Origin of the sequence: Klebsiella sp. LY (assembly GCF_004010915.1) — a bacterium.
GTDB lineage: Bacteria > Pseudomonadota > Gammaproteobacteria > Enterobacterales > Enterobacteriaceae > Klebsiella > Klebsiella quasipneumoniae.
The window spans coordinates 1,077,101-1,528,740 of record NZ_CP022444.1 but is presented as its reverse complement, the minus strand read 5'-3'; the positions used below and the strand labels follow the sequence as shown (position 1 = coordinate 1,528,740).

At 58.8% G+C, this 451,640-nt stretch carries 417 protein-coding genes, 17 tRNA genes, 3 rRNA genes, 2 other RNA genes, 3 pseudogenes, 1 riboswitch and 1 other annotated feature (2 of these 444 running past the window's edge); of the genes and pseudogenes, 259 read left to right on the top strand and 183 right to left on the bottom strand.

Annotated elements, in window-relative coordinates:
• The 4 genes in view from pduD to pduA are tightly spaced (at most 18 nt apart) and all read right to left on the bottom strand, a layout consistent with a single transcriptional unit that may run on beyond the window.
• Positions 1–611: the 5' portion of a propanediol dehydratase medium subunit PduD gene (gene pduD, locus CE636_RS10245; RefSeq protein WP_017899216.1), read on the bottom strand. The gene continues 64 nt to the left of window position 1, outside the view; only the first 611 of its 675 coding nucleotides appear in the window; it begins with the start codon at positions 609–611; the stop codon falls past the left edge of the window.
• Positions 612–621: 10 nt separating this feature from the next.
• Entirely contained in the window at positions 622–2,286 is a 1,665-nt protein-coding gene (gene pduC, locus CE636_RS10240) for a propanediol dehydratase large subunit PduC (protein WP_017899215.1), read from the bottom strand.
• 18 nt (positions 2,287–2,304) lie between these two features.
• Positions 2,305–3,117: a propanediol utilization microcompartment protein PduB gene (gene pduB, locus CE636_RS10235; RefSeq protein WP_004205485.1), complete on the bottom strand. Its 813-nt coding sequence runs from the start codon at positions 3,115–3,117 to the stop codon at positions 2,305–2,307.
• Positions 3,114–3,398, bottom strand: coding sequence for a propanediol utilization microcompartment protein PduA (gene pduA, locus CE636_RS10230; RefSeq protein ID WP_001183618.1), 285 nt, complete (start codon positions 3,396–3,398; stop codon positions 3,114–3,116). Before pduA ends, pduB begins: the two co-directional genes overlap by 4 nt.
• A gap of 525 nt (positions 3,399–3,923) precedes the next feature.
• On the opposite strand from pduA, the gene pduF reads away from it, so the two are divergent.
• From pduF to cobT, 21 genes are all read left to right on the top strand, one after another.
• Positions 3,924–4,724 carry a propanediol diffusion facilitator PduF gene (pduF, locus tag CE636_RS10225; RefSeq protein WP_017899214.1) on the top strand — a complete coding sequence of 267 codons (801 nt, stop codon included), beginning with the start codon at positions 3,924–3,926 and terminating at the stop codon, positions 4,722–4,724.
• Positions 4,725–4,912: 188 nt separating this feature from the next.
• The gene (gene pocR, locus CE636_RS10220) at positions 4,913–5,824 is read left to right on the top strand and encodes a transcriptional regulator PocR (RefSeq protein WP_004205486.1); all 912 of its coding nucleotides are present in this window, start codon (positions 4,913–4,915) and stop codon (positions 5,822–5,824) included.
• A gap of 280 nt (positions 5,825–6,104) precedes the next feature.
• Positions 6,105–6,283: riboswitch (cobalamin riboswitch) on the top strand.
• A gap of 92 nt (positions 6,284–6,375) precedes the next feature.
• Complete coding sequence (locus tag CE636_RS10215; RefSeq protein WP_017899213.1) at positions 6,376–7,752, top strand: cobyrinate a,c-diamide synthase; 1,377 nt, start codon at positions 6,376–6,378, stop codon at positions 7,750–7,752.
• On the top strand, positions 7,749–8,708 hold the full coding sequence (gene cbiB, locus CE636_RS10210) for an adenosylcobinamide-phosphate synthase CbiB (protein ID WP_017899212.1): 960 nt from the start codon (positions 7,749–7,751) through the stop codon (positions 8,706–8,708). Before CE636_RS10215 ends, cbiB begins: the two co-directional genes overlap by 4 nt.
• Positions 8,709–8,718: 10 nt before the next feature.
• The gene (locus CE636_RS10205) at positions 8,719–9,354 is read left to right on the top strand and encodes a cobalt-precorrin-8 methylmutase (RefSeq protein WP_004205491.1); all 636 of its coding nucleotides are present in this window, start codon (positions 8,719–8,721) and stop codon (positions 9,352–9,354) included.
• Complete coding sequence (cbiD, locus tag CE636_RS10200; protein ID WP_017899211.1) at positions 9,351–10,490, top strand: cobalt-precorrin-5B (C(1))-methyltransferase CbiD; 1,140 nt, start codon at positions 9,351–9,353, stop codon at positions 10,488–10,490. The genes CE636_RS10205 and cbiD overlap by 4 nt, the downstream gene beginning before the upstream one ends.
• Positions 10,484–11,089, top strand: a complete 606-nt coding sequence (locus tag CE636_RS10195; protein WP_017899210.1) for a cobalt-precorrin-7 (C(5))-methyltransferase — start codon at positions 10,484–10,486, stop codon at positions 11,087–11,089. The genes cbiD and CE636_RS10195 overlap by 7 nt, the downstream gene beginning before the upstream one ends.
• Entirely contained in the window at positions 11,079–11,648 is a 570-nt protein-coding gene (locus tag CE636_RS10190; protein WP_004105104.1) for a decarboxylating cobalt-precorrin-6B (C(15))-methyltransferase, read from the top strand. Before CE636_RS10195 ends, CE636_RS10190 begins: the two co-directional genes overlap by 11 nt.
• Positions 11,641–12,414 (top strand): cobalt-precorrin-4 methyltransferase, encoded by a 774-nt coding sequence (locus tag CE636_RS10185; RefSeq protein WP_017899209.1) that lies wholly within the window; start codon positions 11,641–11,643, stop codon positions 12,412–12,414. The genes CE636_RS10190 and CE636_RS10185 overlap by 8 nt, the downstream gene beginning before the upstream one ends.
• Positions 12,395–13,450 (top strand): cobalt-precorrin 5A hydrolase, encoded by a 1,056-nt coding sequence (cbiG, locus tag CE636_RS10180; RefSeq protein WP_017899208.1) that lies wholly within the window; start codon positions 12,395–12,397, stop codon positions 13,448–13,450. Before CE636_RS10185 ends, cbiG begins: the two co-directional genes overlap by 20 nt.
• Entirely contained in the window at positions 13,450–14,175 is a 726-nt protein-coding gene (locus CE636_RS10175; RefSeq protein WP_017899207.1) for a precorrin-3B C(17)-methyltransferase, read from the top strand. The genes cbiG and CE636_RS10175 overlap by 1 nt, the downstream gene beginning before the upstream one ends.
• A complete protein-coding gene (locus CE636_RS10170; RefSeq protein WP_017899206.1) occupies positions 14,172–14,957 on the top strand; it encodes a cobalt-precorrin-6A reductase in 786 nt (261 codons plus the stop codon). The genes CE636_RS10175 and CE636_RS10170 overlap by 4 nt, the downstream gene beginning before the upstream one ends.
• A 10-nt stretch (positions 14,958–14,967) precedes the next feature.
• Positions 14,968–15,762 (top strand): sirohydrochlorin cobaltochelatase, encoded by a 795-nt coding sequence (cbiK, locus tag CE636_RS10165; RefSeq protein ID WP_017899205.1) that lies wholly within the window; start codon positions 14,968–14,970, stop codon positions 15,760–15,762.
• Positions 15,759–16,469: a cobalt-factor II C(20)-methyltransferase gene (locus CE636_RS10160; RefSeq protein ID WP_004205505.1), complete on the top strand. Its 711-nt coding sequence runs from the start codon at positions 15,759–15,761 to the stop codon at positions 16,467–16,469. Before cbiK ends, CE636_RS10160 begins: the two co-directional genes overlap by 4 nt.
• The gene (gene cbiM / locus CE636_RS10155) at positions 16,469–17,206 is read left to right on the top strand and encodes a cobalt ECF transporter S component CbiM (protein ID WP_004205506.1); all 738 of its coding nucleotides are present in this window, start codon (positions 16,469–16,471) and stop codon (positions 17,204–17,206) included. The genes CE636_RS10160 and cbiM overlap by 1 nt, the downstream gene beginning before the upstream one ends.
• 1 nt (position 17,207) lies before the next feature.
• A complete protein-coding gene (locus tag CE636_RS10150) occupies positions 17,208–17,489 on the top strand; it encodes an energy-coupling factor ABC transporter substrate-binding protein (RefSeq protein WP_004205507.1) in 282 nt (93 codons plus the stop codon).
• A complete protein-coding gene (locus tag CE636_RS10145; RefSeq protein WP_017899204.1) occupies positions 17,476–18,153 on the top strand; it encodes an energy-coupling factor ABC transporter transmembrane protein in 678 nt (225 codons plus the stop codon). Before CE636_RS10150 ends, CE636_RS10145 begins: the two co-directional genes overlap by 14 nt.
• Before the next feature lie 8 nt (positions 18,154–18,161).
• A complete protein-coding gene (locus tag CE636_RS10140; protein ID WP_017899203.1) occupies positions 18,162–18,986 on the top strand; it encodes an energy-coupling factor ABC transporter ATP-binding protein in 825 nt (274 codons plus the stop codon).
• Positions 18,983–20,506, top strand: a complete 1,524-nt coding sequence (locus CE636_RS10135; RefSeq protein ID WP_017899202.1) for a cobyric acid synthase — start codon at positions 18,983–18,985, stop codon at positions 20,504–20,506. Before CE636_RS10140 ends, CE636_RS10135 begins: the two co-directional genes overlap by 4 nt.
• Complete coding sequence (gene cobU / locus CE636_RS10130) at positions 20,500–21,045, top strand: bifunctional adenosylcobinamide kinase/adenosylcobinamide-phosphate guanylyltransferase (protein ID WP_017899201.1); 546 nt, start codon at positions 20,500–20,502, stop codon at positions 21,043–21,045. Before CE636_RS10135 ends, cobU begins: the two co-directional genes overlap by 7 nt.
• A 43-nt stretch (positions 21,046–21,088) precedes the next feature.
• On the top strand, positions 21,089–22,144 hold the full coding sequence (gene cobT / locus CE636_RS10125; protein WP_017899200.1) for a nicotinate-nucleotide--dimethylbenzimidazole phosphoribosyltransferase: 1,056 nt from the start codon (positions 21,089–21,091) through the stop codon (positions 22,142–22,144).
• A gap of 95 nt (positions 22,145–22,239) precedes the next feature.
• On the opposite strand, the gene CE636_RS10120 is transcribed toward cobT, so the two are convergent.
• The 4 genes from CE636_RS10120 to CE636_RS10105 form a co-directional block, all read right to left on the bottom strand.
• Positions 22,240–22,316: transfer RNA gene (locus CE636_RS10120), tRNA-Met, on the bottom strand.
• A gap of 32 nt (positions 22,317–22,348) precedes the next feature.
• Positions 22,349–22,425: transfer RNA gene (locus tag CE636_RS10115), tRNA-Met, on the bottom strand.
• A gap of 33 nt (positions 22,426–22,458) precedes the next feature.
• Positions 22,459–22,535: transfer RNA gene (locus CE636_RS10110), tRNA-Met, on the bottom strand.
• Between the two features lie 33 nt (positions 22,536–22,568).
• Positions 22,569–22,645, bottom strand: a tRNA-Met gene (locus CE636_RS10105).
• A 210-nt stretch (positions 22,646–22,855) separates the two neighbouring features.
• On the opposite strand from CE636_RS10105, the gene mltA reads away from it, so the two are divergent.
• Entirely contained in the window at positions 22,856–23,953 is a 1,098-nt protein-coding gene (gene mltA, locus CE636_RS10100) for a murein transglycosylase A (protein ID WP_002915579.1), read from the top strand.
• A gap of 87 nt (positions 23,954–24,040) precedes the next feature.
• On the top strand, positions 24,041–24,850 hold the full coding sequence (gene tcdA, locus CE636_RS10095; protein ID WP_017899199.1) for a tRNA cyclic N6-threonylcarbamoyladenosine(37) synthase TcdA: 810 nt from the start codon (positions 24,041–24,043) through the stop codon (positions 24,848–24,850).
• Positions 24,851–24,991: 141 nt separating this feature from the next.
• On the opposite strand, the gene csdE is transcribed toward tcdA, so the two are convergent.
• A complete protein-coding gene (csdE, locus tag CE636_RS10090; protein ID WP_017899198.1) occupies positions 24,992–25,429 on the bottom strand; it encodes a cysteine desulfurase sulfur acceptor subunit CsdE in 438 nt (145 codons plus the stop codon).
• Positions 25,429–26,634 carry a cysteine desulfurase CsdA gene (csdA, locus tag CE636_RS10085; RefSeq protein ID WP_004205516.1) on the bottom strand — a complete coding sequence of 402 codons (1,206 nt, stop codon included), beginning with the start codon at positions 26,632–26,634 and terminating at the stop codon, positions 25,429–25,431. The genes csdE and csdA overlap by 1 nt, the downstream gene beginning before the upstream one ends.
• 197 nt (positions 26,635–26,831) lie before the next feature.
• On the opposite strand from csdA, the gene CE636_RS10080 reads away from it, so the two are divergent.
• The 4 genes from CE636_RS10080 (at position 26,832) to rlmM (ending at position 29,833) form a co-directional block, all read left to right on the top strand.
• A complete protein-coding gene (locus CE636_RS10080) occupies positions 26,832–27,056 on the top strand; it encodes a YgdI/YgdR family lipoprotein (protein WP_002915549.1) in 225 nt (74 codons plus the stop codon).
• A gap of 351 nt (positions 27,057–27,407) precedes the next feature.
• Complete coding sequence (gcvA, locus tag CE636_RS10075) at positions 27,408–28,325, top strand: glycine cleavage system transcriptional regulator GcvA (RefSeq protein ID WP_002915545.1); 918 nt, start codon at positions 27,408–27,410, stop codon at positions 28,323–28,325.
• A gap of 19 nt (positions 28,326–28,344) precedes the next feature.
• A complete protein-coding gene (locus CE636_RS10070; protein WP_002915543.1) occupies positions 28,345–28,740 on the top strand; it encodes a DUF423 domain-containing protein in 396 nt (131 codons plus the stop codon).
• Positions 28,733–29,833 (top strand): 23S rRNA (cytidine(2498)-2'-O)-methyltransferase RlmM, encoded by a 1,101-nt coding sequence (rlmM, locus tag CE636_RS10065; RefSeq protein ID WP_004205518.1) that lies wholly within the window; start codon positions 28,733–28,735, stop codon positions 29,831–29,833. The genes CE636_RS10070 and rlmM overlap by 8 nt, the downstream gene beginning before the upstream one ends.
• Positions 29,834–29,885: 52 nt before the next feature.
• On the opposite strand, the gene fucR is transcribed toward rlmM, so the two are convergent.
• The 5 genes from fucR to fucP form a co-directional block, all read right to left on the bottom strand.
• On the bottom strand, positions 29,886–30,596 hold the full coding sequence (gene fucR / locus CE636_RS10060; protein ID WP_004205519.1) for an L-fucose operon activator: 711 nt from the start codon (positions 30,594–30,596) through the stop codon (positions 29,886–29,888).
• 58 nt (positions 30,597–30,654) lie between these two features.
• Positions 30,655–31,077: an L-fucose mutarotase gene (gene fucU, locus CE636_RS10055; RefSeq protein ID WP_017899197.1), complete on the bottom strand. Its 423-nt coding sequence runs from the start codon at positions 31,075–31,077 to the stop codon at positions 30,655–30,657.
• A 1-nt stretch (position 31,078) separates the two neighbouring features.
• Positions 31,079–32,497, bottom strand: a complete 1,419-nt coding sequence (gene fucK, locus CE636_RS10050) for an L-fuculokinase (RefSeq protein ID WP_004205522.1) — start codon at positions 32,495–32,497, stop codon at positions 31,079–31,081.
• A gap of 107 nt (positions 32,498–32,604) precedes the next feature.
• The gene (gene fucI, locus CE636_RS10045) at positions 32,605–34,380 is read right to left on the bottom strand and encodes an L-fucose isomerase (protein WP_004205524.1); all 1,776 of its coding nucleotides are present in this window, start codon (positions 34,378–34,380) and stop codon (positions 32,605–32,607) included.
• Between the two features lie 32 nt (positions 34,381–34,412).
• Positions 34,413–35,723, bottom strand: coding sequence for an L-fucose:H+ symporter permease (fucP, locus tag CE636_RS10040; RefSeq protein ID WP_004205525.1), 1,311 nt, complete (start codon positions 35,721–35,723; stop codon positions 34,413–34,415).
• 566 nt (positions 35,724–36,289) lie between these two features.
• Here fucP and fucA point away from each other — a divergent pair.
• On the top strand, positions 36,290–36,937 hold the full coding sequence (gene fucA / locus CE636_RS10035; protein WP_002915470.1) for an L-fuculose-phosphate aldolase: 648 nt from the start codon (positions 36,290–36,292) through the stop codon (positions 36,935–36,937).
• A gap of 27 nt (positions 36,938–36,964) precedes the next feature.
• Positions 36,965–38,113 carry a lactaldehyde reductase gene (gene fucO / locus CE636_RS10030; RefSeq protein ID WP_004205528.1) on the top strand — a complete coding sequence of 383 codons (1,149 nt, stop codon included), beginning with the start codon at positions 36,965–36,967 and terminating at the stop codon, positions 38,111–38,113.
• Positions 38,114–38,171: 58 nt separating this feature from the next.
• Here the strand turns inward: fucO and xni are convergent, their stop codons facing one another.
• Both xni and CE636_RS10020 read right to left on the bottom strand, forming a co-directional pair.
• A complete protein-coding gene (gene xni, locus CE636_RS10025) occupies positions 38,172–38,927 on the bottom strand; it encodes a flap endonuclease Xni (RefSeq protein WP_017899196.1) in 756 nt (251 codons plus the stop codon).
• A gap of 96 nt (positions 38,928–39,023) precedes the next feature.
• Positions 39,024–40,967 (bottom strand): sigma-54-dependent Fis family transcriptional regulator, encoded by a 1,944-nt coding sequence (locus CE636_RS10020; RefSeq protein WP_004205531.1) that lies wholly within the window; start codon positions 40,965–40,967, stop codon positions 39,024–39,026.
• 77 nt (positions 40,968–41,044) lie between these two features.
• Here CE636_RS10020 and CE636_RS28665 point away from each other — a divergent pair, with 77 nt between their 5' ends.
• The 9 genes from CE636_RS28665 to CE636_RS09975 all read left to right on the top strand — a co-directional run bounded on the left by CE636_RS28665 (position 41,045) and on the right by CE636_RS09975 (position 50,773).
• Positions 41,045–41,161 carry a hypothetical protein gene (locus tag CE636_RS28665; RefSeq protein WP_032447001.1) on the top strand — a complete coding sequence of 39 codons (117 nt, stop codon included), beginning with the start codon at positions 41,045–41,047 and terminating at the stop codon, positions 41,159–41,161.
• A 77-nt stretch (positions 41,162–41,238) separates the two neighbouring features.
• Positions 41,239–42,411 carry an FMNH2-dependent alkanesulfonate monooxygenase gene (gene ssuD, locus CE636_RS10015; protein ID WP_004205532.1) on the top strand — a complete coding sequence of 391 codons (1,173 nt, stop codon included), beginning with the start codon at positions 41,239–41,241 and terminating at the stop codon, positions 42,409–42,411.
• A gap of 46 nt (positions 42,412–42,457) precedes the next feature.
• Positions 42,458–43,855, top strand: a complete 1,398-nt coding sequence (locus CE636_RS10010; RefSeq protein ID WP_017899195.1) for an FAD/NAD(P)-binding protein — start codon at positions 42,458–42,460, stop codon at positions 43,853–43,855.
• A gap of 73 nt (positions 43,856–43,928) precedes the next feature.
• Positions 43,929–45,335, top strand: a complete 1,407-nt coding sequence (locus CE636_RS10005) for an LLM class flavin-dependent oxidoreductase (RefSeq protein WP_017899194.1) — start codon at positions 43,929–43,931, stop codon at positions 45,333–45,335.
• On the top strand, positions 45,332–46,354 hold the full coding sequence (locus CE636_RS10000; RefSeq protein ID WP_017899193.1) for a methionine ABC transporter ATP-binding protein: 1,023 nt from the start codon (positions 45,332–45,334) through the stop codon (positions 46,352–46,354). The genes CE636_RS10005 and CE636_RS10000 overlap by 4 nt, the downstream gene beginning before the upstream one ends.
• Positions 46,351–47,049 carry a methionine ABC transporter permease gene (locus CE636_RS09995; RefSeq protein ID WP_017899192.1) on the top strand — a complete coding sequence of 233 codons (699 nt, stop codon included), beginning with the start codon at positions 46,351–46,353 and terminating at the stop codon, positions 47,047–47,049. The genes CE636_RS10000 and CE636_RS09995 overlap by 4 nt, the downstream gene beginning before the upstream one ends.
• Positions 47,046–47,924, top strand: a complete 879-nt coding sequence (locus CE636_RS09990; RefSeq protein WP_004205538.1) for a MetQ/NlpA family ABC transporter substrate-binding protein — start codon at positions 47,046–47,048, stop codon at positions 47,922–47,924. The genes CE636_RS09995 and CE636_RS09990 overlap by 4 nt, the downstream gene beginning before the upstream one ends.
• A gap of 193 nt (positions 47,925–48,117) precedes the next feature.
• Positions 48,118–49,539: an MFS transporter gene (locus CE636_RS09980; RefSeq protein WP_017899191.1), complete on the top strand. Its 1,422-nt coding sequence runs from the start codon at positions 48,118–48,120 to the stop codon at positions 49,537–49,539.
• Between the two features lie 10 nt (positions 49,540–49,549).
• Positions 49,550–50,773 carry an acyl-CoA dehydrogenase family protein gene (locus CE636_RS09975; protein ID WP_017899190.1) on the top strand — a complete coding sequence of 408 codons (1,224 nt, stop codon included), beginning with the start codon at positions 49,550–49,552 and terminating at the stop codon, positions 50,771–50,773.
• 45 nt (positions 50,774–50,818) lie between these two features.
• Here the strand turns inward: CE636_RS09975 and CE636_RS09970 are convergent, their stop codons facing one another.
• The 5 genes from CE636_RS09970 to queF form a co-directional block, all read right to left on the bottom strand.
• Positions 50,819–51,760: an aliphatic sulfonate ABC transporter substrate-binding protein gene (locus CE636_RS09970; protein WP_004205545.1), complete on the bottom strand. Its 942-nt coding sequence runs from the start codon at positions 51,758–51,760 to the stop codon at positions 50,819–50,821.
• A 131-nt stretch (positions 51,761–51,891) separates the two neighbouring features.
• On the bottom strand, positions 51,892–53,259 hold the full coding sequence (locus tag CE636_RS09965) for an L-serine ammonia-lyase (RefSeq protein WP_017899189.1): 1,368 nt from the start codon (positions 53,257–53,259) through the stop codon (positions 51,892–51,894).
• Between the two features lie 66 nt (positions 53,260–53,325).
• On the bottom strand, positions 53,326–54,615 hold the full coding sequence (locus CE636_RS09960; RefSeq protein WP_004205549.1) for an HAAAP family serine/threonine permease: 1,290 nt from the start codon (positions 54,613–54,615) through the stop codon (positions 53,326–53,328).
• A gap of 500 nt (positions 54,616–55,115) precedes the next feature.
• Positions 55,116–56,483: a nucleotide 5'-monophosphate nucleosidase PpnN gene (ppnN, locus tag CE636_RS09955; RefSeq protein ID WP_004205551.1), complete on the bottom strand. Its 1,368-nt coding sequence runs from the start codon at positions 56,481–56,483 to the stop codon at positions 55,116–55,118.
• A gap of 111 nt (positions 56,484–56,594) precedes the next feature.
• Positions 56,595–57,440 carry an NADPH-dependent 7-cyano-7-deazaguanine reductase QueF gene (gene queF, locus CE636_RS09950; RefSeq protein ID WP_017899188.1) on the bottom strand — a complete coding sequence of 282 codons (846 nt, stop codon included), beginning with the start codon at positions 57,438–57,440 and terminating at the stop codon, positions 56,595–56,597.
• Positions 57,441–57,508: 68 nt separating this feature from the next.
• On the opposite strand from queF, the gene syd reads away from it, so the two are divergent.
• The 8 genes from syd (at position 57,509) to CE636_RS09910 (ending at position 65,995) form a co-directional block, all read left to right on the top strand.
• Positions 57,509–58,054, top strand: coding sequence for a SecY-interacting protein (gene syd / locus CE636_RS09945; protein WP_004205553.1), 546 nt, complete (start codon positions 57,509–57,511; stop codon positions 58,052–58,054).
• 632 nt (positions 58,055–58,686) lie between these two features.
• Positions 58,687–59,016: a YqcC family protein gene (locus CE636_RS09940; protein ID WP_002915249.1), complete on the top strand. Its 330-nt coding sequence runs from the start codon at positions 58,687–58,689 to the stop codon at positions 59,014–59,016.
• Positions 59,016–59,810 (top strand): tRNA pseudouridine(65) synthase TruC, encoded by a 795-nt coding sequence (gene truC / locus CE636_RS09935; protein ID WP_004205557.1) that lies wholly within the window; start codon positions 59,016–59,018, stop codon positions 59,808–59,810. The genes CE636_RS09940 and truC overlap by 1 nt, the downstream gene beginning before the upstream one ends.
• Before the next feature lie 4 nt (positions 59,811–59,814).
• On the top strand, positions 59,815–60,258 hold the full coding sequence (locus tag CE636_RS09930) for a flavodoxin (protein ID WP_004205560.1): 444 nt from the start codon (positions 59,815–59,817) through the stop codon (positions 60,256–60,258).
• Positions 60,259–60,728: 470 nt separating this feature from the next.
• Complete coding sequence (locus tag CE636_RS09925; protein ID WP_004205562.1) at positions 60,729–62,081, top strand: MFS transporter; 1,353 nt, start codon at positions 60,729–60,731, stop codon at positions 62,079–62,081.
• Positions 62,082–62,083: 2 nt separating this feature from the next.
• A complete protein-coding gene (locus CE636_RS09920) occupies positions 62,084–63,424 on the top strand; it encodes an enolase C-terminal domain-like protein (protein WP_017899187.1) in 1,341 nt (446 codons plus the stop codon).
• An 18-nt stretch (positions 63,425–63,442) separates the two neighbouring features.
• Positions 63,443–64,783 carry a glucarate dehydratase gene (gene gudD, locus CE636_RS09915; protein WP_017899186.1) on the top strand — a complete coding sequence of 447 codons (1,341 nt, stop codon included), beginning with the start codon at positions 63,443–63,445 and terminating at the stop codon, positions 64,781–64,783.
• Between the two features lie 72 nt (positions 64,784–64,855).
• The gene (locus tag CE636_RS09910) at positions 64,856–65,995 is read left to right on the top strand and encodes a glycerate kinase (protein WP_004205570.1); all 1,140 of its coding nucleotides are present in this window, start codon (positions 64,856–64,858) and stop codon (positions 65,993–65,995) included.
• 166 nt (positions 65,996–66,161) lie between these two features.
• Here the strand turns inward: CE636_RS09910 and barA are convergent, their stop codons facing one another.
• Positions 66,162–68,912 carry a two-component sensor histidine kinase BarA gene (gene barA, locus CE636_RS09905; protein ID WP_017899185.1) on the bottom strand — a complete coding sequence of 917 codons (2,751 nt, stop codon included), beginning with the start codon at positions 68,910–68,912 and terminating at the stop codon, positions 66,162–66,164.
• A 132-nt stretch (positions 68,913–69,044) separates the two neighbouring features.
• Between barA and rlmD the strand changes: the two genes are divergently transcribed.
• The 5 genes from rlmD to eno all read left to right on the top strand — a co-directional run bounded on the left by rlmD (position 69,045) and on the right by eno (position 76,908).
• Entirely contained in the window at positions 69,045–70,349 is a 1,305-nt protein-coding gene (rlmD, locus tag CE636_RS09900; protein WP_004205574.1) for a 23S rRNA (uracil(1939)-C(5))-methyltransferase RlmD, read from the top strand.
• Between the two features lie 121 nt (positions 70,350–70,470).
• Entirely contained in the window at positions 70,471–72,708 is a 2,238-nt protein-coding gene (relA, locus tag CE636_RS09895) for a GTP diphosphokinase (RefSeq protein ID WP_004205575.1), read from the top strand.
• Between the two features lie 110 nt (positions 72,709–72,818).
• The gene (gene mazG, locus CE636_RS09890; protein WP_004205577.1) at positions 72,819–73,610 is read left to right on the top strand and encodes a nucleoside triphosphate pyrophosphohydrolase; all 792 of its coding nucleotides are present in this window, start codon (positions 72,819–72,821) and stop codon (positions 73,608–73,610) included.
• Between the two features lie 280 nt (positions 73,611–73,890).
• Complete coding sequence (pyrG, locus tag CE636_RS09885) at positions 73,891–75,528, top strand: glutamine hydrolyzing CTP synthase (protein ID WP_004205579.1); 1,638 nt, start codon at positions 73,891–73,893, stop codon at positions 75,526–75,528.
• Positions 75,529–75,609: 81 nt separating this feature from the next.
• Positions 75,610–76,908, top strand: a complete 1,299-nt coding sequence (eno, locus tag CE636_RS09880; RefSeq protein WP_002915213.1) for a phosphopyruvate hydratase — start codon at positions 75,610–75,612, stop codon at positions 76,906–76,908.
• 63 nt (positions 76,909–76,971) lie between these two features.
• On the opposite strand, the gene CE636_RS09875 is transcribed toward eno, so the two are convergent.
• On the bottom strand, positions 76,972–78,081 hold the full coding sequence (locus tag CE636_RS09875) for an SDR family oxidoreductase (protein WP_004205581.1): 1,110 nt from the start codon (positions 78,079–78,081) through the stop codon (positions 76,972–76,974).
• Between the two features lie 476 nt (positions 78,082–78,557).
• Here CE636_RS09875 and queE point away from each other — a divergent pair, with 476 nt between their 5' ends.
• Entirely contained in the window at positions 78,558–79,229 is a 672-nt protein-coding gene (gene queE, locus CE636_RS09870; protein WP_004205582.1) for a 7-carboxy-7-deazaguanine synthase QueE, read from the top strand.
• A 40-nt stretch (positions 79,230–79,269) separates the two neighbouring features.
• Here queE and queD read toward each other — a convergent pair whose 3' ends face one another.
• A complete protein-coding gene (gene queD, locus CE636_RS09865; RefSeq protein ID WP_004174641.1) occupies positions 79,270–79,635 on the bottom strand; it encodes a 6-carboxytetrahydropterin synthase QueD in 366 nt (121 codons plus the stop codon).
• Between the two features lie 316 nt (positions 79,636–79,951).
• On the opposite strand from queD, the gene cysJ reads away from it, so the two are divergent.
• The 3 genes from cysJ to cysH all read left to right on the top strand — a co-directional run bounded on the left by cysJ (position 79,952) and on the right by cysH (position 84,296).
• Positions 79,952–81,751, top strand: a complete 1,800-nt coding sequence (gene cysJ / locus CE636_RS09860; protein WP_004205584.1) for an NADPH-dependent assimilatory sulfite reductase flavoprotein subunit — start codon at positions 79,952–79,954, stop codon at positions 81,749–81,751.
• Positions 81,751–83,463, top strand: coding sequence for an assimilatory sulfite reductase (NADPH) hemoprotein subunit (cysI, locus tag CE636_RS09855; protein WP_017899184.1), 1,713 nt, complete (start codon positions 81,751–81,753; stop codon positions 83,461–83,463). The genes cysJ and cysI overlap by 1 nt, the downstream gene beginning before the upstream one ends.
• A gap of 98 nt (positions 83,464–83,561) precedes the next feature.
• Positions 83,562–84,296, top strand: a complete 735-nt coding sequence (gene cysH, locus CE636_RS09850; RefSeq protein WP_004205586.1) for a phosphoadenosine phosphosulfate reductase — start codon at positions 83,562–83,564, stop codon at positions 84,294–84,296.
• Between the two features lie 56 nt (positions 84,297–84,352).
• Here the strand turns inward: cysH and CE636_RS09845 are convergent, their stop codons facing one another.
• The gene (locus tag CE636_RS09845; protein ID WP_017899183.1) at positions 84,353–85,399 is read right to left on the bottom strand and encodes an aminopeptidase; all 1,047 of its coding nucleotides are present in this window, start codon (positions 85,397–85,399) and stop codon (positions 84,353–84,355) included.
• Between the two features lie 246 nt (positions 85,400–85,645).
• Here CE636_RS09845 and cysG point away from each other — a divergent pair, with 246 nt between their 5' ends.
• The 13 genes from cysG to rpoS all read left to right on the top strand — a co-directional run bounded on the left by cysG (position 85,646) and on the right by rpoS (position 96,871).
• Positions 85,646–87,052, top strand: a complete 1,407-nt coding sequence (gene cysG / locus CE636_RS09840; RefSeq protein ID WP_072096587.1) for a siroheme synthase CysG — start codon at positions 85,646–85,648, stop codon at positions 87,050–87,052.
• A 9-nt stretch (positions 87,053–87,061) separates the two neighbouring features.
• Positions 87,062–87,970 carry a sulfate adenylyltransferase subunit CysD gene (cysD, locus tag CE636_RS09835; RefSeq protein WP_002915160.1) on the top strand — a complete coding sequence of 303 codons (909 nt, stop codon included), beginning with the start codon at positions 87,062–87,064 and terminating at the stop codon, positions 87,968–87,970.
• A gap of 9 nt (positions 87,971–87,979) precedes the next feature.
• Complete coding sequence (gene cysN, locus CE636_RS09830; RefSeq protein ID WP_017899181.1) at positions 87,980–89,407, top strand: sulfate adenylyltransferase subunit CysN; 1,428 nt, start codon at positions 87,980–87,982, stop codon at positions 89,405–89,407.
• Positions 89,407–90,012: an adenylyl-sulfate kinase gene (gene cysC / locus CE636_RS09825; RefSeq protein WP_002915158.1), complete on the top strand. Its 606-nt coding sequence runs from the start codon at positions 89,407–89,409 to the stop codon at positions 90,010–90,012. The genes cysN and cysC overlap by 1 nt, the downstream gene beginning before the upstream one ends.
• A gap of 50 nt (positions 90,013–90,062) precedes the next feature.
• Complete coding sequence (locus tag CE636_RS09820) at positions 90,063–90,389, top strand: DUF3561 family protein (protein ID WP_004205590.1); 327 nt, start codon at positions 90,063–90,065, stop codon at positions 90,387–90,389.
• Between the two features lie 140 nt (positions 90,390–90,529).
• Positions 90,530–90,847, top strand: a complete 318-nt coding sequence (gene ftsB / locus CE636_RS09815; protein ID WP_002915156.1) for a cell division protein FtsB — start codon at positions 90,530–90,532, stop codon at positions 90,845–90,847.
• Between the two features lie 19 nt (positions 90,848–90,866).
• Positions 90,867–91,577: a 2-C-methyl-D-erythritol 4-phosphate cytidylyltransferase gene (ispD, locus tag CE636_RS09810; RefSeq protein WP_017899180.1), complete on the top strand. Its 711-nt coding sequence runs from the start codon at positions 90,867–90,869 to the stop codon at positions 91,575–91,577.
• Positions 91,577–92,056, top strand: coding sequence for a 2-C-methyl-D-erythritol 2,4-cyclodiphosphate synthase (ispF, locus tag CE636_RS09805; protein WP_004181093.1), 480 nt, complete (start codon positions 91,577–91,579; stop codon positions 92,054–92,056). Before ispD ends, ispF begins: the two co-directional genes overlap by 1 nt.
• Entirely contained in the window at positions 92,053–93,102 is a 1,050-nt protein-coding gene (truD, locus tag CE636_RS09800; protein WP_004205599.1) for a tRNA pseudouridine(13) synthase TruD, read from the top strand. The genes ispF and truD overlap by 4 nt, the downstream gene beginning before the upstream one ends.
• Positions 93,083–93,844, top strand: coding sequence for a 5'/3'-nucleotidase SurE (gene surE / locus CE636_RS09795; protein WP_004205600.1), 762 nt, complete (start codon positions 93,083–93,085; stop codon positions 93,842–93,844). Before truD ends, surE begins: the two co-directional genes overlap by 20 nt.
• The gene (locus tag CE636_RS09790) at positions 93,838–94,464 is read left to right on the top strand and encodes a protein-L-isoaspartate(D-aspartate) O-methyltransferase (RefSeq protein ID WP_017899179.1); all 627 of its coding nucleotides are present in this window, start codon (positions 93,838–93,840) and stop codon (positions 94,462–94,464) included. The genes surE and CE636_RS09790 overlap by 7 nt, the downstream gene beginning before the upstream one ends.
• A gap of 125 nt (positions 94,465–94,589) precedes the next feature.
• On the top strand, positions 94,590–95,720 hold the full coding sequence (gene nlpD, locus CE636_RS09785; protein ID WP_017899178.1) for a murein hydrolase activator NlpD: 1,131 nt from the start codon (positions 94,590–94,592) through the stop codon (positions 95,718–95,720).
• A 158-nt stretch (positions 95,721–95,878) separates the two neighbouring features.
• Positions 95,879–96,871 carry an RNA polymerase sigma factor RpoS gene (gene rpoS / locus CE636_RS09780; protein ID WP_002915106.1) on the top strand — a complete coding sequence of 331 codons (993 nt, stop codon included), beginning with the start codon at positions 95,879–95,881 and terminating at the stop codon, positions 96,869–96,871.
• 52 nt (positions 96,872–96,923) lie between these two features.
• Here rpoS and CE636_RS09775 read toward each other — a convergent pair whose 3' ends face one another.
• Positions 96,924–97,301 (bottom strand): hypothetical protein, encoded by a 378-nt coding sequence (locus CE636_RS09775; protein WP_017899177.1) that lies wholly within the window; start codon positions 97,299–97,301, stop codon positions 96,924–96,926.
• Complete coding sequence (locus CE636_RS09770) at positions 97,298–98,500, bottom strand: MFS transporter (protein ID WP_004205608.1); 1,203 nt, start codon at positions 98,498–98,500, stop codon at positions 97,298–97,300. The genes CE636_RS09775 and CE636_RS09770 overlap by 4 nt, the downstream gene beginning before the upstream one ends.
• Positions 98,501–98,608: 108 nt before the next feature.
• Between CE636_RS09770 and CE636_RS09765 the strand changes: the two genes are divergently transcribed.
• Complete coding sequence (locus CE636_RS09765) at positions 98,609–99,496, top strand: LysR family transcriptional regulator (RefSeq protein WP_017899176.1); 888 nt, start codon at positions 98,609–98,611, stop codon at positions 99,494–99,496.
• 8 nt (positions 99,497–99,504) lie between these two features.
• On the opposite strand, the gene CE636_RS09760 is transcribed toward CE636_RS09765, so the two are convergent.
• The gene (locus CE636_RS09760) at positions 99,505–99,912 is read right to left on the bottom strand and encodes a MarR family winged helix-turn-helix transcriptional regulator (protein WP_004205611.1); all 408 of its coding nucleotides are present in this window, start codon (positions 99,910–99,912) and stop codon (positions 99,505–99,507) included.
• 172 nt (positions 99,913–100,084) lie between these two features.
• Between CE636_RS09760 and CE636_RS09755 the strand changes: the two genes are divergently transcribed.
• The 4 genes from CE636_RS09755 (at position 100,085) to CE636_RS09735 (ending at position 102,937) form a co-directional block, all read left to right on the top strand.
• Positions 100,085–100,678 (top strand): non-oxidative hydroxyarylic acid decarboxylases subunit B, encoded by a 594-nt coding sequence (locus CE636_RS09755; RefSeq protein ID WP_002915099.1) that lies wholly within the window; start codon positions 100,085–100,087, stop codon positions 100,676–100,678.
• Entirely contained in the window at positions 100,678–102,105 is a 1,428-nt protein-coding gene (locus tag CE636_RS09750; protein ID WP_017899175.1) for a non-oxidative hydroxyarylic acid decarboxylases subunit C, read from the top strand. Before CE636_RS09755 ends, CE636_RS09750 begins: the two co-directional genes overlap by 1 nt.
• 10 nt (positions 102,106–102,115) lie before the next feature.
• Positions 102,116–102,352: a non-oxidative hydroxyarylic acid decarboxylases subunit D gene (locus CE636_RS09745; protein ID WP_017899174.1), complete on the top strand. Its 237-nt coding sequence runs from the start codon at positions 102,116–102,118 to the stop codon at positions 102,350–102,352.
• A gap of 432 nt (positions 102,353–102,784) precedes the next feature.
• A complete protein-coding gene (locus CE636_RS09735; RefSeq protein WP_025999150.1) occupies positions 102,785–102,937 on the top strand; it encodes a Hok/Gef family protein in 153 nt (50 codons plus the stop codon).
• Positions 102,938–103,064: 127 nt separating this feature from the next.
• On the opposite strand, the gene mutS is transcribed toward CE636_RS09735, so the two are convergent.
• Entirely contained in the window at positions 103,065–105,626 is a 2,562-nt protein-coding gene (gene mutS / locus CE636_RS09730) for a DNA mismatch repair protein MutS (protein ID WP_017899171.1), read from the bottom strand.
• Between the two features lie 296 nt (positions 105,627–105,922).
• Between mutS and CE636_RS28660 the strand changes: the two genes are divergently transcribed.
• Positions 105,923–106,090: a hypothetical protein gene (locus CE636_RS28660; protein ID WP_162838135.1), complete on the top strand. Its 168-nt coding sequence runs from the start codon at positions 105,923–105,925 to the stop codon at positions 106,088–106,090.
• Here the strand turns inward: CE636_RS28660 and CE636_RS09725 are convergent.
• The 6 genes from CE636_RS09725 to CE636_RS09700 all read right to left on the bottom strand — a co-directional run bounded on the left by CE636_RS09725 (position 106,087) and on the right by CE636_RS09700 (position 112,867).
• Entirely contained in the window at positions 106,087–106,704 is a 618-nt protein-coding gene (locus CE636_RS09725) for a Fic/DOC family protein (RefSeq protein WP_017899169.1), read from the bottom strand. The genes CE636_RS28660 and CE636_RS09725 overlap by 4 nt on opposite strands.
• 115 nt (positions 106,705–106,819) lie before the next feature.
• The gene (locus CE636_RS09720) at positions 106,820–107,599 is read right to left on the bottom strand and encodes a heme ABC transporter ATP-binding protein (RefSeq protein ID WP_017899168.1); all 780 of its coding nucleotides are present in this window, start codon (positions 107,597–107,599) and stop codon (positions 106,820–106,822) included.
• On the bottom strand, positions 107,592–108,587 hold the full coding sequence (locus CE636_RS09715) for a FecCD family ABC transporter permease (RefSeq protein WP_017899167.1): 996 nt from the start codon (positions 108,585–108,587) through the stop codon (positions 107,592–107,594). The genes CE636_RS09720 and CE636_RS09715 overlap by 8 nt, the downstream gene beginning before the upstream one ends.
• Positions 108,587–109,405 carry a heme/hemin ABC transporter substrate-binding protein gene (locus CE636_RS09710; RefSeq protein ID WP_017899166.1) on the bottom strand — a complete coding sequence of 273 codons (819 nt, stop codon included), beginning with the start codon at positions 109,403–109,405 and terminating at the stop codon, positions 108,587–108,589. The genes CE636_RS09715 and CE636_RS09710 overlap by 1 nt, the downstream gene beginning before the upstream one ends.
• Positions 109,402–110,433, bottom strand: coding sequence for a hemin-degrading factor (locus CE636_RS09705; protein WP_017899165.1), 1,032 nt, complete (start codon positions 110,431–110,433; stop codon positions 109,402–109,404). The genes CE636_RS09710 and CE636_RS09705 overlap by 4 nt, the downstream gene beginning before the upstream one ends.
• Before the next feature lie 70 nt (positions 110,434–110,503).
• Entirely contained in the window at positions 110,504–112,867 is a 2,364-nt protein-coding gene (locus tag CE636_RS09700; protein WP_017899164.1) for a TonB-dependent receptor domain-containing protein, read from the bottom strand.
• 215 nt (positions 112,868–113,082) lie between these two features.
• Here CE636_RS09700 and CE636_RS09695 point away from each other — a divergent pair, with 215 nt between their 5' ends.
• Together CE636_RS09695 and CE636_RS09690 are read left to right on the top strand one after the other, a co-directional pair.
• Positions 113,083–113,376 carry a SelT/SelW/SelH family protein gene (locus CE636_RS09695; RefSeq protein ID WP_025999149.1) on the top strand — a complete coding sequence of 98 codons (294 nt, stop codon included), beginning with the start codon at positions 113,083–113,085 and terminating at the stop codon, positions 113,374–113,376.
• Between the two features lie 77 nt (positions 113,377–113,453).
• Entirely contained in the window at positions 113,454–113,795 is a 342-nt protein-coding gene (locus CE636_RS09690; RefSeq protein ID WP_017899162.1) for a nitrous oxide-stimulated promoter family protein, read from the top strand.
• A 69-nt stretch (positions 113,796–113,864) separates the two neighbouring features.
• Here the strand turns inward: CE636_RS09690 and CE636_RS09685 are convergent, their stop codons facing one another.
• The 9 genes from CE636_RS09685 to CE636_RS09645 all read right to left on the bottom strand — a co-directional run bounded on the left by CE636_RS09685 (position 113,865) and on the right by CE636_RS09645 (position 121,440).
• Positions 113,865–114,719 (bottom strand): metal ABC transporter permease, encoded by an 855-nt coding sequence (locus CE636_RS09685; RefSeq protein ID WP_017899161.1) that lies wholly within the window; start codon positions 114,717–114,719, stop codon positions 113,865–113,867.
• Complete coding sequence (sitC, locus tag CE636_RS09680) at positions 114,713–115,561, bottom strand: iron/manganese ABC transporter permease subunit SitC (RefSeq protein WP_017899160.1); 849 nt, start codon at positions 115,559–115,561, stop codon at positions 114,713–114,715. Before sitC ends, CE636_RS09685 begins: the two co-directional genes overlap by 7 nt.
• The gene (locus CE636_RS09675) at positions 115,558–116,379 is read right to left on the bottom strand and encodes a manganese/iron ABC transporter ATP-binding protein (protein ID WP_017899159.1); all 822 of its coding nucleotides are present in this window, start codon (positions 116,377–116,379) and stop codon (positions 115,558–115,560) included. Before CE636_RS09675 ends, sitC begins: the two co-directional genes overlap by 4 nt.
• On the bottom strand, positions 116,376–117,293 hold the full coding sequence (locus CE636_RS09670; protein WP_017899158.1) for a metal ABC transporter substrate-binding protein: 918 nt from the start codon (positions 117,291–117,293) through the stop codon (positions 116,376–116,378). The genes CE636_RS09675 and CE636_RS09670 overlap by 4 nt, the downstream gene beginning before the upstream one ends.
• A gap of 178 nt (positions 117,294–117,471) precedes the next feature.
• Complete coding sequence (locus CE636_RS09665) at positions 117,472–118,434, bottom strand: LacI family DNA-binding transcriptional regulator (RefSeq protein WP_004205633.1); 963 nt, start codon at positions 118,432–118,434, stop codon at positions 117,472–117,474.
• A gap of 56 nt (positions 118,435–118,490) precedes the next feature.
• On the bottom strand, positions 118,491–119,405 hold the full coding sequence (locus CE636_RS09660) for an ROK family protein (RefSeq protein ID WP_017899157.1): 915 nt from the start codon (positions 119,403–119,405) through the stop codon (positions 118,491–118,493).
• 50 nt (positions 119,406–119,455) lie between these two features.
• On the bottom strand, positions 119,456–119,770 hold the full coding sequence (locus CE636_RS09655) for a PTS lactose/cellobiose transporter subunit IIA (RefSeq protein WP_002914983.1): 315 nt from the start codon (positions 119,768–119,770) through the stop codon (positions 119,456–119,458).
• Between the two features lie 23 nt (positions 119,771–119,793).
• Positions 119,794–121,116 carry a PTS cellobiose transporter subunit IIC gene (locus CE636_RS09650; RefSeq protein ID WP_017899156.1) on the bottom strand — a complete coding sequence of 441 codons (1,323 nt, stop codon included), beginning with the start codon at positions 121,114–121,116 and terminating at the stop codon, positions 119,794–119,796.
• 9 nt (positions 121,117–121,125) lie between these two features.
• Positions 121,126–121,440, bottom strand: coding sequence for a PTS sugar transporter subunit IIB (locus CE636_RS09645; RefSeq protein ID WP_017899155.1), 315 nt, complete (start codon positions 121,438–121,440; stop codon positions 121,126–121,128).
• Positions 121,441–121,617: 177 nt separating this feature from the next.
• Between CE636_RS09645 and CE636_RS09640 the strand changes: the two genes are divergently transcribed.
• The 4 genes from CE636_RS09640 to CE636_RS09620 all read left to right on the top strand — a co-directional run bounded on the left by CE636_RS09640 (position 121,618) and on the right by CE636_RS09620 (position 128,146).
• On the top strand, positions 121,618–122,889 hold the full coding sequence (locus tag CE636_RS09640) for a PTS sugar transporter subunit IIC (RefSeq protein WP_094354778.1): 1,272 nt from the start codon (positions 121,618–121,620) through the stop codon (positions 122,887–122,889).
• A gap of 262 nt (positions 122,890–123,151) precedes the next feature.
• Positions 123,152–124,489, top strand: a complete 1,338-nt coding sequence (locus CE636_RS09630) for a maltoporin (protein ID WP_017899629.1) — start codon at positions 123,152–123,154, stop codon at positions 124,487–124,489.
• Between the two features lie 12 nt (positions 124,490–124,501).
• Positions 124,502–126,694 carry a CBM35 domain-containing protein gene (locus CE636_RS09625; RefSeq protein ID WP_017899630.1) on the top strand — a complete coding sequence of 731 codons (2,193 nt, stop codon included), beginning with the start codon at positions 124,502–124,504 and terminating at the stop codon, positions 126,692–126,694.
• A 51-nt stretch (positions 126,695–126,745) separates the two neighbouring features.
• Positions 126,746–128,146, top strand: coding sequence for a glycoside hydrolase family 1 protein (locus CE636_RS09620; protein WP_017899631.1), 1,401 nt, complete (start codon positions 126,746–126,748; stop codon positions 128,144–128,146).
• Positions 128,147–128,199: 53 nt separating this feature from the next.
• Here CE636_RS09620 and flhA read toward each other — a convergent pair whose 3' ends face one another.
• The 6 genes from flhA to hypA form a co-directional block, all read right to left on the bottom strand.
• Positions 128,200–130,272, bottom strand: a complete 2,073-nt coding sequence (gene flhA / locus CE636_RS09615; protein ID WP_004205639.1) for a formate hydrogenlyase transcriptional activator FlhA — start codon at positions 130,270–130,272, stop codon at positions 128,200–128,202.
• Between the two features lie 235 nt (positions 130,273–130,507).
• On the bottom strand, positions 130,508–131,518 hold the full coding sequence (hypE, locus tag CE636_RS09610; RefSeq protein WP_017899632.1) for a hydrogenase expression/formation protein HypE: 1,011 nt from the start codon (positions 131,516–131,518) through the stop codon (positions 130,508–130,510).
• Positions 131,515–132,636: a hydrogenase formation protein HypD gene (gene hypD, locus CE636_RS09605; RefSeq protein ID WP_017899633.1), complete on the bottom strand. Its 1,122-nt coding sequence runs from the start codon at positions 132,634–132,636 to the stop codon at positions 131,515–131,517. Before hypD ends, hypE begins: the two co-directional genes overlap by 4 nt.
• The gene (locus tag CE636_RS09600) at positions 132,636–132,908 is read right to left on the bottom strand and encodes a HypC/HybG/HupF family hydrogenase formation chaperone (RefSeq protein ID WP_002914934.1); all 273 of its coding nucleotides are present in this window, start codon (positions 132,906–132,908) and stop codon (positions 132,636–132,638) included. Before CE636_RS09600 ends, hypD begins: the two co-directional genes overlap by 1 nt.
• Positions 132,899–133,771: a hydrogenase nickel incorporation protein HypB gene (hypB, locus tag CE636_RS09595; RefSeq protein WP_017899634.1), complete on the bottom strand. Its 873-nt coding sequence runs from the start codon at positions 133,769–133,771 to the stop codon at positions 132,899–132,901. Before hypB ends, CE636_RS09600 begins: the two co-directional genes overlap by 10 nt.
• 3 nt (positions 133,772–133,774) lie before the next feature.
• The gene (gene hypA / locus CE636_RS09590) at positions 133,775–134,119 is read right to left on the bottom strand and encodes a hydrogenase maturation nickel metallochaperone HypA (protein WP_004205644.1); all 345 of its coding nucleotides are present in this window, start codon (positions 134,117–134,119) and stop codon (positions 133,775–133,777) included.
• Between the two features lie 210 nt (positions 134,120–134,329).
• Between hypA and hycA the strand changes: the two genes are divergently transcribed.
• From hycA to hycI, 9 genes are all read left to right on the top strand, one after another.
• Positions 134,330–134,779 (top strand): formate hydrogenlyase regulator HycA, encoded by a 450-nt coding sequence (gene hycA / locus CE636_RS09585; RefSeq protein WP_004205645.1) that lies wholly within the window; start codon positions 134,330–134,332, stop codon positions 134,777–134,779.
• A gap of 82 nt (positions 134,780–134,861) precedes the next feature.
• Positions 134,862–135,470 carry a 4Fe-4S dicluster domain-containing protein gene (locus CE636_RS09575; protein WP_004205646.1) on the top strand — a complete coding sequence of 203 codons (609 nt, stop codon included), beginning with the start codon at positions 134,862–134,864 and terminating at the stop codon, positions 135,468–135,470.
• A complete protein-coding gene (gene hycC, locus CE636_RS09570; RefSeq protein WP_004205647.1) occupies positions 135,467–137,293 on the top strand; it encodes a formate hydrogenlyase subunit 3 in 1,827 nt (608 codons plus the stop codon). The genes CE636_RS09575 and hycC overlap by 4 nt, the downstream gene beginning before the upstream one ends.
• A gap of 2 nt (positions 137,294–137,295) precedes the next feature.
• Complete coding sequence (locus CE636_RS09565; protein WP_004205648.1) at positions 137,296–138,219, top strand: respiratory chain complex I subunit 1 family protein; 924 nt, start codon at positions 137,296–137,298, stop codon at positions 138,217–138,219.
• A 17-nt stretch (positions 138,220–138,236) separates the two neighbouring features.
• Positions 138,237–139,946, top strand: coding sequence for a formate hydrogenlyase subunit HycE (gene hycE / locus CE636_RS09560; protein WP_004205649.1), 1,710 nt, complete (start codon positions 138,237–138,239; stop codon positions 139,944–139,946).
• Between the two features lie 9 nt (positions 139,947–139,955).
• On the top strand, positions 139,956–140,498 hold the full coding sequence (locus CE636_RS09555) for a formate hydrogenlyase complex iron-sulfur subunit (RefSeq protein ID WP_004205650.1): 543 nt from the start codon (positions 139,956–139,958) through the stop codon (positions 140,496–140,498).
• The gene (locus tag CE636_RS09550) at positions 140,498–141,265 is read left to right on the top strand and encodes an NADH-quinone oxidoreductase subunit B family protein (RefSeq protein ID WP_017899635.1); all 768 of its coding nucleotides are present in this window, start codon (positions 140,498–140,500) and stop codon (positions 141,263–141,265) included. Before CE636_RS09555 ends, CE636_RS09550 begins: the two co-directional genes overlap by 1 nt.
• On the top strand, positions 141,262–141,672 hold the full coding sequence (locus CE636_RS09545; RefSeq protein ID WP_016161698.1) for a formate hydrogenlyase maturation HycH family protein: 411 nt from the start codon (positions 141,262–141,264) through the stop codon (positions 141,670–141,672). The genes CE636_RS09550 and CE636_RS09545 overlap by 4 nt, the downstream gene beginning before the upstream one ends.
• On the top strand, positions 141,665–142,135 hold the full coding sequence (gene hycI, locus CE636_RS09540) for a hydrogenase maturation peptidase HycI (RefSeq protein ID WP_017899636.1): 471 nt from the start codon (positions 141,665–141,667) through the stop codon (positions 142,133–142,135). The genes CE636_RS09545 and hycI overlap by 8 nt, the downstream gene beginning before the upstream one ends.
• An 11-nt stretch (positions 142,136–142,146) precedes the next feature.
• Here hycI and CE636_RS09535 read toward each other — a convergent pair whose 3' ends face one another.
• The 3 genes from CE636_RS09535 to ascF form a co-directional block, all read right to left on the bottom strand.
• Positions 142,147–142,440, bottom strand: coding sequence for a SymE family type I addiction module toxin (locus CE636_RS09535; protein ID WP_004205653.1), 294 nt, complete (start codon positions 142,438–142,440; stop codon positions 142,147–142,149).
• A gap of 181 nt (positions 142,441–142,621) precedes the next feature.
• On the bottom strand, positions 142,622–144,046 hold the full coding sequence (locus CE636_RS09530; RefSeq protein WP_017899637.1) for a 6-phospho-beta-glucosidase: 1,425 nt from the start codon (positions 144,044–144,046) through the stop codon (positions 142,622–142,624).
• Between the two features lie 26 nt (positions 144,047–144,072).
• A complete protein-coding gene (gene ascF / locus CE636_RS09525; protein WP_017899638.1) occupies positions 144,073–145,515 on the bottom strand; it encodes a PTS cellobiose/arbutin/salicin transporter subunit IIBC in 1,443 nt (480 codons plus the stop codon).
• A 248-nt stretch (positions 145,516–145,763) separates the two neighbouring features.
• Here ascF and CE636_RS09515 point away from each other — a divergent pair, with 248 nt between their 5' ends.
• From CE636_RS09515 to CE636_RS09495, 5 genes are all read left to right on the top strand, one after another.
• The gene (locus CE636_RS09515) at positions 145,764–146,777 is read left to right on the top strand and encodes a LacI family DNA-binding transcriptional regulator (RefSeq protein WP_017899639.1); all 1,014 of its coding nucleotides are present in this window, start codon (positions 145,764–145,766) and stop codon (positions 146,775–146,777) included.
• 135 nt (positions 146,778–146,912) lie between these two features.
• A complete protein-coding gene (gene hydN, locus CE636_RS09510) occupies positions 146,913–147,440 on the top strand; it encodes an electron transport protein HydN (RefSeq protein WP_004205658.1) in 528 nt (175 codons plus the stop codon).
• Positions 147,441–147,448: 8 nt separating this feature from the next.
• Positions 147,449–149,683 carry a carbamoyltransferase HypF gene (gene hypF / locus CE636_RS09505; protein ID WP_017899640.1) on the top strand — a complete coding sequence of 745 codons (2,235 nt, stop codon included), beginning with the start codon at positions 147,449–147,451 and terminating at the stop codon, positions 149,681–149,683.
• Positions 149,680–150,693 carry a HoxN/HupN/NixA family nickel/cobalt transporter gene (locus CE636_RS09500; RefSeq protein ID WP_017899641.1) on the top strand — a complete coding sequence of 338 codons (1,014 nt, stop codon included), beginning with the start codon at positions 149,680–149,682 and terminating at the stop codon, positions 150,691–150,693. Before hypF ends, CE636_RS09500 begins: the two co-directional genes overlap by 4 nt.
• A gap of 513 nt (positions 150,694–151,206) precedes the next feature.
• Positions 151,207–152,541, top strand: coding sequence for an MFS transporter (locus tag CE636_RS09495; RefSeq protein WP_017899642.1), 1,335 nt, complete (start codon positions 151,207–151,209; stop codon positions 152,539–152,541).
• A gap of 39 nt (positions 152,542–152,580) precedes the next feature.
• On the opposite strand, the gene CE636_RS09490 is transcribed toward CE636_RS09495, so the two are convergent.
• Entirely contained in the window at positions 152,581–153,297 is a 717-nt protein-coding gene (locus CE636_RS09490; protein WP_017899643.1) for an IclR family transcriptional regulator, read from the bottom strand.
• Between the two features lie 166 nt (positions 153,298–153,463).
• On the opposite strand from CE636_RS09490, the gene CE636_RS09485 reads away from it, so the two are divergent.
• Together CE636_RS09485 and CE636_RS09480 are read left to right on the top strand one after the other, a co-directional pair.
• Positions 153,464–154,159, top strand: coding sequence for a diguanylate cyclase (locus CE636_RS09485; protein ID WP_017899644.1), 696 nt, complete (start codon positions 153,464–153,466; stop codon positions 154,157–154,159).
• Positions 154,156–155,103 (top strand): hydroxyacid dehydrogenase, encoded by a 948-nt coding sequence (locus CE636_RS09480; RefSeq protein WP_004205666.1) that lies wholly within the window; start codon positions 154,156–154,158, stop codon positions 155,101–155,103. The genes CE636_RS09485 and CE636_RS09480 overlap by 4 nt, the downstream gene beginning before the upstream one ends.
• A gap of 842 nt (positions 155,104–155,945) precedes the next feature.
• Here CE636_RS09480 and norW read toward each other — a convergent pair.
• On the bottom strand, positions 155,946–157,079 hold the full coding sequence (gene norW, locus CE636_RS09475) for an NADH:flavorubredoxin reductase NorW (RefSeq protein ID WP_004205667.1): 1,134 nt from the start codon (positions 157,077–157,079) through the stop codon (positions 155,946–155,948).
• Complete coding sequence (norV, locus tag CE636_RS09470) at positions 157,076–158,524, bottom strand: anaerobic nitric oxide reductase flavorubredoxin (protein WP_017901376.1); 1,449 nt, start codon at positions 158,522–158,524, stop codon at positions 157,076–157,078. Before norV ends, norW begins: the two co-directional genes overlap by 4 nt.
• 187 nt (positions 158,525–158,711) lie before the next feature.
• Here norV and norR point away from each other — a divergent pair, with 187 nt between their 5' ends.
• Positions 158,712–160,262: a nitric oxide reductase transcriptional regulator NorR gene (gene norR, locus CE636_RS09460; RefSeq protein ID WP_004205669.1), complete on the top strand. Its 1,551-nt coding sequence runs from the start codon at positions 158,712–158,714 to the stop codon at positions 160,260–160,262.
• Here the strand turns inward: norR and gutQ are convergent.
• The 7 genes from gutQ to CE636_RS09425 all read right to left on the bottom strand — a co-directional run bounded on the left by gutQ (position 160,225) and on the right by CE636_RS09425 (position 165,245).
• Complete coding sequence (gene gutQ / locus CE636_RS09455; RefSeq protein WP_004205670.1) at positions 160,225–161,190, bottom strand: arabinose-5-phosphate isomerase GutQ; 966 nt, start codon at positions 161,188–161,190, stop codon at positions 160,225–160,227. The genes norR and gutQ overlap by 38 nt on opposite strands.
• Entirely contained in the window at positions 161,183–161,956 is a 774-nt protein-coding gene (gene srlR, locus CE636_RS09450; RefSeq protein ID WP_004205671.1) for a glucitol operon DNA-binding transcriptional repressor SrlR, read from the bottom strand. The genes gutQ and srlR overlap by 8 nt, the downstream gene beginning before the upstream one ends.
• Before the next feature lie 66 nt (positions 161,957–162,022).
• The gene (gutM, locus tag CE636_RS09445) at positions 162,023–162,382 is read right to left on the bottom strand and encodes a transcriptional regulator GutM (protein ID WP_004205673.1); all 360 of its coding nucleotides are present in this window, start codon (positions 162,380–162,382) and stop codon (positions 162,023–162,025) included.
• Positions 162,383–162,536: 154 nt separating this feature from the next.
• Positions 162,537–163,316, bottom strand: a complete 780-nt coding sequence (gene srlD / locus CE636_RS09440; RefSeq protein WP_002914815.1) for a sorbitol-6-phosphate dehydrogenase — start codon at positions 163,314–163,316, stop codon at positions 162,537–162,539.
• A gap of 12 nt (positions 163,317–163,328) precedes the next feature.
• On the bottom strand, positions 163,329–163,691 hold the full coding sequence (gene srlB, locus CE636_RS09435) for a PTS glucitol/sorbitol transporter subunit IIA (RefSeq protein WP_004205674.1): 363 nt from the start codon (positions 163,689–163,691) through the stop codon (positions 163,329–163,331).
• A gap of 13 nt (positions 163,692–163,704) precedes the next feature.
• Positions 163,705–164,685 (bottom strand): PTS glucitol/sorbitol transporter subunit IIB, encoded by a 981-nt coding sequence (locus tag CE636_RS09430; RefSeq protein WP_004205675.1) that lies wholly within the window; start codon positions 164,683–164,685, stop codon positions 163,705–163,707.
• Complete coding sequence (locus CE636_RS09425) at positions 164,682–165,245, bottom strand: PTS glucitol/sorbitol transporter subunit IIC (RefSeq protein WP_004205677.1); 564 nt, start codon at positions 165,243–165,245, stop codon at positions 164,682–164,684. Before CE636_RS09425 ends, CE636_RS09430 begins: the two co-directional genes overlap by 4 nt.
• Before the next feature lie 277 nt (positions 165,246–165,522).
• Between CE636_RS09425 and mltB the strand changes: the two genes are divergently transcribed.
• The 20 genes from mltB to CE636_RS09315 all read left to right on the top strand — a co-directional run bounded on the left by mltB (position 165,523) and on the right by CE636_RS09315 (position 181,125).
• Positions 165,523–166,602, top strand: a complete 1,080-nt coding sequence (gene mltB, locus CE636_RS09420; RefSeq protein ID WP_017901377.1) for a lytic murein transglycosylase B — start codon at positions 165,523–165,525, stop codon at positions 166,600–166,602.
• 338 nt (positions 166,603–166,940) lie between these two features.
• Complete coding sequence (locus CE636_RS09410) at positions 166,941–167,651, top strand: metal ABC transporter ATP-binding protein (RefSeq protein ID WP_017901378.1); 711 nt, start codon at positions 166,941–166,943, stop codon at positions 167,649–167,651.
• Entirely contained in the window at positions 167,648–168,511 is an 864-nt protein-coding gene (locus tag CE636_RS09405; protein WP_004205682.1) for a metal ABC transporter permease, read from the top strand. Before CE636_RS09410 ends, CE636_RS09405 begins: the two co-directional genes overlap by 4 nt.
• A 7-nt stretch (positions 168,512–168,518) precedes the next feature.
• Positions 168,519–169,397 (top strand): metal ABC transporter substrate-binding protein, encoded by an 879-nt coding sequence (locus tag CE636_RS09400; protein ID WP_004205683.1) that lies wholly within the window; start codon positions 168,519–168,521, stop codon positions 169,395–169,397.
• A 138-nt stretch (positions 169,398–169,535) separates the two neighbouring features.
• Positions 169,536–170,033, top strand: a complete 498-nt coding sequence (gene pncC / locus CE636_RS09395; protein WP_004205685.1) for a nicotinamide-nucleotide amidase — start codon at positions 169,536–169,538, stop codon at positions 170,031–170,033.
• 90 nt (positions 170,034–170,123) lie between these two features.
• Entirely contained in the window at positions 170,124–171,182 is a 1,059-nt protein-coding gene (gene recA, locus CE636_RS09390) for a recombinase RecA (protein WP_004205686.1), read from the top strand.
• 70 nt (positions 171,183–171,252) lie between these two features.
• On the top strand, positions 171,253–171,753 hold the full coding sequence (gene recX, locus CE636_RS09385) for a recombination regulator RecX (protein WP_004205687.1): 501 nt from the start codon (positions 171,253–171,255) through the stop codon (positions 171,751–171,753).
• A gap of 250 nt (positions 171,754–172,003) precedes the next feature.
• Positions 172,004–174,631 carry an alanine--tRNA ligase gene (alaS, locus tag CE636_RS09380; protein ID WP_017901380.1) on the top strand — a complete coding sequence of 876 codons (2,628 nt, stop codon included), beginning with the start codon at positions 172,004–172,006 and terminating at the stop codon, positions 174,629–174,631.
• Positions 174,632–174,994: 363 nt separating this feature from the next.
• Positions 174,995–175,180, top strand: a complete 186-nt coding sequence (gene csrA, locus CE636_RS09370; protein WP_000906486.1) for a carbon storage regulator CsrA — start codon at positions 174,995–174,997, stop codon at positions 175,178–175,180.
• Between the two features lie 322 nt (positions 175,181–175,502).
• Positions 175,503–175,595: transfer RNA gene (locus CE636_RS09365), tRNA-Ser, on the top strand.
• Between the two features lie 4 nt (positions 175,596–175,599).
• Positions 175,600–175,676 (top strand) — tRNA-Arg (locus CE636_RS09360).
• Between the two features lie 150 nt (positions 175,677–175,826).
• A tRNA-Arg gene (locus tag CE636_RS09355) sits at positions 175,827–175,903 on the top strand.
• A 61-nt stretch (positions 175,904–175,964) separates the two neighbouring features.
• A tRNA-Arg gene (locus tag CE636_RS09350) sits at positions 175,965–176,041 on the top strand.
• 96 nt (positions 176,042–176,137) lie between these two features.
• Positions 176,138–176,214 (top strand) — tRNA-Arg (locus tag CE636_RS09345).
• Between the two features lie 355 nt (positions 176,215–176,569).
• Positions 176,570–176,884, top strand: a complete 315-nt coding sequence (locus CE636_RS09340) for a BON domain-containing protein (RefSeq protein ID WP_004205689.1) — start codon at positions 176,570–176,572, stop codon at positions 176,882–176,884.
• A gap of 125 nt (positions 176,885–177,009) precedes the next feature.
• Positions 177,010–177,576, top strand: coding sequence for a fructose-1-phosphate/6-phosphogluconate phosphatase (gene yqaB / locus CE636_RS09335; RefSeq protein ID WP_017901449.1), 567 nt, complete (start codon positions 177,010–177,012; stop codon positions 177,574–177,576).
• The gene (locus tag CE636_RS09330; protein WP_004205691.1) at positions 177,573–178,001 is read left to right on the top strand and encodes a YqaA family protein; all 429 of its coding nucleotides are present in this window, start codon (positions 177,573–177,575) and stop codon (positions 177,999–178,001) included. The genes yqaB and CE636_RS09330 overlap by 4 nt, the downstream gene beginning before the upstream one ends.
• A 66-nt stretch (positions 178,002–178,067) precedes the next feature.
• Positions 178,068–179,624 carry a glutamate--cysteine ligase gene (gene gshA / locus CE636_RS09325; RefSeq protein WP_004205693.1) on the top strand — a complete coding sequence of 519 codons (1,557 nt, stop codon included), beginning with the start codon at positions 178,068–178,070 and terminating at the stop codon, positions 179,622–179,624.
• Between the two features lie 165 nt (positions 179,625–179,789).
• Positions 179,790–180,305 carry an S-ribosylhomocysteine lyase gene (gene luxS / locus CE636_RS09320; RefSeq protein ID WP_004205694.1) on the top strand — a complete coding sequence of 172 codons (516 nt, stop codon included), beginning with the start codon at positions 179,790–179,792 and terminating at the stop codon, positions 180,303–180,305.
• 52 nt (positions 180,306–180,357) lie between these two features.
• Positions 180,358–181,125, top strand: coding sequence for an AraC family transcriptional regulator (locus CE636_RS09315; protein WP_017901450.1), 768 nt, complete (start codon positions 180,358–180,360; stop codon positions 181,123–181,125).
• Here the strand turns inward: CE636_RS09315 and leuA are convergent.
• The 14 genes from leuA to CE636_RS09245 form a co-directional block, all read right to left on the bottom strand.
• Positions 181,104–182,780 carry a 2-isopropylmalate synthase gene (leuA, locus tag CE636_RS09310; protein WP_017901451.1) on the bottom strand — a complete coding sequence of 559 codons (1,677 nt, stop codon included), beginning with the start codon at positions 182,778–182,780 and terminating at the stop codon, positions 181,104–181,106. The two genes, CE636_RS09315 and leuA, sit on opposite strands and share 22 nt — an antisense overlap.
• Positions 182,781–182,916: 136 nt before the next feature.
• Positions 182,917–184,455, bottom strand: a complete 1,539-nt coding sequence (gene emrB, locus CE636_RS09305; RefSeq protein WP_002914342.1) for a multidrug efflux MFS transporter permease subunit EmrB — start codon at positions 184,453–184,455, stop codon at positions 182,917–182,919.
• A 15-nt stretch (positions 184,456–184,470) separates the two neighbouring features.
• A complete protein-coding gene (emrA, locus tag CE636_RS09300) occupies positions 184,471–185,643 on the bottom strand; it encodes a multidrug efflux MFS transporter periplasmic adaptor subunit EmrA (RefSeq protein ID WP_004205697.1) in 1,173 nt (390 codons plus the stop codon).
• Between the two features lie 125 nt (positions 185,644–185,768).
• Positions 185,769–186,299 (bottom strand): transcriptional repressor MprA, encoded by a 531-nt coding sequence (mprA, locus tag CE636_RS09295; RefSeq protein WP_002914337.1) that lies wholly within the window; start codon positions 186,297–186,299, stop codon positions 185,769–185,771.
• 90 nt (positions 186,300–186,389) lie between these two features.
• Positions 186,390–186,725 (bottom strand): L-valine transporter subunit YgaH, encoded by a 336-nt coding sequence (ygaH, locus tag CE636_RS09290; RefSeq protein ID WP_004205699.1) that lies wholly within the window; start codon positions 186,723–186,725, stop codon positions 186,390–186,392.
• Positions 186,715–187,461 (bottom strand): AzlC family ABC transporter permease, encoded by a 747-nt coding sequence (locus CE636_RS09285; RefSeq protein ID WP_017900616.1) that lies wholly within the window; start codon positions 187,459–187,461, stop codon positions 186,715–186,717. Before CE636_RS09285 ends, ygaH begins: the two co-directional genes overlap by 11 nt.
• Before the next feature lie 181 nt (positions 187,462–187,642).
• Positions 187,643–188,641 carry a glycine betaine/L-proline ABC transporter substrate-binding protein ProX gene (proX, locus tag CE636_RS09280; RefSeq protein WP_017900617.1) on the bottom strand — a complete coding sequence of 333 codons (999 nt, stop codon included), beginning with the start codon at positions 188,639–188,641 and terminating at the stop codon, positions 187,643–187,645.
• 78 nt (positions 188,642–188,719) lie between these two features.
• The gene (proW, locus tag CE636_RS09275; RefSeq protein WP_004205702.1) at positions 188,720–189,787 is read right to left on the bottom strand and encodes a glycine betaine/L-proline ABC transporter permease ProW; all 1,068 of its coding nucleotides are present in this window, start codon (positions 189,785–189,787) and stop codon (positions 188,720–188,722) included.
• Positions 189,780–190,982: a glycine betaine/L-proline ABC transporter ATP-binding protein ProV gene (gene proV / locus CE636_RS09270; protein ID WP_002914328.1), complete on the bottom strand. Its 1,203-nt coding sequence runs from the start codon at positions 190,980–190,982 to the stop codon at positions 189,780–189,782. The genes proW and proV overlap by 8 nt, the downstream gene beginning before the upstream one ends.
• A 357-nt stretch (positions 190,983–191,339) precedes the next feature.
• Positions 191,340–192,302, bottom strand: a complete 963-nt coding sequence (gene nrdF / locus CE636_RS09265; RefSeq protein WP_004205704.1) for a class 1b ribonucleoside-diphosphate reductase subunit beta — start codon at positions 192,300–192,302, stop codon at positions 191,340–191,342.
• Positions 192,303–192,312: 10 nt separating this feature from the next.
• The gene (nrdE, locus tag CE636_RS09260) at positions 192,313–194,454 is read right to left on the bottom strand and encodes a class 1b ribonucleoside-diphosphate reductase subunit alpha (protein ID WP_017900618.1); all 2,142 of its coding nucleotides are present in this window, start codon (positions 194,452–194,454) and stop codon (positions 192,313–192,315) included.
• Entirely contained in the window at positions 194,427–194,837 is a 411-nt protein-coding gene (gene nrdI, locus CE636_RS09255) for a class Ib ribonucleoside-diphosphate reductase assembly flavoprotein NrdI (protein ID WP_017900619.1), read from the bottom strand. Before nrdI ends, nrdE begins: the two co-directional genes overlap by 28 nt.
• Positions 194,834–195,079 (bottom strand): glutaredoxin-like protein NrdH, encoded by a 246-nt coding sequence (gene nrdH / locus CE636_RS09250; protein ID WP_004205709.1) that lies wholly within the window; start codon positions 195,077–195,079, stop codon positions 194,834–194,836. Before nrdH ends, nrdI begins: the two co-directional genes overlap by 4 nt.
• A 183-nt stretch (positions 195,080–195,262) precedes the next feature.
• Positions 195,263–195,694, bottom strand: a complete 432-nt coding sequence (locus CE636_RS09245) for a carboxymuconolactone decarboxylase family protein (protein ID WP_004205714.1) — start codon at positions 195,692–195,694, stop codon at positions 195,263–195,265.
• Positions 195,695–195,782: 88 nt separating this feature from the next.
• Between CE636_RS09245 and CE636_RS09240 the strand changes: the two genes are divergently transcribed.
• Positions 195,783–197,159, top strand: coding sequence for a PLP-dependent aminotransferase family protein (locus CE636_RS09240; RefSeq protein WP_017900620.1), 1,377 nt, complete (start codon positions 195,783–195,785; stop codon positions 197,157–197,159).
• Positions 197,160–197,278: 119 nt separating this feature from the next.
• On the opposite strand, the gene CE636_RS09235 is transcribed toward CE636_RS09240, so the two are convergent.
• Entirely contained in the window at positions 197,279–197,626 is a 348-nt protein-coding gene (locus CE636_RS09235) for a DUF883 family protein (RefSeq protein ID WP_004205716.1), read from the bottom strand.
• Between the two features lie 149 nt (positions 197,627–197,775).
• On the opposite strand from CE636_RS09235, the gene CE636_RS09230 reads away from it, so the two are divergent.
• Complete coding sequence (locus tag CE636_RS09230) at positions 197,776–198,138, top strand: DUF2002 family protein (RefSeq protein WP_004205718.1); 363 nt, start codon at positions 197,776–197,778, stop codon at positions 198,136–198,138.
• Between the two features lie 78 nt (positions 198,139–198,216).
• On the opposite strand, the gene alaE is transcribed toward CE636_RS09230, so the two are convergent.
• Complete coding sequence (gene alaE / locus CE636_RS09225) at positions 198,217–198,666, bottom strand: L-alanine exporter AlaE (RefSeq protein ID WP_004205719.1); 450 nt, start codon at positions 198,664–198,666, stop codon at positions 198,217–198,219.
• A 728-nt stretch (positions 198,667–199,394) separates the two neighbouring features.
• On the opposite strand from alaE, the gene stpA reads away from it, so the two are divergent.
• Entirely contained in the window at positions 199,395–199,796 is a 402-nt protein-coding gene (gene stpA / locus CE636_RS09215) for a DNA-binding protein StpA (protein WP_023290746.1), read from the top strand.
• Between the two features lie 77 nt (positions 199,797–199,873).
• Here stpA and CE636_RS09210 read toward each other — a convergent pair whose 3' ends face one another.
• Positions 199,874–200,053: a hypothetical protein gene (locus CE636_RS09210; RefSeq protein ID WP_004205721.1), complete on the bottom strand. Its 180-nt coding sequence runs from the start codon at positions 200,051–200,053 to the stop codon at positions 199,874–199,876.
• A 205-nt stretch (positions 200,054–200,258) separates the two neighbouring features.
• Here CE636_RS09210 and lpxO point away from each other — a divergent pair, with 205 nt between their 5' ends.
• On the top strand, positions 200,259–201,161 hold the full coding sequence (lpxO, locus tag CE636_RS09205; RefSeq protein WP_004205722.1) for a lipid A hydroxylase LpxO: 903 nt from the start codon (positions 200,259–200,261) through the stop codon (positions 201,159–201,161).
• On the opposite strand, the pseudogene CE636_RS09200 reads toward lpxO, so the two are convergent.
• From CE636_RS09200 to CE636_RS09190, 3 genes and pseudogenes are all read right to left on the bottom strand, one after another.
• Positions 201,142–201,688, bottom strand: a pseudogene (locus CE636_RS09200) (rhodanese family protein). The gene lpxO and the pseudogene CE636_RS09200 overlap by 20 nt on opposite strands.
• 7 nt (positions 201,689–201,695) lie before the next feature.
• Positions 201,696–201,995, bottom strand: coding sequence for an ArsR/SmtB family transcription factor (locus CE636_RS09195; RefSeq protein ID WP_002914277.1), 300 nt, complete (start codon positions 201,993–201,995; stop codon positions 201,696–201,698).
• Between the two features lie 74 nt (positions 201,996–202,069).
• On the bottom strand, positions 202,070–202,675 hold the full coding sequence (locus CE636_RS09190) for an FMN-dependent NADH-azoreductase (protein WP_004205724.1): 606 nt from the start codon (positions 202,673–202,675) through the stop codon (positions 202,070–202,072).
• 103 nt (positions 202,676–202,778) lie between these two features.
• Here CE636_RS09190 and CE636_RS09185 point away from each other — a divergent pair, with 103 nt between their 5' ends.
• Together CE636_RS09185 and CE636_RS09180 are read left to right on the top strand one after the other, a co-directional pair.
• Complete coding sequence (locus CE636_RS09185) at positions 202,779–203,696, top strand: LysR family transcriptional regulator (protein ID WP_017900622.1); 918 nt, start codon at positions 202,779–202,781, stop codon at positions 203,694–203,696.
• Between the two features lie 59 nt (positions 203,697–203,755).
• Complete coding sequence (locus CE636_RS09180) at positions 203,756–204,352, top strand: undecaprenyl-diphosphatase (RefSeq protein ID WP_004205726.1); 597 nt, start codon at positions 203,756–203,758, stop codon at positions 204,350–204,352.
• Between the two features lie 2 nt (positions 204,353–204,354).
• On the opposite strand, the gene CE636_RS09175 is transcribed toward CE636_RS09180, so the two are convergent.
• Positions 204,355–206,142 (bottom strand): sigma-54-dependent Fis family transcriptional regulator, encoded by a 1,788-nt coding sequence (locus tag CE636_RS09175; RefSeq protein ID WP_017900623.1) that lies wholly within the window; start codon positions 206,140–206,142, stop codon positions 204,355–204,357.
• 263 nt (positions 206,143–206,405) lie between these two features.
• Here CE636_RS09175 and CE636_RS09170 point away from each other — a divergent pair, with 263 nt between their 5' ends.
• The 5 genes from CE636_RS09170 to CE636_RS09150 all read left to right on the top strand — a co-directional run bounded on the left by CE636_RS09170 (position 206,406) and on the right by CE636_RS09150 (position 213,762).
• On the top strand, positions 206,406–207,926 hold the full coding sequence (locus tag CE636_RS09170; RefSeq protein WP_017900624.1) for an aldehyde dehydrogenase family protein: 1,521 nt from the start codon (positions 206,406–206,408) through the stop codon (positions 207,924–207,926).
• Between the two features lie 700 nt (positions 207,927–208,626).
• On the top strand, positions 208,627–209,211 hold the full coding sequence (locus tag CE636_RS09165; protein ID WP_017900625.1) for a fimbrial protein: 585 nt from the start codon (positions 208,627–208,629) through the stop codon (positions 209,209–209,211).
• A gap of 194 nt (positions 209,212–209,405) precedes the next feature.
• Positions 209,406–210,068 (top strand): molecular chaperone, encoded by a 663-nt coding sequence (locus CE636_RS09160; protein WP_017900626.1) that lies wholly within the window; start codon positions 209,406–209,408, stop codon positions 210,066–210,068.
• A gap of 36 nt (positions 210,069–210,104) precedes the next feature.
• On the top strand, positions 210,105–212,660 hold the full coding sequence (locus tag CE636_RS09155; RefSeq protein ID WP_050563326.1) for a fimbria/pilus outer membrane usher protein: 2,556 nt from the start codon (positions 210,105–210,107) through the stop codon (positions 212,658–212,660).
• 7 nt (positions 212,661–212,667) lie between these two features.
• A complete protein-coding gene (locus tag CE636_RS09150) occupies positions 212,668–213,762 on the top strand; it encodes a fimbrial protein (RefSeq protein ID WP_017900628.1) in 1,095 nt (364 codons plus the stop codon).
• On the opposite strand, the gene CE636_RS09145 is transcribed toward CE636_RS09150, so the two are convergent.
• Positions 213,759–214,448: a molecular chaperone gene (locus CE636_RS09145; protein WP_017900629.1), complete on the bottom strand. Its 690-nt coding sequence runs from the start codon at positions 214,446–214,448 to the stop codon at positions 213,759–213,761. The genes CE636_RS09150 and CE636_RS09145 overlap by 4 nt on opposite strands.
• Before the next feature lie 42 nt (positions 214,449–214,490).
• Complete coding sequence (locus tag CE636_RS09140; RefSeq protein WP_017900630.1) at positions 214,491–215,042, bottom strand: fimbrial protein; 552 nt, start codon at positions 215,040–215,042, stop codon at positions 214,491–214,493.
• A gap of 549 nt (positions 215,043–215,591) precedes the next feature.
• Here CE636_RS09140 and CE636_RS09135 point away from each other — a divergent pair.
• Positions 215,592–216,353, top strand: coding sequence for a transporter substrate-binding domain-containing protein (locus tag CE636_RS09135; RefSeq protein ID WP_025999278.1), 762 nt, complete (start codon positions 215,592–215,594; stop codon positions 216,351–216,353).
• A 54-nt stretch (positions 216,354–216,407) separates the two neighbouring features.
• Here the strand turns inward: CE636_RS09135 and CE636_RS09130 are convergent, their stop codons facing one another.
• From CE636_RS09130 to speB, 9 genes are all read right to left on the bottom strand, one after another.
• Positions 216,408–217,028 (bottom strand): hypothetical protein, encoded by a 621-nt coding sequence (locus CE636_RS09130; RefSeq protein ID WP_004205741.1) that lies wholly within the window; start codon positions 217,026–217,028, stop codon positions 216,408–216,410.
• 155 nt (positions 217,029–217,183) lie between these two features.
• Positions 217,184–217,978 carry an SDR family NAD(P)-dependent oxidoreductase gene (locus CE636_RS09125; RefSeq protein WP_004205744.1) on the bottom strand — a complete coding sequence of 265 codons (795 nt, stop codon included), beginning with the start codon at positions 217,976–217,978 and terminating at the stop codon, positions 217,184–217,186.
• Between the two features lie 60 nt (positions 217,979–218,038).
• Positions 218,039–218,971 carry a 2-hydroxyacid dehydrogenase gene (locus CE636_RS09120; RefSeq protein ID WP_004205747.1) on the bottom strand — a complete coding sequence of 311 codons (933 nt, stop codon included), beginning with the start codon at positions 218,969–218,971 and terminating at the stop codon, positions 218,039–218,041.
• A 5-nt stretch (positions 218,972–218,976) separates the two neighbouring features.
• The gene (locus tag CE636_RS09115; RefSeq protein WP_004205749.1) at positions 218,977–219,705 is read right to left on the bottom strand and encodes a class II aldolase/adducin family protein; all 729 of its coding nucleotides are present in this window, start codon (positions 219,703–219,705) and stop codon (positions 218,977–218,979) included.
• Entirely contained in the window at positions 219,706–221,226 is a 1,521-nt protein-coding gene (locus CE636_RS09110; RefSeq protein WP_004205751.1) for an amino acid ABC transporter permease/ATP-binding protein, read from the bottom strand. It lies immediately after the preceding gene.
• Positions 221,227–221,256: 30 nt separating this feature from the next.
• Positions 221,257–222,060 (bottom strand): ABC transporter substrate-binding protein, encoded by an 804-nt coding sequence (locus CE636_RS09105; protein ID WP_016161662.1) that lies wholly within the window; start codon positions 222,058–222,060, stop codon positions 221,257–221,259.
• Between the two features lie 19 nt (positions 222,061–222,079).
• On the bottom strand, positions 222,080–223,147 hold the full coding sequence (locus CE636_RS09100) for an isopenicillin N synthase family dioxygenase (protein WP_017900632.1): 1,068 nt from the start codon (positions 223,145–223,147) through the stop codon (positions 222,080–222,082).
• Positions 223,144–224,007 (bottom strand): sugar phosphate isomerase/epimerase family protein, encoded by an 864-nt coding sequence (locus tag CE636_RS09095; RefSeq protein ID WP_004205756.1) that lies wholly within the window; start codon positions 224,005–224,007, stop codon positions 223,144–223,146. The genes CE636_RS09100 and CE636_RS09095 overlap by 4 nt, the downstream gene beginning before the upstream one ends.
• 10 nt (positions 224,008–224,017) lie before the next feature.
• Positions 224,018–224,968: an agmatinase gene (speB, locus tag CE636_RS09090; protein WP_004205758.1), complete on the bottom strand. Its 951-nt coding sequence runs from the start codon at positions 224,966–224,968 to the stop codon at positions 224,018–224,020.
• Positions 224,969–225,083: 115 nt separating this feature from the next.
• Between speB and CE636_RS09085 the strand changes: the two genes are divergently transcribed.
• Positions 225,084–225,995, top strand: a complete 912-nt coding sequence (locus CE636_RS09085; protein ID WP_004205760.1) for a LysR family transcriptional regulator — start codon at positions 225,084–225,086, stop codon at positions 225,993–225,995.
• Positions 225,996–226,408: 413 nt separating this feature from the next.
• The gene (locus tag CE636_RS09080) at positions 226,409–226,888 is read left to right on the top strand and encodes an RrF2 family transcriptional regulator (protein ID WP_017900633.1); all 480 of its coding nucleotides are present in this window, start codon (positions 226,409–226,411) and stop codon (positions 226,886–226,888) included.
• A gap of 68 nt (positions 226,889–226,956) precedes the next feature.
• Here the strand turns inward: CE636_RS09080 and oqxB are convergent, their stop codons facing one another.
• Both oqxB and oqxA read right to left on the bottom strand, forming a co-directional pair.
• Complete coding sequence (oqxB, locus tag CE636_RS09075) at positions 226,957–230,109, bottom strand: multidrug efflux RND transporter permease subunit OqxB (RefSeq protein WP_017900634.1); 3,153 nt, start codon at positions 230,107–230,109, stop codon at positions 226,957–226,959.
• A gap of 23 nt (positions 230,110–230,132) precedes the next feature.
• Positions 230,133–231,308, bottom strand: coding sequence for a multidrug efflux RND transporter periplasmic adaptor subunit OqxA (gene oqxA / locus CE636_RS09070; protein ID WP_004205764.1), 1,176 nt, complete (start codon positions 231,306–231,308; stop codon positions 230,133–230,135).
• A 333-nt stretch (positions 231,309–231,641) separates the two neighbouring features.
• Between oqxA and CE636_RS09065 the strand changes: the two genes are divergently transcribed.
• Positions 231,642–231,995, top strand: coding sequence for a helix-turn-helix domain-containing protein (locus tag CE636_RS09065; RefSeq protein WP_004205765.1), 354 nt, complete (start codon positions 231,642–231,644; stop codon positions 231,993–231,995).
• Between the two features lie 19 nt (positions 231,996–232,014).
• Here CE636_RS09065 and CE636_RS09060 read toward each other — a convergent pair whose 3' ends face one another.
• Entirely contained in the window at positions 232,015–232,587 is a 573-nt protein-coding gene (locus tag CE636_RS09060; RefSeq protein WP_004205767.1) for a flavin reductase family protein, read from the bottom strand.
• Positions 232,588–232,798: 211 nt separating this feature from the next.
• On the opposite strand from CE636_RS09060, the gene CE636_RS09055 reads away from it, so the two are divergent.
• Positions 232,799–233,683: a LysR family transcriptional regulator gene (locus CE636_RS09055; RefSeq protein ID WP_017900637.1), complete on the top strand. Its 885-nt coding sequence runs from the start codon at positions 232,799–232,801 to the stop codon at positions 233,681–233,683.
• Positions 233,684–233,817: 134 nt separating this feature from the next.
• Positions 233,818–234,618 carry a hypothetical protein gene (locus CE636_RS09050; RefSeq protein WP_017900638.1) on the top strand — a complete coding sequence of 267 codons (801 nt, stop codon included), beginning with the start codon at positions 233,818–233,820 and terminating at the stop codon, positions 234,616–234,618.
• A 277-nt stretch (positions 234,619–234,895) separates the two neighbouring features.
• Here CE636_RS09050 and ssrA read toward each other — a convergent pair.
• Positions 234,896–235,258: a transfer-messenger RNA gene (ssrA, locus tag CE636_RS09045) on the bottom strand.
• Between the two features lie 144 nt (positions 235,259–235,402).
• Positions 235,403–235,885, bottom strand: a complete 483-nt coding sequence (smpB, locus tag CE636_RS09040) for an SsrA-binding protein SmpB (protein WP_002914164.1) — start codon at positions 235,883–235,885, stop codon at positions 235,403–235,405.
• Positions 235,886–236,034: 149 nt separating this feature from the next.
• Between smpB and CE636_RS09035 the strand changes: the two genes are divergently transcribed.
• Positions 236,035–236,472 (top strand): type II toxin-antitoxin system RatA family toxin, encoded by a 438-nt coding sequence (locus tag CE636_RS09035; protein WP_004174798.1) that lies wholly within the window; start codon positions 236,035–236,037, stop codon positions 236,470–236,472.
• On the top strand, positions 236,462–236,752 hold the full coding sequence (locus CE636_RS09030) for an RnfH family protein (protein WP_004206851.1): 291 nt from the start codon (positions 236,462–236,464) through the stop codon (positions 236,750–236,752). Before CE636_RS09035 ends, CE636_RS09030 begins: the two co-directional genes overlap by 11 nt.
• 69 nt (positions 236,753–236,821) lie before the next feature.
• Here the strand turns inward: CE636_RS09030 and bamE are convergent, their stop codons facing one another.
• The 3 genes from bamE to nadK all read right to left on the bottom strand — a co-directional run bounded on the left by bamE (position 236,822) and on the right by nadK (position 239,936).
• Positions 236,822–237,163, bottom strand: a complete 342-nt coding sequence (gene bamE / locus CE636_RS09025) for an outer membrane protein assembly factor BamE (protein ID WP_004206850.1) — start codon at positions 237,161–237,163, stop codon at positions 236,822–236,824.
• A gap of 146 nt (positions 237,164–237,309) precedes the next feature.
• Positions 237,310–238,971 (bottom strand): DNA repair protein RecN, encoded by a 1,662-nt coding sequence (gene recN / locus CE636_RS09020; RefSeq protein WP_004206849.1) that lies wholly within the window; start codon positions 238,969–238,971, stop codon positions 237,310–237,312.
• 86 nt (positions 238,972–239,057) lie between these two features.
• Positions 239,058–239,936, bottom strand: a complete 879-nt coding sequence (gene nadK / locus CE636_RS09015) for an NAD(+) kinase (RefSeq protein WP_002914158.1) — start codon at positions 239,934–239,936, stop codon at positions 239,058–239,060.
• A gap of 124 nt (positions 239,937–240,060) precedes the next feature.
• Here nadK and grpE point away from each other — a divergent pair, with 124 nt between their 5' ends.
• Positions 240,061–240,651, top strand: coding sequence for a nucleotide exchange factor GrpE (gene grpE, locus CE636_RS09005; RefSeq protein WP_017900639.1), 591 nt, complete (start codon positions 240,061–240,063; stop codon positions 240,649–240,651).
• A gap of 119 nt (positions 240,652–240,770) precedes the next feature.
• Here the strand turns inward: grpE and CE636_RS09000 are convergent, their stop codons facing one another.
• Both CE636_RS09000 and CE636_RS08995 read right to left on the bottom strand, forming a co-directional pair.
• A complete protein-coding gene (locus CE636_RS09000) occupies positions 240,771–242,057 on the bottom strand; it encodes an HlyC/CorC family transporter (RefSeq protein ID WP_017900640.1) in 1,287 nt (428 codons plus the stop codon).
• Between the two features lie 19 nt (positions 242,058–242,076).
• A complete protein-coding gene (locus tag CE636_RS08995) occupies positions 242,077–242,868 on the bottom strand; it encodes a cytochrome C assembly family protein (RefSeq protein WP_002914153.1) in 792 nt (263 codons plus the stop codon).
• A 163-nt stretch (positions 242,869–243,031) separates the two neighbouring features.
• Between CE636_RS08995 and ffh the strand changes: the two genes are divergently transcribed.
• From ffh to CE636_RS08955, 7 genes are all read left to right on the top strand, one after another.
• Positions 243,032–244,396 carry a signal recognition particle protein gene (gene ffh / locus CE636_RS08990; RefSeq protein WP_002914152.1) on the top strand — a complete coding sequence of 455 codons (1,365 nt, stop codon included), beginning with the start codon at positions 243,032–243,034 and terminating at the stop codon, positions 244,394–244,396.
• A gap of 306 nt (positions 244,397–244,702) precedes the next feature.
• Positions 244,703–244,951: a 30S ribosomal protein S16 gene (rpsP, locus tag CE636_RS08980; RefSeq protein WP_002914149.1), complete on the top strand. Its 249-nt coding sequence runs from the start codon at positions 244,703–244,705 to the stop codon at positions 244,949–244,951.
• 18 nt (positions 244,952–244,969) lie between these two features.
• The gene (gene rimM / locus CE636_RS08975) at positions 244,970–245,518 is read left to right on the top strand and encodes a ribosome maturation factor RimM (RefSeq protein ID WP_004150977.1); all 549 of its coding nucleotides are present in this window, start codon (positions 244,970–244,972) and stop codon (positions 245,516–245,518) included.
• A 31-nt stretch (positions 245,519–245,549) separates the two neighbouring features.
• Positions 245,550–246,317 (top strand): tRNA (guanosine(37)-N1)-methyltransferase TrmD, encoded by a 768-nt coding sequence (gene trmD / locus CE636_RS08970; RefSeq protein WP_002914147.1) that lies wholly within the window; start codon positions 245,550–245,552, stop codon positions 246,315–246,317.
• A gap of 39 nt (positions 246,318–246,356) precedes the next feature.
• Positions 246,357–246,704: a 50S ribosomal protein L19 gene (gene rplS, locus CE636_RS08965; protein WP_002914145.1), complete on the top strand. Its 348-nt coding sequence runs from the start codon at positions 246,357–246,359 to the stop codon at positions 246,702–246,704.
• A 119-nt stretch (positions 246,705–246,823) separates the two neighbouring features.
• Positions 246,824–247,285, top strand: coding sequence for a DUF2946 domain-containing protein (locus CE636_RS08960; RefSeq protein ID WP_017900641.1), 462 nt, complete (start codon positions 246,824–246,826; stop codon positions 247,283–247,285).
• A 54-nt stretch (positions 247,286–247,339) separates the two neighbouring features.
• Positions 247,340–248,698, top strand: a complete 1,359-nt coding sequence (locus tag CE636_RS08955) for a PepSY-associated TM helix domain-containing protein (protein WP_017900642.1) — start codon at positions 247,340–247,342, stop codon at positions 248,696–248,698.
• 8 nt (positions 248,699–248,706) lie between these two features.
• On the opposite strand, the gene CE636_RS08950 is transcribed toward CE636_RS08955, so the two are convergent.
• Genes CE636_RS08950 through CE636_RS08940 form a run of 3 tightly spaced genes read right to left on the bottom strand, consistent with a single transcriptional unit; the run spans position 248,707 to position 250,928 of the window.
• Positions 248,707–249,189, bottom strand: coding sequence for an OmpA family protein (locus tag CE636_RS08950; RefSeq protein ID WP_017900643.1), 483 nt, complete (start codon positions 249,187–249,189; stop codon positions 248,707–248,709).
• 13 nt (positions 249,190–249,202) lie between these two features.
• A complete protein-coding gene (gene dgcN, locus CE636_RS08945; RefSeq protein WP_004206845.1) occupies positions 249,203–250,426 on the bottom strand; it encodes a diguanylate cyclase DgcN in 1,224 nt (407 codons plus the stop codon).
• The gene (locus CE636_RS08940) at positions 250,419–250,928 is read right to left on the bottom strand and encodes a YfiR family protein (protein WP_017900644.1); all 510 of its coding nucleotides are present in this window, start codon (positions 250,926–250,928) and stop codon (positions 250,419–250,421) included. Before CE636_RS08940 ends, dgcN begins: the two co-directional genes overlap by 8 nt.
• 342 nt (positions 250,929–251,270) lie before the next feature.
• On the opposite strand from CE636_RS08940, the gene aroF reads away from it, so the two are divergent.
• From aroF to CE636_RS08925, 3 genes are all read left to right on the top strand, one after another.
• Positions 251,271–252,341, top strand: coding sequence for a 3-deoxy-7-phosphoheptulonate synthase AroF (gene aroF, locus CE636_RS08935; RefSeq protein ID WP_004206844.1), 1,071 nt, complete (start codon positions 251,271–251,273; stop codon positions 252,339–252,341).
• A gap of 9 nt (positions 252,342–252,350) precedes the next feature.
• Positions 252,351–253,472, top strand: a complete 1,122-nt coding sequence (gene tyrA / locus CE636_RS08930) for a bifunctional chorismate mutase/prephenate dehydrogenase (protein ID WP_004206843.1) — start codon at positions 252,351–252,353, stop codon at positions 253,470–253,472.
• Positions 253,473–253,534: 62 nt separating this feature from the next.
• Positions 253,535–254,407, top strand: coding sequence for an SMP-30/gluconolactonase/LRE family protein (locus CE636_RS08925; protein ID WP_004206842.1), 873 nt, complete (start codon positions 253,535–253,537; stop codon positions 254,405–254,407).
• Here the strand turns inward: CE636_RS08925 and pheA are convergent.
• The 4 genes from pheA to bamD form a co-directional block, all read right to left on the bottom strand.
• Positions 254,404–255,564 (bottom strand): bifunctional chorismate mutase/prephenate dehydratase, encoded by a 1,161-nt coding sequence (gene pheA / locus CE636_RS08920; RefSeq protein WP_004206841.1) that lies wholly within the window; start codon positions 255,562–255,564, stop codon positions 254,404–254,406. The genes CE636_RS08925 and pheA overlap by 4 nt on opposite strands.
• A 24-nt stretch (positions 255,565–255,588) precedes the next feature.
• Positions 255,589–255,713: a sequence feature (Phe leader region), on the bottom strand.
• On the bottom strand, positions 255,665–255,712 hold the full coding sequence (pheL, locus tag CE636_RS08915; protein WP_100250063.1) for a pheA operon leader peptide PheL: 48 nt from the start codon (positions 255,710–255,712) through the stop codon (positions 255,665–255,667). (Overlaps the previous feature by 48 nt.)
• 105 nt (positions 255,714–255,818) lie before the next feature.
• Complete coding sequence (raiA, locus tag CE636_RS08910; RefSeq protein ID WP_002914111.1) at positions 255,819–256,154, bottom strand: ribosome-associated translation inhibitor RaiA; 336 nt, start codon at positions 256,152–256,154, stop codon at positions 255,819–255,821.
• Between the two features lie 271 nt (positions 256,155–256,425).
• Positions 256,426–257,163: an outer membrane protein assembly factor BamD gene (gene bamD / locus CE636_RS08905; RefSeq protein WP_004145664.1), complete on the bottom strand. Its 738-nt coding sequence runs from the start codon at positions 257,161–257,163 to the stop codon at positions 256,426–256,428.
• Between the two features lie 131 nt (positions 257,164–257,294).
• On the opposite strand from bamD, the gene rluD reads away from it, so the two are divergent.
• The 8 genes from rluD (at position 257,295) to CE636_RS08860 (ending at position 268,934) form a co-directional block, all read left to right on the top strand.
• Positions 257,295–258,275 (top strand): 23S rRNA pseudouridine(1911/1915/1917) synthase RluD, encoded by a 981-nt coding sequence (rluD, locus tag CE636_RS08900; protein WP_004206840.1) that lies wholly within the window; start codon positions 257,295–257,297, stop codon positions 258,273–258,275.
• Positions 258,272–259,003, top strand: a complete 732-nt coding sequence (gene yfiH / locus CE636_RS08895; protein ID WP_017900645.1) for a purine nucleoside phosphorylase YfiH — start codon at positions 258,272–258,274, stop codon at positions 259,001–259,003. Before rluD ends, yfiH begins: the two co-directional genes overlap by 4 nt.
• Before the next feature lie 128 nt (positions 259,004–259,131).
• Positions 259,132–261,705 (top strand): ATP-dependent chaperone ClpB, encoded by a 2,574-nt coding sequence (clpB, locus tag CE636_RS08890; protein ID WP_004206837.1) that lies wholly within the window; start codon positions 259,132–259,134, stop codon positions 261,703–261,705.
• A 464-nt stretch (positions 261,706–262,169) separates the two neighbouring features.
• Positions 262,170–263,709: ribosomal RNA gene (locus CE636_RS08885) — 16S ribosomal RNA — on the top strand.
• Positions 263,710–263,794: 85 nt separating this feature from the next.
• Positions 263,795–263,870: transfer RNA gene (locus tag CE636_RS08880), tRNA-Glu, on the top strand.
• A 190-nt stretch (positions 263,871–264,060) separates the two neighbouring features.
• Positions 264,061–266,962, top strand: a 23S ribosomal RNA gene (locus CE636_RS08875).
• A gap of 95 nt (positions 266,963–267,057) precedes the next feature.
• Positions 267,058–267,173: ribosomal RNA gene (gene rrf, locus CE636_RS08870) — 5S ribosomal RNA — on the top strand.
• Together the 16S, 23S and 5S rRNA genes with 1 tRNA gene alongside form the textbook arrangement of a ribosomal RNA operon.
• A 462-nt stretch (positions 267,174–267,635) precedes the next feature.
• Positions 267,636–268,934: an MFS transporter gene (locus CE636_RS08860; protein WP_004201810.1), complete on the top strand. Its 1,299-nt coding sequence runs from the start codon at positions 267,636–267,638 to the stop codon at positions 268,932–268,934.
• Positions 268,935–268,937: 3 nt separating this feature from the next.
• Here the strand turns inward: CE636_RS08860 and CE636_RS08855 are convergent, their stop codons facing one another.
• The 5 genes from CE636_RS08855 to trxC form a co-directional block, all read right to left on the bottom strand.
• On the bottom strand, positions 268,938–269,261 hold the full coding sequence (locus tag CE636_RS08855; protein WP_004201811.1) for a YfiM family lipoprotein: 324 nt from the start codon (positions 269,259–269,261) through the stop codon (positions 268,938–268,940).
• 41 nt (positions 269,262–269,302) lie between these two features.
• Complete coding sequence (pssA, locus tag CE636_RS08850) at positions 269,303–270,658, bottom strand: CDP-diacylglycerol--serine O-phosphatidyltransferase (protein ID WP_004201812.1); 1,356 nt, start codon at positions 270,656–270,658, stop codon at positions 269,303–269,305.
• A gap of 120 nt (positions 270,659–270,778) precedes the next feature.
• The gene (locus tag CE636_RS08845; RefSeq protein WP_017900408.1) at positions 270,779–273,430 is read right to left on the bottom strand and encodes a bifunctional acetate--CoA ligase family protein/GNAT family N-acetyltransferase; all 2,652 of its coding nucleotides are present in this window, start codon (positions 273,428–273,430) and stop codon (positions 270,779–270,781) included.
• Between the two features lie 34 nt (positions 273,431–273,464).
• Complete coding sequence (gene tapT / locus CE636_RS08840; protein ID WP_017900409.1) at positions 273,465–274,163, bottom strand: tRNA-uridine aminocarboxypropyltransferase; 699 nt, start codon at positions 274,161–274,163, stop codon at positions 273,465–273,467.
• Positions 274,164–274,232: 69 nt separating this feature from the next.
• Positions 274,233–274,658: a thioredoxin TrxC gene (trxC, locus tag CE636_RS08835; protein ID WP_017900410.1), complete on the bottom strand. Its 426-nt coding sequence runs from the start codon at positions 274,656–274,658 to the stop codon at positions 274,233–274,235.
• Positions 274,659–274,861: 203 nt separating this feature from the next.
• On the opposite strand from trxC, the gene CE636_RS08830 reads away from it, so the two are divergent.
• The gene (locus CE636_RS08830) at positions 274,862–275,932 is read left to right on the top strand and encodes a tRNA/rRNA methyltransferase (protein WP_004201815.1); all 1,071 of its coding nucleotides are present in this window, start codon (positions 274,862–274,864) and stop codon (positions 275,930–275,932) included.
• Positions 275,933–275,987: 55 nt separating this feature from the next.
• Here CE636_RS08830 and ung read toward each other — a convergent pair whose 3' ends face one another.
• Entirely contained in the window at positions 275,988–276,677 is a 690-nt protein-coding gene (ung, locus tag CE636_RS08825) for a uracil-DNA glycosylase (RefSeq protein ID WP_004201816.1), read from the bottom strand.
• A 311-nt stretch (positions 276,678–276,988) separates the two neighbouring features.
• On the opposite strand from ung, the gene grcA reads away from it, so the two are divergent.
• Complete coding sequence (gene grcA, locus CE636_RS08820) at positions 276,989–277,372, top strand: autonomous glycyl radical cofactor GrcA (RefSeq protein ID WP_002914084.1); 384 nt, start codon at positions 276,989–276,991, stop codon at positions 277,370–277,372.
• A 46-nt stretch (positions 277,373–277,418) separates the two neighbouring features.
• Here grcA and srmB read toward each other — a convergent pair whose 3' ends face one another.
• Complete coding sequence (gene srmB / locus CE636_RS08815; protein ID WP_004201817.1) at positions 277,419–278,750, bottom strand: ATP-dependent RNA helicase SrmB; 1,332 nt, start codon at positions 278,748–278,750, stop codon at positions 277,419–277,421.
• 131 nt (positions 278,751–278,881) lie between these two features.
• On the opposite strand from srmB, the gene trmN reads away from it, so the two are divergent.
• Positions 278,882–279,619, top strand: coding sequence for a tRNA(1)(Val) (adenine(37)-N(6))-methyltransferase TrmN (gene trmN / locus CE636_RS08810; RefSeq protein WP_017900411.1), 738 nt, complete (start codon positions 278,882–278,884; stop codon positions 279,617–279,619).
• Here the strand turns inward: trmN and nadB are convergent.
• On the bottom strand, positions 279,604–281,223 hold the full coding sequence (gene nadB, locus CE636_RS08805; RefSeq protein ID WP_017900412.1) for an L-aspartate oxidase: 1,620 nt from the start codon (positions 281,221–281,223) through the stop codon (positions 279,604–279,606). The two genes, trmN and nadB, sit on opposite strands and share 16 nt — an antisense overlap.
• Positions 281,224–281,542: 319 nt before the next feature.
• On the opposite strand from nadB, the gene rseD reads away from it, so the two are divergent.
• From rseD to acpS, 12 genes are all read left to right on the top strand, one after another.
• The gene (gene rseD / locus CE636_RS29650) at positions 281,543–281,647 is read left to right on the top strand and encodes a rpoE leader peptide RseD (protein ID WP_122383554.1); all 105 of its coding nucleotides are present in this window, start codon (positions 281,543–281,545) and stop codon (positions 281,645–281,647) included.
• The gene (gene rpoE / locus CE636_RS08795; RefSeq protein WP_002914074.1) at positions 281,644–282,219 is read left to right on the top strand and encodes an RNA polymerase sigma factor RpoE; all 576 of its coding nucleotides are present in this window, start codon (positions 281,644–281,646) and stop codon (positions 282,217–282,219) included. The genes rseD and rpoE overlap by 4 nt, the downstream gene beginning before the upstream one ends.
• A gap of 32 nt (positions 282,220–282,251) precedes the next feature.
• Positions 282,252–282,902, top strand: a complete 651-nt coding sequence (gene rseA / locus CE636_RS08790) for an anti-sigma-E factor RseA (protein WP_004201820.1) — start codon at positions 282,252–282,254, stop codon at positions 282,900–282,902.
• A complete protein-coding gene (gene rseB, locus CE636_RS08785; protein WP_004201821.1) occupies positions 282,902–283,858 on the top strand; it encodes a sigma-E factor regulatory protein RseB in 957 nt (318 codons plus the stop codon). The genes rseA and rseB overlap by 1 nt, the downstream gene beginning before the upstream one ends.
• Entirely contained in the window at positions 283,855–284,334 is a 480-nt protein-coding gene (gene rseC, locus CE636_RS08780; protein ID WP_017900413.1) for a SoxR-reducing system protein RseC, read from the top strand. The genes rseB and rseC overlap by 4 nt, the downstream gene beginning before the upstream one ends.
• A 185-nt stretch (positions 284,335–284,519) precedes the next feature.
• Positions 284,520–286,319 (top strand): translation elongation factor 4, encoded by a 1,800-nt coding sequence (lepA, locus tag CE636_RS08775; protein WP_004201823.1) that lies wholly within the window; start codon positions 284,520–284,522, stop codon positions 286,317–286,319.
• Positions 286,320–286,334: 15 nt separating this feature from the next.
• A complete protein-coding gene (gene lepB, locus CE636_RS08770; protein ID WP_017900414.1) occupies positions 286,335–287,309 on the top strand; it encodes a signal peptidase I in 975 nt (324 codons plus the stop codon).
• Positions 287,310–287,558: 249 nt separating this feature from the next.
• Positions 287,559–288,239 (top strand): ribonuclease III, encoded by a 681-nt coding sequence (gene rnc / locus CE636_RS08765; RefSeq protein WP_002914065.1) that lies wholly within the window; start codon positions 287,559–287,561, stop codon positions 288,237–288,239.
• Positions 288,236–289,141, top strand: a complete 906-nt coding sequence (gene era, locus CE636_RS08760; protein WP_017900415.1) for a GTPase Era — start codon at positions 288,236–288,238, stop codon at positions 289,139–289,141. The genes rnc and era overlap by 4 nt, the downstream gene beginning before the upstream one ends.
• Positions 289,142–289,152: 11 nt before the next feature.
• Entirely contained in the window at positions 289,153–289,890 is a 738-nt protein-coding gene (gene recO / locus CE636_RS08755; protein ID WP_004201833.1) for a DNA repair protein RecO, read from the top strand.
• Between the two features lie 11 nt (positions 289,891–289,901).
• Positions 289,902–290,633, top strand: coding sequence for a pyridoxine 5'-phosphate synthase (pdxJ, locus tag CE636_RS08750; protein ID WP_017900416.1), 732 nt, complete (start codon positions 289,902–289,904; stop codon positions 290,631–290,633).
• Positions 290,633–291,013 (top strand): holo-ACP synthase, encoded by a 381-nt coding sequence (gene acpS / locus CE636_RS08745; RefSeq protein WP_004201835.1) that lies wholly within the window; start codon positions 290,633–290,635, stop codon positions 291,011–291,013. Before pdxJ ends, acpS begins: the two co-directional genes overlap by 1 nt.
• A 12-nt stretch (positions 291,014–291,025) precedes the next feature.
• Here the strand turns inward: acpS and CE636_RS08740 are convergent, their stop codons facing one another.
• Positions 291,026–291,286: a YfhL family 4Fe-4S dicluster ferredoxin gene (locus CE636_RS08740; protein WP_004144350.1), complete on the bottom strand. Its 261-nt coding sequence runs from the start codon at positions 291,284–291,286 to the stop codon at positions 291,026–291,028.
• Between the two features lie 56 nt (positions 291,287–291,342).
• Positions 291,343–292,191: a MurR/RpiR family transcriptional regulator gene (locus CE636_RS08735; RefSeq protein ID WP_017900417.1), complete on the bottom strand. Its 849-nt coding sequence runs from the start codon at positions 292,189–292,191 to the stop codon at positions 291,343–291,345.
• 211 nt (positions 292,192–292,402) lie between these two features.
• Here CE636_RS08735 and yfhb point away from each other — a divergent pair, with 211 nt between their 5' ends.
• Both yfhb and tadA read left to right on the top strand, forming a co-directional pair.
• Entirely contained in the window at positions 292,403–293,038 is a 636-nt protein-coding gene (yfhb, locus tag CE636_RS08730) for a phosphatidylglycerophosphatase C (protein ID WP_017900418.1), read from the top strand.
• A gap of 62 nt (positions 293,039–293,100) precedes the next feature.
• Entirely contained in the window at positions 293,101–293,610 is a 510-nt protein-coding gene (gene tadA, locus CE636_RS08725) for a tRNA adenosine(34) deaminase TadA (RefSeq protein ID WP_017900419.1), read from the top strand.
• On the opposite strand, the gene mltF is transcribed toward tadA, so the two are convergent.
• Positions 293,607–295,223 carry a membrane-bound lytic murein transglycosylase MltF gene (gene mltF, locus CE636_RS08720; RefSeq protein WP_017900420.1) on the bottom strand — a complete coding sequence of 539 codons (1,617 nt, stop codon included), beginning with the start codon at positions 295,221–295,223 and terminating at the stop codon, positions 293,607–293,609. The genes tadA and mltF overlap by 4 nt on opposite strands.
• A gap of 175 nt (positions 295,224–295,398) precedes the next feature.
• Between mltF and purL the strand changes: the two genes are divergently transcribed.
• The 5 genes from purL to glnB all read left to right on the top strand — a co-directional run bounded on the left by purL (position 295,399) and on the right by glnB (position 303,743).
• A complete protein-coding gene (purL, locus tag CE636_RS08715) occupies positions 295,399–299,286 on the top strand; it encodes a phosphoribosylformylglycinamidine synthase (RefSeq protein ID WP_017900421.1) in 3,888 nt (1,295 codons plus the stop codon).
• Between the two features lie 591 nt (positions 299,287–299,877).
• Entirely contained in the window at positions 299,878–301,299 is a 1,422-nt protein-coding gene (locus CE636_RS08710) for a sensor histidine kinase (RefSeq protein WP_004201845.1), read from the top strand.
• A 29-nt stretch (positions 301,300–301,328) separates the two neighbouring features.
• Positions 301,329–302,015 (top strand): two-component system QseEF-associated lipoprotein QseG, encoded by a 687-nt coding sequence (gene qseG, locus CE636_RS08705; protein ID WP_004201847.1) that lies wholly within the window; start codon positions 301,329–301,331, stop codon positions 302,013–302,015.
• Complete coding sequence (gene glrR / locus CE636_RS08700) at positions 302,002–303,339, top strand: two-component system response regulator GlrR (RefSeq protein WP_004201849.1); 1,338 nt, start codon at positions 302,002–302,004, stop codon at positions 303,337–303,339. The genes qseG and glrR overlap by 14 nt, the downstream gene beginning before the upstream one ends.
• A 65-nt stretch (positions 303,340–303,404) precedes the next feature.
• Positions 303,405–303,743 carry a nitrogen regulatory protein P-II gene (gene glnB, locus CE636_RS08695; protein WP_002914032.1) on the top strand — a complete coding sequence of 113 codons (339 nt, stop codon included), beginning with the start codon at positions 303,405–303,407 and terminating at the stop codon, positions 303,741–303,743.
• A gap of 74 nt (positions 303,744–303,817) precedes the next feature.
• Here the strand turns inward: glnB and hmpA are convergent, their stop codons facing one another.
• Positions 303,818–305,008 carry an NO-inducible flavohemoprotein gene (gene hmpA, locus CE636_RS08690; RefSeq protein ID WP_004201853.1) on the bottom strand — a complete coding sequence of 397 codons (1,191 nt, stop codon included), beginning with the start codon at positions 305,006–305,008 and terminating at the stop codon, positions 303,818–303,820.
• 325 nt (positions 305,009–305,333) lie between these two features.
• Here hmpA and glyA point away from each other — a divergent pair, with 325 nt between their 5' ends.
• Complete coding sequence (gene glyA, locus CE636_RS08680) at positions 305,334–306,587, top strand: serine hydroxymethyltransferase (RefSeq protein WP_002914027.1); 1,254 nt, start codon at positions 305,334–305,336, stop codon at positions 306,585–306,587.
• Between the two features lie 55 nt (positions 306,588–306,642).
• Here glyA and CE636_RS08675 read toward each other — a convergent pair whose 3' ends face one another.
• Positions 306,643–307,065 (bottom strand): DoxX family protein, encoded by a 423-nt coding sequence (locus CE636_RS08675; RefSeq protein WP_004201855.1) that lies wholly within the window; start codon positions 307,063–307,065, stop codon positions 306,643–306,645.
• Positions 307,066–307,365: 300 nt separating this feature from the next.
• On the opposite strand from CE636_RS08675, the gene CE636_RS08670 reads away from it, so the two are divergent.
• Positions 307,366–308,502: a 3-phenylpropionate MFS transporter gene (locus CE636_RS08670; protein WP_017900423.1), complete on the top strand. Its 1,137-nt coding sequence runs from the start codon at positions 307,366–307,368 to the stop codon at positions 308,500–308,502.
• Here the strand turns inward: CE636_RS08670 and csiE are convergent.
• Complete coding sequence (gene csiE / locus CE636_RS08665) at positions 308,499–309,776, bottom strand: stationary phase inducible protein CsiE (protein ID WP_017900424.1); 1,278 nt, start codon at positions 309,774–309,776, stop codon at positions 308,499–308,501. The two genes, CE636_RS08670 and csiE, sit on opposite strands and share 4 nt — an antisense overlap.
• A 124-nt stretch (positions 309,777–309,900) precedes the next feature.
• Between csiE and CE636_RS08660 the strand changes: the two genes are divergently transcribed.
• The 3 genes from CE636_RS08660 (at position 309,901) to CE636_RS08650 (ending at position 312,446) form a co-directional block, all read left to right on the top strand.
• A complete protein-coding gene (locus CE636_RS08660) occupies positions 309,901–310,539 on the top strand; it encodes a DUF1007 family protein (RefSeq protein WP_004201860.1) in 639 nt (212 codons plus the stop codon).
• On the top strand, positions 310,530–311,510 hold the full coding sequence (locus CE636_RS08655; protein ID WP_017900425.1) for a nickel/cobalt transporter: 981 nt from the start codon (positions 310,530–310,532) through the stop codon (positions 311,508–311,510). The genes CE636_RS08660 and CE636_RS08655 overlap by 10 nt, the downstream gene beginning before the upstream one ends.
• A 99-nt stretch (positions 311,511–311,609) precedes the next feature.
• A complete protein-coding gene (locus CE636_RS08650) occupies positions 311,610–312,446 on the top strand; it encodes a hypothetical protein (protein WP_017900426.1) in 837 nt (278 codons plus the stop codon).
• Between the two features lie 46 nt (positions 312,447–312,492).
• Here CE636_RS08650 and suhB read toward each other — a convergent pair whose 3' ends face one another.
• Positions 312,493–313,296: an inositol-1-monophosphatase gene (suhB, locus tag CE636_RS08645; RefSeq protein WP_002913995.1), complete on the bottom strand. Its 804-nt coding sequence runs from the start codon at positions 313,294–313,296 to the stop codon at positions 312,493–312,495.
• A 120-nt stretch (positions 313,297–313,416) separates the two neighbouring features.
• Here suhB and trmJ point away from each other — a divergent pair, with 120 nt between their 5' ends.
• The 11 genes from trmJ to sseB all read left to right on the top strand — a co-directional run bounded on the left by trmJ (position 313,417) and on the right by sseB (position 322,304).
• On the top strand, positions 313,417–314,151 hold the full coding sequence (gene trmJ / locus CE636_RS08640; protein ID WP_017900427.1) for a tRNA (cytosine(32)/uridine(32)-2'-O)-methyltransferase TrmJ: 735 nt from the start codon (positions 313,417–313,419) through the stop codon (positions 314,149–314,151).
• A gap of 252 nt (positions 314,152–314,403) precedes the next feature.
• Positions 314,404–314,895: a Fe-S cluster assembly transcriptional regulator IscR gene (gene iscR, locus CE636_RS08635; protein ID WP_002913993.1), complete on the top strand. Its 492-nt coding sequence runs from the start codon at positions 314,404–314,406 to the stop codon at positions 314,893–314,895.
• A gap of 178 nt (positions 314,896–315,073) precedes the next feature.
• On the top strand, positions 315,074–316,288 hold the full coding sequence (gene iscS, locus CE636_RS08630; RefSeq protein WP_017900428.1) for a cysteine desulfurase: 1,215 nt from the start codon (positions 315,074–315,076) through the stop codon (positions 316,286–316,288).
• Positions 316,289–316,314: 26 nt separating this feature from the next.
• Entirely contained in the window at positions 316,315–316,701 is a 387-nt protein-coding gene (gene iscU / locus CE636_RS08625) for a Fe-S cluster assembly scaffold IscU (RefSeq protein WP_002913991.1), read from the top strand.
• Between the two features lie 17 nt (positions 316,702–316,718).
• The gene (gene iscA, locus CE636_RS08620) at positions 316,719–317,042 is read left to right on the top strand and encodes an iron-sulfur cluster assembly protein IscA (protein WP_002913979.1); all 324 of its coding nucleotides are present in this window, start codon (positions 316,719–316,721) and stop codon (positions 317,040–317,042) included.
• Between the two features lie 74 nt (positions 317,043–317,116).
• Positions 317,117–317,632, top strand: a complete 516-nt coding sequence (gene hscB, locus CE636_RS08615; protein ID WP_004201868.1) for a co-chaperone HscB — start codon at positions 317,117–317,119, stop codon at positions 317,630–317,632.
• 15 nt (positions 317,633–317,647) lie between these two features.
• A complete protein-coding gene (gene hscA / locus CE636_RS08610) occupies positions 317,648–319,498 on the top strand; it encodes a Fe-S protein assembly chaperone HscA (protein WP_017900429.1) in 1,851 nt (616 codons plus the stop codon).
• Between the two features lies 1 nt (position 319,499).
• Positions 319,500–319,835: an ISC system 2Fe-2S type ferredoxin gene (fdx, locus tag CE636_RS08605; RefSeq protein WP_004201872.1), complete on the top strand. Its 336-nt coding sequence runs from the start codon at positions 319,500–319,502 to the stop codon at positions 319,833–319,835.
• 1 nt (position 319,836) lies between these two features.
• On the top strand, positions 319,837–320,037 hold the full coding sequence (gene iscX / locus CE636_RS08600) for a Fe-S cluster assembly protein IscX (protein ID WP_002913954.1): 201 nt from the start codon (positions 319,837–319,839) through the stop codon (positions 320,035–320,037).
• 107 nt (positions 320,038–320,144) lie between these two features.
• Positions 320,145–321,431 (top strand): aminopeptidase PepB, encoded by a 1,287-nt coding sequence (gene pepB / locus CE636_RS08595; RefSeq protein WP_004201874.1) that lies wholly within the window; start codon positions 320,145–320,147, stop codon positions 321,429–321,431.
• 96 nt (positions 321,432–321,527) lie between these two features.
• Positions 321,528–322,304: an enhanced serine sensitivity protein SseB gene (sseB, locus tag CE636_RS08590; RefSeq protein ID WP_004201877.1), complete on the top strand. Its 777-nt coding sequence runs from the start codon at positions 321,528–321,530 to the stop codon at positions 322,302–322,304.
• Positions 322,305–322,370: 66 nt separating this feature from the next.
• Here sseB and CE636_RS08585 read toward each other — a convergent pair whose 3' ends face one another.
• The 3 genes from CE636_RS08585 to sseA all read right to left on the bottom strand — a co-directional run bounded on the left by CE636_RS08585 (position 322,371) and on the right by sseA (position 324,987).
• On the bottom strand, positions 322,371–323,213 hold the full coding sequence (locus CE636_RS08585; protein WP_017900430.1) for a hypothetical protein: 843 nt from the start codon (positions 323,211–323,213) through the stop codon (positions 322,371–322,373).
• 101 nt (positions 323,214–323,314) lie between these two features.
• Positions 323,315–323,965 carry a DUF5066 family protein gene (locus CE636_RS08580; protein WP_025999262.1) on the bottom strand — a complete coding sequence of 217 codons (651 nt, stop codon included), beginning with the start codon at positions 323,963–323,965 and terminating at the stop codon, positions 323,315–323,317.
• 164 nt (positions 323,966–324,129) lie between these two features.
• The gene (sseA, locus tag CE636_RS08575) at positions 324,130–324,987 is read right to left on the bottom strand and encodes a 3-mercaptopyruvate sulfurtransferase (RefSeq protein WP_017900432.1); all 858 of its coding nucleotides are present in this window, start codon (positions 324,985–324,987) and stop codon (positions 324,130–324,132) included.
• Between the two features lie 206 nt (positions 324,988–325,193).
• On the opposite strand from sseA, the gene CE636_RS08570 reads away from it, so the two are divergent.
• From CE636_RS08570 to CE636_RS08510, 12 genes are all read left to right on the top strand, one after another.
• Complete coding sequence (locus tag CE636_RS08570) at positions 325,194–330,143, top strand: alpha-2-macroglobulin family protein (protein ID WP_017900433.1); 4,950 nt, start codon at positions 325,194–325,196, stop codon at positions 330,141–330,143.
• On the top strand, positions 330,144–332,468 hold the full coding sequence (gene pbpC, locus CE636_RS08565; protein WP_017900434.1) for a peptidoglycan glycosyltransferase PbpC: 2,325 nt from the start codon (positions 330,144–330,146) through the stop codon (positions 332,466–332,468).
• A 160-nt stretch (positions 332,469–332,628) separates the two neighbouring features.
• The gene (gene ndk, locus CE636_RS08560; protein WP_004144312.1) at positions 332,629–333,060 is read left to right on the top strand and encodes a nucleoside-diphosphate kinase; all 432 of its coding nucleotides are present in this window, start codon (positions 332,629–332,631) and stop codon (positions 333,058–333,060) included.
• Positions 333,061–333,418: 358 nt separating this feature from the next.
• On the top strand, positions 333,419–334,585 hold the full coding sequence (locus CE636_RS08550) for a bifunctional tRNA (adenosine(37)-C2)-methyltransferase TrmG/ribosomal RNA large subunit methyltransferase RlmN (protein WP_002913894.1): 1,167 nt from the start codon (positions 333,419–333,421) through the stop codon (positions 334,583–334,585).
• Between the two features lie 276 nt (positions 334,586–334,861).
• Complete coding sequence (gene rodZ, locus CE636_RS08545; protein ID WP_017900435.1) at positions 334,862–335,854, top strand: cytoskeleton protein RodZ; 993 nt, start codon at positions 334,862–334,864, stop codon at positions 335,852–335,854.
• A gap of 26 nt (positions 335,855–335,880) precedes the next feature.
• The gene (gene ispG / locus CE636_RS08540) at positions 335,881–337,002 is read left to right on the top strand and encodes a flavodoxin-dependent (E)-4-hydroxy-3-methylbut-2-enyl-diphosphate synthase (RefSeq protein ID WP_004201890.1); all 1,122 of its coding nucleotides are present in this window, start codon (positions 335,881–335,883) and stop codon (positions 337,000–337,002) included.
• Between the two features lie 91 nt (positions 337,003–337,093).
• On the top strand, positions 337,094–338,368 hold the full coding sequence (hisS, locus tag CE636_RS08535) for a histidine--tRNA ligase (RefSeq protein WP_004201891.1): 1,275 nt from the start codon (positions 337,094–337,096) through the stop codon (positions 338,366–338,368).
• Positions 338,369–338,402: 34 nt separating this feature from the next.
• Positions 338,403–339,023: a YfgM family protein gene (locus CE636_RS08530; RefSeq protein WP_004201892.1), complete on the top strand. Its 621-nt coding sequence runs from the start codon at positions 338,403–338,405 to the stop codon at positions 339,021–339,023.
• Between the two features lie 10 nt (positions 339,024–339,033).
• Complete coding sequence (bamB, locus tag CE636_RS08525; RefSeq protein ID WP_004201895.1) at positions 339,034–340,212, top strand: outer membrane protein assembly factor BamB; 1,179 nt, start codon at positions 339,034–339,036, stop codon at positions 340,210–340,212.
• Positions 340,213–340,325: 113 nt separating this feature from the next.
• Positions 340,326–341,804 carry a ribosome biogenesis GTPase Der gene (der, locus tag CE636_RS08520; protein ID WP_004144309.1) on the top strand — a complete coding sequence of 493 codons (1,479 nt, stop codon included), beginning with the start codon at positions 340,326–340,328 and terminating at the stop codon, positions 341,802–341,804.
• A 117-nt stretch (positions 341,805–341,921) separates the two neighbouring features.
• Entirely contained in the window at positions 341,922–343,001 is a 1,080-nt protein-coding gene (locus CE636_RS08515; RefSeq protein ID WP_017900436.1) for a Gfo/Idh/MocA family oxidoreductase, read from the top strand.
• Between the two features lie 49 nt (positions 343,002–343,050).
• Positions 343,051–343,269 (top strand): zinc ribbon domain-containing protein, encoded by a 219-nt coding sequence (locus tag CE636_RS08510; protein WP_004201901.1) that lies wholly within the window; start codon positions 343,051–343,053, stop codon positions 343,267–343,269.
• On the opposite strand, the gene xseA is transcribed toward CE636_RS08510, so the two are convergent.
• A complete protein-coding gene (xseA, locus tag CE636_RS08505) occupies positions 343,253–344,644 on the bottom strand; it encodes an exodeoxyribonuclease VII large subunit (RefSeq protein WP_017900437.1) in 1,392 nt (463 codons plus the stop codon). The genes CE636_RS08510 and xseA overlap by 17 nt on opposite strands.
• A 158-nt stretch (positions 344,645–344,802) precedes the next feature.
• Between xseA and guaB the strand changes: the two genes are divergently transcribed.
• Positions 344,803–346,269, top strand: a complete 1,467-nt coding sequence (gene guaB, locus CE636_RS08500) for an IMP dehydrogenase (protein WP_004151980.1) — start codon at positions 344,803–344,805, stop codon at positions 346,267–346,269.
• 67 nt (positions 346,270–346,336) lie between these two features.
• Entirely contained in the window at positions 346,337–347,914 is a 1,578-nt protein-coding gene (gene guaA, locus CE636_RS08495) for a glutamine-hydrolyzing GMP synthase (RefSeq protein WP_017900438.1), read from the top strand.
• Between the two features lie 138 nt (positions 347,915–348,052).
• Here guaA and CE636_RS08490 read toward each other — a convergent pair whose 3' ends face one another.
• Positions 348,053–349,273, bottom strand: coding sequence for an MFS transporter (locus CE636_RS08490; RefSeq protein ID WP_017900439.1), 1,221 nt, complete (start codon positions 349,271–349,273; stop codon positions 348,053–348,055).
• Positions 349,274–349,346: 73 nt separating this feature from the next.
• Here CE636_RS08490 and CE636_RS08485 point away from each other — a divergent pair.
• Positions 349,347–350,259, top strand: a pseudogene (locus CE636_RS08485) (LysR family transcriptional regulator).
• Between the two features lie 98 nt (positions 350,260–350,357).
• On the opposite strand, the gene CE636_RS08480 reads toward CE636_RS08485, so the two are convergent.
• On the bottom strand, positions 350,358–350,531 hold the full coding sequence (locus tag CE636_RS08480; protein ID WP_017900441.1) for a YfgG family protein: 174 nt from the start codon (positions 350,529–350,531) through the stop codon (positions 350,358–350,360).
• A 370-nt stretch (positions 350,532–350,901) separates the two neighbouring features.
• On the opposite strand from CE636_RS08480, the gene CE636_RS08475 reads away from it, so the two are divergent.
• Positions 350,902–353,130 carry an EAL domain-containing protein gene (locus CE636_RS08475; protein WP_017900442.1) on the top strand — a complete coding sequence of 743 codons (2,229 nt, stop codon included), beginning with the start codon at positions 350,902–350,904 and terminating at the stop codon, positions 353,128–353,130.
• A gap of 55 nt (positions 353,131–353,185) precedes the next feature.
• Here the strand turns inward: CE636_RS08475 and ppx are convergent, their stop codons facing one another.
• From ppx to purM, 4 genes are all read right to left on the bottom strand, one after another.
• Positions 353,186–354,718, bottom strand: coding sequence for an exopolyphosphatase (gene ppx / locus CE636_RS08470; protein ID WP_004201914.1), 1,533 nt, complete (start codon positions 354,716–354,718; stop codon positions 353,186–353,188).
• A gap of 3 nt (positions 354,719–354,721) precedes the next feature.
• Positions 354,722–356,782, bottom strand: coding sequence for a polyphosphate kinase 1 (ppk1, locus tag CE636_RS08465; protein WP_002913838.1), 2,061 nt, complete (start codon positions 356,780–356,782; stop codon positions 354,722–354,724).
• Between the two features lie 179 nt (positions 356,783–356,961).
• Complete coding sequence (purN, locus tag CE636_RS08460; protein ID WP_004201920.1) at positions 356,962–357,603, bottom strand: phosphoribosylglycinamide formyltransferase; 642 nt, start codon at positions 357,601–357,603, stop codon at positions 356,962–356,964.
• Positions 357,600–358,637, bottom strand: a complete 1,038-nt coding sequence (gene purM, locus CE636_RS08455; protein ID WP_004201922.1) for a phosphoribosylformylglycinamidine cyclo-ligase — start codon at positions 358,635–358,637, stop codon at positions 357,600–357,602. The genes purN and purM overlap by 4 nt, the downstream gene beginning before the upstream one ends.
• A 263-nt stretch (positions 358,638–358,900) precedes the next feature.
• Between purM and bglK the strand changes: the two genes are divergently transcribed.
• The 5 genes from bglK to CE636_RS08430 all read left to right on the top strand — a co-directional run bounded on the left by bglK (position 358,901) and on the right by CE636_RS08430 (position 364,260).
• Positions 358,901–359,794 (top strand): beta-glucoside kinase BglK, encoded by an 894-nt coding sequence (gene bglK, locus CE636_RS08450; protein WP_017900443.1) that lies wholly within the window; start codon positions 358,901–358,903, stop codon positions 359,792–359,794.
• Between the two features lie 9 nt (positions 359,795–359,803).
• On the top strand, positions 359,804–361,234 hold the full coding sequence (locus CE636_RS08445; protein ID WP_017900444.1) for a 6-phospho-beta-glucosidase: 1,431 nt from the start codon (positions 359,804–359,806) through the stop codon (positions 361,232–361,234).
• A gap of 226 nt (positions 361,235–361,460) precedes the next feature.
• Positions 361,461–362,087: a uracil phosphoribosyltransferase gene (gene upp, locus CE636_RS08440; RefSeq protein WP_004201927.1), complete on the top strand. Its 627-nt coding sequence runs from the start codon at positions 361,461–361,463 to the stop codon at positions 362,085–362,087.
• Between the two features lie 86 nt (positions 362,088–362,173).
• The gene (gene uraA / locus CE636_RS08435; RefSeq protein WP_017900445.1) at positions 362,174–363,460 is read left to right on the top strand and encodes a uracil permease; all 1,287 of its coding nucleotides are present in this window, start codon (positions 362,174–362,176) and stop codon (positions 363,458–363,460) included.
• A 98-nt stretch (positions 363,461–363,558) separates the two neighbouring features.
• The gene (locus tag CE636_RS08430) at positions 363,559–364,260 is read left to right on the top strand and encodes a DnaA inactivator Hda (RefSeq protein WP_020947395.1); all 702 of its coding nucleotides are present in this window, start codon (positions 363,559–363,561) and stop codon (positions 364,258–364,260) included.
• On the opposite strand, the gene CE636_RS08425 is transcribed toward CE636_RS08430, so the two are convergent.
• From CE636_RS08425 to bepA, 3 genes are all read right to left on the bottom strand, one after another.
• Positions 364,257–365,180, bottom strand: a complete 924-nt coding sequence (locus tag CE636_RS08425) for an Rpn family recombination-promoting nuclease/putative transposase (protein ID WP_017900446.1) — start codon at positions 365,178–365,180, stop codon at positions 364,257–364,259. The genes CE636_RS08430 and CE636_RS08425 overlap by 4 nt on opposite strands.
• 126 nt (positions 365,181–365,306) lie before the next feature.
• On the bottom strand, positions 365,307–365,666 hold the full coding sequence (gene arsC, locus CE636_RS08420) for an arsenate reductase (glutaredoxin) (protein ID WP_004201931.1): 360 nt from the start codon (positions 365,664–365,666) through the stop codon (positions 365,307–365,309).
• 9 nt (positions 365,667–365,675) lie between these two features.
• Positions 365,676–367,139, bottom strand: a complete 1,464-nt coding sequence (bepA, locus tag CE636_RS08415) for a beta-barrel assembly-enhancing protease (protein WP_004201932.1) — start codon at positions 367,137–367,139, stop codon at positions 365,676–365,678.
• Between the two features lie 51 nt (positions 367,140–367,190).
• On the opposite strand from bepA, the gene CE636_RS28625 reads away from it, so the two are divergent.
• Both CE636_RS28625 and CE636_RS08410 read left to right on the top strand, forming a co-directional pair.
• Positions 367,191–367,307, top strand: coding sequence for a hypothetical protein (locus CE636_RS28625; protein ID WP_032425793.1), 117 nt, complete (start codon positions 367,191–367,193; stop codon positions 367,305–367,307).
• 54 nt (positions 367,308–367,361) lie between these two features.
• On the top strand, positions 367,362–368,426 hold the full coding sequence (locus CE636_RS08410; RefSeq protein ID WP_004201933.1) for an AI-2E family transporter: 1,065 nt from the start codon (positions 367,362–367,364) through the stop codon (positions 368,424–368,426).
• A gap of 60 nt (positions 368,427–368,486) precedes the next feature.
• On the opposite strand, the gene bcp is transcribed toward CE636_RS08410, so the two are convergent.
• Together bcp and CE636_RS08400 are read right to left on the bottom strand one after the other, a co-directional pair.
• A complete protein-coding gene (gene bcp, locus CE636_RS08405) occupies positions 368,487–368,957 on the bottom strand; it encodes a thioredoxin-dependent thiol peroxidase (RefSeq protein ID WP_004201935.1) in 471 nt (156 codons plus the stop codon).
• A 3-nt stretch (positions 368,958–368,960) separates the two neighbouring features.
• Entirely contained in the window at positions 368,961–369,527 is a 567-nt protein-coding gene (locus tag CE636_RS08400) for a glycine cleavage system transcriptional repressor (protein WP_002913804.1), read from the bottom strand.
• Positions 369,528–369,680: 153 nt separating this feature from the next.
• Between CE636_RS08400 and dapA the strand changes: the two genes are divergently transcribed.
• From dapA to ypfH, 6 genes are all read left to right on the top strand, one after another.
• The gene (dapA, locus tag CE636_RS08395; RefSeq protein ID WP_017900447.1) at positions 369,681–370,559 is read left to right on the top strand and encodes a 4-hydroxy-tetrahydrodipicolinate synthase; all 879 of its coding nucleotides are present in this window, start codon (positions 369,681–369,683) and stop codon (positions 370,557–370,559) included.
• Between the two features lie 16 nt (positions 370,560–370,575).
• Positions 370,576–371,610 carry an outer membrane protein assembly factor BamC gene (bamC, locus tag CE636_RS08390; protein WP_004201942.1) on the top strand — a complete coding sequence of 345 codons (1,035 nt, stop codon included), beginning with the start codon at positions 370,576–370,578 and terminating at the stop codon, positions 371,608–371,610.
• Between the two features lie 229 nt (positions 371,611–371,839).
• Positions 371,840–372,553 carry a phosphoribosylaminoimidazolesuccinocarboxamide synthase gene (gene purC, locus CE636_RS08385; protein ID WP_002913801.1) on the top strand — a complete coding sequence of 238 codons (714 nt, stop codon included), beginning with the start codon at positions 371,840–371,842 and terminating at the stop codon, positions 372,551–372,553.
• Between the two features lie 119 nt (positions 372,554–372,672).
• Positions 372,673–373,548 carry a neutral zinc metallopeptidase gene (locus CE636_RS08380; RefSeq protein ID WP_004201945.1) on the top strand — a complete coding sequence of 292 codons (876 nt, stop codon included), beginning with the start codon at positions 372,673–372,675 and terminating at the stop codon, positions 373,546–373,548.
• 9 nt (positions 373,549–373,557) lie between these two features.
• Entirely contained in the window at positions 373,558–375,561 is a 2,004-nt protein-coding gene (locus CE636_RS08375; RefSeq protein ID WP_017900449.1) for a tRNA(Met) cytidine acetyltransferase TmcA, read from the top strand.
• A gap of 76 nt (positions 375,562–375,637) precedes the next feature.
• The gene (ypfH, locus tag CE636_RS08370; RefSeq protein WP_004201952.1) at positions 375,638–376,333 is read left to right on the top strand and encodes an esterase; all 696 of its coding nucleotides are present in this window, start codon (positions 375,638–375,640) and stop codon (positions 376,331–376,333) included.
• 48 nt (positions 376,334–376,381) lie between these two features.
• On the opposite strand, the gene CE636_RS08365 is transcribed toward ypfH, so the two are convergent.
• From CE636_RS08365 to CE636_RS08355, 3 genes are read right to left on the bottom strand one after another with little or no spacing between them, the layout of a single operon-like run.
• A complete protein-coding gene (locus CE636_RS08365; RefSeq protein ID WP_002913768.1) occupies positions 376,382–376,585 on the bottom strand; it encodes a YpfN family protein in 204 nt (67 codons plus the stop codon).
• 26 nt (positions 376,586–376,611) lie between these two features.
• Positions 376,612–377,739 (bottom strand): succinyl-diaminopimelate desuccinylase, encoded by a 1,128-nt coding sequence (gene dapE / locus CE636_RS08360; RefSeq protein ID WP_004201953.1) that lies wholly within the window; start codon positions 377,737–377,739, stop codon positions 376,612–376,614.
• A gap of 3 nt (positions 377,740–377,742) precedes the next feature.
• A complete protein-coding gene (locus tag CE636_RS08355) occupies positions 377,743–378,096 on the bottom strand; it encodes an ArsC family reductase (RefSeq protein ID WP_004201956.1) in 354 nt (117 codons plus the stop codon).
• A 366-nt stretch (positions 378,097–378,462) separates the two neighbouring features.
• On the opposite strand from CE636_RS08355, the gene ypfM reads away from it, so the two are divergent.
• Complete coding sequence (gene ypfM / locus CE636_RS08350; protein WP_100181659.1) at positions 378,463–378,522, top strand: protein YpfM; 60 nt, start codon at positions 378,463–378,465, stop codon at positions 378,520–378,522.
• A gap of 127 nt (positions 378,523–378,649) precedes the next feature.
• Here ypfM and acrD read toward each other — a convergent pair whose 3' ends face one another.
• Entirely contained in the window at positions 378,650–381,763 is a 3,114-nt protein-coding gene (acrD, locus tag CE636_RS08345) for a multidrug efflux RND transporter permease AcrD (protein WP_017900450.1), read from the bottom strand.
• A gap of 376 nt (positions 381,764–382,139) precedes the next feature.
• Here acrD and aegA point away from each other — a divergent pair, with 376 nt between their 5' ends.
• The 3 genes from aegA (at position 382,140) to CE636_RS08330 (ending at position 385,887) form a co-directional block, all read left to right on the top strand.
• Positions 382,140–384,122 (top strand): formate-dependent uric acid utilization protein AegA, encoded by a 1,983-nt coding sequence (aegA, locus tag CE636_RS08340; RefSeq protein ID WP_004201961.1) that lies wholly within the window; start codon positions 382,140–382,142, stop codon positions 384,120–384,122.
• Between the two features lie 58 nt (positions 384,123–384,180).
• Complete coding sequence (gene nudK / locus CE636_RS08335) at positions 384,181–384,777, top strand: GDP-mannose pyrophosphatase NudK (protein WP_002913754.1); 597 nt, start codon at positions 384,181–384,183, stop codon at positions 384,775–384,777.
• 63 nt (positions 384,778–384,840) lie between these two features.
• Positions 384,841–385,887: a DUF1176 domain-containing protein gene (locus CE636_RS08330; RefSeq protein ID WP_004201962.1), complete on the top strand. Its 1,047-nt coding sequence runs from the start codon at positions 384,841–384,843 to the stop codon at positions 385,885–385,887.
• Here the strand turns inward: CE636_RS08330 and tkt are convergent.
• The gene (gene tkt / locus CE636_RS08325) at positions 385,877–387,871 is read right to left on the bottom strand and encodes a transketolase (RefSeq protein WP_017900451.1); all 1,995 of its coding nucleotides are present in this window, start codon (positions 387,869–387,871) and stop codon (positions 385,877–385,879) included. The two genes, CE636_RS08330 and tkt, sit on opposite strands and share 11 nt — an antisense overlap.
• Positions 387,872–387,887: 16 nt before the next feature.
• Positions 387,888–388,844 (bottom strand): transaldolase, encoded by a 957-nt coding sequence (gene tal, locus CE636_RS08320; RefSeq protein ID WP_004201965.1) that lies wholly within the window; start codon positions 388,842–388,844, stop codon positions 387,888–387,890.
• 294 nt (positions 388,845–389,138) lie between these two features.
• On the opposite strand from tal, the gene maeB reads away from it, so the two are divergent.
• A complete protein-coding gene (maeB, locus tag CE636_RS08315; RefSeq protein WP_004201966.1) occupies positions 389,139–391,418 on the top strand; it encodes an NADP-dependent oxaloacetate-decarboxylating malate dehydrogenase in 2,280 nt (759 codons plus the stop codon).
• Positions 391,419–391,471: 53 nt separating this feature from the next.
• Here maeB and hemF read toward each other — a convergent pair whose 3' ends face one another.
• Together hemF and amiA are read right to left on the bottom strand one after the other, a co-directional pair.
• Complete coding sequence (hemF, locus tag CE636_RS08310) at positions 391,472–392,371, bottom strand: oxygen-dependent coproporphyrinogen oxidase (RefSeq protein WP_017900452.1); 900 nt, start codon at positions 392,369–392,371, stop codon at positions 391,472–391,474.
• Entirely contained in the window at positions 392,371–393,243 is an 873-nt protein-coding gene (amiA, locus tag CE636_RS08305) for an N-acetylmuramoyl-L-alanine amidase AmiA (RefSeq protein WP_004201984.1), read from the bottom strand. Before amiA ends, hemF begins: the two co-directional genes overlap by 1 nt.
• Before the next feature lie 211 nt (positions 393,244–393,454).
• On the opposite strand from amiA, the gene CE636_RS08300 reads away from it, so the two are divergent.
• From CE636_RS08300 to CE636_RS08285, 4 genes are all read left to right on the top strand, one after another.
• Positions 393,455–393,880, top strand: a complete 426-nt coding sequence (locus tag CE636_RS08300) for a GNAT family acetyltransferase (RefSeq protein WP_002913637.1) — start codon at positions 393,455–393,457, stop codon at positions 393,878–393,880.
• On the top strand, positions 393,867–394,316 hold the full coding sequence (locus CE636_RS08295; RefSeq protein ID WP_017900453.1) for a DUF2919 domain-containing protein: 450 nt from the start codon (positions 393,867–393,869) through the stop codon (positions 394,314–394,316). The genes CE636_RS08300 and CE636_RS08295 overlap by 14 nt, the downstream gene beginning before the upstream one ends.
• Positions 394,317–394,377: 61 nt before the next feature.
• On the top strand, positions 394,378–394,953 hold the full coding sequence (locus CE636_RS08290; protein WP_017900454.1) for an RpoE-regulated lipoprotein: 576 nt from the start codon (positions 394,378–394,380) through the stop codon (positions 394,951–394,953).
• 94 nt (positions 394,954–395,047) lie between these two features.
• Positions 395,048–395,947 carry a Dyp-type peroxidase gene (locus CE636_RS08285; RefSeq protein ID WP_017900455.1) on the top strand — a complete coding sequence of 300 codons (900 nt, stop codon included), beginning with the start codon at positions 395,048–395,050 and terminating at the stop codon, positions 395,945–395,947.
• A gap of 161 nt (positions 395,948–396,108) precedes the next feature.
• Here the strand turns inward: CE636_RS08285 and CE636_RS08280 are convergent.
• A pseudogene (locus CE636_RS08280) lies at positions 396,109–396,452 on the bottom strand (endonuclease domain-containing protein).
• A gap of 200 nt (positions 396,453–396,652) precedes the next feature.
• Between CE636_RS08280 and cysP the strand changes: the two are divergent.
• The 5 genes from cysP to cysM all read left to right on the top strand — a co-directional run bounded on the left by cysP (position 396,653) and on the right by cysM (position 401,491).
• Positions 396,653–397,669, top strand: a complete 1,017-nt coding sequence (gene cysP / locus CE636_RS08275) for a thiosulfate/sulfate ABC transporter substrate-binding protein CysP (RefSeq protein WP_017900457.1) — start codon at positions 396,653–396,655, stop codon at positions 397,667–397,669.
• A complete protein-coding gene (gene cysT / locus CE636_RS08270; RefSeq protein ID WP_002913626.1) occupies positions 397,669–398,502 on the top strand; it encodes a sulfate/thiosulfate ABC transporter permease CysT in 834 nt (277 codons plus the stop codon). The genes cysP and cysT overlap by 1 nt, the downstream gene beginning before the upstream one ends.
• Entirely contained in the window at positions 398,502–399,377 is an 876-nt protein-coding gene (gene cysW / locus CE636_RS08265; RefSeq protein WP_017900458.1) for a sulfate/thiosulfate ABC transporter permease CysW, read from the top strand. Before cysT ends, cysW begins: the two co-directional genes overlap by 1 nt.
• A complete protein-coding gene (gene cysA / locus CE636_RS08260) occupies positions 399,367–400,461 on the top strand; it encodes a sulfate/thiosulfate ABC transporter ATP-binding protein CysA (protein WP_004201991.1) in 1,095 nt (364 codons plus the stop codon). The genes cysW and cysA overlap by 11 nt, the downstream gene beginning before the upstream one ends.
• Positions 400,462–400,579: 118 nt before the next feature.
• A complete protein-coding gene (gene cysM / locus CE636_RS08255; protein WP_004201992.1) occupies positions 400,580–401,491 on the top strand; it encodes a cysteine synthase CysM in 912 nt (303 codons plus the stop codon).
• Here the strand turns inward: cysM and CE636_RS08250 are convergent.
• Positions 401,488–401,883, bottom strand: a complete 396-nt coding sequence (locus tag CE636_RS08250; protein WP_004201993.1) for a YybH family protein — start codon at positions 401,881–401,883, stop codon at positions 401,488–401,490. The two genes, cysM and CE636_RS08250, sit on opposite strands and share 4 nt — an antisense overlap.
• A 163-nt stretch (positions 401,884–402,046) precedes the next feature.
• Positions 402,047–403,345 (bottom strand): transcriptional regulator PtsJ, encoded by a 1,299-nt coding sequence (ptsJ, locus tag CE636_RS08245; RefSeq protein ID WP_004201994.1) that lies wholly within the window; start codon positions 403,343–403,345, stop codon positions 402,047–402,049.
• Positions 403,346–403,427: 82 nt separating this feature from the next.
• Between ptsJ and pdxK the strand changes: the two genes are divergently transcribed.
• A complete protein-coding gene (gene pdxK, locus CE636_RS08240) occupies positions 403,428–404,294 on the top strand; it encodes a pyridoxine/pyridoxal/pyridoxamine kinase (RefSeq protein ID WP_017900459.1) in 867 nt (288 codons plus the stop codon).
• A complete protein-coding gene (locus CE636_RS08235) occupies positions 404,291–404,530 on the top strand; it encodes a hypothetical protein (protein ID WP_017900460.1) in 240 nt (79 codons plus the stop codon). The genes pdxK and CE636_RS08235 overlap by 4 nt, the downstream gene beginning before the upstream one ends.
• A gap of 40 nt (positions 404,531–404,570) precedes the next feature.
• Here the strand turns inward: CE636_RS08235 and crr are convergent, their stop codons facing one another.
• The 5 genes from crr to cysZ form a co-directional block, all read right to left on the bottom strand.
• On the bottom strand, positions 404,571–405,080 hold the full coding sequence (gene crr, locus CE636_RS08230; RefSeq protein WP_000522253.1) for a PTS glucose transporter subunit IIA: 510 nt from the start codon (positions 405,078–405,080) through the stop codon (positions 404,571–404,573).
• A gap of 42 nt (positions 405,081–405,122) precedes the next feature.
• Entirely contained in the window at positions 405,123–406,850 is a 1,728-nt protein-coding gene (ptsI, locus tag CE636_RS08225) for a phosphoenolpyruvate-protein phosphotransferase PtsI (protein WP_004201998.1), read from the bottom strand.
• Between the two features lie 44 nt (positions 406,851–406,894).
• A complete protein-coding gene (gene ptsH, locus CE636_RS08220) occupies positions 406,895–407,152 on the bottom strand; it encodes a phosphocarrier protein Hpr (RefSeq protein ID WP_002913505.1) in 258 nt (85 codons plus the stop codon).
• A 380-nt stretch (positions 407,153–407,532) separates the two neighbouring features.
• On the bottom strand, positions 407,533–408,504 hold the full coding sequence (gene cysK, locus CE636_RS08215) for a cysteine synthase A (RefSeq protein WP_004202001.1): 972 nt from the start codon (positions 408,502–408,504) through the stop codon (positions 407,533–407,535).
• A gap of 176 nt (positions 408,505–408,680) precedes the next feature.
• The gene (cysZ, locus tag CE636_RS08210) at positions 408,681–409,442 is read right to left on the bottom strand and encodes a sulfate transporter CysZ (RefSeq protein WP_017900461.1); all 762 of its coding nucleotides are present in this window, start codon (positions 409,440–409,442) and stop codon (positions 408,681–408,683) included.
• Between the two features lie 230 nt (positions 409,443–409,672).
• Between cysZ and zipA the strand changes: the two genes are divergently transcribed.
• The 3 genes from zipA to CE636_RS08195 all read left to right on the top strand — a co-directional run bounded on the left by zipA (position 409,673) and on the right by CE636_RS08195 (position 413,039).
• Positions 409,673–410,734 carry a cell division protein ZipA gene (gene zipA, locus CE636_RS08205; RefSeq protein ID WP_004202003.1) on the top strand — a complete coding sequence of 354 codons (1,062 nt, stop codon included), beginning with the start codon at positions 409,673–409,675 and terminating at the stop codon, positions 410,732–410,734.
• Between the two features lie 69 nt (positions 410,735–410,803).
• The gene (gene ligA, locus CE636_RS08200; RefSeq protein WP_017900462.1) at positions 410,804–412,819 is read left to right on the top strand and encodes an NAD-dependent DNA ligase LigA; all 2,016 of its coding nucleotides are present in this window, start codon (positions 410,804–410,806) and stop codon (positions 412,817–412,819) included.
• Position 412,820: 1 nt separating this feature from the next.
• On the top strand, positions 412,821–413,039 hold the full coding sequence (locus CE636_RS08195) for a DUF3820 family protein (RefSeq protein ID WP_004202007.1): 219 nt from the start codon (positions 412,821–412,823) through the stop codon (positions 413,037–413,039).
• On the opposite strand, the gene CE636_RS08190 is transcribed toward CE636_RS08195, so the two are convergent.
• Positions 413,036–414,034, bottom strand: a complete 999-nt coding sequence (locus CE636_RS08190) for a bile acid:sodium symporter family protein (protein ID WP_004202009.1) — start codon at positions 414,032–414,034, stop codon at positions 413,036–413,038. The genes CE636_RS08195 and CE636_RS08190 overlap by 4 nt on opposite strands.
• An 88-nt stretch (positions 414,035–414,122) precedes the next feature.
• Here CE636_RS08190 and CE636_RS08185 point away from each other — a divergent pair, with 88 nt between their 5' ends.
• Positions 414,123–415,049, top strand: a complete 927-nt coding sequence (locus tag CE636_RS08185; protein WP_004202013.1) for a LysR family transcriptional regulator — start codon at positions 414,123–414,125, stop codon at positions 415,047–415,049.
• A gap of 86 nt (positions 415,050–415,135) precedes the next feature.
• On the opposite strand, the gene CE636_RS08180 is transcribed toward CE636_RS08185, so the two are convergent.
• The 5 genes from CE636_RS08180 to CE636_RS08160 all read right to left on the bottom strand — a co-directional run bounded on the left by CE636_RS08180 (position 415,136) and on the right by CE636_RS08160 (position 415,692).
• Positions 415,136–415,271, bottom strand: a non-coding RNA gene (locus tag CE636_RS08180) — RtT sRNA.
• 22 nt (positions 415,272–415,293) lie between these two features.
• A tRNA-Lys gene (locus CE636_RS08175) sits at positions 415,294–415,369 on the bottom strand.
• Between the two features lie 4 nt (positions 415,370–415,373).
• Positions 415,374–415,449 (bottom strand) — tRNA-Val (locus CE636_RS08170).
• Positions 415,450–415,495: 46 nt separating this feature from the next.
• A tRNA-Val gene (locus CE636_RS08165) sits at positions 415,496–415,571 on the bottom strand.
• Positions 415,572–415,616: 45 nt separating this feature from the next.
• Positions 415,617–415,692: transfer RNA gene (locus CE636_RS08160), tRNA-Val, on the bottom strand.
• A gap of 259 nt (positions 415,693–415,951) precedes the next feature.
• Here CE636_RS08160 and gltX point away from each other — a divergent pair.
• Positions 415,952–417,370, top strand: coding sequence for a glutamate--tRNA ligase (gene gltX, locus CE636_RS08150; protein ID WP_017899488.1), 1,419 nt, complete (start codon positions 415,952–415,954; stop codon positions 417,368–417,370).
• Positions 417,371–417,424: 54 nt separating this feature from the next.
• Here gltX and CE636_RS08145 read toward each other — a convergent pair whose 3' ends face one another.
• Together CE636_RS08145 and CE636_RS08140 are read right to left on the bottom strand one after the other, a co-directional pair.
• Complete coding sequence (locus tag CE636_RS08145) at positions 417,425–417,817, bottom strand: MerR family transcriptional regulator (RefSeq protein ID WP_004202015.1); 393 nt, start codon at positions 417,815–417,817, stop codon at positions 417,425–417,427.
• A 3-nt stretch (positions 417,818–417,820) separates the two neighbouring features.
• Positions 417,821–418,174, bottom strand: a complete 354-nt coding sequence (locus tag CE636_RS08140; RefSeq protein ID WP_004202017.1) for a YfeC-like transcriptional regulator — start codon at positions 418,172–418,174, stop codon at positions 417,821–417,823.
• Positions 418,175–418,393: 219 nt separating this feature from the next.
• Here CE636_RS08140 and CE636_RS08135 point away from each other — a divergent pair.
• The 3 genes from CE636_RS08135 to CE636_RS08125 all read left to right on the top strand — a co-directional run bounded on the left by CE636_RS08135 (position 418,394) and on the right by CE636_RS08125 (position 420,967).
• A tRNA-Ala gene (locus CE636_RS08135) sits at positions 418,394–418,469 on the top strand.
• Positions 418,470–418,510: 41 nt separating this feature from the next.
• Positions 418,511–418,586 (top strand) — tRNA-Ala (locus CE636_RS08130).
• A 209-nt stretch (positions 418,587–418,795) separates the two neighbouring features.
• Positions 418,796–420,967: an EAL domain-containing protein gene (locus CE636_RS08125; RefSeq protein ID WP_017899489.1), complete on the top strand. Its 2,172-nt coding sequence runs from the start codon at positions 418,796–418,798 to the stop codon at positions 420,965–420,967.
• A 48-nt stretch (positions 420,968–421,015) separates the two neighbouring features.
• Here the strand turns inward: CE636_RS08125 and nupC are convergent, their stop codons facing one another.
• Positions 421,016–422,218, bottom strand: coding sequence for a nucleoside permease NupC (gene nupC, locus CE636_RS08120; protein ID WP_017899490.1), 1,203 nt, complete (start codon positions 422,216–422,218; stop codon positions 421,016–421,018).
• 345 nt (positions 422,219–422,563) lie between these two features.
• On the opposite strand from nupC, the gene CE636_RS08115 reads away from it, so the two are divergent.
• The gene (locus CE636_RS08115; protein WP_004202021.1) at positions 422,564–423,805 is read left to right on the top strand and encodes an Nramp family divalent metal transporter; all 1,242 of its coding nucleotides are present in this window, start codon (positions 422,564–422,566) and stop codon (positions 423,803–423,805) included.
• Positions 423,806–423,862: 57 nt separating this feature from the next.
• On the opposite strand, the gene CE636_RS08110 is transcribed toward CE636_RS08115, so the two are convergent.
• Positions 423,863–424,222 carry a DUF2502 domain-containing protein gene (locus tag CE636_RS08110; RefSeq protein WP_017899491.1) on the bottom strand — a complete coding sequence of 120 codons (360 nt, stop codon included), beginning with the start codon at positions 424,220–424,222 and terminating at the stop codon, positions 423,863–423,865.
• Positions 424,223–424,352: 130 nt separating this feature from the next.
• On the bottom strand, positions 424,353–425,345 hold the full coding sequence (locus CE636_RS08105; RefSeq protein ID WP_017899492.1) for an aldo/keto reductase: 993 nt from the start codon (positions 425,343–425,345) through the stop codon (positions 424,353–424,355).
• A 180-nt stretch (positions 425,346–425,525) separates the two neighbouring features.
• On the opposite strand from CE636_RS08105, the gene CE636_RS08100 reads away from it, so the two are divergent.
• Positions 425,526–427,187, top strand: coding sequence for an alpha-keto acid decarboxylase family protein (locus tag CE636_RS08100; RefSeq protein WP_017899493.1), 1,662 nt, complete (start codon positions 425,526–425,528; stop codon positions 427,185–427,187).
• On the opposite strand, the gene CE636_RS08095 is transcribed toward CE636_RS08100, so the two are convergent.
• Positions 427,184–428,419, bottom strand: a complete 1,236-nt coding sequence (locus tag CE636_RS08095) for an ion channel protein (protein ID WP_025999166.1) — start codon at positions 428,417–428,419, stop codon at positions 427,184–427,186. The genes CE636_RS08100 and CE636_RS08095 overlap by 4 nt on opposite strands.
• Before the next feature lie 263 nt (positions 428,420–428,682).
• Between CE636_RS08095 and glk the strand changes: the two genes are divergently transcribed.
• Complete coding sequence (gene glk / locus CE636_RS08090) at positions 428,683–429,648, top strand: glucokinase (RefSeq protein ID WP_004202027.1); 966 nt, start codon at positions 428,683–428,685, stop codon at positions 429,646–429,648.
• A 54-nt stretch (positions 429,649–429,702) separates the two neighbouring features.
• Here glk and CE636_RS08085 read toward each other — a convergent pair whose 3' ends face one another.
• Both CE636_RS08085 and CE636_RS08080 read right to left on the bottom strand, forming a co-directional pair.
• Complete coding sequence (locus CE636_RS08085; protein ID WP_004202028.1) at positions 429,703–430,440, bottom strand: LytR/AlgR family response regulator transcription factor; 738 nt, start codon at positions 430,438–430,440, stop codon at positions 429,703–429,705.
• A gap of 11 nt (positions 430,441–430,451) precedes the next feature.
• Positions 430,452–432,149: a sensor histidine kinase gene (locus CE636_RS08080; protein ID WP_017899496.1), complete on the bottom strand. Its 1,698-nt coding sequence runs from the start codon at positions 432,147–432,149 to the stop codon at positions 430,452–430,454.
• Here CE636_RS08080 and CE636_RS28615 point away from each other — a divergent pair.
• Both CE636_RS28615 and alaC read left to right on the top strand, forming a co-directional pair.
• Positions 432,148–432,246 (top strand): hypothetical protein, encoded by a 99-nt coding sequence (locus CE636_RS28615; protein WP_032431109.1) that lies wholly within the window; start codon positions 432,148–432,150, stop codon positions 432,244–432,246. The two genes, CE636_RS08080 and CE636_RS28615, sit on opposite strands and share 2 nt — an antisense overlap.
• Positions 432,247–432,532: 286 nt before the next feature.
• The gene (gene alaC / locus CE636_RS08070) at positions 432,533–433,747 is read left to right on the top strand and encodes an alanine transaminase (protein ID WP_004202031.1); all 1,215 of its coding nucleotides are present in this window, start codon (positions 432,533–432,535) and stop codon (positions 433,745–433,747) included.
• 69 nt (positions 433,748–433,816) lie between these two features.
• On the opposite strand, the gene ypdK is transcribed toward alaC, so the two are convergent.
• The 3 genes from ypdK to CE636_RS08055 all read right to left on the bottom strand — a co-directional run bounded on the left by ypdK (position 433,817) and on the right by CE636_RS08055 (position 435,877).
• A complete protein-coding gene (gene ypdK / locus CE636_RS08065) occupies positions 433,817–433,888 on the bottom strand; it encodes a membrane protein YpdK (RefSeq protein WP_099119320.1) in 72 nt (23 codons plus the stop codon).
• 337 nt (positions 433,889–434,225) lie between these two features.
• Positions 434,226–435,422 (bottom strand): CynX/NimT family MFS transporter, encoded by a 1,197-nt coding sequence (locus CE636_RS08060; RefSeq protein ID WP_017899497.1) that lies wholly within the window; start codon positions 435,420–435,422, stop codon positions 434,226–434,228.
• Positions 435,419–435,877 carry a nucleoside deaminase gene (locus tag CE636_RS08055; protein WP_004202034.1) on the bottom strand — a complete coding sequence of 153 codons (459 nt, stop codon included), beginning with the start codon at positions 435,875–435,877 and terminating at the stop codon, positions 435,419–435,421. Before CE636_RS08055 ends, CE636_RS08060 begins: the two co-directional genes overlap by 4 nt.
• Positions 435,878–436,009: 132 nt before the next feature.
• On the opposite strand from CE636_RS08055, the gene cynR reads away from it, so the two are divergent.
• Positions 436,010–436,918: a transcriptional regulator CynR gene (gene cynR, locus CE636_RS08050; RefSeq protein WP_017899498.1), complete on the top strand. Its 909-nt coding sequence runs from the start codon at positions 436,010–436,012 to the stop codon at positions 436,916–436,918.
• Between the two features lie 30 nt (positions 436,919–436,948).
• Here cynR and CE636_RS08045 read toward each other — a convergent pair whose 3' ends face one another.
• From CE636_RS08045 to CE636_RS08025, 5 genes are all read right to left on the bottom strand, one after another.
• Positions 436,949–437,809 carry a hypothetical protein gene (locus tag CE636_RS08045; protein ID WP_025999167.1) on the bottom strand — a complete coding sequence of 287 codons (861 nt, stop codon included), beginning with the start codon at positions 437,807–437,809 and terminating at the stop codon, positions 436,949–436,951.
• Positions 437,810–438,172: 363 nt separating this feature from the next.
• A complete protein-coding gene (locus CE636_RS08040; protein WP_004202038.1) occupies positions 438,173–438,655 on the bottom strand; it encodes a WbuC family cupin fold metalloprotein in 483 nt (160 codons plus the stop codon).
• Between the two features lie 118 nt (positions 438,656–438,773).
• The gene (locus CE636_RS08035) at positions 438,774–440,111 is read right to left on the bottom strand and encodes a sensor domain-containing diguanylate cyclase (RefSeq protein WP_017899500.1); all 1,338 of its coding nucleotides are present in this window, start codon (positions 440,109–440,111) and stop codon (positions 438,774–438,776) included.
• A 363-nt stretch (positions 440,112–440,474) separates the two neighbouring features.
• Positions 440,475–440,549, bottom strand: a tRNA-Arg gene (locus CE636_RS08030).
• A gap of 89 nt (positions 440,550–440,638) precedes the next feature.
• Positions 440,639–441,568, bottom strand: coding sequence for a formate/nitrite transporter family protein (locus CE636_RS08025; protein WP_017899501.1), 930 nt, complete (start codon positions 441,566–441,568; stop codon positions 440,639–440,641).
• Positions 441,569–441,857: 289 nt separating this feature from the next.
• On the opposite strand from CE636_RS08025, the gene mlaA reads away from it, so the two are divergent.
• Complete coding sequence (gene mlaA / locus CE636_RS08020) at positions 441,858–442,619, top strand: phospholipid-binding lipoprotein MlaA (RefSeq protein WP_004201799.1); 762 nt, start codon at positions 441,858–441,860, stop codon at positions 442,617–442,619.
• A gap of 59 nt (positions 442,620–442,678) precedes the next feature.
• Here the strand turns inward: mlaA and fadL are convergent, their stop codons facing one another.
• A complete protein-coding gene (gene fadL / locus CE636_RS08015; protein WP_004201798.1) occupies positions 442,679–444,001 on the bottom strand; it encodes a long-chain fatty acid transporter FadL in 1,323 nt (440 codons plus the stop codon).
• Positions 444,002–444,374: 373 nt separating this feature from the next.
• Here fadL and CE636_RS08010 point away from each other — a divergent pair, with 373 nt between their 5' ends.
• From CE636_RS08010 to sixA, 4 genes are all read left to right on the top strand, one after another.
• On the top strand, positions 444,375–444,659 hold the full coding sequence (locus CE636_RS08010; protein WP_004201797.1) for a YfcZ/YiiS family protein: 285 nt from the start codon (positions 444,375–444,377) through the stop codon (positions 444,657–444,659).
• A 158-nt stretch (positions 444,660–444,817) separates the two neighbouring features.
• Positions 444,818–446,128, top strand: a complete 1,311-nt coding sequence (fadI, locus tag CE636_RS08005; RefSeq protein ID WP_017899503.1) for an acetyl-CoA C-acyltransferase FadI — start codon at positions 444,818–444,820, stop codon at positions 446,126–446,128.
• Positions 446,128–448,272 (top strand): fatty acid oxidation complex subunit alpha FadJ, encoded by a 2,145-nt coding sequence (gene fadJ / locus CE636_RS08000; protein WP_004201795.1) that lies wholly within the window; start codon positions 446,128–446,130, stop codon positions 448,270–448,272. Before fadI ends, fadJ begins: the two co-directional genes overlap by 1 nt.
• A gap of 209 nt (positions 448,273–448,481) precedes the next feature.
• Complete coding sequence (sixA, locus tag CE636_RS07995) at positions 448,482–448,967, top strand: phosphohistidine phosphatase SixA (protein WP_004201794.1); 486 nt, start codon at positions 448,482–448,484, stop codon at positions 448,965–448,967.
• Between the two features lie 18 nt (positions 448,968–448,985).
• On the opposite strand, the gene smrB is transcribed toward sixA, so the two are convergent.
• Positions 448,986–449,537, bottom strand: a complete 552-nt coding sequence (gene smrB / locus CE636_RS07990) for an endonuclease SmrB (RefSeq protein ID WP_017899504.1) — start codon at positions 449,535–449,537, stop codon at positions 448,986–448,988.
• Between the two features lie 167 nt (positions 449,538–449,704).
• On the opposite strand from smrB, the gene prmB reads away from it, so the two are divergent.
• Both prmB and aroC read left to right on the top strand, forming a co-directional pair.
• Entirely contained in the window at positions 449,705–450,637 is a 933-nt protein-coding gene (gene prmB, locus CE636_RS07985; RefSeq protein ID WP_025999168.1) for a 50S ribosomal protein L3 N(5)-glutamine methyltransferase, read from the top strand.
• Between the two features lie 42 nt (positions 450,638–450,679).
• Positions 450,680–451,640, top strand: the 5' portion of a protein-coding gene (gene aroC / locus CE636_RS07980) for a chorismate synthase (protein ID WP_017899506.1). It continues 125 nt past the right edge of the window; 961 of the gene's 1,086 nt are visible here — the first part of the coding sequence; the start codon lies at positions 450,680–450,682; its stop codon lies off the right edge, out of view.

Sequence of the window (451,640 nt, the reverse complement as noted above, 5' to 3'; positions counted from 1 at the left end):
TGCAAAATGGCCGATTTCGCCTGGTATTTTGGCCGCGCCATCTGGTCGTTCAGCGTCGGGACCGGCTGCGGCGATTCGCGTTTCGCATAGCGGGCGGCGTTTTTACCAATCTGGCGGTAGGTTTCCAGGGTCAGCAGCGGCGCCTGGGGGAACAGCTCCAGGTTAGAGAGCGGCGGCAGGCCCTGCTGGTGGATAACGGTGGTGCCTTTTGACTGGATGCCGATAGAGATGCCGGAACCGCTCAGGCGATTGCCTTCAACGGCGACGAAGGCCACGTCGGAGGATTTAAAGCAGCGAATTACGCGCGCCTTAATGCCTTCTTCTTCAATACCGGCAATCACTTCGCGCAGAATGCTCTTGTGCGGTATGCCGACGATATTGACGGTCTGCGCCAGGCCGAAAGCCGGGCCGACGGCGATAATCACTTCATCCTGCTGCGTGCCCTGACGCGCTTCGCCGACTTCTGTCAGGAAGCCGTCGCCAGCAGGCGCGGTTGCCTGCGGCGCAGCGGAGGCCGCCGGCGCATTAAACGAGACCGGTTTATCGCTGCTCTTCATTTCGCTAAGCACTTCTTCAATTATCAGGCGCAGCAATTTTTCATTAATTTCCATTTCTCACCCCTTAATCAATCTCGTTGGGATCAAGAGCGCCAGGGATGTTTTTAATCTCTTCCCAGCGTTCGCCCTGCAGGCGATAGCCCGTTGCCGGACCGGCATAATCGTTAACGTCGTTGACGGCTGATAGCACCTGTCCGTCGCCGACGATGATTGCGGAGGTATGCAGATAGTCCCCGGTCAGCTTGGCTTTCTGGATGTTGAGCATGTCCTGGGCCACGTCGGTGAAGCCGCCCTGCGCCAGCGCTTTCACCACCTCCAGGCCGTTGCGGTTATTATTGATGATCTCCTGGGCGAATTTGATGTCTTCGACGATGTTGCGCTCCGGCATATCTTTCGAACCGTGGGCGTAGGTCGCGGCTTCCACTTCTTCATCGGTAATCGGCGGCAGCCCCATTCCGGCAAACACGGTCTGCAGCGCGCGGGCGGCTTTGTTACGGATGGCGATAACATCTTCTTCGCGAACCGGACGCAGACCGCCGTCGACCTTCAGGTCGCGCTGGATAACGTTGTAGTCGTCAAAGTCTTCCGCATCTTCGTTGGAACCGGCGAACATGTTGTCGTAGTTCGGCACCGCGGAATAACCGGAGGAGATAAAGTCGGTTCCCGGCAGGAACTGCATCAGCAGGCGCGCGGTACGACGCATATCGGAGTGGGTGAAGGTCTGGTCGTTACTGGAGGCGCACTCCAGATCCAGCGACGAACAGATCAGGTTTTCCGCCAGCACCGCGCGAATGCCTGACGGCACCGCAGACGGTACGCCGATGCAGCTTACCGAGCCGTTTTGCAGCCCCTGAACGCCGGCGGCTTTGGTGATGTAGATGCAGCGCGCTTCCAGATAAAGCATGGATTTGCCTTCGGCGTAGCCCATCTGCACTTCGGAGCCGGAGCCGGAGGTGAAGCGCATTTTCAGGCCGCGAGAGGCGTAGGAGGAGGCGAGGAAGCCCTTCGACCACGGGGTGTCGTCGCCGTCGGTAAAGACCGGTTCGGTACCGTAGACGGAGATGGTTTCGGCGTAGCAGGTGTGGCCCAGCATGCCGAGCTTCAGTTCGGTGGCTTCTTCCAGCGAGCACTGAGTCAGTACGCCCGGGCGGCCTACCTGCGAGCCGACCAGCAGCGCGATGGCGTTAAACGGCGCATAGCGCGCGACTGCAACCGTGGTTTCCTGTTCGTCAAATCCGCGCCATGCCCCTTCGGCGGCGTCGGCGGCAATCTGTACCGGGTTATCTTTGACGTTGGTGACGTGCGCCTGCTGAGACGGGGTGCGGCGGGCGCGCATTTTCTGCATCGCCATCATCATCTCAACGACGTTCATATGCGAAACCACTTCGACAATTTTTGCCGGCGTCATCGCGGTGGTCAGCGGGACGATTTCGCTACGCTTGACGTTCGGATCGCAGAGCATATTGGCCAGTTTGACCGAATCCATCGCCATCACTTCTTCGGCGCGATTCAGGTTGATACCGTAGCGGGCGATAAAGTGGTCGATCAGGTCAAAATCGCTCACCGGTTTCCCGTCCAGCTCGGTCACCGCGCCGTTAACGATTTTTATCGACGGTTTCGGATCGTTCGGGCTTTCCATCGCGATAAAGCCTTCTTCGATCCACTCCTTAACGAAGCCGTCCTGATTCACAGGGCGTTTCGCCAGCGCTTCAAATCTTTTCGATCTCATGAATCAGCCTCGCGGGTATCAGATGTAGGAGGGGCGATCGTTTTTCGGTTCAGCACCGAGGGTCGCAAGGACGGTTTTACCGATTTCGCGCGCGGAGGTGACTGCCTGGCGGACCGCGCCGGAGTCGCCGGAAATCACCAGGATGGCTTCGTTACTGAAGCTGGTGCCGTGCGCCGGAGAGCTATACGCCACGACTTCTACGTTGGCTGACTTCAGGGCGGTATCGGCCATCAGCACGCCAACGGAGGCCGGTGCGCCGACGATAATGCCGCAGGCGCGGCCAATCGGCGCGCCGAAGGCTTTTTCCAGGGCGTAGCTGGCGCGGGCGGTGTACTGCAGCTCGATATGTCCGGCTTCATTGCCGTAAACATCGCCAAAGGTGCGATCGAGCTCTTTCAGGGCGACTTCGATACCGCGCTTAACATCGGAAACGTCGTTGCCGCCTAAAATAATCAGCGAACCGTGGCCCGCGCCGCCTTTGGTATCGCGTGGAAGCTCAATGCTGACCACTTCGGTGTTGGTGGCTTTCACCGCTTCGTCCGCCGCCATAATGTGCGGGCCTGCGCCGGTGCGGGCGCCGAGAATGCCGATGGAGCGATAGCGTTTTTCAAGCTTCATCGCGTCCAGCAGGGCGGTATCGACGTTGGCGATCACCAGGCCCAGGGTGTCGCCAATGGCGGTCCCGACAAATTCCGTTAAACTGCAGCTTTTTTCTGCCATAGCCGTCTCTCGTATTGGATGGTTTTCAGTAGGGATGGCCTGCTGTTCCGGCGTTGCCACACGGGCAATCACCTGAGCCATGATCTGTTCAACCAGCTCATTGCTGCTCATTGGCTAATTCCCTTCGGTAAGATTTTTTCTACATCGGTGTGAGGGCGTGGGATGACGTGTACGGCTTTCACTTCTCCCACGTTACGTGCGGCGGCGGCACCGGCATCGGTGGCCGCTTTCACCGCGCCAACGTCGCCGCGCACGATGACGGTGACCAGCCCGGAGCCAATCTTTTCATAGCCCACTAACATCACATTGGCTGACTTAACCATTGCATCAGCGGCCTCTATGGCTGCGGTTAAGCCTTTGGTTTCTACCATTCCTAGTGCTTCTTGTTGCATAAAGACCTCGCATGGAGTGTTCCGATAGTGGGGACTATAAGAAGATGCGAGGAAAAAGAATGGCTGACTTCAATGTGATGGTGAAAAAATAGTGGGTATTGGATAATATAATATTGTCTTTTATTTATTTAAGTGTTTGATGTTAATTAATATTTTTATTTGTGTTGATGTGATTATCTTGTTTTGTATATTCCATATTTACAAATTTGTTCATGACGATTTCAATTTTATCTGCTATGCGCGAGAAACTGATTTGTGATGTTTGTTGGAAAACGATGAGCTGGTTTTAGCAATATTTTTGCATGCCATGGTGGTGGCATAATGGCGAAAGCCGCGCGTGAGCAATGCAATTCTGCGTTATTTAATGACAATAATTTGTTATTGATGCCCGAATTTTCCGGAGGCTGCCGTCAGCAGGTTGCCAACAATTTGCGGACGGGAGTTCATATAGTGGTGCCCGTTGTACTCTACTGCCAGCAGGATGTTGGCTGGTCAGGACACGAACTCTGCTAAGAAGGTGTCATAATGAATGATTCGTTAAAAGCGCAATGTACCGCCGAGTTTTTGGGCACCGGGCTATTTTTGTTTTTCGGCATCGGCTGCCTGAGCGCGTTAAAGGTGGCGGGAGCCAGCCTCGGACTGTGGGAGATATGCATTATCTGGGGGCTGGGGATCTCGCTTGCCGTGTATCTGACTTCGGGGATCTCCGGCGGCCATCTCAACCCGGCGGTGACCGTCGCGTTATGGCTGTTTGCCTGCTTTCCCGGACGAAAAGTTTTCCTCTATATCGTTTCACAGGTTGCCGGCGCCTTTGGCGGCGCGGTGCTGGCCTATGTGCTGTACAGCACGATGTTTACCGAGTTTGAATCCGCCCACCATATCGCGCGCGGCAGCGTAGAGAGCCTGCAGCTGGCGAGTATTTTCAGCACCTACCCGGCGGCATCGCTGAGCATCTGGCATGCGGCGCTGGTTGAAGTGGTGATCACCTCCATGCTGATGGGGATGATTATGGCGCTGACCGACGACGGCAACGGCGTACCGAAAGGGCCGCTGGCCCCGCTGCTGATCGGCCTGCTGGTGGCGGTCATTGGCGCTTCAACCGGGCCGCTGACCGGTTTTGCGATGAATCCGGCGCGTGATTTTGGGCCGAAGCTGTTTACGTGGATGGCGGGTTGGGGCGATATCGCGATGACCGGCGGAAGGGATATACCGTACTTTATTGTGCCGATTATTGCGCCACTGATCGGCGCCTGTCTCGGCGCGGCCATCTATCGTTATCTGATTGGTAATAATCTACCGTGTAATACCTGTAAATTAGAGGATTAATGCATCCGCTGAAATAGCGAAAAATTTTCATGAACCGGTATCACGAACTGGCTAAAAACGTCTCCCACGGATGGGAGACTTTTGCTATCGTAATATTCTTTTATCGTTGGCGGTAAATGATGATGAAAGGAAGTGAATATTAAAGAAATGTTTTATTTATAACAAAAAATTAACTGAGAGGTTTTATCATGATTTCTGCGAGCACACTGAACTCAGAACTCATTAATAAAATCGCACAGGATTTTGCGCAGGCCACCAGTCTGGCGGTTGTGGTTGTCAATATTCACGGTGATGAAATATCTGAACTGTTTAACTTCACCCCTTTCTGCCAGCTGATGCGCCAGCACCCCCAGCACAGCTCCCGCTGTCGTATGAGCGACCGCTGCGGCGGCCTCGAGGCCTCGAAAACCGATGCGCTCTGTATCTACCGCTGCCACGCCGGGTTAACCGATTTTTCCATTCCGCTGGTTATCGCCGGGCACCTTGTGGGCTTTGTGCTCTGCGGCCAGGTTCGTCTGAGCAACGATATCGAACTGGTGGACATCCTTAACGTGGATGACCGCTGGCAGGACGATCCGGCGCTGGTTCAGGCGTTCCGCGATGTGCCTGAGATGGACTATTCGCGGGTTATCGCCTCTGCGGATCTGCTCAAGCTGATCGTCGAGAATTGCCTGAAAAAACAGCTTAACTTCGTGGTTATCAAGGATAACCCGCCGCAGAACGACCCGGCGCAGAGCAGCCGGGCGGCCTCGCCGCACGATGGCAAAATGAAGAAGGCGCTGCGCTATATCGACGCGCATCTCTCTGATGAACTGCGTCTGGAGGAGGTGGCGGCGCACGTCTATCTCAGCCCGTACTACTTCAGCAAATTGTTTAAAAAATATCAGGGGATCGGCTTTAACGCCTGGGTCAATCAGCAGCGGATGGCGAGCGCAAAAGAGCTGCTTTGCCACAGCGACTGGAGCATTGCCAGCATTGCGCGGAATTTAGGTTTTTCGCAAACCAGCTATTTTTGTAAAGTGTTTCGCCAGACCTATCAGGTAACGCCGCAGGCGTTTCGTCAGCAAATTAATGCCGGATCACAAACTGAGTCATTTTAAATGACAATATTTTGCTATTGCCGATTTTTGATATCCCGGAGTATCTTCATCATTATAAAATGAAAAAAACGACAGTAGAGCAATAAATTGTCATAGCGCAACAAAATAATGATATTCGAGGGATAAACTACACCAGTTTTTATTTTTGTGATGGGATAGAGTGTCCGTTAATACGAGACCGATGATTATTCAAAACCGCTTCACTCCGCAGGCGTCATTCTGGCGGGGGATAAGGCGGTAAAAGTAAGCTTGAAACATTAACCGCCGATGCAGGGCGCATCGGCGAATAAAACCGACAGGTTCGACACCAGTTTGGTGTCAGGGAAGGGGGTGGCAATCCCCCGCAGCCCCCGCTGCTGTGATGCTGACGACCCCGTAAAAACCACTGATCGTAAGATTGGGAAGGGCGGGCGAGAACGAAGCTAAGCCAGAAGACCTGCCTGCCGGTAACAGACCAACAACTTCGGTGGGAAGTGGGTGGCTTAGCGGTGCGTGGTCGCAGGACCAGGCATGCGCGCAGCTATACTCTGACCACCTGAACAGGACAGGGTATGGCAACCAGGCGTGCGTTCATTCTTGCGGGTACCGGTAGCGGTTGTGGCAAAACCACCGTGACGCTCGGCCTGCTCAGCTTGCTCCAACAGCGCGGTTTGCGGGTGCAACCCTGTAAAGTGGGGCCAGACTATTTAGACACCGCCTGGCACACCGCCATCAGCGGCGTCGCCTCCCGCAATCTCGACAGCTTTATGCTTCCCGCCCCGATACTCAACGCGCTGTTTGTCGACCAGCTCCAGCAGGCCGATATCGCAGTCATTGAAGGGGTGATGGGCCTCTATGACGGCTACGGCACCGACCCCAACTACTGCAGCAGCGCGGCGATGGCCAAACAGCTTGGCTGCCCGGTGATTTTGCTGGTGGATGGCAAAGCGGTCTCGACCTCCATCGCCGCCACGGTGATGGGCTTTCAACATTTTGATCCGGCCCTCAATATCGCCGGCGTGATCGTTAATCGCGTCAACAGCGACACCCACTTCCAGCTGCTGAAAAGCGCCATTGAGCGCTACTGCCAGGCGCCGGTGCTCGGTTATGTGCCGCGCGTGGAAGGCGTGGCGCTGCCCGAGCGGCATCTGGGGCTGGTGACCGCCCGCGAGTCGGTGGTTAATCAACAGGCATGGCGGGATTTTGCCAGCCTGCTGGGGCGCACCCTCGACATCGACCGGCTGCTGTCCCTCAGCGAACTGGCGAACCTGCCGGCCGGCGAGTGGGGGGAGCAGCTTGCCGCCGACGCCGGCGAAGGGCTGACGCTGGCCCTCGCCGACGACGAGGCCTTCAATTTTTATTATCCCGATAACCTGGCGCTGCTGGTCCGCTGCGGCGTGAAGATCGTGCGCTTTAGCCCGCTGCGCGATCGCCATCTGCCGGCCTGCCAGATGATCTGGCTTGGCGGCGGCTACCCGGAGCTGCACGCCGCCGGCCTGTCAGCCAACCAGGAGATGCTGGCGCAGCTCCGCGCGGCGCACCGGCGCGGGGTGGCGATCTACGCCGAGTGCGGCGGCCTGATGTATCTGGGCTCCGCCCTGGAGGTCACCGGCGGCGAGCGCTATGCGATGGCGGATATCATTCCCGGCTACAGCCGGATGGGGACGCGTCTGACCCGGTTCGGCTACTGCGAAGCGCAGGCGCAGCAGCAGACGCTGCTGGCCGCCCCCGGCGAGTGGCTGCGCGGCCATGAATTTCATTACTCCGATTTTACTCCCGCCACCGCCGCCGTGCTGGCCTGCCGTAAACAGCGGGACGGCAAGACGCTTCAGCAGTGGCAGGGAGGATGGCAGTCCGGCAGCGCCTTTGCCAGCTATCTCCATGTCCATTTTGCCCAGCGACCCACCATGCTCAACCACTGGCTGCAGGCGGCAAGGAGGACGCTATGACTCTTCTCGCCTGGTGTGTGGCCTGGATACTCGATGTCGTCATTGGCGATCCGCCGCATTGGCCGCATCCGGTGCGCTGGATAGGTCGTCTGATCAACATCAGCCAGCGCGTGGTGCGGCGGGTCTGCCATAGCGAGCGGGCGCTGCGCATTGGCGGCGGGGTGATGTGGCTGGTGGTGACCGGCCTGACGTGGGCTGTGGCCTGGGGCGTACTGGCGCTGGCGCGCGGGATCCACCCCTGGCTGGGATGGCTGGTGGAGGTATGGATGATCTTCACCGTGCTGGCGGGGCGCTGTCTGGCGCAGTCGGCGCGGGACGTCGAGCGACCGCTGCGCGCGGGGGATCTGGCGGAAAGCCGTAGCAAGCTGTCGTGGATTGTCGGGCGCGACACCACACAGCTCCAGCCGCAGCAGATTAACCGCGCGGTGGTGGAAACCGTGGCGGAAAACACCGTCGACGGCATTATCGCGCCGCTCTTCTTCCTGCTGCTCGGCGGCGCGCCGCTGGCCATGGCCTATAAGGCGGTCAACACCCTCGATTCCATGGTCGGCTATAAGCACGAAAAATACCGGGCGATCGGCATGGTCAGCGCCCGTCTTGACGATGTGGCCAACTTCCTTCCCGCCCGGCTGAGCTGGCTGCTGCTTAGCCTCGCCGCCGTGGTATGTCGGGAAGATGGCGCCCGGGCGCTGCGGACGGGCTGGCGCGATCGCTATCAGCACAGCAGTCCTAACTGCGCCTGGCCGGAAGCGACGGTCGCCGGCGCGCTGGGGATCCGCCTTGGCGGCCCGAACGACTACTTCGGCCAGCGCGTTGAAAAACCCTGGATAGGCGACGCCGTCCGCGACATTGCGGTGGACGATATTTCCCGAACCATTCGATTGATGTGGGTGGCGTCAACCCTGGCGCTGGCGCTGTTTATCGGCCTGCGCTACTGGCTGGTCGGCGCGGCCTGAGGAGAACCTGATGCAGTACATACAACAACCGCAGGCGATTGAGGCGAAAAGCTTCGACATCATCAGCGAGATCATCGCCGAAACGCGACCGGACTACCGTTTCGCCAGCCCGCTGCACGAGGCGATAATCAAGCGGGTGATCCACACCACCGCTGACTTCGAGTGGCTGGATATTCTGTGGTTTTCTCCGGATGCCCTGATCGCTCTGAGCGAGGCGCTGAGCCGGCCCTGCACCCTGTATACCGATACCACCATGGCGCTGTCCGGGATCAACAAAACCCTGTTAGCCCGCTTTGGCGGCGAATGCCGCTGCTATATCAGCGACCCGCGGGTGGTGCGCGAGGCGCAAAGCCGGGGGATGACCCGCTCGATGGCGGCGGTGGATATTGCGGTGCAGGAGCCCGGGGAGAAAGTGTTTGTCTTTGGCAATGCGCCAACTGCGTTGTTTCGCCTGCTGGAACACCGCGAAACGGCTATCGGCGGCGTGGTGGGGGTGCCGGTCGGGTTCGTCGGCGCCGCGGAGTCGAAAGCGGCGCTCAGCGAGAGCGGCCTGCCGGCTATCGCTGCGCTCGGCCGCAAAGGGGGAAGCAACGTGGCGGCAGCAATTGTGAACGCCCTGCTGTACCACCTGCGGGAGGCGCAATGAGCGATCAGGCCTTTGACGACCCGGTGTGGCATCACGGCAAAGCCCTGCGCAAGGGCTACACCACCGGCTCGTGCGCCACGGCGGCGGCAAAGGTGGCGGCGCTGATGGTGATGCGCCAGCACCTCATTCATCAGGTCTCCATTGTCACCCCTTCCGGCGTCACGCTGTGTCTTAACGTCGAATCGCCGCACGTCGAAGGGCAGCAGGCGATCGCCGCCATCCGTAAAGACGGCGGCGATGACGTTGACGCCACCCACGGGATGCTGATTTTCGCCCGCGTGACGCTCGACGACTCCGGCGAGATAACCCTGCGCGGCGGCGAAGGTATCGGCACAGTCACCCGCAAAGGGATCGGCCTGCCCATCGGCAGCCCGGCGATTAACCGCACCCCGCGGCACACCATCGAGTCGGCGGTGCGCGAGGCGATTGGCCCGTCGCGCGGGGCGACGGTAGAGATTTTCGCCCCGGAGGGCGAGGTGCGGGCGCAAAAAACCTATAACGCGCGGCTGGGGATCCTCGGCGGGATTTCGATTATCGGCACCACCGGGATCGTCACCCCGATGTCGGAAGAGAGCTGGAAGCGCTCGCTCTCCCTCGAGCTGGAGATCAAACGCGCCGCCGGACTGGAGCGCGTGGTGCTGGTGCCGGGGAACCACGGCGAGCGCTTCGTACGCGAGCAGATTGGCATCGACTCGCAGGTGGTGGTCACCATGAGCAACTTCGTCGGCTACATGATTGAAGAGGCCGTGCGCCTCGGGTTCCGTCAGATCGTGCTGATTGGCCATCCCGGCAAGTTGATTAAAGTCGCCGCCGGGATCTTCCATACCCACAGCCATATCGCCGATGCGCGCATGGAAACGCTGGTCGCGCATCTGGCGCTGCAGGGGGCACCGCTGGCGCTGCTGCAGCTGGTGAGCGAATGCGATACCACCGAAGCGGCGATGGAGCACATCGACGCGTACGGTTTTCAGCCTATCTATAACCATCTTGCTGAACGCATCTGTCTGCGGGTGATGCAGATGCTGCGCTTTACCAAAGCGCCGCCCGTCTGCGACGCCATCATGTTCTCCTTTGATAACAAGGTTCTCGGCAGCAATCGGCCGATCGCCGAGATTGCGCGGGAGATGTCATGTTAACGGTGGTCGGCATGGGGCCGTCAGGCCTGCATTTGATGACGCCGGCGGCGCAAGATGCGGTCGCCAGCGCGGATGCGCTGGTAGGCGGTAAGCGGCATTTAGAGCAGTTCCCCGGATTTCGCGGCGAACGGTTTGCGCTGGGCGCCAATATTGCCGAACTGCTGGTCTGGCTCGGCGAACGCGCAGCGCAGAAGGTGGTGGTGCTGGCCTCAGGCGACCCGCTCTTTTACGGCATCGGCACGCGGCTGATCGCCCACTTTGGCATCGAGCGCGTGCGCATTATCCCCGGCATCAGCGCGGTGCAGTATCTCTGCGCGAAGGCCGGTATCGATATGAACGATATCTGGCTGACCAGCAGCCACGGACGGGACGTCTGTTTTGATGAGCTGGCGCGCCAGCGCAAGGTGGCGATGGTGACCGACGGGCGCTGCGGGCCGCGGGAAATCGCCGCCCAGCTGGCGGCGCGGGGTAAAGGGTATCGCTGGATGGTGATTGGCGAAAATCTGGCGATGGATAACGAGCGGATCCACTGGCTACCGGTCAGTGAGGTCGATGCCGAATATGAGATGAACGCGGTGGTGATCCTCGATGAAAGATGAGCTTTTTCTGCGCGGCGAGAAGGTGCCGATGACCAAAGAGGCGGTTCGCGCGCTGGCGCTGGCCAAACTTGAACTGCACCGGGCAAGCCACCTGATTGATATCGGCGCCGGTACCGGCAGCGTGTCGATTGAGGCGGCGCTGCAGTATCCCTCTTTGCAGGTAACCGCCATCGAACGCAACCCCGCGGCTCTCCGGCTGCTGGACGAAAATCGCCAGCATTTCACCTGCGGCAATATTGAGATCCTGCCCGGTGAAGCGCCGATGGTGATTACCGAGCGGGCCGACGCCATTTTTATGGGCGGCAGCGGCGGCCGTCTCGACGAACTGATTGACTGGTCGTGGCAGCAGCTCTATCCCGGCGGCCGTCTGGTGATGACTTTTATCCTGCAGGAGAACCTGAACGCGGCTCTCGACTATCTGCAGCAGCGGGGGATTACACAGATTGATTGCCTGCTGCTGAACGTTTCATCGCTGACCGCGCTGGGCAGCGGCCACTATTTCAAACCGAATAATCCCGTTTTTGTTATCGCCTGTCAGAAGGAAGAAAACCATGGCTGAGACATTTGACCCCCGTAGTGTGTGGTTCGTTGGCGCAGGGCCGGGCGACCGTGAGCTAATTACCCTCAAGGGCTACCGCTTGCTGCAGCAGGCCCAGGTGGTGATCTACGCCGGGTCGCTGATAAACACCGAGCTGCTGGAGTATTGTCCGCCCGGCGCCGAGTGTCACGACAGCGCCGAACTGCATCTGGAGCAAATTCTCGACCTTATGGAAGCCGGCGTTAAAGCCGGGAAAACGGTAGTGCGTTTACAGACCGGGGACGTGTCGCTGTATGGCTCGGTCCGCGAGCAGGGTGAAGAGCTGACCAAACGCGGGATCCGCTGGCAGGTGGTGCCGGGCGTCAGCGCGTTTCTGGGCGCGGCGGCGGAGCTGGGCGTCGAGTACACCGTGCCGGAAGTCTCCCAGAGCCTGATCATCACCCGCCTTGAAGGGCGCACGCCGGTGCCGGCGCGCGAGCAGCTTGAATCATTTGCCAGCCACCAGACTTCAATGGCGATTTACCTTTCCGTGCAGCGCATTCACCGGGTAGCGGAGCGCCTGATTGAAGGCGGCTATCCAGCAACCACGCCGGTGGCAGTGATCTATAAAGCGACCTGGCCGGAAAGCCAGACCGTACGCGGTACGCTGGCGGATATCGGCGACAAGGTACGCGAGGCGGGGATCCGCAAAACGGCGCTCATTCTGGTCGGGAATTTCCTGGGCTCTGAGTATCACTACTCAAAACTCTACGCGGCGGACTTTAGCCATGAATACCGTAAAGCCTGAATCAATCGCACTTTTCTGCCTGACGCCAGGGGGCGTTCGGCTGGCGAAACGGCTGGCGGCGATGCTGCCGTTAACCTGCTTTACCAGCGAGAAGCTGCTGGAAGAGGGTTTTCTCCCCTTTGAAAACGGTTTTGCCAGCGCTGCCCGCGAGGCCTTCAGCAGCTATTCGGCGCTGATTTTTATCGGCGCCACCGGGATTGCCGTGCGGGTGCTGGCCCCGCTGGTGAATGACAAGCTCAGCGACCCGGCGGTGGTGGTGATTGATGAGCGCGCCCGGCACGTCATCAGCCTGCTCTCCGGCCATGCCGGGGGGGCCAATGCCCTGACCCGCTATCTCGCCGGGATGCTCGGCGCCGACCCGGTGATCACCACCGCAACCGACGTCAACGAGTTGGCCGCCCTCGACACACTGGCTGTTGAGCTGAATGCCCGGATGACCGATTTTCGCGCGACGGTGAAAACCGTCAATCAGATGCTGGTGAGCGGTAAGCGGGTGGGACTGTGGTGCGACGCTGAATTTACCGAGGCGCTAAGCCGCTGCGACCAGCGCGGCTTTATTCCGGTGAGGAACCTTACACGCTTGCCGTCGCTCGACGCGCTGATCTGCATCACCCTGCGCCGGTCGCTGCCGCCGCTGCCGATACCTCACTGGAAGCTGGTGCCCCAGCGGGTGGTGGCGGGGATCGGCTGCCGGCGCGACACCCCCTGCGCGCTGCTCAGTACGCTGCTGGAGCGCCAGCTTGCTGCCCAGCGCCTTGACCCACTGGCGTTGAAAGCGATCGGCAGCGTGAGCCTGAAGGCAAACGAGCCGGGGCTCCGCCAGCTGGCTCATCGCTGCCGGGTGCCGTTCGAAACCTTCAGCGCCGAGGCGCTGCGCGAGCACGAGCACCGCTTTCCGGCCTCGTCTTTTGTCCGGGAGACGGTCGGCGTCGGCAGCGTCTCCGGCCCGGTGGCCTGGCTGCTGAGTCAGGGAAACCTGTCCGGCGAAACCCTGCGCGAGCAGGGCGTCACTATTACTTTGGGAGTTTCACACTGATGTTAAGCGTAATCGGAATTGGCCCTGGCTCGCAGGCGATGATGACCATGGAAGCCGTGGAGGCCCTGCAGGCGGCGGAGATTGTGGTGGGCTACAAGACCTACACCCACCTGGTAAAAGCCTTTACCGGTGACAAGCAGGTGATCAAAACCGGGATGTGCAAAGAGATTGAGCGCTGCCAGGCGGCGATTGAGCTGGCGCAGGCCGGGCATAACGTGGCGCTGATCAGCAGCGGCGATGCCGGTATTTACGGCATGGCCGGACTGGTGCTTGAACTGGTCAGCAAGCAGAAGCTGGATGTGGAAGTCCGCCTGATCCCGGGGATGACCGCCAGCATTGCCGCCGCCTCGCTGCTGGGCGCGCCGCTGATGCACGACTTCTGCCATATCAGCCTCAGCGACCTGCTGACCCCGTGGCCGGTGATTGAAAAACGCATTGTCGCCGCCGGGGAAGCCGACTTCGTCATCTGTTTTTATAATCCGCGCAGCCGCGGCCGCGAGGGCCATCTGGCGCGCGCCTTTGAGCTGCTGTCGGCCAGTAAAAGCGCGCAGACCCCGGTGGGAGTCGTGAAATCCGCCGGACGTAAAAAACAGGAGAAATGGCTGACCACCCTGGGGGAGATGGATTTTGCACCGGTCGATATGACCAGCCTGGTGATCGTCGGCAACAAAGCGACATACATCGATAACGGTCTGATGATTACCCCGCGAGGCTACGCGCTGTGAACCACGGCGACGTGCTGGTTATCGGAGGCACCAGCGATGCGCGGGCGATCTGCCAGCAGCTGGACGCCGCCGGCGTGCGCTACACCCTGTCGGTGGCGACGCTCACCGGTCAGCAGCTGGCGGGGGATATTCGCGGCCAGGTGCGCTGCGGGCGCATGGAGTGGCAGCAGATGGCGGAGTGGCTGAAGGCGCAACGCACCCGCTGGGTAATCGACGTCTCTCACCCCTACGCCGAGGTGGTCAGCGAGAATATTGTACGCGCCTGCGCCAGCGTCGGAGTCTTGCTCAGCCGCTATCAAAGGCCGGAGCAGCTGAGCGATCTGCGCCATCCGCTTCTTCACGTCGTCGGCGATCTGAACGAGGCCTGCGCGGTAGCCCATCGCCTCGGCGAGCGGATCCTGCTGACCACCGGCAGCAAAGATCTGGCGGCCTGGCGGGCGGGGCTGGCGGATAAAACGCTGCTTGCCCGGGTGCTGCCGGTGCCGGAGGTAGTTCAGCACTGCAGCGAACTGGGATTTGGCGTGGGGGAGATCTTTGCCCTCTGCGGGCCGTTCAGCGCTGAATTTAACGCCGCCTTTTATCGCCAGTGCCGGGCCGACGTCGTGGTGACGAAAGCCTCGGGGGCGGAAGGGGGCTATCAGGAAAAAGTACAACCCTGTCTCGATGCGGGGATCCCCTGCATCGTCATTACCCGTCCGGCGCCGCTGGTGACGGGCGATGAATTACTGCAAAGCCAGGCCGATTTCGCTGCGCGGCTGACGCGCTGGCTGTCGGCGACTTGAGGAACAGGATATGAAAAAAGCACTTCTGGTGGTGAGCTTTGGCACCAGCTATCACGACACCCGCGAGAAGAACATCGCTGCCTGCGAGCGCGATCTGGCCGCCAGCTGCCCGGACCGCACGCTGTTTCGCGCCTTCACCTCGGGGATGATTATTCGCAAACTGCAGCAGCGCGATGGCATCCATATCGATACCCCGCTGCAGGCCCTGCAAAAGCTGGCCGAGCAGGGGTACCAGGATGTGGCGATCCAGTCCCTGCACATTATCAACGGCGACGAGTACGAGAAGATCGTTCGCGAAGTGCAGAGCATGCGCCCGCGCTTTCAGCGTCTGACGCTGGGCGCGCCGCTGTTGAGCGGTCATGGCGATTACGTGCAGCTAATGCAGGCCCTGCGCCAGCAGATGCCGCCGCTGGCGGCGACGGAGCGAGTGGTATTTATGGGGCATGGCGCCAGCCACCACGCCTTCGCGGCCTACGCCTGTCTGGATCATATGATGGCGGTGCAGGGTTTTCCGGCGCGGGTGGGGGCGGTGGAAAGCTATCCCGAAGTGGACATCGTGATTAACGAACTCGCTCGCCAGGGCGTGACCGGCGTGCACCTGATGCCGCTGATGCTGGTGGCCGGCGATCACGCCATTAACGATATGGCCTCGGACGAAGAGGACTCCTGGAAAACGCTGTTCAACGCCGCCGGTATCACGGCCACGCCGTGGCTGAGCGGGTTAGGGGAAAATCCGGCGGTGCGGGCGATGTTCGTCGCCCATCTGCAGCAGGCGCTGAATAACGCGATGGAGAAAGCAGCATGAGCGGCAAACTGTACGCCCTGAGCACCGGGCCGGGGGCGGCCGATCTGATCACTGTGCGTGCGGCGCGGATCCTCGGCCAGCTGGATGTGCTGTATGCGCCAGCCGGTCGCAAAGGCGGCGACAGCCTGGCCCTCTCCATCGTGCGTGAGTACCTTGGCGCACACACGGAGGTCCGCTGCCGCCATTTTCCGATGAGCGCCGACAGCGCGGAAAAAGAGGCGGTGTGGAACGATGTCGCCGCGGCGCTGGCCCAGGAAGTGGCGGCGGGCAGGCAGGTCGGATTTATCACCCTCGGCGATGCCATGCTGTTCAGCACCTGGGTCTTTCTGCTGCAGCGGATTGGCTGCCCGGACTGGCTGGAGATTGTCCCTGGCGTTACCTCCTTCGCCGCCATTGCTGCGCGGGCGAAAACCCCGCTGGCCATGGAGCAGCAGTCGCTGGCGGTGATCTCCTGCACCGCGCCGGAGGCGGACATTGCCGCGGCGCTGCGCCAGCATGACAGTCTGGTTCTGATGAAAGTCTACGGCCGCTTCGCCCGCATTAAGGCGCTGCTGGCGCAGGCGGGGCTGCTGGATGCGGCGCTGATGATGTCAGAGGCCACCCTGCCGGGTGAGCAGTGCTGGCGCAGCCTGCGCGAGGTCAGCGATGATCAGCCGCTGCCCTATTTCTCGACCATCCTGGTTAACAAACAGTGGGAGGAGGCGTAATGAATCAGGTGCAATCGCTGAAGCAGCTTTCGTATGGGGGGCTGGCGGCTGCTGTTCTGCTGATCATCGTCCCGCAGGAGGCGTTCGCCATGCATATCATGGAGGGCTTTTTGCCGCCGATGTGGGCGCTGGCGTGGTGGCTGCTGTTTTTACCCTGCCTGTGGTACGGCCTGGTGCGCCTGCGGCGTATCGTCCAGGAAGAGAGCAATCAGAAGGTGCTGCTGGCTCTCTGCGGGGCGTTTATTTTTGTTCTTTCGGCGCTGAAGATCCCGTCGGTGACCGGCAGCTGCTCGCATCCCACCGGCGTTGGTCTGGCGGTGATCCTCTTCGGGCCGGGCGTAGTGGCGGTGTTGGGGGCGATCGTTCTGCTGTTCCAGGCGCTGCTGCTGGCGCATGGCGGCCTGACCACCCTTGGCGCCAACGGGATGTCGATGGCGGTGATCGGTCCGATGGTCGGCTATCTGGTGTGGAAGCTGGCCTGTCGGGCGGGGATCCGTCGCGATGTCGGGGTCTTTCTCTGCGCCATGCTGGCGGATCTGATGACCTACTTTGTCACCTCCGTCCAGCTCGGGGTGGCCTTTCCCGATCCGGCAACCGGAGCAGGTGGATCGATCGCCAAGTTTATGGGCATCTTCTGCCTGACGCAGATCCCGATCGCCATCGCGGAAGGGTTGCTCACCGTGATGATCTACGATCAGCTAACCAAACGGCGACTGATCGCCGCGGAGGGACATTAATATGAAAAAGACCCTGATCCTGTTGGCGATGGTGGTCGCCCTGATGATCCTGCCATTTTTTATTAACCACGGCGGCGAGTTTGGCGGCTCGGACGGCGAAGCGGAGAGCCAGATCCAGGCGGTGGCGCCGGATTATCAACCCTGGTTCCAGCCGCTATATGAACCGGCGAGCGGAGAGATTGAGAGCCTGCTGTTTACCCTGCAGGGCTCGCTGGGCGCGGCGGTGATTTTTTACATTCTCGGATATGCGAGGGGCAGACAGCGCCGTGATGACCGGGTTTGACCGACTCAGCTACCAGAGCCGCTGGCTGCAGGTGGCGCCAGAGCGGAAGTTTCTGCTCTGGCTGCTGCTGATGGCGCTGGCCTTTACGCTTCCGGCATGGGGCCAGGCGCTGACGCTGGCGTTAACCGCCGCGCTGACCTGCTGGCTGCTACGGGTCTCATTCTTGCGCTGGTGCCGCTGGATGGCGCTGCCCTTTGGCTTTTTGCTGGTCGGCGTGCTGACCATTCTGTTCAGCGTCAGCCGCGACCCGCAGATGCTGTTAGCGAGCTTTCGGCTGGGCGCTTTCTCGATAGGGATTTCCGCCCAGGGGCTGGCCGTGGCCGGGGAGACTTTCTGGCGCAGCCTGGCGGCGATGGCGGCGACGCTCTGGCTGGTGCTCAATCTGCCTTTCCCGCAGTTGATTATTTTACTCAAGCGCGGTCGTGTACCGCGACTGCTGACGGAGCAGATCCTGCTGACCTGGCGCTTCATTTTTATTCTGTTGGACGAGGCGATGGCGATTCACCGCGCGCAAACCCTGCGTTTTGGCTATGGTAGCGTGCCGCAGGGCTATCGCTCGCTGGCGATGCTGGTGGGACTGCTGTTCACCCGCGTCCTCCTGCGCTATCAACAGATGAGCACGGCGCTGGATATCAAATTGTACCAGGGTGATTTTCACCTCTAAGGATAAGTATGCTTGCCACAACCGATCTCTGGTTTCGCTATCAGGATGAGCCGGTGCTTAAAGGGCTGACGCTGGATTTTTCCCGCCATGCGGTGACCGGCCTGGTGGGGGCCAACGGCTGCGGAAAGTCGACGCTGTTTATGAACCTGAGCGGCCTGCTGCGCCCGCAGAGCGGGGCGGTGCTATGGCAGGGAAAACCGCTGGACTACAGCAAGCGCGGCCTGCTGGCGTTGCGCCAGCAGGTGGCGACGGTGTTTCAGGATCCGGACCAGCAAATCTTCTATACCGATATCGACAGCGATATCGCTTTTAGTCTGCGTAACCTCGGGGTGGCGGAAGAGGAGATCGCCCGCCGGGTGGATGAGGCGCTGACCCTCGTCGATGCCCAGGGATTTCGCCAGCAGCCGATCCAGTGCCTCAGTCATGGGCAGAAAAAACGGGTGGCGATCGCCGGGGCGCTGGTGCTGCAGGCGCGCTACCTGCTGCTTGACGAGCCCACCGCGGGCCTCGATCCCCGCGGGCGCGCGCAGATGATCGCCATCATCCGGCGCATTGTCGGGCAGGGGCGGCGCGTAGTGATCTCCAGCCACGATATCGATCTGATCTATGAGGTGAGCGACGCCGTTTACGTTCTGCGGCACGGCGAAGTGCTGGCCGAAGGGGAGCCCGGCGAGGTGTTTGCCTGCGCGGAGACCATGGCCCGGGCGGGATTGACCCAGCCGTGGCTGGTGAAACTTCATAGCGAACTGGGGCTGCCGCTGTGTAAAACCGAAGCGGAGTTTTTTCAGCGGATGCGCAACGATGCGATAGGCGCGATTAAGGAGGCGTCATGACGCTGGCGATTATGTTACAGGGCACCGCTTCCGACGTCGGGAAAAGCGTGCTGGTGGCGGGACTGTGCCGCATTTTTTATCAGGATGGACTGCGCACCGCGCCGTTTAAATCACAGAATATGGCGCTGAACTCCGGCATTACGCCGGATGGCAAAGAGATGGGCCGGGCGCAGATTTTCCAGGCCGAAGCAGCCGGGATCGCCCCGGATGTCCGCATGAATCCGATTTTGCTCAAGCCCACCAGCGACCGTCAGGCGCAGGTGGTGCTGATGGGGGAGGTGGCGACCAGCATGGACGCGGTGAGCTATCACCAGTACAAGCCACGCCTGCGCGAGCAGATCCTCGCGGTCTACCAGAGCCTGGTCGGGGAGTATGAGGCGCTGGTGCTGGAAGGGGCCGGCAGCCCGGCGGAAATTAACCTGCGCGACCGCGATATCGTCAATATGGGCATGGCCGAAATGGCGCAGTGCCCGGTGATCCTGGTGGCCGACATCGACCGCGGCGGGGTATTTGCCGCGATTTACGGCACGCTGGCGCTGCTGCAGCCCGAGGAGCGAGCGCGGGTGAAAGGCGTGATTATCAATAAATTCCGCGGCGATGTGGCGCTCCTGCGCTCGGGGATCGAGCAGATCGAGGCGTTGACCGGCGTGCCGGTGCTGGGCGTTATGCCGTGGCTTGAAGTTGACCTTGAGGATGAGGACGGCGTCGCGCTGCAGGCCGGGAAATACCACCGCACCGACCGGCGCGATATCGACATCGCCGTCGTTCACCTGCCGCATATCGCCAATTTTACCGACTTTAACGCCCTGGCGGCGCAGCCTGACGTCCGGGTGCGCTATGTCCGCGACCCGCAGGCGCTGGCCGACGTCGACCTGGTCATTCTCCCGGGCAGTAAAAATACCCTCGGCGATCTGTGCTGGCTGCGTGAAAGCGGCATGGCGCACGCGGTCGAGCAGGCCCGGCTGCGCAAGGTGCCGCTGCTGGGGATCTGCGGCGGCTATCAGATGCTCGGCGATACCATTATCGATGAGGTGGAGTCTGGCCTTGGCACCCAGCCCGGACTGGGGGTGCTGAAGACCGTGACCCACTTCGCCCAGCGCAAAACCACCACTCAGGTGCAGGCGACCCTGGAGGCTAACCTCCCGGATTGGTTAGCCGACGCGGCGGGGCTGCGGGTCAGTGGCTACGAAATTCATATGGGCGAGACGCGCCGTGAGGCAGGCTGCGCGCCGCTGCTGCAGCTGCATAAAGCGGGACAGTCAGTGGCAGACGGCGCGGTCAGCGACGACGGCCTGGCGTTTGGCACCTATCTGCACGGCCTGTTCGACAACGATGCCTTTACCCGGGCGCTGCTCAACGGCCTGCGTCAGCGCAAAGGGCTGGCGCCGCTGGACAGCGCCCTTGAGTATGCCCGCTATAAAACCCGCCAGTTTGACCTGCTGGCCGATGCCATGCGCGAACATATCGCCATCGATAAAATTTACGCCATCATGCGCCAACATCAGGAGCCCCTATGCTGACTTTAGTGACCGGCGGCGCGCGCAGCGGCAAAAGCCGCCATGCCGAGGCGCTGATTGCCGATGCGCCGCAGGTTTTATATATCGCCACCTCGCAAATATTTGACGACGAGATGGCCGCAAGGATCCAGCATCATCGCGACGGCAGGCCCGCCCACTGGCGCACCGCCGAGCGCTGGCAGCAGCTTGATGAACTGATCACCCCGGATACCGCCCCAGAGGAGGCGATTTTGCTGGAATGCATTACCACCATGGTCACCAACCTGCTGTTCGCGCTCGGCGGCGACAGCGACCCCGACGTCTGGGATTACGCCGCCATGGAGCGGGCTATTGATGACGAAATTGGCGTGCTGATTGCCGCCTGTCAGCGCTGCCCGGCGCACGTCGTGCTGGTGACCAACGAGGTGGGGATGGGCATTGTGCCGGAGAACCGCCTGGCGCGGCATTTTCGTGATATCGCCGGGCGGGTCAATCAGCGCCTGGCGGCTGCGGCGGATGCGGTCTGGCTGGTGGTCTCCGGCATCGGCGTCAAAATCAAATAACTCAATCGCTGGCCGACCGGGCCAGCCCTGGCAGGGATTCTGTATGCAAAGCGTAAACGAGGTACTGCGGGCGATCCCCGCGCCGGACGCCGACGCCATGGCGCGGGCACAGCAACACATTGACGGCTTACTCAAGCCCCCCGGCAGCCTCGGGCGTCTGGAGGCGCTGGCGGTGCAGCTGGCGGGAATGCCCGGCCTGGGCGGCCAGCCGCAGGTGGCGAAAAAGGCCCTGTTGGTGATGTGCGCCGACCATGGGGTGTGGGACGAAGGGGTGGCGATTTCGCCGAAGGCGGTCACGGCCATCCAGGCCGCCAATATGACCCGCGGCACCACCGGCGTCTGCGTGCTCGCCGCCCAGGCCGGGGCGCAAGTGCACGTGATTGATGTCGGGATCGATAGCGAACCGCTGCCCGGCGTGGTGAATATGCGGATGGCGCGGGGCTGCGGCAATATTGCCCGCGGCCCGGCCATGCGCCGCGAGCAGGGGCAGGAGCTGCTGCTGGAGGTGATGCGCTACACCCGCGCGCTGGCGCAGGAGGGCGTGACTCTGTTTGGCGTCGGCGAACTGGGGATGGCCAATACCACGCCGGCGGCGGCGATGGTCAGCGTCCTGACCGGCAGCGATGCGCAGGAGGTGGTCGGGATTGGCGCCAATTTGCCGCTGGCGAAGGTTGGCAACAAGGTGGAGGTCGTGCGGCGGGCTATCGCCCTTAATCAGCCCGACCCGAAGGATGGCCTCGACGTGCTGAGCAAAGTCGGTGGATTTGATCTGCTGGGGATGACCGGCGTCATGCTGGGGGCGGCGTCCTGCGGGCTGCCGGTGGTGCTGGATGGCTTTCTTTCTTACGCGGCGGCGCTGGCGGCGTGCCGGATAGCGCCGGCGGTAAAACCGTATCTGATCCCGTCCCACTATTCGGCGGAGAAGGGGGCGCGTATCGCGCTGGCGCACCTCGGACTCGAACCGTATCTCAATATGGGTATGCGGCTGGGGGAAGGCAGCGGCGCGGCGCTGGCGATGCCGATCGTCGAGGCGGCCTGTGCGATGTACCATCGCATGGGCATGCTGGCGGCCAGCAATATTGTGTTACCTAAGGGGTAAGCAGGAGATGGGGGTGGCAATGGCCGTTCCCGTTTTCGGCAGAGGTGTTGCCGGCGGCAGAAACAAAAAAACACCCTTGAGGGTGTTTATGATGTTGGTTGCGGGGGCCGGATTTGAACCGACGACCTTCGGGTTATGAGCCCGACGAGCTACCAGGCTGCTCCACCCCGCGTCACCGTACTGCTTCACGTTGTCAAATTTGATTGGTTGCGGGGGCCGGATTTGAACCGACGACCTTCGGGTTATGAGCCCGACGAGCTACCAGGCTGCTCCACCCCGCGTCACCGTACTGCTTTACTTCATCAAATTTTAATTGGTTGCGGGGGCCGGATTTGAACCGACGACCTTCGGGTTATGAGCCCGACGAGCTACCAGGCTGCTCCACCCCGCGTCACCGTACTGCTTTACTTCATCAAATTTTAATTGGTTGCGGGGGCCGGATTTGAACCGACGACCTTCGGGTTATGAGCCCGACGAGCTACCAGGCTGCTCCACCCCGCGTCCGTGGAAGCGCACTATACTCCGCTAGCGAGATGATGCAACCTTTTTTCGACCAAATCGACATTTTTGTAAGAATTGGCTTATAAAACGCCACGTTGTGGCGTTTTTTTACACAAATCTGTGCCATCGATGAGATCGCGCATTTCAATAGCTCTGGCGCTTTGTTATCTTCAACACGCACTAAGGCTTCGCAGCAAAAGATGAGACACCATGAAAGGACGTTGGGCAAAATACGTAGCGACGGGGGCAATGCTGGCTATGCTCGCCGCCTGTTCCTCAAAACCGACCGACCGCGGTCAGCAATATAGCGATGGCAAGTTCACCCAGCCGTTTTCACTGGTAAACCAGCCGGATGCCGTCGGGGCGCCGATCAACGCCGGCGACTTCTCCGAGCAGGTTAATCAAATTCGTAACGCCTCTCCGCGCCTCTATAACAGCCAGAGCAACGTCTATAACGCGCTGCAGGAGTGGCTGCGCGCCGGCGGCGACACCCGCACGCTGCGCCAGTTTGGCATCGACGCCTGGCAGATGCAGGGCGTCGACAACTATGGCAACGTCCAGTTTACCGGCTACTACACGCCGGTGGTGCAGGCGCGCCACACCCGTCAGGGTGAATTCCAGTACCCCATTTACCGGATGCCGCCGAAGCGCGGCAAGCTGCCGTCCCGCGCCAGCATTTATGCCGGCGCGCTGAGCGACAACTATGTGCTGGCGTACAGCAATTCGCTGATGGATAACTTCATCATGGACGTGCAGGGCAGCGGCTATATCGATTTTGGCGACGGTTCGCCGCTCAACTTCTTTAGCTATGCCGGGAAAAACGGCTGGCCCTATCGCAGCATCGGCAAAGTGCTGATCGACCGCGGGGAAGTGAAGAAAGAAGATATGTCGATGCAGGCGATCCGCGAGTGGGGTGAAAAGCACAGCGAAGCGGAAGTGCGCGAGCTGCTGGAGCAGAACCCGTCGTTCGTGTTCTTTAAACCACAGTCTTTCGCGCCGGTGAAAGGCGCCAGCGCCGTGCCGCTGATCGGCCGCGCCTCGGTGGCCTCCGACCGGTCGATTATTCCGCCGGGAACCACCTTGCTGGCCGAGGTACCTCTGCTGGATAATAACGGCAAGTTTAACGGCCAGTACGAACTGCGTCTGATGGTCGCCCTCGACGTTGGCGGGGCCATCAAAGGCCAGCATTTCGACATCTATCAGGGCATTGGGCCTGACGCTGGCCACCGTGCCGGCTGGTATAACCACTACGGCCGCGTATGGGTGCTGAAAAACGCGCCAGGCGCGGGAAATGTTTTTAGCGGCTAACACCCCTGGCCGTGCCTGTTGACCAGGGCGCCCGGATGACGCCGTTTGCGGCGGCCTCCGGGCGCTGTCATTTTGTTCTGAGGTTCTATGTCTGTTGTAATCAGCGATGCCTGGCGCCAGCGTTTTGGCGGTACGGCACGTTTATATGGTGAAAAAGCGCTGCAATGTTTTGCCGACGCCCACGTCTGCGTGGTCGGGATCGGCGGGGTCGGCTCGTGGGCGGCGGAAGCGCTGGCGCGGACCGGCATCGGGGCGATCACCCTTATCGATATGGACGATGTCTGCGTTACCAATACCAACCGCCAGATCCACGCCCTCAGCGGCAACGTCGGGCTGGCGAAAGCGGAGGTGATGGCGGAACGTATTCGCCTGATCAACCCGGAGTGTCGGGTGACGGTGGTGGATGATTTCGTAACCCCGGAAAACGTGGCCGAATACCTGGGCACCGGCTTCAGCTATGTCATCGACGCCATCGATAGCGTCCGGCCAAAAGCGGCGCTTATTGCCTGGTGCCGCCGCTACAAAGTGCCGCTGGTCACCACCGGCGGGGCAGGCGGCCAGATTGACCCAACGCAGATCCAGGTCGCTGACCTGGCGAAGACCATCCAGGATCCGCTGGCGGCTAAACTGCGCGAGCGTCTGAAAAGCCAGTTTGGGGTGGTGAAAAACAGTAAAGGCAAGCTCGGCGTGGACTGCGTATTCTCTACGGAAGCGCTGGTCTACCCGCAGGCGGACGGCAGTGTCTGCGCGATGAAGAGTACGGCGGAAGGGCCGAAGCGGATGGACTGCGCATCCGGCTTTGGCGCCGCGACGATGGTGACCGCGACCTTTGGTTTTGTCGCCGTCTCCCATGCGCTGAAGAAAATGCTGGCGAAGGCGGAGCGGCAGACGACGTAAACTCCCGGGTCGCGGCGCAGGCGCCTTACCCGGTCTACAGGACAATTCCCCGGAGGCGGCGCTGCGCACCTGTCCGGGCGACAAAACTGCACGAGCCCGTAGCCCGGGCAAGGCGCGTCAAACGCCGCCCCCGGGATGAGCTTAAACCCCAACCTCGCGGGCGGCGGCGAGCACCGCCTCGCTCAGGGCGCTGAGGCCCTGGCTGCGTGAGGCGCTGAGCTGGCCGCGCAGCCCCAGCTCGTCGAACAGCGCCAGCGGATCCTGTGCCAGCAGCTCAGCGGCGCTTTTGCCTTCCACGGCGGTTAAAAGTACCGCCAGCAGACCGCGCACAATCCTTCCTTCGCTGTCGCCAAAGAAGTGCAGCCTGCCCTCGGCGTCCTCCTCATAGCCCAGCCAGACGCGGTTCTCACACCCGGCAATCTCATGGGCCTGCGCTTTGTGCTCGTCGGTCAGCGTCGGCAGCTTTTTGCCTAACAAAATCAGCTGCCGATATTTATCCTCCCACTGGTTCAGCGGGGCGAAGGTCTGGCGCAGCGTGGCGTCGGTAATGGTCGTGCCGAAGGGGTGCAGGGTCGTCATTAATCCACCAAAATTTCCAGGGCGCGATCCACCGCGTGGACCAGCGCTGCAACATCGTCTTGGGTATTGTAGGGGGCGAAAGAGGCCCGCAGCGTGCCGCTGACTCCTAAAGCCGCCAGCAGCGGCTGGGCGCAGTGCTGCCCGGCGCGCAGGGCAATGCCGGACTCGGCCAGCAGCGTCACCAGATCGCTGTGATGAATACCGTCGAACTCAAAGGCGAGCAGGCTTGACTGCTGGCAGCGGAAAGAGCGGAAGCCCGGCCGTTTCGCCAGCGCCTCTTCCGCCAGGCTCGCCAGGCTGCGGCTCCAGTTTTCCGCCTGGCCGATATCGCTCTGTGCCAGCCACTCCAGCGCGGCGCTGAGGCCGATAACCCCGGCGACATTGGGCGTACCGGCCTCAAGGCCATAGGGCGCCGGCTGTGGCGTAAAGCCGTCAAAGCTGACCTCGGCGATCATCTTCCCGCCGCCGAGCCAGGGCGACATCGCCGCCAGCAGTTCGCTTTTGCCGTACAGGGCGCCGATCCCGGTCGGGCCATACAGCTTATGGCCGGAAAAGGCGTAAAAATCGATATCCAGCGCCTGCACGTCCGCGGGGAAATGCACCGCCCCCTGCGCGCCGTCGACCATCACCACCATCCCGGCGGCGTGAGCAAGGCGGATGGCCTGAGCCAGGTCCGGGCAGCCGCCGGTGACGTTGGACATCTGGCCGATGGCCAGCACCCGGCTGCGCGGGGTGATGAGCGCGCTGAGGCTGGCGATATCCGGCAGGCGGTCGGCGCCGAGCGGCAGCTTGACCACTCTGGCGCCGGTTTGCCCGGCCACCATAAGCCAGGGCACGAGGTTGGCATGATGCTCGGCTTCGCTAACGAGAATTTCATCGCCAGGCTGCAGGCGCGGCCGGACGTAGCTCTGCGCCACCATATTGATGGCCTCGGTGGTCCCCCGCGTCCAGACGATATCTTTGCCGGAGGGGGCGTTCAGCCACGCCGCCACGCGCTCGCGGGCCGCCTCATAGCGCTCGGTCAGCCGCTGGGCGGCGGCGAATTGACTGCGGTGGACGTTGCCGGCGCTCAGGCGATAAAACTGGTCGCTGGCGTCGATCACCGCCTGCGGTTTGAGCGCCGTCGCCGCGCTGTCGAGATAGACGCCGGCATCGGCCAGAGCCGGAAACTGCGCGCGAAAGTGCGCAGGGTTGAATGCGTTCATGGAATTCCTCGTATCAATACCGCGATCGTCGCGCAATTTGTCGGGCGTGACAAGGCCTCTGCGCTCTGTGGAATTGTCCGAATGTGACTCCACGTGGGTCAAAGAGGGTTATGCTGAAAAGTGTTGGGTTTGTGTTTTAACCTATTACTTAACGAGTCACGAATAGTATAAATAGCCGTAAGGAGAGAAAAATGAAAATGACTAAGGCCGCTGCGATTATCTCTGCCTGTATGCTGACTTTAGGCCTGAGCGCCTGTTCCTCTAACTATGTGATGCATACCAATGATGGGCGGACCATCGTTACCGACGGGAAACCGCAAACCGATAATGATACTGGCATGATCTCGTATAAGGACGCGTGGGGCAACAAACAGCAGATCAATCGCTCTGACGTGAAACAGCTGGGTGAGCTGGACGAGTAAGGCAGTAAAAAGGCAAAAAAAAGCACCGCGCGTTGCGGTGCTACATTAAATCACTATGGACAGACAGGGTAAATGTACAGGAAGTGAAAAGGGGTAGCCTTGCTACCGGGGTCTGCAAAGACAGACCAATTGCAAACACAACAACACAACATCACAACCGTAAGCCAAAAGCTTGTTGGAACACGCATTCCAAAAAAAGCTTTTCGTTCCGGCTCAGGAAGTGCCGCCACTATAGGTATTTGCTGGTAGAACCTCAACGGACAATTTATAATGGCTCAGATAAAAAAAACTAATAGGTTAACCATTGTTTCCTATTTGTTAAATTGAGTTAACATCTAAGCCAGAATAACCATGTCGAAGCGATTACCTCCTCTGAATGCATTACGTGTTTTTGATGCAGCCGCACGCCATCTCAGCTTCACTCGGGCAGCCGATGAGCTTTTTGTGACGCAGGCCGCAGTCAGCCACCAAATCAAGTCTCTCGAGGATTTTCTGGGCCTTAAGCTGTTCCGTCGGCGCAATCGTTCGCTGCTGTTAACGGAAGAAGGGCAGAGCTATTTTCAGGATATTAAAGAGATTTTTTCGCAACTGACGGAAGCGACGCGTAAACTGCAGGCGCGCAGCGCCAAAGGGGCATTAACGGTCAGTTTATTGCCAAGTTTCGCCATCCAGTGGCTGGTGCCGAGACTGACAAGCTTTAACTCAGCTTATCCGGGAATCGACGTCAGGATCCAGGCGGTGGACCGTCAGGAGGATAAGCTGGCGGACGATGTCGATGTGGCGATTTTTTACGGTCGCGGCAACTGGCCGGGCCTGCGTGTGGAAAAACTGTACGCCGAATATCTGCTGCCGGTCTGTTCCCCGCTGCTGCTCACCGGCGATAAAGCATTGAAAACGCCTGCCGATCTGGCGCAACATACGCTGCTTCACGATGCGTCCCGCCGCGACTGGCAAACTTATACCCGCCAGCTTGGTCTAAGCCATATTAATGTGCAGCAGGGGCCGATTTTCAGCCACAGCGCGATGGTGCTGCAGGCGGCCATTCACGGGCAGGGCGTGGCGCTGGCCAACAATGTCATGGCGCAGTCCGAAATTGAAGCCGGTCGCCTGGTGTGTCCATTTAATGATGTTCTGGTCAGTAAGAATGCGTTTTACCTTGTTTGCCATGACAGTCAGGCAGAACTGGGTAAAATAGCCGCTTTCCGGCAGTGGATTCTGGCGAAAGCGGCAAGTGAACAAGAAAAATTCCGCTTTCGTTATGAACAATAATTACTTGTAGGGTAACAACATGACCAGCCGTTTTATGCTGATATTCGCCGCGATTAGCGGCTTTATCTTTGTGGCTCTGGGTGCCTTCGGCGCGCATGTCTTAAGTCAATCGCTCGGCGCGGCGGAGATGGCCTGGATCCATACCGGCCTGGAGTATCAGGCCTTCCATACCCTGGCGATTTTTGGTCTGGCGGTGGCGATGCAGCGTCGGATCAGTATCTGGTTCTACTGGAGCAGCGTTTTTCTGGCGTTAGGGACCGTGCTGTTCAGCGGCAGCCTCTACTGCCTGGCGCTCTCTCATTTACGCCTGTGGGCGTTCGTGACCCCGGTGGGCGGCGTGAGCTTCCTCGCCGGCTGGGTGTTAATGTTAATTGGTGCAATTCGTCTGAAACGTAAGGGCGTTGTTCATGAATAAGGTTGTCCTCTATTGTCGCCCTGGGTTTGAGAAAGAGTGCGCAGCAGAAATTACCGATAAGGCAGCCCGCCTCGAGGTGTTTGGTTTTGCCCGGGTCAAAGAAGACTCTGGCTATGTGATTTTTGAAGGCTATCAGCAGGATGATGGCGAGAAGCTGGTGCGCGATCTGCCGTTCAGCTCGCTGATCTTCGCCCGCCAGATGTTTGTGGTGGGCGAACTGCTGCGCGACCTGCCGCCGGAGGATCGCATTACGCCGATCGTCGGCATGCTGCAGGGCGTGGTGGAGAAGGGCGGCGATCTGCGCGTCGAGGTGGCGGACACCAACGAAAGCAAAGAGCTGATGAAGTTCTGCCGCAAGTTTACCGTGCCGCTGCGCGCGGCGCTGCGCGAAGCGGGCGTCCTGACCAGCTATGAAACGCCGAAGCGTCCGGTGGTGCATGTGTTCTTTATCGCCCCGGGCTGCTGCTATACCGGCTACTCGTACAGTAACAATAACTCGCCGTTCTATATGGGCATTCCGCGGCTGAAGTTTCCGTCCGACGCGCCGAGCCGCTCCACCCTCAAGCTGGAAGAGGCGTTCCACGTCTTTATTCCGGCGGACGAGTGGGACGAGCGCCTGGCAAACGGCATGTATGCCGTTGACCTCGGCGCCTGCCCGGGCGGCTGGACCTATCAGCTGGTGAAACGCAACATGTGGGTCTCTTCGGTCGATAACGGCCCGATGGCCCAGAGCCTGATGGATACCGGCCAGGTGACCTGGCTGCGTGAAGACGGTTTCCGCTATCGTCCTAACCGCAATAACATCTCGTGGATGGTCTGCGATATGGTGGAAAAGCCAGCGAAAGTGGCGGCGCTGATGGCGCAGTGGCTGGTCAACGGCTGGTGCCGGGAGACCATCTTCAACCTCAAGCTGCCGATGAAAAAGCGCTATGAAGAGGTGTCGCAGAATCTGGCCTACATTCAGGCCCAACTGGACGAGCACGGCGTTAACGCCCAGATCCAGGCGCGTCAGCTGTATCACGATCGTGAAGAGGTGACCGTTCACGTGCGTCGCCTGTGGGCCGCCGTTGGCGGACGTCGCGACGAGCGTTAATCACTCACCCTGAGGCCAGAGACGCGCATGTCCTCTGGCCTTCGCCGCATGCTTAAGGCTGCGGCGCATCCGACACAATATGCGTCACCTCATCCAGATGACCAATCCTCGCTTCGCCGGAGCGGTTGAACTTGCTTTTGTCGATCAGCAGCAGCGACTGCGCCGCCCGCTTAAGCAGGATCGATTTGAAGTCGGCATTGAAGGCATTGGAGTCCCACAGCGCGCCCTGCGGGTCGATGCCTTCGCAGGAAAAAATAAACAGATCGATCTCCAGCGATTTCAGCTGGGAAATCAGCGCCGGGTTAACGTAGCAGCCATATTTCCGCTGCAGAGTACCGCCGGAGCAGGTGAGCATGATCTGGTCGCGTTTAGCCAGCTCCTGACAGATGGGCTGGCTGTTGGTAAAGACGTGCAGCGGGCGGTCCGGCAGCTGGCGGGCGAGATACCAGCAGGTGGAGCTGGCATCGAGGGCGATGACCATCCCTTCGTCAATCCAGGCCAGCGCTTCGCGGGCGATATCGGCTTTATGCGCGTAATGGCTTTTCAGCCGCATGTGAAAAGGGTCGCCGCTGTCCTGGCTGCGCTGGTGGATCACTTTAGCCCGGCCGTGGTTGCGCAGCACTTTGCCCTGCGCCTGCAGCTCGCTGAGATCGCGGCGAATGGTTTCCCTGCTGACGTTGAGCTGTTTTGACAACGTTTCGGTGGTCAGGCTGCTGTGGTTGATCAGGAGATCGACGATCGCCTGCTGGCGGGCCGCTTTCATTTATTCTCACCCCATCATTGATTGAGCGTCTGCATCAGGCAGACGCTCCGGCATGAGATTACGGCGTGACTCCTTTTTTTAAAAGGATATTTCCGTACTTAGCGCACTCTCCTGTGATAACGATCGCAAAGGCTTTTTGCGCCCGGTCGTAGAAGGCAAAGCGGTCAATCCGCACGATATCCGGGCAGGGGGCCTGCGCCGAAAGCGCCTGCCGATAGCGCTGTTCCACCGTCGGGTCGAGCGCATCGCCTTCGACGGCGGCCATCATCACCAGCGGCGGCGCATAGCTGTCTAACTCGAACAACGGGATAATCGCCTGCAGCAGATCGCTGACCCGCAGGCCGTCGGCCCGAATCACCTGCGGACCCATGCTGTGCGCCGGGAAGTGGGCATCGGAAAAAATAATTTCATCCCCATGGCCCATTTCGGCCAGCACTTTCAGCAGTTCCGGCGATATCAGCGGGGAAATGGTTTTGAGCATCTCAGGCTTCCTCTGTTAATTCAGGTTCAGTTTGCGGCCAAAAATAGCGGTAGCGGTACGCGACCTGCGCTCTGGCCTGTTCCGGGGAAGAGAACTCGCCCACGCCATACCAGCCAAACATCGCCGCGCCGGCCACCGTGGTTTCGGCATCGTCGAGAACTTTGATCGGTATTCCCAGCCGGTCAGCCTTGATCTGGTTCCACAGCGCGTTGCGGCTGCCGCCGCCGACCAGCAGCAGCTCTTGCGCCCGGAAGCGGCCGATGTTTTCCAGGGTTTGCAGATGCTTCGCCAGCTGGTCGCTTAACCCCTCCAGCGCGGCGCGGTAAAAATGGCCGCGGGTGGTGTTGAGCGTGACGCCCTGCCAGCCGGCGTGCTGGCTGGCGAGCAGGTCGCACTGCATTCTGACGCCCTGGGCACCGGGCGGGATCGCCTGCGCTTCGTCAATCAGCGTTTGCCACGGCGTGTCAGTGTTCCACAGTAGCTTGCGCACCCACTCGAGCACGCCGGAGGCCAGCCACTGCATCCCCGGGTTATAGCGTCCCGGCTGGCTGTCCAGCTCGCAGGTGGAGCCGCTGTAGTCGCAGAGCAGCGAGGTGTCGACCTGCGCGCTGCGCACCATCAGGATCTCCCAGGTCCCTGAGGAGAGCACCGGCTCATCCTGCCCGGCGCCGGCGCCAAACAGGGCGAACTGGGTGTCGTGCCCGGCCGAGATAACCGGGACCCCGACGGGAAGGCCCAGCAGCGCAGCGGCCTCCGGCAGCAGGGCGCCGATCGGCTGGCCTGCTTCAACCAGCTGCGGGAACAGGCGGCGCGGCAGGCCGGTCGCCTGCAGGATCGGCGCGCTGAAATCGCGCTGCCGGAGATCGAGCATCTGGCTGGTGCCCGCCATGGTGAGGTCGGTGGTGAACTCCCCGGTCAGCCGATGGTTGATCAGCGACGAAATAAACAGCCAGGCATGGGCCTGCGCCAGCAGCTGCGGGTGGTTCTCTTTCAGCCAGATCAGCTTATACAGGGTGTTGAATGCAAAGGCGCCGACGCCGGCGATTTGCTGCAGCTGGCGCGCGGACATATACCGGCTGATGGTGTCCATTACCGCCGCGGTGCGCGGGCATTTCCAGCTGATTATCGGATACAGCAGCGCACCCTGCTCATCCACCAGCGCGCCATCGACGCCAAAGGTCGTGACGGTGATGCCGCGCACCGTGCAGGAGGCCAGCTGTTCATGGATCTGCCGACAGCAGTCGGCAAAGCGCTGCATAATGGCCTCCAGCGACCACTGGTGCCAGTCGCTTTTTTCCGCCGCAATGTCGCTGGCGTTCGCCGTTGCGGCGCGGGCGATAATGTTCCCCTGTCGGTCAACGGCCATCGCCCGCACGTTCGTGGCGCCGCAGTCGAGGACCAGGATTACGTCTTGCTTCATAGTGACTCCCGAAACAACATCGCCGGATGGCGCGGCGCTTATCCGGCCTACAAACAGCGCGCGTCTGTAGGCCCGGTAAGCCTGCGCCTCCGGGCGAAACCAACCTGTTAACGCTTATACAGCGGCCCGTAGTTCTGGCAGGCGCGGTAGTCCTGGCCTTCGATGTCCATACCGTGCGCGGCCCAGGCGGAGGGGCGGTAGATTTTCGCCGCTTCCACGTTGTGCATGCAGACCGGAATACGCAGCATGGCGGCGAGGGTAATGAAATCCGCGCCGACATGGCCGATGGTCAGCACGCCGTGGTTGGCGCCCCAGTTAGCCATGACCGAGTACACATCGCTGAACGGGCCTTTGCCGGTCAGGCGCGGGGCAAACCAGGTGGTGGGCCAGGTGGAGTTGGTGCGGGCGTCGAGCTGGTCGTGCATCGCTTTGGGCAGCGCCACGCTCCAGCCTTCGGCGATTTGCAGTACCGGTCCCAGGCCTTTGATGATGTTCACCCGGGTCATGGTGAACGGCACGCCGCCTTCGGTCAGGAAGCGGGAAGAGAAGCCGCCGCCGCGGAAGTATTCATGGATCGCCGGGCACCATTCGGTGGCCGCGAGGCAGGCATCCGCCTCGTTCTGCTCAATCTCCCAGTGAGGTTTCATCGTTGGGTTGCCCTGCGCGTCGCGCTGCTGGCAGGAGCCGTCCAGCGCCGCGGAGCCGGAGTTAATCAGGTGAATGATGCCGTGCTCCGCCCGGCCGGTGAGCGGCTGCCCGGTGACGCGCTCTACGGCCTCCGGCGACCAGTAGGTGCGCACGTCGGCAAACACCTGGGCGGTGCCGGTGAGCTGGTGGCCCATCAGCATGGCCACGCCGTTGAGGCTGTCGTTTTCGGTGGCGACGACGAACGGCTCGCGCACGCCGTTCCAGTCAAAGGAGCTATTGAGCAGCGCTTCGGCGGTATCGCCATTGGGGTATTGATCGGTCCAGTGACGCTGGCCCTGGAAGCCGGCGGCGATGGCGTTGTAGCCCAGCGACTCCTCCACCAGCCCTTTTTCCGCCAGCTTCGCGTTGCCCTGCATCATGTCGCGGATGCACATCGCCATCAGCAGGCTCTCTTTCAGCACCGCGCGGCTCTGCGCCTCATTGCGCTTATACTGCTCGGCGTTCTGATCTTCGCCGTAGCGGAAATGTTTATCCGCCCACGCCAGCGCCATCTCCAGCTCGATTTCATCATAGATTTTCTGATCGATTCGCCGGCGCAGCTCCGTCATGTCGACAGCCTGAACCTTCATCCCGAGCCAGGATTCAAAGAAGTTGTGGTCGACGATGGAGCCGGCGATGCCCATTGAGACGCCGCCCAGCGACAGATAACTTTTCCCTTTCATACTGGCGACCGCCAGGCCAGCGCGAGCGAAGCGCAACAATTTTTCTTCGACATCCGCCGGGATCGAGGTGTCATCGGCATCCTGCACATCATGCCCGTAGATGGAGAACGCCGGGATCCCTTTCTGGCTGTGGGCCGCCAGCGCCGCGGCCAGATAGACCGCTCCCGGACGCTCGGTGCCGTTGAAGCCCCAGATGGCCTTCGGGCGCAGCGGATCCATATCGATGGTTTCGCTGCCGTAGCACCAGCAGGGGGTGACGGTGATGGTGACGCCAACGTTCTGGCTGCTGAATTTCTCTTCACAGGCGGCCGACTCGGCCATGCCGGCGATGCAGGTATCGGCGATCACGCACTCCACCCGGGCGCCGCAGGCATGGCGCAGCTTCTCACTGATAAGCGCGGCGGTGGCTTTCGCCATGTTCATGGTTTGCGCTTCCAGCGATTCGCGAACCCCCATGCGACGACCATCGATTACCGGGCGGATACCGATCTTCGGTAAGCTGATTTTTTTCATTACAGATCCCTCAGGTTATGCGGATAACAGGTTTAGTTCGTCGCCGCTTGCGAGCGGAAACGGGCAAAAATAAAGATGATGGCGAAGCACAGCGCCGGAACCAGTTCGGCGGTCGGGATATTGCCGGCGGCGTCGCTGACAAAGCCCATTACCGGGGTGACGATCCCGCCGCCGATGATGGTCATGACGATAAATGACGAGCCATATTTGGTGTCCTGGCCCAGGTGCTTAATCCCCAACGAGAAGATGGTCGGGTACTGAATGGACATAAAGGCGCTGCACAGGGTCAGGGCCAGCAGACCGACGTGGCCGCCGCTGAAGGCGGAGAGCAGACAGAGCAGCATGGCGATAAGCGCATAGATAGCGAGCACGTTATGCGGCGCGAAGCGGCGGATCAGCCAGGTGCCGGTGAAACGGCCAATAAAGAAACAGACCATGGTGCCGGTCAGGTAGTTGGCGGCGAAACCGGCCGTCATGCCCGGGATCTCTTCGACAGCGTAGCGAATCAGATAGCTCCAGCAGGCGGTTTGCGCACCGACATAGCAGAACTGAGCCAGTACCGCCCAGCGCCAGTGGCGGATGCGCATCAGGCGCGACAGCGAGGCGAGAAACGTGCTCTGCGCGCTGTCGCTGTGGTCATCGCTTTGCAGCGACGGGAAACGGGTACAGACGATCAGCAGGGCGACCAGCAGCACGATGGCCACGATAATCATATAGGGGGTTTGTACCGACAGGACCAGGCTGTGCTTCCAGGCGCCGAGCTGCTCTGGCGTCATTTTATCCAGCACCTCCTGCGGCTGATGCGGGACGTTGGACAAAATAAGGCTCTGGCCAAATACCACGGCAATAATGGCGCCAAATGAGTTAAAGGTCTGGGCCAGATTCAGGCGGAAGTGACCGCCGCTTTCCGGACCGAGGACGGTGACAAATGGGTTGGCCGCAGTTTCCAGACAGCCAAGCCCGGCGGCGATAATAAATAACCCAATCAGGAATAAGGTGTAATTCATTACTTCGGCGGCAGGCCAGAACAGCGCGGCGCCACAAGCATATAAAAACAGACCCGTAAGAATGCCGGCTTTATAGCTGAGTTTTTTCATCAGCATCCCGGCGGGGATGGGAATAATAAAATAGCCAAAATAAAAAGCCGACTGGATTAATCCGGCCTGAAAATTAGTCAGGGTAAAGGCCTGTTGAAACTGCGGTAATAAAATATCATTGAGATTATTGGCCACGGCCCACAGAAAAAAGAGGGAGCACAGCAGAGCAAAAGGAATAATGTAGCTCTTACTTTGCCCGCTCTCCATGGCGCGGTAACTTTGCGTTGGTATCGTTGTGTTTCCCATAGCGTCCTCATCAGTTCAGAAGCATTTACAACAGCATTCAGGGCGCAGTCTGGTGCTGCAGCAGACCGCAAAATTAAGTGAGCTCAGGTGACGCGCCGGTGAGTGAAATGAAAGTCACGGCGGAACTCATGGCTTCATTTTCAAATAAAAACCGCCTGTTAATATGATGAGGGTCACACTTAACGCTCTGTGGACCATTTTATGTGATAATTGTCACTTTAATTTTTCAAAATGACTGACCGTTTGAGGAAATAAATTCACAAAACCACAACGCCAATGACCGATTGAATATATATCGTGGAAAACGGGCAAATGTTACAGAAAAATAAAATGCCCGCTTGAAGAAATATTTTTAAGAACGGGCATTTTCAACATCCGCTTAACCAGTTACATCCCTTTTTTTATGATGGAATAATTGACGTGGTTCACAAAATATAGCGATGGAAATTCCCCTGCGATTATTCAGGCTGAAGATGGAGATCATTATTCAACCTATCCCACGGTCGCCAACAATAATTATGTTGCCCTGCCGTTGACGGATGATGAGTCGCTAAAAGAGGAAAACAATGGAAAGAAACAGACTGGCCCGGCAGATTATCGATACCTGCCTGGAAATGACCCGCCTGGGGTTAAATCAGGGGACCGCCGGCAATGTCAGCGTACGCTATCAGGGGGGGATGCTGATCACGCCCACCGGCATCCCGTATGAAAAACTGACGGAAGACAAGATCGTCTTTATTGATGCCGACGGTCAGCATGAGCAGGGAAAACTGCCTTCCAGCGAATGGCGTTTCCATCAGGCGGCCTACCAGACGCGGCCCGATGCCCAGGCGGTAGTTCACAATCACGCAGTCCATTGTACGGCGGTGTCGATCCTCAACCGACCCATTCCGGCCATCCACTATATGATCGCCGCCGCCGGCGGGAATTCGATCCCCTGCGCGCCCTATGCCACCTTCGGCACCCGCGAACTGTCTGAGCATGTCGCGGTGGCGCTGAAGCACCGCAAAGCCACGCTGCTGCAGCATCATGGCCTGATCGCCTGCGAGGCCAGCCTGGAGAAAGCGCTCTGGCTGGCGCATGAAGTGGAAGTCCTGGCCCAGCTCTATCTCAGCACCCTGGCGATTACCGACCCGGTCCCCGTGCTGGATGACGAGGCGATCGCCATCGTGCTGGAGAAGTTTAAAACCTACGGATTACGCATTGAAGAGTGATGCCGCAACCCTAACAGGAGAGACGCGATGGCAAACCGAATGATCCTCAACGAAACGGCGTGGTTTGGCCGGGGGGCGATAAACGCATTAACCGATGAAGTGATGCGGCGCGGTTATCGCAAGGCATTGATCGTGACCGACAGGACCCTCGCGAAGTGCGGCGTGGCGGCAAAAGTCACTGACAAACTGGACGCCGCCGGGCTGGCATGGGACATGTTCAGCGACGTGATCCCGAACCCCACCATCGCCGTGGTTCAGCAGGGGTTGCAGGCCTTTCAGCGCAGCGGGGCGGATTACCTGATCGCCATCGGCGGCGGTTCGCCGCAGGATACCTGTAAGGCGATCGGTATTATTCAGCGTAACCCGGCGTTCGCCGATGTTCGCAGCCTGGAGGGGCTGTCGCCCACCCGTCAGCCCAGCGTGCCGATCTTCGCGGTGCCGACCACCGCGGGTACCGCGGCGGAGGTGACGATTAACTATGTCATCACCGATGAAGAACAGCGGCGCAAATTCGTCTGCGTCGACCCGCACGATATTCCGCAGGTGGCCTTTATCGATGCCGATATGATGGACGCCATGCCGCCGGCGCTGAAGGCGGCCACCGGCGTGGACGCCCTGACGCACGCTATCGAAGGGTACCTCACTCGCGGCGCCTGGGCGTTGACCGATGCGCTGCACCTCAAGGCCATCGAGATCATCGCCGGCGCGCTACGCGGCTCGGTTGCCGGCGACGCCGGAGCGGGGGAAGCTATGGCGCTCGGCCAGTATGTGGCGGGAATGGGATTTTCCAACGTCGGGCTTGGCCTGGTGCACGGCATGGCGCATCCGCTCGGCGCTTTTTACAACACGCCGCACGGCGTGGCGAATGCCATCCTGCTGCCGCACGTGATGCGCTTTAATGCTGAGGCGACCGGGGAAAAATATCGCGATATCGCCAGGGCGATGGGCGTCAAAGGGGAAGCGTTAAGCCTGAGCGCCGCGCGTCTGGCGGCGGTGGAGGCGGTGTGCCAGCTAAACCGCGATGTCGGTATTCCCGGCCATCTGCGCGAGGTGGACGTCAGGAAAGAGGATATTCCGGCGCTGGCCCAGGCGGCGCTGGCGGATGTGTGTACCGGCGGCAACCCGCGCGAGGCGAGCCTGGCCGATATCGTCGAGTTATATCAGGCGGCCTGGTGAGGGGCCGACCCGGGGGAAGCAGGCGGTGCCGCCGCGCCGGCACCACGCTCGGGTAGGGTCAGCGGGTCAGCCGCAGCTGCTGCAGATTGCCATCCAGCTGTAGGTCGGTCTGCAGGCGGGCCACTTCCCGGCAGGTGAAGGCCATCTCCTGATGCGCTGCCAGCTTTTTGCGCCACTTTTCCGGGACCTCTGCCAGGCGGGCATACAGCCCCTCCAGGTCCTGAAACTCGTTCAGCAGCTGGGCGGCGCTTTTCGGGCCAATGCCCGCCACGCCCGGCACCTTCGAGCTGCTGATCCCCGCCAGCCCCCAGTAATCCGCCAGCTGCTCCGGGGTGACGCCGAACTCACTGGCGATGAAGGGGGCGTCCAGCCAGCGCTTCTGAAAGTAGTCGCGGATGCGGATGGTGGGCGACAGCAGCTGGCAGTAGCCTTTGTCGGTGGAGACAATGGTGGCCTGATGGCCCGCCTGGGCCACCTTCACCGCCAGGGTGGCGGCGAGATCGTCCGCTTCGCTGCCCGGCGAGGCCCAGCAGCGGATCCCCCGCTGTTCGAAGGCGGCCCGCAGCGCCGGCATCTCGGCGACCAGCGTATCCGGCATCGGCGCGCGGCCGGCTTTGTACTCCGGCAGGCGCTGGTGGCGCCAGCCGTGGGCGCGATCCTCATCATCAAACACCGCCACCGCGTGGGTGGGCTGACTGTGGACAATCAGCTGCTCCAGCGCATGCAGGCAGGTATCGACGCAGGGCGAACCCTGCACCGCGTTGATGCGGCGGATCAGATTTAACGCGTCGACGATTAACAGATGAACAGCCACAGATACCCCCTTATTCTCAGCGTCTTTAGGGTAACACCGCCATCGGATCGAGGCTATCTGCGCCTGAACAATCAGGAAGATAACGCGCAATTTTCGCTAACCGACCGCCATCAGCGAGCTGGCGACGCCGGGCGCGGGCTCGCCGTACCACACCGCTTCCCGCACCGGAACCGGTTTGGTGATAAGCCCGAGGGCGTAAAAGCGATCGGCGATGGTCTGCTGGGCGCGGATCACCGACAGATCCATCGGCCTTGGGCGATGGCTACGGCGGGCGAGGGCGATGCGCAGCGACCGGGCGTCAATCCCCAGCTCTGCTGAGAGTAAGCGGGCCGCTTCGCCACGATGCGAGTCGATAAACTGCCCGGTGTGGGTCAGCTCCGTCAGCAGGCGGCGCATGATATCGCCGTGCTGAGCGAGATAGTCCCGTCGCGAGAGATAAAACTGATGGTTGTTAACCCGTCCTTCGCCGCTGGCGACCACCCGCAGCTCGCCGGTGTGTTCGGCGTCGCTGAGCAGCGGATCCCACATCATCCAGGCGTCCACCGCCAGATAGTCGCTGGCGGTCAGCGGGTATTTCGGCGGGGTATAGACCACCCGCACGTCGTTCAGCCCCAGCCCGGCGTCCTCGAGGATCTGCAGCAGCAGCCAGTGGACATTCGACCCTTTATTGAGGGCGATGCGTTTTCCGCGCAGATCGCTGAGCTGGCGAATGTCGCTCTCCTGCGGGACGACCATCGCCACGCTGCGCGGCGCCGGCGGCTCCCACGCCACGTACATTAGTTCGCTGTTGCTGGCCTGGGCGAACACCGGCGGCGCTTCTCCGGTGGTGCCAAAGTCGATCTCGTTGCAGGCGAGGGCGTGAAGGAGCTGCGGTCCGGCGGGAAACTCGCTCCACAGCACGTTGACGCCGAGGCTGGCGAAGGCGGTCTCCAGACTCTGGCGGGCTTTCAGGATCCCGAGGCTGCCGAAGCGCTGGTAGCCAATGCGCAGCTCGCGATCGGCCCCGGTCGCGCTGGCGAATGCCCGCGGCGGCGCAGGCGGACGGCGGCGGCTTTTGATCAGCCCGAGGTTAGCGAGCTGGGTGCGTAAGGTATGCCGACTGATCCCTAACAGCGCGGCCGCCTGGCTCTGATTATCGTCGCAATGCGCCATGGCGTGGCGGATCAGCGCGCTGGTCACCCGCTGCCACAGCGGCTCGCCGGGAAGCGCCAGCTGGTGGCGAATAAAGTCGTCCAGTTCATGATCGCTCGCCGGCGACGGGGCGTCGTTGAGCGTCGCCAGGCGCAGCTGGGCGGGGCTAATCTCCTCTTCTTTACTGAGCAGCACCGCGTTGTGCAGGGTGTTTTCCAGCTCACGAATATTACCCGGCCACGCATAGTCCATCAGCCGGGCCAGCGACTCCGGCGCCAGACGCAGGGTTGGCCGGCCGAGGCGGCGGGCATAGAGCGATAAAAAGTGGTGAGCCAGCTGCGGGATATCCTGCCGACGCTGGCGCAGCGGCGGCAGCGGCACCACCGCGATATTCAGCCGATAGTAGAGATCTTCGCGAAAGCGGCGCTCGCGGATTGCCTGGGCCAGGTCGACGTGAGTGGCGGCAATCACCCGGACATTCACTTTAATCGCTTTGCGCGAGCCGACGCGGGTAATTTCGCGCTCCTGCAGCACCCGTAACAGCTTGACCTGCAGGGGCAGGCTTAATTCGCCGATCTCGTCCAGCAGCAGCGTCCCCCCTTCCGCGGCTTCAAACCAGCCGGGCTGTCCCTGCTGCGCGCCGGTGAAGGCGCCTTTCTCATGGCCGAACAGTTCGGCTTCGGCAAGGCTCTCGGTTAGCGCGCCGCAGTTAACGGCCAGAAACGGCTGCTGGCGGCGGGGACTGTGGTGATGGAGATAGCGCGCCACCACCTCCTTGCCGGTGCCGGTTTCGCCCACGATCAGCACGGTAGCCTCCGTCGGCGCGAGCTTGTCCAGCAGGCTCTGGAAAGCCTTCGATGCCGGGTCGATCAGCGCAGGAGCGGTGGAAGGGGATTCTGGGTTCAGCATAGCGGGCCTCCGGTCGTTGACCTCCTGAACTTATCCTGCGGCGGCGGCGGAAACCAGAGGGGGAAGGCCAGCGGCTGTTGCAAATGCGCCAGCGGATGCGCGGCGGCTGCGGGATTTGCAACAGCACGACGCGCGTGGGATGTTTTCAATTCCTTGATTTTAAAAGATTAATTTTTCATTCACCATTGGCATGATTATCGCTAACACTCATATAACTAAATTAAAACATCTCTTCGATAAATATCGGATATGGTTATATAGGAAATAGATAATGACGCAGCAAGTTCCCGACAAGATCAATGTCTTCTGGTTCTTACCTACCCATGGCGATGGCCGCTATCTGGGCACCACCGAGGGTGGACGTCCGGTCGATTTACCTTATCTGCAGCAGGTGGCGCTGGCGGCCGACAGCCTGGGTTATTACGGCGTGCTGATCCCCACCGGTAAAAGCTGTGAAGATTCGTGGCTGGTGGCCTCGGCGCTGGCGCCGTTGACCCGCCGTCTGCGCTATCTGGTGGCGGTCAGACCGGGTCTGCAGCCGCCCACTCTGGCGGCGCGGATGGCGGCCACCCTCGACCGTTTATCGGAAGGACGGCTGCTGATCAATGTCGTCACCGGTGGCGACCCGGTGGAAAACAAAGGCGATGGCATCTTTCTCAGTCACAGCGAACGCTACCAGGTGACTCGCGAATTTCTCGACGTTTACTCCCGCCTGCTGCGCGGGGAGAAAGTGGACTATCACGGGGAGCATATTCATGTCGAGGGGGCGGAAGTGCTGTTTCCGCCGGTTCAGGAGAATGGCCCGCCGCTGTACTTCGGCGGCTCTTCTGAGGCGGCTATCGATGTGGCGGCCGAACAGATCGACAGTTATCTAACGTGGGGCGAACCGCCGGAACTGGTGGCGGAGAAGCTGGCGGTGGTGCGCGAGCGCGCCGCGGCCCGCGGACGCACCCTGCAATATGGCATCCGTCTGCACGTCATCGTGCGCGAAACGGAAGAGGAGGCGTGGGCCGCCGCCGACCGGCTGATCGCCCATCTTGACGACGACACCATCGCTCAGGCGCAAAAGATCTTCGCCCGCATGGACTCGGCTGGCCAGGCGCGGATGAGCGCCCTGCATCAGGGATCGCGCGACAATCTGCGTATTGCCCCTAATCTGTGGGCCGGCGTCGGGCTGGTGCGCGGCGGCGCGGGTACCGCGCTGGTGGGTAACCCTCAGCAGGTGGCGGAGCGCATCCGCGAATATCAGGCGCTCGGCATCAGCAATTTTATCTTTTCCGGCTACCCGCATCTGGAAGAGGCACACCGCTTCGCTGAGCTGGTGATGCCTCTGCTGCCGCTGGAAAACGCGGCCTCGTCGAAGGCGCGCAGCGTGAACACCGGTCCGTTTGGCGAAACCATCGGCGGCGATAAGCGCCCGGTGCGCCAGGCCAGCGCCAGCTGATGGCCAGGAGCGCGACCATGAGACAGCATACCGGAGGAGGGCAGCGATGAGTGCAGAACCGCATATCGTGATTATCGGCGGTGGCTTCAGCGGCGCGGCGGTGGCGATTGAGCTGCTGCGCCTGGCGCCGAACGGGGTGCGCGTGACGCTGCTGGAGCCGCGTCAGACTCCCGGCGCCGGGGTGGCCTACTCCACCGCGGAGCCGACGCACCGGATTAACGTCCCGGCCGCCCGTATGCAACTGACCGGTGATGAAGAGGGCGCCTTCGATCGCTGGTACCGCCGTCAGCCTGCCTTTGCCGCCGATGCGCAGGCGCTGCGCCCGGACGGTTCCGTCTACCCTCAGCGCGGCCAGTTTGGTCGCTATGTGGCACAGCGTTTTTCCGACGCCGCGGCCGCCAGCGGCGGACGGCTGCGCCACCTGCGCGATCGGGCGTTCGCTTTTGATCAGGGGACGGTTAGCACTGAGGGCGGACTGCAGCTTAAGGCCGACCTGCTGGTGCTGGCGATCAGCCATCCACCGCCTTCGCTGCCGGCGCAGGCCGAAGCCTGGCGTCACCATCCGGCGCTGATTGCCAACCCGTGGCAGCCTGGCGCGCTCGACGCCATCGCCCCGCACGCCCGGGTGGCGGTGATGGGCACCGGATTAACCATGGCCGATACGGTCGCGACGCTGGACCGGTTGGGCCACCGCGGCAGTATCATCGCCTTTTCGCGCCACGGCCTGCTGTCGCGCGGTAACCTCAGCGGCGCGGGGGCAGCATGGCCCGGCGACTATCAGCAGGGCAACTTGCGCCAGCGCCTGCGCCAGATCCGCCTCGATGTGGCGTATGCGGCGCAGCAGGGCCTGAGCTGGCAGGTGGTGCTGGATGCGGTCCGCCAGCAGGGGCAGCGGATCTGGCAGGCGCTCAGCGTCGCCGATCGCCAGCGTTTTCTGCGCCATCTGCGCCATTACTGGGATGTCCACCGCTACCGCGTGGCGCCGCAGGTCGCCGAGGTGCTGGAGGCGCGCCAGCGCACGGGCAGTCTGCAGGTGCAGGCGGCCAGGCTACTGTCGATGAGCGCTGAAGGCGAGACGCTGCGTCTGACGCTGGCGCGGCGCGGCGGCGGCGTGCAAACCCTGAGCGTCGATCATCTGATCCTGACGACCGGACCCGCGCACCGTGCCCTAACCGACAGCCAGCCATTTTTACAGGACCTCGCCCGCTGCGGCCTGATTCGCGCCGATGCCTTCGGCATGGGCCTGGAGGTGGACAGCCGTTCCCGGGCAGTGGCTGATCCGCAGGTTGAGGCGCTGCCGGTGCTGGTGGCCGGTCCGGCCGCCCGCGGGCGTTTTGGCGAACTGATGGGCCTGCCGCAGGTAGCCGACCATGCCGCTGAGGTGGCGGCGCAAGCGTTACTCACGCTCGGGATCCCGCAGGACTCCCGATGTCCAGCGTACTGAATACCTCCCTTTACCTTCCCTGATTCATTTTGCCGCGTGCGCCCCGGCGACGGGCCGCGCTATGGAGATTGCTATGTCATCACAACGTGAAATTCGTCTTAACGCTTTCGATATGAACTGCGTCGGCCATCAGTCGCCGGGCCTGTGGGCGCATCCCCGGGATCGCTCCTGGCAGTATAAAGATCTGGAGTACTGGGTGAATCTGGCGCGACTGCTGGAGCGCGGCAAGTTCGACGGGCTGTTTATCGCCGACGTGCTTGGCGTCTACGACGTGCTGAACGGCAGCGGCGACGCGGCGATCCGCCAGGCGACGCAGGTGCCGGTCAACGATCCGCTGGCCCTGATCACTCCGATGGCGCTGGTGACGGAGCATCTGGGCTTCGGTCTGACCGCCTCGCTGTCGTTTGAGCATCCTTACCCCTTCGCCCGTCGTCTGTCGACGCTCGACCATCTGACCAAAGGGCGGGTGGGCTGGAACATCGTCACCTCCTATCTGGAGAGCGGGGCGCGCAATATCGGCCAGCAAACTCAGACCGACCACGACACCCGCTATGACTATGCCGATGAGTATTTGCAGGTGATCTACAAACTGCTGGAGGGAAGCTGGGAGGACGGGGCGGTGCTGCGCGACAGAGAGCGCAAGATCTTCAGCGATCCGCGGAAAATCCATCCCATTAACCATCAGGGACAGTTCTTTTCCGTGCCGGGGATCCACCTCTGCGAGCCATCCCCGCAGCGCACACCGGTACTGTATCAGGCGGGAGCGTCCAGCCGCGGCAAACAGTTCGCCGCCGGCCATGCCGAATGCGTCTTCGTCGCTGCGCCGTCGAAAGTGCTGCTGAAGAAGACGGTGGCGGATATTCGCCGCCGGGCGGCTGAGGCCGGGCGCGATCCGCACAGCATTCTGATCTTCAATCTGCAGACGGTAATTGTTGGCGACACCGACCGCGAGGCGCAGGCGAAATGGCAGGAATATAAGCAGTACGTCAGTTATGAAGGCGCGCTGGCGCTGCTCTCCGGCTGGACGGGGATTGATTTCGGCCAGTATCAGCCGGATCAGGTGCTGAAGTATCTGCACACCAACGCCATTCAGTCGGCGGTGGAGGCCTTCTCCACTGCGGACCCGAACCGGCAGTGGACGGTGCAGGCCCTGGCCGACTGGGCCGGTATCGGCGGCTTCGGCCCGCTGGTGGTCGGCAGCGCGCAAACCGTGGCGGACGAACTGCAGTCCTGGGTCGAAGAGACGGATGTCGATGGCTTTAACCTTGCCTATGCCGTCACCCACGAAACCTTCCGCGACGTCGTTGAGCTGCTGGTGCCAGAGCTGCAAAAGCGCGGCGTCTTTAAGCAAGAATACCGTGAGGGGACCCTGCGCGAAAAACTGTTCGGCGCCGGTCCGCGTCTGGCCGCGCCTCACCCGGGCGCCAGCTACCGACGCGATGCGCGCACGGCGGCATCGGTAGAGGAGAAGGTGACATGATCGCTATCGATGATCTGCATAAAAGCTACCGCACGGTGGATGGCCGGCTCAGCGCGGTGCTGAAAGGGCTATCGCTGCAGGTGCCTGAGCGCTCCATCACCGCGGTGGTGGGGCCGAGCGGCGCCGGTAAATCAACTCTCGCGCGCTGCATCAGCCTGCTGGAGCGCCCGGACAGCGGCAGCATTCGTATCAATGGCCTGGATCTGTCGGTGCTGTCCGGCGAGGCGCTGCGCCGGGAGAGGCGGGCGATTGGCACCGTTTTCCAGTCTTCGGCGCTGCTGAGCCGCAGGACCGCCTGGGAGAATGTCGCCCTGCCGCTGGCGTGGCTTGGCGTGGTGGAGCGCGATATCAAGGCGCGGGTCGGTGAGCTGCTGGAGAGCGTCGGCCTGAGCCACAAAGCGGATGCCTGGCCGGCCCAGCTCTCCGGCGGCCAGCGCCAGCGGATCGCCATTGCCCGCGCGCTGGCGCTGCGCCCGTCCGTTCTGCTGGCGGATGAAGCCACCTCCGGCCTCGATCCTCAGGCCACGGCCTCGGTGCTGACTCTGCTCAAGCGGCTGCGTGATGAGTACCAGTTGGCGATCGTCCTGATCACCCATGAAATGGACGCCGTGCGCTCGGCGGCGGATGCGGTGGCGGAGATCCGCGACGGGACGATCGTCCAGTACGGGCGGCTCGAAGATCTGCTGGCGCGTCCCGATTCCCTGCTCGGCCAGCAGCTGTTGCCGCTGACGCCGGCGGCAGCGGCCCACAGCGATTTGCTGCTGCGTCTGAGCTACCGCTGGGATGTGCCGGTGGCCACCGACTGGATCAGCCGCCTGAGCCAGCAGTGGGCGCTGCAGATCGATCTCCTTGGCGGCCACGTCGAGGTGATTAACGGTCGACTGGCCGGTCGTCTGCAGGTTGGAGTGCGCTTTCAGGGCGAACGCCTGTCGCCCGCGCGGCTGCAGGGCCTGCTGGCGCAGCTCGGCATGACGGCGGAGATCCTCGACAGCGCGCCGTTGCTCAGGGAGGCGGTATGAAACCGACAGTGATCAGCCAGGACACCCCCTGGAGCGAAATCCCTTCGCTGCTGCTTCCCGCCTATGGCGAAACCTGGCTAATGGTGGCCATTGTGATGCTGTTTGTCGTCACGCTGGGAGGGCTGGTGGGGGTGGTGCTATTTAACGCCTCGCCGCGGGGATTATTTCCGCACGCACTGCTGTACCGGCTGCTGAACTGGGTGGTCAACATGGGACGTTCGCTGCCGTTTCTGGTGCTGATGGCCGCTATTATCCCGTTCACTTACTGGCTGACCGGCACCACGATTGGCATCCCCGCCGCGGTGGTGCCCATGATCGCCGCCGGCGTCCCGTTCTTTGGCCGTCTGGTGGAGAACGCGCTGCGCGAGCTGCCGGCGGAGGTCACCGCGGTGGGCGTCGTCTGCGGTGGATCGCGCTGGCAAATCATTGCCAGCGCGCAGCTCAGTGAAGCATTGCCGGCGCTGGTGGCGGCGGTGACGCTAAACCTGGTCTCGATGATCGAGTATTCGGCCATCGCCGGGACCATCGGCGCCGGGGGCATCGGCTACCTGGCCGTGGTGTACGGCTATCAGCGCTTCGACAACCATATCATGATCGCGACGATCGTGGCCCTGATCGCCACGATCCAGGTGATTCAATTTTTGGGTGACCGCCTGGTCAACCGTTTACGCCACACGCAGGGGAACCTTGTATGACAACAGAGCAATTTGAGTTACGTAAAGCGCGGCGCTGGCCCTGGCTGGCGGCGCTGGCGGTGATTATCCTGCTCGCCATCGCTTTCTGGTGGTGGCGGGGACATACCCAAAGCCAGCAGGTGGTCTTCGGCAGCACGTTAAAAATTCACTACGAGCCGGCGATGGCCGGCGAGCAGCGGATTATTGAGTATATTAATCAGCATATTGCGCCCGATTACGGCCTGAAGCTGGAGGCGGTGGGGGTGCAGGATCCGGTTCAGGCTGACCGCGCGGTAGCGGAAGGACAGTATGCCGGGACGATCTATCAGCATCAGTGGTGGCTTAAACAGGTGGTGGACGCCAACGGCTTTGCGCTGTCGACTACGGTGCCGGTGTTCCAGTGGGCGTTCGGCATCTATTCCGACCGCTACTCGTCGGTACAGGCGTTGCCCAACGGCGCGACCATCGTGGTGCCTGACGACGGCGCCAATCAGGGACAGGCTCTGTGGCTGCTGCAGCGCATTGGTTTGATCTCGCTTGACCCGGCGGTAGAGCCGCGCACGGCGAAGCTGAAAAATATTGTCGACAACCCGCATCAGTTTGTCTTTAAAGAGCTGGATCTGCTGACCATGCCGCGGGCGTTAAATTCGGTGGATGCCGCCATCGGCTATGTCTCGCAATTTGACGCCGGGAAAGTGCCGCGTGAGAAAGGCATTTTATTCCCGCCGGCGCCGCGCACCTTTGCTTCGCAATTAGTGATTGGTACGCCGTATTTATCGCAGGAAAATATCGTCAAATTAAAACAGGCCTTTTCTGACCCACGGATCCAGACGTGGTTAAAAACCACCAACGATCCGCTGGTAAAAGACGTATTAGTTCCGGTATCGGCGGAATAAGCGTCCTGCACGACGTCTCTTTTCGTTGTTATTTACTTCCTTTTAGGATGCGCGAAAGCGCGTCCTTTTTGTGCTGGTGATTTTAATTAACTTATTGATTATATTGATTTTTATAGTATGAATTGTTGTTTTGATTCTCGCCGCTCGAGGTTTATAACCGCTGATGACCTGCACAAAATAATAAGGTGAAAAAATGAGTACATTACCAGTGGATAATCCCGGTATCGCTTCGGTACCGGTCAGTAGCGTCGGGGATGTGGCGCGGCTAATTAATTCCGGCAGGGAACAGGCGAAATATGCGCGGATGATTGTCTTCCTCGCGCTGGGCGGCGTTTTTCTCGACGCGTATGACTTAACCACGCTCTCTTACGGTATTGATGACGTCGTGCGTGAATTTCAGCTCTCGCCGCTGCTGACCGGCCTGGTGACCTCCTCCATTATGGTCGGGACCATTGTCGGCAATATTATTGGCGGCTGGCTGACCGATAAATATGGTCGCTATTCGGTGTTTATGGCCGATATGTTCTTTTTCGTTATTTCGGCTATCGCCGCCGGGCTGGCGCCAAACGTCTGGGTGTTGATTGGCGCTCGCTTCCTGATGGGCATCGGCGTCGGCATCGACCTGCCGGTGGCGATGTCCTATCTGGCCGAGTTTTCCCGCTTTGCCGGCAAAGGCAACAAAGCGGCTCGCCTCGCGGCGTGGTGCCCGATGTGGTACGCCGCCTCAACCGTCTGCTTTCTTATTATCTTCGGTCTCTATTTCCTGTTGCCGCAGGAGCATCTTGACTGGCTGTGGCGCGCCTCCCTGCTGTTCGGCGCCGTGCCGGCGCTGCTGATTATCGCCGTCCGCAGCCGGTTCATGAACGAATCCCCGCTGTGGGCGGCAAACCAGGGCGATCTGACCTCTGCGGTGCGCATCTTACGCGACTCCTGGGGGATCCATGCCCATGAGGTCCCGACGGCGAAGCCGGCGCCGGCGCCGAAAGTGAGCTTTCGCGTGCTGTTCGAAAAACCCTACCGTGAGCGGACTATCGTCGCCGGGGTGATGAATATCTGTATCTCCTTCGAGTACACGGCGATTGCCTTTTTCCTGCCGTCAATTCTTGCCCAGTTTCTCGGGGCTGGCGTCTTCGAAACTATTTCGGCATCACTGGGGCTGAACGCCCTGTTTGCCTTTACCGGCGGGCTGCTTGGTATGCATCTGGCGTGGAAATATCCTTCGCGTCATGTGGCGATAGCCGGCTTTGCCCTGCAGTTTGTGGCGCTGATTGTGCTGGCGCTGGTGGGGCAACCGCACGCGACGGCAGGCATCGTACTGGCCATCGCGATGCTGGGACTGTGGCTGTTCGCCGAAGGATTTGGCCCGGGGGCGCAGCTGATGATCTACCCGGCGCTCTCCTATCCCACCGCCATTCGCGCCACCGGGGTCGGTTTCAGCCGGGCGCTTTCCGGGATCGGCAGCGCGCTGGCGCTGTTTATTCTGCCGCTGCTGCAGGCCTCGCTCGGCACGCAGATGTTCTGGGTGGTCTCGCTTGCCGCCATTATTCCCATTTTCTTCCTGCTGGCGGTCCGTCATGAACCGACACGAGAAGATATTGACGCAATTCATGAATAAGGAACCGACTATGACCTTGCTCTCCACTGGCACCGATTATGACGCGCTGGCGGCCGCCTTCCGCCCGATATTCACCCGCATCGCCCAGGGCGCCGCGGAGCGCGAACAGCAGCGCGTTCTGCCCGAGGAGCCGATCCGCTGGCTGAAAGAAGCGGGCTTCGGCACGCTGCGTATCCCGCGCGAGAAGGGCGGCTGGGGCGCTTCGCTGCCGCAGCTCAGCGCGCTGCTGATTGAGCTGGCGCAAGCGGATTCTAACCTGCCGCAGGCCCTGCGCGCGCACTTTGCTTTTGTGGAAGATCAGCTGAATCAGCCGGATTCCGCCGGGCGCGACCGCTGGTTTCGTCGCTTCCTTGACGGCGAGCTGGTGGGCAGCGGCTGGACGGAGATCGGCGCGGTTAAGCTGGGGGAGGTGAACACTCGGGTGACGCCGGCAGAGGGCGGCTGGCGACTCGACGGCGAGAAGTTCTACAGCACCGGCGCGCTGTACGCCGACTGGATCGATGTGTTTGCCCGGCGCAGCGATACCGGTGGCGATGTGATTGCCCTGGTCAGCACCCAACAGCCCGGCGTGGCGCGGGAAGATGACTGGGATGGCTTTGGCCAGCGGCTGACCGGCAGCGGGACCACCCGCTTCACCGACGCCCGGGTGGAAACCGACCACGTCTACGACTTTGCCCAGCGCTTTCGCTATCAGACCGCCTTCTATCAGCATGTGCTGCTGGCGACCCTCGCGGGCATCGGCCTGGCGGTTGAGCGGGATGCCGCGCAGGGCGTCAAACACCGGTCCCGGATGTACAGCCACGGCAACGCCGCCGTACCGCGCGATGATGCCCAGGTTCTGCAGGTCGTTGGGCAGATTAGCAGCTGGGCATGGGCGACCCGGACCGCGGTCCTGCAGGCCGCGGAATCGCTGCAGCAGGCCTATGTGGCGCACGTCAGCGACGACGAAGCGCTGATCGCCCGGCGCAACCAGCTGGCGGAAGTGGAAGCGGCGCAGGCGCAGGTGATCGCCAGCGACTGGATCCCGCGGGCGGCGACGGAGCTGTTCAATGCCCTCGGGGCGTCGGATACGCGTACCCGTCTGGCGCTGGACCGTCACTGGCGCAATGCGCGGACGGTCGCCTCGCATAATCCGGTGATTTACAAGGCGCGCAATATCGGAAACTGGCTGGTGAACGGTGAGGCGCCGACCTTCATCTGGCAGATTGGCAATGGTGAGAAAACGGCGGGATAAGTCCGTCGGCGACGGGGGGCGCAATGCCTCCCGCCGCCGGGAAAACTAAGGTTTATCCAGCGACCAGGTGGCGCTGCGTACGTCGACTTTCACCGGCAGCAGGCCGATGCGCGTAAAGGTATCCGCCAGCGCCTGCTGTTCGTTATACACCGCCGGCGTCATGCGTTCAGCGCCGTAGGGCAGGCGGGCCAGGGTCTTCAGCCAGATGGCTTTATCCAGCCCGGTTGAGGTCGACAGGAGGCCGGCGGCCTCGTCCTGATGGCTGTTCGCCCACACACTGAGTTTACCCAGCTCATCCACCACCTGTTTTGCCGTCTCCGGGTAGGTATCCGCAAACTTACGGCTGGCGAGATAGAAGGTGTAGTGCGGCACCAGCCCCTCGGCGTTGCTTATTTGTCGGGCTTTCGCGTTGGTTTCCACTTCCGCGAGGAACGGATCCCAGATCACCCACGCATCAATCGCCCCGCGCTGGAAAGCGGCGCGGGCGTCCGCCGGCGGCAGATAGACCGGGGTGATGTCTTTATAGCTGAGGCCCGCTTTTTCCAGCGCGGCGACCAGCAGGTAGTTGACGTCGGACCCCTTGTTCAGCCCCACGCGCTTGCCCTTCAGATCGGCTACGCTGCGGATCGTCGACTGCTCCGGGACCACAATCGCTTCCGTTTTTGGGTTAGCGGGGGAGTGGGCAAGGTAGACCAGATCGGCTTGTGCCGCCTGGGCAAAGGCCGGCGGCGCATCGCCGGTGGCGGCCAGATCGATACTGCCGACGTTGAGCCCCTCCAGCATTTGCGGACCGGCGGGGAATTCGACCCAGCGGACGGCAATGCCCTGTTTTTTCAGGCTCTCATCCAGGGTGCCGCGATATTTCAGCAGTGCGAAGATGTTCGCCTTTTGATAGCCGATGTTGACGGTCTCCGGCGCTTTGGCCAGCGCGGAGGCGGAAAGGGCGGCGAGGACCAGCAGCCAGGCGGGGCGGAATCGGTTGGACATTGTCTGTTCTCCTTAGCGTTTTGCGTAAGGTAACAAACAGCGCTTATAACCATTAAATAACTAAATTTTAATTGATATAACAAAAGGTGGGTGAGAGGGCCCGCCGCGGCGACGCGTGGCGGGCCAGCAGGTTAATCGCAGGCGACAATCTTCATCGCCAGACCACCGCGGGAGGTTTCCCGGTACTTGGCGTTCATGTCTTTGCCGGTTTCGTACATGGTCTCAATGACTTTATCGAGGCAGACGCGCGGCTCGCTGGTCCGGCGCAGCGCCATTCGCGCGGCGTTGACCGCTTTCACGGCGGCGATAGCGTTGCGTTCGATGCAAGGCACCTGCACCTGGCCGGCGACCGGGTCGCAGGTCAGACCGAGGTTATGCTCCATGGCGATCTCTGCCGCGATGCACACCTGGCCCGGGCTACCGCCCAGCAGTTCCGCCAGACCGGCCGCCGCCATTGAGCAGGCGACGCCCACTTCACCCTGGCAACCCACTTCGGCGCCGGAGATCGAGGCGTTCATCTTATACAGCGAACCAATCGCGCTGGCCACCAGCATATAGCGGGCCAGGGAGTTGCTGTTCACCTTGCGGATAAACTTGTCGTAATAGGCCAGCACTGCCGGCACGATACCGCAGGCGCCGTTGGTCGGCGCGGTTACCACCCGGCCGCCGGCGGCGTTCTCTTCGTTCACCGCGAGAGCGAACATATTGATCCAGTCGACCACCGCCATCGGGTCGCTGTTGGTGGTGTCCTGGCTCACCAGCATGCGGCGCAGCGCGGCGGCCCGGCGCGGAACGCGCAGTTTGCCCGGCAGGACGCCTTCGGTGGTAATGCCGCGCTCAATCCCGGCGCTCATCACTTCCCACACCGCGGCGAAGTGTTGCTCCAGTGCCTCTTTACTGTGTAGCGCCAGTTCGTTCTGCATCATCAGGCCGGAGAGCGACAGCCCGGTTTCGCGGCAGTGACGCTGCAGGTCGGCGGCGTTTTTATAGGGGTAAGGGACGGCCACCGGCGCGTCAGTGGTCTGGCCGAAGTGCGCTTCATCGACGATAAAGCCGCCGCCGATGGAGTAGTACGTCTGGCTGTAGAGCACCTGGTCGCCGGCCAGGGCGGTGATGCGCATGCCGTTCTCATGCAGCGAAAGGTTGTCGGCATGGAAATTCATGCACTGATCGACCGGGAAGTCCACTTCGTGCTGGCCGTTGGCCAGCATCAGGCGACCGTGGGTGTTAACGTCCTGAATAAATCCCGGAATGGCGTCAATGTCGACGGTGTCCGGCAGGTTGCCGGCGAGCCCCATGATAATCGCGATATCGGTATGGTGGCCTTTACCGGTCAGGGAGAGGGAGCCGTAGACGTCGACGACGACTTTGCTCACCTCGGCCAGCAGGCCGCGCGCGATCAGGTCGTCAGTAAATTGTTTGCCCGCTTTCATCGGTCCAACGGTATGGGAGCTGGAAGGGCCAATGCCGATTTTAAAGATATCGAATACGCTGATCATATGTATTCCCGTGCTGTCGGAAAGCGCGCCGCCGTTCAGCGGCGCGGGGGGGAGGTGTTGACTGAATTAGCTGAACAGCGAGTAGAAGATCGCGGAGATGGCAATCAGACCCATAATCACCACGAAGACGTTGCTAACGTGGCCGCTGTATTTACGCATCGCCGGCACTTTCTGAATCGCGTACATCGGCATCAGGAACAGGATCATCGCGATAATCGGGCCGCCGAGGGTCTCGATCATGCCGAGGATGCTCGGGTTCAGCGTCGCTACAATCCAGGTAGTAACCAGCATGAACAGCGCGGTCAGCTTGTTCAGTTTGTTGATTTCGATCGATTTGCCTTTACCGCGCAGGGACTTAATCACCATGCCATTAAAGCCTTCGCGGGCGCCCAGGTAGTGGCCGAGGAAGGATTTGGTGATGGCGATCATCGCGATGATCGGCGCCATCCAGGCAATGATTGGCGCGTTAAAGTGGTTCGCCAGGTAAGACAGAATCGAGATGTTCTGCTCTTTCGCCGCTGCCAGGTCTGCCGGAGAGAGGCTCAGAACGCAGCTGAAGACGAAGAACATCACGGTCAGCACCATCATGATGTGGGCGCGAGCCAGGATGCTGGAGCATTTTTTCTCGGCGCCTTCGCCGTACTCTTCACGCTTGGCAACCGCGAAGGAGGAGATGATCGGCGAGTGGTTGAAAGAGAAGACCATTACCGGGATCGCCAGCCACAGGGTCATCAGCAGGCCGTTGCCGGTGACGGAGGCGCCGCTCAGGGAGAGGGTCTCCAGCGCCGCGCCGTTCCACTGCGGGATCAGGTACAGCGCCAACACCATCAGGGCGATAACGAACGGGAACACCAGCACGCTCATCGCTTTTACAATCATCTGCTCACCGAAACGCACGATAGTCATCATGCCGACGATCAGGATCAGCGACAGAATAGCGCGCGGCGGCGGCGTCATGTGCAGCTGGTGCGCCATGAAGCTTTCGACGGTATTGGTGATCGCCACGCTGTAGACCAACAGGATTGGATAGATAGCGAAGAAGTAGAGCAGGGTAATCAGCTTACCTGCGCCTACGCCGAAGTGTTCTTCAACCACTTCAGTAATGTCTTCGCCCGGGTTTTTGCCGGAGAGCACGAAGCGGGTCATACCGCGGTGGGCGAAGAAGGTCATCGGGAAGGCCAGAATCGCCATGATAATCAGGGGGATCATGCCGCCGACGCCGGCGTTGATCGGCAGGAACAAGACGCCCGCGCCGATCGCTGTACCGTACAGGCCCAGCATCCACATGGTGTCGGTTTTACGCCATCCGCTGCGGGTTTCGCCCGAAACGATGGTGCTGGTTTGAGTGGTTTCCATCTGTATCTCCTGGAGGAATCAACAAAATCTAATGAACAAATACAATTGCGTAACACGAAATTCGTTTAATTACGGTTTTTTTAGAAATTTTCTCCGTAATAATTGGGCCGGAAAGATACATTTATATGGTTTATGCATCAGTGATCGCGATCTCAAATGCAATAATCCACTTTCAATGTGCGTATTTTTAGTCCAACAGCCTGTTTCTGGTGATCAGCCAGCGATTTGTGGCGCGCAGGCTACCATTTGCAGCATATGAGATAAAAGCGGGGCGGCGTAATAACGAGGGATTTACTGTAAAAAAGAGAAGTGGTCGACGTTTTTGCGCTTAAAACCATTTTTTGCAGTGATAATTGTCGCAGTTTTTACTAACGCAAACGATTGGCTATGTAAAAACAATTCAGGTGTTTGATTAGTCACAGAAAGGTTTTTGGCGCGTTTTGGAAGTCAGAGAAAGCGTGCCCGCCGGGGCAACAGGCGCTGCCCCGGCGGGACGGAAATCAGGCGATGATTTCGTAGCAGGGAATATAGGCGGTACCGCCAGGAAGCTTCATGCGGTGCTGGGCGACGAAGCCCTGCAGCAGATCGTCCATGCGGCGCATCATCTCCGGGTCGCCGTGCAGCTTGTATGGACCGTACTGCTCGATGGCCTGGATGCCCACCTCTTTGACGTTACCTGCGACAATGCCGGAGAAGGCGCGGCGCAGGTCGGCGGCCAGCACTTCCACCGGCTGGTCCGGGGAGAGTTTGAGGTTGGCCATGTTTTCATGGGTCGGATCAAACGGCATCTGCAGGTCCGGCGAGATACGAATTGACCAGTTGAAGCTGTAGGCGTCGTCGGTCTCGCGACGGCTCTCTTTCACCAGCGGCATCGCTTTTTTCATCTGCCGCGCCACTTCCGCCGGGTCGTCGATGATGATCCGGTAGTGGCGACGGGCGGATTCGCCCAGGGTATGGGTGATAAATTCGTCCAGCACGCGGAAGTAGTCAGCGCTCTCTTTCGGTCCGGTGAGGATCAGCGGCAGCACCTGCGCTTTGTTATCCGGATGCATCAGAATACCCAGCAGGTAGAGCAGTTCTTCGGCGGTGCCGACGCCGCCCGGGAAGATGATGATCCCGTGGGCGATGCGCACGAAGGCCTCCAGACGCTTTTCGATGTCCGGCATGATGATCAGTTCATTGACCAGCGGGTTTGGCGGTTCTGCGGCGATAATGGACGGTTCGGTCATGCCGATAAAGCGGCTGTCTTTGTAGCGCTGCTGCGCGTGGCCGACGGCGGCGCCTTTCATCGGCGCTTCCATCGCGCCAGGCCCGCAGCCGGTGCAGATATTCAGTTCCCGCAGTCCCAGCTGCGTACCGACGCGGCGGGCGTAGAGATATTCGTTTTCGTTGATCGAGTGGCCGCCCCAGCAGACGATCATGTTCGGCGCTTCGCCGACGTGTAGCGCGCGGGCGTTGCGCAGGATCGAGAACACCAGGTTGGTGATATGGACCGAACTTTCGAGATCGAGGTTCGGGAAGCGAACGGTATTGTGGATCTGGCCGTACACGAAGAGGATGTCGCGCAGTACGGCGAACAGGTTGGCCTGCAGGGAACGAATAATGCGCCCGTCAACGAAGGCGTCTTCCGGCGGGTTGATCAGTTCCAGCTTCACGCCGCGTTCGCGACGCAGCACGTTAATATCGAAATTTTCAAAACGGGACAGGAGCTCCTTGCTGTTATCGGTCAGGCTCCCCGAGTTGAGCACAGCAAGCGAGCAGTTGCGAAACAGTTGATACAGGTCGCTGCTGGCGGTGCGCTTAAGCATATCCACTTCCAGCTGCGACAGCATATCCATTGAACCAAGCGGGCTAACATGTGTAATCAAGTGAACTCCTTACAGGACGCTTATGGTCTTCCTGTGATTACAATAGCCCTGCGAGCGGCGTTTCCACAACCTTGCGCGCGCCTAAACGCACGCATATTGTGAAATTATTTATTATTGTCGGGCGAGGCGGCCAGTGGCGGGGGAAAAGTCGCCGTTGCTGCGCCAGGGGTTGATATCCAGACCGCCGCGTCGCGTATAGCGGGCGTAAACGGAAAGCGATTCCGGCTGGCAGAAACGGAGAATATCGTTAAAGATGCGCTCGACGCACTGCTCATGGAATTCGTTATGGTGGCGGAAAGAAACCAGATAGCGCAGGAGCTGCTCGCGGTTGATTTTCGCCCCACGATACTGGATCTGCACCGAGCCCCAGTCCGGCTGGTGGGTGATCAGGCAGTTGGACTTCAGCAGATGGCTGACCAGCGTCTCTTCCACGATTTTGCCGCTGGCGGCGCCCTGCAGGTAGTCGGCGCTGAACTGATAGTTATCGATCTCGATATCCTGATCGTCGATGCAGGCGCCGTGCAGGTGGGCAATCGGCTGGCCTTCCAGTTCATCCAGCCGATACAGCGACACCTTGACCTCGCCCTGCGCGCAGACGCTCAGATCGCGGGTTAGCGTCTCTTCAACCTCCTGCCAGCTGGCGAAACGCGTCTGGTTGAAGCTGTTGAGATAGAGCTTAAAGCTTTTTGATTCCACCAGATTGACGGTGGTGTCGGGCAGTTCGACGTGGCCGACGGCCACCTGCGGCAGGCCTTTGCCGTTCAGCCAGGAGAGTTCGTAGAGCGTCCAGATATCGGCGCCGTGAAACGGCAGGTTGTCGGCATGCAGGCCAAGCGGGTCGCGGTTAAGGCTGCGCGGAACGCCCTGCAGCAGCGAGGCGTCATAGGTATCGCGGTAATCGGTTGATTTACCGAGCGTCAGGCCGGCCAGCGCCTGATGATTATCGTAAGAAGACATGTTTCACCATAGTAAAGCGGGTACACTATTACCCCAGTGTATCCTGTCTAACGTGAAGAGAGAAACCGGTGGACCATCAGACCGCAGAAGCGCTGCATGCTTTTACCCAACGTTATTGCGCCGCCTGGCAGCAGCAGCGCCACAGCCTGCCGCGCAGTGAAGAGCTTTACGGCGTTCCGTCGCCTTGCGTCGTCGACACCCAGGACGAGGCCGTTTTCTGGCAGCCGCAGCCGTTTTCGCTGGCGCAAAATATCAGTGCGGTTGAACGCGCCCTGGATATTGTGGTACAACAGCCGCTTCATTCTTATTATACCACTCAGTTTGCCGGCGATATGACCGGCCGGTTCGCCGGCGAAACGCTAACGCTGCTGCAGACCTGGAGTGAAGAGGATTTCCAGCGGGTGCAGGAAAACCTCATCGGGCACCTGGTGGTGCAGAAGCGGCTGAAGCTGGCGCCGACGCTGTTCATCGCTACCCTCGAGAGTGAACTGGATGTCATTTCCGTCTGTAATCTCAGCGGTGAAGTCGTCAAAGAGACCCTCGGCACCGCCAAACGCCTCACCCTTTCCCCCTCGCTTGCGGGTTTCCTCAACCAGCTTGAGCCGGTGCTGTAATCCAGTCTGCCTGGTCATTTGTGAGAGATCTCTTACAAAACCTGTAAGAGATCATCATCATTTAAGGCAAATTTAATCCAATCTTTTTTTGTTAAGTTATTGGTATTAAATTAGATCTTAATTTTTTCGTCCTTTTGAGTGGGGACTAATCTTAAGAGATTGTCTCAAGAAGGGTTGTAAGAAGAGGCAGAATCAGTGATCCTATGTCTGTCGACAGGAAGTCGCGAAATGAAGCGAACATCAGGATGATGGCGCTTCTGCAGGACCCGCCAGGATGGCGTTGCAAGGACAGGCTTCAGGATGAAGCAAGGATAACGCAGGATCGCGTAATGGACACCTCCAGGATGGAGAATGAGAGCCGCTCAGGATGAACGGTGGATCAGGAAGATCGGGACAAACTTAAGGATAAGTCATTTCACATCGGGGTGGTGTGAAAGCAGGATGCACGAGTTTATGGATGAACATGGTCAGGAGACCTCAGGAAAAGTTTTCAAGGACGAGCAGGGAGCACCAATGTAGCGGGAATGCTGCAAAACGAACCGGGAGCACTGTTTATACAGTGCTCCCTTTTTTTATTTCTCCTGCGGATTTGCTATCCTGCGCCCGGTTTTTAACTCATCGAGGTTTCCCCCATGACTCTTCACGATAGCGTGCGCGATCGCCTGCGCGCCATTGAAGCCCTGCTGCGCGAAACAGAACACTGGCAGGAGACGGCGCCGGACAGCAGCGCCTTCGCCAGCGATAAGCCGTTTTGCCTGGATACCCTGGAGCCGCTGGAGTGGCTGCAGTGGGTCCTGATCCCGCGTATGCATCAGCTGCTGGAGAGCGGCCAGCCGCTGCCGCAAAATTTCGCCGTTGCGCCGTATTACGAAATGGCGCTGGATCAAGCCCACCCGGTTCGCGAATCCATGCTGGCGGAGCTGCTGCTGCTGGACGCGCTGTTTGCCGGTGAGCAGGCCTGATGCTGGAGATAATCTACCAGGACGACTGGCTGGTGGCGGTCAACAAACCGTCGGGCTGGCTGGTGCACCGCAGCTGGCTCGATCGCGATGAGAAAGTGGTGGTGATGCAGACCGTGCGCGACCAGATCGGTCAGCACGTTTTTACCGCCCATCGCCTCGACCGGCCCACCTCCGGCGTCCTGCTCATGGGGCTGTCAAGCGAGGCGGGTCGGCTGCTGGCGCAGCAGTTCGAGCAGCATCAGATCCAGAAGCGCTACCATGCGATCGTCCGCGGCTGGCTGATGGAAGAGGCGCTGCTCGATTATCCGCTGGTGGAAGAGCTGGATAAAATCGCCGATAAGTTCGCCCGCGAAGATAAAGGCCCGCAGCCGGCGGTGACCCATTATCGTGGTCTGGCGACGGTAGAGATGCCGGTCGCTACCGGGCGTTATCCCACCACGCGCTACGGGCTGGTGGAACTGGAGCCGAAAACCGGCCGCAAGCACCAGCTGCGCCGCCATCTGGCCCACCTGCGTCATCCGATCCTCGGCGACAGCAAGCACGGCGATCTGCGGCAAAACCGCAGCGCCGCGGAGCATTTCGGCTGCCACCGCCTGATGCTGCACGCCAGCGAACTGTCGTTAACTCATCCCTTTACCGGTGAGCCGCTGACCCTGCGCGCCGGTTTTGACGACGTCTGGATGCGTGCGCTGTCGCAGTTTGGCTGGCGCGGGCTTCTCCCGCTAAATGAAAGGGTTGAGTTTGCCGACGACTGCGGTCAGGATGAAGAGAATAAGGACAATCCTGGGAGATAATAGCATGGCGGAAGTCGGAATTTTTGTCGGCACCATGTACGGCAACTCGCTGCTGGTTGCGGAAGAAGCAGAAGCGATCCTCAGCGGACTGGGACACAAGGCTACCGTGTATGAGGATCCGCAGGTCAACGACTGGGAATCCTATACGGGGAAGTATGTGCTGGTGGTCACCTCCACCACCGGGCAGGGCGATCTGCCGGACAGCATCGTCCCGCTGTATGAGGGCATCAAAGATATGTATCAACCTCACCTGCGTTACGGCATTATCGCGCTGGGCGACAGCACCTACGCCAACTTTTGCGGCGGCGGCCTGAAGTTCGATCAGCTACTGCAGGAGCAGGGCGCGAAGCGCATCGGCGAGATGCTGAAGATTGACGCCAGCGAAGATCCGGAGCCGGAGAGCGTCTCTAATCCATGGGTTGAGCAGTGGGCTACCCTGCTAGAATAAAAGCGCTGCCCTCTCCCTACGCAGAGGGCGCCCTTTCAAGCTGTCGCGGCCAGATACGCGGACAGCAAAAGTGTAGCCCTTTTCGGGCCGCACGCCTTCAGGCAAATGCACAATATCCTTAGCAATATCATGGGTTAAGCTAGCCAGTTTCACCGCGTCAAGAGAGGTATTTCACACTCCGGCTCTTTTTGCTGCCCTTTTGACCACCCGCGGCGCTGGTTTTTCATTTCCGTGAACTTCCCCCCATTCTTTCAGGCATACGCCATAAACCACCTGCAATAGCGGCGTAAAAGCTGTGTAGATGCACGGTGAGCCGCGGTGTGCCTCTTCATATACTGCTCCAGCCAGTGACAAATGCAGTGCCAGATATAACGACAACTATCAAAACACGACCACGTCATTCTGATTACCCTACAGGTTGTGCTGTTCAGAATGAACGTAGCTAAACGCTATGATTCAGGAGTACAACAATGAGTTCATTAAGTCAGGCGGCGACGGCGGCTGAAAAGCGCACCAATGCCCGCTACTGGATAGTGGTGATGCTGTTTATCGTCACCTCTTTTAACTATGGCGACCGGGCGACGCTGTCGATCGCCGGTTCGGAAATGGCCAAAGATATCGGCCTGGATCCGGTGGGGATGGGGTATGTCTTCTCCGCGTTCTCATGGGCTTATGTCATCGGCCAGATCCCGGGCGGCTGGCTGCTCGACCGCTTCGGTTCGAAGCGCGTCTATTTCTGGTCGATCTTCATCTGGTCGATGTTTACCCTGCTGCAGGGCTTCGTCGACATCTTCAGCGGCTTTGGCATTATCGTCGCGCTGTTTACCCTGCGTTTCCTCGTTGGCCTGGCCGAATCGCCGTCGTTCCCGGGTAACAGCCGTATCGTGGCCGCCTGGTTCCCGGCGCAGGAGCGCGGCACGGCGGTGGCGATCTTCAACTCCGCTCAGTACTTTGCCACCGTTATCTTCGCGCCGATCATGGGCTGGCTGACGCATGAGGTGGGCTGGTCGCACGTCTTCTTCTTTATGGGCGGCCTGGGGATTGTGATTAGCTTTGTCTGGCTGAAAGTGATCCACGATCCGAACAACCATCCGGGAGTAAACAAGAAGGAACTGGAATATATCGCCGAAGGCGGCGCCCTGATCAACATGGATCAAAAGAGCAGCGCGCAGAAGGTGCCGTTCAGCGTCAAAATGGGCCAAATCAAGCAGCTGATCGGATCGCGGATGATGATCGGCATCTATATCGGTCAGTACTGCATTAACGCCCTGACCTATTTCTTTATTACCTGGTTCCCGGTTTACCTGGTGCAGGCGCGCGGCATGTCGATCCTCAAAGCGGGGTTTGTCGCCTCCGTTCCGGCGGTGTGCGGGTTCGTCGGCGGGGTGCTGGGCGGGGTGATCTCTGACTGGTTAATGCGTCGCACCGGCTCGCTGAACATTGCCCGCAAAACGCCGATAGTACTGGGGATGCTGCTCTCCATGACCATGCTGATGTGTAACTATGTCAACGTGGAGTGGATGGTGATTGGCTTTATGGCGATGGCCTTCTTCGGCAAAGGGATCGGCGCGCTTGGCTGGGCGGTGATGGCGGATACCGCGCCGAAAGAGATTAGCGGTCTTTCCGGCGGCCTGTTCAACATGTTCGGCAATATCTCCGGTATCGTCACCCCGATCGCTATCGGCTATATCGTCGGCACCACCGGCTCGTTCAACGGGGCGCTGGTTTACGTCGGCATCCATGCCCTGGTGGCAGTGCTGAGCTACCTGGTGCTGGTGGGCGACATCAAACGTATTGAACTGAAACCTGTAGCGGGACGTTAATCATGACTACCCAATCCAGCCCGATTATTACAGAGATGAAGGTCATTCCGGTGGCCGGACACGACAGCATGCTGCTGAACATCGGTGGGGCGCATAACGCCTGGTTTACCCGCAATATCGTGGTGTTGACCGATAACGCCGGCAACACCGGCGTGGGCGAAGCCCCTGGCGGTGAGGTTATCTACCAGACGCTGCTGGCGGCGATCCCGCAGGTGGTAGGTCAGGAGGTCGCCAGGCTGAATCGCGTGGTGCAGCAGGTACACAAAGGCAATCAGGCGGCGGATTTCGACACCTTTGGCAAAGGGGCGTGGACCTTTGAACTGAAAGTCAACGCGGTAGCGGCGCTGGAGGCCGCGCTGCTCGATCTGCTCGGCAAAGTGCTCAATGTGCCGGTCTGCGAGCTGCTGGGGCCGGGCAAGCAGCGTGATGCCGTCACCGTGCTGGGCTACCTGTTCTATATCGGCGATCGGCAGAAAACCGACCTTGGTTATCTGGACCATACGCCGGGCGATCACGAATGGTATCGCCTGCGCCACCAGCAGGCGTTGAGCAGCGAAGCGGTGGTGCGCCTGGCGGAAGCCGCTCAGGATCGCTACGGTTTCAAAGACTTTAAGCTGAAGGGCGGCGTGCTGCCCGGCGAGCAGGAAATTGACACCGCCCGGGCGCTGAAAAAGCGCTTTCCGGACGCGCGCATCACCGTCGATCCTAACGGCGCCTGGCTGCTGGATGAGGCGATCGCCCTGTGCAAAGGGCTGCAGGATGTTCTGACCTACGCCGAAGATCCGTGCGGCGCCGAGCAGGGTTTTTCCGGCCGGGAGGTGATGGCCGAGTTCCGCCGCGTCACCGGGCTACCGGTCGCCACCAATATGATCGCCACTAACTGGCGCGAGATGGGTCATGCGGTGATGCTCAACGCCGTCGATATTCCGCTGGCGGACCCGCACTTCTGGACGCTCTCCGGCGCGGTACGAGTGGCGCAGCTGTGCGACGAATGGGGGCTGACCTGGGGCTGCCATTCCAACAACCATTTTGATATTTCCCTTGCGATGTTTACCCACGTCGGCGCCGCGGCGCCGGGTCAGCCCACCGCCATCGACACCCACTGGATCTGGCAGGAAGGCGAGGCGCGCCTGACCAAAAATCCGTTGCAGATTATTAACGGCAAGATTGCCGTGCCAGACGCGCCGGGACTCGGCGTGGAACTTGACTGGGAGCAGGTGCGCAAAGCCCATGAGGCCTATAAATCGCTGCCGGGCGGCGCGCGCAACGACGCGGGCCCGATGCAGTACCTGATCCCCGGCTGGACATTCGACCGCAAACGTCCCGTTTTCGGCCGCCACTAATTACAAAAGGATGATGCTATGACGACTTTCTCTTCCACGCCCGTTGTCACCACCATGCAGGTGATCCCGGTTGCCGGCCATGACAGTATGCTGATGAATCTGAGCGGGGCCCACGCTCCGTACTTCACCCGCAATATCGTGATTATCAAAGATAACGCCGGCCATACCGGCGTCGGTGAAATTCCGGGGGGCGAAAAAATTCGCCAGACTCTGGAGGATGCCATTCCGCTGGTGGTGGGCAAAACGCTGGGCGAGTATAAAAACGTGCTCGGCGCGGTGCGCAATCAGTTCGCCGACCGTGACGCCGGCGGCCGCGGCCTGCAGACCTTTGACCTGCGTACCACCATTCACGTGGTGACCGGAATCGAAGCGGCGCTGCTGGACCTGCTGGGCCAGCATCTTGGGGTCAACGTCGCCTCGCTGCTCGGCGATGGACAACAGCGCAGCGAAGTTGAAATGCTGGGCTACCTGTTCTTTATCGGTAACCGCCACGCCACGCCGCTGGCCTATCAGAGCCAGCCTGATGAACAATGCGAGTGGTATCGCCTGCGCCATGAAGAGGCGATGACGCCGGATGCGGTGGTCCGCCTCGCGGAAGCGGCGTATGAAAAATATGGCTTCAACGACTTTAAGCTGAAGGGCGGCGTGCTGGCCGGTTTTGAAGAAGCCGAAGCGATCGGCGCCCTGGCGAAGCGCTTCCCGAATGCCCGCGTGACCCTCGATCCGAACGGCGCCTGGCTGCTTGAAGAAGCCATTCAGATTGGCAAGCAGCTGAAGGGAGTACTGGCCTATGCGGAGGATCCGTGCGGCGCTGAGCAGGGCTTCTCCGGCCGCGAAGTGATGGCGGAGTTCCGTCGCGCGACGGGCCTGCCGACCGCCACCAATATGATCGCCACCGACTGGCGGCAGATGGGCCATACGCTCTCCCTGCAGTCGGTGGATATCCCGCTGGCGGACCCGCACTTCTGGACCATGCAGGGATCGGTTCGCGTGGCGCAGATGTGCCATGAGTTTGGCCTGATCTGGGGTTCGCACTCTAATAACCACTTCGACGTGTCGCTGGCGATGTTCACCCACGTTGCGGCTGCGGCGCCGGGCAAGATCACCGCTATCGATACCCACTGGATCTGGCAGGAGGGCAATCAGCGTCTGACCAAACAACCGTTTGAAATTAAAGGCGGAATGGTGCAGGTGCCGAGCACGCCGGGTCTGGGGGTTGAGCTGGATATGGACCGCGTAATGCAGGCAAATGAGCTATATAAGAAACATGGCCTTGGCGCCCGCGACGATGCGATGGCGATGCAGTACCTGATCCCGGGCTGGACCTTTGACAACAAGCGTCCATGCATGGTGCGCTAAAAGGCCGCCGGCCTCTGCGGGGGCCGGCATTGCGCGATAGCCACAAGGGTTAGCTCAGAGTAAGGACTGCAGATGAAAATAGTGATCGCACCGGATTCCTGGAAGGAGAGCCTGAGCGCGCTGGAAGTAGCCAGTGCGATAGAGCAAGGCTTTCGCGAGATTTATCCTGACGCGGAATATGTCAGGCTGCCGGTTGCCGACGGCGGGGAAGGGACGGTGGAAGCCATGGTGGCGGCGACCGGCGGGCATCAGGTTCCGCTGACGGTGACCGGGCCGCTGGGGGAGCCGGTAGAGGCATTTTATGGGCTGTCCGGCGATCGCCAGTGCGCCTTTATCGAAATGGCGGCGGCCAGCGGGCTGGAAAGCGTTCCCCCGGCGCAGCGTAACCCGCTGCTGACCACCTCCTGGGGCACCGGGGAGCTCATACGCCATGCGCTGGACGCAGGTGTGCGGCAGATCATTATTGGCATTGGCGGCAGCGCGACCAATGACGGCGGCGCCGGCATGGCGCAGGCGCTGGGGGCGAAACTGCTGACCGCCGACGGTCAGCAGATCGCGCCAGGGGGCGGTGCGCTGGAGACGCTGGCGCGCATCGATCTTAGCGAGCTGGATCCACGGCTGGCAGATTGTCGGATTGAAGTGGCCTGCGACGTTACCAACCCGTTGACCGGCCCGCAGGGCGCCAGCGCGGTATTCGGCCCGCAAAAAGGGGCGACGGCGCAGATGATTGACCGGCTTGACGGCGGCCTGCGGCACTATGCCCGGATCATCGCCCGTGATTTAGATTGCGACGTGCTGAGCCTGGAAGGCGGCGGCGCGGCGGGTGGGATGGGCGCGGCGCTGTATGCGTTTTGCGGCGCTCAGCTGCGCCCGGGCATTGAGATTGTCACCGATGCGCTGCAGCTGGCGGAGCGGGTGGCGGATGCTGATTTAGTGATCACCGGGGAAGGGCGTATCGACAGTCAGACTATCCACGGTAAGGTGCCGGTGGGGGTGGCCCGGGTGGCGAAGCGATTTAACGTACCGGTGATCGGGATTGCCGGCAGCCTGACCGCCGATGTCGGCGTCGTGCATCAGCACGGGCTGGATGCGGTATTCAGCGTGTTGTACACCATCTGCACTCTGGATGAAGCGCTGGCCAATGCCGCCGCCAATCTGCGGATGACGGCGCGAAACGTCGCCGCGGTTTTGCAGATGGGCGGTAAGCTGTAATTGAGGTATCCCGGCTGGCGCAGTGGTATTTGTAGCCCGGATAAGGTGCGTAGCACCGCGATCCGGGAACCATCCCCGGTGGCGCTTACGCTTACCGGGGCTACCAACCGAATACCGGACCGTAGGGCGTAGCCCGGATGAGGCGCATAGCGCCGCTATCCGGGGTTTACACCCCCATCCGGCACGATTCACGCGCCACATTGTCCATCTCATCTAACAGCTCAAGCAGCTCCGGCTCCAGATCCTCGGCGGCGGTGCCTGCGCGCAGCTGGCTCTCCAGGGTGTGGCACAGCTTTTTCAGCCGCGGCACGCCGCTGTAGCTGCAGCTGCCATGCAGTTTGTGGATCAGATCCACCAGCCCTTCCGGCTGCTCGCCAACCAGTTGCTCTTCCACTTTGTTACGTACCTCCGGCATAAAAGCGATCAGCATCTGCAGCATCTCCCTCGCCAGATCTGGCTTCATCGCCGCCTGGCGCAGCGCCAGCTGCCAGTCGAGCGTCTGGTTATGGTCGATGACCGGCTCTGTGGGCGGTATCGCCGCCGGGGCGATGCTGTGTACTCCGGGCTGATAGCGCAGCAGCAGGGCGTGCAGTTTCTCTTCTTCGATCGGCTTCGCCAGATAGTCGTTCATGCCGGCGCTCAGGAGCTTCTCGCGCTGGCCCTCCAGGGCGTGTGCGGTGACGGCGATAACCGGCGTTAGCTGGTGATGCGGCAGATGATGGATAAGCTCACAAGCGCGGATGCCGTCCATATCCGGCATCTGAATATCCATCAGGATCAGATCCATCTGCAGTTGCTTGGCCTTGTCCACCGCCTGCTGGCCGCTGTCGCAGAGGATCACCTGCTGCACAAGGTCATCCAGCAGGGCGCCAATGAGCTTCAGGTTTGCCGGGTTGTCGTCGACGGCCATCACGGTCATCGGCAGCTTATGGCTGCCGGCCTGCGTCAACGGCGCGGAGGCTGTCGCATGATTGGTGGCCACCAGCGCTGGCAGTAAACGGGTGGTGGTGAGTGGTTTCAACAGGCAGGCGGCGACGCCATCGCGTTTCAGGGCTTCGGCGCTAACCTGGGCATGACACGGCAGAGCCAGCAGTACGTTGTCTGACATCGCGCAGGCTTTGGCCAATTTTTCCCGGTGCGGTGACAAATCGCGCATTGAGACCGGGATACCGACCAGCAGAATGTCGTACTGGGCTTCCGCCAGCGAGGAGAAGGTGGGGCTGTAGATCACCTCCAGCGGCGTGGCGGCCAGCATCTCCAGCGTGCACTGCGCCGCCGTCGCGTTGGCTTCCACATAGGCCAGACGCTTGCCCGCCAGCCCGTCGGTATTCAGCATATCCGGGATGGCGTTCGGGTTGAGATCGAGGTTGATATGGAACCAGAAGGTGGAGCCGCGGTTCGGCTGACTGTGAAACGAGATATCGCCGCCCATCTCCTTGACCAGACGCTGGGTGATCACCAGCCCGAGCCCGGTGCCGCCGTGGCGGCGTGAAATACTGGCATCGGCCTGACGGAAGGCCTGGAACAGCCGGGACTGATCGCGCTCGGGGATGCCGATGCCGGTATCGTGGATCTGAATTTCGATCTGCACCCGCGAATTACTGATGGCCCGCTGCTCCACCAGCACGTCGATATTACCGTGCTCGGTAAATTTGATGGCGTTGCCCACGAGGTTGGTCACAATCTGCTGCAGACGCAGCGGGTCGCCGATGACGTTATCCGGCACGTTGTTCTTAATGTTCAGCGTCAGCTCCAGCCCCTTATCATGCGCGGAATGCGCCAGCAGGGTGACCACCTCATCAAGCGAGGTGCGCAGCAGGAACGGAATGCTCTCCAGGATGAGTTTCCCCGCCTCCAGCTTGGAAAAGTCGAGCACGTCGTTGATGATCGCCAGCAGATTATTGGCCGAGCGTTCGATGGTGGTCAGGTGGTCGCGCTGCGTGGCGTTGAGATCGGTTTTCAGCGTCAGGCGGGTAAAGCCGATCACCCCATTGAGCGGGGTGCGCAGTTCGTGGGACATATTGGCCAGGAATTCAGACTTAATGCGCGCCGCCTCCTGGGCGCGCTTTTTCGCCAGGTCCAGTTCGACGTTCTGAATCTCCATCTGCTCAAGGGTTTCCCGCAGATCGGAGGTGGCCTGGTCGACGTTGTGCTGCATCTCCTCATGGTACGCCGCCAGCGACATGGCCATCGAGTTGATGCCGTTTTTCAGCATATCCAGCTCGCCGAGCATAAAGCCCTCGACCCGACTGTCCAGCTGCCCACGGCGGATGCGGTCGACGGTATTGACCATATTGCGGATAGGGCCGGTGACGTCGCGCATCAGGCGCCAGCCGAAGATCAGCGCAATGCCGATGCAGAACAGCATCATCACGCTGGAGATGAAAATCTCTTTGTACTGCTGCAGGCGGACCGATTTCAGATCCAGCTCCAGCGCGACGTAGCCCAGCATATTGCCCGGCATTTTGGCATCGGATTCGGGGGATTCATCCGGCGAATAACTTTCCGAGACGATCGGCGTGCGCAGGATCATCATGTCGCCGTCGCGGATGACGCTGAGACGACGGGGAAACGCCTCGCCTTTTGGGATCTGCAGGTCGCTGGGGTTGAGCTGGTAATTGGAGGTGACAAACAGGCGGTTATGCGAATCGTACACCGAGATGGCCCGCACGATCTCCGAGTGGCGACGATGCAGAACGCTGATCAACTGGCTGATGGATTCGCGGTTTTGCAGATTCATGCCATATTCGCTGGAGACCGCCAGCGGCTCAATAATGCTGGTGCCGGCGTCCTCCAGCTGACGTTGCAGGTCGTTATAACGGTGAGCGACAAAGAAAACACTGAGCAACAGCCCTATCAGGACGGTTGGCGCCAGAATCAGAATCATCATGCGAGCACGCAGGCTGTAGTTGGTCATGCGGTTCCATTATGGGACAATATAGACATCATCGTTCGGTGCGCGTCGGTGCGCGTCGGTGCGCGTCGGTGCGCTTCGCGGCGCTGCCGCTCTGAACGAGCTCGTTTTATTTGATTGAGACAACTCTCTACGATGGCGCAATTCTACTCTGCAAAACGGCGTGTGACGACGCGCCAGATCATAACCGTTACAGTCAACGACCTCGATCCCTTTGGCCAGGGCGTGGCCCGCCACCAGGGGAAAGCGCTGTTCGTCGGCGGCGTGCTGCCGCAGGAGCAGGCTGAGGTGGTGCTGGTGGAAGACAAAAAGCAGTACGCCCGCGCTCAGGTAAAACGCCGTCTGACCGACAGCCCGCAGCGCCAGGCGCCGCGCTGCCCCCATTTTGGCGTTTGCGGCGGTTGCCAACAGCAGCATGCCAGCATCACGCTTCAGCAGCAAAGTAAACGCGCCGCGCTGGCGCGCCTGATGAAGCGCGAGGTGGATGAGATCATCGCCGGCGAGCCGTGGGGCTATCGCCGTCGCGCGCGCTTAAGCTTGAATTATCAGCCAAAGACCCAACAATTGCAGATGGGTTTTCGTCAGGCCAGCGACAAAGCGATCGTCGATGTGGTGCAGTGCCCTGTTTTGGTGCCCCAACTTGAGGCGCTGCTGCCCGCCGTGCGCGAGTGCTTAAGCGCGCTGAGCGCATTACGCTGCCTTGGCCACGTCGAGCTGGTGCTGGCGGACAACGGCCCACTAATGGTGCTGCGCCATACCGCTGCGCTGCCGGCCGCTGACAGGGAAAAACTGGAACGTTTTTCGCAAACTCACGGTCTTTCCCTGTACCTCGCGCCGCAAAGCGAGATACTGGAACATATTCACGGCGAAGCGCCATGGTATACCTCAGACGGACTACGCTTAGTGTTCAGTCCGCGGGATTTTATCCAGGTCAACGACGGCGTGAATCAGCAGATGGTGCGTACCGCGCTGGCGTGGCTGGATCTGCAGCCCGAAGACCGGGTGCTGGATCTGTTCTGCGGGATGGGCAATTTTACCCTGCCGCTGGCGACTCGCGCCGCCCACGTGGTCGGGGTGGAAGGGGTGCCGGCGCTGGTGGAGAAGGGGCGGGAAAATGCCGCCCTCAATGGTTTATCCAATGTCACCTTCTTCCATGAAAATCTGGAAGAGGATGTCACCCGCCAGGCCTGGGCGAAGCACGGCTTTGATAAAGTGCTGCTGGACCCGGCCCGCGCCGGCGCGCCGGGCGTGATGCCGCATATTATAAAACTGGCGCCGCGGCGGGTGGTGTATGTTTCCTGCAACCCGGCGACGCTGGCGCGAGACAGCGAAACCCTGTTGCAGGCTGGATATCAGATTCAACGCCTGGCGATGCTGGATATGTTCCCGCATACCGGTCATCTGGAATCAATGGTGTTGTTTGAGCGCAGGCTTACATAAGGTCATTCACAACGTCGCAGAAGTGCCGCCCCGGCCATCAATGCTGACGCGACCTGCAGGATGACATGTAGAAAGTTGAGGCTTGCCGACTTCGGCAGGCCGGTCCCTTAAGGAGAGGACAATGGTTGCGGTAAGAAGTGCACATCTTAATAAAGCTGGTGAATTTGACCCGAAGAAATGGATCGCGAGTCTGGGGATTTCCAGCCAGCAGTCGTGTGAGCGCTTAGCCGAAACCTGGGATTATTGTCGCGAAAAAACGCAAGGACACCCGCTGGCGGACCTGCTGCTGTGGCGGGGCGTCGAAATGGTGGAGATCCTCTCCACCCTAAGTATGGATATCGATACCCTGCGCGCGGCGCTGCTGTTCCCGCTGGCCGACAGCGAAGTCGTCAGCGAAGCGGTTATGCAGGAGAGCGTGGGTAAATCGGTCGTGACCCTGATTCACGGGGTACGGGACATGGCCGCCATCCGTCAGCTGAAAGCTACTCATACTGACTCAGTATCTTCCGAGCAGGTGGATAACATTCGCCGCATGCTGCTGGCGATGGTGGACGATTTCCGCTGCGTGGTTATCAAGCTTGCCGAACGTATCGCGCATCTGCGCGAGGTCAAGGACGCGCCGGAAGATGAGCGCGTGCTGGCGGCGAAAGAGTGCACCAATATCTATGCTCCCCTGGCGAACCGCTTAGGTATCGGCCAGCTGAAGTGGGAGCTGGAAGATTACTGCTTCCGCTACCTGCACCCGGCAGAGTACAAGCGTATTGCCAAACTGCTCCACGAACGCCGTATCGACCGCGAGCATTATATCGACGAGTTCGTCGGCCACCTGCGGGCAGAAATGAAAGCCGAAGGGGTCAAGGCCGAGGTCTATGGTCGGCCGAAGCATATCTACAGCATCTGGCGCAAAATGCAGAAAAAACACCTCGCCTTTGACGAGCTGTTTGACGTTCGCGCGGTGCGCATCGTGGCCGAGCGGTTGCAGGATTGTTATGCCGCGCTGGGGATCGTTCATACTCACTACCGTCATCTGCCGGATGAGTTCGATGATTACGTGGCCAACCCGAAACCCAACGGCTACCAGTCTATCCACACCGTGGTGCTGGGGCCGAGCGGCAAGACGGTGGAGATTCAAATCCGCACCCGACAGATGCATGAAGACGCCGAGCTGGGCGTGGCCGCGCACTGGAAGTACAAAGAGGGCGCGGGAGCGGGTACCAGCGGCGGTCGCGGCTATGAGGACCGTATCGCCTGGCTGCGCAAGCTGATTGCCTGGCAGGAAGAGATGGCCGACTCCGGCGAAATGCTCGACGAAGTGCGCAGCCAGGTCTTTGACGACCGGGTGTATGTCTTTACGCCGAAAGGCGACGTGGTGGACCTGCCGGCGGGGTCGACGCCGCTCGATTTTGCCTACCATATCCACAGCGACGTCGGTCATCGCTGCATCGGCGCTAAAATTGGCGGCCGCATCGTGCCGTTTACCTATCAGCTGCAGATGGGCGATCAGATCGAAATTATTACCCAGAAGCAGCCGAACCCGAGCCGCGACTGGCTCAACCCTAACCTCGGCTACGTTACCACCAGCCGCGGACGCTCCAAAATTCACGCCTGGTTCCGTAAGCAGGATCGCGACAAAAACATTCTTGCCGGCCGGCAGATCCTTGACGACGAGCTGGAGCATCTGGGCATCAGCCTGAAGGATGCGGAAAAGCACCTGCTGCCGCGCTACAATTTCAATGAGCTCGATGAACTGCTGGCGGCCATCGGCGGCGGCGATATCCGCCTCAACCAGATGGTCAACTTCCTGCAGGCGCAGTTCAATAAACCGAGCGCCGCCGAGCAGGATGCGGCAGCGCTGAAGCAGCTGCAGCAGAAAACCTATGCTCCGCAGAACCGCACCAAGGATAATGGCCGGGTGGTGGTGGAAGGGGTTGGCAATCTGATGCACCATATTGCCCGCTGCTGCCAGCCGATCCCGGGCGATGAGATCGTCGGCTTTATCACTCAAGGGCGCGGGATTTCCGTGCATCGCGCCGACTGCGATCAGCTCGCTGAACTGCAGTCGCATGCCCCGGAGCGCATCGTCGATGCGGTATGGGGCGAAAGCTACTCGGCGGGATATTCGCTGGTGGTCAGGGTGGAGGCGAACGATCGCAGCGGGTTACTGCGAGATATCACCACCATCCTCGCCAATGAGAAGGTGAACGTGCTGGGCGTTGCCAGCCGCAGCGATACCCGTCAGCAGCTGGCCACCATCGATATGACCATCGAGATTTACAACCTGCAGGTGCTGGGCCGGGTGCTCGGTAAGCTGAACCAGGTGCCCGATGTGATCGACGCGCGTCGTCTGCACGGCGGTTAATTCGTCTCCAGGCCGGATAAGGCGAAGCCGCCATCCGGCAATTTCGCAACGTCGGATAAGGTCGAAACGCCTTATCCGGCCGACTTTTTTTGAATTTCCAGGATTGTCACATGACTCAAATTGACCGCTTGCTCGGCATCATGCGCCGCCTGCGCGACCCGGAAAACGGCTGCCCGTGGGATAAAGAGCAGACCTTTGCCACCATCGCCCCCTATACCCTCGAAGAAACCTATGAAGTGCTGGACGCTATTTCGCGAGAGGATTTTGACGACCTGCGCGGTGAGCTGGGCGATCTGCTGTTCCAGGTCGTGTTCTATGCGCAGATGGCGCAGGAAGAGGGACGTTTTAACTTTGACGATATCTGCGCCGCCATCAGCGACAAGCTGGAGCGCCGCCATCCCCATATTTTCGCTGATGCCACCGCGGGAAACAGCAGCGAAGTCCTGGCCCGCTGGGAGCAGATCAAAAGCGCGGAGCGGGCGGAAAAAGCCCAGCACTCGGCGCTGGACGACATTCCGCATAGCCTGCCGGCGCTGATGCGCGCGCATAAAATCCAGCGTCGCTGCTCGGCGGTCGGTTTTGACTGGACCTCGCTGGGCCCGGTGCTCGACAAAGTGCATGAAGAAATTGATGAAGTGATGCATGAAGCGCAGCAGGCGGTGGTGGATGAAGCGAAACTGGAAGAGGAAGTGGGCGATCTGCTGTTCGCCACGGTGAATTTATCCCGCCATTTAGGGGTCAAAGCCGAGGTGGCGCTGCAAAAAGCGAACCGCAAATTCGAGCGGCGCTTTCGCGAAGTCGAGCGCATTGTCGCCGCCCGCGGCCTGGAAATGACCGGCGTCGACCTCGATACCATGGAAGAAGTATGGCAACAGGTAAAACGCCAGGAAACTGATCTCTAACGAGTTTTCGTGATCAAGCGCGATTTGTGTGATTTTATAAATAACAAGCGCTTGATTTACGTCAAAAACATTTCGCCAAAAGCGTCTATTTTCTCTTTCCGTTATGTCGTTGAAACACCATGTAGCCTGCCTCTTCGAGTTGTTCGGGTCGCAACACAGGTGCAACTTGAAGAACGAAGGGGAGGGGAAGAATGAAAGTTTGTGGCGTCACGCATGTTCGGGTATACTACTTTCCCGTCCTGGTTATTCCATCGTTTTACCCTAACTTCTCAGGTTCAGCATGACAACGAACTATATTTTTGTGACCGGCGGGGTCGTATCCTCTCTGGGTAAAGGCATTGCCGCAGCCTCCCTGGCAGCCATTCTTGAAGCCCGTGGTCTCAACGTGACCATCATGAAACTGGATCCGTATATCAACGTCGATCCGGGCACCATGAGCCCAATCCAGCATGGGGAAGTGTTCGTTACTGAAGACGGCGCAGAAACCGATCTGGACCTGGGCCACTACGAGCGTTTCATCCGCACCAAGATGACTCGTCGTAACAACTTCACCACCGGTCGAATCTACTCCGACGTGCTGCGTAAAGAGCGCCGTGGCGACTATCTGGGCGCAACCGTACAGGTTATTCCGCACATCACCAACGCCATTAAAGAGCGCGTACTGGCTGGCGGCGAAGGCCATGACGTGGTGCTGGTGGAAATCGGCGGTACCGTAGGCGATATCGAATCCCTGCCGTTCCTCGAAGCTATTCGTCAGATGGCGGTAGAGATCGGCCGCGAGCATACCCTGTTTATGCACCTGACTTTAGTGCCGTACATGGCCGCCGCCGGTGAAGTCAAAACCAAACCGACTCAGCACTCCGTGAAAGAGCTGCTCTCCATCGGTATTCAGCCTGACATCCTGATTTGCCGCTCCGATCGCGCGGTTCCGGCCAACGAACGGGCGAAAATTGCTTTGTTCTGTAACGTTCCGGAAAAGGCTGTTATTTCTCTGAAAGACGTCGATTCCATTTATAAAATTCCAGGCCTGTTGAAATCTCAGGGGCTGGACGATTATATTTGTAAACGATTCAGCTTAACTTGTCCGGAAGCAAACCTGGCCGAATGGGAACAGGTAATCTATGAAGAAGCCAATCCGGCAGGCGAAGTCACCATCGGCATGGTTGGTAAGTACATTGAACTGCCGGACGCCTACAAGTCGGTGATTGAAGCGCTGAAACACGGTGGTCTGAAAAACCGCGTTACCGTCAACATCAAGCTGATCGATTCGCAGGATGTGGAAACGCGCGGCGTCGAAATCCTCAAGGATTTAGATGCTATCCTTATCCCGGGCGGCTTCGGCTACCGCGGTGTGGAAGGTAAGATCGCCACCGCGCGCTATGCGCGTGAGAACAATATTCCTTATCTGGGCATTTGCCTGGGTATGCAGGTTGCGCTGATTGAATTCGCGCGCAATGTAGCGGGTATGGAAAACGCCAACTCGACGGAATTTGTGCCAGACTGTAAATACCCGGTTGTGGCCCTGATTACCGAATGGCGTGACGAAGATGGCAACGTTGAAGTCCGCTCTGAGAAGAGCGATCTGGGCGGCACCATGCGCCTGGGCGCGCAGCAGTGCCAGCTGGATGAGGATTCTCTGGTGCGCCAGCTGTACGGCGAGCCGACCATCACCGAGCGCCATCGTCACCGCTACGAAGTCAACAACATGTTGTTGAAACCGATTGAAGCTGCCGGTCTGCGCGTTGCGGGCCGTTCCGGGGATGATCAGTTGGTCGAGATCATCGAAGTGCCGAACCATCCGTGGTTTGTGGCCTGCCAGTTCCACCCGGAGTTTACTTCGACGCCGCGTGATGGACACCCGCTGTTTGCCGGCTTTGTGAAAGCCGCCAGCGAGTACCAGAAACGCCAGGCGAAGTAAAAAGAGTTAGAACGGCAATGCACCCATCCGGGTGCATTGTTTGTCTGGAGTTTTAGTTTAACTTGTACTGAGGAAAACCTAATGTCCAAAATCGTTAAAGTCATCGGTCGTGAAATCATCGACTCCCGTGGTAACCCGACTGTTGAAGCCGAAGTACACCTGGAAGGTGGTTTCGTCGGTATGGCAGCTGCTCCGTCAGGTGCTTCTACTGGTTCCCGCGAAGCGCTGGAACTGCGCGATGGCGACAAATCCCGTTTCCTGGGTAAAGGCGTAACCAAAGCTGTTGCTGCGGTAAACGGCCCGATCGCTCAGGCAATCCTGGGCAAAGATGCCAAAGATCAGGCTGGCATCGACAAGATCATGATCGACCTGGACGGTACTGAAAACAAATCTAACTTCGGTGCGAACGCAATCCTGGCCGTTTCTCTGGCGAACGCCAAAGCAGCTGCTGCCTCCAAAGGCCTGCCGCTGTACGCGCACATCGCTGAACTGAACGGCACTCCGGGCAAATACTCCATGCCGGTTCCGATGATGAACATCATCAACGGCGGTGAGCACGCTGACAACAACGTCGACATCCAGGAATTCATGATTCAGCCGGTTGGCGCGCCGACCCTGAAAGAAGCAGTACGCATGGGTTCTGAAGTGTTCCATCACCTGGCGAAAGTGCTGAAGTCCAAAGGCATGAACACTGCCGTTGGTGACGAAGGCGGCTACGCGCCGAACCTGGGTTCCAACGCCGAAGCGCTGGCTGTTATCGCTGAAGCGGTTAAAGCAGCAGGCTACGAGCTGGGCAAAGACATCACCCTGGCGATGGACTGCGCAGCGTCTGAATTCTACAAAGACGGTAAATACGTTCTGGCCGGCGAAGGCAACAAAGCGTTCACCTCTGAAGAGTTCACTCACTTCCTGGAAGAGCTGACCAAACAGTACCCGATCGTCTCCATCGAAGATGGCCTGGACGAATCTGACTGGGAAGGTTTCGCTTACCAGACCAAAGTACTGGGCGACAAAATCCAGCTGGTTGGTGACGACCTGTTCGTAACCAACACCAAGATCCTGAAAGAAGGCATCGAAAAAGGCATCGCTAACTCCATCCTGATCAAATTCAACCAGATCGGTTCTCTGACCGAAACTCTGGCTGCTATCAAGATGGCGAAAGACGCTGGCTACACCGCTGTCATCTCTCACCGTTCTGGCGAAACTGAAGACGCGACCATCGCCGACCTGGCTGTGGGTACCGCTGCAGGCCAGATCAAAACCGGTTCTATGAGCCGTTCTGACCGCGTTGCTAAATACAACCAGCTGATTCGTATCGAAGAAGCGCTGGGTGAGCAAGCGCCGTTCAATGGTCGTAAAGAGATCAAAGGCCAGGCTTAATCCTGTCCTGATGAAATAACCATGCCAGCCTTCGGGCTGGCATTTTTTTTATACCTGCGGCCATTATTTAAAGTCGACGGCCATTTGCTGAGGAATCGACAGCCCGCGGGTGGTTTCCACGCAGCGGTCGATGTAATCGGTAAAGCGCGGCGGTTTTGGCATCCCCATGCTCAGCAGCTTGTCGTTGCTAAAGCGCACGTTCAGCGTGGCGAACGCGCCATATAAGCGCATCGCTTTCAGCATCAGTCGCTCATTGCACGGCCCAAAAATTCCTTTCAGTTCGCGACGCATTTTGACCAGCGTTTCATAACTCACCTGGGCGTACTTATCTCCCACCGGCGCCTGCTCCAGCGCCAGGGCCATCGCCCGGTCGATGTCGGCAAACTTCACGCTGTTCTCCTCACCGGCAGAGATATGCACTACCTCGCCGTGGGCCAGCGGCTGGTTAAGCAGCATCAGCAGGGCGTCGGCGCAGTAGTCCACCGGGATAACATCGATTCGGTCCTCCATCGCGCACATAAATTTCTGCAGCATCAGCCCCATGCTGAACACCCAGAAGATACTGCTGGAAGGCCGGCAGCCGTGATGAGTATGGCCCACCACAATAGAAGGGCGGGCAATGACCAGCGGTAGCGTAGGGCAGTGCTGCTGCATCAGTTGCTCGATGGCCGATTTCGAGTGGGTATATTCCACCAGATGCTCGGCGCGCTGCCGAAACTCCGCGCTCTCGGCGACCAGCGAATCCGGCTCCGGTGAGCAGGACATTGCGGTGCCGACGTGGAGAAAACGCTGCAGACCCGCCACCTGCGCCATCCGTTGCGCCAGACGCAGCGTACCCGTAACGTTAACCTTCCAGATGAGCGGGTTGCTGCCAAACGAGGCGACAGCGGCGCAGTTGAGAACATGGGTGACTTGCTCAAGCCGCGGATCGTTAAGAAAATGCTCCGGAGAGGCGAGATCGCCCAGCAGGATCTGCTGCGGTCGCAGCATCGCCAGTTTCTCCTCGGCGATGTTGAACTTACGCATGTTTTCCTTGACCCGTTCCAGGCCTGCCTCGGGGCTGTTGGCACGCACCAGTAGCAGCAGATCTAATTGGCTATCCTGATGGAGTATTTTCTCTAACGCCGCGCCGCCCAGAAAACCGGTGACGCCGGTAATGAATAATGTGGTCATAAACGCTATCTCATTATGGTTGGTCTGCGGGATTCTAGGAGGGCCAAAGTAAACGACGATTAAATAAAAAATGGCGGGCAGCAGGACTTTATTAAGAGGGGCTTAAGCTTATTTTCGGCGGCGGATTGGATTCGACTCTCAGACCAGGTAAATAATTCACTCTTTCATGTATCAATTTGTACATGCATGTATTTAAACATGTTTTTATTTTTCCGCTGACGTTTTTATGCTCTGGTATATAACACGAAAAACATCTTCTGTTACATCTTTCTTCGCTGCAGTACGCTCCGCTGTTTATTTAAATCCTTACCACACTAATGAAATAAACGAAAACAGATGCATACTTTTAATTAACAATGAATAACGTCCGGGGTGAGAAAGCGACCCCGTGAGGGAAAAACGATCGCAGCGCAGGACAAGACCTGGACAGTGAAATCTGCGATAATAAGCGTTTATCACCCTAAACAGAGATGACTATGCAGTACCCGATTAACGAGATGTTCCAGACCCTGCAAGGCGAGGGTTACTTCACCGGCGTGCCTGCCATTTTTATTCGTCTGCAGGGATGCCCGGTAGGATGCGCGTGGTGTGACACCAAGCATACCTGGGACAAACTGGCCGATCGGGAAGTGTCGTTGTTCAGCATCCTGGCGAAAACCAAAGAGAGCGATAAGTGGGGGCCGGCAAGCAGTGAAGATCTGCTGGCGATTATCGGTCGTCAGGGGTGGACTGCCCGCCACGTGGTCATCACCGGCGGTGAGCCCTGCATTCACGACTTAACGCCGTTAACCTCGCTTCTGGAACAAAACGGCTTTAGCTGTCAGATTGAAACCAGCGGCACCCATGAAGTGCTTTGCAGCCACAACACCTGGGTGACGGTTTCCCCGAAGGTCAACATGCGCGGCGGGTATGACGTGCTGTCTCAGGCCCTGCAGCGGGCGGATGAGATCAAGCATCCGGTAGGGCGCGTCCGCGACATCGAAGCGCTGGACGAACTGCTGGAAACGCTGAGCGATGACAAACCGCGGATCATCGCCCTGCAGCCGATCAGCCAGAAAGAAGACGCGACGCGCCTGTGTATCGACACCTGCATCGCCCGCAACTGGCGCCTGTCCATGCAGACGCACAAATATCTGAATATCGCCTGATAAAAAAGCCCGGTAGCATACTGACCGGGCTTTTTTTCGCTTACTCGCCGCGATAGACGCAGCCGGCGGTGCAGGTCTCTTTCACCATCACGGCGCTCAGCAGCGGCACCCGCGGTTTCATCTCATCCCAGATCCATTTGGCCAGCACTTCGCTGGTAGGGTTTTCCAGACCGGGGATATCGTTCAGATAATAGTGGTCCAGGCGATCGTAGGTCGGCTTGAAGGCGGCCTTCAGCTCGGCGAAATCCATGATCCACCCGGTATGGGGATCGACTTCACCGGTTATCTCCAGACGCACCATAAAGGAGTGGCCATGCAGGCGACCGCATTTGTGTCCTTCCGGGACGTGCGGCAGGTGGTGGGCGGCTTCGAAGGTGAAATCTTTAAACAGCGTGGTGGACATCATTGACTCTCAACAGGACGAAAAAAACCGCCGTAGGGTACCGGAAAGTACATTTTTTCGCATTAACTAAAACGGCCCTGAACAGAAAATCGACACATTTATCTGGGTTAAGTCCATAAAGTTTCGATATTTCAGATGGTTATTTAATCGATTTTGTTGTTAATAACTACAACTAAAACCGGTTAGTCCATTTGGTTATTTATTATTTCCATCCCTTCTTTAATTGTTACTATGCCCGCCGTTAACCTTCTATTCTCTTCTGTTTTTGTCGCGCTGACAGGGTGCGAATAACAGCTTTGCTTACTGGAACAAACGACGCATGACGACACAGGCCCCACCTTCCAACTTGCTGCCGCTCAACCCGGAGCAACTGGCGCGCCTTCAGGCGGCCACCACTGACTTCACGCCCACTCAGCTCGCCTGGGTGTCTGGCTATTTCTGGGGCGTGCTGAATCAGCACTCTGGCGCAGCGGCAGCCGCTCCCGCCCCGGCCGCCGAGGTCCCGACGATCACGCTGATTTCCGCCTCGCAAACCGGCAACGCTCGCCGCGTCGCCGAAGCGCTACGTGACGATCTGCTGGCGGCGAAGCTGAACGTGAAGCTGGTGAATGCAGGTGATTATAAATTCAAACAAATTGCTGCTGAAAAACTGCTGGTGGTCGTGACCTCCACCCAGGGGGAAGGTGAGCCGCCGGAAGAAGCGGTCGCATTGCATAAGTTTCTGTTCTCTAAAAAAGCGCCGAAGCTGGACGGAACCGCATTCGCCGTCTTTGGCCTCGGCGATACCTCTTATGAATTCTTCTGCCAGTCCGGCAAAGATTTCGACAGCAAGCTGGCCGAACTTGGCGCGGAACGCCTGCTCGATCGCGTCGACGCCGACGTTGAATATCAGGCTGCGGCCGCTGAATGGCGCGCGCGCGTCGTTGAGGTGCTGAAGGCTCGTGCGCCGGTCGCCGCGCCCGCTCAGCTGGCCGCCAGCGGCGCAGTGAACGACATTCATACCAGCCCATACACCAAAGAGGCTCCGCTAACGGCGACCCTGTCGGTCAACCAGAAAATCACCGGCCGCGATTCAGAAAAAGATGTACGCCATATCGAAATTGACCTCGGTGATTCCGGTCTGCGCTATCAGCCGGGTGACGCGCTGGGCGTCTGGTATCAAAACGATCCTCAGCTGGTGAAAGAGCTGGTGGAGCTGCTGTGGCTGAAAGGCGACGAGCCGGTAACCGTCGAGGGCAAAACCCTGCCGCTGGCGGAAGCCCTGCAGTGGCATTTTGAGCTGACGGTCAACACCGCCGCTATCGTTGAGAACTACGCCACCCTGACCCGCAGCGAATCGCTGCTGCCGCTGGTGGGCGATAAAGCTCAGCTGCAGCAGTATGCCGCCGCGACGCCGATCGTCGATATGGTCCGTTTCTCACCCGCGCAGCTGGACGCTGAGGCGTTAATCGGTCTGCTGCGCCCGCTGACGCCGCGTCTGTACTCCATTGCCTCCTCGCAGGCGGAAGTGGAGAGCGAAGTGCATGTCACCGTGGGCGTGGTGCGCTATGACATTGAAGGCCGCGCCCGGGCTGGCGGCGCCTCCAGCTTCCTCGCCGACCGCGTGGAAGAGGATGGCGAAGTCCGCGTCTTCATCGAGCACAATGACAACTTCCGTCTGCCGGCTAACCCGGAGACGCCGGTGATCATGATTGGCCCGGGCACCGGTATTGCGCCGTTCCGCGCCTTCATGCAGCAGCGCGCAGCGGACGGGGCGCCAGGTAAGAACTGGCTGTTCTTCGGCAACCCGCACTTCACTGAAGATTTCCTCTATCAGGTGGAGTGGCAGAGCTATGTAAAAGAGGGGCTGCTGACCCGTATCGATCTGGCCTGGTCCCGCGATCAACAACAAAAAATCTATGTGCAGGACAAACTGCGTGAGCAGGGGGCCGAGCTGTGGCGCTGGATCAATGATGGCGCCCACATTTATGTCTGCGGCGACGCCAATCGTATGGCGAAAGACGTGGAACAGACTTTACTGGAAGTGATTGCCGAATACGGCGCGATGGACGCCGAAGCGGCGGACGAATTTTTAAGTGAGCTGCGCGTTGAGCGCCGTTATCAGCGAGATGTCTACTAATGAGCGAAAAACATCCGGGGCCTTTAGTGGTCGAAGGTAAACTGACCGATGCCGAGCGTATGAAGCTCGAGAGCAACTACCTGCGCGGCACCATTGCGGAAGATTTAAACGACGGTCTGACCGGCGGTTTTAAAGGCGATAACTTCCTGCTGATCCGTTTCCACGGTATGTACCAGCAGGACGATCGCGATATCCGCGCGGAACGCGCCGCTCAGAAGCTGGAGCCGCGCCATGCAATGCTCCTGCGCTGCCGTCTGCCGGGCGGGGTGATCACCACCACCCAGTGGAAGGCGATCGATAAGTTTGCCTCCGAGAACACCATTTACGGCAGTATTCGCCTGACCAACCGGCAGACTTTCCAGTTCCACGGCATTTTGAAAAAGAACGTCAAGCCGGTGCATCAGATGCTGCACTCGGTGGGGCTGGACGCGCTGGCCACCGCCAACGATATGAACCGTAACGTGCTGTGCACCTCCAACCCGTACGAGTCGCAGCTGCACGCCGAGGCCTACGAGTGGGCGAAAAAGATCTCCGAGCATCTGCTGCCGCGCACCCGCGCCTATGCCGAAATCTGGCTGGATCAGAAAAAGGTCGCCACCACTGACGAAGAACCGATCCTCGGTCAGACCTATCTGCCGCGTAAGTTTAAAACCACGGTGGTGATCCCGCCGCAGAACGATATCGATCTGCACGCCAACGACATGAACTTCGTAGCGATCGCCGAAAACGGCAAGCTGGTGGGCTTTAACCTGTTGGTGGGCGGCGGTCTGTCTATCGAACACGGTAACAAAAAAACCTACGCCCGCACGGCGAGCGAATTCGGTTATCTGCCGCTGGAGCATACTCTGGCGGTGGCGGAAGCGGTCGTGACCACCCAGCGCGACTGGGGTAACCGTACCGACCGTAAGAATGCGAAAACCAAGTACACCCTTGAGCGCGTTGGCGTCGAAACCTTCAAGGCGGAAGTGGAGCGCCGGGCAGGTATTAAGTTTGAGCCGATCCGCCCGTACGAATTCACCGGCCGCGGCGACCGCATCGGCTGGGTGAAGGGGATTGATGATAAATGGCACCTGACGCTGTTTATTGAAAACGGCCGCATTCTGGATTATCCGGGGCGCCCGCTGAAAACCGGTCTGCTGGAGATTGCTAAGATCCATCAAGGTGAATTCCGCATCACCGCCAACCAGAACCTGATCGTCGCCAGCGTACCGGAAGATCAGAAGGCGCGGATCGAGAAGCTGGCGCGGGATCATGGCCTGATGAATGCCGTCACCCCGCAGCGCGAAAACTCAATGGCCTGCGTCTCCTTCCCGACCTGCCCGCTGGCGATGGCGGAAGCCGAGCGTTTCCTGCCGTCGTTTATCGACAAGGTGGAAGGGGTGATGAGCAAGCATGGCGTGAGCGATGAGCATATCGTCACCCGCGTCACCGGCTGTCCGAACGGCTGCGGCCGCGCGATGCTGGCGGAAGTGGGGCTGGTGGGGAAAGCGCCAGGCCGCTATAACCTGCACATCGGCGGTAACCGCAGCGGCACCCGCATCCCGCGGATATACCGGGAGAACATTACCGAGTCGGAAATTCTCGACTCGCTAGACCAACTGGTAGGGCGCTGGGCGAAAGAGCGCGAAGCGGGTGAAGGCTTCGGCGACTTTACGGTGCGTGCGGGCATCATTCGCCCGGTGCTCGATCCAGCCCGCGATTTCTGGGAGTAACATCCTGGTGCCCGGTGGCGCGTAGCGATCCGGGCCTGTAAAACCCGTAGGCCGGGCAATCGCAGTGCCGCCCGGCAAAACAGGCAAACGAGGTTCTTATGTCCGTACTCGATCTAAACGCGCTTAATGCATTGCCGAAAGTGGAACGCATTCTGGCACTCGCGGAAACCAACGCCCAGCTGGAAAAGCTCGACGCCGAAGGGCGTGTGGCCTGGGCGCTGGAAAACCTGCCGGGAGACTATGTGCTGTCGTCAAGCTTTGGTATTCAGGCGGCGGTGAGTTTGCACCTGGTGAACCAGATCCGCCCGGACATTCCGGTGATCCTTACCGATACCGGTTACCTGTTCCCGGAAACCTACCAGTTTATTGATGAGCTGACGGATAAACTCAAGCTGAACCTGAAGGTCTACCGCGCGGCTGAAAGCGCGGCCTGGCAGGAGGCGCGCTACGGCAAGCTGTGGGAGCAGGGCGTTGAGGGCATTGAGAAATACAATGAGATCAACAAGGTTGAACCGATGAACCGGGCGCTGAAAGAGCTCAACGCGCAGACGTGGTTTGCCGGTCTGCGCCGCGAGCAGTCGGGCAGCCGGGCTACGCTTCCGGTGCTGGCGGTCCAGCGCGGGGTGTTCAAGGTGTTGCCGATTATCGACTGGGATAACCGGACGGTGTATCAGTACCTGCAAAAGCACGGGCTGAAATACCATCCGCTGTGGGATCAGGGCTATCTGTCGGTAGGCGATACCCACACCACCCGCAAATGGGAGCCGGGCATGGCAGAAGAAGAGACCCGGTTCTTCGGGCTTAAACGCGAGTGCGGATTGCACGAGGGTTAATAGCGCCTCCTGAGGGAGAGAACACGCGGGTGATGCCGCGTGTTCATTTGCAGCCGTCAGCTTTTCTTCTCCACCTTCGCCAGCTCTTTCACCAGCGGCAGCATCACTTTCACGACATCGCGCCCGCGATGCTCGATCCGTCCCGGCAGCGCGTGGTCGATATACTGCTGATTATCCAGCTGCACGTCATGCCAGCTGATGCCCTGCGGGAAGCTGCGCGATTTGCTCCGCTGCTGATAGCCATCTTTCTTGCCTAATGACCAGTTGGTCGCTTCCACCGACAGCACCGGGATCCCCGCGTTGTCGAAGACGCTGGCGTCATTACAGCAGCTGGTGCCTTTCGGGTAAGCCGGATTGAGTCCCGGATTGGTGTAGGCGGCAATGCCTTTGCTGCGGGCGATAGCCAACGCGCGATCGCGGGTCAGCTTGCGTACCGAGGCCGGCGTGCGACGGCCGCTGTTGAAGTAAAGCTTATCGCCCACCACCAGGTTATCGAGATTGATCACCAGCAGGGTATTTTTCTTTTCCGCCTCGCTCATCCGCTGCAGCAGGTTTTGCGCGCCGAGACGACCTTCCTCTTCGCCGCTGGTGGCGATAAAGCGAATGCCATAGCGGGTGGGGACGTTCTTTAAATGCTCCGCCAGCTCCAGCATCACCCCGAGCCCCATCGCGTTGTCGTCAATTCCCTGCAGCGTCAGGCCGCCGAGGTTGTTTTCGACGTCTTTATCGCTCTGCGGCGCGTAGGTATCAAGGTGGGCCATGATGATGATTTGCTGGCGAGACTGGCCTTCATGGGCGGCGATCACCGTACTGCCGGTGGCGTTATGCCAGTTTTTACGCTGGTTGCTGTCGGTATAGATGTAGCGGGTATTGAAGCTCCGCACGTCGCTCTGATAGCCCATCCGGGCGAACTGCTGGCGCAGATAGTCAGCTGAGAGCATTTCCGGGGGCGTTCCGGTCATTCGTCCCGGGAAGACGGTGGCGATATGGCGAGCCTGACTACTGGCGGTGTCGCCCAGCGCGCAGAAGGCGGGGGCGGCGGCGAAAACAAAACCGGTGCCGAGCGCCAGCGGAAGCAGACGGCGGCACAACGCGGAAAACATAAGGGGTCCTTACACGAACGAGACAATTTGACGCGTACAGTATGAAACTGTGACCGCGGTTAAACAATTTCAATTGCTCTTAAATAGCGGAAAAATAGCGTGTTAAGCACTTTTTGATATTTGGATTTCCATCGCGTTATTCCTTTGCGTCACAACTCATTCCATTTCGTAATTTCATTTGCTCTAAGGGGCACCCTATAGTCGCAGTATCGCTGATTGTAAGAGAGTTGTTACCCCGTGGATTACTTGCCCCTTTTTGCCGAACTGAAACAAAGGCCCGTACTGGTGATCGGCGGCGGTGAGATTGCCGAACGCAAGATCAAGTTCCTGCTGCGAGCCCAGGCGCAGGTGCAGGTGGTCGCCGGGACGTTGTCTCCGGCGCTGGCCGATCTGGCGGCGCGCCAGGCGCTTAGCTGGCGGGCGACGGAATTTAGCGACGCTCTGGTGGACGATGTCTTTCTGGTGATTGCCGCCACGGAGGACGAGGCGCTTAACCAGCGGGTGTTTGCGGCGGCTAACGCGCGCTACCGACTGGTCAACGTAGTGGATAACCAGGCGCTGTGCTCGTTTGTTTTCCCTTCTATCGTCGACCGTTCGCCGCTGCTGGTGGCGATCTCCTCCAGCGGGAAAGCGCCGGTGCTGTCGCGCATTCTGCGCGAAAAAATCGAAGCGCTGCTGCCGACGAACCTCGGGCGTCTGGCGGAATCGGCGAGCTACTGGCGCAACCATCTGAAAACCCGTCTGACGACCACCGAAGCGCGTCGCCGCTTTTGGGAGCGGGTCTTTACCGGTCGCTTCGCCAGCCTGATGGTGGCGGGCAACGCTGCGGAGGCGGAAAAGGCGCTGCAGGATGAGCTGGATAAGCCCGAACGCGAAACGGGTGAAATTATTCTGGTAGGGGCTGGACCGGGCGATGCCGGGCTGCTGACCCTGCGTGGCTTGCAGGCGATCCAGCAGGCGGACGTGGTTTTCCACGATCATCTGGTGACCCAGCCGGTTCTCGAGCTGGTGCGCCGCGATGCCGAGCTGGTTTGCGTCGGCAAACGCGCCGGCGAGCACTCGGTGCCGCAGCATGAAACCAATCAGCTGCTGGTGGAGGCGGCGAAGGCGGGGAAAACCGTCGTGCGCCTGAAAGGCGGCGATCCGTTTATTTTTGGCCGCGGCGCTGAAGAGCTGCAGGCCGCCGCCGCTGCGGGCATCCCGTTCCAGGTGGTGCCAGGCGTCACTGCCGCCGCCGGCGCGACGGCCTACGCCGGTATTCCGCTGACCCATCGCGATTATGCGCAAAGCGCCGTCTTTGTCACCGGGCACTATAAGCCGGACAGCGCCCCCTTCGACTGGGCGCTGTTGGCGAAGAGCCAACAGACGCTGGCGATTTACATGGGCACCATGAAGGCGGCGGAAATCAGCGCCCAGCTGATTGCCCACGGTCGCGACAGCAATACGCCGGTAGCGGTGATATCCCGCGGTACCCGCGACGATCAGCAGACGATAACCGGCACATTGCAACAACTCGAACACCTGGCGAAAGACGCCCCGATGCCCGCCTTGCTGGTGGTCGGCGAAGTGGTGCAGCTGCATCAGCAGCTCGCCTGGTTTCAACATACATCATCCGCCGAGGGGTTTAACTCTTCGGTGGTCAATCTGGCTTAAGGAACGGTTATGGACCAAAAACGACTCACTCACCTGCGGCAACTGGAGGCGGAAAGCATCCATATTATTCGTGAGGTGGCCGCCGAATTTTCTAACCCGGTGATGATGTACTCCATCGGGAAAGATTCCAGCGTAATGCTGCATCTGGCGCGCAAAGCGTTTTATCCGGGAACCCTGCCGTTCCCGCTGCTGCACGTCGATACCGGCTGGAAATTCCGTGAGATGTATGAGTTCCGCGACCGTACCGCCAAAGCCTATGGCTGCGAGCTGCTGGTGCATAAAAACCCGGAAGGGGTGGCGATGGGCATTAACCCGTTCGTCCACGGCAGCGCCAAGCATACCGATATCATGAAAACCGAAGGGCTGAAGCAGGCGCTGAACAAATACGGCTTTGACGCCGCATTCGGCGGCGCGCGCCGTGATGAGGAGAAATCCCGCGCCAAAGAGCGCATCTACTCCTTCCGCGACCGCTTCCACCGCTGGGACCCGAAAAACCAGCGTCCGGAGCTGTGGCACAACTACAACGGCCAGATTAACAAAGGCGAAAGCATCCGCGTCTTCCCGCTCTCCAACTGGACCGAGCTGGATATCTGGCAGTACATCTATCTGGAAAACATCGAAATCGTGCCGCTGTATCTGGCCGCTGAGCGCCCGGTGCTGGAGCGCGACGGCATGCTGATGATGATCGATGACGACCGTATCGATCTGCAGCCGGGCGAAGTGATTGAAAAGCGGATGGTGCGTTTCCGTACCCTCGGCTGCTGGCCGCTGACCGGCGCAGTGGAGTCTGAAGCGCAAACGCTGCCGGAAATTATTGAAGAGATGCTGGTATCCACCACCAGCGAACGTCAGGGGCGCGTCATTGACCGCGACCAGGCCGGCTCGATGGAGCTGAAGAAACGTCAGGGGTATTTCTAAGGAGCCGCCATGAACACGACCATTGCCCAACAAATTGCTAATGAAGGCGGCGTAGAAGCTTATCTGCACGCGCAACAGCACAAGAGCCTGCTGCGTTTTCTGACCTGCGGCAGCGTCGATGACGGTAAAAGCACCCTGATTGGCCGTCTGCTGCACGATACCCGCCAGATCTATGAAGATCAGCTCTCTTCGCTGCATAACGACAGCAAGCGCCACGGCACCCAGGGCGAAAAACTGGACCTGGCGCTGCTGGTGGATGGCCTGCAGGCCGAGCGCGAGCAGGGCATCACCATCGACGTGGCCTATCGCTATTTCTCCACCGAGAAGCGCAAATTTATCATCGCTGACACCCCGGGGCACGAGCAGTACACCCGCAATATGGCCACCGGCGCGTCCACCTGCGATCTGGCGATCCTGCTGATCGACGCGCGCAAAGGCGTGCTGGATCAGACCCGCCGTCACAGCTTTATCTCCACCCTGCTGGGCATTAAACACCTGGTGGTGGCGGTCAACAAAATGGATCTCGTCGAGTTTAGCGAAGCGCTCTTCAACGAGATCCGTGAAGCTTACCTGACCTTTGCCGAGCAGCTGCCGGGCAACCTCGATATCCGCTTTGTACCGCTGTCGGCGCTGGAGGGCGATAACGTCGCCAGTCAGAGCGCGAACATGCCGTGGTACAGCGGCCCGACCCTGCTGGAAGTCCTCGAAACCGTGGAGATCCAACGGGTAGTAGAGAGCCAGCCGCTGCGCTTCCCGGTGCAGTATGTTAACCGTCCGAACCTCGATTTCCGCGGCTTCTCCGGTACGGTCGCCTCCGGCACCGTGCAGGTCGGCCAGCGCCTGAAGGTGCTGCCGTCGGGCGTCGAATCGAGCGTAGCGCGGATCGTCACCTTCGACGGCGATCTGCAGGAAGCCGCCGCCGGGGAAGCCATTACCATTGTGCTGAAAGATGAAATCGACATCAGCCGCGGCGACCTGCTGGTTGACGCGCAAGCCACGCTGCCGGCGGTGCAAAGCGCCAGCATCGACGTAGTATGGATGGCCGAGCAGGCGTTGACCCCGGGGCAGAGCTACGACATCAAAATCGCCGGTAAGAAGACCCGCGCCCGCGTGGACGCTATCCGTTACCAGGTGGATATTAACAACCTGACCCAGCGTGAAGTTGAGTCTCTGCCGCTGAACGGCATCGGGCTGGTGGAGCTGACCTTTGACGAACCTTTAGTGCTGGATCCGTATCAGCAAAACCCGGTGACCGGCGGGCTTATCTTTATCGATCGTCTGACCAACGTCACCGTCGGCGCCGGGATGGTCAACGAGCCGCACCTGCAGGCGTCGACGTCAGCATCGCAGTACAGCGCTTTCGAGCTGGAACTGAACCAGCTGATCCGCAAACACTTCCCGCACTGGGACGCCCGCGACCTGCTGGGAGGCAAATAATGGCCCAGCATGACGAAAACGTCGTCTGGCATGCCCACCCTGTGACCCAGCAGCAGCGGGAACAGCATCACGGCCATCGCGGCGTGGTGCTGTGGTTTACCGGCCTTTCGGGGTCGGGTAAATCCACCGTCGCCGGGGCGCTGGAGGAAGCCTTGCATGAGCGCGGCGTCAGCACCTATCTGCTGGACGGCGATAACGTGCGTCATGGCCTGTGCAGCGACCTGGGATTCAGCGATGAGGATCGCAAAGAGAACATTCGCCGCGTCGGTGAAGTGGCCAGGCTGATGGTTGATGCCGGGCTGGTTGTATTGACGGCATTTATATCTCCGCACCGCGCGGAGCGGCAGATGGTGCGCGAGCGCCTGGGGGAGGGACGCTTTATCGAAGTGTTCGTCGATACCCCGCTGGCCATTTGCGAGGCGCGGGATCCGAAAGGATTGTATAAGAAGGCGCGGGCAGGGGAATTACGCAATTTCACCGGCATAGACTCGGTCTATGAGGCACCGGAAAAGGCGGAAATTCATCTGGATGGTGAACAATTGGTAACAAATTTGGTGCACCAACTATTAGACCTGCTGCAACAGAGCGATATTATCAGATCCTGAAACGGCAGCGGCATCGAGGGGTGCCGGTTGCCCGGTCTACAGGATTCGATATGCGCAATACCCAGAACCTCAGTATTATTCGTTCAGAACCGCCTCCGGCGACCGGCGACGAGACCACCTGGTCTTTGTCGGGCGCTGCCGTGGGCTTTATTTCATGGCTGCTGGCGCTGGGTATTCCCTTCCTTCTCTATGGCAGTAATACACTTTTCTTCCTCCTCTACACCTGGCCATTCTTCCTTGCGTTGATGCCAGTGGCGGTGGTGGTCGGTATTGCGCTGCACTCTCTGCTCAATGGCAAACTGCTCTATAGCGCCAGCGCGACCATCCTGACCGTCGGGCTGATGTTTGCGCTACTCTTCCTCTGGCTGTTGGGATAACCCGTTTCTGGTATGAATCAAGCATGGGTATCAGCGGCAAAAATATGGTACAGTCCCCGCGTTACGCGGCATCGTCCGCGCGCCCCGGTAGCGTACCCGGGCGAGTTTTGGGATGATGATGCCGTTTTTCAGGGGGCAGGATGGGTAAACTAACGCTGCTATTATTAGCTTTGCTGGTCTGGCTACAGTATTCGCTGTGGTTCGGTAAAAACGGCCTGCATGACTACACGCGGGTTAACGACGACGTCACCGCCCAGCAGGCGACTAACGCCAAATTAAAAGCGCGCAACGATCAGCTGTTTGCCGAAATTGACGACCTCAACGGCGGTCAGGAAGCGATCGAGGAGCGTGCGCGCAATGAACTCAGCATGACCCGCCCGGGCGAAACCTTCTATCGTCTGGTACCGGATGCGTCTAAACGCAACCAGGCATCGGGGCAACAGCAGAACAATCGATAACCAGGCCCAGGATTACGACATGGCAGCCACTTTTCCGGGCATTTGCGCCGTGGTGCCGGCAGCCGGTTTCGGCCGCCGCATGCAAACGGAATGCCCGAAACAATATCTCTCAATCGGTAACAAAACGATTCTCGAACACGCGGTCGCCGCGCTGCTGGCGGATCCGCGCGTCCAGCGCGTGGTGATTGCCGTCAGCCCCGGCGATCGGCGCTTCAGCCAGCTGCCGCTGGCCCAGCACCCGCAAATTACCGTCGTGGATGGCGGCGCCGAGCGCGCCGATTCGGTACTCGCCGGCCTGCAGGCGTTACCGGAAGCGCAGTGGGTGCTGGTGCATGACGCCGCGCGCCCCTGCCTGCATCAGGATGACCTCAGCCGCCTGCTGGCACTCTGTGAAACCAGCCGCGTCGGCGGGATCCTCGCGGCCCCGGTGCGCGACACCATGAAGCGCGCCGAGCCGGGCAAAACCGCCGTCGCCCATACCGTCGATCGTAATGACCTGTGGCACGCGCTCACCCCGCAATTTTTCCCTCGCGAGCTGCTGGTGGATTGCCTCACCCGGGCGCTGAACGAGGGGGCCACCATCACCGATGAAGCCTCGGCGCTGGAGTATTGCGGCTTCCATCCGCAGCTGGTCGCCGGACGCGCTGATAATATTAAAGTGACGCGCCCGGAAGATCTGGCGCTGGCGGAATTTTACCTCACCCGTTCCCGACACCAGGAGAAAGCTTAATGCGAATTGGACATGGTTTTGACGTACACGCTTTTGGCGGTGAAGGCCCAATCATCATTGGCGGGGTACGCATTCCTTATGAAAAAGGGCTGCTGGCCCATTCCGACGGCGACGTCGCGCTGCATGCGCTGACCGACGCGCTGCTGGGCGCCGCGGCGCTCGGCGATATTGGCAAGCTGTTCCCGGATACCGATCCGGCGTTTAAAGGCGCCGACAGCCGCGAACTGCTGCGCGAAGCGTGGCGCCGCATTCAGGCCAAAGGCTATACGCTCGGCAACGTCGACGTCACCATTATCGCCCAGGCACCGAAAATGCTGCCGCATATCCCGCAAATGCGTGTCTTTATCGCTGAAGATCTCGGCTGCCATATGGACGACGTCAACGTGAAAGCGACCACCACCGAGAAGCTGGGCTTCACCGGCCGCGGGGAAGGGATCGCCTGCGAAGCGGTCGCGCTGCTGCGTAAGGCCGACAAATGATCGCCTTTGACCAACTGACCTGGCTGCACGGCAAGCCGCAGAGCAGCGGGCTGCTGAAAGCCAATCCGGAAGATTTTCTGGTAGTGGAAGACCTGGGCTTTGCCCCGGACGGCGAAGGCGAGCACGTGCTGGTGCGGATCCTTAAAAACGGCTGCAATACGCGCTTTGTCGCCGACGCGCTGGCGAAATTCCTCAAAATCCATGCCCGTGAAGTGAGCTTCGCCGGGCAAAAAGATAAGCACGCCGTCACCGAGCAGTGGCTGTGCGCTCGGGTGCCTGGCAAAGAGATGCCGGATCTGAGCAAATTTCAGCTTGAGGGCTGCCAGGTACTGGAATATGCCCGCCATAAGCGTAAGCTGCGATTAGGCGCGCTGAAGGGCAACCAGTTTACCCTGATTCTGCGCGAGATTAGCGATCGCCAGGAAGTGGAGACGCGTCTGCAGGCCATCGCTGAACGGGGCGTGCCGAACTATTTCGGCGCTCAGCGCTTCGGCATTGGCGGCAGTAACCTGCAGGGCGCGCTGCGCTGGGCGGAGAGCGGTGCGCCGGTGCGCGATCGCAATAAGCGCAGTTTTTGGTTGTCGGCGGCCCGCAGCGCGTTGTTTAATCAGCAAGTCAGTATTAGATTAAAAAAAACGGAATTTAATCAGGTTGTTGATGGCGATGCGCTACAATTAGCGGGGCGTGGGAGCTGGTTTGTCGTCACACCGGAAGAACTCGAGGTTTCGCAGGCGCGGGTGCACAACCGCGAACTGATGATCACGGCTGCGCTACCGGGCAGCGGCGACTGGGGAAGCCAGCGCGACGCCCTGGCCGCCGAGCAGGCCGCCATCGCCGAGGAAACCTCGCTGCAGACACTGTTGGTGCGGGAGAAAGTCGAGGCGGCGCGCCGGGCGATGCTCCTCTATCCGCAGCAGTTGAGCTGGAACTGGTGGGATGATGTAACCGTTGAACTGCGTTTCTGGCTGCCGGCGGGCAGCTTCGCCACCAGCGTGGTCAGGGAGCTTATCAATACAACGGGTGACTATGCGAATATTGCTGAGTAACGATGACGGGATCCATGCGCCGGGGATACAGACCCTGGCGAAGGCCTTAAGGGAGTTTGCCGAGGTCCAGGTGGTTGCACCCGATCGTAACCGCAGCGGGGCTTCGAATTCGCTGACGCTGGAATCGTCATTGCGCACCTTTACCTATGAAAATGGCGATATCGCCGTCCAGATGGGGACGCCGACGGACTGCGTCTACCTTGGTGTGAACGCGCTGATGCGCCCGCGTCCGGACATCGTCGTTTCCGGAATCAACGCCGGGCCCAACCTGGGCGATGACGTCATTTACTCCGGCACCGTGGCGGCGGCGATGGAAGGCCGCCATCTGGGGTTCCCCGCGCTGGCCGTGTCGCTCAATGGCTATCAACACTACGACACCGCCGCGGCGGTGACCTGTACTCTCCTGCGCGGACTCAGCCGTGAACCGCTGCGCACCGGGCGGATCCTCAACGTCAATGTCCCGGACCTGCCCCTTGACCAGATCAAAGGCATCCGCGTGACCCGCTGCGGCAACCGCCATCCTGCCGATCAGGTGATCCCGCAAAAGGATCCGCGCGGCAATACCCTGTACTGGATAGGCCCGCCGGGCGATAAGCGCGACGCCGGGCCGGGCACCGATTTTGCGGCAGTGGATGAAGGCTATGTTTCCGTTACGCCATTGCACGTCGATTTAACCGCCCATCAGGCGCATGAGGTGGTCACCGATTGGCTGGAACGTGTCGGGGTTGACAGGCAATGGTAAGTAAACGTGTTGAAAGTTTGTTGAATCAACTGCGCACGCAGGGCATCGTCGATGAACGTGTCCTCGAGGCGCTCGCGCGCGTCCCGCGCGAAAAGTTTGTTGATGAAGCCTTTGAACATAAAGCGTGGGAAAACACCGCGCTGCCGATTGGCCAGGGGCAAACCATCTCCCAGCCGTACATGGTGGCGCGGATGACCGAGCTGCTGACGTTGACGCCGGAGTCGCGGGTGCTGGAGATCGGCACCGGTTCCGGTTACCAGACGGCCATCCTGGCGCATCTGGTGCATCACGTTTGCTCGGTAGAGCGAATTAAGAGTTTACAGTGGCAGGCGCGTCGTCGCCTGAAACAACTTGATTTACATAATGTTTCAACCCGTCATGGCGATGGGTGGCAAGGTTGGCAGGCGCGGGCGCCGTTTGATGCCATTATTGTGACGGCGGCGCCGCCGGAAATACCGACCGCGCTGCTGGCGCAGCTGGATGACGACGGCGTGCTGGTACTGCCGGTTGGCGAGGAGCATCAGTTTCTCAAACGGATCCGTCGCCGGGGCAACGAATTTATCATTGATACCGTCGAGGCCGTTCGCTTTGTTCCCCTGGTGAAAGGGGAGCTGGCCTGAGACCCGGATTATTCCAGGTTTTTTTTGCCTGACTTTAGGCGTAGGGTGGACACATTTTTCAGTGTCCTGGCCGGGCGTCGCCCGGTAAGCAAGATATTGGCAGTTAACATATTCCTGGGGGATAAATGAGCGCGGGAAGCACCAAATTTACCGTCAGCCGTATTGCGGCTCTTTCACTGGTTTCATTCTGGCTGGCCGGATGTACCAACACCAATAATCCGCCTGCGCCGGTCAGCTCTGCCGGCGGTGCCGCCTCTTCCAGCACCAACTCCGGCATGTTGATTACGCCGCCATCCTCCGGCGTCAAGTCTGCTCCTCAGGCGCAGCCGATCCAGCCGGTACAGACCCAGACCATTCAGCCGCAGCCAATGGCGCAGGAGCCGGTGCAGACGGTGAATGGCAAGATCGTTTATAACCGCAAATATGGCGATATTCCGAAAGGTAGCTATACCGGCGGCAGTACCTATACGGTCAAACGCGGCGACACGCTGTTCTATATCGCCTGGGTCACCGGCAACGATTTCCGTGACCTGGCGCAACGCAACAATGTCCCGGCCCCGTACGCCCTGAACGTCGGCCAGGTGCTGCAGGTCGGCAACGCTTCAGGCCAGCCGATCACCGGTGAAAATGCCGTTTCTCAGGCCAGCGCAAGGGCGAGCGGCGGTGCGACGGCCACCACAACTTCTGCACAAAAATCGACCGCGGTGGTTGCTTCACAACCGACTATTACGTATTCTGAATCCTCAGGTGAACAAAGTGCTACCAAGATGTTGCCTAATAATAAACCAGCGACCACGACCTCGACGGTCGTCGCGCCGGTGACGGCACCAACAACGGTGAGCACAACCCAGCCGACTGCAAGCAGTACGTCAACCAGTTCGCCGATCTCATCATGGCGCTGGCCGACTGATGGCAAAGTTATCGAGAACTTTAGTGGCGCGGAAGGCGGCAATAAAGGTATCGACATTGCAGGCAGTAAGGGACAGGCTATTGTCGCGACCGCCGATGGGCGCGTCGTCTATGCCGGTAACGCACTGCGCGGCTACGGTAATCTTATTATCATCAAACACAACGATGATTACCTGAGTGCCTACGCTCATAACGATACCATGCTGGTTCGGGAGCAACAGGAAGTCAAAGCGGGGCAGAAAATTGCTACCATGGGTAGCACCGGAACCAGCTCAACAAGATTACATTTTGAAATTCGTTACAAGGGGAAATCCGTCAACCCGCTGCAGTACTTACCGCAGCGATAATTTGGCAAAGTACGGATAAGCGAAGCATTAGCTAACAGGCGCCAGGGCGGTGTCTATGCGCCTCTCGCAGAGAGGAGTAGGGGAAATCGTCCTGGCGTCTTTTGTTGATGCACCGTGGAAGGTGCTTTGCTCAGGGATCACGGGTAGGAGCCACCTTTATGAGTCAGAATACGCTGAAAGTTCATGATTTAAATGAAGACGCGGAATTTGATGAGAACGGAATTGAGGTTTTCGACGAGAAGGCCTTAGTAGAAGAGGAACCCAGTGATAGCGATCTGGCTGAGGAAGAGCTGCTGTCGCAAGGCGCAACGCAACGCGTGCTTGACGCCACTCAGCTTTATCTTGGAGAGATTGGTTATTCCCCACTGCTGACCGCGGAAGAGGAAGTCTATTTCGCGCGTCGCGCACTGCGTGGTGATGTCGCTTCACGCCGTCGCATGATTGAAAGCAACCTGCGTCTGGTGGTGAAGATTGCCCGTCGTTACAGCAATCGTGGTCTGGCGCTGCTGGATCTGATTGAAGAAGGTAACCTCGGCCTGATCCGCGCCGTTGAGAAGTTTGACCCGGAACGTGGGTTCCGTTTTTCGACCTATGCGACCTGGTGGATCCGCCAGACCATTGAACGGGCGATCATGAACCAAACCCGTACGATCCGTTTGCCGATCCACATTGTCAAAGAGCTGAACGTCTATCTGCGTACCGCGCGCGAGTTGTCCCATAAGCTGGATCACGAGCCGAGCGCGGAAGAGATTGCCGAACAGCTGGACAAACCGGTCGATGACGTCAGCCGTATGCTGCGTCTGAACGAGCGCATCACCTCGGTGGATACCCCGCTGGGTGGCGATTCAGAAAAAGCGCTGCTGGATATTCTGGCCGATGAGAAAGAGAACGGCCCGGAAGACACCACGCAGGACGATGATATGAAACAAAGCATCGTTAAATGGCTGTTCGAACTGAACGCCAAGCAGCGTGAGGTTCTGGCGCGTCGTTTCGGTCTGCTGGGTTATGAAGCCGCCACCCTGGAAGATGTGGGCCGTGAAATTGGCCTCACCCGCGAGCGTGTGCGTCAGATCCAGGTGGAAGGTCTGCGTCGTCTGCGGGAAATTCTGCAGGGGCAAGGACTGAATATCGAAGCGCTCTTCCGCGAATAAGATCTTTTCTCTCAAAAAGGCCCCCTCGAAAGTCGGGGCCTTTTTCTTTGCGCTAGCCGCGGCGGGTTTCCTGCAGATGGCGCCAGACAATTTTCCCTTCCGCTTGCTGAAAAATCGCCGTCGACCAGCGTACGTTCTCACTGCCATCCGCCAGCGTTTGGCGTTCACGGTATAGCACGGCGGCGCCGTCGTGCCACTCGCTGATGATTTTCGTCTGATCCACCACGATGTGTAATCCCGGACGGCTTGCGCCCGCCTGGTGGAAAAAACGGCTCACCGTCGGGTAGTCCATCTTCTCGCCGCTCAGAGGGATCATAGTGAATTCGGCGGCAAAACGGCTCATCAGCGCCTCAGCGCTCCCTTCCCCCTGGCTTAACCAGCGTTCGATAAGGACATGGGCGTCGAGGACTTCCTGCAGATACGGGTTCATGACTTCTCCAGAGTGGTGTGCAGGCGATGGATAATCGCCCGATTATTCAGCCGCAGGCAACACAGCAGCGGCAACAGGGTTATGGCGGCGGCGCAGCTAAACGCGCCTTGCCAGGCGTAGGCCGGCGGGAATATCCTCAGTAGCAGAGCGAGCAGCGCGCTGCCGGCAAAGAAGCTGAGCTGGCGGTTAAGGTTCCACAGCGCGCTGGCGTCAGGCATCTCTTCGCCAGGCGTATGCAGGAAAGCGCTGCTTTGCGCGGTGCTGCTGCATAAGCTGCCTCCGCCGCCCATCAGCGTAAAGGCCAGAATCAACAGCGCCAGCGGGCTGTGCGCATCGACCTGCAGCAGCAGCAGGATCCCTGCCGCCTGAAGCAGGCAGCCGACTATCACCAGAGGCCGCGGTCCGAAGCGGTTGAAATACCTGCCGGTAAAGGTGATGGCGACAAACGAGGCCAGCGACCAGGGCACCATCAGGGCGCCAATGGCCCCCGGCGCCATCCCGGTGACGCGTTGCAGGTAGAACATTCCCACGACGTTGACGCCAATAAACATTCCCGGTACGCAGAGATAAATAAGCATGGCGAAGCGCAGGAGAGGATCGGCCAGCAACGACAGCGGGAGCAAGCGGGCCGGCCGGACAGGGGCGGAGGTGTCGTTCAGCCATCGCGCCGCCAGCATAAAGGTAAGCAGGGCGACAGGCAGGCTGGCGAAAAAGACCCAGCGCCAGCTGAAGGCCTGGACTAGCAGACCGCCGATCGCCGGCGAGCAGGCGGGCGCCAGCAGGCCGACCAGCATCACCGCCGCCGATAGCTTCGCCCGCTCCTGCGGCTGAAACAGCGGCCAGGTCAGCGCCTGACCGAGGGGGATTAGCAACCCGCCGCCCATCCCCTGCAACGTCCGCCAGAAAATCAGCGCACCCAGGCTGTGGGCCAGCCCTGATGCCAGCGCGCCGAGGCTGAACAGCCCCAGCGAGAGTAAAAACAGCCGTTTTGGTCCACAGCGCTGGCTGAGCCAGGCGCTGAACGGCACGACGACCGTCAGGCCAAGAATATAGGCATTGCTGACCCACGCCAGCTGCGAGACGGATACCGCCAGCGCGTGGCTGATAGCCGGGAAGGCGATGCTGGCGATAAACATATTGATTAAGTCGAGAAAAAAGCCGAACAGAAAAACGGTGGCAACGCGGTGGCGATAGGTCATGATTCACTCCCTCAGACAGGCGGCTACTGTAAACCCGGCGCCACGGGGGATAAACGGGGTGAATCGGGATATACTGTCTGAATATTTTTGACAATCATCCGGACGACGATGCTAAACCTTCAGCGCGTGACCATGTTTATCGCCGTGGTGGACGCCGGCAGCTTCACCCAGGCCGCCGCGGCGCTGGGGCAGACCAAAGCGGTGGTCAGCTTTAACGTAAGGCAACTGGAAAATGAGCTGGGGGTGACCCTGCTGCTGCGTTCGACGCGCCGTCTGCGGCTCACTGACGCCGGGGCGCTGTTCTATCAGCGTGGGGTGGCGCTGCTGAAAGCGGCGGAAAATCTGCAGGATGAGGTTCGGGCCAGCCATAGCGGTTTAAGCGGAGAGCTGCGGATCACCACCACGCCGGAGTATGGCGCACAGGTTATCATCCCGGCGCTGGCGGCGTTTTCCCGTCATCATCCGGCGTTACGGGTGCGGCACGTCTCGTCCTCCCATCATGCGGATCTTATCTCCGAACGATTTGACGTGGCGATACGCCTCGGCACGTTGGCCGATTCCCGCTACCGGGCGACGCGGATTGCCAGTTTTGCGATCCTGCCCGTCGCCTCACCGGCCTGGCTGGCAAGCCATCCGCTGCAGACGCTGTCCGATCTGGCGCAAGCTGACTGGATTATTCACGAGCGTCTGCCGGCGCCGCTGCGCTGGCAGCTGCGAACGGATGAACAGGCAGAGGTGGATTTTACGATAGTCAACGCGCCACGGTTTTCAGCCGACAGCGCCACGGCGCTGATGAGCTTTGCTCTGGCCGGATGCGGCGTCGCTTTGCTGCCTGCCTGGCTGGTGGCCGGGAAACTGGCGCAGCGGGAGCTGGTGGCTGTCCTGCCGGAATACCATTTCCCGCCGCAGGGCGTGTATGCCCTTTATCCCGATGCGCAGCATATGCCGACCCGGGTGCGGGCGTTTATCGACTTTCTGCGTGAGCAGCTCGACTAGGCGCTTGCTCAGGGAACCATCATCTTACGCACCAGCCGGGAGAACTGCTCGCGTTCATCATCGCTCAGGCGGCCGAGAAACTCGTCATCGACCTCATTGCCTTGCGGAATGGAACGGTTAAGCAGCGCCTCGCCTTCGTCGGTCAGAAAGACAAAACGGCGGCGTTTATCGGCCGGATCGTGCTCCCGGCGCACCAGGCCGCGCGCTTCCATCCGGCTGAGCATCTCCGCCAGCGTGGCCTTAGTACTGACCGCCGCTTCAATCAGCACCACCTGTTCGATCCCCGGCTGCTCGGCAACCGAGCGCATCACCGCATACTGAGGCTTAGTCAGGTCCGGTAACGCCTGCTGCCAGCGGGCGGTATGTTGTTGAAAAAGCTGGCGCAGCAGGTGGAATGCTTCGTTTCGTAACTCCATGAATACTCCGTAACAAAACTGTCACCTCTATGATAGCCGTTTGTACGCCTTTTTATACCTTTTCCCTGTTTGATTAAAAATGCGCACGTATGCGAACGATCTTGTCATTTGGCTCAGGAGGGGGTAATTTAAGTACAAAGTTCGTATACGAACAAAATGAATGAGGTGTGGAATGAAACTGATTATTGGGATGACGGGGGCCACCGGGGCTCCGCTTGGGGTGGCATTGCTGCAGGCGCTGCGCGATATGCCGGAGGTGGAAACCCATCTGGTGATGTCGAAATGGGCCAAAACCACCATCGAGCTGGAAACGCCGTGGACGGCACGGGAAGTGGCCGCGTTGGCGGACTTTTCCCACAGCCCGGCCGACCAGGCCGCCACCATCTCATCAGGTTCATTTCGCACCGACGGCATGATCGTTATTCCCTGCAGTATGAAGACGCTGGCGGGCATTCGCGCGGGCTATGCCGAAGGGCTGGTGGGCCGCGCGGCGGACGTGGTGCTTAAAGAGGGGCGCAAGCTGGTGCTGGTCCCGCGGGAAATGCCGCTCAGCACGATCCATCTGGAGAACATGCTGGCGCTGTCCCGGATGGGCGTGGCGATGGTGCCGCCGATGCCGGCTTACTACAACCACCCGGAAACGGTTGACGATATCACCAACCATATTGTGACCCGGGTGTTGGATCAGTTTGGCCTCGACTACCACAAGGCGCGCCGCTGGAACGGCTTGCGTACGGCAGAACAATTTGCACAGGAGATCGAATAATGGCTTTTGATGATTTGCGCAGCTTTTTGCAGGCGCTGGATGACCAGGGACAACTGCTGAAAATCAGTGAGGAGGTGAACGCTGAGCCAGACCTGGCGGCGGCAGCCAATGCCACCGGACGCATCGGCGACGGCGCCCCGGCGCTGTGGTTCGATAATATTCGCGGCTTTACCGACGCCCGGGTGACGATGAACACCATCGGCTCGTGGCAGAACCATGCCATCTCGCTGGGCCTGCCGCCCAACACGCCGGTGAAAAAGCAGATTGATGAATTCATCCGCCGTTGGGATAACTTCCCGGTGACGCCAGAGCGCCGCGCCAACCCGGCATGGGCGGAAAACACCGTGGATGGCGACGATATCAACCTGTTCGATATTCTGCCGCTGTTCCGCCTCAACGATGGCGATGGCGGGTTCTACCTCGACAAAGCCTGTGTCGTTTCGCGCGATCCGCTTGACCCTGACAACTTCGGTAAGCAAAACGTCGGTATCTACCGTATGGAAGTGAAAGGCAAGCGCAAGCTCGGCCTGCAGCCGGTGCCGATGCACGATATCGCCCTGCATCTGCATAAGGCGGAAGAGCGCGGGAAAGACCTGCCGATCGCCATTACCCTCGGTAACGACCCGATTATCACCCTGATGGGCGCCACGCCGCTGAAATACGATCAGTCAGAATATGAAATGGCCGGCGCGCTGCGCGAGAGCCCATATCCCATCGCCACCGCGCCGCTGACCGGCTTTGACGTGCCCTGGGGTTCGGAAGTGATCCTCGAAGGGGTGATTGAAGGCCGCAAGCGTGAGATAGAGGGGCCGTTCGGTGAGTTTACCGGCCACTACTCCGGCGGTCGTAACATGACGGTAGTGCGCATCGACAAAGTCTCGTATCGCAGCAAACCGATTTTTGAATCGCTCTATCTCGGTATGCCATGGACCGAAATCGACTATCTGATGGGCCCGGCCACCTGCGTGCCGCTGTATCAGCAGCTGAAGGCAGAGTTTCCGGAAGTGCAGGCGGTCAACGCCATGTACACCCACGGTCTGCTGGCGATCATCTCCACCAAAAAACGCTACGGCGGCTTTGCCCGCGCGGTGGGACTGCGGGCGATGACCACTCCCCACGGCCTCGGCTATGTGAAGATGGTGATTATGGTTGATGAAGACGTCGACCCGTTCAATCTGCCGCAGGTGATGTGGGCGCTCTCCTCTAAGGTTAACCCGGCGGGAGACCTGGTGCAGTTGCCGAACATGTCGGTCCTTGAACTTGACCCAGGCTCCAGCCCAGCGGGCATCACCGACAAACTCATTATCGACGCCACCACCCCGGTTGCGCCGGACCTACGCGGCCACTACAGCCAGCCGGTGCAGGATCTGCCGGAAACCAAAGCCTGGGCTGAAAAACTGACCGCCATGCTGGCCAACCGTAAATAAGGAGAAGAAGATGATTTGTCCACGTTGCGCCGATGAAAAGATTGACGTCATGGCAAAATCACCGGTGAAAGGGGTCTGGACTGTGTATCAGTGCCAGCACTGCCTTTATACCTGGCGGGATACCGAGCCGCTGCGCCGCACCAGCCGCGAGCACTATCCTGAAGCGTTCAGGATGACGCAGAAAGATATTGATGAGGCGCCGCAGGTGCCGCACGTACCGCCGCTATTGCCGGAAGATAAGCGTTAATGAAAAGGGCCCGCTAAGGGCCTATTTCATTTGGGCTATTTTACCGGCCATATTAAAACTGGGCAGTGCGCAAACTGCCTGCGACAAATACGCCGACTGGGATAATCTCTCAGTCGGTTTTTTTATATTTCGCAGAATGATAAAAGTTATTTTATTCATTAAATCCAGAAATGGTGTAAAGGGATAATAGCGTGGGATGACTTTGCGAGCCTGCTTCCAGATTATTATAAAATCCGTCTGATTAATTCCTTGCAGATAAATTTCACGCCCTGACGAGTATAGAATAGCGGCGGGTGCTTGAGGCTGTCTGGCCTTGAGCAAGACCAGGACCCCAGACAGACGAAAGCCCCAGGAGATATTTCTATCAACTGAGGCTAGCGAATGAACATAGACAATTCAGATGTTAGTCTCTTCTTTGCAGGGAGGCAAGATATGCTGACAAAATATGCCCTTGTGGCAATCATCGTACTGTGTATTACGGTACTGGGATTTACGCTGTTGGTGCACAGCTCGCTATGCGAGCTGAGTATTAAAGAGCGTAGTATTGAGTTTAAAGCTGTTCTCGCTTACGAATCGAAGAAGTAGCATCCGCGCGGGGGCAACCCCGCGTATTGGTTGTCAGGACGCATCCTCTTGCACCCATTTTTAGTTTGTTAAAACGGCAGCGCGGAGCGGCGCTGCCGTTTTTGACCTTAAAAGGGCGATTGGGGTGCTAGACCAGACTTTTCAGACGATAAATCCACTCCAGCGCCTGACGCGGGGTCAGGGAGTCCGGATCAAGATTCTCCAGCGCCTCAACCGCAGGCGAGGTCTCTTCCGGAGCGGCGAGCAGCGACATCTGCGTGCCGTCGACCTGGGTCGCCGCCGCGTTGGGCGAGATACTCTCCAGCTCGCGCAGTTTCTGCCGCGCGCGCTTGATCACCTCTTTCGGCACCCCGGCCAGCGCGGCGACCGCCAGGCCGTAGCTCTTGCTGGCCGCGCCATCCTGCACGCTGTGCATAAAGGCGATGGTGTCGCCATGCTCCAGCGCGTCGAGATGGACGTTGGCGACGCCTTCCATTTTCTCCGGCAGCTGAGTGAGCTCGAAGTAGTGGGTGGCGAACAGCGTCAGCGCCTTGATTTTGTTGGCGAGATTTTCCGCACAGGCCCATGCCAGCGACAGACCGTCGTAGGTGGACGTGCCGCGGCCAATCTCATCCATCAGCACCAGGCTGTGTTCGGTGGCGTTGTGCAGGATATTGGCGGTTTCAGTCATCTCCACCATAAAGGTCGAGCGGCCGCTGGCCAGGTCATCCGCCGCGCCGACGCGGGTAAAGATGCGATCGATGGGGCCTATCTCCACCTTCTGCGCCGGGACGTAGCTGCCGATATAGGCCAGCAGCGCAATCAGCGCGGTCTGGCGCATATAGGTACTTTTACCGCCCATGTTCGGCCCGGTGATGATCAGCATCCGCCGCTGCGGCGCCAGCTGCAGCGGGTTGGCGATAAACGGCTCTTTCAGCACCTGCTCGACCACCGGATGGCGGCCTTCGCTGATGCGAATGCCCGGCTTATCGCTAAAGGTCGGGCAGCAGTAGTTCAGGGTTTCCGCGCGTTCCGCCAGGTTGACCAGCACGTCCAGCTCGGCCAGCGCGCTGGCGCTGGTTTGCAGGTCGGCAAGGTGCGGCAGCAGCAGGTCGAACAGTTCGTCATAAAGCTGTTTTTCCAGCGCCAGCGCCTTGCCCTTGGAGGTCAGCACCTTATCTTCGTATTCCTTCAGCTCAGGAATAATATAGCGTTCGGCGTTTTTCAGCGTCTGGCGTCGCACGTAGTGGATCGGCGCGAGGTGGCTCTGGCCGCGGCTGATCTGGATGTAGTAGCCGTGGACGGCGTTGTAGCCGACCTTCAGGGTGTCGAGGCCCAGCCGCTCGCGCTCGCGGATCTCCAGCTTATCGAGATAATCGGTGGCGCCATCGGCCAGCGCCCGCCACTCGTCCAGCTCTTCGCTATAGCCTGGAGCGATGACCCCGCCGTCGCGGACCAGCACCGGCGGGGCGTCGATCACCGCGCGCTCCAGCAGTTCGCGCAGTTCGCTAAACTCGCCCATTTTTTCGCGCAATTTTTGCACCGGCTGACTGTCAACGTCAGCCAGCTGCTCGCGCAGCAGGGGCAACTGCTGCAGGGCATGACGCATGCGGGCTAAATCGCGTGGACGGGCGGTACGCAGCGCCAGACGCGCCAGAATACGTTCCAGATCGCCAACCTGGCGCAGCACCGGCTGCAGCTCGGTATAGCGCTCCTGCAGCGCGCCGATGGTCTGCTGGCGCTCCACCAGCACGGCGGTATCGCGGACCGGCATATGCAGCCAGCGCTTGAGCATCCGGCTTCCCATCGGCGTCACCGTACAGTCGAGTACCGAGGCCAGAGTGTTATCGGTGCCGCCGGCGAGATTCTGGGTGATCTCGAGGTTACGGCGGGTGGCGGCATCCATAATGATGCTGTCCTGCTGGCGCTCCATGGTGATGGAGCGAATATGCGGCAGCGAGGTGCGCTGGGTGTCTTTGACATACTGCAGCAGGCAGCCGGCGGCGCACAGGCCGCGGGGGGCGTTTTCCACGCCGAAGCCGACCAGATCGCGGGTGCCGAACTGCAGGTTAAGCTGCTGGCGCGCGGTGTCGATTTCAAATTCCCACAGCGGGCGACGGCGCAGGCCGCGGCGGCCTTCGATCAGCGACGATTCGGCAAAATCTTCCGCATACAGCAGCTCCGCCGGATTAGTGCGCTGCAGTTCTGCCGCCATGGTTTCGCGGTCGGCCGGTTCGCTCAGGCGGAAGCGGCCGGAGCTGATGTCCAGCGTCGCGTAGCCAAAGCCTTTGCTGTCCTGCCAGATGGCGGCCAGCAGGTTGTCCTGACGCTCCTGCAGCAGCGCTTCATCGCTGATGGTGCCCGGCGTGACGATACGCACCACTTTACGCTCGACCGGCCCTTTGGTGGTGGCCGGGTCGCCTATCTGCTCGCAAATAGCTACCGACTCGCCCTGATTAACCAGTTTCGCAAGATAGTTTTCCACCGCGTGGTGGGGGATGCCGGCCATGGGAATGGGTTCGCCCGCGGAGGCGCCGCGTTTGGTCAGCGAGATATCGAGCAGCTGCGACGCGCGTTTCGCATCGTCATAAAACAGCTCGTAAAAATCCCCCATCCGGTAAAACAGCAGAATGTCAGGATGTTGCGCCTTCAGCTTGAAATACTGCTGCATCATCGGCGTGTGGGCGTCGAGATTGTCAATTGTGCTCATGGGGTGTTATCCAGATCCCTGATTTGAAATGGCTGCGATTTTGTTGTTTTCGTCGTTATCACATGGATGAGACATGATAACGGAGATGGGCAGGCGAGGGAAACTGATGAAGGCGCGCGGCGCGATCCGGATTCCAGTTGCAGAGGGGGATGAGTCATCACAAGCCAGCATCAGGATGTGCAGTTACCGGTTCAAAAAAGCCCTATCCGATATTTCCCTGGATAAGCCTTAACGGCAGCAGTTAGCAACGATCCTTGATATACTGAAACCATCAGGTGAATGAAAAGGGAGATGCCATGAGTCACAACAAAAAAGATCAGGCCACATACGCCAGACCTTCCCGCGCTGACATCGTTCGTTCTGTTGCGACATCAACCGCGGTCGAGACAGGGCAACCCTCAGCCAGAGTTGAAGAGAGTCTTGAAGCCGCGCGCAAAAAATATGCGCATCTTCGTCTTGCCTAATCCCTTCTTAAGGCCATACTGACCCAGTGTTTCATCGGTCGATAGTCCAGAGTCAAACCTGCATGGATAGCCGATATATACTGGGTTTTGTTTTGTTCCCAGCTTTGATAATTCAGCGGTTTATAGCCAGCCTGCACCGCCATCACATCAGCTAATAATCGTGATAAACGCCCGTTACCCTCTCTGAATGGATGGATGAGGATCAATTCAACATGTGTGACTGCGATAGCTTCTGTGAGCTGCAATTCACTCATGCCTGAACAAGGCGTATAATGAGCAAGGTATTTCTTATCAAAATCGTTTAGCAGTTTAGCCAGCTGTGCTGAAGGGGCGAACATAAAATCGCCTTTGCTGATATTGACCGTTCTTTCCTGGCCTGCCCATGCATAGATATTGCCTAACCAGCGATAATGCCACTTTTTCAGGATATTGACGCTGAGCAATCCGGTTGGAAAGTGTTCCTCAAAAACCGAGCGATAAAGTTGTTCCAGCAGTACCAGTTCTACGCTATCCATCTCATTTGCGTCAGCAATCCCGAGTTTATTAGCCAAAACCCGTTCACCTGAATTTTTCTCATACTGGCCTTCGCTGCCAGCAACTGTGTATCGGCTCATGGGGACCCTCAAAAGGGAACGCTGATAGATATGAAAGTATAATGCTCATCAGCTTTTGCGGTGTAATACCGAACGCGCGCGGCGCGATCCGGATTCCAGTTGCGCCGCGCGGGGGTTACGGCGCCAGATAGACCTGGGGGGCCGCGTTGTCCGGATGCTGGCCGAGACGAACATCCGCCCCGTACCAGCGATGGATAACCGACTGCTGGATCACCTCCTGCGGCGTCCCCTGGGCGACCAGGCGGCCCTGGTGAAGCAGCAGGATGCGGTCGGCCCACAGGGCGGCGAGGTTAAGGTCATGCAGCACCACGCACACGTGCAGTTGCCCGCCGGCGGTGAGCCGTTTGAGCAAGCGCAGCAGATGCTGTTGATAGTAAAGGTCCAGCGCCGAGGTGGGCTCATCGAGAAACAGCCAGCCCTGCGGCGCGCCGTCGCGCCACAGCTGCGCCAGACAGCGGGCGAGCTGCACCCGCTGCTGCTCGCCGCCGGAAAGGGCGGGATAGCGGCGGCCGGCAAGGTCATCGCAGCCGGTGACGGCCATTACCGCCGCCAGCTCCGCCGGGTCCGCGGTCGGGCCCCACGGCGAGCGCCCCATGGCGATGACCGTTTCCACCGTCCAGTCGGCCTGCAGGGCCGTGCGCTGTAGCATGACCGCCCGCCGGCGCGCCAGCGCCTCGGGTGACAACGCCTCCAGCGGCGTGCCCGCCAGACGGCGGGTACCGCTATCCGGGGTCAGGTACCCGGTCAGCAGCCGCAGCAGGGTGGATTTGCCCGCGCCGTTCGGCCCGATAAGCGCCGTCATCTCGCCGCCGCGCAGCGCGACGGAGATGTTGTCGATAATCTGCCGCTGGCCGAGGCGAAGCGCCAGCCCCTGCGCGCAATATGCATTAGCCATGTCTGGAGTTCTCCCGACGAAAGACCAGCCACAGAAACCAGGGGGCGCCCAGCAGGCTGGTGAGCAGACCGACCGGCATCTCCGCCGGCGCCGCCATGGTGCGGGCCAGGGTGTCGGCCAGCAGAAGCAGGATCGCGCCGGCCAGCAGCGAGCCGGGGATCAGCCCGCGATGGTCCGGCCCCAGCCACAGGCGCATCAGGTGCGGCACCACCAGGCCAATAAAGCCGATGACGCCGCTGATGGCCACCGCCGCGGCCACCAGCACCGCGCTGCACAGCAGCAGCCAGCGCTGCAGCGCCCGCACGTTGACCCCGAGATAGTGCGCTTCTTCATCGCCGAGCTGCAGCAAATTCAGGCGGGAGGCCATCCACCACACCGCCAGCGCCGCCGGGATGATCAGGGTCGCAGCCACCAGCAGGGTCGGCCACTCGGCCTGGCCCAGGCTGCCCATGCCCCACAGCGACAGCTGGCGCAGCTGGGCGTCGTTGCTCAGCCAGGCCAGCACGCCGACCAGCGCCCCGCACAGCGCGTTGATGGCGATCCCTACCAGCAGCAGGCGCGACAGCGAACCCTCCTCCGCCCGGCTGAGGATAAAAATCACCACCATCACTGCCAGGCTACCAATAAACGCCGCCAGCATCGGCATATACAGGGCGATCAGCCCCGATGCGGAAAGCGGGAGCACCAGCCAGCAGGCCACCGCCAGCGCGGCGCCGCTGCTGATGCCCAGCAGGCCCGGGTCGGCTAGCGGGTTGCGAAACAGCCCCTGCATCACGCAGCCGGAGAGGGCCAGCGCCGCGCCTACCAGCAGGGCCAGCAGCACCCGTGGCAGACGGATGGTCAGCCAGATATGGCGCAGCATCTCATCCCCGGCGGGCAGCAGGCTGGCCAGCGGCAAACGCATCGCGCCAAGGGTGGTGGCGAACAGCGTCAGCGAAACCAGCAGTAGCGTCATCATCAGCAAACGGCGGGCGAGGGCAGGGCGCATCAGGGCAGTTGCTCCGCTTTTTCACGCAGCGCGATAATTGCCTGCGGGGTGCGCGGCCCAAAGCCGAGCAGGGCCATGTCGTCGATCGTCAGCAGCTGTTTATGACGCCCCGCCGGGGTCTGCGCCAGGCCGGGCAGGCTCCACAGCCCGGCTTCGCCGCCCATCCCTTTGAGACCATCGGCGGAGATCACCACCAGATCCGCCTGGCTGGCGGCCACTCCCTCCTGCGACATCGCCCGATAGTGGTCGAAGCCCTGCATCGCGTTCTGCAGACCGGCGGTGCGAATGGCGCCATCGGCCGCGGTGTGTTGCCCGGCCACCAGGGTATTCATTCCGCCGTGGCTGAGAATAAACAGCACCCGCCTGGCAATCGGCTGCGTTGGAATGGCGGCGATCTGCTGCTGAAGCTGCTGGCGCAGCGCGTCGCCTGCCGGGGTTTTGCCTAATGCTTCGGCAATGACGGCCACTTTTTTATCGATCGCGGCCAGGTTTTCGCCGCCAGGCACGTTAACCACCTTCACGCCGCTCGCCTGCACCTTGTGTAAGACCAGCGAGGGCTGCGCCTGGGCGCTCGCTAACACCAGCTGCGGACGTAATGCGAGGATCCCCTCAGCGTTCAGCTGCCGCAGGTAGCCGACATCCGGCAGTTTTTGCGCCGTCGGGGGCCAGCTGCTGGTGCTGTCCCGGGCGACCAGGCTCTGTTGCGCGCCAAGGGCATAGACGATCTCAGTGACATCTCCGCCGAGGGTGACGAGCCGCTCCACAGCGGCGTGGCTCAGCAGCGGGAAGGCGATGAGAAGCAGTAACCAGCGCATCATGCGGGCAGTCCTTCGCGGGTCAGACGATCCACCTGCTGGCGCCATTGCGCCTGCTCGGGGTGGCCCTCGCTGCGCTGGCCATAGAGCTGGGCAATCTGGGTGCCGTCTTTGGCGAACAGCTCGACGCTGGTGACGTGTCCGTCTGAGGTCGGCTTACGGGTCACCCACACTTCATCGATGCTCTCTTCGCGCAGATGGAGGGTAAAGGTGGGATTGAAGATATTCAGCCAGCCGCGCATCGGCGCCAGCTTTTCCAGGGCGCCGGTGAAAATCTGCACGCAGCCGCGATTGCCGACGAAGATCATGATTTCATTGCCCTCCTGGCGCACCGTCTCCAGTAACGCTGGCAGCGCATGGCGATCAACGCGGCAGGCGAGGTCGTCGCTCACCAGACGGAAGGCCTGCTGGCGGGAAAGCTGATATTTACGCAGCAGACCGAAGAACTGGTGTACGTCGGTCATCTCGCGCCAGTCGTTCTCCAGCGCGGCTCCATCGGCGCTCTCGGCATATTTCACCGGCTCCAGCGGGCGCAGGGTCAGCGGTGCCGGGGCCGCCACCCGATACTCCGCGATCAGGGTGTCCCAGGCCGCCATGTCGGTCTGCGTGGTCGCATAGACTTTCAGCAGGGCGTCACCGTGGTGGTCGAAAAACTGAATGCTCTGGCGACCGTTATCGTTCAGATGGAAGGCGCTGGCCCACTGGCTGAGGAACAGACGCAGGTCGAGCGCGCGCGGGTTGAGCACCAGCCCGGCGTGGCCGCTGAGGTGCTGGTGCGTGAACTGGCCGACCTGCTCATGCACGGCATACTCGTTGCGGCAGATGCATTTGGTTTCACCGACGCGCTCCAGGCCGGCAATCAGCGCCCGGGCGTCATCGCTCAGGCGCACGGCATCATGGCCGAGGCGGGCGGCGGTCAGTTCGGCTTCGCTGATCCCCATTTCCGCGGCGATATCGCGGGCATATTTCGCGGCGCTGGCCGCTTTGGTGGCCTGGTAGCGCTGCCACAAATCGGGGTGGGCATTGGGCATAATTATATCCTTCTCGATGATCAATATCCCCGGCCGGTGGGCCGGGGCAGGTGAGTGGTTATTCGGACAATCAGAAGTCGACGTTGACTCCGAGCTGCCAGGTGCGGCCCGGCATCACCGCCAGCGCTTTATCGTTGGCGTCCTGGTTGGTGCCGGTCTCGATATTGCGGCTGCTCAGGTAATCCCAGTATTTACGATCGGTGAGGTTGTAGACCCCGCCATTGAGGCGCACGTTTTTCGCTACCTGCCAGTACGCGGTCCAGTCCAGCATGCCGTAGCCCGGCACGCGCATATAGTCGCTGCTGGCATCGGTGATGGCGGATCCGCTGTTGCTGTAGCTTTCGCGATTGGTGGCGGTCGCCTGTTTCCCTTTGACGAAGGTCGCCGTCAGGGCGGTGCCGTAGCGTTTCGCCGGATCGTCCCACGCCACGCCGACGATGGCTTTCATCGGCGCTACGCTGTCGAGGTCGACGTATTTATCGCCGCTGTAGCTGGATTTCGATTTCCCTTCGCTATAGCCGAGGGCGAGGGTGGCGCTCAGGCCGTCCACCTGCTCATACCAGGTGCCAAAGTTAAATTTAGTGCTGATTTCACCGCCGTAGATATAGGCTTTATCGCGGTTTTCCGCCTGATAAATGGTGTAGATATTCGACGGCACGTTGGTGAACTGGCCCGGATTATTCGCCCGGGTATAGCGGGTATAGGCGATAAAGTTCTTATAGCTGTTGTAGAACAGCGCCGTGCGCAGAGTGATGCCTTCGGTAACTTCCCCCTTCAGTCCCCACTCAAGATTGTCGCTGGTTTCCGTCTTCAGATCGGTATTGCCGATCAGGGCATACTGCTGGCTGCCGGCGTAGCTGGAGCCAAGGTTCCAGGAGCCATACAGCTGGCTGGCGTTGGGGAACTGCGCCCCGCGCTGGTACTGCAGGTAGGTCATCAGACGCGGGGTGAGGTCGTACTGGAAGGTCAACGACGGCAGAACCTGGGTATCGCTGTTTTTACCATACAGCCTGGCCACTGACGATTCGGTCAGCGCGCTGCTGTTGGCGGCGAGGTCGGACAGATTTTCCGGCTTCGTCGATTGATGTACCACACGCACGCCGGGAATAATGGCGAAATTGTGGCTATCGAGATCGAAGTTGATCTTATCCTGAACAAAACCGCCGAGGGTGTAGCTGCGGCTATCCGCCTCCGGCTGCATGATCTCGCTGTAAACGCTGGGGATTGGCGACTGGCTGAACGGCCGCTGGGTTTTGCTGGTGCTGGCGTTAAAGCCGGCGCTCAGATCGTGGCGGCCCAGGGTTTTCGCCAGTGCGGTCTGCAGGCCCCAGGTGTCGGTGTCGTAGTTGGAGTTCACCGTCTGCATTCTGCGGGTGACGCTGTCCGGCATATACGTCCAGTCATGGGCTTCGGTATGCTGGTAATAGATTTTACTGGAGACGCTGTCGAGGTAGTCATTCATCGGCGTCCAGTCATCCTTCAGGCTCAGGCCCCAGCGCCGGGTCTGGCTGGTCTGGTTGGCGGTGCCGATGGTGCTGTTGCCGCTGGAGTCCCAGGTATCGTAGTGGGTGTGGTTGGTTTTATGGTAATAGTCGAAGGTGCTGGTTAGCTTGTGCTCGTCGTTGGGCTGCCAGATCCCGGAGGCCAGAAAGGCATCGGAGTGCCAGTTCGCCGGGTAGGCATCGACGGTGCCGCTGTTATTTTCGGTTTCCTGACCATCGCGGCGGCTGTAGACCAAAATGCCGCGCAGGAACTCATCGCCGCCGGCGACGGTCACCCCGTTGTGCCAGCTGCGATCCGCGGAGTCGTAGCCGCTGCGATAGCCGAAGGCGCTGGTTTTGCCCGGGCGCAGGTAATCATCCGCCGATTTCGGGCGGAAGGAGACATTCCCCCCGATGGCGCTGTTGGCCGTTTCCGTCGAGGTGGCGCCGGACTGGATATCCACGCTGCCGTACATATAGGGGTCGATATAATCGCGGCCGATGCCGAAGGTGTTGAGCCCGGCGCGACCGACGTAGCCGCGGCCGGTGGCGTTGGGCTGGGCGATACCGTCCACGTCGATGCCGACGCGGTTGCTCTCCATACCGCGAATGTTGTAGCCGGTGTAGCCCCCGCGGTCGAAGCCGCTTTTGCCGTTGCCGGAGCCGCCGCTGGCCCCGGTGGCGCTGATGAGCGGCTCATAGCGCATGATTGAGCCGAAATCGTTAGCGCCTTTATCCTCCAGCTCCCGGGCGCTGATGCTGTGCTCGTTACCGGCTTTTTGCGCCGGCGCGGGAGCGGTGACGGTCATTTGTTCCGAGGTGTCATCCACCGCCTCGCCGCCGATGGCGGAAGTGCCTGCTGCGACGGCAGAAGTTTGATAAATTGCTGCAAGCAAAGAGGTCACCAGCAGGCGTTTTTTACACCCTGCTGCTGACGGAGTCGATTTGTACATAGTCGCCACGCCTTGATCGTTATTAGTATCGGCTCACGCGTTACTTCCAGAGTTGCAGGTTGCTCCGTCTTTTCCGTTGCGGATAGGGTCTAACTCCATTTGTTGATTGCGAATGGTAATGATAGGTATTATCGTTTGCAACAAAATATTGATGTATTCCTCATTTAAACTGCACATTGTTTACACTGTGCCCTTTCAGCCTGAGCGAGATGACGATGAATTCAAAAGCGGCTATCACCATCACCTATTGTTCCCAGTGCAACTGGATGCTGCGCGCCAGCTGGATGGCGCAGGAGCTGTTACACACCTTCAGCACCGATATCGCCTCGGTGACGCTGGTGCCGGGCACCGGCGGGATCTTCACTATCGATATCGACGGCCAGCAGATCTGGGAGCGCAAGCAGGATGGCGGCTTTCCGGATGCGGCAGAGCTGAAACGCCGGGTGCGCGATGTCTGCTTCCCGGAAAAAGCATTGGGGCATGTTGATAAACCCGCTCACCCGACCTGATCGTTAGGAAAGCGGCTGCGTGGCCGGCTTAAAAGGTGTATTATTGATGCATCTTTTTGTGGGGAGGGAAATTGACGGTGGGCAAACGCATCGAACGTGAAAAGCAGACGATCGGTCGGATGATTGGGCTTTATCAGCGCCGCTGTCCGGAGGCCCGCGACGACGCCGAACACTATCAGGCGCTGAACGCCTACGCCGATAAGCGCCTTGATAAGTGCGTGTTTGGCGACAATAAACCGGCCTGCAAGCAGTGTCCGGTGCATTGCTACCAGCCGGCGAAGCGCGAAGAGATGAAGCAGATTATGCGCTGGGCCGGGCCGCGAATGCTCTGGCGCCACCCGATCCTGACCCTTCGCCATCTGCTGGATGACAGGCGGCCGGTGCCGCCGCTGCCGGAAAAATACCGACCGAAAAAATAGCGGCCTTCCCCGACCTGCGCGGCGCGCAGCCGGCGGACAACTCGCGTTTTTTGTAGCCCCGGTAAGGCGTTAGCCGCCGCCGGAGATGGTTGCTGAAGTTTTCTGTTTCCGGCTATCCCGGATCGTGCTTGCCACAAAGGCGACCACAAACAGCGCGGTGAACAGCACCACGATAGTCGGCGCCGGCGCGCTATCGAGATAAAACGCCAGCCACACCCCTCCCGCCGAGCAGCAGACCGCCACTGCCACCGCCAGCAGCAGGGCGTGGATAAAGCGCCGTACCAGCAGGAGCGCGATCGCCCCGGGGGCAATCAGCAGCGAAATCGACAGAATAATCCCTACCGACTGCAGCGTCGCGACGATGGTCAGGGCGATCATGCACAGCAGGCCGTAGTGCAGCAGCCCGCCGCGCAGGCCGCTGGCTTTGGCCTGCGTCGGATCGAAGGCGTGCAGCAAAAAATCCCGCCATTTCAGCCCGATAATCAGCGCTATCACCAGCGCGATAGCCGCCGTTTGTCCAATATCGCTGAGGGAGATCCCCAGCATGTCGCCGAACAGAATATGGTCGAGATGGACGTCGGACTGGATCGCTACGTACAGCACCAGCCCGGCGCCAAACATGCCGGAGAAGACAATTCCCATAATGGTATCGCGTTTGAGGCGGCTGTTATCGTCAAGAAAACCGGTCGTTACGGCGCACAGCAGCCCGGCGATAAACGCGCCGATGGCAAAGGGGATGCCGATAATGTAGGCCAGCACCACGCCGGGAAAGACCGCGTGGCTCATGGCGTCGCCCATCAGCGCCCAGCCTTTAAGCACCAGAAAGACCGACAGCAGCGCGCAGGGCACGGCGACGACCATCGATACCGTTATCGCGTTGACCATAAATGGAAACTGAAACGGAGCCAGGAACAGATTCAGCATGCGGCCTCCCTGGCGCGGCGGCGGTTGGCCAGCAGGCCATGCTTCGGCGCAAAGATAAAGGTGATGAGGAACAGCAGCATTTGCGCCACCACGATAATGCCGCCGGTGGCGCCGTCGAGATAGTAGCTGAGCCAGGCGCCGAAGAAGCTGGTCAGGCTGCCGATGGCGACGGCGATGGCCAGCAGGCGCGGGAAGCGGTCGGTTAACAGCCAGGCGGTGGCCCCGGGAGTGACCACCAGGCAGATGACCAGAAAGGCGCCGACGGTCTGCAGCGCCGCTACGGTGCAGGCCGCCAGCAGGGTAAAGAACAGCAGCTTCAGGCCGCGGGTGTTCAGACCAATCGAGCGGGCGTGGTTTTCATCGAAGAAGGTCACCATCAGATCTTTCCACTTCAGCAGCAGGATCGCCATCGAGATAAAGCCGATCGCCGCCAGCTGGATAATATCCTCCGGGGCGATGGCCAGAATATTGCCGAGGATAATGGTCTGGATATTCACCGACGTCGGGTTCAGCGACACCATAAACAGTCCGATACCGAAGAAGGAGGAGAAGATCAGGCCGATAATCGCATCCTCTTTTAGCCGCGATCGCTGCTGCAAAAACAGCATACTGCCCGCCGCCAGGCCGCCGGAGAGAAACGCGCCGAGGGCAAACGGCAGGCCGAGCATATAGGCCCCGGCGACGCCGGGCACAATCGAGTGGGAAAGGGCGTCGCCAATCAGCGACCATCCTTTGAGCATCAGGTAGCAGGAGAGAAAGGCGCAGACGCCGCCCACCAGCGCCGATACCCACATCGCATTGAGCATATAGTGATAGCCAAACGGCTCCAGCAGCCAGCTCATCGTGGTCCTCCCGCCGCGCGCCGGCTGATAAACGGCCGCTCGTCATCGGTGATAATCTGCGCTTCCGCGCCGGTGAAGGCGACGTGGCGCAGCACGCCGCTGAAAGCCCGCTCCAGATTCTCGGCGGTGAAGGTGGTTTCTGTCGGGCCGCTGGCCAGCACGGTGCCTTTTACCATCACCGTATAATCGCAAAACTCACTTACGGACCCGAGGTTATGGGTGGAGACCAGCATGGTGCAGCCCTCATCGCGTAGCTCGCGCAGCAGGCTGATGATCCGCGCTTCGGTCTGCACATCGACGCCGGTAAAAGGCTCATCCAGCAGGATCACCTGACCCTGCTGAGCGATGGCGCGGGCAAGGAAGACGCGCTTTTTCTGCCCACCGGAGAGCTCGCCAATTTGCCGATGGCGGTACTCGCTCATGCCCACGCGGGCCAGCGCGGCATCGACGATTTCGCGATCGCGCGGCTTTGCCCGCCGCAGCCAGCCCATATGGCCGTAGCGGCCCATCATCACCACATCCTCCACCAGCACCGGGAAGGACCAGTCCACCTCTTCCGACTGCGGGACATAGGTGACCAGATTCTGGCGCAGCGCGCGATTGACCGGCTGGCCGAGTATGGCGATCTCGCCGTGACCGATGCGCACAAAGCCCATCAGCGCTTTAAACAGCGTGGATTTACCCGAGCCGTTAACCCCCACCAGCGCGGCAATGGCGCCGCGTGGTACGCTGAACGAGGCGTCGCGCAGGGCGGTGTGGCCGTTGCGCCAGGTAACGGTGAGCTGGTCGACATACAGACCCGCTTGCGCTGTATTCATGGCTGTTTCCTCATCCCGTCCTGGATACCGTTGACGATGGTTTCGGTGGTGACGCGCAGCAGGTCGAGCCAGGTCGGCACCGGGCCGTCGGCGGCGCTCAGCGAATCGACATACAGCACGCCGCCGTAGTGGGCGCCGGCTTCGCGCGCCACCTGACGGGCCGGTTTATCGGAGATGGTGCTTTCGCTGAAGATGGTCGGGATCTGTTCTCTCTTCATGGTGTCGATAACCTTGCGCACCTGTTGCGGGGTACCCTGCTGGTCGGCGTTAATCGGCCACAGATACAGTTCGCGCAGGCCATAGTCGCGGGCCAGATAGGAGAAGGCTCCCTCGCTGGTGACCAGCCAGCGCTTATCCTCCGGCAGCTGCGCCAGTCTGGCCTGCAGTGGCGCCATCGTCTGGCAGATCTTCTCTTTGTAGGCCTCGGCGTTGCGGCGATAGGTGTCGGCGTGAGGCGGATCGTATTTCACCAGCGCGTCGCGAATATTATCGACATAGATCAGGGCGTTATCTGCCGACATCCAGGCATGGGGATTGGGCTTCCCGCTATAGGGGCCCGCGCTGATGCCCATCGGCTGGATCCCCTCGCTGACCACCACCTCCGGGACGCCCTGCAAGTGCTGATAAAAGCGGGCAAACCACCGTTCGAGATTGAGACCATTGCTGAGGATCAGCTGCGCCCCCTGCGCGCGTTTGATATCGCCGGGGGTGGGCTGGTAGTCGTGGATCTCCGCGCCCGGTTTGGTGATGGAGCTGACGACGGCGGCATCGCCGGCCACGTTCTGCGCCATATCGGCGATAACCGTGAAGGTGGTGATAACCCTGAATTTCTCCTGCGCCGAGGCCGGCGCCGCGGCCAGCAGGGCCAGCGCGCTGGCCAGCAGCAATGATTTCAGCGGTGTCAGATGCAGCATAGGATCCTCGCAATGGTGTGGTTAATTTCTCAGCGTTTATAGCAATTGCTATGTTATATAGCACAAGCTATTTATAAATGAAAATAATTCTTATTTGCGTGCAGGGGTAATAATGAGCCGGGAAACGAAAGCGCGAGAAAGGGGAGGCAAGGTTGGCCCGGCGCGAACCGGGCGGAGATCAAGAGATATCGGCGACCGACTGGCGCGGGATCAGGCGGCCGGCCAGCGAGCGGCCCTCGGCGGTGAACGTTGGCCGGTCGTCTATCAGGCTGCGAATACGCTGAATACAGTTATCCAGCAGCGCCTCCAGTGGCCATGAGATGCAGGTCAGCGGCGGATAGAGCAGCGAGGCGAGGGGGGAATCCTCAAGGCTCAGCAGGGAGACCTCCTGCGGGACGGCGATGGTGAATTCGCGCAGCAGGCGCATTGCTTCAGCCGCGTAGCGGTCGCGTTTAACGATAATGACTGAGTATTTACTGAAGCTGTTAATTAAGGTCAGCAGCGCCTGCTCGACATCATCGTTGGCCGTCAGCACCAGCTGGCGGTTAAAAGGAATGGAGTAGTTCTGCAGGACGTTGCGGTAGCCTTCCAGCATCTGGCGGCTGGCATCGTCGCTATCGCTGTCCACCAGCAGGGCGATGTTGCGGTGTCCCTTGCCAATCACATAGCGGCAGGCGCTTTCGGTGGCGAAGGCGAAGTCATAGCCCTGGCTGTTGCTTCCAGCGACGCCGAAGCGGTCAAAGGCGATAACGTTGCGCGGCGCGTCGGCGGCAACGGCGCCCAGCACCACCACCGCCACGCACTGGCGCTGCAGATCGTCGATCGCCGCCGCCTGCTCTACCGGGTCGCTGACGTACTGGACCAGCAGGCTTTTATTCAGCCCTTTCAGCGCCTGCGAGAGGAGCGGCAACAGACGCGCGCCGTGGCTCTCGTCCTGCGCGGAAATCACCAGGCCAACGTGGCTCGATGTCTGACTGGCGAGGTTTTGCGCGGCAAAGCTCGGGCGATAGTTGAGTTCTTCAACGGCCCGCAGCACAGCTTCCCGGCTCTCTTCGCGCACGCCCCGGGTGCCGGTCAGCACGCGGGAAACCGTCGCTCTTGAGACATTCGCTAATCTTGAAACATCATCAATCGTTGGCATGGCTTTTTCTGTCTGGACATTTTCGCCTAGCTTAACATACCTGCTGAAAAAAGTGTCTACCGAGGCCCGTCCGCGGCGCCGGGCAACCGGGGCAGCCAGGCCGCGCCGCGCACGCCGCTGGCGTCGCCGAAGCGGGCCGGTTTGATCTGCGTGCGGCAGCTGTCGGAGAAGATCCACGGCACGATGGCGGCAGGCAGATCGCGATAGATCTGGCGGACGTTGGACAAACCGCCGCCCAGCACAATCACCTGCGGGTCGAGAATGTTGATCACTGACGCCAGGCTGCGGGCAAAGGCGTCGATAAAATGACGCCAGTGGGCCAGCGCGCGCGGATCGCCGTTTTGCGCTGCGGCGACAATGGCTTCCGCACGCGCTTGTTCCCCGTAGCGGCGGGCGAAGCCGGTGCCGGAAACAAAGCTTTCGATGCAGTTCGTTTTGCCGCAGTAGCAGGGCTGCGGCGGGCCATCGCGCTCAGGAGTATAGCCCGGCAGCGGATTATGTCCCCACTCTCCGGCGATAGCGTTGGGGCCGCTGAGCAGCTGTTGATGAACGGCGATCCCGCCGCCGCAGCCGGTACCGATAATCACCCCGAAGACGGTGGTGGCGCCGGCGCCGGCGCCATCGACCGCCTCGGAAAGGGTGAAGCAGTCGGCATCGTTTGCCATCCACACCGGTTGGCCAAGCTGCTGCATGATATCCCGGCGCAGATCGTGGCCGTTGAGCACCAGGCAGTTGCAGTTTTTAATGCGTCCGCTTTGCGGATCGATAGCCCCGGGCAGGCCGATCCCCAGAGTGAACGGCTGCGGGCTGACCGCGCGCATATCGGCAATCAGGGTCAGCAGCTGACGCATAAAGGCGTCATAGCTCTCTTTGTGGGTTGGCCGACGCAGGCGCTGGACGCATTCGCCTGCGGGATCCAGCAGTACGGCCTCCATTTTGGTGCCGCCAATATCTATTCCAAGATGTAACATAGTGACCTCGGGGAATCAGACCCGGCCAGCACGTCTGGCCGGGCAAGGCGCTAGGCGTGAAGCGGTTGCGCGCGGTAAATCGCAATCAGTTCGGCAATCAGCTCTTTCGCCAGAATGGAGGTCATCAGGTGATCCTGAGCATGGACCATCACCAGCGTCATTTTGGTTTTTCCCTCGCCTTCGTCAGCTTCGATAAGCTGGGTCTGCACAAGGTGAGCTTCGCGGGAATAGTGCGCCGCTTCCTGCATTTTGGCGTCGGCGGTGGCGAAATCACCCGCTTTAGCGGCGTGCAGCGCTTCGTAGCACAGGCTACGGGACTGGCCGGCGTTGATGATGATCCCCATCACCTGTTCTTCTAATTCCATGATTATCCTCTGAATCGTTAGCGTTAAGCGGTTTGCGCCGCGTTGTCAGCCTGGTCGACGGCGTTTTCACGCTCCTGGGCCAGCAGCTGTTTTTCGTAAGCTTTGAGAAATGGCAGGTACATCACCATGGCGGTGGCCATACAAATAAGGCACAGGATCACCGGGCTAAAGCTCCAGTTCGCCGCCCACGAGGCGCCGATAGGGGCCGGCGTCGTCCACGGCGTCATCGACACTACGCGGCTGACCAGGTCCAGCTTCAGCGCAAAGTACGCCAGGGTCGCGTTGACCATCGGCACCAGCACGAACGGCAGGAAGAACAGCGGGTTCATGATGATCGGCGCGCCGAACAGAATCGGTTCGTTGATGTTAAATACGCCCGGCACCACGCCCATCCGGCCAATCGTCCGCAGATGCACGGCCTTGCTGCGCAGCAGCATCAGCGCCAGCGGCAGGGTTGAGCCGACGCCGCCGATCAGCAGATAGTGATCCCAGAAGCCCTGGACATAGATGTGCGGGATAGCGGTGCCAGCGGCCATCGCCGCCTGATTGACCGACAGGTTGGCCATCCAGAACGGGTTCATGATCCCGGTGACGATCAGCGCGCCGTGGATCCCGGCGAACCACAGTACCTGACAGACCAGCACTGACAGCAGGATCGCCGGCAGCGTATCGGAAGCTGCGACCAGCGGTTTCACCAGCGACATGATCGCTTCCGGAATGATCATCCCCAGCTGGGCCTCGATAAACAGGTTCAGCGGATGTAGCGTCAGGATGATCGCCAGCACCGGGATCAGGATCTCGAACGAGCGCGCTACCCCGGCAGGCACTTCCGGCGGCAGGCGAATGGTGATGTTATGTCGCTTGAGGAAGGCGTACAGCTCGGTGGAATAGATAGCCACCAGAATGGCGGTAAAGATCCCCTGGCCGGAGAAGTAGGCAGTAGAGATCTGGCCATCTTTCAGCGGCGCGGCGACCAGCAGAAACGACATCAGCGACAGCATCCCGGCGGTCAATGAGTCCAGGTGATGGTGCTTGGCGAGGCTGGCGGCGATCCCGACGGTGATAAACAGGGTCATCACCCCCATGCTGAAGTTGAACGGCAGCATCAGCGCCTCGCGATGATCGAGCGAAAATTGCAGCCAGGCGCGGGCAAAGCCCCACGTCGTATCCGGAGAAAACGGCGGGAAGATAAACACCAGCAAAAACGAGCCGACGATCATAAAGGGCAGGGCGGTAATAAAACCGTCGCGGATGGAGGTAACGTATTTTTGCTGGCCGATCGCTCCCGCCATAGGCGTGATCTGCCGTTCGATCACATCGATCAATTTAGCGTACAGAGAGCTCATGATCTTTCCTTAGTTCTTGTTTTCGATGAGGGAAAGGGCGAAATCAAGGACTGCGGCACCTTTTTGCATGCCGTAGTCCATCATATTGATGGGTTCGACGCGGATACCGTATTTATCCGCCTGCTTTTGCAAATCCTGCTGCATGTATTTCACCTGCGGCCCCAGCAGCACCACCTGATAATGGCCAACCTGTTCGGCGAACTCTGCTACGCCATAGGCGTTGATCTCTACCGGCAGGCCCCGCTGTTCGGCTTCCACAATCATTTTTTTCATCAGCAGGCTGGTGGACATGCCTGCCGAACAACACAACATAATTTTTTTCATAAGTACCGCTCCTGATGAGGTTGGATGTGCGAACTATAGTCAAAATGGATGCATTACGGAAAGCGCTTTCCGTTTATGGATTTATTTATTGTGACCATGATCACCTATGGCAGGCTTTCACTTTCCGGTGTTGTGGGCGATCATCCCGGCGAGACAATCATTCGCAAAGGTAGGAGTATGAACATTCAGTTAATGAATGTGGCCGTGGACATCATCGAGCAGCGGCTGGCGCCGCTGGCGAATGTTCTGACGCGCAACAACCACATTACGGCGATGCGCGATAGCTTTGCGCTGGCGATGCCATTTGTGATTGTTGGCAGCCTGTTGGTTCCCATTTTGTTTCCGCCCGTTTCCATCGACGGCGCCTCGCGTTTCGGCCAGGTCTATTTGCTGCTGCGGCCTATCCTGCTGCCGACCTTTCAGCTAACCATTGGCCTGGTGGCGCTGATTGTCGCTTTCGGCGCCAGCGCCAGTCTCGCCAAGCAGTACCGTCTGCCGGAACGGCTCTGTGGTTTAACCGGGTGTCTGGCTTTTCTGCTGTTTATTGGCTTTCGCGAGACTGCGGTGAGCAACGTTTATCTCGGCGGCATGGGGATATTTACCGCCCTGATATCCAGTACCTATTCCATTGAGATAATTCGTTTTTTCTACAAAAAAGGCTGGTGTATCCGCCTGCCTGATGAAGTGCCGCTGATGACTCGCAATGGCTTTCAACTGCTGATCCCGCTGCTGGTGGTGATGCTGTCGATAAGCGTGATGAATGCCATATTGCTGCAGACCACCGGGCGCATCGTACCGGAGCTAATCAGCGAAGCGGTGCGACCGCTGGTGCTGGCGTCCGACACGTTGATGGCGGTACTTATCTCTTTGTTTATCTGTAACTTACTCTGGTTTATCGGTATCCACGGCGCGCTGATTATCACCGGGATTATGAACCCCTTCTGGATGACCTATCTGTTTGAAAATCAGCAGGCTTTGGCGGCGGGTTCGGCAACGTTGCCGCATATTTATCTGCAGGGATTCTGGGATTTTTACCTGCTGATCGGCGGTATCGGCTCCACTCTGCCGCTGGTATTGATGGCGATGCGCAGCCGCTCACGGCAGCTGAAAAGCGTGGCCAAAATTGGCCTGCTGCCGTCGCTGTTTAATATCAACGAGCCGATACTGTTTGGTTTTCCGGTGATTATGAACCCGGTTTTTTTACTGCCGTTTCTCTTTGTTCCGCTGATAAATGCCTGTATTGCATGGTATTTGACTCAGCTGGGCATCCTCGATCGCGCGGTGGCGATGCTACCCTGGTCGATGCCTTCTCCGCTGGGGGCGGCATGGTCGGCGAACGGCAGCTGGAAAAATTTGTGCATGAGCCTGTTCGCGATGTTTAACGCCTGGATGCTTTATCGCCCCTTCTTCAAAGTTTACGAACGCCAGCTCGCGGAAACCGAGCGCTGATCCCCTCGCCGTCGGCGGCTTCTCCCCCGACGGCACCTGTTCACTTTCTCTTTCTTCCGCTCTGCTGCCGGCTTCCGGCGGTATTCTTGTTATTTTATGTGATCAGTCTCACGAATATTTTCGTCGCAGAGCGAATTTTGTGAACCAGATAGGCAATTATGGAAAGCGCTTTCCATTTGTGGATGTACATTTCCATTTTTGATCCGTAAATTTCCCCTCCGTTATCGGTTCGTGTTAACAAACATAACGTGGGAAAAAAATAATGATAAAGCTGAAACACTCAATACCTCTGGCTCTCCTCTCGCTGGCCGGGACCAGCAGCCTGGCCTGCGCCGATCCGAAGTATGATTTTGCGCTGCATGGCTATATTCGCTCCGGGATCCTTGCCAATTCTGATGGCAACCGCGCGGACTCCGTCGGCCTGATGCCGGACGGCAAGTGGCGACTGGGCAACGAAGAAGACACCAAGATCGAACTGATCCCCACCGTAACGCTGACGGCGGAGAGCGGCGTGGTGGCGAAAGTGCAGGCCAACCTCACTCACCAGTCGAAATGCACCTCCGACTGGAACTGTCAGGATGACGATGGCCATGATGTGCAGTTTCGTGAAGGGTTCGCCGAGCTGAGCAATCTGGATTTTGCGCCGGAGATGACCTTCTGGGCCGGTAAGCGCTACAGCAGCTCCAACACTTCCAGCCATCAGTTTGACTGGGAGTACATTCAATACAATGGCACCGGCGGCGGCTTCGATAACATGGATCTGGGCTTCGCGCGCTTCGACGCCGGGGTCTACGCCTTTTCGCCCACCGATGAAACCAAAGCCTACCCGGTGGATAAGGGAGATCAGGGCTACCCGGATGATTACTCCCTCAACCTGTGGCTGAAAAAGATCGCCGGGACAGGCTTCGATCTGGAGCTGATCGGCCACCACATGAACCGTAACGAAAAGCATCCGACTTCCGCCGAAAAGGGCTATGGCGTGACCGGTATTTATAACTTTGACGGTTTTTATGGGCTCACCGGGGGGTACTCCCGCCTCGCATTGCAGTACGGCAAAGGGCTGGCGGCGGGCGACTCGCTGGGTAAAAACGGCTGGGGCTGGGCCAATCTGGAAAACACCCAGTCCTGGCGGGTGGTGCTGGATAGCGTGGCCTCGATGGGCGATCTGGAAATCTCCACCTTCGCCTTCTGGCAGAAGGATAAAAACTACCGCTGGTGGACGGAAGATGACAATGGCTGGGGACGCTCGATGTGGGTCGCCGGTATCCGCCCCTATCATCAGATCACCCGCAACTTTGCCATGCAGTACGAGCTGGGCTACGAATACCTGGATGACAAAAACTACAAAGGGGTTAACGGCAAAGGCAAAGGCGGCCTGACCAAAGTCACCGTTGCGCCAACGCTGACTTTTGACTCCGGCTTCTGGGCGCGCCCGCAGCTGCGTTTCTTCGTCACCTACGCGAAGTGGGACAAAGGTGTCTCCGATGCGCTGGACGGCAACTACAACTGGGATACCAATACCATCACCGCCGGCGGTTATTCCCGCAGTGGCTCAACCGACACCGTTAACTTCGGCGTACAGGCCGAAGTCTGGTTCTAAGGAGAGACAGCGATGAAGCCGATGAAAAACCTGCTGCTAATGGGGCTGCTGTCCGCGCTGGGGGCCGGCGGGGCGCTGGCCGCCGAGCGCTCGCATTTTGAACACTTTATCACTCGCGACGGCGCCGCTCTCAAGGATGGCGATAAGGTGTTTCGCTTCGCCGGGATCCACGCGCCGGAGCTGCACCGCATTGAAGACGACGCCCGCGGCCCTTGCAGGGCAGACCCGCGCGGCTGGGGGCAATACTTTAAATGGCCGACGGCCCAGGAGCAGCAAAACTGGATCCAGGCGATGGTGCAAACCGGGGCGAAAGCCCAGCGCGTCTACGTGCTGTCGGTGCAGCAGGAGTTTGACAAGGCCTGCGGCCGCGAGACCCATATTCTCGCGCCGGAAACGGCGGACGGCATGCCGCGGCTGAATGAGAAAGCCATGCGGGTGTATGACAACATGATTGCCGAAGCGGATAAACAGGGATTGCGTCTGATCCTGCCCTTTATCGACCATTGGTGGTGGTGGGGCGGGCGCGAGCAGCTGGCGGCGTTCTACCACGAAAAAGCGGAAGACTTTTATCGTACCGATAGCAAGACCTTCAAAGCCTATCTGGATGTGATCCGTCAGGTCATCACCCGGACAAATACCGTCACCGGCCGCGCCTATTTTGATGAGAAGGCGATCATGGCCTGGGAGACCGGTAACGAGCTGGAGGATACCAATGCCGATTTTCTGCAGCAGACCGCGGCGTGGATTAAAAAGTGGGCTCCCAACCAGCTGGTGATGGATGGCACCTATAAGAAAATCAATTCTTTTGCGTTGACTGACCCCAATGTGGATATCGTCAGTAATCACTATTACACCAACGCCGATAATAACCATCCCGGGCAGGTGACGCAGGATCTACGCGCCGTCGGCGGGCAAAAAGTCTATCTCGTCGGCGAGTTTGGCTTGCTGCCGGCGGATCAGCTGAACGCCATTATGCAGTCGATTGTTCACAGCGAGGTCAACGGGGCGCAAGCCGCCGGGGGGCTTATCTGGGGCTTCCGCGGCCATCGTCACGACGGCGGCTTCTACTGGCATAAGGAGTCGACCGGACACTACAGCTACCACCTGCCGGGGTTTGCAAAAGAAGGCGAAGCGAACCAGGAGCAGGCGGTGGTCGATCTGGTGCGCACCGCCGCAGCGCAGATGGCCGGACAGCAGAGGATGGCGCCGCTGCCGAAGCCGGACGCGCCTCTGCTGCGCGAGACCACCTCGCCCTTCGCGATCAACTGGATGGGTGCCGCGGTAGGACGTAGCTACGATGTCGAACGCGCTGGTTCGCCGACCGGGCCGTGGACGGTGGTGGGCCGGGATATATCCGATGGCGTTAACGAATGGAACCCGGAAACCATGGTTCTGTTCCGCGACGATTATCGTCAGCTTCAGCTCGGGCGTACGTACTATTACCGGGTGAGGGCGAAAAACGAGAGCGGTCGTTCTGCCCCTTCCAATGTGATTAGCGTGAAGCATAGTGAGGTGAATCAGCCGCCGGCTATCACGCTGGAACCCGCCTTAACTACCACTCAGGACCAGGGCGTCGAGCTTACGGCCAACTGGCAGGACGATGGCCTGCCGTCGCGAGAGGTGAAAGTGGGCTGGCAGCACGCCGGCGACGGACAGGTACATTTCTGCCATGCCGATCGGCCGCAAACCCGGGCCTGGTTCACGGCGCCAGGCACCTATGCGCTGACGTTCACTGCCGACGATGGGCTGCTGAAAAGCAGCAAAACCGTGACCGTGACGGTGGGCGAGGCGACGGGGAAGGCGCCGGCGGATTTCTGTCGTTATCACGGCAAAGTCTATGGCGTGGCTGAGGGGCGCCTGACGGTAATGAAGAGTGATAAAGACGCGCTGGCAGTTGGCGAGGACGGTTTTCTCGGCCCATTTGCCAGCGAGGGGGATAAGATCAGCTGGCAGGTGCAGGCGCCGTGGAGCGGTCAGTTCCAGCTCAACGTAACCTTCAACGGCAAATGGGGCGGCAAGCAGAACTCCTTTGTCGTCAACGGGGGCGCTCCGCAGGCCGTGGCCTTCCCGCAGACGGATGAGCAGGGCCAGCAGCTGCGGATACCCGTAACGCTGAAAGCGGGGAGCAATCAGGTTGACTTCGGCCGCTTCGCCGGCGACTGGGGCTATATGTTTATTAAATCGATCGAAGTGGTCGCGGAGTAGTACGCTCAGGCTGCGCCAGACGGGCGCAGCCTTTTTTCGAAAGGAGAGGTTATGCAGCAGTATCAGTTTCCGCAAGGGTTTCTGTGGGGGGCGGCGGCGTCCGGCCCGCAAACGGAAGGGGTCACCAATAAACGCCATCGTTCCATCTGGGACAGCTGGTTTGCTGAACAGCCGGAGCGATTTTATCAACAGGTAGGGCCGCAAACCGTGTGTGATACTTATCATCAGTATCCGCAGGACGTGGCGCTGATGAAACAGACCGGCTTCAACTCGTTTCGAACCTCGATTCAGTGGTCACGACTGATCGCGGATTTTGAAACCGGCTCGCCGGACCCGGACGCGGTGCGTTTTTATCACGCCTATCTTGATGAGATGATCGCCAACGGCATTGAGCCGATGATCAATCTCTACCATTTTGATATGCCTGAGGTGCTGCAGAAACAGTACGGTGGCTTTGAATCGGCGCACGTAGCAGAGCTGTTTGCCCGCTTTGCCCGCACCGCCTTTAACCTGTTTGGCCATAAGGTTAAATACTGGATAACCTTCAACGAGCCGATTGTACCGGTTGAGGGAGGCTACCTGTACGACTTCCACTATCCGTGTAAGAAAGATGGCCGGCTGGCGGCGCAGGTGGCGTTTAACATTATGCTGGCGCATGCCAAAGCGGTAACGGCTTATCGTGAACTGGCGCTGGCGGGCGAGATCGGCGTGGTGCTCAACCTGACTCCGAGCTATACGCTCACCGACAGCGACGCGGATAAAAAGGCCGCCTGGTATGCCGACCTGTTTTTTAACCGCAGCTTCCTTGACCCGCTGGTAAAACATGAATTCCCTAAAGCGCTGTGCGAGATCCTCGCCGCCCACGACTGCCTGCCGACGACCAGCAAAGACGACGTGGCGTTGATCCTCAGCGCGGAGATCGATTTTCTTGGGGTGAACTATTACGTGCCGCGGCGGGTAAAAGCGCGTGAGAGCGAATATGACCTCGATTATTTCACCCCGGAATACTATTTCGAAAACGCGGTGAACCCGCAGGGCCGCTTTAACCCCTATCGTGATAACAACGAGATCCTGCCGCAGGCTATTTACGACATTGCCGCCAATATTCGTGAAAACTACGGCAATATTAAGTGGTATCTCGCGGAAATCGGTATCGCGATGGATCGACAATCAGAGGGCGAGCCCGGGGCGGACGGGGTCATAGACGATACTTTCCGCATTCAACTGATGGAAGAGCATCTGGTGCAGCTGCACCGCGCTATTGCCGACGGCGCGAACTGCTTTGGCGTGCATCAGTGGACGTTTATCGACAACTGGTCGTGGATCAATGCCTTCAAACGGCGCTACGGCTTCTGGCGACTGGATCTGGAGACTGGCGAGCGACAGATAAAACGCAATGCGCTGTGGTTTGCCGAACTGGCGACCAGCAACGGTTTTACCCGCGACAAATAGCGCGCTGCGCCAGCGCTCCCTCCTGGCGGCGCGCAAAGAGGGAGCGTGCGAGGCTACACCAGTTCGTCTTTATTAATGCCCAGCCGCTTCATGCGCGACAGGAGCGTGGTGCGCTTCAGCCCCAGCCGCTGGGCGGCGCCCTTCGGCCCGGCCACCACGCCGTTGCTCTCCTTCAGCACCCGGACGATCAGCTGATATTCATCTTCGCCTTCCTCAGGCAGGACCTCTGGCGACCGCGGAGGCTCGACGATATCCCGCTCCGGCAGGGAGAGCTGCAGCACGTTGCCGCGGGTCAGCAGGACTGCCCGTTCGATGACGTTTTCCAGCTCGCGCACGTTGCCCGGCCACTCCATGCGCGTCAGGGTGCGCAGGGTTTCCGCCGGGATGCTGTCGATATTGCGTCCCATGCGGCGGGCGATTTTGAAGGTAAACGCCTTCACCAGCAGCGGGATGTCGTCGGGACGCTCGCGCAGCGGCGGCAGGTGGATCGGGAACACGTTGAGCCGGTAGTAGAGATCGCTGCGGAATTCCCTGTCGATAACCATTTGCTTGAGATCGCGGTTGGTGGCGGCGATCAGTCGGACGTCGGTCTGGATCAGCTTGTTGCTCCCCAGGCGTTCGAACTCCTGCTCCTGGAGGACGCGCAGCAGCTTGGGCTGCAGCTCCAGCGGCATATCGCCCACTTCATCAAGGAACAGGGAGCTTTTGTCCGCCAGTTCGAAGCGGCCGATACGCTGGGCGCTGGCCCCGGTAAACGCGCCGCGTTCGTGGCCGAACAGATCGCTCTCCAGCAGCCCGGCGGGCATCGCGGCGCAGTTCATCTTCACCATCCGCCGACTGTTTCGTCCGCTGAGGTTATGAATGGCGCGGGCGATAAGCTCTTTACCGGTGCCGGTTTCGCCGAGGATCAGCACGGTGCTGTCGCTGTGGGCCACCATCTCGACCTGCTTGAGCACATTGTTCATCGCCTCGCTGCGGCCGATGATCTCCCCGAATTCGCTCTCGACATTGTTGAGCTGCTCGGTGAGGGCGAGGTTCTCATCCACCAGTCGCTCTTTCAGGCGCTGAATTTCGCGGTAGGCGAGGGCGTTATCGATAGCGATCGACACCCGCTCGGCGATCTGCCGCAGCAGCTTGAGATTGGTGGTGGTAAACACCTGTTCGTCGCACTGCGCCAGCTTCAGCACGCCGAGCAGGGTGTTGCCGGACATCAGCGGCAGCAGGCACAGGGTCTGGATCTTGTTGCCCCACATCTCGAAGAGCATTTTCTCGTACGGCGCGAGAGTGTCATGCTCGTGCAGGTTAAGCAGCAGCATCTCTTTGCTTTTGAACACCCGCTCGGTGAGGGTGCCGGCTTCATCCACCTCGCTCTGGTCGTGAACCGGATGGCTGGCGTCAAGATAGTGGGTGGAATAGATGTTGAGCTTCCCTTTGCGGTTGCTGCGCAGCACTACGCTGATGGCATCGATCCGGAAGTAGCGATGGATCTCTTTCGCCACCTCGCTGACCAGCTCGTCGATATCCAGACGCGAGAGGACCGCGTTGGTGATCGCCACCAGGATGCGAAAGTTGTCGCGCTCGTGGCACAGCAGATCGTAATCGACGTTGTTGCTGACCCGGTTCTGAATCTGCTCGGTGACCACGGCGACGATCTGCGCAAAGGTATGCAGCCGCTGGAACTCTTTCTCGCTCCATGGCCGGTTGTCACGACGCAGAAATTCGCAACCGCCGAAGATCCGCCCGTCGGCCGCCAGCGGCAGCAGCGAGTAGTACCCGAACGGGCGATAGATCCCGCTGCGGATAAGCTGCGGCCAGGTGTCGGCAAAGGTCTCATGATCGCAATGCAGGGCATCCGGCCGGGAGAGTAAGCGGCGTACAGGGCCGTGGGCGAGCACGGTTTCATCTTCGTAGCTCACCGGCTGGCCTGCCTCATCGCAGGCGTATCTGGCCGCGCGGTGGTTGCCTGCGTTCCACAGGATAATGGCCGCTTCGTCGGCCAGCGCGGACTGTTGCACCAGGCGGGTCAGGGTTTCGCTCAGCGCAGCCAGATCGGGCTGCTGTAATAAAAGCCGGGTGATATCAAACAGACCCTGCTGGCCGAGATCGCTCATCGGTGTATACGACATGGCTTACATCCAAAACGCGCCGGCAACGCGGCGCATAAGAAAATGATGGTACAAATAATAGTATGTTAATAAGGCGGTTGTGACCGCCGTTAACCCATCCGTGGGCGCCCGCTGGTTTGGGCGGGATACTCATGCTGGCTTTTCCCGGCTTACGCTGCGCTTAGCCGGGCTACAAGTGCGCGGAGTTTTGTAGCCGGATAAGGCGCCAGCCGCTATCCGGGCCCCGACGCCGTCGTTAACAAATTCTCGGCAGCGGCTCGGCGTGGGGAAGATCGAGCGTCCGCTTCACGCCGTACAGCCCGACGGAACGCACGCCCGGTCGGGCGACCACCTCGCCGATTATCGCCGCCTCGCATCCCAGGGCGTGAGACCGTAGATGCGTCAGCACATTTTCCGCTTCTTCGCGGGCGACGGCGATCACCAGCTTGCCTTCATTGGCGAAGTTCAGGGCGTCCAGCCCGAGCAGCTCGCAGACCCCGCGCACGGTGTCGTTGACCGGCAGCTTCGCCTCGTGCAGTTCAATGCCGCAGCCGCTGGCGACGGCGAACTCATGGGCGACGGCGTTGACGCCGCCGCGGGTGGCGTCGCGCAGGGCTTTTACGCCGCGCAGCGGCCGCAGGGTTTGGATCAGCGGCGTCAGCATCGCGCAGTCGCTGGACAGCGCGCCGTCGAGCCCCATCTGCTCACGCAGATTAAGGATGGTGGCGCCATGATCCCCCAGCGTGCCGCTGACCAGCAGCACATCGCCGGCGCTGATCTGCTGCGTCCCCCAGCGAACGTCCGCCGGGATGGCGCCGATGCCGGCGGTGTTGATAAACAGCTTATCCGCCGCGCCGCGCGGCACCACTTTGGTATCGCCGGTGACGATGGCGATCCCTGCCGCCCGAGCGGTATCGGCCATGCTGGCGACCACCGCTTCCAGGGTAGTCATCTCCAGCCCCTCTTCGAGAATAAACCCGCAGGAGAGATAGCGCGGGATGGCGCCGCTGACCGCCACGTCGTTGGCGGTACCGCAGACGGCCAGCTTGCCGATATTGCCGCCGGGAAAGAACAGTGGGTCAATTACATAGCTGTCGGTGGAGAAGGCGAGGCGATCCCCCTGAGCGGCAAGCGCCGCCAGATCGAGGCGCGCCTGATCCTCCTGCTCCGCCAGCCAGGGGTTGGCGAAAGCCTGCATAAACAGGTCGCCGATCAGCTGCTGCATTGCCTGACCGCCGCTACCGTGGGCTAACTGGACGCTTTTCATGCTTCATATTCCTGACTGCGATATTGATACCAGGCGGCGCAGGCCCCTTCCGAGGAGACCATCAGCGCGCCAAAGGCGCTTTGCGGATTGCAGGTGCTGGCGAAGAGCGGGCACTGGTGCGGTTTACAGCGACCGGTCAACACCTCGCCGCAGCGGGCGCGCGGGTCGTCGCACACGCGCTGCGGCGCCGGGCGGAAATGGGCCTCGGCATCGAAGCGCTGATAGGCCGGCGTGAGGCGCACGCCGGAGTCGCTGATGACCCCCAGACCGCGCCATTCGCTGTCGCCATCAAGGCAAAACACGTCGGCCATCGCCGCCTGCGCCAGCGGGTTGCCGGCATCCGGCACCACGCGACGGTACTGATTTTCCACTTCGCTACGCTGCGCTATTGTCTGCTCAACCAGCATCACCGCGCCTTGCAGTAGATCAAGCGGTTCGAAACCGGCGACCACTAACGGGCGATGATAGTCGCTGGCGATAAAGCCGTAGGCTTCGGTGCCGATCACCATACTGACGTGGCCGGGGGCGAGAAAGGCGTCGATACCGTTGTCCGGCTGATCCAGCAGACTGCGCAGGGTCGGCAGCAGGGTGATGTGCTGACAGAAAAAGAAGAAGTTTTCGACGTTGCGCTCCCGCGCCTGACGCAGGGTGAGGGCGGTGGCGGGCATGGTGGTTTCGAAACCGAGACCGAAAAAGACCACCTCACGCTGCGGGTTTTGCTGCGCCAGCCGCAGGGCGTCCATCGGCGAGTAAACGATGCGAACATCGGCGCCGCTGGCTTTCGCCTGCAGCAGTGAGCCGTTTTTGCCCGGCACGCGCATGGCGTCGCCGAAGGTACAGAAGATCACCCCCGGGCGGCTGGCAATCTCAATGCAGGCGTCGATGCGCCCCATCGGCAGGACGCATACCGGGCAGCCGGGCCCATGAATAAATTCAATATTCTCCGGCAACAGCTGGTCGAGACCGAACTTAAATATGGCATGGGTATGGCCGCCGCAGACCTCCATAATGCGCAGCGGACGCTGCGCGGTGTGCGGCAGCAGATGGGCACGCTGCTGAAGATGGGCCACCAGCTGCATGACCTGCTCGGGGGCGCGGTATTCGTCAACGTAACGCATTATCGCTCCTCGCCGTACAGCAGGGCGCCGACGTCCGGCTCCACGTCAAACATATTTTGCAGCGCCTCGAGCGTATCGCGCGCTTCGGCTTCATTGATCACGCTCATGGCGAACCCGACGTGCACCAGCACCCACTGGCCGAGACGCGGCTGACCCTGCTCGTCAACGGCGCCCACCAGCGTCAGGTCAACGTCGCGCTGAATGCCACAGACTTCCACCTTCGCCAGCACGCCGTCGATGGCGCAAATTTGTCCCGGAATGCCTATGCACATCGTTGCGTCTCCAGCCAGGTGAGCCACTGGTCCATGCCTTCGCCGCTGGTGGCGGAGAGGAGGATAATTTCAATATGCGGATTGACCTCGCGGGCGCAGGCCAGGCATTTACCGACGTCGAAATTGAGATACGGCAGCAGGTCGACCTTGTTGAGCAGCATCAGGCTGGCGGCGGCGAACATATGCGGATACTTCAGCGGCTTGTCTTCGCCTTCGGTGACCGACAGCACCGCCACCTTATGGCGTTCGCCGAGGTCGAAGCTCGCCGGGCAGACCAGGTTGCCGACGTTTTCAATAAACAGAATGCCGTGGTCAGCCAGCGGCAGGCGCGGGGCGGCGTCGGCGATCATCTGGGCGTCGAGATGGCAGCCTTTCCCGGTGTTGACCTGGATCGCCGGAGTGCCGGTGGCGCGAATGCGGGCGGCGTCATTGACCGTTTGCTGGTCGCCTTCGATCACCGCGCAGTCGGCACGCCCTTTCAGCCGGGTGAGGGTTTCGGTGAGCAGGGTGGTTTTGCCGGAGCCGGGGCTGGAAACCAGATTCAGCACCAGCTGCTGCTTTGCCGCAAAGCGCGCGCGGTTGCGCGCCGCCAGGCGGTTGTTTTTATCCAGCACGTCGATTTCCACTTCCAGCATCCGCCGCTGGCTCTGGCCCGGGGCGTGAGTCCCCGCTTCGCCATGGCCGTAATGCAGATCGCCCTCTGTCGTGCGGGTGGGGGCGAAGTGGTCAGTTTTGACGCCGGTGATGGTCATCGTCTGGCGTGGGGCGGGCGCGAAGGGGGCGCTGCGGAACGCGGAATGCGGGTTTCGTTCGTCTCCTTCAATATAGAGGTTGCCTTCGCCACAGCCGCATGTCGTACACATAATTTACTCCAATTCTAAACGCTGAATCTGTAAGCCGTCATCCGCCACGATCTGTAGCTGGTCGTTATTGCAGTGCGGGCAGCGGCGGACGTGCTGCGAGACAAGATGGACGTACTGCTGACAGCGTTCGCACCAGCATTCAGCCTGTTGTTCGGCGATATGCAGTTCACACCCCTCCGCCAGCGTGCCGCGGCAGACCAGCTCAAAGCAGAAGGTCAGGGCGCTGGCTTCGACGCAGGAAAATGCCCCGACCTTAAGCCACACGCCGGTCACCCGTCGCGCGCCGGCCTGCTGCGCCTGTTGTTCAATAATTTCCAGCGCCCGCTGGCTGAGGGTAATTTCGTGCATAGTCGCCTCCGTATCGCGATGCGCCTTTTATGCAATAACGATGCCAGAACAGACTCATGGCGGTGGGAAATGTCGATGACGACGCGCCGGGGCTGTCATCGACATGTCGCGTCGGCAGGAGGTAAATATAAAAACATAATTAAATCAAATAAATAAAATGTGGCACGGAAAATGCTTAAACGGTGCATCTCATGCTACGGAGAAACCGATATGACTATTTGGGAAATAAGTGAAAAGGCGGATTACATCGCCGACCGTCACCGGCAGCAGCAGGAGCAGTGGCATATCTACTGTAACTCGCTGGTTCAGGGGATCACCCTGTCGAAAGCCCGCCTGCATCACGCGATGAGCTGCGCGCCGGACAAAGAGCTGTGCTTCGTGCTGTTCGGCCATTTTCAGGTGTTCGTCGCCCTGGCGGAAGGCTTCAACAGCCACACCATCGAATACTACGTCGAAAACAAAGGCGGCGGTGATAAGTATCTGATTGCTCAGGCCACGCTCGCCGCGGATGGCACGGTGGACGGGCGGATCAGCAACCGCTCCCGCGACCAGGTGCTGGAGCACTATCTGGCGATTATCGCCACCGTCTATGACCGTCTGTACGACGCCATGGAGCAAGACCAACCGGTGGACTTAAGCCATCTGGCTCTGACCCACTGATCGCAAGGTGTCGACATGTGTCGAAAATGACACCTGCGCAACCTGATTTCGTCAAAAGTGACTTTCACCCGAGGATGACCCGGTGAACCGTTTTGTAATTGCTGACTCCACTGTCTGTATCGGCTGCCGCACCTGCGAAGCCGCCTGCTCTGAGACGCATCGCCAACATGGCCTGCAGGCGATGCCGCGGCTGCAGGTGATGCGTAATGAAAAAGAATCGGCACCGCAGATGTGCCACCACTGCGAAGACGCCCCCTGCGCCGCTGTCTGTCCGGTTAACGCCATCCAGCGCGTCGATGGCGCTGTCCAGCTCAATGAGAGCCTGTGCGTAAGCTGCAAGCTGTGCGGCATCGCCTGTCCGTTCGGCGCCATTGAGTTTTCCGGCAGCCGCCCGCTGGATATTCCGGCCAATGCCAATACCCGACTGGCGCCCCCCGCGCCGCCGGCGCCGGCCCGCGTCAGCTCGCTGCTCGACTGGGTGCCTGGGGTGCGCGCCATTGCCGTGAAATGCGACCTCTGCCACTTCGATGACCAGGGTCCGGCCTGCGTGCGGACCTGTCCGACCAAAGCGCTGATGCTGGTGGATAGCCGTGATATCGCCCTGGCCAGCAAGCGTAAACGCCAGCTGACCTTTAATACCGACCTTGGCGACTTGTCGCTGTTCCAGGCGCAACAGGGGGAGAGGGAATGAGTGTAATTGGATTAGTCAATCAGGCGGTGACATGGTACGCCGCCAGCGCCGTGCTGGCCTTTGTGTTTGCCATGCGTAAACCGCTCAGCGGCGCCATTGCCGGGATCGGCGGCGCGGTGGCCAGCGCCATGCTGGTGGTTGCCGGCGGCGCCGCGCTGTTGATGCCGGATCGGATCCACGGCGGCATGCTGCAGTTTCTCCATCTGACGATGCGGGTGGGCGGCGTGAATGCCTTGTGGCTGCTGGCCATTGGCCTGTCGGCGCTGCCGGTGTCGCTGTTTAACATTAGCTGGCATCGCCACCCGCAGGTGAAGGCCAACGGCCTGCTGGTCAACCTGCTGCTGGCCGCCGCCACCTGTGCGGTGGTGGTGACCAATATCGGCTCGCTGGTGGTGATGGCGGAGATCATGGCGCTCTGCGCGGCGTTTCTCACCGGCTGCGCCGCCTCCGGCAAGCTGTGGTTTGCCCTGGGTCGTCTCGGCACGTTGCTGATGGCCTGGACCTGCTGGCTGGTGTGGTCGACCTACGGCACCCTCGAGCTGGCGCAGATCAATCTTCAGGCGGTGGATATGATGCAGAGCCCACTGCTGTGGCTGCCGGGGCTGGCGGGGTTCGCCCTGCTGGCGGGGGCTATCCCGCTGCACGGCTGGGCGCCGCAGGCGCACGCCGGGGCCAGCGCGCCGGCCGCCGCGCTGTTTTCCACTGTGGTCATGAAGGTCGGTCTGTACGGCATGTTAACCGTTTCGCTGGCCGGCGGCGTGCCGCCGCTGTGGTGGGGCGTGATGCTGCTGGTGCTGGGGATGATCACCGCCTTTATCGGCGGGCTGTATGCGTTGATGGAACATAACATTCAGCGCCTGCTGGCCTATCACACCCTGGAGAACATCGGCATTATCCTGCTGGGGCTGGGCGCCTTCGTCACCGGCGTGGCCACCCGCAACAGCACGCTGATGGTGCTGGGTTTCATCGGTGGCATGTATCACCTGATTAACCACAGCCTGTTCAAAACTACGCTGTTCCTCGGCGCCGGGGCGGTGTGGTTCCGCACCGGCCATCGCGATATCGAGAAGCTGGGCGGCATCGGTAAAAAAATGCCGCTGATCTCCCTCGCCATGCTGGTGGGGCTGATGGCGATGGCGGCCCTGCCACCGCTGAACGGCTTCGCCGGCGAGTGGGTTATCTACCAGTCCTTCTTCAAAATGAGCACCAGCGACCTGTTTATTGGCCGTCTGCTGGGGCCGCTGCTGGCGGTCGGCCTGGCGATCACCGGCGCGCTGGCGGTGATGTGTATGGCCAAAGTCTATGGCGTCACCTTCCTCGGCGCGCCGCGGAGCAAAGAGGCGGAAAACGCCACCTGCGCCCCCTGGCTGATGACCCTGAGCGTGGTCATGGCGGCGGTCTTCTGCCTCGTTGGCGGCATCGCCGCGCCGTGGCTGCTGCCGCTGGTGAGCGGTGCCTTCCCGCTGCAGGCCCAGGTGTCGAGCGTGGTGTCGCAGCCGATGATCGCGCTGCTGCTTATCGCCTGCCCGCTGCTGCCGTTCTTGCTGATGATCTTCTTTAAAGGCGATCGCCTGGCGGCGCGCTCGCGCGGCGCGGCCTGGGTCTGCGGCTACGATCACGAACAGTCGATGGTGGTCACTGCCCACGGTTTCGCCATGCCGGTGAAAGAGGCCTTTGCGCCGCTGCTGAAGCTGCGTCACTGGCTGAATCCGGTGCGTCTGGTACCGGGCTGGCAATCGGCCTCGGCGCCGGCGCTGCTGCGCGGAATGGCGCTGGTTGAGCTGGCGGTGCTGGTGGTGATTGTCATTTCGCGAGGAGCCTGAGAATGAGTTTGTTAATTGCATTGCTACAGGCGCTGGCGCTGTTTGCCGTCGCGCCGCTGTTATCCGGGATCGTTCGCGTCGCCCGCGCGCGGCTGCATAACCGCCGCGGTCCGGGCGTGCTGCAGGAGTATCGGGATATCCTGAAACTGCTGGGCCGCCAGAGCGTCGGTCCCGACGCCTCGGGCTGGGTGTTCCGCCTGACGCCGTACGTCATGGTGGGCGTGATGCTGACCATCGCCACCGCCTTGCCGGTGGTGACGGTGGACTCTCCGCTGCCGGTGCTTGGGGATCTCATCACCCTGATCTACCTGTTCGCCATCGCCCGTTTCTTCTTCGCGATTTCCGGTCTGGACACCGGCAGCCCATTTACCGCGCTGGGCAGCAGCCGCGAAGCGATGCTCGGCGTGCTGGTGGAGCCGATCCTGCTGCTGGGCCTGTGGGTCGCCGCACAGGTCGCCGGCTCGACGCACATCAGCACCATTACCGATACCCTTTATCACTGGCCGGCAGCGCGCAGCATTCCCTTGATTCTGGCGCTGTGCGCCTGCGCCTTCGCCACCTTTATCGAGATGGGCAAACTGCCGTTCGATCTGGCGGAAGCGGAGCAGGAGCTGCAGGAGGGGCCGCTTTCCGAGTACAGCGGTAGCGGCTTTGGCATCCTGAAGTGGGGCATCAGTCTCAAACAGCTGGTGGTGCTGCAGATGTTTGTCGGGGTCTTTTTCCCGTGGGGCCAGATGACCAGCTTCAGCGTCGGCGGCCTGCTGCTGGCGCTGGTGGTGGCCGTCGTCAAGCTGGTGGTGGGCGTGCTGATCATCGCGCTGTTCGAGAACAGCATGGCGCGTCTGCGTTTTTGTGCCACCTCCCGCGTCACCTGGGCCGGGTTTGGTTTTGCCTTTTTAGCCTTCGTCTCCTTGCTGGTGGCGTGATTTAAGAGAGTTTGAGCATGTCTGAAGAAAAAATCGGTCAACACTATCTTGCGGCGCTGCACCAGGCCTTTCCGGGCGTGGTGCTGGACGAAGCCTGGCAGACCAAAGACCAGTTAACCATCACCGTGAAGGTCAATTACCTGCCGGAAGTGGTGGAGTTTCTCTACTACCAGCAGGGCGGCTGGCTGTCGGTGCTGTTCGGCAACGATGAACGTAAGCTGAACGGCCACTACGCGGTCTATTACGTACTGTCGATGGAGCAGGGCACCAAATGCTGGATCACCGTGCGCGTGGAAGTGGACGCCAACAAACCGGAATACCCGTCGGTGACGCCGCGCGTGCCGGCGGCGGTGTGGGGCGAGCGCGAAGTACGCGACATGTACGGCCTGGTGCCGGTCGGCCTGCCGGACGAACGCCGGCTGGTGCTGCCGGACGACTGGCCGGACGAACTCTATCCGCTGCGTAAAGACAGCATGGACTACCGCCAGCGTCCGGCGCCGACCACCGACGCCGAAACCTACGAGTTCATCAACGAGCTCGGCAGCAAGAAAAACAACGTGGTGCCGATCGGCCCGCTGCACGTCACTTCCGATGAGCCCGGCCACTTCCGCCTGTTCGTTGACGGTGAGAACATTATCGATGCCGATTACCGTCTGTTCTATGTCCACCGCGGCATGGAGAAACTGGCGGAAACCCGCATGGGTTATAACGAAGTGACTTTCTTGTCTGACCGCGTGTGCGGCATCTGCGGCTTCGCCCACAGTACCGCTTATACCACCTCGGTGGAGAATGCGATGGGCATCGTGGTGCCGGAGCGGGCGCAGATGATCCGCGCCATTCTGCTGGAGGTGGAACGCCTGCATTCGCACCTCCTGAACCTTGGTCTGGCCTGCCACTTCACCGGCTTCGACTCCGGCTTTATGCAGTTCTTCCGCGTGCGCGAAACCTCGATGAAGATGGCGGAGATCCTCACCGGCGCGCGTAAAACCTACGGTCTGAACCTGATCGGCGGGATCCGCCGCGACCTGCTGAAAGAGGACATGATCCAGACCCGTCAGCTGGCGCAGCAGATGCGTCGCGATGTGCAGGAGCTGGTGGATATGCTGCTCAGCACCCCGAACATGGAGCAGCGCACCGTCGGCATTGGCCGGCTGGACCCGGAAATCGCCCGCGACTTCAGTAACGTTGGCCCGATGGTGCGCGCCAGCGGCCACGCCCGCGACACCCGCGCCGACCATCCGTTCGTCGGTTACGGCCTGCTGCCGATGGAGGTTCACAGCGAGCAGGGCTGCGACGTGATATCCCGCCTCAAGGTGCGGATCAACGAGGTTTATACCGCGCTGAACATGATTGATTACGGTCTCGATAACCTGCCGGGCGGTCCGCTGATGGTGGAAGGGTTCACCTATATCCCGCACCGCTTTGCGCTGGGCTTCTCCGAGGCGCCGCGCGGCGACGATATCCACTGGAGCATGACCGGCGATAACCAAAAACTGTACCGCTGGCGCTGCCGGGCGGCGACCTACGCCAACTGGCCGACCCTGCGCTACATGCTGCGCGGCAACACCGTTTCCGATGCGCCGCTGATCATCGGCAGCCTCGACCCGTGCTACTCCTGTACCGACCGCATGACCGTAGTCGATGTACGCAAGAAGAAGAGCAAAGTGGTGCCGTACAAAGAGCTGGAGCGCTATAGCATCGAGCGTAAAAACTCGCCGCTGAAATAAGGAATCGCCATGTTTACCTTTATTAAAAAAGTCATTAAGACCGGCACCGCGACGCACGCCTACCCGCTGGAGCCGATGCCGGTAGATAAAAACTTCCGCGGCAAGCCGGAGCATAACCCGCAGCAGTGTATCGGCTGCGCGGCCTGCGTGAATGCCTGCCCATCGAACGCCCTGACGGTCGAGACCGATCTGGCCACTAACCAGCTGGCGTGGCAGTTCAACCTCGGGCGCTGCATCTTCTGCGGCCGCTGCGAAGAGGTCTGTCCGACGGCGGCGATTAAGCTGTCGCCGGAGTATGAGCTGGCGGTGTGGAAGAAAGAGGATTTCCTTCAGCAGTCGCGCTTCGCTATCTGCCACTGCCGGGAGTGCCAGCGGCCGTTCGCGGTGCAGAAGGAGATCGACTACGCCATCGCGCTGCTCAAGCATAACGGCGATACCCGCGCCGAGCTGCACCGCGAAAGCTTCGAAACCTGCCCGGAATGCAAGCGCCAGAAATGTCTGGTGCCGTCCGATCGTATTGAACTGACCCGCCACATAAGGGAGGCCAGCTGATGAGCACTTTACTTGGCCCGCGCGATGAAAACGGCATTCCGGTGCCGATGACGGTGGATGAATCCATCGCCAGCATGAAGGCCTCGCTGCTGAAGAAAATCAAACGTTCCGCCTACGTTTATCGCGTCGACTGCGGCGGCTGTAACGGCTGCGAAATCGAAATCTTCGCCACCCTTTCGCCGCTGTTCGACGCTGAACGCTTCGGGATTAAGGTTGTGCCTTCGCCGCGCCATGCCGATATCCTGCTGTTTACCGGGGCGGTGACCCGCGCGATGCGCTCCCCGGCGCTGCGCGCCTGGCAGTCGGCGCCGGATCCGAAGATCTGTATCTCCTACGGCGCCTGCGGCAACAGCGGCGGCATCTTCCACGACCTGTACTGCGTCTGGGGCGGTACCGATAAAATCGTACCGGTCGATGTCTATATTCCGGGCTGCCCGCCGACGCCCGCCGCCACCCTGTACGGCTTCGCCATGGCCCTCGGCCTGCTGGAGCAGAAAATTCACGCCCGCCTGCCGGGCGAGCTTGACGAACAGCCGACCGAGCTGCTGCACGCCGATATGGTGCAACCCCTGCGGGTGCGCATCGACCGCGAAGCGCGGCGTCTGGCGGGCTATCGCTATGGCCGGCAGATTGCCGACGACTATATGCGTCTGCTCGGCCAGGGCGACAGCCAGGTGCTGCGCTGGCTGGAAGCGGAGAAAGATCCGCGTCTGACCGAGATCGTCACCCATCTCAACCATGTGGTCGAGGGGGCGCGTATCCGATGAGCGAGACGGTGGTGTTCAGTCAGCTGAGCCGTAAATTTATTGATGAGAACGACGCCACGCCGGATCAGGCGCAGCAGGTGGTCTATTACAGCCTGGCGATTGGCCACCACCTCGGCGTTATCGACTGTCTTGAGGCGGCGCTGAGCTGCCCGTGGGAGGCGTATCTGGCGTGGATCGCCACCCTTGAGGCCGGCAGCGCCGCGCGGCGCAAAATGGAGGGGGTGCCGAAGTATGGCGAGATCGTCATCGACAGCAGCCACGTGGCAATGCTGGCCAACGCCTTTGATAAAGCGCAGTCCGCGCAGACCCCGCAGCAGCAGGCGTGGAGCAAAACAATGCTCAGCATGCTGCATGATATTCACCAGGAGAGCGCCATCTATCTGATGGTGAGGAGATTACGTGACTGACGTTTTACTCTGTGTTGGCAACAGCATGATGGGCGACGACGGCGCCGGCCCGCTGCTGGCGGAGATGTGCGCGGCGAACCCGGCCGGCCAGTGGGTGGTCATCGACGGCGGCAGCGCGCCGGAAAACGACATCGTGGCGATCCGCGAATTACGCCCCGAACGGCTGCTGATCGTCGATGCCACCGACATGGGCCTTAACCCCGGCGACATTCGCGTCATCGACCCCGACGACATCGCCGAGATGTTTATGATGACCACCCATAACATGCCGCTCAACTATCTGGTCGATCAGCTGAAAGAGGACGTCGGCGAGGTGATCTTCCTCGGCATTCAGCCGGATATCGTCGGTTTTTATTATCCGATGACCCAGCCGGTGAAAGAGGCCGTTGCCCGGGTATACCAGCAGCTGGCAGGCTGGCAGGGCCACGGCGGCTTTGCCCGGCTGGAGGCCGCAGACGATTAACCCTGCGGCGATCAGGGCTCCCCGACGGCGCGCGACTGGCCTGCCGGGAGCCCCGTTACCGGCGGCGCCAGCTCAAGATTCTCTATCACTAATTTACCGGGCGACACCGAGACTCTGACCTGCGTGCCGACCGGAAATCCCGCCTGCTCCAGCCAGTCGCCGTTCAGGCTCAGGGCCGCGTGGCGGGTGTAGCGCCGCGTCTCCCGCGTTTTGCGGTTCTCATGGCGTTTTCTGACATAACCCACGGTTAACTGGCGAATGGCCCTGACGATCCCTCTGGCTGCGGGGGGCTGCTGTGCGTTCATGATTTGCTCCTTGCTGAAGATACCCCTGAAAATATACTGGATAAAATACCAGTTGTTGTGAACGGGAGGCAAACCAGAAACTGGAATCAGGCTCGAGAAAAAAACATGTAATGGATGCAACAGAAAGCAGACGCCCGTCCCCCGGTCAGCGCAGGGAGACGGGCGAGCGCCGGAGACGCGCTTAGTCGAGGTCGGCGCCGTTGCTGGCTATCACCTTCTGGTACCAGAAGAACGACTTTTTACGCTTGCGCGCCAGCGTGCCGTTGCCAGCGTCGTCGCGATCGACATAGACAAAGCCGTAGCGTTTGCTCATCTCGCCGGTTGACGCCGAGACCAGATCGATACAGCCCCAGCTGGTGTAACCCAACACCGGAATACCGTCGCCGATGGCGTCGCGCATCGCCTTGATGTGCTCGCGCAGGTAACTGATGCGATAGTCGTCATTGATCTCGCCCCTGGCGTCGATCTCGTCCCGGGCGCCGAGCCCGTTTTCCACCAGGAACAGCGGCTTCTGATAGCGGTCGTACATCATGTTCATGGTGATACGCAGACCCAGCGGGTCGATGCCCCAGCCCCATTCGCTGGCCGGAATGTGCGGGTTCTTCAGCGACTTGACGATATTGGCGGCATTGGTGTTGCTGGCGTTCATCTCCGCCGAGGCGCAGCGTGAGGCGTAGTAGCTAAAGGAGACGAAATCGACGGTGTTTTTGAGGATCTCGTCATCGCCCGGCTGCTTCGCAATGGTGACCCCCTTTTCCCGGAACACCCGCGCGGCCCACACCGGGTAGGCGCCGCGCGCCTGGACGTCAATAAAGAACAGATTTTCGCGGTCCTTCTCCAGCGCCATCCAGACATCTTCCGGCTTGCAGGAGTAAGGGTAGAAATTACCGCCCGCCATCATGCAGCCGACCTGATTTTGCGGGTTTATCTCGTGGGCGATTTTTGTCGCCAGCGCGCTGGCCACCAGCTCGTGATGCGCGGCCTGGTACTTCACCTGCTCCTGGTTTTCTCCCGCTTCAAACACCAGACCGGCGCCGGAGTAGGGGCTGTGCAGCATGATATTGATTTCATTGAAGGTGAGCCAGTATTTCACCAGACCGTCAAAAGCTTCAAAGCAGGTGCGGGCGTAGTGGCTAAAGAAATCGACCATTTTGCGGTTGCGCCAGGAGCCGTACTCCATCACCAGGTGCATCGGCACGTCAAAATGGCACAGCGTGACCAGCGGCTCGATACCGTGCTTTTTGCACTCTTCGAACAGCGAGCGATAGAAGGCGATGCCCTGCGGATTCGGCTGCTGCTCGTCGCCGCGCGGGAACAGGCGGCTCCAGGCGATGGAAGTGCGAAAGACGCTGAACCCCATCTCCGCCATCAGGGCGATATCTTCCTTGTAGCGGTGGTAGAAATCGATCGCCTCGTGGCTGGGGTAGAATTCGTCTTCGCGAAGCGTGAAGCGCTTCTCCAGGCCTAATTTTACCGGCAGACGGTGGGCGCCGTGGGGGAGGGTATCCACGGTGGCCATCCCTTTCCCCCCTTCGCGCCATGCGCCTTCAGACTGGTTGGCGGCCAGTGCGCCGCCCCATAAAAATCCCTGTGGGAAACTCGCCATGCGTTACCTCGTTATCAATGATGTGTTCAGGCGTGGGTTGACTGGGCCTGGGCCTGGCGCGCTCGGGCGTCGGCGGCGGCCTGTTCAACGGGAATATCTTCAAAGCCGAGGATCAGCGTCAGGGCAAACGACAGCACTACCGACAGCGCCATCACGCCAAACACCCAGACGATGGTCATTGGATTGGCTGGATCGAAAAACTGCACGCTGGTGAACAGCCCCGGCGCCGCCATCGAGTGGCTGGCCAGTCCGGCGATACCCGCCACCGCGCCGCAGATAAAGCCGCTGATCAAGCTGGCGATCAGCGGGCGTTTCAGGCGCACCGCCACGCCGTACAGCGCCGGTTCGGAAATCCCGGCCAGAATCGCCGATGCCGCGGCGGCCAGCGCCGTCTGGCGCAGTTCCGGGTTTTTGGTTTTCCACGCCACCGCCAGCGAAGAGCCGCCGAGCGACAGGTTAGCGCCGATCTCCGACGGCATTACCATGCCCTCTTTGCCGGTTTCGGCGATGGTCTGAATGATGGTCGGCGTAAAGACCCGGTGCATGCCGGTCATCACCAGCAGCGGCCACAGGCCGCCCATGATCGCCACCGACAGCCAGCCGAGATAGCTGTGGATCGTATAGACCAGCGCGGAAATGGCGCTGCCGATCCAGATGCCGAGCGGGCCAATCAGCAGGATCGCCAGCGGGGCGGCGATCAGCACGATCAGCATCGGCTTAAGGAAGTTTTTCGTCACCGCCGGGGTAATGCGATCCACCCAGCGTTCGATATACGACAGGCACCAGGTCATCACCAGCGCCGGGATCACCGTGTAGGTGTATTTCACCGCGGTCACCGGGATAAAGGCAAATTCAACGTGTTCGCCCTGAGCGGCTTTGGCCATTAATTCGATAAACCCGGGATGCACCAGCACCCCGGCGATAGCGATGGCCAGCGACATATTGGTTTTGAATTTCACCGCCGCGGAGGCGGCCACCATCAGCGGCAGGAAGAAAAATGCGCCGTCGCCGATAAGCGTCAGGAGGGTCAGCGTCGGCGAGCCTTTCGGCAACGCGCCGCTCATCTCAAGGATCATCGCCAGCAACTTGACCATCGATCCGCCGATAATCGCCGGGATCAGCGGCGACATGGTGCCGATCAGCGCGTCAAGGATCCCGGCGCCGATGCGTTTCAGGGTGACCGGCGCTTTGCCCTGCGGCTCGACCGGGCGCAGGTCGCCGGGCAGCAGATTCACCACCTCGCGATAGGCCTGTGAGACCGTGTTGCCGATGATCACCTGGCACTGGTTATCGCTGCGCACGACGCCGAGCACCCCGGTAAGGCCTTTCAGTGTAGGGCTATCGACCTGTTCGTTGTCTTTGACCACGAAACGCAGACGAGTCATGCAGTGGGTCACGGCGACGACGTTATCGACTCCGCCTAATGCCGCGACTATCTGTTGCGCCAGGGCTGCATAATTTTTCGACATCGGATTTTATCCTGTTTATCAATAGGGTACTGATCTGTTACCGCGCCGCATCGCCGGGCGATACCATGCTTTATAGGAAACCGGTTCCACAAAATCATGGTGAGTTTCATTTGATTGCACAAGAAATAAAAAAATATGATCTCAGTTTTGTGATTTTGATCGCTAATCGTCGCGGTGAGCAGGGGAGTGCTGTAAAAGCGGGAAACGTGCAGTACACTGCCTGCAACTTTTGCAACAGGAAGAATCACATGGCAACGATGCTGGAGGTCGCTAAGCGCGCGGGGGTATCGAAGGCGACCGTGTCGCGGGTGCTGTCGGGCAACGGCTATGTCAGCCAGGAGACCAAAGACCGGGTGTTTAAGGCGGTGGCGGAGAGCGGCTACCGACCGAATCTGCTGGCGCGCAACCTGGCGACCAAAACCACGCAAACCCTCGGCCTGGTGGTGACCAATACCCTGTACCACGGCGTCTATTTCAGCGAGCTGCTGTATCAGGTGGCGCGGATGACCGAGGACAAGGGGCGGCAGCTGATCCTCGCGGATGGCAAGCACAGCGCGCAAGAGGAGCGGGAGGCGATCCAGTACCTGCTGGATCTGCGCTGCGATGCGATCATCATCTACCCGCGTTTTCTCACTGTCGACGAGATGGATGAGATCGTTGAGAACCACTCGCAGCCGATCATGGTGCTTAACCGCCGCCTGCGCCGCCACGCCAGCCACTGCGTCTGGTCCGATCAAAAAGCGTCGGCGATGCGGGTGGTGGAGCGGCTGATTGCCCTGGGCCACCGCGATATCGCTTTTATTACCGGCTCCCTTGACTCGCCCACCGGCGTTGAGCGTCTTGCCGGCTACAAAGACGCGCTGGCTGGCCACGGCATTACCCTGAACGAGGCGCTCATCGCCGAAGGGCGCTGGACGCCGGAAACCGGCGCGGCGGCAGTGGAGAGCCTGCGTCAGCGCGGGGTGACCTACAGCGCGCTGGTGGCAAGCAATGACGATATGGCCATCGGGGCGATGAAGCAGCTTCACCAGCTGGGCATTAAGGTGCCGGAGCAGGTCTCGGTGGTGGGGTTTGACGATATTGTGCTGGCGCCGTACATGGTGCCGTCGCTCGCCAGCGTCCGGGTGCCGGTGACGGAGATGATTAAAGAGAGCATTAATCGCCTGATATTTATGCTCGATGGCGGGGAATTCAATGTTCAGCAGAGCTTCCCAGGGGCGCTGATCGAGCGTGAGTCGCTGGTGGCGGGTCCCTGCGCCTGACGTCGTCAGCTGTCATCGTCACTACTGACGATGACAGCGCATCACCGATTAAAATCTATTTATTATCAATAATATAAGAATTGGAACGTATTATGCATACTCCGGCGCCTAACCCTCTTACTGCTGGAGAAATGGATGAACCGTTTCATTATCGCCGATGCGAGCAAATGCATCGGCTGTCGCACTTGCGAAGTGGCCTGCGTGGTGTCCCATCAGGAACATCAGGACTGCGCCTCCCTGACGCCGCACACCTTTCAGCCGCGTATTCATGTGATAAAAGGGGTCAATGTCTCCACGGCCACCGCCTGCCGTCAGTGTGAGGACGCCCCCTGCGCCAACGTCTGCCCGAACGGCGCTATCAGTCGCGATAAAGGCTTTGTTCACGTGATGCAGGAGCGCTGCATCGGCTGCAAAACCTGTGTCGTCGCCTGCCCGTACGGGGCGATGGAGGTAGTGGTGCGGCCGGTGATCCGCCATAGCGGCGCCGGACTGAACGTCGTGGCGGAAAAAGCCGAAGCCAACAAGTGCGATCTCTGCTTCCACCGCGACAGCGGCCCGGCCTGCATGGAGGTCTGCCCGACGCACGCCCTGGTCTGCGTAGACCGCAACAAGCTGGAGCAGATGAACCAAGAGAAACGTCGCCGCACGGCGCTGGCCTGGTAACCTTTGGCATGAACGGGGTGCAAATCCGCATTCGCGGTAAGGTGCAGGGGGTGGGGTTCCGCCCCTTTGTCTGGCAGCTGGCTCAGAGGCAGGCTCGCTGCGGCGATGTCTGTAACGACGGCGAGGGCGTTCTGGTGCGGCTGGCCGGAGGCGATGACGGTTTTACTGCCGCCCTCGCTGCCCACTGCCCGCCGCTGGCGCGAGTCGACAGCGCCGACTGCGCCCCTTATTGCTGGGCGGCTCCGCCGCAGGGCTTCACCATCCGCGAGAGCGGGGCGGGGCGGATGCGCACCCAGATCGTGCCCGATGCCGCGACCTGCCCGGCGTGCCTCGCGGAGATGAATGATCCCCGGGCGCGCCGCTATCGCTACCCCTTTATCAACTGCACCCACTGCGGGCCGCGGTTGACCATCATTCGTGCCATGCCTTACGACCGGCCTTTTACCGCGATGGCGCCGTTTCCGCTCTGTCCGCCCTGCGAGGCGGAATACCGCGATCCCGCCGATCGCCGCTTTCACGCCCAGCCGGTGGCCTGCCCCGACTGCGGGCCGCGGCTGGAGTGGCGGGCCCAGGGTGAAGTGCGGCGCGGCGAGGCGGCGCTGCAGGCGGCTATCGCCCGGCTGGCGGCGGGCGACATCGTGGCGATAAAAGGCGTCGGCGGCTTTCATCTGGCCTGCGACGCCGGCAACCCCGCTGCTGTTGCCACGCTGCGGGCGAGGAAACACCGTCCGGCGAAACCGCTGGCGGTGATGCTGCCCTCTGCGGCGGGGTTACCTGCCGACGCCGTGGCGCTGATGGACTCCCCGGCGGCGCCCATCGTACTGATTAGCAAAGCGCAGGTCTCCGGCCTGTGCGACGAGATTGCGCCAGGGCTTGCGGAAGTTGGGGTGATGCTGCCGTCTAATCCGCTGCAGCATTTGCTTCTGCAGGCGCTGGCGCGCCCTATCGTGATGACCTCCGGCAACCTTAGCGGCCGCCCGCCGGCGTTAAGTAATACTGAAGCACTCAACGACTTAGCCGACATCGCCGACGGCTTTTTGCTCCATAACCGCGACATCGTGCAGCGGCTGGATGATTCTCTGGTGCGCTCGAGCGGAGAAATGCTGCGCCGCGCCCGGGGCTATGTCCCGGATGCGCTGCCGCTGCCGCCGGGTCTGGACAAGGTGCCGCCGCTGCTGGCGCTGGGCGCGGACATGAAAAACACCTTCTGCCTGGCGCGCGGGGGCGAAGCGGTTCTCAGCCAGCACTTCGGCGATCTTGGCGAGGAGGGCGTCGAGCAGCAGTGGCGCAGCGCGCTGCAGCTGATGCAGAACATCTTCGCCTTTGCGCCGCAGCGGGTGGTGGTTGACGCCCATCCTGGCTATCGATCGACGCAGTGGGGAGCGGCTCTGCCGCTGCCGGTGGAGACCGTGCTGCATCACCATGCTCACGCCGCGGCGTGCCTGGCAGAGCACCGCTGGCCGCTCGACGGCGGAGACGTTATCGCCCTGATCCTCGACGGAATCGGCATGGGGGAGAACGGCGCGCTATGGGGAGGGGAGTGCCTGCGGGTTAACTATCGCCAGTGCGAACATCTCGGCGGGCTGCCGGCTGTCGCCCTGCCGGGCGGCGACCTGGCGGCGCGTCAGCCGTGGCGTAATCTGCTGGCTCAGTGCCTGGCTTTTGTCCCTGACTGGCAGGATTACCCGCAGACCGGTACGCTGCGCCAGCGCAACTGGCCGCTGCTGGCGCAGGCCATCGACCGCGGTATTAACGCGCCGCGCGCCTCGTCCTGCGGACGGCTGTTTGATGCCGTCGCCTGCGCGCTGGACTGCGCCCCGGAGAGCCTGAGCTATGAGGGGGAGGCGGCCTGTCGGCTGGAGGCGCTGGCCGCCAGCTGCCCCGGCGTCAGCCATCCGGTCACGCTGCCGTGGCGCGGCAATTCGCTGGACCTGGCCACCTTCTGGCGGCAGTGGCTGCGCTGGCAGGCGAGCCCGGCGCAAAAAGCCTGGGCATTTCATGACGCCCTGGCCTGCGGACTGGCGGCGATGGCCCGCGACTGTGCGACTGCCCGCGGCATCGACACGATTGTCTGCAGCGGTGGGGTGCTGCATAACCGTCTGCTGGCGGCGCGATTGACCTTTTATCTGGCGGATTTTACTCTGCTGTTTGCGCAGCAGTTGCCGGCCGGCGACGGCGCAATCGCCTATGGTCAGGCGGTGATCGCCGCCGCTCGCGTTCAGGCTCAAGGAACACAACAATGATAATGACAGTTTTACGCCAGCAGCCGCGCGCCGCGGGCCTGGTGTTGGGGTTGATCGCGGCGAACTTACTGGCCTGGTGCTGGGCGCTGCAGGCCTTTGGCGACAGCGGCGCGCTAATGGCCGCCAGCCTGCTGGCCTGGGGCTACGGCCTGCGCCACGCAGTGGACGCCGATCATATCGCGGCGATTGATAACGTCACCCGCAAGATGATGCAGCAGGGGCGGCGGCCCTTCGCCGTCGGGGCCTGGTTCTCGCTGGGCCACTCGTCGATTGTGGTGCTGGCCTCGGCAGCGATTGCCGCTACCGCCACGGCCTTCAGCGCGCAGATGAACTGGCTGCACGACACCGGTAGCGTCATCGGCACCGCTGTGTCGGCGCTGTTTCTGCTGGCGATGGCCTTTATCAACCTGGTGATATTGCGCAGCGTCTGGCGTAGCTTTCGGGCGTGGAAGCGGGGTGAGCCGTTGAGCGACGAGATCGTCAGCGGCGGCGGGGTGATGAGCTGGCTGTTTGGCAAAACCTTTCGTCTGGTCAGCCGTAGCTGGCAGATGTACCTGGTCGGTTTCCTGTTCGGCCTCGGGTTTGATACCGCCACCGAAATCGGCGTGCTGGGCATCTCCGCCGCCGGCGCGTCGAGCGGGATTTCCGTCTGGTCGATTATGGTCTTCCCGGCGCTGTTCGCCAGCGGCATGGCGCTGGTGGACACCCTCGATAACGTGCTGATGGTCGGCGCCTACGGCTGGGCGTTCAGCAAGCCGCAGCGCAAGCTTTACTACAACATGACCATCACCGGCACTTCGGTGGTGGTGGCGCTGTTTATCGGCGGCCTGGAAGCGCTGGGTCTGCTGATGGATAAGTTTGCGCTCAGCGGCGGAATATGGCGCTGGGTAGGGGCGTTAAACGACAACCTCGGCGACGCCGGGTTTGTGGTGGTCGGGCTGTTTGTCGCCTGTTGGGCGCTGTCGGTGCTCAATTATCGCTGGCGCGGCTACGATAATCTGGCGCGTTAGGTTCAGCATTTTCCCGGCTTGCGCTGCGCTAAGCCGGGCGATCATCACTCTCTGGCGGCGCTTCTCTGCGCAGGTTCCCACCGGTCGTCACGAACCATCGCTCTACGTTAATCAGCTCACTTATTTAACTCATTGAAAAATTATACTTTTTAATTAAATCTCAACGCTCCCCCCGTTTAAACGACCTGAAACATCTGTGATTTACCTCTTATTTACATAATTTAAACCAGTTGTTAACTGGATAAAAACACGGCAGCCTCGTTATAGTAGTTTTGTGAAATAAAACTTGGTTGTACATTGTACAACAATGAGTGAGGTGTTCATGGCGATCGTTAGCGCACCGTACCTTGCGGTCAGAACGTGTGGCTGGCGTTACAGCGTGAAGCGCCATGGCAACCCGAGCCGCCCATCCTGATCTTCGGGCGCGGCAAAACGGACGCATCAGGCTGAAGTCACTTATTGCATCTCTACATCGTTTTCCTGATAAACATAATGAAACCCTGCGAGGAAACCATGACCGATCAATTACCGAACCGCGCGACCGATAACGACGCGCTGGAAAAAGAAACCATGCGACGGGTTATCTGGCGCATCCTGCCTTTCCTGGTGGTGAGCTACCTGGTGTCGATTATTGACCGGGGCAATATAGGCATGGCGGCGCTGCAGATGAATGAAGATCTGGGGCTAAGTAAGGCGGCTTTTGGCTTCGCCAGCAGTTTGTATTTTGTGGCCTACTTTATTTTTGAAGTACCCAGCAATCTGGCGATGCAGAAGGTGGGCGCACGCTTGTGGCTGCCGCGCATTATGATCAGCTGGGGAGTGGTATCGATGTGTATGGCGCTGGTGCAAAATACGACCTCACTGTATATCGTCCGTTTTTTGCTGGGCGCCGCCGAAGCGGGCTTCTTTCCGGGCGTGGTGCTTTATCTTACCTGGTGGATCCCGTCGCGCTACCGTGCGCGTATCATTGCCTCTTTTATGGTGGCCATTCCGCTGGCTAACTTTATCGGTTCACCGCTTTCAGGGTTGATCCTGACCCTGGATGGCTGGTTAGGGCTGCGTGGCTGGCATCTGTTATTCATTATTGAAGGGCTGCCGGCGGTACTGCTGGGAATAGCCGCGTTTTTTATTCTGCGCGACCGCCCTCACCAGGCCGGCTGGTTAACCGAGCGGCAAAAAACGTGGCTGGAAAACACCCTTCAGGCGGAGCGGCAACAGCAGACACAGATCGGCCACACCACGACATGGCAACTGTTGAAGCATCGCCAGATCTGGCTTATGGCGCTGATTTACGCTGGCGCTTCTTCTGCCGGCACCACGCTAAGCGTCTGGTCTCCACAGCTGCTGAAGTCGTTCCATCTTGATAACCTGACCACCGGGCTGCTGAATGCCATCCCCTATGGCCTGGCCTCGGTGCTGATGATTGTATGGGGACGCAGTTCGGACCGGAATAATGAACGCCGCTGGCACACGGCCCTTGCCCTCTTTATGATTGCGGCTGGCGTGTTCGCGGCATTTATCAATCTATCGCTGCCGGCCACCATTATGATCCTCAGTACCATACTGATTGGCGCATATGCGGCGAAGGGCCCCTTCTGGGCGCTGGCATCGGGCTGGATGAGCAGCACGTCAGCTGCCGCCGGGCTGGCGGCCATCGGCGCGATCGCCAACCTGATTGGCGGCGCGGTGATGGTGAATGCCTATGGCATTATTAGCGAACGGACAGGAAGCTATACGCTGGCGATGCTGCCGCTGGCCGTCTTGTGTCTGGCAGGCGGCATTGCGGTGCTGGCGATGGGGCGCCGTTACTCGCAGTCTGCCAGGCAGGAAAAACAGGTGACCCATTAATAAGCAAAGGCGGGATTTTTCCCGCCTTCTCAGCAAAGCTTACTCTTTCACACCGTAAAACGTTTCGCAGAAAGGCTTGCTGGCCCCTAGCTTGAGCGACAGGCGGTTGGCCGTCTCCTGCATGAGCTGGCTGATGCCGCTCGTTTTACGATCTTCCGTCAGACGCGATGCCGGCCCGGTCAGGGCCAGCGCCGCGATCAGTTTATCGTGGACGCCAAAAACAGGCATTGCGAAGGCCGCAGTGTGCGGGTCGCGCGCGCCGGAGGTATAGAACGGCAGCGTCGGTTCGTCTTCCGGCAACGATTCACCCAATCCCCAGTGGCGTAAAACCTTGCTGATAGCGGAACCATCCAGCGGGAACTGGCTGCCGGGCAGGTTGCTGTGGCGTAATCCCTGGGAGGCTTCGGCGCGGAACAGGCACAGGCGTTGCCCACCTTCAATCACATACCAGCTCGCGCTTTCGCTGGAGGCCTGCGACAGCGCCTGCAATTCCGGCTGTACGACTCTGGCAAGTTCAAATGATTGCTCATAGAGCTTGCCGAGATAGAGCAAACGGTGGCCGAGCGTATAGGTGCCATCGTCGTGCCGGATGATGTAGTTCATTCGCTCAAGCGAATTCATCAGGCGATAAACGGTTGTTTTGTGATATCCCGAAAGCTGGGCCAGCTCGGTTAACGTCAGACTGTCATTACCGGGACGGAAGCAGTCAAGTAAAGCCAGCGCCTTTTCAACGGCAATTACGCCTTCATTCCCCATCATGTTCTCCTTTTTGCCGACCAAAATTGTACCTGAATTTTGTGAGTAACTTCGTGTTTACATCACAAACAACTTCGCAACACTGGCGAAAAGCGACGCAATGCTCGTATAGTTGTTTTATATAGTACACACAAGTTGTACCTAGTAAAACAAATGGAGAGTCACCATGTCTGCTTCACAACAGAAACTCATCAATCTTGATATTGCGCGTGTTGACGCGGAAGAGGTCCGTCAGGCTGCCGAATTTCAGGCCGCCATCCTGGCTGACGTAGCCGGACGCCGTGGCACATTACATGGCCGCATCAAGCCGCTGGCGCCGCATATGACGGTTGCCGGGCCGGCGATTACCGTAGAGGTACGCCCAGGGGATAATCTGGCTATTCACGCCGCAATGGCCGTCGCCAAACCTGGCGACGTGCTGGTCATCGACGGGAAGGGCGATCTCTCCTGCGCGCTGCTGGGAGAGATCATGGCAACGCAGGCGCAGGCCAGCGGTATCGCCGGGATCGTCATCGATGGCGCTGTTCGTGATGCGGAAACCTTAAGTAAACAACGCTTTCCGGTTTTCGCAGCCGGCCTGAATCCGTGCGGCCCCACCAAGTTCATTCCTGGCCGGGTCAATCATGCCATTTCGGTCGGTGGCGCCGCGGTGCAGGCAGGTGACTTAGTGGTAGGGGATATTGACGGCGTGGTTGTTATCCCGCGCGATGAAGTCCGCACTATCATCGAGCTGGCGAAAGGTAAACTGGAAATGGAATCAAAACGTCTGGTTGCTATCCGCGACGGCGACCTTCGTCCGCACTGGCTGGAGAGCGCTCTGCGTCAGGCGGGGATGCTGAGCGAAGGGGAGACACTGCCATGAGCGCTAAAAATGTCATACTGATTACCGGCAGCGATTTGGCTGACGCGGCGCTGGGGATGCTGGAAGATTACGAACTTGTCTTTGCCGGCCGCCAGCCTACAGAGGCCCAGCTGATCGCGCTGTGCCAGCAGCACAATCCCGTCGCCATCCTGGTGCGCTATGGCCACATCACTGCCGCCGTTATGGATGCCGCCCCGGCATTGAAGGTGATTGCCAAACATGGCAGCGGCATCGATGTCATTGACGTTGAGGCGGCTGCCGCGCGCGGCATTCTGGTTCGCGCGGCGACCGGGGCGAATGCCGCCGCGGTTTCCGAACACACCTGGGCGTTAATTCTGGCCTGTGCTAAGTCGGTCATTCCGCTTGATCGCCGCCTGCGCGAAGGGCACTGGGATAAATCAACGCATAAATCGCTTGAGCTTGAGGGCAGAACGCTGGGACTCATCGGCCTCGGCGCCATTGGCAGCCGGGTGGCGAAGATTGCCTGTGCCTTTGGCATGAAGGTTCTGGCTTACGATCCCTATGCGAAAGCGGTTCCGCCGGAATGTGAACGTGTTGCTGAACTTAGCGAGCTGCTCATGCAGGCCGATGTGCTGTCGCTTCATTGCCCTTTGACGCAACAAAACAGGGGAATGATCAATGCCGCCACGCTGGCGCAGTGTAAGCCGGGCGCCATCCTCGTGAATACCGCGCGCGGCGGGTTGATTGACGATGCGGCGCTGGCCGCGGCATTAAAAGCGGGGACCTTGCGCTGGGCGGCGCTTGACAGCTTTAATAGTGAACCATTAACCACGCCGCATATCTGGCAGGCGATCGATAATGTCATTCTCTCTCCGCATGTGGGCGGCGTTAGCGATGCCTCTTACGTGAAAATGGGGACCGCCGCCGCGGCCAACATTCTGCAGGTGCTGCAGGAGTTGGCTCAGACAGAAACAACGTATTAAGTGTTAACCGAACCTGCGCTCCCGGTTAATTATTCTGCCCTTATGCACTTACGGGCGGCGTCCGCAGGCCGGGTAAGCGTAGCGCCAGCCGGCGAAATTACCGCGCAACAGGCTGCGTGGGAGGTAATCAATGCTTGCCCGGCGGCGCTGCGCTTGCGCGGGCCTACGGTATCTGAGCTTACGGACTGCATCCGTAGGCCGGGTAAGCGTAGCGCCTCCCGGCAAAATAACCGCGCAACAGGGCTGCGTGGGAGGTAATCAATGCTTGCCCGGCGGCGCTGCGTGTATTGCAGATACGGTTATCGGAATGCCACTTTGTCACTCCGGCAACAGCGTCTGTCGCCTGTAACTTCAGCGTACATTGCGCTCCCGGTTAATCTTCTGCGTTATGTCTTTCATGGCGCAGGGAGCGCACAGGGGGCGGCCAGTCGCCGCCGCCCCCTGTACCCCCGGGCTCCGGCCAGCAAAATCGCCGCTGCGCGGTCCCTTCGACTTATCCCTGCAGGCTTCGGGTCGGGCCGAGGCAGCGTCCGTGCAAAACACGGCCCTCAGCCCGCATCCATGCGGGCTGCCCCGGCCTTCCGGGAACGTCTCAGCGATTTTGAGGCCGTCAGCACCGGCAGTTTCAGCGACCCCAGCGCCAGCGGTGATTTGGGGCTGTAGGCCGGGTAAGGTGCAGCCGCCACCCGGCGAAATCAAGGATACCGTGCCTGATATCTTGCCCGGCGGCGCTGCGCTTGCACGGGCCTACGGGGTGTGAGCCTGTGAGTGGATCCTGTAGGCCGGGTAAGCGTAGCGCCACCCGGCAAACTAACGGCGCAACAGGGCTGCCTGGAAGGTCATCAACTCCCCAGCTGTTTGAGCAGGGCAAAGGCGTCTTTCATCTTGTCTTCGCTGACCACAAAGGCGCGCAGCTGCTTCTCACCATCCAGCCCTTTCGCCACCAGCCCCTCTTTGGCGGCCACGATGTTCCACGTCAGATCCTCGCGACGGGTATCGCCGGCCAGATGCAGCGGCAGATCCGGGGTCTTCACCTTCACCAGCATCGGCGGCAGTTTCAGTTCTCCCGTCTGCGCCAGCAGGTTTTTACTCAGGCACATGGCGCTGAGTAAAATCGGCTGCAGGAACGGCAGTACCGTTCCGTTGATTTCCGCACAGTCGCCGAGGGCGTAAATCGCCGGGTCGCTGGTTTGCAGCTGGCTATTGACCACCACGCCGCGGTTAATCTGCAATCCGGCGTGGCGCGCCAGCGAGGTTTCCGGGCGCAGGCCGGCGGCGGCCACCACTGCATCGACGGTTATCACGCGCTGGCGATCGAGGCTAACGCGGATGCCGTCGGCGGTATGCTCAAGCCCTTCCAGCTGCGTTTTTAACATCAGATGGACGCCCATCCCGGTGAGGCGATGCTGCAGACGGCTGCTGACCTCCGGCGGCATCAGCGCCGCCAGTACGCTGGCGGCGTTATCAACCACCGTCACCGCTTTACCGGCGCGACAGAAATCCATCGCCAGCTCGCAGCCAATCAGGCCGCCGCCGACGATCAGCACCCGCCTGGCGTCGCGGAGCTGGCTCTGCGCGGCGCCATATTCGCGCTGGCTGTTCAGCGTCAGCATCAGCTCGCGGCCCGGCACCGGGGGGATAAACGGCGTGGCGCCGGTGGCCAGCACCAGTTTGTCGTAGCGCCACTGCTTATCCAGGCTTTTCACCCGATGGTTTTCAGCGTCGACATCGTTCACCCAGGTATGGGGAAACAGGCGCAGATTGTACTGCTCGGCGAACTCGCCGGCGCTTTGCAGGGTGAGATCGTCGGCGTGCTGTCCGCGGCTGATGACGTGGCTGAGATCGGGCTTGTTGTACTCATCCATGCTATCGGCGGCGATGAGGGTCAGCGGGATTCCGGCATCCTGCTTACGAATATTTTTCACCAGCTGGCGGGCCGCGAAGCCCGAGCCGATGATGACGATACCATCACTCATTTTGCCTCCATCGCCAGGACGTCAAAGACATCTTTGCCAAGAGAACACTCAGGACAAAGGAAATTGTCCGGCACTTCACTCCAGGGCGTACCCGGCTGGACATCCTGGTTAGGTTCGCCTTTCGCCGGGTCATACACCCACTGGCAGACGCTGCACTGCATCATGGGACCGAGATCGGCGGCCGTGGCGGCGGCACAGGCGCAGTCCTGTTGTTCCGGCGTGACTGTCGCTTCAGCAACCGGCAGCGGGGAGAGGGCCCACTGGCGGGCGATGTCGCGACCGTGTTGGCGGCACAGTTCGAGCGCGTCGATATCCGGGCGCCATTTGGCTTTCAGGCTCAGGGACATCTCAAAGCCGGCATCCTGCAGGCGGGTGGACAGGCGGTCTACCGCGCCGCCGCTCCAGCCGTGGGAGCCAAAGGCGCTGGCGCGTTTGTTGCGAAAACGCAGCCCGGTCATCTCTTCCACCAGCCCGGCGATTTTCGGCATCATCACGTTGTTCATGGTGGAGGTGCCCACCAGCACGCCTTTTGAGCGGAAAACATTGGTGAGGATGTCGTTTTTGTCGCTGCGGGCGACGTTAAAGATTTTCACCGCCACCCGTGGGTCGACCTCAGTGATCCCCTGGGCAATGGCGTCCGCCATCATGCGGGTGTTGTTGGACATGGTGTCGTAGAAAATCGTGATGCGATCTTCCTGATAATCCGCCGCCCATTCGAGGTATTTCTCGACGATTTGCGTCGGGTTATCGCGCCAGACCACGCCGTGGGAGGTGGCAATCATCGCTACCGGCAGATTGAAGCCGAGGATTTCGTTAATTTTCGGCGTCACCAGGCGGCTGAAGGGCGTCAGGATGTTGGCGTAGTAGCGCTGGCACTGTTCGTACAGTTCACTCTGGTCCACTTCATCGTTGAACAGATGTTCGTCGCAGTAGTGCTGCCCGAAGGCGTCATTGCTGAACAGCACCGCGTCGCCGGTCAGGTAGGTCATCATGCTGTCCGGCCAGTGCAGCATTGGCGTTTCGACGAAGATCAGCTGCTTACCGTTGCCGATATCGAGAGTGTCGCCAGTTTTCACCACGTGGAAGTTCCACTCCGGATGGTGGTGATGACCGTTGATGGAGTCGATGGCGTTGGCGGTGCAGTAGATCGGCGTATCCGGGATCTGCATCATCAGCTCAGTCAACGCGCCGGCGTGGTCCTCTTCGGCGTGGTTAATCACGATGTAGTCGAGGTCGGCGAGGTCGATTTCGCGGCGCAGGTTCTGCACGAACTCGCGGCTGAATTTATGATCGACGGTATCGATCAGCACGTTTTTCTCTTCGCGGATGAGATAGCTGTTATAGCTGCTGCCGCGCAGCGTTTTATATTCGGTGCCGTGGAAATCACGCACTTCCCAGTCACGTTGGCCAACCCAAAGAATGTTATTTTTCACCACAATAGACATAGCAACCTCAATCAATACAGTGTGTTTAAACTCAGTTGCCTGGCGTATTACAAGTTGCGTGCCAGTTTTTTAAGGTATTGAATAAAAAGAATTTTTAAATTTTCATGATTTTCGTTGCTGTCAAAATGACAATGATTAAAATAGTCGATATGACTATTAAGGTTGTCAAAATGACAATGGAGCGATGATGAGTTTTTCCGTTGAGGCGCTGGCGAGAATCGCCATTGATTTACAAAGCGATATCGGTCACGTCGACCGCTTTTCGCGCCTGATCGCCACCCTGCGGCAGATCCTGGGCTGCGACGCCTCGGCGCTGCTGCGCTATGAGGCCCATCAGTTTGTGCCGCTGGCGATCGATGGCCTGGCGCAGGATGTGCTTGGCCGGCGCTTTGCGCTGGATGGGCATCCGCGGCTGGAGGCGATCGCCCGCGCCGGCGATGTGGTGCGCTTCCCGGCGGACAGCGACCTGCCGGACCCCTATGACGGCCTGATCCCCGGCCAGGAGAGCCTCAAGGTTCACGCCTGCGTGGGGCTGCCGCTGTTTGCCGGGCAAACGCTGATCGGTGCACTGACCCTTGACGGTATGGATGCCGACCGCTTCGACAGCTTCACCGATGAAGAGCTGCGGCTGATCGCCGCCCTGGTGGCCGGGGCGCTGAATAACGCGCTGCTTATCGCCCGCCTTGAAGCGCAAAACGTCCTGCCGCCGCAGGTGGTGAATTACCCGCAGCCGGAGCGCCAGGAGCTCATCGGCCTGTCGGCGCCGATGCTGCAGCTGAAAAAAGAGATCGAGATTGTCGCTGCCTCGGATTTAAACGTGCTGATCAGCGGCGAAACGGGGACCGGCAAAGAGCTGGTGGCGAAGGCGGTGCATCAGGGTTCGCCGCGGGCGGCTAACCCGCTGGTGTACCTCAACTGCGCGGCGCTGCCGGAGAGCGTGGCGGAGAGCGAGCTGTTCGGTCACGTGAAAGGGGCATTTACCGGGGCTATCAGCAACCGCAGCGGCAAATTTGAGATGGCCGATAACGGCACGCTGTTCCTCGACGAAATCGGCGAACTGTCGCTGGCGCTGCAGGCGAAGCTGCTGCGCGTCCTGCAGTATGGCGATATTCAGCGTGTCGGCGATGACCGCAGCCTGCGGGTCGATGTGCGGGTGCTGGCGGCGACCAACCGCGATCTGCGCCAGGAGGTGGTGGAAGGGCGCTTTCGCGCCGATCTCTATCACCGGCTGAGCGTTTTCCCGCTGTCGGTTCCGGCGCTGCGCGAGCGGGAAAATGACGTGGTGCTGCTGGCAGGCTATTTTTGCGAGCAGTGCCGCCTGCGGATGGGGCTGGCGCGGGTAATTTTAAGTGAGGCAACGCGTAACAGGCTGCAGCAGTGGTCGTGGCCGGGCAACGTGCGCGAACTGGAGCATGCCATTCACCGGGCGGTGGTGCTGGCGCGGGCTACCCAGGCTGGCGATGACGTAGTACTGGAGCCGCAGCATTTCCAGTTTACAGCGGCTGCGCCGACGTTGCCGACCGAGGAGATGGCAGCGGCGCCGGCGATGGGCAACGTCAATCTGCGCGAAGCCACGGATAACTTCCAGCGCGAGGCGATTTCCCGCACGCTGGCGGCGCATCAGGGCAACTGGGCGGCGACCGCCCGCGCGCTGGAACTGGACGTCGCCAACCTGCACCGGCTGGCGAAACGTCTGGGGCTTAAAGGATCCCGGCCTGGTAAAAGTTCTGCAGGTTGATGGCGCCGACCAGCAGGCCGTTTTCATCCACGACCGGCGCGGCGCTGATTTTATGTTTCATCAGCCGCTCTTTGGCTTCCACCGCGCGGCTCTCCGCCTGCAGCGTCACGCCGTTGCGGGTCATCGCCTGCGTGACACCGTCGTTTAAGGTGCCGCCGCCCACCAGCCAGCGGCGCAGGTCGCCGTCGGTGAAGACGCCCTGCACGCGGTTGGCCTCATCGCAGACCGCCACCAGGCCGAGCCCGGTGCGGCTCAGCTCGAGCATCGCGTCCATGACGTTGGCGTCTGTACCGACGCGCGGCACTTCGTCGTCGCGGCGCATCAGATGATGCACTTTGTTCAGCAGACGCGCGCCGAGCGCCCCCGCCGGATGGGAGCGAGCGAAATCCTCTTCACTGAAGCCGCGGGCTTGCATCACCGCCATCGCCAGCGCGTCGCCGAGCATCAGGGTGTTGACGGTGCTGGAGGTCGGCGCCAGATGCATCGGACAGGCTTCGCGCTCCACGGCGATATCCAGCACTGCTTTCGCCGCCAGCGCCAGCGGCGAGGTGGATTTGCCGGTCATCGCCAGCAGGGGTATCCCTTTTTCCTCCAGCCGCGGCACGATCAGATCCAGCTCTTTCGCGCTGCCGGAGTAGGAGATAAACAGCATCACATCGCGACCGTCGAGCATGCCGAGATCGCCGTGCAGGGCTTCCGCCGGGTGGACGAAAAAGGCCGGAGTGCCGGTGCTGGCGAAGGTCGCCGCCAGCTTTTTGCCGATATGACCGGATTTCCCGATACCGGAGACTATCAGTTTGCCCTCGCAGTGGATGATGGTCTCCGCCGCGCGGATGAAGTCATCGCCCAGGCGTTCCGGCAGGCGGCTCGCCTCCTGTAGCTCCAGCATCAGGGTCTGGCGTCCGGCCTCTAACAAAAAGTTACTCATGATGTTCTCCAGTAATGATGACTTCTATGCCTTTGGCTTCCAGCGCCCGCTGGAATGCAGGGTCAATATCGGCATCGGTAATCAGTTTATCCACGCGCTCCAGGCCGCAGACAATATTGGGGCTTTTACGGCCAAACTTTGACGAGTCGGCCATCAGGATCACTTCGCGGGCGGCGTTGCACATCGCCTTGCTGACGGTATACACCTCATTGAAGGTGGTGACGCCGGCGTTCAGATCGATGCCGTCGGTGCCCATAAACAGCTTGTCGAAACTGAACTGTTCGAAAGCGTTTTCCGCCAGCTGGCCGTGAAAGGAGGCCGATTTTTTGCGGAAGGTGCCGCCGGGCATCAGGATAGTCTGTTCATTATCCAGTTCGGCAAGGGCATTGACGATATGCAGGCTGTTGGTCATCACCGTGATGTTATTGAAGCGGCTGAGCAGCGGGACCATCTGCAGCACCGTGCTGCCGGCATCGAGGATGAGGGAGTCGCCATCATGAATAAAACGCACCGCCGCTTCGGCGATGCGCGCTTTCTTATGGGTGTTGATCAACGTCTTATGATCGATCGGCGGATCGGCTTCATCCTTGTTGAGTACCACGCCACCGTAGGTGCGAATGACGGTGCCGGCGTTTTCCAGCGTGACCAGATCCTTACGGATGGTGGTGCCGGTCGTATCGAAATGTTGCGCCAGCTCTTCGACCGAGCATTTTCCCTGCGACTGCAGGAACTCGAGAATGGCTGCCTGGCGCTGACGTGGTTTCATAGGCGTCTATCCTGCGTTTAAGTTTCGAAGTGATAATTTCGCAAGATATTTACTTTTACAACGAAATTATCCATGTTTCGGATTAAGCGCTAATGATAGTGCATTCTGACAGCGCGGATCATGGGGAAAGATCACATCAGGCTGCAATTCCGCGATATGTTTGCCGTCCAGCGTGGGGATTTTTTGCGGACGGGCGAAAATGGTGAAGCCTTTCATCAGCAGCGTGTCGCAAATGCGGTTGTCATCATCAACGGCGATAGCGACGATGGCGCGCGGTTGAAAGCGTCCGGCGGAGCGGCCGACCCCCACCCGACCCTGCTGGCACAGGCTGTCGAAAGCGCGATTGAAACGGCGGATCTGCCAGCCGCCAAAGGCCATTTGGGTAAGCCAGGCGATGGCGGCGACGGTGATTAATGCGGTAACCATAGGTATCTCCTTAAGGGGGGCGGGAACAACCCGGGTCGTGGCGCGAGCGCCTAACCCGAGCGATCCGCGGTGCCTTTTCGTCGGGTAGCGGCTAACGCCTTACCCGACCTACAGTTTTGTAGCCCGGATAAGCGCGGCGCCATCCGGGATCCCTTTAAAACATCACCTGACCGCCGGTAACGTTGATCGACTGACCGGTGCAGTACGACGCCTGCGGGCTGGCGTAAAACATTAATACGTTCAGCACATCCTGATATTCGCAACCGCGCTTCAGGGGCACCTTGTCGATGTAGTACTGCTCGACCTCGCTCTCATCGATACCGAGCTTGGTGGCGTACTGCGGCAGCAGCGACTGGAACATCGGCGACTTCAGCAGATTGCCGAGCATCAGTGAGTGTACGGTAATACCGTATTCCGCCAGATCCAGCGCCAGCGACTGGGTCAGCCCGACGCCGCCGAACTTCGCCGCGCTGTAGCCGGAGTTGTGCTTGCTGCCGACTTTGCCGGATTTCGAGTTGATCTGAATGATCCGCCCCTTAATGCCGTCGCGGATCATCAACCGCGAGAACTCGCGGGCGCAGAGGAAGTAGCCCACCAGATTGACCTGTAGCGAGCGGTCGAAATCCCCCAGCGCAAAGTCGCTAATAAACGCCGCTTTGGCGATGCCGGCGCTGTACACCAGCAAGTCGACGCGCGAGAAAATCTCATCCACCCCATGGGCCAGCGCGGTGACGCTGGCCTCGCTGGTGGCGTCGGCGCCGAAGCCATACGCCATGCCTTCGCCATATTCAGCGTTAATCTCCTGGGCGACGCGGCTGGCTTTTTCGCTCTGAATATCGACCACCGCCACGCGGTAGCCCTCGGCGGCCAGCCCGCGGCACAGAAACTCTCCTAAGGTTTGTCCACCGCCAATGACAACAGCAACCTGATTCATCTTTCTCTCCTGTTAAGCAACAAATTTCAGTACGCAGCCGGGCGCAATGGCGTCCGGCACCGGGCCCGCCACGTGGACGGTCCCCGGAAACTCCGCGTCGCGATGGCCGTCAAAGCGCAGGGTGATATGGCCCAGCTCGCGCAGATTTTGCTCGGCAACGTCGCCGACGGCGGTCACCGGGTAGCGCAGCTCGCCAAGCTGCAGCTCTGCGCCCGGCTGCAGCGAACCGGCAAGCTCGCCGTGGTTGTGAATAAAGCAATACGCTTCGATATCCGCCGGGGCGCCCTCGCGGAAGGTGATCAGCATTTGCTCTTCCAGCGCCATCGCCGCGCAGGCGCCGATGTGCGTAATAGTGGTCTGGTAAATCACGGTCATGTTCTGGCCCCTCTTACTGGTAAATAAATCCGGAAACGAACCACGCGATCAGCACCGTTGGCGCGCCGGTCAAAAAGCGGCTGACCAGCACCGACGGCACGCCGACGCGCACGGTATCCTGGCGGGCTTCGGCCAGCGACAGGCCAACCGGGATAAAATCGCAGGCGGCCTGGGCGTTAATGGCGAACAGCGCCGGCAGGGCGAGGTGCGGCGGAATATTGCCGAGGCCGATCTGCACGCCGATCAGTACGCCAATCACCTGGGCGATAACCGCGCCGGGGCCGAGAAACGGCGACAGCAGCGGGAAGGAGCAGATCAGCGCCAGGGTCACCAGACCCAGCGGATGGCTGGCGAGCGGCGCCAGGCCATGGGCGATCCAATCGCCGATGCCGGAGGCCATGATGATGCCGATCAGCGCCGAGACGAAGGCCATAAACGGCAGGATCGTCTTCAGCACCGTATCGATGGTGTCGCGTCCGGCCTGGAACAGCACCGCCACCACCGAGCCCATCCCCATCCCGACCTTCGCCAGTAGGCCATCGCTCTGTTCAGTGATCTTTTTGCTGGCGTCGTAGTCGCGACCCGCGCGGTTGTTCTCCGCCGGTGGCTCGGGAGCTATCGTGCCGCCGGTCGCGATGCGCTGAATGTTCTCCTCCTTGACGCCGGAGACGTAGATATCTTCTGTGATGTACTGGGCCAGCGGCCCCGATTTGCCGGTGGCATGGATATTCACCGTCGGGATGCGGCGCTTGGGATAGAGCCCGCAGCGCAGGGTGCCTCCGCAGTCGATAATCGCCACGCCGATGTCGCTTTCCGCCGGTTCGCCCTCTTTAAAACCGTCCACCGCCTGCCAGCCGGTCAGGCTGGCGATACGGTCAACGATCGCCGGGCGGGTGCCGGCGGTGATATAGACGATCTTTTTGCCCTCGACGACGTCGAGCTCAAGGGGGCCGCCCCAGCCGCCGGTGCCTTTCTCAATACGAATCCGGGTCATGATGTCGCTCCTGACAGATGCACTTTCTGAGCCAGCTGAATCGCCATTTTTCGCTCGAAAATCGAGGTGGTCAGGTCGGTAACCCAGCCGCGGAAGAAGTTGGTCACCAGCCCGACCAGCAGATAGCTCACCGCCAGCGGACCGAGCGGCAGGCCGAGGGTGGTGAGGCCGTTGGCGATGCCGAGATAGACGAACAGTTCGCCGGGGTTGATATGCGGAAACAGACCGTTCATTGAGTGGCAGCTATAGGACGCCGCCGCGTAATAGCTGGGCTTGTACTTCTCTGGCATAAAGCGGCCCAGGCTCAGGGTCATCGGGTTACAAAACACAAAGGTACCGATGCAGGGCAACAGCAGGTAGCGGGAGATCGGGTTCCCGGCGCAGCGCTGCGCCAGTTTTTCGATCCGCTGCTGGCCAATAAAGTTGATCAGCGCGTTCATGATCACCAGCAGACTGATCAGCAAGGGGAGGATCCCGGTCACCATGCCGGTAAACACCTCGCCGCCTTTCTGAAACAGGCCGATAAACCACTCCGCGCCGTGGGTCACGACGTCAATCATTGTTCTCTCCTTCAGCATGTTATTTTTCTTGCTAACTGCAGACTGATTTTAATCATTTTGAAAGGTTTTAAAGTGTTAAATGGATCGCAAAATGAAAGATAAATATTTTATTTTGAAAGATTGGCGCTGAGAGGATGAAATAACGAGGGGCATGACAGCATGCAGGGAAGGGGGCGGTGAAGGACTATTTTGTCTACAAACGGATTGTCGCTTTCTTGTTGGTCGTCGCATGCTTTACCATAATTATCCCTTGCTGAATTTGTTAAACGGAATTCCCATGTTGAAGCGTCGCTCTCTGGCTTTACTTCCCCTTTGTGTGCTCCTCGCTGCCTGCAGCAGCAAACCCAAGACTCCCGCGGAAACGGAGATGGCGAGTGGAACCGGCGGCTTTTTGCTGGAACCGCAGCATAACGTGATGCAGATGGGCGGCGACTTCGCCAACAACCCGGCGGCGGCGCAGTTCATCGATAAGATGGTGGCGAAGCATGGCTTCGACAGGCAGCAGCTGCAGGAGATCCTGTCGCAGGCGAAGCGTCTGGACTACGTTCTGCGGCTGATGGATCGTCAGGCGCCGACCGGCCTGCCGCCGACCGGGCCAACCGGCGCCTGGCTGCGCTACAAGAAACAGTTTATTACCCCGAATAACGTGCAGAACGGCGTGGTGTTCTGGAATCAGTATCAGGACGCGCTCAACCGCGCTTATCAGGTCTACGGCGTGCCGCCGGAAATCATTGTCGGTATTATCGGCGTGGAGACCCGTTGGGGCCGGGTGATGGGCAAAACCCGCATCCTCGACGCGCTGGCTACCCTGTCGTTTAGCTATCCGCGCCGCGCCGAATACTTCTCCTCCGAGCTGGAAACCTTCCTGCTGATGGCGCGCAGCGAAAGCGACGACCCGCTGGATCTGAAAGGCTCTTTCGCCGGGGCGATGGGGTACGGCCAGTTTATGCCGTCGTCCTATAAGCAATACGCGGTGGACTTTAACGGCGACGGCCATATCAACCTGTGGGACCCGGTGGATGCTATCGGCAGCGTGGCCAACTACTTCAAACAGCACGGCTGGGTGAGCGGCGATCTGGTGGCGGTGCAGGCGCTGGGCCAGGCGCCGGGGCTGGAGAATGGTTTCAAAACCAAATACAGCGTGTCGCAGCTGGCGGCGGCGGGGCTAACCCCAACCCAGCCGCTGGGTAACCATCAGCAGGCCAGTCTGCTGCGCCTGGACGTCGGCACCGGCTATGAGTACTGGTACGGGTTGCCGAACTTCTACACCATCACTCGCTACAATCACAGCACCCACTACGCCATGGCCGTCTGGCAGCTTGGCCTGGCGGTTTCTCAGGCCCGCAGCGGTTATTAATACTGTCATCGGCTGACAGTATCCGAGCCTCCCCGGATAACGGCGCGTAGCGCCTTATCCGGGCGACGGTCTGTTATCTGGTTGGTGGCCCCGTAAGCGCAGCGCGACCGGGGGATTTCCCGGAAAGGCCGCGCTTATCCTGCTGTTTCTTCCCGTCGGCATGCTTCCTGTCTACCTTTGTTACATTTCCGCTCACCGACGCTGATTTACAATCTAATTTCGCCTCTGTATTGTTATGTTATAACATTTAATAAAAGGGGTAAGGATATGTTCGCATCGGTTTTTATGGCATCCGGCGCGGCGCGCCTGGCCATCGCTGGAACGCTGCTGGCGGCGCTATGGCTGGCGACCTGGTGGGCGGTGACGCTGCCATGATTGAACTGGAACAATTGGTAACCGGCTATGGCGGGGCGGCGATCACCCCTCCGCTGAGCGGGATGATATGTCCCGGCAGCCTGACGGCAATCGTTGGTCTCAATGGCTGCGGAAAATCGACCCTGCTGAAAACCCTCGCCGGGTTTCTTCCGCCGGTCAGCGGCCGCCTGCGCTGGCAGGGAAAGCGGCCGGTGATTGGCTGGCTGGCACAGCGCCATGCCCTCGAGTCACAGTTTCCTCTCAACGTGCAGGATGTGGTGAGTCAGGGCGCATGGCCCGGCGTGTCGCTGCTGCGCGGTCTGAGCGGCGATACCCGGCGACGCATCGGCGCGGTGCTGGAGCGGGTCGGGCTGGCGAGCCTGGCGAAAACCCCGATCGAAGCGCTCTCCGGCGGCCAGTTTCAGCGCATGCTGTTTGCCCGGGTGATGGTGCAGCGGGCGCCGCTGGTGATGCTCGACGAGCCCTTCACGGGTATCGATGAAGCGACCAGTCGCGAACTGATGGAGCTGATCCTCGACATGCACCGGCAGGGGCAAACCATCCTGGCGGTGCTGCATGATAACCAGCGGGTAGCCGACTTTTTTCCGGAGGCGCTGCTTTTAACCCGCCAGCGCGCCTGCTGGGGTGCCACCCGGGCGGTTCTCCCGGCCTTCAGCCAGGCGAGGTCAGCATGATCTGGCACACCTTCTTTCAACCTTTTATTGAATTCGGCTTTATGCGCCGGGCGCTGGTGGTCTGCCTGGCGCTGTCGCTAAGCACCACCATGCTGGGCGTCTTCCTGTTGCTGCGGCGCATGAGCTTGATGGGCGACGCGCTGTCGCACGCCATTCTCCCCGGCGTGGCGGTGGGCTATCTGCTGAGCGGCATGTCGCTGCTGGCCATGACCGTGGGCGGCTTTGTCGCCGGCATCGCGGTCGCGCTGGTGGCGGGATGGGTGAGCCGGCGGACGCCGTTAAAAGAGGACGCCAGCTTTGCTGGATTTTATCTGGGATCGCTGGCGCTGGGCGTCACTCTGGTGTCGCTGCGCGGCTCCAGCGTCGACCTGCTGCATCTGCTGTTTGGCTCCATTCTGGCGGTGGATCGTGACGCGGCGCTGTTTGTCAGCGGCGTCGCCAGCCTGACGCTGTTGTGCATCGCGCTGTGCTACCGCGGTCTGGTCAGCGAGGCGTTCGACAGTGCCTGGCTGCAGGTGAATAACCGCCGGCTGCCCGCGGTGCTGCATGGGCTTTTTCTGGCGCTGCTGGTGCTTAACCTGGTGGCGGGATTTCAGGTGCTCGGCACGCTGATGGCGGTAGGGGTGATGATGCTTCCGGCGGTTGCCGCGCGCTGCTGGGCGCGAACGCTGCCGGGCATCCTGCTGCTGGCGGCGCTCTCCGGCGCGCTCTGCGCCTGGCTGGGTTTGAGTCTCTCCTGGGCGGCCAGTCTTCCCGCCGGGCCCGCCATAGTGCTGACCGCCAGCGCGCTGTTTTTTATTTCGCTGTTTTTTGGCACGCGCAGCCGACTGCTGGTCGGCTGGCGCAAATTGATGGGGTAAGGAAATGATGAAACGTAGTGCAATAGTGGTCGCGCTGGCCTTCGGCCTGATGGCGCAGGGGGCGATGGCGAAAACGCTGAATGTGGTAAGCAGTTTTTCAGTTCTGGGTGATATGGTGCAGCAGGTTGGCGGGGAGCATGTCCATGTGGATACCCTGGTCGGCCCGGATGGCGATCCGCACACCTTCGAGCCGTCGCCGAAGGATAGCGCGCTGCTCAGCAAGGCCGACGTGGTGGTGGTTAACGGCCTGGGACTGGAAGGCTGGCTGGATCGCCTGATTAAGGCCTCTGGTTTTAAGGGCGAGCTGGTGGTGGCGTCGAAGGGCGTCAAGACCCATACCCTCGATGAAGACGGCAAAACGGTGACCGATCCCCACGCCTGGAACAGCGCAGCGAACGGCGCATTGTATGCGCAGAATATCCTCGATGGTCTGGTGAAAGCCGACCCGGAAGATAAAGCGGCGTTGACCAGCAGCGGCAAGCGCTATATCGACCAGCTGACGGCCCTCGACGGCTGGGCGAAAGGGCAGTTCAGCGCCATTCCGCTGGCCAAGCGCAAGGTCCTGACCAGCCATGACGCTTTCGGCTATTTTGGCCGCGCTTATCACGTAACCTTCCTCGCGCCGCAGGGGCTCTCTTCAGAGAGCGAGGCCAGCGCGGCGCAGGTGGCGGCGCTGATTAAGCAAATCAACGCGGACGGCGTCCATACCTGGTTTATGGAGAACCAGCTTGACCCGCGGCTGGTGAAGCAGATTGCCAGCGCCACCGGCGCGCAGCCCGGCGGAGAACTCTATCCTGAGGCGCTCTCCGCCCCGGGGGGCGTCGCGGATAGCTATGTCAAAATGATGCGTCATAACGTGGCGCTGATCGCCGCCAGCATGAAGTAAGCGTGCGATTTCTCATCCCGGCGCCGCCGGGATGATTCATTTTGGATGTCCCCTCGTAAATTCCACACCTCGTCCCCATATCTCTGTGGAAAGTGCTATCTTTGATGGCCTCTTTATCCGGAGCAAAGCGGGGCGATAATGACCGATTCAGAATTAATGCAGCTAAGCGAGAAGGTCGGCCGGGCGCTGCAGGCGCAGGGCGCGACGGTGACCACGGCGGAATCCTGCACCGGTGGCTGGATAGCGAAAGCTATCACCGATATTGCCGGCAGCTCAGCGTGGTTTGAACGCGGTTTTGTGACTTACAGCAACGAGGCCAAATCGCAAATGATCGGCGTCAGCGAAGCGACGCTGCGGGACAACGGCGCGGTGAGCGAACCGGTGGTGGTGGAGATGGCGATCGGCGCGTTGCGCGCCGCGCGCGCGGACTATGCCATCTCGGTTAGCGGCGTCGCCGGGCCGGATGGCGGCAGCGACGAAAAGCCGGTCGGGACGGTGTGGTTTGGCGTCGCCAGCGTTAGCGGACAAGGGGTGACGCGGCGGGAATGCTTTGCCGGAGACCGCGAAGCGGTACGTCGTCAGGCGACGGCCTACGCGCTCAATCTGCTCTGGCAACAATTTCTACAAAAGACTTGATACTGTATGACTATACAGTATAATTGCCTCAACTGAACAAATATTAACGGCGAAGCGAACACGCTTCACCCTGCATGATTAGGAGTAACAATGGCGATCGACGAAAACAAACAGAAAGCGTTGGCGGCTGCACTGGGCCAGATCGAAAAGCAATTCGGTAAAGGCTCCATCATGCGCCTGGGTGAAGACCGTTCTATGGACGTAGAAACCATCTCCACCGGCTCGCTTTCTCTGGATATCGCGCTGGGCGCCGGCGGTCTGCCAATGGGCCGTATCGTCGAGATCTACGGGCCGGAATCCTCCGGTAAAACCACCCTGACGCTGCAGGTTATCGCCGCAGCGCAGCGCGAAGGTAAAACCTGTGCGTTCATCGATGCGGAACACGCGCTGGATCCGGTCTATGCGCGCAAGCTGGGCGTGGATATCGACAACCTGCTGTGTTCTCAGCCGGATACCGGCGAGCAGGCGCTGGAAATCTGTGACGCGCTGGCGCGCTCCGGCGCGGTTGACGTTATCGTCGTCGACTCCGTCGCGGCGCTGACGCCGAAAGCGGAAATCGAAGGCGAAATCGGCGACTCTCACATGGGCCTCGCGGCGCGTATGATGAGCCAGGCGATGCGTAAACTGGCGGGTAACCTGAAGCAGTCCAACACGCTGCTGATCTTTATCAACCAGATCCGTATGAAAATCGGCGTGATGTTCGGTAACCCGGAAACCACCACCGGCGGTAATGCGCTGAAGTTCTACGCCTCCGTGCGTCTGGATATCCGTCGCATCGGCGCGGTGAAAGAGGGCGACAACGTCGTCGGTAGCGAAACCCGCGTCAAAGTGGTGAAGAACAAGATTGCGGCGCCGTTCAAACAGGCTGAATTCCAGATCCTCTACGGCGAAGGCATCAACTTCTTCGGCGAGCTGGTTGACCTTGGCGTGAAAGAGAAGCTGATTGAGAAAGCGGGCGCCTGGTACAGCTACAACGGCGACAAAATTGGTCAGGGCAAAGCGAACGCTATCACCTGGCTGAAAGAGAACCCGGCGGCGGCGAAAGAGATTGAGAAGAAAGTGCGCGAACTGCTGCTCAACAACCAGGACTCTACGCCGGACTTCGCCGTTGACGGCAACGATGCAGAAGAAACGGAACAAGATTTCTGATATTGTCTAACAGAGTGATAAAGGGCTGCTTATGCGGCCCTTTTGCTTTTTTTAGATTATTGAGGTGCCTGTGACTGAACCTTCATCACGCCGCTCCGGCTACGCCCGCCTGCTGGACCGCGCTATCCGCATTCTGGCGATGCGCGACCACAGCGAACAGGAGCTGCGTCGCAAACTGGCTGCTCCGGTAATGAGCAAAAATGGCCCCGAGGCGCTGGACGTCACCCCTGAAGAGCTGGAGCAGGTGGTTGCCTGGTGTATCGAAAACCGTTATCTCGACGATAATCGTTTTGTCGGCCAGTTCATCGCCAGCCGGAGCCGCAAAGGCTATGGCCCCGCGCGCATTCGTCAGGAGCTCAGCCAGAAAGGCATTGCGCGCCAGGCCGTGGAACAGGCGATGCGCGAATGCGACATCGACTGGGTGAGCCTTGCCAGGGCGCAGGCGCAGCGTAAATACGGTGAACCGTTACCCTCCGCCTTTGCTGAGAAAGTGAAAATCCAGAGATTCCTGCTGTACCGTGGCTACCTGATGGAAGATATCCAGGAAATCTGGCGAAATTTTGCAGATTGACCCATCCGGGATTTTACTTCGCCGTAAAGAAAACTTATCTTATTCCCACTTTATTCCGTCGGGCCGCTGGTTGTGACAGTGCAGGCAGCGTCCTGGGCGATTATTCCTTTACACAAAATCATTCAAGCTGCATCAGGGCGGCAAGAGAGACTATCTTCCGCAACGCACGTCAGTTCGGTGCCGGAAGAGCAAGCGCAGCCAGGACAGAGGCGACTTGAAGGATGACGTGTAGCTTGATTTCAGGATAATTATGAGCAAGAGCACCGCTGAGATCCGTCAGGCGTTTCTCGACTTTTTCCATAGCAAGGGACATCAGGTAGTTGCCAGCAGCTCCCTGGTGCCGCACAACGATCCGACCCTGCTGTTTACCAACGCAGGGATGAACCAGTTCAAGGATGTCTTCCTTGGTCTCGACAAACGTAATTATTCGCGTGCGACCACCGCGCAGCGTTGCGTGCGTGCGGGTGGTAAACACAACGATCTGGAAAACGTCGGTTACACCGCGCGTCACCACACCTTCTTTGAAATGCTGGGCAACTTTAGCTTCGGCGACTACTTCAAGCAGGATGCCATCAAATACGCGTGGGAGCTGCTGACCGGTGAGAACTGGTTCGCGCTGCCGAAAGAGAAGCTGTGGGTCACCGTTTACGAGACCGATGACGAAGCATTCGACATCTGGGCCAATGAAGTAGGCGTCCCGCGCGAGCGAATCATCCGCATCGGCGACAACAAAGGCGCGCCGTTTGCTTCAGACAACTTCTGGCAGATGGGCGACACCGGTCCGTGCGGTCCGTGCACCGAGATTTTCTTCGACCATGGCGATCACATCTGGGGCGGCCCTCCGGGAAGTCCGGAAGAAGACGGCGACCGCTACATTGAGATCTGGAACATCGTCTTCATGCAGTTCAACCGTCAGGCTGACGGTACCATGGAGCCGCTGCCGAAGCCGTCCGTCGACACCGGTATGGGCCTGGAGCGTATTGCCGCGGTGCTGCAGCACGTTAACTCAAACTATGACATCGACCTGTTCCGCGATCTGATCGCCAGCGTGGCGAAAGTCACCGGCGCCACCGATCTGACGAACAAGTCGCTGCGCGTTATTGCCGACCACATTCGCTCCTGCGCCTTCCTGATCGCTGACGGCGTAATCCCGTCGAATGAAAACCGCGGCTATGTGCTGCGCCGCATCATTCGCCGCGCGATCCGTCACGGCAACATGCTGGGCGCGAAGGATACCTTCTTCTGGAAACTGGTTGCCCCGCTGATCGCCGTGATGGGCTCCGCCGGCGAAGAACTGAAGCAGCAGCAGGCTCAGGTTGAGCAGGTGCTGAAAACCGAAGAAGAGCAGTTCGCCCGTACTCTGGAGCGCGGACTGGCGCTGCTGGATGAAGAGCTGTCGAAGCTGAAAGGCGACACCCTGGATGGCGAAACCGCCTTCCGTCTGTACGACACCTACGGCTTCCCGGTCGACCTGACCGCGGACGTCTGCCGCGAGCGCAACATCAAGGTTGACGAAGCCGGCTTTGAGGCCGCCATGGAAGAGCAGCGCCGTCGCGCGCGCGAGTCCAGCGGTTTCGGCGCTGACTATAACGCGATGATCCGCGTTGACGGCGCCTCTGAATTTAAAGGTTACGATCATCTGGAGCTGAACGGCAAAGTGACTGCGCTGTTCATCGATGGCAAAGCGGTGGATAGCGTCAGCGCGGGTCAGGAAGCGGTAGTGATCCTCGACCAGACCCCGTTCTATGCGGAGTCCGGCGGCCAGGTGGGCGATAAAGGCGAACTGAAAGGCGCGGGCTTCTCCTTCGCGGTCAGCGACACGCAGAAGTACGGCCAGGCCATTGGTCATATCGGTAAAGTCGCCAGCGGCTCCCTGAAAGTGGGCGACGCGGTGCAGGCCGATGTGGACGAGGCTCGCCGTCAGCGTATCCGCCTGAACCACTCCGCGACGCACCTGATGCACGCGGCGCTGCGCCAGGTGCTCGGCACACATGTGGCGCAGAAAGGCTCGCTGGTCAACGATAAAGCGCTGCGCTTTGACTTCTCGCATTTCGAAGCGATGAAGCCGGAAGAGATTCGTGCAGTGGAAGATCTGGTCAACGCGCAGATCCGTCGTAACCTGGCTATCGAAACCAACATTATGGATATCGATGCCGCGCGCGCATCCGGCGCCATGGCGCTGTTCGGCGAGAAATACGATGACCGCGTCCGCGTGCTGCGGATGGGCGACTTCTCCACCGAACTGTGCGGCGGGACTCACGCGGCGCGTACCGGTGATATCGGCCTGTTCCGTATCACGTCTGAGTCCGGTACCGCCGCTGGCGTGCGCCGTATCGAAGCGGTGACCGGTGAGGGCGCGATGGCCATGCTGCACGCGCAGAGCGATCAGCTCAGCGATATCGCACAGCTGCTGAAGGGCGACAGCCACAATCTCGGCGAGAAAGTTCGCGCCGCGCTGGAGCGTACCCGTCAGCTGGAAAAAGAGCTGCAGCAGCTGAAAGAGCAGGCTGCGGCGCAGGAGAGCGCAAACCTCTCCAGCAAAGCGGAAGAGATTAACGGCGTTAAGCTGCTGGTCAGCGAGCTGGCCGGCGTGGAGCCGAAGATGCTGCGCACCATGGTTGACGATCTGAAGAACCAGCTGGGTTCGACGGTTGTGGTGTTGGCTACGGTCGCAGACGGTAAAGTTTCCCTGATTGCCGGTGTGTCTAAGGATGTGACAGATCGCGTCAAGGCTGGGGAGCTGGTTGGTATGGTCGCTCAGCAGGTGGGCGGTAAAGGGGGCGGTCGTCCGGATATGGCGCAGGCCGGTGGTACCGATGCGTCTGCTCTCCCTGCAGCGTTAGCCAGTGTGAAAGGCTGGGTCAGCGCAAAACTGTAATAACTATAAACGCATATACCCTAAATAATTCGAGTTGCAGGAAGGCGGCGACACAGCGAATCCCCAGGAGCTTACTCAAGTAAGTGACTGGGGTGAGCGAAGAAAACCAACACACATGCAACTTGAAGTATGGCGGGTTTAGGTGCCGTAACCTCAGGGAAATGGCACCTTGCGCGAGAAACACCGATAACGATAAAGTCGGGTTGAAATTGTGTATATCGGCTAAACTTAGGTTTAACAGAATGTGATGCCATGACTGCTTATACCGTAAGGTATTTGTCATTGCTTACTTTTTGGCGTTATATGATGGATAATGCCGGGATACGAGAGACCCGACTCTTTTAATCTTTCAAGGAGCAAAGAATGCTGATTCTGACTCGTCGAGTTGGTGAGACCCTCATGATTGGAGATGAGGTCACTGTGACAGTTTTAGGGGTAAAGGGTAACCAGGTTCGTATTGGCGTAAACGCCCCTAAAGAAGTATCTGTACACCGTGAAGAGATCTACCAGCGTATTCAGGCTGAAAAATCCCAGCAGTCCAGTTACTAAGGTTTCCGCGCCTCGCTGTTCAGTGAGGCGCATCACTTACCGCCGCTTTTTCCCTTTTTCTGTTTCTTCCCCCTGCACCATACCGCTTTTCATTACCCTTTGCCGCTTTGGTCGTTTGGCATTATGCCAGCGTCAGGGCTGATTTCCTGTTGATAAATTGCCCTTTTTGCCGTTTTTGCACGCGAATTGCGTGCGAAGTGTGCAAACGAAAAAAGGTCTCGAAAAAGTGTTTGACTTATAAGTACCAGAAAGTAATATGTGCGCCATCGCAGCGACGAAGAGCAGAAACAAGTTCTTCGAAGCACTCGAAAGAGGCGTGTGTGGTGAGGTGGCCGAGAGGCTGAAGGCGCTCCCCTGCTAAGGGAGTATGCGGTCAAAAGCTGCATCCGGGGTTCGAATCCCCGCCTCACCGCCATTTTGCATCCGTAGCTCAGCTGGATAGAGTACTCGGCTACGAACCGAGCGGTCGGAGGTTCGAATCCTCCCGGATGCACCATCTTCTTTCTGAATTAAGAGAGAAGAGCGCTGTGAAAGCAGCGGCCCGCAGTGCGAGGCATAATCGAGTCACTCTACCGATTAGGCCGTCATACTCAGTGTGGCATGTGTTAGTTGTGACACTGACGCGTAGTAAAGCAAGTTTCCCGATGCATCCGTAGCTCAGCTGGATAGAGTACTCGGCTACGAACCGAGCGGTCGGAGGTTCGAATCCTCCCGGATGCACCATTCTTTAATAAGAATGGCAAATCGCGAAATTTGATATCAGAATTACAGCAGTAATCCCGATGCATCCGTAGCTCAGCTGGATAGAGTACTCGGCTACGAACCGAGCGGTCGGAGGTTCGAATCCTCCCGGATGCACCATATTCTCCTTAGTAACAGCAACATTGTTGTTATCTGGTTTGCGAAACCATCGTAAGTGCCAGGAGAGTAACCCCGCAGTAAAATAGCTTTTCCGATGCATCCGTAGCTCAGCTGGATAGAGTACTCGGCTACGAACCGAGCGGTCGGAGGTTCGAATCCTCCCGGATGCACCATATTCTCCTTAATAACAGCGACGATGTTGTTTTATGGTCTGCGAAATCATCGCCAGCACCAGGGAGGATAACGTTGCGTAAGCAACGGCCCGAAGGGTGAGGCGAAGCCGAATCATCCTCCCGGATGTACCATATTCTCCTCAGTAACAACGACGATGTTGTTACATAGGCTGCGAAATTATCGCAGCACCCGTTCTGAATGCATCATCTTCACTCTTCTCTCACCATCCCGATAACCGCGTTTTCCATCGCCAGTTTCATCCTGACTTTTTTATTGGCAAGCCGCGCTTTCCACTATAATTTATCCTTGTATATCAGCGTTATCAGGCTGAGATAAATGCAAGGAGAGAAATCCATGAAATGGTTCAAAGCAATACCTGCTTTTTGCGCAACGCTGCTGGTGGCGACTGCCCTCGCTGGCTGTGCGGGATCGGCTACAAAGGAGAGTACGGGCGGCTATATTGACGATACCGTGGTGACCACCAAGGTGAAAACGGCGCTCTTTAACGATAAAGACATCAAGTCCTCTGAAATCAGCGTCCAGACCTTTAAAGGCCGCGTCCAACTGAGCGGATTTGTCTCCTCCGCGGAAAGCGCTAAACGGGCGGTGGAAGTCACCCGTCGGGTGCAGGGCGTGCGAATGGTCGAAAACGATCTGCGAATTAAATAAGGCCGCCTATCCGGTCTGATGCCTGAAGGCGCCTGTGGGCGCCTTTGTCGTCTGCGCCGCTGGCCGCGACAACGACCGGCTTTTGCGTTACAGTAACCATTCATTAACCGGTTGGTGAGAAGACGATGTACGAAGGTTACGCAGGACTGATCTTTGATATGGATGGCACTATCCTCGATACCGAGCCGACCCATCGTCAGGCATGGAATGAGGTGCTGGGCCGCTACGGTATGCGTTTCGACGAACAGGCGATGGTTGCCCTCAATGGCTCACCGACCTGGCGGATTGCCCAGGCGATTATTGAACTCAACCAGGCGGATCTCGATCCACATCGCCTGGCGCAGGAAAAAACCTTGGCCGTTAAGGCGATGCTGCTGGAAAGCGTACGTCCATTGCCGCTGATCGAGGTGGTCAAGGCGTGGCACGGCCGTCGCCCGATGTCGGTCGGCACCGGTAGCGAAAGCGCCGTCGCCGAAGCGCTGCTGGCGCACCTGGGCCTGCGTCATTACTTCTCCGCGGTGGTGGCGGCCGATCATGTGGTCAACCATAAACCCGCGCCCGATACCTTCCTGCTGTGCGCCGAGCGCATGGGCGTCGCGCCGGAAAAATGCGTGGTCTTCGAAGATGCCGACTTTGGTCTGCAGGCAGCGAAGCGCGCGGGAATGGACGCTGTAGACGTGCGTTTGCTGTGAGCGATGCGCTGTCACTCCTCTCGCTGTTTGCCAGTAGCTTTTTAAGCGCCACGCTACTTCCCGGCAATTCGGAGGTTGTGCTGGTGGCTATGCTACTTGCGGGGGTCAGTCATCCGTGGTGGTTAGTATTAATAGCAACAATCGGCAATAGCCTTGGAGGGGTAACTAACGTTATTCTGGGGCGCCTGTTTCCGCTGCGTAAAACCTCGCGCTGGCAGGAGCGGGCGGCCGGCTGGCTTAAGCGCTACGGCGCGGTTACGCTGTTGCTGAGCTGGGCGCCGGTTGTCGGCGATTTACTGTGTTTGCTGGCGGGATGGATGCGCATTTCCTGGGGACCGGTACTCTTTTTCTTATGCCTTGGAAAGGCGCTGCGCTATATCGTCATTGCAGCAGCGACGCTTCAGGGCATGACGTGGTGGCACTAATTGGACTGACAGTTCATCCATTACAATTATGCTTATTCAAACGATTTCGACAGGCGGGAGGTCAAATTGATCCCGGACGTATCACAGGCGCTGGCCTGGCTGGAAAAACATCCGCAGGCCCTGCAGGGTATTCAACGTGGTCTGGAGCGGGAGACGCTGCGCGTGAACGCAGACGGCACCCTTGCAACGACCGGTCACCCTCCGGCGTTAGGCTCAGCGCTGACGCATAAATGGATTACCACCGATTTTGCCGAAGCTTTACTTGAGTTCATTACGCCAGTAGATGGCGATATTGAGCATATGCTGACCTTTATGCGCGATGTCCATCGCTATACCGCGCGTCAGCTTGGCGACGAGCGGATGTGGCCGCTGAGTATGCCATGCTATATCGCCCCCGGTCAGGATATTGAGCTGGCGCAGTACGGCACCTCTAACGTGGGGCGCCTGAAAACGCTATATCGCGAGGGGTTGAAGAACCGCTATGGCGCGCTGATGCAGACTATCTCCGGCGTGCACTATAACTTCTCCCTACCGATGGCCTTCTGGCAGGCTAAATGTGGTGTGGAAGACGCTGAGAGTGGTAAAGAGGCCATTTCGGCGGGCTATTTCCGCTCAATTCGTAACTACTATCGCTTTGGCTGGGTGATCCCGTATCTGTTCGGCGCCTCGCCGGCGATTTGCGCTTCGTTCCTGCAAGGAAAGCCGACGACGCTGCCCTTTGAGGAGACGGGCAACGGCATGTATTACTTGCCGTACGCCACCTCGCTGCGCCTCAGCGACCTTGGTTATACCAATAAGTCGCAAAGCAATCTCGGAATTACGTTTAACGATCTGCACGAGTATGTGGCAGGATTGAAGCGCGCGATTAAAACGCCGTCGGAAGAGTACGCCAAAATCGGGCTGGAAAAAGACGGTAAGTATCTGCAGATCAACAGCAATATCCTGCAGATTGAAAACGAACTCTATGCGCCGATCCGCCCGAAACGCGTCACCCGTCGGGGCGAAACCCCGTCCGATGCGCTGTTGCGCGGTGGTATTGAGTATATCGAAGTGCGTTCGCTGGATATCAATCCCTTCTCGCCGATCGGCGTAGACGCCCAGCAGGTGCGTTTCCTCGATCTGTTTATGGTCTGGTGCGCGCTGGCCGACGCGCCGGAGATGAGCAGCGATGAGCTGCTGTGCACCCGCACCAACTGGAATCGGGTGATTCTGGAAGGGCGTAAGCCGGGCTTAACGTTGGGCATCGGCTGCGAAAGCGCGCAGTTCCCGCTGGCGCAGGTGGGTAAAGATCTGTTCCGCGATTTACGCCGTGTAGCGCAGACGCTGGACAGCATTCACGGCGGCGAGGCCTATCAACAGGTCTGCGATGAGCTGCTGGCCTGTTTTGACGATCCGGAATTAACCTTCTCAGCCCGCATTCTGCGTTCTATGATTGAAGAAGGGATTGGTGGAACCGGCCGTGCGCTGGCCGATCGTTACCGGACCCAGCTGCGTGAAGAGCCGCTGGAGATCCTGAGCGAAGAAGATTTCATCGCCGAGCGTGACGCGTCGGTGGCGCGACAGAAGAAAATAGAAGCGGAAGACAGCGAGCCGTTTGAGGCGCTGTTGGCGCGGCACGCGTAGCGGTCGAAGCGCTGGAAAAGAAAAAGGCCACATCACTGTGGCCAAACTTTCATCTCTGATTCAGGGATGATGATGATAATAAATGCGCGTCTTTCATATACTGAGACTCGCGGCTGAACAAAGAGTTCATTTTATTTTAAAAAAATTCACTCCCGGAGGTGACGAATGCCGTTGTTAGATAGTTTCACAGTCGACCATACCCGAATGGAAGCCCCAGCGGTGCGTGTCGCGAAGAAAATGAACACGCCGCATGGCGATGAAATCACCGTATTCGATCTGCGCTTCTGCGTGCCGAACCAGGAAGTGATGCCGGAGCGCGGTATCCACACCCTCGAGCACCTGTTCGCCGGCTTTATGCGCGATCACCTGAACGGGAATGGCGTGGAAATTATCGACATTTCGCCGATGGGCTGCCGCACCGGGTTCTATATGAGCCTGATTGGTACGCCGGACGAGCAGCGCGTCGCCGACGCCTGGAAAGCGGCGATGGCCGACGTGCTGAAGGTGAAAGATCAGAACCAGATCCCGGAGCTGAACGTCTACCAGTGCGGGACCTACACCATGCACTCGCTGGAAGAGGCGCAGGAGATCGCTCGTCATATCATCGAGCGCGATGTGCGCATCAACAGCAACGACGAACTGGCGTTGCCGAAAGAAAAACTGCAGGAACTGCACATCTAGTGCTTCCGCCGCGGCCCGACGCCTGTCGCCGGGCCGCTTTCCCGACGCCGCCATGACGACGACCACCACCTTCTCCTTTCAGCACCGCCCGCTGGTGCCCTTTGCCCATGATTATGCTCACGGTGACCAGGAAGACTGGCATCAGCATGACTGCGCCCAGCTGCTGCATATTTTAAGCGGCGTGGTGCGGGTGGCGACGCCGGCAGGCTACTGGGTGGTGCCGCCCGGGCGCGGCGTCTGGCTGCCGGCGGGAACGCCGCACGCGCTGCGCATGACCGGCAACGTGGCGGCGCGAACGCTGTTTATCGATCCGCTGGCGCGCGCCGATCTTCCGGCGGGGTGCCAGATCGTACAGATCACGCCCCTGCTGCGGGAACTGATTGTCTCCTCCCTGGCGCTGGCCGAGCGTTATGCCCGCGCCAGCCGCGACGAACGGATTTATGAGCTGATCCTCGATGAGATCCGCGGGATGGCGATCCTGCCGTTTGGCCTGCCGGAGCCGCAAAGCGAAACGCTGCGCCGGCTGTGCCAGCAGGTGCGCGAGGCGCCGGGCGACGTCTGGAGCAGCAGCCAGGCGGCGAAGGCGTGCAGCATGAGCGAGCGAACCCTGAACCGCCATTTTCAGCAGCAGACTAGCCTGACGTGGCGCGAGTGGGTGCGCCGGGCGAAGCTAATGGAAGCGCTGATTCGCCTGGCGCAGGGCCACTCCGTGCTGCGGGTGGCGCTGGAGCTGGGCTACGGCAGCCACAGCGCCTTCAGCGCCATGTTTCGTCGGGTGATGGGCGTCGCCCCCAGCGACTATTTTCGTCCCCCGGCCTGATCGGCGGCGCTGAGCGCATTGCACAGCGCCTGCAGCGAGGCGCGCGCCACGTCATTATCGATACCCACGCCCCAGTAGCTTTCTCCTTGCGGAAAAACGCAGCGGATATAGGCCACCGACCGGCTGTCGCTGCGCGCGCCGAGGGTATGCTCATGATAGTCCTTGATCATAAACGGTTGCCGAAACAGCGCGCTGAGGCCGCTGGCTGCGGCGGAGAGCAGGCCGTTGCCCTGGCCCTGCAGGCGTCGGGTTTCGCCGTGGTGACGCAGCGTTGCCTGCAGGGAAAGCTGGCCATCCTGCTGGCTGGCGCTCTGATAATCGACCAGCGTCAGCGCAGACTGCGTCTGCAGCCCGTAGCGCGTGCGGAACAGCTGCCACAGCGCATGGTGGGTCATCTCTTTGCCGTCGCTATCTGTGACCTGCTGAACGTGCTGGCTGAAGTCCTGCTGCAGCCCGCGGGGCAGCTTCAGGCCATGATTTTGTTCGATAAGCCAGGCGCTGCCGCTTTTCCCCGACTGGCTGTTGACGCGGATCACCGCCTCATAGCTGCAGCCAATATCCTGCGGGTCAATCGGCAGATAGGGCATCCGCCACGGGTCGCCAGGCTGACGGGCATCAAATCCTTTTTTGATCGCATCCTGATGAGAGCCGGAGAAGGCGGTGTAAGCCAGACTTCCCGCCCACGGGTGGCGCGGGTGAACGGGGATCTGATTGCAGTTTTCCACCACTTCCACCACCCGGTTCATCTGCTCGAAGCGAAGCTCAGGGTCGATGCCCTGGCTGTAGAGATTCATCGCCAGCGTCACCAGACAGACATTGCCGGTGCGTTCGCCGTTGCCAAACAGGCAGCCTTCCACCCGGTCGGCACCGGCCATCACCGCCAGCTCGGCGCTGGCGACGCCGGTGCCGCGGTCATTGTGCGGATGCACGCTGATGCAGACTTCGCCGCGGCGGGAGAAGTGGCGGCAAAAATATTCGATCTGATCGGCATAGACATTCGGGGTGTTGACTTCCACCGTCGCCGGCAGATTGACGATCATCGGTCGCTCGGCGCAGGGCTGCCAGACATCCGCCACCGCTTCGCAAATCTCAAGCGCAAACTCGGGCTCGGTGAAGCAGAAGGTTTCAGGCGAATATTCATATTGCCAGCGGGTCTCTGGCTGCTGTTCGCACTGCTGACGGATAAGCCGGGTGGCGCGGGTCGCGAGGGCGATCACCTCGGCCTTGTCCATGCCGAAAACCAGCTCGCGGAACAGCGGCGCGGTGGCATTGTAGAGGTGGACGGTGGCCCGGCGGGCGCCGCGCAGCGCCTCAAAGGTGCGCAGGATCAGCGGGTCTCGCGCCTGGGTCAGCACCTGGATAGTGACATCCTCCGGGATGCGCTGTTCGTCAATCAGCTGGCGGACAAAGTTGAAGTCGGTTTGTGAAGCGGAAGGGAAGGCGACCTCAATCTCTTTAAAGCCGCACTCCAGCAGCAGATCCCAGAACTGCAGTTTGCGGGCGCTGTCCATGGGCTCGGCCAGCGCCTGGTTGCCGTCGCGCAGGTCAGTCGACAGCCAGCGTGGGGCGTGGCTGATTTGCCGGTCAGGCCAGCGGCGGTCGGGAAGGGCGATCGGCGGATAGGGACGGTACTTTTCAGCAGGATGGCTCAGCATAGTGTTCTCCTTAATAGTCTGCCTTTATCCTGCCCGAGCGCCGGCGGGCGGGCTTTCGCAAACGAGACAGAAACTAGCGAGAACTGGACAACCTGAAGGCGTAAAAAAGGGACCCGCAGGTCCCTTAATGTGAGGCTTAGTGCGCGCCGCCGCCGCCGCCGCCGGCGCTGAACGGGGGTCTGGCGAACCATACCAGTCCCAACAGCAGGATGAAAATGGCCGCTGAGATCCAGAAGATTTCGTTGGCAGAGATAATCAGCCCCTGGTTGGTTATCTGCTGTGCTATCCAGCCGGACGCCTGTTGCTGCGTCATTCCCATCCCCTGCAGCTGATCGTAGATCTGCTGCGCGTTGGGGTTGAACGGCGTCACCGATTCGGTGAGCTGCGCATGGTGCAGCGCCTCGCGGTTGGTCCACAGGGTGGTGGTGATCGAGGTCCCGATGGAGCCAGCAAGGGTACGGGTGAAGTTCGACAAGCTCGACGCCGCCGCCAGCCGCTCCGGCGGCAGGCCGGAAAGGGTGATGGTGGTCAACGGCATGAAGAAGCAGGCCACCGCGAAGCCCTGGATAAACTGCGGCCACGCCGAGGCGCCAAAGTCCATCCCCGGTTCGAAGGTCCAGGCGCGCCAGTAGAAGCAGACGGCGTACATGATAAAGCTGAAGGTAACCAGCCGCCGCATATCGAGCTTATGCGCAAAGCGGCCGATAATCGGCGACAGAATGACCGGGATCACCCCCACCGGCGCTGACGCCAGGCCGGCCCAGGTCGCAGTGTAGCCGTAGACCTCCTGCAACAGCTGCGGCAGCAGCACGATGGCCCCGAAGTAGAGCATGTAGGCCAGGCTGATGCAGAGGCAGCCGATGGTGAAGTTGCGCGACTTAAACAGCGACAGATCGACAATCGGGTTGTCGTCGGTCAGCTCCCAGACGATCAGGAAGCTTATCGCCACCACCGCCACGATGGTCAGAATGATAATTTCATTGGAGGAGAACCAGTCCAGCTCTTTGCCCCGGTCCAGCATCACCTGCAGACTACCGATACCGATGATCAGCAGCGCCAGGCCGACGCCGTCGATACGCCGCTGTTCGGTTTTGGTTTCCCGGTTGCGCAGGGTCTGCAGGGTCATCAGCACCACCGCCACGCCAATGGGCACGTTGATAAAGAAGATCCATCCCCAGTGGTAGTTATCGCTGATATAGCCGCCGAGGATCGGGCCGCAGATGGGAGCGACGATCACCGTCATCGACCACAGCGCCAGGGCGATAGAGCGTTTCGCCGGCGGATAGTTGCTGAGCAACAGACTTTGCGACAGCGGGATCAGCGGCCCGGCAACAATCCCCTGAATGACGCGGAAGAAGATCAGCATCGTCAGGCTGTTGGAGACGCCGCAGGCCCAGGAGGCGATGGCGAAAGCGGTGGTGGACCACAGGAACAGCTTCACCTCGCCCACGCGCTTGGCCAGCCATCCGGTGATCGGAATGGAGATGGCGTTAGCGACCCCGAACGAAGTGATGACCCAGGTCCCCTGGCTCAGCGATGAGCCAAGGTTACCGGCGATGGTCGGGATCGCCACGTTGGCGATAGTGGAATCCAGCACCTGCATGAACGTCGCGAGCGACAGCGCAATGGTCATGATGACCAGCTGCGCGCCTTCCAGCGGTTTTTGCTGTTGCATTACACTCACCCCGAATTATCCGGCGTTGGCCTGAATGATCTCGTCTATCAGCTTATTGACCGGATCGAGAGCGATTTCGCGGGCGTTGCTCTCGTAGACCGGGGAGCTCCGCACCTGGCTTGCCAGCATTTCGCCATCGCGATCGGTGGTGTTAACTTCTACCAACGTCGAGAGGCCGATGCGCAGCGGGTGTTCCGCCAGCTGTTTTTCATCCAGCTCGATGCGGACCGGCAGACGCTGTACCACTTTGATCCAGTTACCGGTGGCGTTCTGCGCCGGCAGCAGGGAGAAGGCGCTCCCGGTCCCCATATCCAGACCAACCACCTTGCCGGTGTATTTCACGTCATCGCCATAGATGTCGCTGATCACCGTGGCCGGCTGGCCGATGCGCATATGCGCCAGCTGGGTCTCTTTAAAGTTAGCGTCGATCCACAGGTTAGTTGCCGGAACCACCGCCATCAGCGGCGTGGTAGTGCCGATCTGCGCCCCTGGCTGTACCGAGCGACGGGAAACGTAGCCGCTAATCGGGCTGACGATCTGCGTACGCTGCAGGGCCAGCCAGGCGTTACGCACTTCGGTCGCCGCCTGCAGCACCGCCGGCTGCTGTTCCAGTTTGGTACCCAGCACGATCGCCTGGTTGGCGTTGTACTGCTGGATGGCCACGTCAAGCTCGGCCTGCGCGCTGGCGACGGTGTCGCGGGCGTGCTGCAGCTCTTCGCGGCCGATGAGGTTCGCCGCGCCCAGCGGGATACGGCGGTTCAGGTCAGCCTGCGCCTGGGCGAGGGCGGTCTTTTTGACGTCAATATTCGCCTGCAGCTGCTTGCTGTTGATCATCTGCTGACGGGTTTGACGCACGCTGGCGGCCAGCTGCGTCTTGGCTTTCTCAAACGCCTGTTGGGCATCGGTTTGATCGAGGGTGACCAGCGGATCGCCTTTCTGCACGTAGTCCGTGTTGTCAGCCCAGACTTTGGTCACGCTGCCCGAGACCTGGGCCATAATTTGTACCTGGTTCCCTGCCACGTAGGCATCGTCGGTCTCTTCGTAGTGACGCAGTACCAGAAACCAGTAAATCCCATATGCCACGGCAATAATAATGAAGAGCAATGTCAGCAACAGAAGGGCGCCTTTACGCTTCCCTTTTTTGCTGCCTGGTTGCTGCGGGGTTTGGCTCTCCGCATTTGCGCTCATGTTATTCTCCACGATCTTATTATTTCACATCGGCTGAGCCGACCTGTTTATCAGAAAGGCCAGCAGAGATCTGCTGGCCTGGCTGTTTTCCTTGCAACGTAAAAATGGGCTGAGCGACGCCGCCCTTAGCGTAGAGAGTCCGCCAGCACGCCTTCTTCTTCCATCTGGTCAAGGCGGCTCAGGAGTTTGCGGGTAATATGTTCGAGCTGATCTTTTTCGCTGGTGCTGAGTGAAGACCACAGCTGATGCAGGCAGTTATGCTGCGGCGGCAGGACTTCACGCAAAAACTGATGGCCCTTTTCGGTCAGCTGCAGATGCAGACAGCGACGATCGTTATCGCTCTCGCGGCGTTCAATCCAGCCGCGTTTTTCCAGTTCATCAGCGATACGGGTGGCGTTGGTACGCGACGAGCCCAGCGCACAGCTCAGCTCGGACGGCTGAATGCTGTGGTTTTCCTGCGACTCCAGCGTAATCAGCGCCATAAATAATGTCTCGTTAATTCCCTGCGCTTTGAGCATTTTATTGCGATTTTCCAGCAGCTTACCTTGCATATGCATGCAAAGACGAGTTAACAGAATCTCCTGGAACGGGAAATCTTCATGGCGGCTGGCGCGGAACTTGAGCATTTGCTCAATGGGAGTAAACGAACTATCCATTTGGGTATGACCTCATTAATTACAGCCGATATAATAACTATTGTGACAAATAAATCAAATGAATTATTGACCAAAATTGATACGTAAAGCTTAGAGCCCGCTGGCGATTTTCCAGGCCAGACCGTAGGCCAACGCCGACAGTAGGGTCGGGATAATAATGCTGCGGGTTTTCCAGAAGGCGCCCCCCAGCACCAGGAAGCCGATCAGCGTCGGCGCCAGACGATGGGCATCGGCGAGGATCTCCGGCACGCTGGAGACCACCAGCAGCGCGCAAATCGAGGCGATACCGATGGTATCCAGCAGCACGCTGACCGGGCCACGGCGGGCAGGCCGGGCATGGCCCGCGCGCAGACGCAGGGGAAGATAGCGAAACAGATAGTTCACGCCGCCGACAATCACCCCGAGCAGAAGGACCTCACTGTTCATCCGGCATCCCCTTCAGCATGGCCTGGACCAGCGCCGTCAGACACCCGCAGACAATTCCGGCAAGAATCGCCGCCGGAATGGAAAATAACAGAATGCCGCCCAGGGCGCCCGCCAGCGCCGCGGTGACGCACAGGGATTGCTGGCGCTGGAAAGAGGCCAGCAGGAAGCTCATAAACAGCGCCGGCAGCATAAAGCCGAGCGCGGCTTCCACCGCCGGATAGTCCACCAGCAAACCGTTGCCGGACCAGGCGCCGGCCAGCGTGCCGCACACCCAGGATGCCCACGAGGTGAACGCGAGACCGAGCATCCAGTTTTCGCTCCAGCGGCGGTGGTCGCGAACCAGCCTGGCGGTGGCGGCGGCGAAAACCTCATCGGTCAGGCCGAAGGCCCAGAGGGCGGTTTTCTTTTTGTTCAGCGCGGTATGGATGCGGCTGCGCAGCGAGGGGCCATACAGCACGTGGCGTACGTCCATCGCCATCACCGTCAGGGCGGCGACCCACAGCGAACTGCCGGCGGCCAGCATGGCGGTGATCACAAACTGGCTGGCGCCGGCGTAAATAATGCAGGAGAAAAACAGGCTTTCCAGCGGGGTGAAACCCAACCGGGTGGCATTGAGTCCGAAGGCGAATGCCACCGGAAGGTAGCTGATGACGATGGGGAGACTGTCTTTAATGCCTTCGCCGACGGTGGCGACACGTTCAGATAAGGCACAGGTTAAGGGCGCAGGGTTTTCCATATGAATAACTTATCGCTGGATCCATGTGAAGGTGGCAAATTGACCGATGTCCCCACCTTAACAGAGCGCGACGCGCCTTAACACTATGAAAATGCCCGCAATCCGCTTTTCCCTGACCCAGACGGGATGAAAGGCGGGGAAGGGGGCCCGGATAAGGCGTCGGGCCTTATCCGGGAGCGGGTTACTGCTGCGCGGCGAGGGCGGCTTTCACCCAGCTGTCGAACAGCGGCTGGTGGGCCTTGATCCAGCCATCAACATGACCGTTAATGTCGGCTTCAGAAGCATGGCCGTCGTGCATCATCGCATTCTCGGCATTGATGTCGGCGATCGGCAGCTTCATGACGCTAAACAGAGTGGCGGCGGCCGGGTTTTTCTCCGCCCAGGCTTTGTTGGCGACAATGTGCATGGTGTTGACCGGGAATCCATAGTTGGCGCCATTGGCCAGTTTGGTATCGATGTTTTTCTGCTCGCCCGGCAGGGAGGAGAACGGCACCTGCAGCCAGACGACATCTTTGCCAGGCTTCAGCACGTCGCTAACCCAGTACGGCGTCCAGGTGTAGTAGAGCACCGGTTTACCCTCTTTATAACGGGCGATGGTGTCGGCCATCATCGCCGCGTAGTTGCCCTGGTTATGGGTGACGGTTTTGCTCAGGCCATAGGCGTCAATCTGGTGGTTAATCACCGCTTCGCAGCCCCAGCCAGGGGTGCAGCCGGTGAGGTCCGCTTTACCGTCGTTGTTGGTATCAAACAGTTTGGCGATCTGCGGATCTTTGAGCTGATCGATGGAGGTGATGTGGTACTGCTCGGCGGTTTTTTTGTCGATCAGATAGCCCTGGGCGGCGCCTGAGACGTATACCCCCTTTCGGTAAAATTTGTTATCACCGCCCGCCGCGGCGTACATGTCATCGTGCAGCGGCTGCCAGTTGGTGGCGATGAAGGTGGTATCCCCAGCGGCAATCGAGGTATAGGCAACGTTATAGTCCACTTCGCTCGGTTTCTCGACGGTGTAGCCAAGCTTCTCCAGCGCGCGGCTGACCAGCAGGGTCTGGAAGCTCTCTTCGGAGATGGTGCTCTGGGCCGGCTTGACGGTAATGCCTTTGCCCGGCAGGTCGGCGGCGAAGGCGCTGGTGGCGATCAGGGTGGCAAAGGCGGCGGTGGCCATCATCGTGCTATGTCGCATGGTGGTTCCTCTTATTGTTTAACGGGAAGGGCGGCCCCCCGGCATCGGCTGGTGCCGGGGAGCGGCGCTGTTATCGACTTATCGACAGAAAGGGCGAGTGAGAAGCCCCAGCGGGCCGGTGGTGTACCAGCGGCGGTTGCCGCGACTGCGGGCGTCGCGGCCGACGGCCTGGGTAAGGCGGTCAAGAATAATCGCCAGGATCACGATCCCCACGCCGCCGACGGTGGCCAGGCCCATATCCAGGCGACCAATGCCGCGCAGCACCATCTGGCCAAGACCGCCGACGGCGATCATCGAGGCGATCACCACCATCGACAGGGCCAGCATCAGCGTCTGGTTAACCCCGGCCATAATGGTGGGCATCGCCAGCGGCAGCTGAACTTTAAACAGCAGCTGGCGCGGGCTGGCGCCAAATGAGCGCGACGCTTCGATCAGATCCGCAGGCACCTGGTTTATCCCGAGGATGGTCAGACGGACGATGGGCGGCAGGGCGAAGATAATCGTCACCACCACGCCGGGCACGTTGCCGATGCCGAACAGCATTACGATCGGCACCAGGTAGACGAAGGCCGGCGTGGTCTGCATGGCATCCAGCAGTGGGCGGATAATTTTCGCCGCCCGCGGACTGCGCGCCAGCCAGATCCCCAGCGGCAGGCCGATGATCATGCAGAACAGCAGGGCGGTGAGGACCAGCGCCAGGGTGACCATCGCCTGCGACCACGCGCCGATGGCGCCAATGGCAATCAGCGATACCAGGGTGGCGACCCCCATGCCGAGGCTGGAGATCTGCCAGGCGATCAGCGCGAAGACGATAATCGCCACTGGCGCCGGCATTCCCAACAGCAGCTGCTGAAAGGCGCTGAGAATGTAGTCGATCGGCACGCGGATCCCCTGGAACAGCGGGCGGAAGTGCAGCACGATCCAGTCGATGGCGTGGGTCACCCAGCTGTCGAGCGGGATCAGGGTCTTATGGAACGGATCCATGATATTGAACTGTTCCGGCTGCGGCGCCGGGGCGCTGTGCAGCCAGTCGGCGCCGCCGCCATTGGTCGGCGCGGCAGTAGAAGCGCCACCCCAGGCGTCTGCAGCCTGGGCGGCGTTGTCGGTTGCCGGGGCGCTGTCCCACGGATTGGTTTGATCAGCCATGATTCACCCCCTCGCGATCTAAAGCCTGGAGCAACATTCGTTTGGAAATGATGCCAATATATTGTTGTTCTTCATCCACCACCGGGACGGCGCACGGGGCGTGGCCGACGTGGGAGAGCAGATCGCTGAGCGGCGTTTGCGCCTCCACCGCCAGCGGGGCGTCAATCAGCGCCGCCTCGATCCCCTGGCCGGCGCTGAGCGCGGTTTTCAGAGAATCGATCGACACAATCCCGACAAAGCGATTACCACGCTCGATGACATAGCCATATTCCCGGTCTTCATCCTGTAATAATTTCAGCGCTGAGCGGGGGCCAAAACCTGGCGTTTTACGAATCAGGCCGACCGGACTACGACGGGCAATATCTTTGGCGCTGAAGACCTGGCTAATATCGACGCCGCGGAAGAAGGTGCGGACATAATCATTGGCCGGATTATTCAATATTTCATCCGGAGTGCCGACCTGAACCACTTCGCCATTTTGCATAATGGCGATACGATCGCCAATTCGCATGGCTTCATCAAGGTCATGGGAAATAAAGACAATGGTACGCTGATGCTTAGCCTGTAATTTGATCAGCTCATCCTGCATTTCGGTGCGAATGAGCGGATCGAGCGCGGAGAAGGCTTCATCCATTAACAGAATATCGGGATTAATCGCCAGGGCGCGGGCTAAACCGACGCGCTGACGCATCCCGCCAGAGAGTTCATCCGGCCAGGCGTGGGCATAATTCTCCAGCCCCACCTGCCGCAGCGCTTCCCGCGCTTTTTGCTCTCGCTCAGCGGCCGGGACGCCGGCAAGCGCCATGCCAAACGCCGTGTTGTCGAGCACGCTCATGTGCGGCATCAGTGCAAAGGATTGAAAAACCATCGCAATTTTTTTACGACGCACCTCGCGCAGCTCGGCGTCCGACATTTTCGCGATATCGACCCCGTCAATCAGCACCTGGCCGCGGGTGGGTTCAATCAGGCGATTGAGAAGGCGAACCATGGTGGATTTCCCCGAACCGGAGAGCCCCATGATGACGAATATCTCGCCTTCTTCAATGGCCAGACTGGCGTCTTTGACGCCAAGCGACAGCCCCGTTTTTTCCAGTATTTGCGCTTTGTTGAGTCCTTTCTCAATATATTTGAAAGCACGGTGAGGGTGCTCGCCAAATATCTTATAAAGATTTTTAATTTCTAATTTAATTGCCATGCAATAGAGAAGTTCCTGTTATTTGTTTATTGCGATACGGTACCCAATGGTGATTATGATCTTTTTACACCCTAACATACTCAGATTCTGTGACAACCCTTAATGACAAACTCTCGGCAAAATGGAGTGAGGGACATGGCGGCGCAGCCCCCGTGATATAAGGGCTGAGCGGTAATTTGTTGTGGGTAATATTTTTTGATTATCTCTGGATAATTCGACTGAAATAGACCAGTTTTCTGCTAAATATGACGGGATGATGACGGTTAGGCCATGGAGAGAATATTTGACAGATGAACCCACTTTTCTGCGAAATAGATCACCAGGAATTCGGTCGCGATATTCCTGGTGAAAGTACGGTTAAAAGTCCCAGTCGTCGTCGGCGGTCTCTTCCATTTTTCCTATCACGTAGGAGGAGCCAGAACCGGAGAAAAAGTCGTGGTTTTCATCGGCGTTGGGCGACAGCGCCGCGAGGATCGCTGGATTAACCGCCGCCATCTCCGCCGGGAACAGCGCCTCGTAGCCGAGGTTCATCAGCGCTTTGTTGGCGTTGTAGCACAGGAAAGCGCTAACGTCGTCGAACCAGCCGCTCTCGCCGTACAGTTCCCGGCTGTAGGCCAGCTCGTTGTCGTAAAGATCCATCAGCAGATCGAGGGCGAAATTTTTCAATTCTTCGCGCTTGCCGGGGCTGACGATCTCCAGTCCTTTCTGATATTTGTAGCCGATGTAATAGCCATGCACCGCTTCATCGCGAATGATCAGGCGGATCAGATCCGCGGTGTTGGTCAGCTTTCCCCGGCTGGAGAAGTACATCGGCAGCCAGAAGCCGGAGTAGAAGAGAAAGGATTCGAGGAACACGCTGGCGATTTTTTTCTTCAGCGGCTCGTCGGCCTGATAGTAGCCCAGCATCAGCTGCGCCTTGCGCTGCAGGGGCTCACAGCTTTCGCTCCAGGCGAAGGCGGCATCCACCTCCTTGCTGTGGCACAGAGTGGAAAAGATGGAGCTGTAAGAGCGAGCATGAACCGCTTCCATAAAGCTGATGTTCGACAGCACCGCCTCCTCATGCGGGGTCAGGGCGTCCGCCATCAGCGCCGGCGCGCCGATGGTGTTCTGAATGGTGTCGAGCAGGGTCAGCCCGGTAAAAACGCGAATGGTCAACTGCTGCTCCGCCGCGCTGAGGGTTTGCCAGGCGGGAATGTCGTTCGACAGCGGCACTTTCTCCGGCAGCCAGAAGTTGCTGGTGAGACGGTTCCACACCTCCAGATCTTTATCGTCATCGATGCGGTTCCAGTTGATCGCGCTGACGCGCGTTAAATGAGTCATCCTGATCTCCTTACAGCGCGCAGGACACGCAGCCTTCAATTTCAGTGCCTTCCAGCGCCAGCTGGCGCAGTCGGATGTAGTAGAGCGTCTTAATGCCTTTCTTCCAGGCGTAGATCTGCGCCTTGTTGATATCGCGGGTGGTGGCGGTATCGGGGAAGAACAGGGTCAGCGACAGCCCCTGATCGACGTGGCGCGTCGCCTCGGCGTAGGTGTCGATGATTTTCTGGGGCCCTATCTCGTAGGCATCCTGATAGAGGGCCAGATTGTCGTTATTCATAAACGGCGCGGGGTAGTACACCCGTCCGGTTTTCCCCTCTTTGCGGATCTCAATCTTCGAGACGATCGGGTGAATGCTGGAGGTGGCATGGTTGATGTACGAGATCGAGCCGGTGGGCGGCACCGCCTGCAGATAGCGGTTGTAAATGCCATAGCGCATGACGTCGTCGCGCAGCTGGCGCCAGCTTTCCCGGTCGGGCAGGGAGATGCCGGCGCGGGCGAATAGCGCGCGGACCCGTGCGGTTTTCGGCTGCCACTCCTCATGCAGATATTTGTCGAAGTACTCCCCGCTGGCGTAGCGCGACTGCTCGAAGCCGGCGAAGCGCTGACCGCGCTCGCGAGCCAACAGCATCGAGGTGTGCAGCGCGTGCCAGGTCACGGTGTAAAAGTAGATATTGGTGAAGTCCAGCCCCTCCGGGCTGCCGTAGGCAATGCCTTCCCGCGCCAGGTAACCGTGCAGATTCATCTGCCCCAGGCCGATGGCGTGGGAGGCCGCGTTGCCGGCCGCCACGGAAGGGACCGACTGAATGTGGCTCATGTCGGACACGGCGGTCAGGGCGCGCACCGCGGTGGCGATTGTGCGGCCGAAATCCGGCGAGTCCATGGTATGGGCGATATTCAGCGAGCCGAGGTTGCAGGAGATATCTTCCCCGATATGGGCATAGCTGAGGTCTTCATTATAGGCGGACGGCGTACTGACCTGCAGGATCTCGGAACACAGATTGCTCATGGTGACCCGCCCGGCCACTGGACTGGCGCGGTTCACGGTGTCTTCAAACATGATGTACGGGTAGCCGGATTCAAACTGGATCTCCGCCAGGCGCTGGAACAGGTCGCGGGCGCGGATCCAGCGTTTGCCCACCCGCTCGTCGGCCACCAGCTGCGGATAGAGGTCGCCGATGGCGCAGTCGGCGAAGGGTTTGCCGTACAGCCGTTCGACATCATACGGCGAGAACAGCGCCATCTGCGCGTCTTCTTTCGCCAGCTGGAAAGTGATATCAGGGATCACCACCCCCAGCGACAAGGTTTTGATGCGGATTTTCTCATCGGCATTTTCACGCCGGGTATCAAGGAAGCGCAAAATATCCGGATGGTGCGCGTGCAGCCAGACCGCCCCCGCCCCCTGGCGGGCACCGAGCTGGTTGGCATAGGAGAAGGCATCCTCCAGCATCTTCATCACCGGCACCACGCCGGAGGACTGGTTTTCGATGCGCTTGATCGGCGCCCCGGCCTCGCGCAGGTTAGAGAGTAAAAAGGCCACGCCGCCGCCGCGCTTCGACAGCTGCAGCGCCGAGTTCACCGCCCGGCCGATGGACTCCATATTATCCTCAATGCGCAGCAGGAAGCAGGAGATCAGCTCTCCGCGCTGCTGTTTGCCGGCGTTGAGGAAGGTGGGGGTAGCCGGCTGGAAGCGGCCGCTGAGTATCTCCTCCGTCAGCTGCCGCGCCTGCTGTTCATCGCCCCGGGCCAGCGTCAGGGCCACCATTACGCTGCGTTCGGCGAAATCCTCGAGGTAATGTTTGCCATCAAAGCTCTTCAGCGCGTAGCTGGTGTAGAACTTCCAGGCCCCGAGGAAAGTCTGGAAGCGAAACGCGGCGCGCCGGGCATGGTCGAACAACGCCAACACAAACCCGCGGTCATAGCCGGCCAGCACCTGCGGATCGTAATAGCCCTCGCGGACGAGCCAGCTGAGTTTATCCTCCTGGCTGGCAAAGGCGAGGGTGTTGGGCTGAACCTGGGTCGCCATAAAGGCCTCAACCGCCTGGCGATCTTTCTCAAACGGGATGCGGCCCTCGCTGTCGTATAAGTTCAGCATTGCATTGAGAGCGTGAAAATCCACGGCGGCGGTTATACGTTCTGCGGTTGTCGTTGCCAAAATTCGCTGACTCCTTTGCGTACGTTATCGATATCGTCGGGGGTTCCCATCAGCTCGAAGCGGTAGAGATAGGGCACGGCGCACTTCTGCGCGATGACATCCCCGGCGCGCCCCCAGGCGTCGCCAAAGTTGCGATTGCCGGCGGCAATCACCCCGCGGATCAGTCGACGGTTATGTACGTCGTTTAAAAAGCGGATCGCCTGACGCGGCACGGCGCCGGCGGTGCCGCCGCCGCCATAGCTGGGAACGATGAGAATGTAGGGCTCGTCTACCTGCAGATGTTCACGCGCGTTCAGAGGGATGCGCACCGCCGGCAGCCCCAGGCGCTGCACAAAGCGATGGGTGTTCTCCGAACGGCTGGAGAAGTAGACGATGAGGCTCATGCGCTGGCCGCCGCGACGGAGGGACGCAGGCGATTGATCATATCCGGGCGGAAGCCGCTCCAGCGCAGGTCGCCGGCGATCACCACCGGCAGCTGGCGAAATCCCTGCTCGCGCAGGATGTCGGCGGCATCCGGCTGTTGGTCGACGTTGACCATTTCAAAGGCCAGTCCCCGGCTCTCCATGGCTCGCCGGGTGGCATGGCACTGCACGCAGTCATTTCGAGTGTAAATAATAATGCGCATGATTCGTATTTCCATTTAAGATAACAGCACGGCGCTAAACGTAGCGTCGAACGTTGTGGGCCATTCAATAAGGAAATACTAGATGTAGTTATTTAAAACTTCAACAACTCAATATATAGCGTTTTTAGCAAAGGATTCCCCCTCCGGGATGGCCAGGCGGAGGAGGGGGAAGGTTGCGCGAAACTACAGACGCATGGCGACGGCGAGGCGGTTAAAGGCGTTCATCAGGCTGATAGCGAAGGTGAGATCGCTTATCTGACGCGGGGTAAAATGTTCGCGCAGCGGCAGGTAAACCTCATCTTCCGCATGGCTGGCGGCGATGTCGGTGACCGACTCGGCCCACGCCAGTGCCGCGCGTTCGGCAGGGGTAAAATGGTCGCTCACCCGCCAGCCGGCCAGGGCATCCAGTTTGCTCTGCGCCATGCCGCCCTTGCGCAGCGCCTGGCTGTGCTTCTCAAGGCAGAAGGCGCAGCCGTTGATCTGCGACACGCGTAAATAGACCAGCTCCACCAGGGCGCTGCCCAGTTCGCTTTTCTCCAGCGCGAGGCTGGCCTGCACCAGCCCTTTATAGACTTCCGGGCTTAGTTCACTGAATGGCTGACGTAATTGGCTCATGGTGTTCTCCTCTCTAAGACGGCAGCCAAAATAGCACTATAATGGACTGCAAAAGATAGCCATATTGTGATGAAAAAAGCAGACCATAATGGAAGCCAGCCACCTCCCTCTCTATCAGCGTATTGCCCGCCAGCTGAAATCCGCCATTGAACGGGGCGAACTGGCTCCTGGCAGCCGTCTGCCCGCCAGCCGGGTGTTTGCCCAGGAGCAGGGCGTCTCCCGGGCAACCATCGAAAACGCCTGGGGCGAACTGGTCGCTCAGGGCTGGCTCGAGCGACGCGGGCAGGCGGGAACCTTTGTCAGCGAACGGCTCAGTCCGCGCCAGCTGGCGCCGGTAATGCCAGCGCAACCTGCCGCGCCGGCGGAGCCGTTGCCGTTTCAGATGGGGCTCCCGGCGCTGGATCTCTTTCCGCGCGGGCTTTGGGCGCGGGTGATGGGGCGCCGGCTGCGCACGCAGTCGCGGTTCGATCTGGCGCCCGGCGATCCCGGCGGCGACCCGCTTCTGCGTCAGGCGATCGTCGACTATCTGCGCCTGTCGCGCAGTATCGACTGTCAGCCGGAGCAGGTGCTGATCGCCGGCAACTATGCCACCGCTATGAACCTGATCCTGCGTACTCTGGCACAGCCGGGGCAGCATATGTGGATGGAAGATCCGGGATATCCCTTTATCCGCCCGGTGGTCGAGGCCGGGCAACTGGTGGTGGATGCGATCCCGGTGGACGACGAGGGGATGGATATCGCCTGGGGCCAGCGCCATCATCCGCAGGCGCGGTTTGCCCTGCTCACCCCGGCGCATCAGAGTCCGCTGGGCGTGGCGCTGTCGCTGCCCCGGCGTCGCCAGCTGTTGGCATGGGCCGCGGAGCGTGACGCATGGATCATTGAGGACGATTACGATAGCGAGTTTCGCTATCGCGGCAAACCGCTGCCGCCGCTGAAAAGCCTTGATGCGCCCCAGCGGGTCATCTACGCGGGCACCTTCAGCAAGTCGATGTTTCCGGCGCTGCGCACCGCCTGGCTGGTGGTGCCGAGCGCGCTGGCGGCGCGCTTTCAGCAGACCGTGGAGCGCCAGCCCTGTACGGTTCCCACCCTGTGGCAGCAGACGCTGGCGGATTTTATCCAGCAGGGCCATTTCTGGCGTCATCTGAAAAAAATGCGCGCCAGCTACAGTCAGCGCAGGCAGTGGCTGGAGTCTGCTCTGCAGGCGCAGGGCTTTCAGGTTACGCCGCAGCAAGGGGGGATTCAGCTGGTCATGCCGGTTAGCGGCGACGATCGCCTGTTGGCCCAACGGGCGGTGGCGGCCGGGCTGGCGGTACAGGCGTTGAGCGACTGGCGGATGCGCCATACCGGCGAGGGGGGATTACTGATGAGTTTTACCAATATTCGCTCGCCGGCAATGGCTGGCGCGCTGGCCCGGCGGCTGGGGGAGGCGATCGGCGTCGGCGGCGTCCCCCCCGATGGTGCGTAAAAAACCCCTGCGGCCAGAGGCGCGCAGGGGCTGACGCGTATTTGTTATCTTCATTGCTTTCCGTGAAGCAGGCGGGCTTCCGCACGCTTATCGCGCGGCGGCAGCAAACGCTATAGCTATTATCGACGTAAATTGAGCAATACGCCAATAAATACCCCGACGGCGGCGGCGGCGCCCACGCTGTGCCACGGTTTATTGCGCACGTAGGTATCGGCGCAGCCCAGCGCATCACATGCTGCCTGGCGCGCATCCAGCGCCGCCTGCTGCACCCGGTTGTGACCATTAATGCGAGCGCGGGTCTCTTTTAACAGCGACTGCGCTTTGGCACGCGCCGCTTCCGCTTCCTCTTTCGCGTCACTGCCCCACGATTTCAGCACCTCTTCCAGCGTGTCCGCTAATTGGCTGACATCGTTATGAATATCTTCGGCGTTATCGTCAAAATTGTTGCGGTTCACATGGTTAGCCATCGTTATCTCCCTTAATTCCATCGAGTGAGTAAGTGTAGGACAAGATTTTGAATTATGCTTACTACTGTGGTTTCTGGAATATTCCGAAAGCACTGCCCTTAATGAATAAGGTAAGGTCAATGTGCGGTAAAAGATAACGAGGAATCAGTATGTATTTAAGACCCGATGAGGTGGCGCGTGTTCTTGAAAAAGCCGGCTTCACCATGGATGTTGTGACGCAAAAAGCGTACGGCTATCGCCGCGGCGATAATTATGTTTATGTGAACCGCGAAGCGCGCATGGGGCGAACAGCGTTAGTTATTCATCCGGCGTTAAAAGAGCGCAGCAATATGCTGGCTGAACCGGCTTCAGATATCAAAACCTGCGACCATTATGAACAGTTTCCGCTGTATTTAGCCGGGGATGCGCAGCAGCATTATGGAATTCCGCACGGATTTAGCTCACGCATGGCGCTTGAGCGTTTTCTGAATGGGCTATTTGGCGAAGCTAAGCCGGCCATGTCGACGAATTAATTCGCTGGATAAAGGCCCGGGCGAAATCGGCTGGCGGGAGGAAGCGACTGGCAGAGCCAGTCGCTGTTAACGTGTCGGTCAGGCTTTTGCCTGCTGGTAGGGAGCCACGCGGAACAGGCGGCGGCAATAGTCGAGGAAGTAGCCGTAAGCGGCGCCCATCATCATCGATACCGCCAGGTTCGAGCTCACCGCAGCGACAATCTGGTGCCAGTCCGCACCCACGCTCCACAGAATGGCGACATATACCGGCGACTGAAAGGTCACGTAGGCCAGCACGTCGGCCATATTTTTCATCCAGCCGGCCGGAGTGATGCGCCGGGCCTGACGCATGGCGAAATCGCGATAAATCCCGTAAGGAACAGCGATAATAATGTTGACCGGGATCGCCACCAGACGCGACGATAACGACTGCTCAAACGTCATACCAGAGAGAAAAATTTCGATCATCATGTTGACGACGGTGCAGTAAACCACCATCGCAAAGGTGTCTGCAACCGCGTGCCGCAAGCGGGAGTGCGCAGAGAACATCGGAGTGCTCCTCGAAAATGAAGTCAAGAACGCCGAAAAATGCGCGTTGGTATAGCGTTTTTGGGCTGCCTGTTTTGATGTGCGTAGAGTATATCTCTGCATTAAAAGTGGCAACTAGCTATAAATTTTTATTTATTGCCTTTTTGTCGATAAAATACTCTGCGACGGTTGGTTTTCTGCCCGTTACGCTACTTTTATTGCTGCTTTCATTAAATGTGTTTATTTTCAGGTGGTTATGTGGTGTTTTGCCATGGTGTTTGACCAGGGAGGCGGCGTCTGAGCACTCGCCGTGGCGCAAAATCGCGTTAGCCTGTGATGAGAGTCTCGTTTAGATGTTTTTATGCCATTATGCCGGTTTTTGTGGTGAAAAATTCTAAAGTGACGTGTGGCGTTTTATTCTGCCTGGCTGGGTAACTATTCATTAGGCCGTGTGGAGAGGGCCAGCGCATCCGCCGACGATAAGAGGATAAGCCGCTGACCATAAAGGTAATATCGCCTGCTGAATATATTTTCCTATCTCATCATACGCCGCTTTTATTTATTCATGGTCTCGTTGGCCCGCGCTGGCGAAAAAGAACCGGGGATTTTCCGATATAGGGCAGGCGGAAGAGATTTACTCTCTGCATAATATATTTATCTGGACAACCGCAGGCTGGAAATAAATAAACGTTTCTATTACACTTGCCGCGTTGTGTCTTTTAATTTGCTATTTGGAATTTTTTAATTTTATGTCTTCAATGTTACACAAACTGAATAATATCCGTTCACTGCGCGCGCTGTCCCGTGAATTCTCCATTGACGTGCTTGAAGAGATGCTGGAAAAGCTCAGGATCGTCACTGAAGAAATACGTACGCAACAGCAGCTGGCGGCACAGCAGCAAGCGGAATATCAGGAAAAAGTGAATACCTGGCTTGAGCTGATGCGCGCCGACGGTATTTCTCCTGACGAGCTGGTGGCCGATATTCAGCCGCCGATGGCGGGCGGTAAAAAGCGGAAACCGCGCCCGGCGAAATATCGTTATACCGATCATACCGGCGCCGAGAAAACCTGGACCGGCCAGGGAAGAATGCCGAAGCCGATTGCCCAGGCGGTCGCCGAGGGGAAATCGCTGGACAGCTTTTTAATTTAAAACCGATTCGGCCAGCGCCACGACGGCGGGGAAGACCCACCGCCCGGCCTGGCCTTATGACCTGCAGCGAGGGAGCTTCAGCAGACGCCGAAGTCTCCCTCTTCCTGATATCGCGTCACCTCGTCTGACTTCAGCGTATAGCGTTCTCCCTGCTCCTGAGCGGCCTGAACCACCACCAGATCCTCGCCCTGCACTTCGATCACTTTCAGTTTTGGCCCGCCCGCACGCGGTTGCACCAGATCGCCGACAGAAAACATCATTCACTCCTCACTGTTAATACTACGTATGAACCTAAACCATAGCTCAACGCCCGTTCACTGAACACCGGGTGTGCTGTTTTTTGTTAAAACAATTTGGAGGTATATGTATTAGAGTTGTTAATGTTTTGCTGGCGCCATACCGCTGCTGAGAAGGGGGGACGGCGAGGGTAGGGTTACCACCAATCAGGTCAGGAAAGACACCATGAAGTATATCATTCTGTTGATCATTGTTATTGCTGTACTGTATGTCCATTACCGCGGACGGGTGCGCTATCGTTTCTGGCGACAGCTCTCCGACCATTCCACATTTACCGCGCCGCTGAATGGATTTATGTATTTATTTTCCCGCGTACCGAATACGCCTTATCTGCGCCCGGAGATGTTTCCCGAGCTGGCGATATTGCAGCAGAACTGGCTGGTTATTCGCGAAGAAGGGATCCGCCTCCAGCAACTGGAGCAGATTAAAGCGGCCGATAAATATAATGACGCCGGATTTAACTCATTTTTTAAAACCGGCTGGAAACGCTTTTATCTGAAATGGTATGAGGATGCCCATCCTTCCGCCAGCCAGCTTTGTCCGCAAACTACCGCGCTGCTACGGGATATCCCGTCGGTAAAAGCGGCCATGTTCGCCACCCTGCCTGACGGCAGCCGTCTGCCGCGCCATCGCGACCCCTACGCCGGTTCCCTGCGCTTTCATCTTGGCCTGGCGACGCCGAACGATGACCGCTGCTTTATCGAGGTGGATGGTCAGCGCTACAGCTGGCGTGACGGGGAAGGCGTGCTGTTTGACGAGACCTATATCCATTATGCAGAAAATACCAGCGGTGAGAATCGACTGATTCTGTTCTGCGATATTGAACGGCCGATGCGCTACCGCTGGGCGCAGAAGGTCAACCACTGGCTGGGGCGCTATCTGATGAGCGCCGCCTCGGCGCCCAACGACGCCAGCGATCGCACCGGCGGAATTAACCGGGCATTTCGCTATATCTACCAGATCCGTATTGTCGGCAAGCGGCTGAAAAAATGGAATAAGACGGTCTATTACATCGTCAAATGGCTGCTTTTCGGCGGCATTGCCTGGCTTATCTGGAGTGCGTTTTAACTCCCCTGGCGCCGGTTCCACGGCATGATCGCCAGCAGGCGCGCCATGCCGCAAAAGCCGGTCACCCCGGCGAAAGTGAGCCCGGCGCCGACCGCGCCGCTGAGCAGGAAAAAGCCGCCGTTCACGGTATAGCCCAGCAGCACCCCCAGTAAAATCAGAACGCCAGCGGCAATTTGCACCTGGCGCATCAGCGGCAGCGGTTGCGATTTATCTTCCTCAACCGGGAGCCCCGCGGCTTTCCACGCCTGAATCCCACCCGCCAGCAGGCTGACCTGCGCCGGCGCGGCGGCGGCGGCCAGACGAATGGCGTTATTCTGCGTCCGGGAGCCGGCCTGGCAGTGAAAAATCACGCGCTCGCCGGCCCGGGCGTTTAGGGTCGCGCCGCCGTTCAGGGCGGCGAGCGGCACCAGCTCGGCATCGGGAATATGTTCGCGCGCGTATTCATCCGCATCGCGGATATCTATCAGTCTCGCGCCCTGGGCAATCTGCGCCCGGGCTTCGGCAGGGGTTAAGGTGGCGATGGTCATAGGCTCCTCACGGGCAATAGAGCGTTTTCAGCGTGTTGATCACCTGCTGTACTGCAGGATGGGTGATGAAATAGTGAATACGCTGAGCGTCGCGTTCGCTGTCGATCAGCCCCTCGTCACGCATCCGCGCGAGATGCTGCGAGGTGGCGGAAGGGCTCAGGCCCGTGGCGCGGGCGAGTTCACCGGCGCTGGCCCGCGGCGCGTCGCACAGCATGCACAGGATCAGCAATCGGTGAGGATTGCTCATCGCTTTCATTAGCGCGGCGGCTTCTCCGGCGCGGGCCTGCAGATCTTCAGGTGTGGTCATGTATTTTAGCTTTTTCTAAATTTAGATAACTCTAAAATAAAAAGACCGCCAGCGCCAGCACATTTTCCCGTGACTCAGGCCGGAACGGCGAGATCGGCTATCTGCGCCCGGGCGCTGGCGATCCCGGCGTCGCGACCGTGCGGGCGGTTATCCAGCCCTTCGGCATAGATAAACTCCACCTCATGGATCCCCATCAGCCCCAGCACCGCGCGCAGATAGGGGGTGACGGCGTCGGTGCTTTCGCCCTGGTGAATACCGCCGCGGCTGCTGACGACCACCGCCCGGACGCCCTCGACCAGCCCCTGCGGCCAGCTGTCGGTGTAGCGAAAGGTTTCCCGCGCCCGCGCCACGAGGTCGAACCATTTCTTCAGATCGGTCGGGACGTTGAGGTTATACATCGGGGCGCCGATCACCAGCAGGTCGCTGGCTTTTAACTCGGCGATAAGCTGGTCGGAGAGCGCAACCGCCGCGCGGATGGCCGGCTGCGGATCCGCCGCCCCGCGCAGGGCGGCGAACAGCGCGCCATCCAGCGTCGGCAGCGCCATGGCGCTGAGATCGTGTTCGCGGATCCGATCGGGGTGACCCGCCGCCTGGCGCGCCGCGAGAAATTCGTTAATCAGCTGATTGGTCAGGGACGTTTCGCCATTAATGCTGGATTTTAATACCAGAACGTTAGCCATGATAAGTGCCTCAGGTAAAGGGTAGAGGCAGAGACTAACACTGTCTTTTTTCTCTCTGGAGTGACATTATTTTCCGCTATTGTATCCCATAAGGAACCAATCTGTGCGCGACGATCTGAACGCGATCCCGGTGTTTGTCACGGTGGTCGAGAGCGGTAACTTTGCCAGCGCGGCGACGATCCTCCACGTCACGCGATCGGCGGTGGGGAAAACCATTGCCCGGCTGGAGGCGCGTCTCGGCGTGGCGCTATTCCAGCGCACCACCCGCAGGCAACTGCTGACGGAAGAGGGAGAGCAATTTTATCACCAGTGTCGGGAGGCGCTGGGTCGCATTCGCGAGGCCGAAGAAGCGCTGCAGCGCGGCAAAGGCGAGGTGCAGGGACGGCTGCGGATTTCGCTGCCGGTGCTGTTTGGCCAGCGCTGCGTGGCGCCGCTGCTGTTCCGCCTGAGTCAGCGCTATCCACTGCTGAAGCTCGAGCTCCACTACAGCGACCGGCAGGTCAATTTGCTGGAAGAGGGGTTTGATCTCGCGGTGCGTATCGGGAGCCTGGCCGATACCGGGTCGCTACGGGCGCGGGCGCTGGGGGAGCATGGCATGGTGCTGTGCGCGGCGGCGGAGTACCTGCGCCGCCAGCCGGCGCCGCAGACCATCGCCGGGCTGAGCGAGCACCGCACCCTCGGCTATCTGCATAACGGTCAGCTGCAAAAATGGCAACTTTACGACCCGCAGCAGGGCGAAGTGCGCTTCACCCCGGAGGCGTGGCTGGTGCAGGATGACTTTGCCGCCATCGCCGCCGCGGCGCAGCAGGGAATGGGCATCGCCTGGCTGCCGGACTGGCTGGTGGCGCAGGCGCTCGCCGACGGGACGCTGCAGCAGGTTCTGGCGCCCAGCGACCGTGTGCGTTTCGCTATCCACGCGGTGTGGCCGGAAGGGCCGTGGCTGCCGCAAAAAACGCGGGTGGCGATCGATGCCCTGCGGGAAGGACTGCGCCTTGCTAAAAGCACACCGCCCAGCGGTTAAGGGTATCTTAAGGCGTCCGGGCGATAATGACAGAAAGATGACGACTGAGAGCTATCGCCATGAACGCCCTGGAAACCCTGAATCAATCTGTTTTTTTCGCGCTTAACGCGCAGCCTGGCGCCGCGGATGGCCTGCTGTCGCTGGCCAGTTTTTGCGCCAATGGCATTGTGTTTATGATGCCGACGATCGCGCTCGGCCTGTGGTTTCTCGGTGGCCGTGAGGGACATCGTCAGGCGCTGTTTATGACCCTGGCCGTGATCATTTCCCTCGGGCTGGGGATGGTGTGCGGGACGCTCTGGTTCCATCCGCGGCCGTTTATGATCCCCCTCGGCCATACCTGGATAAGCCATCCGGCGGATAACAGCTTTCCCAGCGATCACGGTACGGTGATGTTCAGTGCTGCGTTTGCGCTGCTGTCGCTGCGCCTGCGGGCGCTTGGCCTGCTGATGCTGCTGGCCGCGCTGCCGGTGGCCTGGTCGCGGATCTATCTTGGGGTGCATTTTCCGCTGGATATGGTGGGCGCGGCCCTGGTCGCTGTCGGTGGGGTCATCGTGGCGAAGCGAGTCTGGCAGGCGGTCGGCCCACGACTGGTGCTGCTGTGCGAGGCCGTCAGCCGGCGGATGTTCTCCTGGCTGCCGGCGCGCTTTACGCCATAGTCTCAGCGGCGTGGCCGTCCGGCACGGGCGGCGCGACGGTATAACGTGCTGCGGGCGATGCCCAACATCTGCGCCGCCCGGCTGACGTTGCCGTTGACTCTGGCGAGGGTATCGACAATCAACTGCTCGTCATGGGCCTGCAATCCCCCGCGCGGCAGCGGCGCAGGCGCGGTGCGATAAGTCTCCGGCAGCGCATCGGGCGTTAATGTGTCGCCCTCATCGGCGAGGGCCAGCATCACCTTCAGGACGCTCTGCAGCTGGCGTACGTTTCCCGGCCACGGCAGCTGGCTGAGGTGGATCAGCAGCGCGGTGGACAGCGTCACCCGGCGCGAAGCGCCGCCCAGGTCGCGCCACAGGGTGGCGATAAAGGTTTCCAGCGCTGGCCACTCGCGCAGCGGAGGCAGCGCCAGGGCATACTCCCGCAGGCGCCACAGTAGATCTTCGCGGAATTCGCCGGCGCTGACCCGCTGGGTCAGGTTGCGGTGCGTGGCGCAGATCAAGGCGAAGTTCACCGGCACGCTGCGGCTGGCGCCCAGCGGGGCAACCTCTTTCTCCTGCAGTACCCGCAGAAGGCGGGTCTGCAGCGCCAGCGGCATATCGCCGATCTCATCAAGAAACAGCACCCCGCCCTCGGCTTCGCGGATTTTGCCGATATAGCCATTTTTACTGGCGCCGGTAAACGCCCCCGGCTGGTAGCCGAAAAGCTCGGACTCGATCAGCGATTCCGGGATGGCGGCGCAGTTAATGGCGACGAATTTACCGCTGCGCCAGCGGCTGTGCTGGTGCAGCGTGCGGCTGACATACTCTTTGCCGCTGCCGGTTTCCCCCTCAATACAGAGCGCGATGCCGGCGTTAAGCAGCCGGAGCAGCTTTTCGCCTTCCCGCGGGCTGGTGAAGGGGAGCTGCATGGCCGGCGGGGCGCTCACCGCCACCCGGCGGCGGGTGGGCTCGCGCAGTCGATAGTGATAGCGACCCTGCGGGGTGGTCAGCGGCAGAGGAACGCTGACCGCCGTTTGCGTCAGCGTCGGAAAAAGCGACGCAAAGGTGAGCTGGCCAAACTGCGCCGCGCTCAGGCCGAACTCGCGCATCGCCAGCCGGTTGCCGGCGGTGAGGACGTTATCGGAAAAGACCAGCAGCAGCTCCTCGACGCTGTCGAGCTTGTCCACCTGCCGGTGCAGGCTCATCAGCCACTGCTCAGGATGCAGGCTCTGCTTCACCCACAGATACTCAATCTGCTTTGCCGCTGCTTTCACCCAGCCAAAGGTATGCTGGTGGGGAAAATCCGCCGGGCCGGAGATATCCAGCACGCCGGCGATACTTCCGTCCGGCCGCTGGAGCGGCATCGCCGCGCAGTACAGATTCTGGTTGCGGGTGAGAAAGTGCTGACGGCCATCGATTTCGCAGCCGTCGTCAATCGCCAGCGCGGTGCCGATGGCGTTGGTCCCACGCCCGCTTTCGCTCCACAGATTGCCGGGCGCCAGCGCCACGCGCTGCGCCTTTTGCATCGCCTGGGTATCGCCGACGGTGTGCAGCACCAGACCGCCGGGGTCGGAGAGGATCACCACCGACTGCAGGTCCGCCACCTGGCGCGACAGGGCTTCCACCACCGGCTGCGCCAACTGCTGCAGGCTGCGGTGGCTGGCGAGTCGATCCGCCAGCTCGCCGGCGTCGAGGCGGGGAAAATCCTCGGTAGCGGGATCCAGACCGTAGCGCTGGCAGCGAGACCATGAATCGCTCAGCAGGGGATTGGCGTTAACCTCTGGTGCGAGAAGAAAGGGATTGCCTGGCACAGGGCACCTCTGGGTCGATGTTGCTGTGTTGCAATATTGTAGCTATTTGGTTTATTTGGTGTTGCGATTTGCAACACATAAGTGGAAACCCGTGCAACAGTGGCTGACCATCTGCCCAGTTAGTGAAGGCAACCTATTAATAAATAAAAAGATTTAAAGTAAATAAAAAACTGGCATAACCCCTGCAAAGTGAGAAGCGTTCGGCGGCAAGTTTAAAAAATCAATATGCCGCTGCGTCTCAACCCTACAGAAGGAGATTTGCGATGCGTTATGCACACCCTGGCCAGCCCGGCGCCCTGGTTTCATTTAAATCCGCTTACGGCAACTTTATTGACGGTAAATTTGTCGAGCCGCTGAGCGGTGAATTCTTTATGAATACCTCCCCGGTAGACGGCAGCAACATTGCGCAGTTTCCCCGGTCGGATGCCAGAGACATTGACTTCGCCCTCGACGCCGCCCACCGTGCGGCGCCGGCGTGGGGAAAAACCTCAGTGCAGCAGCGCTCCAGGCTGCTGCTGCAGGTCGCCGATCGTATTGAACAGCATCTGGAATATCTGGCGGTGGCGGAGAGCTGGGACAACGGGAAACCGATCCGCGAAACGCTGAACGCCGACCTGCCGCTGGCGGTGGATCATTTTCGCTACTTCGCCGGCTGCCTGCGCGCCCAGGAGGGGAGTACCGCCGAGATTGATGAAACCACGGTAGCTTACCATTTCCATGAACCGCTGGGGGTTGTCGGTCAGATTATCCCGTGGAACTTCCCGCTGCTGATGGCCGCGTGGAAGCTGGCCCCGGCCCTGGCGGCGGGTAACTGCGTGGTGCTCAAGCCGGCGGAACAGACGCCGCTGAGTATTACTCTGCTGCTGGAGCTGATCGGCGATCTGTTCCCGGCCGGGGTGCTGAACGTGGTGCAGGGTTTCGGCAAAGAGGCGGGCGAGGCGCTGGCCACCAGCAAACGTATCGCCAAGCTGGCATTTACTGGCTCCACGCCGGTCGGGCGGCATATTCTCGCCTGCGCGGCGGAGAATATTATCCCCTGCACCGTCGAGCTGGGGGGCAAATCGCCCAATATCTACTTCGCCGATGTGATGGAGGGAGAAGAGGAGTTTATTGAGAAGGCGGTGGAGGGGCTGGTGCTCGGCTTCTTCAACCAGGGTGAGGTTTGTACCTGCCCGTCGCGGGCGCTGATCCATGAATCCATCTATGAGCCCTTTATGGCGCGGGTCATGGAGAAGGTGGCGCAGATCCGCCGCGGCGATCCGTTAGATACCGACACCATGATCGGCGCCCAGGCTTCCCGCCAGCAGTTCGACAAGATCCTCTCCTATATTCAGATTGCCCGGGAAGAGGGCGGCCAAATCCTGACAGGCGGCGAGCGGGCGGCTATCGCGCCGGCGCTGGATAATGGTTTTTATATTCAGCCCACGCTAATTAAAGGCCGCAACGATATGCGCTCCTTCCAGGAGGAGATCTTTGGGCCGGTGATCGGGGTGACCACCTTTAAGGACGAAGCGGAAGCGCTGGCTATCGCCAATGAGACCCAGTTTGGCCTCGGCGCTGGGGTGTGGACGCGCGATACCAACCTCGCCTATCGCATGGGCCGCGGCATAAAAGCGGGTCGCGTATGGACCAACTGCTATCATGTCTATCCGGCGCATGCGGCGTTCGGCGGCTATAAACAGTCCGGCGTCGGCCGGGAAACGCACAAGATGGCGCTGGATGCCTACCAGCAAATCAAAAACCTGCTGGTGAGCTACGGCACCGCACCGCTGGGCCTGTTCTGAAGTCCATCTCATTTCTGATTGATTCCCAGTCCGCAATCCATTCGGGTTGCGGATTTTTTTTACTTCAAAATAACCCCATGCAAACGATGGGTTTGTATCGGCGGCAACGGCAATATATTCACATCACTGATATAACTACTTTCACTTGAAATTAAAAACACTTCCAGAACAAGAAATTATCGGATGGGGGCTGACTGTCTTTGCGTCGTTTGTGTAGAAATGATGAATATTAATACCAGGAAAATTCCTAATTTTTTGGTGCTGCCCGGCAAGCGCACAATAAAACAAGACGACTTTTTGAACACTTATCTTTAAATTTGTTAATGGAATTGACCTGTTGTTGTTTAAAGGTATTTAAATTTCTTTTGTATAGATATGTAAATTAACATTGAAAAGCTATTTCAAAAATTAACTTTATGGCGAATACAGTTGTTAACCTACAATTAACATTTCCTCAGGTTGCCTTTTGATACTTCGGGTAATATATTTATTTCGCACATCAAAATAACTCTTTTTTCTTCTGCTTGTCATTCATGGCCATCTGTTGGCGAAATAAAGCAGAGTGGAGAGAACGTGTGCCTACTATCCTGCGGAAGGAACGCAATGAACATTTACAGGGAGGAGCTGACGAGCCGTTTCGCGATAGCTATGGAGCTATTGACGATGATGGAAAATATATTCGTTAACGATGAGATAAATAATGAAAAAACAACCTCGCTTTATCACCATCCTCATAGGGGCGCTGCTTTCTGGCGTCGCCTTCCAGGTTACTGCGGCCAATACCATTAATCCAAACTCGGGCACCAGTGCGCAAGGCGCCGGCGGGCAGATCACCTTCAATGGGTCGATCACCGACAGCTCTTGCAACGTCGATAGTAATTCTTCCGGCCAGCCTGTGGATCTGGGCAAATGGGCCAGCAACTATTTTACCGGCACCGGCGCCGAAACCACGAAAACTCCTTTCCATATCAAAGTGAAAGATTGCCCGGCCAGCGTGACTACCGTCGCCGTGCTGTTTGACGGCGCGCGTGAACAGACGGATACCTCCCTGCTGGCCATCAACGGCGGCGGCGCCAAAGGCGTAGCCATTAAGCTGTATGAGCACGATCAGACGACGGCGGTCAGCCTCGGTAAAACGACCGCAAAACAGACGGTCACTCCGGGTTCCAGCGGCGGCACCGGCACTGCCGACCTCGAGTTTTACGCCGACTATGTCTCCACCGCGGCGACCGTGACGGCAGGTAAAGCCGACGGTACGGCTAATTTCAATATGATTTATAACTAATCATATTGCACGTTATTCAGAGTCAGTTCATTGTGTCCTGATTAATTGCAGATAGCTAAAGAGATAATTTTCATGAAGTCATGAAATATATTCGTGACGGTATATTTGTTTTTGCTAATTATCCCGACGGGTACTGGCTCTGTTATTTACTGCTTTATTTTATTGTCTGTTCAACCTTTGCCTGATGGTAAGTCATGATGAAGAAAATAATTGCCGTTGCGGCCTTTCTGCTGTGCTCCACGGCAGCGCAGGCCGGTATTGTCATGGGTGGAACCCGTGTGATTTATCAGGAAGGGAAGCGTGAAGCTGCTATTTCAGTCACTAATGCCGATACCCATACGCCCTATCTGGTGCAGTCATGGGTGGAAAATTACGCGGAAAACGATAAGGCCAGGGTGCCCTTCATTGTCACACCGCCCTTGTTCCGTCTCGATCCGGAGCAAAATAACGTCCTGCGCATTAACTTTATTGGCGCCTCGTTGCCCAGCGACCGTGAATCGGTCTACTGGCTGAACGTCAAAAGTATCGCCCCGACGCCCCAGGGCGAGGTGAACAAGCTGCAGGTCAATATTAAGTCGAAATTCAAAATCTTCTATCGCCCCAACGGCCTGGCTGGCGACCCGGCGAAAGCCTGGCAGCAGCTGAAGTTTAGCCAGTCCGGCGGTCATCTGACGGTGGCAAACCCCACTCCCTATTTTGTCTCTTTTTACGCCGTCGAGGTGGGCGGGCAGGCAATCGACGACCCTGGCATGGTGGCCCCCTTCGGTCAGAAAACGTGGTCGGTGAGCGGGCACGGCACCGTCAAATGGCGGGCGATTAACGACTACGGCGGCGTCAGCGATTTCGCCCAGCAGTAATTCCCCTTTGTAATGAGCTTACCGGACGGCGCCAGCATGAAAAGAATAACAACAGCCAGGGTGCGGGAGTATGCCGCGTTGCCCGTCACCGCCGGACGGGCGCTGGCGCTGGCGACGCTGCCGACGATGATCTGTTGTCTCAGCCCGCTGAGCCGGGCGCTGGCTGACGACTATTTTGACCCGGCGGCGCTGGAGTTTGCCGACCCGCAGCAGCAAACCTCCGATCTGCACTACTTCGCCAAACCCGGCGGACAGCAGCCGGGGACTTACCCTGCCACCGTGGTGGTTAACGACCAGGAGCTGGGCCAGGCCGATATTACGTTTGTTGACGATGGCGGGAAGCTGCAGCCGGTGTTGACGCCCGGGCAGCTGGCGGAGTATGGGGTTAACGTTAGCGCGTTTCCGGCTTTTCAAACGCTGCATGAGGGTGAGACCTTCACCCGGATCGAGAAGTTTATTCCCGACGCCAGCAGCCGCTTCACCTTCGCTAACCAGCGCCTGACGCTGAGTATTCCCCAGGCGGCGATGAACGTGCAAAGCCGCGGCTATGTCGATCCCTCGCGTTGGGACGATGGCGTGCCGGCCGCGTTTGTCGATTACTACTTTTCCGGCGCGCAAATCAAGAACGCCGATGACGGGGAGAGCAGCCGCTCAAACTATCTCAATTTACGCAGCGGCGTGAACCTGGGTGCCTGGCGGCTGCGCAACGTCTCCTCAATGCAGTACGACCAGCAGCGCCGACACTGGGATTCACAGAGCACCTGGCTGCAGCGCGACGTCCGCTCGCTGAAGAGTCTGCTGCGGATCGGCGATACTTACACCACCGGCGACGTGTTTGACAGTATCCCGTTTCGCGGCGTACAGCTGATGTCTGACGATGAGATGCTCCCGGACAGCCAGCGTGGCTTTGCCCCTACCATTCGCGGCGTGGCGCACAGCAATGCCAAAGTGACCGTCTCCCAGCACGGATATGTGATTTACGAAACCTTTGTGTCGCCGGGGGCGTTCGCCATCAGCGATCTTTATCCCACCTCGCAGAGCGGCGATCTGGAGGTGAAGGTGACCGAGAGCAATGGTTCGGTGCGCACCTTTACCCAACCCTATTCCGCCGTGCCGTATATGCTGCGCGAAGGGCGAGGCAAATTCAGCCTCAGCGCCGGCCGCTACCACTCCGGGGCGGATTCGGTGCGCTCGCCGGAATTCCTGCAGGGCACCCTGTTCTATGGCTTGTCGGCGGGATTTACCCTCTACGGCGGCACGCAGCTGGCCCAGGACTATCAGTCATGGGCGCTGGGCCTGGGCCGCGGCTTCGGCGAATTCGGATCGCTGGGAGGCGACGTCACCCAGGCCGTCACCCGTACCCCGTCGGGTAAGCGCTATGCGGGCCATTCGCTGCGCGCTCAGTATCAGAAAAATTTTGTCAGCTCGGGCACCGCATTCAGCCTCGCCAGCTATCGCTACTCCTCCAGCGGCTATTACGATTTTGCCGAAGCCAGCGCCCTGGAAAGCGCGCAGGGGCAGGTGGACAACCGGCGCCGACGGGAAGAGATCTCGGTGTCACAAAGCCTTGGCGATCTGGGGAGTCTGGCGGTTTCCGCCTGGTCGCAGGAATACTGGCACCGGCAGAGCCGGGATGAGACGGTACATCTCGGGTTCTACAGCGCCTGGAAAGGGATCTCCTGGGGTGTGGGCTATTACTACACCCGCGCCAGCGGTCAGCAAAAAAATGATCGCTCCTGGTCTTTCAATATCAATATTCCGCTGGGTGGTCCGCTGTCCGACAGCGCGGTGAGCTACAACACCACCTCGGACAGCAATGGCTATACCTCGCAGCAGGTGTCGCTGTATGGCGCGGTGCCGTCGCGGCCGAACCTGTTCTACTCGGTTCAGCAGGGCTATGGCAATCAGGGACGAGGCAGCAATAGCAGCGCTGCTCTCGACTACCACGGCGGCTTCGGCAACGCCCAGCTTGGCTATCGCCATGACGCCGCCAGCAACCAGCTGACCTGGGGAGGCGCCGGCTCGGTGGTCGCGCATCCGCACGGGGTCACTTTCGGCCAGACGGTGGGCGAGAGCTTCGCCATCGTCCGCGCGCCGGGGGCCGCCGGGGTGGCGGTACAAAACGGCAACAATGTGCACACCGACTGGCGCGGCTATGCCGTGGTGCCGTCCCTCACCGCCTATCGGAAAAATGTCATTACCCTCGACACGGAGTCGATGGCGGATGATACCGACGTCGACCAGCAGGGGCAGACGGTGATCCCCAGCGGCGGCGCGGTGGTGATGGCCAACTACCGGACCCACATTGGCAACCGGGTGCTGTTTACCCTGCGCAATGCCCAGGGGCCGTTACCGTTTGGCGCCAGCGCGCAATTGGTCACGGCGGAGGAGAGCGGCAATGCGCCGGGCGGCATGGTGGCTGACGGCGGCCAGGTGTACCTCAGCGGTGTACCGCAGGAGGGGACCCTGGCGGTGAGCTGGGTCGTGAACAACCAGTCGCAGAGCTGCAGGCTGCATTTTCATCTTCCGGATAACCCACAGCAGAGTCTGAACACGGTGAAAACCGTCTCCGGACTGTGCCAGACACGCTGAGGCGGCTATGAAATCTGTTTTTCGTCTACTTCCTTTCCTCTTTCTGCTGACGCTGAGCGGTTATCTTCCCGGCCTGCGGGCGGAAACCTGCCGCGCGAATATCGGTCAGACCACGGTCAATATTCCCAATATCAAGTATTTACCCACGCTGCCGGTCAATACCCAGATGACCAGCGCGATGGCGGATAACGGCAGCGGGATCCCCTTTTCCTGCGACCTGCAGCTGCCGACGGCGAGCGCCAAACGCATCGTCTATAAGCAGCTGAAAACCGGCGGCGCACCGGTGGTGATTAATGGACAGCACGTCTACCCCAGCGCCATCGACGGCATCGGGTATTCGCTCAGCTTTCAGTGCGCCGGCGGCCCGATGCGCGCTATCGACGGCAGCCACTCCGCGGGCGGCGAGTCGGTGGTGGTGTGCGACAGCGCGATGCTCCCGGCGCTGATGACGCAGCAGCAAACCACGGTCAGGATCGCGGTGACCTTCTATAAAACCGGGACGGTGCAGCTGGCGGACGGGACGCATACTAACTCGCCGTCGCTGCCGCAGGTGGGGGAGATGACCATTGAGCAGCAGGCCAGCGGCAGCGCCGGCTATGTCGCCAGCGCGCCGGTCAGTATCGATATGGCTGCCCTGAACGTGGACATCGGCAGCAGCGGTAGCTGTCAGGTGACGACGTCGTCGATCCAGGTCACTCTGGGCACGGTAAACCGGGCGGAGTTTCACGGTAAAGGGAGCACCGGCGGCCAGGCGAAGCGCTTTTCGATCCCGGTGTTCTGTCCGACGCCGACCGACGTGCGCATCGGCTTTTTCGGCGTGAGCGTGGAGAGCGATACCCTGGCGCTGAGCCAGGTCAGCAACAGCGCCAGCGGCGTCGGTGTGAAGCTGACCTACGGCAATAACCCCGGCGCGGCGGTGCCCGACGGCACCAGCGTTAAGATCAATGAGGCCAGCAATCTGCCGATCCTGAAAAGGGTAACCGGCGCCAGCGCCGGGACCGCCGAGGCTATCAATTTTAACGCGCAGTATGTGCAAACCGACGCCACTGTGGCGGCGGGCACGGCCAACAGCATGGTGACCTTCGCCCTGGAGTATAACTAGCCTGGCCCCGGGGGCAGACTGCCCTGCAGCGGGATCGGCACTACCGCGCCGTAGTCGTCGATATAGTTCAACTGGTACAGGCGAGCGCTGTCGGTGGTCATTACGGTATGGCTGCTGTAGGGCCGGAGCATCACGTTTCTCATCGGCGAGAGGTGGCCTTTATTATCGATCAGCGCTCCGTTGACCAGGGTGATATGCAGAGGGCCTGAGTTCGTCAAGCGCAGGTTATTGCCGCTCTGCTGCCACTGCAGCTTTTGCACCTCTTTGACGAGGGTGGTGGCGATGGCGGGTGGACGATAAAACAGCTTCAGACGGGTGCGGACGACAAATTGCAGCGTATGATTGTCGCCGGCGGTCGGCGGCGTCTCCTGGATATTGACCCAGAACAGGCTTTCCCGATCGTCGGGCAGCCCGCTGCCGAGATAGATAAAGCGCAGTTGGGCGGATTGCTGCGGCGATAAATAGACCAGCGGCGGCGTCGCCACCATCGGCAGGCCGACGCGCGAGGCATTGAGCCCGGCATCCAGCCAGATCTGCACTTTATAGGGGGTGCTGCTGCGGTTATTGATATTCAGGCTGGCGACTTTGTCTTTTCCTGAATAGATCACCCGTGAGGCATTAATGGTTATCCCGGCGCAGGCCTGAAAGGCCAATGCGCTGAGCAAAACAGCCACCTGAGTTTTCATGATCGCTTCCTTTACGTCGACGTTTCATCCCTGACCGGAAAGCTATTCCTGCATAATGGTAAACCGGGCCGTCGCGTTGCCGTCGCCAGGATCCATGTGGGCTTTATCCCAGGTGTAGTAGAAAGCTTTGAGCCTGAAGGTGCCGGAGCCGCCGTCCACCGGGATCTCAATGCGGGGATCGTGTTGCGGATCGATGCGTTCATCGAGGCTGAGCGGAGTGCCTGTACGGTCGGTGAGCAGAATTCCTACGTTGCCGGCTGGCTTGCCGCGGCCGTCGAGGGCCAGTACGCGATGTTCAGGCATGCCGGCGGGGGTGGGGCCATCCACCACAATATAGTAGGTGCCTTTCTCACAATCTTTGACGCGAATATCGACACCTACCGCCGGCCCGGTGCCAGACTGACTGTTTTTCAGCCGCGACAGCGGAATGTCGCCCATGCTGACGTTGATGACCCCGTTATCGCCCGCTCCCTCAAGCTTGCATGCCCCGTTCACAACCTTACCGATAAAGTTCAGCGTGCCGTCTGCCGCGCCAACCGGGCCGGCAACCAGTCCGGCAACCAATGTCGCCAGACACAGCGAGATTAATTTCATTTTCTTTCCTTCTGTAGTGCCGATAAAACAGATCGCCAGAGCATGAATTCTGCCGCGTCAGGGGGGAATTATTTGCACTGGATATGTTTTTAATTAATTTATTTAACTTACCAATTTATTTACGTCTGGAAATAATCTGCGCATGTTATTTATTATCGCTTTACCGGGATATTAGCGTGGGAAAATAGCGGAGTAAATAAGACGGACAATGACCAGAGTGGAAGGGGGAATATCGCGAGATAAAATGTTTTGTTATTTTAATACAATGAGTTAGATTTTTCCTGCTGCTGTTTTTGAACCTAATTTCGACATCACGTCAGGCTGGAAAATACGATCGCTGGCGTAAGGCTACGCCCGGCGGATGAGAAATCATTCACCGGGCGTAGCCCTGTTTCGTTGTCAGATTTGCGATCGGCAACCGCCACGCCGGGTTGTATGTCCCGGAATTTAAAAATAGGATGAATTCCCTGTTACGCGCGGCGGAGGGTGCTGACTGAGAAGCGGCCCGCCACCCCGGCGCGCAAACCCGATAACAATAAGGATGGCGAGATGAAACTGACGGTGGGGCTGGCGCTGACGCTGGCGATAATGACCTGCGGCGCCCAGGCGCGCGATATGCAAACCATCGAGCGCAGCGGTGAACTGAAGGTCGGCGTGCCGGGCGACTACGCCCCGCTGGCGTTTCGCAATGCCGCCGGCGAGCTGCAGGGCTATGACGTCGACATGGCCCGCGATCTCGGGCGCACGCTGGGGCTGAAGGTGAGCTTCGTCTACACCAGCTGGCCCGCGCTCGCCGCCGATCTGCAGGCGGACAAATTCGATATTGCGATGGGCGGCGTGACGCAGACGCCGGCGCGGGCGAAGGACTTCGCCCTCAGCCACCCGGTGGTGGCGAACGGTAAAATCGCCTTAGCCAACTGTCAGGCTGCGCCACGGCTTGGATCGCTGGAGAAGATTGACCGTCCGGAGGTGAAGGTGGTCGTCAACCCTGGCGGCACAAACCAGAGCTTTGTCGATGAGCATATTAAGCAGGCGCAGATTATTCGCATACAGAACAACGTCGATAATCTGGAGGCGCTGCGGCAGAAAACGGCCGATATGATGGTGACCGATCTGATCGAAGGCGACTATTACCAGAGCAAAGAACCCGGTGTGTTCTGCGTCGCCAACGAGACGCCGTTCGCCGGCACCGCCAGCGATAAGGTGTATATGATGAGTAAAGATAATCCGGCGCTGCTGGAGAAAGTGAACCAGTGGCTGGATAGCCAGGACAAAGAGGTTCTCAAACGGAAATGGAAAATTCGCGGTTAACGCGGCGGCGCGTCACCGCCGGCGGGCGCGTCCGGCGGTGGTTATCGGCCGCAGTCAGCCCTGCGGCGACAGCGCCTGTCGCGCCAGACCGCGGAAGTAGCAGGCGTAGCCGAGGGTGGCGGTCAGGCACAGCATATAGCCAAACGACTCGCTGCCTTCCTCCACCGTATTTTTCACCACCCGGGCGAAGTTCTCATTCAGTACGGCGTACCACAGGCCGTGCATGCCGAACAGCCGCGAGAAGACCAGAATCGCCAGCAGGCCGCTGATCATCATGCCGTAATAGGGCGTGCGGGTATAAGCCGCCAGCTGCGACAGGGTCTGACGCAGATGGCGCAGCGGCGCCAGCAGCGACCCCGCGGTGGCCAGCAGGGCAAACCACACCCAGCTGCCATGGGAAAGTAAATCAAACAGGCCATCCAGCTCACGGATCAGCATGGCGAGGAAGAAGCCGCCGATGAGGATATTGCTGTAGCGTAAGTGGGGGTAGTTGCGCGCCAGCAGGAAGTGAACCAGTACGATGACGGCCAGCACGCTCTCCTGCACCACTTCAGTCAGCGACACCTCCGGGATGTCGTTGCCAAATACCCGAATATCCACCCACAGGCAGAGTACCGCGAGAGCGGCTGCGACCGCCGCGCCGAGAAAGAAAAGCAAGCTTCGTAACAGAGACATTAACACCACAACTTATAGTTAAAACAAATATCATAAGTTTTGGGAATACATGTTCCTGTTCACTTTGTGCGACTTTGCGGCTGTTTTTTAACATTTTGCGCTTTTTAGCGCCGGGAAAGGCGACAGGGGAGGGGGACTCCCCTGAATGAGAGGCGTCAGAGAATATCATCCACCACGCCGCCGTCAACGCGCAGCGCGGCGCCGGAGGTGGCCGACGCCTGCGGCGAGCAGACGTAAACCACCATATTGGCGACCTCTTCCACCGAGGCCGCCCGCTGGATCACCGAACTCGGACGATGGGTCATGACAAACGCTTTCGCCAGTTCCTCCAGCGACTGGCCGGTTTTCGCCACTTCGTCTTTCAGCATTTCGGCAAAGCCGTCGGAAATCGTCGGCCCCGGCAGCACGCTGTTAACGGTCACTCCGCTGCCGGCGACATATTTCGCCAGGCCGCGGGCCAGCGACAGCTGGGCGGTCTTGGTGACGCCATAGTGGATCATGTCCGCCGGGATATTGCGCGCCGATTCCGAGGAGATAAACACCACCCGCCCCCAGCCTTTACTGACCATCGCCGGCAGCAGCCCTCGCGACAGGCGCACGCCGGACATGACGTTGGTCTGCCAGTAGTTTTCCCAGGTCGCGTCGTCGGTGGCGTAAAAATCCTGCGGGCCGTAGATCCCGGCGTTATTGACCAGAATATCGACGCCGGTCACGGCCTGCAGCAGCTGTGCCGCGCCGTCGGCGCCGCTGAGGTCGGCGACGGCGGAGCGCGCTTTCGCCCCCGGCACCTCATTTTGCAAGCGGGCGATCGCGGCGTTCACACTCTGCTCGCTGCGCCCGTTAAGGATGATCTCTGCGCCGCTCTCCGCCAGGCCTTTGGCGATAGCAAAGCCAATACCCGCCGTGGAGGCGGTGACCAGCGCGACTTTCCCCGATAAATCAATCTTCATGTTCCTGCCTTCTGGTTGTGGATCTCCCATTAAGCGTAGCAGCGGCGGTATCGGTGAGGATCAGTAACCGGCGTGCTTATTGACCAGGTTTTTGAGCGGCAGCCCGCGACGCTGGCGCTGAATGTTCTCCAGCAGCTGGCGGGCGATCACCTCGGCAGGGGCCGCAGAGGCCATATGCGGGGTGATCACCACCTGCGGATGGCGCCACAGCGGATCGTCCGCCGGCAATGGCTCCTGCGGGAAGACGTCGAGCACCGCTCCGGCGAGCTGGCCGCTCTCCAGCGCCGCCAGCACATCCTCATTGACCATATGCTCTCCACGCCCGCAGTTGATTAACACCGCCCCGGCGGGAAGCCGGCTGAAGAGCGGCGCGGCGAGAATACCCCGGGTCTGCGCGGTGAGGGGCAGGAGGTTAATCAGCCCGTCAAGCGACCCGAGGAAGCTGTCGAGCGCCTCCTCGCCGCGGTAGCAGGTGACGCCAGCCAGCTGCTTCTCACTGCGCGACCAGCCGGAGACCCGATAGCCAAGGCGGGCCAGCTGGTCGGCGATATAGCCGCCAATTTCGCCGAGTCCCATAATGCCGATATGGAAGTCGGCGGCGGCGCGCTGGGGATAGAGCTTCCAGGTTTGGGTCCGCTGGTGGGCCAGCGCCCGGTCAAAATAACGCTGGAACCACAGCACGCCCCACAGGGCATATTCGAACATGCCGTGACGAAAGTCCTCATCGATCACCCGGCACAGCGGGATATCGCTGGCGAACAGCGCGGGCGGCAGATGATCGACCCCGGCGGACGCGGCCTGGATTAGCTTCAGCCCTGGCGAGCGGGTCAACAGCTGCGGGCTAGGGAACCAGCAGCTGGCGTACTGCGCGCCGCGCGCCGCCTGGTGATGGGGCAGGAGCGCGGTGACGTCGGGAAACTGCTGCAGGGCGGCGCAGATATCGCGGGCGAAATCCGCGTCGTTACAATCCACCACGATAGTGATATCGGACATAGGCGTTAGTCTTTGTAAGAAGTATCGAGACGGTCAAGACGGCGCAACCACGCCTGCCAGACCTGTTGACGTTCATGCTCCACGCCCATCAGCTGCTCGCAGGCGTGCTGGCTAAGGTGCGGGGCGATGGTGTGGATCGGGCTGAGGGCCGCCAGCTGGGCGGTGGCCATCTGGATCTCGCAGGCGCGGTTCAGGTAGTACATGATGTAAAACGCATCGGCCACGGTGCGGCCCACCGACAGCAGGCCGTGGCTCTGCAGGATCATGGCGATGTTATTCCCCAGCGAGCGCTGAATGCGCGCCCGTTCGTCGAGGTCAAAGGCCACCCCTTCATAGGGATGGTAGCCGACGCGCTGGTAAAACTCGGTGCTGATTTGGTTGAGCTGCAGCAGGCCGTCCTCGCAGGCGGCCACCGCCATCCCCGGCAGGGTATGGGTGTGGATCACGCAGTGGGCGTCTTCCCGGGCCATATGCACCGCGCTGTGGATGGTGAAGCCCGCCGAGTTAGCCGGCGCCTCGCCCTCTACGACCTTGCCCTGCATATCCACCACGATCAGGTTGCTGGCGGTGACTTCGTCAAACATCATGCCGAAGGGGTTAATTAAAAAACGCGGCTCGCCATCGCCGGGCAGGCGCACGGAGAAGTGGGTGTAGAGGGTATCCTCCCAGCCGAACAGCGCCGCCAGCCGGTAGGCGGCGGCCAGCTGCTGGCGCAGGTGTTGCTCAGTTGCCATTTAGCGTACTCCCATAAATTCACGGATTCGTTGCAGAGAAGGGGCCTCCAGCGGGCTGCGGATCACCTGCGGGGCGATGTCGGCCTGCACCACGCCGTTCTCCATCAGCACCACGCGGTCGGAAATCGACAGGGCAAAATCCATCTCGTGGGTGACAATCAGCATGGTCATGCCTTCGCGGGCCAGCGACTGAATGACCTTCAGCACCTCGCCCACCAGCTCGGGATCCAGCGCTGAGGTCGGTTCGTCAAACAGCATGATGTCCGGCTTCAGCGCCAGCGCCCGGGCGATCGCCACGCGCTGCTGCTGGCCGCCGGAGAGCTGGCCGGGGTATTTGTGGGCGTGGGCCAGCAGACCGACGCGGTCGAGCAGCGCCAGGGCCTGCTCGCGGGCGACCGGCTGATCCAGCAGCTGGTGGTAGCGCGGAGCCAGCATCACGTTGTCGAGCACCGTGCGGTGGGGGAACAGGTTGAAGCTCTGGAAGACCATGCCGATACGCCGCACCCCGGCGCGCATCTGGCGTTTATCGACGATGGCTCCGCCTTTCAGGTAGTCCTCGCCGTAGAGAATGATCTCCCCGCCATCAATACTTTCGAGGGCGTTGATGGTGCGGATCAGGGTCGTTTTGCCTGAGCCGGACGGGCCGATGATGCAGATCACCTCCCCATTCTCCACCTGTAGGTCGATGCCTTTCAGCACCTCATGCTGACCCCAGGATTTGCGGATGCCCCGCAGATCCAGCGCCGGCGGCGCGCCGTTGACGGCCGGAGTTTTGATCTCCTCCGTCAGCGCCGGCAGGCTCTGGCGCAGCGCCTGGCATTCCGCCTCGCTGAGGGTTTGCGGACGCTTGCGCTGAATATCGAGGCTATTCTCCAGCCCCCGGAACAGCCAGGTGAAGACGGTAACCACCATGACGTAGTACACCGCCACCGCCAGCAGCGTCTCCATCACGAGGAAATTTTGCGCGTACAAGCGCTGGCCGGTGAGCAGCAGCTCGGGTAAGGAGACCACCGACAGAATCGAGCTCAGCTTAATGATGGTGATGTATTCATTGATCAGCGTCGGCAGCGAGATGCGAAACGCCTGAGGAATAATAATTAGCCGCTGGATGCCGATAAAGCTGAAGCTCAGCGCATGGCCCGCCTCGCTCTGCCCCTTGGCCACCGACAGCAGGCCGCCGCGGTGGATCTCCGCCATATAGGCCGCTTCGGTGACGGTCATCGACACCAGCCCGGCGATAAACGGCACCCCGAGTAGCGGCTGGGTCACCGGAAACAGCTGCGGCAGGTTGTAGACAAACACCAGCAGCACCATCAGCGGCACGCTGCGAAAAAACCAGATATAGAGTTCGACGGGGATCTTGACCCAGCGCGGCGCGGAGAGCTTCGCGCAGGCTAACAGAAAACCGACCACCAGGCCGATCCCCCAGGACAAGGTGCTGACCACGATCACGGTCACGCACGCCTGCCAGAATGCTCCAATGCTAAACAGTGAAAAAAAGTATCCCCAATCGAACGCCATACCGACTCCTGTTGCGCAGTGCTTATTGTCTTAATCGATGCTTTCTAAGTTGTATTTTTTGATCAGCGCGGCATATTGGCCGTTGGCTTTCAGCGTGGCCAGGGTGGCCTTAATCGCCTCCGCCAGCTCGGTGTTACCTTTGGCGACGTAGATCCCCAGCGGCAGCGGGTAGACCAGGCGCGTAGAGCTTATCCCCAGGCGGCCGCGGCTCTTGTCGACGATGATCTGCGCCGCCGGGGCAATCTCAAGCTGGGCGCCGATGTTCTTCGACAGCAGCGCCTGCGAGGCTTCCGGCGCCGTCGGGAACTCCTGAATGGTGATGGCCGGTTTACCGTTTTTCAGGCACCACTCATCGGAGTGTTTTTTCAGGCTGGTCACCCAGGTGGTGCCTGCCTGCAGGCCGACCTTCACACCGCACAGCTCATCTTCGGTTTTCGGCTGCACCGCGCCGCCCTTCAGGGCGATGATCGACGCGCCGGAGAGGGCGTAAGGGATGGCGTCGGCCTGTTTCTGGCGTTCCGGCGTCACGTACATCCCGGAGATCACCGCATCATATTTCTTGCCGATGCCGAGGATCAGGCTGGTGAACTTGGTGTCGATCAGCTGCGGTTTGGCCTGCAGATGTTGGGCGATCAGCGCGGCGAAATCCGGGTCGAGACCGACGATGTTGTTATTGCTGTCATAGGACTCAAACGGCGGGTAGGTGACCTCCATCCCCACCTTAAAGACGCCCTCGGTCAGCAGTTCCGCCGCCTGGGTGACAGGGGAAAAACAGGCGCTGACGGCGAGGGTAAGCGCGACACGGCGCGAGATTTTTTTCAGGGTGCTAGTCATCATGGATCCTCACGGGTGGTTAGGGGTTTTTTTGCTGAGCCTGTTTTTTCAAATGGCCAAACGTATTGGTGCCGCGCGCGCGCTCCGGTAGCTGAAGTTCACCGCGATTGACCTTTTCGCGCAGGTAGCGATAGGTTTGCAGGGCCTGGCTCCACATATGCTCTCCGATGCTGAGCTCCTGATATTCGCTGGCTTCGCCGGCGGCCAGAAAGGTCGGTAGCGGGCGGATCAGCGTGTGGTAATCGCAGGCGAAAAACAGCGGGAAGGAGTACCGCTCCTGCGGCACTTTGCGCACCCGGTGGGCTGTAGCAACAAATGTGCCAGCGCTGAGCACTTCCAGCATGTCGCCGATATTGATCACGAACGCCTCTTCTCCGGCGGCGTTCGTGACGGGAGGCGCGTCGATCCACACGCTTTCTTCATTGAGCACTTCAAGCCCGGGCTGGTCGGCGAGCAGCAGGGTGAAGCACTCATAGTCGGTGTGTGCACCAATTCCGGGAACATCTTCGACGCTGGCGTCGAACGGGTAATGGATTAGCCGCAGCTTAGCCGGCGGGCAGGTCACCATCGGTTTGAAATACCCTTCCGGCAGGCCGAGCGCGAGGGCGAAAGCGTCGAACAGGCGGTGGCCGAGGGCGAAGACCGCATCGTAGTAGGCCAGCACCCGCGCGCGGAAATCCGGCAGATCGGGCCACTCGTTGGCGCCGATCAGCGGTGTACCGGCGAGCACCAGCGGATGGTCGTCCGCCGCCTGGAAGCCGATATCGAACGCCTCTTTATGGTCCGGCTTGCCGGCGCCGTAGATCTCTTCTCCTTCCGGGACGTAGCCCTTATGGCTTTTGGAGCGGCCGATGTAGTAGTTCATCTTCTCCTCCATCGGCAGGGCGAAGATCTGCTTCGCCGCCTCGCGGACGCCGGCGATCAGCGCCGGGTCGATGCCGTGGCCGGTGATGTAGAAAAAGCCCACCTCGCGCGCCGCGCGGCCGATGGCGTCGGCCACCGCCTGGCGCCTGGCGAGATCGTCGCCGGCCAGATCGCGGATATCGATGGTCGGGAGTTCAGTAAAAGCGTGCTTCACGGCGGTCATGGCTGCGGTTCCTGTTCAGTGAGCGTTAAAAACTGCTGAAAGTGGGCCTGCTGGCGCGCGGCCATCCAGGCGTTGAGCGACCAGAGATCGGCCACCGGAACGTTGGTGAACGGCAGGTGGTGCAGATAGCCGTCGGCGCCAAACTCCGGCGTCAGGGTAGTTTGCTGATAGCCGCGCCGGCGCTGTGAATGCCAGATTTGCTCCCAGAAGCGCTCGGCAAAGGCCAGCGCCGGCTGATACTCCGGCGCCGCCGGGTGCGGCACCTGCGGCCCCTGGTCGTAGCCCACCCGGGCCTGCACGTGATGCACGCGGTCGATAAAGGCGCTGAAGTCATCGCAGGGGTCATCCAGCAAGCGCTCGCTAACCACCACCCAGTGGCTGATGTCGGCGGTAAAGCGCAACTGGGGAAGTTGCTGAACGATCTCCAGGGTGAGCCACGGGCTGTACAGCGAGGTGGCGCGATGGGTTTCAAAGCTGCAGGTCAACCCAAACCCGGCGGCCAGCTCGTGCGCCTTGCCGAGAAAATCGACCTGCTGCGCCAGCGGCCAGCGATCGTTGCCCGCCAGCAGATTGACAAAGCGCGGGTTGAGGCCGCTGGCCTCGGCGAAGCGGGTCTGCAGGCGCGCCAGATGCTGTTCCGGCGTTTCATGCTGGGCGGGGAGCACCCCACCGCCGCTGAAGAGGATGGCGATATACTCCAGCCCCGACGCCTGCAGGCGGTCGGCGAGCTGCCGCCGCTCCTCCGCCGTCAACGGGACGCGGGCTTCGATACCACAGCAGCCGACGCGCTGCAGTTCATCCAGCGTTTGCGGCCAGGGGGTCGTCACTCCCCAGAGGGTGCGAAAGCATTTCAGCTCCATGGCGGCTTCCTCAGGCGTACTTCACGCCGGGCAGGACGCAGAGCATCTCGTACAGCAGGTTGGCCGCCAGCTGGGAGGTATTACCGCTCACGTCGTAGGGGGGCGAGACCTCGACCAGATCGGCGCCAATCAGGTTCAGGCCGCGGCAGCCGCGGACGATCTCCAGCGCCTGAATGGAGGTCAGACCGCCGACTTCCGGCGTGCCGGTTCCCGGAGCCCAGATGGGATCGAGGCTGTCGATATCAAAACTGAGATACACCGGCCCGTCGCCCATCTGCTGGCGGACTTCGGCCATCAGCGGCGCCAGCGAGATATGCCAGCACTGCTCCGCCTGCACCAGGCGAAAGCCCTGGTCAACGCCCCACTGGAAGTCGCCGGCGGCGTAGCCCTGGGCGCGCTGGCCAATCTGCACCACCCGTTTGAGGTCGAGCAGTCCCTCCTCAACGGCGCGGCGGAAGGTGGTGCCGTGGGCGATTTTCTCACCGAACATCTCATCATTGGTGTCGGTATGGGCGTCGACATGGATGAGCCCCACCGGCCCATGTTTTTTGGTCAGCGCCCGCAGGATCGGCAGGGTAATGGTATGGTCCCCGCCGAGGGTGAGGGGGATCAGCGGATAACTATTCAAACCGGTGTAGTAATCTTCGATAATTTGCACCGATTTGAGCAAACTGTAGGTATTGATCGGCACATCGCCGATGTCGGCCACCGACAGCGAGTCGAACGGCGCGGCGCCGGTCGCCATATTGTACGGACGGATCATCACCGATTCGGCGCGAATATAGCGTGGTCCGTAGCGCGTACCTGAGCGCTGCGAGGTGCCGATATCCAGCGGAATGCCGACAAACGCCGCATCAAGTCCCTGTAAATCTTCGATAAACGGCAGGCGCATCATCGTGGCGCGGCCGGCGAAGCGTGGCATCTCATTGCCACCCTGCGGTTGGTGAAAGAGGTTATCCATGTCTGCTCCTGAATCTGACGGATGAAACGTAACAGGAGAGATAGTGCGCAACCCGCGCTGGACTTTACATCGTCTGGCGTAAATACTCAGTTCATTTATTGGTGAACTAAATACGATGCATAATGACGCCAGCCTCAATATTCGCCAGCTGCAGGTTTTCGAGGCGGTGGCGCGCCTGGAGAGCTACAGCCGGGCCCAGCAGGAGCTGGGCATTTCGGTCTCCGCCATCAGCAATGCGATGTCGCAACTGGAGGGACAGCTCGGCTTCACCCTCTGTCAGCGCGGGCGCGGCGGCTTTTCCCTGACCGAGAAAGGTCAGCAGTTTTTACAGCAGGCGATCCGCGTGCTGAGCGAACTCAATGAGCTGGAGCGGCAGTCGGCCCTGCTTAAAGGGGAGCACAGCGGCACCCTGTGCATCTCGACGCTCGACTCCATCGAGACCGAAACGGCGCTCTCGCTGCCGGTGGTTCTGCGTAGCTTCAGCGACAAATTTCCCCATGTGCATATCAAACTGATTATTCGCACCCCGGCGGAGCAACTGAACGGGGTGCTGAACAACCATATCGACCTGGCCATCGGCAGCTACAACTCGCAGGTGCATAACATCATCAGCGAGCCGCTGTACCGCGAGCAGCACTGGCTCTACTGCAGCGATCTGCACCCGATGTTCTTCAGCCGCCAGCTCGATAAAGAGCAGATCAGCCAGTGCCCGCTGGTGACCCGCAGCTACTGGAACACCAGCGATCTCCGTCGCCGGGGCTTCAGCAAAGGCAGCGCCACCGTTGAGACCGTCGACGCCCAGCTGCTGCTGATCCTCTCGGGAAAATATATTGGCTATCTGCCGGAGCATTACGCCTGGCCGTGGATCAAAGAGAACCGCCTGCGGGTGCTGCTGCCCAACGAGTTTGGCTTTCAGTCGCCGTTCTCGGCTATCTGTAAGCGCGGGCGCAGCAATGAACCCTATCTGAAAGCGTTCCGCGATCTGCTGAAGAAGAACACGGTGGCGCGGCCGAAGTGGAATTATTAAGCGGGGCGGGCGCTTCCCTCCGCCGTGGTGGCGGTTTTCGCCCTAAGCGCGCTGCCCGGCGGGGGCGGTTTCCCTGTTCAAAAAACGAACGGCAGCCGGTAGCCCGCCCGGGCTGCGGCTGCCAGGCAACTGCCTCCAGGTTATCCACAGGGTTAGGCGCCGCAGGTGTGGACAGGTCGCCTGGCGGCAGGGCGCGGCTAGCGGAATAAACGATGGCGTTTGCGTTTAATAAAACGGTACGAAAGGGAATCTGTGTTTGCCCCGCTTTTGACCGTGAAATCAGAAAATTTACTTCGCAGGCTAACCGCAGATTGCTTCAAAAAAATTCCCGTATTTGTTATATTGTTGTTCATTGATTACTCACCTCTGCGGTGCCAAAAAGAACAAGATTCACCGCAACCCAGGACAAAACCATGTTAGATTACCGCTTCCCGACAGCTTTGCAGATGGTTCTCAGCGTAGCAATGGCGGAGCAGATGGGTGAACGTTCAACGAGTGCGATTCTGGCCTACGGCCTGGAAGCCAACCCGAGCTTTATCCGCAAATTAATGGTTCCGCTCACCCGTGACGGCATCATTGTCTCCACGCTTGGCCGCCACGGCTCTATTCATCTTGGCCGCCCGGCGGACAAAATCACTCTGCGTGATATCTACCTTTCCGTTATCGAAGATAAAAAACTGTGGGCGTCGCGTCCTGAGGTCCCGGCCCGCTGCGTGGTCAGCGCCAACGCCTGCTGGTACTTCAAATCGGTCGCTGACGAAGCGGAGCAGGCTTCGCTCAACGTCCTCGCTCGCCATACCGTGGCCAGCGCGCTGGAGGCGCTCAAAAACGCCGATACCAGCGGCTGCGACCCGGTACCGGAAATGATCGCCCGCTTTAAAAAAGCGCATTAATCATTTTCTGGTGACGAAAAAAAACCGCCTTCAAATTGTGAAGGCGGTTTTTTGTTATCTGCTGCAGGCTAGGCGGGCAGATCCTCCTGGATCGGCTTACTGCGGGTCACCAGTTTCCGTAGCGTCACGTAAAACACCGGTGTCAGGAACAGACCGAACAGCGTCACCCCCAGCATCCCGGAGAACACCGTGATCCCGGTGACGCCGCGAACTTCCGCTCCTGCGCCGTGGCCGAGGATCAGCGGAATGGTCCCGGCGATAAAGGCGATGGAGGTCATCACAATCGGGCGCAGACGCAGGCGGCACGCCTCCAGCGCGGCCTCCATGATGCCTTTGCCCTGAATCTCCAGCTCGCGGGCAAACTCGACGATCAGAATGGCGTTTTTACAGGCCAGGCCCATCAGGACCACCAGCCCCACCTGCACGAAGACGTTGTTATCTCCCCCGGTCAGCCAGACGCCAAATAGCGCGGAGAGCATCGTCATCGGCACGATAAGGATCACCGCCAGCGGCAGGGTCCAGCTTTCATACAGCGCCGCCAGCACGAGGAAAGCCAGCAGCACCGCCACCGGGAAGACGATCAGCGCCGTGTTGCCCTGGGTGGCCTGCTGGAAGCTGAGATCCGTCCATTCAATATTCATCCCATTCGGCAGCACCTGTTTAGACATGGCGTCCAGCAGCGTCATCGCCTGCGAGGAGGAGAGAACGCGCGGATCGGCATCGCCAATCAGGTCCGCCGCCGGATAACCGTTGTAGCGGATCACCGGATCCGGCCCGTAGGTGGTACTGATATTCACCATACTGCCGATCGGCACCATTTCGCCCTGATTATTGCGGGTGCGCAGATTGGCGATATCTTCCACGCTCTCGCGGTATGGTCCGTCAGCCTGGGCCATCACGCGCCAGGTACGCCCGAACTGGTTAAAGTCATTGACATAAGACGAGCCGAGATAGGTCTGCAGCGTGCCGAACAGATCGGTCAGCGATACCCCCTGCGCTTTCGCCTTATCGCGATCGACCTGCACGTCCAGCTGCGGCACGTTAGCCTGGTAGGTCGAGATCGGGAAGTGCATCCCCGGCGTCTGCATAATCGTCCCGGACATGGCATTCACCGCGCTTTGCAGCGCGCCATAGCCCAGCCCACCGCGATCCTGGATGTAAAGGGAGTAGCCGGAGCCCTGACCCAGTCCTAAAATCGGCGGCGGCAGGATGGAGAAGCCAAAGCCCTGCTGGATTTGCGCGATTTTAGCGTTGATTTCCGCATTGATTTCCGCCGCCGAGTGTTTGCGCTGGTCGAACGGTTTCAGGCCAAAAAAGACCGTCCCGGTATTCGGCGTGTTGGTGAACTGCAGCGCGTTAAGACCGGGGAAGGCGACCGCATAATCGACCCCTTCGGTATTCATCCCGATCTCGCTCATTTTGCGGATCACCGCATCGGTGCGCGCCAGCGACGAACCTTCCGGCATCTTCACGCCGCCAATCAGGTACAGTTTGTCCTGGGTGGGAATAAATCCGCCGGGAACGACTTTAAACATCACCCCTGCGGCGCAGAGCAGCAGCAGGTACACCACAAACACTGCGCCACGGCGACCGAGGGTTTTACTCACCAGCCCCTGATAGCCGTTCGAGCTGCGCAGGAAAAAGCGGTTAAACGGACGGAAAATCCAGCCAAACAGACGATCGATCAGCCGGGTAGGGAGGTCTTTCTTCGCGCCGTGCGGCTTTAACAGCAGGGCCGCCAGCGCCGGGGAGAGCGTCAGCGAGTTGATGGCCGAGATCACCGTGGAGATGGCGATGGTCACCGCAAACTGCTTGTAGAACTGACCGGTAACGCCTGAGAGAAACGCCATTGGCACGAACACCGCGCACAGCACCAGCGCAATAGCGATAATCGGCCCGGAGACCTCTCGCATCGCCTGATGCGCCGCGGCAAGCGGCGCAAGCCCCTCTTCGATATTGCGCTCGACGTTTTCCACCACCACGATGGCGTCATCCACCACGATACCAATCGCCAGTACCAGCCCGAACAGACTCAGGGTATTCAGCGAGAAGCCCAGCAGATAGAGAATGCTGAAGGTACCGACCACCGATACCGGCACCGCGATCAGCGGGATAATCGATGCGCGCCAGGTCTGCAGGAACAGGATCACCACCAGCACCACCAGCACGACCGCCTCCAGCAGCGTCTGCACCACCGCGCGGATGGAGTCGCGGACGAAAACCGTCGGGTCGTACGGCGCCGCCCATTTCATATCTTCCGGGAAGCGGGTGGCCAGCTCGGCCATTTTGGCACGCACGGCGTTCGACAAATCGATGGCGTTAGCCCCAGGGGACTGGAAGATACCGATCCCGACCGCATCCTTATTGTTGAGCTGGGAGCGCAGCGCATAGCTACCGGAACCCATCTCGATGCGCGCCACGTCGCGCAGGCGGACCAGCGAGCCGTCCTGCGCCGTTTTCAGAATGATATTGCCAAACTCTTCTTCGGTATGCAGACGGCCCTGGGCGTTAATCGAGATCAGGAAGTCGCTCTCCTGCGGCAGCGGCTCGGCGCCAAGCTGACCGGCGGAGACCTGGACGTTCTGCTCCTGCATCGCCGTCACCACATCCGAGGCCGTCAGACCGCGGGCGGCCACCTTGTTGGGATCCAGCCAGACGCGCATCGCGTATTCGCCGGAGCCAAATATCTGGATCTGGCCGACGCCGGGCAGGCGCGCCAGCTCATCCTTCACCTTCAGCGTGGCGTAGTTGCGCATATACAGCGAGTCGTACTTACCGTTAGGCGAAAACAGATGTACCACCAGGGTCAGCGTCGGGGACTGTTTCTGGGTGGTGATCCCCAGACGGCGCACATCCTCCGGCAGACGCGCCTCGGCCTGCGCGACCCGGTTCTGCACCTGAACCTGCGCCTGATCCGGGTCGGTACCCGGGCGGAAGGTCACGGTGGTCACCAGCACGCCGTCGGAGCCGGCGACCGATTTCATGTACATCATGTTTTCAACGCCGTTGATCGCTTCCTCCAGCGGCGTCGCCACGGTCTCGGCGATCACTTTCGGGTTGGCGCCGGGATACTCCGCGCGCACCTGCACGCTGGGCGGCACGACGTCAGGATATTCGCTCACCGGCAGCAGCGGGATGGCGATTAACCCGGTGATAAAAATTAAAATCGACAGCACTGCGGCGAAAATGGGCCTGTCGATAAAAAAGCGGGAAAAGTCCATGTCTTGGATTCTCTGATAAGGGATCAGTTGAGGGCGGCGCTGGGGGTCATGGCAACGGTTTTGGCGTTAACCGGCATACCCGGCATAAACACTTTTTGTAAGCCGTCAACGATGACGCTATCCCCAGGCTTCAGACCCTGCTTCACGATGCGTAAACCGTCGACCAGCCGCCCCGGCGTGATATCACGTCGCTGCGCTTTGCCATCTTTATCAACGATATAGACATATTTGCGGTCCTGATCGGTGAGCACCGCTTTGTCGTCGATAAGCGTAGCCTGGAACGCCGCGCTGCCCGGAAGACGCACGCGGGCAAACAGCCCCGGCGTGAACAGCCGCTGCGAGTTATCCAGCAGGGCGCGCATGCGGATGGTGCCGGTGCTCGGCGTTAACTGATTATCGAGAAAATCCACTTTGCCCTGATGGGGGTAGCCCTCCTCGCCAACCAGGCCAATCTCCACCGGAAGCGCCTGATTATTGCTGGAGGCGCTTTGCCCGCGGCGGGCGAGATTCTGATAGTGGAGGTAGGTTGACTCGTCGACGTCAAAGTAGACATACACCGTCTTCTGCGAGACCAGGGTGGTGAGCACGCTGGCGGTGTCGCCCGCCGTGACAAGATTGCCGCTGGTGATCAGCGCGCGGCTGGCGCGGCCGTCGATAGGGGCAGTCACTTTGGTGAAGTCGAGGTTAAGCTGCGCGGCATCCACCGCCGCCTGCGCGGCGCGAATATCGGCCTGCGCCTGAACCGCGGCTGACCGACGCTGCTCCCACTCTTCACGGGAGACGAGGTTGGTATGCACTAATTTATCGGTGCGGTTCGCCTCGCTTTGCGCCAGGCTGGCCTGCGTTTTGGCTCTCGCCAGCGTCGCCTGCGCCTGCTCCAGCGCGGCGCGATAGGTTCTGTCGTCTATCGTGAACAGCACCTGGCCCTTTTTCACCTCCTGGCCGTCGGTATAATTCACTTTATCAATATATCCCGAGACGCGGGGGCGGAGCTGAACGCTCTCCACCGCTTCAATGCGACCGTTAAAACTATCCCACTGACTGATCGACTTCACCAACACCTTAGCGGCGCTGACGGCCGGCGCGGGCGGCGCGGCGTTTTGTGCGACGCTGTCGTCGCAGCCGACGAGCAGAAAGGAGAGCATCATCGCGCCGAGCGCGGTCAGGTGAATGTTTCCCCAGGTTTTTTGCAGGCTCATTATTTTTATTCCAGTCATTGTAGCCGCCGGGCAAGACGCAGCCTGAGAGGCTGCGCCACTTCCTTTGTCCGGGCTGGCTTAAGGCCATTTGTGTCGATCATCGCCACAAAATTGTAACAATTTCGAATACACTATCGCGGCGATTGTAGGAAGGCGCTTAACTAAGTGCAAGAATAATTGTTGCACTTTATGTGCGATCCTCACCGGAGAAAAAAGGCGCGATCCTGGCAGGGTTTTAAATGCAACAATAAAACTTGCATTTTGTGTAAAACCAGGCCACCTTTTAATGCAACTGCTAAAGATGCTTTTAACCGGCCGCGAGGGGGAAATATGATGAACACTGGCGCCATCATTCAGGATCTGATCGACTGGATCGACAACCATCTTGATAGCCGTCTGGATATTGATACCGTTGCCCGGCGAGCCGGCTATTCGAAGTGGCACCTGCAGCGGATCTTCAAAGAACATACCGGGCACCCCCTCGGGGAGTATATCCGGGCGCAAAAGCTGCAAAAATCGGTTGAACGCTTAGCCCACAGCAACGAGCCGATCCTCAACGTGGCGATCGCCCTCGGCTTTGACTCCCAGCAGTCCTTCAACCGCAGCTTCAAGCGCCAGTATGGCCAGGCGCCCGGCGTCTGGCGCCGGAGTATCAGCCGCTCTGCCGCGCAGACATCTCGTCAGTGATCTTCATGACCGGGGAGGGTCAGTCCTTACCCGGTCCATGATCGAATTTGCTGCCTTTGCCGATGGCATAGAACTGCCCGCCTGCGACATAGTGAACGGTCCGTAGTTCGTCCGGTGCATCATCAAAGATCCAGTGTCCGTTGCGGAATACCCGGTCATCGCTCCAGGCGGCGACGATGTCGCCCATAAACAGATTGTGCTGTTGCTGGATGTCCGGGTAAGGCATCACTTTGCACACCAGCCAGCCCGCGCAGCCTGCGACAAGGGGGAGATCGAACCCTGGCTGATAAAAGAAGGGGATGGTGTCGTTTTTATCCGGCGCATCGGCATAGCTGCGCCCGCCAGCGTAGAGGACGGTTGCCATCTGGCTGACTACGGGGATCTGCACGACGAAATAGCCGCTCTTTTCCACCAGCTGACGAGTGAAGGCCTGGGTGCCGATATAGGCCACCACTTTTCGCTCGCCTGCCAACCCAACCCAGGCGGCTGACATGACATTTTCGACGCCATCATATTTTGCGGAAATCATGGTGGTGGACCCGACCTGCAATAAACGATAGGCCTTACGTAATTCGACAGCCTGAACGGACATGATTTTTCCTTTATACGTGTTATTTAATTTGTTGATTGTATGGATATTTGTTGAGGTCATGGTCATTTTCAACCCTTCATTCGTCATCCACCGTGCAACGATACGCCAGGCGATTAAGCGCAAAAAGGTGCGTAAATTGTTTTCATTATTCATAATTAACGAATAATCATGCCATCTGTCGGTAAGCTGCTCGCTACAGGAGAGAAAGAAGGTGGATCGTATCCAGGCTATGCAGATGTTTGTGCGCGTCGCGGAGGCAGGGAGCTTCGTGCGTGCCGCGGAAACCCTTTCCCTGCCAGCCTCCACTGTCACCAGTACCATTAAAAACCTTGAGAAATACCTGAAGGTGCGGCTGCTGAACCGGACCACAAGGCGGGTGAGCCTGACTCCGGAAGGGATGCAGTATCTGGCGCAGTGCCGGGAAATTCTCGCCCTCATCGAACATAGCGAATCCAGCCTGAGCGAGTCTGTGGCGCGGCCTCAGGGGCGCCTGCGGGTTGATATGCCCGCGGGCATCGCGCATTTCATCGTCATGCCCCATCTGCAAGACTTTTACCGACGTTACCCTGATATCTACCTGATGATCGGGGTCAGCGATCGGCAGGTCGATCTTATTCAGGAAGGCGTCGACTGCGTGATACGCACGGGAGAGCTGAACAACTCCAGCCTGGTGGCCCGGCCTCTGGGCCGCTTTCGCTGGGTCACCTGCGGGTCACCGGACTATCTCAGGGAATATGGCGTGCCGCCATCACCGGAGGCGCTCTCTCAGCACCGGGCCGTGCATTATTTCTCCGGCCAGGCGAGGCGGGCCGATGAGTTCCGCTTCCTTCGCCACGGCGAGACTTTTTCTGTACCCGTCAGCGGCACCGCCGCGGTGAATGAAACGGGGCTTTATATAAAAATGTGCCTGGCAGGATTTGGGCTGGCGCAGCTGGCGGAGAATATCGTTGCTGACCACCTGCGGGAGGGGAGGCTGGTGGAAGTGCTGGCGGACTGGCAGCCGCCCCCGGTACCCGTCACTTTGCTCTATCCGCACCAGCGCTTTCTCTCTCCCGCCGTGCGGGCGTTTGCTGAGTGGATGCGGGAGGTGGTTTGAGGGAGGTATTGCTTACGATATAGCGCGTCGGGAGCCTCGCCAGGGAGGGGAGGGTTCCAGCAGAAATATCTGGTCTGCCGATCAATCACTCGATATTCTGTAATGCTTTGTCTTTTTTGTGAACAGGAAAAAGCATGCTGAATACGCTACCCGATTTACACAGAAGTTTTGCAGAGCAACTGAAGCTTAAATTACAGTCTGATTCGCGGATCCACGCCCTTCTCGCCGGCGGCTCGTTTATCCATGGCGGGTTTGATCAATACTCCGATCTCGATTTCGTGGTGGTGGTCGACCCTCTCTATTATGACGAAATCATGGCTCAGCGTATGGCGTTCGCCGGAACCCTCGGCCATCTGCTACATGCTTTCACCGGGGAACACGTCGGTGAGCCTCGCCTGCTGATCTGCCTGTTTGGCCCGCAACTTCTGCATGTCGATCTGAAATTTATCACCCTGGACATGCTCACTCAGCGCGTTGAAGAGCCTGCCGTGCTATTTACCCGAGATCACGATGCTCTCGAGCGACAGCTGGCAAAATTTAGCGCGCACCGGCCGAACATGACGCCGGAGTGGTTTGAGTCCCGAGCCTGGATCTGGCTGCATTATGCCGTGGTTAAACTGGGCAGGGGCGAACTCTTCGAAGCGCTGGGGATGCTGTCCTTCTTCCGGGAACAAGTGCTGGGGCCGATGCTGTTCCGTCGCGCCAATCTACCGCAACGTGGCGTTCGCCGAATAGAAGCCCTCGGCATTGATCCCGATGGCCTGCTGACTTCCACCCTGGCAACGCACGATCGTCACTCTGTCGGGATTGCCATTCGAAGGGCTGCTGATGCTTATGTCACTCTGCGGGCTGATGCGCTGCCTGACAATATCGCAGACGATGCGGCGCGTCGGGCGGTCCTTGCCATGCTGGACGCGTATTCTGACAAGGGGTAAACCTATCACTCCGGCCGCTAACGCGACCGGAGGGTGAAAGGGTTGTGCGAGTGTCGTGGGAGGTCTAGTTCTGAGAGGGGGGTGGCGGGTAATTGGTAGCGCGAAAACAACAGAGCTTTTCGTTGGGCCTATCAATGGGCCTAAAAGGTTCGGATTTAATTAGTTCTCTTCGGACTTCGCGGGACAAATTGAGGGTACAAAAAAGCCCGCAGGGCTTGCGCCATGCGGGCTATTAAGACTTCATCGGATGACTCTGGTAATCACCGACGGAGAATTTTGGTGGAGCTGGCGGGAGTTGAACCCGCGTCCGAAATTCCTACATCCTCGGCACTACATGCTTAGTCAGTCTTTACATTCGCTTGCCAGCTGCGGACAGACACGCCACTAACAAACTAGCCTGATTAGATTTAACGCTTCAACCCCAGGCAGGGCATCCACGCGATCTCTTTTGGGTTTGACCTCTCTTTGATCCCCGTCTTAAGAGCGGAAGCTAGGGAGAGAGGGCTCAGAGCAGGTTATTAAGCTGCTAAAGCGTAGTTTTCGTCGTTTGCGACTATTTTTTGCGGCTTTTTACGAGGCCAACCGCCCCTCGGCATGCACCTTGGGTTTCGCAAATCCCGTCGAATCCAGAATCAGCCCCAATGTGTAGGTCAAGTATAACAGATTTGTGAATGTCGTTACCAGCCCCATCACGCAGGATTCTTTCAGCAGGGGTGGACGAAAAAGCAGCATCAACAAAGATATAGCGTAAGGGCCAGCGAAAGCTGGCCCTCAGGGGAGGGGGTTAGCGTCCGGCGTGCTTCATAATACGCGCCTTATCCAGCGCCCATTCACGATCTTTCAGGTCGGTACGCTTGTCGTGCTGTTTCTTACCTTTGGCGACGCCGATTTTCACTTTGCACCAGGCGTTCTTCCAGTACAGCGACAGGGCGACGACGGTGTAACCTTCGCGGTTAATGCGGCCGTACAGCGTGTCCAGCTCACGCTGGTTGAGCAGCAGCTTACGGGTGCGCGTCGGGTCGCAGACATAGTGGGTGGAAGCCACGGCCATAGGCGTAAAGTTGGCGCCGAACAGGAAGGCTTCGCCATCCTTCAGGATGACATAGCTATCGCCGATGTTGGCTTTGCCTGCACGCAGGGATTTGACTTCCCAGCCCTGCAGGGCGAGACCAGCCTCGTATTCATCTTCGATAAAGTATTCGTGACGGGCGCGTTTATTCAGCGCAATGGTGGCTGATCCAGGTTTGTGGGCTTTTTTCTTAGTCATAATGTCCTGAAGTCATCGTCTTATACACAGTTACCTCGATCGCATCCTGCGAGGTGTACTGCGCATCTTAGCACGAGTTGCGGCACAGCGTTTTTTTTAGCAGCAGATAAATGATATTATTTGCACTGTGTTTAAATGTGGAACCTGCTATGCCTCAGATTAGCCGTACTGCGCTGGTGCCTTTCAGCGCGGAACAGATGTATCAACTGGTAAACGATGTGAAGTCCTATCCTGATTTTCTGCCAGGCTGCACCGGTAGCCGCGTGCTGGAATTGGGGCCGACGCAAATGACGGCGGCGGTTGATGTGTCCAAAGCCGGCATCAGTAAGACCTTCACGACCCGGAATACACTGACCAGCAACCAGAGCATTTTGATGAGCCTGGTGGATGGCCCGTTCAAGAAGCTGATTGGCGGCTGGAAGTTTATTCCGCTGAGCCCCGAGGCGTGCAAAATCGAATTCCATCTCGATTTCGAGTTTACCAATAAACTGATTGAGATGGCTTTTGGTCGGATCTTCAAAGAGCTGGCCGCCAACATGGTGCAGGCGTTCACTTCGCGCGCCAAAGAGGTTTACAGTGCCGGCTAATATTCGTGTTGAAGTCGCCTACGCGCTGCCTGAAAAGCAGTATCTGCAGCGGGTCACCCTGGACGAGGGGGCGACGGTCGAGCAGGCGATTATCGCCAGCGGTCTGCTGGCGCTGCGTGATGACATCGATCTGGCGAAAAACAAGCTGGGTATCTACAGTCGTCCGGTTAAGCTGCACGACGAAGTCCATGACGGCGACCGGGTGGAAATCTATCGTCCGCTGATCGCAGATCCAAAAGAGCTGCGTCGCCAGCGGGCGGAGAAAAACGCCGCGAAGTAACCCGCAGCAGCAGACCGGCTATCAGCCATAAAAAAAGCGCTCATTGAGCGCTTTTTGCTTTTCCGGGCCTTACTGACTGGTCAGCGCGGGCTTGTTATCAATGTTGGTTAACACGCCGCCATTGTTGAAGGTCAGGGTCAGGGTCTGCTGAGTCACTTTCTCGTGGCCCGGCTCCTGACGGAATACATAGAACCAGGTGTTGGTGCCGAACGGATCCGACATCATTGGCGTTCCGAGAGCATAAGCAACCTGCTGTTGCGTCATACCGACACGAATTTTTGCTACATCGTTAGGTGCCAGATAGTTACCCTGGTTGATGTCAGGACGGTAAACCACTCGTTCCAGAGTGGAACAGCCTGCGGTCAACATAAGAAGAACCGCTGCGGCAGCAGTCAGCGTTTTACAGCGCATAGTGATTTGATTCCTTTTTGGGCCCGAGCAGTACGTGGCTCATCTGTAATATGCCGATAATAATAGACCTTCGCGCCGATGGAAACCTCCGGCTGCGGTCAGCAGGCAATTTGCTGTTCACTATGACCCTGTGAAAATCAAAAAGTTTACGCCGCAAGCAACTCTTTCGCGTTTGCCAGGGTGTTGCGCGTGACCTCGCTGCCGCCCAGCAGGCGAGCCAACTCCTGCAGACGAGCACGCTTATCCAGCGGTTGCATATGTGTTTCGGTCATCTCGCCATCGGTCTCTTTGCAGACGAAGAAATGATGGTGGCCGCAGCCTGCGACCTGCGGCAGGTGGGTCACGCACATCACCTGCGTGGACTCGCCCAGTTGGCGCAGCAGCTTGCCGACCACGGCAGCGGTCGGGCCACTGATGCCGACGTCCACTTCGTCGAAGATGAGCGCCGGGGTTTCCATTTTACGCGCGGTGATCACCTGAATCGCCAGCGCAATACGCGACAACTCGCCGCCAGAGGCCACTTTCGCGATCGGCTGCAGCGGCTGACCCGGGTTAGTGGTGACGCGGAACTCAATATGATCGGCGCCGTCGGCGGTGAGATGGCGTTCATCGAAAGCGACCTCAATCGCGAAGACCCCGTGGGGCATCGAAAGTGAGTGCATACTCTCGGTGATAAGCTGGGTCAGCTCGTCGGCGCTGGCCTGGCGCAGGGCGTGTAGCTGACGCGCGGTCTCCAGCGCCAGCTGATGATGTTCGACCACCTGCTGGCTGAGGGATTCCAGCGAGCCGGCGCTGTCGTCCAGCAGGCGCTGCTCTTCGAGCATCGCCTGATAAACTGCCGGCAGCTCTTCCGGCATCACCTGGTGTTTACGCGCCAGCGCGATTTGCCGGGAAATCCGCTGCTCAAGTTCGAACAGACGGTTAGGATCAAGGTCCAGACGGTCATGGTAGTGGCGCAGCTCGTCGCTGGCCTCGCTGAGCTGAATGGCCGCCTCTTCCAGCATATCCAGCACGCCGGAAAGCTTGCTGTCCATACCCACCAGCTCGCTGACCAGCTGCTTCGCGGTATAAAGCTGGCTCTGCAGATTGGCCTCTTCGCCGTCCGCCAGTACCGTCAGGGCATGCTGGCAGGTGCTGAGCAGCTGCCCGCTGTTGGCCAGGCGCTTGTACTCTTCGTCAATCTGCTCAAACTCTCCCGCCAGCGGGTTAAATTCGTTCAGCTCTTTAAGCTGGTACTGCAGCAGATCGGCGCGGGCGGCACGCTCCTGGCTCTGCTGCTGATGCTGGGCCAGCTCGCGGCAGCTCTGGTGCCACTGGCGATAGTGCTCGGCCATGCGTTGAGTGAGCGCATACTCACCGGTATAGCCGTCAAGCAGCGTTTTCTGGTGTTCGGGTTTGGTCAACAGCTGGTGCGCATGCTGGCCATGGATCTGGATCAGCAGCTGGCCCAGCTCGCGCAGCTGCGAGAGCGGGACGGCGGTGCCGTTGATGAAGCCGCGCGAGCGGCCGTCGGCGCTGATCACCCGGCGAAGTAAACACTCACGCCCGCTCTCCAGCTGGTTCTCTTCCAGCCAGCGCTGGGCGGCCGGGGTATCTTTCAGCGCGAAGCGCGCGCACAGGTCGGCACGGGTAGCGCCGCGACGCACCATGTCGGCTTCCGCTCTGCCGCCGAGGCACAGCCCCAGCGCGTCGATGGCAATGGATTTCCCGGCGCCGGTTTCCCCGGTGATGGCGGTCATACCGCTGTGGAAATCAATTTCCAGTTCACGAACGATAGCAAAATTACTGATGGTGAGTTGCGCCAACATAGCTGCCTTCCTGTATGAAAAACCAATACTGTGTTTTCGTACAGTATAGACTGGTTTTTTATCCAGTAAAGAGGCAGCGATGTAAATCAGAACAATTTTTTCGACCAGCCGAGCTTGGTGCTTAATGTATTGAAATAGCTGTAGTCTTTGGGATGAATCAGATTGAGGTGGTAATCGCAGCGGCGGATGAGGACATCTTCGCCATCCTGGATCGGCAGGGCAATCTGACTGTCGCAGCTGATCTCCAGATCGCTGCAGCGGTGAGAGAAGCGCAGGCGGATGGTGCTGTCGCCGTTGATCACCAGCGGTCGCGCCGAGAGGGTGTGCGGGAACATCGGCACCAGGGTGATGGCGTCCAGCGACGGGGTGAGGATCGGGCCGCCGGCCGACAGCGAATAGGCTGTGGAGCCGGTCGGGGTGGAGATTATCAGGCCATCGGAGCGCTGGGAGAAGGCGAAGACTTCATCGATATAGACTTCGAACTCAATCATATGCGCCACTTTGCCGGGGTGCAGCACCACTTCGTTGATGGCGGTGCTGATGCGTTTCTGGCAATCCTGCTGGCACACCTGGGCCTCCAGCAGAAAGCGTTTCTCGGCGATGTAGTGGCCTTCCAGCACGTCGGCGAGCTGCTGCAGGGCGTTGTCCGGGTCCAGGTCGGTGAGAAAGCCGAGGTTGCCGCGGTTAATGCCGATGACGTTAATGTCATAACGGGCCAGAGTCCGCGCCGCGCCGAGCATATTGCCGTCGCCGCCCACGACCACCGCGAGGTCGGCCTGTTGGCCAATCTCCGCCAGCGTGCCGGTTTTCACGTTGCTGAGCTGGAGTTCATGGGCGATCTGCTGTTCAACCAGCACTTCATACCCTTTGCTGCACAGCCAGCGCCAGAGCATTTCATGTGTGGTCAGGGCGGTGGGGTGACGAGGATGTCCCACAATGCCGATACACTTGAAATGGTTCTTCATGATCTGGATGTCCTTGCGTTAAATGAAATAGTGACAATCTGTCCGCTTCCCTTGAAACCCGGAAACTGATCCCCATAATAAGCGAAGTTAGCGAGATGAATGCGAAAAAAACGCGGAGAAATTCATGAGTAGTAAAGAACAGAAAACGCCTGAGGGGCAAGCCCCGGAAGAAATTATCACGGAGCAGCACGACGACGTTGAGGCGGTAGAGCCTGAAGTTTCGGCTGAGCAGGTGGATCCGCGCGATGAAAAAATTGCGAATCTGGAAGCCCAGCTGGCTGAAGCGCAGAAACGTGAACGTGAAGTGATGCTGCGTGCCAAAGCCGACGAAGATAACCTGCGTCGTCGTACCGAGCAGGATATCGAGAAAGCGCACAAATTCGCGCTGGAAAAATTCGTCAATGAACTGCTGCCGGTGATCGACAGCCTGGACCGCGCGCTGGAAGTGGCCGACAAGGCTAACCCGGAGCTGGCGCCGATGGTGGAAGGGATCGAACTGACCCTCAAATCTATGCTGGACGTAGTGCGTAAGTTCGGCGTGGAAGTGATCGCCGACACCAACGTTCCGCTGGATCCGAACGTCCACCAGGCCATTGCGATGGTCGAGTCTGAAGACGTGACGGCGGGCAACGTGCTGGCCGTGATGCAGAAAGGTTACACCCTGAACGGCCGCACCATTCGCGCCGCGATGGTGACGGTAGCAAAAGCGAAATAACGTTTGCTGCCTTGCTCAACGGCTGCCCGCGGGCGGCCGTTTTTTATGTCATCGCTCCCGGCGCGAGATAAAAAAACGGCGGGCCGCAGCCCACCGTGAGGTTAATTCCTTCGCTCGCGCTACTCCGTGACGCTCTCGCGTAATGATTTCACCGGCATCACTTTCACCTGTTTGATCATGTTGTCCTGCACGTCGAGAATATCAATATCATACTGCTCAATGCGCACGCGGGTGCCCGGGACCGGGATCTCTTCCAGCGCTTCAAGGATGATACCGTTGATGGTGCGCGCTTCATCTTCCGGCAGGTGCCAGTTGAACGCTTTGTTGATTTCGCGAACGTTGGCGCTGCCGTCGATTATCACGGTGCCGTCGTTGAGCGGGGTCACTTCCTCCGCCAGGGTGGGTGACATGGAGGTGGTGAAGTCGCCGACAATCTCTTCAAGAATATCTTCTACGGTGACCAGCCCCTGAATATCGCCGTATTCATCGACAACCAGACCGACTTTCTTTTTATTACGCTGGAATTTCACCAGCTGGGTGCTGAGCGGCGTCCCTTCAGGAACAAAGTAGATCTCATCTGCCGCCCGCAGCATGATCTCTTTTGTGAACTCTTTCTTCTCCGTCATCAGTCGGTAGGCTTCGCGGACGCGCAGCATGCTGATGGCATCGTCCAGCGAATCGCGGTAGAGCACAATGCGGCCGTGTGGGGAGTGGGTCAGCTGGCGGACGATAGATTTCCAGTCGTCATTGATGTCGATGCCGACAATCTCATTGCGCGGCACCATGATGTCGTTAACGCTGACCTTCTCCAGGTCCAGCACCGACAGCAGCATGTCCTGATTGCGTCGTGAGATTTGTGAACGGGATTCATTCACAATCGTGCGCAGTTCATCTTTGCTCAGGGCGCTGCTGATGACGGTATCGGTGCGGATGCCCATCATGCGCATCAGTATGCGGGTGATGGTATTCAGCAGCCACACCAGCGGCATCATCAGCACCTGCAGGGGCGCCAACAGGAAGCTGCTGGGGTAGGCAACTTTTTCCGGATAGAGGGCGGCGATGGTTTTCGGCAGGACTTCGGCAAATACCAGCACCACAAAGGTGAGTACGCCGGTGGCGATCGCGACGCCGGCATCGCCGTACAGGCGCATGCCGACGATGGTGCCCAGCGCCGAGGCGAGAATGTTGACGAGGTTATTACCGATGAGCACGAGGCTAATCAGGCGGTCCGGCTTGCGCAGCAGCTTCTCCACGCGCTTGGCGGGGCGGTTGCCTTGTTTCGCCATATGACGTAGCCGGTAGCGGTTCAGCGTCATCATGCCGGTTTCGGATCCGGAGAAATAGGCAGAGATAATCACCATGACGATCAGCGTTATGATCAGCGTGGTGGTGGAGATATGTTCCACGTAGGATTCCTTAAAAGACTTAGCTCACGAACTGTTGCAGCACGCGGCTACCAAAATAGGCCAGCGTCAGCAGACCGGCGCCAGCGACGCTGAACCAGACCACGCGACGTCCGCGCCACCCTTCATGATAGTGGCCCCACAGCAGGACGATATAGACGAACCACGCAATAATCGACAGCACCGCTTTATCAATGTTTTCGCTGCTGAACAGATTGTGCATATAGAACAGGCCGCTGCACAGCGTCAGAGTCAGCAGCACTACGCCGACCTGAGTGATGTGGAACATTTTGCGCTCAATGCTCATCAGCGGCGGCATTTCGCTGCTGAAGGCCAGCTTTTTATTCTTTAACTGGTAGTCGATCCACGCCAGCTGTAGCGCATACAGCGCGGCAATAATCAGCGTGGCGTACGAGAAGAGCGACAGGCCGATATGCACCAGCATCCCCGGAGTGGTTTCCAGGTGGGTGATATATTCGTTAGGCACGAAGGTGGCGAAGGCCAGGTTGATCAGCGCGAAGGCATAGACGATAGGCAGCAGCAGCCAGCCGCGATTGCGCGAGGCCACGATAGTCATCACCGTACAGATCATCAGGCTCACCAGCGACCCGACGTTCAGTAAGCTGAGGTTTTGCCCGCTCTCGCCGCCGGGGAATATCCGTGCTTCCAGCGCAAAAGCATGGCAAATCAACGCGATAGTCGCAGATAAAATCGCCATTCGCCGCCAGCTGCTGTTTTTTTGCAGCAAGCCGGGGATAATCAGCGCGAGGCTGACGGAGTAGGCGACAAGGGCGAGTAGAGCAAAAACAGGCATAGGTGTCGGCTGTTGGCTAAATAAGAAAGAGAAGCAGTATAACGTCAGCAGGCCTCTGCTCCAACCGTTGCAGCACATTCAGATTGATGTCGTGTTATACTCCGCCACATTCGTTTTGTGTGTCGCTGCGGCGACCGACCGTTTCCACCTCAGGCGAGAGACAATGTTTGATAATTTAACCGATCGTTTGTCGCGTACGCTGCGCAACATTAGCGGCCGCGGACGCCTTACAGAAGACAATATTAAAGACACCCTGCGCGAAGTGCGCATGGCGCTGCTGGAAGCGGACGTTGCGCTTCCGGTGGTACGTGATTTCATCAGCCGCGTCAAAGAGAGCGCGGTCGGCCATGAAGTCAATAAAAGCCTGACCCCGGGTCAGGAGTTCGTCAAAATCGTCCGCAACGAGCTGGTGGCGGCGATGGGCGAAGAGAACCAGACCCTCGACCTGGCGGCGCAGCCGCCGGCGGTGGTGCTGATGGCGGGCCTGCAGGGGGCTGGTAAAACCACCAGCGTCGGTAAGCTGGGGAAATTCCTGCGCGAGAAGCACAAGAAGAAAGTGCTGGTGGTCTCCGCGGACGTTTACCGCCCGGCGGCGATCAAACAGCTGGAGACCCTGGCCGAGCAGGTCGGCGTCGACTTCTTCCCGTCCGACGTCGGGCAGAAGCCGGTTGATATCGTCAACGCGGCGCTGAAAGAAGCGAAGCTCAAATTCTACGACGTGCTGCTGGTGGATACCGCCGGTCGTCTGCACGTTGACGAAGCGATGATGGACGAAATTAAGCACGTCCACGCCGCCATTAATCCGGTTGAAACCCTGTTCGTCGTCGATGCGATGACCGGCCAGGATGCGGCGAATACCGCTAAAGCCTTTAACGAAGCGCTGCCGCTGACCGGCGTGGTGCTGACCAAAGTGGACGGTGACGCCCGCGGCGGCGCGGCGCTGTCGATTCGCCATATTACCGGTAAGCCGATTAAATTCCTCGGCGTCGGCGAGAAAACCGAAGCGTTGGAACCGTTCCATCCGGACCGCGTCGCCTCCCGCATCCTCGGCATGGGCGACGTGCTGTCGCTGATCGAAGATATCGAGAGTAAAGTCGACCGCGCGCAGGCCGAGAAGCTGGCCTCCAAGCTGAAGAAAGGCGACGGCTTCGACCTCACCGACTTCCTGGAGCAGCTGCGCCAGATGAAAAACATGGGCGGCATGGCCAGCCTGATGGGCAAGCTGCCGGGTATGGGCCAGATCCCGGACAACGTCAAAGCGCAGATGGACGACAAAGTGCTGGTGCGTATGGAAGCGATCATCAACTCGATGACCCTGAAAGAGCGCGCTAAGCCGGAAATCATCAAAGGTTCACGTAAGCGCCGTATCGCCGCCGGCTGCGGGATGCAGGTGCAGGATGTGAACCGTCTGCTCAAGCAGTTCGACGACATGCAGCGCATGATGAAGAAGATGAAGTCGAAAGGCGGCATGATGAAGATGATGCGCGGGATGAAAGGGATGATGCCTCCAGGTTTCCCGGGCCGTTAATACGCGTCATAATTCAAGCCGCAGATGCGTTGGCTGCGTTCGTTCACCCCGGTCACGTACTTGTGTACGCTCCCGGGGATTTACTCACTTGCCGCGTGATTCGGCCATTCGGCCTCACCCCTTCGGGGCCAGCGCAAGCGCTGTTCAAAACGCTTTCGCGTTTTGTCCTGCAACTCGAATTATTTAGCGTATGTAGTTTTGAATTGATTTTTGCACAGAAATCAGTAAAATTTTCGGGCTTTTAATATGACACCGGGCTCCGTTCCTCGATGGGGCCCGGTTGTTTTATTCACACAAGAGGATGTTATGGTAACTATTCGTTTAGCACGTCACGGCGCTAAAAAGCGTCCGTTCTACCAGGTTGTTGTCACCGACAGCCGTAATGCACGCAACGGTCGCTTCATCGAGCGCGTTGGTTTCTTCAACCCGATCGCTAACGGTGCGGAAGAAGAAACTCGCCTGGATCTGGATCGTATCGCTCACTGGGTTGGCCAGGGCGCTACTGTTTCCGATCGCGTTGCCGCGCTGATCAAAGCCGCTAACAAAGCAGCTTAATCTGTCACGGTGGTCATGATGAGCAAGCAACACACCGCACAAGCACCTGTTGATCCGATCGTATTGGGGAAAATGGGTTCTTCCTACGGTATCCGTGGTTGGCTCAGAGTGTTTTCCTCCACCGAAGACGCCGAAAGCATTTTTGACTATCAGCCCTGGTTAATCCAGAAGGCGGGTCAGTGGCAGGTTGTTGAGCTGGAAAGCTGGCGCCACCACAATCAGGACATCATCATCAAGCTGAAAGGCGTTGACGATCGTGATGCCGCGAATCTACTGACTAATTGCGAAATTATCGTGGATTCATCGCAGTTGCCGGAGCTGGAAGAGGGTGACTACTACTGGAAAGACCTGATGGGCTGCCAGGTAGTGACAACGGAAGGCTATAGCCTCGGTAAAGTCATCGATATGATGGAAACCGGGTCTAATGACGTGCTCGTCATCAAGGCAAACCTGAAAGATGCATTTGGTATCAAGGAGCGGTTGGTTCCGTTCCTCGATGGGCAGGTTATCAAGAAAGTCGATCTCACTACGCGTACTATCGAAGTAGATTGGGATCCTGGTTTTTAAATTCTCCGGATAAACGGTAAAAGACGGCGCTATGTGGATTGGCATAATTAGCCTGTTTCCTGAAATGTTCCGCGCAATTACCGATTACGGGGTAACTGGCCGGGCAGTAAAAAATGGCCTGCTGAGCATCGAAAGCTGGAGTCCTCGCGACTTCACGCATGACCGGCACCGTACCGTGGACGATCGTCCTTACGGCGGCGGACCGGGGATGCTAATGATGGTGCAACCCTTACGGGATGCCATTCATGCAGCAAAAGCCGCGGCAGGTGAAGGCGCGAAGGTGATTTATCTGTCACCTCAGGGACGCAAGCTTGATCAAGCGGGCGTCAGCGAACTGGCAACGAATCAGAAACTGATTCTGGTGTGCGGTCGTTACGAAGGGATAGACGAGCGCGTAATCCAAACCGAAATTGACGAAGAATGGTCAATCGGCGATTACGTTCTCAGCGGTGGTGAGTTACCGGCAATGACGCTGATTGACTCCGTTTCCCGGTTCATTCCGGGAGTACTGGGCCATGAAGCATCGGCAACGGAAGATTCCTTTGCTGATGGGTTGCTGGATTGCCCCCACTATACCCGTCCTGAAGTGTTAGAAGAGATGGAAGTACCGCCAGTATTGCTGTCGGGAAACCATGCTGAGATACGTCGCTGGCGTCTGAAGCAGTCGCTGGGCCGCACCTGGCTTAGAAGACCTGAACTTCTGGAAAACCTGGCTCTGACTGAAGAGCAAGCAAAGCTGCTGGCGGAGTTCAAAACTGAACACGCGCAACAGCAGCATAAACATGATGGGCAGGCGTGAGCCCCCAATATCAGTTTACCCAGGATAAGAGATTAAATTATGAGCAACATTATTAAGCAACTTGAACAAGAACAGATGAAGCAGGACGTACCTTCCTTCCGTCCGGGTGATACCGTGGAAGTGAAAGTATGGGTTGTTGAAGGTTCCAAAAAACGTCTGCAGGCATTCGAGGGCGTGGTTATCGCTATTCGTAACCGCGGTCTGCACTCTGCATTCACTGTTCGCAAAATTTCCAACGGCGAAGGCGTTGAGCGTGTCTTCCAGACTCACTCTCCGGTAGTTGACAGCATTGCTGTTAAACGTCGTGGTGCTGTACGTAAAGCTAAACTGTACTACCTGCGTGAGCGCACTGGTAAGTCTGCTCGTATCAAAGAGCGTCTTAACTAAGATTCGCTTTCGCGACATCCTGACAAAAAGGGCTGGCCTCAGGGCCGGCCCTTTTTTTATCTTTGTTGTAACCATCGTGATGTAAATCATTTACAATACGCCCTCTATTCGGAGGGGCGGTGGTCAGTAACAGTTTTCAGCAAACGACACCTAAACGGCGAGCCGCCTGGCTGGCGCTGTTGGCGATCCTGCTGATCGTGGTGGCCCCCCTGATCTCCGTCTCCCTGCAAAAAGACCCTATGAGCGCCATGCCCGGCATGCACCACGCCATGATGATGGACAGCTCGCCAGCGAGTATGGCGCAGATGCCCGGCCACGATATGGCGATGATGCACAGCACAGACGGCGCTACGCCTACCGGACACGAACTGCCGCTGGACCATGCCGAAGCCTGTGGCTATTGCGTGCTGTTAGCCCATGTCCCAGGGCTGATTTTCGCGCTGGCGCTGTTCGTCGCCATGCTCCTGCGGCGCATTCGCCTGCCGGCTTCTCGCCCGGTATTAAAACACTGGCGCTACTTTCCCTGGCTCTACCCCGAAACCCGCGCCCCGCCGCAGCTGTCTGCTTTTTCCCTTTCATAAAAATCAATCTGCGCACCGCGCAACGACCTCTTTTGCTTTAAAAAAAGGAAAAGTATGACAACCTGCACCTCGCGCGCGGCATGGCTGAACCTGCTGCGTCGCCTCCATTTCTATATCGGGCTGTTTATCGGACCGTTTATCTTTGTCGCAGCCCTGACCGGTACGCTTTATGTGGCGACGCCGCAACTGGAAAACTGGCTCTATCACGATGCGCTGTATGGCCTTCCCGAAGGCACCCCGCAACCGCTCAGCGCCCAGATTGCGCTGGCCGAGGAAGCGACCCAGGGTAATCTGCGGCTGCTGGCGGTGCGTCCGGCCCCCGCGGTGGGCGAGACCACCCGCATTATGTTTGCCGATCCGCGTCTCGGGGAGTCGGAATCCCGGGCCATTTTTGTCGATCCGATCGCGCTGCGGGTGAAGGGCGATATGACGGTCTACGGCACCAGCGGCATCCTGCCGCTGCGTCAGTGGATTGACTATGCGCATCGTTCGCTGCTGTTGGGCGACAGCGGGCGGCTCTACAGCGAACTGGCTGCCTCATGGATGTGGGTGGCCGCGCTGGGGGGCATTGCCCTGTGGGCGATGACGCGTCCAAAACGGCGGATCAATAACGCCCTGCAGAATCATCGTCGGCTGCACGTGACGCTGGGCTGGAGTTTACTGCTGGGTATGCTGCTCTTCTCCGCCACCGGCCTGACCTGGTCGCAATGGGCCGGCGGCAATGTGGATAAAATGCGGGCGGCTTTCGGCTGGTGGACGCCGCAGGTCAATACCCTGCTGCACGGTGAGGCACCGATGGCACACGATCCCCATGCCGGGCATCACAGGGAGGCGATGGCCATGACCCAGCATCAGCCCGCGCAATTTGACCGGGCACTGGCGGTGGCCCGTCAGGCGGGGCTGAACGCCAGCCGGCTGGAGATCCGTCCCCCGGTATCAGACGGACGCGCCTGGACGGTGAATGAGATCGACCGACGCTGGCCGACGCAGGTGGATGCGGTAGCGATCGATGGCGCCACGATGGAGGTGGTGGATCGCACCCATTTTGCCGACTTTCCTCTGATGGCGAAACTTACCCGCTGGGGCGTCGATTTCCATATGGGGATCCTCTTCGGTCTGGCGAATCAACTGCTGCTGGTGGGGTTTGGCTGTGCGCTGTGCGTCACCATTGCCGTGGGGTACCGGCTGTGGTGGATGCGCCGTCCGCCTCAGGCCGTCTGGGATCCGGCGCATTCGCTGCTGCGGGCGTGGCTGTCGCTCGCCTGGCCTGCCCGTGGGCTGGTGCTTGGGATAGCGTTAGCCCTGGGTCTGGCCATGCCATTGATGGGCATCAGCCTGGTGTTGTTCATTGCCGTTGACTACCTGCGCTGGCGCGCGGCAACGGCAATGAGGATGGCGAAGTCCAGCGATTAAGCGGACGTTTACGGCGTGCTGATGACCACCGTGACCCGGCGGTTTTCAGCGCGCCCGGCCGCGGTGTCGTTGCTGGCGATCGGGTATTTTTTGCCAAGGCCGCGGGTGACTAAATTACTGCGCGGGATATGGGCGCCTTCCGCCCAGGCATCGGCTACGCTGTTGGCCCGCTTAAGCGACAGGGCTTCGTTATAGCTATCCTCACCATAATTATCGGTGTGGCCTTCAAGGCGGCTATGCGTTATCCCGGTTGTCGCCAGCCGCGAGGCCATTTGGGTGATCTGCTGGCGGCTGTCGGGACGTAGTCGGTAGTCATTCTTGTCAAACAGGATGCTATCGGATAAGCCCAGGGACCAATCGCCGTTGCTTTCAGTAAAGCCGTAAGATTTCATCGCCGCCACCTGCTCGGGGGTAAATTTTCCCTGAGGAGCCTGGCAACCTGTCAAAAGCGCCGCCGCCATCAGGGCGGGGGCGAAATATTTCGTGATCATAATGCGTCCTTTATTATTTCAGCGTCTGCTGGATACGTTGGTTTTTCATCCGATACATATTCTGATCGGCAAGTTCTTGCAGTGATTCCGCAGTGGCGTGCTCCCACGCCAGGGCATAACCGACGCTCAGCGAGAGCGTGGCGCTATGGCCATTGTGCAGATTGAATGGCGGAAGAAATTGTTCAGACAGCGCCTGGCACAGGGCCTGGACTTCTGCTTCCGAGCGCACCTCGCGCAGCAGAACGGCAAACTCATCGCCGCCGAGACGCCACGCCAGATGGCGTTTACCGGCGAAAGTCATCAGGCGGCTGGCGACTTCCATCAGCACTTTATCGCCCGCCGCATGTCCCCAGTTGTCATTGATCAATTTGAAGTTATCGCCATCGAGAAACAGTAACGCTGAGGTCTGGTGATCCACTTCATTTTTCATCAGCTCGGCAAGCGCGTTGCGAAAGGCGGCGCGGTTAGCCAGGCCGGTCAACGGATCGTGCAACGAGCTGCGCAACAGCTGAGCATTTTTGGCCTGCAGCTGGCGCTGCCAGTCCTCCATCTCCCCCAGCAGACTGTTAAAGTCCTGGGCAAACAGATGGAACTCCTCGATACGCTCCTCCGGCACCCGCCGGGAGAAGTGGCGGTTTTCGCGAATATCATGCACGACCTCGGTGATGCTCTGCAGGGCGGCGACGATCCCCCGGTGCAGGGAGTGGGTCAGCAGCAGGCCGATAAACGAGGCGAGCAGAATGCTGCCTGTCAGTACCAGAATCGAGATGCCCAGAAAGTGGCTAATTAGTTCATCAAGCGCGGTTAGTCGCAGCTCGCCGATTTGTTTGCCCTGGTGCCAGATGGGCTGCACCGTGGGCTCCGGAAACAGCCATTTACTGATAAGGCCGCTCACTTGTTCTTTGTTGGCCAGCGGTTCGTGGCGCCATGCGGCGAAGGGCTGCTTCTGGCCGTTGAGCACGATTGCCTGGGAAATCTGCCCTTGCTTCCCCAGGGAAGCGAGGGTCTCCTCTGCTGCCGCGCTGTCGCCAAACACCAGGGCGGCTTCGAGACTGCGGCCCATGGTCGCGGCAGTGAGCTCAAGGTTTTTCTGCGCGTACTGCTTGAGCGTGAAGATAGAGGCCGTGCTCAGCAGCAGCCAGACCAGCGTCATGGAAATCACCACGCTTATCACGCTAATGCGACGCAGCGCGCGTTTGAACGTCGGGCGCGATGTCTGTGAAAAGTCCTTATTCATGTGGTTTCTTCCGGGCAAGCATCAGGACGTCCGGGTTAACCCGAACCCCGCTGTGCGTCAGAACGTCCAGATTAACGGAGAAGCGGACTCTGTCGTCGTTGATGATCAGGCAAAACGCGCTACCAATTGAGCAATCTGTATTTTGTTCTGCGATGAGTAACAGCGGCCTCGAGCCATAGCGGCGAGTTAATTCCGACTGTTGGGTCGGCGATTCGCTGCCAAAATAAAAACCATCGCAGGTTGTTTTTAACGCTTCTTCACTATTACGTACTATCACCGGTTGATAGGGCAATGCATCCGGATCTTCATGAGCCAGGCTATGGGTGAAGCGTGATGAGGCAAAAATGCACAGCTTCGGCGCCCCTGTTAATGACGGCCAACGGGTATAGGTCACGATCCCGGAAACAATCGCGCGAACATGTTCTGAAGGTCCGGCAGCAAAAACAGGAGATACCGCGATGAGAAAAAATACAGTCAATAAAAGACGGTGTAATACTGTCATTAACGCTTCCGTCAAATTCGCCCTGACGCGGGAAAAGCCGCTGCCGATGCCCGGCGAAGAATATCACTGATAGCAAAACCCGTCATTAGATGCGCCCTTTGCTTTGGGACAAATCTCACCAGGATTTTTCGTAATGCCGATGGCTCTGATGAGCCATTTTGGCGCGATTTTGCTATGTGTAAATATTTTTGTACGGATAATGCCGTGGTAAGTGCCAATTAATTTATTGGTGTAAATTAAAATTTACGTAATATGGATTGAATTCTTTACTTTGTATGGTATCGTTACGTCATGCCCGCTGAGGCAACCCCTATCGCAAACGAGCTACACAGGATCGCAATCATGCAAAAAGACGCGCTGAATAACGTACATATTACCGACGAACATGTGTTAATGACCCCGGAGCAACTGAAGGCGGAATTCCCCCTGAGCGTTGAACAGGAAGCGCAGATCGCGCACGCCCGTGAAACCATCTCCGATATCATCGCCGGCCGCGATCCGCGCCTGCTGGTGGTTTGCGGTCCTTGCTCCATTCACGATCCGGAAGCTGCGATCGAATATGCTCGTCGGTTTAAAGCCCTTGCCGCAGAGGTCAGCGATAGCCTCTATCTGGTGATGCGCGTCTATTTTGAAAAACCCCGTACTACCGTTGGCTGGAAGGGGCTGATTAACGACCCGCATATGGATGGTTCGTTTGATGTTGAAGGCGGCCTGAAGATTGCGCGTCGTCTGCTGGTCGAGCTCGTGAATATGGGACTGCCGCTGGCGACGGAAGCGCTGGATCCCAACAGCCCGCAGTACCTTGGGGATCTGTTCAGCTGGTCCGCCATCGGCGCGCGAACCACGGAATCTCAGACGCACCGCGAAATGGCCTCTGGTCTTTCCATGCCGGTAGGCTTTAAAAATGGCACCGACGGCAGCCTGGCCACGGCCATCAACGCCATGCGCGCCGCGGCGATGCCGCACCGTTTCGTCGGTATCAACCAGGCCGGGCAGGTCTGCCTGCTGCAAACGCAGGGTAACCCGAACGGCCATGTGATCCTCCGCGGCGGTAAGGCGCCAAACTACGGTCCGGACGATGTGGCGAAATGCGAAAAAGAGATGGCGCAGGCGGGACTGAAGCCGTCGCTGATGGTAGATTGCAGTCATGGGAACTCCAATAAAGATTTCCGCCGCCAGCCGGCCGTGGCTGAATCCGTTGTCGCGCAGATTAAAGATGGCAATCGCTCCATTATCGGCCTGATGATTGAGAGTAATATCCACGAGGGCAATCAGTCCTCTGAACAGCCGCGTGAGGCGATGAAATACGGCGTTTCGGTAACGGATGCCTGCATCAGCTGGGAAACCACCGATGCGCTACTGCGTGAACTGGATAAGGATCTCCGCGGCCACCTGGCGGCCCGTTTGGTGTAAGAGGAAAGTATGGTTGCTGAACTGACCGCGTTACGCGATCAAATTGATGAAGTAGATAAAGCGTTGCTTAGCCTGCTGGCTAAGCGCCTGGAACTGGTGGCCGAAGTCGGCGAGGTGAAGAGCCAGTATGGCCTGCCGATTTACGTCCCGGAACGCGAGGCGGCGATGCTCGCCTCCCGGCGAGAAGAGGCGGCTGCGCTCGGCGTTCCGCCGGATCTGATCGAGGACGTTCTGCGTCGCGTGATGCGCGAATCCTATTCCAGCGAAAACGACAAAGGCTTCAAAACCCTTTACCCGAATCTGCGGCCGGTAGTGATCGTCGGCGGCGGCGGGCAGATGGGGCGTCTGTTTGAGAAGATGTTAACGCTGTCCGGCTATCAGGTGCGCATTCTGGAAAAAGAGGACTGGGCGCGGGCGACGGATATCGTCGCCGATGCCGGCATGGTCATTGTCAGCGTGCCGATTCACACCACCGTGGAGACGATCGCCAGGCTGCCGCCGCTGCCGGCGGATTGCATTCTGGTCGACCTTGCCTCGGTTAAAGCAGAGCCGCTGCAGGCGATGCTGGCGGCGCATCAGGGCCCGGTACTCGGCCTGCACCCGATGTTTGGTCCGGACAGCGGCAGCCTTGCCAAGCAGGTGGTGGTCTACTGCGATGGCCGCCAGCCAGAGGCCTATCAGTGGTTCCTCGAGCAAATTCAGGTCTGGGGCGCGCGCCTGCATCGCATCAGCGCGGTGGAGCACGATCAGAACATGGCCTTTATTCAGGCGTTGCGCCACTTTGCCACCTTCGCCTATGGGCTGCATCTGGCGGAAGAGAATGTGCGCCTTGAGCAGTTGCTGGCGCTCTCGTCACCCATTTACCGGCTGGAGCTGGCGATGGTGGGCCGTCTGTTTGCCCAGGATCCGCAGCTCTACGCCGACATTATTATGTCTTCGGAAAACAACCTGGCGCTGATTAAGCGCTACTACCAGCGGTTTGGCGAGGCGATCGGTCTGCTGGAGCAGGGCGATAAGCAGGCGTTTATCGATAGCTTCCGTAAAGTCGAACACTGGTTTGGCGATTACGCGCAGCGTTTCCAGAGCGAGAGCCGCACGCTGCTGCGTCAGGCGAACGATAATCGGCAGTAAAGCGAAAAAGGTGTATACAATAAAGCCAGCGACCGCTGGCTTTTTTTATAGGGATGACAACGATGGCTGAACCACAACCGCTGTTTGACTACACCGGATACCTGCCGGAATGCCCGACCTGGAGCGAGGCAGAGCAGGCCCTTTACTGGGCCGATATTATGGAATGTGAAATTCACCGCTACGATACCCGCAGCGGCGAACACCAGGTGCTGCAATTTCCGGAGGAGGTCGGCTGTTTTTCCTTGCGCGAGAAGGGCGGGTTTATCGTTGCATTGCGCAGCGGTATCTGGCTGACCGACGCCCACGGTCTGCTACGGCGTAAAGTCTGCGATAACCCGAGCAATCCGGAACTGGCGCGGTTTAACGATGGCGGGACCGATCGCGATGGGCGCTTTTATGCCGGCACCTTCTGGGGCCCGGGGGATTATAACGGCGCGCTGCTGATGCGGGTCGATAACGACCTGAAGCCGACGGTGATCCAGTGTGACATCCATGGCGCCAACGGTCTGGCGTTTAGCGCCGACCGGCGCTGGATGTATACCTCCGATACGCCGAACGCCGTGATCTACCGTACGCCGCTGGATGAGCAGGGTGAGCCTGGCCGGCGCGAAGTCTTTCGCCGTTTTCAGCCTGGCGAAGGGATACCGGACGGGGCGGCGATTGACGTGGAGGGGTGTTACTGGAGCGCAATGTTTGACGGCTGGCGGATCGCCCGTTTCTCTCCGCAGGGTGAGGAGCTGGAGTCCTACCCGATGCCGGTACGTTGCCCGACGATGGTCTGCTTTGGCGGGGCGGATATGCAAACGCTCTATATCACCACCACCCGGGAAAACATGGAGGACGATGAGCTGGCGCAGTATCCGCTGTCCGGCGCCATCTTCACCCTGCCGGTGGCGGTGGCAGGGATGAAGAAATTACCGTTCCGCGAACGTTAAACCGGATCCACCGGCACGACGTTTTCGCTGGGGTAGCAACCGAGAACCTTCATGGAGCGGGTGATCTCCGCCAGCTCCTTCAGCGCCTTGCGCATGGACAGCGAGTCCAGGTTTGCCTGAATATCGAGATAAAACATCTCTTCCCACGGATTGCCATGGATGGGGCGAGATTCCAGTTTGGTCATGATCAGATTGTGATTGCGCAGCACCAGTAAGGCTTCCACCAGGGCACCCGCCTGCTGACCGGTCGCCATTAACAGCGTGGTCTTCGCCGGAACCTGATCGGAGACGTTCACCGCTTTGCGCGCCAGAACGAGGAAGCGCGTAATATTCTGCGTCTGGTTGGCCTGGCAGTGCTCCAGCACCTGCAGGCCGTACAGAGCGCCGCCCGCTTCGCTGCCCAGCGCCGCGACGGTCGGGGCGTTCGCCTGCGCGACTTTTTCCATCGCCGCTGAGGTGCTCTCGGTATATTCAATCTTCCAGTGCGGGTAGCGACTCAGATACTGGCTACACTGCTGGAACGGTTGCGGATGGCTGTAGACGGTCTGAATTTTATCGGCATCCGTCGAGGTGCTGACCAGGACGCAATGATCGATAGGGATCGTCAGCTCGCCTACGATCGACAGGCTGGTGTGCTGCAGCAGATCGTAGACATCGTTGATCCCGCCGGAGCTGGTGTTTTCAATCGGCACTACGGCGTAATCGGCCTGGCCGGTTTCCACCTGATTAAAAATATCGGCGAACTTCGCGCAGCCGCTTTCAATAAACTGCTCAAAGTGGCGAGCGGCGTACTGACGCGCCGCCAGATGCGAATAAGAGCCTTTGGGACCGAGGAACGCCACGCGAGCCGAATGCGGGTTAATTTTATTCAAATGCTGCTGCAGCAGGGTTTGCTGGGTCAGTACAGAGTCTTCGATAATCAGCTGGAACAGGCGGGTGATGTAATGAGCGTCCAGATTATGGCGCTTGCCGAGGGTCATCAGACGCTCCAGCAGATCGCGTTCGCGGTCAATATCACGCACCGGGCGATGGGAGGCCAGTTTGGCTTTACCAACCTCAACAGCCAGCCCGCGACGCTCCGCCAGCAGAGCAAGCAGTTTCTCATCCAGCGCGCTTATCTTGTCGCGCAGCGCCAGTAATGGGTTTTCCTCGGTCATAGATGTTGCCTTTGTTGTTATCCAATAAAAAAGGCCTCCCGGGTGGGAGGCCTTATTGTTCGTCTTCGCATTCTTTCTTATACGACGAATTGCCTCCCGGTCAGGGGAAGGTAAAAAAGAATGCGAAGAAGAACGGGACGAGTTTCATGATGAATTCCTTTAAGTAGTGGGGATTACAGTACCTGTACTGTTTTCACTCTGTCAATAAAAAACGCGCCCGAAGGCGCGTGGCATGACACAACTTAAGTTAAGGATTACTCTTCTTCTTCCACAAAGCCTGCCTCTTTCACCGACGTCGCGGCGCGGCGGGCTTCCCCTTTGTGTTGCACTTTATTGAGCTGCCGTTCCAGCTTGTTGATCAATTCGTTAATGGCGGCGTACATATCTTCATGACGCGCACTGGCAACCAGATGGCCGTTTGGCGTGTTGATGGTTGCATCAGCGATAAAACCCTGCGGCTCCTTAGACAGAATGATGTGCGGGTTAATTAAATGAGTTTGCCACTTATCCAGTTTGGCGAGACGGTCTGCGACATGCTGGCGGATTGCCGGAGTAATTTCCATTTGTTTACTGGTAATGTTCATTGTCATAAATTTTACCTCTTGTCTTTCCCGTCTTGGTGAATCCAGCATACCTTTCCTAATGTCAAAATGTGTGATCTAAATCACGTTTTATTGTCACTTTTTGTCAACGAATTCATTTTGTGAGACAGGGCAGGAAGAAGTGAGATTTTACTTGTCGAACCTGCCAAAGCAGGCCATATTTGATGAGTTAACTCGACGCTAAACCGCTTCAGCTAACCAGGATAACGAATAAAAAAACGGCAGCCAGTGGCTGCCGTTTGCGATCCATGAGTCAGGCTCAGGTGTTCTTACTGTTCGCAGCGATAATCTTCGCGACTTTGTCCGCCTGAGCATTCATCTGCATTTGACGATAGGCATTTTCCATCTTCGGCAGGGCATCGCGGGTGGCCTGGGTATCCGGATAGTTACGCATCATACCTTCCACGCGGTTAACGACGGCAACCCATGCGCCGCGGTCGGTGTAGTAATCCACTACCGACAGCTCATACTTCGCCAGGCGATCTTTCAGGAATACCATGCGCTTATAGGCGTCCGTGGCATACTGGCTGTTCGGGTAGCCGCGTACCAGTTTGGAGAAGTCATTGAAGGCATCGCGCGCGTGCTGCGGATCGCGGTCGGAACGATCGACGCCGAAGAAGCCCTGCAGGGCGCTGTCATCCAGAGCCATGTTGGTCAGGCCGCGCATATAGATGACGTAGTCGATGTTCGGATGGGTGGGATTCAAGCGCATGAAGCGATCGATGGCCGCTTGAGCCAGCGGCAGATCGGCGTTTTTGTAATACGCATAAATCAGATCCAGCTGTACCTGTTGGGAATAAGGGCCGAATGGATAACGGTTATCCAACGCTTCCAGTTGCGTTATCGCCTGTTTCCAGTTACCGTCCTGCAGTTTTTGCTGGGCGGTCGCGTAGATTTCATTCGGCGGATTATCAGGCACCTCTTCCTTAGAGCCGGAGCAACCCACCAAAGCCAGGCTCAGTGTGGCGGCTGCCACCAGGTATTTCATGCGCGTCATGACGTTTTGACTTCCTCAAAATGTTTATGCGGGAGAATCTCTGTTCCTGCTCCCGATTAAGACCAGCTACAATAGCACACTATATTAAACGGCAAAGCCGTAAAACCCAACGTTAAACGAAGAAGCTGTATATGGCACAACGAGTACAACTCACCGCAACGGTGACCGAAAATCAACTCGGTCAACGCTTAGATCAGGCTTTGGCCGAATTGTTCCCTGATTATTCGCGATCGCGGATAAAAGAATGGATCCTCGACCAACGCGTATTAGTCAATGGCACCATTGGCGATAAACCGAAAGAAAAAGTGCTGGGGGGAGAACGCATCGCTATCGATGTGGAAATCGAAGAAGAGGCGCGCTTCCAGCCGCAGGATATTCCGCTCAATATCGTTTACGAAGATGATGACATCATCGTGATCAACAAACCGCGCGATCTGGTTGTACATCCTGGCGCGGGCAACCCTGACGGTACTGTGCTGAATGCGCTGCTGCACTACTATCCGCCTATTGCCGATGTGCCGCGTGCGGGTATCGTCCACCGTCTGGATAAAGACACCACCGGTCTGATGGTGGTGGCGAAAACCATTCCAGCGCAAACCCGGCTGGTGGAGTCGCTGCAGTTGCGCGAGATCACCCGTGAATACGAAGCGGTGGCGATCGGTCATATGACCGCCGGCGGTACGGTTGAAGAACCGATCAGCCGTCATCCGACCAAGCGTACCCATATGGCGGTGCACCCGATGGGCAAACCGGCGGTGACCCACTACCGCATTATGGAACATTTCCGCATCCATACCCGCCTGCGCCTGCGTCTGGAAACCGGTCGTACGCATCAGATCCGCGTGCATATGTCGCATATCACCCATCCGCTGGTAGGCGACCAGGTGTATGGCGGCCGCCCGCGTCCGCCGAAGGGCGCGTCGGAGGAGTTCATCACCGCGCTGCGTAAATTCGACCGCCAGGCGCTGCACGCCACCATGCTACGTCTGTACCACCCGATTACCGGCATTGAAATGGAGTGGCACGCGCCCATCCCACAAGATATGGTCGAGCTCATCGAGGCGATGCGCGCCGATTTTGAAGCCCATAAGGACGATATTGACTGGTTATGACTAAACTGATTGTACCGCAGTGGCTAATGCCCGGCAGCGTGGCGGCCTGTAGTTCTACCCGCATCGGCGGCGTGAGTCTGCCGCCCTATGACTCGCTCAACCTGGGCGCCCATTGCGGCGACAATCTGCAGCATGTCGAAGAAAACCGGCGGAGGATGTTTGCCGCCGGCGGCTTACCGTCTTACCCGGTTTGGCTGGAGCAGGTTCATGGTACCGATGTGCTCACGCTGGACGGCGGACCCTATCCGTCGAAACGCGCGGATGCCTCTTATAGCCGTACGCCAGGGACTGTCTGCGCGGTGATGACCGCTGACTGCCTGCCGGTCCTGTTCTGTAACCGCGCCGGTACCGAAGTCGCCGCGGCGCATGCGGGATGGCGCGGCTTATGTGAAGGGGTTCTGGAAGAGACGGTCGCCCGTTTCGCCGATAAAGCCGAAAACATTATGGCGTGGCTGGGACCCGCCATCGGTCCGCAGGCGTTTGAGGTGGGCCCAGAAGTTCGCGACGCTTTTATGGCTAAGGATGAGAATGCGCATCAGGCTTTTCGTCCGGCAGGCGAAAAATATTTTGCTGATATCTACCAGCTGGCTCGGCAGCGCCTGGCAAACGTCGGCGTTGAGCAGATTTTCGGCGGCGATCGCTGCACGCTAAGCGAAAAGGATGATTTTTTCTCTTACCGGCGCGACAAGACCACCGGTCGTATGGCAAGTTTCATTTGGCTGATATAACCTAGAGAATCAAGACGATCCAGAAGGCAAACTTATTTTTCGCATAGTTCAGGTCTTTAACCTTGAATAATTGAGGGATGACCTCATTTAATCTCCAGTAGCAAATTTGACCTGTTATGGGAGGAGTTATGCGTCTGGATCGTCTTACCAATAAATTCCAGCTTGCTCTTGCCGATGCCCAGTCGCTTGCACTCGGGCACGACAACCAATTCATCGAACCTCTTCATTTAATGAGCGCCTTGCTGAATCAGGAAGGGGGATCGGTACGTCCTTTATTAACCTCGGCGGGCGTGAATGCCGGGAAACTGCGCACTGACATCGAACAGGCTCTGAGCCGTTTACCGCAGGTGGAAGGCACCGGCGGCGATGTGCAACCTTCTCAGGATTTAGTGCGGATCCTGAACCTTTGCGACAAGCTGGCGCAAAAGAAAAAGGACAACTTTATATCGTCAGAACTGTTTGTTCTGGCGGCGCTTGAATCACGCGGTACGCTGACCGACCTTTTAAAATCCGCCGGAGCAACAACCGCCAACGTGACTCAGGCGATTGAACAAATGCGCGGAGGTGAAAGCGTGAACGATCAGGGTGCCGAAGACCAACGTCAGGCATTGAAGAAATTTACCGTCGATCTCACCGAGCGTGCCGAACAGGGCAAGCTGGACCCGGTTATCGGCCGTGATGAAGAGATCCGCCGTACCATTCAGGTATTGCAGCGCCGTACCAAAAACAATCCGGTGCTGATTGGTGAACCCGGGGTGGGTAAAACCGCTATCGTCGAAGGCCTGGCGCAGCGTATCGTCAACGGCGAAGTGCCGGAAGGGCTGAAAGGCCGCCGGGTGCTGGCGCTGGATATGGGCGCGCTGGTGGCCGGGGCGAAATACCGCGGTGAGTTTGAAGAGCGTCTGAAAGGCGTGCTAACCGACCTGTCGAAACAGGAAGGCAACGTCATTCTGTTTATCGACGAACTGCATACCATGGTTGGCGCCGGTAAAGCCGATGGCGCGATGGACGCGGGCAACATGCTGAAGCCGGCGCTGGCGCGTGGTGAACTGCACTGCGTCGGGGCGACGACGCTTGACGAATACCGTCAGTACATTGAAAAAGACGCTGCGCTGGAGCGCCGCTTCCAGAAGGTGTTCGTCGCCGAGCCGTCGGTAGAAGATACCATCGCTATTCTGCGCGGTCTGAAAGAACGTTATGAACTGCACCACCATGTGCAGATCACCGACCCGGCTATCGTGGCGGCGGCGACCTTGTCGCATCGCTACATTGCCGACCGTCAGCTGCCGGATAAAGCCATCGACCTTATCGATGAGGCGGCGTCCAGCATCCGTATGCAGATCGACTCAAAGCCGGAAGAGCTGGACCGTCTCGATCGCCGTATCATCCAGTTGAAACTGGAGCAGCAGGCGCTGAAGAAAGAGTCTGATGAGGCGAGTCTGAAGCGTCTTGATATGCTCAACGAGGAGCTGGCGGATAAAGAACGGCAGTACTCGGTGCTGGAAGAAGAGTGGAAAGCGGAAAAAGCGTCCCTCTCCGGCACCCAGACCATCAAAGCCGAGCTGGAGCAGGCGAAAATCGCCATCGAACAGGCGCGTCGCGTCGGTGACCTGGCGCGGATGTCCGAGCTGCAGTACGGCAAAATTCCGGAACTGGAGAAACAGCTGGCGGCAGCCACTCAGTCCGAAGGAAAAACCATGCGTCTGCTGCGTAATAAAGTGACGGATGCTGAAATCGCCGAAGTGCTGGCCCGCTGGACCGGTATCCCGGTCTCCCGCATGATGGAAAGCGAGCGTGACAAACTGCTGCGTATGGAGCAGGAACTGCATCATCGGGTGATTGGTCAGGATGAGGCGGTTGAAGCAGTATCTAACGCTATTCGCCGTAGCCGTGCCGGGCTGTCCGATCCGAACCGGCCGATTGGTTCATTCCTGTTCCTCGGTCCGACCGGGGTCGGTAAAACCGAGCTGTGTAAAACGCTGGCTAACTTTATGTTCGACAGCGACGACGCAATGGTGCGTATCGATATGTCCGAGTTTATGGAGAAACACTCCGTCTCGCGTCTGGTCGGTGCGCCTCCGGGATACGTCGGTTATGAAGAGGGCGGTTACCTGACCGAGGCGGTGCGCCGTCGTCCTTATTCCGTCATCCTGCTGGATGAAGTGGAAAAAGCGCACCCGGATGTGTTCAACATTCTGCTGCAGGTACTCGACGACGGGCGCCTCACCGATGGCCAGGGGAGAACGGTCGACTTCCGTAACACGGTGGTCATCATGACCTCGAACCTCGGTTCCGATTTGATTCAGGAACGGTTCGGCGAGCTGGATTACGGACATATGAAGGACCTGGTGCTGGGGGTTGTCAGCCAGAACTTCCGTCCGGAGTTCATCAACCGTATCGATGAAGTGGTGGTCTTCCATCCGCTGGGTGAGAAACACATTGCTTCTATTGCCCAGATCCAGCTGCAGCGTCTGTATAAACGTCTGGAAGAGCGCGGATATGAAGTGCGGATGTCCGATGAGGCGTTGAAGTTACTAAGCGCCAACGGATACGATCCGGTATACGGCGCGCGGCCACTGAAACGCGCTATTCAGCAGCAGATTGAGAACCCGTTGGCCCAGCAGATACTTTCCGGTGAGCTGATTCCGGGTAAAACCGTCGAGCTGGTAGTGAAAGACGACCGTATCGTGGCAGTGCAGTAAGTCACAAAACGACAAAAACGGGCCCAGCGGGCTCGTTTTTGTTTAAAAACCAGGCAAGAATTAAAGCTCAACACCTGATTTGGTTGAAAAGTGAGCGATTGAATTCTTTTTTTGAATTTATCCTTGTCACTTCAGAATTACCCCCTATAATGCGCCTCCACTGACACGGAACAACGGCAAGCAAGCCGCCGGGGCAGCAGGATTCAACGGCGAAAGATAACGTTGAAGCCGACAGAGAAAAGCAAAATAAGCGCTTGACTCTGAATGAGGAAAACGTATTATACGGGACCTCGCGACAGAGCGCTAAAGCGCGTCGCAACTGCTCTTTAACAATTTATCAGACAATCTGTGTGGGCACTCAAAGTGACATGGATTCTTAATGTCTTCGGACAATAAATGAATACCAAGTCTCAAGAGTGAACACGTAATTCATTACGAAGTTTAATTCTTTGAGCATCAAACTTAAATTGAAGAGTTTGATCATGGCTCAGATTGAACGCTGGCGGCAGGCCTAACACATGCAAGTCGAGCGGTAGCACAGAGAGCTTGCTCTCGGGTGACGAGCGGCGGACGGGTGAGTAATGTCTGGGAAACTGCCTGATGGAGGGGGATAACTACTGGAAACGGTAGCTAATACCGCATAACGTCGCAAGACCAAAGTGGGGGACCTTCGGGCCTCATGCCATCAGATGTGCCCAGATGGGATTAGCTAGTAGGTGGGGTAACGGCTCACCTAGGCGACGATCCCTAGCTGGTCTGAGAGGATGACCAGCCACACTGGAACTGAGACACGGTCCAGACTCCTACGGGAGGCAGCAGTGGGGAATATTGCACAATGGGCGCAAGCCTGATGCAGCCATGCCGCGTGTATGAAGAAGGCCTTCGGGTTGTAAAGTACTTTCAGCGGGGAGGAAGGCGATAAGGTTAATAACCTTGTCGATTGACGTTACCCGCAGAAGAAGCACCGGCTAACTCCGTGCCAGCAGCCGCGGTAATACGGAGGGTGCAAGCGTTAATCGGAATTACTGGGCGTAAAGCGCACGCAGGCGGTCTGTCAAGTCGGATGTGAAATCCCCGGGCTCAACCTGGGAACTGCATTCGAAACTGGCAGGCTAGAGTCTTGTAGAGGGGGGTAGAATTCCAGGTGTAGCGGTGAAATGCGTAGAGATCTGGAGGAATACCGGTGGCGAAGGCGGCCCCCTGGACAAAGACTGACGCTCAGGTGCGAAAGCGTGGGGAGCAAACAGGATTAGATACCCTGGTAGTCCACGCCGTAAACGATGTCGATTTGGAGGTTGTGCCCTTGAGGCGTGGCTTCCGGAGCTAACGCGTTAAATCGACCGCCTGGGGAGTACGGCCGCAAGGTTAAAACTCAAATGAATTGACGGGGGCCCGCACAAGCGGTGGAGCATGTGGTTTAATTCGATGCAACGCGAAGAACCTTACCTGGTCTTGACATCCACAGAACTTGCCAGAGATGGCTTGGTGCCTTCGGGAACTGTGAGACAGGTGCTGCATGGCTGTCGTCAGCTCGTGTTGTGAAATGTTGGGTTAAGTCCCGCAACGAGCGCAACCCTTATCCTTTGTTGCCAGCGGTTAGGCCGGGAACTCAAAGGAGACTGCCAGTGATAAACTGGAGGAAGGTGGGGATGACGTCAAGTCATCATGGCCCTTACGACCAGGGCTACACACGTGCTACAATGGCGCATACAAAGAGAAGCGACCTCGCGAGAGCAAGCGGACCTCATAAAGTGCGTCGTAGTCCGGATTGGAGTCTGCAACTCGACTCCATGAAGTCGGAATCGCTAGTAATCGTAGATCAGAATGCTACGGTGAATACGTTCCCGGGCCTTGTACACACCGCCCGTCACACCATGGGAGTGGGTTGCAAAAGAAGTAGGTAGCTTAACCTTCGGGAGGGCGCTTACCACTTTGTGATTCATGACTGGGGTGAAGTCGTAACAAGGTAACCGTAGGGGAACCTGCGGTTGGATCACCTCCTTACCTTAAAGAACCTGCCTTTGTAGTGCTCACACAGATTGTCTGATGAAAGTAAAGAAGCAAGGCGTCTTGCGATTGAGACTTCAGTGTCCCCTTCGTCTAGAGGCCCAGGACACCGCCCTTTCACGGCGGTAACAGGGGTTCGAATCCCCTAGGGGACGCCACTTGCTGGTTCGTGAGTGAAAGACGCGTGCCGAACTATCTCAAAACTCATCTTCGGGTGACGTTTGAGATATTTGCTCTTTAAAAATCTGGATCAAGCTGAAAATTGAAACGACACACAGTTAATGTGTGTTCGAGTCTCTCAAATTTTCGCGACACGATGATGTTTTACGAAACATCTTCGGGTTGTGAGGTTAAGCGACTAAGCGTACACGGTGGATGCCCTGGCAGTCAGAGGCGATGAAGGACGTGCTAATCTGCGAAAAGCGTCGGTAAGGTGATATGAACCGTTACAGCCGGCGATGTCCGAATGGGGAAACCCAGTGTGATTCGTCACACTATCGTTAACTGAATACATAGGTTAACGAGGCGAACCGGGGGAACTGAAACATCTAAGTACCCCGAGGAAAAGAAATCAACCGAGATTCCCCCAGTAGCGGCGAGCGAACGGGGAGCAGCCCAGAGTCTGAATCAGCTTGTGTGTTAGTGGAACGGTCTGGAAAGTCCGACGGTACAGGGTGATAGTCCCGTACACCAAAATGCACAGGCTGTGAACTCGAAGAGTAGGGCGGGACACGTGGTATCCTGTCTGAATATGGGGGGACCATCCTCCAAGGCTAAATACTCCTGACTGACCGATAGTGAACCAGTACCGTGAGGGAAAGGCGAAAAGAACCCCGGCGAGGGGAGTGAAAAAGAACCTGAAACCGTGTACGTACAAGCAGTGGGAGCACCTTCGGGTGTGACTGCGTACCTTTTGTATAATGGGTCAGCGACTTATATTCTGTAGCAAGGTTAACCGTATAGGGGAGCCGCAGGGAAACCGAGTCTTAACTGGGCGTTAAGTTGCAGGGTATAGACCCGAAACCCGGTGATCTAGCCATGGGCAGGTTGAAGGTTGGGTAACACTAACTGGAGGACCGAACCGACTAATGTTGAAAAATTAGCGGATGACTTGTGGCTGGGGGTGAAAGGCCAATCAAACCGGGAGATAGCTGGTTCTCCCCGAAAGCTATTTAGGTAGCGCCTCGTGAACTCATCTTCGGGGGTAGAGCACTGTTTCGGCTAGGGGGTCATCCCGACTTACCAACCCGATGCAAACTACGAATACCGAAGAATGTTATCACGGGAGACACACGGCGGGTGCTAACGTCCGTCGTGAAGAGGGAAACAACCCAGACCGCCAGCTAAGGTCCCAAAGTCATGGTTAAGTGGGAAACGATGTGGGAAGGCACAGACAGCCAGGATGTTGGCTTAGAAGCAGCCATCATTTAAAGAAAGCGTAATAGCTCACTGGTCGAGTCGGCCTGCGCGGAAGATGTAACGGGGCTAAACCATGCACCGAAGCTGCGGCAGCGACACGATGTGTTGTTGGGTAGGGGAGCGTTCTGTAAGCCTGCGAAGGTGACCTGTGAGGGTTGCTGGAGGTATCAGAAGTGCGAATGCTGACATAAGTAACGATAAAGCGGGTGAAAAGCCCGCTCGCCGGAAGACCAAGGGTTCCTGTCCAACGTTAATCGGGGCAGGGTGAGTCGACCCCTAAGGCGAGGCCGAAAGGCGTAGTCGATGGGAAACAGGTTAATATTCCTGTACTTGGTGTTACTGCGAAGGGGGGACGGAGAAGGCTATGTTAGCCGGGCGACGGTTGTCCCGGTTTAAGCATGTAGGCTGGTTATCCAGGCAAATCCGGATAATCAAGGCTGAGGTGTGATGACGAGGCACTACGGTGCTGAAGTAACAAATGCCCTGCTTCCAGGAAAAGCCTCTAAGCATCAGGTAACACGAAATCGTACCCCAAACCGACACAGGTGGTCAGGTAGAGAATACCAAGGCGCTTGAGAGAACTCGGGTGAAGGAACTAGGCAAAATGGTGCCGTAACTTCGGGAGAAGGCACGCTGGTGTGTAGGTGAAGCCCCTGCGGGTGGAGCTGAGACCAGTCGAAGATACCAGCTGGCTGCAACTGTTTATTAAAAACACAGCACTGTGCAAACACGAAAGTGGACGTATACGGTGTGACGCCTGCCCGGTGCCGGAAGGTTAATTGATGGGGTTATCCGTAAGGAGAAGCTCTTGATCGAAGCCCCGGTAAACGGCGGCCGTAACTATAACGGTCCTAAGGTAGCGAAATTCCTTGTCGGGTAAGTTCCGACCTGCACGAATGGCGTAATGATGGCCAGGCTGTCTCCACCCGAGACTCAGTGAAATTGAACTCGCTGTGAAGATGCAGTGTACCCGCGGCAAGACGGAAAGACCCCGTGAACCTTTACTATAGCTTGACACTGAACATTGAGCCTTGATGTGTAGGATAGGTGGGAGGCTTTGAAGCGTGGACGCCAGTCTGCGTGGAGCCAACCTTGAAATACCACCCTTTAATGTTTGATGTTCTAACGTTGGCCCCTTATCGGGGTTGCGGACAGTGTCTGGTGGGTAGTTTGACTGGGGCGGTCTCCTCCCAAAGCGTAACGGAGGAGCACGAAGGTTAGCTAATCCTGGTCGGACATCAGGAGGTTAGTGCAATGGCATAAGCTAGCTTGACTGCGAGCGTGACGGCGCGAGCAGGTGCGAAAGCAGGTCATAGTGATCCGGTGGTTCTGAATGGAAGGGCCATCGCTCAACGGATAAAAGGTACTCCGGGGATAACAGGCTGATACCGCCCAAGAGTTCATATCGACGGCGGTGTTTGGCACCTCGATGTCGGCTCATCACATCCTGGGGCTGAAGTAGGTCCCAAGGGTATGGCTGTTCGCCATTTAAAGTGGTACGCGAGCTGGGTTTAGAACGTCGTGAGACAGTTCGGTCCCTATCTGCCGTGGGCGCTGGAGAATTGAGGGGGGCTGCTCCTAGTACGAGAGGACCGGAGTGGACGCATCACTGGTGTTCGGGTTGTCATGCCAATGGCACTGCCCGGTAGCTAAATGCGGAAGAGATAAGTGCTGAAAGCATCTAAGCACGAAACTTGCCCCGAGATGAGTTCTCCCTGAGACTTTAAGTCTCCTGAAGGAACGTTGAAGACGACGACGTTGATAGGCCGGGTGTGTAAGCGCAGCGATGCGTTGAGCTAACCGGTACTAATGAACCGTGAGGCTTAACCTTACAACGCCGAAGATGTTTTGGCGGATTTGAGAAGATTTTCAGCTGATACAGATTAGTCGATGCGTCCGCAGGGCGTGTTGATAAAACAGAATTTGCCTGGCGGCACTAGCGCGGTGGTCCCACCTGACCCCATGCCGAACTCAGAAGTGAAACGCCGTAGCGCCGATGGTAGTGTGGGGTCTCCCCATGTGAGAGTAGGGAACTGCCAGGCATCAAATAAAGCAGAAGGCTCAGTCGAAAGACTGGGCCTTTTGTTTTTGCGTTTTAACAAGAACCCCGTCCCGAAAGGTGCGGGGTTTTTTGCTGTATGGGGGATATCTCCCCGGTGGCGCTGCGCTTACCGGGGCTACGGGTCCGACATGGGGCCACGCCCCGGTAGCCCGGCCAGGGGGGCGCAGCACCGCCTCCGGCGACAACCCCACCATATCCAGTTCATCATCTTCATTCAAAGCAACATAAAACCCCGTCGTGGCAATCCCTTCGCCATAATCCACTTTTTCCTTGCTCCTGCGCTGGCGTTGATCGCGAAAACCGTGCTTACGAAAAAAAATGTGAATGCAATCACATATAAGGACATAACAATTATATAACATTTAGTTTACTAACTAATTTGTCTGCGTGACGTGGTACGCCCGACAAGACAGATTGCAGTCTTTGCTGGAGCAATATAACAATGACAGAGAGTAGCATTACCGAACGGGCCGCGCCGGAGCAGGCTGACACCCGTCGTCGTATTTGGGCAATTGTTGGCGCTTCCTCGGGAAATCTGGTTGAGTGGTTTGATTTTTACGTCTACTCATTCTGCTCGCTCTATTTTGCCCATATCTTCTTTCCATCCGGAAATACCACCACTCAACTTTTACAAACGGCAGGCGTATTCGCCGCCGGATTTCTGATGCGTCCTATCGGTGGCTGGCTGTTTGGTCGGATCGCTGACCGCCGCGGACGTAAAACGTCCATGCTTATTTCGGTCTGCATGATGTGCTTTGGTTCACTGGTAATTGCCTGCCTGCCGGGCTATGCAGTCATCGGCACCTGGGCTCCGGCGTTGCTTCTGTTGGCCCGTCTGTTCCAGGGGCTGTCGGTCGGGGGAGAATATGGCACCAGCGCGACCTATATGAGTGAAGTGGCGATTGAAGGAAAGAAAGGCTTCTACGCCTCTTTCCAGTACGTCACGTTAATTGGCGGACAGCTACTGGCGGTATTAGTGGTCGTGGCGCTCCAGCAGGTGCTGAGCGACGAAGATCTGCATGCATGGGGATGGCGTATTCCTTTTGCTCTCGGGGCAGTACTGGCCATCGTCGCGCTGTGGCTGCGTCGCCAGCTGGACGAAACCTCAAAGCAGGAGACCCGGGCGCTGAAAGAGGCTGGCTCATTTAAAGGGTTGTGGCGTAATCGCCGGGCCTTCGTGATGGTGTTGGGCTTTACCGCCGCCGGATCGCTGACCTTTTATACCTTTACTACCTATATGCAAAAGTATCTGGTCAACACGGCGGGTATGACGGCCAGCACCGCCAGCGTGATCATGACTGCGGCGCTGTTCGTTTATATGCTGGTTCAACCGCTGTTCGGCGCTTTTTCGGATAAAGTAGGCCGCCGTACCTCCATGCTGTGCTTTGGCGTACTGGCGACATTATTTACCGTGCCTATCCTGAGCGCCTTGCAAAAAGTGAGCTCCCCCTATGCTGCCTTCGGCCTGGTGATCTGCGCCTTGCTGATTGTCAGTTTCTATACCTCGATCAGCGGCATCCTGAAGGCCGAGATGTTCCCGGCGCAGGTTCGTGCGCTTGGGGTAGGGCTTTCCTATGCCGTCGCGAATGCCCTGTTTGGCGGCTCGGCGGAGTATGTCGCGCTGTCGCTTAAATCGGCGGGGATAGAGCACGCTTTTTACTGGTACGTAACGGTGATGGCGGCCATCGCCTTCCTGGTCTCCCTGATGCTGCATCGCAAGGGCAAAGGCCTGCGTCTTTAGCCGCTACTGGTGCGCCAGTTGCCACACAGCGTAGCCGGTGGTCGCGCCGGCTACATCCCAGGCGAAATCCTTCCAGCTCCAGCCGCTCCCTGCCGGGCGGCTGTCCCAAAGCTCTTTTGAGGCGCCGAGGCTGACAGAAAACATCAGGCCGATAGCGGCGCTGCGGTCCCGGCTGTAACCCTGATGTTGCGCATATTCATTGCCCGCGGCAGACAGCATCGCCGAGGCCAGAAAATGCTGGGCTTTGTCCTGACCGGACCATGCATCATTTGCCATGTGGCTGCAGCCCGTTAACATCAGCGAAGCAATCACGATTATCGTACGCATAGTGCTTCCAGAAAAAAGCCCCGTCGAGGCGGGGCTGATTGTCAGAGAATACGGCTGATCAGCCGGTCGATGCGGATCCGCCGTAGTCGGCGGATCAGTTTACGCACTTTCACCGGGTAGTCGGCAATACTTTGCAGATCCCGATAATGTTTCACCACCGTGGTGTGGGTGCGGATGAGCTTCAGCTCTTTCTCCCGCATGGCCCCCAACTGCTGCTTTGGATCGTGGATCAGAATGGCATTTTCCAGATCGAGTCGCCAGGCGCGCGGGTTAAGGTTGTTGCCGGTGAGCAGCATCCACTCATCATCAACCCACATGCCTTTCAGGTGGTAGCTGTTATCGTCATCCTTCCACAGGCGGACGATCAGCTGATCGGTATTCACATAATACTGCAGCCGGCTGAGGAAACGCCGCAGGTTGATTTCATACAGATAAGGAAGCGCGCCGATGATTTTAAACGGCTGATCTTCGGGAATATAGAAATCGTTAGCGGTTTTATCGCCGACAATAATCTCCACCTGTTTACCGTCGCGTAGCAGCTGGATGATATTTCTTACCAGCACGGCAGGAAGGTTGAAGTAGGGGGTGCAGATCGTTAACTTGTGCTCGGCACAGGGCATCAGGTGAAAGATAGTTTTGTTCAGCAGGCTGGATTTCCCCAGGCCTACCAGCGGGGTGACGGAGAGTTCTTCGTCACCGGCGGTGCCGACAAAATGGTAGCTGCGGTCGCGGAGCTCCTGACGGTACTGGCGAATGTCGTTTTTGATTTCCGGACTTTTTGGCCGATCCGGTCTGTCGAGACGATTCACACCGCGTCCCTGAACCAGATTATTGTCGACCCAGTCAAACATGACGTCCGCCATTTTGCCGTTTCGGATGCACTGATAGCGATCATAGCGGTACTTATCATGCTGATGCAGATAAACATCGTTCAGGCTGGCGCCGCTGTAGAGGACGCAGTCATCGATAATAAAGCCTTTGAAATGGAGAACGCCGAGCGCCTCCCGGGTGTTAATCGGCACGCCGTAAACGGGGATCTCTACGCCCGGATTTTCAGTGGCCATCCGGCAATACCAGTCGGCGTTGGTGTTGGAGGCGGCGGCGCCGATACGGCCACGTTGAGCGCGGTGCCAGTCCACGAGGACGCGAACATCCAGTTGCGGACGCTGACGCTTGGCGTCATACAGGGCCTGCAAAATTCCTTTTCCGCCATCATCTTGCTCCAGGTAGAGCGCAATAATGCATATACGCTGAGTGGCGTTGGCAATCCGGGTCAGTAACGCTTCCCTGAAATCCGCAGGGGCGTAAAAGAACTCTACATCATCAACTGACTGAGAAAGCTTAGGGAGTTGGGCAAGGTGTTGTTGATGTTTATTACGCTTAAATTTTGACAACATCACAGTGCGTTTCTTCTCTGTTTATTGAAGGGTCTTCTGTACCATGCAGACGACGTAAGCGGGCAATAATACCATTACTACCCGCTAATGTGGTCAACAATTGCGGTCAGCGTCGCGCGATTATCCCTGATTCAGGGGCAGCGACAGACTGACAATCCCATCTTCCAGCTGAATATCAACGGTGAATCCCAGCTTTCTGGCGAGGCCGATCATGCCTCGGTTATTCGGCATCGTAATCCCATTCAGCCGTTGCAGGCCATGGCTTTGCGTATAGGCGATCAGCTTTTCCAGCAGCCTTCGGCCCAGGCCTAACCCTTTCAAATCTGAACGGACCAGCACAGCAAACTCGGCATCAATATTATCAGGGTCGGAGATCGCCCGCGTCACGCCAAGGATCTCGCTCTGTTCCGCGGTGGTCCTGACGGCGACAAACGCCATTTCTCGATCGTAGTCGATCTGGGTCATATTGGCTAAGTCGTCATGGGTAAATTCGTTGATCTCACTAAAATAGCGATAATAGAGATCTTCTTTGGTGACCTGGGCGATAAACGCGAGCAGCTGCGGTTCATCTTCCGGCAGGATCGGCCGGAACAGACAGCGATCGCCATTTTTCATCACCACCCACTCCTCCAGCTGGTGCGGATAGGGACGAATAGCGAGACGGCTTTCACTGTCGCCGCTGAAGGGTGCAAGCCCAAGGGTAACATCCAGCGCCGTAAACTCGTTGCCGGAGGCGAGCAGGGGATGAATATCCAGGCGCTGGATCTCCGGGCAGTCGACGATCAGGTTCGAGACCTGAACCAGCAGCTGGCTTAAGCCCGCGATATCCAGCGGTCGCAATGCGCTGCGGCCGCGGATCTTCTTATTTTTGATCGCCTGGATCACCAGATAACGCGCCAGGTTCATATTCAGCGGCGGCAGCGCCACGGCGGCCTGGTCCTCGGCCCGCCACTCCACGCCGCCTTCGCCCAACATAATCAACGGGCCGAAGAGAGGATCGTGCTCAACCACCACTCTCAGCTCCTGGGCGCCGGCGCGATTGGCCATACTCTGCACCAGCAGGCCATGAATGCGCGCCCGGGGCCAGGCCAGCCTGACGCGATCGATCATCGCATCCGCTGCCTGCTGCACTTCTGCCGCGGTACGCAGATACAACATGACCCCCTGTACTTCTGATTTATGCGGAATATCCGGGGAACGCAGCTTCAACGCAACCGGATAGCCTATCTGCTCAGCAATATGCACCGCTTCCGCGCTGTCAGCGGCGATCCAGGTTGGCAGTGTGTGGATGCCGTAGGCCCGGAGTACCGGGCTGACCTCGTGGGTATCCAGCGTGGTGGCGCCGTCATCGATCGCTTGCTGGAGCAGGGCATGCGCCTTGCTGGTATTGGCGGTTAACGAGTCCGGCAGCACGGGGGTCTCGCGTAGCTGTTTCTGGTTACGGCGGTACTCGACCATATGCATAAAGGCGGTGATGGTCCCCTCCGGCGTACGGTAGGTGGGAAGGCCGGCATCGCTGAACAGCCGTCGCGCCTCCTGGGAGGAGAATTCGCCGCACCAGTTGGTCAGCACGGTGACATATTTGCCACGCGGATGGTGCTTCAGGGCGTCGATCAGCGCCAGGGCGCTCTCGGTGCCCGGCGCGGCGGCGCTGGGAGAGTGGATCACCAGCAGCGCGTCATAGTCCTGGCTGTTAAGCAGAATATTCACCGCCCGCTGATAATGTTCGCTGCTGGCGTCATCGCGTAGATCCAGTGGGTTGGCGATCTCGACGCCGCCCGGCAGCGCCTGGCGCAGAGCCTCGCGCGTCTCCTCGCTGAGGGTCGCCAGCTTACCGTTACGCAGCCAAAGCTCATCCAACGCCAGCGCCGCCGGCGCCGCGCCGTTGCTGACGATCATCAGTTTTTCACCGCGCAGCGGGCGCATATGGCTCAGGGTTTCTACGGCGGAGAAGAGCTCATGGGTATCCTGGACCCGCAGTAGACCAGCACGCTGGATGGCCGCGTCCCATGCCGGATCCATCCCGGAGTTGACGTGCAACAGCTTCTGCGCCGCGGGGCTACGGCCGCTTTTAATCACCAGGATCGGCTTGTTTCGCGAGGCGCTGCGCGCGGCGGAGACAAACCGGCGCGCGTCGCTGAGGTGCTCAAGGTAAAGCAAAATGGCGCTGGTTTTGCTGTCGCGGGCCAGAAAGTCCAGCAGGTCATCGACATCTATATCCAGACTATCACCCAGCGCGATGAAGTAGGAAAACCCCATCTCGCGCTGTTGCGCCCAATCAAGGATGGTGTTGGAGACGGCAGCCGATTGCGAGATAAAGGCCAGTTTACCGCGATGGATCGGCACCGGCGAAAAGCTGGCGTTCAACCCTTGCCACGGCGCCAGCAGGCCGAGACTGTTGGGGCCGAGCAGGCGCATCTGGTAGCGCGCAGCGCATTCGAGCAGCGCCGGATACTGTTCCGGCTGCGAAGAGAGAATGATGCAGGTCTTGCAGCCTTTCTGCCCCAGGGCTTCAAGCAACTCGAGATTACGCCGCGCGTTGGTACAGAGTACCGCCAGATCCGGCGTAAAGGGCAGGCTCTCGATGGTGGGCCACGCCAGCACCCCGAGCACCGCCTTCCAGGCGGGGGTCACCGGCAGCACCGGGCCATTGAAGCCACCGGCTAGCAGGTTGCGCATCATGAGATAGCCAGCGCGCTGCGGTTTCATTGATGCGCCAATAACGGCGATGGACTTTGGTCGCAGCAGTGCTTCCAGGCCTCGTTGGCTCATACCGGTCTCCTTTCATCCCAGTGACCGAATGATTTTAAACGTTTTCCACCTGGTCCGCTGTGATACTGCCCTTATGCTGGGTTTTTCCCGCCAGGTAACGGGTCCGGAAGCGGGTGAAGTGTTCGCCAAGCGCTGCGGCGGCCGGTGCATCGCCCGCCAGGTCCAGCAGGGCGATGGCCACTTCCGCGGTACAATATTGTCCGTCGGCGTGCGCCTCGCGCAGATGGTAGGCTGAGATGCGGGACAGATCGACGGAGATTATCGGCAGCGCGTCCAGATAAGGGCTCTTACGGAACATTTTACGCGCTTCGGTCCAGGTGCCGTCGAGCATGATAAACAGCGGCGGTTTGCCAGACGGCGGCGCGCTCAGGACCTGGCGCTCCGGCCCGGCGTAGGAGGCGGGGAACACCACCATCGGCTGGTAATCGGGATGGGCGACCAGGTCAAGCAGCCCCTGCGGCGGCTCGGTTCTCGACCATTGATAAGCCTCGGTATTCGGCAGAATATCGGCGATGAGCCGACCGGTGTTGCTGGGCTTCATCGGCTCCGTATCAAACATCACCAGGCAAAAGCGGCTGGTGGCCTGCGCCGGCGTTAACGTGGCGCACAGACATTGCTTGAGCGGCAGCAGACAGCGCTGGCAGCGGCGGATGCGATTGCCGCGCGCAAGGAAAGGGCGGGTGGCTCGCGCGAGACGTTCGGCGCGCAGGCGAAGGACAGCGTTATCAGTCATGGGAGTCGCTAATGAAAAGCGCTATTGTCGCAGAGGCTAAAACGGGGCACAAGCGGTGCCCCGGAAGGATTACTGCTGTCCGGCTTCGTTCAGCCAGCTTTCAAATGGCGCTTTTGGCACCGCGCCATTGAGCATGTCGATCACTTCGCCATTTTTGAACATCATAATGGTCGGGATGCTGCGGATACGAAACCGTGCGCTAAGCTCACGTTCCGCTTCGGTGTTAACTTTCACAAAGCGCATCTTCCCGCTACGCTCTTCCGCAACGTCTTCAAAGATCGGCGCGAAGCTACGGCAGGGACCGCACCATGGCGCCCAGAAATCAACAACGACCGGCAGATCGTCCTTTAAGAGTTTATCCAGCGTTGCCCCGGTCGCGTTGATGACGTCGCCGTCAAAAAGATCGTGACCGCAGCGTCCGCACTTTGCGCCATCCGCGCTACGATCGTCCGGGAGGCGGTTCAGAGCCTGACAACTGGCACAAACGGTATTCATAACTAACCTCTGGTTATGGGTTGCAACGTGGCACGTGGCCGATATGTTTCTGTGATGTTACATATTATCGATTAAGTGTTATTTAAGGACAATGCGTTTTGTTCGATGAGTGCAATAGAGGCCGGCTTTTAAACGAAATCATGGCGAAGCGATGACACATCGGGTAATCTGCGCGCTTCGCGCAGCGCAGGTGGAGAAAATTGATGAGCGACGAACTGAAAAATAAAAGCGGCAAGGTCAAAGTGATGTATGTCCGCAGTGATGATGATTCTGACAAACGCACCCATAACCCACGTACCGGGAAAGGGGGAGGTCGTCCAGGAAAATCTCGTGTTGACGGCCGCAGCCGCCCTGCGCGTGACGAACGAAACAGCCGCGGTGACGATCGTAAACGCGATGACCGCAAGCGCGATGATTTTCATCGTGACGATGCGTCCCCGTGGCGTACCGTTTCCCGCGCCCCTGGCGATGAGACCCCGGTAAAAGAAGATCACGGCGGGATCAGCGGGAAGAGTTTTATCGATCCGGAAGTGCTGCGTCGCCAGCGCGCGGAAGAGACCCGCGTGTATGGTGAAAACGCCTGTCAGGCCCTGTTCCAGAGCCGCCCGGAAGCTATTGTCCGCGCCTGGTTTATCCAGAGCGTGACGCCGCGTTTTAAAGAGGCGCTGCGCTGGATGGCGGCTAACCGTAAAGCCTATCATGTGGTTGATGAAGCCGAGCTGGCGAAAGCCTCCGGGACCGATCACCACGGCGGCGTCTGCTTCCTGATCAAAAAACGGCACGGCACCTCTGTTGCCCAGTGGGTCGCGAAGGCCGCAGAAGAAGATTGCGTTCTGGCGCTGGAAGACGTGGGTAACCCGCACAACCTCGGGGCGATCATGCGCAGCTGCGCGCACTTCGGCGTGAAGGGCGTTGTGGTTCAGGATGCCGGCGTGCTGGAGTCCGGCGCGGCGATCCGTACGGCGGAAGGCGGTGCGGAACATGTTGAGCCGATCACCGGCGACAGCTTCATCGATACTCTTGATCAATTCCGTCAGGCGGGCTACGCGATTGTCTCGACCTCCAGCCATAATGGTACCCCGCTGTTTAAAGCCGAGCTGCCGAAGAAAATGGTGCTGGTGTTAGGCCAGGAGCGCGATGGCCTGTCGGATGCAGCGATCTCCAGCGCGGACCTCAGCGTCGCCATCGATGGTACCGGCAATGTCGAAAGCCTGAACGTCTCTGTGGCGACCGGCGTTCTGCTGGCGGAGTGGTGGCGTCAGAACAAGGCGTAATACCTGTCCCTGAATAAAAAAGCCAGCTGATGCTGGCTTTTTTTATGGCTGTCGATCACTCGCTTTCGGCGGGAAGGACCGGCATCCAGTCAATCGGCGCTTCGCCGCGCTCGGTCAGCCACTGATTGGTCTGCACGAAATGGTTGCTGCCAAAGAAGCCGCGATGTGCAGAGAGCGGTGACGGGTGCGGCGCCTTCAGCACGCAGTGGCGCTGGCGATCGATAATCGCGCCTTTCTTCTGTGCATGGGAGCCCCACAGTAGAAAGACCACTCCCTCGCAATGCTCATTGATTAACGCGATTACCTTATCGGTAAACGTTTCCCAGCCGAGACTGGCGTGCGAGTGCGCCTGCCCGGCGCGGACGGTCAGGACCGTATTCAGCAGGAGCACTCCCTGGCGCGCCCAGCTTTCCAGGTAACCATGGGTAGGGCGGGTAAAGCCAGGGATAGTGGCCTCGAGCTCTTTGTACATATTTAGCAGCGAGGGCGGGATGGCGACGCCCGGGCGAACCGAGAACGCCAGACCGTGGGCTTGTCCCGGGCCGTGATAGGGGTCCTGGCCGAGAATGACGACTTTGACATCGCCCAGTTCGGTAAAGCGAAACGCATTGAAGACGTCTTTTTGCGGTGGATAGATGGTGATCCCGGACTGGCGCTCTTCGGCGACGGTCTTCAGAGTATTGAGAAAATAGGGTTGTTGCTTTTCATCCGCCAGCACGTCATGCCAGGTTAAAGGGGTGGTCATCTTGCTCTCCTGCAAAGGGTCATTGCTATAGCTTAACGGCTTCTTTCTACAGAACAAAATCGGCACGGCTCAACGCGGGCCTTCATGCAAAAAAAATTGAAAATTTACAAAATTATTTATAGCAGCGCATGGCGTAACTTGATGTAAAACAATAAAATCCTTGCATACCCACTTAGAGTGAGTGGTTTTTATTGATTTACATCAAAGAATGCCGAAGGGGCGGCTGATATATATACACTCATACAACAATGGTTTTACCAATTGGCCGCGAAGAGGCCAAAATCGAATAAACACTGCCTGGGAGGCATCAAATGATTACTGGTATCCAAATTACTAAAGCGGCAAACGACGACCTGCTGAACTCTTTCTGGCTGCTGGATAGTGAAAAAGGCGAAGCACGCTGCCTGTGCGCCAAAGGTGGTTTTGCGGAAGATGACGTGGTGGCGGTCAGCAAACTGGGTGAAATCGAATACCGTGAAATCCCGGTAGACGTGAAACCAGAAGTTCGCGTGGAAGGCGGTCAGCACCTGAACGTTAACGTGCTGCGTCGTGAAACCCTGCTGGACGCGGTTGAACATCCGGAAAAATATCCGCAGCTGACCATTCGTGTTTCTGGCTACGCGGTGCGCTTCAACTCCCTGACGCCGGAACAGCAGCGCGACGTTATCGCTCGTACCTTTACCGAAAGCCTGTAAGGCTAACGCCAGATGTGAAAACGCCGGGATAACCCGGCGTTTTTTTTTACTCTTCGTTGGGCGCTGATGGCGTCCCGGCTGCGCTTGGTTTCCGGCGCTTACCGATATTTTTCGTATCGCGGTGGCGCTTTTTCACCCGCGGCTTTTCTTTTTCTTTCTCTTTTTTCTCGGCGCGTTTCGCCAGCACTTTCTTCGATGGTTTACCGGTCAGCTTCTCGCTTGGCGCGCGGGTTTTTGGTCGCAATTCATCAATCACCCGAGCTTTCAGCGGTTCTTCAACGTAGCGGCCGATCTTGCCCAGCAACAGGTGGTCGTGCGCTTCAACCAGCGAAATCGCGGTGCCTTTCTTACCTGCACGCCCGGTACGACCGATACGGTGCAGATAGATGTCGGCGGTGCGCGGCATATCGAAGTTAAAGACGTGGCTGACGTCCGGAATATCGATACCGCGGGCGGCGACGTCGGTAGCGATCAGCACGTTTACGCGGCCATCGGTCAGACGCTTGATGGCTTCGTTACGCTTGGCCTGCACCATCTCGCCTTCCAGCCAGCAGGTGTTAATCCCGGCTTCACGCAGCCAGTTGGCCAGCTCATGCACGCGCTCGCGCTTGCGCACAAAGACGATAGCGCGGGTAGCTTCCGGCTGTTGCAGCAGATTCACCAGCAGTTTGGTTTTATGTTCGATATCGTCAGCGCGGTAGTACCATTGATGGATTTTCTTGCGCTCGCGAGTCGACGGGTTAGCGGAAACTTCAACCGGCTCCTCCAGAAGACGTTCGGCGAAGTCTTTGATCGCATCGCCTTCGAGCGTCGCGGAGAACAGCATGGTCTGCTTGCGCCAGCGGGTTTCACCGGCGATGGTTTCGATATCCTGCGCAAAGCCCATGTCCAGCATGCGGTCGGCTTCATCGAGGATTAGGGTCTCGACGGCGCGGCAGTCGAAGTTCTCTTCTTTTATATACTGCAGCAGGCGACCAGTGGTGGCGACCACGATGTCCTGGTTTTCGCTGAACACTTCCGCGTGGTTCATGTAGGCTACGCCGCCGGTAATGGTGGCGATATCCAGATGGGTATGCTTTGCCAGCTCGCGGGCGTGGTCAGCCACCTGCATCGCCAGCTCGCGGGTCGGCGTCAGGATAAGAATACGCGGCGGGCCGGATTTCTTACGCGGGAAATCGAGCAGGTGCTGCAACGCTGGCAGCAGATACGCCGCCGTTTTACCAGTGCCGGTCGGCGCTGAACCGAGGATGTCACGGCCATCGAGCGCAGGCGGAATAGCGGCGGCCTGAATGGCTGTCGGGCGAGTGAAACCTTTATCCTGGAGGGCCTCCAGCAGGTTTTCGTCGAGTTCAAGTTCGGAAAAAGTCGTTACAGTCATGTTCTACCTCTGAGTGGGCCGCCGATTATAGACGTTACTGACGTAATGTTCATCTGTTTGTAAGGCTATCTGTTCTCCGGTATTGTGCATAGCCTTACGTTCAGGAGTTTTTGTCGGCAAGGTTATTGAGGATGTCTCAGTCGAAGTTTGCGCTGCCGCGCAATGGTTTTACCTTCAAACAGTTTTTTATCGCCCACGATCGTTGCGCGATGAAGGTGGGTACCGACGGCATTTTGCTCGGCGCCTGGGCGCCGATTGCCGGGGTGAAGCATGTGCTGGATATTGGCGCCGGCAGCGGCCTGCTGGCGCTAATGCTCGCCCAGCGTACCGGCGATGATGTATGTGTCGATGCGGTTGAACTGGACGCAGAGGCCGCCGCCCAGGCGCAGGAAAATGCTCTCGCGTCGCCATGGGCTGCGCGGGTTGAGGTCTGTCAGGCCGATATTCATCAGTGGCAGCCGCCGCAGACCCGACGCTATCAACTGATAATCAGTAACCCGCCCTTCTTTGCGGAAGGGGTGCCTTGCGCCACCTCGCAGCGGGAGCAGGCGCGGTATACCACTACGCTCGATCACGCTTCTCTGTTGACCTGCGCCGCTGAACATATCACCGAAGAAGGCTTTTTTTGCGTGGTGCTGCCGGTAGATATCGGTAATGCGTTTATCGAACGGGCAACCGCGATGGGCTGGCACCTGCGACTGCGCACTGACGTGGCGGAGACCGAGCTGCGGCCGCCGCACCGGGTGCTGCTGGCTTTCTCCCCGACGGCGGGGGAGTGTTTCAGCGACAGGCTGGCGATTCGCGGGCCAGAGCAGCAGTATTCTGAAGGCTTTACCGCTCTGACCGAGGATTTTTATCTCTTTATGTGAGCCAGGGGCGACAGTATCGACGGGCCGCTGTTCGGCAGCGGCTGCGGATAGTCGAGGGTGTAATGCAGACCGCGGCTCTCTTTGCGCAACATCGCGCAGCGTACGATAAGCTCCGCCACCTGCACCAGATTGCGCAGCTCCAGCAGATTATTCGAGACGCGGAAGCGGGCGTAATACTCATCCAGCTCCTGCTGCAGCATGGTAATGCGCCGCAGGGCGCGCTCCAGCCTGCGGGTGGTGCGCACAATCCCCACGTAATCCCACATCAGCAGCCGCAGCTCGTGCCAGTTATGCTGGATAACCACCAGTTCATCCGGGATCTCCACCTGACTTTCATCCCACGCCGGCAGGGTGCTAACCTTCTGGGCCAGCGGCAGGCGTCGGGCAATATCTTCCGCGGCGGACCAGCCGTAAACCAGGCACTCCAGCAGCGAGTTCGAGGCCATACGGTTCGCGCCGTGCAGCCCGGTATAGCTGACTTCGCCGATAGCGTATAACCCATCGACGTCGGTGCGGCCATTATCATCCACCATCACGCCGCCGCAGGTGTAATGTGCGGCAGGGACGACCGGTACCGGATCTTTGGTTAAATCAATTCCCAGGCCGAGCAGCTTCTCGTAAATCATCGGGAAGTGCTGGCGAACAAACGCCTCGGGTTTATGGCTGATATCAAGGAACATACAGTCCACGCCAAGGCGCTTCATCTCATGATCGATGGCGCGGGCGACGATATCGCGTGGGGCCAGCTCGCCGCGCTCGTCAAAGTCCGGCATAAAGCGGGTGCCGTCCGGGCGTTTAAGGTGGGCGCCTTCGCCGCGCAGCGCTTCGGTAAGCAGGAAGTTGCGCGCCTGCGGATGATACAGCGCGGTGGGGTGAAACTGATTAAATTCCAGATTCGCCACCCGGCAGCCCGCCCGCCAGGCCATCGCGATACCGTCTCCGGAAGAGACGTCGGGGTTAGTGGTGTATTGATAAACCTTGGCGGCTCCGCCGGTGGCGAGCACCACCGCCTTCGCGCTGCAGGTTTCCACGCGCTCTTTATTGCGGTTCCAGATCCACGCTCCGACCACCCGGCGCGTGCCTGGCAAGCCAATCTTATCCGATACGATCAAGTCGACGGCATTGCTGCGCTCAAGGATGCGGATATTGGGGTGGGCGAGGGCTTTATCGACCAACGTCGTCTCCACCGCTTTGCCGGTAGCGTCGGCGGCGTGGAGAATGCGCCGATGGCTGTGGCCCCCTTCGCGCGTGAGATGATAGCTCTCTTCGCCATTGGCCTGGACCTGAGTGTCAAACAATACGCCCTGATCGATAAGCCACTGGACGCATGATCTGGCATTGCTGGCGACGAAGGTGACCGCATGGCGATCGCATAACCCTGCGCCGGCAATCAGGGTATCTTCGACATGGGATTCAATACTGTCCGTCTCGTCGAAAACGGCGGCAATCCCGCCCTGGGCATAGAACGTAGAACCTTCGCTGATCGGCCCTTTACTCAGCACGGTCACCGAACTGTGCTCTGCCAGGCGCAGCGCAAGGGAGAGGCCGGCAGCGCCGCTGCCGATAATCAACACATCACAAGAGAAGTCAGGAGTGGTATTCATCGTCTTTGTTTAATTTACTAAACACATTTAGCTCACAATAGCACCAGCTCGTGAGGAATCGTACATTTTTTTTGGCGGGCGTTGTGACGGCTAAACAGCAGGCGAGCGGAAACGGTCTGGAGCACGGCGAAAATGAGACGCGTGGCAGGTTGATAGCATTGGATTTTATAGTGAAATAAACGCCGTGTTACGATACCCTTCAGACGGGCCTGCGCTTTTTCTTATTGACTAACCTATCGTTTAGCAACCAGGGCATATAATGATTGATAACGATCTGCCGCCGTTGCCAGACAAAAAACAAAAAGCGTAACGGAACTTTATTGTTTTCATACACTCCAACAGTCAGCTTGCTCATAATGCAGATTTTGGGTGGTGTTTTGAAGACGCATGGGAATTGGGTTTGGGGAGACATTACCTCGGATGAGCGAGCAGTTAACGGATCAGGTCCTTGTTGAACGGGTCCAGAAAGGAGATCAGAAAGCGTTTAATTTGCTGGTAGTGCGCTATCAGCATAAGGTCGCGAGCCTGGTTTCCCGCTATGTACCGCCGGGCGATATCGCTGACGTCGTTCAGGAATCGTTCGTTAAGGCATGGCGTGCGCTGGACTCTTTCCGGGGAGATAGCGCTTTTTACACCTGGTTATACCGTATCGCCGTCAATACGGCGAAGAATTATCTGGTTGCTCAGGGACGCCGTCCGCCGTCCAGCGATGTTGACGCCAACGAGGCGGAAAACTTCGAAAGCGGCGGAGCGTTGAAAGAAATTTCGAACCCTGAGAACTTAATGTTGTCAGAAGAACTGAGACAAATAGTTTTTCGTACCATTGAATCGCTCCCGGAAGATTTACGCATGGCAATTACGTTACGGGAGCTGGATGGCCTGAGCTATGAAGAGATAGCCGCTATCATGGATTGTCCGGTTGGGACGGTGCGTTCGCGTATCTTCCGGGCGCGAGAAGCTATTGATAATAAAGTTCAACCGCTTATCAGGCGTTGACGATAGCGGAATACTGGAAAAGGGTATCAGGCATGCAGAAAGAAAAACTTTCGGCTTTAATGGATGGTGAAACGCTGGATAACGAACTGCTCAACGAGCTGAGTCGTTCTTCTGAGATGCAAAAAACCTGGGAGAGTTACCACCTTATCCGCGATACGCTGCGTGGCGATACCGCAGAGGTGCTGCAATTTGATATCTCCGCCCGGGTGATGGCCGCCATTGAAAATGAGCCCGTTCGTCAGACGGCGCCGCTTATTCCTGAATCTCAGCCCGCACCACACCAGTGGCGGCAGATGCCGTTCTGGAACAAAGTGCGTCCGTGGGCCAGCTCACTGACCCAGATGGGCGTTGCCGCCTGCGTATCGCTTGCGGTTATCGTCGGCGTCCAGCACTATAATGGGCAGTCTGATGCCGCTCAGCAGCCAGAGGCGCCGGTGTTCAATACGCTGCCAATGATGGGCAAAGCGAGCCCGGTAAGTCTTGGCGTACCGGCTGACGCATCAGCAGGTAGCGGCCAGCAGGCTCAGGTCCAGGAACAGCGCCGGCGGATTAACGCCATGCTGCAGGACTACGAACTGCAGCGCCGCCTGCACGCTGAGCAGCTTCAGTTTGGCCAGGCCCAGACTCAGCAGGCCGCAGTCCAGGTGCCGGGTTATCAAACTTTAGGAACGCAATCGCAGTAATGAAGCAACTTTGGTGTGCCATGTCGCTCATGGCAGGCAGTCTGTTGTTCTCTGTCAACGCCTCGGCTGATACATCGTCCGGGGCGTTGTTGCAGCAGATGAACCTGGCCAGCCAGTCCCTCAACTATGAGCTCTCGTTCGTCAGCATCAGCAAACAAGGCGTTGAGTCGCTGCGCTATCGTCACGCGCGACTGAACAATCAACCGCTGGCGCAGCTTCTGCAGCTGGACGGTCCGCGCCGGGAAGTGGTCCTGCGCGGTACGGAAATCAGCTATTTTGAACCCGGCCTCGATCCGTTCACCCTGAACGGCGACTATATCGTCGATTCGCTGCCGTCGTTGGTTTACAGCGATTTCAAACGTCTCAGCGCAGCCTATGATTTTATCTCCGTGGGCCGTACCCGTATCGCCGACCGCCTCTGCGACGTGATCCGCGTCGTGGCTCGCGACGGCACGCGCTATAGCTTTATCGCCTGGCTGGACGCTGAGACTAAGCTGCCGCTGCGCGTCGATTTACTCGACCGCGACGGTGAAACGCTGGAGCAGTTCCGGGTCGTCTCTTTCAACGTTGGCGATAACGTCAGCGCCAGCATGGAGACGCTGGCAAAAGCGAATTTGCCGCCGCAGCTGTCGGTGCCTGAAGGGGGCGACAAAGCCAACTTCAACTGGGCGCCGACGTGGCTCCCTCAGGGCATGACTGAGGTTTCCAGCAGCCAGCGTCGTCTGCCCACCTTTGATGGTCCGGTAGAATCACGTCTCTATTCCGACGGCTTGTTCAGCTTCTCGATCAATATCAACCGCGCCACCGCGGCCAGCAGCGACCAGCTGTTGCGCACCGGCCGACGCACCGTCAGCACGACGGTACGCGATAACGCGGAGATCACCGTGGTGGGCGAACTGCCGCCGCAGACGGCGAAGCGTATCTCAGACAGCATTAAATTCAAGGCAGTACAATGATCAAAGAGTGGGCCACCGTGGTTTCCTGGCATAACGGCGTGGCGCAGGTGCACTGCGACGTTAAAGCCTCCTGCAGCAGTTGCGCCTCCCGCGCCGGCTGCGGCAGCCGGGTATTAAACAAGCTGGGGCCGCAGACCAGCCATACTATCAGCGTGCCCTGCGAGCAGCCGTTGACGGCGGGGCAAAAAGTGGAGCTGGGGATCGCCGAGAGCAGTCTGCTGGGTTCGGCGCTGTTGGTCTACATGGCGCCGCTGGTGGGGCTGTTTGTGATGGCGTCGATTTTCCAGGTGCTGTTTGCCAGCGATATCGCGTCACTTTGCGGCGCGCTGCTGGGCGGCGTCGGCGGGTTCCTGGTGGCGCGCGGTCTGTCGCCGCAGCTGGCAGCGCGCCAGTCGTGGCAGCCGGTGATCCTGAGCCTCGCGTTGCCGCCGGATCTGGTGCGTATCGAAACGCCTTCCTCCGACATGGGTCAGTGATTTCACTGGCCCTTATCTTTATTTACCCTTCCTGTTACAACGCCACAATTTCTGCGGTTATGCTGGATCTAACAGCATTTCCTGGTTTCAAGGATGTAGTGTAGAATGCGGCGTTTTCGGATTAAAAAACGTCAGGCACAGTACAGCGGCCTCATGATACTCGTAAGGCATAATTAACTCTAAATATGAAGAATATACGTAACTTTTCGATCATCGCTCACATCGACCACGGTAAGTCGACGCTGTCTGACCGTATCATCCAGATTTGCGGTGGCCTTTCTGATCGTGAAATGGAAGCCCAGGTTCTGGACTCCATGGATCTTGAGCGCGAACGCGGGATCACTATCAAGGCGCAGAGCGTCACCCTGGACTATAAGGCCAACGACGGTGAGACCTATCAGCTGAACTTTATCGACACCCCGGGCCACGTGGACTTCTCCTATGAAGTCTCCCGTTCCCTCGCCGCGTGCGAAGGCGCGCTGCTGGTGGTTGACGCCGGGCAGGGCGTAGAAGCCCAGACCCTGGCCAACTGCTACACCGCCATGGAGATGGACCTGGAGGTCGTTCCGGTACTCAACAAGATCGACCTGCCTGCGGCCGACCCTGAGCGCGTAGCGGACGAGATTGAAGATATCGTCGGGATCGATGCCCATGATGCGGTGCGCTGCTCGGCGAAAACCGGCGTCGGCGTGACCGACGTGCTGGAGCGTCTGGTGCGCGATATTCCGCCGCCGGAAGGCGATCCGGACGCGCCGCTGCAGGCGCTGATTATCGACTCCTGGTTCGATAACTACCTCGGCGTGGTGTCGCTGGTGCGGATTAAAAACGGCACCATGCGCAAGGGCGATAAGATCAAGGTCATGAGCACCGGCCAGGTCTATAACGCCGACCGTCTGGGCATCTTTACCCCGAAACAGGTTGACCGTACCGAGCTGAAATGCGGCGAGGTTGGCTGGCTGGTCTGCGCGATCAAAGACATCCTCGGCGCGCCGGTGGGCGATACCCTGACCGCCGCCCGCAACCCGGCAGACAAAGCGCTGCCTGGCTTTAAGAAGGTGAAACCGCAGGTGTATGCCGGCCTGTTCCCGGTGAGCTCCGATGATTATGAAGCTTTCCGCGACGCGCTGGGCAAACTGAGCCTCAACGACGCCTCTCTGTTCTACGAGCCGGAAAGTTCTACCGCGCTGGGCTTCGGCTTCCGCTGCGGCTTCCTCGGCCTGCTGCACATGGAGATCATTCAGGAGCGTCTGGAGCGTGAATACGATCTCGACCTGATCACCACCGCGCCGACGGTAGTTTACGAAGTGGAGACCACCTCCAAAGAAGTTATCTACGTCGACAGCCCGTCCAAGCTGCCGCCGCTGAATAATATTCAGGAGCTGCGCGAGCCGATCGCCGAGTGTCACATGCTGCTGCCGCAGGAGTTCCTCGGCAACGTGATCACTCTGTGTGTGGAGAAACGTGGTGTACAGACCAACATGGTTTACCACGGTAAACAGGTGGCGCTGACCTACGAAATCCCGATGGCGGAAGTGGTGCTCGACTTCTTCGACCGTCTGAAGTCTACCTCCCGCGGCTATGCGTCGCTGGACTACAACTTCAAACGCTTCCAGGCGTCGAACATGGTACGCGTCGATGTGCTGATCAACGGCGAGCGCGTCGATGCGCTGGCGCTGATCACCCACAACGATAACGCGCCGTATCGCGGCCGCGAGCTGGTGGAAAAGATGAAAGATCTTATTCCGCGTCAGCAGTTCGACATCGCGATTCAGGCGGCCATCGGCAACCACATCATCGCGCGCTCTACCGTGAAACAGCTGCGTAAAAACGTGCTGGCGAAATGCTACGGCGGTGACGTCAGCCGTAAGAAAAAGCTGCTGCAGAAGCAGAAAGAAGGTAAGAAGCGTATGAAGCAGGTCGGTAACGTTGAACTGCCGCAGGAAGCGTTCCTCGCCATTCTGCACGTTGGTAAAGACGGCAAATAACCCTAAGGAGTTGGCATGGCGAACATGTTTGCCCTGATCCTGGTGATTGCAACCCTGGTGACGGGCGTTTTATGGTGCCTGGACAAGTTCATTTTTGCACCGAAACGTCTTGAGCGTCAGGCCGCTGCTCAGGCAGCGACCGGCGAGCAGCTGGACAAAAAGACGTTGAAGAAAGTCGGCCCGAAACCGGGCTGGCTGGAAACCGGCGCATCGGTTTTCCCGGTGCTGGCGATCGTTCTGGTGGTACGTTCATTCATTTATGAGCCGTTCCAGATCCCATCCGGTTCGATGATGCCGACTCTGCTGATTGGCGATTTCATCCTGGTGGAGAAATTTGCCTACGGCATTAAAGATCCTATCTATCAGAAAACGCTGATCGAGACGGGTCATCCGAAGCGCGGCGACATCGTGGTGTTTAAATATCCGGAAGACCCGCGCCTGGACTACATCAAGCGCGCGGTGGGGCTACCGGGGGATAAGGTCACCTACGATCCGATTGCCAAGCAGGTCACTATTCAGCCGGGCTGCAGCTCCGGACAGGCCTGCGGCAACGCGCTGCCGGTGACTTACTCCAACGTGGAGCCGAGCGATTTCGTTCAGACTTTCTCCCGCAGCAACGGCGGCGAGGCGAGCAGCGGTTTCTGGCAGCTGCCGAAGGGCGAAACCAAAGCCGACGGCATTCGCCTCACCGAGCGTCAGGAGACGCTGGGCGACGTCACGCATCGTATTCTGATGGTGCCGATTGCTCAGGATCAGGCTGGCATGTATTACCATCAGAGCGGTCTGCCGCTGGCCACCTGGATTGTGCCGCCGGGTCAGTACTTCATGATGGGCGACAACCGGGATAACAGCGCCGACAGCCGTTACTGGGGCTTTGTGCCGGAAGCAAACCTGGTCGGAAAAGCCACCGCTATCTGGATGAGTTTTGAAAAGCAGGAAGGTGAATGGCCGACCGGTGTGCGGTTATCGCGCATTGGTGGAATTCATTAATTTCATCTGCTGAATTCACGCCGCTGCTGTTATCGCAGCGGCGTGAATTATTTAGTATTTAAATCCATTCAAACTAACGACATCCCGTGTCGTTGCGTATAGAATATCCCCCCGAAGTTTTTGGTTGTCGCTCTGCCGGGTGACACTGCACACGAAAGCGTATTGGTCTGTTTCAACTTCCTGTTTGAAGCGTATGCTCAGGTCGGTTTCGTGTGCTGCATCTTTGACGCATTCATTTATTGGTAACGCATGAACCCCATCGTAATTAATCGGCTTCAACGAAAGCTGGGCTACACTTTTCATCATCAGGAGCTGTTGCAACAGGCATTAACTCACCGCAGTGCCAGCAGCAAACATAATGAGCGCCTGGAATTTTTAGGCGACTCCATTTTAAGTTTCGTGATCGCTAACGCGCTGTATCATCGCTTTCCTCGCGTGGATGAAGGCGACATGAGCCGTATGCGCGCGACGCTGGTGCGCGGCAACACGCTGGCGGAAATCGCCCGCGAGTTTGAGCTGGGCGAATGCTTGCGCCTCGGGCCGGGCGAACTGAAAAGCGGCGGTTTCCGTCGCGAATCGATTCTCGCGGACACCGTTGAAGCGTTAATTGGCGGGGTTTTCCTCGACAGCGATATTCAGAACGTTGAACGCTTAATTCTCTCCTGGTACCAGACTCGTCTGGACGAAATCAGCCCGGGCGATAAGCAAAAGGATCCGAAGACGCGTCTGCAGGAGTATCTGCAGGGTCGTCATCTGCCGCTGCCGTCCTACCTGGTGGTCCAGGTGCGCGGCGAAGCGCACGATCAGGAATTTACTATCCACTGCCAGGTCAGTGGCCTGAGTGAACCGGTGGTTGGCACAGGTTCCAGCCGTCGTAAGGCGGAGCAGGCTGCCGCCGAACAGGCGCTGAAAAAGCTGGAGCTGGAATGAGCGAAGAAAAAAGTTATTGTGGGTTTGTCGCCATCGTGGGTCGTCCAAACGTTGGCAAATCCACGCTGTTGAATAAGCTGCTTGGGCAGAAGATCTCGATCACCTCCCGTAAAGCGCAGACCACCCGTCACCGCATCGTCGGCATCCATACCGAAGGGCCGTATCAGGCGATTTACGTCGATACTCCGGGCCTGCATATGGAAGAGAAGCGCGCCATTAACCGCCTGATGAACAAAGCGGCCAGCAGCTCGATTGGCGATGTTGAACTGGTCATCTTCGTGGTGGAAGGCACCCGCTGGACGCAGGACGACGAGATGGTGCTCAACAAGCTGCGCGACGCGAAAGCGCCGGTGATCCTCGCGGTCAACAAGGTAGATAACGTGCAGGAAAAAGCGGATCTGTTACCGCACCTGCAGTTCCTCGCCAGCCAGATGAACTTCCTTGATATCGTGCCGATGTCGGCGGAAACGGGGACCAACGTCGACACCATCGCGGCGATCGTGCGTAAGCATCTGCCGGAAGCGATCCATCACTTCCCGGAAGATTATATTACCGATCGTTCCCAGCGCTTTATGGCCTCCGAAATCATCCGTGAAAAACTGATGCGTTTCCTTGGCGCTGAGCTGCCGTACTCCGTCACCGTGGAAATCGAACGTTTTGTGACCAACGAGCGCGGCGGTTACGACATCAACGGCCTGATCCTCGTCGAGCGTGAAGGGCAGAAGAAGATGGTGATTGGCAACAAAGGCGCCAAAATCAAAACCATCGGTATCGAAGCGCGTAAGGACATGCAGGAGATGTTTGAAGCGCCGGTGCACCTCGAGCTGTGGGTTAAAGTGAAATCCGGCTGGGCCGATGACGAGCGCGCCCTGCGCAGTCTCGGTTATGTTGACGACCTCTGAGTTAACGCAACGTGGATGGATGGCAGCGCGCCTTTGTCCTGCATAGCCGACCGTGGAGCGAAACCAGCCTGATGCTGGACGTCTTCACGGAAGAATCCGGTCGCGTGCGCCTGGTTGCCAAGGGCGCACGCTCCAAACGCTCGAATCTTAAAGGCGCTTTACAGCCCTTTACCCCCTTGCTGGTTCGCTTCGGCGGCCGCGGCGAAGTCAAAACCCTGCGCAGCGCGGAAGCTGTCTCGCTGGCGCTGCCGCTCAGCGGCATCACCCTCTACAGCGGTCTTTACGTTAACGAGCTTATCTCCCGTGTGCTGGAGCACGAAACGCGCTTCTCCGAACTCTTTTTTGACTATTTGCACTGCATTCAGGCGCTCGCCGGGGCCAGCGGCTCGCCGGAGCCGGCGCTGCGGCGCTTTGAGCTGGCGCTGCTCGGGCACCTGGGCTATGGCGTGGATTTTCTCCACTGCGCCGGGAGCGGCGAGCCGGTGGACGACACCATGACCTACCGCTATCGCGAAGAAAAAGGCTTTATTGCCAGCCTGGTGATTGATAACAACACGTTTACCGGGCACCATTTGAAAGCGTTGGCGAGTCGCGAGTTTCCTGATGTTGATACGCTGCGCGCCGCGAAGCGCTTTACCCGTATCGCCCTGAAGCCCTATCTCGGCGGCAAACCGCTCAAGAGCCGGGAATTGTTTCGCCAGTTTATGCCCGCGCGAAAGGCGCGAGCGGATAATACGAAGAATGATTAACGAGGATTGTCATGGCTGAATTACTGTTAGGGGTCAATATTGACCATATCGCGACCTTGCGTAACGCCCGCGGCACCGCCTACCCGGATCCGGTTCAGGCGGCTTTCATTGCCGAACAGGCCGGCGCCGACGGCATTACCGTGCATCTGCGCGAAGACCGCCGCCATATCACCGATCGCGATGTGCGTATCCTGCGCCAGACGCTGCACACCCGCATGAATCTTGAAATGGCGGTCACCGAAGAGATGCTGACGATCGCCTGCGAAACCAAACCGCATTTCTGCTGCCTGGTGCCGGAGAAGCGCCAGGAAGTGACCACCGAAGGCGGGCTGGACGTCGCCGGCCAGCGCGACAAGATGCGTGATGCCTGTCAACGCCTGGCGGATGCCGGCATCCTGGTCTCCCTGTTTATCGATGCGGATGAAGCACAAATTAAAGCGGCAGCGGACGTTGGCGCGCCTTATATCGAAATCCATACCGGCTGCTATGCCGATGCTAAAACCGACGCCGAGCAGGCGAAGGAGCTGGAACGCATTGCCAAAGCGGCCGCCTACGCCGCCAGCCTCGGCCTGAAGGTTAATGCGGGTCACGGTCTGACCTATCACAACGTGAAAGCGATTGCCGCGCTGCCGGAAATGCATGAGCTGAATATCGGCCACGCGATTATTGGCCGCGCGGTGATGAGCGGCCTGAAAGAGGCGGTCGCGGAAATGAAGCGTCTGATGCTGGAAGCGCGCGGCTAATGGCCATTCTCGGGCTGGGTACCGACATCGTCGAGATCGCCCGCATCGAAGCGGTGATCGCCCGCAGCGGCGATCGCCTTGCCCGCCGGGTGCTGAGCGACCATGAATGGAGTATCTGGGAGCAGCATCAGCAGCCGGTGCGTTTCCTGGCGAAACGCTTTGCGGTCAAGGAAGCGGCGGCGAAAGCGCTGGGGACCGGGATCCGCAACGGGCTGGCCTTTAATCAGTTCGAAGTTTACAACGATGAGCTGGGCAAGCCGAAGCTGCGGCTATGGGGTGAGGCGCAACGGCTGGCGGAACGGTTGGGGGTGAGCCATATTCATGTCACGCTCGCCGATGAGCGCCATTACGCCTGCGCCACGGTGATTGTCGAAAGCTAAGCGCGACGGCGGTTAAATTTTATCCGCGTGGTGCATCAGGACGAATTTATCCCACAGCTGTTCTTCACTCTCGACGTGTGCCGGATCTTTCAGAATAGTATTCGGGATCGGGCACACCTTCTGGCAGGTGGGCGTATCGTAATGGCCCACGCATTCGGTGCAGCGGTCGCTGTTAATTTCATAAATGCTGTCACCCATCGAAATGGCCTCATTGGGGCACTCCGGCTCGCACATATCGCAGTTGATGCATTTTTTGGTAATTAACAGCGCCATCAGGAAAATCTCAGAAACAACACAAACAGGGCGGGCATTATACGCCCATTTTCTGCTCAGACCAGCTTTTTCACCAGCGCTTCGCTATGGCGAATGCGCTCCGGCGCCCGCTCCAGATCCTGCTGCACCAGCCCCATAAACAGCAGGTCGGTGAGCATCATTTGCGCGCTGGTGGAGGAGATGGCCGCGCTGCGCGTCGCCTGCTCTTCGGCGATAGTATACAGGCAGTGGGTCGCCTGCTGCTGCAGGGCGTTAGGGCTAAAGCCGGTGATCGCCAGGATCTTACAGCCGACGCGCAGCGCTTCACCGGCCGCCATATTGATCTCCCGACGCTCGCCGGAGTAAGAGATCGCCAGCAGCAGATCGTCGCTGGACATGGCCTGCACCGTCGCCAGCAGAGCGTGCATATCCTGCTCAGAGACAGCGTTGACGCCGATCTTCATCAGCTTCCAGCTAAAGTTACGCGCCACCAGGCCGGACGCGCCAATCCCGGTGACGATCACCCGCCGGGCGTTGCGCAGCAGCGTGACGGCTTCCCGCAGCGTCTCTTCAGTGTTGACGTCCAGCGAGGCATGCATGGCGGCGACATTGTCTTTGATGAGTTTCTCGCCCACCAGACGTAGCGGGTCGTCACCGCGAATGTGGTTATGTACCGGGACGGAGTGCGGATCCGGGCTGCTGGCCAGCGCTTCACTCAGCGCCAGCTTCAGCGCCGGAAAGCCTTTGAACCCCAGTTTTTGGGCAAATTTAACCACGCTGGACTGACTCACCCCGGCTTCCGTCGCCAGCTGCTGTGAGCTGAGGTGCCGGGTGTCATCGGGTTGGCTCAGAATAAAATCGGCCAACTTTTTGTCGCTCGCCGCCAGGGTGGGATAGCGCTGACGAATACGCGTTAAACAGTTCATTGGAGCTCCACTGGAGCCGTCCGGCTCGTGACTGAAAGAATTTTTATTCGATTATAAGGGGTATACCACGAATTAAAAATTCATAAGCCACAATTTTTCCTTCGCCTGCTAATTTAATTCTTCCTTAACGGCAGGGATGTTTTCCCTCTTCATGGCATAAGACTGTTAAGCTTACCCTAACGAGAAGCGAATCCTGAGAGAAGGGGGCAGTTTGCAGCACAGTGAACGGAGAGTGGTGTTTTTCGATCTGGACGGAACCTTGCATCAACAGGATATGTTCGGCAGTTTTCTGCGCTACCTGCTGCGCCATCTGCCGCTGAACCTGCTGCTGGTGGTGGCGATGGGGCCGGCGATCCTTGCCGGGCTGGCGGTGTGCGGGCGGGCGGCGCGCTGGCCGATGAGCCTCCTGCTATGGGCGTCAACCTTTGGCCGTCGCGAGGCGGTACTGAAGCGGCTGGAAGCGGAGTTTGTCGGCTGGTTTCGTCATCATGTGACAGCGTTTCCCGTGGTTCATGCGCGGCTGACGGCCTACCTGACCAGTACCGATGCCGACGTCTGGTTGATCACCGGCTCGCCGCAGTCGTTGGTGGAACAGGTTTATCGCGATACCCTCTGGCTGCCGCGGGTGAATCTGATAGCCAGCCGCACCGCGCGCCGCTGGGGCGGCTGGGTATTGACCCTGCGCTGCCTGGGCCATGAAAAGGTGGTGCAGCTGGAGAAAAAGATTGGCGCACCGCTGCAGCTGTATAGCGGCTATAGCGACAGCGAGCAGGATAACCCGTTGCTCGGCTTTTGCCAGCATCGCTGGCGGGTCACCCCGCAGGGAGAGCTGCAGCAGCTGGAGTAATAGTGTGTAATTGATAGCTCCCATGTATAATGCGCCCCGCTTTTTCTGCTGGAGTGGCCGCTGTGTCTGACCTCGAACTCAATGATGAATACTGGATGCGTCATGCCCTGACGCTGGCGAAGCGCGCCTGGGAAGAGGGTGAGGTGCCGGTGGGCGCGGTGCTGGTGCATAACAATCAGGTCATTGGCGAGGGCTGGAACCGGCCGATAGGCCGTCACGACCCTACCGCCCATGCGGAAATTATGGCCTTACGCCAGGGCGGACTGGTGCTGCAAAACTACCGCCTGATCGATGCCACGCTATACGTGACCCTCGAGCCCTGCGTGATGTGCGCGGGGGCGATGGTGCACAGCCGTATCGCCCGCCTGGTGTTTGGCGCCAGGGATGCCAAGACCGGCGCCGCCGGCTCGCTGATGGATGTTCTGCACCACCCGGGAATGAACCATCGGGTTGATATTAGCGAAGGCGTGCTGGCGGAGTCCTGCTCTGCCATGCTGAGCGACTTCTTCCGCTGGCGGCGGGAAGAGAAAAAAGCGCTGAAGAAAGCCCGGGAGCAGAACGGGGAAAGTTAATACAGGTGGCCCGGGAGTTTCATCCGGGCATTATCCATCTGTTTATCGGCGCGAAACTTGAAAAAGGGCAGGGTGGTCTCCTGCGGCTGTTCGAGCTCATTGGGGAGCACGGCCGGGTAATCTTCCGCCAGGGCCAGCGTTTGCTGCTGCTGGCGCTCCTTCTCTGACAAATAGCCGACAAGGCTTATCTGATATTTGCGGATGTTTTCCACATAGGCGTAGGCCTCATGGCCGCGGGCATAGCCGTATTTTAGTTTGCTGTAATAGGGTTTCTGGCTCAGCAGCGGTAAACGCAGCTTAACGTCCGCCCAGCTGTTAGGATTGCCTTTCTGTTTGCGGGTGAGCGCCATGGCGTCCAGCATATGGGCATAGCCCATATTGTAAGCGGCCAGCGCAAACCAGATGCGTTCATCTTTCGGGATCGAATCCGGCACTTTATCCATCATATCCTGTAGATAGCGCATGCCGCCGTCGATACTCTGCGCCGCATCGGTCCGGTCAGTCAGCCCCAGACTTTGCGCCGTATTGCGCGTGAGCATCATCATGCCGCGCACGCCGGTAGGAGAGGTGGCCTGTGGATCCCAGTGGGATTCCTGCCAGGCGATGGCGGCCAGCAGGCGCCAGTCGATCTCGCGGGCGTACTTTTCAAACAGCGGCTGCACCTCCGGAAGAATGTTTTCCACCGCGCGCAGGAAGGTGCGGGTATCGACGTAATCAAAATCGTTGCCGTGGCCGAGGTACTTCTCCTCCAGGCGCGCCAGGGTGCCGTCTTCATTGATGTTGTTGAAGAAATCAAGCATCGCCGCCGACAGGGAATTATCATCGTCCCGGGCGCTGAACCAGGTGACCGGCTGTTCGTCGGTGATATCGAGGGCTACCGCCAGCTCCGGATGGACGCGCTGAAACAGGCTGACGGCCACCGAGTCGGCGATGGTGTAATCGAGTTTGCCGTCAATCACCGCCTGCATCAGCGTCGTGGTGCCGCGCTTTTCGTCCACGCGCCAGGCAAGATCCGGGTATTTCTCGGCTTTTAAGGTCTGCAGGTCGTTGATCGCCACGTGGCCCGGAGCGATGGCGAGCTGCTCGGCGGTCAGCGCCGCGAGGCTGCGCGGCCGGGTATTGCCGACGCGGTAGACCAGCTGTTGCGAAACAGAATAGTAGGTGGGGCCGGCCTGGTAGTTTTTCACCCGCTCCTGGTTATAGACCAGCCCGGCGGCCAGCATATCGGCCTGACCGTCGTCGAGGTCGTCAAACAGCTGGCTGATGTTCTGGCGGACGGTTATCTTAAGCGTCACGCCGAGGTAGTCGGCAAACTGCTTCGCCAGTTCGTAGTCCAGGCCGAAGGTTTTATTGTTCATGGTGGCGAAGGTCATCGGCGAGTTGATGGTGCTGATGCGCAGCTCGCCGCGAGCGATAATGCCCGCCACCCGGTTCTCCGGTTTACCGGACCAGGGGATCGACGGCCACAGGGCAGCCGCCAGCAAAAGGGTGACAATGCCGATGAGCAGATAATTAATCTTTAATTTTTTCAGCGCGTTAATCTTCTGCAGCTTCAGGTTCCTCAGCAGGCGATGTCCGGAAAAAACGCAAGGTTGTCGTCGAATGAGCGGCATTCTGCTTAAGAATGCGCCAGTTGGCAACTTATTCGCGATGGACGTCACATTTATTGATAAACAGCATCAATGATTTTATTTCTACGCAAACGGTTTCGTCGGGGCGCAGGATTCACTATAATGACGCCCGTTTCCCCCCCTGGCTCACCCTGAAAGCTTCGAAGACGAGAGACTTATGATGGAAATTTTGCGTGGTTCACCTGCACTGTCGGCATTCCGTATTAATAAACTGCTGGCACGATTTCAGGCGGCCAACCTTCCGGTAAGCGCCATATATGCCGAGTATATTCATTTTGCCGATCTGAACGCCCCGCTGAGCGCTGACGATCGCGAGCGCCTGGCGCGACTGCTTAAATATGGCCCGAGCTTAAACAGCCATACCCCGACCGGTAAATTACTGCTCGTGACCCCTCGCCCTGGCACCATCTCTCCCTGGTCTTCTAAAGCTACCGATATCGCCCATAACTGCGGCCTGGCTCAGGTTGTGCGTCTGGAGCGCGGCGTGGCGTATTATGTTGAAGCCTCGACCCTGAGCGAAGCGCAGTGGACCGCGGTGGCGGCGGAACTGCACGACCGCATGATGGAGAGCGTCTTCGACGCGCTGGAAGCGGGCGAAAAGCTGTTCGCTCACCATCAGCCGACGCCGGTGACCAGCGTTGACCTGCTGGGCGAAGGGCGTCAGGCGCTGATTGACGCCAACCTCCGTTTGGGTCTGGCGCTGGCAGATGACGAAATTGACTACCTGCAGGACGCGTTTACCCGTCTGGGACGCAATCCGAACGACATCGAGCTGTACATGTTCGCCCAGGCGAACTCAGAGCACTGTCGCCACAAGATTTTCAACGCCGACTGGATCATCGACGGCGAACAGCAGCCGAAGTCGCTGTTCAAAATGATCAAAAACACCTTCGAAAAAACGCCGGACTACGTCCTGTCGGCCTATAAAGACAACGCCGCGGTGATGGAAGGGTCTGAAGTGGGGCGCTATTTTGCCGACCACCAGACCGGGCGCTACGACTTCCATCAGGAGCCGGCGCACATTCTGATGAAGGTGGAAACCCATAACCACCCGACGGCCATCTCCCCATGGCCGGGCGCGGCAACCGGCTCCGGCGGCGAGATCCGCGATGAAGGCGCCACCGGCCGCGGCGCGAAGCCGAAAGCGGGTCTGGTGGGCTTCTCGGTTTCCAACCTGCGCATCCCGGGCTTCGAACAGCCGTGGGAAGAAGATTTCGGGAAACCGGATCGCATCGTCACCGCCCTGGACATCATGACCGAAGGCCCGCTGGGCGGCGCGGCGTTTAACAACGAATTTGGTCGTCCGGCGCTGAACGGCTACTTCCGCACCTATGAAGAGAAAGTCACCAGCCATAACGGCGAAGAGCTGCGCGGCTACCACAAACCGATCATGCTGGCCGGCGGTATCGGCAACATCCGCGGCGAGCACGTGCAGAAGGGCGAGATTACCGTCGGCGCGAAGCTGATCGTGCTGGGCGGCCCGGCGATGAACATCGGCCTCGGCGGCGGCGCGGCGTCTTCCATGGCCTCCGGTCAGTCCGATGCCGACCTCGATTTCGCCTCCGTCCAGCGTGACAACCCGGAAATGGAGCGTCGCTGTCAGGAGGTGATCGACCGCTGCTGGCAGCTGGGCGACGCCAACCCGATCCTGTTTATCCACGACGTCGGCGCCGGCGGTCTCTCCAACGCCATGCCGGAGCTGGTTAGCGACGGCGGCCGCGGCGGTAAATTCCAGCTGCGCGATATCCTGAGCGATGAGCCAGGCATGAGCCCGCTGGAGATCTGGTGTAACGAATCGCAGGAACGTTATGTCCTGGCGGTCGCCCCGGAGCAACTGCCGCTGTTCGACGAGCTGTGCCGCCGCGAGCGCGCGCCTTATGCGGTTATCGGCGAAGCCACCGCCGAGCAGCACCTGAGCCTGAGCGACAGCCACTTTAACGATCAGCCGATCGATCTGCCGCTGGACGTCCTGCTTGGTAAAACGCCGAAAATGACCCGCGACGTGCAGACTCTGAAAGCCCAGGGCAGCGCGCTGGATCGCCAACCGATCACCATCGCCGACGCGGTTAACCGCGTACTGCACCTGCCGACGGTGGCCGAGAAAACCTTCCTCGTGACCATCGGCGATCGCACCGTGACCGGCATGGTCGCTCGCGACCAGATGATCGGCCCGTGGCAGATCCCGGTGGCCAACTGCGCGGTAACCACCGCCAGCCTCGACAGCTACTACGGCGAAGCGATGGCGATGGGCGAGCGCGCCCCGGTTGCTCTGCTGGACTTCGCCGCCTCCGGCCGTCTGGCGGTTGGCGAAGCGCTGACCAACATCGCCGCCACGCAGATTGGCGAGCTGAACCGCGTGAAGCTGTCGGCTAACTGGATGGCCGCTGCCGGCCACCCGGGCGAAGACGCTGGCCTGTATGAGGCGGTGAAAGCGGTGGGCGAAGAGCTGTGCCCGGCGCTGGGCCTGACCATTCCGGTCGGCAAAGACTCAATGTCGATGAAAACCCGCTGGCAGGAAGGCAGCGAGCAGCGTGAGATGACCTCTCCGCTGTCGCTGGTGATCTCCGCCTTCGCCCGTGTCGAAGATGTTCGTCATACCGTCACGCCGCAGCTTTCGACGGAAGATAACGCCCTGCTGCTGATCGACCTCGGTAAAGGGCACAACGCGCTGGGCGCGACGGCGCTGGCGCAGGTCTATCGCCAGCTCGGCGACAAGCCGGCTGACGTGCGCGATGTCGCGCAGCTGAAAGGCTTCTGGGATGCGATGCAGGCCCTGGTGGCGCAGCGTAAATTGCTGGCCTACCACGACCGCTCCGACGGCGGCCTGCTGGTCACCCTGGCGGAAATGGCCTTTACCGGCCACTGTGGACTGGAAGCGGATATCGCCGCGCTGGGCGACGACCGTCTGGCGGCGCTGTTCAACGAAGAGCTGGGGGCGGTGATCCAGGTCCGCGCCGCAGACCGTGAGGCGGTGGAAGCCATTCTGGCGGTTAACGGTTTGGCGGACTGTGTGCATTACCTCGGTAAAGCGGTCGAGGGCGATCGCTTCGTGCTGACCGCCGGCGGTCAGACGGTGTTTAGCGAAAGCCGCACCACGCTGCGCATGTGGTGGGCGGAAACCACCTGGCAGATGCAGCGTCTGCGCGACAACCCGGCCTGCGCCGATCAGGAGCACGAGGCGAAAGCCAACGACGCCGATCCGGGCCTTAATGTGAAGCTCTCGTTTGATATTAATGACGACGTCGCCGCGCCGTACATTGCCACCGGCGCGCGTCCGAAAGTGGCCGTCCTGCGCGAGCAGGGGGTGAACTCTCACGTTGAAATGGCGGCAGCCTTCCATCGCGCCGGCTTTGACGCCATCGACGTGCATATGAGCGACCTGCTGGCGGGCCGCACCGGTCTGGGCGATTTCCATGCCCTGGTGGCCTGCGGCGGCTTCTCCTACGGCGACGTGCTGGGGGCAGGCGAAGGCTGGGCGAAGTCGATTCTGTTCAACGAGCGCGTGCGCGATGAGTTCGCGACCTTCTTCCATCGTCCGCAGACCCTGGCGCTCGGCGTGTGCAACGGCTGTCAGATGATGTCCAACCTGCGCGAGCTGATCCCGGGCAGCGACCTGTGGCCGCGCTTTGTGCGCAACCAGTCTGACCGCTTTGAAGCGCGCTTCAGCCTGGTGGAAGTGACGCAAAGCCCGTCTCTGCTGCTGGAAGGCATGGTTGGCTCGCGGATGCCGATTGCCGTCTCCCACGGCGAAGGGCAGGTGGAAGTGCGCGACAGCGCGCATCTGGCCCAGCTGGAGAGCAAAGGTCTGGTGGCGCTGCGCTTCGTGGATAACTTCGGCAAAGTGACCGAAACCTATCCGGCGAACCCGAACGGTTCCCCGAACGGTATCACCGCCGTGACCAGCGAAAGCGGGCGCGCGACTATCATGATGCCGCACCCGGAACGCGTCTTCCGCACCGTGAGCAACTCCTGGCACCCGGAAAACTGGAGCGAAGACAGCCCGTGGATGCGTATCTTCCGCAATGCGCGTAAACAGCTGGGTTAATTTTCCCGCAGCGTGTCACGCGAACGTATCGGCCCCCTGCTCAGGCAGGGGGCTTTTTTTATCTGTGACGGCCGGCACGCCAGGGTGTCGGGAATCACCGACAACCGGCATATTGCAGTGTCGCCAAAAGGCGACACTTAAGTTATTGATTTAAATGATGAGTAACCTGGGATACATTTGGTGTCGCTAATCGGCGACGCTATGGTTAAAAAGTGTACTGCGCTGGGGTGGCTGTCTTTTATGGTTAAACCCATATATATCAACGTGTTAATAAAATGTTTTGAAAGATGGCATAGTTCATGCATAATATTAACCAGTGGCTCATTCACCTTCTTATGTCAGCCCCTTCGGGACGCGCTACATAAACTTCGAATGACGCACAAACAGGTGCCTGCCGTCCAACTCCTGATAACAGCCTGGCTTTATCAGACATCGGGCGAAACGTCGAGTAAGGCACCGCCTCATTTCTCAACAAAGCCAGGCCTTGCGCCTGGCTTTGTTGTTTCTGCGGCGCCGTGGCGACGGGTATCGCTTTTCTCCGCCGCGCTCCTCAGTTAGCATCGACCAGAGCTAATGATTGAGACCACACCCTTGAAGCGACTCTCTCTTTTTCCCCGTTCGCTGCGTCAGCTGGTGACGCTCTCCTTTGTGCTGATCCTGCTGCCGTTACTGGTGCTGGCCTGGCAGGCCTGGCAGAGCCTCAATGCCCTCAGCGCCCAGGCGGCGCATATCAACCGTACGACGCTGGTCGATGCCCGCCGCAGTGAGGCGATGATCAATGCCGCGCTGGAGATGGAACGCAGCTATCGCCAGTACTGCGTGCTGGACGATCCGACGCTGGCGCGCGTCTATCAAAACCAGCGGCAGCGCTACAGCCAGATGCTGGACGCGCACGCCGGCGTGTTGCCGGACGAAAAGCTCTGGCAGGCGCTGCGCCAGGATGTCAGCGATCTGGCGCAGCTGCAGTGTAACAACAGCGGCCCTGACGCCGAGGCAGCCGCCAGACTGGAAGTTTTCGCCAGTAATAACAGCGACATGGTCCAGGCGACCCGGGCGGTGGTCTATTCCCGCGGCCAGCAGCTGCAGCAGGAGATTGCCGAGCGCGGCCAGTTTTTCGGCTGGCAGGCGCTGGTGCTGTTTCTGCTGAGCCTGGCGCTGGTGCTGCTTTTCACCCGCATGATCATCGGCCCGGTGAAAGGTATCGAAAGAATGATCAATCAGCTGGGCGCAGGGAAGTCGCTGGACGACGCGGCATTGTTTACTGGCCCGCGCGAGCTGCGCTCGGTGGGCAAGCGCATCATCTGGCTCAGCGAGCGCCTGGCATGGCTGGAGTCGCAGCGGCATCAGTTTCTTCGCCATCTGTCGCATGAGCTTAAAACCCCGCTGGCCAGTATGCGTGAAGGCACCGAGCTGTTGGCCGACCGGGTCGCCGGACCGCTGACGCCGGAGCAGCAGGAGATCGTCGAGATCCTCGACAGCAGCAGCCGCAACCTGCAAAAGCTGATTGAACAGCTGCTGGACTACAACCGCAAACAGGCCGACGGCCCGGTAGCCCGGGAAGCAGTGGACCTGGTGGAGCTGGTGGAAAACGTCGTGGCGGCGCACAGTTTGCCTGCGCGGGCTAAACTGATGCATACCGAGCTGGCGCTGCGGGCGCGGCATTGTCTGGCGGAGCCTGCGTTATTGATAAGCGTAATGGATAATCTCTACTCCAATGCGGTGCACTATGGCGCTGAATCCGGTAACATTCGTATCCATAGCTACCGGCACGGAGAGCAGGTGCGTATTGATGTCGCCAACAGCGGCGAACCGATCCCGGCCGCGGAAAAGAATATGATTTTTGAGCCTTTTTACCAGGGAAGTCACCAGCGTAAGGGGGCCGTTAAAGGCAGTGGGCTGGGGTTAAGCATCGCCCGCGACTGTGTCCGTCAGATGCAAGGGGAACTCAGTCTGGTTGACGCCCCCGCCGGGCAGGTCTGTTTTCGCATTACGCTTCCCTCAGCGCCGGAATAATCCAACTAATGAATCGATATCGGGGAACTATGTCCCAATTCCTGGCCTGGCGCCGTTCCCTTAGCGGATGGCTGCTCTCAGGCATTGCTTGTCTGACGCTGGCGGGGTGTTCCGCCGGCTTCTCGCCGCATAGTGCGGAAGGTGCCGCTGCCCCCGGGCAGGCGCAGCACCAGGTGGCCGATTTTGTCGCCGTGGACTGCGCTGATATCTGGGCGCACAGCAGCGATGCCAGCGACAAAAACCCCCTCTACTGGCTGCGGGGCATTGACTGCGCCGATCGTCTCGCGCCGGTGCAGGCGCGAGCGGAGGCGAAACGCCATACCGACGACAGCTGGCAGGACGCATTCCGCCGCGGCATTCTGCTTGCCGATGCCAAAATTACCCCTGACGAGCGCCGCGAGCTGGTGGCGCGTCTCGACACCTTCAGCCCGCAAATCGCCGTTCAGGTCCGCCCGCTATATCAGCTCTGGCGCGACGGGCAGACCCGTCAGCTGCAGCTGGTGGAGGAGCGAGCCCGCTACGCGAAGCTTCAGCAGTCCAGCGATAGCGAGCTGGAGACGTTGCGCCAGCAGGAGCAGTCGCTGCGCCAGCAGCTGGAGCTGACCACCCGTAAGCTGGAGAATCTGACGGATATTGAACGCCAGCTCTCCAGCCGCAAGCCGGGCGGCAATTTCGGCAGCGAAAAAGTACCGGAGGTGATCCATGACGATCCGTAAACCGGCGCGTTTGCTGCTGGTGGATGACGATCCGGGGCTGCTGAAGCTGCTCGGCATGCGTCTGGTCAGCGAAGGCTATAGCGTGGTCACCGCCGAGAGCGGACCGGAAGCGCTGCGCGTGCTGGGACGTGAGAAAGTGGATCTGGTGATTAGCGATCTGCGGATGGATGAAATGGACGGCCTGCAGCTGTTCAGTGAGATCCAGAAGGGGCAGCCCGGCATGCCGGTGATCATTCTCACCGCCCATGGCTCGATCCCCGACGCGGTGGCGGCCACCCAGCAGGGCGTCTTCAGCTTCCTGACCAAGCCAGTTGATAAAGACGCCTTGTATAAAGCCATTGATGAGGCGCTGGAGCAGCGATCGCCAGCCACCGACGAAGCGTGGCGCCAGGCGATTGTCACCCGCAGCCCGCTGATGCTGCGCCTGCTCGAGCAGGCCGGGATGGTGGCGCAGTCCGACGTCAGCGTGCTGATTAACGGCCAGAGCGGGACCGGGAAGGAGATAGTCGCCCAGGCGATCCACAACGCCAGCCCGCGTCATGACAAGCCTTTCGTGGCGATTAACTGCGGCGCGCTGCCGGAACAGCTGCTCGAGTCCGAACTGTTCGGCCATGCTCGGGGCGCCTTTACCGGCGCGGTCAGCAACCGCGAAGGGTTATTCCAGGCCGCCGAAGGCGGCACGCTGTTTCTCGACGAGATCGGCGATATGCCTGTCGCCCTGCAGGTGAAGCTGCTCCGCGTCCTGCAGGAGCGTAAGGTTCGCCCGCTCGGCAGCAACCGCGATATCGAGATCAACGTGCGGATCATCTCCGCCACCCACCGCGACCTGCCGAAGGCGATGGCCCGCGGCGAGTTTCGCGAAGATCTGTTTTATCGCCTCAATGTGGTTAACCTGAAGATCCCGCCGCTCTCCGAACGCACGGAAGATATTCCGCTGTTGGCCAACCATCTGCTGCGTCAGTCCGCCGATCGCCATAAGCCGTTCGTGCGGGCATTTTCCAGCGATGCAATGAAGCGGCTGATGGCCGCCAAATGGCCGGGCAATGTGCGCCAGCTGGTGAACGTGATTGAGCAGTGCGTGGCCCTGACCTCGTCGCCGGTGATCGGCGATGCGCTGGTGGAACAGGCGCTGGAAGGCGAGAACACGGCGCTGCCGACCTTCGTGGAAGCGCGCAATCAGTTTGAGCTGAACTACCTGCGCAAGCTGCTGCAGATTACCAGGGGCAACGTCACCCACGCCGCGCGGATGGCTGGACGCAACCGCACCGAATTCTATAAGCTGCTGTCGCGCCATGAGCTCGACGCCAATGACTTTAAAGAGTAGCTCCGCAACATAGCGCAAGATATGATACGGTAAGCAACCGGTTACGCGACTAAGACAGGAACACCATGAAAAAGATTGATGCGATTATTAAACCTTTCAAACTGGATGACGTGCGTGAAGCGCTGGCCGAAGTCGGCATCACCGGGATGACGGTAACGGAAGTGAAAGGCTTTGGCCGCCAGAAAGGGCACACCGAACTCTACCGCGGCGCGGAATATATGGTGGATTTTCTGCCGAAAGTGAAAATTGAAATCGTGGTGACCGACGATATCGTCGATACCTGTGTGGATACCATCATCCGTACCGCGCAGACCGGTAAAATCGGTGACGGCAAGATCTTTGTCTTCGACGTGGCGCGGGTCATTCGTATCCGTACCGGCGAAGAAGACGACGCGGCGATTTAACGCTCGCCGCTCGCTGCAGTATTGCCGGGTGGCGCTGCGCTTACCCGGCCTACAAATCCCCGCGGCGTCGGGGCTTACAGCACCTTATGCGGGCCGAAGCATTCGTAATGAATGTGGTCTTTATTGACCCCTAATTCTACCAGCTGCTTCGCTGCAAACTGCATAAACGCTACCGGGCCGCAGAGATAATACTGCATCTGCGGGTCGCGAATAGTTTCCGCCACCGCCGCTAAATCCATCAAACCTTCGCTATCAAAACGTCCTGCCTGACGGTCAGCCTCGCTCGGGTTGCGATACCAGACGTGAGCGGTAAACGCCGGCAGCGCCGCGCCGAGCGCCTGCACTTCATCGGCAAAGGCGTGGACCTCGCCATTTTCCGCCGCATGGAACCAGTTCACCTGACCCTGATGATGGCTCTTCGCCAGCGCATCCAGCATCGCCAGCATCGGCGTTTGCCCAACGCCGCCGGAGATCAGGGTGACCGGCGTCTGCGGCTCAACATTAAGGAAGAAATCTCCCGCCGGGGCGGCCAGATAGACCACATCGCCTTCGCTGGCATGGTTATGCAGCCAGCTGGAAACCTGGCCGCCTTCCTCGCGTTTAACCGCGATGCGGTAGCCCTTGCCGTCCGCTTTGCGGGTCAGGGAGTACTGGCGAATTTCCTGATATTCGAAGCCTTCCGGCTTCAGCCAGATGGCCAGATACTGGCCAGGCTGGTAATCGGCGACCGGCTGGCCGTCGACCGGCTCGAGCTCAAAGCTGGTGATAAGCTGGCTGCGCGGAGTTTTCCTGACGATGCGGAACGCGCGGGTCCCTTCCCAGCCGCCGGTTTTACTGGCGTTTTGCTGATAGATCTCGGCTTCGCGGCCGATAAAGACGTTCGCCAGCACCCCGTAGGCTTTACCCCAGGCATCGAGCACTTCCTGGCCCGGACTGAACATTTCATCGAGGGTCGCCAGCAGATGACTGCCAACAATATTGTACTGCTCCGGTTTGATCTGGAAGCTGGTGTGTTTCTGGGCGATCTTTTCCACCGCCGGCAGCAGGGCAGGCAGGTTATCGATATTGCTGGCGTAGGCGGCAATGGCGTTGAACAGCGCTTCACGCTGGTCGCCGTTGCGCTGGTTGCTCATATTGAAGATCTCTTTGAGCTCCGGGTTATGCGCGAACATCCGATCGTAGAAATGGGCGGTTAACTTTGGTCCAGTCTCTACCAGCAGAGGGATGGTGGCTTTGACCGTAGCGATGGTTTGAGCGTCGAGCATAGTGTGCTTCCTTGGGGGTTATCTTAATGATGTATTTTAAATGCATCTTAAGGAAATAACCCTGCGTTGTAAATGGTTCTTTAACACTTTCCGCCGTTGCAGTTACAACATGAAGAATTTGCATCACAATCCTGAAAAGAAATCCGTTGATACTGAGAGAGGCGTTATTGCTCAAAGCCTTGTGTCATGCGGAGCCAAACGTTTGCGTAAAATCCTTTGTCAAGACCTGTTATCACAGAATGATTCGGTTATACTGTGGGCCGTTGTCCAATCGGACCGCCTTTTTAGGCCGAAATTTTATTGTTAGCTGAGTCAGGAGATGCGGATGTTAAAGCGTGAAATGAACATTGCCGATTATGATGCCGAACTGTGGCAGGCTATGGAGCAGGAAAAAGTACGTCAGGAAGAGCACATCGAACTGATCGCCTCCGAAAACTACACCAGCCCGCGCGTAATGCAGGCGCAGGGCTCTCAGCTGACCAACAAATACGCTGAAGGATATCCGGGCAAGCGTTACTACGGCGGCTGCGAATACGTCGACGTGGTTGAGCAACTGGCTATCGACCGCGCGAAAGAGCTGTTCGGCGCTGACTATGCTAACGTCCAGCCGCACTCCGGCTCCCAGGCTAACTTTGCCGTCTACACCGCGCTGCTGCAGCCGGGCGACACCGTGCTCGGTATGAACCTGGCGCAGGGCGGCCACCTGACTCACGGCTCCCCGGTTAACTTCTCCGGCAAACTGTACAACATCATCCCTTATGGTATTGATGAGTCCGGTAAAATTGACTACGACGACATGGCGAAGCAGGCTCAGGAACACAAACCGAAGATGATCATCGGTGGTTTCTCCGCTTACTCCGGTATCGTTGACTGGGCAAAAATGCGTGAAATCGCCGACAGCATCGGCGCTTACCTGTTCGTCGATATGGCGCACGTGGCAGGCCTGATTGCCGCTGGCGTGTACCCGAACCCGGTTCCGCATGCTCACGTCGTGACCACCACCACCCACAAAACCCTGGCGGGTCCGCGCGGCGGCCTGATCCTGGCGAAAGGCGGTAGCGAAGAGCTGTATAAGAAGCTGAACTCTGCGGTATTCCCAAGCGCGCAGGGCGGCCCGCTGATGCACGTTATCGCGGCGAAAGCGGTGGCGCTGAAAGAAGCGATGGAGCCAGAGTTTAAAGTTTACCAGCAGCAGGTTGCGAAAAACGCCAAAGCAATGGTGGAAGTGTTCCTGAACCGCGGCTACAAAGTGGTGTCTGGCGGTACTGAGAACCACCTGTTCCTGCTGGACCTGGTGGATAAAAACCTGACCGGTAAAGAAGCTGACGCCGCCCTGGGCCGCGCCAACATCACCGTCAACAAAAACAGCGTGCCGAACGATCCGAAGAGCCCTTTCGTGACCTCCGGTATCCGCATCGGTTCTCCGGCTGTGACTCGTCGCGGCTTTAAAGAAGCGGAAGTCAAAGAGCTGGCTGGCTGGATGTGTGACGTGCTGGACAATATCAATGACGACGCGGTCATTGAGCGTGTGAAAGGCAAAGTGCTGGATATCTGCGCCCGCTTCCCGGTTTACGCGTAAGCGTTAGCGTTGACATCAAAAAGGCCGCGTTTGCGGCCTTTTTTGCATCTGCAGATTAGCGACGGTCGAGGGAGATTGCCCCTGGGCCGGTGATTGCCAGCAGCAGGAAGGCGCCGGCGATGCTGACGTTTTTCCAGAAGTTAATCATGTTCGGCAATACCGCATCGCCAGTCATATCCCAGTAGTGATGGCCAATCACCGCCGTGCCCAGGGTGTAGAAAATAAAGATGACCGCCAGCGGGCGGGTGAAAAAGCCCAGCACAATTAAAATCGCGGCAGGCACTTCCATAATGACGGCGATAATCGCCGCCAGGGTCGGCATCGGCGCGCCGGAGGCGGCCATGTATTGCACCGTACCGCTAAAGCCCAGCAGTTTGGGGTAGCCAAAAAGTAGAAACAGAACCACCACGGCGATGCGGGCGATGAGCAGTAGCAGAGAGCGGGATGCGCCAAAATCAAAATAGCGGAGTGTGTTCATAATCAGCTCGTTATGAGAGACGTGTGATTTAAACGTAATACACAAAGTTGCCAGCCGCCATAGCAGGAAAATAATAATGTCGCGCTTCGTTTCATCAGGATTTCGCCGTATCGTTGGTCGCACTTTGATGCCCGGTTATCGGATTTTATTTAATACAACCGGTGACGGAGTGGGGAGTGCTCCGTGATGCGCGTCACGATTTAAAGACAAATGTACTCAACTTCCATATAGAGAGTGAGACACAGGTTTACTCACGATGGGGTTTATCGCCAGACTATCGCCACCATTCGGGAGGAAATCATGGTCTTGCACTCCACGCGCTGGCTGGCGCTCAGTTACTTCACTTACTTTTTTAGCTACGGTATTTTTCTGCCCTTCTGGAGCGTCTGGCTGGCCGGCAACGGGCTGACCCCGGAAACCATCGGCATTTTGCTTGGCGCCGGTCTGGTGGCCCGTTTTCTCGGCAGCCTGCTGATTGCCCCGCGGGTGAGCGATCCCTCCCGGCTGATCGCCGCGCTGCGCGTGCTGGCGCTGTTAACCTTGCTCTTCGCGCTGGCCTTCTGGGCCGGCAGCCACGTAGCATGGCTGCTGGCGATCATTGTGGGCTTCAACCTGTTCTTTTCGCCGCTGGTGCCGCTGACGGATGCTCTGGCCAATACCTGGCAAAAGCAGATCACCATGGACTATGGCCGGGTGCGGCTATGGGGCTCTATTGCCTTTGTGATTGGTTCGGCGCTGACCGGTAAGCTGGTGAGCCTGTTCGATTACCGGGCGATCCTGCTGATGCTAAGCCTGGGCGTCGCCTCGATGCTGCTCGGCATGTTGCTTAAGCCGTCGGTGATGCCTCAGGGGGCGTCGCGCCAGCAGCAGGGGGCCGGAATGGCGGCCTGGCTGACGCTGGTGCGCCAAAGCTGGCGCTTTCTCGCCTGCGTTTGTCTGCTGCAGGGGGCGCACGCCGCCTACTATGGCTTTAGCGCCATCTACTGGCAGCAGGCCGGCTATTCGGCCTCGGCGGTCGGTTATCTGTGGTCGTTAGGTGTGGTGGCGGAAGTGGTGATCTTCGCGCTGAGTAAAAAGGTGTTCCGCCGCTTCAGCGCGCGGGATCTGCTGCTGCTCTCTGCCCTGTGCGGGCTGGTTCGCTGGACGCTGATGGGCTGGACCACAGCGCTGCCGGGGCTTATCCTCGCGCAGATCCTTCACTGCGGGACCTTTACGGTGTGTCATCTGGCGGCGATGCGCTATATCGCCGCCCGCCAGGGCAGCGAAGTGATCCGCCTGCAGGCCGTCTACTCCGCGGTGGCGATGGGCGGGAGTATCGCCATTATGACCGTCTTCGCCGGCTTCCTCTACCAGCACCTGCACCAGGGCGTGTTCTGGGTAATGGCGCTGCTGACCATCCCGGCGTTGGCTATTCGGCCAAAAACGGTGGCGGCCTAGTCCTCGAGCATCGCGCAGATATGCTGCTGCTGGCGTTCGGTGAAGCAGTTCTCCGCGTGGATCAGCGGCGGTGAAAACAGCGGCAGCGCCGTCGCATAGGGAGTGACGATAAGCGTCACCCCTTTGGGCGCGCCTTCCTTCTGAAAGCGCTCTACGCTCTGGTATTTGATATTCAGCGGCAGCAGCGTCAGTTCGCGCAGCTGCTGCTCCAGGGCCGCTTCCATATCCGGATTATCATCGGTCAGCAGCAGAACCTGCTTCTCGTGCAGGTCGCTTTTCTGCATCAGCCAGGCGCCAAAGATCACCGCGATTAAGCTGGTCTCTTCCTCATTAAAACGGACGTGCCAGGCCTCCTCGAATTCGCTCAATGCCGCCTGGGTGGTGCGTAGTAAACGAGGATAGAGCCGGCTCACTTCCTCCGTGAGCGTGCTGTCGATGCCGATGGCAAACACGCTGCGGATCAATGCCTGCGACAAGTGAATATAAAGCTGGTCGCTCAGCCCCTGCTCGTCACTGAACGACCTGCCGGCGAGCATCTGGAAGCGGTGGATCAGGCCGGAAATAGCCAGCCGCAGGCGTCGATCCTGCGGGTGACCATCGCGAAGCGGATCGGGGGTTTTGAGCATCATAAACAGCAGCGAGAGGAAAAAAGGCTCTCCGACATGCGGCGGAGCGCCGACCCGGCGCTGCCAGTGGCGGACAATCTCCTGCGCCAGAGTGAACTCGGCGGCGGTCTGCGCCCAGCGTTGCTGTTCATCATTGAAGTCGGGTGAATAGCCCCGGTGATGCTCAAGCAGGCAGTACTGCAGGTACAGGCGCAGAAACTGGACGTCCCGGCAGTCGAACTGGCGATTGAGCGCTCGCGCGCAACGGTTCACCAGCGCCTGCAGGTTGGTATCATCGTACAAGGTACGGGCGATGCCTTCCTGTTTAAGCTGCGTTTTCAGCGCCGGGGTAAAATGATGGTTAACGAACTGCGGGCACAGGCGCAGCCCCCGCCGCAGCGCATGCAGCAGGCATAAACGTTGGTCGAGCGCGGCGCCTTCAATCCGATAGCTGCCGTCCACCTGTGACCGAAGGGTCAGGCGGTGGTAACGCTGAATTTCGCGTCCGGTCTCCTCGATATCCTGCCGGGCCGTGGTCTCATCAACGAGGTTGATTCTGCCAAGCCGTTCAGTCGTTACCGACTGTCCGGGCAGATAAAACATCAGGAGCACCTGGCTACGGCGCTGTGGACTGGAAAGCGCAGATGGTGGTTCAATGACGGTCATCATCTGGTAAGTTCCAGTTAGGGTTTCCGCTAAGGATAGACAATGACGGCGGCGGGGGCAGGGAAGTGCGCCCGCTTTAGCTCAGGATTGCTGGCGAAGTTCACAGAATTTTTCACGTGAGGAACAGATGAACAGAGTGAAACAATGCACCAGCGCGGCGTTTTTCATGGTTTTATCATGGACAGCCGCTGCGCATCCGCATAGCTTCATCAGTTTGCAGAGCGAGCCGGTGGTCAAAGACGGCCTGCTGAGCGCCTTTAAAATGCGCTGGACAATGGATGAAATAACCTCCTCGGATCTGCTTTACGACGCCGGAAACGCTAAACCGGGTAGCGAAGTATGGAAAAAACTGGCGGCGGAGGTGATGGCCAACGTGCTCGGCCAGCACTATTTCAGCGAGCTGTGGCACAACGGCCAGCGGGTGAAATTTGACAATCGCCCCGACGGCTACGGTCTTGAGCGCGACGGCCTGCAGGCGGTACTGACCTTTACCCTGCCGCTGGCGACGCCGCAACCCGTTGCCGGGCAGACGTTTACCTTTTCCACTTTCGATCCGACCTACTATGTCGATATGTTTTATGACAAAGATAGCGATTTTTCCCTGCCCGCCGCGCTGCAGGCCGTCTGTAAGGCAACGGTGATGACGCCAAAACCGAATGACAAAATGCTCTCATACGCCCAGTCGCTGGATAAAGCGGATGCGCCGCCTGAGGATATGGCGCTGGGCAGCTATTTTGCCCAGAAGGTGACGCTGACATGTCAGTAATTTTTACCCCCCGCGCGCGAACTTCGCGCTGGAAAGCGCTGTGGCCGCTGGCGCTGCTGCTGGCCGTGAGCGTAACGGGCGGCATCTGGCTGTGGCTGGCCTGGCCGCAGGTGCTGATGCAGAGCGCGGTCTGGCAGCGCGCGCTCAATCTGGAGCTCAGCCGCCTGCTGCAGGCGGTGGCGGAGAACCCGGCTGCGGCGGGGCTGTCGCTGCTTGGATTCAGCTTCGTTTACGGGGTGCTGCATGCCTTAGGGCCCGGCCACGGCAAAATTGTCATTACGACCTGGCTTGCCACCCATCCCTCAAAGCTGAAATCGAGTATTAACCTGACGCTGGCCGCCTCTTTGTTGCAGGGGCTGGTGGCTATCGCGCTGGTGGTGGTGGTGCTGGCGCTACTGCAGCTGCCAGCGCGCCAGCTGCATCTCAGCAGTTTCTGGCTGGAGAAGGGCAGCTATTTGCTGGTGGGCGCGTTAGGTCTGCTGCTCTGCTGGCGGGCGCTGAAAAAGCTGCGTCTGCTGCTGAGCCGGCCAACGTTTACCGCGTTCACCCCGCATCATGTTCATAACGAACACTGCGGCTGCGGGCATCAGCATCTCCCGGCCCCGGAGCAGCTGCAGGCCGGCGATGACTGGCGGGCTCGCACCGTGATTGTCCTGTCGATGGGCATGCGTCCCTGCTCGGGGGCGATCATGGTCCTGCTGTTCAGCAAAGTGATCGGGGTGTTCAACTGGGGGATGGCGGCGGCGCTGGCGATGGCGGCAGGGACCTCATTGACTATCACGGCGCTGGCGCTGCTGGTGCACAGTTTTCGCCAGCTGGCGGTGAAGCTGGGTCAGCATCAGGCGCCGCCGCTGTGGCGCCAGGTAGGCTGGCTGACGCTGGCGCTGGCCGGCGGCGTCATTTTGCTGGCGGCGGCAGGCGTGATGTGGTTCAGCGCCTTCCCGGCCGGCGGCGGGATCCGTCCGTTTTAGCCAGGCGTCGGGCGCAAATCCGAAAGTGGGCACCGGCGCTTGCCGCTGACGCGGCGATGCTCTAGTTTTCCGCTTTTCGGCGGATGACAAGGAGTCGCTATGGCCGCAAATATCGTTTCTCCCGCGCAGAACGGGCGGTTCTATTATGGCTGCGCCGGCGCCGCCGGGCTGCTGGCGGGCCTGGCGATCGTCTTCTGGTTTCCAGCCCTGGCCAGCTGGTGGCCGTCCGATCTGGTGCGCGTCTACCACGCCATGCCGTATGTTATGCGATTCGGGGTGGCGAGTGTCGCGGATATCCCGCTGGTGGCCTACGCCACCCTGACGCTGTCAGGCTTCGTGCTGGCCTTTTGCCATCCCGGGCACAGTAAACTGCCCATCGTCGCCTGGGCTGTACATAACCAGCCCTCGCCGCGGGAGATGGTCGACTGGATCCTGCGCAGCTGGGTGTTGCAGTTCGGTTTTCTGGTGATCATTTTCTGGCGTTTCGCGTTTATGAGTAAGCTAAGCAGCGACAGGCTAATGCAGATTGCGGGCATCTGTAACGACGTTTGCTATCTGGCCACGCTGGTGCTGGCAGCAATACTGCTGCGCGACGGCTGGCGCGGCGTTAAAGGCGTTGCCGCACCGGCAGGCAATATTCGCATTCCGCTGATCTTTGCCCTGAGTTTTTATCTGCCGTTTCAGCTGGTATGGATTTTACTCAGTGCGCAGCAGTATGAGCTGCCGCTGTGGGGATGGCTGCTGCTGGTTCCGGCGATGGTAGGCGTGCTGCTCGCTCGCCTGGCGACGGTAGGAATCGCGCTGTGTTTCCGGTGCTGGCTGGGGCCGCAGGGCTGCCTGCGCTGGCGCGGACCGCTGGCTTTATTTAGCGGCCTGACGGTGCTCTGTATTGGCGGTAATGCGGTGATTCGCCAGATCCTGAGGATGCTGTCATGACATAAAAAAAGGAAGCCGCGGCTTCCTTTTTGACATCAGTAAGAGATTAACGCTTCAGCGCATCGCTCAGCTGCTCGCGCATGTTCGCCAGCATCGCTTTTACCACGCGCGGGTTACCGGCAACGATGTTACCCGTCAGCATATAGTTATGACCGCCGGTGAAGTCGCACACGATAGCGCCTGCTTCACGAGCGATCAGCTCGCCTGCGGCGAAATCCCATGGTTTCAGGGCGATTTCAAAGTAACCGTCAACGCGGCCGGCGGCAACGTAGGCCAGATCCAGTGCGGCGGAGCCGGTACGGCGGAAATCGGCGCATTCGGTGAACATGTTGCCGAGAATATTCATGTAAGTGGTGGCGTGCTGCTTCGCCTTGAACGGGAAGCCGGTCGCGATGATGGTGCCGTCGAGGTCGCGAGCGTTGCTGCCGCGCAGACGGTAGCCGTTCAGCTGCGCGCCCTGGCCGCGGGTCGCGGTGAACAGTTCGTTACGCATCGGATCGTAAACCACCGCGACTTCAGTACGGCCTTTGATGCGTACGGCGATGGAAACAGAGAAGTGCGGCAGACGTTTAACGAAGTTGGTGGTGCCATCCAGTGGATCGATAACCCATTGAACATCCTGCTCTTCACCAGCGTGTTCACCGCTTTCTTCGGTGATAATGGTGTGCTGCGGGTAAGATTTGCGAATGGTTTCGATAATAATCGCTTCGGCGGCTTTATCGACGTTGGTCACAAAATCATTGCTGCCTTTCTGGCTGGTTTCTACGGTGTCTGGCGTTTCGTAGTGTTTGGCAATTAAATTACCCGCCTTGCGCGCGGCGCGCACGGCGATGTTCAGCATCGGATGCATCGGTCTCTCTCACTGGATGTTAAAGAACGGGAAAAAACGGCGCATATAATAACAGCGAAATCTGCTTATGTCTCCGTTTTATGGTAGCATGCCCGAATAATCTTTAGCCGAAGAACCATAATGCTGCAAAATATTCGAATCGTACTGGTAGAAACTTCCCACACCGGCAATATGGGCTCCGTTGCCCGCGCGATGAAAACCATGGGCTTAACCAACCTGTGGCTGGTCAATCCGCTGGTGAAGCCTGATTCCCAGGCCATTGCTCTGGCTGCGGGCGCCAGCGACGTCATTGGCAACGCGCAGATCGTCGATACCCTTGATGAAGCGCTGGCGGGCTGTAGCCTGGTGGTTGGCACCAGCGCGCGCTCCCGCACGCTGCCGTGGCCGATGCTCGACCCGCGCGAATGCGGTCTGAAAAGCATCGCCGAAGGCCAGCATGCGCCGGTGGCGCTGGTGTTTGGCCGCGAGCGCGTTGGCCTGACTAACGATGAACTGCAGAAGTGTCACTACCATGTGGCCATCGCCGCCAATCCGGAGTACAGCTCGCTGAACCTGGCGATGGCGGTGCAGGTTATCGCCTATGAAGTGCGGATGGCCTGGCTGGCGGCGCAGGAGCAAGCGCAGCCGGCGGTTGAACATGAAGAGGCGCCGTACCCGCTGGTGGACGATCTGGAGCGATTCTACGACCATCTTGAGCAGACGCTGCTGGCGACGGGCTTTATCCGCCCGAATCATCCGGGGCAGGTGATGAACAAGCTGCGTCGTCTGTTCACCCGCGCACGTCCGGAAAGCCAGGAGCTGAACATCCTGCGCGGCATGCTGGCGTCTATTGAGCAGCAGAATAAAGGTAAGTAAGAGCGTTAACGCCGGATGGCGCTTCGCTTATCCGGCCTACGAATCTACATCTCTGTTGTAGCCCGGGCGAGGCCTTTGGCCGACCCCGGGAGCGGCTCGAAATTAATAACGGCACGGAAAGCCAAATACCTGACTAAAACAGTCAAGTAAATAGTTGACCAAATTACTCGGGAATGTCAGACTTGGCCCTGCTATGCAATACCCATATTAATAAAAAGCCCGGCCAGGGGCGAGTTTGAGGTTAAGTAAGACATGAGACTGACATCTAAAGGGCGTTATGCCGTGACCGCGATGCTTGACGTTGCGCTCAACTCTGAAACGGGCCCGGTGCCGTTGGCAGATATTTCAGAGCGTCAGGGAATTTCGCTTTCCTATCTGGAACAGCTGTTCTCTCGCCTGCGTAAAAATGGCCTGGTTTCCAGCGTTCGTGGCCCAGGCGGTGGTTATCTGTTAGGTAAAGATGCCGGCAGTATCGCCGTCGGCGAAGTCATCAGCGCCGTGGACGAATCCGTTGACGCCACCCGTTGCCAGGGCAAGGGCGGCTGTCAGGGCGGCGATAAATGCCTGACTCACGCGCTGTGGCGCGATCTGAGCGAGCGCCTGACCGGCTTCCTGAACAATATCACCCTCGGAGAACTGGTGAATAACCAGGAGATCCTCGATGTTTCCGGTCGTCAGCATCAGCACGAAACCCAGCGCAATGCGCGCACCCAGGACGCGATCGACGTTAAACTGCGCGCCTGAGTGACCCGTCCCGTTTCGGGCTGCGGCTGACAGGGCGAGGCAGCGCGAAACGGCGGGACAACGATTATAAAGAGCTTTCAGAATCAGGCCGGGATGCTCCGACATTCCGTGTACTCGGTCGTACATCAAGCCGGTTGCCTGATTCCTTGCATTGAGTGATGTACGGAGTTTAAGAGCAATGAAATTACCGATTTACCTCGATTACTCCGCAACCACGCCGGTGGACCCGCGTGTTGCCGAGAAAATGATGCAGTTCCTGACCATGGACGGGACCTTTGGTAACCCGGCCTCCCGTTCCCACCGTTTTGGCTGGCAGGCTGAAGAGGCGGTTGATATCGCCCGCAACCAGATTGCCGAGCTGGTCGGTGCCGACCCGCGCGAAATCGTCTTTACCTCTGGTGCGACTGAATCCGACAACCTGGCGATCAAGGGTGCTGCCAACTTTTATCAGAAAAAAGGCAAGCACATCATCACCAGCAAAACCGAGCATAAAGCGGTTCTGGATACCTGCCGTCAGCTGGAGCGCGAAGGCTTCGAAGTGACCTACCTGGCGCCGCAGAGCAACGGGATTATCGATCTGAAAGAGCTGGAAGCGGCGATGCGTGACGACACCATCCTGGTTTCCATCATGCATGTGAATAACGAAATCGGCGTGGTGCAGGATATCGCTACCATCGGCGAGATGTGTCGCGCCCGCGGTATCATTTACCACGTAGACGCCACCCAGAGCGTGGGCAAGCTGCCTATCGATCTCAGCCAGCTGAAAGTGGACCTGATGTCCTTCTCCGGTCACAAAATCTACGGTCCGAAAGGCATCGGCGCGCTGTACGTGCGTCGTAAGCCGCGCATTCGTATCGAAGCGCAAATCCACGGCGGCGGCCACGAGCGCGGTATGCGTTCCGGTACTCTGCCTGTTCACCAGATCGTCGGCATGGGTGAAGCTTACCGTATCGCCAAAGAAGAGATGGAAAGCGAGATGGCGCGTCTGCGCACGCTGCGCAACCGTCTGTGGAACGGCGTGAAGGATATGGAAGAAGTGTACCTCAACGGCGACCTTGAGCAGGGCGCGCCGAACATTCTTAACGTCAGCTTCAACTATGTTGAAGGCGAGTCGCTGATTATGGCGCTGAAAGACCTGGCGGTTTCCTCCGGTTCAGCCTGTACTTCCGCGAGCCTTGAGCCATCCTACGTGCTGCGCGCGTTAGGCATGACTGATGAACTGGCGCACAGTTCTATTCGTTTCTCTTTAGGTCGTTTCACTACCGAAGAAGAGATTGACTACGCCATCAACCTGATTCGTAAATCCATTGGCCGTCTGCGCGAGCTTTCTCCACTGTGGGAAATGTTCAAACAGGGCGTGGATCTGAACAGTATTGAATGGTCACATCACTAATTCGGCACCAATAAGGAGAATTCATCATGGCATACAGCGAAAAAGTTATCGATCATTACGAGAACCCGCGCAACGTCGGCTCTTTTGACAACAGCGACGAGAACGTCGGCAGCGGCATGGTCGGCGCGCCGGCCTGCGGCGACGTGATGAAGTTGCAGATTAAAGTCAACAATGAAGGTATCATTGAAGACGCGCGCTTCAAGACCTACGGCTGTGGTTCTGCTATCGCTTCCAGCTCCCTGGTCACCGAGTGGGTGAAGGGTAAATCCCTGGACGAAGCGCAGGCGATCAAGAACACCGATATCGCCGATGAACTGGAACTGCCGCCGGTGAAAATTCACTGCTCTATTCTGGCGGAAGACGCGATTAAAGCCGCGATTGCGGATTACAAAAGCAAACGTGAAGCAAAATAATTAGTTGAGGTTTTGTTATGTCGATTACTCTTAGCGACAGTGCAGCAGCGCGAGTCAATGCCTTCCTGGCAAACCGCGGAAAAGGGTTTGGCCTGCGCCTGGGCGTGAGAACCTCCGGCTGCTCAGGTATGGCCTATGTACTGGAGTTTGTTGACGAGCCGGCGGCTGAAGACACCGTGTTTGAAGACAAAGGCGTGAAGGTCGTGATCGACGGCAAAAGTCTGCAATTCCTCGACGGCACGCAGCTGGACTTCGTCAAAGAAGGCCTTAACGAAGGGTTTAAGTTCACCAACCCGAACGTCAAAGATGAGTGCGGCTGCGGCGAAAGCTTTAACGTATAATCGGTACACCCCAACCCCACCGCGGTCACGCCGCGCGTGGGGTTTTCGTTTAGATGCATGACCCTGAGGTTACTATGGACTATTTCACCCTCTTCGGGTTACCAGCCAGCTATACCCTCTCGCTTGAACAACTGGCTGTCCGGTATCAGGATCTGCAGCGCCAGTACCATCCGGATAAATTTGCCAGCGCGCCCGCTGCGGAGCAGCTTGCGGCGGTTCAGTATTCCGCCACCATTAACCAGGCCTGGCAGACGCTGCGCCATCCCCTGACCCGCGCAGAATACCTCCTCTCGCTGCATGGCTTCGATCTGGCCAGCGAGCAGCATACCGTTCGCGATACCGCGTTCCTGATGGAACAGCTGGAACTGCGCGAAGAGTTGGATGAGATCGGCCAGGCGAAAGACGAAGCGCGGCTGGAAAGCTTTATCAAACGAGTGAAAGCGCTGTTTGATACCCGCCATCAGCTGATGGTTGACCAATTGCATAATGAGAGCTGGGAGGCGGCGGCGGACACGGTGCGTAAGCTCCGTTTCCTCGATAAACTGCGCAGCAGTGCTGAAGAACTCGAAGAAAAACTGCTCGATTTTTAATTTTCGGAAGTAATTATGGCCTTATTACAAATTAGTGAGCCCGGCCTGAGCGCCGCGCCGCACCAGCGTCGTCTGGCGGCCGGTATCGACCTGGGCACCACCAATTCTCTGGTGGCTACCGTGCGTAGCGGCCAGGCCGAGACTCTGCCCGATCATCAAGGCCGCTATCTGCTGCCGTCGGTGGTGAACTACCACGCATCGGGGCTGACCGTCGGCTATGACGCCCGGCTGAACGCCGCCCAGGATCCCGCCAACACCATCAGCTCCGTGAAACGGATGATGGGGCGCTCCCTCGCCGATATCCAACATCGCTATCCGCATCTGCCGTATCAGCTGCAGGCCAGTGAAAACGGCCTGCCGATGATCCAGACCGCCGGCGGCCTGCTGAACCCGATTCGCGTCTCCGCCGATATTCTGAAAGCGCTGGCAGCCCGGGCCACTGAAGCGCTGGCCGGCGAGCTCGACGGCGTGGTGATCACCGTTCCCGCTTATTTTGATGACGCCCAGCGTCAGGGGACCAAAGACGCGGCGCGTCTGGCGGGTCTGCACGTGCTGCGCCTGCTTAATGAACCGACCGCGGCGGCTATCGCCTATGGCCTTGATTCCGGCCAGGAAGGGGTGATTGCGGTCTACGATCTCGGCGGCGGTACCTTCGATATCTCTATTCTGCGCTTAAGCCGCGGGGTGTTTGAAGTGCTGGCTACCGGCGGCGACTCGGCCCTCGGCGGGGATGATTTCGATCATCTGCTGGCGGACTACCTGCGCGAGCAGGCGGGCTTCAGCGACCGTAGCGACAACCGCCTGCAGCGTGAGCTGCTGGATGCCGCCATCGCGGCGAAAATTGCCCTTAGCGATGCCGAGGTGGCGCACGTTGAGGTCGGCGGCTGGCAGGGCGATATTACCCGCAGCCAGTTTAACGATCTGATCGCCCCGCTGGTAAAACGCACGTTAATGGCCTGCCGCCGGGCGTTGAAAGACGCTGGCGTTGAGGCGCAAGAGGTGCTGGAAGTGGTGATGGTCGGCGGTTCGACCCGCGTGCCGCTGGTGCGTGAGCGCGTAGGCGAATTCTTCGGCCGCACCCCGCTGACCGCCATTGACCCGGACAAAGTCGTCGCCATTGGCGCGGCGATCCAGGCCGATATTCTGGTCGGCAACAAGCCGGACAGCGAACTGCTGCTGCTCGACGTTATCCCGCTGTCGTTAGGGCTGGAAACCATGGGCGGTCTGGTGGAGAAAGTGATCCCGCGTAATACCACCATTCCGGTGGCCCGCGCCCAGGAGTTCACCACCTTCAAAGATGGCCAGACGGCGATGTCCATTCATGTGATGCAGGGCGAGCGTGAGCTGGTGCAGGATTGCCGTTCGCTGGCGCGCTTTGCGCTGCGCGGTATCCCGGCGCTGCCGGCGGGCGGGGCGCATATTCGCGTCACCTTCCAGGTGGATGCCGATGGCCTGCTGAGCGTCACGGCGATGGAAAAATCGACCGGCGTGGAAGCCTCTATTCAGGTGAAACCGTCTTACGGTCTGACCGATGGCGAAATCGCCACCATGATTAAAGATTCGATGAGCTACGCCGAACAGGATATTCAGGCGCGCATGCTGGCTGAACAGAAAGTAGAAGCCGCACGCGTCCTGGAAAGCCTGACAAGCGCGCTGGCCGCCGACGCCGCGCTGTTAAGCGCCGCGGAGCGTCAGGTTATCGATGCTGCTGCGGAGCAGGTACGCGCCGCCGCGGCAGGCGACGACGCCGACGCCATTAAAGAAGCGATTAAAAATATCGACACACAAACCCAGGAATTCGCCGCCCGCCGTATGGATCAGTCGGTCCGTATCGCGCTGAAAGGCCAATCCGTGGACGAGGTTTAAAATGCCAAAAATTGTATTTCTGCCCCACCAGGACCTGTGTCCGGATGGCATCGTTGTGGAAGCTGAGACCGGTGAGACTATTCTGGATGCGGCGCTGCGTAGCGGCATCGAGATTGAACACGCTTGCGAAAAATCCTGTGCCTGCACCACCTGCCACTGCATCGTGCGTGAAGGCTTTGACTCGCTGGCGGAAAGTACCGAAGATGAAGACGATATGCTGGATAAAGCCTGGGGACTGGAGCCTGACAGCCGCCTGAGCTGCCAGGCGCGCGTCACCGACGAAGATCTGGTCGTTGAGATCCCGCGTTACACCATCAACCACGCACGCGAGCACTAATATGGCACTGAAATGGACCGACAGTCGTGAAATCGGCGAAGCGCTGTATGACGCTTACCCTGACCTCGACCCAAAAACCGTTCGCTTTACCGACATGCATCAGTGGATTTGCGATCTGGAAGAGTTTGATGATGATCCGAACGCATCCAATGAAAAAATTCTCGAGGCGATTCTGTTAGTCTGGTTAGACGAAGCCGAATAATTTTCGCGTCATGATTTATGCGGCGGTATAAAGTCGGATGAATCATCGAGCGAGAGAACGTTACGGGCTGCCATACGGTGGCCCGTTTGCTAAGAAGGATAATGATAATGACCGAAGCCATGAAGATTACGCTTTCCACTCAGCCAGCCGATGCGCGCTGGGGAGAGAAGGCGTCTTACAGCATTAATAATGATGGCATTGCCCTGCATCTCAACGGTAAAGACGACCTGGGCTTGATTCAGCGCGCGGCGCGTAAAATTGACGGCATGGGCATCAAGCATGTCGCGTTAAGCGGCGAAGGCTGGAACACCGACCGCGCGTGGGCGTTCTGGGCGGGCTATAAAGGCCCGAAAGGCACCCGAAAAGTTGAATGGCCGACCCTGGACGATGTGCAGAAAAGCGAGCTGGATAACCGTCTGACCATTATTGACTGGGTGCGCGACACCATCAATGCGCCGGCGGAAGAGCTGGGCCCGGAACAGCTGGCGCAGCGCGCCGTCGACCTGCTGTGCAGCGTGGCGGGCGAAAAGATGAGCTATCGCATCACCAAAGGCGAAGATCTGCGTGAGCAGGGCTATCTCGGCCTGCACACCGTCGGCCGCGGCTCCGAGCGTCCGCCGGTTCTGCTGGCGCTGGACTATAACCCGACCGGCGATAAAGAAGCCCCGGTATACGCCTGTCTGGTAGGTAAAGGCATCACCTTTGATTCCGGCGGCTACAGCATCAAACAGAGCGCCTTTATGGATTCAATGAAGTCTGATATGGGCGGCGCGGCGACTGTCACCGGCGCTCTGGCTTTCGCCATTACCCGCGGGCTGAATAAGCGCGTGAAGCTCTATCTGTGCTGCGCCGACAACCTGATCAGCGGCAACGCTTTCAAACTGGGCGATATTATTCATTATCGCAACGGCAAAACCGTCGAAGTGATGAACACCGACGCCGAAGGTCGTCTGGTGCTGGCGGATGGCCTGATTGACGCTTCGGCGCAGAAGCCTGAGCTGATCGTCGATGCCGCCACCCTGACCGGCGCGGCGAAAACCGCCCTCGGCAACGACTACCACGCGCTGTTCAGCTTTGACGATGCGCTGGCGAATCGCCTGCTGGCGAGCGCCCAGGCGGAAAATGAAGCGTTCTGGCGTCTGCCGCTGGCCGAATTCCACCGTAATCAGCTGCCGTCTAACTTCGCGGAACTGAACAATACCGGCAGCGCCGCCTATCCGGCCGGCGCCAGCACCGCGGCGGGCTTCCTGTCCCACTTCGTGGAAAACTACCACCAGGGCTGGCTGCATATCGACTGTTCGGCAACCTACCGCAAATCGGCCGTTGAGCAGTGGTCGGCGGGCGCGACGGGGCTTGGCGTACGTACTATCGCCAATCTGCTGACGGCTGAGTAATGGCCTTGCCGGGTAGCGCTACGCTTACCCGGCCTGGAAAATCCGTAGGCCCGTGCGGACGTCGCGCCGCCGGGCGATTTTTGAAGTAGCCAAACTATGTCCGAAACCAAAAACGAATTAGAAACCCTGCTGGAAAAAGCGGCTACCGAGCCCGCTCATCGTCCGGCATTTTTCAGCGCGCTGCTTGAGGCCACCGTCTGGGTACCGGGCAGCGCAGCCGATGGCGAGCAGATTGTCGAAGATAGCGCGCTGGATCTGCAGCACTGGGAAAAAGATGACGGCACGTCGGTCATTCCGTTCTTCACTTCGCTGGAGGCTCTGCAGCAGGCGGTGGAAGACGAACAGGCTTTCGTGATGATGCCGGCCCGCACGCTGATGGCGATGACTCTCGGCGAATCGCTGTTCCTCAACCCGAAGCTGCCGAGCGGTAAAGAATTCACCCCGCGGGAAATCAGCCATCTGCTCGGGGAAGAGGGCAGCCCGCTCAGCACCCAGACGGTGCTGGAGGGGGGCGAAGCGCTGCTGCTGTCTGAAGTCGCCGAGCCGCCGGCGCAGATGGTGGATTCGCTGACCACGCTGTTCAAAACGCTGAAAACCGTCAAGCGGGCGTTCCTGTGCTCGATCAAAGAGCACGCCGACGCGCCTGCTAATCTGCTTATCGGCATTGAAGCGGAAGGGGATATCGAGTCCATTATTCAGACCACCGGCAGCGTGGCCACCGATACCCTGCCCGGCGATGAGCCGATCGATATTTGCCAGGTGGTAGACGGCGAGAAGGGCATCAGCCACTTTATGATTGCCCATATCACGCCGTTCTATGAAAAGCGCTGGGGCAGCTTCCTGCGCGATTTCAAACAAAACCGCATTATCTGACAGCGGGGGCGGCAGCCCCCGGTTTCGCTATACTTTCAGCTCGATGCCAAAGCGGGTTGGTAAAGATTAATGCAGGGCGGCAACGATTCGCGGATAGGCTGACACCATGTGATAGAGCAGAAATCCCGCCACGCACAGCGTGACGATGCCGTTGAAGAGCGCCATATCCCCGCGCCAGGCCCGGCACCTTTCCTCTCCCAGCAGATAGCGTAGCGCTGCTACCAGCCCGGCGACCAGCATAAACGCCAGTAACACCCCCACCATCTGCGCACTGACAATATACCAGCCCAGCGGCGTATTCACGCCCCGGGCGCTCATCAGCGCGATCTGCGCCGGCAAAATCGTCTGGAATCCGAGGGTGAGGAGCATCAGAAGGCGCAGATCCGCCAGCTGAGCATCGAATGTGCGGGCCAGACGTCGGGCGTCACGCAGCAGCAGCCCTCCTGACGTCACCGCCGCGGCAACGCTGATGTGCTGGAGAATAAAAATATATAACGCCAGGGTCCCGGATCCGACCCGGGACAAAAAGAACAGATTGCAAAAGACCATGACCAGCAGGCCAAATTTCGTCACCCAGGCACGGAGTACCTCGCCGGGCCAGCGGCGGCTTGACGCCGGGTTGTGCATTATCCATGCGGCAAGCGTCGATTTACCATAACCGGGCGCGAGCAGCACCATCAGAAAACCCAGCAGCGCCTGATGACCATAGGTGATCAGCGGGACGTCTGCCAAAGTGACGCCGAGAAAGCGGGTATAGACGGAAACGGGCGCAGGAACCAGGCTTAACCATGTTCGGTTCCATTGCGGCCAAAAATAGAGGATCGCGCCGCCGACCAGCAGGCCAGCGATGCCTCCCAGCCAGGGAAGGCGCGGGGAATAAGCAGAATGTGGGTTGGAGACTAATGCCATTTTCACTCCTTGTGGTGACATCAGGTTAGGGATTAAGCGCTCCCTCCTGGAGCTGGCCCCGACGGCGCCCGTTAAGCGCGCTTTCGGCGGGAGATGGTGAATTAGTCAGGGCAACCTTCGAGCCTGGCGTAAAGATCCTCATGAAGATATTCCAGCTCCAGCAAGGCGCCATCGCGTGCCTGGTTGAGGGCTTGCTGATGCTGCCATTCGTCGTGGCTCTCATCTCCACCGGCAAAAATCTCCTGCAGATATTCAATCAGTGACGATTCTGCCAGCCAAAGGTCATTCTCTTTACCCTCGAAGCGGACGACAGGATATTCACCCTGTTCATCACGCTCGGTGACATAGATAAATACCTGCTGATCTCCGGGATGGCAGAGGCGAATCAGGGCAGGAAGACGCGGATCGTCGTTCCAGACGGGCATCAGCTCTTCAATATCCAGCCCGATCATATCAAGGCCATTCATATAATAAGCATCTTCATCCAGCGAGTCGGAAAGCAGGACGCCATGTTCATCAATGGCGTCCAGAACCGATTCCAGCACCCGTTGACCGTGGGGGCTTGTCAGCTGGCAATCGTAAGCCAGCAGCGCTTTCAAACTTTCCGGAAGCGCCACGGTTTCGCTATTTTGCGGATCGCGGTATTTCCGTACTCGCATGCGATCCACTTCCTCTACGGGCATCGGTTTTGGGGTGGGATTGCGGTTGTGCTTGTGTACGACATCCATGAGATCCGGTAATGAAAAAGCCATCATTCAATTTCCTTATATAGTGGGTGGCAGTAAAGCGAACACGGCAGGCGCAAGCCCTGCGGCAGCACAGAGTAACCGGTTTAGCGGCTGGCAGGAGAAAGAGGCGGGGAAAATCAGAAATTATTTAGTGGCCGCGGAACGGGGCGCCCGCGGCCATACGGCGTTTACTGAGCGGCAGGAGCCGGTTCAATCGGCAGATCGCTGCGCGCCCCCCATTCGCTCCATGAGCCGTCGTACAGGCAGACGCCGTTCACGCCAAGCGTGGTGAGCGCCAGCACCACCACCGCCGCCGTCACGCCGGAGCCGCAGCTGGCGATAATGGGCCGGTCAAAATCGACGCCCTGACGCAAAAAGATGTCGTTCAGCTCGTCGACGGTCTTCAGCTCGCCGTTAATCACCAGATCCGTCCACGGCACGTTAAGCGCGCCGGGGATATGCCCGCGCCGCAGGCCCGGGCGCGGTTCGTCAGCCAGGCCGTTAAACCGGGCCGCCGGACGCGCATCGACAATCTGCGCCGACCCTTCATGGCTGACCAGCAGCACGTCGGTCAGGCGCTTAATTTGCTGAGGATCGAAGCGCACGTCGAATTCCCCTTCGGCCACCTCCGGCACCCCTTGTTCCAGCGGTAGTTCGTCGCGGCGCCAGCCCTCCAGTCCACCGGCCAGAATCGACACCTTCTCCACGCCAAAGGCGCGCAGCATCCACCAGGCGCGAGGCGCGGAAAACAGATTGCCTTCGTCATAAACCACGAGGTGCTTATCGCTGCAGACGCCCAGTTCGCGCATGGCGACGGCAAACGCCTCGGCGCGCGGCATCATATGCGGCAGCGGGCTGGTGTGATCGGACAGCGCCTCGATATCGAAAAACAGCGCGTTCGGCACATGGCCGGCGCGGTACTCCGCGGCCATATCGCGCAGGGCCTCCTGTCCGGCGGGCGCCATGCGGGCGTCGATAATCTGGATCTCCGGGTCATCAATATGTTCCGCCAGCCAGTCGGCGGCGACAAAAAACGAGGTGGACATAGGTGCCTCCGTTTTACTATTCATGACTGAATTGTCGGCGTTTTATCGGGTGCTGACAAGTTAAGGACGCCAGAGTGGGGACGACGTCACGGCACTTTTCTGATTAATCGGCAGAAACCCGCGTCATCACTGTTGAGAAGCGCCGCCTTAACGCATAATAAAAAGTGATAATTTGCATCAGGCCCACCGGCCGAGGGGTTAGAAGGATGAAACCATTTCGTTTAGCGGCGCTGTCACTGGCGCTCCTTACCGCATTTTCATTAACCGGGTGTGACGACAGCGGTGCACCGCAGGCTACGGCCCCGACGCCGGCCGCCGATAGCGGCCCTGGCGCGGCGGCAAAACCGGACAGCGCCCAGCTGGCGGCGCTGGCGGAAAAAAGTCAGGGCAAAGCGCTGACGCTGCTCGACGCCTCGGAGGTGCAGTTGGATGGCGCCGCGACCCTGGTGCTGACCTTTTCCGTGCCGCTGCAGCCGGACCAGGATTTCTCCCGCAGCGTACACCTGGTGGATAAGAAGAGCGGTAAGGTAGATGGCGCCTGGGAGCTGGCGCCGAACCTCAAAGAGCTGCGTCTGCGTCACCTGGAGCCAAAGCGCGAGCTGATTGTCTCGGTCGACCCGACGCTGGTCGCCCTGAACAAGGCGACGCTCGATAAACCATTCGAGAAGACTCTGACCACCCGTGATATCGCGCCAAGCGTTGGGTTTGCCAGCCGCGGCTCGCTGCTGCCGGGCAACGTGATCGCCGGGCTACCGGTGATGGCGCTGAACGTCGATAACGTCGACGTGAACTTCTTCCGCATTAAGCCGGAATCGCTCTCGGCCTTCGTCAGTCAGTGGGAATACCGCAATTCATTAAGCAACTGGGAATCCGACGAGCTGCTGAAGATGGCCGATCTGGTATACAGCGGCCGCTTTGACCTCAATCCGGCGCGCAATACCCGCGAAAAGCTGCTGCTGCCGCTGAGCGACATCAAGCCGCTCCAGCAGCCTGGCGTCTACGTGGCGGTCATGAACCCGGCGGGTCATTATAGCTACAGCAACGCGGCGACGCTGTTTACCCTTAGCGACATCGGCGTGTCGGCGCATCGTTACCACAACCGGCTGGACGTCTTTACCCAGAGCCTGGAAAACGGCGCCGCCCAGTCTGGTATCGACGTCCAGTTGCTCAACGCCAAAGGGCAGACCCTGGCGCAGGCGAAAAGCGATAGCCAGGGTCACGTCACCCTGCAAACCGATAAAGAAGCCGCGCTGCTGCTGGCGCGCAAAGAGGGGCAGACCACGCTCCTTGACCTCAAACTGCCGGCGTTGGATCTGGCGGAGTTCTCCATTGCCGGCGCGCCTGGCTTCAGTAAACAGTTCTTTATGTTTGGCCCACGGGATCTCTATCGTCCGGGCGAAACGGTGATCCTCAATGCGCTGTTGCGCGATAGCGACGGCAAGCCGCTGGCGGAACAGCCGGTGAAGCTGGAGGTGGTCCAGCCGGATGGCCAGGTGATCCGCTCGGTGATGAGCAAGCCGGTTAACGGCCTGTACCAGTTTACTTATCTGCTCGACAGCGGCGCGGCCACCGGCATGTGGCACATTCGCGCCAGCACCGGCGACAATCAGCCCCGCGAATGGGATTTCCACGTCGAAGACTTCATGCCGGAACGCATGGCGCTGAAGCTGACGCCGCAGGCGGCGCCTGTCGCGCCGAATGCCGATGTCGCCTTTGGCGTCAGCGGCGCTTATCTCTACGGCGCGCCGGCCAGCGGCAACCAGCTGCAGGGCAAACTGTTCCTGCGCCCGCTGCGCGACGCCGTCGCCGCTCTGCCGGGCTTCCAGTTCGGCGATATCGCGGAAGAAAATCTCTCCCGCAGCCTTGATGAAGTCCAGCTGACGCTGGATGAAAACGGCCATGGTGAAGTGACGACCTCAAGCCAGTGGCAGGATAGCCATTCGCCGCTGCAGGTGGTGTTGCAGGCGAGCCTGCTGGAGTCGGGCGGGCGTCCGGTCACCCGTACGGTTATGCAGCCGATCTGGCCTGCCGAGGCGCTGCCGGGGATCCGCCCGCAATTTACCCTGAAGGACGTTTACGACTACCGCACTGACACCACGGTGAAGCAGCCGGTGGTGGATGAAAACAGCAACGCCGCGTTTGATATCGTCTATGCCGACGCCAAAGGCGAGAAAAAAGCCGTTTCCGGCCTGCAGGTACGGCTGATCCGCGAGCGCCGCGATTATTACTGGAACTGGTCCGACAGCGAAGGCTGGCAGTCGCAGTTCGATCAAAAAGATCTGCAGGAGGGCGAGGAGTCGCTGGATTTGCAGGCCGGCCAGATCGGTAAAGTGAGCTTTCCGGTAGAGTGGGGCTCCTATCGCCTGGAGGTGAGAGGACCGGACGATGTCGTCAGCAGCGTGCGCTTCTGGGCGGGCTACAGCTGGCAGGATAACAGCGAAGGCACCGGCGCAGCGCGCCCGGACCGGGTCACCATGAAGCTGGATAAACCGAGCTATAAGCCGGGTGACACCATCAGGCTGCACATTGCTGCCCCGGCGGCGGGTAAAGGCTACGCGATGGTGGAATCCAGCGAAGGGCCGCTGTGGTGGCAGGAGATTGACGTACCTGCCGAGGGGATGGACCTGTCGATCCCGGTGGATAAAGCCTGGAATCGCCACGACCTCTACCTCAGCACACTGGTGGTTCGTCCTGGCGATAAATCCCGCTCGGCGACGCCGAAACGCGCGGTGGGCCTGCTGCATCTGCCGCTGGGCGATGAAAACCGTCGCCTGACGCTGGCGCTGGAGGCCCCGGATAAAATGCGCCCCAACCAGCCGCTGACGGTGAAAGTGAAAGCCAGCGTCAAAGAGGGCGAGGCGCCGAAACAGGTGAACGTTCTGCTCTCGGCGGTCGATAGCGGGGTGCTGAATATTACCGATTACGCCACCCCGGATCCGTGGAACGCCTTCTTTGGCCAGAAACGTTATGGGGCGGATATCTATGATATTTACGGCCAGGTCATTGAAGGACAGGGACGTGTGGCCAGCCTGCGCTTCGGCGGCGATGGCGACGAGTTAAAACGTGGCGGTAAACCGCCGGTTAACCATGTGACCATCATCGCCCAACAAGCGCAGCCGGTGGTGCTGAACGATCAGGGCGAAGGGACGGTGACGCTGCCGATCGGTGATTTTAACGGCGAACTGCGGGTGATGGCTCAGGCCTGGACGGCGAATGACTTTGGCAGCAGCGAAGATAAAGTGGTGGTGGCCGCCCCGGTCATCGCCGAGCTGAACACTCCGCGCTTCCTCGCCAGCGGCGACACTACGCGTCTGGCGCTGGATCTCAGCAACCTGACCGATAAACCGCAAACCCTGCAGGTGCATCTTGCCGCCAGCGGGCTGGTGTCCTTGACCGAGGGTCAACTGCCGCCGGTGCAGCTGGCGCCGGGGGCACGCAGCACGCTGTTTGTGCCGGTGAGCGCGCTGGCGGGCTTCGGCGATGGCCAGGTGAACGCCACGATCAGCGGCCTGAGCCTGCCGGGGGAAACCTTCGCCCCGCTGCAGAAACAGTGGAAAATCGGCGTTCGTCCGGCGTTCCCGGCGCAGACCGTCAACAGCGGCGCCGTGCTGCAGCCCGGCGAAAGCTGGCAGGCGCCAGCGGCACAATCGGCAGGTTTCGCCCCGCAGACGCTGCAGGGCCAGCTGCTGCTCAGCGGCAAGCCGCCGCTGAATCTCGCGCGTTATATCCGCGATCTGAAAGCCTATCCTTACGGCTGCCTTGAGCAGACCGCCAACGGTCTGTTCCCGTCCCTGTATACCAGCGCGGCGCAGCTAAAGGCGCTGGGCATCAGCGGCGATAGCGACGAAAAACGCCGCGCGGCAATCGATGTCGGCATCTCGCGCCTGCTGCAGATGCAGCTGGAAAACGGCGGCTTTGCGCTATGGGATAAAGAGGGGCCGGAAGAGTACTGGCTGACCGCTTACGCCATGGATTTCCTCGTTCGCGCCGGCGAGCAGGGTTACAGCGTGCCGGTCAACGCTATCAATAAAGGCAATGAACGCCTGCTGCGCTACCTGCAGGAGCCGGGGCTGATGACCGTACGCTACAGCGACGACGCCCAGGCCAGCCGCTTTGCCGCTCAGGCCTATGCCGCGCTGGTGCTGGCGCGTCAGCAAAAAGCCCCCCTCGGCGCCTTGCGTGAAATCTGGAGCCGTCACGACCAGGCGCGATCCGGCTTGCCGCTGTTGCAGCTCGGCATCGCGCTGAAAACCATGGGTGATGCGCCGCGCGGCGACGCCGCGCTGAAGCTGGCGGTTGCCACCCCGCGTCAGGATGAGAAACGCTGGCTGGGCGATTACGGTAGCCCGCTTCGCGATGACGCCCTGAAGCTGGCGCTGCTGGAAGAGAATAAGCTGCTGCCGGAGGTGCAAAATCAGCTTTTGAGCACGCTGTCGGAAGAGGCCTATGGCCAGCGCTGGCTGTCGACCCAGGAAACCAACGCCCTGTTCCTTGCCGGACGGACGCTGGCCGACCTGCCGGGCAGCTGGCAGGCGCAAACCTCGCTGCAGGCGGAGCCGCTGACCGGCGACAAAGCGCAAACCCGCAACCTCGACGGCGATCGGCTGGCGGCACTGCAGGTGAGCAACACCGGCAGCCAGCCGCTGTGGCTGCGCCTCGACAGCAGCGGCTATCCGCAAAGCGCGCCGCAGCCGGGCGGTAACGTCCTGGGGATTGAACGAACTATTTTCGATACCCAGGGGCAGCAGAAATCGCTGTCATCACTGCGCAGCGGCGAACTGGTACTCGTCAAGCTGGAGGTGACCGCCAAACGCAACGTGCCTGACGCGCTGGTGGTTGATCTGTTGCCAGCCGGTCTGGAGCTGGAAAACCAGAATTTGGCCAACAGCAGCGCCAGCCTGCAGGAGAATGGCGAAGCGGTGCAAAACCTGCTTAACCAGATGCAGCAGGCGGATATTCAGCATATCGAGTTCCGCGATGACCGCTTCGTCGCCGCAGTCGCGGTCAATGAAGGTCAGCCGGTGACGCTGGTCTATCTGGCGCGAGCGGTGACGCCGGGCACTTATCAGGTCCCGCAGCCGCAGGTGGAATCGATGTATGTGCCGCAGTGGCGGGCGACCGGAGCGGCCAGCGGCCCGCTCACCGTGACGCCGTAAATGCGCGTATTGCCTCGGGTAAAACGCTGCTGGCGCGGGCTGGCAGCGTTTATTTTTCTGCTGTGGCTGGCGGTGCTGGCTGCCGATCGCCTGTGGCCGCTGCCGCTACGGGACGTTACGCCCGCCCGCGTGGTGGTGGCGGAAGACGGGACGCCGCTGTGGCGGTTTGCCGACGCGCAGGGCGTCTGGCGTTATCCGGTCACTCTCGCCGACGTGTCGCCGCGTTATCTTCAGGCGCTCATCCAGTATGAAGACCGCTGGTTCTGGCGCCATCCGGGGGTCAATCCCTTCGCTGTAGTACGCGCCGCCTGGCAGGATCTTACCTCCGGGCGGGTCATTTCCGGCGGCAGCACGCTTACCATGCAGGTGGCGCGCCTGCTCGATCCCCACCCCCGCACTTTCGGCGGCAAGCTGCGCCAGCTATGGCGTGCGCTGCAGCTGGAGTGGCATCTGTCAAAAAGCGACATTCTGACCCTCTATTTGAACCGCGCGCCGTTTGGCGGCACCCTGCAGGGTATCGGCGCGGCCAGCTGGGCCTATCTCGGGAAGCCGCCTGCCAGGCTTAGCTACGGCGAGGCGGCGCTGCTGGCAGTGCTGCCCCAGGCGCCCAGCCGTTTACGTCCGGACCGCTGGCCGCAGCGGGCCCAGGCGGCGCGCGATAAAGTGCTTGCGCGTATGGTCAGTCAGGGCGTCTGGCCGGAGCAGGCGGTAAAGGAGGCGATGGAGGAGCCGGTGTGGCTGTTTCCGCGCCAGATGCCGCAGCTGGCGCCGCTCTTCGCCCGTCGGGCGCTGGCGAGCAGTGGTGATGAAAAGGTGGTGACGACCCTCGATGCCGGACTCCAGCGGCAGCTTGAGGATCTGGCGCTGAACTGGAAATCGCGCCTGCCGCCGCGCAGTTCGCTGGCGATGGTCGTGGTCGATCACACGGATATGAAAGTCCGCGGCTGGGTGGGTTCGGCGGATATTACGGACGACAGCCGCTTTGGCCACATTGATATGGCGTCGGCGGTCCGTTCGCCGGGGTCGGTGTTGAAACCCTTCATTTATGCGCTGGCGATGGATGAGGGGCTGATTCATCCGTCGTCGTTATTGCAGGATGTGCCGCGGCGCTTTAGCGATTATCGCCCCGGTAACTTTGACAGCGGCTTTCACGGCCCGGTGAGCGCCAGCGAGGCGCTGGTGCGCTCCCTGAATCTACCGGCGGTCCAGGTGCTTGAAGCCTACGGGCCCAAACGTTTCGCGGCGAATTTGCGCAATGCCGGGTTGCCCCTGATGCTGCCCGCCGGCGCCGAGCCAAATCTGTCGTTGATCCTCGGCGGCGCCGGGGCGAGGCTGGAAGATATCGTCGCGGCATACAGCGCCTTTGCCCGCCACGGGAAGGCGGCGCGGCTGCGCATGAAGCCCGGAGACCCGCTGGTGGAAAGGGCGCTGCTATCCCCGGGGGCGGCGTGGATCGTCCGGCGCATCCTGGCCGGCGAAGCGCAACCGGTTCCCGATGCCTCACTCCCGCAAGTGGCGCCGCTGGCCTGGAAGACCGGCACCAGCTACGGGTATCGCGATGCATGGGCGGTGGGTCTCAATGCGCGTTATCTGATAGGCATCTGGACCGGGCGTCCGGACGGTACGCCGGTGGTGGGGCAGTTTGGTTTCGCCAGCGCGGTGCCGTTGCTCAATCAGGTCAATAATCTGCTGCTCGCCCGCCCGGCGATGAGCCGCGGCGGCCTGCCGGTCGATCCGCGCCCGGCAACGGTCAGCCGCGGGACGCTATGCTGGCCCGGCGGCCAGGCGCTGCCGGCGGGCGACAGCAACTGCCGTCGTCGCCTGGCCAGCTGGCTGCTGGAAGACAGCCAGCCGCCGACCCTGCTGCTGCCGGGGCAGGAGGGCGTGCGCGGGATCCGCTTCCCAGTGTGGCGTAATGAACACGGCGAACGGGTGGCGGCGGATTGTCCCGGGGCGCGCGAAACGGTGGTTGAGGTTTGGCCGCTGCCGCTGGAGCCCTGGCTACCGCCGGGTGAGCGTCGCGCCGCGCGTCTGGGGCCGGCATCAAGGGCATGTCCGCCGCTGCAAACTCAGGATGTCGCACCGCTGGTGCTCTCCGGGGTCCGCGAGGGGGCGGTGATTAAACGTCTGCCGGGCGAGGCGCGGGTGATGTTGCCCCTGCAAACCAGCGGCGGGGAAGGGCGGCGCTGGTGGTTTATCAACGGCCAGCCGATAGATGCCGCCGGCGCGAGAACCACGCTAACCCTGGATAAGCCCGGCGAGTGGCAGCTGGTGGTGATGGATGAGGCAGGGCAAACGGCGGCCGCGCGTTTCACCCTGCAATAACCAGGGTAAATTTGTTGTTGGCGGTTTGTGTTTTCAATACTCATCTTATTTTAACAAAATGTTACCTTCATCCGTAGGCAGGGGCGGGGATGCTCATTATAATGCGCGCCAGGCCATACGATCGTATGTGCAACAACAGAACATTTAATTAGAGGTAATCATGGCTATTGAACGTACTTTTTCCATCATCAAACCAAACGCGGTGGCAAAAAACGTTATTGGCAGCATCTTTTCCCGCTTTGAAGCTGCAGGGTTCAAAATCGTCGGCACCAAAATGCTGCACCTGACCGTTGAGCAGGCTCGTGGTTTCTATGCTGAGCACGAAGGTCGCCCGTTCTTCGACGGTCTGGTTGAGTTCATGACCTCCGGCCCGATCGTGGTTTCCGTCCTGGAAGGCGAAAACGCGGTTCAGCGTCACCGTGATCTGCTGGGCGCGACCAACCCGGCAAATGCGCTGGCGGGTACCCTGCGCGCTGACTACGCTGACAGCTTCACCGAGAACGGCACCCACGGTTCCGACTCTGTAGAATCCGCTGCTCGCGAAATCGCGTTCTTCTTTGCTGAAGGCGAGGTTTGCCCGCGCACTCGCTAATCCTCGTCGTCTTTTCAACCGTCGCGGCGTTGGCTGCGCGCGTTCACCCCGGTCACATAGTTATCTATGCTCCCGGGGATTAATGAGAGGCTCCTGCCTCTCACCGGAGGCCAGCCTACGGCTGGTCAAATTCGTTCCCGACGAATTTGTCACTTGCTTGCCGCCTTGCGACAATCGAAAAGCCTTAGAGGATTGAGCAGTCAGTTACAGATTTTTTATCATTGCTTTGTGCAAACGTGGCAATGATGCGCCAGAATTTGTAGAATATAGCGCCCCTGGACGAGCTGTCGCTCTCCGGGGCGTTTCTTTTTCAACCCACCTGGGGCCATAACGTGTAATAACGAGGCCGGAAAACATTATGTCTGAACAAATTGTCACGCCTGATACCGCCGCTCTGACGGTGCCGAACAAAGATGCCAAAATCAACCTGCTGGATTTAAACCGTCAGCAGATGCGCGAGTTTTTCAAAAACATGGGCGAGAAGCCTTTCCGCGCCGATCAGGTGATGAAATGGATGTATCACTACTGCTGCGATGACTTTGATGAGATGACTGACATCAACAAAGTCCTGCGCAGTAAACTGAAAGAAGTGGCGGAGATCCGCGCCCCGGAAGTAGTTGAAGAACAACGCTCAACCGACGGGACCATCAAATGGGCGATTGCCGTTGGCGATCAGCGCGTCGAGACCGTCTATATCCCGGAAGAAGACCGCGCCACCCTGTGCGTCTCCTCCCAGGTAGGCTGCGCGCTGGAGTGTAAATTCTGCTCCACCGCCCAGCAGGGCTTTAACCGCAACCTGCGGGTTTCCGAAATTATCGGCCAGGTCTGGCGCGCGGCGAAAATCGTCGGCGCGGTGAAGACCACCGGCGTACGTCCGATCACCAACGTGGTGATGATGGGCATGGGCGAGCCGCTGCTGAACCTCAACAACGTCGTTCCGGCGATGGAAATCATGCTCGACGATTTCGGCTTTGGCCTCTCCAAACGTCGCGTCACCCTGTCGACTTCCGGCGTGGTGCCGGCGCTGGATAAACTCGGCGATATGATCGACGTCGCGCTGGCGATCTCCCTGCACGCGCCGAACGATACCATTCGTGACGAAATCGTCCCGATCAACAAAAAGTACAACATCGAGACCTTCCTCAACTCGGTGCGCGGCTATATTTCGAAGTCCAACGCCAACCAGGGCCGGGTGACCATCGAGTACGTGATGCTGGATCATGTCAACGACGGCACCGAGCACGCCCACGAACTGGCGGCGTTGCTGAAAGATACGCCGTGTAAGATCAACCTGATCCCATGGAACCCGTTCCCGGGCGCGCCGTATGGCCGCAGCTCCAACAGCCGCATCGACCGTTTCTCCAAAGTCCTGATGGAGTACGGCTTTACGACCATCGTGCGTAAAACGCGCGGCGACGATATCGACGCCGCCTGCGGTCAGCTGGCGGGCGATGTTATCGACCGTACCAAGCGCACGCTGCGTAAGCGGATGCAGGGCGAAGCGATTGACGTAAAAGCGGTCTGACAAATGATGGCCCGTGCAGCGCAGGCGGCACGGGCCATATTTATGACCTATAGCCAGGCGAAATACGCTGATTCGGTTAATAATTACGGTGCGTTTTTGTCGACTTTGAGGCAGTATGTAGCGGCACAACAACCGCTTAGCATTCAATTTTGATTCGTCTCTGTGATCGCGCGGCTGACAGTCCTATACTGTGAGGCTGACGTACCACAGATGTCTCGCGGCGCCGGCTTTTTCCCGCGCTGAACTTTAAATTTCACGTACCAGTAGTTGTAGCGAATGAATACTGAAGCCACTCAAGATCATCAAGAAGCAAACACCACGGGCGCGCGTCTGCGTCACGCCCGCGAACAACTCGGACTTAGCCAGCAAGCGGTGGCAGAACGCTTATGCCTGAAGGTGTCCACGGTTCGTGATATTGAAGACGATAAGGCGCCTGCCGACCTCGCTTCCACCTTCCTGCGCGGTTACATCCGCTCCTATGCTCGCCTCGTACATATTCCAGAAGACGAGCTGCTGCCGATGATGGCCAAGCAAGCGCCCATCCGTGCGGCGAAAGTCGCGCCAATGCAGAGCTTCTCTTTAGGTAAACGTCGCAAAAAACGCGACGGCTGGCTGATGAGCTTCACCTGGCTGGTGCTGTTTGTGGTTATCGGCCTGAGCGGCGCCTGGTGGTGGCAAGACCATAAGGCGCAGCAGGAAGAGATCTCCACCATGGCCGATCAGTCTTCCGCTGAGCTGAACAGCGGCGACACCAGTAGCCAGAGCGTGCCGCTGGATACCAGCGCCCCGGCAGCCCCGACCGCCGATAGCGCTGCGAACAGCGCGCCAACTGATACCGCCAGCGCCCCGACCACCAGCGCACCGGCTCAGACGCCAGCGGACAATAACGCCGTTGTCGCGCCTTCCCAGGCCAATGTCGATACCGCAGGCGCAGCCCCGACGGCGCCGGCTACCCCGGCCACGCCGTTGCCGACCAATCAGGCGAACGTGACGAACCCGGCGGCATCGGCGCAGGATCTGGTGATGAACTTTTCCGCCGACTGCTGGCTGGAAGTGAGCGATGCCACCGGCAAAAAATTGTTCAGCGGCCTGCAGCGTAAAGGCGGAAACCTGAACCTGAGCGGTCAGGCACCGTATAAGCTGAAAATTGGCGCCCCGGCTGCGGTAGAGATCCTGTATCTGGGCAAGCCTGTCGATTTAAGTCGTTTTATCAGAACTAACCAGGTTGCGCGTCTGACCCTTAATGCCGAATCATCACCGGCGCAGTAACAGACGGGTAACGCGGGAGATTTTTCATGCATAACCAGGCTCCGATTCAACGTAGAAAATCTAAACGTATTTACGTTGGTAATGTGCCAATTGGCGATGGGGCTCCCATCGCCGTTCAGTCAATGACCAATACGCGCACCACTGATGTGGCTGCGACCGTAAATCAAATCAAAGCGTTAGAGCGCGTAGGCGCGGATATTGTCCGCGTCTCTGTTCCGACGATGGACGCCGCCGAGGCGTTCAAACTGATCAAACAGCAGGTCAACGTCCCGCTGGTCGCCGATATCCACTTTGACTACCGTATTGCGCTGAAAGTCGCAGAATATGGCGTCGACTGCCTGCGTATCAACCCAGGCAACATCGGCAACGAAGAGCGCATCCGCATGGTCGTAGATTGCGCACGGGATAAAAACATCCCGATCCGCATTGGCGTCAACGCCGGCTCGCTGGAAAAAGATCTGCAGGAAAAATATGGCGAGCCGACGCCGCAGGCGCTGCTCGAATCCGCTATGCGCCACGTTGATCATCTCGATCGCCTTAACTTCGATCAGTTTAAAGTCAGCGTTAAAGCCTCTGACGTCTTCCTGGCGGTAGAGTCTTATCGCCTGCTGGCGAAACAGATCGATCAGCCGCTGCACCTCGGGATCACCGAAGCGGGCGGTGCGCGCAGCGGCGCGGTGAAATCGGCGATCGGTCTTGGGCTGCTGTTGTCCGAAGGGATCGGCGATACGCTGCGCGTCTCGCTGGCGGCGGATCCAGTGGAGGAGATCAAGGTTGGCTTCGATATCCTCAAATCGCTGCGTATCCGTTCCCGCGGTATTAACTTCATCGCCTGCCCGACCTGTTCGCGTCAGGAGTTTGACGTTATCGGTACGGTGAACGCCCTGGAGCAACGTCTGGAAGATATCATCACCCCGATGGATGTTTCGATCATCGGCTGCGTGGTGAACGGCCCGGGCGAAGCGCTGGTTTCCACCCTCGGGGTGACCGGCGGCAACAAGAAAAGCGGCCTGTATGAAGACGGCGTGCGTAAAGATCGCCTGGACAACAACGACATGATCGACCAGCTTGAAGCGCGGATCCGCGCCAAAGCCTCGATGCTCGATGAAGCCCGTCGGATTGACGTTCAACAGCTTGAAGCAAAATAACGTGTTGGGAAGCGATACGCTTCCCGTGTATGATTGAACCTGCGGGCGCGAGGCGCCGGGGTTCATTTTTGTATATATAAAGAGAATAAACGTGGCAAAGAACATTCAAGCCATCCGTGGCATGAACGATTATCTGCCGGGCGAAACCGCTCTCTGGCAGCGCATTGAAGGCTCACTGAAGCAGGTGCTCGGTAGCTACGGTTACAGCGAAATCCGTTTGCCGATTGTAGAGCAGACCCCGTTATTCAAACGCGCGATCGGCGAAGTGACCGACGTGGTTGAAAAAGAGATGTACACCTTTGAGGACCGCAACGGCGACAGCCTGACGCTGCGTCCGGAAGGGACAGCGGGCTGCGTACGAGCCGGCATCGAACATGGTCTGCTGTACAATCAAGAACAGCGCCTGTGGTACGTCGGGCCGATGTTCCGCCACGAGCGTCCGCAGAAAGGCCGTTACCGCCAGTTCCATCAGATCGGCGCCGAAGTTTTTGGCCTGCAGGGGCCGGACATCGATGCGGAGCTGATCATGCTGACCGCGCGCTGGTGGCGTGAGCTGGGCATCTCCGATCACGTCAGCCTTGAGCTGAACTCCATCGGTTCGCTGGAAGCCCGCGCCAACTACCGCGACGCGCTGGTGGCTTATCTCGAGCAGTTTACCGATAAGCTTGATGAAGACAGCAAACGCCGGATGTATACCAATCCGCTGCGGGTGCTGGACTCCAAAAACCCGGACGTGCAGGCGCTGCTGAACGACGCGCCGGCGCTCGGCGATTATCTCGACGAAGAGTCGAAAGCCCACTTTGCCGGCCTGTGCGCGTTGCTTGACGATGCCGGGATCCGCTATACCGTCAACCAGCGCCTGGTGCGCGGTCTCGACTACTATAACCGCACCGTGTTTGAGTGGGTGACCACCAGTCTCGGTTCCCAGGGCACCGTCTGTGCCGGCGGCCGTTACGACGGTCTGGTTGAGCAGCTTGGCGGTCGTGCCACCCCGGGCGTGGGCTTCGCCATGGGGCTGGAACGTCTTGTTTTACTGGTCCAGGCAGTGAATCCGGAATTTAAAGCCGATCCTGTTGTCGATATATACCTGGTAGCCTCCGGAACCGATACTCAGTCCGCCGCCATGCGTCTGGCTGAGCAGGTTCGCGATGCGCTACCCGGCGTGAAACTGATGACCAACCACGGCGGCGGCAACTTTAAGAAGCAGTTCGCCCGCGCTGATAAGTGGGGCGCACGCGTCGCGCTGGTGCTGGGTGAGTCAGAGATCGCTGACGGAAACGTGGTAGTGAAGGATTTACGCTCAGGTGAGCAAACTACCGTAACGCAGGAGAGCGTTGCCGCGCATTTGCGCACACTTCTGGGTTAATCTCCCGGGAATTATTAGTCAGGAGAAGGACTGCGTGGAAACTTTTAACAACGAGAACGATCAGGTCGATGCGCTGAAGCGCTTCTTTGCCGAAAACGGCAAAGCGCTGGCGGTCGGGGTGATTTTAGGGATTGGCGCGCTGGTTGGCTGGCGCTACTGGACCTCCCATCAGCAGGATACCGCCAGAGACGCGTCGCTGGCTTACGAACAGGCGACTTCCGCGCTGAAATCAAATACGCCAGAAGTGCTGTCAGGGGCGGAGAAGTTCGCGGCTGACAATAAAAATACCTACGGCGCCTTCGCTTCTCTCGAGCTGGCACAGCATTTTGTTGAACAGAACGATCTGCCGAACGCCGAAAAGCAGCTTCAGCAGGGGCTGGCTGCCGCGTCTGATGATAATCTGAAATCGGTTATCAGTATGCGTCTTGCCCGCGTTCAACTGCAGATGAAGCAGGCTGATGCGGCGCTGAAAACCCTCGACAGCATTAAAGGTGAAGGCTGGACCGCTATTGTGGCTGATTTGCGCGGCGAAATTCTGTTGAGCAAAGGCGATAAGCAAGGGGCCCGTGCGGCGTGGGAAGCTGGCGTGAAAAGCGATGCTTCTCCTGCGCTCAGCGAAATGATGCGTATGAAAATGAATAATTTGTCCATCTGAGAGGGACTCGATGCAATTGCGTAAATTACTGTTGCCAGGGCTGCTTTCCGTTACCTTGCTGAGCGGGTGTTCGCTGTTTAATAGCGAAGAAGATGTGGTGAAAATGTCACCGCTGCCGACGGTAGAAAACCAGTTTACGCCGTCCACGTCCTGGAGCACCTCGGTTGGCGATGGTATCGGCGAATTTTACTCTAACCTTCATCCGGCCTTCGCCGACGGCGTGGTTTATGCCGCTGACCGTAAAGGCACCGTCAAAGCGCTGAACGCCGACGACGGTAAAGAGGTGTGGTCGGTGAATCTGGCGGAGAAAGATGGCTGGTTCTCGCGTACCCCGGCGCTGCTTTCCGGCGGTGTGACCGTCTCGGGCGGCCATGTTTATATCGGCAGTGAAAAAGCGCAGCTGTATGCGCTGAATACCAGCGATGGTACCGTGGCCTGGCAAACCCGCGTCGCCGGCGAAGCGCTGTCGCGCCCGGTGGTGAGCGATGGCATGGTGCTGGTCCACACCAGTAACGGCCAGCTGCAGGCGCTGAATGAGACCGATGGCGCCGTGAAATGGACGGTGAACCTGGATATGCCTGCGCTCTCCCTGCGCGGCGAATCCGCTCCGGCCACCGCCTACGGCGCGGCGATCGTGGGCGGCGACAATGGCCGCGTCAGCGCGGTATTGATGCAGCAGGGGCAGATGATTTGGCAGCAGCGTATTTCCACGGCCACCGGGCCGACGGAAATCGACCGTCTGAGCGACGTCGACACCACGCCGATTATCGTCAACGGCGTTGTCTATGCGCTGGCTTACAACGGTAACCTGACCGCGCTGGATCTGCGTAGCGGCCAGATTATGTGGAAACGCGAGCTGGGTTCGGTGAATGATTTCATCGTCGATGGCAACCGTATCTATCTGGTTGACCAGAATGACCGCCTGCTGGCGCTGACTACCGATGGTGGCGTGACCCTGTGGACACAAAGCGATCTGCTGCACCGTTTGCTGACCGCGCCGGTGTTGTATAATGGCAATCTGGTGGTCGGCGATAGCGAAGGCTATATGCACTGGGTGAACCCGGAAGATGGCCATTTTGTGGCGCAGCAGAAAGTGGACAGCTCCGGCTTCCTGACCGACCCGGTTGTGGCCGATGGTCGACTGCTGATCCAGGCGAAAGACGGTACGCTGTACGCGATTACGCGTTAATTACCGCTGTCGTGAGTGATTAAGAAACGGCCCCTGGCAGACAGGGGCCGTTTTGACTTTTTTAAAAACGTCGTTATGACGATGTTGCTTAGTGATTGTATGAGGCATTTAACATGATACCTGTGGTCGCGCTTGTCGGGCGCCCTAACGTTGGAAAATCCACGCTCTTTAACCGCCTGACGCGCACTCGTGATGCGCTGGTTGCGGATTTCCCGGGGCTGACTCGTGACCGTAAGTACGGTCGGGCCGAAGTCGAAGGCCGCGAATTCATCTGTATCGATACCGGTGGTATTGATGGTACGGAAGAGGGCGTGGAAACCCGGATGGCGGAGCAGTCGCTGCTGGCAATCGAAGAGGCCGATGTGGTGCTGTTTATGGTCGATGCGCGCGCGGGCCTGATGCCGGCGGACATCGCGATCGCTAAACACCTGCGCTCTCGTGAAAAGCCCACCTTCCTGGTGGCTAACAAAACCGACGGCATCGACGTCGACCAGGCGATGGCGGACTTCTGGTCGCTTGGCCTGGGCGATATCTATCCTATTGCCGCTTCGCACGGCCGCGGCGTGACCAGCCTGCTGGAGCAGGCCCTGCTGCCATGGGTAGATGAGGTTAATCCGCAGGAAGAGGTGGATGAAGACGCCGAATACTGGGCAAAATTCGAAGCTGAGCAGAACGGTGAAGCGGAAGAAGAGCCTGAAGATGACTTCAATCCGCAGGATCTGCCGATCAAACTGGCGATTGTCGGACGTCCCAACGTCGGTAAATCGACGCTCACCAACCGCATCCTCGGCGAAGATCGCGTGGTAGTTTACGATATGCCGGGCACTACCCGCGACAGCATTTACATCCCGATGCAGCGTGACGAGCGCGAATACGTGCTCATCGATACCGCCGGGGTGCGCAAGCGCGGCAAAATTACTGACGTGGTGGAGAAATTCTCGGTCATCAAGACCCTGCAGGCGATTGAAGACGCCAACGTCGTGCTGCTGGTGATTGATGCCCGTGAAGGCATCTCCGATCAGGATCTGTCGCTGCTGGGCTTTATCCTCAACAGCGGTCGCTCCCTGGTGATCGTCGTCAACAAATGGGACGGTCTGAGCCAGGAAGTGAAGGAGCAGGTGAAAGAGACCCTCGACTATCGTCTGGGCTTTATCGACTTTGCCCGGGTGCACTTCATCTCCGCCCTGCACGGCAGCGGCGTCGGCAACCTGTTTGAATCGGTACGTGAAGCCTACGATAGCGCTACCCGCCGCGTAAGCACCGCGATGCTGACCCGGATCATGAACATGGCGGCGGAAGATCATCAGCCACCGCTGGTTCGCGGCCGACGCGTGAAGCTGAAATATGCTCACGCCGGGGGCTACAACCCGCCTATCGTGGTGATCCACGGTAACCAGGTGAAGGATCTGCCGGATTCCTACAAGCGCTACCTGATGAACTATTTCCGTAAATCCCTGGACGTGATGGGCACGCCAATCCGTATCCAGTTCAAGGAAGGGGAAAACCCGTTCGCCAACAAGCGCAACACCCTGACGCCGAACCAGATGCGTAAACGTAAGCGCCTGATCAAGCACATCAAGAAAAGCAAATAATCATTAAACCCGCTTCGGCGGGTTTTTTGTGGCCGCCGCGCCGGTAAAAGTCAAAACTTTCCGCCATAATCCCGCGATACTTCGCCGGGAACAGACCGGCTCAAAAGTGGACTTATTATGCAGATTGGTTTTATCGGCCTTGGCGCGGTGGTAGAAACTGCCTATTTACCGGCGCTGCGCCGCCTGGGATACCGTATTGATAGCTGCCAGGGCTATGACCTGGACTGCAGCAGAGCGCCGCCGGGGATCCAGCGCCGCAATTCGCTGTCGGCGCTACTGGCCGAACCCCTGGATACGCTCTTCATTACCACCTCATCTCTCCAGCACCTGCCCGTGCTGGAGAGGGCGTTAGCCAGCGCCATTCCCCGCATCCTGGTGGAGAAACCGATTGTGGCCAACCTTGAGCAGGCCGCCCGGCTGCGGGCGCTGCTGGCGCCGGGCAGGGAGGCCGGTCGCGTGCTGGCCCTCGACCACTGGATGGCGCGTGGGTTAGCGCTGAACGCTCTTGCTCCGCCGTGGCAGGCGGAAGAGGAGGCCAGCGGCCTGCCGCCGCCGCACCTTTCAGCGCAGGATATCGTCTGGATCGAAGGCTATTTGCTGGAGCCAAGCGGCTTTAACGCTGCCGGAGAACCGGTCGCGCTCAACTTTGCCACCGGCGAGCTGGATACCCGGCAGCTGCGTCATCCCGACGGCGTGATCCTCGATATCGGTACCCATGTCCTGGCGATGCTGCGTGAAACCCTGCTCGGCTACGGATGCGATGTGACGCTGGACCTCGCCGTCCGGGCGGTGAAAGACCGGCTCGGCCGGGACATTGCTCATGGGGATATGGTCACCGCCGAGGGAGAGGCGCATCTGCAGGGACGTCTGGGCGATATCCCGCTGAATATCTGGCTTAACAAATATGCTGGTCCCGCGGGCGGGCAAAAGGGAATGCGGATAGGGCTGCGGGATGGGCGAATGCTCGCCCTCGATCGCGCCCCTGATGGCGAGGTGGCGACGCTACAGGACGGTGAGCGGATCCAGCGCTGGACCCGGCCCGGAGCGATCTATGCGCACTGTCTCGATGAGCAGATCCTTGGCGCGGAGAATGTGTTTACCCGGGCGACCGAAAGCGTGGCCGGGCTGACGCGGCGTCGGCTTGAGGAAGTGGAGTGGCTGCTCAGGTTGCAGCAGCAATTACGCGGCCCTCATTAAACCCGGAACATGGTAAAATAGATGCAGGTAAACGTTGAAAGGAATGGTTATGGAACTTGATTGCCCTCTGTGCCACGCGCCGTTAGATGTCAAAGGCAGCAGCGCGCATTGCGCTCAGTGCGAAAGGGTATTTGCCCTTGAAGCGCGCTGCCCGGAATGCCACCAGCCGCTGGAGGTGCTGAAAGCGTGCGGCGCGGTGGATTACTTTTGCCAGCACGGGCACGGCCTGATCTCAAAAAAACGGGTGGAATTTATTCCGCTGGTTTAGGCGGCGATGGCTTTCTGGCCCGCGTTTTTTTCACCGGCGCAATCTGCCTCACTTCGCTTTCGACCCAGCCGTCTTTCAGGCGGGTGGTGAGCAGATCGCCGGTTTTGACCTGTTTTGTCTGCTTTAGTACCGTGCCGTCGCTCACCGAAGTGACGCTATAGCCGCGCGCCAGGGTGGCTAAGGGACTCACCGCCTCCAGATGGGTCACCGCGTGACCAAACCGTTCACGCCGCTCGCTGAGGCGGCCACGCATCGTTTCCGCCAGCCGGTATTCCAGCTGCTGTAGGCGCGATTGCGCCCGGTGGATGCGCGGCTGCGGGTTGTAGTGATTCAGGCGCTGAACAGTACGCTTTTGCCGCTGATCGGCGCGTTTAAGCTGCGATTCCACGGCGATGCGCATCCGCTGGCGCAGGCGTTCCAGAGCGGTCTGCTGGCGGGCCAGCCGCAGCTGCGGGTGCTGCTGCTGCAGACGATGGAACAACTGGGTAAAACGGCGCTGGCGACTGGCGAGGAAATAGTCCATCGCCATCTCCAGCCGCTGCTGCCCGGCCTGCAGCTGGCGCAGCAGCTCCTGCTGATTGCGGCTGACGATCTCTGCGGCGGCAGAAGGGGTCGGCGCGCGCAGGTCGGCAACAAAATCAGCGATAGTGACGTCGGTTTCATGGCCAACGGCGCTGACGATAGGGATCTGGCTGGCGAAGATAGCTCGCGCCACCCGCTCATCGTTAAAACTCCACAGATCCTCCAGCGAACCGCCGCCGCGTCCGACAATCAGCACGTCACACTCCCGGCGCGCGTTGGCCAGCGCGATGGCGCGCACAATCTGCCCGGGAGCATCGTCACCCTGAACCGCGGTCGGGTAGACGATCACCGGCAGCCCGGGGTCGCGGCGCCTGAGGACATGAAGAATATCGTGCAACGCGGCACCGGTTTTCGAGGTGATGACCCCGACGCAGCGGGCGGGGGAGGGGAGCGCCTGCTTATGTTTTTGATCGAACAGCCCTTCCGCGGTTAACTGCGTTTTCAGCTGCTCATACTTCTGCTGCAGCAACCCTTCGCCGGCGGGCTGCATGCTTTCAACGATAATCTGGTAGTCGCCGCGCGGCTCATACAGGGTGATGTTGGCGCGAACCAGCACCTGCTGCCCGTGCTGCGGGCGGAACGTGACCCGGCGGTTGCTGTTGCGGAACATCGCGCAGCGCACCTGGGCGTTATCGTCTTTTAAGGTGAAGTACCAGTGGCCGGAAGAAGGCTGGCTGAAGTTAGAGATCTCGCCGCTGATCCAAACCTGGCCCATTTCGCGCTCAAGCAGCAGACGCACCGTCTGATTGAGGCGGCTTACGGTAAAAATTGCGGGGGATTGAGAGGGTAACATGTGAGCAAGATCAAACTTTAAATCAGCAGGTTATTCAGTCGATAGTAACGCGCTCAGAGGGGATGGCAAGTATTATTTGCAAAAAAGGGTAGATGCAATCGGTTACGCTCTGTATAATGCCACGGCAATATTTATCCACCCTGGTCGAGATATTGCCCATGCTACGTATCGCTAAAGAAGCCCTGACGTTTGACGACGTCCTCCTCGTTCCCGCTCATTCTACCGTTCTGCCGAATACAGCCGATCTCAGCACTCAGCTGACGAAAACCATTCGTCTGAATATTCCTATGCTCTCCGCAGCCATGGATACCGTAACGGAAGCGCGTCTGGCTATTGCCCTGGCACAGGAAGGCGGCATCGGCTTTATTCACAAAAACATGTCCATCGAGCGCCAGGCGGAAGAAGTTCGCCGCGTGAAGAAACATGAGTCCGGCGTGGTCACTGACCCGCAGACCGTTCTGCCGACCACCACCCTGCGTGAAGTGAAAGAGCTGACCGAGCGTAACGGCTTCGCCGGCTACCCGGTGGTTACCGAAGAGAACGAGCTGGTCGGCATCATCACCGGCCGCGACGTGCGTTTCGTTACCGATCTGAACCAGCCGGTCAGTGTCTATATGACCCCGAAAGAGCGTCTGGTCACCGTGCGTGAAGGCGAAAGCCGTGAAGTGGTCTTCGCTAAGATGCACGAAAAACGCGTTGAGAAAGCGCTGGTTGTGGATGAGAGCTTCCACCTGCGCGGGATGATCACCGTAAAAGACTTCCAGAAAGCGGAACGTAAACCGAACGCCTGTAAAGATGAGCAGGGCCGTCTGCGCGTAGGCGCTGCGGTTGGCGCCGGCGCGGGCAACGAAGAGCGCGTTGACGCGCTGGTGGCAGCGGGCGTTGACGTTCTGCTGATTGACTCCTCTCACGGCCACTCCGAAGGCGTTCTGCAACGTATTCGTGAAACACGTGCGAAATACCCAGACCTGCAGATCATCGGCGGCAACGTCGCCACTGGCGCAGGCGCGCGCGCGCTGGCGGAAGCCGGCTGCAGTGCGGTGAAAGTAGGCATCGGCCCGGGCTCCATCTGTACTACCCGTATCGTGACCGGCGTAGGCGTGCCGCAGATCACCGCCGTTTCCGACGCGGTGGAAGCGCTGGAAGGCACCGGAATTCCGGTTATCGCCGACGGCGGTATCCGTTTCTCCGGCGACATCGCCAAAGCGATCGCGGCCGGTGCGGCGGCAGTGATGGTCGGCTCCATGCTGGCCGGTACCGAAGAATCCCCGGGCGAAATCGAACTCTATCAGGGGCGCTCTTACAAATCCTATCGCGGGATGGGTTCCCTCGGCGCGATGTCGAAAGGCTCCTCTGACCGCTACTTCCAGAGCGATAACGCCGCTGACAAACTGGTGCCGGAAGGTATCGAAGGCCGCGTGGCCTATAAAGGCCGCCTGAAAGAGATCATTCACCAGCAGATGGGCGGCCTGCGCTCCTGTATGGGGCTGACCGGCTGTGGTACCATTGACCTGCTGCGTACCAAAGCTGAATTCGTACGCATCAGCGGTGCGGGCATCCAGGAAAGCCACGTTCACGACGTGACCATCACCAAAGAGTCCCCGAACTACCGCCTGGGCTCCTGATTTCTTCGCCCGACCTTGCGTCGGGCGATTTATTTACTCTGTTTCACTTGCCTCGGAATTAGCGTCAATGACGGAAAACATTCATAAACATCGCATTCTCATTCTCGACTTCGGGTCACAGTATACTCAGCTGGTGGCGCGTCGCGTGCGTGAACTGGGCGTCTACTGTGAGCTGTGGGCATGGGATGTCACGGAAGCACAGATCCGCGAATTTAATCCAAGCGGCATCATTCTTTCCGGCGGCCCGGAAAGCACCACCGAAGAGAACAGCCCGCGCGCGCCGCAGTATGTGTTCGAAGCCGGCGTGCCGGTATTTGGCGTCTGCTACGGTATGCAGACCATGGCGATGCAGTTGGGCGGCCATGTAGAAGGCTCTAACGAGCGTGAGTTTGGCTACGCGCAGGTTGAAGTGGTTAACGACAGCGCGCTGGTGCGCGGTATCGAAGACTCCCTGACCGCGGACGGCAAACCGTTGCTGGACGTGTGGATGAGCCACGGCGACAAAGTCACCGCCATCCCGTCTGACTTCGTCACCGTCGCCAGCACCGACAACTGCCCGTTCGCCATTATGGCCAACGAAGAAAAACGCTTCTATGGCGTGCAGTTCCACCCGGAAGTGACCCACACCCGTCAGGGTATGCGTATGCTGGAGCGCTTCGTGCGCGACATCTGCCAGTGCGAAGCGCTGTGGACCCCGGCGAAAATCATCGACGACGCCGTTGAGCGTATTCGCCAGCAGGTTGGCGATGACAAAGTAATCCTCGGCCTCTCCGGCGGCGTGGACTCTTCGGTGACCGCGATGCTGCTGCACCGCGCCATCGGCAAAAACCTGACCTGCGTATTCGTGGATAACGGTCTCCTGCGTCTGAACGAAGCCCAGCAGGTGATGGAGATGTTTGGCGACCACTTTGGCCTGAACATCGTTCACGTGGAAGGCGAGCAGCGCTTCCTCGACGCGCTGGCAGGTGAAAGCGATCCGGAAGCGAAACGTAAGATCATCGGTCGCGTCTTCGTGGAAGTGTTCGACGAAGAAGCGCTGAAGCTGGAAGACGTGAAGTGGCTGGCGCAGGGTACCATCTACCCTGACGTGATCGAGTCTGCGGCCTCTGCCACCGGTAAAGCGCACGTCATCAAGTCTCACCACAACGTGGGCGGCCTGCCGAAAGAGATGAAGATGGGCCTGGTTGAGCCGCTGCGTGAGCTGTTCAAAGACGAAGTGCGCAAGATCGGTCTGGAGCTGGGTCTGCCGTACGATATGCTCTACCGTCATCCGTTCCCGGGCCCGGGCCTCGGCGTGCGCGTGCTGGGCGAAGTGAAGAAAGAGTACTGCGACCTGCTGCGTCGCGCGGACGCTATCTTCATCGAAGAGCTGCACAAAGCTGACCTTTACAACAAAGTGAGCCAGGCGTTCACTGTATTCCTGCCGGTTCGCTCCGTCGGCGTGATGGGCGATGGCCGTAAATACGACTGGGTGGTTTCCCTGCGTGCGGTGGAAACCATCGACTTCATGACCGCGCACTGGGCGCACCTGCCGTATGATTTCCTCGGCCGCGTCTCTAACCGCATTATCAATGAAGTGAACGGTATCTCCCGCGTGGTGTATGACATCAGCGGTAAGCCGCCAGCAACGATCGAGTGGGAATAATCCCCGGCGTTAGTTGAATAAAATGAAACCCTCTGTTGTTACAGAGGGTTTTTTAATTTATGCCCAGCCTCAATCCCGTCATCCCTCACCGCTATCCATCACTGGGGGGGTTCCTGTGTCCCCGGTGAATGTACCCGGTTATGGTTCCGGCAGATGTTCAGCCGGCCCACGTTTTGCCCCCGGGCAGAGGGCTGGACGCTTGTCCGGCTCTGTTTTACCCACCGAGCGCGCCATCGCCAGCGCCAGTCCGGCAACGATCAGCGTTAACCCGGTGGAAATCCACATTCCACCCACGATACCCAGCCGATGGTTCAGCCATGCATAGGTAAAGGGGGCGGCCGCCGCCATCAGTTGCCCGGGGATCAGCAGGAGACCCGTGCGGCTGGCGTAGCTTTCTGCGCTAAACAGCGCCAGCGGCAGCGTCGCTTTCACAATCGTCACCAGCCCATTTATCGCGCCATAGCCGAGCACAAACCCGGCTGCGCACCCGGCATACGCCGTGCTGCTGACACCAAGGAGAAAACAGAGCGGCATGGCGAGCGCGGTAAAACGCGTCAGCGCGAGCGGGGTGATGCGTCGACCGGCCAGCACTTCCCCCAGCCGGGCGCCGGTCTGGCCAAATCCCCACAGCATTCCGATGGCAACCGGCAGGCCAAAGTGGCTGATAAACTCCGGCAGATGGGTGGAGGTGCCGGTGGAGATGAAGGTGATCAGCGCAATAAAGAGCGCATAACGTATGCCGTTACGCCGATTGCCATCCGCTGTTGGGGCTTTCGCTTTCGTCGATGAGCCGAGCCGCTGACGAGGCAGCTGATAACTCAGCCATGCGCTCAGCAGGCCAAACAGCGCATAGACCCGCAGGGCATCCTGCCAGGACATCACGGTGAGTAAAGCCTCCCCCAGCGGCCAGAAGAGGGCAGAGGCCAGACCGCCGGCGAGGGTGATTTGAGAGATGGTTTTCCGCGCCTGCTGGCCGTAAAGGTTCACTACCGCGGCGAACAGGGCATCATACAACGACAGCCGCATGCCGACGCCGGTCAGCAGCCAGGCGCCGTACCAGCCGACCAGCGAAGGGCTCCAGGCCATCATCGCGCAACTGGCGGCTATCAGTAAGGTTCCGCTGGTGACCACCAGTCGTCCGCCAAAGCGAGCCAGCAGCCTGGCGACCAGCGGGGAGACCGCCGCCATGATCAGCATCGCAAGCGTCAGGCCAAGATAGATCTGCGGCGAGCTCCATCCCTTGTCGGCGGCGATAGCTCCGGCAAAGGTGCCGGGCATATAAAAAGAGATACCCCAGTTGATCAGTTGCTGAGCGCCCGCGGTGAAGGCGAGACGTCGGGGAATAGCCGGTGTTCCCATGGTTTTTCATTCCGTTAAGAGAGTTGTCCTGAGCATACCCGGCAGGCTATTGTTCTGGCAGAGCGGCCACCTTATGCGCGGTATAAGAGAAACTTTGCATGACAACACTGAACCTGGGAAACCTGGCGACCTTCCGGCTGGTCGTACAGCGCGGCAGCTTCTCAGCCGCCGCCGACGCGCTGGGGATCTCCCAGCCTGCCGTCAGCCTGCAGGTGCGTCAGCTGGAGCAATTTTTACAGACCCGACTGCTGGAGCGCACCGGGCGCGGGATCAAGGCGACGGCGGCGGGAATGGCGCTGCTGGCCCACAGCGAGCAGATCGATCGGGCGGTGAATAGCGCGGTGCAGTCGGTCAGTGCATTTAGTCAGGAAGTTAATGGCTCACTGACCTTGGGGACCGGCGCGACGGCCTGCATTCATCTTCTTCCGCCGCTGCTGCAGCATCTTCGTCAGCAGCACCCACTGCTGACGGTGGGGGTGACCACCGGCAACACGCTGGATGTCGTCCGGGCGGTGGAGGAAAACCGGCTCGATCTTGGGCTGGTCACGCTGCCCGTTCAGGGACGCAGTCTGGCGGTGACCGCCGTGGTGGACGAGGAGTTCGTGGTCATCCATCCCAGCCACGAGGCGGGGATCCCGGCGGTGTGTACCCCTGAGGAGCTGCAGGCGCTGCCGCTCATTGCCTTCGAGGCGGGCAGCGGCACGCGGGATCTGATTGACCGCTGGTTCCGTTCGGCGGGCCTGGCGGTAACGCCGGTGATGCAGCTGGGGAGCATCGAGGCGATCAAACGCATGGTGCGGGCCGGGCTGGGCTACAGTATTGTGCCCCGCATGGCGGTAGAGCAGGCGGAGGATCGCTATGGCTTAACGGTACATTCTCTGGCCCCGTCGCTGTACCGTCAGCTGGCGGTTGTCATGCGTCAGGATAAAGTGATTACCAAAGGAATGGCGGAAATGCTGCGTCTGCTGCAGGCCGTGCGCTTATAAATCGTCAGCGGCAAAACATGCCTCGTCAGGGATAGTGCCTCGGAAAACGGGCGTCTCTGCCTGCGGATAGAGGCGTATCCGGCATCAGGATCAACGGGTTACTCGCGGGCGGAGGGCTCGACGGTGAGCGTTGACTCCTGCGACGCTTTTTTATCCTGGTGATGATACCAGGCGCCGATGGAGGAGTAGACAAAGCGTCCAAAGAAGAAGAGAAAGCTGATAAGCAGTACGATACGGGTCATGCGACGGTTAAATCGATGTCGTTTACGCATACTGGGTGCCTGACTCACAAAAGGTTCCTTGAAGTATACCCGAAGATGGGCGATGGGGGTATTAAGGCACAGGAACGAGGTGGGGTCAATTGATGCAGATGTAAAAGTGCGGCAGTGAAAACATTAATTAATGTTATATAAGATAATCCTCGTATTTACATGCTCTCTTTATTAGCCACGAAAAGCTGAAAAAATAAGTTTTATTAATGTTGGTGTCAGCATTTGTTGATTTACATCAACAGCCTCATTCTCTTCACCACTAAAATCAGCGGACGTTACCGTATCGTTATTACTTATGCGGTCAGCATGGGGTGGTTGGATGCCTGCCTGAATATGCCTCGCAGGAGCAGAGGCTCTCTGTAGAGCACCTATGAATTTATTAAAATACTATCAACAATATCGCGACAAATGGTGGGCCTTACCGCTTCTCCTGCCTGTGTTATTATTACCCCTTGCCAGAGGGATGAATACATATACCATGCTGAATGGGCACATGGTTTATCTTTATTATCTTCCCCTGGCGCTGGTGCTCAGCCTGATGATGTTTTTCGGCTGGGCGGCGATCCCCGGTATTATCGTTGGTCTGCTGCTAACGCTGGCCCGGGGCATGACGCCGGAGCAGGCCGTTGGCGTACTGTTCCATTTTCTGATCCCCTGCGTGCTCTGCTGGGGCGGATATCGCATCTTTGTTCCCCAACGGCAGCAGGTATCGCACGGTAACGTCAGGCTGATGCCGCATCGTCTGTTCTGGCAAATGCTGCTCCCTTCGGTCATTTTTCTGATTTTGTCGCAGATCGCCGAGTATCTGGGGCTACATCCGCGCACAACGGATATGACCGGCGTCTCGCCGTTTAGTTTACGGTCGTTAATCACCTTTCAGGCGCTGATGGTGGGGTGCCTGACCGGCGTACCGTTATGTTATTTACTGCTGCGGGTAATTCGTAACCCTTTTTATTTGCGCGGGTATATTTCTCAGGTTCGCTTACAAATTGATCCAAAAATAAAGAAAATTGAAATCATCAGTTGGGCGGCGATATTAACCCTATTGCTGGGGCTATTATTGATGCCGCTTAATGATACCAGCACCATATTTAGTACAAATTATACATTATCCTTATTGATGCCGGTGATGCTGTGGGGGGCGATGCGTTTTGGCTATCGCTTTATCTCGCTGATATGGACGCCGGTACTGATCGCCGTGATCCATTTTCATTACCGTTATTTACCTATTTATCCAAGTTATAACACTCAGCTGGCGATCACCTCGTCAAGCTACCTGGTGTTCTCGTTTATTGTCGCCTATACGGCGATGCTGGCGACACAGCAGCGGCTGATCTACGCCCGCATCCGACAGATGGCCTTCCTCGACCCGGTAGTACATATGCCGAATCTGCGGGCGCTGAGCCGGGCGCTGAACGGCGCGAGCTGGTCGACGCTCTGTTTTTTGCGTATTCCTGAGCTTGAACTGCTGGGCCGCCACTACGGGGTGCTGTTGCGTATTCAGTATAAGCAAATGCTGGCGAATCACCTGCGTGCGCTGCTGGAGCCGAACGAAGCGGTATATCATCTTGCCGGTCACGATTTAGTGTTTCGTCTCAACAGCGAAGGGCACCAGGCGCGCATTCACTTAATTGAGCGCTCCTTGCGACAGTTCCGTTTTCACTGGGACGGGGTCCCCCTGCAGCCGCGGATCGGCATGAGCTATTGCAACGTCCGCTCGCCGGTGAAGCATCTGTATTTGCTGCTTGGCGAGCTGAACACGATTGCCGACATGTCGCTGGCCAGTGGCCATCCGGAGAATTTGCAGCGCCGCGGCGCCGGGCATGTCCAGCAGGATCTGAAAGACAAAGTGGCGATGATGAACCGCATCCTCAAGGCGCTGGAGCAAGACTATTTTGTCCTGATGGCGCAGCCTATCCAGGGCATTCGCGGCGACAATTACCATGAAGTGTTGTTGAGGATGAAAGGCGAGTCGGGCGAACTGACGGGGCCCAACGAGTTCCTGCCGGTGGCGCACGAGTTTGGGCTGTCCACGCGCGTGGATCAGTGGGTCATTGAGCATACCCTGGCCTTTATGGATGCCAACCGGCGGGCGCTGCCCGGTCTGCGGCTGGCGATCAACCTCTCTCCGGTCTCGTTGAGCCGCAGTCAGTTTCCCGAGGAGGTCGAAAACCTGCTGCAGGCCTACAACATTGAGCCATGGCAGATTATTTTCGAGCTGACCGAAAACTATGCGCTCAGCAACCCCGAGCTAGTTTGCCAGACATTAGAGCACCTGCGGGCACTGGGCTGCCGGGTAGCTATCGATGATTTTGGTACCGGCTACGCCAGCTATGCGCGGTTAAAAACGATGAACGTCGATATTCTTAAAATAGACGGCAGCTTTATTCGCAATCTGCTCGCCAGCAGTCTTGATTACCAGGTGGTGGATTCAATCTGTCGTCTGGCGCGGATGAAGAACATGCAGGTGGTGGCCGAATATGTTGAATCGCCGGAGATACGCCAGGCGGTCATCGCGCTGGGGATCGATTATATGCAGGGCTATGATATTGGCGTCCCGGTGCCTCTGACGCAGCTGGCGGAGGGGATGAGCGCCTGAAGCCGTAAAAAAGCCGGGCGCGATGGCCCGGCTCGCATGATATCCATAGAGGCGATCAGGCGTCTGGCTCTTCTTCCGCAATTTTCAGCAGCCACTCCGGCACACCTTCCCAGTACTGCTGCTCTTTTTCCAGATCCAGCAGCACCAGCGCATTCTGGCTAAACCAGTTGTGCGGGAAGGTCAGCGTCCAGTGGTGAGCTTCCGTCTGCAGCCGTAGCGTCGGCGGCGTGGTGGTGGCCTGACGCTGGTTGTTCAGCAGCACGCCGAGGCGCAGCAGCTGGATCAGCGGCAGAAACTGCTTTTTCCTGAACAGCGTAAAGCGCGGCAGATCGTCGAGTTTTATCGCTTTGCGATGATAGCGCACCAGGGTGGCCATCAGCATCTGCTGCTCCTGGTTGAAGCCCGGCAGGTCGCTGTTCTGCAGAATATAGGCCGAGTGGCGGTGCATGCCGCTGTGGTTAATATTCAGGCCCACCTCATGGAGCATCACCGCCCACTTCAACAGCGCCGCCAGGTGCGGATTGGCCAGCTTGGGATTCTGCTCCTGCCACTGCTCCAGCATAAGGGTGGTGGTTTCCAGCACCCGGCGCGCCTGTTCGCGATCGATGTTGTACTGATTCGCCAGACTCTGCGCCGTACGGCTACGAATATCCTGGTGGCGGAAGCGGCCTTCCATTTCGTACAGCACGCCTTCACGCAGCGCGCCATCAGACAGACGAAGCTCTTTAATGGCTAGCGCGTCAAATACGCCGCACAGAATGGCCAGCCCCGGGGCAAAGACCGCTTTACGATCTTCCGAGAGGCCGGGCAGGCTGAGCGCGTCGAAGTTTTTATGCTTCAGCAGTTCACTGACCAGCATTTCGAGGCGCTCCGGCGTAATAAACCCGTCCTTCTCGCCCATAGCCACCAGCACTTCCTGGGCGGCCTTAATGGTACCGGAGGCGCCCAGCGCCACGGTCCAGCCCTGAATACGGAACTGCCAGGCCAGGGTTTCCAGTTTTTGCACCGCCGCCAGGCGAGCGCGCTGGAAATTTTCTTTATTGATGGTCCCGCCGGGGAAGTAGGCCTGGGAGAAACTCACGCAGCCCATGCGACGGCTTTCCACCAGCCGGGGCTCAAAATCTTCACCGATGACCAGCTCGGTCGAACCGCCGCCGATATCAATCACCAGCTTACGGCCGCGCTCCGGCTGCGTGTGCTCCACGCCCATAAAAATCAGGCGCGCTTCTTCATTACCGGAGATGATCTCGATCGGGTAGGGGATCACTTTTTCCGCGCGTTTAAGAAACTCTGCCGCATTGGTCGCCTGGCGCAGCGTATGCGTCCCGACGATGCAGACGCTGGAAGGGGAGAACCCCTGCAGGCGTTCGGCAAACAGCGACAGGCAGTTCAGCCCGCGGGTCATGGCTTCTTCGCTCAACACCGAGTTTTCATCGAGGCCATCGGCCAGATGTACGCGCTGTTTCAGGCGTCCGATGATCTGCATGGCGCCGTCGACGACACGGGCGATCACCATATGAAAACTGTTCGAACCAAGGTCAACCGCAGCGAACTCCTGCGGCCGAGGGGTTTTTTCGTTTATTGGCATAGGTTAGTCGGGTTGTTCGAGTGATTTGAGATAATCGTAAATCGCCATCTGAGCGCGTACTTTACGGCGATTGCCGCGCGGCACATAGCGATTACTCAGTTCTTTATCAAGATAGCGCGCTTTTACCGTATCGTTGAACAAGATATCAAAAATATCCAGCACCCGCTGTTTCAGGCGCGGGTCGAGCAGCGGGGCGGCAACTTCGATGCGATAATCGATATTACGCGTCATCCAGTCGGCAGAGGAGAGCCAGACCTGCTTATCGCCACCGTTTTCAAAACAATAGACCCGGTCATGCTCGAGGAAGCGGTCCACAATGCTGATGACGCGAATATTTTCGCTGATGCCTTCCAGACCGGGGATCAGCGAGCACATGCCGCGGATTAACAGGTTGACCGGCACGCCGGAGCTGGAGGCGGCATACAGTCTGTCTACCAGTCCTTTATCCACCAGGTTGTTCAGCTTCAGGGTAATACCGGACGGTTGCCCGTTCTGCGCATTGGCGATCTCGCGGTCGATCATCTCATACAGCAGACGACGCGAGTTCTGCGGCGACACCAGCAGGTAATCGAAGCTGACCGGGCGGTAGGGGTTTTCAATAAAGTTAAACACCCGGCGAACTTCATTGGTAATGCGCGCATCGGCGGTTAACAGCGAATAGTCGGTATAGATCCGCGCGGTCTTCTCGTTGAAGTTACCGGTGCCGATGTGGGCGTAGCGCACGACCTCATCGCCTTCTTTACGCGAGATCAGGAACAGCTTGGCGTGGATTTTCAGGCCCGGCGCGGAGAAGATAACGTGGACGCCCGCTTCCGTCAGGCGTTTCGCCCAGTGAATGTTGGCCTCTTCGTCAAAACGCGCCTGCAGCTCCACCACTACGGTGACTTTTTTACCGTTGTGGGCGGCGTGGATCATCGCGTCGATGATGCGCGAATCCTTGGCCACGCGGTAGATGTTGATTTTGATCGCCAGTACGCTGGGGTCGAACGAGGCCTGACGCAGCAGCTCCAGCACATGCTCAAAAGTATGATAGGGGTAGTAGAGCAGCACATCGCGTTCGCGAATGGCGTCGAAGCCGTTGCGGAATTTATCAAACCACAGATGACGCAGGCGCGGCATAGGTTTATTGACCAGATTGGCCTTACCCACGTTCGGGAAGCCGATAAAGTCTTTGAAGTTGTGATAGCGGCCGCCCGGCAGCATTGAGTCATAGTTGGAGATGGAGAGCTTATCGCGCAGCATTTCGACCATCGCGTCCGGCATATCGCGCTGGTAGACGAAGCGAACCGGCTCGGCGGTCAGGCGCTGTTTCAGGCTGGAGGACATCAGCTCCATCAGGCTCGACTCCATCTCATGCACCAGATCGTACTCGGCGTCACGGGTCATTTTCATCGAGTAGGCGTTCAGCGCATCGTAATCAAAGAAGCCTTTAAAGATGTCGTCCAGGCAATAGCGCAGAATGTTATCCAGCAGGATCATTGGTTTACGGCGGCGAGGCGCTTCCGGCGGCAGGTTTACGAAGCGCGGGACCTTATCCGACGGAATTTCCAGCAGGGCATAGTTGATGTTCTCCCCGCGGATAATCTCCACCGCCAGATAGGTGTAATCATCTTTCAGGAACTGCACGAGGTCCGTTTCGCGGTTAATCAGGATCGGCGAGATATGCTGCCGCAAATACTGTTTAAAGTAGTTGCGCAGCCAGGCCTGCTGATTGACGGACAGCTGGCGCTCGTTGATCAGGAAGATCTGGTTGCGCGCCATCTCCAGCAGCAGTTCGTTATACAGACTATCGAATTCCTGATCGGCCTTCAGAACGCGGGCCTGGATTTTGCCTAACAGGTGGCGAGAATGGGCGGTACTGCCTTGTTCTTCACTGATAATAATCCGGCGCTTAAGCTCAGCGAAGCGCACTTTGTAAAACTCATCAAGGTTGTTGGAGTAGATCCCTAAGAAGCGCATGCGCTCAATCAGCGGGTTACTCTTGTCCGCCGCTTCCTGCAGCACGCGCTCGTTAAAAGACAACCAGCTGAGTTCTTTTTCGATGTATAGCTTTTCCTGGCCCATTACCGCTCACACTCCGTTTTACTCACAGGACGTAGACTATTATGACGAATTTTTCTGCATAGCGATTTACTGTGTCACAACTATATGACAGTAAGAAGAATTATTTCTGTGAGATGTTTGATTAATAAACAATTTTAATTAAAAAAAAGCCCCGCGATGGCGAAAGGCGGGGCTGTTGTTCATTCTTCAGCGGCATAGCCCTGGGGGGGAAGCTGTCGTTCATCCAGCCAGGCGTGGTTGCCCACCATGCGCAGACGCCCCTCGACGAACCAGCTTATCACCAGCGGATAAATGGCATGTTCCTGGGTCTGTACCCGCGCCGTAACCTCTTCCTCGCTGTCGCCAGCAAAGACCGGCACTTTGGCCTGCAGGATAACCGGACCGCCATCCAGCTCATCGGTGACGAAGTGCACCGAGGTCCCATGCTCCTCGTCACCGTTTTCCAGCACCTGGCGATGGGTATGCAGGCCAGGATACTTCGGCAGTAACGAAGGGTGGATGTTCAGCAGTCGTCCCTGATAGTGGCTGACAAAGGCCGGGCTAAGGATACGCATATAGCCCGCCAGCACCACCAGATCCGGGGCGTAGGCGTCAATTTCATGCATCAGCTGACGATCGAACGCTTCCCGGTCGGCAAACTGACTTTGCGCCAGCGCGTGGGCCGGGATCCCGGCCGCGCGCGCGCGCTCAAGGCCGAACGCATCGGCCTTGTTACTGAATACCGCACGCAGGGTGCCGTTTATCTGTTTCCGGCCACAGGCGTCGATGATCGCCTGCAAATTACTGCCGCTACCGGAAATCAGCACCACAATGTTTTTCATGCAATGACCACACGCTGTTCGGAATCGGAGGCTTTGATATACCCGATTTTCCACGCGTTTTCACCTTTCTCGTTCAGCAGGGCAATGGCCTTGTCTGCTTCTGCTGCCGGCAGGGCGATAACCATCCCCACGCCGCAGTTAAAGGTACGGTACATCTCATGCTGGCTGACGTTACCGGCGGTTTGCAGCCAGTTGAAAACGGACGGCCACTGCCAGGAAGACTCATCAATCACCGCCTGGGTGTTGTCCGGCAGTACGCGCGGGATGTTTTCCCAGAAGCCGCCGCCGGTCAGATGGGCGATGGCGTGGACGTCAACGCTGGCAATAAGGTCGAGAACCGATTTCACATAGATGCGGGTCGGCGCCAGCAAATGGTCGGCCAGCGGTTTGCCGTCAAGGTCGGTGGTCTGTGGGTCAACGCCGCTAACTTCAATAATCTTACGCACCAGCGAATAGCCGTTAGAGTGCGGGCCGCTGGAGGCCAGCGCCACCAGCACATCGCCGTCAGCGACTTTGCTACCGTCGATGATTTCTGATTTTTCCACCACCCCGACGCAAAAACCCGCCACGTCGTAATCTTCGCCGTGGTACATCCCCGGCATCTCTGCGGTCTCACCGCCCACCAGCGCGCAACCGGACTGCAGGCAGCCTTCGGCGATGCCGTTGATGACGCTGGCTGCGGTATCGACGTCCAGTTTACCGGTGGCGTAGTAATCAAGGAAAAACAGCGGTTCAGCGCCCTGAACCACCAGGTCGTTCACGCACATGGCGACCAGGTCGATGCCGATGGTGTCGTGACGCTTCAGATCCATTGCCAGACGCAGCTTGGTACCGACGCCGTCGGTGCCGGAGACCAGTACCGGCTCGCGGTATTTCTGCGGCAGTGCGCACAGCGCGCCGAATCCGCCCAGTCCACCCATCACTTCCGGGCGACGGGTTTTCTTCACCACGCCCTTAATACGGTCGACGAGAGCGTTGCCTGCATCAATATCCACGCCGGCATCTTTATAGCTGAGAGAGGTTTTGTCGGTCACTGCGAAGTCTCCACGCGTTTGCGGTAAGCAAGAAAAATCGGCGCAATTCTAACAGGGAAAGCAAACGTTTGCGAGCCTGCTTTACAGTCGGCTTAAAACCGTTGGCGGATGGTCAAATTTGATACTGCTCACGAAAATGAAACCGGGTACAACCTTGTGCTTGCCTCAGTGTCAGGTAATCCCCATCATATTACTGAAACCGGTTTCTGTGATTGATCGCCGTATGGATTACCGGTGATTTATGTTCGACAGGGGAGGGATGAATGAAGATTGCGGCATTTGATATCGGTGGCACCGCGTTAAAGATGGGCGTCATGACCCGCGACGGAAGGCTGCTGGAAACCGCGAAGCAGTCAATCAATGACAGCGATGGCGATCATATCTTACAGACCATGCTGTCGTGGCTGGCGGCCCACCCGTCATGCGAAGGCATTGCCATCAGCGCGCCGGGCTATGTCGATCCGCACAGCGGATTTATCACCATGGGCGGCGCTATCCGTCGCTTTGATAACTTCGCCATGAAATCATGGCTCGAGACGCGAACCGGGCTGCCGGTCTCGGTGGAAAACGACGCCAACTGTGTGCTGCTTGCCGAGCGCTGGCAGGGTAAAGCGGCGGAGATGGCCAATTTTCTGGTGCTCACTATCGGCACTGGCATCGGTGGAGCGATTTTTTGCCAACATCAGCTGATCCACGGGGCGCGTTTTCGCGCCGGCGAGTTCGGCTATATGCTTACCGATCGTCCCGGCGGACGCGATCCCCGTCGCTACTCGATGAATGAAAACTGCACCCTGCGGGTGCTGCGCTATCGCTATGCAGAACATATTGGCGCGCCGCTGGATAGCGTCACTGGCGAAATGATTTTTGACCGCTATGACGCCGGCGACCCGGTTTGCCAGCGTCTGGTCGCCGAGTTCTTCAATGGCCTGGGCCATGGCCTTTATAACCTCGTCAATATCTTCGATCCGCAGACCATTTTTATCGGCGGCGGCGTTGTGGAACGTCCTGGATTTCTGACGCTGCTGCGCCAGCATCTGGCCTGGTTCGGCATTGCCGACTATCTCGATACCGTCAGTCACGGCAACGATGCCGGCCTGATTGGCGCGGTTTACCATTTCAATCAGCACTATCGTTCGCCTGGCGACGATCGACCTTAGGGAGAGACTATGTCCGGATTTAAAGAAGGTTTTCTGTGGGGCGGCGCGGTGGCGGCGCATCAGTTAGAGGGCGGCTGGCAGGAGGGGGGCAAGGGGGTCAGCGTGGCGGATGTGATGACCGCCGGCGCCCACGGCGTGCCGCGGGAAATCACCGACGGCGTGGTGGCGGGAAAAAACTACCCGAACCATGAGGCGATCGATTTTTATCATCGCTACCCGCAGGACCTGGCGCTGTTTGCCGAAATGGGCTTCAAATGTTTCCGCACCTCGATTGCCTGGACGCGTATTTTCCCGCAGGGCGATGAACAGGAGCCGAACGAGGCTGGCCTGCAGTTTTATGACGATCTGTTCGACGAATGTCTGAAACACGGTATTGAACCGGTCATTACGCTGTCGCATTTTGAAATGCCCTATCACCTGGTCACCGAGTACGGCGGCTGGCGTAACCGCAAGCTGATCGACTTTTTCGTGCGCTTCGCCAGGGTCGTCTTCACCCGCTATCAGCATAAAGTGAAGTACTGGATGACCTTCAACGAGATCAACAACCAGGCTAACTACCATGAGGACTTCGCCCCTTTCACCAACTCCGGTCTGAAGTATTTGCCGGGTGAAGATCGGGAACCGGTAATGTACCAGGCCGCACATTATGAGCTGGTGGCCAGCGCCCTGGCGGTGAAAGCGGCGCGCGAGATCAACCCTGCTCTGCAGATAGGCTGCATGATCGCCATGTGCCCTATCTATCCGCTGACCTGCGCGCCGGACGATATGATGATGGCGATGAACGCCATGCACCGTCGGTACTGGTTCACCGATGTCCACGTGCGCGGCCGCTATCCGCAGCATCTGCTCAACTATTTTGCCCGCCGCGGCTTTAGCCTGGACATCACCGAAGCCGATCGTCAGGCGTTAACCGAAGGCTGTGTCGACTACATCGGCTTTAGCTACTATATGTCCTTCGCCACCAAAGCCACCGAAGACAACCCCTTGCTCGATTATGATGAAACCACCAGCCTGGTCTCCAACCCGTACGTGAAAAAGTCGGACTGGGGCTGGCAGATTGATCCGGTCGGCCTGCGCTATTCTCTGAACTGGTTCTGGGATCACTATCAGCTACCGCTGTTTATTGTCGAAAACGGTTTTGGCGCGATCGATGTTCGTGAAGCGGACGGCAGCGTGGATGACCAGTACCGTATCGATTATCTCTCCGCGCATATAGCGGAGATGAAAAAGGCGGTGGTCGAGGATGGCGTCGATCTGATGGGTTATACCCCGTGGGGCTGTATCGATCTGGTTTCCGCCGGAACGGGGGAGATGAAAAAACGCTACGGCTTTATCTACGTGGATAAAGATAATGAAGGCAACGGCACGCTGGAGCGCAGTAAGAAGAAGTCGTTCGACTGGTATAAGAAGGTGATTGCCAGCAACGGGGAGCAGCTATAATTCCCCCGTGGCGCTGCGCTTATCGGGCCGGCGGGGTTTGCGGTCCGGGTAAGCGTTAGCGCCGCCCGGCAGAACCCCGCGCTAAAACCGGAGCCTCGCCTCCGGTTTTTTTGTCTCTAAATCACTTTGCTTGATATACGTCAAGCAAGATGGGTATGGCCTAATCCGAAAAAAGCGGTATAATCCCGCGATTTTTTTTGTGGCTGCCCCTCAGAGGAGAAAGAGAATGAAGATTGTGGAAGTCAAACACCCACTCGTCAAACACAAGCTGGGCCTGATGCGCGAGCACGACATCAGCACCAAACGCTTCCGTGAACTCGCCTCTGAAGTGGGCAGCTTACTGACTTATGAAGCCACCGCCGATCTGGCGACCGAGAAAGTGACCATCGAAGGCTGGAACGGCCCGGTGGAAGTTGAGCAGATCAAGGGCAAGAAAATTACCGTCGTGCCAATCCTGCGCGCAGGCCTCGGCATGATGGAAGGGGTACTTGAGCACGTGCCGAGCGCGCGTATCAGCGTGGTGGGTATTTATCGCAATGAAGAAACCCTCGAGCCGGTACCTTACTTCCAGAAGCTGGTGTCCAACATCGATGAGCGTATGGCGCTGGTGGTTGACCCGATGCTGGCCACCGGTGGGTCGATGATCGCCACTATCGATCTGCTGAAAAACGCCGGCTGCACCAGCATCAAGGTGCTGGTACTAGTGGCGGCGCCGGAAGGAATTGCCGCGCTGGAGAAAGCGCACCCGGACGTTGAGCTGTACACCGCCTCTGTCGATAAGGGACTGAACGAGCACGGGTACATCATTCCCGGTCTCGGCGATGCCGGCGACAAGATCTTTGGTACGAAATAATCGCATAACGATAAATAAGCCGACTTTGAGAGTCGGCTTTTTTTTGAATAAAACACACATAACTAACCATCTCAGAGGAAAACACTATGACGCGCCGTGCTATCGGGGTGAGTGAAAGACCGCCGCTTTTACAGACTATCCCGCTTAGTTTGCAGCACCTGTTTGCCATGTTTGGCGCAACGGTGCTGGTGCCAATCCTGTTCCACATCAACCCGGCCACCGTGCTGCTGTTCAACGGTATTGGTACGCTGCTGTACCTCTTTATCTGTAAAGGCAAAATCCCGGCGTATCTGGGATCGAGTTTCGCCTTTATCTCTCCAGTGCTGCTCCTGCTGCCGCTGGGCTATGAAGTGGCGCTGGGCGGTTTCATTATGTGCGGCGTGCTGTTCTGCCTCGTCTCCTTTATTGTCAAAAAAGCCGGTACCGGCTGGCTGGATGTGATGTTCCCCCCGGCGGCGATGGGGGCCATCGTGGCGGTTATCGGTCTGGAGCTGGCGGGCGTGGCGGCCAACATGGCCGGGCTGCTGCCGGCCGACGGCCAGTCGCCGGACAGTAAAACCATTATTATCTCGATGGTGACCCTGGCGGTGACGGTGTTTGGTTCGGTCCTGTTCCGCGGCTTCCTGGCGATTATCCCGATCCTGATTGGCGTTCTGGTGGGCTATGCGCTGTCGTTTGTGATGGGCGTGGTCGATACCACCCCGATCGCCGAAGCGCACTGGTTCGCGCTGCCAACCTTCTACACGCCGCGTTTTGAATGGTTCGCCATCTTCACCATTCTGCCCGCTGCGCTGGTGGTGATTGCCGAGCACGTCGGTCACCTGGTGGTGACGGCTAATATCGTCAAACGCGATCTGATCCGCGACCCGGGCCTGCATCGTTCGATGTTTGCCAATGGCCTGTCGACGATCGTTTCCGGCTTCTTCGGCTCGACGCCTAACACCACCTACGGGGAAAATATCGGCGTGATGGCGATTACCCGCGTCTACAGCACCTGGGTTATCGGCGGCGCGGCGATCATTGCGATTCTGCTCTCCTGCGTCGGCAAACTGGCGGCGGCGATCCAGATCATCCCGGTGCCGGTGATGGGCGGCGTGTCGCTGCTGCTGTACGGGGTAATCGGCGCCTCAGGGATCCGCGTACTGATTGAATCGAAGGTGGATTACAGCAAGGCGCAGAATCTGATTCTCACCTCCGTGATCCTGATCATCGGCGTCAGCGGTGCCAAAGTGCACATCGGTGCCGCTGAGCTGAAAGGGATGGCCCTGGCCACCATCGTCGGTATCGCACTCAGCCTGATTTTCAAGCTTATCAGCGTCCTGCGTCCGGAAGAGGTGGTTCTCGACGCCGCGGATAGCGAAGAGGTTAAATAACGATCGTCTGACCGGGCGGCGATCCCGCCCGGTTCTCTCCGGACCTAAATCTGTGATAAACTCTTCGCGTTTTTCTGTAAGCCTATGTTGAGGTCCATCTGAACGCACCGGCACAGCTCTCTTTGCCACTGTATCTTCCTGACGACGAAACCTTCGCGAGTTTCTGGCCGGGTGATAATCCTTCCCTACTTGCTGCCCTCCAGAACGTACTGCGCCAGGAACACAGCGGGTATATTTATATCTGGTCACGTGAAGGGGCGGGTCGCAGCCACCTGTTACACGCCGCCTGCGCCGAGCTTTCCCAGCGCGGGGATGCCGTGGGCTACGTGCCGCTGGATAAACGCACCTGGTTTGTGCCGGAGGTGCTGGAGGGGATGGAACAGCTGGCGCTGGTCTGCATCGATAACATCGAGTGCGTCGCCGGGGATGAGCCCTGGGAAATGGCCATCTTTAATCTCTACAACCGGATCCTGGAATCAGGTAAAACCCGTCTGCTGATCACCGGGGATCGGCCGCCGCGGCAACTGAATCTTGGTCTGCCGGATCTCGCCTCGCGGCTTGACTGGGGGCAGATCTATAAGTTGCAGCCGCTGTCGGATGAAGACAAGCTGCAGGCCCTGCAGCTGCGCGCCAGACTGCGCGGCTTCGAGATGCCGGAGGACGTATGCCGCTTCCTGCTGAAGCGGCTGGATCGCGAAATGCGCTCGCTGTTTATGACCCTCGATCAGCTGGATCATGCCTCGATTACCGCTCAGCGCAAGCTGACGATCCCCTTCGTGAAAGAGATCCTTAAACTCTAGTCCGCCTGCGGAGTCAGTTCCTCCTCCGTCAGCCCGGTCAACCGGGCGACCAGATCGCGCGCCAGGCCACTGTGTAGCATAGCGGCGGCGATACGCTGCGCCTCTTCCTTCCGGCCTTCCTGACGGCCCTGCGCCAGGCCCTGCGCCAGGCCCCGCTCCAGGCCTTGTTGTTCCAGATATTCCGCAATTGTCATCAACGTCTCCTTGTGCTGCGGCGTACGTAACGCCAGCTCGCGAATGAACTTGATCGGCTCTCGCGCGTTGCCTGCCTGCACCAGATAGTGCATCAGGGCTTGTACCTGCGATTCCGTCGCCAGACCAGTCAATAATAATTCGCTCAGCTTGTCGAGGAGCTGCGCCAGATCGCGTTGTCGAATATGTTTTTGCAGTAACTCCAGCGTCGCCATGCGCTGATGGGTGGCAATGTCGTCATCCGGAATGACGGTAATGTCCGCCAGCGGAAACGCCCCGTGATAAAGGTGGCCGGCCAGCTCCGGAGCGACGAATTCATCGAGCCAGCGCAGCGAGAACGGGTAGGGGCTCACCAGACCGTGGTAGAAGAGAACAGGGATCACCAGCGGCAGCCGATCGTGGCCGGCATCAAGGTGGCGCTGCATGGCGGCGATGGCGTAGCGCATCAGACGAAAGGCCATATGCCGATCGGGCGTGCTTTGGTGTTCGATAAGCGCATAAATATAGCCGTCTCCCGCCGTGGTTTTCAGGGAATACAGAATGTCGGCGTAAAAGGGACGCAGATCGTCTTCGACAAAATGCCCGGACTCGAGATGCAGCGTACGCAGATCGCACACCTTAAGCAGCGTCTCGGGCAGGTACAGCCGCAGAAAATCGCGGGCGGTATCAGGATGGGAGAGATAGCTCTTAAATACGGCATCATGAGGCGTTGAGGTTGGTTTTTTCATGTTCATCCGTCCAGTGGATTGAGCGATAGATGAACAGTAGCACTGCAAGGCGGGCGGGAGGGATTGGCGTGGAAGATCTGGAATCGGCTACGTAAAAAAGCGCCGCGATAGCGCGGCGCGGGTGGGTTAGCTTACGATCTCGAGGACCTGCTCCGGCGGTCGGCCAATACGCGCCTGGCCGCGGCTAACGACAATGGGGCGTTCGATAAGCTTAGGATTGGCGACCATCGCCTGTATCAGCGCCGCGTCGCTGAGCGCCGGGTCGGCAAGATTGAGCGATTTATACAGATCCTCTTTCTGGCGCATGAGCTCGCGGGGGCTCTCCATACCCAGCAGCTGCAGCAGTTGACGCAGCGTCCCGGCATCCGGTGGCGTCTCAAGATAAAGCACCACCTCAGGATCGATGCCGTGGCTCTTCAACAGGCTCAGCGTTTCGCGGCTCTTCGAGCAGCGTGGGTTATGGTAAATTTTTACCGCGTCGGTCATGGGGTCTCCTTACATTTTTTGGTAGGGGCGGAAGCGGGCCTGTAGCTCACGTAGCTGGTCGATGCGGGCATCGTAGCGGGCCTGCTGCAGACTACCGAGTTTCACTTGCGAGCTGGCGCTGCTGAGCAGGGAAATCGCCTGTTCCAGCTGGCCGACCAGCGCCATGCTTTCTGCCCGCGCCGCCAGCTCCTGGTCGCGATTGCCCAGGGCGCCTTCCGCCTGAGCCAGCAGGTCCCAGCCGTTGCCATCCTCTTTATAGGTAAAGGTATAACGATTCAGGATGGTCGCCGCTTCCCCGGGCTGGCCGCCCTGCAGCAGGGCGTTGGCCAGGTTCAACTGCAGCACCGGATTGGTGCGCAGCTCGCGGGCGTTTTTAAGGCGGTTGATGGCGTCGCCGGTTTTCTTCTGCCCGAGGTCGATATCGGTAGCCAGATCGAGATACCAGGGATTTTGCGGATCGGCGCTGAGCAGCGGCTGCAGCGTTTTGCGCGCCTGGTCAAAGTTGTTGCTTTCCATCGCCAGCAGGGCGCGGCCATACTGCGCGGCATGCTGCTGGCGGATATTGCCTTTATCCCAGGCGTTGAGCAGATCGGTGCCCAGCTTATTGTCGCCGTTGGTGTACATTCCGAGGGTACGCGCCTTCGCCAGATAGAAGTCCGCTGAGGACTGCACGACAACCGGGCGCATCTGGTTGGCGCGGTTACGAGCATCGGCAAGCCGGCTTTCCGGCAGAGGGTGGGTGAGCAGCATTTCCGGCGGCCGCGTCGAGTAGCGCGACTCATCAAGCAGTTTACCCATAAACATCGGCATGGCCTGCGGGTCGAATCCCGAGCGTTGCAGAACCTGAATACCAATCCGGTCGGCCTCTTCTTCGTTCTGGCGGGTGAAGCTGATCATGCCCTGTTGGGTACCGGCCAGCGTCCCGGTCAGCGCCGCCATCCCGGCCTGCGGGCTGGCCATCGCCAGCAGAATTGAACCCAGCGCGCCGACCCAGGTCAGCGGCGCATTGCGCTTCTGATCTTCCATTGCGCGGGCAAGATGCCGCTGCGTAACGTGGGAAATTTCGTGCGCCATGACAGAGGCCAGTTCGCTCTCATTATCGGAATAGCGGAACAGGGCCGAGTGGAGGACCACATTGCCGCCGAAGAAGGCGAAGGCGTTGATTTGGTCGTTATTAATCAAGTAGAAGTGGAACGGGGTGCGCACCGAATTCGCATGCGAGACCAGACGCATGCCCAGCCCGTTGATGTATTGCACCAGCAGAGGGTCGTTGATCAGCGGCGCGCTGCCGCGCAGCTGGCGGACGTAGTAATCCCCCATCTGCATTTCCTGACCAATCGACAGCGTGCTTCCTGCGGAGGTCCCCATGTCCGGCAGGGTATCTGCGGAGTCAGCAAAAGCAGGGCCTAACGAACCCAGCGTCAGCGACGCGATCACGGTCGCCACCAGCGTTTTCTTCAACTGCCTGAACATAACCTCTGTCCTGTAATGTGGGTGTGCCAGTTTGACCGATTGTGCGACGCAATGTTCCCTGGCCGCATCCCAGCGAGTTTAGCTGGCGTTAGACACATTGAAAATAGGTTCTTCACGGCGGAGACGGGTTTGTCTGCTGCGCATCAAAAAGCGAAGTCTTTTTTGTGACATTTCGATACAATTCCTCCGTTTGTCGCCGCTTTGCGCTTCAGGGAAGGTTTTATGCTCGAGATGTTAATGCAGTGGTACCGCCGTCGATTCAGCGACCCTGAGGCGATAGCGCTGCTGGTTATTTTGCTTGCCGGTTTCGGCATCATGTTCTTTTTCAGCGGCCTGCTGGCCCCGTTACTGGTGGCTATCGTGCTGGCCTATTTGCTGGAGTGGCCGACCGTGCGCCTGGAGCGCATCGGTCTGTCGCGCACCTGGGCGACCTCGCTGGTGCTGATCCTCTTCGTGGGCATCCTGCTGTTGCTGGCTTTCGTGGTGCTGCCGGTGGCCTGGCAGCAGGGGATCTACCTTATCCGCGATATGCCGGGCATGCTCAACAAGCTCTCTGATTTTGCCGCCACGCTGCCGCGGCGCTATCCGGCGTTAATGGATGCCGGCATCATCGATGCGATGGCGGAAAATATGCGCACCCGGATGCTGACGGTGGGCGACTCGGTGGTCAAGTATTCTCTCGCCTCGCTGGTGGGGCTGCTTACGCTGGCGGTGTATCTGGTGCTGGTGCCGCTGATGGTCTTCTTCCTGCTGAAGGATAAAGAGCAGATGCTCAACGCGGTACGCCGCGTGCTGCCGCGCAACCGCGGCCTGGCCGGGCAGGTATGGAAGGAGATGAACCAGCAAATCACCAACTACATTCGCGGTAAGGTGCTGGAGATGATTGTCGTCAGCGTCGCCACCTGGATAGGCTTCATCCTTTTCGGCCTCAACTACTCGCTGCTGTTGGCGGTGCTGGTGGGCTTCTCGGTGCTGATCCCCTATATTGGTGCATTTGTGGTGACCATTCCGGTGGTGGGGGTGGCGCTGTTTCAGTTTGGCGCGGGCACCGAGTTCTGGAGTCTGTTCGCGGTCTATCTGATTATTCAGGGGCTTGACGGCAATCTGCTGGTCCCGGTGCTGTTCTCGGAAGCGGTGAATCTGCACCCGCTGGTGATTATCCTGTCGGTGGTGATCTTTGGCGGTTTGTGGGGGTTCTGGGGCGTCTTCTTCGCCATTCCGCTGGCCACGTTGATTAAAGCGGTGGTGCATGCCTGGCCGGATGGCCTGGTGGTCGACGACGACTAAGGCATTGAGGATAAAAAAAGACGCCGGGCGAGGTTCTCTCACCCGGCGTCTTGCTTTGCATCAGGCGTTTTCTTTCAGCCAGTTCAGCACCACGTCGTGGTGATTGCTGGTTTTGAAGTCATCAAAGACGTGTTCGATTTTGCCATCGGCATCGACGAGGAAGCTGATACGGTGGATCCCGTCGTAGGTTTTCCCCATAAAGGATTTTTCGCCCCAGACGCCAAACTGCTCGCAAACCTGATGGTTTTCATCAGACAGCAGCGTAAAGTTCAGCAGCTCTTTTTCGGCGAAGCGGGAGAGCTTTTCCGGTTTATCGGTGCTGATGCCCAGCACTTCCACACCGGCTTTCTTCAGGTCGTCCATGTTGTCGCGCAAGCCGCACGCCTGGACGGTGCAGCCCGGGGTCATGGCCTTCGGGTAAAAATAAACCAGGACACGCTGTCCCTGGAAGTCGGTTAAATTTACTTCCTCGCCGTCCTGGTCCGGTAAGCTAAATTTCGGTGCAAGATCACCGGCTTTCAGTGGGGTCATGGGTTAAACTCCATCCTGTTCATCATGCTGTGAATAATTAACGATGTTAATACTGCCTTGTGCGTTGAGTTCTGTACATAGGGCTTTGAACGCTTGTTCGATATTTGCTGCATTTTGCGTCGCAGGACTGTGGGCAGTTATCTGAATAAAAAGCTGCGCGGAATCACCGTCTCCCGGCTGCGTGCGGGAAACCAGTTCCGCGATATTCATATTCCATGTATCGCACAGGGCAGTGAAGCGCTCGATGATATGCGGTGAGTCCGGCACCTCAACCTGGACCCAGACGGTGTTTGGCATGGCCTGCGGGGGGCGCGCGGTGGTGCGTTTCATCACGATCAACAGCTCCAGCTCCGCGCCTTTCAGCGGCAGGGTTGATTCGATCAGGTTAATCGCATTCCACGACCCGGAAAGCAGCATGATAAACGTAAACTCATCACCGAGCATGGCCAGCCGGCTGTCTTCGATATTACAACCGCAGCTGCTGACGTGGCGAGTGATCGTATTCACGATGCCGGGACGGTCAGCCCCCAGGGCGGTAATAACCAGATAGTGTTGTAATGAGGCTGTCAAACCTGTTCTTCCTTTAAAAAGGTGAGGTAACATTAGGAAAGCATAAAAAAAACCGCCATACAACATCCCTGATGGCGTCGGGTCTCTTGCTTTTATTGCAGCTCCAAACGTAACATTGAGAATCTTGTCGCACTTCTGCTCTGAGGATGGCCCATGTTCACGGGAAGTATTGTAGCGCTTGTCACGCCGATGGATGAAAACGGTAATGTCTGCCGGACAAGCCTGAAAAAACTGATTGATTACCATGTCGCCAACGGAACCTCGGCGATCGTTTCGGTAGGGACTACCGGTGAATCCGCAACGCTGAGCCATGAAGAGCACGGCGATGTGGTGATGATGACGCTGGAACTGGCTGACGGGCGTATCCCGGTGATCGCTGGAACGGGAGCCAATGCAACCGCAGAGGCGATTAGCCTGACCAAGCGTTTTAACGACAGCGGCGTTGTCGGCTGCCTGACGGTCACTCCTTATTATAACCGTCCTACCCAGGAAGGCCTGTTCCAGCACTTTAAAGCTATCGCCGAACATACTGACCTGCCGCAAATTCTGTATAATGTGCCGTCCCGTACTGGTTGCGATATGCTGCCGGAAACCGTTGGCCGTCTGGCGGAAATTAAAAATATTGTCGGTATTAAGGAAGCTACAGGGAACTTAAGTCGCGTTCATCAGATCAAAGAGCTGGTTTCAGACGACTTTATTCTGCTGAGCGGTGACGATGCGACCGGTATGGACTTCATGCAGCTCGGCGGCGTGGGCGTGATTTCCGTCACCGCCAACGTGGCGGCGCGCGAAATGGCCGACATGTGCCGTCTGGCGCTGGCGGGTCAATTTGCCGAAGCCCGGGCGATTAACCAGCGTCTGATGCCATTGCATACAAAATTATTTGTCGAACCCAATCCTATCCCGGTGAAATGGGGATGCAAGGCGTTGGGTCTTGTGGCGACCGATACGCTGCGCTTGCCGATGACGCCTATCACCGACCAGGGTCGTGAAGCCGTTACCGCCGCGCTGAAGCATGCCGGTTTGCTGTAAAGTTTAGGGAGATTTGATGGCTTACTCAGTACAGAAGTCGCGCCTGGCGAAGGTTGCGGGTGTTTCGCTGGTTCTACTCCTCGCGGCCTGTAGTTCCGACTCGCGCTATAAGCGTCAGGTGAGCGGTGATGAGGCCTATTTACAGGCGTCACCGTTGAGCGAACTTCACGCGCCGGCGGGGATGATCCTGCCGATTCAGGTGGGTGATTACAACATTCCGGTGGCCAACAGCACCGGCGCGGTCGGCAAGGCGCTGGACATTCGCCCGCCGGCGCAGCCGCTGGCATTGGTTAGCGGCGCCCGCACCCAGTTCAACGGCGATACCGCGACGCTGATGGTCGAGAACGGCCGCAGCGGTTCGCTGTGGGCGCAGGTTACCAGCATTCTTCAGTCGAAGAACTACGTTATCGCCAAGCGCGATGATGCGAGCCAGACGCTGAACACCGACTGGGTTGAGTGGAACCGTCTTGATGAAGATCAGCAGTATCGCGGTCGTTATCAAATCTCCGTCAAACCGCAGGGCTATCAGCAAGCGGTGGTGGTCAAGCTGGTGAATCTGGAGCAGGCGGGTAAACCGGTTGCCGATCCGGCGTCACTGCAGCGCTACAGCACCGCCATGCTGAACGTCATTTCGGAAGGCCTGGACATGAACGCCACCAGCGCCCAGAACGCCGCCCAGCGCAGCGCGGGCGCCACCTTCGACGTGCAGAGCGCTGCCGACGATACGGGTCTGCCGATGCTCGTTGTTCGCGCGCCGTTTAACATGGTGTGGCAGCGTCTGCCAGGCGCCCTCGAGAAAGTGGGGATGAAAGTGACCGACAGCACGCGCTCTCAGGGCAGCATGGCGCTGACCTACAAGCCGCTGTCTGACAGCAGCTGGCAGGAGCTGGGCGCACGCGACCCGCAGCTGGCCTCCGGTGACTACAAACTTCAGGTCGGCGACCTCGATAACCGCAGTAGCCTGCAGTTCATCGACCCGAAAGGCCACACCCTGACGCAGTCGCAAAATGACGCCCTGGTAGCCGTATTCCAGGCCGCATTTAACAAGTAATCGAAAGGGCTGGAGCAATCCGGCCCTTTTAATATATAGTGACGCAAACGTGTGCGTATACACATCATCCTTCAAATTGCCTCTTTGTTGGCCGCCTTCGTTCACCCCAGTCACTTACTTTTGTAAGCTCCTGGGGATTCGCTCAGTTGCCGCCTCGATGCACTTTGAATGATTTTTGTGTATAGGTGGAAACGTATTTTTAGGCTCAATATCACTGGAGTAGTGAAAGATGAAAAAGCAAGCTGAGTTGTATCGTGGTAAGGCGAAGACAGTATACAGCACCGATAATCCGGACCTGCTGGTACTGGAATTCCGTAACGATACGTCAGCAGGTGATGGCGCGCGCATCGAGCAGTTCGATCGTAAAGGCATGGTGAATAACAAGTTCAACCACTTCATTATGAGCAAACTGGCAGAAGCGGGCATCCCTACCCAGATGGAAGCGCTGCTCTCCGATACCGAATGCCTGGTAAAAAAACTGGATATGGTGCCGGTGGAGTGCGTGGTGCGTAACCGTGCGGCAGGCTCGCTGGTAAAACGTTTAGGCATTGAAGAAGGTATCGAGCTGAATCCGCCGCTGTTCGATCTGTTCCTGAAAAACGATGCCATGCACGATCCGATGGTCAACGACTCCTATTGCGAAACCTTCGGCTGGGTGAGCAAAGAGAATCTGGCGCGGATGCGCGAGCTGACCTACAAAGCCAACGACGTGCTGAAAAAGCTGTTCGATGACGCCGGTCTGATTCTGGTGGACTTTAAGCTGGAGTTTGGTCTGTTCAAAGGCGAAGTGGTCCTGGGCGATGAGTTTTCGCCGGACGGCAGCCGCCTGTGGGACAAAAACACCCTCGATAAAATGGACAAAGACCGCTTCCGCCAGAGCCTTGGCGGCCTGATCGAAGCCTACGAAGAAGTGGCTCACCGTCTGGGCGTTAAGCTCGACTAACCCGCCCGCCGCCAGAAGATGGCCTCATCTTCTGGCGTCTCTTGCTGTTTCCTGTGGTAATCCTGCGCTGAACCGCCTACGATCTCTGCTATTGATACATAACAGGGAATGAGGTGCTTATGCGCTGGCAAGGGCGTCGCGAAAGCGACAATGTTGAAGATCGACGTGGACAATCAGGCTCGCCGTTTGGCGGCGGCGGGGGCGGCGGCTTCCGTCTGCCGAGCGGGAAGGGCGGCATTGTTCTGCTGATTATTGTGCTGGTGGCGGGCTACTACGGCGTGGATTTGACCGGCATGTTGACCGGCGAACCGATGCCGCAGCAGCAGACCTCCACGCAGCGCTCCATCAGTCCGAAAGACGATGAAGCGGCGAAGTTTACTTCCGTCATTCTGGCCACCACCGAAGATACCTGGGGACCGATTTTTGAAAAGATGGGCCGCCAGTACCCTCAGCCAAAGCTGGTGCTCTACCGCGGCGCGACCCGTACCGGCTGCGGTACCGGCCAGTCGGTGATGGGGCCGTTCTACTGTCCTGCCGACAGTACGGTCTATATCGACCTGTCATTCTACGATGAGATGAAAAATAAACTGGGCGCCGATGGCGACTTTGCCCAGGGGTACGTCATTGCCCATGAAGTGGGTCATCACGTACAAAAACTGCTGGGCATTGAGCCGAAGGTTCGCCAGCAACAGCAGCATGCCACCGAGGCCGAAGCCAACCGGCTGTCGGTTAAGATGGAGCTACAGGCAGACTGCTTCGCCGGCGTCTGGGGGCATAATATGCAGCAGCAGGATATTCTGGAAACCGGCGATCTGCAGGAGGCGTTAAACGCCGCCGAGGCCATCGGCGACGACCGTCTGCAGCAGCAGAGCCAGGGGCGGGTGGTACCGGACAGCTTTACCCACGGAACGTCAAAACAGCGCTACACCTGGTTCAAACGCGGTTTCGACAGCGGCGACCCGGCGCAGTGCAACACCTTCGGCAGCGCGCTGTAATCGCCCCTGATGATGGACGCGCTGCTTGACCTCACCGCGCAGATGGCGCGGGAGGGGATTCGCCGCCTGCTGGTGCTCAGCGGCGACGAGGCCTGGACGCTGCAGCAGGCGCAGGCGCTGCGGGAGCGGCTCGGCGGCGATGGCCTGTGGGTGGGCTCCGAGCCGGTTTCTGCGCCCGGCGTGGCGCCTGGCGCCCTGAAGACGCTGCTGGGGCGGGAAGTGATGCACGCCTTTTTCGATGCCCGGCGCGGGTTTGATGTGGCCGCCCTGGCGGCCCTGAGCGGTACGCTGCGGGCGGGAAGCTGGCTGGTGCTGCTGACGCCCTCTTTCGCCGACTGGCCGTCCCGGGTGGATGAGGACTCCCTGCGCTGGAGCGATACGCCCGACCCGATCTCTACCCCCAACTTTGTTCTCCGCTGCTGTCGGCAGTTTATCGCCGACCCCGAGGTGCTGCTCTGGCGGCAGTCGGACTCGCCGCGGCTCCCGCTGGCCGTCCGGCGCCCTGACTGGCATCCCGCCGATGGTCACCCGCTGGCCGAACAGGCGGCGATCCTTGGGCAATTATTGCGTCTACCGCCTGGTATCGCAGCAGTGACGGCTGAACGAGGGCGAGGGAAATCCGCCCTCGCGGGCATGCTGCTGCGCCAGCTCGCGGGCGAGGCCATCGTTACCGCCCCGACCCGCAGCGCCGTCGACGTGCTGGCGAGCTTTGCCGGCGAGGCGTTTCGCTTTATGGCTCCTGATGCGTTGCTGTCGTCGAAGGAAAAGGCGTCCTGGCTGATTGTCGATGAGGCCGCGGCTATACCGGCTCCGCTTCTCCGGCAGCTGGTTAGCCGTTTTCCCCGCACGCTACTTACCACGACGGTGCAGGGTTATGAGGGCACCGGTCGCGGGTTCCTGCTGAAATTTTGCGCCAGCCTGCCCTATCTGCAATTGTTCAGCCTGAGCGCGCCGATCCGCTGGGCCGCAGGCTGCCCGCTGGAGTCGGCCATCAGCCAGCTGCTGATCTTCAGCGATGAGGCATTTCGCGACGCGCCGACGGGGGAGGTAGTCCTGGAGGCGGTCAATCAGTCCAGCTGGCAAACGCAGCCGGCGCTGCCGGAAGCGATGTACCAGCTGTTATCCGGGGCGCATTACCGCACTTCTCCTCTCGATCTGCGGCGCATGATGGACGCTCCAGGCCAGGCTTTCCGCTGCGCTCGCGCCGGCGGTGCGGTGGCGGGCGCCCTGTGGCTGGTGGCCGAAGGGGGACTTTCTCCCGAACTCAGCCGGGCGGTGTGGGCGGGTTTTCGCCGGCCACGGGGGAACCTGGTCGCCCAGTCGCTGGCGGCGCATGGCGGCACTCCCCTGGCGGCGACGCTGCGCGGGCTGCGGGTCAGCCGGATCGCCGTCCACCCAGCCCGCCAGCGCGAAGGGCTTGGGCAGCAGATGATCGCCGATATCGCCGCCGATGCCGCAGGTTATGATTATTTCTCCGTCAGCTTTGGCTATACCCCTGAGCTGTGGCGCTTCTGGCAACGCTGTGGGTTTATTCTCGTGCGGCTGGGCACCCATCGTGAGGCCAGCAGCGGGTGCTATACCGCGATGGCTCTGTTCCCGCTGACTGCAGCGGGGCATCAGCTCGCGCAACGGGAGGCACAGCGGCTACAGCGTGATGAATACTGGCTGCGCCCGTGGCGGCAAGCGTCCGCGCCGCTGCCGGCCGTTTCAGGGGCTATGCTTAGTGATGAGGACTGGCTGGAAGCGGCGAGCTTTGCTTTCGCCCATCGCCCGCTGGCCGCGGCGCTGGGTTGCCTCAATCGCCTGCTGTTGCAGGTCGACATCCCGTTGCCGGCCCTGCGCGGGCGTCTGCAGGGGGAAGAAGAGGCCGAACTCTGCGCCGCGCTGCAGCTAACAGGGCGTAAAGCCCTGCTGGCGAGATGGCGTCAGGAGGCCGCTGACGCCTTGCGCTTCCTCGATGCAGCGCGCGCCGAGGCGCTGCATCAGCAGGTGGCGAACCTGCAATTTTTTTAACTAACTCATTCAGTTAAATGGCATGGTCATATCTGGCGAGCGGCGTACACTGCCCGCATACACTAAGGAGACAGCCATGAAACACGATCATTTTATTGTTCAAAGCCCTGCGACGCCTGCGCAACAGCTGTTGCTGCTGTTTCATGGCGTGGGGGATAACCCGGTCTCCATGGGGCAAATTGGCAGCTGGTTCGCGCCGCAGTTTCCTGATGCGCTGATCGTGAGCATTGGCGGGGTGGAGCCTTGCGGTCCTGACGGTCGGCAGTGGTTTTCGGTGCAGGGAGTGACGGAAGAGAATCGTCAGCAGCGTATCGACGCCATTATGCCGACCTTTATTGAAATTGTGCGCTACTGGCAGGAAAAGAGCGGCATCAGCCCACTGGCCACCGCGCTGATCGGCTTCTCTCAGGGGGCGATCATGTCGCTGGAAAGCATCAAAGCAGCGCCGGATCTGGCTTCGCGGGTGATCGCCTTTAATGGCCGCTACGCGACGCTGCCGGTTACCGCAACGACGGCCACCACCATTCACCTGATCCACGGTGGTGACGATCGGGTTATCGATCTGGCGTGGGCGGTGTCGGCACAGGAGGCGCTGTTGCAGGCGGGGGGCGACGTGACCTTAGATATTGTGGACGATCTGGGGCATGCCATTGACGATCGCAGCATGCAGTTCGCGATCGAGCGACTGCGCTACACCGTGCCGAAGCACTATTTTGATGAGGCGCTGAGCGGCAGTACGCCGAAAGGGGACGATATCATCGAAATGCTGTAACCCCGGCGGGCGGGGTTACAGGCGGGCGCTACCGCGATAACGGCAAACTTACGGTTTCTTCGACTGGTCGTGCTTCGGCCAGTCGTCGTCATCGTCCCATTTATCGTTAAAATCACGGTGCGGCGGCAGATCGGGTTTGTTGTTGAGGAATTTTTTGTGGTCAACGCGGTTTAGATCTTTAATCACGTTGATAATTACCCCCACCAAAAAGACCAGCACCAGAATCCACCAGTGTTTAATAAGCCATTCCATGCGCGCTTCCTCTTTACGTCAGTACGTCAGGCGACCAGCTGTTCCATTACGCGTTGATACATCCGCGCCAGCAGCTGCAGGTCGGCGGCGTTCACACATTCATTAATTTTGTGAATCGTGGCGTTCACGGGGCCCAGCTCAACCACCTGCGCCCCCATGCGCGCGATAAACCGTCCGTCTGAGGTGCCGCCGTTGGTTAACAGCTGCGGTTTGATCTCATTATAGTGCTCAATGGCATTGACGACCGCATCCACCAGCTTGCCCCGTCCGGTAAGGAACGGCTGTCCGGAGAGCCACCACTCCACGCTGTAACGCAGCTGGTATTTTTCCAGCAGGGCGACCACCCGGGCTTTGATCGTCTCGTCAGTCAGTTCCGTACTGAAGCGGAAGTTGAACTGGACGAACATATCGCCAGGGATCACGTTGTTGCTGCCGGTACCGGACTGCACGTTGGCAATCTGCATGCTGGTCGGCGGGAAGTATTCATTGCCTTTATCCCACTCGATATTGACCAGCTCCGCCAGCATCGGCGCGGCGCGATGGACGGGGTTATCGGCAAGGTGCGGATAGGCGACATGGCCCTGTACGCCGTGAATGGTCAGGTTGCAGGTAAGCGAGCCGCGGCGGCCGTTTTTCACCACATCGCCGACCACTTCGGTACTGGAGGGTTCGCCGACCAGACAGTAGTCCAGACGCTCGTTACGCGCCATCAGCGTCTCCACCACTTTGACGGTGCCGTTTTTCGCGCTGGCCTCTTCATCAGAGGTGATCAAAAACGCCAGTCGGCCCCGGTGGTTCGGGTACTGCGCGACAAAACGCTCCGCGGCAACCACCATCGCCGCCAGCGAGCCTTTCATATCCGCCGCCCCGCGGCCAAACAGCATCCCGTCGCGGATGGTGGGTTCGAACGGGGGGTTGATCCAGCGGTCGGCGTCGCCTGCCGGGACCACGTCGGTGTGGCCGGCGAAGGCCAGCGTCTCGCCGTGGCCGCGCCAGGCCCAGAAGTTCTGCGTATCGCCGAAATCCATCGGTTCAACGGTAAAGCCGATCGCACGCAGGCGTTCAATCATTAACGCCTGGCATCCCGCATCATCGGGGCTAAGGGAAGGGCGGCGAATAAGCTGCTGAGCCAGCTCAATGACCGGGCAAGACATAGACTATACCTCGTTAAACTGCTGATAACTTGCTTCACTAAAACCCAGCAGCATAGGACGACCGGGCGCGCAGAGCAATGGGCGTTTGATGATCGCCGGCATTTCCAGCATCAATGCGGCGGCGGCATCGGCATTATCGATGCTGTTGCGCAGCGATTCGTCCAGTTTGCGCCAGGTGGTGCCGCGGGTGTTCAGCAGCGCCTGCCAGCCCAGTTCGGCAATAAAGGTATCCAGTTGCGCGCGGTCGAGGCCATCGGTGCGGTAGTCATGGAAGCGATAGTCAATCTGATGTGCTTCCAGCCAGCGGCGGGCTTTTTTAATGGTATCGCAGTTTTTAATTCCGTACATGGTGAGCATAGATAAACCTTTAACATTCAATTAAGCGGTTAACTCAGATATTTCCGAATATATAAGCCTTGTTGAAATAATACGTGATTCAGATGAATAAATATAACCTTTTACCGGGTATCTCATGCAATGCGTTAGGGTGATTAAAATTCGCCCAGCCGCGGGCATGATGTGAGGGCATTAACAATATTACGAAAATGTTGCTTGATGGTGCTCTGTATCACATAATTTTTACATACGAGACGGCATAGTGGCGGCAACCAGAGGTTTTATCTCTGTCAGCGGTCCACAAGACAATCAGAGCAATAGGGGAGCACAACTTCCCATCAGCAATGAAGTTATATAGAATCGACCATAATAATAAGAGAGGCTATTATGATTGAACATGAACTGGGGAACTGGAAAGATTTTATTGAAGGCATGCTTCGTAAATAAATTTCCGCAATGTGAGCAGGGGAATAACGCGACGTAAATAAGCGCGTCATGGTTCTGAACACATAAAGAAGGCGACCATCCAGGTCGCCTTTTCTGTTATTACGGCTCGCCGCCGTCGCCCGACGGTTTATTGCGGACGCTCCTTCAGCGGAAAGCGGCGACGCACCAGCACAAAGAACAGCGGTACGAAAAAGATGGCCAGCACGGTGGCGGAGATCATCCCGCCCATCACCCCGGTGCCGACCGCATGCTGGCTGCCGGAGCCGGCGCCGGTGCTGGTGGCCATCGGCAGCACGCCGAAGATAAACGCCAGCGAGGTCATCAGGATAGGGCGCAGGCGCTGACGGCAGGCCGACAGCGTGGCGCTGAGCAGATCCTGGCCTTTCTCGTTAAGCTCATTGGCGAACTCGACGATCAGAATGGCGTTTTTCGCCGACAGGCCGATCACCGTCAACAGGCCCACCTGAAAGTAAACGTCATTCTCCAGGCCGCGCATCCAGGTCGCCAGCAGAGCGCCAATCACCCCGAGCGGAACCACCAGCATCACCGAGAACGGCACCGACCAGCTCTCGTACAGCGCCGCCAGGCACAGGAACACCACCAGCAGGGAAATCGCGTACAGGGCCGGCGCCTGAGCGCCGGAGAGGCGTTCCTGATAGGACATGGCGGTCCATTCGAGGCCAAAGCCGGTCGGCAGCTGCGCGGCCAGCTTCTCCATCATGTCCATCGCGGTACCGGTACTGATGCCCGGCGCCGCTTCACCGACGATCTCCACCGCCGAGTAGCCATTGTAGCGCTCCAGGCGCGGCGAACCGGTCTCCCAGTGCGAGGTGGCGAAGGCCGAGAACGGCACCATCGTGCCGCTGCTGTTGCGGACGTACCAGAGATTGATATCGTCAGGCAGCATCCGATATTTCGCCGCCGCCTGGACGTAGACTTTCTTCACCCTTCCGCGATCCATAAAGTCGTTGACGTAGCTCGACCCCCAGGCGGTTTGCAGCGTATCGTTGATGTCATCAATGGAGACGCCCAGCGCCTGAGCTTTACGCTGATCGATATCGACCTGCAGCTGCGGGCTGTCGTCGAGCCCGTTATGCCGGACGCGGGTCAACAGCGGGTTTTTAGCCGCCAGCTCAAGCAGCGTATCGCGCGCCGCCATCAGCGCATCGTGCCCCTTACCGGCGTGATCTTCCAGCTCCATGTCGAAGCCTGCCGAACTGCCGAGGCCGCTGATTGCCGGCGGGCTGCTGGCGATGACCCGGGCTTCGTTGATCTGATTAAACGCTTTGGTGGCGCGTTCAATAATGGCAAAGGAGGAGCCGGTTTGCGGATCGCGCTGGTCCCAGTCTTTGAGGCGCACAAACATGCGGGCTACGTTCTGCCCGTTGCCGCCGGGGCCGGAGCCAACGGTAGCAAACACTGACTCGACGTTCTGCTTCTCGTTATTGAGGAAGTAATCTTCCGCTTTCTGTACCACTTTCAGCGTCTGCTGTTGGGTGCTGCCGCTCGGCAACTGTACCGAGGTGGTGAACATCCCCCGATCCTCCAGCGGCAGGAACGAAGTGGGCAGATGCAGGAACAAGAACACCATCCCGCCGAGCAGGACGATGTAGATCAGCATCCAGCGCAGCGAGCGGTGAAGGATCTTGCCGACGAAAGTTTCATAGCGGCTGGCGCTGCGGTTAAAGGTGCGGTTGAACCAGCCGAAGAAGCCTTTTCGCTCATGGGATTCACCTGGTTTAATCGGCTTGAGCAGGGTAGCGCAAAGGGCCGGGGTGAGGATCATGGCCACCAGCACCGAGAGGACCATCGCCGCGACAATCGTAATAGAGAACTGGCGATAGATAGCGCCGGTGGTGCCGCCGAAGAAGGCCATCGGCACAAACACCGCCGACAGCACCATCGCGATCCCCACCAGCGCGCCCTGAATTTGTCCCATCGATTTGCGGGTGGCTTCCCGCGGCGACAGTCCTTCCTCGCTCATGATGCGCTCAACGTTCTCCACCACCACGATGGCGTCATCCACCAGCAGGCCGATCGCCAGCACCATCGCGAACATCGTCAGGGTGTTGATGCTGTAACCACAGGCATAGAGCACCGCGAAGGTGCCCATCAGCACCACCGGTACGGCGATGGTCGGGATCAGAGTGGCGCGGAAGTTCTGCAGGAAAAGATACATCACGAGGAAAACCAGCAGGATCGCCTCCAGCAGGGTTTTCACCACGTCGGTAATAGAAGCCTTCACGAAGGAGGTGGTCTCGTAGGCGACTTTATATTCCAGCCCGTGCGGGAAATACTGCGAGAGCTCATTGAGGCGAGCGATCACGCGCTCCGCGGTGGCCATTTCGTTGGCGCCGGAGGCGAGCTTAATTCCCAGGCCAGAGGCGGCCTGGCGATTGTAGCGGCTAAGATAGTCATACTTCTCCGCCCCCATCTCCACGGTAGCGACATCGCCGAGGGTCACCTCTGAGCCATCCTGATTGACGCGCAGGGTGATATTGCGGAACTGTTCCGGGGTTTGCAGCAGAGATTGCGCGTTGATGGTGGCGTTCAGCGCCTGCTTATCCACGGAAGGCGTGCCGCCGAGCTGGCCGACGGCAATCTGGGCGTTCTGCGAACTAATAGCGTCGGTAACATCCTTGGTGGTCAGCTGGAAGCTATTGAGCTTTGCCGGATCGAGCCAGATGCGCATTGAGTATTGCGAGCCGTAGGCGTCGATATCCCCCACGCCGTTGACGCGACTGAGCGGGTCCTGAATGTTACTGGCGACGTAGTCGGCGATATCCTGTTTATCCATACTGCCGTCGGTGGAGACGAAGGCGAGGGTCAGGATATTGGTATCGCCGGTCTTGCGTACCGTAACCCCCTGGTTTTGCACCGCCTGCGGCAGTTTACGCATCGCCGACTGCAGCTGGTTTTGCACCTGCTGTACCGCTTCGTCCGGGTCGGTACCGGCGGTAAAACTGAGGGTGATGGTCGCCTGGCCGGTGGCGCTGCTCTGGGATGACATATACATCAGGTTATCGAGGCCGGTCATATTCTGTTCGATAACCTGGGTGACGGTATTCTCCAGGGTTTGTGCGGAGGCGCCAGGATAGTTGGCTGTAACCCGTACATTCGGCGGGGCCAGATCGGGATACTGTTCAACTGGCAGCGACAAAATGGCAAGGGTGCCCGTCAGGCATAACAGGATTGCCAGCACCCACGCAAAAATGGGGCGATCGATAAAGAAATTCGCCATCAGAATGAAAACCTCATATGCACATGTTCTTGTTATTGCACAGCCTGTGCCACTTTAGCGCCAGCGCCTCCGGCAATCGTGGAGAAATTAAGGAGATAGTGTAATTTATCATGTTGCTTTTGCCGTATCGTAAAGAAACATCGACCTTTCGTGCCGCCAGGTCGGCCACACCGCTTCGCCCGCCGCACCCGGGGACGCATTATCCCTTGCCGGTGTGAAACCTGATTTCATATAAGTCAAAAAAATTGATCCAAAACGGATTCTTTCCAGAAAAAGGGTATCCTGGGCAAATGAACATTGTTCCGGCCTCGTCTTGTCGGGTAATAAATAGGCATGCGCATTAAGGGGTTATTCACCAATAAGACAAAAGGAAGCCATGAACCACTTTATATTGAGCGATAGCCGAAAATGTATCGGTTGCCAGGCCTGCGAAGTGGCCTGCGTAATGGCGCATAACGAGGAGCAACATGCGCTGACCCCGCAGCGCTTTTTGCCACGTATCACCGTGATTAAAGCAGAGGGGCAGCGTAACGCCATCACCTGCCGCCACTGCGAAGACGCCCCCTGCCTCCGCAGCTGCCCCAACGGCGCCATCGCCCAGACTGGCGACAGCGTTCAGGTCTGTCAGGAGAAATGCATTGGCTGTAAATCCTGCATGGTGGCCTGCCCGTTCGGGGTGATGGAGGTGGTGGTGACGCCGCAGGCCGCAGGCCAGGTGAAAGCCAGCGCGCAGAAATGCGATCTGTGCGCGGGCCGCGAGGCGGGACCGGCCTGTGTGGAAAACTGTCCGGCGCAGGCGCTGACCCTCGCCGACGATGAGACATTGACCACGATGGCCAGGCAGCGGCGTCTGCGTTCGGCCTGCCAGGAGGCGCAGCCGTGGCAGCGCGGCGCGGCCCCCGCCAGACAGCCCGACGCCGGCGAGAAGGTCAGGCAGATGGCGATGACGCCGCCGCGCGGAGAGCCGGATAAGCTGCCGGCGGAGGTGCGCAAGAACCACTTTGAGGAGATCTATCAGCCGTTCAGCCCGACCCAGGCCCGGCAGCAGGCCGCCCGCTGCCTGAAATGTGGAGAACACAGCATCTGTGAATGGACCTGCCCGCTACATAACACTATTCCGCAGTGGGTCGAGCTGGTGAAGGCAGGGGATATCGCCGCCGCGGTCGCCCTGTCCCATCAGACCAACTGTCTGCCGGAGATCACCGGCCGCGTCTGCCCCCAGGACCGGCTGTGTGAGGGCGCCTGCACCCTGCGCGAGGAAAGCGGTGCGGTCACCATCGGCAATATTGAGCGATTTATATCCGACCAGGCGCTGGCCAGCGGCTGGCGTCCGGACCTCTCGCAGATTAAGCTGAACGGTAAACGGGTGGCGATTATCGGCGCCGGGCCGGCCGGTCTGGCCTGCGCCGATGTGCTGGTGCGCCACGGCGTGCAGCCGGTGGTCTTTGACCGCCATCCGGAGATCGGCGGTCTGCTGACCTTCGGCATTCCGGCGTTCAAGCTGGATAAGTCGCTGCTGACCCGGCGGCGGGCGATTTTCAGCGAGATGGGCGTCCGCTTTGAGCTCAACTGCGAGGTGGGGAAAGATATCCCTCTGGCGACGCTGCTGGCCGAGTATGACGCGGTGTTCGTCGGCGCCGGAACCTATCGCTCCATGAAGGCCGGCCTGCCGAATGAAGAGGCCCCCGGGGTCTACGATGCGCTGCCGTTTCTTATCGCCAACACCAAACAGGTGATGGGGCTGGCGGAATCGGCGCAGGAGCCTTATGTCAACACCGCCGGGCTGAACGTGGTGGTGCTGGGGGGCGGCGATACGGCAATGGACTGCGTGCGTACCGCGCTGCGCCATGGCGCCCGCCAGGTGACCTGCGCCTATCGGCGGGATGAAGCCAACATGCCGGGCTCGAAAAAAGAGGTCAAAAACGCCCGCGAAGAGGGAGCGCTTTTTGAGTTTAACGTCCAGCCGGTGACGCTTGAGCTGGACGAGAACGGGCGGGTGAACGGGGTTCGCTTTTTGCGCACCGAGCTGGGTGCTCCGGACGCCGGGGGAAGACGCCGCCCGACGCCGATCCCCGGCAGCGAGTTTGTTATGCCGGCAGATGCGGTGATCATGGCCTTTGGCTTCCACCCGCACCGCATGCCCTGGCTGGAAGCTGCGGGGGTGGCACTGGACAGCCAGGGGCGTATTAAAGCCGGAGTGGAGAGCCGTTACCGTTATCAGACCAGCCAGGAGAAGATTTTTGCCGGCGGCGATGCCGTGCGCGGCGCCGACCTGGTGGTGACGGCGATGGCGGAAGGCCGTCACGCGGCGCAGGGGATCCTTGACTACCTGGGGCTGAAAACGACGCCGCTTCACTGACGACAAACCCGGCTCCGCAGCGTAGTATGAGGGCGTCCTTTTACGCTGTGGGGTCGGTATGTCACTCAATATTCACGTCATTAAAGATAAAATCCTCTCTGAGAACTGGTTCGTACTACGCAACATGACCTATGAGCTGACGCGGGCGGACGGCAGCGTCGTGCGCCACAAGCGCGAGGTCTACGATCGCGGCAATGGCGCCACCGTGCTGCTCTATAACCGCCATAAGCAGACGGTGGTCCTGGTGCGTCAGTTTCGGGTCGCCACCTGGGTCAATGGCAATCATGACGGCATGCTGATTGAAACCTGCGCCGGGCTGCTGGACAACGACGAGCCGGAGGCCTGCATTCGTAAAGAGGCAGTGGAAGAGACCGGCTATGAAGTGGGCGAGGTGCGAAAGCTGTTTGAGCTGTTTATGTCGCCAGGGGGCGTCACCGAAGTGGTGCATTTCTTTATCGCTGAGTACAGCGACGCGCAGCGAACGACCAGCGGCGGCGGGGTGGATGACGAAGCCATCGAGGTGCTGGAGCTGCCCTTTAGCCAGGCGCTGCAGATGGTCGCTGACGGGGAGATCCGCGACGGGAAAGCGGTCATTCTGCTGCAGTATTTGCAAACCTCTGGCCTGATGTCGGGGAACTCTGACAAATCCGATTGAGTCAGCGGCTGCCGTTGTCCAGGATAGGCGCCGTGGTTGGGTTTATCTGGGGTCGGGCGGTTCATGCTTTTTCGCATCATTTTTTTCCTCTTTCTGGCGGTGCTGCCTTGCTCACAGGCATGGTCGGCACCGGCGCAGCAGCGCTTCAACGACTGGCAGGTCACCTGTAATAACCAAAACTTCTGCGTCACCCGCAACGTGGGGCTGCATTATGGTCTGGTGATGACCCTCAGCCGCAGCGCCGGGGCGGCTACTGATGCCAGCCTGCGTATCGAACTGGGCGGCACCGGCAATCCGGTGGCGACGCTCGCGCCGATAGCGCCGCGCCTGCTGCTGGATGGTAAACCGCTGTCCCTGACCGACAAGCGCTGGCGCATTGAAGATAAACTCATTAAAACTGACGACAGCGTGACGATCGATGCGTTCCTCCAGCGGGTACAGGAGGGAAAAACCCTCTCGTTGGCCAACGGCCTGCAGACTATCTCCCTGCAGGGGCTGAAAGCGGCCCTGTTTTTTATCGACGCCCGGCAAAAGCGGGTGGGCAGCGAAACGGCCTGGGTTGGCAAAGGGGAGGAGCCGCCGCTCAGCGTACCGCCGGCGCCGGCGCTGCGCGCGGTGGCGAGCGCAGACATGGCGCAGTCGCCGCTGGGGCGTGATGAGCTCAACGATCTGATGGACTATGGCAATGAGCGGATGAGCAACAGTAACTGCTCCCTCGATCCGTTCCGCCGCGAAATTCGCGTCACTGCCCTGACGGATGACAAAGTGCTGCTAATGACCAGCTGCGAATCCGGGGCGTACAACACCGTCTGGCTGGCCTGGCTGGTCTCCCGCCAGCGCCCGTATGTCGCCCGCCAGGTGCGGCTAACGCTGCCATTTCAGCCGCCGGGCGAGGCGCCGCGGGAGATAGAGCTAATTAACGCCAGCTATGATGACCGCCGCCATGAGCTGGTGACCCTGGACAAGGGGCGCGCGTCTGGCGATTGCGGGATCCAGACCCGCTGGCGTTTTGACGGCCAGCGGTTCAGCCTCTCCCGCTACGCGCAGCAGCCGACGTGCGACAACTGGCAGGGGCCAGACGCCTGGCCCACGTTGTGGATCACCCGTTAAGCACCTGTTCGGCGGTGGCGACGATATGGTCGACCGTAAAGCCAAAGAACGGGAACAGCTGCTCCGCCGGGGCGGATTCACCGTAGCCGGTCATGCCGACAATCTTGCCTTTTAAGCCGACATATTTATACCAGTAGTCCGCTATCCCGGCCTCGACCGCCACCCGGGAGCTGACGTCCGACGGCAGCACCGACTCGCGCCAGGCCTCGTCCTGAGCGTCAAACACATCGGTGGAGGGGAGCGAAACCACTCGCACATTCACCCCGTTGGCCAACAATTTTTCCGCCGCCAGGACGGTGATCTCCACTTCCGAGCCGGTGGCGATGAGGATCAGGTCGGGTTTGCCTCCGGCATCCTTCAGCACGTAGCCGCCCCGGGCGATATCCTGCACCTGTTGCGGGGTGCGCGGCATCTGCGCCAGGTTTTGTCGCGACAGGATCAGCGCCGTCGGTCCGCCCTGACGCGCGATGGCCGCCTGCCAGGCGACAGCGGTCTCCACCTGGTCGCATGGGCGCCAGGTGCTGAAGTTGGGCGTCAGCCGCAGACTGGCCAGCTGTTCCACCGCCTGGTGGGTCGGACCGTCTTCCCCCAGACCGATGGAGTCATGGGTATAGACCATGATCTGCCGGGCCTTCATCAGCGCCGCCATGCGCGCGGCGTTGCGGGCGTATTCCACAAACATCAGGAAGGTCGAGGTATAGGGGATGAATCCCCCGTGTAGGGCGATGCCGTTGGCCACCGCGGTCATGCCGAATTCGCGCACGCCGTAGTGAATATAGTTGCCCGCGGCATCCTCTTTAATCGATGTCGAGCCAGACCATATGGTCAGGTTACTCGGCGCCAGATCCGCCGAACCGCCCAGCAGCTCCGGGAGGTGCGGGCCATACGCGTTCAGCGCGTTCTGCGAGGCTTTCCGGCTGGCGATCTTCGCCGGCTCGGCCTGCAGCTTCGCCACGTAGTCGCGGGCGGTCGCGGCAAAATCCTCCGGCAGGGCGCCATCCATGCGGCGGGTCAGCTCAGCGGCCAGCTCCGGGAACTGCTGCCGGTAGGCGGCGAATTTCTCGTTCCAGTCGTGCTCGGCTTTTTCGCCGCGTGGACGCGCATCCCAGCCCTGATAGATCTCTTTCGGGATCTCAAAGGGGGGATGTTTCCAGCCCAGCTGCTGGCGGGCCAGGGCCACCTCTTTTTCACCCAGCGCCGCGCCGTGCGACTCCTCTGAGCCGGCTTTGTTGGGCGAACCGAAGCCGATGATGGTCCGACAAATGATCAGCGACGGCTTATCTTTCACCGCCTGCGCTTCCGTAATGGCCTGTTTGATGGCCTGCGGATCGTGGCCGTCAATGTCGCCGATCACGTGCCAGTGGTAGGCGCGGAAACGTTCTGCCGTATCATCGGTAAACCAGCCGTCGGTTTTGCCGTCGATGGAGATGCCGTTGTGGTCGTAAAAACCGATCAGCTTGCCCAGTCCGAGCGTGCCTGCCAGCGAACAGGCCTCATGGGAGATCCCCTCCATCAGACAACCATCGCCCATGAAAACCCAGGTGTGATGGTCGATAATCTCATGACCGGGGCGGTTAAACTGCGCCGCCAGGGTGCGTTCGGCGATGGCCATACCGACGGCGTTCGCCAGCCCCTGGCCCAGCGGGCCGGTGGTGGTCTCCACCCCGGGGGTATAGCCATGCTCCGGGTGACCCGGCGTTTTAGAGTGCAGCTGGCGGAACTGCTTCAGCTCTGACAGCGGCAGATCGTAGCCGGACAGGTGCAGCAGACTGTAGAGCAGCATCGACGCGTGGCCGTTGGACAGAATAAAACGGTCGCGGTCCACCCAGCCAGGGTTCTGCGGATTGTGCTTGAGAAAATCGTTCCACAGCACTTCGGCAATGTCTGCCATCCCCATTGGCGCACCGGGGTGGCCGGAATTGGCTTTCTGCACCGCGTCCATGCTCAGGGCGCGGATGGCGTTGGCAAGCTCTCTTCGGGACATAGTTTTCTCCGTGAGACTAAAGTGACAGTTTGGCGGCAAGCAGATCTTCCAGTTTGCGTTGATCGACGGCGAACAGGCGGATACCCTCCGCCAGCTTTTCGACCGCCATCGGATCCTGATTATGTTCCCAGCGGAACTCCGCCTCGCTGAGCGGCACCGGGCGCGGCAGGATCTGGCTGGCAGGGATCAGTTTGCGCACCACCGGGGCGTCGCTGGCCTGCAGCTCTTTTAACAGGGGCGGGGCGATGGTCAGCCGGTCGCAGCCGACCAGGGCAAGGATCTGCTCGGTGCGGCGGAAGCTGGCGCCCATCACGATGGTGTTGTATTTGTGCTGTTTGAAGTAGTCATAGATATTGCGCACGGATTTCACCCCCGGATCTTCCTCAACCACGTAAGGATCCAGCGGTTTGCGCGCCTGATACCAGTCATAAATACGTCCGACGAAAGGGGAGATCAGATAGACCCCGGCTTCGGCGCAGGCCCGGGCCTGGGCGAAGGAAAACAGCAGCGTCAGGTTGCAGTGGATCCCCTCTTTTTCCAGGGTCTCGGCGGCACGGATCCCCTCCCAGGTGGAGGCCAGCTTGATCAGGATCCGTGACTTATCAATGCCCATCTCCTGATACAGCGCCACCAGATGGCGCGCTTTCTCGATGCTCTTCTCCCGGTTGAAGGAGAGCCGGGCGTCTACCTCGGTGGAAACCCGGCCCGGAATGCTTTTGAGGATCTCCGCGCCAAAATTGACCGCCAGCTTATCGCAGGCGTGAGTCACCTGCGCTTCACGGCCGCCTCCTTGCTTTTTCGCCCAGGCGATCGCGTCGTCAATGAGTCCGCTATAGGACGCCAGGCCGGCGGCCTTCAGCAGCAGGGAGGGGTTAGTGGTGGCATCTTCCGGATGGTAGTGGCGGATGGATTCGATGTCGCCGCTGTCGGCGACCACGGTGGTGAACTGCTTGATACTGTCTAGCTGATTCATAGATAAGTCCTCCTGGAACAAGGTGTTACATGAGTGCTTGCCGGTATGCGGTATAAATATTGATGAGGTACATAACCAAAAAGCATAGCAGACGGGGCTATTATTGGCGGCGAATCCGGGTAACATAACCGCTATAAATTGATAACAACCAGATCATAGCGATGGCCAGAGTTTGGCGGTGTTCAAAGTTTATCGCCCCGCCAGGAGGGATACTGTCTGCCACTGAAAGGTGAACGACAGGATGGTCATCACGCTTTTTCCCTACGAACGATACGTGAAAGAAAGGAATATAAAATGGATGAGCAGTTAAAACAGAGCGCCCTCGACTTCCACGAATTTCCGGTTCCCGGAAAAATCCAGGTCTCGCCGACCAAACCTCTCGCCACCCAGCGCGATCTGGCGCTGGCCTACTCGCCGGGCGTCGCGGCCCCCTGTCTGGAAATTGAAAAAGATCCGCTGGCGGCCTACAAATATACCGCCCGCGGCAACCTGGTGGCGGTGGTCTCCAACGGCACCGCGGTGCTGGGACTCGGCAACATCGGCGCGCTGGCCGGCAAGCCGGTGATGGAGGGCAAAGGCGTCCTGTTTAAGAAATTCGCCGGCATCGATGTGTTTGATATCGAAGTCGATGAGCTGGACCCGGATAAATTCATTAACGTCGTCGCCGCCCTCGAGCCGACCTTCGGCGGTATCAACCTCGAAGATATTAAAGCGCCTGAGTGTTTCTACATTGAGCAGCAGCTGCGCGAGCGGATGAATATTCCGGTTTTCCACGACGATCAGCACGGCACGGCGATCATCAGCACCGCGGCGATCCTCAACGGCCTGCGCGTCGTTGAGAAGAATCTGTCCGACGTGCGGATGGTGGTCTCCGGCGCCGGGGCGGCGGCAATTGCCTGCATGAACCTGCTGGTGGCGCTGGGGATGCAAAAGCACAACATCGTGGTCTGCGATTCGAAAGGCGTTATCTATAAGGATCGTGAGCCCAACATGGCGGAAACCAAAGCGGCCTATGCAGTGGAAGACGACGGCAAACGCACCCTCGATGACGTGATCGACGGCGCGGACATTTTCCTCGGCTGCTCCGGTCCGAAAGTGCTGACCCCGGAGATGGTGAAGAAGATGGCGCGCGCGCCGCTGATCCTCGCCCTGGCCAATCCGGAGCCGGAAATTCTGCCGCCGCTGGCGAAGCAGGTCCGCGATGATGCCATCATCTGCACCGGCCGCTCCGACTATCCTAACCAGGTCAACAACGTGCTCTGCTTCCCGTTCATCTTCCGCGGCGCGCTGGACGTCGGCGCGACGGCGATCAACGAAGAGATGAAGCTGGCGGCGGTGCATGCCATTGCCGAGCTGGCCCACGCTGAGCAGAGCGAAGTGGTGGCCTCCGCCTACGGCGATCAGGATTTAAGCTTTGGCCCGGACTACATCATTCCGAAACCGTTCGACCCGCGGCTGATCGTCAAGATCGCCCCCGCGGTGGCGAAGGCGGCGATGGACTCCGGCGTGGCGACGCGCCCGATCGCTGATTTTGACGCCTATATCGAGAAGCTGAGCGAGTTCGTCTATAAGACCAACCTGTTTATGAAGCCTATCTTCTCTCAGGCGCGCAAAGAGCCGAAGCGTGTGGTGCTGGCGGAAGGGGAGGAGACCCGGGTGCTGCACGCCACCCAGGAGCTGGTGTCGCTGGGGCTGGCCAAACCGATTCTGGTGGGCCGCCCAAGCGTGATTGAAATGCGCATCCAGAAGCTGGGCCTGCAGATCAAGGCCGGCGTTGACTTCGAGATCGTCAATAATGAATCCGACCCGCGGTTTAAAGAGTACTGGAGCGAGTACTATCAGCTGATGAAGCGCCGCGGCATTACCCAGGAGCAGGCGCAGCGGGCGGTGATTAGCAACACCACAGTGATTGGCGCCATCATGGTTCACCGTGGCGAAGCGGATGCGATGATCTGCGGGACTATCGGCGAATATCATGACCACTACCGCGTGGTGCAGCCGCTGTTCGGCTATCGCGACGGCGTCAGCACCGCCGGGGCGATGAATGCGCTGCTGCTGCCGAGTGGTAACACTTTTATCGCCGATACCTATGTCAATCACGATCCCTCGCCGGAAGAGCTGGCAGAGATCACCCTGATGGCGGCGGAAAGCGTGCGTCGCTTTGGTATTGAGCCGCGGGTGGCGTTGCTGTCGCACTCCAACTTTGGCTCTGCCGACTGCCCGTCAGCCAGCAAGATGCGTAAAACCCTGGAGCTGGTGAAGGCCCGCGCCCCGGAGCTGATGATCGATGGTGAAATGCATGGCGACGCCGCGCTGGTGGAAAGCATCCGCAACGATCGCATGCCGGACAGCCCGCTGAAAGGGTCGGCCAATATTCTGGTGATGCCGAATATGGAAGCCGCCCGGATCAGCTATAACCTGCTGCGCGTCTCCAGTTCGGAAGGGGTAACCGTCGGGCCGGTGCTGATGGGAGTCGCGAAGCCGGTGCATATTCTGACGCCGATCGCCTCCGTGCGTCGCATCGTGAATATGGTGGCGCTGGCGGTTGTCGAAGCGCAAACCGAACCGCTGTAAACGTCATAAAAAAGCCCCGGTACTCCGGGGCTTTTGGTCTGAATTGGCTTCGTTTAGATCCAAGCTTTCACTTTAATAAACTCGCTCAGCGCCGCTTCGGGGCTGCCGGCCTCCGGCTGGTAATCATATTCCCAGCGTACCAGCGGCGGCATCGACATCAGAATCGATTCCGTCCTACCGCCGGTCTGCAGACCGAACAGGGTGCCGCGGTCCCAGACCAGATTGAACTCGACGTAGCGGCCGCGGCGATAGAGCTGAAAGTGGCGCTCGCGCTCGCCGTACGGCGTGGCTTTCCGGCGTTCGACGATGGGTAAATAGGCGTCAGCATAGCCGTTCCCGACCGCCTGCATAAAGGCGAAGCAGTGGTCAAAATCCGGGGTGTTCAGGTCGTCAAAGAACAGACCGCCGATGCCGCGCTGCTCCTGGCGGTGCTTGAGATAGAAGTACTCATCGCACCATTTTTTATAGCGCGGATAGACTACCTCGCCGAACGGCAGACACAGATCGCGGGCGGTACGATGCCAGTGGACGGCATCCTCTTCAAAGCCATAGTAAGGGGTTAAATCAAAGCCGCCGCCGAACCACCACACCGGGTCGGCGCCGGGCTTCTCGGCAATAAAGAACCGCACGTTGGCGTGGCTGGTGGGCACATAGGGGTTCAGCGGATGAACCACCAGCGAGACGCCCATGGCTTCAAAGCTGCGTCCGGCCAGCTCCGGGCGGTGGGCCGTGGCGGAGGCAGGCATGGCGTCGCCATGGACGTGGGAGAAGTTGACCCCGGCCTGTTCGAACACATTGCCCTCGCGCAGCACCCGGCTGCGTCCGCCGCCGCCGCCTTCCCGCTGCCAGGCGTCTTCAATAAACGGCGCGCCATCTACGGCGCTCAGCTGCTGACAGAGGCTGTCCTGCAGCTGGAGCAGAAAAGTTTTAACCTGCGCGGCATCGGGTTTCATTAACGTCTCTTCGAATGGGCTTTCTGGTTATCGAACCAGTGGAAATAGCTGATAATGCCGTTGGCAATCGCGGTGGCGATTTTCTGCCGGAAGGCGGTGGTGCCGAGCAGTTTCTCCTCGTTCGGGTTAGTAATGAACGAGGTTTCCACCAGCACGGACGGTATGGACGGCGACTTCAGCACCACGAACGCCGCCTGTTCGGTATTGCGGCTGTGTAGCTTATGCACCGGCTTGATCTTTTTGAGGATATGCGAGCCCAGCGTCAGGCTGTTTTTAATGGTGTCGGTCTGCACCAGATCGAACAGCACCTGCTGCAGCAGATGGTCTTTATCCGTCGCTTTCTTACCGGCGACCTCGTCGGCGCGGTTTTCGCGATCGGAGAGGTATTTCGCCATGGCGCTACTCGCCCCGCGGTTTGACAGGGCGAACACTGAGGCGCCGGCGGCGCTCGGGTTGGTGAAGCCGTCGGCGTGGATCGACATAAACAGATCGGCGCCATGCTGATGGGCAATCTCCACGCGGTCATACAGCGGGATAAAGGTATCGCCGGTGCGGGTCAAGCGGGCGTCAATGCCGTTGCTGCGCAAGATGCTGCGCACGTTCTTAGCGATCGCCAGCACCACATGCTTCTCTTTCGAGCCATTATGGCCGATAGCCCCGGTGTCGATGCCGCCGTGGCCCGGGTCGAGCATCACAATGCGGCGGGCGCCGGCCTTTTTGGCGGCGGGTTTGCTGTGTCCATTTGATGTTTTCAGTGGCTGCTCTTTTGCGCTGACCTGTGCAGTGACGCCGCTCAGCGTCATGGCAGCCAGCCCGGCTTTCAGCACCTGACGGCGCGAAGCAAGTATTTTTAAGGGTTTAAAAGTGCTCATTCGGCCTGAATTGTAAACAAGTGATGTCCAATGTTATATCGTATCGCGTTTGCCGTTACGACCATTCAAAATAAGAATTGTTTTACTTTTCATTTCAATACATGACAAAGTCATATTATGCCATTTTTTGTCGCTGATTTCGCCTGATATTGGCTATCAGTCATATTCGCGCCATAATCACTGTTTTTAACCGTCAATGGTGGGGAATACCATGGAGATTCGCGTTTTTCGCCAGCAGGATTTCGAAGAGGTTGTGACGCTGTGGGAGCGTTGCGATCTGCTGCGTCCCTGGAACGATCCGGAGATGGATATTGAGCGCAAGCTGAATCACGATGTCAGCCTGTTCCTGGTGGCGGAAGTGAACGGCGAAGTCGTCGGTACGGTGATGGGCGGATATGACGGCCATCGCGGGTCGGCCTACTATCTGGGGGTCCATCCGGAATATCGCGGCCGGGGTATCGCGAACGCGTTGCTCAACCGGCTCGAGAAAAAGCTGATTGCTCGCGGCTGCCCGAAAATCAATATTATGGTCCGCGAGGACAACGACGTGGTGCAGGGGATGTATGAGCGGCTGGGCTATGAGTACGCCGACGTTCTGACCCTGGGCAAACGCCTGATTGAAGATGAAGAATACTGAGTTTATCCCCGCCGATTTTGATGCCCATGGCCGTCTGCGCCTGCCTTTTCTTTTCTGGTGCGTACTGTTGTTACAGGCCCGCACGTGGGTGCTGTTCTTGATGGCCGGCGCGTCGCGCCAGCAGGGCGACGCGATTCTGAATCTGTTCTATCCCGATCACGACCGCTTCTGGCTCGGTTTACTTCCCGGCGTGCCGGCGGTGCTAGCCTTTCTGCTTAGCGGCTATCGTCAGCGCCTGCCGCGCCTGTGGCGGGCGATGCGCTGGCTGCTGGTGCTATCGCAAGTGCTGCTGTTGCTCTGGCAGCCGATGCTATGGCTGAGCGGCGAATCGCCCTCATCGCTGACCATTGCGCTGCTGGTCGCGGATGGCTATGCCCTGTGGTGGCTGGCAACCAGCCGTCGCCTCGGCGCCTGTTTTCGCCAGACTAGCTTTTAATGGCACTTTTTACCGATCGTGAACTCCAACATGCGTTGAATGACTCAGAAAGGATTGTGAAATGAAATCGCTACGTGTAATGCTCTGCGCGCTTCCGCTGGCGCTCACCGGCTGCTCAACGATGAGCGCGGTCAACTGGTCGGCGGCCTATCCGTGGAACTGGTTTGGTTCTTCCACCGAGGTGACCGAGCAGGGGGTGGGTAAACTGACGGCGTCCACGCCGCTCAACGAACAGGCCATTAGCGATGCCCTGGGGGGCGACTATCGTTTGCGCAGCGGAATGAAGACCGATAAGGGCAATATCGTCCACTACTTTGAAGCGCTGAAAGACAACAGCGTGGCGCTGACCATCAATGGCGACAACGGTGCCATCAGCCGGATTGACGTGCGTGATGCCGAAATCAAAACCGCCAGCGGCGTGAAAATCGGCACACCGTTCAGCGATCTGTACAGCAAAGCCTTCGGCAACTGCCAGAAAGGCAGCAATGACAACGGGGCGGTCGTCGAGTGTCAGGCCGAGGGGAGCCAGCATATCAGTTACGCCTTCACCGGCCACTGGAGCGGCCCGGACGAACTGATGCCCTCCGACGATACGCTGAAAAACTGGAAGGTCAGCAAAATTATCTGGCGTCGCTAAATTGATCTGAAGAGACACGACGGCCCTGAAAAACGGTTACAATGGCGCGTTAGCAACGCGACAGCGTTGTGGTTGCATCATTTCAGGAGGAGCGATGTCTCAGGTTCAGAGCGGCATTTTGCCGGAACATTGCCGCGCGGCGATTTGGATTGAAGCCAATGTCAAAGGGGACGTTAACGCCCTGCGCGAAGCGAGCAAAATTTTTGTCGATAAAGTGGCCACCTTTCAGGCTAAATTCCCTGACGCCAAACTCGGTGCCGTGGTGGCGTTCGGCAATAACGTCTGGCGTCAGCTGAGCGGCGGCGAAGGGGCGGAAGAGTTAAAAGATTTTCCGGTCTACGGCAAAGGGCTGGCGCCGGCCACCCAGTATGACCTGCTGATTCATATTTTATCCGCCCGCCATGAAGTGAACTTCTCGGTAGCGCAGGCCGCGCTGGCCGCCTTTGGCGACGCTATCGAGGTGAAAGAAGAGATCCACGGCTTCCGCTGGGTGGAAGAGCGTGACCTCAGCGGCTTCGTCGACGGCACCGAAAACCCGGCGGGGGAAGAAACCCGTCGTGAAGTGGCGGTCATTAAAGACGGCGTGGATGCGGGCGGCAGCTACGTGTTCGTCCAGCGCTGGGAGCATAATCTCAAACAGCTGAACCGCATGAGCGTGCCGGATCAGGAGATGATGATCGGCCGCACCAAGGAAGCCAATGAAGAGATCGATGGCGACGAACGTCCGGTCACGTCGCACCTGAGCCGCGTTGACTTAAAAGAAGATGGCAAAGGGCTGAAAATTGTTCGCCAGAGCCTGCCGTATGGCACCGCCAGCGGTACCCATGGCCTCTATTTTTGCGCTTACTGCGCGCGTCTGTACAACATCGAGCAGCAGCTGCTGAGCATGTTCGGCGATACCGACGGCAAACGCGATGCGATGCTGCGCTTCACCAAACCGGTGACCGGCGGATATTACTTCGCGCCGTCGCTGGAGCGTATCCAGGCGCTGTAATTTTTCCCCTCACCCTAACCCTCTCCCCAAAGGGGAGAGGGTACGGTAAGGTGCGGCTATGGGATCTGCGTGCGGACTCTCTTTCTCCCTCTCGCTGAGGGAGAGGGAACTGTTCGGTGCGGTTATGGAATCTGCGTGCGGACTCTCTTTCTCCCTCTCCCTCAGGGAGAGGGGCGGGGTGAGGGCATTGGTGGCTCAGGTGCTTCAAGTATCGCCTCCATCACCGCATCTTCATGCTCTTCAAACTCATTATTCCAGAAGCGTAAAACACGCCATCCCTCGCTCTGTTGCCAGCGGGTGCGGCGTCATCGTGTTGGCCGCCGTCCAGTTCAATCGCCAGCCGTATTGCGCAGCAGGCAAAATCGAGAATATAGGGACCAACGGGATGCTGGCGGCGAAACTTATAGCAAGCAAAACGGCGGTTGCGCAGTAAGTACCATAGTCGACGTTCTGTTGGCGTTAAGCTACGTCTGAGCTGACGAGCAAATATCTGTGTGTTTTTCATATAAACACAGTGCGCGCCTGGCTGCCGTTTGTCACAATGACACGTCTAATCTGCGAGCCGCTTTCAGCTAAGCTTTGCCAGGTGCTTATTCCCTTTTCGACTTCCAAATCGCCAAACGGTATATAAAACCGTTACTCCTTTCGTACCCGTTATAAATATGATGATCATCAGTAAATGATCATTTTTGATAAGGGTGCGCAATGGCCGTTAAATCACTGAAAAAAGGATATCTGGCGCTGGCGGCTTCCCTGCTGCTGGTGGCGCAGGCGCAGGCGACGGAGCTGCTGAACAGCTCCTATGATGTCTCCCGCGAGCTGTTTGCCGCCCTTAACCCGCCTTTTGAGCAGCAGTGGGCGAAGGACAATGGTGGAGACAAGCTGACCATCAAGCAGTCGCACGCCGGCTCTTCCAAGCAGGCGCTGGCGATCCTGCAGGGCCTGAAGGCGGACGTGGTGACCTACAACCAGGTGACGGACGTGCAGATCCTGCATGACAAAGGCAACCTGATCCCGGCCGACTGGCAAAGCCGCCTGCCAAACAACAGCTCGCCGTTCTATTCGACGATGGGCTTCCTGGTGCGCAAAGGCAACCCGAAAAACATTCATGACTGGAACGACCTGGTCCGCTCTGACGTTAAGCTGATCTTCCCGAACCCGAAAACCTCGGGCAACGCGCGGTACACCTACCTGGCGGCCTGGGGCGCGGCGGATAAAGCCGACGGTGGCGATAAAGCCAAAACCGAACAGTTTATGACCCAGTTCCTGAAGAACGTCGAAGTCTTCGACACCGGCGGACGCGGGGCGACCACTACCTTCGCCGAGCGCGGCCTGGGCGATGTGCTGATCAGTTTCGAGTCGGAAGTGAACAATATTCGCAAGCAGTATGAGGCGCAGGGATTTGAAGTGGTGATCCCGAAAACCAACATTCTGGCGGAGTTCCCGGTGGCCTGGGTGGATAAAAACGTCAAAGCCAACGGCACGGAAAAGGCGGCGAAAGCCTATCTGAACTGGCTCTACAGCCCGCAGGCGCAGACCATCATTACCGACTACTACTATCGGGTAAACAACCCGAAAGTGATGGATTCGCTGAAGGATAAATTCCCGCAGACCGAACTGTTCCGCGTGGAGGACAAGTTTGGCTCCTGGCCTGAGGTGATGAAAACCCACTTCGCCAGCGGCGGCGAACTGGACAAACTGCTGGCGGCGGGGCGTAAGTAATGTTTGCTGTGTCGTCCAAGCGCGTGCTGCCGGGCTTTACCCTGAGCCTCGGCACCAGCCTGCTGTTTGTCTGTCTGATTCTGTTATTACCGCTCAGCGCGCTGGTGATGCAGCTGGCGCAGATGAGCTGGGCGCAGTACTGGGATGTGATCACCAACCCGCAGGTGGTGGCGGCCTATAAGGTGACGCTGCTGTCGGCGTTCGTGGCCTCGATTTTTAACGGCGTCTTCGGTCTGCTGATGGCGTGGATCCTTACCCGCTATCGTTTTCCGGGCCGCACGCTGCTGGATGCCTTAATGGACCTGCCGTTTGCGCTGCCGACGGCGGTAGCCGGCCTGACCCTGGCCTCGCTGTTTTCGGTAAACGGCATTTACGGGGAATGGCTGGCGAAGTTCGATATTAAAGTGACCTATACCTGGCTCGGTATCGCCGTGGCGATGGCTTTCACCAGCATCCCGTTCGTGGTGCGTACCGTGCAGCCGGTGCTGGAAGAGCTGGGACCGGAATATGAAGAGGCAGCGGAAACGCTGGGCGCCACGCGCTGGCAGAGTTTTCGCAAGGTGGTCCTGCCGGAGCTGTCGCCGGCGCTGCTGGCGGGCATCGCCTTGTCGTTTACCCGCAGCCTCGGCGAATTCGGCGCGGTGATTTTTATCGCCGGCAACATCGCGTGGAAGACGGAAGTGACGTCGCTGATGATCTTTATTCGTCTGCAGGAGTTTGACTATCCGGCGGCGAGCGCCATCGCCTCAGTGATCCTGGCCGCCTCGCTGCTGCTGTTGTTTTCCATCAATACCCTGCAGAGTCGCTTTGGTCGACGCGTGGTAGGTCACTAATGGCGGAAGTTACTCAATTGAAACGCTACGACGCGCCCCGCATCAACTGGGGCAAATGGTTTCTGATTGGCGTCGGGATGCTGGTTTCCGCCTTCATCCTTGTGGTGCCGATGCTCTACATCTTCATCCAGGCCTTCAGCAAAGGGTTAATGCCGGTGCTGGAAAACCTGGCGAACCCGGACATGCTGCACGCCATCTGGCTGACGGTGATGATCGCCTTGATTACCGTGCCGGTGAACCTGGTGTTCGGGACCTTGCTGGCCTGGCTGGTCACGCGCTTTACGTTCCCGGGACGCCAGCTGCTGTTGACGATGCTGGATATCCCGTTCGCCGTCTCGCCAGTGGTCGCGGGTCTGGTTTATCTGCTGTTCTACGGCTCTAACGGTCCGCTGGGCGGCTGGCTTGATGCACATAATCTGCAAATCATGTTCGCCTGGCCGGGCATGGTGCTGGCGACGATCTTTGTCACCTGTCCGTTTGTGGTGCGTGAGCTGGTGCCGTTGATGATGAGTCAGGGCAGCCATGAAGATGAGGCGGCGGTATTGCTGGGGGCTTCCGGATGGCAGATGTTCCGCCGGGTGACGTTGCCCAATATTCGCTGGGCGCTGCTGTACGGCGTGGTGTTGACCAACGCCCGCGCCATCGGCGAATTCGGCGCGGTATCGGTGGTCTCCGGTTCGATCCGCGGAGAAACGCTTTCGCTGCCGCTGCAAATTGAATTACTGGAGCAGGATTACAACACCGTCGGCTCGTTTACCGCCGCGGCCCTGCTGACGTTAATGGCTATTCTGACCCTGTTTTTAAAGAGTATGTTGCAATGGCGTCTGGCCAACCAGGAAAAACGCGCGCAACAGGAGGGAAATCATGAGCATTGAGATTGCCAATATTAAGAAATCGTTTGGTCGCACCCAGGTGCTGAATGATATCTCGCTGGATATCCCTTCCGGACAAATGGTCGCGCTGCTGGGGCCTTCCGGCTCCGGGAAAACTACCCTGCTGCGGATTATCGCCGGGCTGGAGCATCAGACCAGCGGTCATATCCGCTTCCACGGCACCGACGTCAGCCGGATGCACGCCCGCGACCGTAAAGTGGGCTTCGTCTTCCAGCACTATGCGCTGTTCCGCCATATGACGGTGTTCGATAACATCGCTTTTGGCCTGACCGTGCTGCCGCGCCGTGAACGACCCAATGCGGCGGCGATTAAAGCCAAAGTGACCAAACTGCTGGAGATGGTGCAGCTGGCTCACCTGGCGGATCGCTATCCGGCGCAGCTGTCCGGTGGTCAGAAGCAGCGCGTGGCGCTGGCGCGCGCCCTGGCGGTAGAGCCGCAAATTCTGCTGCTGGATGAACCTTTCGGCGCGCTGGATGCGCAGGTGCGTAAAGAGCTGCGCCGCTGGCTGCGTCAGCTGCATGAAGAGCTAAAATTTACCAGCGTGTTCGTCACCCACGATCAGGAAGAGGCGATGGAAGTTGCCGACCGGGTGGTGGTGATGAGCCAGGGCAACATCGAACAAGCCGATGCGCCTGAACGCGTGTGGCGTGAGCCGTCCACCCGCTTCGTGCTGGAGTTCATGGGGGAAGTGAATCGTCTGCAGGGGGTTATCCGCGGCGGACAGTTCCACGTTGGCGCCCACCGCTGGCCGTTAGGCTATACCCCGGCATACCAGGGGCCGGTGGATCTGTTCCTGCGTCCGTGGGAAGTGGACATCAGCCGCCGAACCAGCCTGGATTCGCCGCTGCCGGTGCAGGTCCTGGAGGCCAGTCCGAAAGGACACTACACCCAATTAGTCGTCCAGCCTCTGGGGTGGTATGACGAACCGCTGAGCGTGGTGTTAACGGGCGATGAGGCGCCGTCCCGCGGCGAACGGCTGTTCGTCGGGCTGCAAAATGCGCGCCTGTACAACGGTACCGAGCGTATCGAGCCGCGCGGCGAGCTTGCTCTGGCGCAGTCGGCCTGATAGCTTAAATCCATGTGCTTTTGCCGGGTGAGGCTGTGCTTACCCGGTCTGAAATTATCACGCGTCTGGTAGGCCGGGTAAGCGAAGCGCCGCCCGGCTTTTTTATTGAGTAAACATCGTGAATACACTCGAACACACCATCGGCAATACCCCTCTGGTCAAACTTCAGCGTCTCGGACCGGACAACGGCAGCGAAATCTGGGTCAAACTCGAAGGCAATAATCCGGCCGGTTCGGTGAAAGATCGCGCTGCGCTGTCGATGATCGTCGAAGCGGAAAAGCGCGGCGAAATTCAGCCCGGCGACGTGCTGATCGAAGCGACCAGCGGCAACACCGGTATCGCGCTGGCGATGATCGCCGCGCTGAAAGGCTACCGGATGAAGCTGCTGATGCCCGACAACATGAGCCAGGAGCGCCGGGCCGCGATGCGCGCCTACGGCGCCGAGCTGATCCTGGTCACCAAAGAGCAGGGGATGGAGGGGGCTCGCGACCTGGCCCTCGAGATGGCTCAGCGCGGGGAGGGCAAACTGCTCGATCAGTTTAACAACCCGGACAACCCCTACGCCCACTACACCACCACCGGGCCGGAAATCTGGCAGCAGACCGCAGGGCGTATCACCCACTTTGTCTCCAGTATGGGGACCACCGGCACCATTACCGGCGTGTCACGATTTCTGCGCGAACAGAGTAAACCGGTGACCATCGTCGGCCTGCAGCCGGAGGAGGGCAGCAGTATTCCCGGGATCCGCCGCTGGCCGGCAGAGTATATGCCGGGGATCTTTAACGCTTCGCTGGTGGATGCGGTGCTGGATATTCATCAGCAGGATGCCGAGAACACCATGCGTCAGCTGGCGGTGCGGGAAGGCATTTTCTGCGGCGTCAGCTCTGGCGGCGCGGTAGCCGGGGCGTTACGTATCGCCCGCGAAAATCCAGGCGCGGTGGTGGTGGCGATCGTCTGCGATCGCGGCGATCGCTACCTCTCCACCGGCGTGTTCGGCGAGGAACACTTTAGCCAGGGAGCGGGTATTTAATCATCGAGCAGGTCGGTGCCGTAGGAGTTATCGACCGTGCACAACCAGCGCTCCCCCTGCTTCTGAAAGACATAGGTTGCGCGTCGCGTAACCTGTGTTATCCCCTGTGCCGTCGGGATATCCAGCCGGGTCTCCATTATCACCAGCGCATTGCCGCCGCCCTCAATGACCTCCATTTTCCCCTGGGTCACTATCAGCCGGTGCTGGAAATAGTCGGCAATGGCGATAAACGCTTTGCGGATATTCTCTTTCCCTCTGACCACCATGCCCGGTTTGACGACCAGCGCGGCGTCTTCCGCGTAATAGCCCATCAGGGTATCGTAATCTTCCTGCGAGATAGCGCGGTCGCAGGCTTCGATGACTGCTTTTAGGGTCAGGTCAATGTGATGCATCTCTGGTGCTCCTTATTGTGAGCGATGTGTCCGCCACCGTGAGCGTTTCATCCGTTTCGACGATCCGGGCATGCAGGTAAGACTACGCCTGTTTTCGTTTATTTTTACAGTAACTTGTCGGCAGTAGCTACCACTCCCCGATGCGTTCGACGCACTGCCTGCGTCAGGGAGCGTCTAAGACCTGGGCTATATCGGCCGCCAGGCGGGCAATCTCATCGTCATTCAGGCGGCCCAGCGACAGGCGTAGCCCGTGGGAGGGCGTACGAATGCCAAACACCTCCCCCTCGCGGACCAGCCAGCCGGCGCGGGCCAGGCGTAAGGCGTAGGGCTGGCTCGCCGTTGGCAGCGGCAGCCAGAAATTAAGGCCGTCGCCAGGCGTAGCATGGCTGTAGCCGTGACGGGCTAGCGCTGCCGCCAGTTTCTCATTCTGCTGGCGATAGTGACGGCGGGTCTCCGTCATCGAGGCGATAAATGCCTCATCGGTGAGACAGGCCAGCGTCAGATACTGCAGCAGATGACTGACCCACTGGCTGCCGGCGTTAAGCCGCAGGCGCAGCGCCGAGGAGGTGTCGATATCGCTGGCGATAAAGGCCAGCCGCAGGTCTGGCCCGAGGGTTTTTGACATCGAACGCACCACCGCCCAGCGCTGGGTGCTCGCGGGCAGAGGAGAAAACCAGGGCGTAGCCGACAGCAGGGCAAAATGGTCATCGACGATCGCCAGCACCTGCGGATAACGGACCAGCACCTCCCGCAGGGCATGCGCCCGGGTTTCCGTCAGGCTACAGCCGGTAGGATTGTGCGCGCGCGGGGTTAAGATCACCGCCCGCGCGCCGTTGCGTAACGCCTCCTCCAGCCCGACAGGATCCATCCCCTCGGCATCCACCGCCACCGGGCAGGGGGTAAAGCCAGCGTAACGCACCATATTGATGCTGCTAAGAAAACAGGGATCTTCAACCACCACGCCGTCGCCGGGGAGCAGCAAGGCGCACAGCAGACGCTCCAGCGCGTCAATCGCCCCGCTGGCGAGGTTCAGGGCAAAGGGAACGGTTATCTCCCCGGAAAACCATGCCTCAGCCCATTCGCCAAGCCGCGGCTCGATGGGGGCATCGCCATACAGGTGGGGCGTGCGGGCAATTTGGCCCAGATAGCGTGCTAAATCAGGCAGCCTGGCGGGGTCCGGATTGCCGCTGGAGAGATCGTTCAGCGGCGTCGTGGGGTCACCGCCCTCCAGCGCCGGCAGCGGATCCCGTGCTTTGATGGCCGTGCCGTTTCGTCCCTGGCTCACGGCCAGACCAGATGTCACCAGCCGTTTATAGGCGGCGGCGACGGTATTGCGATTCACCGCCAGCTGGCTGGCGAGCTCGCGTACCGGCGGCAGAACTTCTCCGGGCTGCAAGCCACCGCTCTGCACCAGATGGCGGATATGATCGAAGATATCGCTGGCGGTTTTTCCGGCAAACATTATTGACCTATGACAAAATGAAATTTAGCATAGGACGAATCATAATCAGAGCGTGACCCGCTGTCCAGCGGGGGGAGAAAAGATGGGCCAGCAAGATGACATACAATCAGTGCTCTTTCACGACAAAAGCCGGGCGTCGGAAGTCGATATCGTCGCCGTGCAGTCGCAGGTAGTTTACGGCAGCGTCGGCAACAGTATCGCGGTACCGGCGATTAAACAGCACGGTTTGCGCGTGCTGGCGGTGCCGACGGTGCTGTTCAGCAATACGCCCCATTATGAGACGTTCTATGGCGGCATTATCCCGGAGGAGTGGTTTGTCGGGTACCTGCAGGCGCTTGAGGAGCGCGACGCGTTGCGCGAACTGCGTGCGGTGACCACCGGCTATATGGGCAACGCCGTGCAAATTGAACGCCTGGCGCAGTGGCTGACGCGGGTCCGCGACCGCCATCCCGATCTCTGTATTCTGGTGGATCCGGTGATTGGCGATGTCGACAGCGGCATCTACGTCAAGGCCGAGATCCCGGAAGCCTATCGTCAGCACCTGCTGCCGCTGGCGCAAGGGATCACCCCTAATCTGTTTGAGCTGGAGACGCTGAGCGGCCGGCGCTGTCGCAATCAGCAGGAGGCGGTCGCCGCGGCGCGAAGCCTGCTGTCGGACAGTCTCAAGTGGGTGGTGATCACCAGCGCGCCAGGAGAGGCCGCTTCGACAATCAATGTGCTGGTGGTGACGGCCGATGCAGTGCAGGTGGTGGTTCACCCGCGGGTGGAGACGGACTTGAAGGGTACCGGCGATCTGTTTTGCGCTGAGCTGGTGAGCGGGTTGCTTTCGGGCCTGGCGCTGGGGGCAGCGACGGAAGCAGCCGCCCAGCGCGTGCTGGAGGTGATGAACTGGACTGCCGCGCAGGGGTGTGACGAACTGATCCTGCCGCCGCTGGAGCAACAGAGATGAAAAGCTATCGGTTAGTGATCCGTCAGCAGGGACGCATTGTTGGTCATTTTGATACCACAGGGGAGGCGGCGCTGGAGGATGCCTGCGTGGCGCGGTCGCTGTTCGGCCTGGCCGGAGGATATCAGTGCGAACTGCTGGTCTCTGACGGCGAGCGGCGCATTCTGGAGAGCACCCCGGAAGGATTGCGTCTCTTATCTCGCGAAAAATGCTATCAGCCGGTGACCCACGCGATATAAAAAAATGGCGCCTTTCGGCGCCATTTCTATGCAGCAATCATTACTTCTTAATGCGGATTACCGGGGTTTCACCCACGGTCACGCTACCGGACAGTTTGATCAGCTCTTTGATCTCGTCCATGTTGGAGATAACCACCGGAGTCAGGGTAGACTTGGCTTTCTCTTCCAGCAGCGGCAGATCGAATTCGATAACCGGGTCGCCGACTTTCACGCGCTGGCCTTCTTCAGCGATACGCTTGAAGCCTTCGCCTTTCAGTTCAACGGTATCAATACCGAAGTGAACGAACAGCTCGATGCCGCTATCAGATTCAATAGAGAACGCATGGTTGGTTTCGAAAATTTTACCAATGGTACCGTCTACCGGCGCGACCATTTTGTTGCCGGTCGGTTTGATGGCAATCCCATCGCCCACAATTTTTTCCGCAAAAACCACATCCGGCACGTCTTCAATGTTGACGATCTCACCGGAGAGGGGAGCAACAATCTCAATAGTTCCGGTGTCTTTCTTGTCATCAGAAACCAGAGATTTCAATTTATCAAACAAACCCATGATCTTCTCCTAAGCAGTAATTTGGGCCGCGCATCTCGTGGATTAGCAGATTGTTTTTTCTTCAATGAACTTGTTAACCAGCGTCATTAACTCGTCCGTTGTCGGTTGAGCAAGAGCCTGCTCTGCTAATACTTTCGCATCTTCGAAGTTCGTGTTACGAATAATCTTCTTGATGCGCGGGATGGAAATGGCGCTCATAGAGAATTCGTCCAGCCCCATACCCAGCAACAGAAGTGTAGCACGTTCATCGCCCGCAAGCTCACCGCACATGCCAGTCCATTTACCTTCAGCGTGAGAAGCATCAATAACTTGCTTAATCAGATTCAGTACAGACGGTGACATCGGCTGGTAAAGATGTGAAATCATATCATTACCACGGTCAACTGCCAGAGTATATTGCGTTAAATCATTGGTGCCGATACTAAAGAAATCAACTTCTTTGGCCAGATGACGAGCAATGGTCGCCGCAGCCGGTGTTTCCACCATCACGCCGATCTCAATGGATTCGTCAAATGCTTTACCTTCGTCACGCAGTTCCTGTTTGTAGATTTCGATCTCTTTCTTCAGCGCACGCACTTCTTCAACAGAGATGATCATCGGGAACATAATGCGCAGCTTACCGAAAGCGGAGGCACGCAGGATGGCGCGAACCTGATCGCGGAGGATCTCTTTACGATCCATGGCGATACGCACGGCACGCCAGCCGAGGAACGGGTTCTCTTCTTTCGGGAAGTTCATGTACGGCAGCTCTTTGTCGCCGCCGATGTCCATGGTACGCACGATAACGGCCTGAGAGCCACAGGCTTCAGCCACCGCTTTATAAGCCGCAAACTGCTCTTCTTCGGTTGGCAGCGCGTCGCGATCCATGAACAGGAATTCAGTACGATACAGGCCTACGCCTTCGGCGCCGTTGCGCTCAGCACCTTCGACGTCGCGAACGGTACCGATGTTGGCGCACACTTCAACCTGATGGCCGTCGAGAGTAATCGCCGGCAGATCTTTCAGTTTCGCCAGTTCGGCTTTTTCTTCCGCAACCTGAGCTTGCAGATTACGCAGCGCTTCAATTTGCTCGTTAGACGGGTTGATCAGAACCTGGTTGTTCACCGCGTCGAGAATCAGATAGTCGCCGTTTTTCACCTGCGCCGTGATGCTGCCGGTGCCCACGATGGCCGGCAGTTCCAGGGAACGCGCCATGATGGAGGTGTGGGAGGTACGACCGCCCGCGTCGGTGATGAAACCCAGCACTTTTTTCAGGTTCAGCTGTGCGGTTTCAGACGGGGTCAGATCGGCGGCGACGAGGATGACTTCATCCTGAATCGCGCTCAGATCGATGATAGCCAGACCAAGGATGTTGCGCAGCAGGCGCTTACCGATATCACGTACGTCAGCCGCACGTTCTTTCAGGTATTCATCGTCCAGCTCTTCCAGGGCAGTGGCCTGACCGTCGATAACTTCATTGGCTGCCGCGTCGGCAGTCATGTGCTTATCTTTAATCAGGGCTATGATTTCCTGCTCAAGCTCCTCATCTTCCAGCAGCATAATATGCCCTTCGAAGATGGCTTCTTTTTCTTCACCGAAAGTTTCACCAGCTTTGGTTTTGATGACCTCCAGCTGGGCGGAGGCCTTGGCGCGGCCGCTCAGGAAACGTTCGACTTCCTGATCAACCTTATCGGCAGAAATTTTCTTCCGGTCGATGACAATTTCATCTTCCTTCAGCAGCAGTGCTTTGCCGAAGGCGATACCCGGGGATGCTAAAATGCCTGAAATCATAACCCTACCTTACTTGTGACTGATATGAAAAAGAACCCGTGAACTTACTCGAGTTCAGCCATCAGTTTAACCAGATGCTCAACAGCTTTCTGCTCATCTTCGCCTTCCGCGGAGAGGGTCACTACGGTGCCCTGGGTCAGGCCCAGAGTCTGCAGTTTGAACAGGCTTTTGGCGCTGGCGCTTTTGCCGTTGGAGGTTACAGTGATCTCAGAAGTGAAGCCTTTAGCTTCTTTAACAAACTGAGCAGCAGGGCGGGTGTGCAGACCGTTCGGAGCGGTAATGGTAACTTCTTGCTGGAACATTATATTTCCCCAACTTATAGGTTTAGTGTTGTGGACCTAAAGTCTAGTCTAACGACTCGACTTTAGCCTGTATTGTTAGCGCCGGCGTTACGTTTCCGGCCTTGGCGTCGGCAGCGCCTGGCGCTGCGAAGACCTGCGGGCCATTGACGTCTAGCACGTCATTAAACATTATGCCGCGAAAGGAAGACTTGAACCAAATCATAAAATCGATTCAGCTGGCGGAAATCCTCTTCTGAATAATTTCGCGCATCAAAATAAATGTGCTGGTTAAATACCAGACCCTACGAGGTGAATCAATGCCAGGAGGGGTAAAACTTTGACGTATGCCACAAAAAAGCACCTGAAAAGGTGCTTTTTTACACATTATTTACAAGCTGGCACTACTGTTGCAGTTCTTTCTCGGTGAAGAGATCGGCAAACAGCGCGGTGCTTAAATAACGCTCACCCGAGGAAGGCAGGATAACCACAATATTCTTATTGGTAAAGGCCTCATCTTCCTGCAGCTTCAGCGCCGCGGCAACGGCGGCCCCGGAAGAGATACCCGCCAGGATGCCTTCTTCTTCCATCAGGCGGCGTGCGGTGGAGATCGCTTCATCATTGGTGATGCCGATTACTTTGTCCACCAGCTTCAGATCCAGGTTGCCAGGAATGAAGCCGGCGCCGATGCCCTGAATTTTGTGCGGGCCCGGCTTGAGCTCTTCACCCGCCAGCGCCTGGGAAATGACCGGCGAATCGGTCGGTTCAACCGCGACGGTGATCAGATCTTTTTTGCCCTTGGTGTTTTTAATGTAGCGGCTGACGCCGGTCAGCGTACCGCCGGTACCGACGCCGGAGATGAAGACATCCACCTGACCGTCGGTGTCTTCCCAGATTTCCGGACCGGTGGTCTTTTCGTGGATTTCCGGGTTAGCCGGGTTGCTGAACTGCTGCAGCAGCAGGAATTTTTCCGGGTTGCTGGCGACAATCTCTTCCGCTTTCTGAATGGCGCCTTTCATGCCTTTGGCGCCTTCGGTCAGCACCAGGTTGGCGCCCAGCGCTTTCAGAAGCTTACGACGCTCAATGCTCATGGTTTCCGGCATGGTTAGCGTTAGCTTGTAGCCGCGTGCCGCCGCCACGTAGGCGAGGGCGATACCGGTGTTGCCGCTGGTCGGTTCGACCAGTTCCACGCCAGGTTTCAGCACGCCGCGCTTTTCAGCATCCCAGATCATATTGGCGCCGATACGGCATTTTACGCTAAAGCTCGGGTTACGAGATTCTACCTTTGCCAGGATACGACCGTTACCAATTCGGTTCAGTCGTACCAGCGGCGTATGACCGATAGTCAGGGAGTTGTCTTCAAAAATCTTACTCATGGCCCGTCCTTAACTGTATGAAATTTGGGGGTACGGCATCAGCATACCCGCTTAAAGAATATGCGGAAGTAAGGATTTAGCATATCTATATGCGTAAGGGAAATAATGATGAGCAAGAAGGAATAAGCGGAGATATAAGGAGCGGCGCTCGCCGCTCCCCGGGGGAGGTGTGACGACTACTTCCAGCTGGCGTGTCTGTCGCGATAGCAATCGACCCACATGGCGGTGGCGCCGCAGATAGCCACCGGGAGGATCACCAGGTTTAACACCGGGATCATGGTGAACAGGCTGGTGAGCGCGCCAAACTGCATATTCATCACCTTGCGGCTGCGCAGCGCTTCGCGCATGGTCCTGAAGGGGACCTTGTGGTTATCGAAGGGGTAATCGCAGTATTGAATCGCCAGCATCCATGCGCTGAACAGGAACCAGAGTACCGGAGCCACCGTCTGGCCAACGCCGGGTATAAAGTAGAGCAGCAACAGCACGATGGCGCGGGGCAGGTACCATGCCAGCTTCTGCCACTCACGCTTCATGATGCGTGGAATATCCTTCATGATGCCAAAGACGCCGACGTCCGGCGGGGTGGCGCCAGTCAGACGCGCTTCCAGCTGTTCCGCCAGCAGGCCGCTGAACGGGGCGGCAATCCAGTTGGCAATAGTAGAAAAGAAGTAGCCAAACACCAGCAGGATCGACAGCACCACCACCGGCCACAGCAGGTAGTTCAGCCACTGCAGCCAGTCAGGTACATGGCTCATCAGCGAAGGGATCCAGCTGTCGAGACGGGTAAACAGCCACCAGAAAGCACCGCCCATCAGCAGCACGTTAACCAGTAAAGGCAGGAAGACATAACGACGTATGCCCGGCAGCCCGATGAGTTTCCAGCCCTGCGAAAAATAGTGTACGCCGCTACGCGGGGTCGGTGCGGATGATGAAACCATAGCCAGGCATTGCTCCTTTTTTAACATCCAGTGTGAATGCTCGCTTATTTTATCGGGTCGTCAGACAATAACCAGTTAGGAAATGTTCGAAAAAACAGCAAAAAGCACGATTTAGTTCATCTTTATGTGGTGAAAGCGACCGACGCACTTGCACTTGAGGTAATCGGCAAATACTCTTAGTGAGTAAATGTTTGCCGTGGTGGCAAGGTGTTAGAACAACAGAGAATATAATGATGCAGGATTTGCGTCTGATATTAATCATTGTTGGCGCGATCGCCATAATCGCTTTACTGGTACATGGTTTCTGGACCAGCCGTAAAGAACGTTCTTCGATGTTTCGCGATCGCCCACTGAAACGTATGAAGTCGCGCGACGATGAGTCGGAAAACGACGACTTTGATGATAATGTTGAAGGCGTAGGTGAAGTCCGCGTTCATCCGGTGACTCACGCTCCGCACGGCGCGCATGGGGAGCATGAAGCCCCTCGTCAGGCGCCGCAGCACCAGTACCAGCCGCCTTACGAGCGCCAGATGCAGCAGCCTGTGCGTCCTGAGGAACCGGTTCGTCAGGCGCCGCCGCCGCGCCAGGCCCCGGTACAACCGCAGGGACAACCGTCTGCGCCGCATGCGGCTCCGCAGCCGGGCTGGCAACAGCCGCAACCCGCGCAGCCGCCCGTGCAACCGCAACACCAGCCGCAGCCTGTTGTGCAACAGCCTGTCGCGCCGCAGCCGGTGACCCCGACCGTCGCCCAGCCGCAGCCGGCCGCTCCGCAGCAGCCTGCGCCACAGCCTGTTGCCGCGCCGCAGCCCGCGGTGGCTGAACCGCAGCCGACAGAGCCGCAGCAGCCTGCAGCGCCACAGCCGAAAGAGCGTAAAGAGACGGTCATCGTGATGAACGTCGCCGCGCACCATGGCGCGCAGCTTAACGGCGAGGTGCTTATCAATAGCATCCAGCAGGCCGGCTTCAAGTTTGGTGAAATGAATATTTTCCACCGCCATCTGAGCCCGGACGGCAGCGGCCCGGTGCTGTTCAGCCTGGCCAACATGGTGAAGCCGGGGACCTTCAATCCGGACAGCATGGCGGATATGATGACCCCTGGGGTGACTATCTTTATGCAGGTCCCTTCCTACGGTGATGAACTGCAGAACTTCAAGCTGATGCTGCAGTCTGCGCAGTATATCGCCGATGAAGTGGGCGGCGTGGTGCTTGACGATCAGCGTCGCATGATGACGCCGCAAAAACTGCGTGAATACCAGGATCGTATTCGCGAAGTGAAAGACGCGAACGCCTGACGTCCCGCGTTATCTCAACTCCTTCTCAACCCCCGCCTGTCGGGGGTTTTTTATCATTGATGGTGTGATATGGAACCGATCGAACAACAACTGACTGAACTGCGAACCACGCTTCGCCATCATGAATACCTGTACCACGTTATGGACGCGCCGGAAGTGCCCGATGCGGAGTATGACCGGCTGATGCGCGAGCTGCGCGAGCTGGAGAGCCAGCATCCGGAGCTGATTACCCCGGATTCGCCGACTCAGCGCGTGGGGGCGGCGCCACTGACCGCCTTCAGCCAGATCCGCCATGAAGTGCCGATGCTGTCGCTGGACAACGTGTTTGACGAAGAGAGCTTTCTGGCCTTCAACAAGCGGGTGCTGGATCGCCTGAAAAGCACTGACCCGCTCATCTACTGCTGCGAGCTGAAGCTCGACGGTCTCGCGGTGAGCATTCTCTACGAAAACGGCGTGCTGGTGCAGGCGACGACCCGCGGCGACGGCACCACCGGCGAGGATATTACCTCTAACGTGCGAACCATCCGCACCATCCCGCTCAGGCTGCATGGCGATAATATCCCCGCACGCCTGGAGGTGCGCGGGGAAGTGTTCCTCCCGCAGGCCGGGTTCGAAAAAATCAATGAAGAAGCTCGCCGCACCGGCGGAAAAGTGTTTGCTAACCCGCGCAATGCGGCGGCGGGCTCGTTGCGCCAGCTGGACCCGCGCATCACCGCGAAGCGACCGCTTACTTTCTTCTGCTACGGCGTTGGGGTGCTGGAGGGCGGTGAGCTGCCGGCCAGCCACTCGGCCCGTTTACAGCAGTTTAAAGCATGGGGATTACCGGTGAGCGATCGCGTCACTCTTTGCCATACCCCCGAGGAAGTGCTCACTTACTATCGTAAAGTCGAGGAAGATCGTCCCCATCTGGGCTTTGACATTGATGGCGTGGTGATCAAAGTCGATTCGCTGGCGCTGCAGGAACAGCTGGGTTTCGTCGCCCGCGCGCCGCGCTGGGCCGTGGCCTTTAAGTTCCCGGCCCAGGAGCAGATGACTTTCGTCCGGGACGTGGAGTTCCAGGTGGGCCGCACCGGGGCGATTACGCCGGTGGCGCGCCTGGAGCCGGTCCATGTCGCCGGCGTGCTGGTGAGTAATGCCACTTTGCATAACGCCGATGAGATTGAACGCTTAGGCTTGAAAATCGGCGACAAGGTGGTGATTCGCCGGGCAGGCGACGTGATCCCTCAGGTGGTCAACGTGGTGCTTTCCGAACGTCCGGCAGATGCCCGGGATGTTGAATTCCCGACCCACTGCCCGGTCTGTCAGTCAGACGTTGAGCGAGTGGAAGGCGAGGCGGTAGCCCGCTGTACCGGCGGCCTGATCTGCGGCGCGCAGCGCAAAGAGTCGCTCAAGCACTTTGTCTCCCGTCGCGCGCTGGACGTTGACGGCATGGGCGATAAGATCATCGACCAGCTGGTGGAGAAAGAGTACGTTCATACCCCGGCGGATCTGTTCCGGCTGACCGCAGGGAAACTGACCGGGCTGGATCGGATGGGACCGAAGTCCGCGCAAAACGTGGTCAACGCTCTCGAGAAAGCCAAAGAGACAACCTTCGCGCGTTTCCTCTACGCCTTGGGCATTCGCGAGGTAGGAGAAGCCACGGCGGCAGGCCTGGCGGCGCATTTTGGCACCCTCGAAGCCCTGGAGCAGGCTTCCATTGAGGAGCTGCAGAAGGTCCCTGATGTCGGCATCGTCGTCGCCACCCATACTTTCAACTTCTTTGCCGAAGAGAGCAACCGCGATGTCATTGCGCAGCTGCTGGCGGAAGGGGTTCACTGGCCGGCGCCGGTGGTGGTGAAGGCGGAAGAGATTGACAGCCCGTTTGCAGGCAAAACCGTCGTCCTGACCGGCAGCCTCAGTCAGTTGTCGCGGGATGATGCCAAAGCGCGTCTGGTGGCGCTAGGGGCGAAGGTGGCGGGCAGCGTGTCGAAGAAAACCGATCTGGTGATTGCAGGCGAAGCGGCGGGTTCTAAGCTGGCGAAAGCGCAGGAGCTCGGCATCGAGGTGATTGACGAAGCCGAAATGATGCGCCTGTTGGGAGAATAACGTGGATAAAGCGCAGCTGGTCGAGATCGCCAATACCGAGATGCCGTTCGGTAAATACAAGGGGCGTCGTTTAATCGATGTCCCGGAGGAGTATTTATTGTGGTTCGCGCGCAAGGATCAATTCCCTGCCGGCCATCTCGGCGAGCTGATGGCGCTGACCCTGCTGATTAAAAGCGAGGGGCTGAGCGATCTGGTCCAGCCCCTGAAGAAAGCGCGTTAGGCTTTGGCGGCGTTAGTCTTTTCCTGAGCGAGACGCGCATCGGTTTGCCGTTTATAGCGCCGCGCCAGCACCGCGCAGACCATCAGCTGGATTTGATGGAAGATCATCAGCGGCAGCACCATGATGCCGAGGATGGAGGTCGGGAAGAGAATATTGGCCATCGGGATGCCGTTGGCCAGGCTCTTTTTCGAACCGCAGAAGACGATGGTAATTTCATCAGCTTTGTTAAAGCCGCAGCGGCGGGCGACGAACACGTTGACCGCGATGACGATGGCCAGCAGCACCAGGCTGACTACCACGATAAACAGCAGCGATCCCAGGCCCACTTTATGCCAGATCCCGTTCACCACCGCCTCGCTAAAGGCGGAGTAGACCACCAGCAGAATCGAGGTCTGGTCGGTCTTACCAATCCACTTCTTATGCTTCGCCACCCAGTTGCCGATCCACGGCCGCGATAAATGGCCGAGCACGAAAGGCAACAGCAGCTGCAGCATGATCTTTCCGACCTGCTCGAGGCTACCGCCTGCGCCGTGAAGGTTCATCAGGACCCCCACCAGCAGCGGTGAAACAAAGATGCCCAACAGGCTGGAGGCCGAAGCTGAGCAGACCGCCGCCGCGACGTTGCCTCCGGCCAGCGAGGTGAAGGCGATGGCGGATTGCACGGTGGCCGGCAGAATGCACAAATAAATAAAGCCGCTGTAGAGCATCGGATCGACCTTCACCGGCGCCCACCAGGCAAACAGAACCCCCAGCACCGGGAAGAGAATAAAGGTGCTGCACATCACCCACAGATGCAAACGCCAGTGGCTGCCGCCGGCGATAATTGCCTCCCGGGAGAGTTTGGCGCCATGCATAAAGAACAGCAGGGCGATGGCGGCGGTGGTGAGATGTTCAAAGAAGGGGACGAAAGCGCCACGGGCCGGGAAGAATGAGGCCAACAGGACAACGGTGACCAGGGTTGCCGTAAACGGATCGAGAATGCGGAAAAGTTTCATAAACGCTCCTGAAAAGAGATGCGCTATTGTGCTTTTTTTGATTTGAGAAATAAAATTGATTTATTGCATCTATTCATGAATTAAAAAGATGAATTACTCTCTGCGTCAGTTAAAAGTATTCGTTACCGTTGCCCGCGCCAGGAGCTTTAGCCGGGCGGGGGAGATGATTGGCTTAAGCCAGTCGGCCGTCAGCCACAGCGTCAAGGAGCTGGAGCATCAGACCGGAGTCCGTCTTCTTGACCGTACCACCCGGGAGGTGGTCCTCACCGAGGCGGGTCAGCAGCTGGCAGGCAGGCTGGAGCGTTTGCTCGATGAGCTTGCGGTGACGCTGCGCGATGCCGGTCGGGTAGGCCAGCAGCTGAGTGGCACCGTTAAGGTCGCCGCCAGCCAGACGATTTCCGCCCACCTTATTCCGCAGTGTATTGCTCACAGTAATCGACGTTATCCTGATATCGATTTTGTGCTGCACGACCGGCCCCAGCAGTGGGTCCTGGAGAGTATTCGCCAGGGAGAAGTGGATTTTGGCATCGTGATTGATCCGGGCCCGGCGGCCGATCTGCAGTGCGAGGTAGTCCTGGCGGAACCTTTTTTGCTGCTCTGCCGGGAGGATCATCCTTTTGCCAGCCTGACTGAAGTGCCATGGCAGGCGCTACAGAATGAGAGACTGATCCTGCAGGACTATGCTTCCGGCAGCCGTCCGCTGATTGATGCGGCGCTCAGCAGGCTGGCTGTCCGGGCGAACATTGTGCAGGAGATTGGCCATCCGGCAACGCTGTTTCCGATGGTGGAATCGGGAATTGGCATCAGCGTACTGCCGGCGCTGGCGCTGCCGTTACCGCAGGGAAGCCATCTGGCGGTGAAGCGACTGACTCCGGTAATGGAGCGGCAGCTGATGCTGGCATGCCGGAAAAACCGCTCGCTGTCGACCGCCGCCCAGGCGTTATGGGAAATCGTGCGAGAAGAAGGGGGCAATCTCACCGCCGCCAGGGTTGAAGATCCGCTGTATCAGCGTTGATTGCGTTTTATCGCCACGGGGAAGCTCGTGGCCGGGGCTGTGTTCCACGCATAGCAAAAAGGCGCCTTTAGGGCGCCTTTTTACATTGGTGGGTCGTGCAGGATGACTCGACTTCGCCTCGCCCTTCGGGCCGTCGCCGCAAGCGGCTCCGTTGTCTCACTGCGTTCGACCCGAACCTGCTGCAGGTTCGAATCGTTGAGTTCGGCGCATAGCAAAAAGGCGCCTTTAGGGCGCCTTTTTACATTGGTGGGTCGTGCAGGATTCGAACCTGCGACCAATTGATTAAAAGTCAACTGCTCTACCAACTGAGCTAACGACCCGAAGTGGTGGGTGATGACGGGATCGAACCGCCGACCCCCTCCTTGTAAGGGAGGTGCTCTCCCAGCTGAGCTAATCACCCACTTCGGTACTTCACATTTTGACAGAAAATTCAGCTGGCGAGAAAGTGGTGGGTGATGACGGGATCGAACCGCCGACCCCCTCCTTGTAAGGGAGGTGCTCTCCCAGCTGAGCTAATCACCCACTTCTCAATTTTCTGTTCTACACGGCGGAGACTACGTTAAGTAGTGGTGGGTGATGACGGGATCGAACCGCCGACCCCCTCCTTGTAAGGGAGGTGCTCTCCCAGCTGAGCTAATCACCCCCGCTGTGTGGAGTCGCATTATAGGGAGAGTTGAAAATGAGTCAACGCCTTTTCTAAAGAATTCGTTCGTTCGTCGTAAAATTAAACAAAGCGATCGTAAAACCGGCGTCATAGCATGATTTATAAACAAAAATGGCAAACCGCGACGTTCCGACGGGAACAACATTGAGGAATCAGCCCACGGTGTTAGAATATTGACCCATAATTTCCACCGGACATTGCCGTCTATCGGCATCTTTATTAAACGTAAGGCCAATTCATGAAAATCAAAACTCGCTTCGCGCCAAGCCCAACCGGCTATCTGCACGTTGGCGGTGCGCGTACTGCTCTCTATTCCTGGCTTTTTGCCCGTAACCACGGCGGTGAGTTTGTACTGCGTATTGAAGACACCGATCTCGAACGCTCCACCCCGGAAGCAATTGAAGCCATCATGGATGGCATGAACTGGCTGAATCTGCAATGGGACGAAGGTCCCTATTACCAGACCAAACGTTTCGATCGTTATAACAACGTGATCGATGAGATGCTGGAAGCCGGTACCGCTTATAAATGCTATTGCTCGAAAGAGCGTCTGGAAGCGTTGCGCGAAGAGCAGATGGCGAACGGTGAGAAGCCGCGTTACGATGGCCGCTGCCGCCATAGCCACGAGCATCATGCCGACGATGAGCCGTGCGTGGTGCGTTTCGCCAACCCGCAGGAAGGGTCAGTTATTTTTGACGATCAGATCCGCGGACCTATCGAGTTCAGCAACCAGGAGCTGGACGATCTGATCATTCGCCGTACCGATGGTTCCCCGACCTACAACTTCTGCGTCGTCGTGGATGACTGGGACATGGCGATCACCCACGTGATCCGTGGTGAAGATCATATCAATAACACGCCGCGCCAGATCAACATCCTTAAAGCGCTGAACGCGCCGGTGCCGGTATACGCGCACGTATCGATGATCAACGGCGACGATGGCAAGAAACTCTCCAAGCGCCACGGGGCGGTCAGCGTGATGCAGTATCGCGACGATGGCTACCTGCCGGAAGCGTTGCTTAACTATCTGGTGCGTCTGGGTTGGTCCCATGGCGATCAGGAGATCTTCACCCGCGAAGAGATGATCGAGTTCTTCTCGCTGGGGGCGGTCAGCAAATCCGCCAGTGCGTTCAACACCGACAAGCTGCTGTGGCTGAACCATCATTACATCAATACGCTGCCGGCGGAGTATGTGGCGACCCATCTGCAGTGGCATATCGAGCAGGAAAATATCGATACCCGCAACGGTCCGCAGCTGGCCGAGTTGGTGAAGCTGCTGGGCGAGCGTTGCAAAACGCTGAAAGAGATTGCCCAGAGCTGCCGCTACTTCTATGAAGAGTTCGCTGAGTTCGACGCCGACGCGGCGAAGAAACATCTGCGTCCGGTAGCGCGTCAGCCGCTGGAAGTCGTCCGCGACAAGCTGGCGGCGATTAGCGACTGGACGGCGGAAAACGTCCACCACGCGATTCAGGCGACCGCTGATGAGCTGGAAGTGGGCATGGGTAAAGTCGGTATGCCGCTGCGCGTGGCCGTTACCGGTGCTGGGCAGTCTCCTGCGCTTGACGTAACCGTCCATGCAATCGGCAAGTCCCGTAGCGTAGAGCGTATCAATAAAGCGCTGGCTTTTATGGCTGAGCGCGAAGGCCAGGCGTCCTGACGGGGACGTAGATGATATAACGGCAGGATATACTCCTGCCGTTTTTTTTGTCTGTTACGCCGGGCTGGCGATGCCGAGGCGGGCAAGAAAACCGCTAATCCCTTCCCGGGCCAGCAGGTCGCGGAGCTGCAGCTGTTCTGCCGGAGTCATCAGTTGCAGGGTTTCTGTGATTTGCCGCCAGATCGCGTCCGCCTCATTGACCAGGTAAGCGCCTGGCGATTCCGCGAGATGATTGTCGCTAAACAGATGGCGTCTGGCGGGAATGTTAGTCAAAAACTCACGCACCGGTTGGTCGATGACCACCAGTCGCGCTCGTCCCCCTTTAACGCCGGGTATCGCTTCTGTGCGCCATTTCTTCTCCCGAACCCAGCGATTGATCGTTTGTCTGGCCAGCCCCAGGCAGTCGGCAAGCTCTGCGGGCGTCATTTTATCTTTTAGTTTCATCATGGTTTACCGATCGCGGATCCCTAACCGAAGCAGTAACCCGGTGATCCCCTCGCGCAGCAACAGCGACATAAGCTGCTTCTGCTCGCTGGGGGTGAGTTCTTTACAGAGGGTTAGCAGCAGCGATTCCAGATCGCTGTCGTGGGGAGAATAGGTGCCGGGCGTCTCCGCCACGCGCTGGGCGCTGCGGATAAACTCCCTGACTTGCTCATTGACATGGACCAGGCGCGCCTTGCCGCCCTGGACGCCAGGCCGCGGAGAGGTCTGCCAGCCTTCTTTCCGCACCCACTTATTGATAGTTTGCCGACTGTAGCCGGTCAGATGGGCGATTTCTTCAGGTGTCATTCGTTCCTTGAGCATACTATTTCCTGAGTAAATGTATGGGAATTAGCTGTCCATGTTATAGCATCCTTTTACTGGAAAAGGTGACCTGTTTAACTTCTGGCTGCGATAAGGCTCGCAATGTCAGCAGGTTGCCTGCTTTTTCAGCGATTGAATCGAGAAGGATAATTTTGCCGTTGACACCTGAGCGAGGAATTCATATTATGCCGCCCGTCAACACGACACGCTTTACGTTACGGGGCTATAGCTCAGCTGGGAGAGCGCTTGCATGGCATGCAAGAGGTCAGCGGTTCGATCCCGCTTAGCTCCACCAAATTCTGCACCCAGCGGATTTGGTTCGTAAAGAGGTCCTGTGGGGCTATAGCTCAGCTGGGAGAGCGCTTGCATGGCATGCAAGAGGTCAGCGGTTCGATCCCGCTTAGCTCCACCAAAATTCAGAACCCTCGCTTCGGCGGGGGTTTTTGTTTTTATCTATTTTCATGTAAAGCATTTTCTGCTTAAGTCAGTTAATCTCCAGCAATTAAAATCGAAAGTAATTTCAGACTTTTTCCTGATAAATCACCTTGCCTGCCCTAAATAAGCAACATAACATTTCCCCCATTAAACGTAATGAGGTTGCCGGAGTTTTAATTAACAATAATGGTTGATAAAATTAACATTAATATCAAAAAAACTCTGTTGGCCTTTATCGTCTGTTTAGTCGCTATTCCGCTGGCTCGTTTTATTTCACCGCAAACGGTTATTGATGGCAATCTTATTTATATTGCCTGGCTGCCCATTAGCGTGATGTTTTCTGTTATTTTTATCTTTGGCCGCTATGCGATTGCGCCATTAATCCTCGCATTTGCCATCACCAATTGCTTTCTTATTAAATTAACGCTACCGCAGGCGCTTATCTTACTCTTTTGTCAGCTGTTTGCGGTGTTCTTCTCCTGCGCTATTCTAAGACTGATGGTGGGTAAGCGCTGGCGCTGTGGCCCGACGGCAAAACATATGGGAGCGCGGATCTTCTGGGGCGGCTTCTTCGCGCCGGTGCTGCTGAAACTCACCATGTACCTTGCCGGGCAATATTTTGCTTTTCCCTTATCTATTACCAGCTATTTTGGCAGTATGCCATTGATTTATACCGTAATAGATATTCAAAGTTTAATCAGCGCGGCATTAATTTTTACCACTTTTTTATATTATCCAATGCGGATGATTATCAATCCACGCTACGCCCGACGTTTCTGGCGGCAGGAATGTTTACCGTGGCTGGCAGCAAAATATCGTTCCTTTACGCTATATTGGTTTATTGCGCTGGCGGTGATATTAACGCTATTGTGTGCGCCGTATCAGTCTGAATTTATTGCCGGTTATTTAGTTCCGGTGATTTTTATCGTCTACTTTATCGGGATTAGCCGAATTGGTCATGCGCTGCTGCGTATTTCATGGTCGGTCTCGGCTTTTTTACTGGTGGTGTATAACAAAAACTTTCTCCAGGGCGTCCAAAGCGAGTATTCATTATCCTTTGTGCTCTCAGTGCTGATCTCCTTTACTATCTGTTTGTTTTATATGGCAGACACCTATGCCCGTAGCGACCGCAATAAACGCCGCTGGCGTAGTCAGGCGGAAGAAGATCCGCTGACTGGCTTGCCTAACCTGCGCGCGCTGGAGAGCCATTTACAGAGCTGTCCGCAGCAGGTTATCTGCAGCCTGCGTATTCATAATCTCGACTTTCTCAGCAGGCATTATGGCCTGATGATGGGGGTGGACTGTAAACGGCAGATTATTCGGGCGTTGCAACCGCTGCTGGGGGCGACGGATAAAGTTTTCCAGGTGCCGGGCAGCGAACTGATCCTCGTGCTTGACGGACCGGAGCCTTCGTCCCGTTTGCATCATATGGTCGCGGTTCTCAATCACAAAAAATTCAGCTGGCACAATCAGCCGCTGGATCTGGAGTTTGGCGCGGCCTGGGGCCGCGACGACGGTCAGCGCGAGGGACTTCACCAGATGCTGGGTCAGCTAAGCTGGCTTTCCGAACAGGCGGGTAGCGAACGTCGGGTGCTGGCCCTGGATGAGGAGCAGGAGCTGGTGGTGGATCAAACCACCGAGCAGGTGCGCCTCCTCATGCGCGTCAAGCAGGTGCTCAAAGAGCGGGCGCTGATGCTCTATGCGCAGCCGATTCAGAACAGGGAAGGGGAGGGATATCATGAGATCCTCACCCGCATGCGCTGTGGCGATAGCGTCATTATGCCCGATCAGTTTATCCCGTTGATTGTGCAGTTTAACCTCAGCCAACGTTTCGACATGCTGGTGCTGGAGACCTTGTTCAGCGTGCTTCATCAGCACCCTGGCCAGCGATTCTCGGTCAATCTGCTGCCTGCAACTCTGATGCAAAAGGACAGCGCCGCGCAGATTATCGCGCTGTTTCAACGCTATGCGGTCTCACCAGGCCTTATCACTATTGAAGTCACTGAAGAGCAGGCCTTCTCCAATGCCGACATCAGCCAGCAAAATCTTGAAGCGCTGCGCGCGTTTGGCTGTGCCATCGCCATTGATGACTTTGGCACCGGGTATGCGAACTATGAACGACTGAAGCATCTGCAAGCCGATATCATCAAGATTGACGGCTGCTTCGTTCGCGACATCCTCACTGACCCGCTGGATGCCATTATGGTGAAATCGATTGTTGAGATGGCGCGGGCGAAACAGATGAGCGTGGTGGCGGAATATGTCGAAAGCGAACCGCAAAAAGCGCGCTTGCTGGAGCTGGGGGTGAATTATCTGCAGGGCTACCTGGTGGGCAAGCCCCGGCCGCTGGGCGAATGACGGGTAAAAAAAAGCCGGGCATTGCCCGGCTCAGAGGACTGGCGCCTGTTACAGAACCAGAGCCGCAATTGAAGCAGACAGTACGCTGACCAGCGTGGAGCCGTAAACCAGCTTCAGACCGAAGCGTGAAACCACGTTGCCCTGTTCTTCGTTCAGACCTTTAATCGCCCCGGCGATGATGCCGATAGACGAGAAGTTGGCGAAGGAGACCAGGAAGATAGAGATAATGCCTTCCGCACGCGGGGAGAGCGTCGAGGCGATTTTCTGCAGATCCATCATGGCGACGAATTCATTGGAGACCAGCTTGGTGGCCATAATACTACCCACCTGCAGCGCTTCGCTTGCCGGCACACCCATCACCCAGGCGACCGGGTAGAAGATATAGCCAAGGATCCCCTGGAAGGAGATGCTGTAGCCGAACCAGCCGGTCACGGTAGCGAACAGGGCGTTCAGCGCGGAGATCAGCGCGATGAAGCCGATCAGCATCGCCGCCACGATAATCGCAACTTTAAAGCCCGCCAGAATGTATTCGCCCAGCATCTCGAAGAAGCTTTGACCTTCGTGCAGATTCGACATCTGCAGATTTTCTTCACTCTCTTCCACGCGGTACGGGTTAATCAACGACAGCACGATAAAGGTGCTGAACATGTTGAGCACCAGCGCCGCGACGACGTACTTCGGCTGCAGCATGGTCATATACGCGCCGACGATGGACATCGATACGGTGGACATCGCGGTCGCCGCCATGGTGTACATACGGTTGCGCGACATTTTGCCGAGAATATCTTTATAGGCAATAAAGTTTTCCGACTGGCCGAGGATCAGCGAGCTGACGGCGTTGAAGGACTCCAGTTTGCCCATGCCGTTGATTTTCGACAGCACGGTACCGATGGCGCGGATAACAATCGGCAGGATGCGAATATGCTGCAAAATACCGATCAAAGCGGAAATGAAGACGATAGGGCACAGAACCTTAAGGAAGAAGAAGGCCAGACCTTTGTCGTTCATGCTGCCGAACACGAAGTTTGTCCCTTCGTTGGCAAAGCCGAGAAGTTTATCAAACATCTCGGAGAAGCCTTTCACAAAACCCAGACCGATATCGGAGTTCAGGAAGAACCAGGCCAGCAGGACTTCAATGACAAGCAGTTGAACAACATAACGAATACGGATCTTTTTACGGTCATGACTGACCAACAGGGCCAGTATAGCCACCACAACGATCGCGAGGACAAAATGCAAGACGCGGTCCATAGTTGCTCCAAATATGAGGCAGGTTAAATTTCCGTGCACATTCTATGCAACGGCTTTAAAGAAAACGAGATCAATTGCACACTATTGCAAGGAACTGTGACCAATGGCAAAAATAGTGATCAAACATCCACTTTTGTTATGTTACGTAAAGGTTTTAAAAGTTGCATTCTTGTACTACTCTTAATATTTGGCGCGATCGGGTTTTCTGACGCCCTTTTCCATATCCGGCCAGCAATTGTTCCCTCCTATCACAGCAATTATTATCTCCATTCTAAATGAACTTGATAATCATTCGCATTTTGATAGCATGAAACATAGCAAAGGCTATATTTCCAGAGGCAGAAGATGACTAGCAGTCGCGTTGAGAATAGCAGTAGTCGCGCCGCGCGCAAGGTGAAGCTCGCCTTAATGGGACCCGCTTTCGTCGCTGCCATTGGCTATATCGATCCGGGTAATTTCGCCACGAATATTCAGGCTGGCGCCAGCTTTGGCTATCAGCTGCTGTGGGTCGTAGTATGGGCCAACCTGATGGCGATGCTGATCCAGGTGCTCTCTGCCAAACTGGGCATTGCCACCGGTAAAAACCTGGCCGAGCAGATCCGCGACCATTACCCGCGCCCGGTCGTGTGGTTTTACTGGGTACAGGCGGAAATCATCGCCATGGCCACCGATCTGGCCGAATTTATCGGCGCTGCGATTGGCTTTAAGCTGGTGCTGGGCGTATCGCTTCTGCAAGGGGCGGTGCTGACCGGGGTGGCGACCTTCCTGATCCTGATGCTGCAGCGGCGCGGGCAAAAACCGCTGGAGAAGGTGATTGGCGGCTTGCTGCTGTTTGTTGCCGTCGCCTATGTCGTTGAATTGATCTTTTCCCAGCCCGCGCTGGCTCCCCTGACCAAAGGGCTGGCGATCCCTACGCTGCCCAACGGCGAGGCGGTATTCTTAGCCGCCGGGGTGCTGGGGGCCACTATTATGCCGCACGTGATCTACTTACACTCCTCGCTTACCCAGCATCTGCACGGCGGGACGCGAAAAGAACGCTATAACGCGACCCGCTGGGATGTGGCGATCGCCATGACCATTGCGGGGTTCGTTAACCTGGCGATGATGGCGACCGCCGCGGCGGCATTCCACTTCAACGGCCATACCGGCGTCGCCGATCTCGATCAGGCTTACAGAACGCTGGAGCCACTCCTGAGCCACGCGGCGGCGACTATCTTTGGCCTCAGCCTGGTCGCTGCAGGTTTATCCTCGACGGTGGTGGGGACTCTCGCAGGCCAGGTGGTCATGCAGGGCTTCATCCGCTTTCATATTCCGCTGTGGTTTCGCCGGGCGGTCACCATGCTGCCGTCGTTTGTCGTCATTCTGCTGGGACTGGATCCAACGCGTATTCTGGTGATGAGTCAGGTGTTGCTCAGCTTTGGTATTGCGCTTGCCCTGGTGCCGCTGCTGATATTTACCAGCAATGCAAAGCTAATGGGAGACCTGGTGAATACCCGTTGGGTGAGAGGCATCGGCTGGGCGATAGTCGCCATTGTGGTGAGCCTGAACGGCTGGTTAATTGTGGGATCGCTGCTCGGGGTGGATTGATGACTTCCTGCTGCGGAATAAAGCAAAGGGGAGCCGATGGGCTCCCCTTTTCGTCTGTTAGTGATGGCCATGTCCATGACCGTGACCGCGTCCGCCGGGACCACGTCCCCAGCCGCCTCGATGGTCGTCGCGGTCGCTCCAGCCCGCGCGATAGCCGCGCTCCCAGGCTTTATCTCTGCCTTTGTCCCAGCCTTTGTGCCAGCCGTTGTCATGACGATGCCAACGGTTATCACGCCATTCATAGTGACGACGCCAGTAATCACGGTCGCGCCAGCCGCCACCGTCCCAGTAGTTACCGTAATTGTCACGATCGCCTATTTGTAATTTTACCGATGGCAGCAGGGTGATTTCACCAGCGTTAGCGACTAGTGGCGCTGCGGCCAGCAGTACTGCTGCCAGAATCAGTGACCTGAACATACTCTTCTCCTTCACGATCGGGGCCGTAAGCGGCCTGTTAACCTGATATTACGGGCCGGTAAAGACCCGTCGCATCGGACGAACTCCGAAAGCGCAGAAAAGAGCACTTTTTGCTAAAGTAACATTTGCTTTACAGCGCCAGGATGGCATCAATCGCCGCGCACTCCCCGGCGCTGAAATGACGGTTTTTCAGCATCCCTACCGCATCATCCAGCTGGGCGGTTTTGCTGGCACCGATCAGCACGGAGGTGACTTTCTCCTCGCGCAGCACCCAGGCCAGCGCCATCTGCGACAGCTTCTGCCCGCGGGCTTCCGCCAGCGTATTCAGCTGACGAATTTTTTCTAATTTGGCGCTGGTCAGTTGCTCCGGCTGCAGAAAACGACTGCTGCTGGCGGCGCGTGAGTCTGCCGGAATGCCGTTAAGATAGCGGTCGGTTAGCTGGCCGCCGGACAGCGGTGAAAACGCTATACTTCCCACCCCTTCGGTCTGCAAAAAATCCAGTAATCCCTCTTCCACACCGCGTTCAAACATGGAGTAGCGAGGCTGGTGAATGACGCAGGGGGTGCCGAGGTCGTTAAGGATTTTCACCGCTTCTCGCGCCTGGGCGAGCGGATAGTTAGAGAGGCCGACGTACAACGCTTTACCCTGGCGGACAAGATGATCGAGCGCGCGCATCGTTTCCGTCAGCGGTGTCTCCGGGTCCGGGCGGTGATGATAAAAAATATCGACATACTCCAGCCCCATGCGCCGCAGGCTCTGGTTCAGACTGGCCACCAGGTATTTGCGTGAACCCCAGTCGCCGTAAGGGCCGTCCCACATGGTGTAGCCCGCTTTGGTGGAGATGATCAACTCATCGCGATAGGGCAGGAGGGCCTCTTTAAGGATGCGGCCAAAATTGCTCTCCGCCGAGCCCGGCGGCGGCCCATAATTATTGGCCAGGTCGAAATGGGTAATGCCGAGGTCAAACGCGTGCAGGAGCATCTGCCGGCTGGTTTCCACCCGCGTTTCATCGCCAAAGTTATGCCACAGACCGAGAGAAATAGCCGGCAACTGAAGGCCGCTGCGCCCGCAGCGACGATAGGCCATCGTTTGATATCGCGTGGTGCTTGCCTGGTAAACCATTCTTCCTCCGCAGATAAAACAAGTTGTGTATACGTTTACACTAATCAATGTTTTGCGTGGAGTACACCGCTTTTTGGGCGTAACTATTGCTTTACACCGGCTTTATCGTCCCCCTTCTGGACAGGCGGATCGCTTATTCAATACTCAAATTACACCTGCACCAAAATGAGGATAATGGACATGCAACCGACCTACACTATTGGGGATTATCTGCTGGATCGCCTCGTTGACTGCGGTATTGACCGCTTGTTCGGCGTACCAGGAGATTACAACTTACAGTTTCTCGATCGCGTCATTGCGCACAGCGCCTTGGGGTGGGTCGGCTGCGCCAACGAGCTGAATGCGGCCTATGCTGCTGACGGTTACGCACGCATTAAGGGGGCCGGCGCGTTACTAACAACCTACGGCGTCGGCGAACTAAGCGCCCTGAACGGCGTGGCGGGAAGCTATGCGGAGCATATTCCGGTATTACATATCGTCGGTGCGCCCTCCACTGGCGCTCAGCAGCGCGGCGAACTGCTGCATCACACCCTGGGTGACGGCGATTTCCGCCATTTTGCGCGAATGAGCGAGCAGATCACCTGTAGCCAGGCGCTGCTGACCGCTGGCAACGCCTGCCATGAGATCGACCGTGTTCTGCGCGATATGCTGACGCATCATCGACCCGGCTATCTGATGTTGCCGGCCGATGTCGCCAGAGCGGCAGCGATTGCCCCAGCGCAGCGCTTGCTGGTGGAGGCCGCTCCGGCGGATCAAAACCAGCTCGCCGGATTCTGCGAACATGCCAGCCGCCTGCTGCGGGGCAGTCGACGCATTTCCCTGCTGGCGGACTTCCTCGCGCAACGCTATGGCCTGCAGAACACGCTCCGGGAGTGGGTAGCGAAAACCCCCGTCGCCCACGCCACCATGCTCATGGGCAAGGGGCTGTTCGATGAGCAGCAGAGAGGTTTTGTCGGCACTTACAGCGGCATCGCCAGCGCGCCGCAGACCCGGGAGGCTATCGAAAACGCCGACACCATCATCTGCATTGGTACGCGCTTCACCGACACTATCACCGCAGGGTTCACCCAGCATCTGGCGCGGGAGAAGACCATTGAGATCCAGCCCTTCGCCGTCAGGGTGGGCGATCACTGGTTCAGCGGCGTGCCAATGGATCAAGCCCTGGCTGCATTAATGACGCTTTCCGCCCCGCTGGCAGCGGAGTGGGCGGCGCCTCAGGTCGTGGCGCCGGAAGTGGAAGAGGAGGGCGAAGGCGAGTTAACCCAGAAGAATTTCTGGTCGACAGTGCAGGATGCGCTACGCCCCGGCGATATTATCCTCGCCGATCAGGGGACGGCGGCATTTGGCATCGCGGCGCTTAAGCTCCCCTCTGAGGCATCGCTGATCGTCCAGCCGCTGTGGGGATCGATTGGTTTTACCCTCCCGGCCGCCTATGGCGCGCAAACCGCGGCGGCAGAGCGGCGGGTGGTGCTGATCGTCGGCGATGGCGCCGCCCAGCTGACGATTCAGGAAATGGGCTCTATGCTGCGCGATAAACAAAAGCCGCTTATTCTGCTGCTTAATAACGAAGGGTATACCGTAGAACGGGCGATTCACGGTCCGGAGCAGCGCTACAATGATATTGCCCTGTGGGACTGGCGGCGCCTGCCGGAAGCCTTCGCCCCGGACGTTGCCTCGCGCTGCTGGCGGGTTACGCACACTGCTGAGCTACGGGAGGCGATGGCGGAGAGTATCACCTCCGATACTCTCACCCTGGTGGAAGTGATGCTGCCGAAAATGGATATCCCCGATTTCCTGCGCGCGGTGACGCAGGCGCTGGAGGAACGAAACAGCCGCGTTTAGTCGGTATGGTGTCTGGCAATCATTAAGGGCCTCCCGGCCAGCAGCAGCCAGGCCGGGAGCATCACAATGCACAGCAGCGGCAGCAGCGTGGTGTCCGGAACCACCACAGCGGCCATAAACAGGCTCAGCCAGCCGTCGCGGGTGACGACCAGCACCATGCCGAGGATCGCGCAGGAGACGGTAATTGCCGCCGGCACGGCGTCCACGTGGGCATGCAGCATCAGCCCCAGCGCCACGCCGACGAAGACCGCGGGGAAAATCCGCCCGCCGCGAAAGCCGCAGGCCGAGGCGAGAACCAGCGCCGCCAGTTTGACCAGCGCAATGAGCAGATAATCCGAGGCGGTCAGCGTCTGGCTGAAGGCCAACTGCTGCATCTCATCCAGCCCCTTAAACAGCGTTAAATGTCCGCCAATGGTTCCAAGGATCCCTAACAGCAAGCCGCCGAGGCCCAGCGTCAGGATTGGGTTTTTCAGGCGATGCATCAGCGTGTGCAGGCGCGGCAGACACCAGACGGCGACCATACCGACAGCGATAGCGATCAGGGCGACGATCATGCCGCTGACGATATCGAAGAAGTGCATCTGGCTATAGTGCGCGATCGGCAGCGTGAAGTGGGGGTGGAAAAACAGCCCGGTCGTCAGCGCGCCCGCGGCGGCGGCAAGCATCGGGGCAAACAGACGATCCCACAGCGGCGACTCGTTGCTGCTGTTCAGGGTTTGCGAAAAAATCAGCGCGGCGGCCACCGGGGTGCCGAAGAGGGCGCCGATGGTGCCTGAGGCCGCGAGAATGGTCCAGTCCAGAGAGCTGACCCGGGGGAACAGTCGGGAGCCGACGGCGACGGCCAGCGCAATATTCACCACCATAATTGGATGCTCCGGGCCCAGGCTGACGCCGCCGGCGAGGCCAAGGATCAGCGCCGCCAGCAGCCCGGGCAGCGCGCCGGTGGCAATAGGCGCGCCGATTAACGACTCGGTCGCCGGGTCCGGCCCGGCGTGCCCCGGGCTGTAACGGACGACCAGGCCCACCGCGATCCCCGTCGCCGTGAGAATGGCGATGATCCACAGCGGGTTGTCGGCGCTCACCCCAAACTGCACAGGCAGATTGCTCCACAGGAAGCGCTGCAGCAACGCGGCAACTTTCATCGCGCCGATCAGGATCAAACTGGAGGCGATGCCAATCAGGATAGCTGGCACCGACAGGATCAGCATTGTTCTGGCGCGAGGATGGAGCATGAAAATGTCCTTGTTAAAGTTCAGGAGCACTACTTTGCCTTTGTCGACGGGGATCGTCGATGCAAATGGTGCTGAAACGATAAAGTTAAGGCGGCGTCTGATACCCGTGGCCTCGTTAATAGGCTACTTTGCATTGATTACAAACTAAATGTGACCTGTGTCGCTAAACAAGGGGCGTCCGCGAGTTGGACGTTGTTGTTAAGCCGCCATGAATTTACAGTGTGCCAAAAGATTTATTTTGACTTTAGCGGAGCCGTAACGGAATGACAAAATTTGCTTTAGTAGGAGATGTCGGGGGGACCAACGCCCGCCTGGCGCTGTGTGATCTGGCGAGCGGAGAGATCTCTCGTGCAAAGACCTATTCCGGGCTCGATTACCCCAGTCTGGAGGCTGTGGTGCGCGTCTATCTCGAGGAGCATCAGGTGACCGTCAGCGAAGGCTGTATCGCCATCGCTTGCCCGATCACCGGCGACTGGGTGGCGATGACCAACCATACCTGGGCCTTCTCCATCGCTGAGATGAAGCGCAACCTTGGCTTTGCGCACCTGGAGATTATTAACGATTTCACCGCCGTTTCAATGGCCATCCCGATGCTGAAAGCTGAGCACCTGATTCAGTTCGGCGGCAGCGCGCCGGTAGCCGGCAAACCGATCGCCGTTTATGGCGCCGGAACCGGGCTGGGCGTAGCCCATCTGGTGCACGTTGATAAGCGTTGGGTCAGCCTGCCTGGCGAAGGCGGCCATGTCGATTTTGCGCCGAACAGTGAAGAAGAGGGCATTATTCTGGAAGAGCTGCGCGCTGAACTGGGGCACGTCTCCGCAGAACGCGTGCTCTCGGGGCCTGGTCTGGTCAACCTCTATCGCGCGATAGTCAAATCGGATGGTCGACTGCCGGAGAACCTGCAGCCGCGTGAGGTCACCGAGCGGGCGCTGGCGGATAGCTGCACCGACTGTCGCCGGGCGCTGTCGCTGTTCTGCGTCATTATGGGGCGCTTCGGTGGAAACCTGGCGCTGACCCTGGGGACGTTTGGCGGCGTGTATATCGCCGGCGGCATCGTGCCGCGCTTCCTGGAGTTCTTTAAAGCCTCCGGCTTCCGCGGCGGTTTTGAGGATAAAGGCCGATTTAAAGCCTATGTCCAGGATATCCCGGTTTACCTGATCGTGCATGACAACCCAGGCCTGCTGGGCTCCGGCGCGCATCTGCGTCAGACGCTGGGTCAGGTGCTGTAAGCGCATTCCTCCCGGGCTACCGCCGTAGCCCGGCAAGGCGGGGCTCCCCGTCGTCTACAGATTCATCAGCTGGCGAAACTCTTTCACTTTACTGCGACTGACCGGAACCTGAAACTCCAGGTCGCGCAGGCGTAGCACGTAGGTATTGTTAAACCATGGCTCAATTTCACGAATTTTGCTGAGATTCACACAGTACGAGCGGTGACAGCGAAAGAAATGTGCGGTGGGCAGTTTGCTGCAGAATTCGGTAATGTTCATCGGCATAACGAAAGACTCCCGGCGAGTGTAGACGAAGGTCATCTTCTCGTGCGCCTCTGCATAATAGATATCATGGATACTGGTGACGATGATCCGCTCATCTTTTATCAGATTGATGGTGTCGTTTTCCCGAGGCGCTGCGCTGGCTAGCCCGGAGGCGGCGTTATTTTGCTGCTGCCAGGCGGCGGTCAGCTTCTGCAGCATATTGATGATGCGCGACTCCTGGTAGGGCTTCAGAATGTAGTCAAACGCCTCCAGCTCAAAGGCTTCCACGGCGTGTTCTTTCCACGCGGTGATAAAAACGATAAAAGGCTTATGGGCGAACTGGCTGATGTTCTGCGCCAGCAGAACGCCGTCCAGCGACGGAATATTGATATCGAGAAAGATGGCGTCGACCTTGTTGTGCTGGAGAAATTTCAGCACGTCCAGGCCGTCGTCAAAGCTGCCGACGATCTCCATCTGGCTGTGGGTGTTGATAAGCCAGGAGAGCTCCTGTTGGGCCAGAAACTCATCCTCCACAATGATAACTTTCATCTTTTCTCCGCTCATGACAACAGAGACTCCGTCAGCGCCTGCGGCGTAGAGTGATTGGGGACATAAAAGGCGATTTCCGTTCCTGGCGTCAGGGTGCGGATATGCAGCCCCTCGCCGTAGAGCAGTTTCACCCGATGATGAACGTTGAGCAGGCCGATTTTGTTACCTGGCATTTCATCGGCTTCCACGCGGGCGACCACGGCGGGATCGATGCCGTTGCCGGTGTCGCGAACGCTGATGCGAACCCGATTGCCGCACTCATTGATGCCGATCGTCACCACCCCTTTCCCTTTACACGGCTGAATGCCGTGCACAATGGCATTTTCCACCAGGGGCTGGATAAGCAGGCTCGGGATCACGCAGCTGACGTCGTCGTCAATATCATAGATGACCGTCAGTTTGTCGCCGAATCGGGCCTGTTCAATGGCGATGTAATCTTTGATCTGATACAGCTCTCGTTTGATATCGATCTGCTCATCGTCTTTTAATTCGATGTTATAGCGCAGATAGCGCGACAGATTAAAAATGAGCTGGCGCGCGGTGTCCGGATTAAGGCGAATCGAGGAGGAGATCGCGTTCAGGGCATTGAATAAAAAGTGCGGGTTAATCTTGCTTTGCAGAGCGCGCAGCTCCGCTTTGTTGGCCATCTCCCGCAGCTGTTCGGCGCGGGAAACCTCCAGCTGGGTGGAGATGATTTGTGACAGGCCAATCGCCATCTCCTGCAGCGTCGAGGTGATGCGATGGGCGTGGCAGTAATAGATTTTTAGCGTGCCGGTGACCACCCCCTTTTCCCACAGCGGGATGACCATTAAGGAGTGGATCTCCGGCGTGCGGTGGGCTTCGTCATTGTTTTTTATAATGATCTTTCCATAACGAATGGCCTGTCGGGTAGTGGGGCTGATGACATCGTCATGGTGTTGATAGTTGGCTTCACCGACGCCCACGTAGGCCAGCACGTGTTCCGTATTGGTGATTGCCACCGCGTCGGCGGTAATGTCGCGGCGGATGATGTCGCAAACCTGGCGCAGAGAATCGCTGTTGACCTGACGGAACAGCGGCAGGGTTTTGTTGGCAATGTCGAGCGCCAGTTTCGCCTGCCGCGCGGCGCTGGCCTCCTTTTCCCCTTCCACGCTCTGCACCAGCAGCACGATAAAGCCGATGCAGACGCTGCCAAGGATCATCGGGATACCAATTTTCGAGACGATATCCAGGCCGAGGCTCAGAGAGGGCGCCCAGACTATCACCAGGATCATGGTCAGGGTCTCGCAGACCATGCCGGCCAGAATGCCGATTTTCCAGCGTTGATCGCGGGCCACCTTGCGGTTAATCAACCCCGACAGCAGACCGGCGATGATGCTGGTGATAAAGCAGGGTACGGCGGTCACGCCGTCAATATCAATCAGATAGCGGTGCACACCGGCAATCACCCCGACAATGGCTCCCACCCATGGGCCAAACAGGATCCCGCCGGACATCACGGCGATGATACGCACGTTTACCAGCGATCCTTCCACCGGCACACCGGACCAGGTACTGAAGAGCGCGAACAGCGAGAAGATGGCGGTGACAGCCAGCAGCTCTTTCGGCGTATGCGCTGATTTATGCAGCAGTTCGCGGAACAGGCGCAGGCGAATAAGGAAAAACAGGCAAATAAGCATCAGGGCCGCACGATCATAGACCGCCAGCATCATAGTAAAGATTTCGTGCATGGGTGCGCCGCGTCAGTGGCCAGAAAAGGACATGATAAAAAACCTGACGACAGAAGACCAGCCGCAGAAAAATAATGAGGAAAAGACACACTTTTAAAAGGGGATTGAATCATGGCAAGGCGACAAACCGCTAGACAGCAGGGGAAACGATAAATACCCGTGATAGAAAAGATATCAATATGTTACCACTTGCATACAAAACGGTATTCATCCCGCGGCGTACTGCCGTATTTAGCGCAGACGATACCCGTTTTTAACGCCAGTGATTATTTTTCGTCAGGGCACTCGACAACGTGTTTTTTTTCAGGTTATTTTCTAAACGAGCCGCAACAGCGGCAGCGTCGCTCGGACGGTCCGGGCGCTAACGTTAATCAGAGGAACCTATGGCTGAATCCAGTCCTGAACGCCGTTTTACGCGTATCGATCGTCTCCCCCCGTACGTTTTTAATATTACTGCCGAACTGAAAATGGCTGCGCGCCGGCGCGGCGAAGATATTATCGATTTCAGTATGGGCAATCCCGATGGCGCGACGCCGCCGCATATCGTGGAAAAACTCTGCACCGTCGCGCAGCGGCCTGACACCCATGGTTACTCTACCTCGCGGGGGATCCCACGCCTGCGTCGCGCTATTTCGCGCTGGTATGAAGAACGCTATAACGTCGATATCGATCCGGAATCGGAAGCGATTGTCACCATTGGTTCGAAAGAGGGGCTGGCGCACCTGATGCTGGCGACGCTGGATCATGGCGATACCGTGCTGGTGCCGAACCCCAGCTATCCGATCCATATCTACGGCGCGGTGATTGCCGGGGCGCAGGTGCGCTCGGTGCCGCTGGTGGAAGGGGTGGATTTCTTTAACGAACTGGAACGCGCCATCCGCGAGAGCTATCCGAAGCCGAAGATGATGATCCTTGGCTTTCCCTCGAATCCGACCGCGCAGTGCGTCGAGCTGGATTTCTTTGAAAAGGTTGTCGCCCTGGCGAAGCAGTATGACATCCTGGTCGTCCACGATCTGGCCTATGCCGATATCGTGTATGACGGCTGGAAAGCGCCCTCCATTATGCAGGTGCCCGGCGCGCGCGATGTCGCCGTCGAGTTCTTTACCCTGTCGAAAAGCTATAACATGGCCGGCTGGCGCATTGGCTTTATGGTCGGCAATAAGACCCTGGTGAACGCGCTCGCCCGCATCAAAAGCTACCATGACTACGGCACGTTTACGCCGCTGCAGGTGGCGGCGATAGCGGCCCTGGAGGGCGATCAGCAATGCGTGCGGGATATCGCGGAACAGTATAAGCGCCGCCGCGATGTGCTGGTGAAAGGGCTCCACGAGGCCGGCTGGATGGTTGAGTGTCCGAAGGCGTCCATGTACGTCTGGGCGAAAATTCCGGAACCTTATGCCGACATGGGCTCGCTGGAGTTTGCGAAAAAGCTGCTTAACGAAGCGAAGGTTTGCGTCTCTCCGGGGATTGGCTTTGGCGATTATGGCGATACCCATGTCCGCTTCGCGCTGATCGAGAACCGGGACCGGACGCGTCAGGCGATCCGCGGCATCAAGGCGATGTTCCGCGCTGATGGCTTACTGCCCGCTGCGAGCTAGCGCTTCGGCGAATACGCTATAACAAAAACGGGAGCCTGTGGGCTCCCGTTTTTTTGACACCGCTGCAGTCTAGATCATCAGGGCAAAAGTACCGGCCCAAACGATGACCATAAAAGAGAGACCCATAAAGAAGTATTTCACGACTCATCACTCCACGCGCTTATGCGACGTTCAAATGAATTAATTGTTCTGTTTTTCAAGGGCTGTCGCCGGTGAAATCTCACCCTGCGGCAGCTCGCAATTCTGTGCGTTTAATGCTCCAGATGGCGCTAATGTACGCCTAAAAAATCAGGGAAACAAGGGGCATTTTTTTATTAATTTTTAGTTACTTACGAGTGTCGTGATTCGGCGACACATTAATTTCGCCCGGTAATAAATTTAGCGCCAGCGACGCTACCAAAACGGGTTTCTCGTTAGTGAGATTAGCGGGGCTAGTCAGGCTTGGCGCGCGGCATTCAGGTTGCCACGCGCCGCCGGTTTAATGCAGATCAGAGGCGCGCTGTCGCCACTCGGCCGGGTAGTGCGCTGGGATAAAGCGCAGCGTGAGCGCCATGAGTAACAGGACACAAAGCGCATGCCAGGACCAGTCAAGGGTGTAGTTCCCGCTCAGGCTACGCAGCAGGCCGGAAAGCCAGGGCGACAGGCCGGCGATGATAAATCCGATACCTTGCATAAAGGCTACCAGCCGGCCGGCCACCGTCGGTTGCCCGGCGTGATCGAGGGCCAGCACCAGGCACAGGGGAAACGCGCCGCCCAGACCCACGCCGCAGGCGAGGGCCCAAAGCGCTGGGAAGTGCTGCGGCAGCCAGATGAAGCCGCAGAACCCAATCAGCTGTAGCGCCAGAGCAAGCAGCAGAAGCTGGCGCCGGTCATCCTGGCGAGCCAGCGCCGGCAGCAGCAGCGCGCCTGCGGTTTGCCCAACCGTCAGCAGCGCCAGCAGCGAGCCGCTGTACTGGGCGCTGTCGCCAAGCTGCATATAGTAGGGCGGCAGCCAGGCGATTAGACTGGCGTAGCCGGCGTTGATCAGTCCGAAATAGAGTCCCAGCGTCCAGGCGCGGCGCTGGCCAATAATCGCCACCCGGGGCGCGGCGCTGGTCTGATGCGGGGCGCGGGGCAGGTGCCGACAAATCGCCAGCCAGCTGAACAGGGCGAGGAGGGCGGGGAGCGCCCACCAGGCCAGCGCATCCCGCCATGCTGTGCAATGCGACGCCAGCCATGGCGTAAACGCGGCGCCTAACCCGCCACCGCCCATTAGCGCCGCTGACCATAGCCCCATCACCAGCGGCGTCCGGCGGGCGAACAAGCGCTTAATTACCGCCGGGATGGCAGCCTGGATTATGCCGATGCCAACGCCTCCGGCCAGGGCGCTGGTGAGCAGTAGGCCGCTATTCGGAGCGATTTCCCGCAGCAGGGCGCCCGCCGCGATAATCAGCAGACTTAGCGCAATGCTACGGTTTTGACCGACATAACGATCGACCGAACCGGCGGCCAGCGCCAGCACGCCCATCGCTATCACCGGCAGGGCGGTCAGTAGCGCGGCCAGGGTATAGCTCATCCCGCTGGCGGCGCGGATCTCCGGAAGTAAAGGGCCGATGGAGGTGAGCAGCGGTCGCATATTTATGCCGATCAGCACCAGGATCCCCAGCGTCAGATTCTGTCGCAACACGGCTTTCATGGCTGCTGTTCCGCCCACCGCTGATAAACTGCCAGCCCCTCCGGCTGCGGGCGATGATGGATCGGCAACGTCTGCTGCGCCAGCGGCTGCTGCAACTGCTGATAAATCGCGGCGGTAGATAGCTGGAAAGGTTCTCCGTCCTGATTGCTGTTGGCGAAAAACACTTCCCGCACGCCGGTTAAATAGAGGGCGCTAAGACACATCGGGCAAGGTTGTCCGCTGGCGTAGATAACGCATTCGCGCAGAACCTCGCTCCCCAGCCTGGCGGCAATATCGCGGACGGCATTCAGTTCGGCATGCGCCGTTGGGTCGCCGCTTAGATGAAAGGTATTGACGGCTTCGGCGACAACCTCGTCATGGCGCACCAGCACGGCGCCAAAGGGACGACCGCCGTGGCTGATGTTGTGGTTTGCCAGCGTTAGGGCGCGCTGGAGATAGCGATCGTGAGCGGACATAGTCACTCCTGCATAAGATGATGTTCAGGGAAAAAAAGGCAACGGGTCGTGCGTAGAGGGTACGTAACTTGTTTCATAAGTTAAAAGACTTATTTATGATTAACCCTAGTTGAATTACTTATAGGTAAGCGGATGCTCCTGCGCCATCTTTCCTACTTTATCGCCGTGGCAGAACACCGTGGCTTTACTCGCGCCGCCGCGGCGCTGCACGTCTCCCAGCCTGCGCTGTCACAGCAGATCCGCCAGCTTGAAGCCATGCTGGAGGTTCAGCTTTTCGACCGTTCTGGCCGTTATACCCGGTTAACCGATGCCGGAGAGATCTGGCTGGAGTATGCTCGCCGGGCGTTACGCGATCTTGAGGAAGGGCGGCGCGCTCTGCATGACGCTGAGGATCTGCAGCGTGGCAAACTCCGCATTGCCATGACGCCGACCTTCACCACCTATATGCTGGGACCGCTGGTGGAAAACTACTATCGACGCTACCCCGGAGTGAAATTGCTGATTCAGGAGATGAACCAGGAGCGCATGGAAACGATGTTGCTGCAGGATGAACTGGATGTCGGCATTGCCTTTGACGAAAGCCGTTCCCGGGATATTGTCGTTCATCCGCTGCTGACGGAAACCCTCGCGTTGGTGGTGAGCCGCAGTCATCCTCTGGCCAGAGAGAACGCGCTCCGGCTGCAGGCGCTCGACGCGCAGCCGCTGATTTTACTGAGCAGCGAGTTTGCCACCCGGGAGCAGATCGATCGTTATTGCCGTCGTCATCGGCTCGAACCTGACGTGCGGATGGAGGCCAACTCTATCGGCGCCGTTATGTCGGTCATTCGGCGCACGCCCCTTGCGACACTGCTGCCGGCGGCGATCGCCGGGCAGTTTGATGATGTAGTGGCTATTGAGCTCGAACCTGCGCTGCTGCAGCGAACGGCCTGTTTGCTACAGCGCAGGGATGCATGGCAGAGCGCCGCGGCACGCGAATTTATCGCCCTGGCGCGGGAGATTGCGCTAACGCTTGAGCAGGAAAACCGCCTGCCTCCTGCCTGACGGCCTGCGTCGCTCGGCGGCGAGCCTGGACTAACGGTGGGTTGCGCTGCTGAAGTCGGCCTCATTGGGCAGGACATCCTCTCTCAGCATGACTTCCTCCTTAAGCCTTTCCAGCACGTGATGAAAGAGCTGGGTCTTGTCTGGCTCAGCCATCTTCTGCAATTTCACATTAAATAAAGTATGGGACTGAATTAGATCGTGGATAAATTCCAGCAGTACCTCACTTTGCGGAAGGGAGGTTAATTCCTGATGGATATAACCGGTTTGTTGCCGTAGCGGATTTTTTGTGACATCCATCGGTCGGGCGCTAATGCTATGGGCAAATATTTTCTCAATTGCCTGACTGGTAATATAGAGCCGGTTCAATGACAGGGTGGGGTTTTCTGCCTCCTGCGGAATGAAGTGACAATATACAAACGGTTTCTCAGGCAGCATCATGCTGAGCCTGTTTTCATGATGAATATCGTCAGGCGCCTCCAGTAACGCCATTAAATTCCGGCTGTGCGGATGCCAGAGTCCTGACGCAGTGACCTTGACGTTGAACTGCGTGACGGTATTCCCGCGCAGGGTTTCCATGACGGGAATATCGCCATCAAGCCGCAGAATGCTATGGATATGAGAGTGTGGCGACAAGAAGGTCTCCACCGTCTCCGATGAATTGAGTGGATTAAATGTGCTGGTTACTTCTTTTTCCTGATGAGAAAGGACGGCGAGTTTTAATGTTCCCCGCGTCGGGTTAAGCTTCAGGCATAGATTGATCGCGCCGATATCATGCCAGTGAAGAATGTCTTCAATTTCGCAGTTTAATAATTTTTGCGCCCGGGGGAGAGAGCAATACTCCATTGGCGGTAAATTATTTAATTTCCAGATATTCCGTTCTGTTATATTCATAAGTTTTTTTGTTGCTAAAAAATAGCGGTTAGTATTGGGCGTAATCATCTAACAGCCACGTTTTATTGCCTGGACTCCCTGACCTGATTAATGAAACGCATTCACGTAGAGAATATTATATCGATAAGTTGATTATTCTTATTGTTACGTCAGATATTAACTTGACTGCGTTATCCTATCATTTATTTCGCTCGAGAAAAATAGTTTGCTTAGCGCCTGAATACAACACTTTTTTGTTATTTTTATTAATGACTCCGACGAGGGCGAACGCAGCATGAGGAGTACGCGGCTCTGGAGACAAATGCCGCGACGACCGGGATAACGCAAACGGATGCTCGCAGCATCCGTTTGCAGCGGCCAGGCTTACTGCGACACAGAGGGATAGCGATCCCCCGGCTGCGCGATGGCATACCAGGCCATCATCTCTGCGGTACCCGGCTGACCTTCGGCTGGCGCCCAGTCCATGGTGTCGATTTCAGCAAGCGGTTGATAAGCGCCTTGTTTGACTTCAAATACCATTCCTCCTGCGTCAAGTGAGAGCACCGTATGCCAGGTGCCGGGCTCCATTTCCAGGGCCGTGCAGGTTTCACCCAGCACCACCCGGTTAGTAATCACGCCATGGTCATCAAAATTTAGCACCACAAAGCGGCCTTTCAGCGGCAGCAAAAGTTCAAAAGTATGTCGGTGCCGGTGCGGGCGGATATAGGTGCCGGGTTCCATAGCGATAGCCAGGCGCTGCACCGGATCGCTCAGCTCAGGGTGAAAATTGCGATGGGCACGTAAGCGCGGGGAAGTGGTTGCCGCTTCGCTCTGCTGCTGCATATCGCTAAGGGTGATCTGTTTCATACCAACGCCTGGCTCCTTTGTTGTCCAGAGAGTGTTGAATCGGCAGGGCGGCAGGTTGACGCCCAGGCCACGCCATATTGTACGCAGAAAGCGTGTTGCTGTCGGTTAATTGTCGAGGCTATCGAGTACAGGAGGACTTCTGCCAGGCAACCACACAATTCCTTCCTGCTTTTTTTGCCTGGTACAGGGCGTCGTCGGCGCGGTTAAGTAATTCAGTCTCTACAGTTTTAGGATCCTCCGTAGTGGCAAGGCCGATACTGATCGTGACGCTCTCGGGGAGTTTAACCCTGCTGCTGACGTCGCCTGGGGAGATAATAGCCTGGCGAATCCGCTCAGCGATGAGTTGCGCCTGCTGTTGGCCGACGTCAGGCAGTAATAGTGCAAATTCCTCGCCGCCTGTTCTGGCCACAATATCATCTCTTCGAACCTGATCCTGAAGAACCCAGGCTACATACTGAATAACAAGATCTCCCTGAAAGTGGCCATATTTGTCATTTATGCGTTTGAAATGATCGATGTCGCATAACAAGATAGACAATGGTTTTTGCACAGAGACCCGTTGCATTTTTTTTGTCAGCGCAAGGTAAAAATAGCGACGGTTGTACAGCTGCGTCAGATAATCACGAATCGAGTTCTGATAGGCATTCTCATATTTATTGTTGGATAATTGATAAAGCTTAAACGCATTAAGGAAAATAATAATAATAAAGATCAGGGTGCCCAGCGTTTCGAAAAGCCTCGCTTTATACCATGTGTTTTCGCTAGCGACATCTGCGGTTGTTAAGAAAGAGAAGGTTAAGATATAAACGAAGCAGTAAAAATAGATTCCTGTCCAGAATATATTTCTGAAGCGGGTTAATGCAATCGTCGTGAAAAAGAGGAGCGTCCACATGTAAACCATTATATTACTGGCTAAGCGAATCGTTGGTTCATACAAGTGCGTTGAGGAAAATCCAACAATCAGGACGATAGCTAAAGTAAGGCTTATGCAGGCAAAGGTAATAATAATGTGATTATGGGAGGCCAGCAGGCGATGAGAACGAAATCTGTATACTAATGCCGCGGTGATGATTTGGGTGAGTGTTAAGGCGTTGCGGTAAAAGTAATACCGCAGAATTTCATTGTATGAGATTGAGTCGTTGAGATTGCAATAAAACAGTTTGCTGTAATTATGTAACGCAAGAATCATCATTATGGCAGAGCCAATAAAGGCACAGGCTACTGGTATGAGAAACAGACAGCGTTTATCACTTAAGTATTTTAAAGCGATAGTTATTGATATTAAAAAGTAAAATATCAGAATAATAAGGGTCATGCCGTAAAACAACAACGGCGCCGGGGTCGTTATCGTGTTAATGTAGGTTGTGGTAAAATTAATTAAGCAAAATAGCGCCAGTATAGATACAATAAAAAACAACGGTGTCCGGAGCGTTGATGAGGCTGAAGGCCTGTTCATTAGGTCATACCTGTCAGGGTAAGAAAACTATGTTGTTATGATCGTGAATATCAATATTGTGAATGACGGTGAGGAGGGAGTAGTATGCTTTTCGTGCGGTTGCTGCTGACGATATCATTACGTTTTACAACTCGTCTTTTCCTGTGAGTCTTTCATTTTATTTGTAAAATGATCACTGGTGTTTTCCTCTTTTTAAAAAGAGGAATGGCGCAACGGGTTTTATATCTATAAATAAATCACTTTGTGCGTTAACAGGGAGGGGCATTGATGATCAGGTCGGTACTAGCTTGAGTGAACTATCTACCGGAGCTGCAGAAAAATCATCAAAAATCGCCGTGGATCCGACATAAAACAGGAGGGTCATGGTGTCCCCTGCAGGAATCGAACCTGCAACTAGCCCTTAGGAGGGGCTCGTTATATCCATTTAACTAAGGGGACAAGGCGGCACGAGTATAGCGTTTTTCGCCCGCCTGAGTAAGTGCCATACCGTCTGACTGCTTAAACCCTCGCCATTCTGAGCGCTTTTTTTATGCCCGGTCGGCGTTTTTGGCTTTTCCGGCGGCCTGCGCGCGGGCTTCTGCTTTTCGCTTGTTGCTCATGTCGTTACGGATCTGCGCATGGCTCAACAGCGCGAAGATGAAGGTTCCGCCGCAGATATTTCCCGCCAGCGTCGGCAGGGCGAACGGCCAGATGAAGTCGCTCCAGGGCAGGCTTCCGTTAAATACCAGATAGAGGATCTCTACCGAGCCCACCACGATATGGGTGGTATCCGCCAGGGCGATAAGCCAGGTCATCAGAATGATCACCACGATCTTGGCGGCGCCGGCAAGGGGAAACATCCAGACCATGGTGGCGACCAGCCAGCCGGAAATAATCGCATTGGCGAACATCTCCGTCGGGCTGTTTTTCATCACATCTTCAGCGATGCTGACGAAGGCCTGGCGGGTCGGCTCATCAACAACAGGCATATAATTGAAGGCCCATGCGGCCACCGCGGTGCCGATGAGATTGCCCGCCAGTACCACCGACCATAGCCGCATCAGCAAACCGACGTTTCCGGGGGTGGGATTGTGCATCACCGGCAGTACGGCGGTGACCGTGTTTTCCGTGAACAGCTGCTGGCGGGCCATAATCACGATAATAAAGCCGAAGGTATACCCGAGGTTCTCGAGTAAAAATCCGCCAGGGATCCCCTCCAGCTTGACGTGAAAAATCCCTTTCGCCAGCAGGGAGGCGCCCATCGACAGACCGGCTGCAATCGCCGACCACAGCAGGGCCAGCGCATCGCGCTCCATCTCTTTTTCCCCTTCCTGGCGAATATGTTCATGGATCGCCATCGCCCGAGAGGGAAGGCGATCTTCGTCAACTTCTATCTCTTCACCTCGCTGTTTTTCTTCACTTTCGACCTCGCGTTCGTCATCCGCAGGCTTTAATTTGTTATCGTCTGGTTCATCCATTTCACGGCCCTCGCTGACAAGTTATCTAGTTAAAGCGTAGCGGCTTTCCCTGGCGACTGGCTGGGGATACTCTTAAATCGCAAAAATGGTTACGCCAGATTTTTATCGCTCCGCTAGAATAGGAGCCCCGCGATCTCGTTATTCCCAGGCTATGATCAAATCAACAACTTGGGTGATATAGACATCGTTCAACGTGCTGTTACAATCGCTCACATCTTTACGGGCGGAAACGTTGTCTTTCCGTCATGGATGGCAACTCGCGATAGCCATAAAAACCAGGGAGACATCTATGAATTATCGCCTGTCGGCGCTTGCGCTTGGCGCCACATTGCTGGTGGGATGTGCCAGTTCCAGCTCTGGCGATCAGCCGCAGGGGCGCTCAGACCCGTTAGAAGGGTTTAACCGCACGATGTTCAATTTCAACTTTAACGTGGTTGATCCTTACGTGCTTCGTCCCGTCGCGGTGGCATGGCGTGACTATGTTCCGCAGCCGGCGCGCAATGGCTTAAGTAACTTCACCAGCAACCTGGAAGAGCCGGCGGTGATGGTGAACTCCTTCCTGCAGGGCGACCCCTATAAAGGAATGGTCCACTTTACCCGCTTCTTCCTGAACACCATCCTCGGGATGGGGGGGCTGATCGATGTCGCCGGGATGGCTAATCCGCAGCTGCAGCGCGTTGAACCGCATCGTTTCGGCAGCACGCTTGGCCACTATGGCGTCGGCTATGGTCCGTATGTGCAACTGCCATTCTACGGCAGCTTTACCCTGCGCGACGAAGGCGGCGATATGGCCGATGGCCTCTATCCGGTGCTCTCCTGGCTGACCTGGCCGATGTCGATCGGCAAATGGGCGGTGGAAGGCATTGAAACACGCGCTCAGCTGCTGGATTCCGACGGTCTGCTGCGCCAGTCTTCCGATCCTTACATTATGGTGCGTGAAGCTTACTTCCAGCGTCATGACTTTATCGCCAACGGCGGTAAGCTGACCCCGGCGGACAATCCGAACGCCCAGGCCATTCAGGATGAACTGAAAGATATCGATTCACAGTAATCGGCAAAGAAAAAAAAGGGTGAACATGATGTTCACCCTTTTTTGTTGTGTGCCGCTTATCAGAAGCGGTAGTTGAAGTTGGCGCCGTACAGCCAGGCGGTCCCTTCGGAGCGGAAGGTATACGGGCCTTCCTTGATTTCAACATGCTGCCCGTGCATATAGGAAATCCCGACGTCAACCGACGCATCCTTGTTGAACGCGTAGGTGGTACCCGCGCTCAGCCACAGGCGATCCTGATCCGGAATGGAAATGGAGCGATTGTTGGCTGGTACCGGGCTGTCATCGAAGGCGATACCGGTGCGGAAGGTCCAGTTATCGTCATAATAATAGGTGGTCCCCAACGCAAGTCGGTAGGCGTCCTTAAAGCCTTCCTCTTTATAGAACAGCGTCTGGCCGTTGCTGCCGGTGGCTTTCAGCTCCTGGAACTGACTCCAGCTGGTGTAGGTCAGACTGTAGTGGACCGCCCACTGCGGCGCTACGCGGTTATAACCCGACAGCTCCCACATTTCCGGCAGGTTAAGGGTCAGTGAACCGTCGGTGGTTTGGCCATTCGTACCTGCTGGCAGACCGAAGTTGCCGAGGATCTGGTTATAGGCTGCCGGCAGGCTGCTGCGGTAGTTACCGTCGAAGTCGATCTTGACCTCGGAACGGTAGGTTAAACCGTAGCGGTTATTTTTATCCAGCTCGTAGAGGATACCGGCGTTCCAGCCAAAGCCCCAGGCGTTGCCGTTAAGATGGGCGATCTGCGTGTCGGCCGGGATCTTCGCTACCTGGCCCGCCAGCGCCGGCGGCAGCGCGCCCGAGCCAGCGACAATCTGCCCCAGATCGCCAGCATAGCGCTCGATCTTCGCCTTAGCGTAGACCGCGTCAAAGCCTAAGCCGAAGCTCCAGTTGCTGTCGAGACGGTAGGCGCCGCTCAGGTTAAAGTTCGCGGTGGTCAGGTCGGTTTTCCCGCCCATGCTGCCGGCGGCATAGTCATCGTTGTATTCGGTTGCCAGGCCGTAGTTGGAGGTGATGGACGCCCCCCAACCAAACTGATCGTTAATCGGCGCGACAAAGTGGAAGTTAGGTACCCACGCCGTCGGGGCGATATTGTCCGCATTCAGGCTTTTGCCGGTGGGTGAAGTCCCGGAGACATTGACGCCCGGGTCGACAAAAACGGCGCCCGCCGACATGGTCGGACGGTCAAACATCATAATTAATGCCGGGTTACGACTGGCATTGCCTGCATCGTCTGCGATAGCCCCTTCACCGGAATAGGCCCGACCCAGCCCTGATGAAGAGAATTCGTTGAGCTGGAAGCCTGCTGACCAGGCCTGGGTGGAAACAAGTGCGACAGCCACTGCAAGGGCAGATTGGGTAAAGCGGGTTTTCTGGCTCATGCCCATAACCTCATTGAGTTATTTTTTTTTAAACTATGTTACATGCCGTAACAGAAGCGCGGAAGTGTAGGGTCTGCGGTACAACAGAGAAATCAGACCAGTGCGCTGAGTATAGGTCTGACCAGATGAGTTGTTGCAAGTTTGTTTATGAAGTTTTTCAATTGTGATAACAGAAACGCGATCCAGCTGGCAAAATTGTCGGGGGGAAGGAGAGAGAGAAAAGGTGATTTTTGTTTTAGATCATTTTTAAGTGTGATTTCTGTCACTTAACGCCGCGATGGCGATTATCGGCTGGAGGCAGACCAGGGAGCGGGCGTAAAATAGGCACATAAATTGTCTGGCACCGCAGGTGCATATCCAGAGGAAATCTACGATGAGTAAATGTAGCGCTGATGAAACCCCGGTTTGCTGCTGTATGGATGTTGGGACCATTGTCGACAACACCGACTGCACCGCCTCATACAGCCGCGTATTCGCCAACCGTGCGGAAGCAGAGCAAATGCTCGCCGCGCTGAGCGAAAAAGCCCGCAGTGTGGAATCTGAACCGTGCAAGATTAATCCCGTCTTCGCCGACGTTGACGGCGGCGTACAGCTGGATATCGATTTTGTGTTTAGCTGTGAGGCCGAATCCCTGATCTTCCAGTTGGGTCTGCGTTAATCCCTCCGCTTAACGCCCCGTGAAAGGGGCGTTATCTTTTCCGTTCAATGTGTTTTGGCTCGCAATTTTTCGCTTCCCCGATTGGCTTAATGTAAAAAATTAGTTAACAATGCTATCAGGTCAGACCACTTGTTTGTCTTGGTTAACAGGGGAGAGTTATGAGTCAGGCATTACCGCTTATCACCCGGCAGGGCGATCGCATTGCCATTGTCACAGGGTTACGCACGCCGTTTGCGCGTCAGGCGACGGCATTTCATGGCATTCCCGCCGTTGATTTAGGAAAAATGGTGGTTGGCGAAATGCTGGCGCGCAGCGACATTCCTGCGCAAGCCATTGAGCAACTGGTCTTTGGTCAGGTCGTGCAGATGCCGGAGGCGCCGAATATCGCCCGGGAAATTGTGCTCGGTACCGGAATGAGCGTGCACACCGACGCTTACAGCGTCAGTCGCGCCTGCGCCACCAGCTTCCAGGCCGTGGCGAATGTCGCCGAAAGCCTGATGGCCGGCACCATCCGCGCCGGTATCGCCGGCGGTGCCGACTCCTCCTCTGTGTTGCCTATCGGCGTCAGCAAAACGCTGGCCCGCGCGCTGGTAGATGCGAACAAAGCCCGCACGCTGAGCCAGAAACTGAAGCTGTTTTCCCGCCTGCGGCCGCGCGACCTGCTGCCGGTTCCCCCGGCGGTTGCTGAATATTCAACCGGCTTACGGATGGGCGATACCGCCGAGCAGATGGCGAAAAGCTGGGGGATCACCCGGGAACAACAGGATGCGCTGGCACATCGTTCACACCAGCTGGCAGCGAAAGCCTGGGAGGAGGGCAAGCTGTCCGCAGAGGTGATGACCGCCTATGCTTCTCCCTTCCGCGAACCGCTGGAGCAGGATAACAATATCCGTAAAAATTCAACCCTCGCGGATTACCAAAAGTTACGTCCGGCCTTCGACCGTAAACATGGCACCGTTACCGCCGCCAACAGCACGCCGCTGACGGATGGCGCGGCGGCGGTGATCCTGATGACCGAGTCGCGGGCCAAAGAGCTGGGTCTGACGCCGTTGGGTTATCTGCGCAGCTATGCCTTTACCGCCATCGATGTCTGGCAGGATATGCTGCTGGGGCCCGCATGGTCCACGCCGCTGGCGCTGGAGCGCGCTGGCCTGACGCTGGCGGATCTCACGCTTATCGATATGCACGAAGCTTTCGCCGCGCAGACGCTGGCCAATCTCCAGTGTCTGGCAAGCGACCGTTTTTCCCGCGAGGTGCTGGGCCGCGCGCAGGCCACCGGTGAGGTGGATGAGAGTAAATTTAACGTCCTCGGCGGCTCTATCGCCTACGGTCACCCCTTTGCCGCCACCGGCGCGCGGATGATCACCCAGACGCTGCATGAGCTGCGGCGACGGGGAGGGGGATTTGGTCTGGTGACGGCCTGCGCGGCAGGCGGTCTGGGCGCGGCGATGATTGTGGAGGCTGAATAATGGATACTGTTTCCGCTTTTAAGCTTGAGGTCCGTGAGGACAAAATCGCGGTGATCACCATTGATGCTCCGGGTGAAAAAATGAATACCCTGAAGGCCGAGTTCGGCAATCAGGTGCGGGGACTGATACGCCAGATACGCGACGATAAGTCGGTGCGCGGCGTGGTATTTATCTCCGCCAAAGCCGATAACTTTATCGCCGGCGCAGACATCAACATGATTGCCCGCTGCCGCAGCGCGCAGGAGGCGGAAGCGCTGGCGCGCCAGGGGCAGCAAATTATGGCCGAAATCCATGGCTTGTCGATTCCGGTCATTGCCGCCATCCATGGCGCCTGTCTGGGCGGCGGACTGGAGCTGGCGCTGGCCTGCCATGGCCGCATCTGTAGCGATGATGAAAAAACCCGACTCGGGTTGCCGGAGGTACAGCTTGGTCTGCTGCCGGGTTCCGGTGGGACGCAGCGTTTACCGCGGTTAATCGGCGTCAGCACGGCGCTGGATATGATGCTCACCGGCAGGCAATTACGGCCGCGCCAGGCGCTGAAGGCCGGTCTGGTGGACGAGGTGGTGCCGCAGACAATTTTACTGCAGGCGGCGGTGGAGCTGGCGCTGAAGGGACGTCCGACCAGCCGCGAGGTGCCGGTTCGCGAACGCGTGCTGGCGGGCCCCCTCGGTCGCCATCTGTTATTTCAGTACGTCGGCAAGCAAACGCAGCGCAAGACCCAGGGCAACTACCCGGCGGTGAAGCGAATTTTGCAGGTCGTCGAGAATGGTCTGGCCCACGGCTGCAGCAGCGGTTACGCCGAAGAGGCCCGCGCGTTTGGCGAACTGGCGATGACCCCGCAGTCGCAGGCGCTGCGATCGATCTTCTTTGCCAGTACCGATCTGAAAAAAGACCGTGGCGCCGAGGCGGAACCCGCTCCGCTGAGAAGCGTTGCAGTACTGGGCGGCGGCCTGATGGGCGGGGGGATCGCCTATGTGACCGCCTGTAAAGGCGGACTGCCGGTGCGAATTAAAGATATTCAGCCGAGCGGGATCAACCACGCCTTAAAGTACAGCTGGGATCTGCTGAACAAACAGGTTCGCCAGCGCCGACTGCGCCCCAGCGAGCGCGATCGTCAGCTGGCGCTGATCACCGGCACTACCGACTATCAGGGCTTTGCCCATCGCGACGTGGTGATTGAGGCGGTATTCGAAGACCTGGCGCTGAAACAGCGGATGGTCAGTGAAGTGGAGCAAAACGGCGGGCCGCAGACTATCTTTGCCTCGAATACGTCGTCGTTACCAATAGGCGATATAGCCGCCCATGCCAGCCACCCTGAGCGGGTGGTCGGCCTGCACTTTTTCAGTCCGGTGGAGAAAATGCCGCTGGTTGAGGTGATCCCGCATAAGGGAACCGATCCGCAGACCATTGCCACGGTGGTGCAACTGGCTAAACGTCAGGGGAAAACGCCGATCGTCGTGGCGGACAAAGCGGGCTTCTATGTGAACCGCATTCTCGCGCCGTATATAAATGAAGCGATGCGTCTGCTGGTGGAGGGAGAACCGGTTGAGGTGATTGATAAGGCCCTGGTGAAATTCGGTTTTCCGGTGGGACCGGTTCAACTGCTGGATGAGGTGGGTATCGATACCGGCACCAAAATTATTCCCGTACTGGAGAATGCCTTTGGAGAACGTTTTAGCCCGCCTGCAAACATCATTGACGCGATTTTGAAGGACGATCGCAAAGGTAGAAAAAATAATCGTGGTTTCTATCTTTATGAGATAAAAGGGCGTAAAAGCAAAAAACGGCCCGACCCGGCAGTCTATCCGCTGCTGGGCATCGACCGCCCGCAGTCGCGGTTGTCCGCGCAGCAGGTGGCTGAGCGCTGTGTGATGCTGATGCTTAACGAGGCGGCGCGCTGCTTTGATGAGCAGATCATCCGTAGCGCGCGCGATGGTGATATCGGCGCCGTATTTGGTATAGGGTTTCCGCCATTTCTTGGCGGCCCGTTCCGGTATATGGATACTATCGGCGCGGGTGAAGTTGCCGCGATCCTGCAGCGCCTGGCCGCCCAGTACGGCCCACGTTTTACACCCTGTGACACTTTGTTACGCATGGCCGAACAGGGGACCACCTTTTGGCCAGCGGATGAACGGCTGACCTAAGTTGTGGTCAAAGAAGGTAAATCCGGCTGCGGATGACGCTGTTGATTGGCTGTTTTGTAAACAATCATTGACTATACTTACGCCATTGAGGTAAAAAACAGCGTTTCATTCGTTGAATGGATCAGGCACAATGCCCGGCCACCGGGTTGCCTGCGTATTGTCTTCGCAGGCTAAACTTCGGTGCTTCTGGTTAACAAAAGCGGTGCAATATGCAAGTTTTTATTATGCGTCACGGCGACGCTGCCCTCGATGCAGCCAGCGACTCGGTTCGTCCATTAACCGTATGCGGTTGTGATGAGTCTCGTCAGATGGCAACCTGGCTGAAAGGTCAAAAAGTGGATATTGAGCGCGTTCTTGTCAGTCCCTATCTGCGTGCGGAACAGACGCTGGATATTGTTGGGGAGTGCATGAACCTGCCGAAACATGTCGACGTGATGCCGGAACTCACGCCGTGCGGCGATGTAGGTATGGTGAGCGCCTATCTGCAGGCGCTGGCAAATGAAGGCGTGGCGACGGCGCTGGTCGTCTCCCACCTGCCGCTGGTGGGGTACCTCGTCTCAGAGCTGTGCCCGGGGGAAACGCCCCCTATGTTCACCACCTCGGCTATCGCCTGCGTCAATCTGGACGCCGACGGCAAGGGTGAATACCTCTGGCAGAAAAGCCCCTGCAACCTCAAAATGGCCAACGCCATCTGACGGCCCCGGAGCTCGCCGTCAAGGCAGCTCCGGTGGTTGCCACTCCTCGACCTCAATCAGAATCAGCAGTGCGGCGTCACCGCCGTACTCTTTTGGCGCCTGATGAAAAGCCATGATGTGTGGATGCTGCGCCAGCCACAGCGGGGTTTGCTGTTTGAGAATGTGCTTGCCGTGCCCGTGCATCACGCAGGCGCAAAACACATGCTCGCGGCGGCAGGCGGCAATCAGCGCGCCCAGTTCCTGTTTGGCCTGCTGCTGGGTGAGCCCATGCAAATCGAGAAACAGTTCCGGCGAATAATCCCCACGGCGCAGCTTTTTCAGCTCAAAATGGCTGACGTCGGCGCGGACATATTTCGTCGAGCCTTCGGTATTCAGTAGCGGCTGAAACTCATCGGAAAAATAGTGGCTGTTGTCGGCCTGTTCCTGCAACAGACGCTTAGGGGCAACCTCGGTGATTTTCTTGCGCTGCGGGCGGTGCACGATGGTGTCCTGTTTGATCTGCCGCGTGCCAGTCATCAGCTGACGGAACAGCGCCTGATCCTCCTCGCTAAGCGATGTCTTCTTTTTCATTGTCCGCTCTCATTAATACTTTGCGCTAGTTTACCCGACTCAATATCCCTTCGGGCAAGGAAAACCTGTTTTTTCCCCCGCCACCCCACGCAAGAATGCTGATTTATCGCCGTCTTCATGGCACACTAGCCGCCGAATTTATAGCAGAGTGTGCCCTGGAGGATGTCGTGGATAAAATTTTTGTTGATGAGGCAGTCAATGAGCTGCATACCATTCAGGACATGCTGCGCTGGGCGGTAAGCCGTTTCAGCGCTGCTAATATCTGGTACGGTCACGGGACTGACAACCCGTGGGACGAGGCGGTACAACTGGTGCTGCCTTCGCTGTATCTGCCGCTGGATATCCCGGAAGATATGCGCACTGCGCGCCTGACCTCCAGCGAGAAACACCGCATTGTAGAGCGGGTGATTCGCCGCGTGAACGAGCGTATTCCCGTCGCCTATCTGACCAACAAAGCGTGGTTCTGCGGCCATGAGTTTTACGTTGATGAGCGGGTGCTGGTGCCGCGCTCCCCGATCGGCGAACTGATCAATAACCAGTTTGCCGGTCTAATTAACCATAAGCCGCAGCATATCCTTGATATGTGCACCGGCAGCGGCTGCATCGCCATCGCCTGCGCCTATGCCTTCCCGGAAGCCGAAGTCGACGCCGTGGATATCTCCCCGGACGCGCTGGCCGTCGCCGAGCACAACGTGGAATCCCATGGCCTGATCCATCACGTGACCCCGATCCGTTCCGACCTGTTTCGCGATCTGCCGAAGCTACAGTACGATCTGATCGTCACTAATCCGCCGTATGTCGATGAAGAGGACATGGCCGACCTGCCGGAAGAGTATGAGCATGAGCCGGTACTGGGTCTGGCCTCCGGAAGCGATGGCCTGAAGCTGACGCGCCGCATCCTCGGCAATGCGCCGGATTATCTCAGCGACGACGGCATTCTGATTTGTGAAGTCGGTAACAGCATGGTACATCTGATGGAGCGATATCCGGACGTGCCGTTTACCTGGCTTGAGTTTGATAACGGCGGCGACGGCGTCTTTATGCTGACCAAACAACAGCTGATTGACGCTCGCGCGCACTTCGGTATTTATAAAGACTAAAAAAAACAACACGCCAACATAACGACAAATAATGGAGCCGTGATGGCAGGAAATACAATTGGACAACTCTTTCGCGTCACCACCTTCGGCGAGTCGCACGGCCTGGCGCTTGGCTGCATCGTTGATGGTGTGCCGCCGGGCATTCCGCTGACCGAAGCCGATCTGCAGCACGACCTCGATCGTCGTCGCCCGGGCACCTCGCGTTACACCACGCAGCGTCGCGAGCCGGATCAGGTCAAAATCCTCTCCGGCGTCTTCGAAGGCGTCACCACCGGGACCAGTATCGGGCTGCTGATTGAGAACACCGATCAGCGTTCGCAGGATTACGGCGCGATCAAAGATCTGTTTCGTCCTGGCCATGCGGATTACACCTACGAACAAAAGTATGGTCTACGCGACTATCGTGGCGGCGGTCGCTCCTCCGCCCGCGAAACCGCGATGCGCGTGGCGGCCGGGGCGATTGCCAAAAAATTCCTCGCCGCGAAGTTCGGCATCGTCATTCGCGGTTGCCTGACGCAGATGGGCGACATTCCGCTGGCCATTAAGGACTGGGAACAGGTTGAACAGAATCCCTTCTTCTGCCCGGATCCGGAGAAAATCGACGCTCTCGATGAACTGATGCGCGGTCTGAAAAAAGAGGGCGACTCCATTGGCGCCAAAGTTACCGTCGTTGCCGACGGCGTACCGCCGGGCCTTGGCGAGCCGGTCTTTGACCGCCTTGACGCCGATATCGCCCATGCGCTGATGAGCATCAACGCCGTGAAAGGCGTGGAGATTGGCGACGGTTTCGAGGTGGTGAAGCTGCGCGGCAGCGAAAACCGCGATGAGATCACCAAAGCCGGATTCCAGAGCAACCACGCCGGCGGCATTCTTGGCGGCATCAGCAGCGGTCAGCAGATCGTTGCCAACATCGCGCTGAAGCCGACCTCCAGTATTACCGTTCCCGGTCATACCATTAACCGCTTTGGCGAAGAGGTGGAGATGATCACCAAAGGGCGTCACG

What these genes read in the sequence shown, in the direction of transcription:
- CE636_RS08475 (WP_017900442.1), top strand. Translation starts at nt 350,902, where the DNA reads ATGAATTTATTAAAATACTATCAACAATATCGCGACAAATGGTGGGCC.
- raiA (WP_002914111.1), bottom strand. Translation starts at nt 256,154, where the DNA reads ATGACAATGAACATTACCAGTAAACAAATGGAAATTACTCCGGCAATC.
- CE636_RS28660 (WP_162838135.1), top strand. Translation starts at nt 105,923, where the DNA reads ATGAGTCACAACAAAAAAGATCAGGCCACATACGCCAGACCTTCCCGC.
- trmD (WP_002914147.1), top strand. Translation starts at nt 245,550, where the DNA reads ATGTGGATTGGCATAATTAGCCTGTTTCCTGAAATGTTCCGCGCAATT.
- CE636_RS08845 (WP_017900408.1), bottom strand. Translation starts at nt 273,430, where the DNA reads ATGAGCCAACGAGGCCTGGAAGCACTGCTGCGACCAAAGTCCATCGCC.
- CE636_RS08995 (WP_002914153.1), bottom strand. Translation starts at nt 242,868, where the DNA reads ATGCCTGTTTTTGCTCTACTCGCCCTTGTCGCCTACTCCGTCAGCCTC.
- cbiM (WP_004205506.1), top strand. Translation starts at nt 16,469, where the DNA reads ATGAATCAGGTGCAATCGCTGAAGCAGCTTTCGTATGGGGGGCTGGCG.
- cysA (WP_004201991.1), top strand. Translation starts at nt 399,367, where the DNA reads ATGAGCATTGAGATTGCCAATATTAAGAAATCGTTTGGTCGCACCCAG.
- rnc (WP_002914065.1), top strand. Translation starts at nt 287,559, where the DNA reads ATGAACCCCATCGTAATTAATCGGCTTCAACGAAAGCTGGGCTACACT.
- acrD (WP_017900450.1), bottom strand. Translation starts at nt 381,763, where the DNA reads ATGGCGAATTTCTTTATCGATCGCCCCATTTTTGCGTGGGTGCTGGCA.
- purN (WP_004201920.1), bottom strand. Translation starts at nt 357,603, where the DNA reads ATGAAAAACATTGTGGTGCTGATTTCCGGTAGCGGCAGTAATTTGCAG.
- bepA (WP_004201932.1), bottom strand. Translation starts at nt 367,139, where the DNA reads ATGTTCAGGCAGTTGAAGAAAACGCTGGTGGCGACCGTGATCGCGTCG.
- bamC (WP_004201942.1), top strand. Translation starts at nt 370,576, where the DNA reads ATGGCTTACTCAGTACAGAAGTCGCGCCTGGCGAAGGTTGCGGGTGTT.
- CE636_RS09990 (WP_004205538.1), top strand. Translation starts at nt 47,046, where the DNA reads ATGACAACAGAGCAATTTGAGTTACGTAAAGCGCGGCGCTGGCCCTGG.
- CE636_RS09235 (WP_004205716.1), bottom strand. Translation starts at nt 197,626, where the DNA reads ATGGCTAACCATGTGAACCGCAACAATTTTGACGATAACGCCGAAGAT.
- CE636_RS09735 (WP_025999150.1), top strand. Translation starts at nt 102,785, where the DNA reads ATGCTGACAAAATATGCCCTTGTGGCAATCATCGTACTGTGTATTACG.
- CE636_RS08300 (WP_002913637.1), top strand. Translation starts at nt 393,455, where the DNA reads ATGGAGATTCGCGTTTTTCGCCAGCAGGATTTCGAAGAGGTTGTGACG.
- CE636_RS09535 (WP_004205653.1), bottom strand. Translation starts at nt 142,440, where the DNA reads ATGAACGCACAGCAGCCCCCCGCAGCCAGAGGGATCGTCAGGGCCATT.
- oqxB (WP_017900634.1), bottom strand. Translation starts at nt 230,109, where the DNA reads ATGGACTTTTCCCGCTTTTTTATCGACAGGCCCATTTTCGCCGCAGTG.
- CE636_RS08095 (WP_025999166.1), bottom strand. Translation starts at nt 428,419, where the DNA reads ATGCTCCATCCTCGCGCCAGAACAATGCTGATCCTGTCGGTGCCAGCT.
- CE636_RS09095 (WP_004205756.1), bottom strand. Translation starts at nt 224,007, where the DNA reads ATGGAGCTGAAATGCTTTCGCACCCTCTGGGGAGTGACGACCCCCTGG.
- srmB (WP_004201817.1), bottom strand. Translation starts at nt 278,750, where the DNA reads ATGACTGTAACGACTTTTTCCGAACTTGAACTCGACGAAAACCTGCTG.
- hycE (WP_004205649.1), top strand. Translation starts at nt 138,237, where the DNA reads ATGTCTGAAGAAAAAATCGGTCAACACTATCTTGCGGCGCTGCACCAG.
- trmJ (WP_017900427.1), top strand. Translation starts at nt 313,417, where the DNA reads ATGCTGCAAAATATTCGAATCGTACTGGTAGAAACTTCCCACACCGGC.
- glrR (WP_004201849.1), top strand. Translation starts at nt 302,002, where the DNA reads ATGACGATCCGTAAACCGGCGCGTTTGCTGCTGGTGGATGACGATCCG.
- CE636_RS09980 (WP_017899191.1), top strand. Translation starts at nt 48,118, where the DNA reads ATGAGTACATTACCAGTGGATAATCCCGGTATCGCTTCGGTACCGGTC.
- pepB (WP_004201874.1), top strand. Translation starts at nt 320,145, where the DNA reads ATGACCGAAGCCATGAAGATTACGCTTTCCACTCAGCCAGCCGATGCG.
- flhA (WP_004205639.1), bottom strand. Translation starts at nt 130,272, where the DNA reads ATGTCGTATACACCGATGAGCGATCTCGGCCAGCAGGGTCTGTTTGAT.
- CE636_RS09670 (WP_017899158.1), bottom strand. Translation starts at nt 117,293, where the DNA reads ATGCTGCATCTGACACCGCTGAAATCATTGCTGCTGGCCAGCGCGCTG.
- nrdF (WP_004205704.1), bottom strand. Translation starts at nt 192,302, where the DNA reads ATGACTCATTTAACGCGCGTCAGCGCGATCAACTGGAACCGCATCGAT.
- CE636_RS09130 (WP_004205741.1), bottom strand. Translation starts at nt 217,028, where the DNA reads ATGTCTCTGTTACGAAGCTTGCTTTTCTTTCTCGGCGCGGCGGTCGCA.
- CE636_RS08950 (WP_017900643.1), bottom strand. Translation starts at nt 249,189, where the DNA reads ATGATCACGAAATATTTCGCCCCCGCCCTGATGGCGGCGGCGCTTTTG.
- CE636_RS09760 (WP_004205611.1), bottom strand. Translation starts at nt 99,912, where the DNA reads ATGGAGTTACGAAACGAAGCATTCCACCTGCTGCGCCAGCTTTTTCAA.
- pduF (WP_017899214.1), top strand. Translation starts at nt 3,924, where the DNA reads ATGAATGATTCGTTAAAAGCGCAATGTACCGCCGAGTTTTTGGGCACC.
- norR (WP_004205669.1), top strand. Translation starts at nt 158,712, where the DNA reads ATGAGTTTTTCCGTTGAGGCGCTGGCGAGAATCGCCATTGATTTACAA.
- CE636_RS08235 (WP_017900460.1), top strand. Translation starts at nt 404,291, where the DNA reads ATGAAAAGCTATCGGTTAGTGATCCGTCAGCAGGGACGCATTGTTGGT.
- queF (WP_017899188.1), bottom strand. Translation starts at nt 57,440, where the DNA reads ATGTCTTCTTACGATAATCATCAGGCGCTGGCCGGCCTGACGCTCGGT.
- CE636_RS08955 (WP_017900642.1), top strand. Translation starts at nt 247,340, where the DNA reads ATGACAACCTGCACCTCGCGCGCGGCATGGCTGAACCTGCTGCGTCGC.
- der (WP_004144309.1), top strand. Translation starts at nt 340,326, where the DNA reads ATGATACCTGTGGTCGCGCTTGTCGGGCGCCCTAACGTTGGAAAATCC.
- CE636_RS09640 (WP_094354778.1), top strand. Translation starts at nt 121,618, where the DNA reads ATGAACATTCAGTTAATGAATGTGGCCGTGGACATCATCGAGCAGCGG.
- CE636_RS10145 (WP_017899204.1), top strand. Translation starts at nt 17,476, where the DNA reads ATGACCGGGTTTGACCGACTCAGCTACCAGAGCCGCTGGCTGCAGGTG.
- hypE (WP_017899632.1), bottom strand. Translation starts at nt 131,518, where the DNA reads ATGAAAAGCGTCCAGTTAGCCCACGGTAGCGGCGGTCAGGCAATGCAG.
- CE636_RS10195 (WP_017899210.1), top strand. Translation starts at nt 10,484, where the DNA reads ATGTTAACGGTGGTCGGCATGGGGCCGTCAGGCCTGCATTTGATGACG.
- nudK (WP_002913754.1), top strand. Translation starts at nt 384,181, where the DNA reads ATGTCACTCAATATTCACGTCATTAAAGATAAAATCCTCTCTGAGAAC.
- CE636_RS09165 (WP_017900625.1), top strand. Translation starts at nt 208,627, where the DNA reads ATGAAAAAACAACCTCGCTTTATCACCATCCTCATAGGGGCGCTGCTT.
- cysZ (WP_017900461.1), bottom strand. Translation starts at nt 409,442, where the DNA reads ATGGTTTCATCATCCGCACCGACCCCGCGTAGCGGCGTACACTATTTT.
- mutS (WP_017899171.1), bottom strand. Translation starts at nt 105,626, where the DNA reads ATGAGCACAATTGACAATCTCGACGCCCACACGCCGATGATGCAGCAG.
- CE636_RS09925 (WP_004205562.1), top strand. Translation starts at nt 60,729, where the DNA reads ATGAGTTCATTAAGTCAGGCGGCGACGGCGGCTGAAAAGCGCACCAAT.
- hycC (WP_004205647.1), top strand. Translation starts at nt 135,467, where the DNA reads ATGAGTGTAATTGGATTAGTCAATCAGGCGGTGACATGGTACGCCGCC.
- queE (WP_004205582.1), top strand. Translation starts at nt 78,558, where the DNA reads ATGCAGTACCCGATTAACGAGATGTTCCAGACCCTGCAAGGCGAGGGT.
- trmN (WP_017900411.1), top strand. Translation starts at nt 278,882, where the DNA reads ATGTCTCAGTCGAAGTTTGCGCTGCCGCGCAATGGTTTTACCTTCAAA.
- mltF (WP_017900420.1), bottom strand. Translation starts at nt 295,223, where the DNA reads ATGCCGCTCATTCGACGACAACCTTGCGTTTTTTCCGGACATCGCCTG.
- CE636_RS10020 (WP_004205531.1), bottom strand. Translation starts at nt 40,967, where the DNA reads ATGCTGAACCCAGAATCCCCTTCCACCGCTCCTGCGCTGATCGACCCG.
- rluD (WP_004206840.1), top strand. Translation starts at nt 257,295, where the DNA reads ATGGCACAACGAGTACAACTCACCGCAACGGTGACCGAAAATCAACTC.
- fadL (WP_004201798.1), bottom strand. Translation starts at nt 444,001, where the DNA reads ATGAGCCAGAAAACCCGCTTTACCCAATCTGCCCTTGCAGTGGCTGTC.
- truD (WP_004205599.1), top strand. Translation starts at nt 92,053, where the DNA reads ATGATCGCCTTTGACCAACTGACCTGGCTGCACGGCAAGCCGCAGAGC.
- CE636_RS09425 (WP_004205677.1), bottom strand. Translation starts at nt 165,245, where the DNA reads ATGATTGACGTCGTGACCCACGGCGCGGAGTGGTTTATCGGCCTGTTT.
- gltX (WP_017899488.1), top strand. Translation starts at nt 415,952, where the DNA reads ATGAAAATCAAAACTCGCTTCGCGCCAAGCCCAACCGGCTATCTGCAC.
- CE636_RS08140 (WP_004202017.1), bottom strand. Translation starts at nt 418,174, where the DNA reads ATGCTCAAGGAACGAATGACACCTGAAGAAATCGCCCATCTGACCGGC.
- CE636_RS10160 (WP_004205505.1), top strand. Translation starts at nt 15,759, where the DNA reads ATGAGCGGCAAACTGTACGCCCTGAGCACCGGGCCGGGGGCGGCCGAT.
- cysP (WP_017900457.1), top strand. Translation starts at nt 396,653, where the DNA reads ATGGCCGTTAAATCACTGAAAAAAGGATATCTGGCGCTGGCGGCTTCC.
- CE636_RS09065 (WP_004205765.1), top strand. Translation starts at nt 231,642, where the DNA reads ATGAACACTGGCGCCATCATTCAGGATCTGATCGACTGGATCGACAAC.
- pncC (WP_004205685.1), top strand. Translation starts at nt 169,536, where the DNA reads ATGACCGATTCAGAATTAATGCAGCTAAGCGAGAAGGTCGGCCGGGCG.
- CE636_RS08055 (WP_004202034.1), bottom strand. Translation starts at nt 435,877, where the DNA reads ATGTCCGCTCACGATCGCTATCTCCAGCGCGCCCTAACGCTGGCAAAC.
- CE636_RS08380 (WP_004201945.1), top strand. Translation starts at nt 372,673, where the DNA reads ATGCGCTGGCAAGGGCGTCGCGAAAGCGACAATGTTGAAGATCGACGT.
- CE636_RS10080 (WP_002915549.1), top strand. Translation starts at nt 26,832, where the DNA reads ATGACTAAGGCCGCTGCGATTATCTCTGCCTGTATGCTGACTTTAGGC.
- hypB (WP_017899634.1), bottom strand. Translation starts at nt 133,771, where the DNA reads ATGTGTACGACATGCGGCTGTGGCGAAGGCAACCTCTATATTGAAGGA.
- srlB (WP_004205674.1), bottom strand. Translation starts at nt 163,691, where the DNA reads ATGACCGTGATTTACCAGACCACTATTACGCACATCGGCGCCTGCGCG.
- CE636_RS09775 (WP_017899177.1), bottom strand. Translation starts at nt 97,301, where the DNA reads ATGAACCCGTATCTGCAGGAAGTCCTCGACGCCCATGTCCTTATCGAA.
- CE636_RS09195 (WP_002914277.1), bottom strand. Translation starts at nt 201,995, where the DNA reads ATGACCACACCTGAAGATCTGCAGGCCCGCGCCGGAGAAGCCGCCGCG.
- suhB (WP_002913995.1), bottom strand. Translation starts at nt 313,296, where the DNA reads ATGCATCCGATGCTGAACATCGCCGTGCGCGCCGCGCGCAAGGCGGGT.
- srlD (WP_002914815.1), bottom strand. Translation starts at nt 163,316, where the DNA reads ATGAATCAGGTTGCTGTTGTCATTGGCGGTGGACAAACCTTAGGAGAG.
- csdE (WP_017899198.1), bottom strand. Translation starts at nt 25,429, where the DNA reads ATGACGACCCTGCACCCCTTCGGCACGACCATTACCGACGCCACGCTG.
- queD (WP_004174641.1), bottom strand. Translation starts at nt 79,635, where the DNA reads ATGATGTCCACCACGCTGTTTAAAGATTTCACCTTCGAAGCCGCCCAC.
- iscS (WP_017900428.1), top strand. Translation starts at nt 315,074, where the DNA reads ATGAAATTACCGATTTACCTCGATTACTCCGCAACCACGCCGGTGGAC.
- hypF (WP_017899640.1), top strand. Translation starts at nt 147,449, where the DNA reads ATGAACGGGGTGCAAATCCGCATTCGCGGTAAGGTGCAGGGGGTGGGG.
- cbiG (WP_017899208.1), top strand. Translation starts at nt 12,395, where the DNA reads ATGAATACCGTAAAGCCTGAATCAATCGCACTTTTCTGCCTGACGCCA.
- sseA (WP_017900432.1), bottom strand. Translation starts at nt 324,987, where the DNA reads ATGTCCACCTCGTTTTTTGTCGCCGCCGACTGGCTGGCGGAACATATT.
- dgcN (WP_004206845.1), bottom strand. Translation starts at nt 250,426, where the DNA reads ATGAATAAGGACTTTTCACAGACATCGCGCCCGACGTTCAAACGCGCG.
- mazG (WP_004205577.1), top strand. Translation starts at nt 72,819, where the DNA reads ATGACTCAAATTGACCGCTTGCTCGGCATCATGCGCCGCCTGCGCGAC.
- CE636_RS09550 (WP_017899635.1), top strand. Translation starts at nt 140,498, where the DNA reads ATGAGCACTTTACTTGGCCCGCGCGATGAAAACGGCATTCCGGTGCCG.
- CE636_RS28615 (WP_032431109.1), top strand. Translation starts at nt 432,148, where the DNA reads ATGGGTGCGCCGCGTCAGTGGCCAGAAAAGGACATGATAAAAAACCTG.
- CE636_RS08480 (WP_017900441.1), bottom strand. Translation starts at nt 350,531, where the DNA reads ATGCGTAAACGACATCGATTTAACCGTCGCATGACCCGTATCGTACTG.
- CE636_RS10000 (WP_017899193.1), top strand. Translation starts at nt 45,332, where the DNA reads ATGATCGCTATCGATGATCTGCATAAAAGCTACCGCACGGTGGATGGC.
- cysW (WP_017900458.1), top strand. Translation starts at nt 398,502, where the DNA reads ATGGCGGAAGTTACTCAATTGAAACGCTACGACGCGCCCCGCATCAAC.
- CE636_RS10150 (WP_004205507.1), top strand. Translation starts at nt 17,208, where the DNA reads ATGAAAAAGACCCTGATCCTGTTGGCGATGGTGGTCGCCCTGATGATC.
- barA (WP_017899185.1), bottom strand. Translation starts at nt 68,912, where the DNA reads ATGACCAACTACAGCCTGCGTGCTCGCATGATGATTCTGATTCTGGCG.
- proW (WP_004205702.1), bottom strand. Translation starts at nt 189,787, where the DNA reads ATGGCTGATCAAACCAATCCGTGGGACAGCGCCCCGGCAACCGACAAC.
- CE636_RS08060 (WP_017899497.1), bottom strand. Translation starts at nt 435,422, where the DNA reads ATGAAAGCCGTGTTGCGACAGAATCTGACGCTGGGGATCCTGGTGCTG.
- CE636_RS08490 (WP_017900439.1), bottom strand. Translation starts at nt 349,273, where the DNA reads ATGGGAACACCGGCTATTCCCCGACGTCTCGCCTTCACCGCGGGCGCT.
- CE636_RS08145 (WP_004202015.1), bottom strand. Translation starts at nt 417,817, where the DNA reads ATGATGAAACTAAAAGATAAAATGACGCCCGCAGAGCTTGCCGACTGC.
- emrA (WP_004205697.1), bottom strand. Translation starts at nt 185,643, where the DNA reads ATGAGCGCAAATGCGGAGAGCCAAACCCCGCAGCAACCAGGCAGCAAA.
- CE636_RS10215 (WP_017899213.1), top strand. Translation starts at nt 6,376, where the DNA reads ATGGCAACCAGGCGTGCGTTCATTCTTGCGGGTACCGGTAGCGGTTGT.
- arsC (WP_004201931.1), bottom strand. Translation starts at nt 365,666, where the DNA reads ATGACCGACGCGGTAAAAATTTACCATAACCCACGCTGCTCGAAGAGC.
- purL (WP_017900421.1), top strand. Translation starts at nt 295,399, where the DNA reads ATGATGGAAATTTTGCGTGGTTCACCTGCACTGTCGGCATTCCGTATT.
- CE636_RS10175 (WP_017899207.1), top strand. Translation starts at nt 13,450, where the DNA reads ATGTTAAGCGTAATCGGAATTGGCCCTGGCTCGCAGGCGATGATGACC.
- norW (WP_004205667.1), bottom strand. Translation starts at nt 157,079, where the DNA reads ATGAGTGATGGTATCGTCATCATCGGCTCGGGCTTCGCGGCCCGCCAG.
- pbpC (WP_017900434.1), top strand. Translation starts at nt 330,144, where the DNA reads ATGCGCGTATTGCCTCGGGTAAAACGCTGCTGGCGCGGGCTGGCAGCG.
- rlmM (WP_004205518.1), top strand. Translation starts at nt 28,733, where the DNA reads ATGAATAAGGTTGTCCTCTATTGTCGCCCTGGGTTTGAGAAAGAGTGC.
- CE636_RS08010 (WP_004201797.1), top strand. Translation starts at nt 444,375, where the DNA reads ATGAGTAAATGTAGCGCTGATGAAACCCCGGTTTGCTGCTGTATGGAT.
- yfiH (WP_017900645.1), top strand. Translation starts at nt 258,272, where the DNA reads ATGACTAAACTGATTGTACCGCAGTGGCTAATGCCCGGCAGCGTGGCG.
- CE636_RS09240 (WP_017900620.1), top strand. Translation starts at nt 195,783, where the DNA reads ATGGAAGCCAGCCACCTCCCTCTCTATCAGCGTATTGCCCGCCAGCTG.
- CE636_RS28625 (WP_032425793.1), top strand. Translation starts at nt 367,191, where the DNA reads ATGTTCCCTGGCCGCATCCCAGCGAGTTTAGCTGGCGTTAGACACATT.
- csdA (WP_004205516.1), bottom strand. Translation starts at nt 26,634, where the DNA reads ATGAACGCATTCAACCCTGCGCACTTTCGCGCGCAGTTTCCGGCTCTG.
- era (WP_017900415.1), top strand. Translation starts at nt 288,236, where the DNA reads ATGAGCGAAGAAAAAAGTTATTGTGGGTTTGTCGCCATCGTGGGTCGT.
- cysJ (WP_004205584.1), top strand. Translation starts at nt 79,952, where the DNA reads ATGACGACACAGGCCCCACCTTCCAACTTGCTGCCGCTCAACCCGGAG.
- CE636_RS10190 (WP_004105104.1), top strand. Translation starts at nt 11,079, where the DNA reads ATGAAAGATGAGCTTTTTCTGCGCGGCGAGAAGGTGCCGATGACCAAA.
- tal (WP_004201965.1), bottom strand. Translation starts at nt 388,844, where the DNA reads ATGAATCAGCTAGACAGTATCAAGCAGTTCACCACCGTGGTCGCCGAC.
- CE636_RS10205 (WP_004205491.1), top strand. Translation starts at nt 8,719, where the DNA reads ATGCAGTACATACAACAACCGCAGGCGATTGAGGCGAAAAGCTTCGAC.
- leuA (WP_017901451.1), bottom strand. Translation starts at nt 182,780, where the DNA reads ATGCTGAGCCATCCTGCTGAAAAGTACCGTCCCTATCCGCCGATCGCC.
- fucR (WP_004205519.1), bottom strand. Translation starts at nt 30,596, where the DNA reads ATGAAAGCGGCCCGCCAGCAGGCGATCGTCGATCTCCTGATCAACCAC.
- CE636_RS09515 (WP_017899639.1), top strand. Translation starts at nt 145,764, where the DNA reads ATGGCAACGATGCTGGAGGTCGCTAAGCGCGCGGGGGTATCGAAGGCG.
- CE636_RS09725 (WP_017899169.1), bottom strand. Translation starts at nt 106,704, where the DNA reads ATGAGCCGATACACAGTTGCTGGCAGCGAAGGCCAGTATGAGAAAAAT.
- hydN (WP_004205658.1), top strand. Translation starts at nt 146,913, where the DNA reads ATGAACCGTTTCATTATCGCCGATGCGAGCAAATGCATCGGCTGTCGC.
- CE636_RS09145 (WP_017900629.1), bottom strand. Translation starts at nt 214,448, where the DNA reads ATGAAAACTCAGGTGGCTGTTTTGCTCAGCGCATTGGCCTTTCAGGCC.
- CE636_RS09845 (WP_017899183.1), bottom strand. Translation starts at nt 85,399, where the DNA reads ATGTTTTCCGCGTTGTGCCGCCGTCTGCTTCCGCTGGCGCTCGGCACC.
- cysC (WP_002915158.1), top strand. Translation starts at nt 89,407, where the DNA reads ATGGCCCAGCATGACGAAAACGTCGTCTGGCATGCCCACCCTGTGACC.
- rseB (WP_004201821.1), top strand. Translation starts at nt 282,902, where the DNA reads ATGAAGCAACTTTGGTGTGCCATGTCGCTCATGGCAGGCAGTCTGTTG.
- hemF (WP_017900452.1), bottom strand. Translation starts at nt 392,371, where the DNA reads ATGAAACCCGATGCCGCGCAGGTTAAAACTTTTCTGCTCCAGCTGCAG.
- CE636_RS08425 (WP_017900446.1), bottom strand. Translation starts at nt 365,180, where the DNA reads ATGAAAAAACCAACCTCAACGCCTCATGATGCCGTATTTAAGAGCTAT.
- CE636_RS08330 (WP_004201962.1), top strand. Translation starts at nt 384,841, where the DNA reads ATGCTTTTTCGCATCATTTTTTTCCTCTTTCTGGCGGTGCTGCCTTGC.
- CE636_RS09230 (WP_004205718.1), top strand. Translation starts at nt 197,776, where the DNA reads ATGTATTTAAGACCCGATGAGGTGGCGCGTGTTCTTGAAAAAGCCGGC.
- hypD (WP_017899633.1), bottom strand. Translation starts at nt 132,636, where the DNA reads ATGCGTTACGTTGACGAATACCGCGCCCCCGAGCAGGTCATGCAGCTG.
- hscB (WP_004201868.1), top strand. Translation starts at nt 317,117, where the DNA reads ATGGACTATTTCACCCTCTTCGGGTTACCAGCCAGCTATACCCTCTCG.
- CE636_RS08080 (WP_017899496.1), bottom strand. Translation starts at nt 432,149, where the DNA reads ATGCACGAAATCTTTACTATGATGCTGGCGGTCTATGATCGTGCGGCC.
- CE636_RS09565 (WP_004205648.1), top strand. Translation starts at nt 137,296, where the DNA reads ATGAGTTTGTTAATTGCATTGCTACAGGCGCTGGCGCTGTTTGCCGTC.
- ispD (WP_017899180.1), top strand. Translation starts at nt 90,867, where the DNA reads ATGGCAGCCACTTTTCCGGGCATTTGCGCCGTGGTGCCGGCAGCCGGT.
- recA (WP_004205686.1), top strand. Translation starts at nt 170,124, where the DNA reads ATGGCGATCGACGAAAACAAACAGAAAGCGTTGGCGGCTGCACTGGGC.
- nlpD (WP_017899178.1), top strand. Translation starts at nt 94,590, where the DNA reads ATGAGCGCGGGAAGCACCAAATTTACCGTCAGCCGTATTGCGGCTCTT.
- CE636_RS08355 (WP_004201956.1), bottom strand. Translation starts at nt 378,096, where the DNA reads ATGCTCACCATGTACGGAATTAAAAACTGCGATACCATTAAAAAAGCC.
- CE636_RS09790 (WP_017899179.1), top strand. Translation starts at nt 93,838, where the DNA reads ATGGTAAGTAAACGTGTTGAAAGTTTGTTGAATCAACTGCGCACGCAG.
- CE636_RS09170 (WP_017900624.1), top strand. Translation starts at nt 206,406, where the DNA reads ATGCGTTATGCACACCCTGGCCAGCCCGGCGCCCTGGTTTCATTTAAA.
- pduB (WP_004205485.1), bottom strand. Translation starts at nt 3,117, where the DNA reads ATGAGCAGCAATGAGCTGGTTGAACAGATCATGGCTCAGGTGATTGCC.
- fucU (WP_017899197.1), bottom strand. Translation starts at nt 31,077, where the DNA reads ATGCTCAAAACCATTTCCCCGCTGATATCGCCGGAACTGCTGAAAGTG.
- smpB (WP_002914164.1), bottom strand. Translation starts at nt 235,885, where the DNA reads ATGACTAAGAAAAAAGCCCACAAACCTGGATCAGCCACCATTGCGCTG.
- CE636_RS08550 (WP_002913894.1), top strand. Translation starts at nt 333,419, where the DNA reads ATGTCTGAACAAATTGTCACGCCTGATACCGCCGCTCTGACGGTGCCG.
- ppx (WP_004201914.1), bottom strand. Translation starts at nt 354,718, where the DNA reads ATGCCAATAAACGAAAAAACCCCTCGGCCGCAGGAGTTCGCTGCGGTT.
- CE636_RS08860 (WP_004201810.1), top strand. Translation starts at nt 267,636, where the DNA reads ATGACAGAGAGTAGCATTACCGAACGGGCCGCGCCGGAGCAGGCTGAC.
- gcvA (WP_002915545.1), top strand. Translation starts at nt 27,408, where the DNA reads ATGTCGAAGCGATTACCTCCTCTGAATGCATTACGTGTTTTTGATGCA.
- CE636_RS08045 (WP_025999167.1), bottom strand. Translation starts at nt 437,809, where the DNA reads ATGAATATAACAGAACGGAATATCTGGAAATTAAATAATTTACCGCCA.
- CE636_RS08655 (WP_017900425.1), top strand. Translation starts at nt 310,530, where the DNA reads ATGTCAGTAATTTTTACCCCCCGCGCGCGAACTTCGCGCTGGAAAGCG.
- ftsB (WP_002915156.1), top strand. Translation starts at nt 90,530, where the DNA reads ATGGGTAAACTAACGCTGCTATTATTAGCTTTGCTGGTCTGGCTACAG.
- CE636_RS09820 (WP_004205590.1), top strand. Translation starts at nt 90,063, where the DNA reads ATGCGCAATACCCAGAACCTCAGTATTATTCGTTCAGAACCGCCTCCG.
- fucK (WP_004205522.1), bottom strand. Translation starts at nt 32,497, where the DNA reads ATGAAGCAAGACGTAATCCTGGTCCTCGACTGCGGCGCCACGAACGTG.
- pduA (WP_001183618.1), bottom strand. Translation starts at nt 3,398, where the DNA reads ATGCAACAAGAAGCACTAGGAATGGTAGAAACCAAAGGCTTAACCGCA.
- CE636_RS09720 (WP_017899168.1), bottom strand. Translation starts at nt 107,599, where the DNA reads ATGGCTAATGCATATTGCGCGCAGGGGCTGGCGCTTCGCCTCGGCCAG.
- CE636_RS09210 (WP_004205721.1), bottom strand. Translation starts at nt 200,053, where the DNA reads ATGTTTTCTGTCGGCGATCTGGTGCAACCGCGTGCGGGCGGGCCAAAA.
- CE636_RS08675 (WP_004201855.1), bottom strand. Translation starts at nt 307,065, where the DNA reads ATGAACACACTCCGCTATTTTGATTTTGGCGCATCCCGCTCTCTGCTA.
- CE636_RS08855 (WP_004201811.1), bottom strand. Translation starts at nt 269,261, where the DNA reads ATGCGTACGATAATCGTGATTGCTTCGCTGATGTTAACGGGCTGCAGC.
- cynR (WP_017899498.1), top strand. Translation starts at nt 436,010, where the DNA reads ATGCTCCTGCGCCATCTTTCCTACTTTATCGCCGTGGCAGAACACCGT.
- grpE (WP_017900639.1), top strand. Translation starts at nt 240,061, where the DNA reads ATGAGTAGTAAAGAACAGAAAACGCCTGAGGGGCAAGCCCCGGAAGAA.
- speB (WP_004205758.1), bottom strand. Translation starts at nt 224,968, where the DNA reads ATGGATAACCTCTTTCACCAACCGCAGGGTGGCAATGAGATGCCACGC.
- iscA (WP_002913979.1), top strand. Translation starts at nt 316,719, where the DNA reads ATGTCGATTACTCTTAGCGACAGTGCAGCAGCGCGAGTCAATGCCTTC.
- hmpA (WP_004201853.1), bottom strand. Translation starts at nt 305,008, where the DNA reads ATGCTCGACGCTCAAACCATCGCTACGGTCAAAGCCACCATCCCTCTG.
- glnB (WP_002914032.1), top strand. Translation starts at nt 303,405, where the DNA reads ATGAAAAAGATTGATGCGATTATTAAACCTTTCAAACTGGATGACGTG.
- rpoE (WP_002914074.1), top strand. Translation starts at nt 281,644, where the DNA reads ATGAGCGAGCAGTTAACGGATCAGGTCCTTGTTGAACGGGTCCAGAAA.
- CE636_RS09620 (WP_017899631.1), top strand. Translation starts at nt 126,746, where the DNA reads ATGCAGCAGTATCAGTTTCCGCAAGGGTTTCTGTGGGGGGCGGCGGCG.
- CE636_RS09765 (WP_017899176.1), top strand. Translation starts at nt 98,609, where the DNA reads ATGCTAAACCTTCAGCGCGTGACCATGTTTATCGCCGTGGTGGACGCC.
- nrdH (WP_004205709.1), bottom strand. Translation starts at nt 195,079, where the DNA reads ATGCGCATTATTATTTACACTCGAAATGACTGCGTGCAGTGCCATGCC.
- CE636_RS08025 (WP_017899501.1), bottom strand. Translation starts at nt 441,568, where the DNA reads ATGGATGAACCAGACGATAACAAATTAAAGCCTGCGGATGACGAACGC.
- CE636_RS09190 (WP_004205724.1), bottom strand. Translation starts at nt 202,675, where the DNA reads ATGGCTAACGTTCTGGTATTAAAATCCAGCATTAATGGCGAAACGTCC.
- lepA (WP_004201823.1), top strand. Translation starts at nt 284,520, where the DNA reads ATGAAGAATATACGTAACTTTTCGATCATCGCTCACATCGACCACGGT.
- CE636_RS09695 (WP_025999149.1), top strand. Translation starts at nt 113,083, where the DNA reads ATGAATTCAAAAGCGGCTATCACCATCACCTATTGTTCCCAGTGCAAC.
- nupC (WP_017899490.1), bottom strand. Translation starts at nt 422,218, where the DNA reads ATGGACCGCGTCTTGCATTTTGTCCTCGCGATCGTTGTGGTGGCTATA.
- CE636_RS09875 (WP_004205581.1), bottom strand. Translation starts at nt 78,081, where the DNA reads ATGACCACATTATTCATTACCGGCGTCACCGGTTTTCTGGGCGGCGCG.
- CE636_RS09430 (WP_004205675.1), bottom strand. Translation starts at nt 164,685, where the DNA reads ATGACCCGGATTCGTATTGAGAAAGGCACCGGCGGCTGGGGCGGCCCC.
- ung (WP_004201816.1), bottom strand. Translation starts at nt 276,677, where the DNA reads ATGACCACCCCTTTAACCTGGCATGACGTGCTGGCGGATGAAAAGCAA.
- mprA (WP_002914337.1), bottom strand. Translation starts at nt 186,299, where the DNA reads ATGGATAGTTCGTTTACTCCCATTGAGCAAATGCTCAAGTTCCGCGCC.
- CE636_RS09960 (WP_004205549.1), bottom strand. Translation starts at nt 54,615, where the DNA reads ATGGAAACCACTCAAACCAGCACCATCGTTTCGGGCGAAACCCGCAGC.
- acpS (WP_004201835.1), top strand. Translation starts at nt 290,633, where the DNA reads ATGGCCATTCTCGGGCTGGGTACCGACATCGTCGAGATCGCCCGCATC.
- ppk1 (WP_002913838.1), bottom strand. Translation starts at nt 356,782, where the DNA reads ATGGGCCAGGAAAAGCTATACATCGAAAAAGAACTCAGCTGGTTGTCT.
- CE636_RS09920 (WP_017899187.1), top strand. Translation starts at nt 62,084, where the DNA reads ATGACTACCCAATCCAGCCCGATTATTACAGAGATGAAGGTCATTCCG.
- ptsH (WP_002913505.1), bottom strand. Translation starts at nt 407,152, where the DNA reads ATGTTCCAGCAAGAAGTTACCATTACCGCTCCGAACGGTCTGCACACC.
- pheA (WP_004206841.1), bottom strand. Translation starts at nt 255,564, where the DNA reads ATGACCGAGGAAAACCCATTACTGGCGCTGCGCGACAAGATAAGCGCG.
- CE636_RS09155 (WP_050563326.1), top strand. Translation starts at nt 210,105, where the DNA reads ATGAAAAGAATAACAACAGCCAGGGTGCGGGAGTATGCCGCGTTGCCC.
- surE (WP_004205600.1), top strand. Translation starts at nt 93,083, where the DNA reads ATGCGAATATTGCTGAGTAACGATGACGGGATCCATGCGCCGGGGATA.
- CE636_RS08585 (WP_017900430.1), bottom strand. Translation starts at nt 323,213, where the DNA reads ATGGCATTAGTCTCCAACCCACATTCTGCTTATTCCCCGCGCCTTCCC.
- CE636_RS09080 (WP_017900633.1), top strand. Translation starts at nt 226,409, where the DNA reads ATGTTAGATTACCGCTTCCCGACAGCTTTGCAGATGGTTCTCAGCGTA.
- CE636_RS09685 (WP_017899161.1), bottom strand. Translation starts at nt 114,719, where the DNA reads ATGCTGAATCTGTTCCTGGCTCCGTTTCAGTTTCCATTTATGGTCAAC.
- CE636_RS09125 (WP_004205744.1), bottom strand. Translation starts at nt 217,978, where the DNA reads ATGAAGATTGATTTATCGGGGAAAGTCGCGCTGGTCACCGCCTCCACG.
- CE636_RS09115 (WP_004205749.1), bottom strand. Translation starts at nt 219,705, where the DNA reads ATGGCAACTGAGCAACACCTGCGCCAGCAGCTGGCCGCCGCCTACCGG.
- sseB (WP_004201877.1), top strand. Translation starts at nt 321,528, where the DNA reads ATGTCCGAAACCAAAAACGAATTAGAAACCCTGCTGGAAAAAGCGGCT.
- CE636_RS09940 (WP_002915249.1), top strand. Translation starts at nt 58,687, where the DNA reads ATGACTCTTCACGATAGCGTGCGCGATCGCCTGCGCGCCATTGAAGCC.
- eno (WP_002915213.1), top strand. Translation starts at nt 75,610, where the DNA reads ATGTCCAAAATCGTTAAAGTCATCGGTCGTGAAATCATCGACTCCCGT.
- cysI (WP_017899184.1), top strand. Translation starts at nt 81,751, where the DNA reads ATGAGCGAAAAACATCCGGGGCCTTTAGTGGTCGAAGGTAAACTGACC.
- CE636_RS08740 (WP_004144350.1), bottom strand. Translation starts at nt 291,286, where the DNA reads ATGGCGCTGTTAATTACCAAAAAATGCATCAACTGCGATATGTGCGAG.
- xseA (WP_017900437.1), bottom strand. Translation starts at nt 344,644, where the DNA reads ATGTTACCCTCTCAATCCCCCGCAATTTTTACCGTAAGCCGCCTCAAT.
- luxS (WP_004205694.1), top strand. Translation starts at nt 179,790, where the DNA reads ATGCCGTTGTTAGATAGTTTCACAGTCGACCATACCCGAATGGAAGCC.
- cobT (WP_017899200.1), top strand. Translation starts at nt 21,089, where the DNA reads ATGCAAAGCGTAAACGAGGTACTGCGGGCGATCCCCGCGCCGGACGCC.
- nadB (WP_017900412.1), bottom strand. Translation starts at nt 281,223, where the DNA reads ATGAATACCACTCCTGACTTCTCTTGTGATGTGTTGATTATCGGCAGC.
- glk (WP_004202027.1), top strand. Translation starts at nt 428,683, where the DNA reads ATGACAAAATTTGCTTTAGTAGGAGATGTCGGGGGGACCAACGCCCGC.
- CE636_RS08670 (WP_017900423.1), top strand. Translation starts at nt 307,366, where the DNA reads ATGGTCTTGCACTCCACGCGCTGGCTGGCGCTCAGTTACTTCACTTAC.
- CE636_RS09120 (WP_004205747.1), bottom strand. Translation starts at nt 218,971, where the DNA reads ATGTCCGATATCACTATCGTGGTGGATTGTAACGACGCGGATTTCGCC.
- CE636_RS09745 (WP_017899174.1), top strand. Translation starts at nt 102,116, where the DNA reads ATGATTTGTCCACGTTGCGCCGATGAAAAGATTGACGTCATGGCAAAA.
- CE636_RS08295 (WP_017900453.1), top strand. Translation starts at nt 393,867, where the DNA reads ATGAAGAATACTGAGTTTATCCCCGCCGATTTTGATGCCCATGGCCGT.
- aegA (WP_004201961.1), top strand. Translation starts at nt 382,140, where the DNA reads ATGAACCACTTTATATTGAGCGATAGCCGAAAATGTATCGGTTGCCAG.
- CE636_RS08285 (WP_017900455.1), top strand. Translation starts at nt 395,048, where the DNA reads ATGTCTCAGGTTCAGAGCGGCATTTTGCCGGAACATTGCCGCGCGGCG.
- rseC (WP_017900413.1), top strand. Translation starts at nt 283,855, where the DNA reads ATGATCAAAGAGTGGGCCACCGTGGTTTCCTGGCATAACGGCGTGGCG.
- CE636_RS09665 (WP_004205633.1), bottom strand. Translation starts at nt 118,434, where the DNA reads ATGCCAACGATTGATGATGTTTCAAGATTAGCGAATGTCTCAAGAGCG.
- CE636_RS08570 (WP_017900433.1), top strand. Translation starts at nt 325,194, where the DNA reads ATGAAACCATTTCGTTTAGCGGCGCTGTCACTGGCGCTCCTTACCGCA.
- hycA (WP_004205645.1), top strand. Translation starts at nt 134,330, where the DNA reads ATGACTATTTGGGAAATAAGTGAAAAGGCGGATTACATCGCCGACCGT.
- CE636_RS09645 (WP_017899155.1), bottom strand. Translation starts at nt 121,440, where the DNA reads ATGAAAAAAATTATGTTGTGTTGTTCGGCAGGCATGTCCACCAGCCTG.
- CE636_RS08035 (WP_017899500.1), bottom strand. Translation starts at nt 440,111, where the DNA reads ATGAACAGGCCTTCAGCCTCATCAACGCTCCGGACACCGTTGTTTTTT.
- pocR (WP_004205486.1), top strand. Translation starts at nt 4,913, where the DNA reads ATGATTTCTGCGAGCACACTGAACTCAGAACTCATTAATAAAATCGCA.
- upp (WP_004201927.1), top strand. Translation starts at nt 361,461, where the DNA reads ATGAAGATTGTGGAAGTCAAACACCCACTCGTCAAACACAAGCTGGGC.
- qseG (WP_004201847.1), top strand. Translation starts at nt 301,329, where the DNA reads ATGTCCCAATTCCTGGCCTGGCGCCGTTCCCTTAGCGGATGGCTGCTC.
- CE636_RS09930 (WP_004205560.1), top strand. Translation starts at nt 59,815, where the DNA reads ATGGCGGAAGTCGGAATTTTTGTCGGCACCATGTACGGCAACTCGCTG.
- rlmD (WP_004205574.1), top strand. Translation starts at nt 69,045, where the DNA reads ATGGCGCAATTCTACTCTGCAAAACGGCGTGTGACGACGCGCCAGATC.
- fucP (WP_004205525.1), bottom strand. Translation starts at nt 35,723, where the DNA reads ATGGGAAACACAACGATACCAACGCAAAGTTACCGCGCCATGGAGAGC.
- CE636_RS10070 (WP_002915543.1), top strand. Translation starts at nt 28,345, where the DNA reads ATGACCAGCCGTTTTATGCTGATATTCGCCGCGATTAGCGGCTTTATC.
- ffh (WP_002914152.1), top strand. Translation starts at nt 243,032, where the DNA reads ATGTTTGATAATTTAACCGATCGTTTGTCGCGTACGCTGCGCAACATT.
- stpA (WP_023290746.1), top strand. Translation starts at nt 199,395, where the DNA reads ATGTCTTCAATGTTACACAAACTGAATAATATCCGTTCACTGCGCGCG.
- dapE (WP_004201953.1), bottom strand. Translation starts at nt 377,739, where the DNA reads ATGTCTTGCCCGGTCATTGAGCTGGCTCAGCAGCTTATTCGCCGCCCT.
- rpsP (WP_002914149.1), top strand. Translation starts at nt 244,703, where the DNA reads ATGGTAACTATTCGTTTAGCACGTCACGGCGCTAAAAAGCGTCCGTTC.
- ygaH (WP_004205699.1), bottom strand. Translation starts at nt 186,725, where the DNA reads ATGAACAGTGAGGTCCTTCTGCTCGGGGTGATTGTCGGCGGCGTGAAC.
- CE636_RS09600 (WP_002914934.1), bottom strand. Translation starts at nt 132,908, where the DNA reads ATGTGCATAGGCATTCCGGGACAAATTTGCGCCATCGACGGCGTGCTG.
- csrA (WP_000906486.1), top strand. Translation starts at nt 174,995, where the DNA reads ATGCTGATTCTGACTCGTCGAGTTGGTGAGACCCTCATGATTGGAGAT.
- bamD (WP_004145664.1), bottom strand. Translation starts at nt 257,163, where the DNA reads ATGACGCGCATGAAATACCTGGTGGCAGCCGCCACACTGAGCCTGGCT.
- CE636_RS09770 (WP_004205608.1), bottom strand. Translation starts at nt 98,500, where the DNA reads ATGACCTATCGCCACCGCGTTGCCACCGTTTTTCTGTTCGGCTTTTTT.
- maeB (WP_004201966.1), top strand. Translation starts at nt 389,139, where the DNA reads ATGGATGAGCAGTTAAAACAGAGCGCCCTCGACTTCCACGAATTTCCG.
- cysT (WP_002913626.1), top strand. Translation starts at nt 397,669, where the DNA reads ATGTTTGCTGTGTCGTCCAAGCGCGTGCTGCCGGGCTTTACCCTGAGC.
- CE636_RS09705 (WP_017899165.1), bottom strand. Translation starts at nt 110,433, where the DNA reads ATGCCCAATGCCCACCCCGATTTGTGGCAGCGCTACCAGGCCACCAAA.
- rodZ (WP_017900435.1), top strand. Translation starts at nt 334,862, where the DNA reads ATGAATACTGAAGCCACTCAAGATCATCAAGAAGCAAACACCACGGGC.
- bamB (WP_004201895.1), top strand. Translation starts at nt 339,034, where the DNA reads ATGCAATTGCGTAAATTACTGTTGCCAGGGCTGCTTTCCGTTACCTTG.
- tapT (WP_017900409.1), bottom strand. Translation starts at nt 274,163, where the DNA reads ATGACTGATAACGCTGTCCTTCGCCTGCGCGCCGAACGTCTCGCGCGA.
- CE636_RS09400 (WP_004205683.1), top strand. Translation starts at nt 168,519, where the DNA reads ATGAAACGTAGTGCAATAGTGGTCGCGCTGGCCTTCGGCCTGATGGCG.
- CE636_RS10005 (WP_017899194.1), top strand. Translation starts at nt 43,929, where the DNA reads ATGTCATCACAACGTGAAATTCGTCTTAACGCTTTCGATATGAACTGC.
- fucI (WP_004205524.1), bottom strand. Translation starts at nt 34,380, where the DNA reads ATGAAAAAAATCAGCTTACCGAAGATCGGTATCCGCCCGGTAATCGAT.
- CE636_RS09710 (WP_017899166.1), bottom strand. Translation starts at nt 109,405, where the DNA reads ATGATGCGCTGGTTACTGCTTCTCATCGCCTTCCCGCTGCTGAGCCAC.
- zipA (WP_004202003.1), top strand. Translation starts at nt 409,673, where the DNA reads ATGATGCAGGATTTGCGTCTGATATTAATCATTGTTGGCGCGATCGCC.
- CE636_RS09085 (WP_004205760.1), top strand. Translation starts at nt 225,084, where the DNA reads ATGCATAATGACGCCAGCCTCAATATTCGCCAGCTGCAGGTTTTCGAG.
- bamE (WP_004206850.1), bottom strand. Translation starts at nt 237,163, where the DNA reads ATGCGCTGTAAAACGCTGACTGCTGCCGCAGCGGTTCTTCTTATGTTG.
- rplS (WP_002914145.1), top strand. Translation starts at nt 246,357, where the DNA reads ATGAGCAACATTATTAAGCAACTTGAACAAGAACAGATGAAGCAGGAC.
- dapA (WP_017900447.1), top strand. Translation starts at nt 369,681, where the DNA reads ATGTTCACGGGAAGTATTGTAGCGCTTGTCACGCCGATGGATGAAAAC.
- CE636_RS09160 (WP_017900626.1), top strand. Translation starts at nt 209,406, where the DNA reads ATGATGAAGAAAATAATTGCCGTTGCGGCCTTTCTGCTGTGCTCCACG.
- CE636_RS10010 (WP_017899195.1), top strand. Translation starts at nt 42,458, where the DNA reads ATGAGTGCAGAACCGCATATCGTGATTATCGGCGGTGGCTTCAGCGGC.
- CE636_RS08250 (WP_004201993.1), bottom strand. Translation starts at nt 401,883, where the DNA reads ATGCATCACATTGACCTGACCCTAAAAGCAGTCATCGAAGCCTGCGAC.
- CE636_RS08830 (WP_004201815.1), top strand. Translation starts at nt 274,862, where the DNA reads ATGAGCGACGAACTGAAAAATAAAAGCGGCAAGGTCAAAGTGATGTAT.
- CE636_RS09410 (WP_017901378.1), top strand. Translation starts at nt 166,941, where the DNA reads ATGGCTGGCGACCTGGTGGGCGGTGACGCTGCCATGATTGAACTGGAA.
- gudD (WP_017899186.1), top strand. Translation starts at nt 63,443, where the DNA reads ATGACGACTTTCTCTTCCACGCCCGTTGTCACCACCATGCAGGTGATC.
- pduC (WP_017899215.1), bottom strand. Translation starts at nt 2,286, where the DNA reads ATGAGATCGAAAAGATTTGAAGCGCTGGCGAAACGCCCTGTGAATCAG.
- smrB (WP_017899504.1), bottom strand. Translation starts at nt 449,537, where the DNA reads ATGAAAAAGAAGACATCGCTTAGCGAGGAGGATCAGGCGCTGTTCCGT.
- alaC (WP_004202031.1), top strand. Translation starts at nt 432,533, where the DNA reads ATGGCTGAATCCAGTCCTGAACGCCGTTTTACGCGTATCGATCGTCTC.
- fucA (WP_002915470.1), top strand. Translation starts at nt 36,290, where the DNA reads ATGGAAAGAAACAGACTGGCCCGGCAGATTATCGATACCTGCCTGGAA.
- CE636_RS09660 (WP_017899157.1), bottom strand. Translation starts at nt 119,405, where the DNA reads ATGTTACATCTTGGAATAGATATTGGCGGCACCAAAATGGAGGCCGTA.
- cobU (WP_017899201.1), top strand. Translation starts at nt 20,500, where the DNA reads ATGCTGACTTTAGTGACCGGCGGCGCGCGCAGCGGCAAAAGCCGCCAT.
- CE636_RS08660 (WP_004201860.1), top strand. Translation starts at nt 309,901, where the DNA reads ATGAACAGAGTGAAACAATGCACCAGCGCGGCGTTTTTCATGGTTTTA.
- alaS (WP_017901380.1), top strand. Translation starts at nt 172,004, where the DNA reads ATGAGCAAGAGCACCGCTGAGATCCGTCAGGCGTTTCTCGACTTTTTC.
- nadK (WP_002914158.1), bottom strand. Translation starts at nt 239,936, where the DNA reads ATGAAGAACCATTTCAAGTGTATCGGCATTGTGGGACATCCTCGTCAC.
- bglK (WP_017900443.1), top strand. Translation starts at nt 358,901, where the DNA reads ATGAAGATTGCGGCATTTGATATCGGTGGCACCGCGTTAAAGATGGGC.
- CE636_RS08085 (WP_004202028.1), bottom strand. Translation starts at nt 430,440, where the DNA reads ATGAAAGTTATCATTGTGGAGGATGAGTTTCTGGCCCAACAGGAGCTC.
- CE636_RS08040 (WP_004202038.1), bottom strand. Translation starts at nt 438,655, where the DNA reads ATGAAACAGATCACCCTTAGCGATATGCAGCAGCAGAGCGAAGCGGCA.
- hscA (WP_017900429.1), top strand. Translation starts at nt 317,648, where the DNA reads ATGGCCTTATTACAAATTAGTGAGCCCGGCCTGAGCGCCGCGCCGCAC.
- yqaB (WP_017901449.1), top strand. Translation starts at nt 177,010, where the DNA reads ATGTACGAAGGTTACGCAGGACTGATCTTTGATATGGATGGCACTATC.
- CE636_RS10185 (WP_017899209.1), top strand. Translation starts at nt 11,641, where the DNA reads ATGGCTGAGACATTTGACCCCCGTAGTGTGTGGTTCGTTGGCGCAGGG.
- rpoS (WP_002915106.1), top strand. Translation starts at nt 95,879, where the DNA reads ATGAGTCAGAATACGCTGAAAGTTCATGATTTAAATGAAGACGCGGAA.
- sitC (WP_017899160.1), bottom strand. Translation starts at nt 115,561, where the DNA reads ATGAGCTGGCTGCTGGAGCCGTTTGGCTATCACTATATGCTCAATGCG.
- fucO (WP_004205528.1), top strand. Translation starts at nt 36,965, where the DNA reads ATGGCAAACCGAATGATCCTCAACGAAACGGCGTGGTTTGGCCGGGGG.
- CE636_RS08650 (WP_017900426.1), top strand. Translation starts at nt 311,610, where the DNA reads ATGGCCGCAAATATCGTTTCTCCCGCGCAGAACGGGCGGTTCTATTAT.
- CE636_RS08110 (WP_017899491.1), bottom strand. Translation starts at nt 424,222, where the DNA reads ATGTTCAGGTCACTGATTCTGGCAGCAGTACTGCTGGCCGCAGCGCCA.
- rimM (WP_004150977.1), top strand. Translation starts at nt 244,970, where the DNA reads ATGAGCAAGCAACACACCGCACAAGCACCTGTTGATCCGATCGTATTG.
- CE636_RS09555 (WP_004205650.1), top strand. Translation starts at nt 139,956, where the DNA reads ATGTTTACCTTTATTAAAAAAGTCATTAAGACCGGCACCGCGACGCAC.
- CE636_RS09650 (WP_017899156.1), bottom strand. Translation starts at nt 121,116, where the DNA reads ATGAGCTCTCTGTACGCTAAATTGATCGATGTGATCGAACGGCAGATC.
- CE636_RS09755 (WP_002915099.1), top strand. Translation starts at nt 100,085, where the DNA reads ATGAAACTGATTATTGGGATGACGGGGGCCACCGGGGCTCCGCTTGGG.
- CE636_RS08100 (WP_017899493.1), top strand. Translation starts at nt 425,526, where the DNA reads ATGCAACCGACCTACACTATTGGGGATTATCTGCTGGATCGCCTCGTT.
- CE636_RS08105 (WP_017899492.1), bottom strand. Translation starts at nt 425,345, where the DNA reads ATGGTTTACCAGGCAAGCACCACGCGATATCAAACGATGGCCTATCGT.
- norV (WP_017901376.1), bottom strand. Translation starts at nt 158,524, where the DNA reads ATGTCTATTGTGGTGAAAAATAACATTCTTTGGGTTGGCCAACGTGAC.
- mltA (WP_002915579.1), top strand. Translation starts at nt 22,856, where the DNA reads ATGAAAGGACGTTGGGCAAAATACGTAGCGACGGGGGCAATGCTGGCT.
- CE636_RS09405 (WP_004205682.1), top strand. Translation starts at nt 167,648, where the DNA reads ATGATCTGGCACACCTTCTTTCAACCTTTTATTGAATTCGGCTTTATG.
- CE636_RS09485 (WP_017899644.1), top strand. Translation starts at nt 153,464, where the DNA reads ATGTCTGCTTCACAACAGAAACTCATCAATCTTGATATTGCGCGTGTT.
- CE636_RS09340 (WP_004205689.1), top strand. Translation starts at nt 176,570, where the DNA reads ATGAAATGGTTCAAAGCAATACCTGCTTTTTGCGCAACGCTGCTGGTG.
- CE636_RS08925 (WP_004206842.1), top strand. Translation starts at nt 253,535, where the DNA reads ATGGCTGAACCACAACCGCTGTTTGACTACACCGGATACCTGCCGGAA.
- CE636_RS10140 (WP_017899203.1), top strand. Translation starts at nt 18,162, where the DNA reads ATGCTTGCCACAACCGATCTCTGGTTTCGCTATCAGGATGAGCCGGTG.
- ptsJ (WP_004201994.1), bottom strand. Translation starts at nt 403,345, where the DNA reads ATGTTTGCCGGAAAAACCGCCAGCGATATCTTCGATCATATCCGCCAT.
- pyrG (WP_004205579.1), top strand. Translation starts at nt 73,891, where the DNA reads ATGACAACGAACTATATTTTTGTGACCGGCGGGGTCGTATCCTCTCTG.
- CE636_RS09975 (WP_017899190.1), top strand. Translation starts at nt 49,550, where the DNA reads ATGACCTTGCTCTCCACTGGCACCGATTATGACGCGCTGGCGGCCGCC.
- tyrA (WP_004206843.1), top strand. Translation starts at nt 252,351, where the DNA reads ATGGTTGCTGAACTGACCGCGTTACGCGATCAAATTGATGAAGTAGAT.
- ndk (WP_004144312.1), top strand. Translation starts at nt 332,629, where the DNA reads ATGGCTATTGAACGTACTTTTTCCATCATCAAACCAAACGCGGTGGCA.
- CE636_RS09060 (WP_004205767.1), bottom strand. Translation starts at nt 232,587, where the DNA reads ATGTCCGTTCAGGCTGTCGAATTACGTAAGGCCTATCGTTTATTGCAG.
- purC (WP_002913801.1), top strand. Translation starts at nt 371,840, where the DNA reads ATGAAAAAGCAAGCTGAGTTGTATCGTGGTAAGGCGAAGACAGTATAC.
- CE636_RS09105 (WP_016161662.1), bottom strand. Translation starts at nt 222,060, where the DNA reads ATGACTAGCACCCTGAAAAAAATCTCGCGCCGTGTCGCGCTTACCCTC.
- cysN (WP_017899181.1), top strand. Translation starts at nt 87,980, where the DNA reads ATGAACACGACCATTGCCCAACAAATTGCTAATGAAGGCGGCGTAGAA.
- CE636_RS08445 (WP_017900444.1), top strand. Translation starts at nt 359,804, where the DNA reads ATGTCCGGATTTAAAGAAGGTTTTCTGTGGGGCGGCGCGGTGGCGGCG.
- fdx (WP_004201872.1), top strand. Translation starts at nt 319,500, where the DNA reads ATGCCAAAAATTGTATTTCTGCCCCACCAGGACCTGTGTCCGGATGGC.
- CE636_RS09965 (WP_017899189.1), bottom strand. Translation starts at nt 53,259, where the DNA reads ATGATCAGCGTATTCGATATCTTTAAAATCGGCATTGGCCCTTCCAGC.
- hypA (WP_004205644.1), bottom strand. Translation starts at nt 134,119, where the DNA reads ATGCACGAAATTACCCTCAGCCAGCGGGCGCTGGAAATTATTGAACAA.
- CE636_RS09150 (WP_017900628.1), top strand. Translation starts at nt 212,668, where the DNA reads ATGAAATCTGTTTTTCGTCTACTTCCTTTCCTCTTTCTGCTGACGCTG.
- CE636_RS09110 (WP_004205751.1), bottom strand. Translation starts at nt 221,226, where the DNA reads ATGGCGTTCGATTGGGGATACTTTTTTTCACTGTTTAGCATTGGAGCA.
- CE636_RS08735 (WP_017900417.1), bottom strand. Translation starts at nt 292,191, where the DNA reads ATGAACTGTTTAACGCGTATTCGTCAGCGCTATCCCACCCTGGCGGCG.
- CE636_RS09315 (WP_017901450.1), top strand. Translation starts at nt 180,358, where the DNA reads ATGACGACGACCACCACCTTCTCCTTTCAGCACCGCCCGCTGGTGCCC.
- fadJ (WP_004201795.1), top strand. Translation starts at nt 446,128, where the DNA reads ATGGATACTGTTTCCGCTTTTAAGCTTGAGGTCCGTGAGGACAAAATC.
- rseA (WP_004201820.1), top strand. Translation starts at nt 282,252, where the DNA reads ATGCAGAAAGAAAAACTTTCGGCTTTAATGGATGGTGAAACGCTGGAT.
- CE636_RS09245 (WP_004205714.1), bottom strand. Translation starts at nt 195,694, where the DNA reads ATGAGCCAATTACGTCAGCCATTCAGTGAACTAAGCCCGGAAGTCTAT.
- CE636_RS08190 (WP_004202009.1), bottom strand. Translation starts at nt 414,034, where the DNA reads ATGAAACTTTTCCGCATTCTCGATCCGTTTACGGCAACCCTGGTCACC.
- CE636_RS09655 (WP_002914983.1), bottom strand. Translation starts at nt 119,770, where the DNA reads ATGGAATTAGAAGAACAGGTGATGGGGATCATCATCAACGCCGGCCAG.
- clpB (WP_004206837.1), top strand. Translation starts at nt 259,132, where the DNA reads ATGCGTCTGGATCGTCTTACCAATAAATTCCAGCTTGCTCTTGCCGAT.
- CE636_RS09285 (WP_017900616.1), bottom strand. Translation starts at nt 187,461, where the DNA reads ATGGAAAACCCTGCGCCCTTAACCTGTGCCTTATCTGAACGTGTCGCC.
- relA (WP_004205575.1), top strand. Translation starts at nt 70,471, where the DNA reads ATGGTTGCGGTAAGAAGTGCACATCTTAATAAAGCTGGTGAATTTGAC.
- ascF (WP_017899638.1), bottom strand. Translation starts at nt 145,515, where the DNA reads ATGTCGAAAAATTATGCAGCCCTGGCGCAACAGATAGTCGCGGCATTA.
- CE636_RS09135 (WP_025999278.1), top strand. Translation starts at nt 215,592, where the DNA reads ATGAAACTGACGGTGGGGCTGGCGCTGACGCTGGCGATAATGACCTGC.
- fadI (WP_017899503.1), top strand. Translation starts at nt 444,818, where the DNA reads ATGAGTCAGGCATTACCGCTTATCACCCGGCAGGGCGATCGCATTGCC.
- CE636_RS08515 (WP_017900436.1), top strand. Translation starts at nt 341,922, where the DNA reads ATGCAGATTGGTTTTATCGGCCTTGGCGCGGTGGTAGAAACTGCCTAT.
- CE636_RS09530 (WP_017899637.1), bottom strand. Translation starts at nt 144,046, where the DNA reads ATGGCGAGTTTCCCACAGGGATTTTTATGGGGCGGCGCACTGGCCGCC.
- CE636_RS08580 (WP_025999262.1), bottom strand. Translation starts at nt 323,965, where the DNA reads ATGGCTTTTTCATTACCGGATCTCATGGATGTCGTACACAAGCACAAC.
- CE636_RS09910 (WP_004205570.1), top strand. Translation starts at nt 64,856, where the DNA reads ATGAAAATAGTGATCGCACCGGATTCCTGGAAGGAGAGCCTGAGCGCG.
- CE636_RS08365 (WP_002913768.1), bottom strand. Translation starts at nt 376,585, where the DNA reads ATGGAATGGCTTATTAAACACTGGTGGATTCTGGTGCTGGTCTTTTTG.
- aroF (WP_004206844.1), top strand. Translation starts at nt 251,271, where the DNA reads ATGCAAAAAGACGCGCTGAATAACGTACATATTACCGACGAACATGTG.
- CE636_RS09180 (WP_004205726.1), top strand. Translation starts at nt 203,756, where the DNA reads ATGAACGCCCTGGAAACCCTGAATCAATCTGTTTTTTTCGCGCTTAAC.
- gutQ (WP_004205670.1), bottom strand. Translation starts at nt 161,190, where the DNA reads ATGAGTAACTTTTTGTTAGAGGCCGGACGCCAGACCCTGATGCTGGAG.
- uraA (WP_017900445.1), top strand. Translation starts at nt 362,174, where the DNA reads ATGACGCGCCGTGCTATCGGGGTGAGTGAAAGACCGCCGCTTTTACAG.
- tcdA (WP_017899199.1), top strand. Translation starts at nt 24,041, where the DNA reads ATGTCTGTTGTAATCAGCGATGCCTGGCGCCAGCGTTTTGGCGGTACG.
- CE636_RS08185 (WP_004202013.1), top strand. Translation starts at nt 414,123, where the DNA reads ATGAATTACTCTCTGCGTCAGTTAAAAGTATTCGTTACCGTTGCCCGC.
- CE636_RS09100 (WP_017900632.1), bottom strand. Translation starts at nt 223,147, where the DNA reads ATGACCGCCGTGAAGCACGCTTTTACTGAACTCCCGACCATCGATATC.
- ispG (WP_004201890.1), top strand. Translation starts at nt 335,881, where the DNA reads ATGCATAACCAGGCTCCGATTCAACGTAGAAAATCTAAACGTATTTAC.
- cbiD (WP_017899211.1), top strand. Translation starts at nt 9,351, where the DNA reads ATGAGCGATCAGGCCTTTGACGACCCGGTGTGGCATCACGGCAAAGCC.
- pssA (WP_004201812.1), bottom strand. Translation starts at nt 270,658, where the DNA reads ATGTTGTCAAAATTTAAGCGTAATAAACATCAACAACACCTTGCCCAA.
- CE636_RS08290 (WP_017900454.1), top strand. Translation starts at nt 394,378, where the DNA reads ATGAAATCGCTACGTGTAATGCTCTGCGCGCTTCCGCTGGCGCTCACC.
- CE636_RS09140 (WP_017900630.1), bottom strand. Translation starts at nt 215,042, where the DNA reads ATGAAATTAATCTCGCTGTGTCTGGCGACATTGGTTGCCGGACTGGTT.
- mltB (WP_017901377.1), top strand. Translation starts at nt 165,523, where the DNA reads ATGTTGAAGCGTCGCTCTCTGGCTTTACTTCCCCTTTGTGTGCTCCTC.
- CE636_RS09500 (WP_017899641.1), top strand. Translation starts at nt 149,680, where the DNA reads ATGATAATGACAGTTTTACGCCAGCAGCCGCGCGCCGCGGGCCTGGTG.
- mlaA (WP_004201799.1), top strand. Translation starts at nt 441,858, where the DNA reads ATGAATTATCGCCTGTCGGCGCTTGCGCTTGGCGCCACATTGCTGGTG.
- proV (WP_002914328.1), bottom strand. Translation starts at nt 190,982, where the DNA reads ATGGCAATTAAATTAGAAATTAAAAATCTTTATAAGATATTTGGCGAG.
- guaA (WP_017900438.1), top strand. Translation starts at nt 346,337, where the DNA reads ATGACGGAAAACATTCATAAACATCGCATTCTCATTCTCGACTTCGGG.
- iscR (WP_002913993.1), top strand. Translation starts at nt 314,404, where the DNA reads ATGAGACTGACATCTAAAGGGCGTTATGCCGTGACCGCGATGCTTGAC.
- gutM (WP_004205673.1), bottom strand. Translation starts at nt 162,382, where the DNA reads ATGGTTACCGCATTAATCACCGTCGCCGCCATCGCCTGGCTTACCCAA.
- CE636_RS09625 (WP_017899630.1), top strand. Translation starts at nt 124,502, where the DNA reads ATGAAGCCGATGAAAAACCTGCTGCTAATGGGGCTGCTGTCCGCGCTG.
- cysK (WP_004202001.1), bottom strand. Translation starts at nt 408,504, where the DNA reads ATGAGTAAGATTTTTGAAGACAACTCCCTGACTATCGGTCATACGCCG.
- proX (WP_017900617.1), bottom strand. Translation starts at nt 188,641, where the DNA reads ATGCGACATAGCACGATGATGGCCACCGCCGCCTTTGCCACCCTGATC.
- oqxA (WP_004205764.1), bottom strand. Translation starts at nt 231,308, where the DNA reads ATGAGCCTGCAAAAAACCTGGGGAAACATTCACCTGACCGCGCTCGGC.
- ispF (WP_004181093.1), top strand. Translation starts at nt 91,577, where the DNA reads ATGCGAATTGGACATGGTTTTGACGTACACGCTTTTGGCGGTGAAGGC.
- CE636_RS08115 (WP_004202021.1), top strand. Translation starts at nt 422,564, where the DNA reads ATGACTAGCAGTCGCGTTGAGAATAGCAGTAGTCGCGCCGCGCGCAAG.
- sixA (WP_004201794.1), top strand. Translation starts at nt 448,482, where the DNA reads ATGCAAGTTTTTATTATGCGTCACGGCGACGCTGCCCTCGATGCAGCC.
- CE636_RS08510 (WP_004201901.1), top strand. Translation starts at nt 343,051, where the DNA reads ATGGAACTTGATTGCCCTCTGTGCCACGCGCCGTTAGATGTCAAAGGC.
- CE636_RS09490 (WP_017899643.1), bottom strand. Translation starts at nt 153,297, where the DNA reads ATGGGGAATGAAGGCGTAATTGCCGTTGAAAAGGCGCTGGCTTTACTT.
- truC (WP_004205557.1), top strand. Translation starts at nt 59,016, where the DNA reads ATGCTGGAGATAATCTACCAGGACGACTGGCTGGTGGCGGTCAACAAA.
- CE636_RS09715 (WP_017899167.1), bottom strand. Translation starts at nt 108,587, where the DNA reads ATGCGCCCTGCCCTCGCCCGCCGTTTGCTGATGATGACGCTACTGCTG.
- iscX (WP_002913954.1), top strand. Translation starts at nt 319,837, where the DNA reads ATGGCACTGAAATGGACCGACAGTCGTGAAATCGGCGAAGCGCTGTAT.
- CE636_RS09995 (WP_017899192.1), top strand. Translation starts at nt 46,351, where the DNA reads ATGAAACCGACAGTGATCAGCCAGGACACCCCCTGGAGCGAAATCCCT.
- cysH (WP_004205586.1), top strand. Translation starts at nt 83,562, where the DNA reads ATGTCCGTACTCGATCTAAACGCGCTTAATGCATTGCCGAAAGTGGAA.
- alaE (WP_004205719.1), bottom strand. Translation starts at nt 198,666, where the DNA reads ATGTTCTCTGCGCACTCCCGCTTGCGGCACGCGGTTGCAGACACCTTT.
- CE636_RS08125 (WP_017899489.1), top strand. Translation starts at nt 418,796, where the DNA reads ATGGTTGATAAAATTAACATTAATATCAAAAAAACTCTGTTGGCCTTT.
- CE636_RS09495 (WP_017899642.1), top strand. Translation starts at nt 151,207, where the DNA reads ATGACCGATCAATTACCGAACCGCGCGACCGATAACGACGCGCTGGAA.
- CE636_RS08940 (WP_017900644.1), bottom strand. Translation starts at nt 250,928, where the DNA reads ATGACAGTATTACACCGTCTTTTATTGACTGTATTTTTTCTCATCGCG.
- trxC (WP_017900410.1), bottom strand. Translation starts at nt 274,658, where the DNA reads ATGAATACCGTTTGTGCCAGTTGTCAGGCTCTGAACCGCCTCCCGGAC.
- cbiB (WP_017899212.1), top strand. Translation starts at nt 7,749, where the DNA reads ATGACTCTTCTCGCCTGGTGTGTGGCCTGGATACTCGATGTCGTCATT.
- amiA (WP_004201984.1), bottom strand. Translation starts at nt 393,243, where the DNA reads ATGAGCACTTTTAAACCCTTAAAAATACTTGCTTCGCGCCGTCAGGTG.
- pdxJ (WP_017900416.1), top strand. Translation starts at nt 289,902, where the DNA reads ATGGCTGAATTACTGTTAGGGGTCAATATTGACCATATCGCGACCTTG.
- tkt (WP_017900451.1), bottom strand. Translation starts at nt 387,871, where the DNA reads ATGTCCCGAAGAGAGCTTGCCAACGCCATCCGCGCCCTGAGCATGGAC.
- CE636_RS08375 (WP_017900449.1), top strand. Translation starts at nt 373,558, where the DNA reads ATGATGGACGCGCTGCTTGACCTCACCGCGCAGATGGCGCGGGAGGGG.
- guaB (WP_004151980.1), top strand. Translation starts at nt 344,803, where the DNA reads ATGCTACGTATCGCTAAAGAAGCCCTGACGTTTGACGACGTCCTCCTC.
- CE636_RS10135 (WP_017899202.1), top strand. Translation starts at nt 18,983, where the DNA reads ATGACGCTGGCGATTATGTTACAGGGCACCGCTTCCGACGTCGGGAAA.
- ypfH (WP_004201952.1), top strand. Translation starts at nt 375,638, where the DNA reads ATGAAACACGATCATTTTATTGTTCAAAGCCCTGCGACGCCTGCGCAA.
- pdxK (WP_017900459.1), top strand. Translation starts at nt 403,428, where the DNA reads ATGGGCCAGCAAGATGACATACAATCAGTGCTCTTTCACGACAAAAGC.
- recN (WP_004206849.1), bottom strand. Translation starts at nt 238,971, where the DNA reads ATGTTGGCGCAACTCACCATCAGTAATTTTGCTATCGTTCGTGAACTG.
- csiE (WP_017900424.1), bottom strand. Translation starts at nt 309,776, where the DNA reads ATGATGACCGTCATTGAACCACCATCTGCGCTTTCCAGTCCACAGCGC.
- ssuD (WP_004205532.1), top strand. Translation starts at nt 41,239, where the DNA reads ATGACGCAGCAAGTTCCCGACAAGATCAATGTCTTCTGGTTCTTACCT.
- grcA (WP_002914084.1), top strand. Translation starts at nt 276,989, where the DNA reads ATGATTACTGGTATCCAAATTACTAAAGCGGCAAACGACGACCTGCTG.
- glyA (WP_002914027.1), top strand. Translation starts at nt 305,334, where the DNA reads ATGTTAAAGCGTGAAATGAACATTGCCGATTATGATGCCGAACTGTGG.
- CE636_RS09545 (WP_016161698.1), top strand. Translation starts at nt 141,262, where the DNA reads ATGAGCGAGACGGTGGTGTTCAGTCAGCTGAGCCGTAAATTTATTGAT.
- CE636_RS09035 (WP_004174798.1), top strand. Translation starts at nt 236,035, where the DNA reads ATGCCTCAGATTAGCCGTACTGCGCTGGTGCCTTTCAGCGCGGAACAG.
- nrdI (WP_017900619.1), bottom strand. Translation starts at nt 194,837, where the DNA reads ATGAGCCTCATCGTCTACTTCTCCAGCCGTTCGGAGAACACCCATCGC.
- ptsI (WP_004201998.1), bottom strand. Translation starts at nt 406,850, where the DNA reads ATGATTTCAGGCATTTTAGCATCCCCGGGTATCGCCTTCGGCAAAGCA.
- cysD (WP_002915160.1), top strand. Translation starts at nt 87,062, where the DNA reads ATGGACCAAAAACGACTCACTCACCTGCGGCAACTGGAGGCGGAAAGC.
- bcp (WP_004201935.1), bottom strand. Translation starts at nt 368,957, where the DNA reads ATGACCCCACTGAAAGCCGGTGATCTTGCACCGAAATTTAGCTTACCG.
- CE636_RS09480 (WP_004205666.1), top strand. Translation starts at nt 154,156, where the DNA reads ATGAGCGCTAAAAATGTCATACTGATTACCGGCAGCGATTTGGCTGAC.
- CE636_RS09675 (WP_017899159.1), bottom strand. Translation starts at nt 116,379, where the DNA reads ATGAATACAGCGCAAGCGGGTCTGTATGTCGACCAGCTCACCGTTACC.
- CE636_RS09750 (WP_017899175.1), top strand. Translation starts at nt 100,678, where the DNA reads ATGGCTTTTGATGATTTGCGCAGCTTTTTGCAGGCGCTGGATGACCAG.
- lepB (WP_017900414.1), top strand. Translation starts at nt 286,335, where the DNA reads ATGGCGAACATGTTTGCCCTGATCCTGGTGATTGCAACCCTGGTGACG.
- iscU (WP_002913991.1), top strand. Translation starts at nt 316,315, where the DNA reads ATGGCATACAGCGAAAAAGTTATCGATCATTACGAGAACCCGCGCAAC.
- ligA (WP_017900462.1), top strand. Translation starts at nt 410,804, where the DNA reads ATGGAACCGATCGAACAACAACTGACTGAACTGCGAACCACGCTTCGC.
- srlR (WP_004205671.1), bottom strand. Translation starts at nt 161,956, where the DNA reads ATGAAACCACGTCAGCGCCAGGCAGCCATTCTCGAGTTCCTGCAGTCG.
- CE636_RS09970 (WP_004205545.1), bottom strand. Translation starts at nt 51,760, where the DNA reads ATGTCCAACCGATTCCGCCCCGCCTGGCTGCTGGTCCTCGCCGCCCTT.
- cbiK (WP_017899205.1), top strand. Translation starts at nt 14,968, where the DNA reads ATGAAAAAAGCACTTCTGGTGGTGAGCTTTGGCACCAGCTATCACGAC.
- crr (WP_000522253.1), bottom strand. Translation starts at nt 405,080, where the DNA reads ATGGGTTTGTTTGATAAATTGAAATCTCTGGTTTCTGATGACAAGAAA.
- CE636_RS09630 (WP_017899629.1), top strand. Translation starts at nt 123,152, where the DNA reads ATGATAAAGCTGAAACACTCAATACCTCTGGCTCTCCTCTCGCTGGCC.
- CE636_RS09700 (WP_017899164.1), bottom strand. Translation starts at nt 112,867, where the DNA reads ATGTACAAATCGACTCCGTCAGCAGCAGGGTGTAAAAAACGCCTGCTG.
- lpxO (WP_004205722.1), top strand. Translation starts at nt 200,259, where the DNA reads ATGAAGTATATCATTCTGTTGATCATTGTTATTGCTGTACTGTATGTC.
- CE636_RS08410 (WP_004201933.1), top strand. Translation starts at nt 367,362, where the DNA reads ATGCTCGAGATGTTAATGCAGTGGTACCGCCGTCGATTCAGCGACCCT.
- CE636_RS09050 (WP_017900638.1), top strand. Translation starts at nt 233,818, where the DNA reads ATGCTGAATACGCTACCCGATTTACACAGAAGTTTTGCAGAGCAACTG.
- emrB (WP_002914342.1), bottom strand. Translation starts at nt 184,455, where the DNA reads ATGCAACAGCAAAAACCGCTGGAAGGCGCGCAGCTGGTCATCATGACC.